The sequence below is a fragment of the Streptomyces sp. TS71-3 genome (assembly GCF_018327685.1).
Taxonomy (GTDB): Bacteria; Actinomycetota; Actinomycetes; order Streptomycetales; family Streptomycetaceae; genus Streptomyces.
Genome location: NZ_BNEL01000001.1, coordinates 3164190 through 3625562, shown reverse-complemented (window position 1 = coordinate 3625562; position 461373 = coordinate 3164190). Strand labels below are relative to the sequence as shown.

Sequence of the window (461373 nt, the reverse complement as noted above, 5' to 3'; positions counted from 1 at the left end):
GGTGACAAGGATGTACACACGGCGGTGGCGGTGCGCTGTCGCGGCGCTGCCGGTCATGGCGCTCGCCCTGACCGGCTGCGGCGGCAGCGGCGGCAAGAAGGCCGATTCCGACAACAAGCTGACGATCTGGATGATGACCGGCGGTCCCGGCGACAGCCCGCTCATCAAGGACGTCAACGCCGAATTCACCAAGACGTACGGCAAGAAGTACCCGGGCATGAAGCTCGACGTCCAGATCCAGCAGTGGGACGGCGTGGCCACCAAGATCACCACGGCGCTGGCCGCCGGCAACCCGCCGGACATCGTGGAGATGGGCAACACCCAGACCCCGCTGCAGACCTACTCCGGGGGGCTCGCGGACCTCACCGGCGACAAGAAGTCCTTCGAGGGTTCCAGCGGCTGGCTCTCCGGCCTGTCGGGACCGTCCACCTACGACGGCAAGCTGTACGCGGTGCCGCTCTACGGCGGCACGAAGGTGGTCATGTACAACAAGAAGATGTTCGCGGACGCGGGCATCAAGCAGCCGCCGAAGACCATCGCCGAGCTCCAGAAGGACTGCGGCACCCTGGCCAAGGCCAACAGCGGCACGCCGAACTTCTCCGGCTTCTACATGCCGGGCCAGTACTGGTTCAACGGCATGCCCTTCTCCTTCGCCAAGGGCGGCTCCGTCGCCACCCAGAACGGCGGCCAGTGGAAGGCCGAGATGAGCTCGGCGCCGATGCAGGCGGGCCTCAAGGCCTGGCGCACCTTCCAGAACACCTGCTCCACGAAGTCCTCGGTGGGCGTCAACAGCGACAGCCCCGACCAGGACCAGCTCTTCGCGGACGGCAAGGCCGCGATGGAGTACGTCAAGGCGTGGGAGCCGGCCACCGTGCTGGAGAAGAACCCGAAGCTCAAGGACGACATGGGGTTCTTCGCGCTGCCGGGTTACACCGCCGACAAGACCATGCCGGTGATCGTCTCCGGGTCCACCATCGGGATAGCCGCGAACAGCCCCGACAAGAAGGCCGCCACGGACTGGCTGCGGATCATCACCAGCAAGCACTTCCAGCAGACCATGGCGCAGAAGCTCTTCCTGCTGCCGATCTCACCCGACTTCACCCCGCCCGGCGTGCCCGAGCAGCTCACCGTCGCCTCCGAGGCCAGCAAGGTCAGCAAGCCCCTGCCCAACAGTCCAGGCGAGGCCACCTTGGAGACCGAGGAGTACAACGAGCAGTTCTACGCGAAGATCGCCGGCGGCGCCGACATCGCCTCCGCCGCCGCGGCCTACGACAAGCACGCCACCAAAGCCTTCAACTCACTCGGCAACTAGACGTTCCTGGGGCCTTGCATGGCAATGACTGACAAGCGGAGCGCGGTCCGTCCCGTGGCCCCGCGGCCCCGCCCGGGGCCGCGGGGGCGGCGGGCCGCGCCCTCCCGGCCGCGGCTGCTGCCGTGGGCCATGATCGCCCCCGCGGTGGTGGCGCTGCTGCTGGTCCAGGGCTATCCGCTGGTGCGGCTGCTGACGCTGTCCACCCAGGACTTCGGCCCCCGCTCGCTCTTCACGGGGCAGGCGGACTTCGTCGGCCTGGACAACTTCACGGAGATCTTCCAGGACACCGACTTCCAGGCGGTACTCGTCCGCACGGTGGTCTTCACGGTGCTGTGCGTGACGCTGCTGATGGTGCTCGGATTCCTGATGTCCCACCTGCTGATGGGCGTCTCGCCCTGGGCGCGCGTGATGACCACCGTCTGCCTGGTGCTGGTGTGGGCCATGCCGATGGTGGCGGCGACGCTCGTGTGGCAGTGGATGTACCAGCCGCAGTACGGGGTGGCCAACTGGCTGCTGACCAAGCTGCGGATCTTCGGCGACCTCTCCGCGTACGACTGGTTCTCGCACCCCAACCAGGCCCTCGGCCTGATCATCCTGCTGACGGTGTGGAAGGGCCTGCCGTTCGTGGCGCTGACGCTGTTCGCGGCCCGCGGCCAGATACCCGAGTCGCTGTACGAGGCGGCGCGCCTCGACGGCGCGGGCGTGCTGCAGACGTTCCGGAACATCACCGTACCGATCCTGCGGCCGGTGCTGGCGATCCTGACGGTGCTGGAGGTCATCTGGTCGATGAACTCCTTCACCCCGATCTGGGTGCTCACCCGGGGCGGCCCGGACGGCCAGACCACCACGCTCGGCGTGCTCGCCTACCTCACGGCCTTCAGCCGGAACCAGTACGGCTCCGGCGCGTCCATCGCCGTGGTGACGGTGCTGATCCTCGCGGTCTTCTCCATCTTCTACGTCCGCAGGCTCGCCGGCCAGGCGGAGCAGGGAGGTACGGCATGAGCGCGCCGATGAGCCCGGCGCGGCGGCAGCGCGCGGTCAACAACTCGATCGCCGTCCTGGTCTCGGCGGTGATGGTCTTCCCCGTGTACTGGATGTTCGCGACCGCGTTCAAGCAGCGCGGCCACATCCTCAGCGCCGTGCCGCAGTTCGTCCCCTGGCCCATCAGCCTGGAGAACTTCCAGCGGGCCCTGGCCAAGCCGCACTTCTGGGTGTTCGTGGGCAACTCCCTGACGGTGACGCTCTCCTCGGTTGTGCTGTCGCTGGTCATCTCGCTCGGCGCGGCGATCGCCATCGCACGGTTCCGCTTCCACGGCCGCCGGGCGCTGATGGCGGTGCTCGTGGTAGTGCAGATGGTGCCGATGTCAGCGATGGTCATCCCGGTGTACCTGATGCTGCGGTCCATCAACGCCCTGGACTACGTCCCCGGCCTGATCATCACCTACATGACGTTCGTGCTGCCGTTCACGGTCTGGACGCTGCGCGGCTTCGTCGAGGGCGTGCCGGTCGAGCTGGAGGAGGCGGCGCTGGTGGACGGCTGCAGCCGCTTCCAGATGTACGTCCGGGTGCTGCTGCCGCTGCTGATGCCCGGCATCGTCGCCACCTCGATCTTCGCCTTCGTCAACGCGTGGGACGACTACCTCTTCGCCTACGTGATCATGAAGTCGCAGACCAACTACACGCTGCCGGTCTGGCTGGTGTCGTTCAAGACGGCGGAGAGCGTGGACTACGGCGCCATGATCGCGGCGTCCACGATCTTCTCCCTGCCGGTACTGATCTTCTTCCTGCTGGTGCAGCGCCGCCTGGTGGGCGGCATGACCAGCGGCGCGGTCAAGGGGTGAGCACGGGGGTGCGGCGACGGTCCCGACCCCCGGCCCCGGCGCGCCCCTCCCCCCCCCTTCCTTCCCCACACGCACCTCCGTCTCGTCCCCGTTCCCCCTCCCCCCGCACCCCTGCATTCCCGTACATCCGAAAGGCAAGGACCAAGCAAATGAATGCCGAGCTGTCACGGCTGGCCCACGGTGTGCTGTTCCCCGCGCTGGGGCGGCAGACCGTGCCGAAGTGGGCGCGTGCCCGGATCGCGGAGGGGCTCGGCGGCTTCGTCCTCTTCGGCAAGGACCTCGCCTCCGCCGAGCAGGTGGGCGAGCTCACGGGCGCGCTGCACGACCTGCGCGAGCACGTGCTGCTGGCCATCGACGAGGAGGGCGGCGACGTCAACCGCCTGGAGCCGTACGGCGGCACGTCGGTCCCCGGCAACCACGCGCTCGGCCGTCTTGACCAGCCGGACCTGACCCGCCAGGCGGCCTACCAGATCGGCCTGACGCTGGTGGAGGCCGGCGTCGACTGGAACCTGGCGCCCGCCGTGGACACCGCCGTCAACCCGCTCAGCCCCAACGGCATCCGCTGCTTCGGCCCGGACCGCGCCAGGGTCGCCGCGCACGCGGCGGCCTGGGTGGAGGGCCTCCAGGCGGCGGGCGTCAGCGCCTGCGCCAAGCACTTCCCCGGGCACGGGCTGAGCTCCACCGACGCCCACCTCGGCACGCCCACCGTGGACCTGTCCCGCGAGGAGCTGGTGGAGCACTACCTCGACCCGTTCCGTGCCGCCATCGCGGCCGGCGTCGACAGCATCATGGTGTCGCACGTCCACCTCACCCAGCTCGACTCCGTGCCCGCCACCATCAGCCCGGCCGTGCTCACCGGCCTGCTCCGCGGCGAGCTGGGCTACGAGGGCGTGGTGATCACCGACGCGCTGGAGATGCACGGCATCAGCGACGTGGCGAGCCTGCCTGACGCCGCCGTGCGCGCCATCAGCGCCGGCGCGGACGCCCTGTGCCTGGGCGCCTGGGCGTTCGGCGACGACGTCGACGCCGCCGCGAAGGCGCTGGTGTGCGCCGTGGAGACCGGCGCGCTGCCCGAGCAGCGGCTGCGCGAGGCCAACGAGCGCATCGCCCGCCTCGGCACCCGGCCCAAGGCCGACACCGCCGAGCGTGACGACGCGGTGGGCGCCCGGCTCGCCCGGGACGTCGTCGAGGTGCACGGCGACCCGGTGCTGCACGGCAAGCGGACCCTCGTCGTCCGGCTCGATCCGACCCACTCGCCCGCGCAGGGCCAGGCGTCCTGGGGCGTGGAGGAGCCGCTGCGCGCGGCGGGCGTGGCGGTGGAGGGGCTGGCCGTCGCCGGCGACACGTACAACGCGCCGGGCATCGTCAAGGCGGAGATCGGCCTGTTCCTGGACGAGTTCGGGGCCGACGCGGACGTGGTGATCCAGGTCCGCAGCTCGCACCGGTTCCCCTGGCAGGAGCCCGTGCTGGCCGAACTGCTGCGACGCTACCCGCGCTGCGTCGTGGTGGACATGGGCGTGCCGGGCGCCGACTTCGGCGGCTTCCGCGGCTGGGTGCGCACCTTCGGCTCCTCGCGCGTGTGCACGCAGGCCGCGGTCGGCGTCCTGCTGGCGAAGGCGTGAGCGCGCCGTTCCCCGCGGCGGGCGGCGACCTGCTGCTCGTGAACGGCCGGCTGGTCACCCCGGGGCGGGTGACCGGCCGGGGCTGGCTGCTGGTCGCGGACGGCCTGATCGCGGCCCTCGGGGAGGGCGATCCGCCGGACGGGGCCAGGGTTGGAGACGGCGGCTCCGGCGGCTCACTCGGTTCCGGCGGTTCCGGCGCTTCCGGCGGCGGGATGCCTGGGGAGCCGCACGCCGGTTCCGGCCCCCGGGTGGTCGACCTGGACGGGCGGATGCTCGTCCCCGGGTTCGTGGACGCCCACTGCCACGGCGGGGCGGGACACTCCGTGTACACGGGCGTCAAGGACGACGTGCGGGCCGCCGCCGCGGGCCACCTGGCGCGCGGCACCACGACGATGCTCGCCTCCGTGGCCACCGTCGCGCCGGAGGCGATGACGGACGCGGTGCGCGCCATCGCCTCCGTGATCGAGGACGGCACGGCACCCGCGGTCGCCGGGATCCACCTGGAGGGGCCCTTCCTCTCCCCGGCGCGGCGCGGCGCCCAGACCCGGGGCGCGCTGCGCGCCCCGGACGAACGGGTGCTCGCGGGACTGCTGGAGGCGGCCGGCGGCCACGCCGTCTCGATGACGATCGCTCCGGAGCTGCCCGGCGCGCCGGACCTGATCCGCCGCCACGCGGACGAGCTGGTCTGGTGCCTCGGCCACACCGACGCCTCCGCCGAGGCCTTCTCCGAGGCGACGGACCTGGGCGCCCGCGCGGTCACCCACCTCTTCAACGCCATGCCGCCGCTGCACCACCGCGAGCCCGGACCGGTCGCTTCGGCGCTGCTTGAGTCCCGGCTGCGCTGCGAGCTGATCCTCGACGGCCACCACCTGGCCGTCGACACCGCCCGCCTCGCCTACCGGCTGGCGGGCCCCGAGCGGCTGCTGCTGGTGAGCGACGCGATGCCGGCCGCGGGCATGCCGGACGGCACCTACCGCTTCGCGGACCGGGAGGTCACGGTCACCGAGGGGGTGGCACGGCTCCTCGGCACGGACACGCTGGCGGGGTCCACGCTGTTCGTGGCGGAGGCGTTCCGCAGGGCGGTGCTGGACGTGGGCATCCCGGTGCCGGACGCGGTACTGATGGCGGCCACCACGCCCGCCGCCCTCCTCGGCCTCACGGACCGCGGGGCGCTGCGGCCCGGGTTGCGGGCGGATCTCGTGGCCCTGGACGAGCGGGTGCGGCCGGTGGGGGTCTGGCTGGCCGGGCGCCCCGTGGGGGGCGCGGGGGGCCGGGACGGCAACCACCACCGGCCGGTGGCCCGGCCGCGACAGGTCCAGCCTCCTTCGGACGGTGACGATCTGACGTCCCCCACTGCCTGAAGGGCGTGGGAGGTGCCCCCAGTCGTGGCTGGTCGCGCCCACGCGGCGGAGCCGGGCCCCCTTCAAGTCGGGGCTGCGCCCCGGCCCACTCAGGGGCGCGGGGCTGTATCGATATGCGGCTCCGCCGCGCGGGCGCGACCAGCCACCCACCGGTCGGTGGTCCAGTTGCGACAGATCCAGCGCCTCGGGACGGTGACGACCTGGCGGTGTCGTCGTGGCTGGTCGCGCAGTTCCCCGCGCCCCTAGGCCGGCCGGGGTCTAGCCCAACGTACGAGCCCGCCCCGCAAGGGGCGCGGGGAACTGCGCGAGAAGTCCCGCGGACGGGTGGTCCGGACAGGACAGAGACTGCCCCCTCGGGACGGTGACGACCTGACGTCCCCCACTGCCTGAAAGGCGTGGGAGGTGCCCCCAGTCGTGGCTGGTCGCGCCCACGCGGCGGAGCCGCACATCCGACACAGCCCCGCGCCCCTGGGCAGCCCGGGGTGCAGCCCCACACACGGGCACCCGAAACCAGCCGGGGCGCAGCCCCACGGTCGGGGCGCGCCGATATGCGGCTCCGCCGCGCGGGCGGTACGCACTACCCTGGCAAATCGCACCCTTTTGCCCGCTTCACCCCCCCGTCGCAAAGGAGCGTTCCCGTGACCGCATCACCCGGCGCCCCACCGGCCGGGGCAACGGTGTACGGCTACCCCCGCCAGGGCCCGCACCGCGAGCTGAAGAAGGCGATCGAGAGCTACTGGCGGGGCCGCGCGGACGCCGCGGCCCTGCACCGCACCGGGGCCGAGCTGCGCCGGGACAACTGGCGGCAGCTCGCCGAGGCCGGCATCGACGAGGTGCCGACCGGCGACTTCTCGTACTACGACCACGTCCTGGACACCTCGGTCATGGTCGGCGCCGTCCCGGAGCGGCACCGCGCGGCCGTGGCGGCGGATCCGCTCGACGGCTACTTCGCGATGGCCCGCGGCACGGAGGACACCGCGCCGCTGGAGATGACCAAGTGGTTCGACACCAACTACCACTACCTGGTGCCCGAGCTGGGCCCCGGCACCGTCTTCACCGCGGACCCCGGCAAGCAGGTCGCGGAGTTCCGCGAGGCCCGCGCGCTCGGCCTCACCGCCCGCCCGGTGCTGCTCGGCCCGGTCACCTACCTGCTGCTGTCCCACCCCGGGCCGGACGCCCCGCCCGGCTTCGACCCGCTGACCCTGCTGGACGCCCTGCTGCCCGTCTACGCCGAGGTGCTGACCGCGCTGCACGGCGCGGGCGCCGCATGGGTGCAGCTCGACGAACCGGCGTTCGTGCAGGACCGCACCCCCGCGGAGCTGGCCGCGCTCGCTCGCGCCTACCACCACCTGGGCTCCCGCCCGGACCGGCCGCACCTGCTGGTCGCGTCCTACTTCGAACGGCTCGGCGAGGCGCTGCCGGTGCTCGCACGGGCGCCCGTCGAAGGGCTGGCACTGGACTTCGCCGAGTCCGGCCCCGCCGGGACCCCGGGGTCCGCCGGGGCCGCGAACCTGGAGATGCTCACCGGACTCGGCGGCCTGCCCGGCAAGCGGCTCGTCGCCGGCGTGGTGCACGGCCGCAACATCTGGATCAACGACCTCCAGGCGTCCCTGACGACGCTGGCGGCGCTCCGGGGCCTGGCGGACCGGGTCGACGTGGCCGCCTCGTGCTCGCTGCTGCACGTACCGCTGGACGCGACGGCCGAGCGTGGGATCGACCCCGAGGTCGCCGGCTGGCTGGCGTTCGCGCGCCAGAAGGCCGGCGAGGTCGTCACCCTCGCCCGCGGCCTCACGCACGGCGCCGGCGCCGTGGAGAGCGAACTGGCCGCCAACCGGGCCGCGCTGGCCTCCCGCGCCGAGTCCCTGCACACCCGCGACCCCGCCGTGCGGTCCAGGACCGCTGCCGTCACGGACGCCGACGCCCGCCGCGCGGAGCCGTACGCCCGGCGCGCCGCCGAGCAGCGGGCCCGGCTGGCGCTGCCGCCGCTGCCGACCACCACCATCGGCTCGTTCCCGCAGACCGGCGGCCTGCGCACGGCCCGCGCCGACCTGCGCGCCGGGCGCATCGACACCGCCGCGTACGAGGAGCGCATCAGGACCGAGATCCGCGACACGGTCGCCTTCCAGGAGGCGGCCGGGCTCGACGTGCTGGTGCACGGCGAGCCGGAGCGCAGCGACATGGTGCAGTACTTCGCCGAGCAACTCACCGGCTACGTCGCCACGCGGCACGGCTGGGTGCAGTCCTACGGCACCCGGTACGTCCGCCCGCCGATCCTCTCCGGGGACGTCTCGCGGCCCGAGCCGATGACGGTGCACTGGATCTCGTACGCGCAGTCCCTCACCGAGCGCCCCGTCAAGGGCATGCTCACGGGGCCCGTCACCATGCTCGCCTGGTCCTTCGTCCGGGACGACCAGCCGCGTGCCGAGACCGCGCGGCAGGTGGCGCTGGCGCTGCGCGACGAGGTGCGCGACCTGGAGGCCGCGGGCACGCCCGTGATCCAGGTCGACGAGCCGGCGCTGCGGGAGTCGCTGCCGCTGCGCGCCGGCGGCAGGGCCGCCTACCTGGCCTGGGCCGTCGAGGCGTTCCGGCTGGCCACCGGCGCGGCCGGCGCCGGCACGCAGATCCACACGCACATGTGCTACGCGGAGTTCGGCGACATCATCGAGGCCATCGACGAGCTGGACGCCGACGTGATCAGCCTGGAGGCGGCCCGCTCCCACATGCGGGTCACGGGCGAGCTGGCGGGCTACGGCTACCCGCGGGAGGTCGGCCCCGGCGTGTACGACATCCACTCGCCGCGGGTGCCCGGCACCGCGGAGGCGGCGGCCCTGCTGCGCGACGCGCTCCGCGACATCCCCGCCGAGCGGCTCTGGGTCAACCCGGACTGCGGCCTGAAGACCCGCGGCTGGCCCGAGGCCGGCGCGTCCCTGGAGAACCTGGTGGCGGCGGCCCGGGAGATCCGCACGGAGCTGGCGTCCGGGCGGGGGTGACGGCGGCACGGCCGCCTGGCTGCGCGGGCCGCACGGGGCGGGGCGCCGGAACCGCCGTCCAGCCGCCTACCCGCGCACCTGGATCAGCGCGTGCTCCCCGCTCGTGCGCCACCGCTCGCCGTGGGCGGCGGTCAGGGCCGCGGCCGTGTCCGGGTCGAGGCCCACGATCACGTCGGACTTGAGGATCCGCAGAGCGGCAACCGGCGACGGGAAGTGGGCGGTGCGCTCGGCGAAGGACGTGGTCGGGGGCCAGAGGCGGTCGCCGACGAGACGGCGGTAGTTGAGGTCGCCCTTGAACAGCGTGACGCTCGCCCCGGCGAACGCGCCGCGCAGGTCGTCCGGCATCTGCCGGTACGTCAGCGGTGTGCAGGAGAAGGAGTGGGCCGACACGTCCAGCCGGCCGTCCCGCAGCGCCTCCTCCAGCCGGCCGGCCGCCTCGGCGGCGGCGCCGCCCGCGGCCCGGCAGTGCCGCAGGCAGTCCAGCACGTCGGCCATCGTGGCGTCGGAGACGTAGTACGGGCGGGGCTTCACGTGCAGCACGGCGCGGGCCGCCCGCCCGCCGGCCAGCAGATGGTCGACCAGCAGGAGGTCCGGCACCAGTTCGCGTCCGGCGTTGTCGGCGACGAGGTGGAGCGTGGCGCCGCCCCCGGCGGGCAGCAGGGACCACAGCGCCGCGGAGTCGTCGGCCACCAGCGGGGTGCCGTCGTCCGTTTCTCCGGCGCCGTCGCCTGCCAAGAGGCGGAAGCCGAGGTCGGCGCGGTTGCCCCAGAGGGCTCCGTGCAGGAGGGCGGCGTCCTGCTCGTGAGGGGGGCGCGCCGCGAGCCGGTCGAGGACGGCCAGTTCCTCGCGCGCCTCGGCGGTGCCCAGCTCCGCCTCCTTGAACGGGCGGAACGGGTCGATGCCCTTCCAGGGCCCCTCGGCGAACCAGCCGACCGCGTCGAGGAGCTTGCGGTAGAAGTAGCTCTCCGCCCACAGGAACGGCGCGTCCAGCCAGGGCCGGCCGAAGTACGGAGCACCCCAGCGCTCCCACAGGCCGCCGTCGGCGGCGCCCGGACCGAGCGGCTCGATGGGCCCGGTGATCTCCCGGGCGAGCCCGTCCAGGGCGGCCAGGCGCTCGGGCCCGTACGGGAAGGCGCCCCGGACCCGCTCGATCAGGGCCGGGTGGCGCTCGGTGAGGACGCCGTGGGCGAACGAGCCCGGCGCGCTGCTGACGATGGCGGGGGCGCCGGGAGCGGCCCCGGCCTCGTCCGGTTCGGGCATGGCGTCCTGGTCCTTTGGGGTGGGTGTCCGGCGGCCCCGCCCGCGGGGGAGGGCGCCGCCGCCTCACCGTACCGTCCGCTTCGGACCGTCGCGGGGCGGGCGGTGACCGGATGTGCCCGGATCGGCCAATGGACAGGAGTTCGGATGGCATCCTGGGGACTCGCCAAGGCGGCGGCGCGCCGAGCGGAGGCGGCCAGACGGCCGTGCGTGCGCCCCGTCGACGTCGTACCGGTACGGGTGACCGATACGGGCTTTCGGACGAAGCACGGAGAGCATGATCGACATAGCTGAGGTCGGCCGGCGCGAGACCCTGCGGCAGCTCGCTCTGCGGCCTGACGGCCTGCGGCTTCTGCTGGGGTGGCTGGCGCGGCAGGTGGACGGGGAGGCCGTCGTCGTCACCGGAGACCAGGACGCCCGCGAAGCGCTGTCGCACCTGCCGGAGGAGATGGTGGCGCCGGTCGACGGCATGATCCGGCGTGTCGCGGCAGGCAGGGCCCGGTCCGCCGCGCTGGACGCCGGGTCCAGAACGGTGTACGTCGCCGCTGTCGGCGCGGAGGATCCGCGGATCACGCTCGTCGTCACGTGGGAGGGGGCGCTCTCCCCGATGCGGGACATGGTCACCGAGGCGTCGGGATACCTGTGGCTGCGGTGGCGGGTGGAGGAGCTCCAGCGGGAGCGGGACGCGACGGAGCAGGCGGACGCCACGACCAGGGAAGCCGTTCTGCACCTGCTCATGACGGGCCATGTGCACGAGGCCCGGCGCGTCACCGGCGCCCTGGGCACCCGGCTCGCCGATGTCATACGGGTCTACGTCGTCGAGTGCCCGCCCGGCCTGCGGGAGAAGGCCGTCCGCAGCTGTGAGCAGGCGACCGGCCGGCACGGCTGGCTGATCCGCTGCCCGGTGTACACCCGGCACCTGATCATCCTCGCCCCGTCGGCCCCGCGGGAGGCCGACCGCGCCCTGAACGACGGGCTGCAGGCCTGGGTGAGGAACCGTCCGGGCTGCTACGTCGGGGCCGGGCACGCCGTGGCCCTGCGGGACACGGCGTCGGGCTACGAGCAGGCGTTCCACGCGCTCGCGGTCGCCAGGAGCGGCGCGGGGCGGTGCGCGACGTTCAGCTCCCGGACGGAACTCCCGAGCCTGATCGACAGGTCCGGTTACGGGTGGGCGTACCGCAGGCTCCGCCCGCTGCTTGACCACCGGGCCCGGCGGCCCCAGGACCCGGACGCCGGGGAGCTCCGTGCGACCCTCACCGCCTGGCTGGCGTTCTCCACCCGGGCGTCCCGGCTGTTGAAGATCCACCGCAACACGCTCGCCGCCCGGCTGCGGCTCCTGGGCGAGCTCCTCGGCGACGACGTGCACGACCTGTCGACGTGCGCCGAACTCGACCTGGCGCTGCGCATCCTCGACCGCCGCCACGGCCCGACCGAGCAGGACGCCGTGCCGTTGGACCGGCTCCTCGCGGCACCCGAGGTGCTCCACTGGGCCACGGCCCTGCTCGACGGGATAAGCAGGGCCGACGCCCATCTCGGGGTGACCCTGCGCACCTGGCTGGACAGCGACGCGAACGTGGCCGCCACCGCGACGTCGCTGAACCTGTCCGTACCGGCCATCCGCAAGCGGCTGCTGCGCATCGAGCAGATCACCGAGCGCTCCCTGCTCAACGGGCCCTCGTCGCTCTACGACCTGAGGCTCGCCTTCCGGACGGTCGATCAGCAGGACCCGCCCGTCTGACCTGGGCCGTTCGGGCGCCCGGTGGGCGGCCGGCGCCGGTTCGCGCAGCAAGCGGAAACCCGTTGCGGCGGTCATTGTGCAAAGAGGTCATTGAGCAGCGCTCCCCGGATTGGGCAGAGTTGACACGTGAGGAGCCGGTAGGGGACCCGCTTCTCGGCAGTGCTGAGCCGTTCCGCGGCGGCAGGGCGAGGGACGTGGTGGCCTCTCGGCTCGCTGCGGTTCGGCCGGCGCTCATCGATGCCATGTCGATGGGGGGACCTCGGCCGGGCCCGCGCAGGGGAAGGGCCCGGCCGGGGGCGGGCCGCTCAGTGGCCGGTGCGGCGGCGGCCGGTCGGCCCCGGGCGCGCGGATGTGTTTGCCGGGCGCGTCACGGGTGAGCAGCACCAATGACATGTCCGAGACTTTCTTAACAGGACCCCGAACGCACCCCGCCCCCGCGCGGGACGCCTACTTCGACAACGCCAAGTACCTGGCCATCGTGCTCGTGGCGATGGGCCACTCATGGGAACCGCTGCTCAGTGGCAGCCGGACGGTGGACGCGGTCTACATGAGCGTCTACACCTTCCACATGCCGGCCTTCATCCTCATCTCCGGCTATTTCTCGCGCAGTTTCGACGCCCGGCCGAGCCGGCTCGGGCGCCTGGTCAGCGGGGTCGCCGTCCCGTATGTGATCTTCGAGACGGCGTACGCGCTCCTGGTGCGCGGAGCGGCCGGCGATCCGTCGAACCCGATATCGCTGCTCGATCCCTGGTATTTGACGTGGTTCCTGCCCGCGCTGTTCGTCTGGCGGCTGACCACGCCGCTCTGGCGGACCCTGCGGCATCCGCTGCCGATCGCCCTCGCCCTGGCTGCGCTCGCGTCCATGTCGCCCTCGATCGGGGACGACCTCGACCTCCAGCGCGTGCTGCAGTTCCTGCCGTTCTTCGTGCTGGGACTGCGGCTGCGCCCCGGGCACCTGGCGCCGCTGCGCACCCGCCGGGCCCGGCTGGCGACACTGCCCGTGCTCGCCGCCGCCGTGCTGGTGGCGTACTGGGCGGTGCCGCGGATGGACTACGTGTGGTTCTACCACGACAACAGCGCCCAGGAGCTGGGCGCGCCCTGGTGGGCGGGCCCGGCGATGACGGCGGGGCTGCTGGCCTGCTCGCTGGCGCTCACGGCGTGCTTCCTGGCCTGGGTGCCGCGCCGCCGCACCTGGTTCAGCGCGCTCGGCACCGGCACCATGTACGGCTATCTGCTGCACGGCTTCCTCATCAAGGGCGCGCTGTTCGCCGGCTGGTACGACCATCCCTGGCTGCACGGCCCGCTCGGCGAGGTCGCGGTGACGCTGGCCGCCGGGTGCGCGGTGACGCTGCTGTGCACGCCTCCGGTACGGCACGCCTTCCGCTGGGTGGTGGAGCCGCGGCCGACCCTGCTGCTGCACGGCGGGCCGCACGAGCCGCACGAGCCGCACGGGCCGCGCGAGCCGCACGGGCCGCACGGGCCGCGCCATCAACGGAGGCCCGGCGCCGCATCCGACGCCGGCAAGGAGGTCGCCGGGCACGGGCCCGGCCGGCGACCAGGGTGACGGGGCCAGGGCGCCCTGGCGAGACCATGGCACCCTGGCGAGAACTCGGCGTGCACCACCCGAGCGCCTCCGTGCGCCCCTTTTGATCGACGGCGCGCCGCTTGGTGTGGTCGGCGCCCGTCTGGTTCAGTTCTTGAGTTCAGTGCTTGAGGTCGCTCAGCCGACCGCTGACGTTGAGCACCTCCGCGCAGCCGGAGGCCTGCTTCCCGGAAGCGGGGGTGCCGGGCTTTCGACAAGTGACGTCCGCGGTCACCGTGGCGTTCTCGGGGATCTCGATCGGGGTGACCCAGTGGTAGTCCTGGTTGCGGAAGGTCTCCAAGGCGATCGTGGTGATGGTGCGTTCCCCGAACGTGATGGTCAGCAGGCCCTCGTCGCCCTGATAGTTGGCGACGACGATGTCGGTGACGCTGAAGACCTTGCCCTGGTCCACCTTGTAGGTGCCGACCTTCCTGCCGCCGGGCCCCACGTTGACCTCAAGGGTCGTGGAGTACTGCCCGCCGCCCGCGGCCGTTCCGGTTCCGCCGCCGGTGCCGCCCTGGCCACCGCCTCCGCCGCTCGCACTTCCGGGAGCGCTCCCATCCCCGCTGCCGCCTCCCGTGGCGCCCGGGGTCTTCTGGCCGCCCTGCCCGGCCCCGTCGTTCCTCGGCGGGGTGTTCTTGGCGGCCTCCTTCGCGGCCTCCTTGGCGGTGCTCTGCACCGCGGGCCTGACCAGCGCGAACCACGCGAGCAGCAGCGCGATCAGCGCCGCGAGCAGGGCCAGCAGCCACTTCGGCAGCACGGAGAGCTGGACGAACTCGCCTTCCAGAGGCGCCGGCCGGCCCGGCTGGAGTGCGGGGCCGTCCTCGGGCAGCCCCTCGCCGCTGAGGGCGGTGTCGACCGTGAACGGCCAGGTGACCGGCTTGCCGAACCAGATCAGCTTGCGGGTGCGCACCCGCAGCCGTACCTCGGCGGACTCCCCGGGCTCCAGCCTGGGCCCGCTCGGGTCGAAGGCGAACTTCAGGTCCTCGCCGGCCTGTCCGGCCGTCAGTCCCGCGGTGACGGGGGTGTTGCCCTGGTTGCGCAGCGCGGTGCGGTACCGGGCGCCGAGCCAGCCGCGGCGGCGCTTCGGTTCGAGTGCGGTGCGCAGCTCCCAGAACGGCTCGATGTGCACGGTGGTCTCGGGCACGACCACCGACTCCGGGCGCTCCGCGGGCAGCACCCGCACCCCGAGGGGGACTTCTCCGGCACGCACGTCGGACGAGCGCGGCGGCGTGAGGCGCACCGTCACCGTCTCGGACGTGCCGGGGTAGAGGGACACGCGGGCGGGTTCGACGATGCTCCACGCCGCGCAGTCGCCGACCACTTCGAGCGTGTAACCCTCGACGATGTCGCTGTCGTTGCGCACGGTCAGGGTCGTGGTCGCCGTGCCGCCAGGCGACACCGTCACCGTGGAGGCCGCGATTTCGGCTGCAGTGGTCACGGGCCGAAGGTAGGCGGCAGTGCCCGCCGTCCGGCAGGAGCCCGGGGGCAACGGGCGGGCAGCCCCGGTGCCCCGGCGGAACACCACTGCGGTGCCCCGGCGTTGACCGGATGGTCGGACCAGCGATCCGCCACGGGCGACGGTGCAACGGAGCCCGTCCCCTGTCCCAGTGCCCCGGGTACGCCCAAAACGGCGGGCCGCTGCCCGGCGTGACCACCGAAGCGACCACTACCCATCGACCACTCATCGACCGCTCACCGACTTCGCGACCACGTATCGACCAGTTCACGTATCGACCAGTTGACGAACCCCGGCGAACCCCCCAGTGGAACCCCTGCGCACGACGGAGGTCGAAGACCATTGAGCAACAGTGACAAGACCCTCCCGGCCCAGACCAGGCCGGACGGGGCGGACGGGAGCGGGACCGCGGCACCACGGGGCCCTGGCGGCGGCCCGCACCGCAGGCTCATCGCGCCGACCGCGGCGGGGCGGGCCACTGGCCGCGCCAGGCAGGACAGAGTCTCCGTCGCGGTCTACGCGGGGGACCTGATCTTACAGGCGGGCGTGGTGCACCAGCTCCGGCAGCGGCCCGAGGTGGAGCTGCTGCCGGACGCCGAGGCGGACCGCGCGCAGGCGTCGCTGGTCGTGGTGGACACGGTCGACGAGTCCGCCGTCAAACTCCTCACCAAGCTCCGCCGCAACGCCTCCACCCGCACCGGTCTGGTCGTCGGCGCCTTCGAGGCGAACTCCCTCCAGACGATGATCGAGTGCGGGGTCGCGGCGGTGCTGCGGCGCGCGGAGGCCGACCAGGACCGCCTGGTGCACCTGGTCACCGCGCTGGCCCGCGGCGAGGGAGTGCTCCCCGGCGACCTGCTCGGCAAGCTGCTCGACCACGTGGGCAGCCTCCAGCGCACCGTGCTCGATCCCCGGGGGCTCACCCTCTCCACGCTGACCGCCCGGGAGGTGGAGATGTTGCGGCTGGTCGCGGAGGGGTTCGACACCGTCGAGATCGCCGAGAAGACGTCGTACTCGGAGCGGACGGTGAAGAACGTGTTGCACGAGCTGTCGACGCGGCTTCAGTTGCGGAACCGGGCGCATGCGGTGGGGTACGCCATGCGGCACGGGCTGATATGACCTGACGGTCCTGTCGTCGCCCGTCGCGCCCACGCGGCGGAGCCGCACGTCGACAGGGTCGCGCCCCCTTCAAGGCCGGGCTCCGCCCCGGCCCACCTGGGGGCGCGGGGCTATATCGACATGCGGCTCCGCCGCGCGGGCGCGAGCAACCACCCACCCACCGGTGGTCCGGATGCGACAGAGACTGCCCCTCGGGGCGGTGACGAACCGACGGTCCGTCGTGGCTGGTCGCGCAGTTCCCCGCGCCCCTTGAGAGCGGGGCTGCGCCCCGATCGAGGGGGGCGGGGTGTGCCGATACGCGGCACCGCCGCGTGGGCGCGAGCAACCCCCCGCATGCCCCCGCCGCATGGCCCCGGAAGGCACCAGCGTTGCCCCGAGGGCGGGACCCCGGGGCCTGGGCGGGGTGGCGGGGGGCGGTGAGACTTCCGGCAGAGAGCCGTATCCGCAGGGTCGTTGCCCAGACAGTGAGGTGGACCGTGATCGGCACCGCTGGACCGGGCGGGCTGACCCGGCCGGCCAGACTGGCAGCAACCGCGGTGCTGTTGTCCGCCTCGCTGGCGGCCGGCACCGCAGGGGCCGTGTCCGGTCCCGGATCGGGCGAGGGAACGCCGCGCGCGGCCCAGGAGGGCCGGATCGTGTTCGCCGGCACCGCGCACCGCAGCCTCGGCGAGGTGACGGACCCGGGGCGCAGCGACCCCCTCTTCGGCCCCGGCCCGGCCCACTTCGACCAGCAGGCGTCGGCGCGGGGCGGCCAGATAGTCTTCACCAGCCTGCGGGACGAGCCGCGGCCCCAGGTGTACCTGCGGGACGCGGGCGGCGCGGTGCACCGGCTCACCACCGGTCTGGACGCGGCGCACCCCCGGCTCACCCCCGACGGCCGCTCCGTGGTGTTCGACGCCGCCGAGCCGGACGGCCTCGGCGGCACCCAGCGTGACCTGTGGCTGGTCCGCACGGACGGCACCGGCCTCACCCGCCTCACCGACACCCGCGCGGCGGAGATATCGCCGACCGTCTCCCCCGACGGCACCCGGATCGCCTATACCGGCGACGCGGCCGTGACGGGCTGGCAGATCTACGTACGCGACCTGTCCGGTGGCACACCGCGGGCGGTGACCAGCGCGTTCGCCGGGAACGCCACCCAGCCGGTGTGGAACCCGGTCGGCGACGCCGCCCACCGCGACCTCATCGCCTACACCCTCGATCCGGTGCAGGTGAGCTACCCGACGGACCCGCCGAGCGACACGCCCCGTTCGGCGCCCTCGGCCCCGGCGGACGGCCCCTCGGACGCACCCACCGGTGGGCCCCCACCCGACGCCACGCCCTCCGACCGCGGACTCCTCACGTCCGCCCTCACGTACGCCGCCCCCGCCGCGGCCCGCGCGGGCAGCGTGGACGACGCGCCCGTGCCGCGGGACCCGCGCCTGTACGTCGTCACCGCCGCGGGCGGCGACGATCAGCCCCTGCTCGCGGGCGAGCAGGCCGGCTGGCGCACCCGGTCGGCGGACTGGCTGCCCGGCGGGGACTCCGTCCTGTTCGTCAGCCCAGACCACACCTGCACCTGCGACACCCACTTCGACCTGATCTACCAGGCGGTCACGCACTCCGAGGACACCGCCCAGATACTGCTGAGCGAGAACCGCCTGGACGACGGGCCCACCTGGCTGGACGGCCCCCAGGGCGGCCACGTCGTCGTCACACGCACCACCGCCGAGGCGGTCTCGTCCGAAGTGAACGGGTCGCACACCGCGACCCTCCAGGACATCCGCCCGGACGGAACCGACCCCCGCGACCTGGGCGTGCCGATCCTTCGCGAGGACCCGGCAGCGGACACCAACACCGACCCCTCCGCCGACCCGCTGTTCCAGCCCGGGGAGGGCTTCGACCCCTGGACCGAGCGGCAGAGCTACACGCCGGACGGCCGGGGGATCATCGTGACCCGCTTCGAGGACACCGACGCGGGCCGGATCGAACGGATCTGGCTGACGGACGCCGACGGCGCCAACCCGAAGGTGCTGCCGCTGGCCGGCCGCGGCCCCACGGACTGGGACACCGACCCGGCCATCTCGCCGGACGGCACCCGGATCGCGTTCACCCGCACCTCGCCGGGCGGCACGGGCACCTCCGCCGGGCCCAGCCGGGTGCTGATCGCCGAGGTCGCCACCGGCCGGATCATCGGCGCCGTCCAGCAGCCCGAGGGCCAGGGCGGCAACGACGCCCAGCCCGCCTGGTCGTCCGACGGTACCCGGATCGCGTTCACCCGCAGCGCCACCATTGACGACACCGGCGGCAACAAGCACGTCTGGACCGTGCCGGTGGACGCCCTCGACCGGCAGCAGGACCTGAGCGCCAGGGCCTGCCCTGGCAGCTGCCAGGTCATCGACGACAGCCCGGCGTTCTCGCCGGACGGCACCAGCGTCGCGTTCAACCGCAAGGACGGCGCCGGCCGGGTCAACGAGCGCGACGGCGTGCTCGTCGCCTCGCTCACCGGGGGCGGCTGCCGGGTGGTGCTGCCCGCCGGGCAGGGCGACTGCTCGAACGAGCTGCCGGACACCACCGCCGCCGGCCCCTACCAGCCGCGTGACGTGGCCTGGTCGGCCGACGGTACGCAGCTGGTGCTCACCGCGCGCCGCGCCCTCGCCGCCAACTCCCCCGAGGAACTGCTGCTGGTCGACCCCGCGGACGGCACCATGACGCCGCTCGGGGCCGACCTGCCGGGCCGTCAGAAGGAGCCCGCGTTCCAGCAGTCGGTGGACCTCGCCGTCGGCGCGCCCGCCACGCTGCCGCCGCTCCAGACCGGCGCGCACACCACCGTCACGGTCACCGTCACCAACCACGGCCCCTCGCCCTCGCCCGGCACCGCGCTGACCGTGGCGCCGCCGCCCGGGGTGCGCGTCGAGGGCCTGACCACCCCGGCCGGGAGCTGCGACGCCGCGGCGCTCCACTGCGACCTGGGCGTGCTGGCGCCCGGCGCGAGCGTCCCGGTGTCCGTGGAGATCACCGGTGTCACCGAGGGCGAGCAGCGGCTCGGCTGGTCCGTCACCGGCGCCGTGGTCGACCCGGAGCCGGGCGACAACGCCGCGGAGACCGTCGTACCGGTCACCGCCGCGCCCGGGTCGCCGCCCCCGGACAACCCGCCACCGCCCGCCGACAACCCGCCGCCCGCGCCGGAGGCCGGTCCCGCGGTGACCGTGAAGGCGCAGCCGAACCCGGGTTACGTGGGCGGCCGGGTCGTCGTCACCTACACCGTCCGCAACGGCCGCGACGCGCTCGCCACCGGGCTGCGGCTGAACCTCGGCCTGCCCGCCGGGATCCCCCGGGACCGGCTGCCCGCGGGCTGCACGGACGGGCAGTGCGCGCTCGGCGACCTGAAGCAGGGCGACTCCAGCGTGGTGCGCGTGGTGCTGCGGCCCGACAAGGCCGTCAAGAAGGCCACCGTCACCGCGCGGCTCACCACCACCGGCACCGACGCCGACCCCGGCGACAACACCGCCCGCACCATGCTGCGGATCCTCCAGCCGAAAATCGTGGCGGTGCCCCCCATCGGGAAGCCCGGTTTCGTGACGTCGGTGCGCGGCGTGGACTTCCCGCCGGGGGCACCGGTGCGGTTCACTTGGAAGCCGGGGATCACCGCCGCCGCGGCTCCCACGCCTGCGGCCCGCAGCGGCAGGTTCGCGGGACAGCTCCTGATCCTCGCGAAGGACCAGACGGGCAAGCGCACCATCACGGCGAAGGGCCCCGGCTTCAGCCCGGTCACCACGCCGTTCCTGGTGGTCAGCGGGACGATCGGCCCGCCGGACGAGGTGACGCGCCGGTGAGCCGGGAGCGGACGGTGCACGGGTGATCCACGAAGTCGACGAGGCACTGCGGCTGCTACTCGCCGAGGGCGGCATCGTGGACGGCGGGGTGGACCTGGTCTTCGACGCGCCCACCAAGGACTGGTCGGCCCGCCGCAACGCCCCGACGGTGAGCGTCTTCCTCTACGACATCCGTGAGGACGCGGGCCGCCGGCAGTCGGGCAGCGCCGCGGAGTACGACGAGGCGGGCGCCGTCGTCGCCCGCCGGAGCCCCCCGCGGTGGTTCGAGCTGACCTACCTGGTGACCGCGTGGACCAACCGGCCGCAGGACGAGCACCGGCTGCTCTCCCAGGTGCTGCGCTGCCTGGCGCACTCCGACGTGCTGCCGCGCGAGATGCTGACCGGTTCGCTCGCGGAGCTGGGCCTGCCGGTCGGCCTCGCCCTCGGCTCGCCCGGGCCGGACGGCCCCTCCGCGTCGGACGTGTGGTCCGCGCTCGGCGGCGAGCTGAAAGCCGCGGTCGAGCTACGCGTGTCGGCACCGCTCGCGGGCGAGCGCAGCGCAGTGGGCCCGCCGGTCACGGAGGGGCTCGTGCTGCGGGCGGGCCAGGAGCGCAACGGCTCGCGGGTCGCGGGGGGTCCGGACGGTGCCGGGGGCGTGCTCGGGCCGGGCGCAGCCGGGAGCGCGGAAACGGAAGACGCGCTGGAACCGGTGGGTCCGGACGGGCCCGCGCGCGAGCGTCCCGGCCGCCGGCTGCGGTACGCCGAGGCCACCGACCCGGGCGCCGACGGCTTCACCGCGGAACGCGACCGGCCGCTGCCGCCCGGCCGGCGCCGGCGCGGCGGGACGGTCCGGTGAGCTCCGGGGCCGGCCCGGAGCCGGTCAGATCGTCCGGAGGGGCGAGCGGGGCGCAGGGAGCGGCGGCCGGCGGGGCGCACGCCACGGCCGGCGCGGCGCGCGCGACCGAGCCCGCGGACCACTTCGGGGACCTGTGGACCCGGTTGAGCCGCGTGGAGGACCGGGTGCGGCGGGCCGTCGAGTCGCGCAGGGCCGACGACCCGGACCCCGACGACCCGTACCGCGGCCAGTACCTCACCCCGGAGGAGGCCGACCGGATCCTGCACGCGCCGTCGGCCCTCGCGGCGGGCGGCGCCGGACCGCGGCCGGCCGGCGGCGAACACGCCGTGTACGGGCCCGGGGAGCCGCCCGGCGCGCCCGTCACCCGCTTACAGCGGCTCGCCGCGGCGTTCGGCCTGCTCCCCCTGGACGTGGAACTGCTGCTCGTCGCGCTCGCCCCGGACATCGACGCGCGCTTCGAGCGGCTCTACGGCTACCTCAACGACGACCTGACGCGGCGCCGGGCCACCATCGGGCTGGCGCTGGAGCTGTGCGAGGTGCCTCCGGCGGGCCCGGCCCGGTTCCGCTTCTCGCCGGCGGCGCCGCTGGTGGCGGGCGGCCTCGTGCAGCTCTTCGAGGCCGACCGCCCGTTGCTCTCGCGGGTACTGCGGGTGCCCGACCGGGTCACCGCCCACCTGCTCGGCGACGAGGAGCCGGACGCCCGGCTGCACGGCCTGGTCCGGCCGGGGCGCGGCACCGGGCGCCGGCCGGCCGACCCGCTCACCACGAGGGTGGCCGCCGCCGCGGCCACCGGCAGCGGTCTGGTGCACCTGCACGACCGGGGCGGCGACGCGGGCGGCCTCGCCGTCGAGGCGCTGCTGCACTGCGGCCGAAGGCCGCTGGTCCTGGACATCGCCGCGCTCACCGCGGGCCCGGTCCCGGAGGAGTTGCCGCAGGTGCTGGCGACCGAGGCCCGGCTGAGCTCCGGCGGCCTGGTGCTCGGCCCGCTGGAGACGCTGGCGCCCGAGCGCCCCGAACGGGCCAGGCTGCTCCGCGAGGTCTGCGCGGCCGCGGCCGGGCTGCCCCTGATCACGTACGGCGCGCGAGGCTGGGATCCGCTGTGGACCAGCCAGGGCCCGGTGCCGTTCACGGTCGCCCCGCTCACCGCCGAGCACCGGCTGCGGCAGTGGCGCGACGCGCTCACGGGTGCCGCGGGAGCGGACCGGGCGCCGGCCGTGCTGCCGCCGGACGACGAGCTGGCGGCGGCCGTCGCGTCCTACCGTCTCGACGCGGAACAGGTGCACCGGGCCGCCGCGGTGGCCGTGCGCATCGCAGCGGCCGACGGCCGGGCCGTGCACGGCGACGACCTGCGGACCGCGGTGCGCGCCCAGAACGGCGCCGGCCTCGAACGCCTCGCCCGCCGCATCGAACCGGTCGTCGGCTGGGCCGACCTGGTGCTGCCCGAGCCCACCCGCCGCCAGCTGCACGAGCTGGCGCTGCGCGCCCGGCACCGCGAACAGGTCCTGGGGCAGTGGCGGATGCGGCCCGGCGGCGGCCGGGGGCGCGGGGTGATCGCGCTGTTCGCCGGGGAGTCCGGCACCGGCAAGACGATGTCGGCGGAGGTCGTCGCGGCGGAGCTGGGCATGGACCTGTACGTCGTCGACCTCTCCACGGTCGTGGACAAGTACATCGGCGAGACCGAGAAGAACCTGGAGCGGATCTTCACCGAGGCGGCCGGCGTCAACGGCATCCTGCTCTTCGACGAGGCCGACGCGGTCTTCGGCCGCCGCTCCCAGGTCAAGGACGCCCACGACCGGCACGCCAACGTGGAGTCGGCCTACCTGCTGCAGCGCATGGAGTCCTTCGACGGCATCGCGGTGCTCACCACCAACCTGCGGGCCAACCTGGACGAGGCGTTCACGCGGCGCCTCGACGTGGTCGCGGACTTCCCGATGCCCGACGAGGCCCAGCGGCGCGCCCTCTGGGACCGCTGCCTGGGCGCCGCGCTGCCTCGCGACGAGGGGCTCGACCTGGATTTCTGCGCCCGGCGCTTCGAGCTGGCGGGCGGCTCGATAAGGGCGTGCGCGGTGACCGCGGCGTACCTCGCGGCCGAGGCGGGGCGGCCGCTCGGGATGGCTCAGGTCGTGTCGGCGGTGATGCAGGAGTACCGGAAGCTGGGCCGACTCGTCCTGGAGAGCGAGTTCGGCCCTTGGCTGGACTCCGTCCAGGTCGCCTAGCGGCGAGCAGTCGCCCGTGGGCGCCCCGGCCCACCACCGGCCGGTGGCCCGGCGGCGACCCCGACTGCCGCTTCGGGATGGTGGCGACCTGACGGTGTCTCCTGGCTGGTCTGCGCAGTTCCCGCGCCCCTAAGTGGGCCGGGGCGAAGCCCCACGTACGGGTCCGCCCCGAAAGGGGCGCGGGGAACTGCGCGAGCAACCACCCACCCACCGGTGGTCCGGATGCGACAGAACCAGCCCCCTCGGGACGGTGACGACCTGACGGTGTCGTCGTGGCTTGTCGCGCAGTTCCCCGCGCCCCTAGGTGCGCCGGGGCCAAGCCCCGCGTACAGGCGCCCCGACAGGGACGCGTAGCCGTCCGGCACCGCAGGTGCGCCGAGGGATGTGGGACGTGGGAGCCCCCAGGGATACCGGGGTTGCCCCGGAAGGCATCACCGTTGCCCCGAGAGCGGGTCGCCGGGCCCTGTTGGCCGGGCCGTCAGGCCCGCGACGCTCTGAGGCGACGTCAGTGGCCACACCGAAGGAGCGAGCATGCCGTCGTACCTCACCCCCGGCGTGTACGTGGAGGAGGTCCAGTCCGGAGCGCGGCCGATCGAAGGGGTCGGCACCGCCGTCGCCGCCTTCGTCGGCTTCGCCGCGGCCGGTCCGTTCCACCAGCCGACGCTGGTGACCAACTGGGACCAGTACACGCAGGCCTTCGGCGGCTTCACGGAAGGCACCTACCTGGCCCACGCCGTCTACGGCTACTTCGCCAACGGCGGCGGCAGCGCGTACGTGGTGCGGATCGGCGGCCCCGCGCAGGGCGCGGACGGCGCCGGCGCCCAGGAGCCGGCGCCGGTCGAGATCGGCGGGCTGCTGGTCTCCGCGCTGCCCGGCGCGGGCGCAGGCATCACCGTGGAGGTCGCCGACGCGGAGGGCGAGAACCCGCCGGAGGACCGGTTCCGGCTGGTCGTCCGGCAGGAGGGCAAGGTCGCCGAGACCTTCGACGTCTCCACCCGCAAGAACGTCAAGGCGTACGTCCTCACCCAGCTCCGCGAGTCCAAGCTCGTGCGGGCCGAGGAGCAGGCGGGCGTGGCACCGAGCCGCCCGCAGAAGGGCACCCTCGCGCTGGGCGCCGGCCCCTCGCCGGCCCCGGCCGGGCAGTCGCTCAGCCCCACCGAGTACGTCGGCGACGCCGGCGCCCGCACGGGCTTCGCGGGTCTTGAGGCGATCGACGAGATCACGATGGTGGCGGTGCCCGACCTGATGAGCGCCCACCAGCGCGGCGACATCGACGCGGAGGGCGTCAAGACCGTGCAGCTCGCGGTGATCAGCCACTGCGAGCAGATGGGCGACCGGGTCGCCGTCCTCGACACGCCGCCGACGCTGCCCGCCCAGCACGCCCGCACCTGGCGCAACGACACCGCCGGGTACGACTCCCGCTACGCCACCGTCTACTACCCGTGGATCAAGGTGTTCGACCCGGCGACCGGCCGCAACACCACGGTCCCGCCCAGCGGCCACGTGGCCGGTGTGTGGGCCCGCAGCGACACCGAGCGCGGCGTGCACAAGGCCCCCGCGAACGAGGTGATCCGGGGCGCGGTCGACCTCGACGTCAGGCTCAGCAAGGGCGAGCAGGACCTGCTCAACCCGATCGGCGTCAACTGCATCCGGGCCTTCCCGGGCCGCGGCATCCGCATCTGGGGCGCCCGCACCCTCTCCTCGGACCCGGCCTGGCGCTACCTGAACGTCCGCAGGCTCTTCAACTACCTGGAGGAGTCGATCCTGCTGGGCACCCAGTGGGTGGTGTTCGAGCCGAACGACGACCGGCTCTGGTCGAGCATCCGGCGCAACGTCACGGCGTTCCTCACGGAGGAGTGGCGGCGCGGCGCCCTCTTCGGCCGCACCGCCGAGGAGGCCTTCTACGTCAAGTGCGACCGCGACAACAACCCGCCGGAGTCGATCGACCTCGGCCAGGTGATCTGCGAGATCGGGGTGGCGCCGGTGAAGCCCGCCGAGTTCGTGGTGTTCCGGCTCGCCCAGTTCTCCGACAGCACCAGCCTCGTCAACGAGTGATCCGCGGGCCCGCGGCGGCCCGCGCCAGCAAGGCGACCGGCCCGCAGCAGGCCGGTCCCGTTCCGGAAGGTGACACACAGTCATGGCAGAGGGTGACGCTCTTTCCACGCATGTCTTCGGCGTGCAGCTCGGCGGGTACCTCGTCGAGTCCATCCAGGAGATCAGCGGGCTCACCGTGGAGGAGGAGGTCGTCGAGGTCCGCCAGGTGACCTCCGACGGCAAGCAGATCATCCGCAAGCAGCCCGGCGCACGGCAGGCCGGCGAGGTGACGATCACCCGTGGCCTGGACAAGAGCAGCGAGTTCACCAAGTGGATCAAGGAGACGCTGAACAACGGCGCGGTGGACACCGCACGGCAGAACCTGACCATCGAGATCAAGGACTCGACGGGCGCGACCGTGCGGCGCATCCAGCTGATGCAGGGCTGGGCCAGCAAGTGGGAGGGCCCGTCGCTCAAGGCCGGTGAGTCGACGGCCGCCACCGAGACCGTGACCATCACCTTCGAGGAGATCGTGGTCGAATGAGGCGGCGGACCGTCACTGCCAACACCCTGGAGGAGATCCTCCAGACCACCCGGCCTCCCGACCGCGACGAGCCGGCGGCACCCGCGCAGGCACCGGATCCCACCCAGGCCCCGGCCGCGGCGGCCGCCGCGGCCGGGCGGCCCGAGCGGCACGCGCTGCGCACCGAGTTCGACTTCGAGCTGCCGCGCGGCTACCTCGACGACGACGGGGTGCTGCACCGCAGCGGGTCGATGCGGCTCGCCACGGCCCGCGACGAGCTGCGCCCGCAGATCGACCTGCGGGTCAAGGAGAACCCGGCGTACCTCAGCGTGGTGCTGCTCAGCCAGGTGATCACCCGCCTGGGCACGGTCACGGACATCCACGCCGGGGTCGTCGAGCGGATGTACGCCACCGACATCGCGTTCCTCCAGGACTTCTACCGGCGGATCAACAGCGAGGGCCACACGCACGCGGCCGTGACCTGCCCCCACTGCAACGGCTCGTTCGAGATCGACCTCTCGGGTGGGCGCCTGGGGGAATCGTGACGTACGCGCTCCCCCGGCTGCGGGAGGAGATCGCGTACATCGCCTACCACTTCCACTGGCAACGCGAGGACATCCTCGACCTCACCCACGACGAGCGCAGGCAGTGGGTGCGGGAGATAGCGCGGATCAACACCCGCGTGAACGAAGGCGGGTGAGCGGGGTGCGGATCCGGGATGTGTTCCGGCGCGCGGCGCCGGGTGCGGCGGGCCCGGGGCACGACGCGGCTACGGCTTCGCGTGCGGCTTCGGGGTCGGGTGCGGCTTCGGGTGCGACGGGCGCGCCGGTCGCCACGGGTTCTCCGGCTTCCGGAGACGGTGCGGTGGCGGACCCCGGCGGCGAGCCGGGCGCCGGGCGCGGGACCGCGGATGCGCGCGCGGGTGCGGGTGCGTCCGTGATCGGCGGGCGGGTGACGGCTGTTCCCGAGGCGTGGGACGGCGGGTGGCGGCGGACGGCGCCTCCCGTGCTGACCGTGGCGCGCACCGCGCTCGGGGTGAGCGACGGGCTGCGGTTCCGCGCGGGCCTCGCCGCCTGGCAGAGCCCCGCCTTCCACAAGGAGTTGGGCCACGCCGTGCTGCCGTCGGCGCCGGTGGGGCTGCTGCACGACGTGGCCCGCCCGTCCGCGCGAAGCACCGCCCGCCGTGCCTCCGGGAACGGCGGGCCACTGCTGCTGTCCGCGGCCGGACCGGTTCCGGGCTCCCCCGCCGGCTCGGGCGCGGGGCCTGACGCGGGTGCGGTCGGTCCGGTCGTGGGAGCAGCGCGGCGCGGGGAAGCGGAGGCGTCCGGGCCGCTCGCCGTGAGCGGGCCCGATGCCGCGGCGGGCTTCGGTGCCGCCGCAGGCCCGGCGGGCCCGGCGCGACCCGCGCCGGTGCGCCCGCACCGGACCGGACAGGCGCTGACGGTGGCTCGGCGTCCAGCCATGCCCATGCGGCGGCTCACCGCTGTGACGCCGCCGGTCCGAACCGCCGGGGGCACGGGCACGGTGGGCTCCGGCGGGTCGGCACGGGGTTCCGGGGCGGCGGGACCTGTCCAGCGCGCGGGGTCTCTCGGGTCCACCGCATCGGCTTCAACGGCTTCCGCGTCGGCTTCCGCGGATTCATCGGCTTCGGCGGCTTCATCGGCTTCGGCGGCTTCGTCAGCTCTGGCGCCGTCCTCGGGTCAGCCGGGAGGGGGCGAAGGCGTGGCCCGATCCGCCGGCGGTGCGCCCGGATCCGGACCCCGAGCCGGGGCGGGCGCGGCGGGGGACGGAGGGCCCTCCGGCTCCGGAGCCTCCGGAACGGGCCGTGGGCCGGCGGGGGTGCGCCCGGCGCTGGGCGAGCCGTTGTCCGCGCTGCCCGCGACGGCCGCGCCGCTCTCGGGGCCGGGCTCCCCCGGCACCGGGTCCGGCCAGGACTCCGGCTCCGGCTCCGGCTCCGGCTCCGGCTCCGGCTCCGGCTCCGGCTCCGGCTCCGGCTCCGGAACGATGCCGGTGGTGCAGCGCAGCCCCGCCGAACAGGCGCCCACGGGCACGGACGCCACGCCGCCGCCCGGTGCTCGGGAACCCTCCGGGCCGGCCGCTCCCCCGGCACCGCGTGAGACGCGTGCGCCCCGGCCCCCCACCCGCGGCGGCCTCGGCGCCCCGTTGGCCGCGCTGCCGGGCACGGCGGTCCCCTCCGGCGGCGCGCCGCTCCTCGGCAACCGTCCCGTGCAGCGTTTCGTGGACGGCGAGTCGGGCGGTGCGGCGGGCGTCGATGGGTCCGCGGGCGCCCAGGACGCGTCCGTCGGCGTTCCTCTCGGTGGCCCCGGCGGGCGCGACCGTGCCCATGCCGGTGACGCGCCGCCGTCGATGCCGGTCACGGGAACGGACACCCCATCACGGGCCAGGGCGGCCGCCGCTGCCGCCCTGCCCGAACTGCGCAGGGCCGTGGAGGCCTGGCACGCCGCGCAGGACTCCCGGCCGGCGGGCTCGGGCCCCGGCAGCGGGCCCGCGTCCACCGGGGCCGGGGGCAGTGGCTCGGGTCCGGGCGGCCAACGGCACGGTGGTCCCGGTGGGTCCGGCGGTTCCGGCACCCCCGGCACCGGTCGGACTCCGGGGCCCGGGGACGGCGCAAGGACCGGCACACCCCGCGGCCGTGCCACGGACCGCGGCGGCTCCGGAACCCCGGCCCACGTGCAGCGAGCAGCGGAAACGGCGAGCCGGGCGGCCCACGCGTCCAAGGCGACGTCCGGGCAGGGCGGCGGCCCGGCCTCCCCGGCGGGCGGGCACGGAGCCGCCGGAACCCCGGGGCACCCCGGGCACCTCCAGCGGCTCGCGGGAGCCAACCCCGCACCGGATTCCGCAGCGCACGGCACGGGAACGGGCGGCGCGCCCATGCCGCTCGTCCACCGCGGTTCTCCCGACGTCGCCGGCCCCGGGATCATCCGCACCCGCGGCCTGCTCGCCCACCGCCCGCTGACCGTTCGCACAGAGGGCCCCGCGGGGTTCTCCGCCACCGCCCCGGCCACCGCCACCGGAAACCGTCCTCCCGTGGTGACGGCCACCTGGCGCCGGGAGCCCGCACCGGGTGCGCCGGCGGACGCACCGTCACCCACCGCATCCGGCCCCTCGGGTGCGACCGGGGCCACGCCCGTCCAGCGCCGCCAGGGCCCCGCCCGCCACCCCGGCCGGACGACCGCCCCCCGCGAACAACCCGGCACAGACCCCACCGTCCACACCCCCTCCCCGGCCAGACCCCCCGCCTCCGCCACCCCGAACACCACGCACCCCGTGCCGCCGCCGAGGACCCCCCTCCCGCCGCACACCCCCCGTTCCGCCCAGGGCTCCCCCCTCGCGCACGTTCAACGGACCGCCGCCGACCCCGCCCCCGCGGCCCCGCCCACCTCGCGCCCCGCCCCCGCGGACCGCACCGGCCCCGTCCCCGTCGTACGCCCCGCACCGCCCCGGGACCCCGGCCCCGCCGCCGCCGCGGTGTCCGTCCAGCGGATGCCGGTGACGGTGGACCCGCCCGATCTCCTCACCGCGGGCGCGCCGTCCGAGAACGCCCTGCCCGGCCTGCCGGTGCGTGCCGAGAGGCGCGCGGAAGGCGGCGGCGCGCCCGGAACGGTTCCGGCGGGATCCGCTCACCGGGGCGACCGGCGGGCGGCGCCGCCCCGGGCCGCGTCCTCGCAGGGGATCCCCGACGCCACGGCCAGGGCCGTGCAGCGCGCCGCGGCGGCCGCCGGGATCTCCGGGGTCCCCCTGACCGCCGTCCAGCCGCGCTCGGTGGGCCCGCCGGCCGGGGCGCCCGCACCGCCGCGCACGAGCGGCTCGACCGCACCGGCTCCGGCGGAACCCGGCGGGCTCACCGGCACCGACCTGGAAGAGCTGGCGCGCCGGCTGCTCGACCCGGTCGGCCGGCTCCTCAGGGCGGAGCTGAGACGCGGCAGGGAGCGCGCCGGCCGCCCGTACGACCGGCACCGCTGACCCCGATCCGCTGACCCCGATCCGGGGGACCGGCGTGAACCGCCCACCGACCCGCACGGGCCGAGCAGAGAACGGAACGACGCATGACGGACGGCATCTTCGCGACCAGCGTGTTCTTCAAGCTGGCCATCGGCGGCAACGACCTCGGCGCGTTCCACACCTGCTCGGGCCTGGGTGCCGAGGTGGAGATCGAGCAGTACGCGGAGGGCGGCAACAACGGCTTCGCGTGGCAGCTGCCCGGCCGGATCACCTGGACCAACATCACCCTGACCCGCCCGGTCACCGCGGACACCGCCAAGATCGCGCGGTGGCTGGACGAGATCCTGCGCAAGGTGGAGCCGAAGGACGGCGAGATCGTGGCGCTCAAGCCGGACCTGAGCCCGATCGTGAGCTGGCAGGTGCTGGGCGCCGTGCCGGTCCGCTGGCAGGGCCCGTCGTTCGACCCGGCGACCTCCGAGGCCGCCGTCGAGACCCTGGAGATCGCCCACGAGGGGCTGCGCCCCTCCTGACCCTGACCGCCCGCCGACCCGCACCCGAGGAGAGCCACCACAGCCCACCGCCCCGCCCCGCAGCCCCCGTATCCGTGACGCCGTCCGCCCCGAGGAGGGAGGAGCACCGTGTCCCCCGCGATCCGCACCAGCCGTGCCCGTGCCCAGCTGACCATCATGGAGCCGCCCGCGAAGGTGGGTGCCCGGCCCGGCGGCACCCTGGCCCGGGTGCAGTTGCAGTTCAACCCGGCGCAGCTGTCGCTGTCCAAGACGACCGAGTGGCGCCGCACGCCGTCGCGGATGGCCGGGCAGTCCGCGCTGCCCGAGTTCGTCGGCAGCGGGCCGCGCTCGCTGTCCCTGGAGGTCTTCCTGGACGCCACGGCCACCCACGACAACTCCGTGGAGAAGGCGGTGGAGCAGCTGATGACGGCGTGCGTGCCGACGGCCCGCAGCCTGGCGCGGAAGACGCCGGCGAGCCCCTGGGTGCGGTTCGACTGGGGCACCTCGAAGACGACGTCGTTCGACGGGGTGCTGTCCAGCCTGTCCGTCTCGTACACGCTGTTCGACGTGGACGGCAAACCGCTGCGGGCCACCTGCTCGCTGTCGATCGAGGAGGCGAGCGTTGACCCGGCGGGGCAGAACCCGACGTCGGGCGCGCGGGAGGCGCACAGCACCCACCAGGTGGTCGCCGGTGACAACCTGCCGCTGCTGGCGTGGCGCGAGTACGGGGACGCGACGGCGTGGCGGACCATCGCGGAGGCCAACGGCATCGACGACCCGATGGCGCTGGCCCCGGGCACCGAGCTGGTGGTGCCGCGTCTGGAGCGGAGCGGGGACGCGCGGGGCGAGGCGGCGGGCGGTGACGCGCGATGACGACACCGGAGGCGCAGGGCGGCCGTTCGTTCGCGGCGGACCCGATCGTTCAGGCGCCGGGCGAGCTGCCGCCCGCGTGGGTGACGCAGCTCGTCAGCTGCGTGGTGGACGAGAGCACGGGGTTGCCCGACGCGGCGGTGCTGACCTACCGCGACCCTGGACACGACTTCCTCCAGGAGACCGGCATCACCCTCGGCACGCAGCTGACGATCTCCGTGGTCACCGTGCAGGGCAACGCGCGCGAGCGGCTGTTCACCGGCGAGGTGACGGCGCTGGAGCTGGACAGCGACACCACGGGCGCGTTCACGGTGGTGCGGGCGATGGCGAGGACGCACCGGCTGATGCGCGGCCGCAAGGTGGTGGCGTTCCGGAACATGACCACGTCCGCGATCGTGCGCAAGATCGTCTCCGGTGCGGGGCTGCCCCTGGGGCGGGTGCAGGCGGCCGACGTGGCGCACAAGCAGATCTCCCAGCCGAACGTCTCGGACTGGGAGTTCCTCCAGTACCTGGCGCAGGAGAGCGGCGCCCAGCTGACGGTGGACGACCAGGGGAAGCTGGAGTTCGTCCGCCCCCGTCCCGCCTCGGGGGCCCCGGCGCCCTCGACGCCGGCCACGCAGAACCCGCTGGTGCTGGAGCACGGCCGCAACCTGCTCGCCCTGCGCGCCGCGCTGACCGGGGCCGACGGTGCGGACAGCGTGGAGGTGCGGGGCTGGGACGTCACCGCCAAGCGGGCGGTGGTCTCCCGGGAGCCGTCGGTGCGCAGCGGCACGGCCGTGCCCGGCCTCAGCCCCGCGACGGCGAGCCGGTTCGGCGCGGGCGCGCGGATGACGGTCGCCGACACCCCGTACCGCACCCAGGCCGCCGCCATGGCAGCCGCCGGGTCGCTGGCCGCGTCGGTGAGCGCCGGGTTCGCGGAGGTGGAGGCCGTGGCGGAGGGCAATCCGAAGCTGCGGGCCGGGGTGCCGGTGGCGCTGGGCAACGTCGGCGCCCAGTTCTCAGGCCGCTACACGGCCACCGCCGTCCACCACGTGCTGGAGCCGGGCGGCGGCTACCGGACCACGGTGGTGGTGAGCGCCGCCCCGGACCGCTCCCTGTCGGGCCTGGTGACGGGCGGGAACGCGGTGCCGCGCGGGATGCGGATGCCGGGCCTCGCGATCGGCATCGTCAGCGACGTGCGCGAGCCGGGCGGTGCGCAGCGCGGCTCGGTGCGGCTGAGGTTCCCGTGGCTGTCCGAGGACTACGTCAGCGACTGGGTGCGCTCGGTGCAGTGGGGCGGCGCCCAGGGCGGCGGGGTGTTCAGCGCGGAGGTCAACGACGAGGTGCTGGTCGGCTTCGAGCAGGGCTCGCTGGACAGCCCGTACGTGCTGGGCGGCCTCTACAACGGCGTCGACGCGCCCTCGCCGCACGACGTGCCCCTGGTGAACGCCACCGACGGCAAGCTCAACCGCCGCTCGCTGGTGTCCCCCTCGGGTCACCGCCTGGAGCTGCTCGACGCGCGCGGGGGCCCCTCGGGGGTCCGGCTCGCGAGCGGCGACAAGCGCCTCGAAGTGCTGCTCGACGCGGAGAAGGACCGGATCGACCTGAACGTCCTCGGCGCCGGCGGCCGGCGGACGATCAGCTCGGTGTCGCTGACGCCTACCGGGATCACGCTCGACGCGGGCACCGGCAGCGTGGACATCCGGGGCCGGACGGTGACGGTGAACGGCACCCAGAACGGCACCGTGGACGTCCGCGGCGGGTCGGTGACCGTGAACGGCACCCAGAACGTGACCGTGCAGGCCGCGCTGGAGGCGGTCCTGAAGGCCGCCATGGTCCGGATCAACTAGGCGCCCACTCATCCAAGGAGAACCACGATGCCCCCCGCAGCCCGCACCGGCGACCCCACGAACCACGGCGGTGCCGTCGGCACGCCGCCGCCGGCCGCCGCCGTCAAGGTGGCCACCGTGCTGATCGGCGGGCGGCCCGCCGCGGTCACCGGCAGCCTGCACGCCTGCCCCATGCCCCCGCACGCCGTGATGGGCCCGGCGAACGTGATCCTGCCCGATCCGGCCGCGCTGGCCGGCGGGCAGGTGCTGATCGGCGGCCTGCCCGCGGCGAAGGTGCGGGACAAGACGGCGTGCGGCGCGCAGATCGTGATGGGCGCCCTGAACGTGCTGATCGGGGGCCCGGCGTGAGCGAGCAGTTCATCGGGCGCGGCTGGGGCTTCCCGCTGCGGGTGGGGCCCACCGGCGGCATCGGGATGGTGGAGCGCGTCAGGGAGATCGAGGAGGCCATCCGGCTGGTGCTGGGCACGGCCCCCGGGGAGCGCCCGATGCGCCCGGAGTTCGGCTGCGGCATCCACGACTACGTCTTCGCGCCCGGCGACGGCGCCACCGCGGGCCGGATCGCGTACGAGGTGCGGATCGCGCTGGAGCGCTGGGAGCCGCGGATCGAGGTGACGGACGTGGTGATCGCCTTCGACACGGTCGACGAGGGCGTCCTCTACATCGACGTGCACTACACGGTCCGCTCCACCAACGACCGCCGCAACCTGGTCTTCCCCTTCTACACGATTCCCCAGGACCCCCCGGAATCCGGGACCGAGCCGGCCGGCGGGCCGCGTAAGGAGGCGTGAGGCGATGGCCCTGCCCTCCCCCAACCTGGACGACCGGCGCTTCCAGCAGCTCGTCGACGAGGCGAAGCGGTACGTGCAGCAGCGTGCGCCGGAGTGGACCGACCACAACGTCTCCGACCCGGGCGTCACCCTGATCGAGACGTTCGCGTACATGGTCGACCAGTTGCTGTACCGGCTGAACCGGGTGCCGGAGAAGAACTACGCGGCCTTCCTCGACCTGCTCGGCATCCGGCTCTTCCCGCCGGCCGCTGCCCGTGCCGAGGTGGACTTCTGGCTCTCCGCGCCGCAGCCGGAGACGGTGCTGCTGCGGGCCGGGACCGAGGTCGCCACGCCGCGCGGCGACACCGAGCAGGAGGTGGTGTTCGCCACCGCCGAGGACCTGCCGATCGTGCCCAGCTCGCTCACGCGCCTGGTGACGGTGCCGGCGTCGGGCGAGCCGTCCGACCGGACGTCGGAGCTGACGGCGGGCGGTGACGTGCAGTGCTTCCAGCCGCGGCCGGAGGTCGGCGACGCGATGCTGTTCGGGCTGCCGTCGGCGGTGCCGCGGTGCATCGTCGCGGTGCGCCTGGACAGCCGGGTGGAGGGCGTCGGCGTGGACCCGCGGCAGCCGCCGCTGGCGTGGGAGGTGTGGGACGGCGCGCGCTGGGTGGCGTGTGAGACGGGCACCGACACCACCGGCGGCCTCAACCGCCCCGGCGAGGTGATGGTGTACGTGCCCGCCGGGCACACCGCCTCCGTGGTCGCGGGGGTGCGCGCGGGCTGGCTGCGCTGCCGGGTCGTGGCGCCCGAGCCGGGCCAGCCGTTCTACTCGGAGTCGCCGACGATCCGGGAGGCGGAGGTCTTCACCGTCGGCGGCACCGCGACCGCCGAGCACGCCGAGGCGGTGCACGACGTGCCGCTCGGCACCTCCGAAGGCGTGGCGGGCCAGCGGTTCACGCTGGCCAGGCCGCCGGTGCTGCTGGACGGCGAGGCTCCGGTGGTCGAGGTGTCCACCGCGGACGGCTGGGAGACCTGGACGCCCGTGGAGCACTTCGGCGACTCCTCGCCCACCGACCGGCACTTCCTGATCGACGCCACCACGGGCGAGTTCTCCTTCCCGCCCGCGGTCCGCGAGCCGGACGGCTCGATCCGCACCTACGGGGCGGTGCCCGGCAAGGGCGCCCGGATCAGGGTGCCGGGCTACCGCACCGGCGGCGGCAGCGCGGGCAACGTGGCGCGCGGCGCCATCTCGGTGCTGCGCAGTTCCGTGCCGTACGTGGCCCGGGTGGTGAACCGCGAGGCGGCGCGCGGCGGCGTGGACGGCGAGACGGTGGCGGAGGCGAAGGTGCGCGCGCCGCACGTGCTGCGGCTCCAGGAGCGGGCGGTGACCGCCGGCGACTACGAGCTGATCGCCCGTCAGGCCGCGCCGTCGGTGGCGCGGGTGCGCTGCCTGCCCGCGGCAGCGGACGAGGCGGGCGCGGTACGGGTCCTCGTGGTGCCCGACGCGGTCGCCGACGAGGGCGACCGGCTCCGCTTCGAGCAGCTGATCCCCGCCGAGCAGACCCTGGCGGCGATCACCGCGCAGCTGGACGAGCGCCGCCTGGTGGGCACCCGGCTCGTGGTGGAGCCGCCTGCCTACCAGGGCGTGACGGTGGTGGCCCGGCTCACCGTCGGCGCCGCCGCGGACGCCGACCGGGTCCGCGAGGAAGCGCTCGCCGCGCTCTACCGGCACCTGAACCCGCTGGTCGGCGGCGAGGACGGCACGGGGTGGCCGTTCGGCAGGCCGGTGCAGTACGGGGAGGTGTTCGCGGTGCTCCAGCGGGTGCCGGGGGCCACGCTGGTGGAGGAGGTCAGGCTCTTCCCGGCCGATCCGGTCACCGGGCGGCGCGGCTCGCCCGTGGAGCGGGTCCCGGTGGCGCCGAACGCGCTGGTCTTCTCGTACCAGCACCAGATAGCCGTCACCGCGTCCGGAGAACCGTCATGACCCGGGCCGCGGTGCCGGGGCTGCCCAGCCGGTACCCGATCGGCGAGCAGCTGCCCGCGCTGTACGCGGACGACGACCTGGCGCAGCGGTTCACGGCCGGGCTCGACACCGTGCTCGCGCCGGTCCTGGCCACGCTGGACAACCTGCCCGCCTACCTCGACCCGCGGCTCGCGCCCGGGGACTTCGTCGACTGGCTGGCGTCCTGGGTGGGCGTCGCCGTCGACGACGAGTGGCCCCCGCAGCAGCGCCGGGCGGTCGTCGCCGCCGCGGTGCGGCTGCACCGACGCCGCGGCACCTGCCGGGGCCTCGCCGAACTGCTCAGGCTCTGCCTCGGGGTGGGCGCCGAGATCGTGGACGGCGGCGGCGCCGTCTGGTCGACCACGCCCGGCACCGCGCTGCCCCCGGCGCCCTCCGGCGACCTGCTGGTGCGGGTCTGGCCGGAACCGGGGGAAGCAGCCGGGGGCGGCGCGGCGGCCGTGGACGAGGCGCAGGTGCGCGCCGTCGTGGCGGCGTCCTGCCCGGTCCACCTCACCTGCCGGGTGGAGGTCCTCACCGCCCCGCCCGCCGACGGAGGGAACTGATCCATGCGTGCCTGCCCGGTCTGCGGCTCGGCCAACGGCGAGAGCGACGACTTCTGCGGGAACTGCGGGTCCTATCTGGGGTGGTCCCAGGAGGGGCCGGGGACCGGCGACTCGGGTGACTCCGGTGCCCCGGCCGGCATCGGAACGGCTCCCGGGCCCGGCGCCGGCGCTGGTGACGCGGCCCCGGGGCGGGGCGATGCGGTGCCGGGGTGGGGCGATGCGGTGCCGGAGGGCGGCTCTTCCGGTGGCGCGTCAACCGGGGCGCCGGCACCCGGCACCCCGGGAAGCGCCTCGGCCGGCGGTCCGGGCAGCCCGTCGTCCGGTGCGCCCGGCAGCCCGTCGTCCGCCACCGCGGCCAGCCGGTCGTCCAGCGCCCCGGCCAGCCCGTCTTCCGGTGCTCCGCGCCCGGCGGCGGAGGCGGGCGCTCCGCCCGCGCAACCTCCCACCCCCACGGTCCCGTTCCCGCCCTCGCACCCGCCCACCCCGGCGGCCCCGTCCACGCCCGCCCCACCAGCCAGGCCTCCGGCCGCCGCACCACCCGCCGGCCCCGGCCGGGGCACCCCGCCGCCCGCCGCGCGCGGCGGCCGCGCCCCCTCCGGTGCGGGCCCGGCCGGTGCCTCCGGCGACCCGGGGATCATCGGTGCCGTGCAGCCCGCGAAGCCGGCGGCCGCGCGGCCCGTCGTGCGGCAGTCCGCGGCCCGGGAGCCGGACAGCGGTGTGCCGTGTCCCTCGTGCGGGACGCTCAACCAGCCGGGCCGCAAGTTCTGCCGGCGCTGCGCGACCCGGCTGGACGCGCCCGAGCCGGTGGCGGCGCTGCCGTGGTGGCGTACCCGGTGGCCCTTCAGGCGCCGGGTGCGGATCGGCGGCTCCGGGCGGTGGGGCCGCCGGCTCCTGGCGCTGCTGGTGGTGGTCGCCCTCGTCGTCGCCGGCTTCCTCCTGCTGCCCGCGGGCCGCGGCGTCGTGGAGGACGTCAGGGACAAGCTCGGCGACGCCTCCGCGATCAGCCCCTCGAACGCCACCGCGAGCGCCTCGGTGCCGGGCCACCCGGCCGCCGCCGCCATCGACAGCCTCACCAACCGCTACTGGGGCGCGCCCGCGCTCGGTGCCTCGGTGACGTTCACCTTCGAGCGGCCGTTCCGGCTGGTGGACCTCGTCGTGCACACCGGGCCGTCGGCGGACCCGGGGGCGTTCAGGCGCGAGGCCCGGCCCACCCGGGTGGACCTCGTGGTGACCTCCGCGGACGGCACGGAGCACACCCAGCAGGTGTCGCTGAACGACAAGCCCGGTCCGCAGACCATCGCCACCGGCATCAGCGACGTCGTGACCGTCCGCCTGGTACTGCGCGAGGCGGCCGGGCTCTCCTCGGGACGCCATCTCGCGGTCGGCGAGGTGGAGTTCTTCAAGCGGAGCTGACCTGCCCCGGCCTCGCGCCCCTTTGTGCGGGGCTACGCCCCGGCACAGGCGCGCACATGGGCCGCCCGCCCGGGAGCGGACCGGTGCCGGTGGCCCCGCCCGCGAGGTGTCACAGCCAGCCGCGGCGCTCCGCGACCCTTACCGCCTCGATGCGGTTGCGCGCCGCGGTCTTGCGGATGGCCGCGGAGAGGTAGTTGCGCACGGTGCCCTCGGAGAGGTGGAGCCGGGCGGCTATGTCGCCGATGGTGGCGCAGTGCGAGGCGGCTATCAGGACGTCGTGCTCGCGGGGCGAGAGCGGGCTGGGGCCGGCGCTGAGGGCGGCCGCGGCCAGCGCGGGGTCGACCACCCTCTCGCCGGCGAGGACCTTGCGGATCGCGGCGGCGAGTTCCTGCGCCGGGGAGTCCTTGACCAGGAACGCCGACGCCCCTGCCTCCATCGCCCGGCGGAGGTACTGCGGCCGGCCGAAGGTGGTGAGGATGACGACGCGGCACCCGGGGAGCGCCTCACGCAGCTCGGCGGCCGTGGCGATGCCGTCCTTGCCGGGCATCTCGATGTCGAGCAGGGCGACGTCCGGGCGCTCCTTCAGCGCCACCGCCAGGGCCTGCTCGCCGTGGGCGGCCTCCCCGACGATCTCGATGTCCTCCTCCAGGCCGAGGAGCGTGGCCAGGGCGCCGCGCAGCATGGCCTGGTCCTCGGCGAGCAGTACGCGAATCATGTCGGCGGGTCCCGTTCTGGGAGGGTTCCGGCGTGCCCGGGGCGGGGGCGTGACGCGCCGTCCGGGTGTCACCGTCCGGGCTTCGCGGGCCGGTTGGCGGTGCGGCGAGCGGGCGGTTCGGGTGCGCTCACGGGCCTTCCCTCACCGGCGTCCTGGAGCGTCTGTGGCCGTGGTGGGCTTCTTGCCGTGCAGGTACCAGTACACCACGGCACCGCCGAGCAGGATGACGGCCCAGCCGGCCAGCCGGGACCATATGAGGAAGTCGCCGGTGGACAGCGTGAGCGCGAAGACCACATGGACCGCGGCGTGCCCGAGGCAGGTGACGCCCATGACGGTCGTGACGACCATCGAGGTGCGCACGGTCTCCGGTGAGGCCTCTTGCCTGCCCCTGGAGTTGACCACCATCAGGTGCAGCGGCTTCCTGAGGGCCGCCGAGACCAGGCAGGCGAGGCCGAGCACGCCGGTGACCATGGCCTCGTTGAACTTGATCGGCAGGGAGTCGCCGCCCAGGAAGAGCGAGAGCAGCACGGCCGCGCCGAAGCCGGCGACGGCCAGCACGCCGACGGGGTCGATGCGGCGCCGGGCGACGGCCACCCAGAGCGTCCGCACCACCGGGACGGCCAGCACCAGGCCCAGCGCAAGGGTGTCGGAGGACACGTGCGGGCGGACGAGGAAGTAGCCGGCGACCGGGACGAGCAGGTTGACGACGCAGCTCACGAGGAGCCTCTTCACTCCGGGCCGGTGGGGTCCGCCGGCCTCCCGGCCGGGGGAACCGGACGGCCGGGTGCCCTCGGGCGCCATGCGGGCCGGCCCCCCTGTCCGATCGGTGAATTCCGCTTTTCCATCCATCAGTTCGACCTCCTGGACCTCGTCAGCATCCGGGCTCCGCTCAGGACGACGAGCAGCCCGCCGACGCACTCCATGGCGAGGCTGTCGCGCACGACCCCCAGCACGATCAGGACCACTCCGGCGATCAGGCCGATGAGAAATCTGACGGTGGCGTTGTTCGTCTCTCTCACTGCTCCCCCTGTCGGTTCAGCTCGTTCGCTCGCCTGAGACGGCCTCGCCGCCCGGCCCCCCTCCGGCCCGGCGGCTTCCTTCCTCCCTCACTCTCCCGCCGGAGAACACGGAGCGTTAGTGAGGCCCGTCATAAACCGGCCGTGACATTTGTAAGCAGTCGCCCCCGCGGGGTCCGGAGCCCCCGCCGATCCGGTCCCAAGGCCCCAGCGGGCGGCTACGGTGAGGCTGTGACCAACGCCCGACCACCCGCGCCGGCCCACGACGACGCCGCCACCGGTGCGGTCACGGAACGTGACCCCGCCGGCGGTGAGGCGCCCCTCCGTGGCGCCACCGCCCGCGACTCCACGACGCTGGAGAGCCCCATACCGCGCTGGGGCACCGCCCGGCCCCGCTCCCGGCTCTGGCTGGCCTGCGCCGCGCTTCTCTGGCTGCTGCTGCCGACGGCGGACGTCCTCGCCTCCGGCACCGGCGTGACGGAGGAGGTGCTGTCGCTGGCCGCCCTGGCGGCGTTCGGCGCGGCCTTCCTCGGCTTCGACCTCACCGTGAGCAGCCTGGAGAGGCCCCAACCCACCCGCGTCACCTGGCTGTGCACGGCGGTGCTCGCGGCCGTCGCGGTGCTGTTGCCGCTGCTGCGCCGGGACATCGAGTGGACGTCCCTCCAGGTCTACTGCACCGCCATCCTGGCGTTCGTCCTGCCGCTGCGGTACGTCCCGATCGGGATCACCGCGGGCGTGGCGATGGCGGGACTGCAAGGGGTGGTGCGCGGCGGCGCCTCCCGGGAGACGCTGTCGGCCACGCTGACCGTGTTCGGGATCGGCATGGCGATGTGGGGGCTGCGCAGGAGCCGGGTGCTGGTGCGCCAGCTGCGGAACGCGCAGGGCGAGGTGGCCCGTCTGGCGGCCGTCGAGGAGCGCCTGCGCATCGCGCGCGACCTGCACGACCTCGTCGGCCACAGCCTGTCGCTGATCGTCGTCAAGAGCGAGCTGGCCGGGCGGCTCGCCGCGGCCGGCCTGCCCGCCGCGGCACGGGAGATGGCCGATGTGGAGACGGTGGCCCGGAAATCCCTGGTGGAGGTCCGGGACGCGGTGACCGGATACCGCCGGCTCAGCCTCGCCGACGAACTCGCCGACGCGCGCTCGGCGCTGGCCGCGGCCGGCGTGGACACGGTGCTCCGGCCGCCGGCCGACCCCCTGCCGGCCGAGCTCGACCAGGTCTTCGGCTGGGCGGTGCGCGAGGGCGTGACCAACGTGATCCGGCATGCCGCGGCGAGCCGTTGCGAGATCGCGGTCACCCGCGACGCGGGCACCGCCCGCCTGGACGTCACCGATGACGGCCGGGGTCCGCATGGCGCGGGCGGAGACCGCCAAGGCACGCATCGCGCGGACAGCGGCGGCCCCGGCGCCGAGGGCACGGACGACGAAGGCCACGGCCACGCCCACGGCACGGACCCGTACAGCGGCAACGGCCTCAAGGGCCTCGCCGAGCGGGTGGAGGAGGCGCACGGCACCGTCACGGCCGGGCCCGCCACCCGCGGCGGCCGCGGCTTCCGCCTCAGCGTGCGGGTGCCGATACCGCCGGCCCCTGATCCCGACCCCGGCCCGGCCTCCGCCCCGTGGCCTTCGTGACCGTCCCGAAGTGGCGCCTGAGGGGCGGGTGTTCGGGGCGTTCGGTCACGGACATCCGGGAGCCGGGCCCGGATCTGGAAGGCCCCCGTCCGCCCCGGCCCCTCGCATATGCTCGTCGGCGTGATCGCACCCAGCGTGTTCCGCCTGCCGTCACCCCGCTCGCCGGGAGCGGGAAGGGCCGACTCCTCCGCCCCCGCCGCGCCCGCCGCCCACGCCACGCCCGCCACCGTCCCGGTACCCGCCCCGCGCACGGCGGACCGCACGGACACCGCCGGCCCGCGCACAGCCGTCCCGACGCCCGCCCCGGGGCCCGCCCCGGCCGGCGCATCCATACCCGGGGAACTGACGCTCTGGATGCTGGACGTCCTCCAGGACGCGGACGCCGCGGCCGAACTGGCGCCCGGCGTGCTGGACGCCGGAGAGCAGAAGCGGGCGGCGGACTTCCGGTTCGACGAGCACCGCAGGGCGTACGTCGCCGCGCACGTCGGGCTGCGGATGCTGCTCGGCGACCGGCTGCACGTCGCCCCCGGCGAGGTGGAGTTCACCCGGGAGGCCTGCCCCACCTGCGGCAAGCCGCACGGCAGGCCGGCGGTCGCGGGCAGCGACCTGCACTTCTCGCTCTCGCACAGCGGCTCGCTCGCCCTGGTCGCCCTGGCATCGGTCACCGTCGGCGCGGACGTCGAGAAGATGCCCGGGCTCAAGGTCGCCGACCAGACCGCCGAGATGCTGCACCCGGACGAGACCGCGGAGCTGGCCGCCTTCCCCGACAGCGAGCGGGCGGCGGCGTTCGGACGGGTGTGGACCCGCAAGGAGGCCTACCTCAAGGCCCTCGGCACGGGCCTGTCCCGCGGCCTCAGCCTGGACTACGTGGGCGCGGGCCCCACCCCGCCGCCCGGCCCGCCTGGATGGACCCTCATCGACGTCAAGGCCCCGGAGGGATACCTCGGGGCACTGGCGGTACGGGCCTAGCACGCTCTCCCTCCGGAACGGTGCAGGCCGAGGTCCTCGCATACCAGATCGAGCGGATGGCGGATGGCGGATGGCGGATGGCGGATGGCGCACAGGATCGTGACTCCTCCCCCGACTGAAGCCGGGGGCTTCTCGCTAACCCTGGCGGGCGTCGCGGCGGACCAGCCCGGCCCGTAGAACGTTCAGGGCGCCCACCGTGTCCGCGTGCGCATGGTGGCCGCACGCCTGGCAGTGGAACTTCTCCTGGGTGGGCCGGTTCTCCTTGGCGATATGCCCGCATTCGGGACACCGCCGGGAGGCGTTGCTGGGGTCCACAGCCATCACTACCCGTCCGGCGCATTCTGCCTTGGCGGTGAGAATCTGGAGGAACACCCCCCATCCGGCATCGGCGATCGAACGGTTGAGCCCGGCCTTCACGGCGGCCCCGTTGGGCAGGAACCTACCCGACTGTTCAGGGTCCAGCTTCGGCACCGGGATCCTACTCATGTTGCGGATCTTGAGGTCTTCGTGCGCGATGAAGTCGTTGCCGCGTACGTAGGCCAGGGCGGTCTTGTGGGCGTGGTCGAGACGCTGACGGCGCACCTTGCCGTGCAGCCCGGCCACCGCCTGAACCGCCTTGCGACGACGCTTCGAACCCCGCTTGCACCGGCTGAGCGCCTGCTGCGCCGTCTCCAGTGCGGTGGCGGCCTTCTGGCCGTACCGCGGGTTGGGCACGAACTCGCCATGGGAGTCGGCGAGGAAGTGGGCTATGCCCATGTCGATGCCGACCACACAGCCGGTCGGCTCCAGCGGCTCGCCTTGGGCCTTTTCGGCGGTGAGGATCACGTACCAGCGTCGGCCCTCGCGCTTGACCGAGATCGTCTTGACCTTGCCGACCACGGGCCGGCGCTGGTGCACCCTGACGTGTCCGACACCTTGGAGGCGGACACGGGTGACGGGGTCGTGCGGAGTGGCATCCCAGCGGCATCCGTCGCCGTCCTTGGGGAAGTCCACGGTGTCGAACCGCTTGCCTGAGCGGAAACGCGGATATCCCGGCTTGTCGCCGGCCTTCACCCGCCGGATGAAAGCAGCGAACGCCCTGTCCAGACGGCGCAAGGTGGCCTGCTGGCTGGAGAACGACCAGCGCCCCTGACACTCCGGATCGAAGGCCCGGATGTCCTTGAGCTGCGCGGACTGCTGCCCGTACCGGACGGTGGTCTTCGAGACGTGCCGGTGGGCGTCGCGGCGCTCCTGTAACGCCCCGCTGTAGAGCGAGCAGTGATCACGCAACATCTCGGCAAGCGCACCCTGCTGACCCACAGTGGGCCGCATCAGGAACTTGTACGCACGAACCACCCGGCCCACCCCCCATTCCCGGCCAGCCCACAAGACCATACTACGCGCCGCATATGTCACCACATTGGAACCCAATTCGCATGAGCATGGCGTGATCGAAGGCATCGCGCCGGTACTTCGTGACAAACGCCAAATGAGCGTGCAGGTTGTAAGCGGCGTCACGGCCCCTGCGTACGCGCCGCCGGTCCGCCTCCCTCAGCCCGGATACAGCTCCTCGATCCGTGCCGCGTACGCCTCCCGCACCGCCTTCCGCTTGATCTTCAGGGACGGCGTCAGCAACCCGTTCTCCTCGGTGAACTCGCCCTCCACCAGCACGAACCGCCGGATGGACTCGGCGCGGGAGACCGCGGCGTTGGCGTAGTCGACGGCCTTCTGGACGTCGGCGACCATGCGCGGGTCCCGGATCACCTCGGACATCGGAGTGCCGGCGGGCATCTTCCGCACGGAGAGCCAGTGGGCGACGGCGTCCGGCTCCAGGGTGACCAGCGCGGCGACGTAGGGGCGCTCGTCGCCGACCACCATGCACTGCCCGACCGGCGGGCGGCTGCGCAACCGGTCCTCCAGCACGCTGGGCGAGACGTTCTTGCCGCCGGAGGTGACGAGGATGTCCTTCTTCCGCCCGGTGATGGTCAGGTAGCCCTCGCCGTCCAGGGCGCCGAGGTCGCCGGTGGCGAACCAGTCGTCGGTGAGGACGGCGTCGGTGGCCGCCGGGTCGTTCCAGTACGAGCCGAAGACGATGTGGCCCTTGACGAGTATCTCGCCGTCGTCCGCGATGCGTATGGCGGTGCCCGGGACCGGCTGGCCGACGGTGCCGGGGCGGGGGCGCAGCGGCGGGGTGATGGTGGCCGCGGCGGTGGTCTCCGTGAGGCCGTAGCCCTCGTAGATGACGATGCCGGCGGCGAAGAAGAACAGGTTGAGGCGCCGGTCGAGCGGGGAGCCGCCGCTGATCGCGTAGCGCAGCCGGCCGCCGACCTCCTTGCGGACGCGCCGGTACACCAGCAGGTCGTACAGCCCCCACGCCAGCCTGAGCCCGGGTCGGGGGCGCTTGCCGGTGCCGAGGAACTCGTCGAGGGCGGCCTGAGCGAACCGCACCCCGATCCGGTCGGCCCGCTCGAAGGACGCACCGCGGCCGATGCTCTCGGCGGTGGCCCGGCCGGTGTCGTGGATCTTCTCGAAGAGGTAGGGAACCCCGACCACGAAGGTCGGCCGGAAGGCGCGGAGTTCGGGCCGCAGGTCGTCCGGGCGGATGCTGGGGCAGTGGCCCAGCTCGATCCTGGCGAGCAGGCAGGCGATCTGGATCGTCCGGCCCAGGATGTGCGCGAGCGGCAGGAAGAGGAGGGTGGCGGCGACCTGCCCGGTGACCGCCTTGAAGACCGGGTGCAGCAGGTCGATGGTGTTGGCGGCCTCGGCGTGGAGGTTGCCGTGGGTGAGGACGCAGCCCTTGGGGCGGCCGGTGGTGCCGGAGGTGTAGCAGACGGTGGCGATGCTCGCGGGGGTGAGGGCGGCGCGCCGCTCGGTCACCTCGCCGTCGGCGATGTCCCGGCCCAGGTCGGCCAGTTCGGCGATCACGCCGGTGCCGACCGGCTCGTCGGCGGGACCCTCGCGCGTCACGCCCTCGCCCTCGGCGCCCGTGCCGGGGTCGATCTGCCGCAGCCAGGGGCGCTCGTCCTCGGGCAGCGCGGATATCGCGGCCTGGACGGTGGTGGCGTTCTCGGCGTTCTCGGCGACGACGAAACGGGCGCCGGAGTCCCGCAGGATCCACTCGATCTGCTCGGCGGACGACGTGGCGTAGACGGGCACGCTCTGCCCGCCCGCGGCCCAGACGGCGAAGTCCAGCACCGTCCACTCGTAGCGGGTGCGCGACATCAGCGCGACCCGGCCGCCCGGCTCAAGGCCCGCCGCGATCAGCCCCTTGGCGGCAGCGGTCACCTCCGCGGCGAAGGCTGCCGCGGTCACCGGCCGCCAGACGCCGGCGGTCTTGCGGCGCAGCACCACGGCGTCCGGCGCCTCGGCCGCGTTGTCGAACGGGATGTCCGCGACGCTGCCCGCCGCCGGGGTCGTCGCCAGCGGTGCGGTGCGTGCCTCGCGGACCGTTCCGTGCTCGTCGCGGACCAGTTCGACCGTGATGCGGTCGGCGAGGTCGGTGCGGCGACCGGCCCGTTTCAGATCCCTGCGTACGCCCATGGCGGCTCCCGTCCACGCCGTCCTCTCACCCTTACCGGTGAGTCAACTTACTCACGCGTAAGAAATCCGCAACCCGCCCCGGGGATGCCGCGGCGCCCCGGGCGCGGTCACTTCGTGCGGGCGCGGACGTGCATCCTCTCGCCCTGCTCGCCGAAGATCACGAGCAGTTCCAGGGGCTGGCGGCCGGCGTTCGCGAAGCCGTGCGGAACGCGCGTGTCGAACTCGGCGGCCTCGCCCGGTCCCATGCGGAAGTCCTTCTCGCCGAGCGCCAGCCGCAGCGTGCCGGTGAGGACGTAGAGCCACTCGTGGCCCTCGTGCACGCGCTGTTCGAGCCGCTCGGGAAGCCGGTCGGGCACCGGCAGGATCTGCTTGTAGGCCTTGAGGCCGCCGGTGTAGCGGGTGAGGGGCACCCACACGGTGCCGCCGCGGTTCACCGGACGCGGGTGGATGCGGGGATCGCCCGTCGGGGGCGCGCCGACCAGATCGTCGAGCGGCAGCCGGTAGGCGCGCGCCAGGGGCAGCAGCACCTCCAGCGTGGGGCGCCGCCGGCCGGACTCGATCCGGGACAGCGTGCTGACGGACATGCCGGTCAGCTCCGAGAGCTGTTCCAGCGTGGCGCCGCGCTGCCGGCGGATGGCCCGCAGCCGGGGCCCGACCGCGTCGAGCACGGCGTCGAGATCGTCGGCGCCGGCGGCGTCGACGGGCGCGGGCGACCCCTCCTCGGAGAAGGACCCGGAAGGGCCGGAAGAGGAGGACGGCTCTGAGGTCATGCCCCCATTTTGCGCTTTCCGCAAGTTCCTTCCCACCATGCGCCCCGCCCGCCGCACAGTGGGCGGCATGAACGAGCTGATGAACGAGCAGAGAGGTGCCGATGCAGCCGCATACGGCACCGGAGAAGGCGGCACCGCCGACGTGGCCGTGGTGGGCGGCGGCGTCGCCGGGCTCGCGGCGGCGCTGAATCTCGTCCGCGCGCGCCGGTCGGTCGTCGTGATCGACGCCGCCCGGCCGCGCAACGCCCCGGCCGCACACTCACACGGCTACCTGACCCGCGACGGCGCCTCCCCGCTGGAACTGGTCGATCTGGGGCGGCAGGAGGTGCGGGGATACGGCGGACGGATCGTGGAGGGCACCGTCGAGGCCGTCGCCCGCCTCGACGACGGCCGCTTCCGCCTCACCACCCGTCAGGGCGCCGTGCATCTGGCGCGGCGCGTGCTGGTGGCCACGGGGCTCGTCGACGAGTACCCGGACGTCCCCGGGCTGCGGGAGCGCTGGGGACGCGACGTCGTGCACTGCCCGTACTGCTTCGGCTGGGAGCACCGGGACCGCGCCCTGGGCGTCCTCGGCAGCGGCCCCGGCGCGGCGAGGCAGGCGCTGATGTGGCGCCAGTGGAGCGCGGACGTGGTGCTGTTCCAGCACACCGCGCCCGCGCCCGACGAGCGGGAGGGCGCCCGGCTCGCGGCGCTCGGCATCACGGTCGTCCCCGGCGAGGTGGCGGCCGTGGAGATCGGCGACGACCGCGTGACGGGGGTCCGGCTCGCCTCCGGCGAGGTGCACCCGCGGGACGCCATCGTGGTCGGGCCGCGCTTCGTGGCACGGCACGACCTGCTCGACCCCCTCGGGGTCGAGGCCGTCGAGCACCCGCTCGGCCTCGGGCGGTACGTCAAGGCCGAGCCCACCGGCGCCACCGGGGTACCGGGCGTGTGGGTCGCCGGCAACACACTCGACCTGGCCGCCGGGGTCCTCCAGGCCGCGGCCTCAGGCTCGACGGCGGCGGCCGCGATCAACGCGGACCTGACGGAGGACGACGCCGAGCGCGCCGTCCTGGCCCTGGCCCGGTGAGCGCCGTGCCCCAGGAGCCGGGCCGGCCGAGCGCCGAGCGGTACTGGGAGGAGCGCTACAGCTCCGAGGTGCGGCTGGGCCGCGGCCGGCCCAACGTCGTGCTCGCCGCCGCCGTCACCGGACTGCCGCCAGGCTCCGCGCTCGACCTGGGCTGCGGCCCCGGGGGCGACGCCGTGTGGCTGGCCCGGCAGGGGTGGCGGGTCACCGCGGTCGACGTCTCGCCCTCCGCGCTGGCCACCGTCCGTGCGGACGCGGACGGCGCGGGGGCCGGGCACCTCGTCCGCACCGAGCAGCACGACCTGGGCGTCTCGTTCCCGGCCGGCACGTTCGACCTGGTCTCGGCCCAGTACCTGCACTCCCCGCTCGGCTTCCCCCGGCAGCGGGTGCTCCGGCAGGCCGCGGGGGCGGTGGCCCCGGGCGGCCTGCTGCTGATCGTCGAGCACGCGTCCGTGCCGCCGTGGGGCCGCGGGGCGCACCCCGGCCTCACCCTGCCGACCGCCGCCGAGACCCTCGCGGGGCTCGCCCTGGACGGCGCGGAGTGGACCGTCGAGACCGCGGAGACCCGGCAGCGGGAGGCCACCGGCCCGGCGGGCGAGAGCGGGACGGTCGAGGACAACGTCATCGCCGCACGGCGGCACGGCTGAGCGGCGCGCCCGAGCCCGGGGCCGCGCACCGCGGCCCGGGCGCTCCGCCGCACCACGGCGTGCGCCCCTTGTACGGTCGGCACCGGGCCGCGTAACCTTACTCCACAGTAAGCTTACTCATGAGTCAGGTACGGAATCAGACAGAATCAGACTGATCACTGAATCAGTATCGGACGGAATCGGTACGACCGGGGAGGACGACATGGCAGACGGTGCCCGCGGGTTGGCGGAGCTGGACTTCGCGACCGTGACGCCCGCGCAGTTCGCGGCGCTGGTGAAGGGGCTGTCCACCCGGGAGCTCAAGGAACTCGCCGAGGACTCCGCGCTGCGCGACCGGGTGCTCGCCGAGGTCTTCGGCCGGATGGGGCGGGAGTTCAAGCCGGATGCCGCGGGCTCGCTCTCGGCCATGATCCGGTGGCAGATCACCGGCCCGGGCGGCGCCGAGACGGTCTACGAGACCCGGATCGCCGACCGCGCCTGCACGGTGCACGCGGGGCGCTCGGACGAGGAGCCCAAGGTCACGCTGACGCTGAGCGAGGCGGAGTTCCTGAAGCTGGCGTCCGGCAACGCCAGCCCCGTGACGATGTTCATGACCCGGAAGGTGAAGGTCGTCGGCGACGTCGCCCTGGCGGCGCGCCTCAACCGCTACTTCGACATCCCGAAGGCCTGACGGCCGGATGGCCCGACCGGCGGCGGTGTGCTGCCGGCCGGGCCCGCGCCGTCGTCCCGTACGAGTGCGCGAAGGCCGGCCTCAGGACACCACGTCCTTGCGCCGGAAGCCGCGGAACGCGAGCGCCACGAACACGATCGCGTACGTCAGCGACACCGAGGCGCCCTGGATCATGCCGCCCCACTCCGGCTGTGGCTGTATGAGGTCGGCCCAGGCGAACTGCCAGTGTGCCGGCAGGAAGTCCCGCCAGTGGCCGAGCGCCGTCACGGCGTCGAGGACGTTCCCGACGATCGTCAGGCCGACCGCGCCGCCCACCGCGCCGAGCGGTGCGTCCGTCCGCGTCGACAGCCAGAACGCCATGCCCGCGGTGACCAGCTGGGAGACGAAGATGTAGGCGACGGCGAGCGCCAGTCCCTGCACGGCCATGCCCATGCCCAGCACGCCGCCGGTCGGGATCTGCAACGGCCCGCCGCCGTAGAGGGCCGTGCCGAGCCCGAGCGCGACCACCGGCAGCAGCACGATGGCGCCGAGGCTGAGCCCGAGCGCGACGACCAGCTTGGACCAGAGCAGCCGGGCGCGTGGCACCGGCGCCGCCAGCAGGTACCGCAGCGACGACCAGCTCGCCTCCGAGGCCACCGTGTCCCCGCAGAACAGCGCGACGGGGATCACCAGCAGGAACCCGGCACTGACGAACAGGCAGGTCGCCGCGAAGTTGCCGCCGGACTCGGTGGCCGTGGTCATCAGGCTGGCCGAGCCCCGGCGCTCCGGATCGCCCACCGCCAGCGCGATGGCGAGGACGAACGGCAGCAGCGCGAGCACCGCCCCCATCACCATCGTCCGGCGCCGCTTGAGCTGGCGCACCAGCTCCACGCGGAGCGGGAGGGTGCGGCCCGGGCGGTAGCCGGGCGCGGTGGACTCCGGCCCGTGGTCCGGGTGGTCCGGGTGGCCGGCCCCCGCCGTGCCGGCCGGCACGGCCCCGTTCCCGGGCGTGCCGTTCGAGCCCGGGGCACCGCCGGCAGGGGTGTCCAGGGGCACGGCGGATTCCGCGGCGTCCCCCGGGTCCGGGGCGAGGCCCGCGGCCCGGACGGCGTCGGCTTCCCGGGCCAGGGCGGCGGCGTCGGTTCCGGCCGGTGTCCCGGCCGGGACCCGCTCCTCCGTCCCGCGCGTGTCCGAGGTCATGCGGCTCCTCCGATCAGCGTCAGGAACGCGTCCTCAAGGCGGCGGTGCGGCCCCATCGACGACACCGGCACGCCGAGCCGGACCAGCTCGGCGAGGAGCCGGGCGGCGGCCTGGCTCGCCGTGCCGTCCGCGCCGGAGCCGGCGGGCAGCGCGAGGCGGACCAGGAGCCCGTCGGGGACGGGCACCGCGGAGGCCACCTCGGGCAGCGCGGCGACCTGGTCGGCCAGCGGCTGCGGCAGCTCGCCTGCGAGGCCGACGAGCAGGGTGTCGTCGGAGCCGACGATGTCCGCCACGGGCCCGGCCTGCACGAGCCGGCCGCGGTCCATCACGACCAGGTGCGTGCAGCTCTGCTCCACCTCGGCGAGGAGGTGGCTGGAGACGATGACGGTGCGCCCGCCCTGGGCGTAACGGATCATCACGTCCCGCATCTCCCGGATCTGCGGCGGGTCGAGGCCGTTGGTCGGCTCGTCGAGGATCAGCAGGTCCGGCAGGCCCAGCATGGCCTGGGCGAGCGCCAGGCGCTGGCGCATGCCCTGCGAGTAGGTGCGCACCGCGCGGTACAGCGCGTCGCCGAGGCCTGCGATGTGCAGCGCCTCCTCGACGTGCGCGTCCTCGGCGGGGCGCCCGGTGGCCTGCCAGTAGAGGTCCAGGTTCTCGCGGCCCGACAGATGCGGCAGGAAGCCCGCGCCCTCGACGAACGCGCCCACCCGCGACAGCACCGGCGCACCCGGCCTGATGGCGTGCCCGAACACCCGGATCTCGCCGGCGTCGGGCGTGATCAGGCCCATCAGCATGCGCAGGCTGGTGGTCTTGCCGGCGCCGTTCGGCCCGAGCAGGCCGAGCACCTGGCCGCGCTCCACCCGGAACGAGAGGTCGCGCACGGCGTACCGGTCCTGGGCGTTGGCGTACCGCTTGCTGAGGCCGGTGATCTGGAGCGGCACGTCGGCGAGCGCCGGGTCGGGCGCCGGGGCCGTGGTGCGGCGGCGGCCGGTGAGCACCAGGCCGAGCGCGAGCAGCAGGCCCGCGGCGGGCAGCCACCACACCCAGGCCGGCACGGGCGACCCGGAGCTCGCCACGCCGGGCGCGGTCGGCACGTGCAGGCCGTCGCCGGCGGGCGCGACGGTGTAGGTGGCGGCGGCGGCCGGTGAGGCGTACGCCAGGTCGGTGCTGGTGAGCACCACCCGCAGCCGGTGGCCCGCCACGACCTCGTGGTCGACGGCGGGCAGCGTGATCCGCACGTCCTTGCCCTGCTGGGCTCCCTCGACCCGCAGGGGCGAAACGAGCTGGTCGGGCAGCGAGGCGCGGCCGCCCTTGCCCGGCGAGACGTCGTACAGCTTCGCGAACAGCACCGTGTCGGGGCTCGACGAGGTGAGGTGCACGGTCACCGTCGGGGAGCCGGTGATCCGCAGGTTCTGCTTCAGCGGGGCCGTCTCGAAGTGGGCGAACTGGCCCGGCATGTCCAGCGCCGGGCCGAGGCCGAGGCCGGACAGCTGCGAGGAGCCCGTGAGGCCCGGCACGGCCGAGATGGACGGCGGGCCGCCGCCGGGCGGGTTGGCGAAGGACTGGGTGGCGCCGGTGAGCGGCAGGGTGCGGGGGTCGCCCTCCAGGCCGGGGTAGCGGTCGGAGACGGCGCCGCGGGTGGCCGAGGTGCCGTTGGTGGAGTCGACGCCGCCGGTGCGGGAGATCCGGAAGGCCGGGCCCGTGTCGGCCGAGGCGTCGTGCTTCAGGTAGCGGTCGAACCACTGCGACACGCGGTCGGTCATCCGGCCGGTCTCCAGGTCGCCGCCGTCGTGCCCGCCGGAGAGCCAGTCGACGTCGACGGGGGCGCCGTTGGCCCTGATCTGCTTGGCCATGGCGTCGGCCTGGCCGAGCGGGAAGAGCGAGTCGGACTGGCCCTGGGCGATCAGCGTGGGGACCTTGATGCGGTCGCCGACCGCGGACGGGCTGCGGGCTTCGAGCAGCGCGCGGGCGGCGGCGTCCGGCTTGCCGTTCTCGGCGACCCGCTGGTACATCGCGCAGAGCTGCTGCTCGAAGCGGCCGCACGCCGACGGGTCGGCGGGGGCGGCGGGGCGCTGTGTCTTGGCCGCGGGCGGGCTCCCGGCGGTGGACTGGCCGAAGCCCGCCTCCGTGGCCGAGCCCACGGTGGCCCCGGCGCGGGCGAGGCCGGTGGCGTCCGCGGGGTCGGCGGAGGTGCCCGAGGAGCCGGCGCGATCGGAGGAGTCCGAGGACTGCGACATGCCGCCGGAGGCGGAGCCGTCCTGGCCGGCGCCGCCGGAGCCCGCGCCACCGGAGTCCGCGCCGCCGGAGGAGTCCTGGCCGCCGGGGCCGACGGGCGCCTGCCCGCCGCCGTCCTGCTGCCCGGTCGCGCTGCCTGCGCTGCCGGTGGTGAAGAAGATCCCGGCCCACAGCTTCTTGAAGACGTTGTCGGGGAACAGCGCGTCGGCGAGGTTCCAGTACGTGATCTCCGGCGCGATGGCGTCGACCCGGTGGTCGTACCCGGCCGCGAGCAGCGAGATCGCACCTCCGTAGGAGGCGCCGGTGACGCCGACGCGCGGGTCGCCCGCGTGGTCGAGCTGCACCTCGGGGCGGTGCGAGAGCCAGTCGATCATGCTGGAGACGTCGGCGACCTCGGCCTTCGGGTCGTTCAGGCCGATCTTCCCGGTGGAGTGCCCGAAGCCCCGCGCGGACCAGGTCAGCACCGCGTACCCGTGCCTGGCGAGCTTCTCCGCCTCGGGGCGCACGTCGTCCTTGCTGCCGCCGAAGCCGTGCGCCAGCAGCACCGCGGGACGGCGGGTGCCCGGGTCGCCCACCGTGTAGTACGAGGTGTCGATCACCGCACCGTGGGTGCGCATCATGCGGTCGGTGCGCTGCACGGGGCTGTGGTCCCCGAAGGCGCCTGCCGCGGACGCCGACCAGATGCCCGCGGTCGCGAGGACGACGACGGCGAGCACGGCGGCGAGCCGGCGCCGCATCCGGCGCGAGAGCCCGCCCGAGCGGGGCAACCGTGTCGGGCGCCGCCCGGGCAGTCTCAGAACCATGTCCTCAACGGTACGTGCGCCAGGGGCATTCGAGGTGAACGCCGGTGCGTTGCGCGCCGATGTCGGCGCGAGTACGCCGAGGTGGGGGCGGGCGCGGGCCGGGGGGCGAGGGTAGCCGTGGCGTACGTCACGTTCCCCCGGACGGCGGCCAAGGACTCGTCAGCGCGTGAGATGCGTCACGCCGTGGGCACCGGTGGACCGCCCTGGGCGCCGCCGGCGGCGGTGGCCGGGCCAGGGACGGCCGCTCCGGTGGCGGCCGATCCGGTGGCGGCCGATCCGGTGGCGGCCGTGCGGCCGGCGGCCGTGGGCGGGTCACCCGCGGCCCTGGCGGCCGTGTCGTACCAGTAGGCGTCGTTGATGGACTGGTTGAAGGTGAGCCACCAGACCTCCATGCTGCCCGGGATCCGGGACACCGCGGCGAGCCCGTCGCCGCTGGCCAGGTCGGGCGCGAGCAGGTAGCGGGCCCACGGGGTGCCCTCGTACCAGTACGCACCCTCGACGGAGTTGCTGTTCGCGCCCACCCACCAGACCTCCAGGTGGCCCGGGATCCGCGACACCGCCGCGATCCCGGTGTCCGAATCGGCGGTTCCCGCCGGGGCCAGCTCGAATACCTGCCATGCGCACATGTCGCCACCCTTCTCGCTTTGTGCGAGAAACGTAGCAATGTGCGCATATAGCGGAACAGGCGTGGGAAATCGGGTTGAAACGCGCGGGTACCACCCGGGGGCGGCCGGATGCGCCTGCGGCGGGCCACTGGTCCAGGCCCTTGCGGTGCTCCGCCTGACCACCCGGCGGTGGAAGCTGAGCGCGCAGTTCCCCGCGCCCCTTTCAGGAGCGCGTGTGCCCCGTCAGAGGGCGCTGGGGACTACGCGAGCGACCCCTTTGCGCCTGCGGCGGGCCACCAGGACCAGCCCCTTGCGGTCCTTCGCCCGACCACCTGGCGATGGGGACTGAGCGCGCAGTTCCCCGCGCCCCTTCCGGGGCTCTGCCCACCGTCGGGGGACGCGCCCCCGCCGGGGCTCGGCCCTCCGCCGGAGCGCCGCCCCTCAGTGGTTCCTGGGGAAGCCCAGGTCCACGCCCGCCGGGGCGTCCGCGGGGTCCGGCCAGCGGGTGGTGATGGCCTTGCCCCGGGTGTAGAAGCGGACGCCGTCCGTGCCGTAGATGTGGTGGTCGCCGAAGAGGGAGTCCTTCCAGCCGCCGAACGAGTGGTAGCCGACCGGGACCGGGATCGGCACGTTCACGCCGACCATGCCCGCCTCCACCTCCATCTGGAAGCGGCGGGCCGCGCCGCCGTCGCGGGTGAAGATCGCCGTGCCGTTGCCGTAGGGCGAGGCGTTGATCAGCGCGAGCCCCTCGTCGTAGGAGTCGACGCGGAGCACGCTCAGCACCGGGCCGAAGATCTCGTCCCGGTAGGCGTCGGCGGTCACCGGTACCCGGTCGAGCAGCGAGATGCCGATCCAGTGCCCGTTCTCGCGGCCCTCGACGGTGTACCCGGAGCCGTCCAGGACGACCTCGGCGCCCTGCTCGGCCGCGCCCCGCACGTAGCCGGCGACGCGGTCGCGGTGCTCGGCGGTGATCAGCGGGCCCATCTCGGAGGCCGGGTCGTCGCCGGGGCCGATGGTGATCTTCTCGGCCCGCTCCTTGATCCGCTGCACCAGCTCGTCGCCGACCGCGCCCACCGCGACCACCGCGGAGACGGCCATGCAGCGCTCGCCGGCGGAGCCGTAGGCCGCGGAGACGGCGGCGTCCGCGGCGGCGTCCAGGTCCGCGTCGGGCAGCACCATCATGTGGTTCTTCGCGCCGCCCAGCGCCTGCACGCGCTTGCCGTGCTCGGAGGCGGTGCGGTGCACGTGGCGGGCGATGGGGGTGGAGCCGACGAAGGAGACCGCGGCGACGTCCGGGTGCGCGAGGAGCCGGTCCACGGCCACCCTGTCGCCGTGCAGCACGTTGAAGACGCCGTCCGGCAGGCCCGCCTCGGACAGCAGCTCGGCGAGCCGCACCGACGCCGACGGATCCTTCTCGCTGGGCTTGAGGACGAAGGTGTTCCCGCAGGCGATGGCGAGCGGGAACATCCACATCGGCACCATCGCCGGGAAGTTGAACGGCGTGATGCCCGCCACCACGCCGAGCGGCTGGCGGATCTCGGCGACGTCGACCCGCTGCGAGACCTGCGTGGACAGGCCGCCCTTGAGCTGGGTGGGGATGCCGCAGGCCAGGTCGACGATCTCCAGGCCGCGGGCCACCTCGCCGAGCGCGTCCGCATGCACCTTGCCGTGCTCGGCGGTGATCAGCCGGGCGATGTCGTCGCGGTGCGCGTCGAGCAGCGCGCGGAACGCGAAGAGCACCGAGGTGCGCTGCGCCAGCGACGAGCTCCGCCACCCCTCGTAGGCGGCCTTCGCCGCGGCGACGGCCGCGTCCACCTCGCCGGTGTCCGCGAAGGGCACCCGGGCCGTGACGGCGCCGGTGGCGGGGTCGGTGACGGGTCCTGACCGGCCCGAGGCGCCCTCGGCGGGCGCGCCGCCGATCCAGTGGCTGACGGTCTTCGTCATCTCCAACTCCCGGTGGTGTGCGAATCCAGGTCCCTGTGCGGCATCGGTGCGGGGCGCGCCCGGCCGTGCGCGGGCGCGCGGACCTCGGTCCACGCGCGGCGCACGGCCGGATGCGGTACCCGTCCCCGCGGGGGGCCGTGCCTCACAGGTGACGCCTGCGGTCGCCGGCCTGCCGCTCGTACTCCTTGCGCGCCGCCACCGCGGGCGCCCGGGTCGCCGTCTCGGCCACCGGCACGTCCCACCATGCCTGAGCGGGCGGCGCGCCCGGAACCGCCCCGCTGCTGTCCGTCTCCACGTACACGCAGGTGGGCCGGTCGGCGGCGCGGGCCTCGGCGAGCGCCTCGCGCAGCTCGCCGAGCGTCTTGGGCCGCAGCACCCGCAGGCCGAGGCTGGCGGCGTTGGCCGCGAGGTCGACGGGCAGCGGGTCCCCGGTGTACGAGCCGTCCTCCGCGCGGAACCGGTACGCCGTCGCGAAGCCCTCGGCGCCCACCGACTCGGACAGGCCGCCGATGGAGGCGTAGCCGTGGTTCTGGAGGATGACGATCTTGATGGGGATGTTCTCCTGGACGGCGGTGACGATCTCGCCGGGCAGCATCAGGTAGGTGCCGTCGCCGACCAGCGCCCACACCGGCCGTCCGGGCACGGCGAGCCCGACGCCGATCGCGGCGGGGATCTCGTAGCCCATGCAGGAGTAGCCGTACTCGACGTGGTACTGGTCGTGCGAGCGGGTCCGCCAGAGCTTGTGCAGCTCGCCGGGGAGCGATCCTGCGGCGTTGATGACGATGTCGTCCCCGGTCACCACGGAGTCGAGCGCGCCGAGCACCTGCGGCTGGGTGGGGCGCGCGCTCTCCTCGCCCTCGAACACCTTGCTCACCTGGCGGTCCCAGCGGGACTTGGCGGTGCGGTAGTCGATCTCGTACGGCGGCGAGACGCGGTGCGCGCCGAGGCGGCGGTGCAGCGCGTCGAGGGCGGTACGGGCGTCGGCGAGGAGCGGCAGGCCGGCCATCTTGTGGCCGTCGTACGGGGCGATGTTGATGTTCAGGAACCGGACGCCGTCGGCGGCGAAGAGCGTGCCGGACGCGGTGGTGAAGTCGGTCCACCGGGTGCCGACGCCGATGACCAGGTCCGCCTGGCGGGCCAGCTCGTTCGCGGTGGCGGTGCCGGTGTGGCCGATGCCGCCGACGTCCGCCGGGTGGTCGTGGCAGAGCGCGCCCTTGCCGGCCTGGGTGGACGCCACCGGGATGTCGGTGTCGTCCACGAGCCGCCGCAGCGCCTCCTCGGCGCCGCTGTGCCGCACCCCGCCGCCCGCGACGATCAGCGGCCGCCGGGCGGCGAGGACGGCGCGCACGGCGGCGTCCAGCTCGGCGGGCTCGGGCTCCGGGCGGCGCACCGTCCACACCCGCTCGGCGAAGAACTGCTCCGGCCAGTCGTACGCCTCGGCCTGCACGTCCTGCGGCAGGGCGAGGGTGACGGCGCCGGTGGCCACCGGGTCCGTCAGCGTCCGCATCGCGGCGAGCGCGGCCGGCACCAGCGCCTCGGGGCGGGTGATCCGGTCGAAGTAGACGGAGACGGGCCGCAGGCAGTCGTTGACGGACACGTCGCCCGCGTAGGGCACTTCGAGCTGCTGGAGGACCGGGTCGGCGGGCCGGGTCGCGAAGGTGTCGCCGGGCAGCAGCAGCACGGGCAGGTGGTTGATGGTGGCGAGGGCGGCGCCGGTGACCAGGTTGGTGGCGCCGGGGCCGATGGAGGTCGTGACGGCGTGGGTCGCGAGGCGGCCCGACTGCCGGGCGTATCCGACGGCCGCGTGCACCATGGCCTGTTCGTTGCGGCCCTGGTGGTACGGCATCTCGTCGCCGTACTCGACGAGCGCCTGGCCGATGCCTGCGACGTTGCCGTGGCCGAAGATGCCCCAGGTGGCCTCGATCAGCCGGCGCCGTTCGCCGTCGCGCTCGCTGAACTGCTTGGACAGGAACGCGACGAGGGCCTGGGCGGTGGTCAGGCGGCGGGTTGCACGGGTGCTCATGGTCGGCCCTCCCGGGGGACGGGGGTAGGCGTGGGGGTGAGGGTGGGCGGTGCGGCGGGCCGCGTGGGGACGGGGAGCGGAGCGGTCACCTGTAGCCCGGGGTGTTCGCGAGGTGGTCGGGGTGGAAGCAGATCTGCCAGGCCCGTTCGGCACCCGGGCCCGCCATCACGTTCAAGTAGTACATGTCGTGTCCCGGCGAGGCGATGGACGGGCCGTGCCAGCCGTCCGGAACCAGCACCGCGTCCCCGCCGCGCACCTCGGCCAGCACGTCGCTGCCGCCGGGCCGGGACGGGAAGACCCGCTGGTAGCCGAAGCCGTGCGGCCCGTCGATCTCGAAGTAGTAGATCTCCTCCAGCTCGCTCTCCTCGCCGGGCCGGTCCTCGTCGTGCTTGTGCGGCGGGTACGAGGACCAGTTGCCGCCGGGGGTGATCACCTCCACGGCGATCAGCGTGTCGCACTCGAAGGCACCCGCGGCGGCGAAGTTGCGCACCTGGCGGGTGCACATGCCGCTGCCGCGCTGCTCGACGGGAACCTCCGGCGCGGGGCCGTAGCGAGCGGGGAGTCGTCGCTCGCACTTCGCTCCTGCCAGGGCGAAGCGGCCTCCCGCACCGGAGGCGATCTGTGCATGGGCGTCGCGCGGCACGTACGCGAAGTCGCTGACATCCGCGAACACGCTGGTCCTGCCCTGCAGTTCGATGATGCTGCCGTCGGTGTGGACCGTACAGCCCCCGCTCAGCGGAAGTACGATCCACTCGCACTCCCCGGCCACCAGGGAGTGCACGTCACCGGGTCCCAGTTCGAGCACCTTGAGCCGGGAGTGGGTCCATCCGGCACGCTCCGGGCCGATGTCGACCGTGCAGGGGCCGGTGCCGGTGCTGCCGTGGGGCACGTACAGGCCCGTGTCGCCGGTGGCCGGTGTGCCGGCGCCGGCCGCGCCGTTCGTCTCGATCATGTGCGTATCCCTACCCCGCGCCGGATGCCCTGTGCGTGCCCGCCCCCGGGTCCGGGCGCCCGGTGGCCGCTTTCCGCCCGTGCCCGCCGGCCGCCTTCCGCGGGCGCGCGCCGGCCGCCTGACCCGAGCCTGTCCACAGCACCTGGCCCGTTCACAGCAGCCCCACGGCCGTGTCGACCGCCTTCGCCACGTCGCCGTCCGCCGGGTACAGCAGCGACCGGCCGACGACCAGGCCCTGCACGGTGGGCAGCCGGAGCGCGCCGCGCCACTTCTCGTAGGTGGCGAGCTGCTCCTCGGCGGTGGGGCCCACCTCGCCGCCGAGGAGCACCGCGGGCAGCGTGGTGGTGGCCATGACCCGGGCCATGTCGTCGGGGTCCTCGGTGACGGGGACCTTCAGCCAGGTGTACGCGGAGGTGCCGGCGAGGCCCGAGGCTATGGCCAGGGACTTGGTGACGGCGGTGGCGCCGAGGTCGTTGCGGAGCCTGCCGTCCGCGGCGTCGCGGCGGGACAGGAACGGCTCGACGAAGACGGGCAGGCCCAGCTCGGCCATCGCGTTCACGGTGTCGGCGGCGGCCTGGAGGGTGCGCAGCGAGCCCGGGTCGTCGTAGTCGATGCGCAGCAGCAGCTTGCCGGCGTCGAAGCCGTGCCGCCGGATGTCCTCGGGGCGAAGGCCCGTGAAGCGGTCGTCGAGCTCGAAGGCGGCGCCGGCCAGGCCGCCCCGGTTCATAGAGCCCATGACGACCTTGCCGTCCAGGGCGCCGAGCAGCAGCAGGTCGTCGAGGATGTCGGCGGAGGCGAGCACGCCGTCGACGCCGGGCCTGCCGAGCGCCACGCACAGGCGCCGCAGCAGGTCGCCGCGGTCCGCCATGGCGAGCGCGTCGCCGCCGGCGCCGAGCGCGCCGCGGGCCGGATGGTCGGCGGCTATGATCATCAGCCGCCCGCCGGGGCCGAGCAGGGGCCGCCGGGGGCGGCGCGCGGCGGCCTCGGCCACGGCCTCGGGGCGCCGGGCGCGCAGCCTCGCCAGCGCGCCGGTGTCCACGACGCCCTCGGCGTCCACGAGGCTCTCGGTGTCCGCGAAGCCGCCAGTGCCCGAGGTGCTGCCGGTATCCGTCAGGTTCCCGGTGTCCGCGGGGCCGCCGGCCTCCACGCGGTCCCGAGCCTGCGCGGCATCCTCGGCCGGGGCGTGCCTCCCGGCGTGCGCGGTCCCGCTGCTCACCGCACCGCGCCTTCCGCGAGCGCGCTCTCCACCTCGGCGGGCGTCGGCATGGCGGAGGAGCACTCCAGGCGGCCCGCGACGATGGCGCCCGCGGCGTTCGCGTACCGCATGGTGCGCTCCAGGTCCCAGCCGGCCAGCAGGCCGTGGCAGAGCGCCCCGCCGAACGCGTCGCCCGCGCCCAGGCCGTTGAGCACGTCGACCGGCAGCGGCGGCACCTCGGCGCGCTCGCCGGCGGCGGACAGCGCGAGGACGCCCTTCGGCCCCTGCTTGACGACGGCGAGTTCGACGCCCGCGGCCAGCAGCGCCTGCGCGGCGGCGGCCGGTTCGCGCTCGCCGGTGGCCACCTCCACCTCGGCCAGGTTGCCGACGGCGACGGTGGCGTACCGCAGGGCCTCGGCGTAGTACGGGCGGGCGCCCTCGGGGCCCAGCTCCGGGCCCGGTCCCGGCACGTCGCCCACTCCGCTTGCGCCCGTTCCCGGGGCGTGCCAGAACATGGGCCGCCAGTCAAGGTCGAAGACGGTGAGCGCGGCGCGGCCGCGGTGCTCCAGCGCGGTGAGCGTCGCGGCGCGGCTCGGCTCCTCGCTCAGCCCCGTGCCGGTCATCCAGAAGACGCGGGCCGCGGCGACGGCGTCCAGGTCCAGCTCGTCCGGGCGGATCACCAGGTCAGGCGCCTTGGGCTGCCGGTAGAAGTACAGCGGGAAGTCGTCGGGCGGGAAGATCTCACAGAACGTCACCGGGGTGGCCAGGCCCGGCACCGGGGTGACCCACCGGTCGTCGACGCCGAAGCCGCGCAGCGCCTGGTGCACGTAGTCGCCGAACGGGTCCGGCCCCGTGCGGCTGACCACCGCCGTCCGGCGGCCGAGCCGGGCCGCCGCGACGGCCACGTTGGTGGCGGAGCCGCCGAGGAACTTCCCGAACGTAGTGACCTCCGCCAGCGGCACCCCCGCCTGCAACGGGTAGATGTCCACCCCGATCCGCCCCATGGTGATCACGTCGTGGGGCTCGGTGGACGGCTCCGTACCGCGCGAGGTGTCCGGGTCGATCACCTGTGAGTCCCTTCTGGGCAGAGCTGAGGACGGCCGGGGAGCGCCGGTGTCGGGCGCCGCCGGCCGGCCGGCGCCCCGGGCATGCCTGCCCGTGAACGGGCCTCGGCATCCCTGGGACTCCTCGGGGTGGGCGCCGCGCGCCGGCGGCACTCCAAGGTGTAATGCCGACCGGGAAGCCTGTCAATGTTTTGTCCAGACATTCGGACCAGCCCTTGACACTCCTCTCCCGGCGGCCGGAAAGTTGCGGCCATGACGTCGCTGTCGCGTATCCGGATCGGTTCGGCACCCGACTCGTGGGGGGTCTGGTTCCCCGACGACCCGCAGCAAGTGCCCTGGCAGCGCTTCCTCGACGAGGTCAGCGCCTCCGGCTACGAGTGGATCGAGCTGGGCCCCTACGGCTACCTGCCCACCGACCCCCGGGTGCTGGGCGAGGAGACCCGCCGGCGCGACCTGAAGGTCTCGGCGGGCACCGTCTTCACCGGGCTGCACCGCGGCCCGGAGGTCTGGGACTCCACCTGGGAGCACGTCGCCGGCGTCGCGGCCCTCACCCAGGCCATGGGCGCCCGGCACCTGGTGGTGATCCCCGCGTTCTGGCGCGACGACAAGACCGGCGAGGTACTGGAGGAGCGCACCCTCACCGCGGGACAGTGGCGCGATCTCACCGCCCAGACCGAGCGGCTCGCCCGAGAGGTGCGGGAGCGGTACGGGCTCCAGGTCGTCGTCCACCCGCACGCGGACACCCACGTCGACACCGAGGAGAACGTCACCCGCTTCCTCGACGCGACCGACCCCGACCTGGTCCGGCTCTGCCTGGACACCGGGCACTACGCCTACTGCGGCGGCGACAGCGTCAAGCTCATCGAGACCTACGGCGAGCGGATCGGCTACCTCCACCTCAAGCAGGTCGATCCCGCGGTGCTCGCGGAAGTACGGGCACAGGAACTGCCGTTCGGCCCGGCGGTCGCCCGCGGCGTGATGTGCGAGCCGCCCACGGGGGTGCCCGCGCTGGAGCCGGTACTGGCCGCGGCACAGGGTCTGGGCGTCGACCTCTTCGCCGTGGTCGAGCAGGACATGTACCCGTGCGAGCCGGACACTCCCCTGCCGATCGCCCGGCGGACGCGGGCGTTCCTGCGCTCCTGCGGGGCGTAGCCCCCTGCGGGGGCGGTCGGCCGGGATGTGGGGCTGGGCCCCGGGTTCTGCGGGCAGCCATGACGGGGCCGTCGGGTCGCCACCGGCCCGAGGGGGCTGGATCTGTCGTGTCCGGACCACCCGTCCGCAGGGCTTCTCGCGCAGTTCCCCGCGCCCCTTCCGGGGCGGACCCTTACGTGGGGCTGCACCCCGGCCCGCTTAGGGGCGCGGGGCTGTGTCGATGTGCGGCTCCGCCGCGTGGGCGCGACCAGCCACGACTGGGGGCACCTCCCGCGCCCTTCAGGCCGTGGGGGACGTCTGATCGCCACCGGCCCAAGCGGGCAGTCCCTGTCGCGCCCGGACCACCGGCCGGTGGGGGTTGCCGCCCCGTGAGTGGGCCGGGGCCGGGGCCAGGGCTTCGGAACCGTTTCTCGCGGGTTCCGTCACGAACGTGACCACCGCGTCACACATGTGCCGGATCCGTCGACTCCACGTCACACGCCCGTGACGGCCGCAGACCCCGCCGACAGAGCATCGTTCACCGGACGGACACACGCCGATACGTCGTCGGCGCCGCGCCCGGCCGCCGGGGTCGCGGTGCCGGCTGGAGGAGATGCCACGGATGACCGACCGCACTCTCTGGTCGTACAACGACATCGCCGCACACATCAGAGTCCGCCCGGACACCGTGCGCTCCTATCGCAAGCACGGGCTGCTGCCACCGCCCGACCACGTCGAGGCCGGCAGGCCGTACTGGTACGCCGACACCGTCCGCGCCTGGGTCGCCTCCCGGCCGGGAAACAACCGCAGACGCCGCAAGGAGTGAGCAAGAGGGGACCACGGGACGGCACGGGTACGGGCCGGAGCGAGCGCCGGGCGTTAATGCGTTGCCTGCGCGCGAGGCGGTCGCACACGATCCGGTGATGACGCCACCGACACACCCCACGCCCCAGCCGTCCCCACCCGCACCTTCTCCACCCCCGACCGCACCGACCGCACCGGCCGCCCCCGCGGCCCACCGCACCGGATTCGCCGTGAAGCCCGTGCTGACCGGTGAGCGGGTCGTCCTGCGGCCGTTCACCGCCGCGGACACCGAGGCGATGGCAGCGATCATCGAGGACCCGGAGGTGCGGCGCTTCACGGGCAACCCCAGCGGCGAGCTCACGATGGAGCGGCTGCGCGCCTGGTACGGGTCCCGCGGCGAGCAGCCCGACCGGCTCGACCTCGCCGTGACCGACCGGGCCACCGGCGAACTCGTCGGCGAGAGCGTGCTGTTCGACTGGCACGAGGCCGACCGCAGCTGCCTCTTCCGCATCCTGATCGGGCCGCGCGGCCGGGGCCGGTGCCTCGGCACCGAGACGGTCAGGCTCACCCTCGCGCACGCCTTCGAACGGCTCGGGCTGAACCGCGTCGAACTGGGGGTGCACGCCGGCAACCACCGCGCCCGGCGCGTCTACGAGAAGGTGGGCTTCGTCACGGAGGGAGTGCGGCGCGAGGCGTGGCTCAAGGGCGGCGAGGCCGTCGACGAGATGGTGATGGCCGTGCTGGCCCGGGAGTGGGCCGAGCACCGGGGCCGCCCCTAGGCCGTGTCCGCCGCCAATAGGCCGCGCCCCGCGGATCCTCGCAGGCCCGGGCCCAGGACACCCACGGGACTGTCCCCCTACCCCCCAGGGGTATAGTGTGAGGAGAGTCGGGCGGGACCACCGATGCGCGGTGTTCGTCGTGCCGCCGGCGCGGCGCCCCTCGTGTCCGGCGTGTCCCCGGACCCCGTACGCGTTCCGCATCCGTGAGGAGAACGAGATGACCGCCCAGAGCGACACCACCCCCCAGACCACGTCCGCCGAGGACGGGGTCACCGCGGTCTACCAGGTGACCGGCATGACCTGCGGCCACTGCGAGGGCGCGGTCGCCTCGGAGATCGGCGGGCTGGCCGGCGTCAGCTCCGTCCGGGCCGAGGCCGCCACCGGCCGGGTCACCGTGGTCTCGGCCGCTCCGCTCGACGACGCCGCGGTGCGCTCGGCGGTGGACGAGGCCGGCTACGAGCTCGCCGGCAGGGCCTGACCCCGGTGCGGCCCGGCAGCCGGGCCGCACCCGCGCACGCCCGGCGCAGGGCGCGTCGCACCGCCGTGCGCCGGGTACCGTCCAGCGCGAGGCACCACACTCTTCTGGAGCCGTCATGACCAGCACCGCACCCCAGGCACCGAAGGCACCGCGCCCCCGGGGGGCCGAGGCACACGCCGACGCCCCCGCCGGCACGGCCGCCGGCACCCCCAGCACCCCCGCAGCCCCCGGCACCCCCGCAGCCCCCGGCACGCCCGACGCGACCGCGCGCACCGAGCTGCTCATCGGGGGTATGACCTGCGCATCCTGCGCGGCCCGGGTCGAGAAGAAGCTCAACCGCATGCCGGGCGTCACCGCCACGGTGAACTTCGCGACGGAGAAGGCGCGGGTCGTCCACCCCGAGGAGACGGCGGTCGCCGACCTGATCGCCACCGTCGTCCGGACCGGTTACAGCGCCGAGCAGCCGGCGGGAGACACACGGTCCGTCCCCGCCCCGGGCAGCTCCCGCGCGGCCGAGGCCCACGTCCCCGCACCCCAGACGTCCCCCGCCCCCCAAGCGGCCGGCACCGTCCACGTGGCCGATACATCCAGCGGCGCCCACGCCACATCGGCACCCGGAGCCTCAAGCGCCCCCGAGCGCGCGGACGGGCTCGACGCGCCCCGCGAGGCCGCACCCTCCGATGACGCGCGCGCCGCCGCCCCCTCCCCCGCCGACACCCGGCTCTCCGGACTCCGCCGCCGCCTGATCGGCTCCGCCGTCCTCGCCGTGCCGGTCGTGCTGCTCTCGATGGTGACCGCCCTCCAGTTCGACTACTGGCAGTGGCTCGCCCTGGTGCTCACGACCCCTGTCGTCCTCTGGGGCGGCTGGCCCTTCCACCGCGCCGCGTTCGGCGCCGCCCGGCACGCCGCCGCCACCATGGACACCCTGGTGTCCTTCGGCACGCTGGCCGCCTTCGGCTGGTCGCTGTGGGCGCTGTTCCTCGGCGACGCCGGGATGCCCGGCATGCGGCACGGCTTCGAGCTGATCGCCGACCGGGCCGGAGCCTCCGACGCCCTCTATCTGGAAGTCGCCGCGGGCGTCGTCACCTTCCTGCTGCTCGGCCGGTACCTGGAGGCCCGCGCCAAGCGCCGGGCGGGCGCCGCGCTGCGCGCGCTGCTGGAGCTGGGCGCCAAGGACGTGGCCGTGCTGCGGCCCGGCCCGGACGGTACGCAGGTGGAGACCCGCGTGCCGGTGGGCACGCTGGCCGTCGGCGAGCGGTTCGTCGTGCGGCCCGGCGAGACGATCGCCACCGACGGCGTGGTGGTGGAGGGCACCTCGGCGGTCGACGCATCCATGCTCACCGGCGAGTCCGTGCCCGTCGACGTGACGGCCGGGGACGCGGTCACCGGCGCCACCGTGAACGCGGGCGGCCGCCTGGTCGTCGAGGCCACCCGGGTCGGCGGGGACACCCAGCTCGCCCGGATCGGGCGCCTCGTCGAGGAGGCGCAGACGGGCAAGGCCCAGGTGCAGCGCCTCGCCGACCGGATCGCCGGAGTCTTCGTGCCGGTGGTGCTGGTGCTCGCGCTCGGCACCCTGCTGGCCTGGCTGGCCACGGGAGCCGCCGCCGGTGCGGCCTTCACGGCCGCGGTGGCCGTCCTGATCATCGCCTGCCCCTGCGCGCTGGGTCTTGCCACCCCCACCGCCCTGCTCGTCGGCACGGGCCGCGGCGCCCAGCTCGGCATCCTCATCAAGGGGCCCGAGGTCCTGGAGTCCACCCGGCGCGTCGACACGGTCGTCCTGGACAAGACCGGCACGGTCACCACGGGGCGGATGACCCTCCAGGGGGTATGCCCGGCGGGTGACGAGACGGCCGGCGCGCGGGGTGCGGAAGGCGCTGCGCGGGAGCCGGCGGCACCGGTGGACGAGAAGGAGCTGCTGCGGCTCGCCGGCGCGCTGGAGCACGCCTCGGAGCACCCCGTGGGCCGGGCCATCGCCGAGGGGGCCGCCGAGCGGGCGGGTGCGCTGCCCGCCGTCGAGCGGTTCGAGAACGTGCCGGGGCTGGGCGTGCGCGGCACGGTCGAGGGTCACGAGGTGCTGGTCGGCCGCCCGCAGTTGCTGACCGGCGAGGGCATCGCCGTGCCCGGGTCGCTCGCCGCCGCCACGGCCACCGCGGGCTCCGAGGGCCGGACCGCCGTCGTGGTCGCCTGGGACGGCACCGCACGGGGCGTGCTGACCGTCGCGGACGCCGTCAAGGAGACCAGCGCAGAGGCGGTACGCGCGCTGCGCGCCCTCGGGCTGACGCCGGTACTGCTCACCGGCGACCACGCCTCCGTCGCCGAGGCGGTCGCCCGCACGGTGGGCATCGACGAGGTGATCGCCGAGGTGCTGCCGGAGGACAAGGTGGCCGTCGTGCGGCGGCTGAAGGACGAGGGCCGGACCGTCGCCATGGTCGGCGACGGCGTCAACGACGCGGCCGCCCTCGCCACCGCCGACCTGGGCCTCGCCATGGGCACCGGCACGGATGCGGCGATCGAGGCGGGCGACCTCACGCTCGTCCGGGGCGACCTGAGGGTGGCGGCGGACGCCATCCGGCTCTCCCGCCGGACCCTGGCCACCATCAAGGGCAATCTCTTCTGGGCCTTCGGCTACAACGTCGCGGCCCTGCCCCTGGCGGCGGCGGGGCTCCTCAACCCTATGATCGCGGGTGCGGCCATGGCGTTCTCGTCGGTCTTCGTGGTCGGGAACAGTCTCAGGTTGAGGACTTTCACCTGACACCTACTGCGCATCGCGTAATCTGTCTCAGAATCGACACCCAAAGCCTTCACAGCTCTTCACAGATCAGGTGCAACATCCTTACTCTTAGGGCCTGATCGGCATCGACGGGCTCTTGTGTCGACGATGATGCTATGCAAGAGACGCAGATCACATGGATTTTGCGTAACCATAGAGGGGGCTCGCGAGTCTAAGAAGACGACGCCGGTGACGTCTTGGGGGGCGTTCCCGGTGTTGGCGGAGATGTCTTGGGGGACGTCTCCGAGGTTGTGAGGCCGGGGCACGCACTCCGGGGAGCTTGAGCGGCCCTCCCGAACGTGCGCGTCCCGGCAGGCACAACCACCGCTGGCGCGGCCCACTGACGCCCGGCCGGATCCCGTGGGGGGAATCCGCACCGGGACAAAGGAAAGCGCCCCGTACGTCGGCCCGTGGGGGGACCGCCGGCGGGGCGCTTTCCGCTACCCAGCCCCAGAAGTCCCGACAGGGGCGCAGGAATCGGGGCGCAGCCCCGATAGGGGCGCGGGGCTGTATCGATATGCGGCTCCGCCGCGCGGGCGCGACCAGCCACAACGAACCGGCAGCCCACCAGCCCCCTCAGCCACACCCCCCGAACCGCCAGGCCCACCGCAGGTGAATCGCAACAACCCCCACAACCCACCACGCACCCGAAAACCAGTGTGCCGGCCACCCCCCGCAAGGGGCGAACCGGCACACTCGGCTACCCACGCCCCGCAGGGGCGCCCGCACAATCGGCTACCGCGCGCCGCAGGCGCTACCGCTGCTCAACCGGAATGAAATCCCGCTCCACGACACCCGTGTAAATCTGCCGCGGGCGCCCGATCCGCGACCCCGGCTCCTTGATCATCTCGTGCCACTGCGCGATCCACCCGGGCAGCCGCCCCAGCGCGAACAGCACCGTGAACATCTCGGTCGGGAAGCCCATCGCGCGGTAGATCAGACCCGTGTAGAAGTCGACGTTCGGGTAGAGCTTCCGCTCGACGAAGTAGTCGTCGGCGAGCGCGTGCTCCTCCAGCTTCAGCGCGATGTCGAGCAGCTCGTCGGACTTGCCGAGCGCCGACAGGACGTCGTGCGCCGCCGCCTTGATGATCTTCGCCCGGGGGTCGAAGTTCTTGTAGACGCGGTGCCCGAAGCCCATGAGCTTCACGCCGTCTTCCTTGTTCTTCACCTTGCGGATGAAGGAGTCGACGTCGCCGCCGCTGGTCTGGATGCCCTCCAGCATCTCCAGCACGGACTGGTTGGCACCGCCGTGCAGCGGGCCCCACAGCGCCGAGATGCCGGCGGAGATCGACGCGAACATGTTCGCCTGCGAGGAGCCGACCAGGCGGACCGTGGACGTCGAACAGTTCTGCTCGTGGTCCGCGTGCAGGATCAGCAGCTTGTCCAGCGCGGAGACGACCACCGGGTCGAGCTCGTACTCGGCGGCCGGCACCGAGAACGTCATCCGCAGGAAGTTCTCGACGTAGCCGAGGTCGTTGCGCGGGTAGACGACCGGCTGGCCCACCGACTTCTTGTAGGCGTACGCAGCGATCGTCGGAAGCTTGGCGAGCAGCCTGATGGTCGACAGGTGCCGCTGCTTCTCGTCGAACGGGTTGTGGCTGTCCTGGTAGAACGTGGACAGCGCGCTGACCACCGACGACAGCATCGCCATCGGGTGGGCGTCCCGCGGGAAGCCGTCGTAGAACCGCTTGACGTCCTCGTGCAGCAGCGTGTGCTGCGTGACCTCGTTGCGGAACGCGGCCAGCTCGTCGACCGTCGGAAGCTCGCCGTTGATCAGCAGGTACGCCACTTCGAGGAACGTGGAGCGCTCGGCGAGCTGCTCGATCGGGTACCCGCGGTAACGCAGGATGCCCTGCTCACCGTCGAGGTACGTGACCCCCGACTTGTACGCGGCGGTGTTGCCGTACCCGCTGTCCAGGGTCACCAGCCCCGTCTGCGCCCGCAGCTTCCCGATGTCGAAGCCCTTGTCGCCGACGGTGCTGTCGACGACCGAGTAGGTGTACTCGCCGTCGCCGTACCGCAGTACTACTGCGTCATCGCGTTTGTCGCTCACGTCTTCCCTCACCGCCGTAGTGCCTCATCCTCGAGGTGGCCCCGACTTCCCCTGACTGCCTCTACCATCCCCCATTCGGCGCATGAGAGTGCACTCGGGGTCGGCCATTGGGCCTATTGGCGGCACTCAGTGCCGCCAGCCTGCTCATCCTGCCCCCTTCGCCCTGGTTCCGGAAGGGCCCTGTGAGCTTTCAGACTCATTTGATCGATCAATTTTCCGCCGTGTTCACCAACGGACACCACAAGGGCACGTTCACCTGCCCGCGGGCCCTCCGGCGAGCCGGAAGTCCAGCGCCGTGCACCTGCGGCCCGCCGAGACCGTGCGCACCGCCTGGCCGAGCGCCCGGCGGGAACCGACCAGCACCACCAGCCTCTTGGCCCTGGTGACGGCCGTGTAGAGGAGGTTCCGCTGGAGCATCATCCACGCGCTGGTGGTCACCGGGATGACCACCGCCGGGTACTCGCTGCCCTGGGAGCGGTGGATGGTGACCGCGTACGCGTGCGCCAGCTCGTCCAGCTCGTCGAACTCGTAGGGCACCTCCTCGTCCTCGTCGGTGCGGACCGTCAGCCGCTGCTCGTCGGTGTCGAGGGCGGTGACGACGCCGACGGTGCCGTTGAAGACGCCGTTCTCGCCCTTGTCGTAGTTGTTCCTGATCTGGGTGACCTTGTCGCCGACGCGGAAGACCCGGCCTCCGAAGCGCTTCTCCGGCAGGTCGGGCCGGCCGGGGGTGATGGCCTGCTGGAGCAGGCCGTTCAGCGCCCCCGCACCCGCGGGGCCCCGGTGCATCGGCGCCAGCACCTGCACATCGCGGCGCGGGTCGAGACCGAACTTGTCCGGAATTCTCCGTGCCGCGACATCCACGGTAAGCCTCCCGGCTTCCTCCGTGTCGTCCTGGACGAAGAGGAAGAAGTCCTTCAGGTCGCGGGTGACCGGTGGCCGGCCGGCGTTGATGCGGTGGGCGTTGGTGACGACGCCGGACTCCTGGGCCTGGCGGAAGATCCTGGTGAGCCGCACCGCGGGGACCGGGCCGCCGTCGCTGAGCAGGTCGCGCAGCACCTCGCCCGCACCCACGCTGGGGAGCTGGTCGACATCGCCGACGAAGAGCAGGTGGCCGCCCTCGGGGACGGCCTTGACCAGCTTGTTCGCCAGCAGCAGATCCAGCATGGACGCCTCGTCGACCACGACCAGGTCGGCGTCGAGGGGCCGCTCGCGGTCGTAGGCGGCGTCACCGCCCGGCTTGAGCTCCAGCAGGCGGTGCACGGTCGACGCCTCCGCGCCGGTCAGCTCGGCGAGCCGCTTGGCGGCCCGCCCGGTGGGCGCGGCGAGGATCACCTTGGCGTGCTTGGCGCGGGCCAGCTCCACGATGGAGCGGACCGTGAACGACTTGCCGCAGCCGGGACCGCCGGTGAGCACGGCGACCTTGCGGGTGAGCGCCAGCTTGACGGCCTCCTCCTGCTCGGGCGCGAGCTCGGCGCCCGTGCGCCCGGCGAGCCAGCCGAGGGCCTTGTCCCAGGCGACGTCCTGGAACGCGGGCATCCGGTCCTGAGGGGCCCGCAGCAGCCGCAGGACCTGGGCGGAGAGGGAGAGCTCGGCGCGGTGGAAGGGGACGAGGTAGACGCCGGTCACGGGCGCCCCGTCGGGGCCGGGGACCTCCTCGCGCACCACGCCCTCCTCCTGCCCGGCCAGCTCGGCCAGGCACTCGATGACCAGGCCGGTGTCGACCTGGAGGAGCTTGACGGCGTCGGCGATCAGCTGCTCCTCGGGGAGGAAGCAGTGGCCCTGGTCGGTGGACTGGGACAGCGCGTACTGGAGGCCCGCCTTGACGCGCTCCGGGCTGTCGTGCGGGATGCCGACGGACTGGGCGATCTTGTCGGCGGTGAGGAAGCCGATGCCCCAGACGTCCGCGGCGAGCCGGTAGGGCTCGGTCCTGACGACGGAGATCGACTCGTCGCCGTACTTCTTGTAGATGCGCACGGCGATGGAGGTGGAGACCTGCACGGTCTGGAGGAAGAGCATCACCTCCTTGATCGCCTTCTGCTCCTCCCAGGCGTCGGCGATCCGGCGGGTGCGCTTGGGGCCGAGGCCCGGCACCTCGATGAGGCGCTTCGGCTCTTCCTCGATGATCCGCAAGGTCTCCAGGCCGAAGTGCTGGGTGATGCGGTCGGCGAAGACCGGGCCGATGCCCTTGACGAGACCGGAGCCGAGGTAGCGGCGGATGCCCTGGACGGTGGCCGGGAGCACGGTGGTGTAGTTCTCGACGCTGAACTGCTTGCCGTACTGGGGGTGGGAGCCCCAGCGGCCCTCCATCCGCAGCGACTCCCCCACCTGGGCGCCGAGCAGCGCACCCACGACCGTGAGGAGGTCCGCCGCGCCGCGGCCGGTGTCCACGCGCGCGACCGTGTACCCCGTCTCCTCGTTGGCGTAGGTGATCCGCTCCAGGACCCCTTCGAGCACCGCGAGCCCCGGTGACCCGCTCTTCGCCGGATGCGTCTTCGCCGGATACGACATGGTCCGACGCTACCGCCGGGGTCTGACACCGCGGTTCACGGGCTCACGGGCGCGCGGGCTCGCGACGGCGCCACGGCCTACGCGCGTTCCGCCAGCAACTCCGCCAGGCGGTCGGCGAACCGGGTCAGCATGTCCAGCTCCGGCCCGCCGCGTGCCCGGCGGAAACCGTGGTTGCGGCCCCAGAACAGACGGCAGCGCGGCGTCGTGCCCCTGCCGTGCCGTGAAACGGGTCCGGTTGTTGGACGTGCCCGTGGTGCGGGAACGACGCCGTCCGGTCGACGGCGCTCCGCACGACGGCTCCCGCACCCCCGCCGCGAACACCCTGCCACCCACGCGGCCCCTCAGCCCGGTCACTTCAGCCCAGCGGCTCCCAGGCGAAGTCCTGCTCGACGCGGCGGACCCTGCCGAACGGGACGTCGGCGAAGTGCACGCCGAAGCCGACGGTCCCCTCGTCCGCAAGCTGTTCGAGAACACGGCGCCGCACGCGGGCGGAGGCATCGGCGTCCGGCTCGCCCACGATCGCCCAGTCCGGGTGGGCGACTTGCACGGGCGAGTGGAAGACGTCGGCAAAGGCGAAGAGGCGCGCGTCACCGGACGTGATCGTGTAGCCCGTCTGGCCATCCGTGTGACCGGGAAGCGCCACGGCCCGCACGCCCGGGAAGACCTCGTCGCCGTCCGCCACGATCTTCACACGGGGTTCGAGCGCGCGGATCACCTGCTCGGTCACGCCGTACGTGGTGTGGCGGCCGTCCCACTCGGCCCCCGAGAGAAGATAGTCCGCGTGCCCGAGGACGGGTGCCTCGGCGCCGGGCTCGGGATGCGCCGCCCACCCCACGTGCTCGACGTGCAGGTGCGTGAGGGCGACCGCCTCGACGGACTCCGGGGTGCGCCCCAGCTTCCTGAGACCGTCCAGGAAGGAGCCGCCGTACATGCTGGCCATTCCGTGGTCCATCGCCGAGACGGGCTCCGGGAACGGCCCGTAGCCGCAGTCCACGAGCATGGCTCGCCCGCCGTGTTCGATCAGGAGCCCGCCGGCGCTGATCGTCAGCCAGCCGGACGCGTCCAGATACTGCGCGTTCTCCTCCCAGGTGGCCTGGGACGTGGCCGGGAACAAGCTCTGCGGGACCATTTTGACCGCGCCGTCGGGCACATGGCTCACTCGGTGCTCACCCACCTGGACGGTGTGGATACCACCGGGTCTGCGAAGCCTGTCGTTGTCGTGGAAAGCCATCCTCGGTCCTCTCGCTGCCGGCGCGGCCGTCGTGTTCCGTGGGCGGATCTCGCCCGTCCGCGATTCTTGCAGGGCGGGGGCTTCACCAGCCCGGTTGGTCTCGGGGACGCCGTGCTCAGTCGCAGGAACGCGACCCGCGCGTGACGCCCGGCGGTCGACGGCCTGCTGTCGCGATCCGGCGCGCCCGCTCGCCGTGGCCCCGAGCCCACGTCCTGTCCGGGCCCACCCGGGCCCACGTCCCGCTTGGGTCCCCAACTGGGCCCGGGAGCCCTGGGTTTGGGCCCGCCCCGATGTCTAGCCTTCCTCCAGGAGGGGCCCGTGCGAACGGGGCGGACGTGAGCCTCCACCAAGAGCGGTGACGCCTGTGCGCCGGTTGTGCGCCCGATGACAGGGGAGCGTTGGTGAGCCACACACCCGAGGCCCTTCTCTCGCCAGGCGCCATCGCGCGCTCCGGCTCCGGCTCCGGCTCCGGAACCGGTTCCGGAGCCGGAGCGGCCCGTGCCGGCGGTGCGGGAGCCATGCCGCGCGCGCTCGTCGCGGTGCGGATGCTGATGCATGTCCTGTTCGCCATGACGGTGTGGGGCGGGGCCGCCCTGTTCACCTGGGCCCTGACCGAGCACGCGGTGCACCCGGCGCTCTACGGCATCGCCGTCTACGGCCTGGCCCCCGGCATCGCCGGCTGGGCGCTCTCCTGGCGACTGAGGCGCGGCGGCCCGGCCGTCCTCGCCTCCCTCATCGTCGTCCAGGCGTGGCTGCTCGCCAACAGCGTCATCGAGCTGGCCGGCGGCAGCGACCGCGGCTGGACGCAGATGCTGCTGCCTGCCGCGGTGCTGCTCCTGCTGCTCCGCCCGGAGAGCCGCGCGTGGTTCCAGCTCCCGGCGGACCGGCGGGCGCGCCGCAGCGGGGAGCCCGGCGCCGCCCGCTTCCCGCGTCTCGCCGGCATCCGCCTCCCGCGTCCCGCGGACATCGGGCGCCTCGCCAGCGTCCGGCGTCCGCGGCCGAGGGTTCGCTTCTCCCTCGCCCACATGATCACGTGGCGGCGGGACCGGGGCCAGTCGGCGGTCGAGTACGTCGGTCTGGTCATCCTGATCAGCACGGTCGTCCTGGGCCTGATGGTCAGCGGGACCGCCGGACGCGTGGCGGACGGCTTCGAGACCGCCGTCTGCTCGGTCATCGGCGGCGACTGCAAGAACTCCCACGACGGCACGAACGGCGCCCCGGGCGCCACCGCGGGCCAGACCGGCGGCAGCAACGGCGGCAACGGCACGACAGGCGGTCACGCCTCCAGCGGGGACGACGGCGGGTCCGGCGGCGCATCGGGCGGCAACAGCGGCTCCGGAGGCGACTCGGGCGGCGACTCCGGCGGGAACTCGGGTTCCAACGGCGGAAATGGCGGGAACGGCGGGGACTCCGGGGGCGACAACGGCTCCAGTGGTGGGGACTCCGGCAGCAGCGGAGGGGGCGACAGCGGAGGCGACTCGGGGGACTCCGGCGGCGACTCGGGCAGCGACGGCGGTTCCGACGGCGGCGACTCGGGCAGCGACGGCGGCTCCAGCGGCTCGAACGGCGGCGACAACGGCTCCAGCGGCGGAGACTCCGGCAGCAACGGCGGCAGCGACGGCGGCGACTCGGGCGGGAGCGACGGCGGGAGCAACGGAAGCTCCGGAGGCTCCGACGGAGGCGACTCGGGCGGGGACAACGGCGGCAACTCCGGGGGAGACGACGGGGGCGACAGCGGCGGAGACTCGGGGAACTCCGGCGGAGACAGCGGCTCGAACGGAGGAGATTCGGGCAGCGACGGAGGTGACTCCGGCAGCAGCGGAGGGAACTCCGGCGGGGACTCGGGAGGCGACTCCGGGGGCGACGACGGGGGCGACAGCGGCGGCGACTCGGGCGGCGACGACGGCGGAGACGACGGCGGCGTGAACAACTGCTTCTCCTGCCCGCCGTGCGGCATCTTCCAGAGCCCTCTCTGCGACCCCAACGGCGACAGCGGAGGCGACTCCGGCAGCGACGGAGGCTCCAGCGGCGGGGACTCCGGCAGCAACGGCGGCGATGACGGCGGGAGCGACGGAGGCGACTCGGGCGGAGACGACGGAGGCGACAGCGGCGGAGACAACGGGGGTGACGACGGCGACGATGACGATGACGGCGGCGTGAACAACTGCTTCTCCTGCCCGCCGTGCGGCATCTACCAGAGCCCCCTCTGCGACCCCAACGGCGACGACGGAGGCGACTCCGGCGGAGACTCCGGCAGCGACGGAGGCGATTCGGGCGGAGACGGCGGAAGCGACTCCGGCGGAGACGGGGACGACAACCAGCCCACCCCCGGCCCGGACCAGTGCATCAACGACTTGCTCTTCAAGCTGTGCATGCCCGGACCGCCCGGCGGCCCGCTGCCCGGCATCCCGCCGTGGATCATCCCGGGCATCGGCCCGCTCCCGCTCCCCCTTCCGCCGGACCCGGGCCCGGGCCAGGGCCCGCCCGACGGCTGCGACACCGCGGCGGTGCTACCCGGCACGCAGGGGTCCTCCGGCGGCCCGGACAGCCTGGTCCTGGCCCTGGCCGGCGGTCACGGGGTGGCCGTGGCGTCCCTGCACGGCGACGTACAGGCCGCGGGCAACACGCCGTGCAATCCCCCCAAGAACAAGCCCAAGGACCCGCTCAAGGTGGCCGCGGACAAGTCCGTGGACGTGGACGACATCCCGGACGAGGCGGTCTGGCGCACCGGCGACGACCCGCTGTACCGCAACGACAACCGCCCGCCGTTCGGTCCGAACGGGATCTTCGAGACGGGGTTCGAGCCCAAGAACCCAGACAACATGGACCTGTACGACTTCCTGGAGAACAACACGCCGTCCGGCTACGTCTCGACCACGGAGGACCAGAACCTGGGCTGGGGATCCCGGTACGTGTACGAGATCGACGCTCCGGGCGGGATCGACGTCAACGCGACCTACGGCGCCAACAGTCCCTTCCCCGGTGAACAGGAGATCTCCTTCCCCGGCGGCATCCGCACGGAGAACATCAAGGGCGTGTACGACACTCAGACGAAGAAGTTCATCCCCAACCCGAACTACGACCCGAACGCGAAATGACAGAGACGACGGAACCGCGAGTGAGGGAACCGATGGCCGGACGAGTGACGGAACGGCAGGGAGGCGTGAGCCGGCAGCATGGCTGAGGAACTGCTCGGCAGCCGCGAGGACGTGCCGGCCGTACGGCACGAGCGACCCGCCGAGCCCGCTGAACGCACGGAGCGCACGGAGCGCACGGAGAACGCCACCGTGGCGGTGGCCTGGTGGCTGGACGCCCAGGACTCGCTGCCGTACCGGCTGAGTGCCACAGGTCCGTGGGGCACGGCGGAGGCCCGCGGCCACGACCTGTGGGCCGCGCTGGCACAGGTGCGCGGGGTGCTGGAGGCGGACGGCTGGCTGCTCGCCGTCAACGCCGCACGTCCCGACGTACTCCAGAGCGGCATGCTCAGGGACAGCGGCAGCACGCGCGCGTACCGGGTCCGTACGGGCGAGCGGGCCTCCCAGGACAGCATGGTGGACCTCTTCGACGCCGCCGACGCGGACGCCGTGCTGACCGTGGCCGCCCAGTCCGAGGCGCACGCGCGGTGGCGTGCCTCGGTGCGCTCGCGAGGCGCGGGGAGGTAACGACAGGTTCAATCCGGCCAGGGCGGGGCACGCTCTGAGCGTCCGTGGCGCGTCGGGCGATCACCGGCTTTGGAGAGAGGGCAGCACCATGCACGACTACGACCTGCTGGTCGTAGGGTCGGCCAACGCCGATCTGGTGATCGGCGTGGATCGCCGCCCCGGTCCCGGTGAGACGGTGCTCGGCTCCGACCTGGCGGTCCACCCCGGTGGCAAGGGGGCGAACCAGGCGGCGGCCGCGGCCCGCCTCGGCGCCCGCACGGCCCTGCTCGCGCGGGTGGGAAACGATGTCTACGGCCGCCTGCTGCTGGACTCGCAGCACTCCGCGGGCGTGGACACCGTCGGCGTTCTGGTCGGCGGCGCGCCCACCGGCGTCGCGTTGATCACGGTGGATCCGTCGGGGGACAACAGCATCGTGGTCTCCCCGGGTGCCAACGCCCGGCTGGCGCCGGAGGACGTGGCCGCGGCGGGCAGCCTGCTGTGCACGGCGCGGGTGGTCTCGGCGCAGTTGGAGATCCCGGTGGAGACGGTCGTGGAGGTGGTGCGGAACCTCCCTCCGGAGGTCCGCTTCACCCTCAACCCGTCCCCGCCCGTCCCGCTCCCGTCCGAGCTGCTCTCGGCCTGCGACCCGCTGATCGTCAACGAGCACGAGGCCCGTGTCCTGCTGGGGCGCCGCGCCCCCGTGGACGGCGAGCCGAAGGACTGGATCCGTGCACTGCTGGCCCTGGGCCCCCGCTCGGTGGTGATCACCCTGGGCGCGGAGGGCGCCCTCGTCGCGGAGAGCAGTATCAAGGGCTCCGGCGGCGAGCCGGTACACGTGCCGTCGGTGCCGGTGAAGGCGGTCGACACGACCGGCGCGGGCGACGCCTTCGCGGCGGCCCTCGCCTTCCGGCTGAGCGCGGGCGAGGACCTCGCAACGGCGGCGGCCTTCGCCGCCCGCGTCGGCGCCGCCACCGTCACGAGACCCGGGGCCCAGGCGTCCTTCCCCACCCAGGCGGAGGTGGCGGAGCTGGGCGTGGTGAGCCAGCCGTGACCCTCCCGCGCCGCCCGGTCCCGCGGAACCCCGGCCCCCGGCCTCGGCTTCGACGGGACGAGACCTCGGGCCCCTGTCGGACCGCGTCCGCTCGCTGGAGATCCCGTAGGAACTCGCTAGAGACCCCGTAGGAAACGGTCCACGCTCCCGGTGAAGCCCTCCGGGTCGTCGAGCCAGGGATAGTGCCCCGCGCCGGTCTGGACGGTCAGTTCCGCGCGCCGGAAGAGGCCGGCGATCGTGGCGGCGATGCGCGGCAGCGGGCCGCCGTCCAGCTCGCCCCCGAGGACCAGTACCGGCACGTCCCAGGCCGCCACGACGGCCCGCGCCGCGGCGGGGTCGAACGCCTCGGGGGGCGCGTACAGTTCCGCGGCCGCCTCGTTGGACTGTGCGGCGTCCTCGGCCGCGTGGGCCTGCGCGACGGCGTCCCAGTGGCCGTAGAAGAAGGGCGCGGCCTCGTCGAAGTCGGCGTCGGTGGCGGTCCCCGCCCAGATCCTCTCGTAGGGCCCGCGCGCTGTCTCGAACCACGGCTCATGGCTGCGCCGGGCGCCCGCTTCCGCGCGGTGCCGCGCGGTGAAGTCGACGCCGAGCGCGCGGGCGCGCGCCGTGACGAGCGTGAGGCTCCGGACGCGCTCCGGGTGCCGGGTGGCGTACAGCAGCGCGAGGTCGCCGCCCGCGGAGTGGGCGAGGAGGTCGACGCGTTCCAGGCCGAGGTGTTCGCGCAGGGCCTCCACGTCGGCTGCCTGCCGGTCGCAGCGGTACGTGGCCGGGTCGGCGGGCGTCTCGGACGCGCCGGTGCCGCGCAGGTCGAGAAGGACGGTCCCCCGTCGCCGCGCGAGTCCGCCGAGGTCGCCCAGGTAGGCGGAGGCGCGCATCGGCCCGCCGGGCACGCACACCAGCGGCGCGCGCTGTCCTGGGGCGCGTTCTCCCACGAGGTGGTACGCGAGCCGGGTGCCGTCGGCGGCGGTGAAGGTGGGCATGGCCCATTCTGCTGAGGGACCTGCCAAGGCCGTCAACGGGGATTCGGCGCGGGCACGCCCGTCTCGGAAACACCGAGGAGGCGCGAGCACACCCTTCTTGGAAACACCGAGGGGGCCGGACTCGTCAGTCCGGCCCCCATCGGCTCCCCCTCCACATATCAAGACCCCGCGATCCCCCCAGATCCCCCACCCGGAAGCCCTGACGAGAAGTACGACAACCTACGCACCCGTAAGGTTGCGCGAGCGATAGAAGTTTTTTGCGGGAATCACTGACCGGATTTGCGTCGCCACGGGGTGGTACGGACCGGCCCCGAGGGAAAGGCGCCGGGGCGCGTCAGCCGGCCCGGCGGCCGCCTGCCGCGCGGGCGGCGCGGAGCAGTGCCGCCCCGGCCAGGAAGGTCGCCAGGGCCGCGGCCGGCAGTCCGAGCGGGCCGCGGTGGGTCGGATGGGCGACGGCCACGCCCAGCAGGCCGAGCACGCAGGCGGCGTAGCCGGCGACGGTCGCCGCGGCGCGCGGCCGGGGGCGGCCGAGCACCGCCGGCGTCCACCACGCGCGCGGGGCTCGGGCGCGCCGCAGGCCGCGCGTCTCGATCCGGCCGAACACCGCCAGCAGGGCGACGAGCACGGTGAGGCTCAGGGCGAGCCACAGCGGCTTCCACGACAGCCATGCCCCGGTGTGCTGGGGAGGCCGGGGCAGCGGGAGGAGTCCGAGACCGCTCACGGCCGCGATGACGAGCACCAGCGCGGTCAGGTGCCACAGCAGGACGCTCAGGATCACGGCGTTCACGGCGATCACGGCCGTCCATGGGACGCGGCGCTTCAGGAACCGCTCCCCCGCGTCGCGCAGCAGGAGCACCAGCCCGAGCTGGGCCGTGGCCCACGACGTCAGGGCGAGCGTCGGCGGCGCGAGGTTCCGCAGGTGTTCGCCGGGGAAGTCGACCATGCTGATCGAGTACGGCCCGGCCACGGTCAGCAGCACCGCCGCCCCCGCCCCCGTCACCAGCAGCGGCACGGCCACGCGCGGCCGGACCGGCAGCGTCCCGTCCTGCCAGGCGAAGCCCATCTGGTGCATCGCCACCCAGGCGAACAGGTAGTTCCCCATCTGGAGGGCCGGCACGTCGAACGCCAGCCGTGCCGTGTCCCCCGCGGCGACCAGCACCACGAGCGCCGCCGGCACGGCCGGCCCCGCCCGGCGGTGCAGGCGGTGCGTGAGCGGCGTCAGGAAGACGACGACGAGGTAGACGAGCAGGAACCACAGCGGGATCGTGGCGAGCCACACCCCGCGGCCCACCACGTCGGAATCGGCGCCCGCGAGATGAGCGACCAGAGCGGCGGCGGCCAGCGTCACGAGCAGCGCGGTCGTCGGCCGCACCAGCCGCGCGCTGCGGTCCAGGAGCCAGTCTCCGGCGCCGCCGCCCCCGCGCAGGTGCGAGGTGAGCGAGGCGGCGTTGGCGAACCCGCCCACGATGAAGAAGACCGGCAGCACCTGGACCAGCCAGGTGATCGGACGCCCCCAGCGCAGCACTTCCAGCGCGCTGAAGCCGTGCACGCCGCCGTCCCCGCCGGTCACGACGATCACCATCCAGTGGCCGAGCACCACGATGAGGATGGCGACCGCCCGCAGCAGGTCGATGAAGCGTTCCCGCCCGGGTGGCGTGCGCTCCGCGATCTCGTGCAGGCGGTGCATGCGGCCATCGTAGGAGCGGCGTCCGGCGAACACGGGCAACCGGCGGCCTCGGGGGCGCGCGGCGGGTTTGCGGTGCCGTCGGCCTCAGAAGTCGTCCTGCCGCTCCTCTCGGGCGACGACGACGGTGAGGCGGTCCGGGTCCTCGGGCACCCACCGTTCGGTGCCGTACAGGGCGCGCAGGACGAGCCGTCCCGACTGGACGTCGGTGACGATGGCCTCGCGCCCCCGCGCCTCGTCGTGGACCCGGTCGCCCACCCAGGGGCGCGGCGTGCGCTGCGCACCACTCACCGGCCCGCACCTCCTTCCGCCTGCGTGCCCACCAGTTCGCCCCACACCCGCTTGCCGCACGGAAGCGGATCCGTGCCCCAGCGGTCGGCGAGTGCGGCGACGAGGGCGAGGCCGCGCCCCCGCACGTCGTCGGCGGCGGCGCGCCGCGGTACCGGCCGCTCGCGCGAGGCGTCCGCCACGCCGATGCGGACCCGCCCGGCGTCCGGACGGGTGACGCTGACGTGGATCCGCCGGCACCGGGAGTGCCGCCAGGCGTTGGCGACCAGTTCGGAGACGATCGTCTCGCCGTCGTCGGCGAGGCGGTCGAGGCCCCAGGCGGCGAGTGCGGTACGCACCAGCTGCCGGGCCTGCCGCGCGCTCTGCGGCGCGCACGGCAGCGTTTCGGTGTATCCGGGGTGCCCTGTCGGGCGGGCGGTTGCGCTCACGGTCATCCGGACCTCGTTGCGGTGAGGAGTGCGGAGGGTTGCGGTGAGTCAACGACGGACGCTCACGCAGAGCGAGGGTCATCACGCGCTGCGTGATGATCGCCGAACCGGAAATTTCTGGTGTAGTGGGTTTTTTCCACGGCCGGTGCCGTGTCTACTGTGTGGCCATGGAGGACAACGACATCCTCAAGAGGCGTATGGCGGAGGCGGGTTACACCCAGGCGGAACTGGCCGAGGCCGTCAACGCCGACTTACGGGCCTGTGGCCACGAGGGCACGGTCAGCGACCGCACCGTACGGAACTGGCTGACGGGAAAGACACGGTGGCCGCACCGGCGGCAGCGGGCAGCATTGGAAGCGGTGTTCCAGTGTCCGGTCACCGAACTGGGTTTCGTGCCGTGGCGCGAGGCCCCGCCTTCGGCATCCGAGGAGGTTACGTTGCAGCGTCGTCGTTTCCTTTTCGCGTCCGCGGGTACAGCGCTGGGAGCTTCCGCCGACCGGGCCCGCCACCGCGTGGGGATGAGCGATGTCGATCGGCTGCTCGCCAAATTCAGCGTCCTTATTGTGAGCGATCACCGGTACGGCGGCAGATTGACCATCGAGTCCCAGGCTGCGGCTCTCGCCGGTGAGGCTCTTGCTCTTCAAGCGCGCGGCACAGCTGGTCAGAGAGTGCGCTGCGCCTTGTACGCGTGCGCGGCCTCGTTCACCTCAAGTGCCCTGTGGGCGGCGATCGACGGGCGGCGGTTCGGTGTCGCTCAGCGGCATTTCGAACGAGCGGCGAGTCTGGCCGCCATGTCCGGTGAACTCACCATCCAGTTCCGCATCTGGTCCCATGCGGGGAGCCTGTACCGGCACATGGCACGGCCGATCGATGCTCTGGCAGCCAACGACGTGGCGCGAAACTTGCACATCGCCCGGCGCGACCCGATGTTCGCTTCTTTGGGACACGCCCGGCACGCCGCCATCCTCGGGCTCACCGGCGACGCGCGAGCCGTGCGGCAGACTCTCGGCCACGCGCAGGAAGCGCTGGAGGCCTCAGATCCCGCAGAGCAGCGGCCGATGTGGATGAACGCCTTCTACGACCGGGCGGAACTGCACAGCCTCGCCTTGGCAGCGTGCTTGGCCCTCGGGGACTACGAGGCCGCCGAAGCTCATGGCCACAGCAGCCTGGCACTGGTCCGTCCCGAGATGCAGCGCAGCAGGGCCATCACGACGGCCCGACTGGCACAAGCCCAACTCGGACAGGGTGAGTTGGAGTCGGCTGTCGCCACGGCCATGTCCGTCCCCGCGGACGTAGCCGCCGAACATCCCCGCATCACCGGGATGATGCAGGAGTTCGGTGCCGCTCTCGGCCTCCTCGACGCGTCCGGCCCACACGCCCAAGTCTGGGGACAGTATGTCCACGACCGCCAAAGGAATCCTCAGTGACATCAGAAGGCATCGAACTTCGCCACGTCACCCGCATCGACGAGGCGTGGACCACGCTCATCGAGGTCTATGCCGAGGTGCGGGCTGATCAGCTTCACCAGCCGCACTACTCGGTGGAACGGTACGGGGAACGATTGGCTCGGCACGCCACCGAGGCAGGTTGGGAGGCCGTCATCGGGTTCGACGGAGCCGAGCCGGTGGGCTATGCCTACGTGAACACGTTGCTTCGAGACGACCGCTGGTGGAGTCGGATGGCGACTCCCCTGCCGGAGGGCTGCACGGACACGTCCACTGTGGCGCTCAAGGAGATCATGGTGCGCGTCCCGTGGCGCGGTACCGGGACGGCTTTGCGTATCCACGATGAACTCCTCACGCACCGCCAAGAAGAACAGGTCACCCTCCTGGTGAATCCCCTCGCCGGGAACGGCAAGGTCAAGGCCCTGTACGAGCGCTGGGGCTACAAGGAGATCAGCACACAGCAACCGGCCGCCGACGGCCCCGTCCTCACCGCCATGCTGCGCGCCACGCGCACCATCGCCGAAGCCGCCGGATAGCCCCGCGCGCGGGCCCGGCGGCAGCCGCGAGCACACACAGGGCCGGACCCGCCAGGCGGGAGCTAAGCGGCGTGCTCCACGTACCTGCGCACCGTCTCCGCGAGGACCTCGCGGCCGTCGCGGGCCCACAGGACGTCGTTGAAGAGCTCGACCTCGATGGGGCCCTCGTACCCCGCCGCCTCCACGTAGCCGCGCCACTCGCGCATGTCCACCGCTCCGTCGCCGATCTGGCCGCGGCCGTTGAGGACGCCCTCGGGCAGGGGGGTGGTCCAGTCGGCGAGCTGGAAGGCGGCGATGCGGCCGCCGCGGCCCGCGCGGGCGATCTGGGCGGGCGCCTGGTCGTCCCACCAGATGTGGTACGTGTCCACGCAGACGCCGACCTGCTCGGCCGGGAAGCGTTCGGCGAGGTCGAGCGCCTGGGTGAGGGTGGAGACGACGCAGCGGTCGGAGGCGAACATGGGGTGCAGGGGTTCGACGGCGAGCCGCACGTCGCGTTCGGCGGCGTAGGGCGCGAGCTCGGCGAGGGCGTCGGCGATGCGTTCGCGGGCGCCGGTGAGGTCGCGGCTGCCGGGCGGCAGGCCGCCGGAGACGAGCACGAGCACGTGGGTGCCCAGGGCGGCCGCCTCGTCGATGGCCGCCCTGTTGTCGTCGATGGCCGCCACGCGCGCGTGCGGGTCGGTCGCGGTGAGGAAGCCGCCTCGGCAGAGGCTGGTGACGGTGAGCCCCGCGTCGCGGACCAGCCCCGCGGTGTACTCCAGGCCGTGGGCGTGGACGGGCTCGCGCCACAGGCCGACGCCCCGTACGCCGAGGTCGGTGCAGGCGGCGACGAGTTCGGGCATGCCGAGCTGCTTCACCGTCATCTGGTTGATGCTGAACCGCGCGGGCGCGGGGGCGTGCTCCCCTGTGGGGCTCTGGACGTCGGTCACCGGGTGACTCCGTAGAGGCCGAGCAGGTTCGCCATACGGGACTCGGCGAGTTCCGGGTCGGGGAAGAGGCCCAGGGAGTCGGCGAGTTCGTAGGCGCGGGCGAAGTGCGGCAGCGAGCGGGCGGACTGCTGGCCGCCCACCATCGCGAAGTGGTCCTGGTGGCCGGCGAGCCAGGCCAGGAAGACGACCCCGGTCTTGTAGAACCGCGTCGGCGCCTGGAAGAGGTGCCGGGACAGCTCCACGGTGGGGTCCAGCAGCGCCCGGAAGCCCTTTGTGTCGCCAGTGTCCAAGACGCGGACGGCCTGGGCTGCGAGCGGGCCCAGCGGGTCGAAGATGCCGAGCAGCGCGTGGCTGAAGCCGCGCTCGTCCCCCGCGATCAGCTCCGGGTAGTTGAAGTCGTCGCCCGTGTAGCAGCGCACTCCCCGGGGCAGCCTGCGCCGCAGCGCGATCTCACGTCCGGCGTCCAGGAGGGAGATCTTGATGCCGTCGACCTTGTCGGGGTGGGCGGCGATCACCTCCAGGAAGGTGTCCGTGGCGGCGTCCAGGTCGGCGCTGCCCCAGTAGCCCTCCAGGGCGGGGTCGAACATCGGGCCGAGCCAGTGCAGGACCACCGGCTCCGCCGCCTGCCGCAGCAGGTGCCCGTACACCTGGAGGTAGTCCTCCGGGCCGCGGGCGACGGCCGCGAGCGCCCTGGACGCCATCAGGATCGCCTGCGCGCCGGTCTCCTCGACGAGCGCCAGTTGCTCCTCGTAGGCGGCGCGCACCGAGGCGAGGGAGGCCGTGTGGGACGCGAGCTGGTCGGTGCCGACGCCGCAGGCGATGTGGCCGCCGCTCGCGCGTGCCTCGGCGGCCGAGCGCCGGATCAGCTCCGCCGCGCCCGCCCAGTCGAGGCCCATGCCGCGCTGGGCGGTGTCCATGGCCTCGGCGACCCCGAGGCCGTGCGACCACAGGTGGCGGCGGAACGCGAGCGTGGCGTCCCAGTCGACGGCCGCGGGCGAGTCCGGCGAGACGTCCGCGAACGGGTCGGCCACCACATGGGCGGCGGCGAGCACCACCCGGGACGCGAGCGGGGCGGAGCCCGCGGCGACGGTCGACGGGCCGGTCCGGGGCGTGTACGCGCGGAGGGCGCCGGTGGCGTCGGGCAGGTGGAGGGTCACCGGGCGCCCTCCGGGCCGTCCAGGCGCAGTTCCGGCACGGCGAGCCTGCGGCCCTCGGCCGAGGACTTCAGGCCGAGTTCGGCGAGTTGCACCCCGCGCGCGCCGGCGAGCAGGTCCCAGGAGTAGGGCGCGCCGGCGTAGACGTGCTTCAGGAAGAGCTCCCACTGCGCCTTGAAGCCGTTGTCGAACTCGGCGTTGTCCGGGACCTCCTGCCACTGGTCGCGGAAGCGCACGGGGGTGGGCAGGTCCGGGTTCCAGACCGGCTTGGGGGTGGCGCCCCGGTGCTGGACGCGGCAGGTGCGCAGGCCCGCGACGGCTGAGCCGTGCGTGCCGTCCACCTGGAACTCGACCAGCTCGTCGCGGGCGACCCGCACGGCCCACGAGGAGTTGATCTGGGCGACGATGCCGCCCTCCAGCTCGAAGATGCCGTACGCGGCGTCGTCGGCCGTGGCCTCGTAGGGCTCGCCCTGCTCGTCCCAGCGGCGCGGCAGGTGCGTGGCGGCGAGCGCCTGGACGGAGCGGACCGGACCGAAGATGTTGTGCAGGACGTACTCCCAGTGCGGGAACATGTCGACGACGATGCCGCCGCCGTCCTCCTTGCGGTAGTTCCAGGACGGGCGCTGCGCCTCCTGCCAGTCGCCCTCGAAGACCCAGTAGCCGAACTCGCCGCGCACCGAGAGGATCCGGCCGAAGAACCCGCCGTCCACGAGCCGCTTCAGCTTCCGCAGGCCCGGCAGGAACAGCTTGTCCTGGACGACGCCGTGCTTGATGCCCGCGTCCCGGGCGAGCCGGGCCAGCTCCAGGGCTCCGGCGAAGCCGGTGGCGGTCGGCTTCTCCGTGTAGATGTGCTTGCGGGCCGCGATCACCTTCTTGAGGGCGTCCTCGCGGGCCGCGGTCACCTGGGCGTCGAAGTAGATCTCCACGGAGTCGTCGGAGAGCACCGCGTCCAGGTCGGTGGTCCAGTGCGCGATGCCGTGCCGCTCGGCGATCGATTTGAGCGCCGCCTCGCGGCGGCCGACCAGCACGGGCTCGGGCCACAGCCGCGTGCCGTCGCCGAGGTCGAGGCCGCCCTCCTCCCGGATCGCGAGCAGGGAGCGGACGAGATGCTGCCGGTAGCCCATCCGGCCTGTGACGCCGTTCATGGCGATACGCACCGTCTTGCGTGTCACGAGTTTCCTTCCCTGCCCCTGGCCCGTCCGGGCGGACCCGGCGCGCACCCCGCTTAGCAAGCTCTATAGCAAGTTCTATAGCAAGCGCTTTCTACCAGGGGAGAAGCTAGCCTCTGCACAGCGGCTCGTGCAACACCTGGAGGATGACGAGATGACCGTGACCCTTGCGGACGTTGCGGCCCGCGCCCGGGTCTCCCCCGCCACCGTCTCCCGCGTGCTGAACGGGAACTACCCGGTGGCCGCCACCACCCGCGAGCGCGTGCTGCGCGCGGTGGACGAGCTGGACTACGTGCTGAACGGCCCGGCGAGCGCGCTTGCTGCCGCCGCCTCCGACCTGGTCGGCATCCTCGTCAACGACATCGCGGACCCGTTCTTCGGGATCATCGCCGGGGCGGTGCAGTCCGAGATCGGTCCCGGCGGGCGGGCCGGCGGGGAGCGGCTCGCGGTGGTCTGCAACACCGGCGGCTCCCCGGAGCGCGAGCTGATGTACCTCACGCTGTTGCAGCGGCAGCGGGCGGCGGCCGTGGTGCTCACCGGCGGCGCCGTGGAGAACCCGGAACACACCGCGGAGATGGGCACGAAGCTGCGCCGGCTCGGGGAGGCGGGCACCCGGGTCGTCCTCTGCGGGCGCCCGCCGGCACCGGACACCGGGGCGATCGCACTCACCTTCGACAACCGCGGCGGCGGCCTCAAGCTCACCGAGCACCTGCTGGCGCTCGGGCACCGCGGGATCGGCTACATCGCGGGCCCCGAGGAGCGCACCACCACCCGCCACCGCCTGGAGGGCCACCGCGCCGCCCTGTCCGCGCGCGGCATCCCCGACGACCCGCAGCTGACCCTGCACGGCCCCTACGACCGCCGTTCCGGCTATGACGCCACGCTGGAGCTGCTGCGCAGGGCCCCGGAGCTGACGGCCGTCGTCGCCGCCAACGACACCGTGGCCCTCGGCGCCTGCGCGGCCCTGCGCGACCAGGGGCTGCGCATCCCCGACGACGTCTCGGTGGCCGGCTTCGACGACCTCCCCTTCAGCATGGACGCCGTCCCCGCCCTCACGACGGTCCGCCTCCCCCTGGGGGCCGCGGGCGCCCGCGCGGGCCGCATCGCCATGGGCCGCGAGGACGCACCGCCCGGCGGGATCGCCACGGTGCAGGGGGAGTTGATGGTGCGGGGGTCGACGGGGGTGCCGGGGGCGGGGCGAGGGGCGACGTGAGGTGACGTGAGGTGTGACGTGAGGTGTGAGGTTCGGGCGTGAGGCCGCGGCGGGTCGGTCCCCCGCCTACTCTCCCGTCTCCCCTGCCTCTCCTGGCCCCCCTGCCTCTCCTGGCCCCCCTGGCTCCCTCGTCTCCAGTGGCTCCCCCGTCTCCCCTGGCTCCCGCGCCTGCTCGGGCGGGTCCGGAGCGAACCGGTACCCGATCCCGGGCTCGGTGATCAGATACCGGGGCCGGGACGGCACGGGCTCCAGCTTCCGGCGCAGGTTGGCCAGATGCACCCGCAGGTAGTTGGTCTCCCTCTCGTAGCGGGGCCCCCACACCTCCTGGAGCAACTGCCGTTGGGTGATCAGCCTCCCGGGGTTCCGCACCAGGATCTCCAGCAGGTGCCACTCCGTGGGCGTCAGCCGCGTCTGACCCGCCGCGGTCGTCACCCGCCGCGCGGCCAGGTCCACGGTGAACGCCGCGGTCGTGACGACCGGCTGCTCCTCGGCGGGCGCCGACCTCCGCAGCGCGGCCCGGATCCGCGCCAGCAGCTCGCCCATCCCGAACGGCTTGGTGATGTAGTCGTCGGCCCCGACGTCCAGCGCGTTGATCTTCACGGGCTCCTCGTGCCGTGCGGAGAGCACGATGATCGGCGCGCTCGACCACCCGCGCAGGCTCTCGATCACGGCGATCCCGTCCATGCCGGGCAGCCCGAGGTCGATCACGGCGAGGTCGGGCGGCGCGGCCGCGGCGGCGTCGAGCGCGCCCCGCACGTCCGTCGCCGTCACGGCCGTGTAGCCGCGGGCGGTGAGCGCGACGGTCAGGGCCCGCAGCAACTGCCGGTCGTCGTCGACGACGAGGACGCGGGTCACCGGGCCACCGCCACCGGAAGGGTGAGGGTCATGGTCAGTCCTCCACCGGGGGTGTCTCCGGGGGTCAGTGTGCCGTGCATGGCCTCGGTGAAGCCACGGGCGATGGCAAGGCCGAGACCCAGGCCCCGCCCGGCGTCCGGGTCGCCCAGCCGGGTGAACGGCGCGAAGATCCGCTCCTGCTGCTCGGCGGGGATGCCGGGGCCGTGGTCGACGATGTGCAGCCGCAGCCGGCCGTCCGCGCTCTCCGCTGCCAGCTCGACGGGGCGGTCCGGCGGGGAGGCCTCCAGGGCGTTGGCCACCAGGTTGGCGATCACCCGCTCCAGCAGCCCGGGGTCCGCCCAGGCCGCGGGCAGGTCCTCGGCGATGTCGAGCAGGGGGGCGCGCCCGGGTGGCACGGCGGTGTGCAACAGGGCGGTCGCGGCCACCTCGTCCAGGGTGACCGCGCGCGGGTGGACGCTGACCGCGCCTGCCTGCAGCCTGCTGATCGCAAGAAGGTTCTCCACCAGGTCGTTCATCTTGTCCGCCGACTCCTCGACGGTGGCGAGCAACTCCTCGCGCTGGTCCCCGGTCAGGGGCAGGTCCGGTTCGCGCAGGCTGGACACGCTCGCCTTGATGCCGGCCAGCGGGGTGCGCAGGTCGTGCCCGACGGCGGCCAGCAGTGCCGCCCGCACCTTGTCCGTCTCGGCCAGCTCCCGCGCGCGTGCGGCCTGGGCCGCGAGGCGCTCCGCCTCATGGCGCCAGCGGGCGATCAGGTCGACCGCGACGCTCACGGTCACCGACGACGCCACGTAGACCAGCACGGTGACGACAAGGTCGCGGTTGGCGACGTCCAGGGTGTGGTAGGGCGGGACGAAGAAGAAGTTCACCAGCAGGGTGGAGGCGACGGCCGCGGCGAGCCCCAGCCAGACGCCGCCGGCGGCGGCGATGACGACGATCGCGGCGAGGTACACGAGGACCACGTCCGCGAGCGAGAGCCCGCCGCGTGCCGCCACCAGGACGGCCGTGAGCGCGGCGATACCGGCGGCCGCCGCGCCGGTCGCGAGCCACGGGTGCCGCGGGCCGGGCCGGCGCGGTAGGCGGCCGCCCGGTGCTGGGATCCGGCCCTTCATGATCCCCACGCTAGCCGACGTCCGGAAACCGCATAGGGAGGCGGTGTCGCGGAAGGGCGCGTCGCCGGAGGAACCCCGCGTCAGAAGGAGCCCCTACCCGGGGGCCGGCCGGGCACTGCGAGCCGCCCGGCCGGCCGTACCGGATCAGGTGTGCGGGCGGTCGCCGGGCTCCTGGGTGGGCATCTGCTGGTTCGAGGTGGGCAGTGTGGGCTTCGGCAGGGTGTCGACGTCGTGCTCGGCCTGCTCCAGCTGCTCGGCCGTGTCGTCGGGCAGCGCGGGCGGCGTGGCGACCGTCGAACCGAAGCGGAACGCGGACGTCAGGTCGCCGAAGGTGCCCCGGCGCCAGGCGGAGATGTTCGACTCCTGCACGCCGGTCCACTCCTCCAGGAACCGCAGCACGGAGGTGTGGTCGAACCGCTCGCTCGCCACCCATCCGCCCACGGTCCAGGGCGAGACGATGATGCACGGCACCCGGAACCCGCCGCCGATCGGCAGGCCGCTGACGAACTCGTTCGCCGTGCCCACCGGGGGCGTGGGCGGCACGACGTGGTCGAAGAGGCCGTCGTTCTCGTCGTAGTTGAGGATGAAGGCGGTCTTGGCCCACACGTCCGGGTTGGACGCGATGGCCTCGATCTTCTGCGCCACGAAGTCGGCGCCGGCGGCCGGCAGGTAGTCGGGGTGCTCGGACTGCGTGCTGGTCGGGATGATCCAGGAGACCGCGGGCAGCCGGTCGCCCCGCGCGTCGTCCTCGAAGGTCCCCTCGGGCTGCGGGCGCACGCCGCGCTCGTAGAGGTCGGAGCCGGCCTTCGCGCTCTTGAATGCCTGGAAGTTCTCCAGCATGTTGCAGCCGTAGTCGTCGGTCTGCTGGTAGACCTTCCAGCTGATCCCGGCCGCCTGGAGCCGCTCGGCGTAGGTCTTCCAGCGGTACGGGGACGGGGCGGAGTTGCTGATGACCGGGCCGCCCTGCGTGCCGCCGGGGTCGATGGTGCCCGTCATCCAGTAGAGGCGGTTCGGCCAGGTGGGGCCCATGACCGAGCAGAAGTAGTTGTCGCAGATGGTGAAGTTCTCGGCGAGGGCGAACTGGAAGGGGATGTCCTCGCGCGTGTGGTAGCCCATCACGTACGGGCCGTTGGCGCCGTCCGCCTTGCGGTGCGCGGGCAGCCAGCTGTCCATCTTGCCGTTGTTCCACGCCTGGTGCTGCACGCTCCAGGCGTGGCTCGTGGACGGGATGGCCTGGGCGCTGGTGGTGTGGGTGTCCAGGTGGAACGGGAGCATGTAGCCCTTGGGGTTGACCGTGTCCGGCTGGTAGAAGACGGAACGGCCGCCCGGCAGGGTCAGGGCGTCGGGGTCCGCGAAGCCGCGGACGCCGGAGAGTGTGCCGAAGTAGTGGTCGAACGAGCGGTTCTCCTGCATCAGCAGGACGACGTGCTCGACGTCCTGCAACGAGCCGGTGGGCGCGGGCCCGGCGGCGACGGCCCGCTGCACGCTCGGAGGCAGTAGTGAGAGCGCGGCGGCGCCGCCCAAGACCCCTGCCGCCGATCCGAGGAGCCTGCGACGAGTCAACTCGGCCATGACTGTCCCTTCTTGAGCACTCCTGATGACTGGCCCACGGGGGTCTCGGCCCCCGGGACCGATGCGCCACTCTCCAGGCGGTACATGAGGGGCAGCGGCCGTTAGCGGTGAACATGCCAACAACAGGCGGCGGACACTTGGCCAAGCCCTGACCTGCTATACCGGGCCACCGAACGCGCATGACCCGCCTTTGCCCGAGGCATGACGAAACGGCGCTCGGGAGGGGGAACGCTGGCTGGGCGGACGTGCGAGCGGGGCGCAGGCGTCCGAGTGCTCGGGGTGGAGCCGGGGCGGGTCGGGCCGTGGTCCGGGCGGGATCGGGGCCGGGATGGGGTCGGGGCCCGTTGCTCAGGGTCGGCCTCGGGGTTTTCTCAGGGGTCGGTCGGGGTTCCGGTGGCGGAGGGGTTCGGCTTATCATTGACTGAGTCAAGGCTGAGTGGACTGAGTCAAGCCAGTCACCGAGCCGCGGCCATGTGAAAGCGGGACCACTCGACGAGGTCGGGTCACTGCGCGAAGGGGGACGCCATGTCGGCGAGGAAGAGGGCCGCCGCAAGCAGCACGGCGGGAACGTCAGCGGGGGCGAGGGCTACGGGAGCAACAGGGGGAACGGGAGCCAGAGGTTCGACGCGGACGGTGCCGACGTCGGAAACGGTGGAAGCAGCGGAAGCGGCGGGCGAGGGCATTCCCACCAGCGGCTCCGCCGGCGCTTCCACCCGGCCCATCCACGACATCCGCGCCTTCAACCGCTTCTACACCAACCTCATCGGCGCCCTCGACTACAGCCGCCAGCTCTACGTCCCGTACACCCTCACCGAGGCCCGGGTCCTGTACGAGCTGGCCCACTCACCGCGGACCGACGCGGCGGACCTGCGCGGCGCGCTGTCCCTGGACGCCGGCTACCTCAGCCGGCTGCTGGCCAAGTTCGAGAAGGCCGAGCTGGTCGAGCGCGCCCCGTCGTCGCGTGACCCGCGCCGGCAGAGCATCACCCTCACCGGCCACGGCCGAAGCGCCGCCGACCTGCTGGACGAGCGGTCCAGGGAAAGCGTGGGCGCCCTGCTCGGCAGGGTCCCGGCGGGCGACCGCTCCCGTCTCACGGGCGCCATGCGCACCATCCAGGACATCCTCTCCCGGGACCGTTCCCCACACCGCGACGACGTCGTACTGCGCGCTCCCGGCCCCGGCGACCTGGGCTGGATCATCCAGCGCAACGCCGCGGTCTACGCCGCCGAATTCGGGTGGAACTCCGACTACGAGGCCCTGGTGGCCCGTATCGTCGCCGACTTCGCCGAGCACCACGACCCGCGCCTGGAGCGCGTCTGGGTGGCGGAGCTGGACGACCGCCCGGTGGGGTGCGTGATGTGCGTACGGGACACGCACGGGGACGCGAACCATGGGGAGGCGAGCCACGGGGACGCCACCGCCGGGGAGGGCACGGCCCCGGCGGAGGACACGGCCCTCGCGGACACCGCCTCCGGGGAGGACGCCTCCGGGGATGGCGCAGCCTCCGGAGAGACCACCGCCTCCGTGAGGGACGCCGGCCCCGAGCAGGGCCCCCGCCCCTCCCCCGGCACCGCCCGCCTCCGGCTGCTGCTGGTGGAGCCCGACGCCCGGGGGCTCGGGATCGGCGACCGCCTGGTGCGGGCCTGTACCGAGTTCGCCCGCGAGGCGGGGTATGACGACATGGTCCTGTGGACGAACGACGTCCTCCGGTCGGCCCGCGGGATCTACCAGCGACACGGCTTCACCCTCACCGCCGAGCAGCCGCACCACTCGTTCGGCGCCGACCTGACCGGCCAGGACTGGCACCTGCGACTGCGCACCGCCGAGGACAGCGCCATACCTCCCGGGCGCACCGCATCCCGGGAGGGTGGTGCGGCGGCCGAGGCGCCCGCACCCGAGGAGGCCGGAGTCCGGATATCCGGAAGGGAGGGCGCGGCGAGCGGCCGACGTGGCTGATGTCGGAGGATTACGGGGGCTCTGGGCGGATAGTGTCCGCTGCATGAAACTGGCGTTCTCCACTCTCGGCGTACCCGGACTCCCCGTCTCCGACGTGGCATGGCTCGCGGCGGACCACGGCTACCACGGCGTGGAACTGCGCGCCCACCCCGACGAGCCCGTGCACCCGGGCATCGGTCCGGCCGAAAGATCCGAGGCCGTCGCCCTCTTCCAGGAGCGCGGCATCGAGATCGCGGGGATCGCGGGGTACGCCCGCGTGGCCGCACCCGGCGACGACGAGGCCGTGCTGGCGGAGATCCGGGCCCTGCTCGACCTCGCGCACGACCTGGGCGCGCCCTACATCCGGGTCTTCCCGGGCGGCGGCACCGACCAGTCCCGCGAGGAGGCCGATGCCACGGCCGCCCGGCGGCTGGGCACGGTCGCCGAGTACGCCGGCGAGCGCGGCGTCAGGGTCCTGCTGGAGACCCACGACTCGCACCGCACGGGCGCGGACGCCATCCGTGTCCTGGGTCAGGTCGGGCACGGCCAGGTCGGCTCGCTGTGGGACGTGATGCACACCTGGCTCGGAGGCGAGCAGCCCCAGGACACCTTCGCCGCGCTCTCCCCGCACCTCGGCTACGTGCAGGTCAAGGACATCGCCTCCGCCGAGGACACCACACCGGTCCCGCTGGGCGCCGGGGTGCTGCCGCTCGGCGAGTGCGTGGAGGTGCTCAGCCGTGCGGGCTGGGAGGGCTGGCTCTGCTGGGAGTACGAGAAGCGCTGGTACGAGCACGCGCAGCCACTGCCGCCGCTGCTCACCCAGGGCCGCGAGCACCTGACCCGGCTGCTCACCGAGGCGGCGTGACTCCAGGAGGCCGGGCCCGCGTCCTTGGCTGACCCCGCACGGGCCGACCCGGCACCCTCGGCCGACCCCGCTTCCCGGACCGACCTCGCTTCCCCGGCCGACCCCGCGTCCTCGGCCGCCCCGCCCCTCGGGCCGCCCGCGTCCGCTGGGCCGCCCGCCCGCCGTCTCCGGGCGGGAGCGACGCCCGGCGGACGGAGCCGGGCGGGAGCGGAGCCCGGCGCCGTCCAGGCACCCGTTCCGGCCAGGAGCAGGCGCCGCGGGCCACCGGCCGGCCGGTGCGACGCGTGCGGCAGCGGGCTTCGGGTAACTGCCTGGCAAGCGACAGGGCACAGGCGAGGCGGCCTCCGGAGACCAGGGGGACCGCCCTGAACTTGGGGTTTCGTGTGGCGCGCAAAGTAAGGCTGTTCGGTTTCGAGATCGGCAAGACGGCCCGTCCGAAGGGTGGGAAGGGCACCAAGACGAAGGCACGGAGCGGCAAGGCGGCGAAGGGGCAGGGCACGCGCCGGGGGTGGCGGTCCGGCAAGGACGGCGACGCGGGCAAGGCCGGAGGCTCCTCCAAGACGGCGTCGAAGACGTCCGGCTCGGGCAGGCGGTCCGCGTCGGACAAGGTGGTGAAATCGGCCAAGTCGGTGAAGGCGGCCGCGTCGAGGCGGCCCAAGGGGTCCGCCGCGTCGGGTAAGCGGGCCGGGAGCGGCGCGGCCGGGTCCGCCGGTGCCGCCGCGGGTGCCCGGACGGCGCCGCCGGTGCACGCCGCGGTGCGGGTGCTCGTGATGCTGGTGGCGTTCGCGGCGATGGTCGGCTTCGCGGTGGTGCTGGCGAAGGTGACGCTCGTGCCCTCGCCCGCCTCGGTGCCGCTGACGCACAGCAACCTCCACCCGGGCAGTTCCATCCGCACGTACGTCGACCAGCCCGCGTTCCGGGAGACGGTGAAGCAGATCGGCGGCAACATCGTGCTGGGCGTGCCGTTCGGGCTGCTGCTGCCGGTGCTCTTCCCGAAGGCCCACGGGCTGCTGCGGGTGGCGGGGATCACGGCGGCGGTGATGCTCCTGGTGGAGCTGGCGCAGGGTTCGCTGGTCGCCGGCCGGGCCTTCGACATCGACGACGTCATCCTCAACACCGCGGGCTCGCTGGTCGGCTATCTCATCCTGGGACGGCGGGTGGGCCGCGCCGTCCACCCCCGCCGCGCCCACTGGTGGCACCGCTTCACGAAGCCCAAGCGGGCCACCGCCGACTGACACGCGCCCGGTCCCCGGCGCCGCGCCCCGGACCCGACCCGCTCCGGGGCGTCTGCCACCCGCCATCCGCCCGTCGTAGGTTCGCCTCCTCTCCAACCGCTCCGCGTGCGCGCGCTCTTGACCGTAAATTATTTTCGGTCTATCGATCGTTCTCGGAAGTTTCCTTCACCAGTCGCTCGCCACCGCTTGCCGTACACACCATCGTCCGACGCTCTCCGGGTCACCGGTCCTCCTCTCCGGAAGGAGCGCACGTGCAGTTCCGACACACCGGCCCCACCAGACGGGGCCTGCTCGCCGTCACGGCGGGTGCGGCCGCGCTTGCCGCCACCGGCACCGTCCAGGCCACCGCCGCCACCGGCGCCAAGGCCGCGGGCACCATGGGCACCACGGGTACCTTCAACCGCCGCCCCGACGACACCGAGCTGAAGAAGCTCATCTCCGGGATGACCCTGGAGGAGAAGGTCGGCCAGGTGTTCGTCATGCGGGTCTACGGCGCCTCCGCCACGGACCCCGACCAGGCCGACATCGACGCCAACATGACCGAGATCGGGGTCGGGACGGCCGCCGAGCTCATCGCCAAGTACCGCGTCGGCGGGATCATCTACTTCGCCTGGGCGCACAACACGCAGAACCCGCACCAGATCGCCGACCTCTCCAACGGCATCCAGCGGGCCGGCCTGACCCAGCCGCGCGGCCTGCCGCTGCTGATCGCCACCGACCAGGAGTACGGGATCGTCGAGCGCGTCGGCGTCCCCGCGACCCTGATGCCCGGCGCGATGGCGCTCGGCGCGGGCGGCTCGCGCTCCGACGCGCGGGAGGCCGCCCGGATCGGCGGCACCGAGCTGCGCGCCCTCGGCATCCGGCAGGACTACGCCCCGGACGCCGACGTCAACGTGAACCCGGCCAACCCGGTGATCGGCGTGCGTTCCTTCGGCGCCGACCCCGAGGCGGTGGCGGGGCTGGTCGCGGCGCAGGTGAAGGGCTACCAGAGCGCGGGCATCGCCAGCACCTCCAAGCACTTCCCCGGGCACGGCGACACCGCGACCGACAGCCACTTCGGCTTCCCGGTCATCCAGCACACCCGCGAGCAGTGGGACACCCTGGACGCGCCGCCGTTCCGCGCGGCCATCGCGGCGGGCATCGACTCCGTGATGACCGCCCACATCATGGTCCCGGCGCTCGACGCCTCCGGCGACCCGGCCACCCTCTCCACGCCCATCCTCTCCGGCATCCTCCGCGGCGAGCTCGGCTACGACGGCGTGGTGATCACGGACTCGCTCGGCATGGCCGGCGTCCGCGAGAAGTACGGTGACGAGCGGGTGCCGGTACTGGCGCTCAAGGCGGGCGTCGACCAGCTCCTCAACCCGCCGGACCTGGACCTCGCCTGGCACGCGGTCCTGGACGCGGTCAAGGGCGGTGAGCTGGCGGAGGACCGGCTCGACGAGTCGATCCTGCGCATCCTGCGGATGAAGGCGCGCCGGGACCTGTTCACGGCGCCCTACGTCACGCAGTCCGGCGTGGACCGCATCGTCGGCTCCCGGGCGCACCTGGCCGCGGCCGACCGGATCGCGGAGCACACCACGACCCTGCTGGTCAACGAGGAGCGGGTGCTGCCGCTGTCGCGGCGCACGAGCGACGACGTCCTCGTCGTGGGTGCCGACCCGGCCTCCCCGTCCGGCACCACGGGCCCGCCCAGCACCGTCCTCGCCAAGGCCTTCACGGAGCTGGGCTTCAAGGCCACCGCGCTGTCCACGGGCGCGAGCGGCAACCCGTCCCAGGCCGTGATCGACCAGGCGGTCGCCGCGGCGGCCGGCAAGGACGCGGTGGTCGTCGGCACGTACAACGTCACGGCGAGCGGTTCGCAGCGCACCCTGGTCCAGGCGCTCGTCGCCACGGGCGTCCCGGTGATCGTCCTCGCGATCCGCAACCCGTACGACGCGGCGTACGTGCCGGGCGCCAAGGCGGTCCTGGCCGCGTACTCCTGGACGGACGTGGAACTGCGCGCCGCCGTCCGGGTCATCGCCGGCCGCGCCAGGCCCCGCGGCAAGCTGCCGGTCGCGGTGCCCACCGCGGACGACCCGGCGAAGAGCCTCTACCCGATCGGGTACGGCCTCTCGTACTGACCCCTCGCGCACGGGCCGTCCCCCGACGGCCCGTGCCCCGCGGTGCCGACGGCCACCCCGGGTCCGCCCAGGGGCCTGTGCCAATGTGCGGCTCCGCCACGTGGGCCGAACCAGCCACGACTGGGGGCGCCTCCCACGCCCTTCAGGTGGTGGGGGACGTCAGGTCGTGACCGTCCCGAAGGGGCAGATGACGTCGCATCCGGACCACCGGCAGGTGGGTGGTTGCTCGCGCAGTTCCCCGCGCCCCCGGTGCGCACCGCCGACGCCCGGCAGCGTCACCCTCCACAAGGCGGCTGATACGCCAGGTCGGGAAAGTACGTGCGCCACTGCCCCTGGCTGAGCGGCCGCTCGGAGTGGGCACAGACCTGGGACCGTGCCTCGTCCAGGTTGGGCAGCCACAGCCGGGCGGTGTGGTCGGAGCTGCCGGTGAGCAGGTGCCTCCCGTCGGGGCTGAAGGCGACCGAGTTCACGGCTCCCAAGTGGCCGGTGAGGACGTTCGTGAGGCGGGGCCGCCGCGGGTCGGTGAGGTCGGTGATGCGCGCCGTGCGGTCGTTGCTGCCGCTGAGCAGGCGGCGGCCGTCCGGGCTGAAGGCCAATGCGGTGACGACGTCGGCGTGACCGGAGACCACCGCGAGCCGCCGCGGATGGCGGAGGTCGCGGACGTCCCAGAGCCGGATGGTGTGGTCGTCGCTGCCGGAGGCGAGGGTGTGCCCGTCGGGGCTGAAGACGGCGGCGTCCACGAAGTCCTGGTGGCCGGTGAGCACGCTGAGGGTGTGGGGGTCGGCGGGGTCGGTGATGTCCCAGAGCCGCAGGGTGCGGTCGTCGCTGCCGGAGACGAGCGTGTGCCCGTCGGGGCTGAACGCGACCGGCTTGACGTTGAGGTGATGGCCGGTGAGGACCGCCAGGGGCCTGGCCCGGGACGGGTCGTGGACGTCCCAGAGGCGGACGGTGTGGTCGTAGCTGCCCGTGGCGAGCAGTCGCCCGTCCGGGCTGAACGCCACCGAGAAGACCACGTCCCGGTGGCCGGTGAGGCCGGCCAGCAGCCGCGGCCCCCGCGGGTCGGCCAGGCTGAACACCCGCACGGTCCGCTCCCGGCCCACCGTGGCCAGATACCGCCCGTCCGGGCTGAACGCGAGGCCGCTGACGACGTCGGCGTGGGTGAGGACCCCCGGTAGCGGGACGGGGTGCAGGGGATCGCGGAGGTCCCACAACCGCACGGTGTGGTCGAAGCTGCCGGTGGCCACCAGCCGCCCGTCGGGGCTGAACGCCACCGCCGAGACGCTCTGGGTGTGGCCGGGCTGCCCGGGGCGCGCCGGAAGGTCCACGGCCTGGCTGCTGAGCAGCGCGCTGCGGGTGGCGTCGGCGGGCGCGAGCCGGTAGGCGGCCAGGGCGAGCTGGCCGGCCAGCGCCGGCTGCGTCGAGCGCAGCGCCACCGCCTCGCCGGCGACCTCCCGGGCCAGCGACGCGTCACGCTGCTGGGCCAGCTCGCTGCGGGCGCGCACGGCGGTGGCCGCGGAGCCGACCGCGAGCACCAGCAGCACGGTCAGCAGCGCCACGAGCTGGCGCATCCGCCGGCTGCGCCGCTGGCTCAGTCGCTCGCTCTCCTCCTCCGCGCGGGCGCCGGCCGCCAGGAACTCCTTCTCGCGTGCCGTCAGGCCGCCGGTCAGGCGCCGGGCGGTGGCCAGCCGGGCGCCTCTGAAGAGCGCCTCGGGGTCCCGGCCGAGCGACTCCCACACCTCCACGGCCGAGGTGAGCTGCCGCTGGGTGCGCAGCGCCTCGCGGTCGTCGGTCAGCCAGCCGTGCAGCCGGGGCCAGCAGCGGATCAGCGCCTCGTGGGTCAGCTCGGCCTGGTCCCGGTCCAGGGTCAGCAGGCGTGCCGCGGCCGCCGCCTCCAGGACGGCGGTGGTGTCGGGGGTGGGGTCCCACTCGGCGACCGGCACCCGGCGCCGGGTGTCCTCGGTGCCGTCGCCGAGCGCCGTCAGCCGGGTGAACACATGGCGGGCGATGTCGCGCTGCGGTGCCGTCAGGCGGGCGTGGAAGCGTTCCGCGGTGCGGGCGAGGGCTCCCTCCAGGCCGCCGCTGGCCTCGAAGCCGGCCAGGGTGAGCGCGTTGCCGCGGCGGCGCCGCCAGGTCTCGGACAGCGCGTGCGACAGCAGCGGCAGCACGCCGGACCGGCCGTGCGCCTGCGCGGTGAGCGTCGCGAGCAGCGCGCCCTCGACGGTCAGCCCGGACCGGACGGCGGGCCGCACGATCGCCCTGCGCAGCTCCTCCAGGCTCATCGGCCCCACCGGCACCACGGCGTCGCGCAGCACCTCCAGCAGCCGGGGGTGGCGGGTGCAGTGAGCGTAGAAGTCGGCGCGCACGCCCAGCACCACCCTGCACCGGCTGGTGGCCGCGCCCGCGGCGGTCGCCAGCGCCTCGACGAACGCCGCCACCTCCGGCGGCCCGGCGCCCTGCGTGAACAGCTCCTCGAACTGGTCGACGACGAGGACGAGTTCGGTCTCGGGCCCCTCGGACACCTGGATCTTCCGCAGCACCCGGTGGAGGTTGGCCGGATCCTCGGACAGTTCCGCGCAGAGCGCGCCGGGGCTGCCGCCGCCGAGCGCGCTGAGCTGTATGGCGGCCTCCTCCAGCGGCCGCGGGCCCGGCGTGAACACCACCGCCCGCGCCAGCCGCGGCACCAGGCCGGCCCGCAGCAGTGACGACTTGCCGGATCCGGAGGCGCCCAGCACCGCGACGAAGCGGTGCCGCCGCAGCTTCTCGGCCAGTTCCTGCACCAGCCGCTCACGTCCGAAGAACCAGTCGGCGTCCTCGGGCTGGAACGCCGCGAGACCCGCGTACGGGGGCCTGACCGCGTCCGCGGCCGGGGGCTCCTCCGCCGGCTCGGGGGTGTCCAGCGCGGACGCGGTCGCGTGCCAGGTGCGCTCCCACTCGGGCAGGTCGCCGCCGCATGCCCCCACGTAGGCGAGCGTCACCGCCAGCGTCGGCAGGCGGCGGCCGTCGGCCGCGGCGGAGAGCGTCGAGACGGAATAGTGGGCGCGCTCGGCGAGTTCGCGGTAGGTGGGGTTGCCGGCGTTCCGGCGCACCCCGCGCAGTCTCTCGGCGAACTCCAGCAGCGGTCCGCCCTCCGTCTCCAGTGGACGTTCGTATCTCGGCATCCGGCCCGCACCCCCAGTTCGCCCGATCACGGCCCCTTACAGGCGTCATATTTTCCACGATCCGATTGTTCGGCTCCCGGCCGCCGAGCCCGAACAATTCTCATGGGCTAGACCTGACGTCCGACGAGGACCCCGGCCGGCCGGGCGTGCCCATCTCCGCACGCACCGCCACCGGGCTCCCGGGACATGCGGCGGGCTCCGGCCCGCCACCCCCTCGAAGGAGGACAGCACCGTGAGGCTACGCAGCAACCAGGTCATGGCGGCCGCCCGGCAGACCACCACCAGCGCGCCCGCCTGCGAGCCGGCCGGGGGACGCCGGTAGGCCGGCGCACGTCTCCGAGCCGGCCTGTCCGCCTGTCCGACGGGGGGGGGATGGACGGGAGGGCCGGCTCGGTGCGAGGGCCACGGACCACTCAAGGGGCGAGGCCCCTCGCCGGGAGTCGAGGGGCCTCGGGGGGACGGCCGCTGTCCGGGCCGAAAGGCCCGGACAGCGGGTCGCGGCCCTGGGGGGACGGTGCGACCCAGGGGTCCGTGCTTCGTCGCGTGCGGGTCAGTGCGGCTCGTGCCGGACGTCCGGGCGGTCGAGCCGGGCGTCGGGAGCCGCCAGCGGCCGGGCCGCCGAGGGGTTCTCGGTGACGGCCGCGGGGCCACCCCTGCCCAGGCCAGGATGCGGGCCGTGGCCTTGGCCTGCTGCTCCGGTTCGAGGCCGGCGACCTTGGCACCGTGGTTCGCGCCCGGCGCCGTGAAGACGTACGAGTCCCGCGCGCCGGAACCGAGCCGGAAGCGCTCGGCACCCCACGGGTCGTTCTGCCCGTAGACGTAGAGCATCCGGGTGGCGTGCCGCTGCACCCAGCGGTCGACGTCACGCATCGCCGACGAGTCGAACCGCATCGGGATGGACCGCGGCACGTAGCTCCGCGGCGGCTGGTAGCCGTACCGCATGAGGCCCTTCAGGTGCGGCAGCGCGATGTCGGGCGCGCCGAGCTGGGTGCCGGCCTGATAGTAGTACGGCGTGTACGGCGCGAGTCCCTGGTCGGTGTAGAACGACCAGCCGGAGATGTCGTCGACGTAGTCGAAGAGCGCCTGGTCGGAGACCGTCGCGGCGTCCGGCACGGCGGAGCACTCGGACAGCAGGTGGTACTGCCAGAAGCCCCACACCAGGTCCAGGACGACGGACTCGAAGGCCTTGTCCAGGCTGCCGACGGTGCTGAACGTGTAGCCGTTCGCGGCGGCGTAGTCGGCGTACATCTTCTCCAGCGGGGCGCGCCGCAGCAGCGCCTCGCGCTGGACCGCGTTGAGCGAGTCGCGGCACTCGGGGGTGCCGACCTGCTCGAAGAACGCGTCGTACGCAGAGTCCTCGTCGTTGACGACGTCGTTCGGCGCGACGTAGGCGACGACGCCGTCCATGTCGTGCGGGTAGAACCGCTCGAAGTAGGTGGCGGTCATGCCGCCCTTGGAGCCTCCGGTGCCAGCCACTTGTGGCCGTAGATCGGCTTCAGCGCCTCGAAGATGCGGTGCTGGTCGCTGGCCGCCTGCCAGATGTCGAGCTTGGTCCAGTCGGTGGGGCTCGGGCGTGACGGCGTGAAGTACCGGTACTCCAGGGAGACCTGGTTGCCGTCCACGATCTTGGTCGGCTCGGCGCGGCTCGGGTCGGTCGAGACGTCGTAGCCGCTGGTGTAGAAGACGGTGGGGCGGCTGACGTCCTTGTGCAGGACTGTCAGACGCTGCTGGAAGGTGCCCCGGCCGGGGTGCCGGTGGTCCACCGGCTGCGTGTAGGCGAGGACGAAGTACCGGTAGCCGTCGTACGGCTTCTCCTCGATCAGGCTCATGCCCGGGATGGCGAGGAGCCGGTCCTTGATGTCGGTGGTGCCCTGGGTGGCGGCGGGGACGGCGGCCTCCGCCGGGCTCGTTGCGCTGCCGAGCGTGCCAGGGTGCCGATCAGCACCGCGAACGCCAGCAGCCATCTGACAGCCTTGCGCATGCACTCTCCTCCGGTTCGCCCGCGGTCGCGGGTGGATGCACGAATGCGTGCGCGAACCTAGCGGAGGTCCGGCCGCCTCCCAGTACGCGACCGACCCCGCCGGCCCGGTGTTCACACGAGAGACCGGCTACCGGAAACGAAGTGCTGACCCGTGGTCAGCGCGGATGTCGAAAAGGCGTGTCGCGTCCGCGGGGGCGCGCGGGGAGCGTCGATCATGCCTTGCAGAGTGCGCCGGTCGATGTCGTCCGAGTCCCACCTCGGCAAGGCCGCCCGTCGAGGGAGGAACTCGCCCGCCGAGGGAGGTACCGCCCGCCGAAGGACGACCCGACGTGACGCGCTGTGCATGTATCACGAAACGAGTGGTGAGATGAGTACCGAGAGCCGACGTGGGGAATCGCGGCGCGGCGGCAGGGGGAAAAGGGCGGCCGACTGGGCCGACGGCCGGCTGGGCGTCTACGGTCTTGCGAAGACCGTCATGCGAACGGCATTTCCCGACCACTGGTCTTTCATGATCGGAGAGATCTGCCTCTACAGCTTCCTCATCCTCGTCGTCACGGGTGTCTTCCTGTCGTTGTACTTCCACCCCTCGATGAACGAGGTGGTGTACCACGGCAGGTACACCCCGCTGCACGGCCAGATCATGTCGGAGGCCTTCCGCTCGACCCTGCACATCTCCTTCGACGTCCGGGGCGGCCTGCTGATCCGCCAGGCCCACCACTGGGCGACCCTGATCTTCATCGCCGGCATTTTCGTGCACATGCTGAGGGTTTTCTTCACCGGAGCCTTCCGGAAGCCGCGCGAACTCAACTGGGTGTTCGGCTTCCTGCTGCTGATCCTGGCCATGTTCGAGGGCCTGACCGGATACGACCTGGGAGACGACCAGCTTTCCGGTACGGGCCTCGCCGTCGTGAACGGCGCGATCCTCTCCGTACCCGTCGTCGGCACGTACGCGTCCATGTTCATCTTCGGGGGAGAGTTCCCGGGGACCGAGCTGGTGGCCCGGTTCAACACCGTTCACATCCTGCTGATCCCCGGCCTCATGGTGGGGCTGATCGCCGCCCACATGGGCCTGGCTCTCTATCACGGGCACACGCAGTATCCCGGACCCGGACGCACGAGCAGAATCGCGGTCGGCATGTCGGTGTGGGTCTATGCGGCGAAATCAACGGGATTTCTCTTCCTGCTCTCGGGAATCATCTTCACCATCGCGTCGATCGCGCAGATCAACCCCATCTGGCAATACGGCCCTTTCCGCCCCGATCAGGCCTTCGCGGGATCTCAGCCCGACTGGTACATGGGAGTCGTCGACGGGCTGCTGAGAATCATGCCCGGCTGGGAGATCAATGTCCTTGGCCATACGCTCGCTCTCGACAACTTCATTCCGCTGCTGGCTGCCGCCGTCCTCTTCCTCTCCCTGGGTGCGTACCCGTTCATCGAGTCCTGGGTCACCGATGACGATCGCGGGCACCACCTCATCGACCGAGCCCGCAACCGGCCGGTGCGCACGGGGCTGGGCGCGGCGTGGATGAGCGCGTACCTGGTGGCGTTGCTCTGCTCCAGCAACGATCTGATCGCCACCCATTTCCATGTCTCGCTCAATTCGGTGACGTGGGCCTCGCGCGTCGGTCTCTTCGCCATCCCGCTCCTGGTGTACGTCGTGACGAAGCGGTGTGCCATGGGCCTCCAGCTCCGGGACCGCCACAAGGTCCTGCACGGCCGGGAGGCCGGTGTCATCAGACGGCTGTCGCACGGTGAGTACATCGAGGTGCACGAGCCACTCAGCCGGGCCGAACTGCACACCTTGACGTCCCACGACCAGTACGCACCCTTCGGGACGGGCCAGGAGGGCGGCGAGGGAGGTCCGGACGGGAAGCCCGGCCGCATGCAGCGCATGCGGGTCAGGCTCAGCCGGATCTTCTACGGGCAGGGCGCGCAGATCCCCAAGGCCACGGTCGAGGAGTACAAGGAGATCAACACGGAGCGCTGACCGCGCCCGCGGGCCGCTCCTCGGCAACCGGGCGCGGGCGCCGAAGGCGCCCCTCCCCCGTCAGGCCCCGACCGACTCGGGTTCCTGGCCGGGACCGCGCCCGGCGCCGGCACCGGCGCCCGGCACCCCCTCCGGCAGCCGCGCCGAAGCGCCGTCGTCGCCCAGGAACGTGTACCAGAGGCGCGCGTAGTGCCCGCCCGCGGCGACGAGTTCGTCGTGCGTGCCGTCCTCCACGACACGCCCGTGGTCCATCACCACCACCCGGTCGGCCCGCGCGGCGGTGGTGAGCCGGTGGGCGACGATCAGGGTCGTGCGCGCGACAGCGCTCGATGGGGGGCGGTGGTCGGGCGACGGGTGGGCGGTGCGCGGGCCGTCGCCCGCCGCCGTGTCCGCCCCGGCGGCCCGGCGCCGCCCGGCGAGCCGGTCGGTGGCCTGGTTGACCTGCGCCTCGGTGGCCAGGTCCAGCGCCGCCGTGGCCTCGTCGAGCAGCAGGATCGCCGGATCGACCAGCTCCGCGCGGGCCAGCGCGATCAGCTGCCGCTGCCCGGCCGAGAGGTTGCGGCCCCGCTCGTTGACCTCGTGCAGGTAGCCGCCCTCCAGCGTGGCGATCATGTCGTGCGCTCCGACCGCGCGGGCCGCCGCCTCCACGTCGGCGTCGCTCGCGTCGGGCCTGCCGTAGGCGATGGCGTCGCGGACCGTGCCCGCGAACAGGAACGCCTCCTGGGGGACGACGCCGAGCCGCTGCCGGTACGCCGTCAGGTCCAGCTCGCGGATGTCCGTGCCGTCGACGGTGAGCCGTCCGCCCGTCGGGTCGTAGAACCTGGCCACCAGCTTGACCAGGGTCGACTTGCCCGCCCCGGTCTCGCCGACGAAGGCGACGGTCTGGCCGGCGGGTATCACCAGGCTGACGCCGCGGAGCGCCGCCTCGCCGCGCCGCGCGATCCCGTCAGCCACGTCCGCCCCGTCCGGCACGTCCGGCACGTTCGCCACCTTCGTCAGGGCAGAGTCGGTGGCGGCATCCGCCACCACGCCATCGGCCCCCGCCCCGTCGGCGGAGTCGCTCGCGGCATAGTCGAACACGACGTCCTCGAAGGCGATCTCCCCGCGCACCCTCCCGACGCCGCGGGGTGCGGCCGGCTCCTCGACGGAGGTCGGGACCTGCAGCAGTTCCTGGATGCGGCCCAGGGAGACGGTCGCCTGCTGGTAGCCGTCGAAGACCTGGGAGAGCTGCTGGACCGGCGCGAAGAACAGGTCGATGTAGAGCAGGTACGCGACCAGCGCACCGGTGGTCAGGGTGGCGCCCTCCACCCGGCCCGCGCCCACGATCAGCACGAGCGCGGCGGCCACCGAGGAGAGCAGCTGGACGAACGGGAAGTACGTCGAGATCAGCCGCTGCCCGCGCACCCGGGCGGCCCGGTAGGAACGGCTGCGCTCCGCGTACCGCGCGGACCCGGCCCGCTCCCGCCGGAACGCCTGGACGATCCTCAGTCCCGCGACGGTCTCCTGAAGGTCGGCGTTGACGATGGAGACCCGTTCGCGGGCGAGCTCGTACGCCCTCTTGCTCTTCCTGCGGAAGACGACGGTGCCGGCCAGCAGCGGCGGCAGCGTCGCGAAGACCACGAGGGCGAGCTGCACGTCGATCGCGAGCAGCGCGACCATGATCCCGAAGAAGGTGAGCACCGAGACGAACGCGGTGACCAGGCCGGTCTGCAGGAAGCTGGAGAGCGCGTCCACGTCCGTGGTCATCCTGGTCATGATCCGGCCGGACAGCTCGCGCTCGTAGTAGTCGAGCCCGAGCCGCTGGAGCTGGGCGAAGATCTTCAGCCGGAGCGTGTAGAGGACCCGTTCGCCGGTGCGCCCGGTCATCCGGGTCTCGGCGATCTGCGCCCCCCACTGCGCGACGACGGCGACCAGCGCGAGCGCGGCGGCCGACCAGACGGCGGCGAGCGCGAGGCGGTTGACGCCCTCGTCGATGCCGTGCCGGATGAGGACGGGCAGCAGCAGGCCCATGCCCGCGTCGACGGCGACCATCAGGAGGCTGATCAGCAGCGGCGAGCCGAAGCCGCGCAGCAGCCTGCGCAGCCCGTACGACGGCTCGGGTTGCACGGCCGCCGCCTCGTCCACCTCGGGGGCGTCCGTGGCCGGCGGCAGCGCGTCGACCTGGTCGAGCAGTTCGGGGGTGGCGGGCATGCCGGTGAGCGCGGTGTCCTTCGGCGCCCGGTCGCCCGTCCACAGGCTGGGCGTGATGCCGCGCTCGGCGTCGAACTCCGCGTCCAGCTCCTCGCGGACGGTGCGGTCGCACACCTCGTCGGCGAGCGCGGCGGACGGCGCCGGCCGGTGGCCTGGGGACGGACCGGCCAGCTCGTCGGGGTCGGTGAGCAGCCGGCGGTAGAGGGGGGAGCGCGCGGTCAGCTCGTCGTGGGTGCCGATGTCGGCGAGCCGGCCGTCCTCCAGTACGGCGATCCGGTCGGCGAGGCCGAGGGTGGAGCGGCGGTGGGCGATGAGGAGGGTGCTGCGCGCGTCGGCGCCCGAAGCGACGCCGGTCGTGACCGTGTCCGTACCCGAAGCCGCCTCGGCCGTGACCGTGCCGGTGTCCGAGGCGACATCAGCCGAGACCGCGCCGGTCACGCCCGCACCCGCACCGGCACCCGTGCCCGAGCGGCGTGCCATGACCGCGCGCAGGGCGTCGTGGATCTCGTGCTCGACGCGGGCGTCGACCGCGGAGGTGGCGTCGTCCAGGATGAGCAGCCGCGGGTCGGTGAGGAGCGCGCGGGCGAGCGCGACGCGCTGGCGCTGCCCGCCGGAGAGGGTGAGGCCCTGCTCGCCGACCTTGGTGTCGTAGCCGTCGGGCAGCGCCTGGATGAACCCGTCGGCCTGGACGGCGCGCGCGGCGGCCTCGACCTCCTCCTGGGTGGCGTCCGGACGGCCGTACGCGATGTTGGCGCGGACCGAGTCGGAGAACAGGAAGCTGTCCTCCGGGACGAGGCCGATCGCGGCACGCAGGGATTCGAGGGTCAGCTCGCGGACGTCGTGGCCGCCGACGAGGACGGCGCCGCGGTTCACGTCGTAGAAGCGCGGCAGCAGCAGCGAGAGCGTCGACTTGCCGGAGCCGGAGGCGCCGACGACGGCGACCGTCTCCCCCGCCTCGATGCTGAACGAGAGGCCGTCGAGGACCCGGGGGCCGTGGCCGTCGCCGTACGCGAAGGTGACGTCGTCGAACTCGACGGTGGCCACGGCGTCGGCGGGCAGTTCCTTGGTGCCGTCGGTGAGGGTGGGCCGGGTGTCGATCAGCTCCAGGACGCGTTCCACGCCGGCGCGGGCCTGCTGGCCGACGGTGAGCACCACGGCGAGCATCCGCACCGGGCCGATGAGCTGGGCGAGGTAGGTGGAGAAGGCGACGAAGGTGCCGAGGGTGATCTGGCCGCGCACGGCGAGCCAGCCGCCGAGCGCCAGCATGGCGACCTGTCCGAGCGCGGGGACGGCCTGGAGGGCGGGGGTGTACCTGGCGTTCAGCCGGATGGTGCGCAAGCGGCCCGCGTAGAGCCTGCGGCCGACCTGCCGGAGCTTGCCGGTCTCCTGCTCCTCCTGGCCGAACCCCTTGACGACCCTGACCCCCGACACGGCGCCGTCCACCACGCCCGCCACGGCCGCGGCCTGGGCCTGGGCGTACCAGGTGGCGGGGTGCAGCCGGGCGCGGCTGCGCTTGGCTATGAACCAGATGGCGGGGGCGACGGCGAGCGCGACGAGGGTGAGCGGCGGGGAGAGCCACGCCATGATGACCAGGGAGATCACGAAGAGGAGGACGCTGCCGATGGTCATCGGCAGCATGAAGAGCAGGCCCTGGATGAGCTGGAGGTCGCTGGTGGCGCGGCCGACGACCTGGCCGGTGGAGAGTTCGTCCTGGCGGCGGCCGTCCAGCCGGGTGAGGGTGTCGTACATCTCCGTACGGAGGTCGTGCTGCACGTCGAGCGCGAGCCGGCCGCCGTAGTAGCGCCGGACGAAGGCGAGGCCGTAGACCACGACGGCGCCGGCCAGGAAGAGGGCCACCCAGACGGCCATGGGGCGGGTGTGGCTGCCGATCACGTCGTCGATGATCACTTTGGTGATCAGCGGGACGACGGCCGTCACGGCCATGCCCGCCAGCGAGGATCCCAGGGCGAGCACGACGTCCCTGCGGTACCGCAGGGCGTACCCCGCAAGGCGCCTGGCCCAGCCCGCCTGCGTGCCTTCGCCCTCGGCGCCCGTACTGCCGCCGTCACTCCCTGTGTCCGCCACCCGGTGCCTCCTCGTCGCCTCCACCGCCGTCTCCGGAAGGCGGCAACGCGGCGCGGTGCGGATTTCATCCTTCAGCAACAATTCCACAGCCGAGGACGGAGCGCCTTCCGGCCATGGACCCAGGACCAGGTACGGCCGCTGCCACCGGGACGGAGGGGGCCGTCGCAGGTGCCACGCGCCCCTGCCTGCGTCCGGCCAGGGCCATGCGGGACGTCACCGCGCACATCTCGTGCGCACGGTGACGTCCCTGGTCCCGACCCCGCGGGTGGGGGTTCCGGAGGCCGGAAGCGGGTGGGGTTCGCGGGCCGGAAGCGGGTGGGGGTTCCGGGGCCGGGAGGAAAGGAGGGTCAGGAAGCGGCGATGCCCTCGCCGCCGACGGCGTCCGGCACAGTCACGGAGCCGACCTTCGTGAGCGAGCCGTCCGCGTGGACGCGGAACTCGTCCACGCCGCCCGCGGTGCCGGTCTGGGCGTAGAGGAACCTGCCGTCCGAGCTGGCCGCGAGGTCCACGGTGCCGGCGCCGGCCGGGGTGTTCCCGATCTCCTTCAGCCGCCCGTGGCTCTGCTCGAAGCCGGAGATGGTGCTGCTGCCCGCGTTGCCGGTGAAGAAGAAGTCGCCGTCCCTGACCACCCAGCAAGTGGCCTTCTGGCCGGTCGCGGCCTCGTCCACCTTGGTCAGGGAGCCGTCGCGGCCCACGGTGAAGGTGTCCAGGGAGTTCGCCGCCGCGTCCGCGACGACCGCGCGCCCCGCGGCGTCGAAGGCCAGCGCGAACGGTACGCCGCCCGACGCCAGGGTCGTGGCGACCGGCTTGGCCGCGATGGCGCCGAGCGGGTCGACACGGAAGACCATCAGGCTGTTGTTCGCCTTGCCCGCCACCACGAGCTTCGAGCCGTCGGGCGTGAACGACACCTGCCCCGGCGTGCCGCCGCCCTGGATGCCCAGCGAACGGTGCCAGGACGGCACGCGCACGAGGTGGCCCGCGACGTTCGCGTACCCCTGCACGGACCCGCCGTCCAGGGCGTTCAGCACGTACACGCTGCCGCCGTGCACGGCCACGCTCACCGGGAAGGAGCCCCCGGTGGACACGGTCTGCTCACGCACGAGCCGGTCCCCGCGCACGGCGAACACGGTGAGCGTGTCGCTGCCCGCGTTGACCGCGTAGAGGCGCCGGTGGGCCTTGTCGTACGCGAGGGAGCCCTGCGAGGCGAGGTGGTCGGGCCCGGTGCCTTCTTCCTGCCCCCCGAGCCCGCCCGTCGCGTAGCCGCCGGCCTTCGTCAGCGATCCGTCGGCGGCCCGGTCGTAGACGACGACCGTGTTCCCCTTGACGTCGTCGTTCTGCACGAACACCACGCCGCGCGCCGAGGCGACGGGGGCCGAGCCGGTGCGCTGGGGCGTGTGCGCGGAGGCGGGCGCCGCGAACAGGGCCACCGAGGCCAGGGCGGCGACGGCGGCACCGGCGAGAACCGGTCCAGACTGCTGTCTCATGATCAGTTTCCCTAACGAGCACGGCGACGCAGGTCGCCTGGTATGGAACGGGGCCTGATGACCCCGCCGCACCATTCGTGTCGCGGGGGCCCGGGTCCTTACCGGGGCTCGTGTTACCGAGAAATGACGTCGGCCTCCTGGTGCTGGGACGGAGTACCGGACTACTGGCCGGCGGGGGCGGCGGCCGGGCGCTCAAGGGGAGGCGGTACCACCGGATGCGGCCGGTAGGCCCGCTTGTCCAGCAGGACGTCGAAGTCACCGCGCTCGCCCATCTCGGCCAGCCTCTCCAGCGCCCGCAGCCCTCGCGCCTCCGGCGAAGCCTCTTCACCCGTCTGGCAGCTACCGGTGTCGGCAGTCTCATGCCTCAAAGTCGTACTCCAGGATGTAGGCAGAGGCGTCCAGGAGCATGTCGTTGACTTCGACCGCGCGTCCGTCGTCGGCGAAGGCGGTGCGGCGGACGAGGACGACGGGAGTACCGGGGGCCAGCCGAAGCTGCTCCGTCTCACCGGCACTGGGCATCCGCGAGCGGACCTCCTCGCGGAAGCGGACGGGGCCGCGCCCGATCTCGTCGAGCCGGGCGTAGATGCCGCCGGGCCCGGTGTCCGTGTCGGCGATCGCCGTGCCGGCCACGAGCGCCGCGTCCAGGTACGAGGTGGCGGCGAGGACCGGCCGCCCGTCGAGAACGAACCGCCGGCGCCGGACACAGACCCTGCCGCCCTCCTCCAGACCGAGCGCCCTGGCGACATCCTCCAGAGGCTCCTCCTCGGCCACCGACACCGCCTCGACGGCCAGCTCGCGCCCCGCGGTGTCCGTCTCCCAGAGGGACCTGCCGACCCTCCAGTTCTCCGGGGAGAGCCGCTGCACGCTGCGCCGCCGTACCGGCCGGAACTCCCGGACGAACACCCCGGCACCCTTGCGCGCCTCCACGAGCCCCTCGGCCTGGAGCACCCCGAGCGCCTGCCGCACCGTCATCCTGGCCACCTCATGCCGGGCCATCAGGTCGTTCTCCCCCGGCAGCCGGTCCCCGGGACCGTACTCACCGGCTTCGATGGCGGCCTTCAGCTCGTCGGCGATGCGCTGGTACTTGGGCTGCCGCCCAGAGCCCTGGCTGGCCATCAGGAAGTCCTCTCATCGTCATCCCTAGACATCTCACGTCATCCTAAGCGCCCTGATCGTTCGCCGGCATCCACCTTCTGACCAGTACGGATCCCACGTGAGACATCTCTAGAGAGGCGCTTGACGCGATGTCGCCACTCTCGCTTTACCCGCAACATCTCTAGAGATGTCCTGGCGACATCCGCCACACCGGAGGCCCGCACGACGAACGCCGATGCCGTCGACATCCAATGGCGCCTGCCCCGAACGCCCCGCAGTGCCGGCCGTGCCCGAGCGCTTCTGCGAGAGCGGCTCCCGGTCTGGGAGATCAAAGGCGAGCCCGCGGAGACCGCGGAACTGCCGCTCTCCGAGCTGGTCGCCAACGCCGTCCGGCACGCCGGCACGCCGCGCGGCAGGGAGATCGCGGTGCGCTTCGCCCGATACGACGGATTGCTCCGCGTCGAGGTGGCGGGCGCCGACGGCCGTCTGCCCCAGCCGCGGGCAGCCGAGGCGGACGACGAGGGCGGTCGGGGCCTGCGGCTGGTGGCGATGCTCGCCGAACGATGGGGCTGCTGCCCACGTCGGCACGGCATCGGCAAGGCCGTCTGGGCCGAGGTGAGGATCGAGAAGGGCGTCTCGGCCGAGGTCGGAATCGGTGAGGGCGTCAGGGCCGTCGCCGAGGCTCCGCTGCCTGCCGAGTCATGAACGTGACACAAGGGGGCCCGCCCGGCCCCCGCGCCGTCCAGCGTTCGGGACGCCGTCCCCGTACGGCCATCACCGACTGCACAATGGGAGCTATGCCGATACCCGGGACACCCAGCCGCGCCGAGCTGATCGAGCACCTCGTGCGCACCCGCATCGCGGGTGACGTCGCCACCCCGCGCGAGAACAACCTCTCCCACTACCGCAAGCTCGCGAACGGCGACCGGCACTTCTGGCTGGGCCTGGAACTGGGCGAGCGCTGGGACGACGAGCAGGACGTGCTCGCCGTGATGGCGGAGCGCTGCGGTGTCAACGACGACTTCGAGTACCGCTTCGGCCAGGACACCATCGACCCGGAGCTGACGGTCGACGCGCTGGAGCGCCTGGCCGGGCGGCTCCGCAAGGCCGCGGAGGACGGGCAGCGCGTGCTGTTCGCGACCGGCCACCCGGGCGGGCTGCTGGACGTGCACCGGGCGACGGCGGCAGCTCTGCGCGCCGTCGGCTGCGAGATCATGGTGGTCCCGGACGGCCTGCACACCGCTGAGGGCATGGTCTTCCAGTTCGCGGACGTCGCGATGCTGGAGCGCGGCGCCACGCTCTGGCACACCCACTCCCCCGACCCCATGACGGCGGTCCTGGACGGCCTGGAGCGCCTCGGCCGCCCGCTGCCCGACCTGGTGGTCGCGGACCACGGCTGGGCGGGCTGCGCGGGCCAGCGGGGCCTGGACTCCTGCGGCTACGCCGACTGCAACGACCCCGCCCTCTTCATCGGCGAGGCGGAGGGCACCCTCCAGGTCACCGTTCCCCTGGACGACCACGTCACCAGCCCGCGCCACTACGACCCCATGAAGACCTACCTGCTGGCCGCGGCGGGGCTGGAGGACGTGCTGTAGCACCCGCACCCGCCAGGGTTCCCGGCCCCGGGCCGCCCCGGCCGCTCAGCGCGGCACCCGCATGACCCCTTCCTGGATCACCGTGATCGCGAGCTGCCCGTCCTGCGTGTAGATCCGCGCCTGGCCCAGGCCCCGTCCGCCGTGTGCCGACGGGGACTGCTGGTCGTACAGCAGCCACTCGTCCGCCCGGAACGGCCGGTGGAACCACATCGCGTGGTCCAGCGAGGCCCCGACGACGTCGCCGGTGGTCCACCCGCCGCGCCCGTGCGCCAGCAGGACCGAGTCCAGCAGCGTCATGTCGGAGACGTACGTGGCGAGGCAGACGTGCAGCAGGTGGTCGTCGGCGAGCTTGCCGTCCGTGCGGAACCACACCTGGGAGCGCGCCTCGCGCTGCTGGCCCACCGTGGCGTACGGGGGCGGGTCCACGTACCGCAGGTCGACCCCGGCGCGCGCCTCCAGCATCCGGTCGACGACGGACGGCGCCAGGAACCGGTCAGCGTACCGCGGCAGCATCTCCTGGGCGGTGGGCAGTGACTCGGGGTCGGGCGCGTCCGGCATGCCGGCCTGGTGGTCGAGCCCGTCCTCGTACGTCTGGAAGGACGCGGAGAGGTGGAAGATCGGCTGGCCGTGCTGGACGGCGACGACCCGGCGGGTGGTGAAGGAGCGGCCGTCGCGGATCCGGTCGACGGTGTAGACGATGGGCGCGCCGGGGTCGCCGGCGCGCAGGAAGTAGGCGTGCAGGGAGTGGGCGTCGCGGTCGTCGGGGACGGTCCGGCCGGCGGCCACCAGGGCCTGCGCGGCGACCTGCCCGCCGAAGACCCGCGGGACGACGGCGGACCGTGACTGCCCGCGGAAGATGTCCTCCTCGATCCGCTCCAGGTCGAGCAGATCGAGCAGGGAACCGAGTGCTGGATGCATGATGTGGTGCTCCGGCGCCCGCGCAGCGGGCACCGCCGTCCTTTCGCTCCCTGACCGTCCGGGCCCCGACGGGACCCGGACACATGCTGGCGGCCCTGCGCCACGGCGGCAAGGCCGGCCGCGGTCCGGGCCGCGAACTCAAGCCGTCGCCTCAGGCCGCGGCCCAGCCCGCGGCCGCCTCCGCCCGGCTACAGCCCCATGTCCTTCGCCTGCCTACAGCCCCATGTCCTTGGCGATGATCATCTTCATGACCTCGCTGGTGCCGCCGTAGATGCGGTTGACACGGTTGTCGGCGTACAGCCGGGCGATCGGGTACTCGTTCATGTAGCCGTAGCCGCCGTGCAGCTGGAGGCAGCGGTCGATGACGCGGTGCGCGACCTCGGTGCAGAACAGCTTGGCGCTGGCCGCCTCCGCCGCGGTCAGCTCACCGGCGTCGTGGGCCTCCAGGGCGCGGTCGACGACGGCTTCCGCGGCGTCCACCTCGGCCTTGCACGCGGCCAGTTCGAACTTGGTGTTCTGGAAGGCCGCGACGGGCTTGCCGAAGACGGTGCGCTCCTCCACGTACTGCTGGGCGAACCGGACGGCGGCCTTCGCCTGGGCGTAGGCGCCGGCGGCGATGCCGAGGCGCTCCTGGGGGAGGTTCTGGCCGAGGTAGGAGAAGCCCTTGTTCTCCTCGCCGAGCAGGTCCTCGACGGGCACCTTCACGTCGGTGAAGGACAGCTCGGCGGTGTCGGACGTCTTCAGGCCCAGCTTGTCGAGCTTGCGGCCGACCGCGTACCCCTCGGACGCGGTGTCGACGACGAGCAGCGAGATGCCGAAGCGGCGGTCCTGCTCGGTCGGCGGCGCGGTGCGGGCGCAGACGATGACGCGGTCGGCGTGCACGCCGCCGGTGATGAAGGTCTTGGCGCCGTTGAGGACGTAGTGGGTGCCGTCCTCGGAGAGCTTCGCGGTGGTCTTCATGCCGGCCAGGTCGGAGCCGGTGCCGGGCTCCGTCATGGCGATGGCGAACATCGTCTCGCCGCTCACCAGGCCCGGCAGCCAGCGCTTCTTCTGCTCGTCGGTGGCGTACGCCTTCAGGTAGGGCAGGCAGAGCGCCACATGGACGCCGGAGCCGCCGAACGAGACGCCCGCACGGGCGCACTCCTCGGAGATCACCGCCTGGAACTTGAAGGACTCCTCGCCGGCGCCGCCGTACTCCTCGGGCACCTCGATGCCGAAGATGCCGAGCTCCCCGAGCTTGTAGTAGAACTCGCGCGGGACCTGGCCCGCCGCCAGCCACTCGTCGTAGACGGGCACGACCTCGGCCTCGACGAAGGCACGGATGGTGTCCCGGAAGGCCTCGTGGTCCTCGTTGTAGACGGTTCGGCGCACGGAGAACTCCCTCTGCCGGGCCCTGCGGCCCCTGTCACCGGACTAAGCGCTTGCTCAGGCAAGGTTACCCGCCAGTCGCATGGAGCGTCCAGGGAGATCCCGGTCACTGCCCGGGGACCCGCCGCCTCGGGCGGGGCGTTCGCGCGAGCCGGCGCACCGGCCCAGCCCGCCGCCCCCGCCACTACTCCGCCGCCCCCTCGAACGCGCCCCGCGCGAGCCGGTGCAGCAGCGCGGCCGTCTCCCCGCGGCCCGGCAGCGTGCCGGGACCGCTGAGGTGCGGGGTGGAGTTCAGCAGTCCGAAGACGGCGTGCACGCACGCGCGTGCCTCCGGCTCGGCGAGCCGGGGGTACGCCCGGCGGACCACCTCCACCCACAACTCGACGTACTGCCGCTGGAGCTGGCGGACCAGCTTGCGGTCGCTGTCCCGGAGCCGGTCCAGCTCGCGGTCGTGCAGGGTGATCAGCGGGCGGTCGTCGATCGCGAAGTCGATGTGGCCCTCGATGAGCGAGTCCAGGACCGCGTGCGGCCCGCCGCCCGCGTCGGCCACCCGGCGCTTGCCGCCTGTCAGCAGCTGCCCGCTGATGCCCACCAGCAGCTCGGCGAGCATGGCGTCCTTGCCCGCGAAGTGCCGGTAGAGACCCGGACCGCTGATGCCGACGGCGGCGCCTATCTCATCGACGCCTACGCCGTGGAAGCCCCGCTCGGCGAAGAGGCGCGCGGCCTCCTTGAGGATCTGGTCGCGCCGGGAGGGCGCGTCGGTCCTGGTGGTCATGCCGGCAATTCTAGACAGGACGGTTAGCGCTCGTTAACCTGGAGGCAGCAGGTTAACGCTCATTAACATATCCGTACGGCGCCGGTCCTCCGCGGCCACCGGCCGCCCCGTGCGGCCGTGCCCGGCGACCCCGGGGCGGCGGCGGGCGGCCGGGCCAGGTGGCGGGGCCGGCAGCAGGGCAAGGGGGCGCACAGATGCAGCAGGCACCGGTGCTCACGAGCACCGCCGATCCGGCCTCGGCGGCCTGGCGGGCCAACGAGGCGGCGCACCGCGCGCTCGCCGACGAGCTGCGCACCCGGCTCGCGGCGGCCCGCGAAGGCGGCGGCGAGCGGGCGAGGGCCCGCCATGTGGCGCGCGGCAAGCTGCTGCCCCGGGACCGCGTGGACGCCCTCCTGGATGCGGGCTCCCCCTTCCTGGAGCTGGCACCGCTGGCGGCCGAGGACATGTACGACGGAGCGGCACCGGCGGCCGGCGTGATCGCCGGCATCGGCCGGGTCTCGGGCCGGGCCTGCGTCATCGTCGCCAACGACGCCACGGTCAAGGGCGGCACCTACTACCCGATGACGGTGAAGAAGCACCTGCGCGCCCAGGAGGTCGCGCTGGAGAACCGGCTGCCCTGCCTGTACCTGGTCGACTCGGGCGGCGCCTTCCTGCCCATGCAGGACGAGGTCTTCCCGGACCGCGAGCACTTCGGCCGCATCTTCTACAACCAGGCCCGGATGTCCGGCGCCGGCATCCCCCAGATCGCCGCCGTCCTCGGCTCCTGCACGGCGGGCGGCGCCTACGTGCCCGCGATGAGCGACGAGGCGGTGATCGTGCGCGGCCAGGGCACCATCTTCCTGGGCGGTCCCCCGCTGGTGAAGGCGGCCACGGGCGAGGTGGTGACGGCCGAGGAGCTGGGCGGCGGCGAGGTGCACTCCCGCGTCTCGGGCGTCACGGACCACCTCGCCGAGGACGACGCCCACGCGCTGCGCATCGTGCGTACGATCGTCTCCACCCTCCCCGAGCCCCCCGCGTTCCCGTGGAAGGTGGAGCCCGCCGAGGAGCCCAAGGTGGACCCGTTCGGGCTGTACGGCGCGGTCCCGGCCGACTCCCGCACGCCCTATGACGTGCGCGAGGTCATCGCGCGCGTGGTGGACGCCTCGCGGTTCGCGGAGTTCAAGGCCGAGTACGGGCAGACCCTGGTGACGGGCTTCGCCAGGATCCACGGCCACCCGGTCGGCATCGTCGCGAACAACGGCATCCTGTTCTCCGAGTCCGCCCAGAAGGGCGCCCACTTCATCGAGCTGTGCGACCAGCGCGGCATCCCCCTGCTCTTCCTCCAGAACATCTCCGGCTTCATGGTCGGCCGCGACTACGAGGCGGGCGGCATCGCCAAGCACGGCGCCAAGATGGTCACGGCCGTGGCGTGCACCAGGGTTCCCAAGCTGACGGTCGTCATAGGCGGTTCGTACGGCGCGGGGAACTACTCGATGTGCGGCCGGGCCTACGGCCCCCGCTTCCTGTGGATGTGGCCCAACGCCAAGATCTCCGTGATGGGCGGCGAGCAGGCCGCCTCGGTGCTGGCCACGGTCCGGCGCGACCAGATGGAGGGCCGCGGCGAGGAGTGGTCCGCCGAGGACGAGGCGTCGTTCAAGGCCCCGATCCGCGAGCAGTACGAGACCCAGGGCAACGCCTACTACGCCACCGCCCGCCTCTGGGACGACGGCGTGATCGACCCGTTGGAAACCCGCCAGACCCTCGCCCTCGCCCTCACGGCCTGCGCCCACGCCCCACTGCCTCAGAAGGCCGCCGGTTTCGGCGTGTTCCGGATGTGAGGGGCGGACACCATGACGACCACACCAGAGGGCACTGCGGACGCCAAGAGCGCACCGGAAGGGGCGCGGGGAACTGCGCGAGCAACGCTCCACGAACAGGTGGTCCGGACACAGCAGCAACCACCCCTCCCGGACGGAGATCAGCCCGCCCCGCAGGGGCGGCCGTCGGAGACAAGGAAGACGAGGACGGAGACAAAGATGACCACGGAGGGGGCGCCGGCACAGGAGGCGGGACCCGGGGGCCCCGCCCCCGCCATGTTCGACACGGTCCTGGTGGCCAACAGAGGCGAGATCGCCGTCCGCATCATCCGCACGCTCCGTGCGCTCGGCATCCGCTCCGTCGCCGTCTACAGCGACGCCGACGCCACCGCACGGCACGTGCGCGAGGCCGACACCGCGGTCCGCATCGGCCCCGCGCCCGCCGCGGAAAGCTACCTGTCGACGGAGAACCTGCTGGCGGCCGCCGCGCGGAGCGGCGCCCAGGCGGTCCACCCCGGCTACGGATTCCTCGCGGAGAACGCCGCCTTCGCGCGCGCGTGCACGGAGGCCGGCCTGGTCTTCATCGGCCCGCCCGCCGACGCCATCGCCCTGATGGGCGACAAGATCCGCGCCAAGGAGACGGTGCGCGCCGCGGGGGTGCCCGTGGTGCCGGGCTCCTCGGGCACCGGGCTCAGCGACGCCGAGCTGGCGGAGGCGGCCCGCGAGACGGGACTGCCGGTGCTGCTGAAGCCGTCCGCGGGAGGCGGCGGCAAGGGCATGCGCCTGGTGCGCGACCCCGCGCTGCTGGCCGACGAGATCGCCGCCGCCCGCCGCGAGGCCCTGGCGTCCTTCGGCGACGACACCCTCCTCGTGGAGCGCTGGATCGACAGCCCCCGGCACATCGAGATCCAGGTCCTCGCGGACGGCCAGGGCCGGGTGATCCACCTGGGCGAGCGCGAGTGCTCCCTCCAGCGCAGGCACCAGAAGCTGATCGAGGAGGCGCCCAGCGTGCTGCTCGATCCGGCGACCCGCGCGGCGATGGGCGAGGCGGCCGTGCAGGCGGCGCGCTCGTGCGGGTACCGCGGCGCGGGCACGGTCGAGTTCATCGTGCCGGGCACCGACCCGGGGGCGTACTTCTTCATGGAGATGAACACCCGCCTCCAGGTGGAGCACCCCGTCACCGAGCTGGTCACCGGCCTGGACCTGGTCGAGTGGCAGCTCAGGATCGCGGCGGGCGAGCCCCTGGCAGCCGAGCAGGGGGACATCACGCTCACCGGGCACGCCATGGAGGCCCGGATCTGCGCCGAGACCGTCTCCGTCAAGGAGGGCGCCCGCGGCTTCCTGCCCTCGGGAGGCACGGTCCTCGCCCTGCGCGAGCCCTCCGGCGACGGCGTGCGCACGGACTCCGGCCTCAGCGAGGGCACCGAGGTCGGCAGCCGGTACGACCCGATGCTGGCGAAGGTGATCGCGTACGGCCCCGACCGCCCGACGGCCCTGCGCCGGCTGCGTGCCGCACTCGCCGGCACCGTGACCCTGGGCGTGCCCGTCAACACCGGCTTCCTGCGCCGGCTGCTCGCGCACCCCGCGGTGGTGGCGGGCGACCTGGACACCGGCCTGGTCGAGCGGGAGCTGGACGCCCTGGTGCCCCTGTCCGTGCCGGACGAGGTGTACGAGGCGGCGGCCGCGGTGCGGCTCGCGGCCCTCCAGCCCGAGGCCGACGCGTCCGGCTGGCGGGACCCGTTCGCGGTGCCGAGCGGCTGGCGGCTCGGCGGGACGCCGGCGCCGGTGGAGTTCCCCCTGAAGGTGCCGGGCCACGAGCCCGTGGTGCACCGTCCAGGACCGGCGAGCGGGCACACCGTCACGCCGGACCGGGTCATGGTCGCGGTCGGCGGGATCCAGTACACGTTCGACCGCGCCGGCGACTGGCTGGGCCGCGACGGCGACGCGTGGCTCGTCGAGGACCATGACCCGGTGGCCGCCGCGCTCGCGGGCGCCGCCCGGGCCGGTGCCGACTCGCTGACCGCCCCCATGCCCGGGACGGTCACGGTCGTCAAGGCCGCCGTCGGCGACCAGGTGGTGGCGGGCCAGAGCCTGCTGGTGGTGGAGGCGATGAAGATGGAGCACGTCATCTCGGCCCCGGGCGCCGGCACGGTCACCGAACTGGACGTCACCCCGGGCAGCACGGTCGCCATGGACCAGATCCTGGCGGTGATCGTCCCCGAGGAGGACGGCGACCCGGCGACGGGCGGCGCCACAGGGTCCGGCGGGCCCGGCGCGGCGGTCGCCCCCGGGGGCGGCGACGGCGACGGATCCAGCGACGGCGACGGGTCCGGCCCGGCGACGAACGAGGAGGCGGTGTCATGACGGACGGCATCACGACGGGCACCGGCGCGGCGGCTGGCGGCGCGGAATCGGAGAACGGCCCCGGCCGGACGGGCACGGCGGTGGGCGTCACGCGCACCGCCGGGCTGCCGATGGCCGTCCCGGCGCCCGGGCTGCCCACCCGGGTGCGGATCCACGAGGTCGGCGCCCGTGACGGCCTGCAGAACGAGAGCGCCACGGTGCCGACGCAGGTGAAGGCCGAGTTCATCCGCCGGCTCGCCGCAGCCGGCCTCACCACCATCGAGGCCACCAGCTTCGTGCACCCCAAGTGGGTGCCCCAGCTCGCCGACGCCGAGCAGCTCTTCCCGCTGGTCGGCGACCTCCCCGGGGTGGACCTGCCGGTGCTGGTGCCCAACCTGCGCGGCCTGGAGCGGGCCCGCGCGCTGGGTGCCCGGCGGCTCGCCGTGTTCGCCAGCGCCACGGAGTCGTTCGCCCGCGCCAACCTCAACCGCTCGGTGGACGAGTCCCTGGAGGTGTTCGCCAAGGTCGTCGCCCAGGCCAAGGAAGCGGCCGCCCAAGGGGACTCCGCCGACGACACCCCGGGCGCCGGCGCCGGCGGACCCACCGGCCCGTCCACCGGCACCGCGGGCACCGCCCACGTCCGCGGCTACCTCTCCATGTGCTTCGGCGACCCGTGGGAGGGCCCCGTCCCCGTGGCCCAGGTGGTCCGGGTCTGCCGGGCCCTGGTGGACATGGGCTGCGACGAGCTGAGCCTCGGCGACACCATCGGCGTGGCCACCCCGGGCCATGTGCGCGCCCTGCTCACCGCGCTGAACGACGCCGGCGTCCCCACCGAGGTGCTGGGCGTGCACTTCCACGACACCTACGGCCAGGCGCTCGCCAACACCCTGGCCGCCCTCGAACACGGCGTCACCACCGTCGACGCCTCGGCGGGCGGCCTCGGCGGCTGCCCCTACGCGAAGAGCGCCACCGGCAACCTCGCCACCGAAGACCTCGTGTGGATGCTGGACGGCCTCGGTATCGAGACCGGCGTCGATCTGGACCGGCTCACCGCCACCAGCGTCTGGCTGGCACAGCACTTGGGGCGGCCCAGCCCGTCCCGCACCGTACGGGCCCTCACCGGGGCAACCGCGGTCCCGTCCGCGCGGACCTAACCAAGGAGTTCCCGTCATGACCATTGACCACCGGCTCTCCCCGGAACACGAAGAACTCCGCCGGACCGTGGCCGAGTTCGCCCACGACGTCGTGGCGCCGAAGATCGGCGACTTCTACGAGCGGCACGAGTTCCCGTACGAGATCGTCCGCGAGATGGGCCGCATGGGCCTCTTCGGGCTGCCCTTCCCCGAGGAGTACGGCGGCATGGGCGGCGACTACCTGGCGCTCGGCATCGTCCTGGAGGAGCTGGCCCGGGTGGACTCCTCGGTGGCGATCACCCTGGAGGCGGGGGTCTCCCTGGGCGCGATGCCGATCCACCTGTTCGGCACTCAGGAGCAGAAGCGCACGTGGCTGACGCGGCTGTGCTCCGGCGAGATGCTGGGCGCGTTCGGCCTGACCGAGCCGGACGGCGGCTCCGACGCCGGAGCGACCCGCACGACCGCCGTCCTCGACGAGGGCACCGACGAGTGGGTGATCAACGGCACCAAGTGCTTCATCACCAACTCGGGCACCGACATCACCGGCCTGGTCACGGTCACCGCGGTCACCGGCCGCAAGGAGGACGGCAGCCCGCGGATCTCGTCGTTCATCGTGCCCTCCGGCACGCCCGGCTTCACGGTCGCAGCCCCGTACTCGAAGGTGGGCTGGAACGCCTCGGACACCCGCGAGCTGTCGTTCGCGGACGTGCGCGTGCCGGCGGCGAACATGCTCGGCGAGGAGGGCCGCGGGTACGCGCAGTTCCTGCGCATCCTGGACGAGGGCCGGGTCGCCATCGCGGCGCTGGCCACCGGCCTGGCGCAGGGCTGCGTCGACGAGTCGGTGAAGTACGCCCAGGAGCGGCACGCCTTCGGCCGGAACATCGGCGCCTACCAGGCCATCCAGTTCAAGATCGCCGACATGGAGATGAAGGCCCACACCGCGCGGCTCGCCTGGCGGGACGCGGCGTCCCGGCTGGTCAGCGGCGAGCCGTTCAAGAAGGAGGCGGCGCTCGCCAAGCTGTACTCGTCCACCGTCGCCGTGGACAACGCCCGCGACGCCACGCAGATCCACGGCGGTTACGGCTTCATGAACGAGTATCCGGTCGCCCGGATGTGGCGGGACGCGAAGATCCTGGAGATCGGTGAGGGTACGAGCGAGGTGCAGCGCATGCTGATCGCTCGCGAGCTCGGGCTCACGAGCTGAGCTTTCGGGTGCCCTCCCGGTGAGGACCAACCCCGGTCCCGGATAGGGGCGCGGGGAACTGCGCGACCAGCCACGACGTGACCGTCAGGTCGCCACCGTCCCGAGGGGGCTGGTTCTGTCGTGTCCGGACCACCAGCGGGTGGTGGTTGCTCGCGCAGTTCCCCGCGCCCCTGGGTCGGCCGGGGCACAGCCCCGACGAGGGGAGGCCGTCGCTCGCAAACCGCTTCGACGACCCCGGGTTCTGGACATCCGCTTAGGTTAGGTTAACCTAACCTAAGCACTGCACCGGCGATCCACCAGCCCCGTACGCCCCGTCACGAAAGCAGCCGTCATGACCCTCGATCGTGTCCCCCATCCCTCCCGTCGCGGGATTCTCGCCGCGGGCGGCGCACTTGGAGCCGGCGCCCTCCTCGCCGCATGCGGCAGCGGCGGGTCGGACGGGGAAACCGGTGGCAAGAGCGGGGCGGGCGGCCCCTGGAGTTTCACCGACGACCGCGGCACCCACGTGAAGGCCGACGGCCGCCCGAAGAACATCGTGGCCTTCACCGGCGTCGCCGCCGCGCTCCACGACTACGGCATAGCGGTCAAGGGCGTCTTCGGGCCCACGAAGACCAAGTCCGGGGGGCCCGACGTGCAGGCCGGCGACCTGGACGTCGACAAGGTGAGCATACTCGGCAACGAGTGGGGCCAGTTCAACCTGGAGAAGTACGCGTCCCTCGCCCCCGACCTGCTCGTCTCCACGATGTTCGACAACTCGGGCACCCTCTGGTACGTCCCCGAGGAGTCCAAGGACAAGATCCTGAAGCTGGCGCCCAGCGTGGGCATCAGCGTCTACGACCGGCCGATGACCAAGCCGCTGGAGCGCCTGCTCGCCCTCGCGGGGGCGCTCGGCGCCGACACCGGCGCGAAGAAGGTGACCGACGCCAGGAAGAGCTTCGAGGACGCCTCGGCCCGGCTGCGCAAGACGGCGAAGGCCAGGCCGGAGATCAAGGTCCTGGTGGGCTCGGCCAGCCAGGACATCTTCTACGTCTCCGGCTCCCACCTCTCCGCCGACCTGGAGTACTTCAAGTCCCTCGGCGTGAACTTCGTGGAGCCGCCGGAGTCGGCGAAGAAGTCGACCGGCGGCTGGTACGAGAACCTCAGCTGGGAGAACGTCGACAAGTACCCCGCCGACCTCATCATGATCGACAACCGTAGCTCGGCGCTCCAGCCCGCGACGCTGGACACCTCCAAGCCGACCTGGCGGAAGCTCCCCGCCGTCGCCGCGGGCCAGGTCATCCCCCGGGTGACCGAGCCCATCTACTCCTACAGCAAATGCGCCCCGATCCTGAACGATCTGGCGTCGGCCATCGAGAAGGCCAAGAAGGTGAGCTGAGCGGAGGCAGGGTGACTGCGGAGGGCGCGGTGAGCTAGCGCCGGGCCTCACGGCCCCACCCTCGGCCGCCCCGCGCCAGGGGCGCCCCCTCCGGGACACCTCGCGCCGGCCCCGTGCCCCGCCCCCAGACCTCACCCCAGGGCTCTGCCCCCGCCAAGGTCCGGCCGTTCCGGGCCCGGCCCACGGCCCCCTTTCAGAACCCGCCCGCCGGCAACACCCCCATACCCTGCCGCGGCGCCGCGGGCGCGGCGTGCTGCGAGCCGACATTTTACTTAGGTTAGCCTCACCTAAGTTCCCGACTCACACCGGAGGACTCCCCATGCGCTCGCACCTGCTCAACGACGGGACGACGGATCGCTACCTCCAGTCCGTAACCGAGGGAATCGAGCGCGTGGCCGCGAGACTCACCGCCGTCGACCGGCCGTTCACCGGTGTCACCGCCGACGAACTCGCCCCTCGCTTCGACGCCATCGACCTCGACCGTCCCCTGGGCGACACCACCGCCGCGCTCGACGAGCTGGAGGAGGTCTACCTCCGCGACGCGGTCTGGTTCCACCACCCCCGCTACCTGGCCCACCTCAACTGCCCCGTCGTCATCCCCGCCGTGCTCGGCGAGGCCGTGCTCGCGGCGGTGAACTCCTCGTTGGACACCTGGGACCAGTCAGCGGGCGGCACCCTCATCGAGCGCCGGCTGATCGACTGGACGGCGGGGCGGCTCGGCCTCGGGCCGGCCGCGGACGGGGTCTTCACCAGCGGCGGCACGCAGTCCAACCTCCAGGCGCTGCTGCTCGCCCGCGAGGAGGCCAAGGTCTGCGGCCTCGCCGGCACCCCGGCCCGGCTGCGCATCCTCACCTCCGAGGTCAGCCACTTCAGCGTGCGCAAGTCCGCGAAACTCCTCGGCCTCGGCCCCGACGCGGTGATCGCCATCCCCTGCGACCGGGACAAGCGGATGAGCACCCTCGCACTCGCCCAGGAGCTGGCCCGCTGCACCCGCGAGGACCTGGTGCCGATGGCGGTGGTCGGCACCGCGGGCACCACCGACTTCGGCTCCATCGACCCGCTGGAGGAGATCGCCGGGCTGTGCGCCGAGCACGGCACCTGGCTGCACGTCGACGCGGCGTACGGCTGCGGCCTGCTGGCGTCCCCGTCGGGCCGGCACCTGCTGGACGGCATCGAACTGGCCGACTCGGTCACCGTCGACTACCACAAGTCGTTCTTCCAGCCGGTGAGCTCCAGCGCCCTGCTGGTCAGGGACTCGGCCGTGCTCCGGCACGCCACCTACCACGCGGACTACCTCAACCCCCGGCGGGCGGCCGAGGAGCGCATCCCCAACCAGGTGGACAAGTCGCTCCAGACCACCCGCCGCTTCGACGCGCTCAAGCTCTGGATGACGCTGCGCATCATGGGCGCGGACGCGGTGGGCGCCCTCTTCGACGAGGTGTGCGCGCTGGCCGAGGAGGGCTGGCGGATGCTCGCGGCCGACCCGCGCTTCGACGTCGTGGTGCGGCCCCAGCTCTCCACGCTCGTCTTCCGCTACATCCCCGCGGCCCCCACCGACCAGGCCGGCATCGACCGCGCCAACCTGCACGCGCGCAAGGCGCTGTTCTCCTCGGGCGACGCGGTCGTCGCGGGCACCACGGTGGACAGCCGCCACTACCTCAAGTTCACGCTGCTCAACCCCGCCACGACGGCCGGCGACATCGCGGCCGTCCTCGACCTGATCGCCGGCCACGCCGAGCAGTACCTGGGAGAGAACCTTGACCACGCCTGCTGACCACGCCGCGGACACCGATTCCCACGTGGGCACCGGCCCCCGCGCGACCGCCGCCTCCCCGGCGGACGCGGGCCCCCGAGCGGCCACCGCCTCCCCCGCGAGCTCCGGTTCCTACCCGGATTCCGGCCGCGTCGTGGACGCCGACTTCCTCGGCATCGGCCTCGGCCCCTTCAATCTGGGCCTCGCCTGCCTGACCGAGCCCCTCGACGAGCTGAACGGCGTCTTCCTGGAGGCCAAGCCCGACTTCGACTGGCACTCGGGGATGTTCCTGGACGGTGCCCACCTCCAGACCCCGTTCCTGTCGGACCTGGTGACGCTGGCGGACCCCACCTCCCCGTACTCGTTCCTGAACTACCTCAAGCAGTCGGGCCGGCTGTACGCCTTCTACATCCGCGAGAACTTCTATCCGCTGCGCACCGAGTACAACGCGTACTGCCGCTGGGCCGCGGCGCAGCTCTCCAGCGTCCGCTTCGACACGACGGTCACGGAGGTGACGTACACCCCGGGGACAGGCGGCAGCGCAGCCGGCCACGACGGCACGGACGGCGGCGGCCACTACACCGCGCGCACCTCCACCGGCGTCACCTACCGCGCCCCGCGCCTGGTGCTCGGCACCGGCACGCCGCCGTACGTCCCGAAGGCGTGCGAGGGCCTGGACGGCGACGCGATCCACAACTCCCGCTACCTGGCCAACCGGTCCCGGCTGACCGCGAAGAAGTCGATCACCCTGGTCGGCAGCGGCCAGTCCGCCGCCGAGATCTACTACGACCTGCTCGGCGAGATCGACACACACGGCTACCGGCTCGACTGGGTGACCCGCTCCCCGCGGTTCTTCCCGCTGGAGTACACCAAGCTGACGCTGGAGATGACGTCCCCGGAGTACGCCGACTACTTCCACGCGCTGCCGGAGGACACCCGCTACCGCCTGGAGCAGCAGCAGAAGGGCCTCTTCAAGGGCATCGACTCGGCCCTGATCGACGCCATCTTCGACCTGCTCTACCAGAAGAGCCTGGCGGGCCCCGTGCCCACCCGGCTGCTCACCAACACCTCGCTGCGCACGGCCGCCTACGACGCCCCTTCCGGCACGTACACCCTGGGCCTGCGCCACGAGGAGCAGGAACGTGACTTCGCCCTGGACACCGAGGGCCTGATCCTCGCCACGGGCTACCGGTACCGCACGCCCGAGTTCCTGCGACCGGTGCACGACCGGATCCGCTGGGACGGCCGGGGCCGCTTCGACGTGGCCCGCAACTACGCCGTCGACACCACCGGAGGCGGCATCTTCCTCCAGAACGCCGGCGTGCACACCCACAGCGTCACCAGCCCCGACCTGGGCATGGGCGCCTACCGCAACGCGTACATCATCCGGGAGCTGCTGGGCCGCGAGGTCTACCCGGTGGAGAAGTCCATCGCGTTCCAGGACTTCGCCGCCCCCGACGGTTCCCCGGACCTCTCACCGGAAAGCGGCCCCTCATGACCGACCACGACGACGCCGGGCGCGGCGGCCCCGGCCCCCTCTTCACCCGCGGCGACCCCGCCCTCGGCGTGTTCGCCCTGCGCGACCTCGACCCGACGACCGACGCGGAGCTGCTGCACCGCTGGGTGACCCATCCGAAGGCGGTGTTCTGGCTGATGGGGGACGCCAGGCTGGAGGAGGTGGAGCGCGCCTACATGGCGGTAGCCGCCCACCCGCACCACGACGCGTTCCTCGGCCTGCACCGCGGCGCGCCCGCGTTCCTCGTGGAGCGCTACGACCCGGCCCGCGTGGAGCTGGAGGGTCTGTACGAGGCCCGGCCCGGCGATGTGGGCATGCATTTCCTGACCGCGCCGGGTGACGTCCGCCTCCCGGGCTTCACCCTGGCCGTGCTCACCACCGTGATGGAGTTCCTGTTCGCCGACCCGGCGGCCCGGCGCGTCGTCGTGGAACCCGATGTCCGCAACACCGCCGTCCACGCGCTCAACCGCGCCGTCGGCTTCGTTCCCGACCGCGAGATCACCAAGCCGGAGAAGACCGCGCTGCTCAGCTTCTGCACCCGCGAGCAGTTCGCCGCAGCCAGAGGAGCCGTCTCATGAGCCTGTCCGACGCCGTCGCCCACCTGGCCCCGGAGCGCTGGGAGGAGGCGAACCGCCTGCTCGTCCGCAAGGCCCTCGCGGAGTTCGGCCACGAACGGCTGCTCACCCCCGCCGCCTGCGGAGACGGGCAGTACGAGGTGTTCAGCGACGACGGCGGCACGGTCTACCGGTTCCGTGCGCGGCTGTTCGCGCTGGACCACTGGGCCGTCGACGCGGCCTCCATATCCCGGCGGCGCACCGCGGACGGCACCGAGCTGCCGCTCGCCGCGCTGGACTTCTGCATCGAGCTGCGCGGCAGCCTGGGCCTGAGCGACGACATCCTGCCGGTCTACCTGGAGGAGATCTCCTCGACGCTCGCGAGCACCTGCTACAAGCTGGCCAAGCCCGGCGTCTCGTCGGCCGAGCTGGCGGGGGCGGACTTCCAGGCCGTCGAGACCGGGATGACCGAGGGCCACCCGTGCTTCGTCGCCAACAACGGCCGGCTCGGCTTCGGCGTCCACGAGTACCTCTCCTACGCACCCGAGACCGCGAGCCCCGTCCGGCTGGTCTGGGTCGCCGCGCACCGGGACCGCGCCGCGTTCCACGCGGGAGCCGGCGTCGGATACGAGGCGCTGCTCCGCGCCGAGCTGGGCGAGGCCACCCTGATCCGCTTCTCCGCGGCGCTCCGCGGCCAGGGCCTCGACCCGGACGACTACCTCCTGATACCCGTCCACCCCTGGCAGTGGTGGAACAAGCTCACCGTCACCTTCGCCGCGGAGATAGCCACCCGGCGTCTTGTCTGCCTCGGCGAGGGCGACGACTCCTACCTCGCCCAGCAGTCGATCCGCACCTTCTTCAACACCACCGACCCCGCCAAGCACTACGTCAAGACCGCGCTGTCGGTGCTGAACATGGGCTTCATGCGGGGCCTGTCCGCCGCGTACATGGAAGCCACCCCCGCCATCAACGACTGGCTCGCGGAGCTGGTCCGCTCCGACGAGGTGCTGCGCGCCGCCGGCCTCACCGTGCTGCGCGAACGGGCCGCCGTCGGCTACCGGCACCTGGAGTACGAGGCCGCCACGGACCGCTACTCGCCCTACCGCAAGATGCTGGCGGCACTGTGGCGGGAGTCGCCGGTGCCGGGCCTGAAGGACGGTGAGCGGCTCGCCACCATGGCCTCGCTGCTGCACACCGACGGCGCCGGCGCGTCCCTGGCCGCCGCGCTCATCGAGCGGTCCGGCCTGCGCCCTGCCGAGTGGCTGCGCCGCTACCTGGACGCCTACCTGGTGCCGCTGCTGCACTGCTTCTACGCGTACGGCCTGGTGTTCATGCCGCACGGCGAGAACGTCATCCTGGTCCTGGACGAGGCGGGCAGCGTGCGGCGTGCCGTCTTCAAGGACATCGCCGAGGAGATCGCCGTCCTGGACCCGGACGCGGAGCTCCCGCCTCAGGTCGCGCGGATCAAGGCGGACGTCCCCGAGGACCAGCGGCTGCTGTCGATCTTCACCGACGTCTTCGACTGCTTCTTCCGCTTCCTCTCCGCGCAGCTGGCCACCGAGGGCCTGATCGAGGAGGACACGTTCTGGCTGGCGGTCGCCGACTGCGTCCACGCCTACCAGCGCGCCCACCCCGAACTCGCCGCCGCCTTCCGCCGCTACGACATCTTCGCCCCCGAGTTCGCGCTGTCCTGCCTGAACCGGCTCCAGCTCCGCGACAACCGCCAGATGGTGGACCTGGCGGATCCGTCGGGTGCGCTCCAGCTCGTGGGGACGCTGAAGAACCCGATCGCGTGAGCGACGGGCCGCACCCGCACGCGGCATCGGCGGCCCGCGCCCGTGGACGATGGCCAGGGCCCAGGTCGGTACCGCCTGACCTGGGCCTTGGCAGGGTCCCTGCCGGGTTCGGTCGTCGCCGGACCCGAACCCCGAACCGTCAGCCGGAACCCGGCGAGGCCGGACGGCCCGGTCCGGGTTCCCGCGTAAGGATCACAGCGGTACCGGAGCCGACGGAATGCCCTCCGCGGCGGCGGGGCGGGGGACGTAGACCGGAGAGTCCGACTGGTAGAAGAGGTCGATGTCGGCCTCCTCGCCGCCGACGATCAGGGTGTCCCAGGCGCCGCTCTCCTGGAGCGTGTGGAGCGTGGCCAGGTCCAGCTTCGAGAGGTGCTCCCGCAGCTCCTCGTCGGTGGGCATACCGGGCAGGCGGGACGCGAGGCGGTCGCGTATCGCGCCCATGCGCTCCAGCAGCGCGTCGAGGCATTCGTCCTGCGACGCGGGGAGGTCGCCGGCCTCCGGATCCACGCTGCGCGCGATGATGTCCTTGATGGCGCGGGTGGCGCCCTGCTCGTCCGTGGTGACCATGGCGTTCCAGGCCCGGCTCTTGTGCCGGTACTGGAGCATGGACATCGCGGCCTCGTGCCGGATGAAGTCGGCATCACGCAGCGGCTTCCCGTTCCACGCGCGGCTGAGGGAGCGGGCGAGCGAAAGGGCGGAGGCAAGACCGCTGTTCAGGCCGCGCCCCGGCCAGAAGTGCATGGAGTTGGCCGCGTCGCCCAGCAGGAAGCCGTACGTTCCGGGGCTCGTCGGGGTGGGACGGCTGAGCTGCGCGGTGAACCGCGGGCGCTGCACCATGTCCAGCCGGAACGACGTGACCGCGGTGAGGTCGGGCTCGGCCACCCCGAACAGCTTGAGCCCCTGCCGGATCCGCTTCCACAGGGGTGAACTCTGGAGCAGGGCAGGAAGGAAGAGGGTTCCGTGCGTGGGACAGCGGAACTCGTTCTCCTCCTCGTCACGGGTCATCAGGCAGGGGCGGGAGGCGATGCACTGCTCGAAGACCTGGCGGACCGGGTCGATGCCGATCACGTTGCGGGCCTCCTCGCGCGTGAGCCGCATGTTCAGGAAGCCCTCCCCCCTCAGCGAGTTGAGGAGGAACCTGTTCTGCGAGACGGTCAGCAGGACGCTCATCTGGTCGGAGAGCGCGGACTTCACCTTGAGCCCGAGCACCACGTCCTGAAGGTGCTCGCCGTCCAGGGAGTAGACCGTGGTGTCGGCCGCGCCGAACCGGTCGCTGTAGTGCTCCCGCGTGCGGGACGATCCGCCCTCGCAGATCACGAGGACATGTGACTGCGCGGCCTGCTCCTGCTGCTCCGCCGGGTCGAACCGCTTCGGCACCAGGTGGATCCTGGCGTTGTCGTTCGCCAGTTCGAGCAGCCGGTCCTCGATGTAGGCGATCCGGATGTTGCGGGGCGGCTGTCCGTCCACGGAGTCGGGCCCGACGGGCCACATCTCCGCGTACTCGCCCCCGCCGAACAGCGCCGACTGCAGTTCCTCGGGCAGCGCGAGGTACTGGCGGCTCTGGACGGTCACGACCTGCTGGCGGCGGTTGTTCCCCTGGGCCTTGTTCTTCCAGACGACGGTGGAGCCGTCCTCCGTCCACCGCCCGTCGTGGATCGTGACGGAAACACGCTCGCGCAGCATGTTCTCCAACGTCAGCGCGAAGGCGAGGCCCACCGGACCTCCGCCGGTGACCGTGACGTGCAGCACGGTGGGGTCGTCGGAGGCCGCCCCGCGGGGAGCCTCGTCGAGGTGGGAGAGGTCCATGACCGTCTCCATGGCGTCCTGCGACGCGTAGAGGAAGGTCTCGTCGCCGATCCGTATGCAGTCGTCGGGGCGCAGCACATGCCGCGTGATGCGCTCGTCGTTGACGAAGGTGCCGTTGCGGCTGTTGCGGTCGTAAAGGACGAAGCCGGCGTCCTCCTCCACGATTTCCGCGTGCAGACGTGAGGCCTTCTGGCTGACGATCACAACACCGTTGTCGCTCTTGCGACCGAACGTCAGAGGAGCGGAATCAAGAACCACGCTTTGGCCCGAGAAGGGGCCGTTCTGCCCGATGATGACCGATGACACTCATACTCCTTGCGTACGACACCAAACGCGAAGATCGCCCGATCCGTCACTGGCCGGAGGACGTGCCCTCGCCCGTGCCCGTCTCGCACGTCAGCGACACGGGCACGAAGTTGGACTTGCCCTGGAGGGGCGCCTTGAGCTCCACGCCGATCCCGCTCTCGAACGTCCCGCCGCGCGCCCACGTGGTCAGGCGCACCGTTTCCTGCTCGACGTCGTCTCCGCCCTCGGGGAACGCGAGCGTCCTCCAGCCCCCGGCGATCAGGTCGCCGTCCGCGGTCACCCACCGGTAGGAGAGCTGGGCCGGGATCCGGTCCACCGAGAAGGTCGCCGTGAAGGTGGGCGCCTGCTCGTTCGGGGACGGACACGGTCCCGCGTACGTCGTCCGCGAACCCGTGACGTTCACGCCCACCTGGATGCTGTCCCGTGCACCGCCGCCCGAGGCGACCGAGAGCGCACCGGCGCCCGCAGCCGAACCGCCGGCGTCCTGCCGGCCTCCGTCTCCGTCGCTGATGAGCGCGTGCAGCCCGAAGCCCGCCCCGGTCAGCACCAGAGCGAGCAGGGTCGCGCCCGCGGCCACGAAGGTGGTGCGCCGCTTGCGCCGAGGGGAGGCCGGGGACGGCGGGGACGCGGGTGCTGCGGCGGCGACCGGCCCGGGATCCGGGGCCTGCGCGGCCGTCGCCGCCGGTGCCGTGGGGTGGGTGTCCGCGGTCTGCGTGGCCGTCGTCGGGGCCGCGGGGTGGGTGTCCGCGGTCTGCGTCACCGCAGTCGCGGCGGACGGCTCCGCGGCGGGCTCCGGCGCGGGATCCGCGACCGCGGCCTGCGTCACGGAGTCGGGGGGAGACACCTGCGTGGCGGCATCCGTGGCCGACACCTGCGTGGCGGCATCCGTGGCCGACACCTGCGTGGCCGCATCCGTGGCCGACACCTGCGTGGCGGAATCTGCCAGGGCAGTCGCCGAGAGGGAGTCCTGTGCCGCGGTCGCCGTGTGGAGGGATGTCCCCTCGCCCACCAGCCGCAGGCCCTGTTCCGCCTGCTCGGCGCCGAGGCGTTCCTCCGGGTCCTTGCGGAGTAGCCCTTCGATGACCGGGGCCAGGGCGCCGGCCTGGCTCGGCGGCGGCAGCTCCACATCCACGATGGCACGCAGGGTGCTGAGCGGTGTGCTGTTGCGGAACGGCGAGGTTCCCTCAACCGCCGCGTACAGCAACACGCCGAGCGACCACAGGTCCGATGCCGGCCCTGGCGTCTTTCCCAACGCCCGCTCCGGCGCCAGGAACTCGGGCGACCCGACCACCTCGCCGGGCATGGTCAACGCCGAGCTGCCCTCGACCACGGCTATGCCGAAATCGGTGAGCACCACCCGGCCGTCCTTGGCCATCAGCACGTTGGCCGGCTTCACGTCACGGTGCAGCACCCCGGCCTCATGGGCGGAGCGGAGTGCGGCCAGAACCTCGATGCCGATGGACGCGGTGCGTTTCGGGGAGAGCGGGCCCGCGACCTTGAGCAGATCGGCGAGGGACTGCCCGCGAACCAGCTCCATGACGATCCACGGGCGGCTCTCCTCCATGACCACGTCATGGACGGTCACGACGTTCCGGTGCGACACCCGGGCCGCGGCCCATGCCTCACGCTCCAGCCGCCGGTACATCCGCTCGACATCGGGCGCCGCCATTCCACTTGGCGCCCGGACCTCCTTGACGGCGACCTCGCGGTGCAACACCTCGTCGCGGGCGCGCCACACGGTTCCCATACCGCCCTCACCGAGGGGCGACAGCAGGTGGTAGCGGCCGGCGATCACACGCTCGCGGCCCGACTCTTCCGGCACGGTATCCTCATTGGTCATCACTACAGTCCCGACTCGCTCGCGCTGGCGGCTCACTCGGAAGACGGACGGGCCTTCCTGGACACGAGACCGTGTGCGTTCGCAGCGGCGCAACCGTACCGCACGCGACCGAGCCCGGCGTGGGCAAGTAACCCGCGGCGCCGGGACCGTTGTGGGATCCGCGCGCAGGGCCATGGACCTGCTGAACACGTCACGCGGCCGACGGTACGGAGGGGAACCGTATGAGTGCGCTCGCCGGATACCCGGCCGCGGCGGAGGCGGCCGTGGGGCAGCTGGGAAGCGCCGAGGTCGCGGCGGCCTGGGGCGAGCGGAGCGCGCTGGAGGGTATGAGCGTCGGCGCTCTTGCCGGGCACCTCGCGTACCAGGTGCTCAGCGTCACCGAGGCGCTTGAGGCGGCGCCGTCGGGCGGGCCGCCGATCACGCTGCTGGAGCACTACGCGCGCGCCGAGTGGCTCGGCGCGCCGCTGGACGGTGACGCCAACTCCGGTATCCGCGCCAAGGGCGAGGGCATCGCGGCCGAGGGCCCGGCCTGCCTGCACGAGCGCACCCGCGCGGCACTCGCCGAGCAGCGCGCCCTGCTGGCTGACCGCACCGGTGACGAGGTGTTCTTCATGCCGCAGACCGGCTGGGCGCTGCACCTCGACGACTTCCTCGCCACCCGCCTGCTGGAGCTGGCCGTGCACCTGGACGACCTCGCCGTCAGCGTCCGGCTCCCCACGCCCGAGTTGCCCGCCTCGGCGTTCGACCCCGTGCTCGTCCTGCTGGCGAGGCTTGCCGCGCGGCGGCATGGGCAGGCGGCCTTGCTCCGTGCGCTTGCGCGCGTGGAGCGCGCGTCGGCCCCGATCAACGCGATCTGACTCCGTCGGGCGGGCCGGTTCCGGGGCTCGGTCACGCTCGGGCCTACCCCGGCCCGGCCCCTGGCGCGGCAGGTAGTGCCCCTTCGGCCGGTTGGCGGTCTGACGGTCTCGATGCGGTTGCTCGCGCAGTTCCCCCCGCCCCTTTGGTGGGCCAGGGCGGCCCGACGGCCACTGTGCCCCCTTCAGGGGCGCGGGGAACTGCGCGACAAGCCACGACGGAACCGTCAGACCGCCACCGACCCAAAGGGGCAGCCCCTACCGCGGCCAGGGCCACCGGAGGTGCGTGGTGGCCCGTGCCGCGATCGTGGGCACCGTGGGCGCCCGGGCGCCCCGTCTCACTGCTGCCAGTCCACCTCCGGCGACCGGAAGAAGTCGATACCGAGCGCCGTCATACGCGGCCCCTGCGCCGCAAGGCGCACCCTGTACGCGTTCCAGTCGTGTGTCGACGCCGGCGACCAGCCCAGCTCGGCGATGCCGGGCAGCCGGGGGAAGGCCATGTAGTCGATGTCCGCCGAGTCGGTGATGGTCTCCGTCCACAGCGGGGCCTCCACGCCCAGGACGGCGCTCTCGGGCAGCCCCTCCAGGTACGTGCCCGGGTCCCAGTCGTAGGACCGCTGCACGTTGACCAGGCCCGCCCAGTCCTGCCCGAGCGGGGTGTCCTCGGTGTACTTCATGTCGAGGTAGTCGCGGTCCGCCGGGGACATGACGACCTTGGTGCCGTTGCGTGCCGCGTCCACCACCTGCTGGCGCTCGTCGGCGCCGGTGTCGTCGTAGCCCCAGTACTGCGCCACCGCGCCCGGCACCGGATGCGCTCCGGTGAGCTGGTGCCAGGCCATGACCTGCTTGCCGTGGGCGGTGACCAGCGGCTGGGCCTTGTCCATCAGCGTGACGTAGTCGTCGTGGCTGGTGGAGTGCGCCTCGTCGCCGCCGATGTGCAGGTACCGGCCCGGGGTCAGGGCGGCGAGCTCGGAGAGGACGTCGTTCAGGAAGTCGTACGTCACGGGCTTGTTCACGCACAGCGAGCTGAAGCCGACGTCCGTGCCGGTGTAGAGCGGGGGCGCGACGCCGTCGCAGTTCAGTTCGGCGTAGGAGGCGAGGGCGGCGTTGGTGTGGCCCGGCATGTCGATCTCCGGGACCACCTCCACGTACCGGGAGGCGGCGTACCGCACGAGCTCCTTGTACTGGGCCTTGGTGTAGGAGCCGCCCTTGCCGCCGCCGACCTCGGTCGAGCCGCCGTACGTGGCCAGCTTGGGCCAGGAGTCGACCGCGATGCGCCAGCCCTGGTCGTCGGAGAGGTGCAGATGGAGTTCGTTGATCTTGTAGATGGCCAGCTCGTCGATGTACCGCTTGACCTGGTCGACGGTGAAGAAGTGCCGGGAGACGTCGAGCATGGCGCCCCGGTAGGCGAACCGCGGGGTGTCCTCGATGGTGCCGCCCGCGATCTTCCAGGGCCCGGGCTGCCGGGTGGACTTCTCCACGGCGGCGGGCAGCAGCTGCCGGAGCGTCTGCACCCCGTGGAAGAGCCCGCCGGACGCCGCCGCGGTGATGGTGACCGAGTGCCTGTCGCTGGCGAGCCGGTATCCCTCCGTGCCGAGCGCGGTGTCGTTCGGGGCCAGTTCCAGGCGGATGCCGTCCGTGCCCTTACCGCCGACGACGGGCAGCGGGAAACCCGTGGAGCGGCGCAGCACGCCGGCCAGGTAGTCGCCGACCGCCTCGGCCTCCCGCAGGGCGGCCTTGTCCGGCTGGCCGTGCCCGCCGCCGCGGGACGCGTCCGCCGTCTCCTGCGTCCCGCTCACGGCATGCCCGCCGTGACCGCCGTGCCCTCCGTGCCCACCCGCGGTCGCGGCCTGGACGTGGATGGCGGTGGTCCTGGTGATCTCGTAGCCGGTGCCGGCCGGGGTGACGGAGGCGGGGGCGGGCACGATCGCGTCGAGCGGGGTGACGGGGCGCGGGCCCGGGGCCGCCGCCGCGGGCAGGGTCCCGAAGGTGCAGAGCCCGGCCGCCGTGAGCAGGACCAGCGAGCCGAGCAGCCTGGACGTTCCGAAGCGGTGTCTTGTACGCGCTGTCGCCTTCTGGCTCACGGGCGGTTCCCTTCAGCTCGGCCGGTACTGGTGGCGGGCACCCCCGCGCGGCGGTGGCGGACCGTCGCCATGCGTACCGCGCGCCTCACGATCGGTCAAGGTGCAGACCAATACATCCGGGAAAGCAGAACGGGGCGGGACGGGAGTGAGGCATCGCATCATCCGAGATACCGGATTCGTGCCCGGAATCGGGCAGAATTGTTGCGAAAGCCGGGGGCTTACTCCACGATCAACGGGTGCACGACGACCTCGTTGACCACCTGACGCGCAGCACTCCACTCAGCCGGGGCGAGGCCCTGCGGGTGGTCCAGGACGTACTCGCCTACTTCGACGAGACGGCCGAGGAATTCGTGCGCCGCCGGCACCGCGAGCTCCAGGGCCAGGGCCTGGTGAACGCGGAGATCTTCGAGCGGGTCGAGGCCGAGCTGCGCTACCGCGCGGTCGCGCCGCCCGAGCTGTCCCAAAGACAGCTCCGCCGGCTCGTCTACGGCTGAGCCGGCCCGCCGGCGGCCGGGCGCCGGGCGGTACTGCCGGACCGGCCCCGGCGAGCCCACACGGGAAGCAAGCCCGGACGGGAAGCAAGCCCACACGCGAACACAAGCCCACACGGGAACGCAAGCCCACCCCAGGGGAGAACCATATGTGCGGAATCGTCGGATACATCGGCAGGCGTGACGTGGCGCCGCTGCTGCTGGAGGGGCTGCAGCGGCTGGAGTACCGCGGCTACGACTCGGCGGGCATCGTGGTCACGGGCCCGAAGGCCGCCGCCCTGAAGATGATCAAGGCGAAGGGCCGGGTACGGGATCTGGAGGCGCGGATCCCCAAGCGGTTCGCGGGCACCACCGGCATCGCGCACACCCGGTGGGCCACCCACGGCGCCCCGTCCGACGACAACGCGCACCCGCACCTGGACGGCGAGGGCCGCGTCGCCGTCGTCCACAACGGCATCATCGACAACGCCGCCGAGCTGCGCGCCAAGCTCATCGCCGACGGGGTGGAGTTCCGCTCCGAGACGGACACCGAGGTCGTCACCCACCTCATCGCCCGCGGCGAGGCGGAGACCCTGGAGGAGCGCGTGCAGGGCGCGCTCCGGCTGATCGAGGGCACCTACGGCATCGCGGTGCTGCACTCCGCCTTCCCCGACCGCATCGTGGCGGCCCGCAACGGCTCCCCGGTGGTGCTGGGCATCGGGGAGAAGGAGATGTTCGTCGCCTCGGACGTCGCCGCTCTGGTCGCGCACACCCGGCAGATCGTCACCCTGGACGACGGGGAGATGGCCACCCTCAAGGCCGACGACTTCCGCACCTACACCATCGAGGGCACCCGCACCACGGCCTCGCCCACCACGGTGGAGTGGGAGGCCGAGTCGTACGACATGGGCGGCCACGACACGTACATGCACAAGGAGATCTGCGAGCAGCCGGACGCCGTGGACCGGGTACTGCGGGGCCGGATCGACGAGCGGTTCGCCACCGTGCGCCTCGGCGGGCTCAACCTGGACGCGCGCGAGGCGCGGGCCGTGCGCCGGGTGAAGATCCTCGGCTGCGGCACCTCGTACCACGCGGGCATGATCGGGGCGCAGATGATCGAGGAGCTGGCCCGCATCCCGTCGGACGCCGAGCCCGCCTCGGAGTTCCGCTACCGCAACCCGGTGGTCGATCCCGACACGCTCTACATCGCCGTCTCGCAGTCCGGTGAGACCTACGACGTGCTGGCGGCCGTGCAGGAGCTGAAGCGCAAGGGCGCACGGGTGCTCGGCGTGGTGAACGTGGTGGGCTCGGCGATCGCCCGCGAGGCGGACGGCGGTGTGTACGTGCACGCGGGACCCGAGGTGTGCGTGGTCTCCACCAAGTGCTTCACGAACACCACGGTCGCGTTCGCGCTGCTCGCGCTGCACCTCGGCCGGATCCGCGACCTGTCGGTGCGGGACGGCCGGCGGATCATCGAGGGGCTGCGCAGGCTGCCGGCGCAGATCTCCGAGATCCTCGCCCAGGAGGAGCACATCAGGGAACTGGCCCAGGAGTACGCCGCGGCCAGGTCGATGATGTTCATCGGGCGGGTGCGCGGCTACCCGGTGGCGCGCGAGGCCTCGCTGAAGCTGAAGGAGGTCTCCTACGTGCACGCCGAGGCGTACCCGGCCTCGGAGCTGAAGCACGGGCCGCTGGCGCTGATCGAGCCGGCGCTGCCGACGGTGGCGATCGTCCCGGACGACGACCTGCTGGAGAAGAACCGGGCGGCGCTGGAGGAGATCAAGGCGCGCGACGGGCGCATCCTGGCGGTGGCCCACCAGGAGCAGCCGAAGGCGGACCGGACCGTCGTGGTGCCGAAGAACGAGGACGAGCTGGACCCGATCCTGATGGGGATCCCGCTCCAACTCCTCGCGTACCACACGGCACTGGCGCTCGGGCGGGACATCGACAAGCCGCGGAACCTGGCGAAGTCGGTGACCGTCGAGTAAGTGGTGGGCCCCCACGGATGGGGTGACCCTTGGCCGGGGGGCGGCTGCGTCTGCCCCCCTTGGGTCGTTGACGGCCTGACTGTTCACCGTGGCTTGTCGCGCCTACGCGGCGGAGCCTCCCCCACTGCCTCAAGGGCGTGGAAGGTGCCCCCACGACACAGCCCCGCGCCCCTTCCGGGGCGCGGGGTCCGCGTCAGACATCAGGCGTCAGGGAATGACGATGACCGGGCGCTGTGCGCGTCGCGCCAGGCGGCCCGCCACCGAGCCGAAGATGCGGCCGACGATGCCGTGCGTGGAGCCGACGACGATGGCGTCCGCCTCGTACTCCTTGCCGACTTCCTCCAGTTCATGGCAGATGTCGCCGCCGCGCTCGACCAGGATCCACGGCACCTCTGACAGATAGTCCGCGCAGGCCAGTTCGAGCCCGAGGACCTCGGTGCGGTGGTCCGGGACGTCCACGAAGACCGGGGGCTCGCAGCCCGCCCACACGGTGGTGGGCAGCCGGTTGGCGACATGAACGATGATCAGACCGGAGCTTGATCGGTGCGCCATTCCGATGGCGTAGGCGAGCGCTCGCTCGCTCGATGTGGAGCCGTCGAAACCGACGACGACGCCGTGCTTGAAGGCTGGATCGCAGGAATGGCGCGGGTCTTCCGCCGCCAGGGGGTCTGCCGTGGGGTCGGCGACCTGCCGTTTGCGGTCCGCTGGTTCGAAGTATTCGTGACCGGCCATCGGTGTCTCGGCGAAGAAAGTCCTCTTGAGGAGCGGGCGGCTGACGGAATGCGGTTGTCAAGATGTCGAGCGGGATGTTCGCGTGATTCAGCGGCAGTTCGGACCACCGCGGTACCGGACCCATGTCCGGGAATCATCTTCCCAACCCCTTACCCGCAAGGGTACGGCTGCACTCCTCTCGTTCCCAGGTCCTTCCATGCCCCGCCCAGGGCACTGAAGGGTGCTGTGCAGCGGTGCAGATGCGGTGTTCCAGGGAGCATGCATGAGCGAGCGCCCGTCTGGCAATGGTCGCTGCCCGGTACAGCCGGTCAAAGATCCGGCACGTTCCGTGTCCGGTCGGCCGCCCTGCCGCGTTGACCTGCCGGAACGTCATGCACGGGGCATGTTACGAGGGCATACGTGCACGGTGGCGCGGCCAGTTGCCCCGGATGCCGCAGGCGCCGGAGGGCGAGCGGCCCGCTCCGGGGTGACCGCGGGACGGCGCACCGCGCCCATGCGCCTCGCGCGACTCTTTCCGCCCCGCATGGCGCCCCGACACGAGCGCGGGCGCATGCTACGCACATGAGGTAGGTCAGGGCGCACGACGGGAGCGCTCCAACGGGCTCCGGATGCGCCCTCCGAGCCGTCCGCGACTCCCGGGCGGCGCGTGCCGTCCAAGCCATCCGAGCTTTCGAACCTGTGAGCAACCTCTGCGAACTCGGACGGACCGGCGCGCCGGAGCACAGGTGCCATGCGGGCTCTGAGGCGCAGATCCCAGAAGACCGTCCGGTTTGTTAACTCACCGACGGCGATTTTCGGCCAACTTCTCACGGGTGAATTATTCGCCGCCAGAACCCCTCGACCCGCGTGTCCACCAGTAGGGGAAGGATCTCGGGGCGGACTCGCGCCCTATGGGGACCGGCCACGAGCCCGAGGCCCACTTCCCAGCCGGGGTCCCGGAGTGCAACGCTTCGTGATCGAATGCTTTACGCCAAGTTGCCATGTCGACATAGTGGCGGGTGCTGAACTGGTCACCTCGGCACCAACGGGCACAGTAGATTCGATCATGCTTGTCACACGGCGGGGGACTCGTGCAGGACCGAGGGGAAACGTGCAGGAGCGACAGACCCACCAGGTTAGGGGCGACGCGACTACCGAGGGGGGCTTAGGGACATGAGCCACGACTCCACTGCCGCACCCGAGGCCGCCACCCGGAAGCTGTCGGGGCGACGGCGCAGGGAAATCGTCGCCGTGGTGCTGTTCAGCGGCGGCCCCATCTTCGAGAGTTCCATACCGCTCTCCGTCTTCGGCATCGACCGCCAGGACGCCGGCGTGCCGCGCTACCGGCTGCTGGTGTGCTCCGGCGAGGACGGTCCACTGCGCACGACGGGCGGGCTGGAACTCACCGCGCCCCACACGCTCGAAGCCATCTCCCGGGCCGGGACCGTGGTGGTGCCGGCCTGGCGGTCGATCACGGCCCCTCCCCCCGAGGACGCGCTCGACGCGCTCCGCAGGGCACACGAGGAGGGCGCCAGGATCGTCGGCCTGTGCACCGGTGCCTTCGTGCTGGCCGCGGCCGGGCTGCTGGACGGCCGCCCTGCGACCACGCACTGGATGTACGCACCGACGCTGGCCAAGCGCTACCCGTCCGTCCACGTCGACCCGCGCGAGCTCTTCGTGGACGACGGCGACGTGCTCACCTCCGCGGGCACGGCCGCGGGCATCGACCTGTGCCTGCACATCGTGCGCTCCGACCACGGCAACGAGGCCGCGGGCGCGCTGGCACGCCGGCTCGTCGTACCGCCGCGCAGAAGTGGAGGCCAGGAGCGCTACCTGGACAGGTCTTTACCAGAGGAGATCGGCGCCGACCCGCTCGCCGAGGTCGTCGCCTGGGCACTGGAGCACCTCCACGAGCAGTTCGACGTGGAGACGCTGGCCGCGCGGGCGTACATGAGCCGCCGCACGTTCGACCGGAGGTTCAGGTCGCTGACAGGGAGTGCTCCCCTCCAGTGGCTGATCACCCAGCGGGTGCTGCAGGCGCAGCGGCTGCTGGAGACCTCCGACTACTCGGTCGACGAGGTGGCGGGCCGCTGCGGCTTCCGCTCGCCGGTGGCCCTGCGCGGGCACTTCCGGCGCCAGCTCGGCTCCTCCCCCGCCGCGTACCGGGCCGCGTACCGGGCCCGCAGGCCCGGCGGTGACAAGCCCGCGGAGCCGCATCCTGAGGGCCTGCCCTCGGGCGCGCGCCGCGCGGGCGCCGGGTCTCCCGGCACGGGCGCCTCGCTGACCGGCGAGAACGGCCGCGGCCAGGAGGCGTACGCACGGCCGAACGTACCCGGCCAGCGGACCGACGCCGAGCGATCGGCATCGGGACGGGTCTGACCCCCGCCCCACCCCGGGGCACGGGCGCCCCTTCACAGGACGCCCCTCCCGGGGTGCCCCGCCGGTCCGGGGTGGCTTCGGCTGCATCCGGACCAACGGCCACCCGCGGTTGCTCGCGCAGTTCCCCGCGCCCCTCCTTGGCACAACCCGACATCAGGGCGCGCCCCGAAAGGGGCGCGGGGAACTGCGCAACCAGCCACAACGCAACCGGCAGACCGCCACCACCCCAAGGGGGCAGCCCCTGCCGCCCCAGGGCCACCGGCCCACGGCGAAACCGAACGTCTACGCGCCCCGAAAGGGGCGCGGGGGAACTGCGCAACCAGCCACAACGCAACCCGCAGACCGCCACCACCCCAAGGGGGCAGCCCCTGCCGCTCAAGGCCCACCGCCCACGGTGAAGCCACACATTCCCCGCCCCGAAGGGGCAGCCCCCGGCCGGGCCCAGGCCCACCGACCGGTAGACGCACACCACCGCTTCGGATCCTCGCGCCCCGGAAAGGGGCGCTCCGCGTAGGGTAGGCCGCATGAACGATCGCATGGTCTGGATCGACTGCGAGATGACCGGGCTCTCGCTGACGAAGGACGCGCTCATCGAGGTGGCCGCACTGGTCACCGACTCGGAGCTGAACGTGCTCGGCGACGGCGTGGACATCGTGATCCGCCCGCCGGAGCCGGCACTGGAGACGATGCCCGACGTGGTGCGGCAGATGCACACCAGCTCGGGCCTGCTGGAGGAGCTCGCCGACGGCACCACGCTCGCCGACGCCCAGGAGCGGGTCCTCTCCTATGTCCGCGAGCACGTCAAGGAGCCGGGCAAGGCCCCGCTGTGCGGCAACTCCGTCGGCACGGACCGCGGCTTCCTGGCGCGCGACATGCCCGACCTGGAGCAGTACCTGCACTACCGGATCGTGGACGTCTCCTCCGTCAAGGAACTGGCCCGCCGCTGGTACCCGAGGGCGTACTTCAACAGCCCGGAGAAGAACGGCAACCACCGCGCCCTCGCCGACATCCGCGAGTCCATCGTCGAGCTGCGCTACTACCGCGAGGCCGTCTTCGTACCGCAGCCCGGACCCGACTCGGACGCCGCCAAGGCCATCGCGACACGGCACGTGCTCCCACCGGAGTGAGCATTGCCGTGTACCTGCGGTACGGCAGGCAGGGCGCCCCGAAAAGCCGTGCGTGAGCACTCGCCGGGACCCTGTACACTTTTTCTCGTCCGGAAGGGAGCCCGCCGTCGTGGACGGACAGGGTGAACACCGGTCGCGGTGGGTGTAGCTCAGCTGGTAGAGCACCTGGTTGTGGTCCAGGATGCCGCGGGTTCGAGTCCCGTCACTCACCCTCTGGGGAGAGGCCCCTGACCTGCGGATTCGCAGATCAGGGGCCTCTCTGCTGTTCCCTCCGGCCAGACCCCCGGAGCCCACGGCGACGGGCACGGCACGGACCGTGCAGGTGGCCCAGGTGGGGGAGCCGGTCCCGGGAGCCGGCCCCTCCCCCTCCGAGGCCCCCGGAGTCCGGTTCAGTCGGCGGTCGACGCGTCAGCCGGCAGTCGAGAGGAAGTCGCGGAAGACGCCCTCCGGGTCCTCATGCGCGTTCGACGAGAACTCCTCGAAATCCATGTTGGCCAGTTCGAGGTTGGCATGGATCGAGTGGACACCGCTCGGCACCGTGCGGAATTCGCGTCCGAACTCGACCATGGCCTCGTACGCCTCGTCGTCGTCGTCGATGTCCTCCCGGGTCAGGGTGGTGACCGCGAGCAGGGCGTGGTGGCCGGCGCGCATCGTCGTGCCGTCGGCGACGAACACCACGCTGAGCTGGTTCCACAGCTCCTCCTCGGCCGATATCGCCGCCAGGATCGCGTCCGTGTCGGCGCCGTCCAGCTCCGGCGCGTCGACCACGTCGTAGGACTCCGCGGGGTCGTCGTCCTGGGAGGAGCTGTCCAGCTCCGCGGTCACCTCCCGCCACGCGGCCTCGTCCGTGAAGTCCGTCCTGATGATCACGGCTGAGAACTCGTTGCGCTCCGACAGCCCGGACAGCGCCACCATCGTCACCACTCCTCGAAGAATTCGGTACTCCCGATCCGCCGCAGAAGATAGCGAACGGCAGTGACATCGAATCCCGCAGGCACGACCGTCACGAGGGGCGATCGGTGAAGGCGGTCGTTCCGACGACGGTCAGCAGGCGCAACTGCTCCGCGGCCTCTCCACCGGCCTGCGGGGAGTACCACACCAGCCGCTGCCTGCCGTCCTCGCTCAGCATGCCCGTGCACTCCAGGTCGATGACCCCCAGTGCCGGATGCCGGACCTGGTGGCTGCCGGACCGCCGGACCCGCACGGCGGCCTCGTTCCACAGCGTGGAGAACTCGGCGCTGCCGGCACGCAGGCGTTCGACGAACCCGTTGACGCGCCGGTCGTGCGGCCGCCGGCCGCTCGTCGCGCGCAGGTCGGCGACGTAGGCCCGGGACACGCCGGGCTGAACGTCGAGCGGGTACCGGGCACGGGCGGTGTCCGGATCCAGGAACCACCGGCGCACCTGGCTGTCCTCGGGTCCGGTCGAGAGGGGCTCGTCGAGCAGCGCGACGGCGAGGTCGTTCTGCGCGACCAGCTCGTAGAGGTCGGTGAACAGCTGCGCGGGAATGCCGGTGAGGTGGTCGAGCAGGCTGAGCACCGCGGCCTCGACGTGGGCGCCGGGGCCGTGGTCGGAGGGGGCGGCGATGCCGGCCAGGCGGAAGAGGTAGTCCCGCTCGTCGTGGTCCAGCCGCAGGGCCCGCGCCAGCGCCGCGACCACCTGGTCCGACGGGTTGCGCCCGCGGCCCTGCTCCAGCTCGACGTAGTACTCGACGGAGATCTGTGCCAGTTCGGCGACCTCGCCCCGGCGCAGCCCCGGCACCCGGCGCCGGGCGGACTCCGCCCGTCCGACGTCCAGCGGACTGATCTGCGCCCGGCGTGCCCTCAGGAACGCGCCCAGCTCGTTGCCGGCCATACGGCGACGATAACCGGTCCGGCGCGGCCGAGGGTGGTGCCGCCGACCCTACGTTCGAGGGCCGCTGGCTGGTCGCGGCACGCCGGTCGAGCATGGCGGCGTCGACACCGTCCACCGCAGGAGCACGCATGCTGACCTTCGACACCGCCCGCCGGCTCGCGGACGCGGCCCTCGCCGAGGGAACGCGTCGCCGAGCGGCCCCTCTGACCGTCGCCGTTCTCGACGGGGGCGGGCACGAGGTCGTGGTGTACCGCCAGACCGGCTCGGGCATCGCGCGGCCTCAGATCGCCACGGGGAAGGCGTGGGGAGCGCTCGGCCTCGGCTTCAGCTCCCGGGGCGTCGCCGGCGCCGCCGCCCGCTTCCCCGAGTTCTTCAACGCGCTGGCGGCTACCGGCGGCAGGGTCGTGCCGGCACCCGGCGGCGTCCTGCTCCGGACCGGCGAGGGCGACATCGTGGGCGCGATCGGTGTCAGCGGCGACAACTCCGACGTGGACGAGGCCTGCGCCATCCTCGCCGCCACCCAGGTCGGGCTCCAGCCGGAACCTCCACTTCCGGCAGGCGGGTGAGCCTCGCATGGCTCCCCATCAGCTCGACGCCGACCGACGCGGATGGACGGGAACGGACGCGGCTCCTCGCGGACCGGCGCGGACCACCGGACCGACCGGACCGACGCCGACCGATGCGGACCGACGCCACCCGACGCCACCCGGCGCCCATGGAATAACAGCCACGCCGCGGCTGTCCGGAGTGCGTCACAAGGAGGAACGATGCACATCCACGAGCTCGGCCACGTCGTGCTTTTCGTCAAGAATCTGGAGCGCTCGGCGCATTTCTACCCGGACGTGCTCGGATTTCGCGCCCTGGAGACACCGGAGCGGATGCGCGGCTCGGTCATGGCGTTCTCGACCGGGCGGACGCACCATGAACTGCTGCTCATCGAAGTCGGGGAAGGCGCGCGGCGGCGATGGCCCGGCCGAGCGCGTGGGCGCGGCGCGGGGAGGGGATCGGCGGCAGGTACGTGTTGACGAGGAGAGGGACGACCGGCACGTCCCTCTCGCCGAGCACGTACGTCAGCGGGGTAAGGAAGGCGTGCCCGAGCAGGGCGTCCTGGGAGTACGTGAGGTCGAAGTCCCGCTCGATCACCCCGTGCAGGATCCTCGTCGCCAGCCCCGTGTCGACGCGGACGGTCTTCTGCTGGTCCATGTAGTGCGCGGTCACGTCCGGCGACAGCACCAGCGTGAACGCCGGCACGGCCTCCAGCCAGAACGTCTCCAGGTGGTCGAGGCCGATCAGGATCACCGCGTCCGGCCTGGTCTCGGCGAGCACTTCGCCGAACCGTTCGAGGACAGCCGTACTGCGGTCCAGCTTGGCCATGTCCTCGTGCGGTGGACGGCTGAGCAGTTGGGGTGCGTGCACGACCGCTGCGGCCGCGACGATCTCCGCCATGGCGACTCCCGTTCTTCCCGTTGCGCTGGCGGAACGCAGACAGGTCGGCAGGCGGAGCTATTCCCCAGGGTGCCCGGCCTTCTCCGGGGGACGAGCCCGAACGGGTCGACGGTGCGGGTGAGTTCGTCGGGCCCGGGGGGTGCGGAGCCCCCCGGGCAGCCGGTACCCGCCGTTGTCGCTACTCCCGCAGGAAGGACTGCAACATGGCCGTCACTTCCTGTGGCTTCTCCTCCGTCACGAAGTGTCCCGAATTCTTCAGGACTCGTGCCTCGACATCTACGGCGTAGTCACGCCATTGGTCGGCGACCATTTCACCGAGCGAATCCTGGCCGCCGACCGCGAGTATGGGCATCTGAAGTTTGCCCCGGGCCAGGAACTCCTTGTTGTGCTGGATGTCCGTATGGAGCGCACGGTATACGTTCATCCAGGCCGTCGTGCGGCCGGGTTCCTTCAGATAGTGGGCGTAGAAGTCATAGTCCGACGCGGTGAACGGCGACTCGTTTCCCACCAGGAACTGGGTGATCATGTCCTGGACGAAGACGCGCTCGTGACCGTCGATGAGGCGTTCGGCGAGGGGCAGCTGGAACAGGCCGTAGTGCCAGACCGCGGGTTGGTTCGGGTCGGCGTTGAGAACGGGGAAGCTGTAGACGTTCTCATCCGGGATGGGCGCTTCCATCACGGCCATGCTCCGCACCTCTGAGGGCCATTGCGCCGCGTAGTCGTAGGCCACCCACACACCGATGTCGTGGGCGACCACCTGGACGCCGTCGTTGAGCCCCAGCTGCTTCAGCAGCTCATGCACGTCCTTCGCCAACTGCGCCGCATGGTAACCATCCGTGGTGACCTGGGAGTTGCCGGTGCCCCGCAGGTCGACCGCGATCACGGTGTGCGTCCGGGAGAGCTGGCCCATCTGCTTCCGCCACTCGGCCCAGGAATGGGGGAACCCGTGGATCATCACCACGGGTGAACCTTCGCCGCCCCGCATGTAGTGCATGCGAAAGCCATTCACCTCCGCGTATTCGGACTGGAAGCCAGGGGGTGGCTGCGATTGCGGGTAGGACGACGGTGACTGCGCCGTCACGGAGCCGTCCCCGCCGCTCTCGCCCCGTGATCCCGAGCTCGAAGTCGTGGAGGCCGCCAGAGCAGCGGTGACCGCGAAGAGCCTTTTGACGTGTCCTGTTCCGATGCCCATTGTTCACCTACCTGGAGTCGGTGGCTCGATATGCGTCACCAGACGGGTGAGTACGGCGAGGCGACCCACTCGGTCATCTCGCTTTCCATGCTAAGCGCCCGAGGCGGCAGCCAGGCCATGGCCGCCGCCGAGACCGCCACGGCGCCGTTTGCGTGCGGTGTGGTGCCGCTTTCCCCGCGTAATCGGCGGTTCGGCAATAGCAGAAATAGTTCGTCCTGGTACGTTTTGCGGGCGGATCCAAGGCTCACCGATCGAAGCGCTGCCGGGGCGGGGACCAGACAGGGGAAGGTGCCGGATGAAGGCCATTGTGGTTACGGATCAGGCCGCTGGAACGGCCGGTATGAAACTGGCGGAGCGTCCGGAGCCGGAAGCGACACAGAACGACGTCCTCGTCGAGGTGTACGCATCGGGGTTCACGCCCGGCGAGTTGACGTGGCCCGGAACCTGGACCGACCGGCTCGGCCGGGACCGCACCCCCTCGATCCCCGGCCACGAGGTGGCCGGCGTCGTGAGCGCCCTGGGCTACGGCACCCGGGGCCTGTCGGTGGGACAGCGGGTGTTCGGCCTCGCGGACTGGACGCGCGACGGCACCCTCGCGGAGCGTGTCGCCATCGAGGCGCGCAACCTCGCGCCGCTCCCCGGCGACGTCGACTTCACCGTGGGTGCGAGCCTGCCGATCTCGGGCCTGACCGCGTGGCAGGGGCTGTTCGTGCACGGCCGGTTCCAGGCGGGCCAGAGCGTCCTCGTGCACGGCGCGGCCGGCGGCGTCGGCTCGATGGTGGCCCAACTCGCGAAAGCAGCCGGCGCATACGTCATCGGCACCGGACGCACCGCCGACCGGGGGACCGCACTCGACTTCGGTGCGCAGGAGTTCGTCGACCTCGACCACGACACCCTGGAGGACGTCGGTCAGGTGGATCTGGTCTTCGACGTGATCGGTGGCGACATCGGGAGGCGTTCCGCGGGTCTGGTCCGCGCCGGCGGAATGCTGGTGACCATCGCCGGACCGGCGGAGGCCCAGCCGGCCGAGGGCCTGGCGGTGGATTTCGTCGTCGAGGCCGATCGCGCACAGCTGGGTGAGATCGTCCGGAGGGTTCAGGACGGGCGGCTGCGGACCAACGTCGGCAACGTGACGACCCTCGATGATGCCGTCGGGGCCCTCAATCCGAAGCACCGGGCCAAGGGGAAGACGATGGTCCGCGTTCGCCGGTAAGGACGCAGACGAGGACACCGGTATTCGGCATCGACGACGTCGTTGCGAGCGGAAGATGTCACGTCGGCGACAGCAGATTCGGAGAGGTACTCGATGAAGGCGATCGTGGTGACGGACAAGGCGTCCGGAACCGCAGGCATGCGGCTGGCGGAGCGGCCCGCCCCGGACACCGCGAGGCTCGCCACCCTCGACGGCGCGAACTACGGCGACGTGGTCGTTGAAGTCCATGCGTCAGGGTTCACCGGGAACGAGCTGGAATGGCCCTCGACCTGGGTCGATCGCCGTGGCCACGACCGCACACCGGTGATCCCCGGCCACGAGCTGGCCGGCGTGGTCACCTCGCTCAGCTACGGAACGACGGGGCTGTCGGTGGGGCAGCGCGTGTTCGGCCTCACGGACTGGACCCGCGACGGCAGCCTCGCGGAGTACGCGGTCGTCGAAGCACGCAACCTCGCGCCGCTGCCGGGCGACGTCGACTTCACCGTGGGGGCGGGCGTCGCGATGACGGGCCTGACCGCATGGCAGGGCCTGTTCGATCACGGCCGCCTTCAGGCCGGCCAGAGCGTCCTCGTACACGGTGCGGGCGGCGCCGTCGGATCCATGGCGGCCCAGCTCGCTCACGAGGCCGGCGCGCACATCATCGGTACAGGTCGCGAGGCCCACCGCCGCGCCGCGCTCGATTTCGGCGCCCACGAGTTCGTCGACCTCGAGAACGAAGACCTGAAGGCCGTCGGCAAGGTCGATCTTGTCTTCGACGTCTTCGGCGGAGACATCGGGAAGCGGTCCGCGAGCCTGGTTCGGGCCGGGGGAACGCTCGTGACCGTCGCTGGGCCCCCTGAGGAGCGCCCCGCCGAGGGCCTGGCCGTCGACTTCATCGTCGTTTCCGATCGCACCCAACTGGGCGAGATCGCCCAGCGGGTGCGGGACGGACGCGTGCGGGCGCACATCGGCAAGGTCGCGACTCTCGACACCGCCGTTGCCGCGTTCAATTCAACGGAGCGAGTCGCGGGCAAGACGGTCATCCGAGTGCGTCCGTAGGCCGCGCCTGTCGAACAGCAAGTCGGAAGACAAAGTAAGAGCCAGGAAGAATCAGGAAGGGCCAGGACCAGGGCCGGATCAGGCGGCGATCGAGTGCCGGCCGCCCGGCCGCCTTCACCGGTGAGCGGCCAGCACTGCCGCGAGCCCCTCTTGCAGGTCCTTGACGAAATACTCGGGAACCTCCAGCGACGGGAAATGTCCGCCGGTCCCGGGTGACCTCCATCGGACGATCTGCCGGTACCGCTCCTGCGCCCAGGGGCGCGGACACTTCTCGATGTCGCGGGGATACATGCTGATCGCCGAGGGGACGTCGACCCGGAGTCCGGGATCGAGCGAGTTGTGGCTCTCGTAGTAGATGCGGGCCGCCGACGCACCGGTCCGCGTCAGCCAGTACAGGGTGACGTCGTCGAGAACCCTGTCCCTGGAAATCCTCTCGAAAGGGCTGTCCTCGGTGTCCGACCACTCGGCGAACTTGTCGAGGATCCAGGCGAGAAGCCCGACCGGTGAGTCGACGAGCGAGTAGCCGATGGTCTGCGGCCGGGTCGCCTGCTGCTTCGCGTACGCCGCGCGGTGGCGCCAGAAATCGCGGGTTTCCTCGGTCCACTTCCGCTCGACCGCCGTCAGCCCGTCCGTCGTCAACCCGGGTGGTGCCTGCGCGAGCGTGGTGTGGATGCCGAGAACGTGGTCCGGGAACCTGCCGCCGAGGACCGTGGTGATCACGCCTCCCCAGTCGCCGCCGTGGGCCGCGAACGTGCTGTAGCCGAGCCTTCCCATCAGTTCCACCCATGCGGCCGCGATCTTCTCGGTTCCCCAGCCGGTGGCGGCCGGCTTGTCGCTGTAACCGAAGCCGGGCAGCGACGGGACCACGACGTGGAACGCCGGCGCGCCCGCGTCCTTCGGATCCGCCAGCTCGTCCACCACGTCGGTGAACTCGGCAATGCTGCCCGGCCAGCCGTGCGTCAGGATCAGAGGAGTGGCGTCCGCGCGCGCGGATCGGCGGTGCAGGAAGTGGATTCCCAGACCATCGATGGTCGCCCGGAACTGGCCGATCCGGTTGAGGCGCGCTTCGAACGACCGCCAGTCGTACCCGGTGCGCCAGTAGTGCACGACATCGACGAGGTCGGCGAGCGGAACGCCCTGTTCCCAGCGGCGAGGGCCGGGCGCGGCGCGATGGACCGTCTCGGCCTCCGGTAGCCGCGCCGCGGCCAGTCGCGCGCGCAGCTCGTCGAGGTCGGCGTCGGTTGCGTGGGCTTCGAATGCTCGCACGTCACTGCTCGGGCGGGGCATGGGACCTCCTGGCCATCGCGGCACTGGCTACGGCCCCTCGGGAACCGGCTAAGACGGTTCTAGCATGCCTTCACGCCGGCCAGCAACCGGCTAAGGTGGTTCCATGCGTGCCGGCTTCCCTGACTTCCGCCTCGGCAACGTGCTGGCGACCAGCTTCACGGGGACCCTGTCGGAGCGTCACGGCAACGCCGTGGAGCGCATCCCCACGCCGCAGCGACTCGTCGACTGGCTGGCGGTGAACGGCCTCGCCGTGGACTCCTGCACCCCTGCCCAGCTCGACCTCGCACGGGAGCTGCGGGAGTCGATCCACGCCGTCGCGACAGCGGCCGCGCTCCAGAACACCCTCCCGGCGTCCGCCGTCCAGGTCATCAACGACCGCAGCGCCCAGGGTCGGGCCGCGGCGATCCTGACGCCCGAAGGCAAGCGGCGATGGCGGCTCGGCTCGGCCTCCTGCGTGGAGGACGCCCTCAGCGTGATCGCCGCCGACGCGATCAGCATCATCGCGGGCGAACGGGACGGAAGGCTGGCCTTGTGCGCATCGCCGACCTGCCGAGCCGCCTTCTTCGACACGAGCCAGAGCCGCACCCGCAAATGGTGTGACATGAACACGTGTGGAAATCGCCAGAAGAAGGCGCGCTTCACCGCCAACCAGCGCAAGAAGCCCGGATCGGTGGAGTGATCCGAACAGGACCCCGCACAGGGCCTGCCGGTCCGGCATCCGCGGACGCTCGGGACGAGGGCGCCGATACCGCGGCGGCCGCCTCCGGTGCGGGGGCCGCTTCCGACGGGTTCTGCCTCCGGCGCGAGGACCGCTTCCGGCGCGTGGTCTGCCTCCGCTGCGGGACCGCTTCCGACGCGGGGTCCGCTTCCGGCGCCGGAACCGCCTCGTCGGACAATCTTGCTGAACACCCCGTACGCCGTCCGCCGCACTGGTAGAAGAACGGTTCCATGTCCACCGACGAGTTGCCCGCTATATCGCCCTGGATACCCAGGGCCGGGGCCCTCCTGCCGGCCACCGCCCGAGCCTTCCTGCGCCGCTATGGCGTGCCCCTGTGCGCGCTGGCGGTCACGGCTCCTTTGTACGCGGTGTGGGCGGGGTTCCTGGCGACCGGTGGGGGCGACCTGGCGGCGCAGCTCGCGTGGGCGCGGTTCGCCGCGCAGGCCCCGTCCTCCGCGTACAACCTCTTCTGGTACGCTGGCATGCACACCGCCAACTACAGCCTCATATCCCCGTACTTGATGGCCGCGGCGGGTGTCAGGACGGTCAGCGTCGCGGCGGGTCTCGCGTCGTCCTGGTTGGCCGGCCTGCTCATGGTGCGCACCGGCATGGCGAGGCCCCTGTGGCCCGCGCTGCTCGCCGCCGTCTGCCTGTGGTGCGACGTCGTGTCCGGCAGGACGACCTTCGCCCTCGGCACGGCGTTCGCGCTGGCGGCGTGTCTCGTGCTGGCCGGCGGCACCGCCCGCCCCGGGCTCGCGGCGCTGTGGGCGGGGCTGGCCACGATGGCGAGCCCGGTGGCGGGCCTCTTCCTGGCGGTGGCGGGCGGCGCGTGGCTGCTGTGCCGGGACTGGTCCAGGGCACTGCCCCTGCTGTTGCCGCCGTCGATGGTCGTCGCCACGACGACGCTGCTCTTCCCGTTCCAGGGCGAGCAGCCCATGCCCGCCGACCGCATCTGGCAACCGGCGGGCCTGGCCCTGGCGACCGCGCTGCTCGCGCCCCGCTCCTGGCGGGTGTTGCGGTGCGCCTCGGTGGTCTACGCGGCCGGGGTCGTCCTCGTATATCTCGTTCCGTCGCCGATAGGCACCAACGTGGAACGCCTGGCGGAACTCGCGGCACCCGCGGCCCTGCTCGCCTGCCTGCTGAACCTCGCCCCCGCCCGGCGGCGCGCCCTGCTGCTCGTCCCGCTCGCCCTGTCGTCGCTGTGGCTGGCGCAGAAGACGCAGGACGACATCTCCGTATCCACCACCGTGCCGCCCTGGGCCGCCCACACCAGCGGGGTGATCCGGGAGCTGGGGCACCTGCGGGCCGACCGCACCCGGGTCGAGGTGGTGCCGGCGCGCAACCACCGCGAGGCCGACCTCCTCTCGGCCCACGTGGACACGGCCCGCGGCTGGAACCGCCAGCTGGACGTGGTCCGCGGCCGGCTGTTCTACCGTCCGGACCCGTCCACCGCCGCCTACCGCGCATGGCTGGACCACTGGGCCGTCGGCCTCGTCGTACTCCCGCACGGCCAACCGGACGGCCCCGCGGAACGGGAGGCCGCCCTCGTACGGTCCCACCCCGGCTGGCTGACCCGGGTCTGGCACGACCCCTACTGGAGCGTCTACCGGGTCGAGGACGCGGTACCGCTGGTATCGGGCGCCGCCGCCACCACGGTCACCTCCGACGCCTCGCACCTCACCGTCAGGGCCGGCCACAAGGGCAGCATCACCGTGCGCGTCGTGTACTCCCGCTGGCTCCACGCGAACGGCGGCGCCTGCGTCCGGGCCACGGGCGACTGGGTACGGCTGGTGGTCCCGGCGCCCGGGGAGTACCGCATCGGATCGGAGTACCGATTCCCTTGGCAGAACGCCTGCGAGCAGGCGGAGGCGACGGGCACGCCGACACGGTAAGACCGGCACGGCAAGGGCGACGGCCGCCCGCCGGCCTGTTCGTCCACGGATCCGTCCCCGTTGGCCCGAAGAGGTGCTTGGCGCGGATTCACACGAGCCCGGAAGCCCCCACCACCCCGACCAGGGGCGCGGGGAACTGCGCAAACACCACGACCGGCCGGCAGACGAACACGAGACCACCAGCCCCAACCACCCCCATCAGGGGCGCGGGGAACTGCGCAAACGCCCCCCACACACCCGCAGCCGAACCACAACCCTCGCAAAAGAGAACCCGGCCCCGGCCCGCCGCAGGCACCCTCAGGAAGAATCCCGCTCCACCAGCTCCGTGGGCAGCAGCACCTGCCGATGCACGGCCCCCCGCGCCTGCGGCGGCCGCCGCTCGGCGATCTCCGCGAGGAGGACGTCGATCATCGCCCGGCCCATCTCCTCGATGGGCTGCCGCACGCTGGTGAGCGGGGGTTCCATGTGGCGGGCGATGGCGGAGTCGTCGAAGCCGATGAGGGCGACGTCCTCCGGTATCCGGCGGTTCATGGCGCGCAGCGTCTGGCGGGCGCCGGCCGCCATCACGTCGGAGGCCGCGAAGACGGCGTCCAGGTCGGGGCGGTGCTCCAGGAGCTGGGCCATGGCGCGCCGGCCGCCCTCCTCCGTGAAGTCGCCGGGCACGATCAGGCGCTCGTCGATGTGCTGCCCGGCCTCCTCCAGGCCGGCGCGGTAGCCGTCGACGCGGCACTGGGCACCGTAGATCTCCAGACGGCCCGCGATGTGGGCGATGGTGCGCCGGCCGCGGGAGACCAGGTGCTGCACGGCGGAGCGCGCGCCGGCGAAGTTGTCGGCCTCGACCGAGGGCAGGGTCTCCTCGGCGGACCTGCGGCCGCTGATCACCGTGGGGATCTCCAGCTCGGCCAGCAGGTCGGGAAGCGGGTCGTCGGCGTGCACGGAGACGAGCAGCACGCCGTCCACCCGGTGCGCGGCGAGGTACTGGGCGAGCCGCTCCCGCTCGCGCGCGCTGCCCGCGAAGATCAGCAGGAGCTGCATCTCGGTGTCCGCCAGCTCCGCGCCGACGCCGTGCAGCATCCCGGAGAAGTACGGCTCGGCGAAGAACCTGGTCTCGGGCTCGGGGACCACGAGGGCGATGGCGTTGGTGCGGTTGGCGGCCAGCGCGCGGGCCGCGGTGTTCGGCACGTAGCCCAGTTCGGCGACGGCGGCCTCCACGGCCGCCCGGGTGGTCTCGCTGACCCGGGGTGAGCCGTTTATCACCCGGGAGACCGTGCCGCGGCCCACGCCGGCACGCGCGGCGACCTCCTCCAGAGTCGGCCGCCCGCCGCTCCGGCCCCGCGTTCCGTGGCCCGCCATCTACCCGCCTCCTGTCCACCGCCGTCCGGCCAGGAATCTAACAGCCCGGCTCCCCCGCCCGGCCCCCACGCCCACCCGACGCCCCGACACCACCCCAACCCCACGGTCTCATCCACCCCACCCACAAGCCCCACACCAAGCACCCCGATGGGGGCGCAGGGAACCTCGCGCCCCCCAAACGCCCCCGCACCAGCCCCCCACCCCAAGCCCCCGCTCACCTGTCGGCATGGCCGCACCCCGTCCCCCAAGGGGCGCGGGGAACTGCGCGAGCAACCGAGACCCACCCGCACCGAACCACGCCCCCAAGCCCCCAGAGCCTCACCCCACCCGCCACCCGCCCGCCACTGAACCCGCACCCCAGCCCCCCTCAAGGGGCGCGGGGAACTGCGCAAAAAAACCGAAACCCACCCGCACCGAACCACCGCCCCAAGCCCCCACGCCCTCATCCACCCCCACCCACCCGCCACCGGGCCCGCACCCAGCACCCCAAAAGGGGCGCGGGGAACTGCGCAAAAACCAAGACGCACCCGCACCGAACCACCCGGCCACCCCCTCCCGGCTCACCCAGGCCGCAGGCCGCCCCTCGACCTAACGGCCCGATAACTCACGCCACATCAACCCCCCGCTCTCTTGACACCCCCGCGCAGAGCCGCGAGTCTTCAACACATCACATGTGGGAGCGCTCCCACAGTACCTGGCACATACATCTCCCGCACGTTCCCCACCCGCGCCGCCGGCACGTTTGATCGTGTTGTCCAACAGTGCAGTTGGCCCGGGGGGTCGGCACGTCAGGGGCAACAGGAGGACGCAATGCGCACGAGCATCCGCGGGTCCCGGCGGCTGGTGGCCCTCGCGGCCGTCGCCGCTCTCACGACGGGGCTGCTGGCCGGTTGCGCCGAGGACTCTTCCGACGGGTCGTCGGACACGTCGTCGGGCGGCGGCGACTCGAACGGCAAGATCACGCTGACGGTGGGCACCTTCGGTGTCTTCGGGTACAAGCAGGCCGGTCTCTACGACGAGTACATGAAGCTGCATCCGGACATCAGCATCAAGGAGAACGTCACCGAGCGGAACGACGTCTACTACCCCAAGATGCTGACGCGCCTCCAGGCGGGCAGCGGCGCGGACGACGTCCAGGCCATCGAGATCTCCAACATCACCGAGGTCGCGCAGACCCAGGCCGACAAGTTCGAGGACCTCAGCAAGGCCAAGGGCTACGACAAGTCCCAGTTCGTGGACTGGAAGACCCAGCAGGCCACGAGCAAGGACGGCAAGCTCGTGGCGCTGGGCGCCGACATCGGCCCGATGGCGGTCTGCTACCGCAAGGACCTGTTCCAGAAGGCCGGTCTTCCCACGGACCGCGACGAGCTGGCCAAGCTCTGGGCCGGCAACTGGGACAAGTACGTCGACCTCGGCAAGCAGTACATGAAGAAGGCGCCGGCCGGCACCAAGTTCGTGGACAGCGCCGCGGGCGTCTACAACGCCGTGATCTCGGGCTCCAAGGACCGCTACTACGGCGCGGACGGCCAGCCGGACTACGAGAAGAGCGCGGGCCGCAAGCAGGCGTGGGACACCTCGATGCAGGTCGCCACGAGCAACATGTCCGCGAAGCTGAAGCAGTTCGACAAGCCGTGGGACCAGGCGTACGCCAACGGCAAGTTCGCGACCGTCTCCTGTCCGCCGTGGATGCTCGGCTACATCCAGGAGAAGGCCGGCGACGCTGGCAGGGGCAAGTGGGACGTGGCGGCGGCGCCCAACTCCGCGAGCTGGGGCGGCTCGTTCGTGGGCGTGCCCTCGCAGGGCAAGCACAAGGCGGAGGCGATCAAGCTCGCGCAGTGGCTGACGGCTCCCGAGCAGCAGGCGAAGGTCTTCGCCAAGCAGGGCTCCTTCCCGTCCACCCCGTCGGCGTACGCCTCGCTGAAGCCGCAGCCTGCCACCAACGCGTACTTCAACGACGCGCCCATCGCGCAGATCTTCGGTGACGCGGCCAAGAACATCCCCGTGGCCACCTTCGGGCTCAAGGACCAGCAGATCGGAAGCGCCATCGCCGACATCGGCGTGCTCCAGGTCGAGCAGCAGGGCAAGAGCCCCGCGCAGGGCTGGTCGGCGGCCGAGAAGGAAATCAAGGACGTCCTGGGCGAGTGACGATGTCCCACACCACCACGCCTGAGACCTCAGCGCACGCCGAGACCGCGTCCCCTGCCAAGGGGGGCGCGGCCCCGGCCGCGTCCGGGCGCCCGCGCGGCGCGCCGAAGCCGCCGTCCTCGTGGCGCAGCCGGCTCTACCGCTGGGACATGAAGGCGAGCCCGTACGCCTTCATCGCCCCCTTCTTCCTCTTCTTCGGGGCCTTCGGGCTCTTCCCGCTGATCTACACGGGCTGGTCGTCGCTGCACAGCGTGCAGCTGGCGAACCTGGACAGCCAGACCTGGGTGGGGCTCGACAACTACACCAACCTCATCCAGAGCGATTTCTTCTGGACCGCCCTGAAGAACACCTTCCTCATCGGTGTGATCTCCACGGTCCCCCAGCTGCTGATGGCCATCGGCATCGCGCACCTGCTCAACTACAAGCTGCGCGGCTCCGTCTTCTGGCGCGTCACCATGCTGGCCCCCTACGCCACCTCGGTGGCCGCCGCCACGCTCGTCTTCACGCTGCTCTACTCGTGGGACGGCGGCGCGATCAACTGGCTGCTGCACTTCGCCGGCATCGACCCCGTCAACTGGCGCGAGTCGATGTGGGGCTCCAAGTTCGCCGTGTCGTCGATCGTGATCTGGCGCTGGACCGGCTACAACGCCCTGATCTACCTGGCGGCGATGCAGGCGGTGCCCGCGGACCTGTACGAGTCGGCGGCGATCGACGGGGCCTCGCGCTGGGAGCAGTTCCGGCACGTGACGATCCCGATGCTCCGGCCGACGATCCTCTTCACGGTCGTCGTCTCCACCATCGGGGCCACCCAGCTCTTCGGCGAGCCGCTGCTGTTCGGCGGCAACTCCGGGTCGAAGGGCGGCGCGGACCACCAGTTCCAGACGCTGGGCCTCTACATGTACGACCAGGGCTGGGTGATCGGCAATCTGGGCAAGGCGTCCGCCATCGCCTGGACGATGTTCCTGATCCTGCTGATCATCGCCGCGATCAACATGCTGGTCGCCCGACGCCTGAGGAAAGACTGATGCGGTACGTCCCGGGGCGCGCTCCCCGCTCCGCCCGCCACCCCAGCGGCCCGGCGCGCCGGCCCGGTGCCCGGCCGCGACATCCGCGGGATCCACGACATCCGCGACGTCCGCGAGGAGGAGTCCAGTGAGGTCCACCGCCCTGGCCCCGCGGGCCGGCCGGCAGTTGCACGCCGGTCCCGTCACCTACACCGTGCTCAGCGTGTTCACGGTGGTGTCCCTGCTTCCGCTGATCTGGACGGCGGTCGCCGCGTCCCGGACGGACCAGCGGCTCGCCCAGACCCCGCCGCCGCTGTGGTTCGGCGGCAACCTGTTCAAGAACCTGTCGACGGCCTGGGAGCAGGGCGGTCTCGGCAAGGCGATGGTCAACTCCGTGATCGTCGCGGGCAGCATCACCGTGGGCACGGTGCTCTTCTCGACCATCGCCGGGTTCGCGTTCGCCAAGCTGAAGTTCAGGTTCAGCAGCACGCTCCTGCTGGTCACCATCGGCACGATGATGGTGCCGCCGCAGCTCGGGGTGGTGCCGCTCTACCTGTGGATGGCGGACCTGCACTGGTCGAACCAGCTCCAGGCGGTGATCCTGCCGACGCTGGTGAGCGCCTTCGGGGTGTTCTTCATGCGGCAGTACCTCGTACAGGCGCTGCCGGGCGAGCTGATCGAGGCGGCCAGGGTGGACGGGGCGAGCAGCCCCCGGATCATCTGGCACGTGGTGTTCCCCGCGGCCCGCCCCGCGATGGCCGTCCTGGGCCTGCTGACGTTCGTGATGGCCTGGAACGACTTCCTGTGGCCCATCATCGCGCTGAACCAGGCGAATCCCACCGTTCAGGTGGCCCTGAACCAGCTCGGTACGGGGTATATCCCTGATCAGGCGGTCATCATGGCGGGTGCCCTGCTGGGCACCCTGCCGCTGCTGGTCGCCTTCGTCCTGTTCGGCAAGCAGATCGTCGGCGGCATCATGCAGGGCGCCGTCAAGGGCTGAGAGCCCGTCGCACTCTCACGCGGCCGGCCCCGTCCAGCGGGTCCGGGACCGGCCCGGCCCGAACGGACGGCGGCCGACGCGGTGTCCGGACCGCGGCGCCCGTACCGCGTCGCCGCCCTCCGGGGGCGGCCGGGCGCCGCCCTCCCCCGTCCCGTACGCGTCCACCTCCACCCCGTCCAGCCCTTCCGTCCCTTCCCCGAACCTGACTATGGGAGCGCTTCCATGCCTGAATCACTGACCTTCCCCCCTGGCTTCCTCTGGGGGGCGGCGACTTCCGCATACCAGATCGAGGGAGCGGTGCGGGAGGACGGCCGCACTCCCTCGATCTGGGACACCTTCAGCCATACCCCCGGCAAGGTGGCCTTCGACGAGAACGGCGACGTCGCCGTCGACCACTACCACCGCTACCGCGACGACGTGGCGATGATGGCGGGCCTCGGCCTGAAGGCGTACCGCTTCTCCGTCTCGTGGTCCCGCGTGCAGCCCACCGGCCGGGGCCCCGCGGTCCAGCGCGGCCTGGACTTCTACCGCCGGCTCGTCGACGAGCTGCTGGAACACGGCATCCAACCCGCCCTGACGCTCTACCACTGGGACCTCCCGCAGGAACTTGAGGACGCGGGAGGCTGGCCGGAGCGCGAGACGGCGTATCGCTTCGCCGAATACGCCACGATCCTCGGCGAAGCGCTCGGCGACCGGGTCGAGCGCTGGATGACCGTCAACGAGCCCTGGTGCGCCGCCTTCCTCGGCTACTCCTCCGGCGTGCACGCCCCCGGCCGCACCGACCCGGCCGCCTCGCTGCGCGCCGCGCACCACCTCAACCTGGCGCACGGCCTGGCCACCAGCGCCCTGCGGAGCATCCTGCCGGCCCGGGCCACCATCGCGTTGAGCCTCAACTCCCAGGTCATCAGGCCGCTCACGGACGACCCCGCGGACCTTGACGCGCAGCGCCGGGTGGACAACCTCGCGAACGGCGTCTTCCACGGCCCGATGCTCCGGGGCGCCTACCCGGACTCGCTGTTCACGGACACCGCCGCGCTCACCGACTGGAGCTTCGTCGAGGACGGCGACCTCGCCGCCTGCCACCAGCCGGTGGACGCGCTCGGCCTCAACTACTACACGCCGGTGCTGGTGTCCGCGAAGTCGAACGCGCCGTCCGGGCCGATCGCCACCAACCACGGCGTCAGCGAGCACTCCCCGTGGCCGGCCGCCGACGAGGTCACCTTCCACCAGCCGCCCGGCGAGTGCACCGAGATGGGCTGGGCCATCGACCCGACCGGGCTGTACGACCTGATCACGCGCTACAGCAGGATGCGGCCGGACCTGGAGCTGTACGTCACCGAGAACGGCGCCGCCTACGACGACAAGCCGGAGACCGACGGCCAGGTCAACGACCCCGAGCGGATCGCCTACCTGCACGGCCACCTGAAGGCGGTGCACCGCGCCATCGCCGACGGGGCCGACGTCCGCGGCTACTACCTCTGGTCCCTGATGGACAACTTCGAGTGGGCGCACGGCTACGGCAAGCGCTTCGGCGCGGTGTACGTGGACTACGCCACGCAGGTCCGCACCCCCAAGGCGAGCGCCCTGTGGTACGCGGACCTGGCACGCGGCGGTGCGCTGCCGGTGGACTTCACCTGGCACTCGGGCCCGACGGGCTGACGGACGGGGGCGCGCCCCGGCCGTGTGGGGGGAAGCCGGCCGGGGCGCGCACTTGTGGGGGGTGGTGGTGGTCAGGGGTCGGTCGGCCTCAGGGGCCGGTTGGCTCGGGATCGGTCGGCCTCAGGGGCCGGTTGCCCTCACGGAGCCGGTTGCGGGGCCCGGCTCACTTGTAGGCGCCGAAGGCCTTCGTGAACGCGAGGGCGTCCTGGTCGATCGAGGAGCAGGTGGGCTGGGCACTGCCGGACGAGCCGCCGTCGCACGGCTTGTCACGGGTGGCGGACCACATGGAGAGCCAGCCCGCGCCCTTCTCCTGGGCGAACTTCACCAGCTCGGTGGCGTTGTCGACGGTGAACTTCTCGGTGTTGACGTCGTTGACGCCGATCATCGGGGTGATCGCGACCTTCTGCCAGGCCTCGCTGTCGGAGACCCCGAGCGCGTCCTTGATCTGCCCCTGGGCGGCGGTGGCGGCCTGCTCGGCGTACTTCGCCATGTCGTCGCTGTACGAGGGGCCGTAGTCCATCGCCATGATGTTGACGGCGGAGACGTTGACACCGTTGTCCTTGGCGTTCTTGAGCAGGTCGGTGCCGGGCTGGGTGAGACCCTCGGGCATCACCGGGAGGGTGAACGACACGTCCAGGTCGGGGTGGTCCTTCTGGAGCTGGGCGATGGCCTGGGCGCGGCGGGTGTTGGCCTCCGTGTTCGGCAGCGCGGAGCCCTCGATGTCGAAGTCGACCTTGGTGAGCTTGAAGGCGTCGATCGCCTTGCCGTAGGCCCCGGCGAGCTCGTCGGCGCTGGAGCAGGCGAGCGCGAGCTCGGAGCCGGAGGCGCCGCCGAAGGAGACCCGGACGTCGCCGCCCGCGGCACGCAGGTCGTCGATCTGACCGGCCACCTCGTTGGAGTTCAGGTCGCCTCCCCCACTGCCTTGAGGGCGTGGGAGGGACCCCCAGCCGCCCCACTTGGGATCGCAGCCGCCGCCCGAGGTGAGGAAGGCGAGGTTGAAGGTGTCGACGCCGGTGTCCTTCGCGGTCGCCACGAGGTCGAAGGCCGGGGAGAGCGAGGTGTCGACGTACGGCGCGAACGCGCCGCCGGCCGCCTGCCCGTCGGAGCCCGGCGCGGCGGTGGGGGTGGCGAGTGCGGTGGCGGAGAAGAGGAATCCGCCGCCCACCACCATGCCCGCGGCGACGAAGCCCCGCATCGTCTTGGTCGTCGAACTGGCCCTGCGACGGTGCATGCTGGTCATCACGTGCCTGCCTTAGCTGTGCCGCGGCCCGCCTTGTTCAGCGGAAGCCGGCACTCGGTCGGGGACGCCCGCTCCCGTCGAACCGGACGCCCGGGGCGAGGGGGAGCCCCGGGGTCCGGGGCGGACGCCCGTGGGGGGTCATGCGCAGCACCGTAGCGACCGGGAACCGGGCGAATCGGATTGTACGGACGGGAGTTGGCGTTCTTAGGCTGCTCTTAAGGAAGGCATCGGGGTCGATTAAAGGAGGCCCGCAGGGGCGGGGGTGAGCCGGCGGTGACGTGGTCCGGGAACGGGCGCGTCCCAGCGCGCGGGGCCTCGTGGACCGGCTTCGCCGCATCCGGCCGGGGACCTCGCGTCAGCTCGCGCGTCCGAACGGCCGGTCGATGACCGCGACTCCGACGAAGCCGAACGAGATCGCGCAGAAGGCGGTCCGGATGCCGTGCGCGATCTGCCAGCGGTCGCGGATACCCGCCCAGTCCGCCGGGGGCGTCTGCGCGTTCCAGTCGACCTGCGCGAGGTTGATGGGCGCGTTGACCGCGAACGAGAGCACCAGAGCCAGCACGAGCAGGACGAACGCCGCGGCCGCGGGGCGCAGCGCGGGGCTGCCGGTCCTCCACGCAAGGAGGACCAGCACCGCCACGGCGACGAACGTGGGTCCGAGGGTGGCGCCGATGTACCAGGGGAACCAGTCGTGCTCCGCCTGCCGGACCTCGACGTAGTCGGGCCCGCTCAGGCGGCGCAGGGCCAGTTCGAGGATGAGCGTGGCGAGGGCGCCCCCGGCGACCACCCCGCTGCCCAGAAGGCTCACATATCGCGTGATCTTGACGAGCAGGGCGTTCGTCATCGCTCACGCTCCCGTCGGACCCTGGCCGGCATGACCTCAGCCCACCACACGCCTGAGGCGGGCACTGAGCTACAACCCACCGGGCAGGTGGGTGATTCAAGGGCTTTTTCCAGGGGGCCTCATCGCCTGATGCTGCGGGGGCGGGCGGAACCTGCCGCAAGGGAACGTCTGAACCCTGCCGGAGCCGTGGCCCGCTCAGGACGCCCCCGCCGTGCGAGGACGCCGTGACACCCGGTGGGCGCGCCGCAGGCGGCCGGTGACGCGGCGGCCGTCGGCGCCGCGGTCCCGGAGCTGGAGCCAGATCCGCACCTCCGTGCCGCCCAGCACGGAGCGCCCGATCCGTACGTCGCCCCCGGTGGACTCCGCGAGCCTGCGCACGATGTCGAGGCCGAGCCCGGTCGAGCCGGCGCCCCCCGAGCTGGCGCCGCGGGCCAGCGCGGCGCGCGGGTCGGGGATGCCGGGGCCCGCGTCGGAGACCAGCACCAGCACCGCGTCCTCGCCGTTGTGGACGTCCACCGAGAAGGCGGTGCCCTCCGGGGTGTGCCGGAAGACGTTGCCGAGCAGTGCGTCGAGCGCGGCGGCGAGGTCGGCGCGCGCCACGGGGATGCGTACCGGACGCTCCACGCCCGCCACCCGCACCGTGCGCCCCTCGTCCTCGGCGAGCGCCGACCAGAAGCCCATCCTCTCCCGGATCACCTCGGCGGCGTCGCACCCGGCCCCGGGCCCTGGGGCCGCGGTCTGCGGCTTGGCGGCGCGCGCCGTGGCGATGATGGTGTCCACCTCGCGTTCCAACTGCTCGACGGCGGCCCGGGTCTGCTCGGCCGCGGGGCCGTCGCCGAGGGAGGCGGCGTTGAGCCTGAGCACGGTCAGCGGGGTGCGCAGCCGGTGGGACAGGTCGGCCGCCAGCTCCCGTTCGTTGGCGAGGAGCTGCACCACCTGGTCGGCCATGGAGTTGAACGCGACGGCCGCGAGCCGTAGTTCGGTGGGGCCCTCCTCGGGGACCCGCGCCCCGAGCCGTCCCTCGCCGAGTTCGTGGGCGGCACCCACCAGGCGGCGGGCCGGCTTGACCATCCGGATGCCGAGCCGGTCGGCGACGGCGACGGAGCCGACGATCAGCGCGATGCCCACGGCACCCAGCACCAGCCAGGCCCGCTGCACGCCCTTGGTCATCTCGGCCTCCGGCACGAAGACCTCGACCAGGGCGATCTTCCCGGAGCTGAGCGCGGTGGGCTGGAGCAGCACGGAGCCGCCGGGCACCGCGGAGATGGAGGCCCGGCCCAGCCTGCGGGTGGTGGCGAGGTCGTCCTCGGCGGCCCGGCGGGTCCCGAGGTCGAGGGCGGGGGCGCCGCCGGTGGCCGGGATGTGCAGGGCGATCCGGTTGCCCGGTCCGTCCTGGGCGGCGGCGAGGGCGCGGGTCAGCTCGCTGCGGTCCTGGGTGATGGAGAGCGTCGGGCCGAGGGCCGCGGCCCTGCGTTCCGCGTCGGAGATGGCCCGGTCGCGCGCCATCTCCTTGACGACGAGACCGAGGGGTACGGCGAAGGCGACGACGACCATCGCGGTGACGGCCAGGCAGACCCGGACCAGCGCCCACCTCATCGGGCGGCCTCCCGCGGCGGCTCCAGCTTCACGCCGACACCCCGCAGGGTGTGCAGGTAGCGCGGCCGGGCCGCCGTCTCGCCGAGCTTCCTGCGCAGCCAGGAGAGGTGCACGTCGATGGTCTGGTCGTCGCCGTAGGCCTGCTGCCACACCGCGGCGAGCAGTTCCCTGCGGGGTACGACGACTCCGGGGCGGCCCGCGAGGAAGGCCAGCAGGTCGAACTCGCGGCGGGTCAGGTCGAGCCGGGCGCCGTCCAGCTCGGCCTCGCGGCGCAGCGGGTCGATGTGGAGCCCGCCCACCTGGATCACCCGGTCCGGCGGCACCGTCCGGGTGCTCGCGCGGGAGCGTCGCAGCACCGCGGCGATCCGGGCGGAGAGGTGCTCCACGGAGAACGGCTTGGTGAGGTAGTCGTCGGCGCCGTCGTTGAGGAGCCGGACGATCTCGGTCTCGTCGTCGCGCGCGGTGGCGATGATCACGGGCACGTCCGTGATGCCCCGCAGCATCTTCAGCGCCTCGGCGCCGTCCAGGTCGGGCAGCCCGAGGTCGAGTATGACCACGTCGAACTGGTGGTGCGCGACCTCGCGGAGCGCTTCCAGAGCGGTGCCGACGCTGCGCACGGTGTGGGGGTCGGCGCCGGCGGCCCGGAGTGCGGGGTTTGCCCCTGGCAGTTCCGTGAGGTGCCGGATGAGGGCCGAGCGTACGAAGGGGTCGTCCTCGACCACGAGCACACGAGCCATGCCCGGCACCGTACGCCATGGGAACGGTCCCCCGTCCCGCTCGGGCCCCAAGAGACGGCAGGGTGCTCCCGCACCCCGCGGGGTGCGGTTTCCCGACAACCCGGGACCGGGCGGGGACAGGGGTGCGCCCGGTGCGGCACTATGGCCGGGATGCTCAAGGGACTGGTCCACGGCCTGGCTTGGTCGCTCGCCACCGGCGCTGCGGTCACGCTCTCGTGGTGGGGTGTGCACACGGTCCTCGCCGGCACCGCCTACGACCCGCCGCGCGCGGTGCCCATCACGGGCGGCGGAATGACGCCGGACGCCACGGAGCCCCTCTCGTCGTCCACGCACCGCCCGCGTCCCTCGCCCTCGCCCACCCCCCGCACCCACTCCCCCCAGCCGCCCCCGCCCTCGCACGGCACCCCGCCGAAGCAGAAGCCGAGCGACCCGCCGAGCCCGTCGGCGCCCCAGGAGGACACCGACGAAGGGGTCGTACGGGGCTACGACACCCCGGGCGGCCGGGTGGTGCTGGACATCAGCCGGGCCTCCGCGAGCCTGGTGTCCGCGACACCCGATCCGGGCTGGTCGATGCAGGTGTGGAAGGAACCCGACTGGATCCGGGTCGAGTTCACCAGGGACTCCGACGAGGTGTCGGTGTTCTGCACCTGGAACGGGCACCAGCCGCAGGTCCAGATCGTCACGTACTGACCCGCGGGCCGGGGCGCACCGGGCCGGCCCGACCCCGGACCGGCCCGGACGGGCAGCCGCCGGAACTCAGTGGCCCACCATCACCGTGGGGTCGGCGGCCTTGGCCTTCCTGCGGGGCAGCAGGGCGGCGGGGACCAGGCAGACCGCGATGAGGACGGCCGCCACGAGGAACACCCCGGCGAACGCGTCACCCATCTCGTCGCGTACCTGGACGGGAGAGGTCGCGGTGATGTCCTTGAGGCCGTTCGTGAGGAGCACCGAGAACAGGGCGGTGCCGATCGAGGCCGCCACCTGCTGGACGATGTTCATCAGTGTCGAGCCCCGGGCGACGTTGTGGTCCTTCAGGGTGGCCAGCGCCGATGCCATGATCGGCATCATGGCGGCGCCCATGCCGAGGCCCATCACGAAGAGTGCGGTGATGACGTAGGTGTAGGAGGTCTCGGCGGTCAGTTGTGTGAACATGCCCATGCCCACGGTGATCACGGCGATGCCGGTCATCACGATCTTGCCGGGGCCTATCCTGTCGGCGAGCATCCCGGCGATCGGCATGGTGATCATCGCTCCTATGCCCTGCGGGGCGAGGAGGAGCCCGGAGTCGAGCGCCGACTCGCCGCGCACCTGCTGGAAGTAGAGCGGGAACAGCAGGCTGGCGCCGAAGAAGGCGACGGCGAACAGCGACATCGCGATCACCGAGATGCTCATGTCCCGGTTGAGGAGCAGGCGCAGGTCGACCAGCGGATGGATGTTGCGCCGGTGCAGGGCCCACGGCACGAACGCCGCGATCAGGACGAGGCCGATGACCGCGGGCACGAGCACCTCGGCGTCCCAGACGGTGCCGGTCTCGGGGATGGTCGAAACGCCGTACAGGAATGTCGCCAGTCCCGGCGAGAGCATCACCATTCCCAGCCAGTCGAAGGTCTCCGAAGGCTCCACCCGGTCCTTGGGCAGGACTTTCGCCGCGTAGACCAACGCGATCACGCCGATCGGCACGTTGATCAGGAAGATCCAGTGCCATGAGGCGACGTCGATCAGCCAGCCGCCGAGAATGGGGCCGAAGATCGGGCCGAGCAGCATGGGGATACCGAGTACGGCCATCACCCGGCCGACTCTCTCGGGGCCGGCGGCCCGCGTCAGGATCGTCATGCCGAGCGGCATCAGCATGCCGCCGCCGAGGCCCTGGACGACCCGGAACGCGACGAGCATCTCAAGAGAGGTGGCGGCGGCGCACAGCGCGGAGCCGGCGGCGAACAGGGTGATCGCGAGCAGGTAGAGCCGTTTGGTGCCGAACCTGTCGGCGGCCCAGCCGGTGAGCGGGATGACGCTGGCCAGAGCCAGCGTGTAGCCGGTCATCGTCCAGGCCACCTGGGCGGAGGTCGCTCTGAACTCCTTCTGGAACGTCTCCAGCCCGACCGACACCACCGTGATGTCGAGGATCGACATGATCCCGCCGAGAACGATCACGCCGGCCACGAGGAGAACCCCGCGATCGAGCCCGTCGCGGGACTTGTCGAGCGGAGGTCTGCTCTCGCTCTGTTGTGATGTGGCCACTTCTCAACCTTCCAGGGAAAAGAACCACCCGAGTCGCCAGACCGCTCACCTGATGTGGCTGCCGGATGGCGGCGATCGCCGCGGGCCCCCGCGGGCGCGGGAGACCTCCGCCTCATTCAGGCCAGCCTGAATTCGACCGACGTGCCCCACCCTCACACCGGACGACATGATGGTTCGGAATACTGATGAACCGTTATGGAACATGACCGTACCATTCGCCGGTGGGCCATTATGGTCCGGTTAATGACAAGAAATGCGAGCCTGCACCTTCATGCCGCGGCCGCCATCCTCGATGCCGCCGCAGCGGTTCCCGCCCGGCAGGCCGGGAGTGCCGGCATGTCGACGCGCGACGGCAGCCGGCGTGGGCCGCACCACGCCCTACCGCTGCTTCCCTCGGCACGGAACCCGCCGCGGCTGCTCAGCCGGACGGGACAGCGCGACGTCGGCCCGGCCGGCGCCCGAGTACCGGCGGCCATCTCACCCCGCGCCGAACGCCCCCGGTGGCGGGGCCGGTGAGTCCGCCGCGGTGGCGTCGGTGACGGGCGGTGCCCCGGCGGTGAAGTCGGTGAGGGCCCGGCCGTGTTCGACGCGGCCGTGCCCCGGGTCCGCGGCGCAGCGGCGGGTGAGCTCGGCCAGCGGCAGGGGATGGTCGCAGGCCACGAGCACGGCGTTGCCGAAGCGCCTGCCGCGCAGCACGGCCGGGTCGGCGATCAGCGCCAGCTCGGCGAACCGCGTGGCCGCGGTCGCGACCTGGGCGCGCAGATGGGTGAGCGGGGGGCCGTCCGCGAGGTTCGCCGCGTAGTGGCCGCCGGCCGCGAGGACCCGGTGGACCTCGGCGACGAACTCGGTGCTGGTGAGGTGGGCGGGGGTGCGTGCCCCGCCGAACACGTCAGTGATCACCAGGTCGGCCCAGCCGTCGGGGAAGCGGGACAGCGCGGCGCGGGCGTCCGCGCAGCGCACGCGGATGCGTGCGGCGGGGTCCAGCGGCAGTTCGCGGCGGACGAAGTCGACGAGCGCCGCGTCGTGCTCGACGACCTGCTGGGTGGAACGGGGCCGGGTGGCGGCGGTGTAGCGGGCGAGCGTGAAGGCCCCGCCGCCGAGGTGCAGGGCGCGCACGGGCCGGCCGGGCGGGGCCGCCAGGTCGATGAGGTGCCCGAGCCTGCGCTGGTAGGCGAAGTCGAGGTACGCCGGATCGTCGAGGTCCACGTGCGACTGCGGGGCGCCGTCCAGGAGCAGGGTCCGGGCCCGCGGCCGGTCCGGGTCGGGCATCAGCTCGGCGGTGCCGCCGCCGACCTCGGCGCGGACCACGGCGTCCCCGATCCGGCGCCGCCCCGCCCGCTCCCCGCGCTCTCCGCGCTCCCCTCGCGCGCCGCCCTCCGCCCGGCGCCCCTTGCCCTTTGCCATCCGGCCATTATGAGCGGCGCGGCTCGGGGTGCGGGCGCGGGTTGCCCACGCCCCGCGGGGCGGTGCGCGCCCGGTCCGCGGGCCCCGACGGCGGTGGCGGTAGGGGCGGTGGCGGCCTCAACGGCGGTTGGCCGCCCACCGGCGGAAGGCCGCTCGACGGGGGCAGTCCGCTGCACGGCAGCGGTCCGCTCAACCGCAGCGTCCCGTCAACGGCAGTTGTCCGCCGCCGCGATCAGCCGTGCCGCCACTCCGAGCGCGGCCCGCAGCACCGTGGGATCGGTCAGCCGCCCGGTGTCCCCGGGCGGCAGGAGCCATCCGCCCTCGCCGTCGATCGGCGGGGCGCCCGCCGGTCCGGGGACGTCGCCCCGGGTCTGGGTGCAGGCGCTGCCCGGCAGGTCCCAGGCGGCCGCCGTACCGGGCGGCACCAGGAATCCGAGGGTGTCGCAGGCGCCGTCGTGCAGCACGGGGCCGACCGCGCGCGCCGCGGCGCGGCGCAGGATGTCGACGGCCTCAAGGCCCTGCCGGGCCGGGACGGTGACCAGGTCGCAGAGGTCGCCGCGGACCTCCACGGCCACCGGGCGCGCCCCCGGACAGTGCTCCAGCACCTTCACGACGGTCCTCCTCTTCCACACACCACGGTCCTCCTCGATCGCATTCGGGGGTTCACGGGACGCAGGCCGTCCGCTCCCTGGACCAGCCGCAGGGCTCAACGCGGCCCGTCCTCCCGGGCTACGGCCCGATCCGGGTGCATGGGCCGGTGCCGTACGCCCTGACCAGGGGTGGGATAGGCCGTTCATATTCACAACTCTGCGTACACGATGGTAACTCTGCGTGCGCAACCCCGTGCCGCTCTCCCCTCGGACCCCCGCCGTCCCCGGCCCCGCCCCCGCGCTACAGCGCACCCCCTGGGGCGCGAAAAGCAGCCGAAGCGCCCCCACCGCACACCGAGATACCGCCAGACGCTCCCCACCCGGAGCACCCCCAGGCGCATCCCCAGGTGAACGGCCCCCGACCCGCGGCCGACCCCGGCCACCACCCCGCGCCACCACCCCGCGCCACCACCCGGCGCCACGCCCCCACGCCGCCACCCGCGCCGAGGACACCCCGGCACCCCCTCCACGAAACACGGGGGACCGGACGGCGTCACTCCACCGACCCGACCAGGACACCCCTGATCCCCACCCGGGACACCCCGAAGCCTCTCCGACAACACCCCCGAGCCGCCTGGAGGATGGCCGAAACGCCGTCTGGCCCCCGCGGACGGCCCGGCGTCCGCGAACCACCGCCGAATGAAACGCCAATCCGCGGTGAACCTGATGAGCACGGAAGGTGAGACGAGGTACCTCATTAGGCGGATTTCCCCGGACAGAAACCCCCCGCCGAGCGTCTGCCCGCACCCCTCCCGAGGAGGCAACCCGGCCCATGGCGACTGCGTCTATGACGATCAGGGGGGCGGCCCGCGGCGCACGATCACATACGGCATAAAATGGGCGCGGCCTTCGGGGCGGTGGTGAGCGGTCACGCTCGGCCGGCGCGAGGCCGCGAAAACGGAAGTAGGGAGACCACTCGGATGCCGCAGACGGACGCACCGGTCACCGGTGCGACAGTTAGCTTCCGGCTCCGCTGGTGGACCGAACTACCTCTGATCCTGGCGGTGTACGCCACCTACTCCGCGGGCCGGCTGCTCGCCCGCAGCGGTGCGGCCGTCCCGACCCGGCACGGGCTGACGATCCTGCACCTGGAGAGGGTCCTCCACCTCGACGTGGAAGGGCCGCTGAACCGCCTCTTCGCGCACCACCTGGCGATCGGCCTGCCCTCGGACTTCTGGTACGCGTCGCTGCACTACCTCGTCACGCCCGCGATAGTCGTCTGGCTCTTCCGCACCCGCCCCGACCAGTACCGCATCAGCCGCACCTGGCTGCTGCTGTCCACGTTCGTCGGCCTCGTCGGCTTCGCGCTGCTGCCGACCTGCCCGCCCCGGCTGCTGCCGCCGGCGAACGGGTTCATCGACACCATGGCCGAGTACAGCTCCTACGGCTGGTGGGGCGGCGACGCCAGCGCGCCGCGCGGCCTCGGCGGGATGACCAACCAGTACGCGGCGATGCCGAGCCTGCACGTCGGCTGGGCGCTGTGGTGCGGGCTGATGCTGTGGCGCCACGGCCGCTCGCCGCTCACCAGGGTCGCCGCGGTCGGCTACCCGCTGATCACCACGATCGTCGTGGTCGGCACCGCCAACCACTACCTCCTCGACGCCGTCGCGGGCGTCGCCGTGATGGCCGCCGGGCTGCTGCTCAGCCGGCCCGCCCTGCGGCTGGCCGACACCGCGCGGGCCCGGCTCACGGGGCGCCTCGCACCGGCGCTGACGGCCTGGACGCAGGCCGCGTTCGCGGGGACGGCGGCCGCTCCCGCGGGGACGCCGGCCGCTCCCGGACGGGCGGTACCCGCCCGGGGTGCCGCGATTGTCGGTGACGAGTGCCAGACTTCGGCGGGTGAGCGAATTCCCCGACCGCGCAAGCAGCGTGCCGAGCCGAGCACCCGCCCCGCCGACGCGGGGGACGGCGCTGCGGCACCGGCTCGCTGAGCTGCGCGGCCCCACGGCCGCCCCTCTCCCTCTGGACGCCCGGAGGCTGGCGGCCCTCGCCAGCAACCCGGGGTGCAGACGGCGCGCCCTACTGGACGGCGCGGGAGTGGACAAGGCCGCGCTGGCGCACGCGCTGGGCGCACCGTCGGGCTTCGGCCAGTCGCAGTTCGCCTTCATCCGGGGGCACGCCTTCGAGTCGCGGGTGAAGAAGGACGGCGGCGAGGAACTGCTCCGCCTCGTCCACCGCCATCTCGACCCGGCGGCCGAGCCGCCCACGGCCGCGACGGTCCGCGTCCCCGACCTCACGGCAGGCGGCCCCGAGGGCCGCGCGGCCCGCACGGCCCTGGTGCTCAAGGAGTCGAGGACGGCATCCGGCGCCGAGGAAGCAGACGAGGAGCCGGACAAGGACGCGGTCGACGGCTCCCAGCCCGGCGCGGACCGGGGCGACGGCTCGGTACCGGGCGAGGACCGTGGCGACGGCTCCGTACCCAGCGCCGGCCAGGGCGACGGCTCCGTACCCGGCGCGGACCGGGGCAGCGACGCCGTACCCGGTGCGGACCCAAGCGACGGCTCCCTGCCCGGCGAGCCCGGCCCCCCGCCCGCCTGGACGCTGCTCGACCACCCCATGCTCACCCTCGATGTCGCCGGCACGCCCGCGTTCCTGGAGCCCGACGCCCTCGTGGTGCACCCGGACGGGAGCTGGAGCGTCGTCGAGATCAAGTCGTTCCCGATGATCGACGGTTCGGCGGAGCCGGAGAAGGTGGGCGCGGCGGCCCGGCAGGCGGCGGTGTACGTGCTGGCCCTGGAGCGCCTCGCCCAGCGGCTGCACCCGGTGCCCCGGGTCCGGCACCGCGTGCTGCTGGTCTGCCCGAAGGACTTCTCCAACCTGCCGACGGCCGCCCCGGTCGACGTCCGCAAGCAGCTCGCGGTCACCCGGCGGCAGCTCGCCCGGCTCACCCGCGTCGAGGACATCGCGGCGACCCTGCCCGAGGACGCGAGCTTCGACGTCTCCCTCCCGCCGAACGAGCTGTACTCCTCCGTCGAGTCGGTGCCCTCGGCGTACGCGCCCGAGTGCCTGTCCACGTGCGAGATGGCCTTCCACTGCCGCTCCCGGGCGCGCGCCGAGAGCGCGGTGACGACGCTGGGCCGCTCGGTGCGCGGCGATCTCGGCGGCCTCAGCACCGTCGAGGCGGTCCTCGCGGCGGCCCGCGGGGAGTCCGGCGACCCGGCCGATCCCGCGGTGTCGGCCCTGCGCCGCGCCGCCGCGCTCAGGGCCGAGGCGCTGGAGGCCGGCGCATGTCGCTGATCGCGGACCTGGCCCGTCTTGAGGCGATGGCGAGCGGCCGGGCCCAGCCGCTCGCCACCGTGCGGCACCGCCATGTCTCGGGCCGTCCCCTGGTGTTCGTGCCGCTCACCACCGCGGGCGAGGCGGGCGCCCCGCTCGGCGCGCTGGTCGGCACCGAGCGCACCTCCCCGCGGCTGCTCGTGGTGCCCCAGCCCCGCGACCGCGACCTGCGCTTCGCCTTCCTCGCGGAGCTCGCCGAGATCGTCCTGCCGTACCTCGACTCCTTCGCGGACGCGGTGGAGCTGGTCGAGCGGAACGAGACCGACCCGGAGACCGGCAAGCGCGTCAAGACGGAGGCGGAGCTGTGCGCCGACGCCCCGCAGATCGTCGTGCCGAACCGCGCGGGCGTCTCCTTCGTACGGCTGCTGGGCCGCTCCATGCGCTTTCGGCGCACCGCGGAGACCGATCCCGAGTCGCCGTATCCGGCGCCGCCCGCGGTGCCGCTGCTCGGCCGGTGGCTGACGCACTTCGGCGAGCGGGCGCGGGTGCCCGGCTCGGCGCTGCTGCTGGCCATGACGGACGTGCTCGCCCGGCACTGGGCGACGGGCCAGTCCAGCCTGGAGGACCAGCACCTGGGCGCGCTGCTGGCCTGGCTGGAGGCGCCGCCGGGCACCTCGGGTGCCGAGGCGGCGCACCGCGCGGAGCTGGGCAGGGACCACGAGGGCCAGTTGCTCTGCCCGCCCGCGGGCCCCGCCACCGACCCGGCGTTCGACAACAGGCTGCTCGCCCCGGCCGTCGAGCGCTACGACCGGGCGCGCACCGCGCTGTCCGCCGCGGAGGACGGCCTCGCGGCGGACGAGCGGCTGGGCGGGGTCACCGCGGCCGAGTACGCGATCCGGGCCCTCGTCGACAGCCGCACCCGCCCCACCTGGGACGCCGTCTGGCGCGGCCTCGACCTGCTGTGCAGGCTGCCGGAGGGAGCGCACGTCGCGGACCGCTGGACGCGCGACCGCTGGTCGTTCACGAGCCACCGGGACCGCGTACTGGCGGGTGAACCCCCGCAGCCGCGCCGCGACGACGCCGTGACCGCGGCGAACAAGCTGGCCGCCCGCGAGCGCGAGCAGGGCCGCCTGGACGCCCAGGAGGCGCTGGACGACCCGCTGGTGATGGCCGGCCGGCGGCTGTCCGGCGAGGCCTTCGCGGGCGAGGTGACGGACGTCGTCATGACCCACAGCGAGGGCAAGCGGCCCAGCCCGCGCCCGCTGGTGACCGTCCGCACGGACGACCGCCCCCGGCTCACCGTCCCCGGCAAGGTCCACCGCTCCCTGGCCGGCCGGCCGCAGACGGCGGAGGTCGTGGAGGTCGCCGGCGAGGGCGCGGAAGGCGCCGGCCTGGTGGACGGCGCGGACCGGATGGCGGGAGCCGCCGGCGCCGGGGATGCCGAACGCTCCGGGACCGCCGGTCCCGACGGCCCCGACGGCCAGGCGGGCGCCGAGGCGGTGCCGGTCGGCGACGGGCTCGTCGTCGTCCTGCGCATCACCGACAAGATGGGACGCGGCCGGGAGCCCGAGCCGGGCACCGTGCCGGAGAAGGGCGACCGCGTCCTGTTCACGCTCTTCGAGCACGACCAGCGCGGCGGCCCCAAGCTGCCCGACCCGGAGGAGACCCCGTGGACGCACGGCGGCCCGCCGGGCGAGGCCGCGGAGCAACCGGACCCGGTCACCCCGGAGGACATCCTGTGACACTGCCCGAGCCCTCCCCCGCGCCGCCCGCGCTCGCCGCCGGCCCCGCGCCCGGCGGCACGCCCGCGGCGGCCGGCGGCCCACACACAGGCGGTTCGCACACCGGCGCCGCGCACACCGGCGCCCCGTCCGCCGTCGCCGACCCGCTCGGGAACCCCGCGGATGCCTCCCCCGGCAGCCCGGCGGACACCGCCGCGGCCCCCGGCGTCCTCGCGGCCCGCGCTACGCAGGCGATCCTGCACGACACCCTGCACGGCACCGCGCGCGGCGTGGTCGTCGACTCCCCGCCGGGCGCCGGCAAGTCCACGCTGGTGGTGCGCGCCGCGCTGGAACTGGCCGCGGCGGGCCACCCGCTGATGGTGGTGGCGCAGACGAACGCCCAGGTCGACGACCTGGTGCTGCGGATCGCCGAGAAGGCCCCCGACCTGCCGGTGGGCCGGCTGCACAGCAGTGACGCCGACGCCTACGACAAGGCGCTCGACGACCTCCCCCAGGTGCGCACCGCCGCGAAGGCGGCCGACCTCGCCGGGCTCGACGTCGTCCTGTCGACGGCCGCGAAGTGGGCGCACGTCAAGGGCGTCGAGCAGTGGGGGCACGCGATCGTGGACGAGGCGTACCAGATGCGCTCGGACGGGCTGCTGGCCGTGGCGGGCCTCTTCGAGCGGGCGCTGTTCGTGGGCGACCCGGGCCAGCTCGACCCGTTCGCGATCGTCGGCTCCGACCAGTGGGCCGGGCTGTCCTACGACCCGTCGGCGAGCGCCGTGTCGACACTGCTCGCGCACAACCCCGGCCTGCCGCAGCACCGCCTGCCGGTGTCGTGGCGCCTGCCGGCGTCCGCGGCGCCGCTGGTCTCGGCGGCCTTCTACCCGTACACGCCGTTCCGCAGCGGCACCGGGCACGGAGAGCGTGCGCTGCGCTTCGCCGTGGCGTCGGACGGCTCCGGCGCGGACCGCGTGATCGACGAGGCCGCGGCGTCGGGCTGGGGCCTGCTGGAACTCCCCGCCCGGCACACCCCCCGCACGGACCCCGAGGCGGTGCACGCGGTCGCCCAGGTGGTCCGCCGGCTGCTGGAGCGCGGCGGAACGGCACGTTCCGAACGGGCGCCGGACCCGCTGCCGCTGACCGCGGACCGCATCGCCGTGGGCACCGCGCACCGCGACCAGGCGGCGGCCGTGCGGTCGGCGCTCGCCGCGCTCGGCATCACGGACGTCGTCGCGGACACGGCCAACCGCCTGCAAGGCCGCGAGTACGACGTCACGGTGGTCCTGCACCCGCTCTCCGGCCGCCCGGACGCCACGGCGTTCCACCTGGAGACGGGCCGCCTGTGCGTGCTGGCCTCGCGCCACCGGCACGCCTGCGTCGTGGTGTGCCGGGCGGGCGTCGCGGAGCTGCTGGACGACCACCCGTCCATGGAACCGGTGCAGCTCGGCGTCACCATCAAGTTCCCGGACGGCTGGGAGGCGAACCACGCGGTGCTGTCGCACCTGGCGGAACACCGGGTGGCGGCGCGCTAGGGTCTGCCGCCCCTTCGTGCCGGACGGAGCGGCCCCACCGGGTCAGCAACCATGCCGGGATCCTGTCCCCTGCCCCAAGGTCAAGGTCAAGGGCGTGGCCCGTGTGCGACGGGGCACGGCCCGGCAACAGCACCCGCCGGCCCTACGTCGTGTAATCCGCGTTGACGCGGACGTACTCCGCGGACAGGTCGCAGCCGTAGACCATCGCCGCGGCAGGCCCCAGGCCGAGGGTGACGGTGATGTCCACGCTGCCGTCCTCGGGGGGCCGCATGGCGTCGGCGAGCCGGGCGAGGGTGTCAGGGCCCGGCTCCCGCGGGTACACCTCGACGTCTCCGAACCCGACGGTGACGAGGCCGGGGCGGATGGCGGCGTCGTCCGGGTGCTCGGTGTTCTTGCCGACGGCCATGACGACCCTGCCCCAGTTGGGGTCGGCGCCGTGCACCGCGGTCTTGACCAGCGGGGAGTTCAGCACGCTCTTGGCGATCCGCCGCGCCTGGGCCGGGTTCAGGGCTCCGCCGACGGTGACGCGGAGCAGCTTGGTGGCGCCCTCTCCGTCCCGGGCGAGTTGCCGGGTGAGGTCCAGGCAGAGATCGGCGAGCGCCGCCGCTAACTCGGGGGTGTCCACGGGTCCGGCCGCGCCGTTCGCGATGACGGCGACCGTGTCGGAGGTGGAGGTGTCGGTGTCCACGCTGAGGCAGTGGAAGCTGGTGTCGACGGCCGCACGGAGCGCCGCGTCCAGGGCGTCGGCCGGCACGGCGGCGTCGGTGAGGACGTAGGCCAGCATCGTGGCCATGTTCGGCTCCAGCATGCCGACGCCCTTGGCGACACCGACGAGGCGGGCCCGGCCGACGGTGCGCACGGCGGTCTTCGGGCGCGTGTCGGTGGTCATCATCGCGCGCGCCACGTCCGGCGGAGCCGCCCCGAACGCCGCGGTGCCCAGGGCGGCGGCCTCGTCGAAGTGGGCCCGGATGTCGGCCATCGGCAGGGGGCGGCCGATGACGCCGGTGCTGCCGATCAGCACCTCACCCTGGGGCACGCCGGTGAGCGCGGCGACCCGTCCGACGACCTCGGCGGCGTGCTCGGCGCCCTGCCGCCCGGTGGCGACGTTGGCGTTCTGCGCGAGGGTCACCACGGCGCGCATCGCCCGCCCCGCGGCGTTCGCCCTGCTCAACACCACGGCGGGCCCGGCGAAGTGGCTCTTGGTGAACATCGCCGCGCTGGTCGACGGCCGGTCCGAGACGACGACCGAGATGTCGTCCCCGCGCTCCCTGAGCCCGCCGTGCCCGGTGTGGGCCCGGAACTCGCGGGGCCACTCGGGCGGTTCCGGCCCCTCGTCCACACTCACGGATTCATAGCCATGCATCATGCGGAATATCTTTGCGACGCCGGGGATCACGTGTCCAGGGGTTTCCGGGGCGGCATGTACCCCGGGGCGTTGGCGGCCGGCCAGGGCCTGGGTGATCTTTATGCCGGTTCAGGAATATCCCGGAGTCGGCGTGGACGGAGAAAGCTGCTGTCCGTAGCGTCGTCCGCGAGAGCCCCGACCGGGGCCGAAGAGAAGGGTGACGGCATGGCGCGCGACGGACTCACGCGGCTCCGGCAGGGTCAACGGACCCGATTGCGATGACGACGACTGCCCGAATGTCTACCGCACGGCAAGCGGCTCCATCGTGGTACAGGGCAACGCATCCGACGCCTTCGCCCCGCCCGAAGGGGAGGCCCTGGTGGAGATTCCGGAAGCTGTACTCAGGGAGGCAGTGCGTGCTCTTGGATGGTGAGGAGTGGCGGAAGATCTTCGACGCGTACGAACACCACGCATGGCGCTTCGAGGCACAACCCACGTACACCATGCCCAACGAAGCGGAGAACGTCGCCCGCTTCCTTCAGGGGGACCCGAAGCCCGCGAACCACAACGCGCGATGGCATGAACGCGTGCGGGGCTATGTGGCATCGGGGCGCACCATCGGTCGGGTGAGGGTTGTTCGCCGGCCGTTGACGGACTACCAACGGTACCAATTCACTTGGGGAATTCCGGACAACATAGCGGCGGGAGAGGACATTCGCGTTCTGGATGTCACCGGGAACGACCATGGGCTTCCCCTTTCGGGAACCGATTGGTGGATGTTCGACGAAGCGCGGGTGGTGCACCTGAACTACCGTCCGGACGGAACACAGATCAACCGGGAGCTGATCGCCACCGACCTCGCCCCGTACCTGGAGTGGCAGCGCATCGCCCTGGCACACTCAGTGCCGTTTACAGAGTACGTGAAAGCCTTCGAGTGACATTTGAGCCCGAGCAGATGGGCCGGTCAAGGAACGACCTGGCACAGAAACTCCGAGAGTTGCGGACGCGAGCCGGTCTGACCGGAGACCGGCTCGCTCGCCGCTGCAATATGTCTCAAAGCCAGATCAGTAGGTTCGAGACCGGCAGGAAGACGCCGAGCCTCGTGGACGTCGAGCGCATCCTCCGGGCGCTCGACGCCACTGCGGACACGGTTACGGAGATCACAACCCTCGCGCGGATCGCCAATACGGAATGGCAGGGGAAGCGTTCCTCTTGGCGTCGGGGGATGGAGAAGCGGCAGACTGAACTGGCCGCGCTGGAGGCCGAGTCCGCAGAGTTCCGGTACTTCCTGCCCGCCATGATTACCGGGCTGTTGGCCACCCCCGCATACATGCTGGCCGGTCTTGCCCATACCCCAGGTGACCCCGCGAGGACCATCGCACGCAAACTGGAGCAGCAAACGGTCCTGCACGACAGGGCGAAGCATTTTACGTTCCTGCTCACCGAACAGGCGGCAAGGTGGGCGATCATTCCGCCCTCGGGCATGATCACGCAGATCGACCGGCTGATATCACTGTCCCGTCTGCCGAACCTCCGTATCGGCGTCATTCCGACCGGGACGGTCCTGCCACGTGGTCCCATGAACACGTTCACGATCTATGACGATCGGCTGGCGACAGTGGAGAACTTCACCGGCCGCATGGTCTTCCGGGACGCACGCGACGTCTCCGAACATCTCGCCGTTTTCTCCCTGTTCGAGCAGCATGCTCACTTCGATGATGACGCAAGGGTCCTGCTCCGGCTCTGGGCGGACAACTACCGCTGATGAACTTTAGTCCGCAACGCGAATAATCCTCGCCTCCGCCTGCCTCCCGGTGAATCATTGGTCGTGTCATAAAGCCAGGGAGGAATGATGGCGGCGGATGCACGGATGCCGAAAGAATATTGTCTTACCGAACGGCCCCCGGAACCGAAAGCGGTGCCGGGGTGCGGTGCGTGCCTCGGGATCTGTGCGCGGCGGCAGAACGCCCGCTCCAGAGGTGACTACAGCGCCGTTTCTGACACGAACGTGGCACTCAAGCGGCATCAGGACCAGGCCCACGCCTGAGACCGGGAACCACGCCCCCCGCGCACTCAGCACCGAGCTGCCCGGGGCGCCCGGCCCCTCCCATGGACTCCCGCCCGAACGGGCGGCGGCGGCCGGCCGTGGCCGCGATCAGTTGAGCAGGAAGGCGCAGTGATGCTGAACGGAACCGACCTGTACGCGCTCGACATCAACGGGGCCTCGTTCGTCAAGGCGTGCGGCGGCCCCTGCACCGAAGGGTGCGTGACCCTCGCCCGGATCGGCGACGACGCCTGGGCCCTGGGTGACAGCAAGCGGCCGGACACCGAACCGCTGCGGTTCACCACGGAGGAGCTGGACGCCGCCGGGATCGACCCGGCGCGCTTCGGCCTCCACGTCTGATCCTCCCCCCCACCGCCGGCCGGGCCTGGTCCACCGTGCCCGGCCGGCACCTCTCGAACGGGAACGACTCGTGCACCACCACGGCTATCTCTGGACCGGTCCGAAAAACCGCTTCGACAACGAGGCCCTACGCCGGCCCCCGCATCCCGAGCCGCCCCCGGCGGGAGCCAAGCCCGAGCTGATCCAGCGCTACCGCGAGGTGGCCGAGGAGTTCCCGACCCCCGACCTGCCGCCCCTGGAGACGGCCTACTGGCTCATCAAGCCCCGTTCCCTCGTCCGCGCCACCTCGGACGACGCGAAGCAAGCGGCGTCATGGCTCCATGAGCGGCTGGCCGAGTACGCCCCCCGGTTCGCGTCGGAGAGGGACCGGGACACGTCCCGTCTGGCCCGGTTGGCGAGCGCTGCCGCCGAACGGCTGCACTCCTGCGCCGATGTGTCGTACGGCTTCTACCTCGAACGCCCCACGTACCTGTCCCTGGCCATGGTGACCTGCTCCCCGAACCACTCCCAGCCCGAACTGCCCTGCCCGGTCGCGTAGCCGCGTCACCCGAGACCACCCTTGATGTGTCCGCTCAGGTCGCCGGCGTACTGCACCGTCATACCGTGCGTGGACCACCACCAGGTATCCCCGGACCGTTCGAACGAGCCGTCGAACTGAGCGTGGGCCAGCAGGTTCGGCGGCTGTCCCGGAAGGTCCTGCCAGATGGTGACGTAGCAGTTGAAGACCGCCTCGTCCGGAGAGTCGGTGGGGCGGACACTCAGATTCGAGATCTCGTGCCTGGTGTAGCTGTGCCCGTCGTAGAGCACGATGCGCTCGTCCAGCCAGTCACGAACCGGCTGTGATCCGGGCTCCGACACCATGAACCAGCGGCCCCGCTCGAACAGCGCCGCAAACCCCTCGAAGTCCGCGGTGTCGATCGTTTCGCAGTACCGGTGCAGAGTCAGCCTGATCTGCTGCTCCACCTCGTAGCCCACTGGCACTGGCATCGTCCGTCTCCCTTGTCGGCTTGTCGGTGGCGTGCGGAACCCGTCCCGACCGACAGGCGGCCAACGTACGGACACACCCGTTCCGGAAAGCAAATTGCACCGTAAGGCTACAACCTCGTCCGGCTCCGATTGCTCACCGCAGGTGCAACTCCGCCCACACCGTCTTGCCGGGCGCGCTCTCACGCGGTGCGACCCCCCAGCGGGTCGCCAGCAAGCTCACGATGAGCAGGCCCCGCCCCGCTTCGGCGTCGCCCGGCGGCTCCTGGGAGGAGAGCGGTGGCACGCGTTCGGTGCGGGTGTCGGTGACGTCGACCCGGAGGACCGGGCCCACCCCGGTCAGCCGAACGTGGAAGTCCCGGCCCGGCACGTGCCCGTGCCGCACGGCGTTGGCGGCCAGCTCCGCAGTGATCAGCGTCAACGTCTCGTTGGCACGACTGTCGTAGGGGTGGCCCCAGGAATCGAGCCGGTGCGAGACGAGACGGCGGGCGAGCCGCGCGCCACGCCGCGACGACGTGAACCGCATCGCGAACTCACGGAGGGCGGAGTGGTCGGTGGTGCCCACCGGTGCGGGGGAATTCTCGCTGTTCATGTGGTTCACGCTTCCGCGCCGGATCTAACGTGGCGAGACACGGCGCGCACACGGCCAGTTGCTGTGTGTGGTCCTGTGCGCGTGTAAGCGGGGCGGTGCGTGACGACCCGGCGCGGGGGCGCGTTGGGCGGTGGAGGTGGTGCGGGGATGAGCGAAGCGAATGAGGCGGCGGACGCCGCGGATGTGCCGGATGGGGCGGAGCCGGAGGCCAACTCGGGGCTGCTGCGGGTCTTCGGACGGCAGTTGAAACGGTGCCGGCTGCGGGCGGGCCTGGAACGGCCCGAGTTCGGGCGGATGGTCGGCTACTCGGTGTCGACGATCGCCGCGTTCGAGCAGGGGCGGCGGATTCCGCCGCCGCGGTTCATCGACCAGGCGGACGAGATCCTTGACGCGGGCGGCGTCCTGCTGGAGATGAAGGAGGAGGTTGCGCGGGCGCAGTACCCGCCGTTCTTCCAGGATGCGGCGCAGTTGGAGTCGAAGGCGGTTGAGCTACATGTGTACGCGACACAGGCAGTGCCCGGGTTGTTACAGACAGAGGAGTATGGACGGGCGGTCTTCCGGATGTGGCGGCCCCTTCTGGAAGAGGAAATCATCGGACAGCGCCTCGCGGCCCGTCTGGAGAGGCAGGCGATCTTCACTCGGCAACCCCTTCCACACCTGAGTTTTGTCATCGAGGAGGCCGTGCTACACCGCCGGATCGGTGGCGAACACGTCTGGCGAGGGCAATTGGAGCAGGTCATCCTGGTCGGGCAAGCGCGTAACGTTGACATTCAGGTGATGCCGATGCGGCAAGGTGAACATGCAGGCCTTGCGGGTCCCTTCACCCTGATGGAAACGAAGGACGGGCGCCGGATCGCCTACACCGAGGTACAGAGTGACAGTCGGCTGCACACCGAGCGCACCAGGGTGAGGGAGCTGGAAGCCACTTACGGGACGCTACGGGCGCAGGCGCTCACTCCGCACGAGTCGTTGGCCCTGATTGAGAAACTGCTGGGAGAGGGATGAACGTCAAGCGTTCCAGGTACAAGAGCAGCGAACTGTCCTGGTTCACAAGTAGTTACAGCGCAGGAGACGGCGGGCAGTGCGTCGAGGTCGCGTTGGAGTGGCACAAGTCCAGCCACAGCGCCGGTGACGGGGGCGAATGCGTCGAGATAGCCACCTGCCCCCACGCCATCCACATTCGGGACTCCAAGGAGATAACCCGGCCCGGCCTGACGGTGAACGCCGCCGCCTGGACCGAGTTCGTCGACTTCACCACGCGATAGCCGTTACGGACGACTGAGTGGTGGGTGTCGGGCGGCCGCCCGACACCCACCGCACGTTTGGCCGATAGTGCCCCCTGGGAACCGGAACGAGGTCACCCCAGGAGGAGAGGACACGCGGTCTTGACTTCCTCTCCCGCCTAAAGGACTTCGTTGGGAAATCTGCAGACGGGGGCGTATCGGTCTGGTCATGCGGCGAGGGCGAGTCGGGCGAGGTGGGAGGTGTGGGTTCCTCCTGGCTGGAGGCCGGTGGTCCAGGCGTCGAGGCGGATGAGGTTGATGGCGGCGGCCGAGAGGAGGTTCGCGAGATGGGTCTTGGGCTGGCCGTGGTAGGGCGTGCGCCGGAGGCGGGTGCGGCGGGCGGCCTGGGAGATTGTGCCTTCGACGCCGGCGCGGATGTCGTAGCGGGCCTTCCATTCCTCGGTCCGCTGCTCGGCCCGCTGCTGGGCCAGGACTTCCTGCTGGTCACGGGGCAGGAGTGTCAGGCTCCGGCCGTACTTCCCGTTCGTGGCCTTGGTGCAGCGGGACCGCAGCGGACAAGGATCGCAGTCCTCGCGCGTGAAGTGGACCCGGGTGATGGGGGTGCCGCTGGGTTTGCGCTGGTCGGACCATGTGACGCTGACCGCTCCTACGGGGCAGGTGACCTGCTTCGCGTCCCAGTCCACGTGGAAGGCGGCCTGGGTCAGGTCCGGGCTCTGGTCGCCGTCACCGCGCTTGGTGTGGTGGGTATCGGCGCCGACCGGGCCGAGCAGGGTGATGTTGTGGTCGTCGCGGGCTGTCAGGATGTGGGCCGCGGTGACGTAGCCGGCGTCCACGATGTGCTCGTCCGGCAGCAACTGGCGCTTACCCAGGTGCTGATGGATGACCTGAGTCATCTCGGCGTCATCGACGTTCGCGCTGGTCGTCTCCACATTGGTGATCACGTGAAGCGCATCGGGTTCGCAGGTCTCGGTCAGGTGCGTCTTGAACCCGGTCCAGCCCGAGCCGCGCTTGACGCCGTAACGCGCGTCGGGGTCGTAGGGGGAGGCCAGGCGCTTTCTGCCCGGCGGGAGGTCCTTGCCCTCCCGCCAGCACACCTCCTGTCCGTCCCGGTGATATTGCTGCTCCCAGGCATGGCGAAGGGTCTTTACTGCCGGGACCTCCCGCAGCCAGGGCAGGCCGGTGGAATGACCGACGGCCTCCAGGATGGTGAAGCCGTCCCTGCCGACCTGCTCGGCCCACTCCTGGCGGACGTTCTCGCCTTTCGGGAACCGGTAGCTGTCGATCTTGGCTCCGTAGCGTTCCGCCCAGGACGCATCGATCAACGGGGCGAGCCAGTCTGGTACTGCTGCGGCCAGGGCTTCCAAAGCCGCCCGCAGGGTCTCGCCGACGAACTCCATCCGGTTCAGCGACCTCACCGAGGCCAGCACATGCGTGGAGTCGGTGCGCTGGCGCCCGCCCGCGCGCAACAGCCCAGCCTGCGACAGGCGCTCCAGCACCGTGTCCAGGAGCTGTTCCTCAAGGCCATGGGCGAGCAGACGGGAGCGGAAGTCTCCCAGGACGGTGAAGTCGAACCCCGGATCATCCAGATGGAGGCCGAGCAGGAACTTCCAGTCCATCCTCGCCCTGACCTGGTCGGCTGCCTGCCGGTCCGACAAGCCCTCGGCGTATTGCAACACCGACACCAGCGCCAGCGCGCCGGGCGACACTGCCGGGCGGCCACGCCGGGGGAACGCCGCCGCGAAGGCCTCATCCTCGAACACCGGCCCCAGCACCTCCCGAACCCGAACGGCCAGCGTTCCCTTCGGGAACGCCGCCCGCACCACCCTCGCGGTCAACTCCGGCACCCCGCCCACCGCCCGCGGCTCCAACGACACCAGCCCCACCCTCCTGCAAGCACTGCAACAGGAAGATCAACGACTCCACCCCGCCCGAATCACGGATTTCCCAACGAAGTCCTAAAGGCGGGGGATTCCAGCGGTCGCCCGCTGGGGTTCCTGCTTCACCGACGACCGCCCCGTCCGGGAGGACTCCCGTTGAGGTCTTACACCGTCTCCACAGGCAGACGCCGCCAGCCCGGCGGCCAGAATGTTCTTCGCGGCGTTCACGTCGCGATCGTGCGTGGTGCCGCAGTCGCACGTCCACTCACGGACGTTCAGCGGCATCTTCGCCGCGACCGTGCCGCAGGCCCCGCACAGCTTGCTGGAGGGGAACCAGCGGTCGATCACGACGAGTTCGCGCCCGTACCAGGCGCATTTGTACTCCAGCATGGAGCGCAGTTCCGTCCAGGCCGCGTCCGAGATGGCCCGCGCGAGGCGGCCGTTCTTCAGCAGGTTGCGCACGGTCAGGTCCTCGATCACGACTGTTTGGTTCTCGCAGGCGAGTCGAGTCGACAGCTTGTGCAGGAAGTCGCGGCGCCGGTCGGCGATGCGCGCGTGGGTGCGAGCGAGCTTGCGGCGGGCTTTTTCCCGGTTCGCCGAGCCTTTCGCCTTCCGCGACATTTCCCGCTGCGCACGGGCCAGGCGGGCGCGGTCGCGGCGCTCATGTCGAGGGTTGGTGATCTTCTCCCCGGTGGACAATGTCACCAGGGAGGTGATACCGGCGTCCAGACCGACCGCGCTCGTGGTGGCGGGGGTCGGGGCGATGGTGTCCTCGCACAGCAAGGATACGAACCAGCGTCCCGCCGCGTCGCGGGAAACGGTCGCCGTGGTCGGCACCGTGCCCTCGGGCAGCGGACGCGACCAGCGGATGTCCAGCGGCTCGGTCATCTTCGCCAGCGTCAGTTGCCCGTCGCGCCACGTGAAGGCGCTTCGGGTGTACTCGGCCGACGCACGGGACCTCTTCCGCGACTTGAAGCGCGGGTACTTGGCGCGCTTGGCGAAGAAGTTCGCGAACGCCGTCTGAAGGTGGCGCAGGGCCTGCTGGAGCGGGACGGAGGATACCTCTGTCAGGAAGGCCAGTTCCTCGGTCTTCTTCCACACCGTCAGTGCGGCCGAGGACTGCACGTAGGAGATCCGGCGCTGCTGGCCGTACCAGGCCCGCGTGCGGTCCTCCAGCGCCTTGTTGTAGACGAGGCGGACGCAGCCGAACGTGCGCGACAGCTCGGCTGCCTGCTCATCCGTGGGGTAAAAGCGGTACTTGAAAGCCCGCTTGACCTGCCTCGTCACGCCTCACATCATATCAATTTTCCTGTGAGTATCGGGTGTCGGCCGGTGGATGGTGCACGCCGGTCCGCCCTGGCGGCGAACCGGCTTTCCCTGCCCTGCTCAGGAGCTTCGTTTCCTCTCCCGCCTGAAGGCGGGGGTATCCAGGAAGGAAAGACCGCATGAAGTTCGGCATCCTGTTCCGTCCCCAGGACCCGCCCAACGCCGAGGGCATCGTGCAGCGTTGGCAGGAGATCCTCACGGCCGCCCGCGTGGCCGAGGAGTCCGGGTTCGACGGGCTGTTCGTGCCCGAGCACCACATGATGCCGGACGGCTATCCGCCCTCCCCGTGGGCGGCGCTCGGCGCGCTGGCGGCGATCACCGAGCGGGTCGACATAGGCACCACGATCCACCTGCTCCCCTTCGAGCATCCGGTCCACGTCGCCGAGCACGGCGCGATGGTCGACATCCTGTCCAACGGGCGCCTGCGCCTCGGTGTCGGCCTGGGCAACTTCCCGTCGGAGTTCGAGCTGTTCGGGCTCGACGCGAGGCGCCAGGTGTCGCGGTTCGAGGAGGGCATCGAGATCGTGCAGCGCGCGTGGGCGGGCGAGGAGCTCGACTTCCACGGCAAGCACTTCGACGTCAAGGGCCGTATCACGCCGAAGCCGGTGAGCCCCGAGCTGTGGGTGGGCGCGATGTCCGAACCCGGTGTGCGGCGTGCGGCGCGCTTCGGCGCCCCGTGGCCGACCGATCCGCTGCACAACATCGAGGTCATGCGCTACTGGACGGAGCTGTATCGCGCCGCGGGCGAGGAGTACGGCACCTCGGACAAGCTCGCGGTCAACCTCCTGCGCGATGCCTGGGTGGGCGACTCGCTGGAGGAGGTCGAGCGCGTGTGGTGGCCGCACGTCCGCGCCGACCACTGGTTCTACTTCGAGAAGGTCCCCCGGTGGGTGGCGGAACGGGAGCCGTTCCTTGAGGGCGTGACGAAGGAGGAGGACTTCACGTTCGACCGCCATCGGCGCGACCGCCTGATAGTCGGCAGCCCCGACGACTGCATCGCTTCGGTCCGCGCGTTCCAGGAGGCGATCGACCCCGCGTACCTGATCATGACGTTCCGTATGGCGAACGGGCCCGGCCACGAGGAGGAGCTGGCGTGCATACGCCGGTTCGGACGCGAGGTCATCCCCGCGTTCCGGACCACGGAAGGCTAGGGACCACGGACGGCTAGGGAACACGAACGGCTGGCGACTGCGAGCGGCTGAGGACCACCGACGGCCCGGAGACTTTCGTTCGGGCACGGCTCCGGAATCCGGGGCCGTGCCCGAACGCGTCATGGCGAACGTTGGGTGTGGTTTGCTGCTGGGATGGCCCAGAACATGGAGATCGTCGTATTCGAATCCGCCGAGGCATTCGAGGCATGGCTCGGCGAGAACCACGCCGTCTCGCCCGGCATCTGGCTCAAGCTTCGCAAGAAGAGCCCCGGAATCGTCGCGCTGGACTACCCCCAGGCGCTCGACGTGGCACTCTGCTACGGCTGGATCGACGGCCAGAAGGCCAGGTTCGACGACCAGTGGTGGCTCCAGCGGTTCTCCCCGCGCAAGCCGAACAGCAGGTGGTCCAAGATCAACCGGGACAAGGTCGGCGCCCTCACCGAGCAGGGCCGGATGCGCCCGCCGGGGCAGGCCGAGATCGACCGCGCCAGGGCCGACGGCCGCTGGGACGCGGCCTACGACAGCGCGAGGACGGCCACGGTGCCGGACGACCTCTCGGCGGCCCTGACCGCAGACCCGGCCGCGGCGGCGTTCTTCGAGACGCTGGACGGGCAGAACCGCTACTCGATCCTGTACCGGATACAGGAAGCCAAGAAGGACGAGACCCGGGCGCGCCGGATCGAGAAGTACGTGGCGATGCTGGCGAAGGGCGAGAAGCCGAACCCGTAGACGCGGAGTCGACGACCACGGACACCGCCACCGCCCACCCGAATACCGCAACGCCCCGCACCCGCAGCCGTGCATACTGTGACGGCGAAACCCGGGGCCATACGGAGTTGCCCGGAGATCACCAGGGGCGGGAGTACGTCATTGGCCGAGTCCTCCGCTCTCCAGCGGTTGAATTTCGGGTACGAGGACGCCGAGCGGGACATCGCCGGCGGGCTTCTGCGTGAGAGCTTCATTCGGACCGTGGCCTATGAGGCGACGGTATCCGGAAGGAAAATGCTCATCATCGGAAGAAAGGGGTCCGGAAAGAGCGCGATCTGTATGCAGATCGCGGCGCGGGGGACGCGGGGGACGCAGCCGCGAGGCACGCAGCCGGAGGGCCCCGAAGGCACGATCCTCATCACCCCCGACGACGCGGTGGGCAACGAGCTGCGCCGCTTCGAGCTTCAGGGCCTCACGGGCGACACCGCCAGATCCCTCGTCTGGCGCTACATATGCGCGGTTCACGCCGCCCGCCACCTCGTCACGCACGCCACCAGGGCACCCGGCAGGCTCCGGAACCACAGGACGATCCGGGTGCTGCGGCGCTTCCTGAAGGCCAACGGCGAGCTGTCGAACCAGGACCTCGGCGGCCGGCTCGCGGGGATGGTCCGCGGGCTCCAGACGACGTCGCTCTCCCTCGAAGCGTTCGGGATCAGGACGGGCGTGGAGATGAGCCTCGCACCGTCCGAGGGCGCCCAGGCGATCCGCCAGCTCGAAGTCGTCGAGCAGGGCGTCGCCGACGCCTTCGCCGAACTGGACTGGGCGGACCGGCAGCAGCCGCTGCTCCTGCTGGTCGACCAGCTCGAACAGGTGTGGTCGGCCGAGCCGGACGCCCACTCGATGATCATCGGTCTGCTGCTGGCCGCCAAGCACATCACGGCCCGCTACCGCGGCGCGATGCACTGCCTCGTCTTCCTCCGCTCCGACATCTACGACTCCCTCTCGTTCCCGGACGGCGACAAGTTCCGGGGCGACGAGCTGCGCCTCGGCTGGTCGGACGACTCCCTCATGGAACTGGCGCTCACCAGGGCACGCGCGTCGGTCGGCACCTCGCTGACCTCCGACCAGTTGTGGACCGAGCTGTTTCCCGCCCTGATCGCAGGCGAGCCGACCACGGAGTTCCTGCTGCGGCGCGTGCTCCCGAGGCCCCGCGACGTCATCCAGTACCTCAACCTGTCGCGTGACACCGCCGTGCAGAACGGCCACGACCGGATACGCGAGGCGGACGTGGTCGCGGCGGCCCGGCAGTTCTCGGAGTGGAAGCTCCGGGACCTGTCCCAGGAATACCTGGTTGCCTACCCCTACCTGGAGCGTCTTTTCCCGCTCTTCCAGAACACGGGGTACATCGTCATGCGGAACGTTCTCGCCAGCCGCCTGGAACAGACGGCGACCACGCTGCACAACCAGTTTCCGGCATACGCGCACTCGATCACGCTGCCCGGTGTCGTCGACACCCTCTACTCGGTCGGTTTCATAGGCGTCCGGCGCGGTAACGACGTGGTCTACGCGGGAGGCCCCGACCTGGCCGTGCAGCCGTACGAGTCGGAGTTCCACGTCCACCCGTGCTTCCGGGAGGCGCTGGGCGCGACGAGCGCGGTGGACATCCACGCGTACACCCCTCTGGTCCTGGGCGCGATCGAGGCGAGGGTCGCCGGGGGATACGTCCTCAACTCCACGTTCAGGTCGCCCGGCGCCGGCCGTGAGCACCGCCTGCTCCAGGACCTGTCGCGCTCCTGCCGGACGATCCTCGACCGTATCGGCCGCGCGGTGGACATCCCCGGTCAGACGCGGCAGGAGATCACCACCCAGGTGAGCCGGATCGTGCGCGACGCGCGGAAGGCGTCGGACGCCCTGGACGAAGGCCGCGAGATCAACGTCGGTGACCACGTCATCGCGGCCGCGACCTATCTCGGAGCCCTGGCGGCGCAGATCAGGGCGAGCGGATTGCACGGCATGGCCGGCGCGGACAGCGTGAGCGCCGGGATCGCGGACGAGGCGCGGCGGCTGACGGCCGCCGCCGGAGGGTCTTCGGGGGGCTCCGGTGCCAGTAGCTGAACGGCCGGCGGCGGGAGAGGCGGGGACCTGGCGCATCGGCGACCGCATCGCCGACACGTACGAGGTGCGTGCCGTCCTGGGCGAGGGCGGCATGGGTGTCGTCTACCGGGTCAGGCACCTGGGCTGGGACACCGACCTCGCCGTCAAGTCGCCGCTCGGGCCCAGGATGCGCGACGGCGCCGCCCGCGAGCGGTTCATCCGGGAGGCCGAGACGTGGGTGGGGTTCGGCCCGCACCCGCACGTGTGCACCTGCCACTACCTGCGCACGCTGGACGGGGTCCCCCGGATCTTCGTCGAGTACCTGGACGCGGGAAGCCTGGCGCACTGGATCGCCGACGGCCGCCTCTACCTGGGCGCGCCCCGGGAGGTGATGGCCCGCGTGCTGGACATCGCGATCCAGACCGCCTGGGGCCTGATCCACGCCCATGACCAGGGCGTGGTCCACCAGGACGTCAAGCCCGCCAACATCCTGCTCGACAGCGCGGGGAGCGTGAAGATCACCGACTTCGGGCTGGCGCGCGCCCAGGCGCCCGTCGTCCCCGATGCCGCGAGCGGAACGTACGACGAGATCCCGGCGGACGGTGACCACACCCTGAGGGTGTCCTACGGAGGCATGACGCGGGCGTACGCCTCCCCCGAGCAGTACACGCGCTCCGCGGTGGGCCGGCGCAGCGACGTGTGGAGCTTCGCCGTGAGCCTCCTCGAAATGATCGTGGGCGGCATCACCTGGGGCGCGGGGCCCGCCGCGGGCGCCGTGCTCGCCGCGCTCCGCGCCGACGGGTTCCGCACCAGGGCGGCAGGGGTCGAGGTGTCGGCGGCCCTGGACGACCTGCTGGCACGGTGCCTTCGCACCGACCCCGCGACACGACCCGACATGGCCCAGGTCGTCGGCGAGCTGACCGCCCTGTACACCGCCATCGCCGACGACCCCTACCCGCGGTCGTTGCCGCACCCAGGCGAACTGCGTGCCGACGAGCTGAACAACCGGGCCCTCTCGCTCCTGGACCTCGACCGGGGCGACGAGGCGGTGGTCCTCCTCCAGGAGGCCGCCGTCGCCGACCCGCAGCACCCCGAGGTGGCCTACAACCACGGGCTGCTCCAGTGGCGCTCCGGCGCCAGGACCGACGAGGAGTTGCTCAACGAGCTTCAGGCCGTGGGCGAGAACAGCGGCGCCCCCAGCCGCGTCCGTCCCCTGCTCGCCCGCGTCCACCTCGAACGCGGCGACGCCGAGTCCGCCGCCGCGCTGATCGAGGGGCCCGGGGAGTCCCGGCCTCCGTCGAAGACGCCGGAGATATCGGAGATATCGGAGATAGAGGACCTTCGACGGGGGCTCGCCACGGTGCGCGGGTCCGGCGGGCGCGCCAGTGGTCCCATCGGCCAGAGCGACGCCACCGGCCACGGTGACCTCATCGGCCACATCGAGACCGGCAGTCCGGTGGAACTGACCGCGGACAGCCGTCATGCCTGGTGGCACAGCCGTGATCCCGAGGCTGCGGACGGCGGGCAGAACCCCGTGACGGTCTGGGAGCTCCCCACCGGCAGAGAGCTGTGCACGCTCGCGGGCCATGGCGAAACCGTCTACGGCGTCGCCCTGACCCCGGACGGGCGCCAGGCACTGACCGCGAGCGGCGACGGGACGGTCCGCGTCTGGGACGTGCCGACCGGACGCTGTGTCCGTGTCCTCAAGGGCCACGTCATGAACGAGCGCAGGAACAACGAATCCGTCTTCTCGGTCTGCCCCGTCCCCGGCCGCCGCACCGTGCTGTCCTCCGCGGCGGACGACACCGTACGCGAGTGGGACCTGGAAACCGGTGCCTGCCTGCGGGTGATCGCGATCGACTACGACGACGCGCCGGCGCTCCCGGACGACTACGTTCCCTTCGGCTTCGCCGGGGCCGCCGGGGCCGAGCTGTGCGTCACCGCCGACCGCCGCCTCATCCTGTGCTCACGCGGCGGGCTGATCTGGGTCTGGGACTACGCGACCGGGCGCGTCCGCCACGTCCTGGCCGGCCACACCAACAGCGTGACGTCGCTCTGCACGACCCCGGACGGACGCTACTCCCTGTCGGGGAGCATCGACACCACGGTGCGCGTGTGGGACCTGGCCACCGGCCGCCAGGTCCGGGCCCCGCTCGCCCACGGCAGCTCGCTGAGCTCCGTGTACGCGACAGCCGACGGGGAGCACGCGATCACCCGTGACCACGCGGCCCGGGTGTGGGAGCTGGCCACGGGGCGGTGCGTCCGCACCATCGCAGCGAGGTCGGCGGGGCTGGAGCCCGGCGGCCGTCGGGTCCTGCACATCTCCGCGTCCGGGGATGTGCACGGCACGGAATGGCGCGCCGCCGTCCCCGCCTCGTTCCAGGTCTCGCGCCCCCGCTCCTCCGGGGACCTCCTGGAAGCGCAGGCGGAGGTGGCCCTCCTCGTCGAACGGGCGCTCGACGCGAAGGCCGAAGGCGACATCCCCAGCGCCCTCTCCCTTCTCCGGGAAGCCCGGCAGAAGCCCGGATACGAGCGCGCCTCGCACGTCGTCGACGCCTGGCACCAGCTCTACGACCACTGTGCGCGCACCGGCCTGCGGACGGTCCGTCCCACGGCGGTGTTCACGGGCTTCCTGGAATCCGTGGACGCGGTGGGACTCACCACTGACGGCGCGTACGCCGTGTCCAGCAGCCACGACGGGAAAGTGCAGCTCTGGGACCTCTCAAGCCGGCGCCCGGTCAGGGAGTTGAACAGTGAACCGACCGTCATCCGGTCGCTCTGCCTCACACCCGACGGCTCGCACATGGTGGCCTCACTTTTCAAGATCATCTGCGTGTGGGACACCCGATCCTGGGAGCTTCGCCACACGTGGGAGCAGCCGGCCAGTATCGAGCTGATCCACGCGATGCCGGACGGTCAGCGCGTGGTCTCCAGCGACCGCGATCGAAACGTGCGGGTGTGGAATCTGGTCACGGGCCAGTGCGAGATCACCTTCTCCATCTCCTACGGCGCGGGGAACTTCCCCTCGGGGAGCGTCCTGTGCCTGACCGCCGACGGGCGGCATGTCGTGACCACGCACAACGACGGTGCCCTCCTGCTCTGGGACCTGTCGACCGGATCGTGCGCACGCGTCCTCAACAGCGGTTCGGGCTCCGTCAGGCTGGGTTGCGCCACCGGCGACGGCCGCTATCTCGTGACCGCCGACCACGACGGCCCTCTCCGCGTCTGGGATCTGCTCACCGGCGCGTGCACGCGCACGCTCACCGGGCACACCGACGACGTCTATGCGCTGACCATCACCGGCGACGACCGCCATGCGCTGTCCGCCGGCGCGGACGGAGCCGTCCGCGTCTGGGACCTGTCGACCGGCCGCTGCTTGCGCACGCTCACCGGGCACACCAACTCGGTCTGGGCACTGAGCCTCACCCCGGACGGGAACCGCGCCGTGTCCGGCGCCACCGACGCCACCATGCGGGTCTGGGAACTCGACTGGGACCTCGCCGCGCGGGATCCGGAGTCCTGGATGAGCGAGATCGAGCCCTATCTTGAGGTCTTCCTCGCCCGATGCGCCGAGCAGCGGAACGCGACGCTGCCGGGCGGTCCCGGCCGGCCTTCCCGGTCCCAGGAGGCCGGACGCCGGGAGCGGACCGGCCGCTCGGAGAAGACCGGCCGGGCGGAGAGGACCGGCCGGGCGGAGAAGACCGGCCGGGCGGAGAGGACCGGCCGGGCGGAGAAGACTGCCCCAGCGGAGGACGCCGGCGAGGTCTGGACCGATCGGGACGTCGAACTCCTGTGGCGCAAGCTGACCGCCTTGGGGTACGGCGGCCTGCGTGAGGAGAGCGTCCGCAGTGAGCTTCGGCGTCTGGCGCGGGCCGCCCGCACCGCGGATCCCCGGCAGCTCAGGCCGGGCGACGCGAAGCCCTATCAGGCGGTGGTCCTCTCCAGCCTGGCGAGGGAACACGCCGCGGCCGGGAGGATCGAGGCAGCGGTCGAGGCCGGTGAACGGGCCCTGGGAATCCGGCGGCACATCACCGACGTCACCCCGGAGGCGGGCCGCCACGAGCTGATCGCAGCTCTCCAACGACACGCCTACTGGCTGGGAGAGCTGCGACGGCTGGACGACGCCGTCGAGGTCAACGAAGAGGCCATCCGGCACTGCCGAAACGTCGCGGATCCCTACCGGGCAGCACGCCTCTCCCCGCTCATGCACAACCATTACCTGTTCCTCCGCCGGGCAAAGCGACGGGACGAGACCGAGAAGTGGTTCCGGACGATGCACAGCGAGTTCGCCGCGAGCACCCATGCGACGTATCTCCCGGGACTGGAGTACCCCCTCGAACCGGTGAACCCCGCTCGCCTCCAGCAGGACATGGCCTCCGTCCGGGACCTGCTCTCCCAGTACGAGAACATGGCTCCCGACAATCAGCACCGGCTCCCCGGCCTCGTCGTCTCCCTCTCTGCCCTGACCCGATTGCTCGCCCACGCAGGGGAAGCCCTGGACGCGCGGGCCTCCTTCTACCAGCTCGTCGGGAACTGGAGGCGGTGGCTGAAGCGGACTCCGAACGATCAGAGCATTCCGCTGGCCATCGGAACCGAGGTGCTGGAGGTCTCGGAACTGGTGGGAGCCACAATCCTCAGAAAGAGCATCCGGCGCTCCCTGAGGCTTCCTTAGGGGTCCTGACTCCTGACGTGGCCGGCGGGCCTGACCTGGTCAGGTTGGTGCCGTGCACGAGACCGCCGGGTGGCGGGAGGTGGGAGGAGGGACGCGGTCAGCGGCGTCATCGCACGCGAAAACCCCGGCGACATCGGCGACCGTCCCAGGGACACTGGTCGCCCATGGATGAGGTCAATGTCGTCGTCGCCCATTCCGAGCGTGCGACCCTGCGCGTCGGCGACGTGTTCTTGAAGGTGGACGCCGATCAGGCGCGCATCGACGTCGAGGTCGAGGCGATGGCCCTGGTGCCGGTCCCGACTCCGGAGGTCCTGTGGCGCAAGCCGCCCGTGCTCGCGATCGCCGCCGTCCCGGGGACGGCGCTCGGCCGTCTCGGTGAGCCGTCGACCGCGTCTCCGTCGGCGTGGGCCGCGGCGGGCGCCGCCATCCGGCGGTTGCACGAGGCGCCGTTGCCGCCCTGGACCGGCCGGCGCCGCCGGGGTCCCGACGAGCTGGCGGCGGAACTCGACCGCGAGTGCGAGCTGCTCGTGACAAAGGGTGTCCTGCCCGCCGGCCTGGTCACCCGCAACCGCCAGGTCGCCGAGGCCGCGATCCGGCCGTGGACTCCGGCGTTCACGCACGGCGACCTTCAGGCCGAGCACGTTTTCATGGACGGCGACGAGGTCACCGGCATCATCGACTGGTCCGAGGCGGGCCCGGGTGACGCCCTGTTCGACCTCGCCACCCTGACCCTCGGACACGAGGAAAACCTCGATGACGTCATCGCCGGTTACGGCACCGACGTCGACCGCGCCGTGATCCGCGCGTGGTGGTCGTTGCGAAGCCTGCTGGGGGTTCGCTGGCTGGTCGACCACGGCTTCGACCCGTCCGCACCGGGCTGCGAGGTCGACGTGCTGAAATCCCGGATGTGAGGCTGCGGGCACGTACACGACCAGGCCGAAACCCCTGGACTTCAGGCCAGGGAGCCATCAATGTGACCGCATGACGACCGATGCGGCCTCGCCGAACCGCGCTTCGTTGCCCAGGATCGAGTTCGCCTTCCCCGGCGCCCTGCGCGACCAGCTCGTCGCAGCGATCCTCGACGGTTCCAAGACCTCCACGACAGGGCTCCTCCTCGCCTACGAGCATGAGGGGGAAGCCCTGCCGGAAGTCGGGAGCCGTTCGGTGGTCATCGACTCGGACGACCGACCTGTCGCCGTCATCGAGGTGACCGGCGTGCGCGTGGTCCCGCTGGCGCAGGTGGATCTCCCTCATGTGGTGGACGAGGGGGAAGGAGACACCAGCGTGGCCGAGTGGCGGGCCGGCCACGAGCGGTTCTGGCACAGCGACGAGATGCGAGCGGAGTTGGACGACCCCGAGTTCACCGTGGACGATGCCACGCCGGCTGTTCTGCAACGATTCCGCCTCGTCACCGACCTTCGCGCCGGCGACTAGCAGTCCGACTGTCGCGCACCACGTCATTGGGGCTTGTCGACCATCAGGGTTTCGCCCCGCCGGTGAGCAGCGCGACCGGGCCGGAGTACCTGGGCGCCTGGGCAGGCCGGACGGCGATGGTCCCCGGGCGGGAGAAGTGGGCGGGGTCCGCGGGGTCGTCCCGGACGCGTTTCGCTGGGGGTGTTCGCGCACGGCTCTTCTGCGTTCGTCTGCTTGTCGACCGTCGTCGTCTCGTCGGCTCGTCGGCTCAGTCGTGTTCGGGCCGCACCGGGCCCGTCCACGGCCGTTGGTCGCGCCGATCACCTGTCCCTCGATCTTGGCTTTTCCGGGGGCCCTGGGCCATGAGGTGCACCGCACACCTGGGGTGAGGAAAACCCCACCCTTGCCCAGACCCTCCCGGCCCGTCCCGGGTCCCGGGCGCCTGGGCTCGGCGGCTCGCCGCGGGGGCGGGGCGGGGGCGGTGGGTCACGATTCGTCCGTCGTGGCTCGTCGTGCAGTTCCCCGCGCCCCTGACGGAGCACGGCCACCCCAACACCTCACCTACCGGATCCCGGCAACCCGCCGCGGAACAACCGGCCGGTGGATCGCCACCCCTCGTACTGGATGTACTCGGGCTTACGCCCGGCGCGGCGAGTGGGGGGACCTCCCACGCCCGTCAGGCAGTGGGGAGTGCATGACGCCGCGCGGCAGACGGGTGTTTGACGACAGGGCCTGGCGGCGTCAGTCGCCGCCGGCGATGAAGTCGGCTATCGCGGCGGCGACGGCTTCGGGCTGCTCATCGGGGATGAAGTGCCCGGCGCCCGGCACGATGACTCCGGTGGTGTTGTCGGCCCACGGGCTGATGGAGGCCGCCATGTCCGGGATGGAGCCGTGGCTGCTGGATATTCCGAGGATGGGCACGGTCAGATGCCGCCCGCTGAGCGCCTGGTGGTTCCTGCGCGCCGACTCGGCGGCGTCTCGGTAGTAGGCAAGGGAGGCGCGGAGGCCGCCGTCGGCGGCGAGGGCCGCTGCGTAGTGGTCGAGGTCCGCGTCCTCGAACGTGCCGGGAGCGAGAGCCTTCGCCTTCAGGAACCAGCCGACGTACTCCCGTTCGCGGCCGGCGAGCAGGGTCTCGGGCAGGTCGGGCACGAGGTGGAACGCGAAATGCCAGGTCTTCCACGCACGGGCCGGGTCGGTGGGAATCGCTTCCGGGAGGGTGATGCCGGGGATTCCGGCGTCGAGCAGAGCGACCCCGCGCAGTCGCCTTTCGCAGGTGAGGGCGAGGGAGAAGGCCACCCAGGCGCCGATGTCGTGGGCGGCCAGCCAGTAGGCCGGCACTCCGAGTGACTTCACGGCGGCGTGGACGTGGGCGGCGACCGTGTGGGTGTCGTAGCTGCGCTCCGGGCGCTCGGAGTGGCCCTGGCCCGGCAGGTCGATCGCGATGACGCGGAACCGGCCGGCGAGGCTGGGCATGACCTTTCGCCAGGCCCGCCAGGTTTGCGGGAACCCGGCGAGCAGGACGACAGCCGGGCCGGCCGGTCGGCCGCCTTCCACGGCGTGAAGGCGGATGCCGTCCGCGTCGACCCAGCGATGGGTGAATCCGGCCAGGTCGTGCAGGGGCAGGTCGCGGACGGGGTTGCTTTCGGAGACGGTCATGGGAGCCACCATCGGTGTTGGGGTGTGCGGGTCCGGCGGTTCGCCCGAGGGCCAGTCCCGCAGGTGCGATGCAGGTGACTACGGCGGCGGGCGGGTTGCGTGGTGCGCCTGCCGCGCTGTCTGTTCGCGCCGGGGGACGCCCGGTCGCGATCATGCCCGAAGGCTAGCACATCTTGAACCAATCAGTTCAAGATAGGATGGGCAGCATCCGCAACACCGACACACCCGCAGGGAAGTGCCACGTGGCAGGCAGGAAGCAGTTCGACATGGACACGGCGCTCGACGCCGCGATGATCCAGTTCTGGCGCGCCGGCTACGCCGACACCTCGGTCGACGACCTGTCCCGGGCAACCGGCCTGAATCGCAGCTCGATCTACTCCTCGCTCGGCGACAAGGACACGCTGTTCCTGCGCTGCCTGGATCGCTACGCCGTGCGCTACGGCGGCAAGTACGAAGCCGCCCTCTCGTGTGCGGCTTCCGAACCCCTTGCAGCCGTCCGCGCGTTCTTCGACGTCACCCTTGAACGCATCGCCGATCCCGAACTGCCCGATGGATGCCTGATCGCCCAGTCGGCCATGGCGATTCCGGTGCTGAGCCCTGCTGTCGCGGCGCAGACCAGGCAGGCGCTCGGCTTCCAGCGGCTGCGCCTGCGCGCCGCGCTGAAGGCCGGCCGCATGACCGACCAGGACGCCGAGGCCTTCGCTGTACACGCGGCGGCCGTGAACCAGTCCCTCGCTGTCATGAGCAGAGCCGGGACCAGCCCGGCACAGCTGATGGCCGTGGTGGACGTGACCGTTGACGCGCTCTCGCAGGCGTTGCGCGCGTGCAACTAGGCCGCTTCGAAAAGGCACCCGCGGAGCCCCTGTTACGGGACGGCGTCGGCGGGAGAGTGCAGCCCGTGGCGTGATGCGGCCTCCAGTACGGATGTCGGCGACCGGACCGACACCTGGATCCCGCAGGCCTCGTGCCGCAGAGGGGCGGCATGAAACCTTGCCGATGACGAGTGGCATGCCCTGCTCGTCGTCCGCTACGAAGCGAGCCCTCACACCGCCGCCCTCCCCCCTCGGCGAATGGCTACGCCCCGTCCCACGCACCTCTCGAACACGCCCCAACGGGGCACGCCCCCTACGACCCCCGCCCCACCGCCCCCGTGCTCCCCCGCGGGATCAACCGTGCCGCCCTGTCCTCGTACGCCGGGGCCCGGCCCGTGGCCGCGTGCGCCGTCGTCTCGCCGTGCGCTATCAGGTCGAGCAGGGTGCGGGCGGCCAGTGCGCCGTACGCGGGGATGTCGCGGCCGAGTGCCGTGAGCGGGGGGCGGACCACGCGGGAGAGCTGGGAGTCGTCCCAGGCGACGAGGGAGAGGTTCCGGGGGACGTCGAGGCCCATTTCCTGGGCGACGGAGAGGCCCGCGACGGCCATGATGTCGTTGTCGTAGATCACCGCCGTGGGCCGGCGCGGGCCGCTGATCAGGCGGCGGGTGGCGTGGGCGCCCTCCTCGCCGGTGTAGTCGGTGTGGATCACCAGGGGCTCGTCCAGGCCCAGTTCGCCGCAGAGCGCGCGGTAGGCGGCGTCCCGCAGGCGGGTGTGCACGAGGTCGGGCAGGCCGGCGACCCGGGCCACGGAGCGGTGGCCGAGCGCCGCCAGGTAGGTGACCGTCTCGCGGACCGCGGCCGCGTCGTCGGACCAGACCGCGGGCAGCGGCCCCGCCGCCCCGGGGTGGCCGATGACGACCGCCGGCATGCCCAGTTCGGCGACCCCGGGGATCCGCGGGTCGGCGTGCCGCAGGTCCACGAGGAAGGCGCCGTCCACCCGGCGCTCGCCCCACCACCTGCGGTACAGCTCCAGTTCTTGGCCGGGGTCGGGCACGACCTGGAGCAGCAGCGCGCAGCCCCGCGCCGCGAGTTCGCTCTCGACGCCGCTGATCAGCTCCATGAAGAACGGTTCGACGCCGAGCATGTGCGCCGAGCGGCACAGGGCGAGGCCGACGGTGTCCACGCGCGCGTGGGTGAGCGCCCGAGCCGCGCTGTTGGGCTGCCAGCCGATCTCCTCGGCGATCGCCTTGATGGTGGCGCGGGTGGCCGGCGAGACCCCCGGGCGATCGTTGAGCGCGTACGACACCGCGCCCTTGGACACGCCTGCGCGGCGCGCGATGTCCGCGATCGTCGGGCGCTGCTTGGCCATGCGACCTCACTTAAGGGCGTGACTTAACCGGTTCGTTATCCTGGCCGTCATCTTAGCCACGTCGCTTCCTCCCCCCGAGTCCTCCCATGTCCCGCCGTTCTCCCCAAGGTCGGCTTCATTCCTGGAATGGGAGCGCTCCCCCGCCGTATTGACACCCGCCTCAACCAGTCATAGTTTCGCGGCACTTACCCGGTTCAGTGGCTCCGCTCAGGGACGTGCGGGGAAAGTGAGGGACGATGGGTATCCGGGTGCGGGGGACGACCGCCGCTCTGATCGTGATCGGACTCGCCGCCACCGCCTGCACGGGCGGCGGCACCGCCGGAGGAGGCGGCGCCCAGGGCGGCGCCGCGGGTTCGCTGCCGCGGAACGAGACGCTCTACACCACCGGCACCCAGTGGGGGCCGCCCGCCAACTTCAACCCCGTGCGTGACTGGGACTTCGCGACCGGCAGCAAGGGGCTCGCCTACGAGACGCTCTTCCACTTCGACCCCAACCAGGGCAAGCTCACGCCCTGGCTGGCCCAGTCCGGCACCTGGACGGACGACAAGACGTACGAGCTGAAGCTGCGCTCCGGCATCACCTGGTCGGACGGCAAGCCGCTGACCGCCGACGACGTCGTCTACTCGTACGGGATCAGCAAGTACGAGGCGTCCCCGCTGCACACCATGTGGAGCTGGCTGTCCGGCGCGAAGGCGGTGGACGCCACCACCGTCCGCTTCACCTTCAAGCAGGCGCACTACCAGGAGTGGGACTTCAACCTCTACGGCATCCCGATCGTGCCGAAGCACATCTGGGGCACGCGTTCGGAGAAGGACGTCCTGAACGGCGTCAACGACAACCCGGTGGCCACGGGCGCGTACAAGCTGAAGAGCCACAGCCAGGACAGGGTGGTGTGGGAGCGCCGCGACGACTGGTGGGGCGTGAAGATCCTCGGCAAGAAGCCCGCGCCCAAGTACATCGTCGACGTCTCCAACCCCAGCAACGAGGTCGTCGTCGGCCAGCTCACGCAGGGCCAGCTCGACCTGAGCAACAACTTCCTGCCGGGCGCCTCCTCCATGGTGAAGGCCCACAAGGTGGTCTCGTACTACGACAAGCCGCCGTACATGCTTCCGGCGAACACCACCTGGATGGTGCCGAACACCACCAAGAAGCCGATGAACGACCCGGCGTTCCGCAAGGCGCTCGCGGACTCGGTCGACACCCCCAAGATCGTCAAGGGCGTGTACGGGCAGCTGGTGCAGGCCGCGAACCCGACGGGCCTGCTGCCGCAGTGGTCGAAGTTCGTCGACAAGGGCGTGGTCGCCAAGGAGGGCTTCTCCTTCGACCCGGCAAAGGCCAGGAAGACGCTGGCCGCCGCCGGCTACAAGGACCGCGACGGCGACGGCTTCGTGGAGAACAAGGACGGCTCGAAGATCAGCCTCAAGCTGGAGGTGCCGAGCGGCTGGACGGACTGGATGGAGGCGTCCAAGGTCATCGCCGCCGGCGCCAAGGACGCCGGCATCAAGATCGCACCCGGCTTCCCGGACCAGAACGCGCTCCAGGAGCAGCGCGGCAAGGGCGACTTCGACCTGATCCTGGACAACCAGCGCCAGCTGTCGAACACCCCGTGGACGTACTACCAGTACATCTTCGAGCAGCCGATCCAGAAGGTGCAGAACACGGTCAACTTCGGCCGGTACGAGAACGACCAGGCCTGGGACCTCGTCCAGCAGCTCGGCGGCGTCAGGACGGACGACACCGCCGGCATGCAGAAGGTCATCTCCAGGATCCAGGACATCCAGCTCAAGGAGCTGCCGGTCATCCCGCTCTGGTACAACGCGCTCTGGGCGCAGTCGAACACCGGCGCGTGGTCCGGCTGGCCCTCGGACAAGGCCGGCGCCCCGCACACCGCCCCCGCGATGTGGCGCAACTGGATGGAGATGGGCGGCTTCGACACGCTCACCACGCTGAAGCCCGCCAAGTGAGCGGGCCGGTGCCCGCCAGGTGAGCGGGGAGGAACCGGCCGGCCCGCCCTTCGGCAGCGGCCGGTTCCCCGCGCCACCGCCCGCCGGCCCCTGCCACCTCCCACCCCGCATCCCCCGACCTCCGGGAGAGCCCCCGTGCGCCACTACTTCGCCCGCAAGCTGCTGGTCTACGGCCTCACCTTCGTTGTGGCCGTCACCGTCAACTGGATGATCCCGCGCTTCATGCCGGGCGATCCGGTCGCCGCCATGCTCGCCCGCGCCCGGGTCTCGCAGCCCGAGGCCGTGGAGGCGATGCGCTCCTACTACACCAAGCTGTTCGGCTTCGACCAGCCCGTCTGGCAGCAGTACCTGCACTTCTGGTCGTCGCTGTTCCACGGCGACTTCGGCCTGTCCATCTGGGTGTTCCCGAAGCCCGTCAGCGAGGTGATCCTCGGCGCGCTGCCGTACACGCTGGGCCTGATGGTCCCGGCAATCCTGCTGAGCTGGATCGCCGGCAACTGGCTCGGCGCGCTCGCCGCACGCCGCAAGGTGCTCGACAACACCGTGCTGCCCGCCGGCTACCTGCTCACCGCGATGCCGTACATGTGGATCTCGGTGATCCTCGCGTGGGCGCTGGGCTTCACGGCCAAGCTGTTCCCGATCTCCGGCGGCTACAGCCTGTCGATCACGCCGAGCTGGAGCGGCGCCTTCATCGGCGACGTCCTCTACCACTGGTTCCTGCCGTTCCTCTCGCTCTTCCTGGTGGCGCTCGGCGGCTGGGCGATCGGCATGCGGAACATGATCATCTACGAGCTGGAGTCCGACTACGCGTCCTACCTCTCGGCGCTCGGCGCGCCCCAGCGGCTGATCCGCAGGTACGCCTTCCGCAACGCGGTGCTGCCGCAGATCACCGGGCTCGCGCTGCAACTGGGCGTGCTGGTGGCCGGGGCACTGGTCACCGAGATCGTCTTCTCGTACCCGGGCCTCGGCAGCCTGATCCTGGCGGCCATCCAGAACCAGGACTTCTTCCTGCTCCAGGGCACGTTCCTGTTCATCGTGATCGGTGTGCTGATCGCCAACTTCGTGATCGACCTCGTCTACGTCGTCGTCGACCCGCGCACCCGCAGCGGCATGGCGGGAGGGCAGGCATGAGCGCGCTGCCGGAAGCGACCGTCACGACCGACGCCGTCGACCAGCTCACCCCCGGCCGGGAGACCCTGCACTACGCGCGGCGCAACCCCAAGCTGCTCGCCGGCTTCGCCGTGGTGCTCGTCCTGCTGCTCCTCGGCCTGATCGGGCCGATGCTGCTGGACGGCAACCCGAACGAATACGTGGGCCCGCAGGCCGCGGCGCCCAGCGGGGACTACTGGTTCGGCACGACCACCTTCGGGCAGGACGTGTTCGCGCAGTTCGTCCACGGCCTCAGGTCCACGTTCCTGGTGGGCGTGATCGGCGGCGGGATCGCCGCGGTCATCGCGATGCTGGTCGGCTTCCTGGCCGGCTACCGCGGCGGCCTCACCGACGAGGTACTGAACATGCTCACCAACATCGTGCTGGTGATCCCCACCCTCGCGGTGCTGCTGATCATCAACGCCTACCTGGGGGTGCGGAGCGTCCCCGTCCAGGGCGTCTTCATCGGCGTCACGTCCTGGCCGTGGGCGGCGCGCGCCATCCGCGCGCAGACGTTCTCGCTGCGCGCCCGGGACTTCGTGGACCTGGCCCGGCTCAGCGGCAGCGGGACCTGGCGGATCATCTTCCGCGAGATCGCGCCGAACATGAGCTCCTACCTGTTCATGATGTTCATCCTGCTGTTCGGCGGCTCGGTGCTGATCGCGTCCTCGCTGGACTTCATCGGGCTCGGCCCGACGGACGGCGTCTCGCTGGGCCTGATGTTGCAGAGCTCCCAGCAGTGGAGCGCGCTCCAGCTCGGCATGTGGTGGTGGTTCCTGCCGCCGGGCGCCGGCATCACGGCGATCGTGGGGGCGCTGTACGTCGCCAACGTCGGCCTGGACGAGGTCTTCAACCCGAAGCTGAGGGATTCATGAGCCTCACCGTCACGGACCTCAGGGTCCACTACCGCACCCTGCGCGGCGACGTCCAGGCCCTCGACGGCGTCACGTTCGACATCCCGGACGGCGAGATCCTGGGCCTCGCCGGAGAATCGGGCTGTGGCAAGACGACCCTCGGCAAGTCGCTGATCCGCCTCGACGGCCGGATGAGGCACGTCGGCGGCACGGCCCTGCTGAACGGCACCGAGCTGCCGATCTCCGACGACCGGGCGATGAACGCGTTCCGGTTCCACCAGGTCTCGCTGGTGCCGCAGTACTCGATGAGCGCGCTCAACCCGACCCGCAGGATCGGGCGGATGATCCGCGAGCTGCTCGCCTCCCGCGGCGTGCCGGCCGACACCGCCGAACTGCACCGCCGCCTCGGCCTGGTCGGCCTCGCGCCCGAGGTGCTGGACCGCTACCCCATCGAGCTGTCCGGCGGCATGAAGCAGCGCGTCGTCATGGTGATCTCGACCCTGCTCGACCCGGCGCTGCTGATAGCCGACGAGATCACCTCGGCGCTGGACGTCTCCACGCAGCAGGCGGTGGCGCGTGCGCTGGTGGGCCTGCGGGACAGGGGCCTGGTGGACAGCATGATGTTCATCACCCACGACCTGGCGCTGACGTCCCACATCGCCGACTCCATCATGGTCATGTACGCGGGCCGGCTCGCCGAGAAGGCCCCGTCGAAGGTGCTCACCACCGAGCCCCGCCACCCGTACACCAAGCTGCTGCTGGGATCGCTGCCGGAGGTCGGCGTCCGGCACGCCGAGCGCAGGCTGACCGGCATCGAGGGCAGCCCGCCGTCCCTCCTCCGCCCGCCCGCCCGTCACCCGACCACCGCCCCTGATGGAGGACCTGCGGTCCCAGCCCTGACGGGCTGCCGCTTCCGTGACCGCTGCCCGCTCGCCGACGCCGGCTGCGCCGAGCAGCCGCCGTCCGTCGAGATCGCCCCCCGCCACCACGTCGCGTGCTGGAAGGCCTGATGCTGACCCTCGACCGTGTCACCAAGACCTACCGGACGGGCAGCCTCGGCGGCGGCCGCGTCACCGCCGTCGACCGGGTCAGCTTCGACGCCGAGCCCGGCGAGGTCGTCTCGCTGATCGGCGAGAGCGGCAGCGGGAAGTCCACCATCGGCCGGATGATCCTGGGCCTGACCTCCGTCAGCGGGGGCACCCTCACCCTCGACGGCAGGCCCGTCACGGCAGGCAAGGAGTACTACCGGCATGTCCAGGGCGTCTTCCAGGATCCGTTCAGCTGCTACAACCCCGTCTTCAAGGCCGACCGGGTCTTCTCCCTGATCAGGCAGGCCTACCACCCGCGGGTGCCGGCCGGCGAGTGGCGCGAACGGGTGGAACGGGCCGTGCGCGACGTCCGCCTCGACCCCGGGGCGGTGCTGGGCAGGTACCCGCACCAGCTCAGCGGAGGGCAGTTGCAGCGGCTGCTGATCGCCCGCGCCCTGCTGCTCGACCTGACGTTCCTCGTCGCCGACGAGATCACCAGCATGCTGGACGCCTCCACCCGGATCGACGTGCTGAACCTCCTCGCGGACCTCAAGGAACGCGGTCTCGGCGTCCTCTACATCACCCACGACCTCTCCCTGGGCACCTACCTCGCCGAGCGGACCGTCGTCCTGCGCCGCGGCCGGGTCGTCGAGCGCGGCGACACCCAGAAGGTGTTCGGCAACCCCCAGCACCCCTACACCCGCACCCTGCTGGCCTCCGTGCCCCGGCTGAACCTCCCGTGGACCGAACCGGAACCGCTGCGGGAGTGCGCCTTCCACGCGGCAGGCGGGCAGGGCGCGGACGGCGGTAGCGGCAGGGACGGCGGTCGCCGCACGGACGGCAGTCGGGCCGCGGACGGCCGGCACGGCACGGACGGCGAGCTGCGGGAGACCGAGCCGGGGCACTTCGCCGCGTGTGCGCAGCTCCCGGACTGCGGAAGGGCATCCGCGTGACGCCGGCGGAAGCACCCCTCGTGACAACACCCCTCGTCCCCCGAAACTCGTGAGAACACCCCACGTCCCCCGAAAGCGGAAGGACCCCGCGTGAGAACAGCCCACCGCCCCGGACACCGCCGCGTCACGCTGCACGACGGCTGGACGCTGCACACCGCCGCGGACGTGCCCGTAGCGCTACCGGACGAGGGCGTGCCGGCGACCGTGCCCGGCTGCGTGCACACCGACCTGCTCACCGCCGGCCTCATCGACGACCCGTACCTCGACGACAACGAGACCCGCCTGACCTGGATCGGCCGCACCGACTGGAGCTACCGCACCGCCTTCGACTGGAGCGACGACGGCTTCGAGCGCAGCGACCTGGTCTTCGAGGGCCTGGACACCGTCGCCACGGTCGTCCTCAACGGCACCGAGGTCGGCAGCACCGCCAACCAGCACCGGGGCCACCGCTTCGCCGTGGAAGGGCTGCTGCGCGAGGGCGCCAACATGCTGGAGGTCCGCTTCACCGCCCCGTACACGTACGCCGAGGCGCTGCGCGACCAGCTCGGCGACCGCCCGGGCGCGTACGAGGAGCCGTACCAGTTCATCCGCAAGATGGCCTGCAACTTCGGCTGGGACTGGGGGCCCACGCTGGTCACGTCGGGCATCTGGCGCCCGGTGGCGCTGGAGTCCTGGAGCGGGGTGCGGATCGCGTCGGTGCGGCTGCTCGCCGATGTCGACGCGGAGACCGGCGTGCCGCGGATGGGCGTGGCCCTCGGCGTGGAGCGCTCCGGCGCCGCCAGTGACCTCACGGCGGACGACGTCGTGGAGGCCGTGGTCGAGGTGGCCGGCACCCGGACGCTGCTGCCGGTCCCCGCGGGCCTGGACCGCAGCGAGGTCCGCTTCCCGGTTCCCGGGGCAAAGCTGTGGTGGCCCCGAGGCCGCGGCGACCAGCCGCTCTACGAGGTGACGATCGAGCTCGCCGGCCAGACCTGGCGCACCCGCACCGGCTTCCGGGCGGTCGCCCTTCAGGAGGACGCGTTCCGCATCTCCGTCAACGGCGAGGAACTCTTCGTCCGCGGCGTCAACTGGATCCCCGAGGACTGCTTCCCCGCCCGCCTCACCCGCGCATGGCTCGCCGAACGCTTCGACCAGGCCGTCGCCGCCGGCGTCAACCTCCTGCGGGTCTGGGGCGGCGGCCTCTACGAGAGCGACGACTTCTACGAACTCGCCGACGAGAAGGGCCTGATCGTCTGGCAGGACTTCCCGTTCGCCTGCGCCGCCTACCCCGAGGAGCAGCCGCTGCACGACGAGGTGGCGGCCGAGGCGCGCGAGCAGATCGTGCGCCTCGCCCCGCACCCGTCGCTCGTCCTGTGGTGCGGCAACAACGAGAACCTGGAGGGCTACGCGGACTGGGGCTGGCAGGAGCCGCTGGACGGCGCGACCTGGGGCGCCGGCTACTACCACGAGCTGCTGCCGTCGCTGGTCGCCGAGCTGGACCCGACCCGGCCCTACTGGCCCGGCACCCCCTACTCCGGTTCGCCCGAGCTGCCGCCGAACGACCCGGAGCACGGCACCGTCCACTCCTGGAAGGTCTGGAACCGGGTGGACTACACCCACTACGCGGACTCGGCACCCCGCTTCGTCGCTGAGTTCGGCTTCCAGGGCCCGCCCGCGTACGCCACGTTGCGCCGCGCGATCAGCGGGGAGCTCACCCCCGACTCTGCCGTGCTGGCGCACCATCAGAAAGCGGAGGACGGGCAGGGCAAGCTGCTGCGCGGCCTCGGCGACCACCTTCCGAAGCCGGGGAAGGACGCGTTCGACGACTGGCACTGGCTGACGCAGCTCAACCAGGCGCGGGCCGTCGAGTTCGGCGTCCGCCACTTCCGCTCCCACATGCCGCACACCATGGGCACCATCGTCTGGCAGCTCAACGACTGCTGGCCGGTGATCTCCTGGTCCGCCGTCGACGGCGACGGCCGCCGCAAGCCGTTGTGGTACGCGCTGCGCCGGGCGTACGCGGACCGCCTCCTGGTCGTCCGCGACGGCGCCGTGCACGCCGTCAACGACAGCGCGTCCCCCTGGGAGGGCGTGCTCCACGCGAGCCGGCGGACCCTGGACGGCAGCGAACTCGCCGCCGAGACCTTCCAGCTCCAGGCCGCCCCCCGCACCGTGCAACGCCTCGCCCTGCCCCAGGCGCTGACCGCCGCGGGCGACCCCGCCGGGGAACTCCTGGTCCTCACCGCCGGCGACACCCGCGCCGTCGAGTTCTTCGCGGAGGACACCCGGGTGGCGTGGCCGAAGCCGGAGTACTCGGTGCGCGTGACGCGAGCGGAGCCGGGCCCGGGTCAGGACCCCACGGCCTCCGCCTCCGCCCCCGTCCCCGCCTACACCGTGGAGGTGGAGGCGCACACGGTCCTGCGGGACCTCGCGCTGTTCCCGGACCGCCTCGACCCCGCGGCAGAGGTCGACGAGGCGCTGGTCACGCTGCTGCCCGGCGAGCGGGCCGAGTTCCGGGTCACGGGAGCGGAACTCCACGACCCGGCGGCCCTCGGCCGGGCCCCCGTGCTGCGCTCGGTGGGCGACCTGGAGAGCTGAGGCGGCAGGTACTTGCGGGGCGCGGGACAATGGAGGCGGAACCGAGGTAAGCCGAAAGAGGAGGAGACCCATGGCGGAGCCCGAGCGGCCCCGTAGCGCGCCCCGTCTGCGCCCCGCTCCGCTGATCTTCGAGCCCGCCGCCGCGACGGCGGACCCGGAGCACTTCTTCGACCTGGAGTCGATAGAGGACCCCAGGGAGCTGCTGTCCCGCTCCACGGAGCTGACCCACGCGTTCCGCGCGGCCACCGACCGTGCCATGGAGTACCAGGCCATGGCGGCGGCCCAGCTCGCCGACCCGCGCCGCTTCGACCGGCTCACCCCCGAGGTGATCGGCGAGCGCGCGGGCTGGACCGAGGACTACGCGAAGAAGATGATCGAGTTCGGCCGCGAGTTGATGCGGGGCCCGGACGATCTGGGGTGATTCGCGGCGGGGTTGCGGAGAAACGTTCCGTGATCGGTCGGGGGTTGAGGCGGCCGGAGCGGGCCGGGGCACCCTGGGGCGGTCCCGTGGGCCGTACGTCGTGGAATCCGGGGCTGGACAGGGGCAGTTCGGCCGCCGCCTCGCGGCCCGCCGCCGGGACCCGGTGAGTGAGCGGTCGGCGTGCTGGGTGGCCGGGGGCCTCTCGCACTAAGCGCCCGCGGCAGGCGGCCTCCCGTGCTGAGCGCGCGCGGTCGGCGCTCCCCTCTCGGGCGGCCGCCCGGTGGCCGTGTGCACCCAGATCAGGCAGTCGTGCCAGGTGTCCCTGGCGGGATCAGCATGGACGTGGTCGCGGCAGTGCCGGGGCATCCGCGACTCCAGCCGGTAGCCGAGGCGGCGGGCCAGGCGGAGGGACGGCTCGTTGTCGGGGCGGATCTCCAGCCAGATGCGGGGCACGGCGAGACGCGTGTGACCCCAGTGCGTGGTGGCCCCGACGGCTCGCGAGGCGATTCCGCGGCCGCGCTGTTCCGGTCGCACCCAGTAGGCGAGCTCGACGCTGCCGGGCCCGTCCGGCATCAGCCCGACCGCGCCGAGCAGCCGGTTCCCGTCCATGACCCCCACGGAGAACTGTCCGCCCTCGTCCGGGTCCCACGCCGCCAGCGCCTTCTTCCCGTCGATCAGGGAGTACGGGCCCACCGGGTACGCGTCCCACAGGGACCGGGCGGACTCCCCGCTGGTGGCCTCGACCAGCAGGTCCGCGTCGTCCTTCGCCAGCACGCGCAGCCGCAGGCCGTCGCCGATCTCCAGATCGAGGTCCAGGTCAAGCTGCACATCGAGGTCCATGCCGTCCATGCCCACCATCCAAGTCCTCGCCCCGGGCTCGGGCCACCCGATTTCGGCACGCCGCTCCGGGGGTAACCGGGATCGGGCGTGCCAAACGGGGGAGGCTTCTCGGCGGCGGCTTCTCGGGGCCTTCGGCCCCCTTGAAGCGGGGCATCGCCGCGGGGGGCTGGGACCGGCCGCCACCTGCGGATCGACCTTGGTTGCTCGCGCAGTTCCCCGCGCCCCTTTGGGGCGCAGGGCTGTGCTGATGTGCGGCTCCGCCGCGGGGGCGCGACCAGCCCGAACCGGCGGAGAGCGGAGAACGAAACCGCAAGGGGCAGCGCCCCGACGGGGGCGCGGGGAACTGCGCGACCAGCCGAAATCAACGGAGAGCAAAGAAGCAAGCCGCAAGCGGCAGCGCCCCGACAGGGGCGCGGGGAACTGCGCGACCAGCCACGACGGACAGGACTGAAGAACGAAAGCGCAAGGGGCAGCCCCGAAAAGGGGCGCGGGGAACTGCGCAAACCCGGCCACGGGCCACCGGAAGCCGAACCCGACACCAGCAAGACACTCCGCCCGGAGCCCGCCGCAGGCGAAGCCTCGCCGCAGGCGGAGTGCCGGTCGCGAAAAAGGATCCCCCAAACGGGAGTGCCGCCGCACGGGCGACCGGCATATGCCCGCGCGGAGAATACTCCCCGCACCTCCCCCCTGTCCCCAGTTCGCGGAACTCACAGGAACCGCCCGCTCACGCAAGGTAGACATGAGCGCCATGAGCAGCCCACGGCACGCACCCACTCCCGGAAGGCACACGAACGCACCCGGCAGACCCCAAGAGGCCCGCCCCCACCCCGCCGAGACCACGGTCGACGACGCCCCGAGCGGCCCGGAGGCGCCGACCGGCCCGGACGACCCCGACGATCCGGACGACCCAAGCCTCCAGGACCACCATCAGGGCGCCCGCCAGGGCCACCGCCAAGACGATCCAGACGAGCCAGACGAGCCAGCCAGTCCGGACGAGCCAGGCGGTCCAGGCGAGCCAGACGGCCCGGACGAGTCAAGCGGCCCCGGCGAGCCAGACCGTCCGCATGAGGCACCCGGCCCGGACGAGGCACGCCCCCCGCACGAGCCGCGCCGTCCGGACCAGCCACGCCGTCCGCACGAGTCACGCCGTGCGCACGAGTCACGCCGTGCGCACCACCCAGCCGGTCCGAACGCCCCCGCACCCCCGAACCCCACCGAGATCACCCACGAGGGAGCCTCCTGGCTCGTCTCCGCAGGAACGTATCCCCGCACCACCCTCGCCCGCTGGAGCGCCTCCCCCACCGCCTCCCTCGTCCTGCCCTGCGGCACGTCCTTCGACGTGGTGAGCGTCCCCGCTGCGTTCGGCTGCCGCCTGCTGGACCGGCTCCTGGCCGAGGGGCCGGGCCCGGGGCCCGTCGCCACGCACCGTGGCCGGACGCTGTTGTTCGCCGCTCCCGGCACCGCCCACCGGCTGCCCTCGCTGCTGCGCTGGGAGGAGTGGGGCGCGGTCGGCCGGTGCGGGCGCTCCGCCGTGCCGCCGCTGCTCTGCCACGGCCCCGGCGACGCGGTGACCGTGCCACCGCTTACCCCGGGGGCCGGCTACGGGCCGCGCTGGCTGATCGCCCCGCTGACCAGGCAGCCCTGGCTTCCGGGCCCCGATGTGCTGCTCTGGGCCTGCGCCCGCGCGGCGCGCGCCGAGGACGACGACGCGGTCCGCATATCGATTTTTCCTCCCGCCGACCTGGGTGCTAGGGTCTACGACGTCAGCAGGCGCCGCTAGCTCAGTTGGTTAGAGCAGCTGACTCTTAATCAGCGGGTCCGGGGTTCGAGTCCCTGGCGGCGCACAGACGGTGAAAGGGCCCCTCGCAGCGAGCGAGGGGCCCTTTCACGTGGGCGCTCACGCCCCGTGGTCAGGGTCGGTCCCGTGTGTCCCCAGCGCCCCTCACCCGGTGGTCACCTTCACCTGCCAGCCGCCCGACGGGGTCCGTGGCCCGACCTCCAGGTCGATGCGGACATGGCCGTCCGGCACGCGGAAGTGCTCGCCCGAGCGGACCGGCGCGTCCGCGAGCGGCGGATAGACGGAGGCGCCCCAGCAGGCCGCGGTGGCCGGGTGCGCGTCGATCACCTCCACCGGCCCTCCCCCGGACTCCGTCGAGCTGCGCACCCTGTACACCAGCACGCCCTGGGTGCACGTCGACCGGTCGTTGCCCGTCGCGCTGCGGGCCTCGAAGGCGATCGCGCTGGTACGGCTGGTGCGCACCACCACGAGCCGGGCAGAACGCACGCCCCCGCCCCAGCCGGCGTCCCTCTTGCCGCCCGCGCCCTCTCCGCCGGGACCCTTGCCGTCCGCACTGTCACCGTGCCCGCCGTCCGCGCCCCCGCCGCCGTCCGCGCCCCCGCTGCCCTCCGCACCGGCCGCCCTCCGGCCCTGGCCCGGCCCCGAACCGCCGCCGCCCGCCGCAAGGCCCTCGTGCACACCGGACCCGTCCGCACCAGCCCCGCCGGAGCCACCGGAGCCGTCCGCACCCCCCGCCCCGCGCGCCGACACCACGCCACCGGGCGTACGCGCCCCCGCCGCGCCGCCATGCGCCCCTGTGCCGCCCGGCACGGGAGGCGCCCCCGCCGCCAACCGGTCGGCGGGGCGCTCCGGCGGCGCGGACAGCGGCTCCAGGGCGATCCGGCTGCTGTCCCCGCCGTCCACGCAGACCACCTGGCGCGGGTCGAGCCAGCCGAGCTTCCACTTGTGCCAGGCGAAGAAGTCCGGCGCAAGACCGAACTGGCTGCCCATGACGTCCCAGTCACCTACGTACGTGTCCCAGTCACCCTTGCCGTCCGAAGGACGGTGGTAGAGGTCGGGCAGATCGAAGACATGTCCCGTCTCGTGCGCCAGTACATTCCTGTCCGGCGGATGCCGCTCGAAGACGGTCACGATGCGTCTTAGGTTCGTACCGTCAACCGTGAAAGGCCGGTCGAAATTGACCACCTTCGTCGCGTCGGAATCAACGCCGGGTGCATCGGGGTCGGCCACGAAGTAGACAAGGTCGTACTTCCCGAAGTCGACATGGGGATCCGCGGCGGCGACCGCGTCCCTGAGGTACTCCGTACGGTGCTCGGCGTCCCAGTCGCGCCGTATCCGGTACGCCGTGGAGGGGCGCGGCATCCTGATCCACGTGCGCCTCGGATGCGGGCGCAGGCCGAAGCTGCCGTAGGACGCGCGCTCGTAGAAATCGCTGGTGGCGGGGAAGTAGTCGGCGAACAGCTCGGCCGGCGTGGTCTGCGGGCGGGCGTCCGGGAAGGAGAGGAAGACCAGCACGGCGTCGAGCTTCCGGCGCGGGCGCGGATAGGCGGCGTTCCAGGTGTCGAGCCCTTCCGAGTGGTGCGCGCGGGTGCGCTCCAGGGCGCACGGTGTCGGCTGACGGCCGGCGATCGCGGGCCCCGCGACCAGCGAGGTGGCGGCCAGCGCGGTCAGCGCGGTGAAGGCGGCACCGGTGGTGCGCAGCCGGCGCTCGCCGTGCGGTTCCTCGTCGCCGCCGCCCCCGCCGCTGCCGCCGCCCCCGCGGCCGCCGTCGTCCCGGCTGCCGCCGCCGCCCAGCGCGAACGGCTCCACGGACCGGTCGGGCCACCATCCGGCCCTGCCGGGCAGCACGCCCACGGCGCCGGCGGCCGGCTCCCCGGACCCGTGGAACGGCTCGGCCATCTCCTGGGGACGGAGTGGTGGCGGCACGACTACCTCCGGGCGCGGAAGGGGAGACTCCGCACCCAGCGTGGTGGCGTTCGTCAGATTTTGTCCTGTTGGCCGGGACCAGCCGGGTGAGCAAAGAATGACTCTTTTGCCACTCACGGAACGTCACAGCCGGTCGATGCCCGCTAAAAGCCAAACCGGAGATGGTGCAGGACCGGACGGAAACGATCTGGCGATGAACTGACGATGAACCGTTCCGGATCGCACGGGGCACGCCTGGCTGGACCGTGGCTGGATACGCCTCGGGCAGCGCTCTATGATCGGCACACTTTCCTGCGCGGAGCTGGCCGGAGCGGCCCACCCGACCGCCCGTCCCCGCCCGCCGCGAGGCCCAACGAGCGGGAGAAGCACCTGGGAGCACGCCTCCCGGGCCCGGGGTTTCCCCACTGCCTGAAAGGGCATTGGGGAAACCCCGGGGGGAGACGTGTACGACATCGACTGCACAACGACTGCACTGCGGGAGCAAGCGGTGAGCGGAACGCCCGAAGGACCGGCCCCTCCGGCCAACCTCGCCCCCCGGCCCGTCACGGAGCGTCATGCGCGGGGCCCGGGCGTCGGTCCGGGGGCCGGCGCCCCTCCGGGCGCCCGCGGAGCCGCGCCCCGCAGCGGTGCGGACACCGGCGAGGGCCAGGAGCCGCGTGACACGGAGCCCCGAAGTCCGGGGGCCCGCCCCACCGACGGCGGGCCACCTCCCCCGGCCTCCGCGGCGCCCGCTCCCCTCGCCTCGACGCCCTTCGCCACGGGACCCCTCGCACCGGCGCCCACCCCCGCGCCCGCGCTCCCCGACCGCGGCCCGGCCGCCACCGCGCCGGAACCCAGGACCCCGGCGCCCACCGGCCCCGCGGGCGCCCACCCGGCGCCTCCCACCCAGATGCCGAGGGCGGTCCTCGACACGCCGGACGGCGACCGCGGCCGGCACGTGCCCGCCGTCCCGCTCGCACCCGCCCCCGTGCCGCTCGTGCCCGTCGGCCGGCTCACGCCCGCCGTGCACCTGGCCGCCTTCGACGCCGCGCCCGTCGCGCTGGCCGTCGTCGACGGCAGGGGCATCGTGGTGCACGCGAACACCGCCTTCACGCGGATCTTCGGCGCCGGCCGCACCGCCCCCACCGGCCGGGTCGCCGCGGACCTGCTGAACCTCGCCTCCGACGCCCGGACCTGGCAGGCGTACTGCGAGGTCCTGCACGGCCGGGGCACCAAGCTGCGCTGCACCCGGCGCCTGAAGCACCCCGCAGGGCACTCGCTCTGGGGCCAGGTGACGGTCGTGCCGCTGCCGCCCGGCGAGACGGCGGACGAGACCGGGGGCGCGGTGCTGCTGTCCGTCCTGGACATCAGCGCCCGCCGCGAGCTCCAGGCCCGGCTGCGGCACCTCCAGATGCACGACCCGGTGACCCGGCTCGCCAACCGCACCCTGTTCTTCGAACGGCTGACCAACGCCCTCGAACCGGGCGGGTTCGACAGGTACGACAGCGATCCCCAAGAAGCCGGTGCGGCCGGTACACCCGGTTCGGCCGGCGCCGCCCGCACCGCCTCCTGCGCGTCCGGCTCCTCCTCGCTCATCAACGCCTACGGGGACGGCGGCACCGGCCGGATCGGGCTGTGCTTCCTCGACCTCGACGGCTTCAAGGCGATCAACGACACGCTCGGCCACCGGGTAGGCGACCGGCTGCTCGCGGCCGTGGCGGAGCGGCTGACGCGCTGCGCGGACCAGGCGGGGTCGGGCCGCGCCGGCACCCCCCTGGTGGCCAGGCTGGGCGGCGACGAGTTCGCCCTGCTCGTGGAGGACTCGACCGGCACGGACCAGGTCGCGGACCTCGCCGAGTCGGTGCTGCGGGCCCTCCAGGAGCCCTTCGACCTGGCCGGGCAGCGCCTCACGATCTCCGCCTCGATCGGCGTGGTCGAGCGCCGCATGGCGGGCACCACGGCCACCGGCCTGATGCAGGCCGCGGACACCACGCTGTACTGGGCGAAGGCCGACGGCAAGGGCCGCTGGACGCTCTTCGACCCGGAGCGCAACGCCCACCGCATGACCCGCCAGGCGCTGTCCTCGACGCTCAGGGCCGCCGTCGAGCGGGGCGAGTTCATCCTGGACTACCAGCCGCTGGTGGGCCTGGAGAACGGCGCGCTGCACGGCGTGGAGGCGCTGGTGCGCTGGCAGCACCCGCAATTCGGGCCCTTGACGCCGAATCGGTTCATCGGACTGGCCGAAGAGGACGGCTCGATCGTGCAGCTCGGCCGCTGGGTGCTGCGCACGGCGTGCCGCCAGGCCCGCCGCTGGCAGCTCGACCACCCGGACGTGCCACCGGTCTACGTGAGCGTGAACGTCGCCGTGCGCCAGGTCTGGGACTCCGACCTGGTGGCCGACGTCGCCGAGATCCTCGCCGAGACCGGCCTCGCCCCCCGGCTGCTCCAGCTCGAACTGACCGAGTCCGCGGTGATGGGCTCCGCGGGACGCCCGCTCCAGGCCCTCCAGGCGCTCAGCGACATGGGCGTGCGGATCGCCATCGACGACTTCGGCACCGGCTACTCCAACCTGGCCTACCTCAGCAGGCTGCCGGTCTCGGTGCTGAAGCTGGACGGCTCCTTCGTGCACGGGTTCCGGTACGACGACGGTGCGCACCCGAACCCGGCCGACGAGGTGATCGTGGAGGCCCTGGTGCAGCTCGCGCACCGGCTCGGCCTCTCCGTGACCGCCGAGTGCGTGGAGACCCCGCGCCAGGCGGACCGGCTGCGCCGCATCGGCTGCGACATGGCCCAGGGCTGGCTGTACTCGCGGCCGGTGGCCCCGGACCACATCTCCGGAATGCTGACGGCGGGAGCGTGCCTACGGGCGTGACGCCCCGAACGCCCGGGGCAGGGCTCGCCCCGCACCACTTCCGGGGCAGGGCTCGCCCGGCACCACGCCCGGGGCGGGGCTCACTCCTGCGGCAGCCCGTAGGCGTCGGCGATCAGCTCGTAGGAGCGCACCCGCAGATCGCCGCTGTGGGCGTTGGCCGTGATCATCAGCTCGTCGGCGCCGGTGCGCTTCTGGAGGTCGTCGAGGCCGGCCCGCACCTCGTCGGGGGTGCCGTGGACCACGTTGGCGTTCCAGCCGTCGATGAACTCACGCTCGACGGGACTGAACTCGTACGCCTCGGCCTCCTCCGGGGTCGGAACCAGGCCGGGGCGTCCGGTCCGCAGCCGGACCATGTTGAGCGCCGCCGCCATGACCTGGCGGCGGGCCTCCTTCTCGTCCTCGGTCGCCAGCGCCGAGACGCCGATCAGCGCGTACGGCTTGTCGAGCACCGCGGACGGCGTGAACGACTGCCGGTAGAGGTCGAGCGCGGGCACGGTGTTCCGCGCCGAGAAGTGGTGGGCGAAGGCGAACGGCAGTCCGAGCACACCGGCGAGGCGTGCGCTGAAGCCGGACGAGCCGAGCAGCCAGACCGGCGGCCGGGCCGGCGACTGCACCCCGCCGGCCGCGTTCGCCTGGACGGGGCCGGGAACGGCGTGGATGCGGGCGTACGGATGCCCGTCGGGGAAGTCGTCGTCCAGGAACCGGGTGAGCTCGGCGAGCTGCTGGGGGAAGTCGTCCGCGCCCTCGTTCAGGTGGTCGGTGCGGCGCAGGGCCGCGGCGGTCGCGCCGTCGGTGCCGGGCGCGCGGCCGAGGCCCAGGTCGATCCGGCCCGGGGCCATGGCCTGGAGGGTGCCGAACTGCTCGGCGATGACCAGCGGCGCGTGGTTGGGCAGCATCACGCCGCCCGAACCGAGCCGGATCCGCTCGGTGTGGGCGGCGAGGTGCGCCAGGATCACGGCGGGCGAGGAGGACGCGACGCCGGGCATCGAGTGGTGCTCGGCGACCCAGTAGCGGTGGAAGCCGCGCTGCTCCGCGAGCCGGGCCAGCCGGACGCTGGTGCGCAACGCGTCGGTCGCGGTGTACCCCGCTCCGACGGTGACCAGGTCCAGAACCGAGAGCGGCACGGGGGCGGTGCCCCTCGTGTCTCCGACGATCTCCTCGGCCGGCCGGGCGGCGGCGTCGCTCGCGTTCACGTGGGGGTGCCTCCTGTCGTTGGACTGCGCCCAACGACGAACGGGAGGGGGGCTCCGCTTTATTCCCCCACGGTGGGGGGCGCCCCCGGCGATGGGCGCGAAGCGCCCTGTCAAGGGGCGCGGGGTGGGGGCACCTCCCACGCCCTTCAGGCAGTGGGGGACGTCAGGTCGCCACCGTCCCGAAGGGGCAGTCTCTGTCGCCTCCGGACCACCGGCACGTGGGGGTTGCTCGCGCAGTTCCCCGCGCCCCTTGAAGGCACCGGGGTGGCCCCGGACGATCGGCGCGCCCGGGGGGAACCGGGGTGGTCCCGGACAGAGACGGGCCCGGGCAGCGTGCCCGAAGGGAATCGGGGCCGAGGTCAGACGTTGACCTGCACCAACGGCTCCTTGGTGAAGAGCGCCCCCATCGCGGGGGCGTTCACGCGGCGCCCGGCAAGCCGCAACCCCTCCCACGCCGTGACCTGGTTCGCGGTGAGCACCGGCTTGCCGAGAGCCTCCTCCAGCTCGGGCAGGTACGCCACCGTGTGCAGGGCGGTGTCGGGCATCAGCACCGCGTCCGCGTCCGGGTGATCACCGGCGCGCGCCAGCTCCAGCACCTCGTCGCGACCCCAGGTACCGACCTCGGCCGCGGTGATGATGCCGCTGCCGCGGGTCGTCAGCACCTCGACCCCGCCGGCCTTCAGGAAGTCCGCGAAGAGCTCGGCGACGTCGTCGGGGTAGGTGGCGGCGACCGCCACCCGTCCGGCGCCCATCTCCTTGGCCGCGTGCAGGAACGCGAAGGACGTGCTGGACGAGGGGAGCCCCGCCGACTTGGCGAGCGCCCGCACCTGGTCGTGCGCACCCTTCCAGCCGTAGACGAAGCTGGCGCTGGTGCACGCCCAGACGACGGCCTCCGCACCGGCGAGGCGCAGTTCTTCGACCCCCGCCGAGAGGCGGTCCGCGGAGCCCATCTCCAGCAGCGCGTCGACGCGGTGCGCGTCCTCGCCGATGTCCGTGTGGACGACCGACAGCCGGATGTTGCTGCCGATCAGCTGCTCCATGCGCGGGTAGTCGTCCTCCGCCGAGTGGCCGGGATACAGGAATCCCAGTGCGGTCACGTCCAGCCTCCTTCTGCGGGTACTACGTGGGGCGGGCCACCCGGTGACGGGTGCGCCATCCCTTGACAGGTGGGGCGGCGGGTGGCCGTGGGGCCGGCCGCCACTGCCCTCGCCCGTTCCTATACCCGCTCGTCCGCGCCTACCCGGACGGCCGCCGCGATCCGGCCGACCGGCCGGGCCGCACGGCCCTCGCCCGCGGTCACGCCCAGCCGCCCTCGGCCTCCGGTGTGGACGGCCCCTCCGGAAGGACCGGGCCGCCGCCGGCCGCCGCGGGCGGCTGGTCGAGGACGCCGTCGGGCCACGCACGAGGGTTGAGCAGCGCCTGGTACGGCCCCACGGCCCGGGTGCCCAGGCGCCGCATCGCGGCCCACATCGTCACCTGGTTCGCGGACAGCACGGGCATCCTCAGCTCGGCCTCCAGCTGGGGGATCACGTCGTACGTCGGGAGGTTCGTGCAGCTGATGAAGAGCGCGTCGGCGGCCCCGCGCACCGCCTCCCGTGCCATATCCACGACATCGCGGTACGGCACCTTCCAGATGTGCCGGGTCAGGCCGAGCCCCGCCCGACCGGTGACCTGCACCCCGGCCTCGGCCAGGTAGTCCTCCAGGGCGCCGGTGACCGAGTCGGTGTAGGGGGTGACCAGGGCGATGCGCGAGGCCGACACCTCTTTGACCGCCTCCAGGAGCGCGCCGGAGGTGGTCAGCGAGTCCGCCTCCCCGGCGCGGTTCATCGCCTCGACCATCGCCCGCTCACCGGCGGTACCGCCGACGAAACTGCCGGAGGTGCAGGCGTACGCGACCACCTCGGGTTCGGCCACGCTGAGCGCGCGTACCGCCTCCTCCAGGGTCTCGTGCTCGCTGACCATCCGGGCCAGGTCGAGGCTGACCTCGACCGGCACGAACGGTGTGCGGGTCACGTAGAGCGAGACCTCGTCCGGAACCCAACGCCACAGTTCACGGTCGAGTGCGAAATCGAAAGGCGCGACGATCCCCACACCGCGCTGAGGGTGGGGGCCACCCAGGATCGAGACGTCCATTGCAAGCCCCAATTCAAGATCGAGCCAGGAGATATTGAGGTGCGACGGCCGTGGGGCCGGATTGACACCGAGGCTGGAGGATCACCGCAGGACCACCGGATACCAGTGTGGGGCATTCCGAGCCGAAACAGGCAGGGAGATCACGAACAGGTGCCGGCAAGCCCCTGAGGGGAGCTCCGGAAGAAGCGAGAGACCGGCACGCGCCGGGACGTCGGGACAGTGGTGCGCACGGAACACGTAAAAGGGTCCGTGTTGACGAAGGTAGGTTCGGCTGCCAGCGTGGTCAATCCGCATATTCGAGAAGGCCCACGTCGACACTGACCAGGGAAGCGGAACACCGTTGCAGGAGGGTTTCATCCCGATGTCCGAAGCCGCTCTTCCCAGCCTGCTCGTTCTCGGCCCCGAGCCTCCTCCGCGGCTCGGGGCGCTCACGGGGCGCACTCGGATCGAATTCGCCGACGAGGACTCGCTCGCCGCTCAATTGCCCGCCGCGGACGTGTTGTTGGTATGGGACTTCGCCTCGCACGCGGTGCGCTCGGCATGGCCGGGTGAAGGCCCGCGACCACGCTGGGTGCATACCGCCAGTGCGGGCGTCGATCATTTGATGACTCCGGCGCTGGCCGCCTCGGACACCGTGGTGACCAATGCGCGGGGAATTTTCGACCAGCCGATCGCCGAGTACGTCGCCGCCCTCGTTCTGGCGATGGCAAAAGACCTGCCGGCCACCTGGTCGCTCCAGGCCCGGCACGAGTGGCGGCACCGCGAGACCCAGAGAGTGGCCGAAAACCACGCCTGCGTGATCGGCTCGGGACCCATCGGAGTGGCCATCGCGCGGACACTGGAGGCGCTGGGGATCACCACGGCGGTGCTCGGCCGCCGCGCGCGCCCCGGCGTGCACGGCGGGGAGGACCTGGAACCGCTGGTGGCGGCCGCCGACTGGGTGATCAGTGCGGCGCCGCTCACCGACGACACGCGGGGGATGTTCGACGCCCGGTTCTTCGGGCTCATGCGGCCCTCCGCCCGCTTCGTCAACATCGGCCGGGGCCCCCTCGTCGTCGAGGCCGACCTCGCTCAGGCGCTGTCGCGGCGGTGGATCGCGGGCGCCGCGCTGGACGTCTTCGAGCAGGAGCCGCTGCCGCCCGAGAGCCCGCTGTGGGACACGCCGGGGCTGCTGGTCAACCCGCACATGAGCGGCGACACCATCGGCTGGCGGGACGACCTCGCGGCCCAGTTCGTCGCCATGTACGAACGGTGGGAGGCGGGCGAGCCGCTGCCGAACGTCGTCGACAAGGAGCGCGGCTACGTGCCCGGCGCCTGAGCCGCCCGCCGCCGCCCCCCGGGGACGCGGAGGGCGCGCAGGCAGCGCAGGCACAAGGGGCATGAGGGACGTGACGGACGCAGGCGTGTGGGACGTGACGGACGCAGGCGTGTGGGACGTGACGGACGCAGGCGTGTGGGACGCGAGGGACGCAGGCGTGTGGGACGCGAGGGACGCAGGCGTGTGGGACGCGAGGGACGTGACGGAACCGAGGGAGACGTGGAAGTGCCTATGACCGAACTCACAGACCTGACCGCCGCCCGGCTGATCGCCGCCTACCGCGATGGCACCCTCAGCCCGGTCGAGGTGACGGAGGCCGCCCTGCGGCGCTGCGAGGAGATTCAGCCCTCCGTGAACGCCTTCGTCCGGATAGCCGGTGAGGAGGCCCGGGAGCAGGCGCGGGCGTCGGAGGAGCGCTGGCGGCGCGGCGAGCCGATGGGTCTGCTGGACGGCGTGCCGGTGACCGTCAAGGACATCCTGCTGCAACGGGGCGCGCCCACCCTGCGCGGCTCCCTGACGGTGTCCCCGGAGGGGTCCTGGGACGAGGACGCGCCGTCGGTGGCACGGATGCGGGAGCACGGCGCCGTCCTCGTCGGCAAGACGACCACTCCCGAGTTCGGCTGGAAGGGGGTCACGGACTCCCCGCTGTCCGGCGTGACCCGCAATCCGCACGACCTCTCGCGCACCGCCGGCGGGTCGAGCGGCGGCAGCGCGGCGGCCGTGGCCATGGGCGCCGGGCCGCTGTCGCTGGGCACGGACGGCGGAGGCTCGGTGCGGATCCCGGCCGCCTTCTGCGGCATCTTCGCGTTGAAACCCACCTACGGGCGCGTACCGCTGTATCCGGCGAGCGCGTTCGGCACGCTGGCGCACGTCGGCCCGATGACCCGCGACGCCCTCGACGCCGCGCTGATGATGGACGTGATCAGCGCCCCGGACTCCCGCGACTGGTCCCATCTGGGCCCGGTGCGCGACAGCTACGTGCAGGCGCTCTCGCACGCGGACGACGGCACCGAGCTGGGCGAGCCCACCGAGGCCCTGCGCGGGCTGCGGGTGGCGTACGCGCCGACGCTGGGGGGCTACGCCGGCGTGCAGCCGGCGGTCGCAGAGGCGGTGGAGCGCGCCGTGCGCCGGCTCGCCGAGCTGGGCGCGGTGGTGGAGGAGGCCGACCCGGGCTTCGCGGACCCGGTGGAGGCGTTCCACACCCTGTGGTTCAGCGGCGCGGCCCGCGTCACCGAGCCGCTCGGCGCCGAGGCGCGCGGCCTGCTCGACCCCGGGCTGAGGGAGATCATCGCCCTCGGGGCTGCCTCCAGCGCGCTGGACTACCTGGCCGCGGTGGACGTCAGGATGGCCCTCGGCCGCCGGATGGGCCTCTTCCACGACACCTACGACCTGCTGGTGACGCCGGCGCTCCCGCTGACCGCGTTCGAGGCGGGCCGCGAGGCCCCGGCGGAGGCCGGGGCGGACGGCACCGCGGGGACGGCCGGCACCGGGGGCGGCCGCTGGACGGGCTGGACCCCGTTCACGTACCCGTTCAACCTGACCCAGCAGCCCGCGGCCTCGGTGCCCGTCGGCACGGACGAGGCGGGGCTGCCCATCGGCCTCCAGCTCGTCGGCGCCCGGCACGCGGACGCGCTGGTCCTGCGGGCGGCTCATGCGCTGTATGCGGCCGGGGTGGCAACCGGCGGCCTGGCCGCGGTGCCGGGCACCCGGTGATGTGACGGGGCACCGGCCCGGTGGCGTGACAGGGCACCGGACCGGTGACGTGACGGGGCGCCGGAGAAGTCCGTCGCGCCCCGTCCCGGACCTGTGTGAGTTGCCTCATGCCCGCCGGAAGGTCAGCGTCTCCCCGACCGCCCCGGCCCGCCAGAGGTCCTGGCAGGCGTCGGCCATCCGGTCGAGACCGTCGACGACCTGCCCCCAGACGATGCCGGGGATCCACCCGAGATCGCCGTTGATCAGCAGGTTGTTCCGCTCGTAGAAGAGCGCCAGGTCGACCATCGTGGCGCCGGCCTCGACGCCCGCGTCGGTGCTCCCGTACCCGTAGGCCTGGCTGCCGAGCTGTGTCCCGTTGAAGGAGAAATAGCAGAGGTCGCCCGGAATGGGGGTGACGGTCGGGTTCTCCAGCGGCGGCTCCTTCTCGGAGAACGGGTCGAAGAGGGCGTAGATCTCGTTGCGGGCGTACTTCGCGTGGTAGACGTCGCCGCCCAGCGGCAGCGCCTGCCACACCGCTTCGCACGTGATCGGGGCCCGATCATCGAGCAGTTTCGCTGTGCAGTGCACCCCTCGCTTGGCGAAGGCGACTTCGATAAAGCGCTCGGACATGCAGCGAGGCTTCCCCCGCAGCACGGTTCCCCATGCATCGCTCACGCATCATGACCCGGCCGCCCCTGCCGCACACCTCCACGACCGGCCCGCCGCGCACCGCCCGCCCTCCGCCGACGGTCGCCCTCCGCCGACGGTCGCCCTCCGCCGGCGGTCGCCCTCCGCCGACGGTCACCGGACGAGACCGCTCGACCATCGGAGGATGGTCGGCCGACCGCCACCGAAACAGAAAGGTCACCTTCCGGCCACTGTTGGGTCACGGCTACGGCTCAGACCGCATAGTTCCGGCCGATCGGGCAGGTGCTGCCTCTGGCCCCATCACCGGGGGACCCTTTTCTGGAGGTTCGTATTCATGGCCGAGTTCCCGAACTTGTCCCGCAGAGGCTTCCTCACCCGCACGGCGGCCGTCGGCGGCGTCATCGCCGTCCCCACACTTCTCACCGCGTGCACGAAGACGGACACCAGCAGCGACGGCAAGGGCAAGCTGGACGCGCTGAAGAAACAGGGCTTCGTGAAGGTGGCCTACGCCAATGAGGCGCCGTACGGATACAAGGAGGGCGGCAAGCTCAAGGGCGAGGCGCCCACGCTCCACGCCGCGATATTCAAGGCCCTCGGCGTCGACGAGCTGCGCCCGACCTTCACCGAGTTCGACGGACTCATTCCGGGCCTCCAGGCAGGCAAGTACGACGTGATCAGCGCCGGTATGGCCATCACTCCCGAGCGCTGCGAGAACGCGCTGTTCTCCGAGCCCGAGTTCATCTCGCCCACCGCGATCATGGTGAAGAAGGGCAACCCCAAGAAGATCACCGACCTGGCCTCGGCGAAGAAGGGGGGCGTCACGCTGGCCGTGATGTCCGGCGCCGTCGAGAAGGACTACGTCAGCTCGGCCGGAATCTCCGACGACAAGGTCAAGACGGTCCAGAAGCAGCAGGACGGCGCCGACGCCGTGAAGAACGGCCGGGTGGACGGCTTCGTCCTGACCGGCATCTCGCTGCGCTGGCTCGCCAAGACGAACCCCCAGGTCGAGGTCACCGAGCCCTTCGTCCCCGTGATGGGCGGCAAGAAGCAGTACAGCCCCGGCGGCGCCGTGTTCCGCAAGGGCAGCGAGGACCTGCGGGACGCGTTCAACAGGGAGCTCAAGAAGATCACTTCCGACGCGAGCCGCTACGTGCAGCTGCTGTCGCCGTACGGCTTCGGCAAGTCGGAGCTGCCCCCGCCGAGCCTGAAGACCGCCGACCTCTGCAAGGGCTGAAAAGACCACCTCATGGGTGACTTCTTCTCCTATTTCTCCGACCACGTGTCGCAGGCCGTCTCCGGACTGGGGGTGACGGTCGAGGCGACGCTGCTCGGTGCCCTCCTCGCGCTCGTGTTGTCCTTCGTGTTCGGCCTGATGGCGAACAGCAAACCGCTGCTGGTGCGCGGGATCTCCCGGGTGATCGTGGAGTTCTTCCGCGGCACCTCGCTGTACGTGCAGCTCTTCTGGCTGTTCTACGCGTTCCCTCTGGTGTCGGGCTACGAACTGTCGGCGCTGTTCTGCGGCGTCCTCGCGTTCGGCATGAACTACGGCGCCTACGGCTCCGAGGTCGTGCGCGGCGCCATCAACGCCGTACCGAAGGCCCAGTGGGAGGCCGCGATCGCGCTGAACATGAGCCCCTGGCAGCGGATGCGCCGGGTGATCATGCCGCAGGCGCTGGTGCAGATGATCCCGCCGTTCACCAACCTGCTGATCCAGCTTCTCAAGGCGACCCCGCTGCTGTGGCTGATCGGCGCCGCCGACCTGACGACGGCGATCCAGCAGATGCGTGACCGCACCGGTTCGAGCACCGCCGCCTACCTCACGCTGCTGGTCGTCTACTTCGTCCTCGCCTACGCGATGACGCTGGTCCTCAACGCCGTGGAGCGCGCGGGCAAGCGGCGCCTCGGCCAGTACACGGGCGCCCGGGGCCTGCTGCGCACCCGCACCGCGGAAGGCGCGGCGGCCGCGGGCCCGAAGGCACCGGTAGGGGGAGGTGCGGTATGACCTTCGAGTGGAAGTGGGACCGCGTGTCGGACGCGTTCCCGATGCTGATGGACGGGTTCGTGACCACCCTGCTGGCCACGGTGCTCGGCATCCTGGTGGCGGCCGTGCTCGGCCTCATCGTGGCCATGGCGAACCGGACGCCGACCCGTTTCGTCACGGTGCCCCTGCGGATCCTCGTCGAGTTCATCCGGTCGACCCCGCTGCTGGTGCAGCTCGTGTTCGCGTACGCGATCTTCAACACGGTGGACCCGCTGACGATCGGCATCGTGGTCCTGGGCATCCACTACGCCTCGTACCTCTCCGAGGTGTACCGGGCCGGCATCGACGCCGTACCGCGGGGCCAGTGGGAGGCGTCCCGCGCGCTGTCGCTGTCGCCGGGGCGCACCTGGCGGGCCGTGATCCTGCCGCAGGCCGTGCGGAACGTACTGCCGGCACTCGGCAACTACGCCATCGCCATGTTCAAGGAGACGCCTTTCCTCGCCGTCATCACGGTGGCCGAGATGGTCTCCAAGGCCCGCGAGTACGGCTCGGACCACTTCGCCTACACGGAGACCTTCACGCTGGCGGGACTGATCTTCCTGGTGGCGAGCTACCCGACCTCGCTTCTGATGAGGAGACTGGAGAAGCGCCTTGGCCATTGAACCGACCAAGCAGACCGAGGACGGCACCGAGCCGTCCGCCACCACGGCACCGGCCGCGGCGCCCACGGAGGCCACTGCGCCGGGCGTCGGCCACCTCGTCCAGTTCGACCAGGTGGTCAAGCGGTACGGCGACCACGTGGTACTCGACCACCTCGACTTCACCGTGCAGCGCGGCCAGCACGTCACGCTGATCGGACCGAGCGGTTCCGGCAAGACGACCATCCTGCGGCTGCTGATGACGCTGGAGCGCATCAGCGACGGCTACATATGGGTCGGCGGCGAGCCGCTGTCCCACATGCGCGGCGCGGACGGATCCCTGAAGCGGGCGAACGAGAAGCACCAGCGGGGGATCCGCAAGAAGATCGGCATGGTGTTCCAGCAGTTCAACCTGTTCCCGAACATGAACGTGCTCCAGAACATCACCGAGGCCCCGATCAACGTCCTCGGCGTCGACCGGGCGGAGGCAGAGGAGCGCGCCAGGGAACTGCTGAACCTGGTGGGCCTGGAAGACAAGGTCGTCGCCCACCCGACCCAGCTCTCCGGCGGCCAGCAGCAGCGCGTGGCCATCGCCCGCGCGCTGGCGATGCAGCCGGAGATACTGCTCCTGGACGAGGTCACCTCCGCCCTCGACCCGGAACTGGTCGCCGGCGTCCTCGACGTGCTGCGGGACATCGCGCACACCACGGACATCACCCTGATCTGCGTCACCCACGAGATGAACTTCGCACGGGACATCTCGGACCGGATCCTGATGTTCGACTCGGGCCGCGTGATCGAGTCCGGCGCCCCCGACAAGATCTTCGGCGACCCGGACCACGACCGGACGCGGGAGTTCCTGAGCGCGATCCTCTGAGGCGAGGCCCAGAGGGAGACCTCCATCCGGGGGCGGTGGCGTCGCCACCGCCCCCGGATGGTCATGAGCACCCCTCCGGACCAGGTAGGATTTACTTGTCAGCAGGCGCCGCTAGCTCAGTTGGTTAGAGCAGCTGACTCTTAATCAGCGGGTCCGGGGTTCGAGTCCCTGGCGGCGCACCAGTCTTCACCGGGCTGGCCTGGGCGTTCTCGGTTTCCGAGGACGCCCATTGGCGTTTTTGGGGGCCTGTATGGGGCCCACATGGGGCCCTGTGCCGAAAGTGCGTCGGTGGGGGCATCAACTGGTCGTGAAACGCCACCGCACATTCATGGGGTGAGCTTGACCAACCGTGGTCCACTCGACCCGAGCACTCCGCCGCCCAGGCCCTTCCGACTCACGAGGACGACCTGGGCGGCTCGGCGAGCGCGCGCGATGCGGGGACGTTGTCATTGCCGAAAACGTCGTCCGTGCAGGTCAAGCGGCATGTTGGTACTCGTGGAGGATGCCGCCGAGTCGGTCGCGTCTTCGTATGTCGAGGCGCGTGATCCGCTCTGGATCGCTGATGGGCGGCGGCAACGCGTGAAGCGGTCGGGCGTTGGCGATGCCCTGGTGCGGGCGGTGCTCGTTGTAGAACTGCTCGAACTCGCGCATGGCGTGGAGCAGGTGCCGGTGGTCCCAGATGAGGGTGCGGTCCAGGAGTTCATGGCGGCAGGTCTGTACCCATCGTTCCATGATCGAGTTCATGCGGGGGATCCGCACGCCGCTGAGCAAGATCTCGATGCTGGCGTCGGCGAGGATAGTGTCGAAGGTAGAAGTCCGCCGACTCCTGGCGCTTCACCTCGCCTCGAACCGCCCAGCCGGCCGGTCGCTTTGCTCGCACGTGCTGAGCTGGTCGCAGTGGCGCCGCAGACGCCAGGCCGTCGCCCGCCACTACCACTACCAGCGACGACTCCACTCGTTGGAGGGGCCCCTTGGGCAAGGCCACCCCTGAGACCCCACCACCCAACTACATTCCGGACAGCCTCTCTGAGCAGGCCAGATAGCGAAACGCTGCTGGAGTACTGATCGTGTTCATGCCGCAACACGCTCGTAGGAGACCTCAACGCTCGTGCAGACGATGTCATACGTGCCGTGATCATCAAAGGCGATTCGGTAGTGATACAGGTCGGACTCATTCAGGGCTGGCATTGCTGTACGCGTCAACACCTTCGAGTCCGCAAAACTCTTCAGAATGTCTGAGTCGACTAGCCTTATGAGGGCATACGCGAATTCCTGGCGATTTGACAGATCGAGACCCAACTCGAAATCCGAGAACCGGAGATCGAGGATCTGAGCAAACCGGAGGATAGTCACCCAGTTCATTCCATCGTCATCAACGGGCGACGAATCAAACCATAGGACACAGTCAGTGAGGTTTTCTCAGAGAAATGATCTTCGCGAAGCGTTGTGAACCGCTCGCCTCGGGGTGGATCGGACGAACTCATCCTGGTCGTGAGCAGACGTAAAGCCCCTGGTAGGACAGGTCTCACCACAAGAACTCGTCCGACCCACCAGAGGCTTCACGTTGGTCACCTATGTTGCCACGCTCGATGTTCCGCGCCATGTCGTGGATCACCTTTCACGACTGCTGGCCGCCCACCGGCGACGGCTGGGCACTCCGCGGGGGTCGCGGGCGCTGGGTCCGTTCCGTCAGGCCGTGCTGGTGCTGCGCTGGTTCCGCGAGCAGGCGTGCGTGCACTGTCTGGCCCGCGACGCCGGGGTCTCCCAGGCCACCGGCTACCGCTACCTCCACGAAGGCATCGACGCGCTGGCCGCCCAAGCCCCCGACTTGCACGACGTCCTGAACCGCTGCCGGCGGGAAGGAATGACGCACGTGATTTTGGACGGCACACTCATCGAGTCCGACCGTCTCGCCGGCGTCCGCGACAACGGCAACGACCTGTGGTTCAGCCAGAAGCACAAGGCGTTCGGCGGCAACGTGCAGTTCCTGTCCTCCCCGAACGGCACCCCGCTGTGGGTCTCCGATGTCGAGCCCGGCTCCACCCCCGACATCACAGCGGCCCGTATCCACGTCCTGCCCGTTCTGTACAAGGCCGCCGCCGACGGTTTGCCGACTCTTGCCGACAAGGGTTACATCGGCGCCGGAATCGGCATCCACATCCCGGTGCGCCGCCCCCAGGGTAGATCTGAGCAAGCCCTCCACACCGATACCCGAACCACGAACACCCTGATCAGAGATCTGCGCGCCCTCGGCGAACGCGCAGCCGCCGAACTCAAGGAACGCTGGCGCGCGCTCAAGAAGGTCTCGCTCAGTCCCAGCCGGATCGGCGACATCGCCCGTGCCGCACTCGTCCTCAACGGAATCTTGAAATGATCTTCGTTGAGAAAACCTCAGTCTGCCCCTCGTGCCCCTCGATGCAGACCAAGGGCGCGTCGGCGAAACCAGTCCGCAGACGCTCGCCCATGACTTCCTCAAACATGTGCCCCTGCCTGCAAGATGTCTGGCCCGAGTGGCTTTAGCAGTTACCTAGCCAAAGCCGGGCATATTGATTGTATCAAGCATCGTCCGATCTTTCATCGAAGGTGTGACAGCGACTCTGGTCCACGGAATCGCGTCTCCCAGCGGGCCCACCTCGCCTAGCCGACCAAGTAGCTTTGAAGACGCTTCAACCATATTGATGTTCCGGGGACCTGACCTCGGTTCTTCATGAGACGGAGGGGCACACGAGACGTACAGGAATCTATTCGTACACAAGACCCGCCGAGAAGATCAAGGCGATTGTCGACCATTTTGGAACTTGAGGAACAGCTTCCCCTGTGTGATGACGCAGGAATGCGTCAATACCTTCAAGCCAGGCGCTCGATGCTTCGATGAAGTCAGGCGTATTGGGATTCTCGACGGGAACCACCCCGCGCCGCGCTTTCTCCGAGAGGTCGGCAAGATACGCGACTAGTTCTTCTAGTGAACTCACAGCCAATGCCGCATCAATAGGGCTACTCACGGACTCCACACCTCTCCAGTACCACGGATTCTAATCGACGTTCGGGCCGCATCTTGATCAAACTTAAAACCTTCGGCAGCTACTTCCTCTGGTGTCGCCATTACGTACGGAACTTGCTCCAGACCGGCCTTCTGAAAAGTCACCAGACGACGATGGTCAAGTGTGTAGAGATCACCTTCACGTTCAACAAGGCGGATCGGCGGAAAATCACTCGGGTTAATATGTCCAGCCCTAATCCCTGCCGCTGTATCCTCGATCGTGTTGCCGTTTTTGAAGCGTGCCGAGACACCGCGCTGGGCAAATTTTATAACTTTCGGATCGATCGTATTGCAGTTGTGAACGAGTACCGGGGTGGTCCCGGCGAGCACATAGTACGTGTGGGTGCCGGTGATGGTGAGGTCGTGGGTGCGGTGGTGTTTGGTGTAGTGCTGGACGGCTGTGATGGGGATGCTGGTGCCGGCGGAGGTGCGGAGATGCTGTCCGGGTTTCAGGTCGCCTGCGGTGACCCATTTTTTGAGGTCGGGAATCCAGAAGGGGTGGGTGTCGGTGGCAGTCAGGTGGGTGGGGCCGTCTTTGGTGGTGACGGTGAGCCGCGTGAACTGCTTGTCGTCTTCGGTGGTGATCGAGGCGGCCACAGGAGTGGCGGTGGTCTTGCCGGTCTTCGGGTCGGTGGCCAGGACTATGTCACCGGGGTGCAGTTTCTGGATGGCTTTGCTGGTGCCGTCGGCGAGGAGGACTCCGGTCCCGGGCATGAAGCTGTGGCACACAGCCTTCGCTGCCTTCGCGCCTGCCCGTGCCACTCCGGCGGCCTGGCCTATGGCTGCGCCACCGGCCGCTCCGGCGGCGCCCCATGCCGCGCCGTCCAGCTCGTCCTTGAGCACGCCGGTGGTGGAATGGTCGGCCTTGGGGTTGAGGAAGTTGCCGACCGCTCCTCCGGCGGCCCCGGCCAGGGCCCCGCACCCGGCCACCGCTGCCATCAGGGATATCCCGCCGCTCTCGGGCGCCGCGAAGGTGGCCGCGCCGTAGCAGCCGGCGTAGGTCAGCGCCTCCGTGACCGGCGCTGCCACGACCCTGGCGATCGACTTGATGGGATGCCAGATCCTGTCCCACAGCGATTGCTTCTTCGGCTGAACCGGTGCGTCGAACACCGGCGAGGAAGGAGGCGTCAACCAGTCGTATTGGGAAGGCGGCCCGGGGTCGGCGGGGGCGTCGCTTGCTGCCCCGTCGCCGCTCTGGTGACTGGAGGGACAGGCCGGGTCGTCGCCGCCACAGCGCAGGTACGTGCCGGTGGGGTCCGGGAAGGTGACCGGGTTGTTGTTGCCGTAGGCGTAGCCGTTGATCTGCTGCGGGTCCGTCGCGTCCAGGACCGGGTCGACGGAGAGGAAGCGGCCGGTTGACTGGTCGTACTCGCGTGCCCCGAGGTGGGTGAGGCCGGTGGAGTCCTCGATGCCGCCGACGAAGCCGTGGTCGCCTGGCCACGCCGCGGGCTCGGTGCCGCGCAAGTCGCCGAACGGGGTGGTGCGGCGCTGGTCGAGGCTGAGGGTGGTGGCGTCGATGGCGAGTTGGCCGGTGCCCTGGTGGTCGGGGATCTGGAAGGAGACCTTGCCGTCGTCCGTTTGGACGGCCTGGATGCCGCCGATGGTGTAGTAGCGGGTCGCCTTCGCTTTGGTGGCGCCCTTGGGCAGGAAGATCTCGGTGTTGTCGAGGTAGAGGGTGGTGCCGTCGGCGGCGCGTTGGAAGAGGCGGTTGCCGTCGGGGTCGTAGAGGTAGGACGTGGTCTGCGTGCCGCCTCCCGAGCTGGTGGGCTCGGTGACCGAGGCGAGGTGGCCTTCGGGGTCCCAGGTCAGGGTCTGCTTGTCGCCGGCGATGGTCCGGGTGTAGGTGTTGCCGTCGTCGTCGTAGGTGTAGGTGTCGCGGCTGGTGGTGCCGCCCTGGACGGTGTCGACCCGGGTGAGGGTGTGGGGCTGGTTCGAGCCTGCCGGCGGGTAGGTGTAGGTGTGGGTGGTGTCGCGGCTGGTGTCCCCGGTCGGGTCGTGCTCGGTCTCGGTCGCGCGGTTGCCGACGGAGGCACCGTTGGCCGCCCGGTCGTAGGTGTAGGAGGACCAGTACGGCGCCGGACCGCCGAGGATCTGCGCGGACGGTGAGGCGGCGCAGTCCGTCATTCCCTGGGCCCAGGCCTCGGTCAGGCGCTGGAGATAGTCATAGGTGAAGCACTGGGTGTCGATGCCGTCGCGTGAGCTGTCGGCGACGGACAGGATGTCGCCGGCCTGGTCGTAGCCGTAAGTGGTGGAACGATCGACCCCGGGCACGTCCTCGCGGTCGACCCGGGAGGAGTGCAGGCGCTGGGTGCCCCACTCGTAGTCGTCGGTGAGCCAGGCGTGCTTACCCGCCGTCGTGGACAGCTCGTACTGAAGGGGTTTGCCGACGTCGTCGTAGGTGGTGTCGGTCAGGTAGGTCGAGCTGCCGGTGACGGTGGTGAGCTGGTGGAGAGAGTTGTAACCGTAGACGACGGCTTCACCGGGAAGCGAGCCCGCGGCTGGATAGGACGGGCCCTGCGACGTGCCGTCCAGGTTGTAGCGGGTGTTGAACTGGTACGAGCCGGCCAGTGCCTCTGCCCCCTCGACGGCGGGGATGGTGATGGTGGTGCGGGTGGGCCGGTAGTAGGCGTCGTATGAGTTGACGGTGTTGGTGTAGGCGTTGCCGTTGTCGTAGCGGGTTGCCGAGGTGAGCTGGCCCTTGGCGACGGTGTCGTAGGTCCACTTCGCCAGCAGAGGTCCGGTGGCGGTGTCCTTGTGCTCCTCGAGTTTGCGGCCAAGGTCGTCGTAGCCGTAGACGAGGGTGGTGTGCCGGGCGTCCGTGGTGGTGATCACCCGGCCGCGGTCGTCGTATGTGGACGTGGTGGTACCGCGATCAGGGTCACTCGCCGTGATCTGGTGGCCCGACTGGTCGTAGTCGTAGCTCCAGGTGTTGCCGACGGGGTCGGTGACTGTGTGGAGCTGCCCGGCGGGGGTGTAGTCGTAGAGGGTCTTGTCGGGTGTACCGGTGGGCTCGTTCCCGTGGTACTTCCACAGTTCCCTGGTGTGCCCCCTCACATCGGTCAGCGTGGTGGTGGCCGGGGCTCCGTCGGGCGGGGTGACGGTGGTGCGGTCACCGCCGTACGTGGTCGTGGTGGTCGCCAGGGTGCGTGACGGAGTCGCCTCGCCGTTGCCGGCGACGTCCTTCTTCTCGATCTGTCGTCCGAGCCCGTCGTAGGTGAACCAAGCCTGAGTTTCCACGCTCATGGCGTCGTCGAGGTCGACTGCGGTCGTGGAGGGCGCTTGCTTGACGTAGTAGGGGGCGAAGGTCTTGGCCGTCAGTCCGCGTTCGTCGTAGAACGTGTCGCTGACGACCGTGCCGCCGTCCTTGCCGGGGTCCTGGGTCTGGTGCGGGCGCAGGAATCCGTCGTAGAAGTCGTAACTGGTCCGCTGCGACCCGTCGTTGTTGAGCGTCTTGGTGCCGACCACCACTGGTTTGTTGCCGGTGATGGTGTAGGTGTACGCGTCGCTGGGGTTTTGGGATCTGGTGCGGTCGGCCAGCCACACGGCCGTGGTCCTGCCCAGGGCGTCGTAGGCGATCTGGGTGTGCCGGTTGTTGGCGTCCACGACGTCGGTGGGCAGGCCGCGTACCGTGTTCTGCGTCGTGGTGGTGGTCTGTGCGGTGTCCGGGGTGTCCGAGTTGGCCGGCGGGCCCTTGACGGTCACGGTGGTGGCAAAGCCCGTGCTCGGGGCGTACTGGGTGGTCGTGGCCAGGCCGTCGCTGCGCGGGGTGCGGGTGAGTTTGCCCGTGCTGTCGGCGGTGAGGGTGGCGGTGAGGTCCGTGGTCCTGACGGTCCGGCCGTAGTCGTCGAACGTGGCTCCGGCTTCGAGGTAGGTGGCCTTGGTTCCGTCGTGGGACTTCAGCGTGGCGGTGTGGTAGGCGTCGCCCTTGGTCGGTGCGGCTGTGTAGTCATCACCGTCGTAGGCGGTACGGACGTCGGATATGACCTGGGTGGCCCGGTCCGGTGTGGTGTCGCAGTTGACGGAGACCGTCTCCACGCGGGAGGTGAGGGACAGCAGGTTCTCTTTGGTGTTGTCCGCGTACGTGGTGCGCTGGCACTGGTCGTCGGAGCTTGTGCCGCTCTGTCCGAGGTCGTTGGACTCGATGGTGCGGCCGTTGTCGTCGAAGGTGTTGAAGGCGCTGTTCTCGCGCCACTTGTTCCCCCCGCCGTTGTCGAGGGACGTGTAGGTGTGAGTCGACGCCGTTCCCGTCAGGTTGGCCGTGGTGGTGCCCCAGTCCCTCACGCGCTTGGCGGTTTCCCGGAACCAGCCGTGGTTGACGGTCTTGTTCAGCACCTCGCCCGAGGGGGCGGAGTAGTTCTCCGTGCGGTACTCGAAACCGTCCAGGGCGGGCCAGTCGGTCAGTGTCGCACCCTCGCCGTCGTCGAGGTCGACCGTCTTGGTGCCACCACTCGGGCCGGAGCGGTCCCCGTCCATCCCACGCAGGAAGAAGTGGTCTGCCTGGGTCTTCATGCCCGACTGGCCGCCGGTCTGGACACGTACCTGCCGGTAGCCCCGCCACTGCGACCAGGTCTTGTACTTCTTCTTGGTCAGCCCGTCATCGTCGTCGAAGTGCCACGCGGGATCGCCCATGTAGGTGTACTTGGTGACCATGTCCGGCGACAGGTCCGTGTTATCCGTCTGCGTAACAGAACCCACCACGTACTTGTTGAACCACTGCAGGCTCGGACTCGCCTGACCGGAGGCGGCGAAGTAACTCGGCATGCACAGTGTCGTGTTCGTCTGAGGCGTCGGCAGAGCGTCCAGGGAGCAGCCGGGATCCGAGTACGTGACGTCGGTCTGGCCACCCGATTCGTCGATGACGGCGGACAGGCGCTCCTTGATGAAGGGTGCGGTGTCGTCGTCGGGCTGGTCGAGCCGGTTAGGGTCCTGGTGGTAGCCGAAGGTGACCTTGGGCAGCGTGATCGCCGGAGTGGCGGACTTCCCGGTGTGCTGGATGGAGTCCAAAAGCAGCTGGTAGGCGATGTCGGCCATGCCCCAGTGCTGGGTGAACGCCCAGGAGTCCACATCCTGGTAGGTCCCGTCAGACTTGAGCGTCTGCGTCGTGATCTGCGTCAGGCGTTTCCTGGTCCAGAACGTGGGTGAACCGTTCAGGCAGTCCTTGTCGTCGTCGCAGTGCTGGTCCCACGGTGTGTCGTACCAGTAGAAGGACTTGTCGTCGATGGTGTCCGCCGCACACGTGACCCCGGACTCGGGCAGGCAGCGCTCGGTGGAGTCGAAGTCGACCTTCGCCAGCGGCTTGCCGGAGTACATGCTGTCGGAGCGCAGCCCGTACTCGATCCGGTCGAGCGAACCGCCTCGGTCGTACGGGGTGCCGTCGGTGACCTTGAAGTTGCGCGAGTAGTTGTTCGTCTCGGTGTCGTAGTAGTAGGCGATGGCGTCGCCGTGGGTGTCGACGACGTAGTCGAGGTTCCACTGCCACGCCTGCTGGCACCAGGAATCGGCGAACGTCGCCGCGTGACAGAACTCCCCCGCGTCGTTGCCGTAGACGGGCACCGTCCATGTCGAGTCGGTGGTCTCCTTGCCGGAGCTCCAGCCGGGCAACCTGTTGTAACCGAAGTAGTACTGCGTACCGTCGGTGGTGGTCACGACCCAGTACTCCTGGTCGTTGTCACCGTTGCCCCGGGCGTCGGTGGACGACCCGTTCAGGTGCTCGACCCGGGTACCGTCATCCTTCTTCAGCCGCCAGAGGTTACTGCCGGCCGGAATGAGCTCGTTGGACGTGCCGTTGAGCGTCAGGGTGGCGTTGTCGTAACCCCAGCACAGGTCGCCCGACTCGTGTCCGTCGATCTTGACGCCCTCGTCGGCGCAGGGCACGTAACTGCGCTGGATCGACCCGGACCACAGATCGAAGCCGTCCCCCGCCCAGGACCCCTGGTTGTTGGTCGTCCCGGTGCGGCCGTCGATGGCGCCGGAAGAGTACGACAGACTCACCTTGGGAGTGAGGTCGCTGGGCACCTTCGGGGCCGGCATGTCGTACGACCAGGAGAACTGGCCACTGTTCAGGTCCGTCTGCCACGTTGACGACGGCGACAGGGAGGTGGCCTTGTAGTCACCGTGATCACCGGCGTCGGACGCGGTGAGGGCGAGCACGGTGGCGGAGCGGGCGCCGTCCTGCCCAGGAAGCGTCACCGCGTCGGCGCTCAGCGTCCGGTGGGCCGTATCGTTGGTGGCCGCCACGAGCTTCTGCACCCGGCAGCCCGACTTGCCGGGCGTGGTAAGGGCGCACGCGGGGAGCTGCACCATGTGCAGGCGCGATCCGTAGGCACCACCGTATGCCTGGGCGTAGGACGAGTAGTCGACGTCCAGGCCGACCGTTCCCGGTTGGGTGACCGAGTCCGCGCGCCGCACGGTGAGAACCATCCCGTCAACACCCGCACGGGAGGCCGTCTTACGGTCGACGATGCTGACCTGCGCCTTTGCGACCCGTTGTACTGGCGCTTGATGAGCCTTGCCGGATCCCCCTTGGCTGGCCTCGCCCTTGCCGCGAAGGTCGTCACCAGACGAAGTTGCTTGCTGCTGGGGAGCCCGCAGGGCCAGCGGCAGCTTGCCGAGCCGTGGATGGGCCGCGCGGTCGGTCGCCTTCCCCGCCGGTTCGGGGATCGTCGAGGTCGCCGTACCCGCTGCAGGCCAGGCCGCCTTGGGTGCCGGGGGGCGAGTCAGGGCCGGTTTCCGCGTCGCGTGGACGGGATGAGGATGCACGGCCAGCGGGCGGTCCGGTTCCGTAACCTCCGGGGCGCCCTTGCCGTGGTCGTGGGCCGTCGCCGGTCCCGCCACGGCCCCCTGCAACAGGCCCGTGACCAGGGTGACGCACAGGACAAGTGCCAGCCACCACCAGCTGCCCGTTCTTCGTCGCCTGCTCATCAGCTACCCATCCGTGTCTGTCGTCTCTCCACCGACGCAGGCCACAGGTGACGGCCAGCGCACTCGTGCGTCCTCGCTGTGCAAGGTCTGCTCGTACGTGCCCGAATCCGGAACCCGGTGCTGCTCATCCCTCAGGAACTTCACTCGGCAGACCCGACAAACCACGGGCAAGTTGTTGGATCTGCTGCTGGTCGAGGACGCCCTGGAACGCCCACACGTCGTCGATCTCGCCCGACCAGTAGTCACCCCAGCCGCCCGCCGACTTCGCCCATCCGACTTGCAGGCTCTTGCTCGCCGGGAAGCCCACCGCGTTGGAAGCCCAGGAGACGTTGTCCGTGCAGGCGGAATCAACGGGGGTACCGTCTTCGTTGGTGTCGCAGACCAGTTGTTCCAGTTGCCCGTTGACGTAGAGCTCCATCTCGCCCTCGAACGAGTCGTAGACCAGGGCGAGGTGGTTCCAACCGCCGTCGTTGAACTCGTCGTACTGCGTGTTGCGCGTCACGGCGACGCGGGCACCACTGACGTCGGACTGGGGCATCTCCACACGCCAGCCAGCCGACACCCGCGGCGTGCCCGGATCTCCGTCGGTGTCGCCACCCGGGTCGTAGGCCAGCTCGAAGGAGCTGTTCACCTCGCCTTCCTGGCTCAGGACCGCGGCCGTCCTGGTCGGTCGCCCGGACGGCGCCAGCGCCCACGCCGTCACGGTGAAGCTCCGGCTGGTGTCGATCGGCACGGAAGCGGTGAAGGCGTACCCGTTCTGGCCGTCCAGGACGAGAGCGCCCGAATCGACGACCCCGGGGGTTGCGATCGACGCGCCTCCGGACAGCGTCAAGGGGCGCCCCCCTGTGACGGATTCGGCAGACGTCGGCGGATTACCCGACGCATCATCCAGTTTCCAACGCCCCTCGATCACCGGGTGGTGCTGCAGGCCCAGGTCGCGGACCTCGTCCTCCGAAAGCGCCCGGTCATACATCCGCACGTCGTCCAGGCCCCCCTGGAAGACGTCCCGGAAGCCGGTCGCGGTCGGTGACGCCCCCAGCGTGACCGGACCGCGGGCCAGCCATGGCGTGGTGAACGACTTCTGCGACTTCAGCTCGCCGCCCACGTACAGCCGTAGCTGCGAGGCATCGGCGTCGTAGACCCCGACGACGTGCGTCCACTCGCCGAAATGGCCGTCTGTGCAGTTGGTGTGGGCCGGGCAAGCCGCGTCGACGGCCTGAGTGATGGGCGCGGTGCTGGTGTCATTGCCCGCGCGCTGGAAGACCCAGCCGCCCGCGGCGGAGGAGTGGTAGATGACCAGGCCGGCCTGGTTGGTGCCGTCCTGGCTGATGGCGGTCATCGGCCGGTCCGGCTTGTCGGTGGGCAGCTTGGCCCAGAAGGAAACCGAATAGCTCTGCACGGTGTCCAGGACGGGCTGGCCGGTCTGTGCATAGCCGTCCGTCCCGTTCAGGGCGAGTGCGGTGCCGTCCTGGCCCGCGCCGCCCAGAGTGGTGCCGCCGTGCAGGGCGGCGCTGACCTTCTGAGCGTGCCCGTCGACCGTCGTGGCGCTCGCATCCTCGTCCATGGACCACACTGCTTTCGCGGGCCGTCCGGTGTCGACGTCGCGCTGGTCGTGGAGCTGGGCCACCTGTGCGTCGTTCAACTGGTAGTCGAAGAGGGCGACCTGGTCGAGGGTGCCGTCGAAGTAGCTGCCGACCGTGCCGTTGATGGAGTGGGCGCCCAGGTGCAGGGACCGCCGCGCGTCCCATGGGGTGGCGGTGTAGGGGGTGGTGGCGACGAGATGCCCGTCCACGTACAGCTTCAGGGCCGCGTTGGCATAGTCGAAGACGCCGACGACGTGCGTCCACTGACTCACCCGCTCGCTCGTGCAGGCCGTGTCACCCGCGGTGCAGGCTGGTTGGACCGCCCTGACCACGCTGGTGCTCGTGTCGGCGAGATAGCGCTCGAAGACCCAGCCACCGGAGGCAGGAGAGTAGTAGATCTCGAAACCGCTGGAGCTGTTGCCGGACTGGGCGATCAGCGTCTCGGACGTCCCGGGGGAGGTGCCGGGCAGCTTGGCCCAGGCCGACACCGAGAAACTCTTCGAGGTGTCCAGCACCGGGGAGACCGTGGCCGCCTCGCCGCTCGCCCCGTCCAACTGGAGCCCGCCACCGGACACACCTTCTGCGCCGGCCTTCGCGCCGGTCGTGAGCGTGGCGGGCCAGGAACCACCCTGCCCGCTCACGCTCGTCGCTCCCGCGTTCTCGTCCAGCCCCCACCTCACCCGCTCCGGCTGCCCGGCACGCACGCGGAAGTAGTAGACGGTCGGCGCGCTGGCGTTGCCCGCCGCGTCGAACGACTGAGCCGTGATGAAGTTGACCCCGGACTTCGCCGGCATGATCGAGACGTTCTTCGCGGCACCCGACGCGGTCGTCACCGCATGGGCGCTGGTGGGGTTGCTGTTGACGCCGAACCAGTACTTGGTCGCGTCGCTCTGGGGCGAGGCGATCGTGAACGTGCCGTAGCGGCCCACCCCGTCGTACCAGGGGTCGTCTGGATCATCGGTGACGGAGGACGGATAGTCCCCGGACGTGATCACCGGCTGCGCGGGCGCACTGGTGTCGTAGCGGATGTTGCAGTCGTGCGCGGACCCCTCATACGACCACGGCGACCACTGCGCCCCGTCGTAGACGCGCACATGCCACCCCACGCCTACGTTCTTCGGAATGCTGGAGGGCATGGTGATGCTGAAGTCGGAGCCCGAGGCCTTCGTCGTCGTCACCGCGGATGTCCAGTGCGCGACGCGGCCCTTGCCATCCCCCGCGTCCCAGGACGCCTGGAACTGCATGGACACCGGGTCGCCATCCGGATCCGTCACATGGCTGGCCCGCAGCACCGGCAGCATCCGTACCGCAACCGCGGACGAGGAGCATGTCCCACCCGGGTTCTGCGTGAGCTGCGACATCCTGATCTCGGTCGGCGGCCGGTTGTACTCCACCCGCATACGCGTCGTCAGCAAAACGCTTCCACGCATACTTATCCGCCTCGTTCTCCGCCTTCAGCCCGAACGTCGTCGTGGACCAGCCGTTCGCCGACGCCTGCTGGACCGCCCGCAACGCCCAGAACTCCACCGTCCCAGCCGGACTGCAGCCGCTGCCCTTCGCCTCGCTGTTCGTCCTGAGCAGGTCCACCCAGAAGCCGTCTGCGAGCTGTGAGTTCCATGTGGTGTCCTTGTTCACCCCCTTCGTCCGGTACAGCTGGACGTTCTTTGCCGTACAGCTGTAGGAGTGCGTCTCGTTCGCCACGAATGTCGCCGCCAGGATCGACTTTCCGATGAACCTCGACGTGGGGACCGAGTAGAACAGCCGTTTCAAGTCCTCCGGCGCACACCGCACATCCCCTGCGCAGTAGCCCATGCCCGCATCCGACTCGCCGTTGAAGCGCCACTGCGGAGAAGACGCCCAGTACCGCGAGACCATCGTCCAGTTCCCGGCCTTCGGCGTGTACCACTGCGGGTCGATGTACACCGGATAGGTCGCCTTCTGCAGCAGCTCCTGGTCCGGCGTCAGCACCAACGCGTCGCCGCCAGAGGCGACATCCACATCGACGGGTGCCACCTGAGACGACGAACCCGGCCCCTCAGCCATGTCCGCGGAGTTCCCTGCTGCCGTGCCGAGCGTCTTCGCACCTGTCGCCGTACGCGCAGATGACTCGCTGGTGGCCGGGCTGGTGCTGGAGTCCCACATCAGCGGCTGCGGTGCCTCGAACACCTCGCCACCCGCACCTGCGTCAACAGCCGCGAGCCCGCCGTCAGCGGTCTCCCCCACCGCGAGACCGTGCGCGTCCATCGCCAGACGCAACGACGCCAACTGCGAACTGGCCGCAGCCTGCGGCGACTTGACCACCAGCACCTGCGAGACACCGTCCACGTCCGCACGCATCTGCAGGTCCACGTCCGGCAGTACGGAGGGATACGTGGCCATGGAGCCGTTGATGACCGGCTGTGGCAACGATGTCGGCCACGACAGGGACAGTCTTCGCCCGGCCTTCTCCAGCGTCACCAAAGGAGTAGAACCCCCGCCCGAGAACGAGGTCGCCACCGTGGACACACCAGGAGCCAAGGACCCGTCCGGCCGCTTGCTCAGAGCGGTGTCGACGTCCTTCCACCCGCCCCCCACCCGGGCACGCACCGGCCGCACATGTTCCACGGCCTCCAGCGCACCGCTCGGCTCGGCATACACCTCGCCCGACTCACTGCGCTGCGACAGCACCTCGACGTTCTTGCCCGTACGAGCCGCCTGGGCCAGCGCCGCATCCTCACCCGCCTCAGCGGCCGCGCCGGAATCACCCGAGACGCCCTCGGCCTCCCCAGCCGATGCGTGAGCGGCGGCGAGCGAGCCCACCGTCGCCGACGGAGCTGCTGCCACCGGAACAGCCGTCGCCACACCCACCATGACCGACAAACCGAGCAACGCATGCACTGCATGCCGCCCATGACTCACCGGACGACGGCCACTCCGACCCCCCACCACACCATCCCTCCACACTCTTCACAGATCTCACCACATCGCAAGATCAGGGTCGGAATCTATGAGTCCAGCGATGGACGCGTCAACAGGAATCAGCGACTCAAATCAGACACATTCAGCGAGACTCCCAACATCGTGACTTGATCAATGACCCACCTATGAACGCTCACACGCACTTCAATGACCCTGAGGAAGCTCGTGGATGTACAGGCGGGAAGGGCAACAGAGCAGACGCCCTCAAGCACGCCCGGACTACGCCCAATGAAGCCCGTAGGGCTTCAAAACAGCTTCACCAGCTGTGAGCTGAGGATTCGTCGAGCGATCAACCTGCTCGACCACATTCGTTGACCAGGCAGCCGACGACTCGTCTGCGTTCGACCCGAACTGCGGGCTGGGAAATGACGTTCGGGTCCCCTGGGGCACGAGTTGGTTTCGGGCGCCGTGGGTCGGTGGCCATCGAAGTGCCGGGCGTGGTCGTGAAGGATTCCCCCTGCGTGGCCCCGGTCGAAGAGCAGCGTGACGCCGTTGGCGCCGCCAAAAGGATCAGCGCCCCGGTAACGGCTGTCGCGATCGCCCATCCACGATCACCATGGCACGAATCCGATTGTCAACGCCCTGCGTCGCCAACTCGCGCGAAACCCTGTCATGGATCTCGAGGATGCCGGAGCCACCGTCGCGTACGTGATTCGGGACCGGGATGCGAAGTTCCCCGCGCTCTTCGATGAGATCCTGGCAGCTTCCGGGATTGAGACCGTGCTCACCGGCGTGCGGATGCCGCGCATGAACGCCCTCATGGAGCGATGGGTCCAGACCTGCCGTCACGAACTGCTGGACCGCACCCTCATCTGGAACGAGCGCCACCTGCGCCACGCTCTCCGCCAGTTCGAGCTGCACCACAACACCCACCGGCCGCATCAAGCGATGCAACAGGCGGCACCCCTGCGTGTGGTCCCCGAACCGATCACCGATCACCGATCACCGATCTGAAGCAAATCTCCCGTCTGGACATACATTGCAGAGACCGGCTTGCCAGACTGATCCATGAGTACCGATATGCCGCCTGACCTGGCCGGATGGAAAAATCGGCAGCCGCAGCGTCGGTGGGGGGCGGCTGGTCGGGTTTGCGTGGCAGGAATCGGCGGGCACGTGCTCAGTACCGGGCACCCGCCTCGGCGGCCGCACCGAACCCGTACGCCCGATTCGATGTCGTCGGGAAACGCGGCCCCCGTCGGCGGCGCGACCGGGACCGCGTGGCCGTCAGTGCCGGGGTGGCGCTTGCGGTTTCAGAAGGTCGCTGAGGCCCAGTCGGCCGAGGAAGGTGACGCGGGCGCGGTCCGCGACTTCGCTCACCGCCTCGGATCCGTCGTTGACCGGATCGACGTGCACCCGGAAGGGGCGCTGTCCGCGCGGAGTTCCGACCACCTCGACGACCGCGTCCGCGACCATGGCCTCGTCTGCGTCCTTGGGCGCGAGGGAGGCCAGCCGGCTCCCGATGTGAGCCATCAGCCCCGGATAACGTGTGTCGTACTCGGCCCTGCGCTCCTCGTCCGCCGACGTGGCGGCCTTGGCGAACAGGTCCGTCCCGGCGAAGGGACCGGGTACGACGATCGATGTCTCGACACCGAATCGGGCAAGCTCGGCGGCGGTAGGACACCGCGAAGGCATCCATCGCGGCCTTGGCCGCGAAATAGGGGGCAAGGTACGGCGGCGTTCCTCCCTTGGTGCTGGACGAGCCGATCCAGAGCACCAGACCCTGCTCCCGGGCACGCATGTGCGGGAGCACCGCCCTGTTGACACGCTGGGTTCCCAGCACGTTCGTGTCCATGATGTCGGCTATCTCTTCGGGAGTGAACGACTCGCTCGGGCCCGCCGCCAGCCGCCCCGCGTTGTGGATCAGAACATCGATCGCGCCCTCCTGGGACAGCACGCTCTTCACCGCGGAATCAACGGATTCCTGGGACCTGACGTCCGGTTCCATCGCTCTGAGAGCCACTTCGTGCTCCCGCGCGTACTCGACGGCCTCGCGGACGGCCCCGGCGTTGCGTCCCGTCGTCTTCCGCATCCCCGCGTACACGGTGTGTCCGGCTCGCGCGAGCGCCCTTGCGGCAGTGCCCCGAACCCGCTGCCCGCGCCTGTGATGACGATCGCGTACCCCATAGAACACTCTCTCTTCGTTCCGATGCCGCACCCTGTCGAGCACGCCAACTGCCTCACGCCAACTGCCCCCGGATCAACCGATACAGCGTGCCCCATCGGGACAACGTTCCTGAGACAGCCGGGGGTTCACACGAGGCGCGCCCGCGCGGTGCGTAGCACGTGGCGACCGACGGGACTTGTCCGGCGCGATGTCAGCGGGCCCCCGGGCGGCAGCGCTCCAGTTCGGAGGCCGGCCTTCCGGTCACGAGTTCGTCTGCGATGAGCCGTCCGGCGGTGGGCGCCAGGCAGATGGCGGAGTGCATGACGGCCACGTAGACGGATCGATCGTGGGTGGCGTACCCGATGACGGGTCCGTGCGCGGGCATGGGGCGGCTGCCGGTGCGGTAGCCCAGCAGGCGGCACTGGTCACCGCCCTGAAAGGCCGTCTTCAGGTGGTGGAGCGTGTCCTGAGCGGCCCGCTCACGTGCTGCTGAGCCTTCGACCTGCGGCACGACCAGCAGGAGGTCGCCTTCCCGGACTTCTCGGACCTCGAAGTCTGGGCATGCCACGATGGTCTTGACCAGGCCGGGCGGTGCTGTGACTCGCGCGAGCGTGGCGGGGGAGGCGGCGATGGCCAGGTCGGCCGGCAGCGGCTCGCAGAGCCCCGGGACGTTGGTGCCGGCGGTGAGCACGACGGTGGTGGCGGCGTGGAGTCCGGTCGAGGTCAGCACTCCCTCGACGCGTCCGTTGGTCACCTGCAAGGAGAGGGCCGAGGTGTCGTGGAGCACCCGCGCTCCGTGGCGGCCGGCGGCTGCCACGAGTGCACGGGTCAGGGCCGTCGGGTCGACGCCGGCGTCGCTCGGGGTGTGGACGGCCTGCTCGGGTGGGTGCCGGAGGTTGGGCTCCAGGGCTGCGATGTCGCTCCGGCCGATGACGAACTGGCCGGGCCCCAGCCGTGAGTCGTCAGTCGGTGTGCGGGCCCAGGACAGCGATCCGGTCCGGCGGAGGGTGACGTCCGGCAGTTCGGCCTCCAGGCGCCGGTAGTCCGCGAGGACGTACTCGCGCAGGTCCCGTGCCCCGCCGGGCCAATCGACTCCGGAGCCGCCGATCCAGGCGAAGGAGTCCCCCGTGACCCCGGTGGCCGGTGCGGGTCCCTGCTCCAGCAGCGTGACCTCGACACCCCGGCGGGCCAGGTGGTAGGCCACGGAGGAGCCGACGATCCCCGCACCGACGACAACGGCTGACATCCAGGTCCCTTCCCGACAGGCCGACGACCGTTCAGGCTGTGGTGACGGCCGCGGCACCACAGTTCAGGTAGGGGCCGGGACGGCGCAACGGGATTTGCTGCGACTCGTTTTGCTCAGCTGGCTTGCACGCCCCCCCCACCGCGGCAGGCGGCAAGGAAGCGGTGCCGCCCGTCCCGCCCCGGCGGTGGATCAGGCTGCCAGGGTGCCGCTCAGGGCGTCGAGGCCGTCGGCGTAGATGGTGTGGAAGAGCGCCTCGGCCTCCTCGTCCGTGGCGCCGGCGGGAGTGAACGTGCCGCTCCACTCCACCCGCGACGCCTCGGGTGAGCCCGGCACCTCGTGCACGGTCAGCGTGGACAGGTAGTCCGTGACGGGGAACGGCGCCTGCTCGATGGCGTAGGAGTAGGACCGCCGTCCGTGGTCGAAGGCCATGAGGCGCTCGACGATGACGCCGCCGTCCTGGTTGGTCAGCCGGCGTACGCGGCCGCCCTCGCTCAGCTCGCTGTGCGGGATGTAGGGCAGCCAGTCGGGCAGGGAGTCGAAGCCGCCGATGAGGCGCCAGACGGCGTCGGGGGAACGGGGGATGTCGATGGTGGCGCTGGTCGCTGCCATGAGGGCGGGTTCTCCTGGTTCTCCTGAGTGGTGATGCGGTCAGACAGTGGGAACCGGCGCGTCGGCCGCTATGAGCTGCTCGGCACGCAGGGCGGCCCAGAACGCTGCGGGCACCTCCTCGGCGAGGGCGGCGGTGTCCTCGGCGATGCGGCTGGGGCGGGTGGCGCCGGGAATGACGGCCGCCGCGGCGGGGTGGGCGAGGGCGAACTGCAGCGCTGCCGCCTTGATGCTCACGCCGTGCTCGGCGGCGAGGTTCTTGATGCGCTCGACCCGGGCGACGATCTCGGCCGGGGCCTTCTGGTACTCGAAGTGCAGGCCTCCGGCGAGAACGCCGGAGCTGTAGGGACCGCCCACGACCATGTCGACTCCCCGCTCGGTGGCGTCCGGCAGCAGGCGCTGCAGGGCGCGGCGGTGGTCCAGAAGCGTGTAGCGCCCGGCCAGAAGGAACGCGTCCGGCTGGGGCTCGTCGAGGTCGAGGGTGAGCTCGATCGGCTCCACCCGGTTGACGCCCAGGCCCCAGGCCTTGATCACGCCCTCGTCCCGCAGGCGCTGAAGGACACGGAACGCGCCCGTGCGTGCGCTCTCGAAGACATCCAGCCACTGGTCGCCGTGGAAGTCCTGGGCGACGTCGTGGACCCAGACGATGTCGAGGCGGTCCGTCCTGAGCCGCTTCAGGCTGTCCTCGATGGAACGGAGCGTGGCATCGGCGGTGTAGACGTCGATCATCTTGTTGGGGCGGCCATGCTCGAAAAGGCCGCCCTTCTCGCCCAGGTCGCGCGCTGCCGGGTCCTGGATCTCGTCGAGGACGATGCGGCCGACCTTGGTGCTCAGCACGTACGCGTCGCGCTCCTGGTCGAGGACCCGCTCCTGCTGGCCGTCCCCGACGCCTCCCCGCTCGCGGGGCGGGCCGATATCGCTCCCGAGGACCTCGCCGAGCTGCCGTGGATCGCCGTGGAAGGCGGCAGCGAGGCCTGGCGGGACGACTTCGTCGCCTCCTGCCTGGCCGTCGGCTTCCGCCCGGACATCCGTCTCGAAGCCCCCGACCCGCTGGCGGCGGTGGGCCTCGTCGCCTCGGGGCTGGGCATGGCGCTGGTACAGAGGAGCATGCTGCCGGGCCGGACCGCGGGCGTGACCACCCGGCCGCTGCCCTGGCTCGGGCAGTCCGTGCGCCTGTGGGCCGCCTGGCACCGCATCGACCTGCGGCCGGTCGTCACATCCTTCCGCGAGACCGTCTTGCGGGCGGGCGCCGACCACGGCCGCCCCGCCGGCGCGGACCCGGCAGGCCCCGGCCTCCCGTAGGCATCGGCAGCCCTGTGCCGTTCGGGCGTCTGAAGGTTCAACGGCCGGCCCGCTCGACCCTGGGCCCTCGCCGGCCCCGCACAGCCGGCCCTGCACAGGCCGGGGCCGCCGAGCGCCGCCGGCGGCCCGCACACTTTTCGGGGGGCGGAATCCTCCTCGGAGGAAGCGCTGACGCCCGGTGAGATCCCGGAAACGAGCGGTTCACCACGGAACGGCCTTGCGGGAAACAAGCGGTTTCTAGTGTGTTCAGTCATGCATGCGGAGCCGTACACGCGACCGGACACCGCGGCCGCTCGGGGAGCGCCTCGTGCGCTCTCCCCGCGCGGGGCGGTCGACGCCCGGCTGCGGGCGGTCGAGCTCGACCGCGCGTCGCAGCCGCATGAGCCGGCCGAAGCGCGGCCGACCTCGCGGTTCGGAGTGGTGCGATCCCCTGATCCCCGGGCGCGCGGCGCCGGCACGGCCGGCGGGCCGACCGGGTGGGCCGGGGCGAATTGCCCGTCACGATCCCCGACCCCGGCCGGCTGAACGGCTCCCACGCTCCCCCGAGTTCCCCGGCGGCCACTCGACGGTCGCCGTGCCGGAACGCGCCCGGCCCGCCACGAGGCAGGCGGCCCCGCACGCCGGCCACCGCTGAATCCCCGGGAGTTCCACTCCGGCCCCTCGACTCCCCGGCCGCCGTCGACCCCAGCCGGGGGCGCCCACCGCTCGCCTCCCCCGCACCTCGAAGGGCTTGACCGTGACCACCACCGACACGGCCCAGACGGCCACAGCGCCGAACCCCGCGACAAGCCAGGCCACCAAGGAGACCCTGGAGGACTACACCCTCCGCTTCGCTCCCCGCAGTTACCGCCGCTGGACCCCCATGGTCGTCGCCGCCACCGCACTCGGCGGCATCGCCTACATGGCCGACTTCTCCATCGGCGCCGGCATCGGCCTGGCCCACGGCACCGGCAACGCGCTCGTGGCGATCGCCGTGGCCGCCGCCGTCATCTTCACCACCGGTGTCCCGCTCGCCTACTACGGCGCCCGCTACAACATCGACCTGGACCTGATCACCCGCGGCTCCGGCTTCGGCTACTACGGCTCGGTCCTCACCAGCGTCATCTTCGCCAGCTTCACCTTCATCTTCTTCGCCACCGAGGGCTCGATCATGGCCCAGGGCCTGAAGCTCGGGCTGGGACTGCCGCTGTGGCTGGGCTACCTGGTGTCCACCTTCCTGGTGATCCCGCTGGTGGTCTACGGCATGAAGGCGCTCAGCAAGCTCCAGGTGTGGACCACACCCATCTGGCTGATCCTCATGGTCGCCCCGCTGGTCTACCTGATCGCCCAGGACCCCGACTCGCTCGACCGCTTCCTCGCCTACTCGGGCACGGACGGCGACTCCGGCGTCAACCCGGCCTCCGTACTCCTCGGCGCGGGCGTGTGCCTCTCGCTCATCGCGCAGATCGGCGAGCAGATCGACTACCTGAGGTTCATGCCGCCCAAGACCGAGGCGAACAGGCGCGCGTGGTGGACCGCGGTGGTCATGGCCGGCCCCGGCTGGGTGGTGCTCGGTGCGCTGAAGCAGGCCATCGGTGTCTTCCTCGCCGTCTACATCCTCGCCAGGGTCGGCCCGGCCGCCGCGACGGAGCCCATCCAGCAGTTCCGCGGCGCGTTCGACGCCATGATGCCGTCCTGGCTGGTCGTCCCGCTGGCGGTGGCGCTCGTGGTCGTCAGCCAGATCAAGATCAACGTGACGAACGCGTACTCCGGTTCGCTTGCCTGGACGAACTCCTTCACCCGCGTCACCAGGCACTACCCCGGCCGTATGATCTTCATCCTGGTGAACCTGGGCTTCGCGCTCGCCCTGATGGAAGCCGACATGTTCAGCTTCCTCAACGACATCCTCGGCTTCTACTCGAACTGCGCGATCGCCTGGGTCGTCACCGTGGCGACGGACATCGGCATCAACAAGTACCTGTTGAAGCTCTCGCCGCTCCGGCCGGAGTTCCGCCGCGGCATGCTCCACGCCGTCAATCCGGTCGGCGTCGTGGCCTTCGTCGCCGCCTCCGGCCTGTCGATCGCCCTGTACTTCCACGCCCTCGGCGACACCCTTCAGCCGTACTCCCCCGTCGCCGCCGCCGTCATCGCCTTCGTCCTCACCCCGCTCATGGCGATCGCCACCAGGGGCAGGTACTACCTGCGCCGCACCCATGACGGCATCGCCGAGCCCCTGCTCGACGCGGAGGGCAATCCCAGTGCGACGACCTACGACTGCCACGTATGCCACCAGCCCTACGAGCGCCCCGACCTGGCCGCCTGCGAGGCTCACCAGGCGATGGTCTGCTCCCTGTGCCTGAGCACGGACGGGACCGGCGACCACGTGCTGCCCGCGCGCACTCCAGCGGTCTGACCCCCGCGACCGAGCGGCGGTCTCACCCCGGTTCGATGGGCGCCCGGCCGCACCTGCTGCGGGAGCCGCCGCCCCACCGCGGGGGTGGGGAGCTCAGATCCGCACCCCCGCCTCCGCGTGACGGGCGCAGGCCTCCGTCTCCGCCCGGAGGACCTCGTCCAGCTGCCTGCGGGCGCTGAGCGCGTCGGGCGCGAGGACGGTGGCCAGCGCGCCGGGGCCGGCCAGCGGAGCGTACGTCGCCGTCTCGCCGAGAAGCCGGACGTCGGCCGGGCGTTCCTCGAACCGGGGCGCGACGAGGACGAGCTGGCCGACGGAGCGGTGGCCGCCGAGCACGGCCGCGTCGTCCCATCCGTCCGGCGCTCCGGTGCCGAAGGCCAGTTCCTGGTCCAGGATCGGCCGGCCCCCCAGACGTATCGTGAGCCTGCTGGCGAGCGTGCCCGGTCGTTCGCCGTGGCGCCCCAACACCAGCTCCTCGCGCAGCACCAGCCGTGCCCCCGGGGCCAGTTCGACATGCGTGTGCATGATCAGGTGACTCCGGCCGGCGCTGATGACGGGTTCCGGAAGCCACCTGAGCACGGCGTTCCCACCGACCCGCATCCGTACGTCGTAGTGCGCGGGTTCCGACGTGCGCCCCGGCAGCGCGATGGTCGCCGCGGCGGAGTCCACGGTCAGGCGTGCCCCGTCGCGCACGTCGACGTCGATCGCGAGCCGGTCTCCGCCGAGGGGCGCGCTCATCGCTCCCACCATGGTGACCTTCGGCTCTCCGGCGCGGGACCGGGTTCGGCGCAACGCCAGCGCCCCCTCCCCGTGGAGCTCGGTGAGTCCGGCGGGAGTGGCGACGACGGCGGCGGATCCGGCGTTCACTCGGCCCAGGCCGCCAGCCGGCCGCTCACCCACCTCACGACCGGGGCGATGCCGTCGGGCTCCTTGAGCGAGGTCATCACGAACGGGAGCGTGCCGCGGCGCTCCCGGGCGTCGCGGGACATCCGATCGAGGTCGGAGCCCACGTGCGGGGCGAGGTCCGTCTTGTTGATCACCAGGAGGTCCGAGTTCGCCACGCCCGGACCGCCCTTGCGGGGGATGTCGTCGCCGCCCGCCACGTCGATCACGAAGATCTGCGCGTCGACGAGGCCCCGCGAGAACGTGGCCGTGAGGTTGTCGCCGCCCGATTCCACGAGGATCAGGTCGAGCGGTCCCACCGCGTCCTCCAGGTCCTCGACGGCTTCGAGGTTCCCGGAGATGTCGTCGCGGATGGCCGTGTGCGGGCAGGCACCCGTCTCGACGGCCTGGATGCGCTCGGGCGGCAGGACCGCCTCGCGCAGGAGGAAGTCGGCGTCCTCGCGCGTGTAGATGTCGTTGGTGACGACGGCGAGCGACCGGCGGTCGCGCAGGGCGCGGCACAGCGCGGCGACGGTGGCGGTCTTGCCCGAGCCGACCGGCCCGCCCAGGCCGATGCGCAACGCACGGCGCGTGCCGTCGGGGCGCCGGGTGCGCGTGACGAGGGCGCCGCCGAGCTCGGCGGGCAGGTACGGGTCGGAGTGGTCGAGATGCATGGGCGCGGCTCCTGTCCGGGAGGCGGGAACGGGAAGACGGGAACGGGGAGATGGGAGCGGGAAGACGGGAACGGGGAGGGGAGAACGGCCGGCTCAGGAGGCGAACAGGCGTACCGGCCAGGACGCGTGGGCTTCGGCGGTGATGTCGAGGAGCGGGGCCGAGGCGGCGGGCAGGGCCTCGGTGCCTGCCTCGGCCGCGCGCACGGCCTCGGCGGCGACCTGGTCGATCCGGGGGGCGAGACGCGCGAGTACGGCCGTCGCCTCGAAGGGGTCGAGGCCCAGCAGTCGCACCGCGGCCGTGACGGGGCCGGACACGGACTCGTAGGCGGAGCAGTACGCCGCGTCCCCGGCGCCGAGGCCGGCCGAACGGGCGGCCACCCCGAGGACCACGGGCTGGTGCGCACCACGCGGGCGCGCCGCGGCCAGCAGGTCGAGTTCCCTGCCGGGCCAGACCGTACGGGCCGCCCGCATCATCTGGCGGCCGAGCCGCCTGGCCGTCGCGCGGAGTGCGGGGGAAGGGGTGCGCGCGTCCGCGAGCGTGTCGAGTTCGAGCGGGTCGGCCCCGGCCGCCGCGGACGCGGCGAGCGCGGCGCACACCAGCCCTGTGGTGCCCAGGCGGCCTCGGCAGAACCGCCCGAGGGACCCGGCGCCATCGACCCGGCCCGCCTGCACCGCCGCCTCCACCCCGCCGGAGTGGGCGTGGCCGCCCGCGGGGAAGCGGCCGTCGGCCAGGATGAGGAGCGCTCCACGGCCACCGGCCCGGACGTGCTCACCGGCGCCTGCCATCAGAACAGGAAGTAGCGCTGGGCGAGGGGTAGTTCGTCCACGGGATCGGGTTCGACGGGTTCGCCGTCGATCGTCACCGTGAACGTGTCCGGGTCCACCTGGACCCGGGGAAGCGCGTCGTTCTCCCTCATGCCGGCCTTGGTGACACCGCGTGTGGAGCCGATGGGCTCGAACCTCTTGGCGAGTTCCAGGCGCTCGGGCAGGCCGTCGGCCATGGCCGCCTCGGAGACGAAGTTGACGGAGCCCGCCGCGGCGGCCCGGCCCAGCGCGCCGAACATGGGCCGCGGCAGCACGGGCTGGGGGGTGGGGATCGACGCGTTGGCGTCGCCCATCTGCGCGTAGGCGATCTGCCCGCCCTTGATGACGAGCTGGGGCTTCACCCCGAAGAAGGCCGGCTCCCACAGCACGAGGTCGGCGAGCTTGCCTCTCTCCACGGAGCCGATCTCGTGGTCGAGGCCCTGGGCGACCGCGGGATTGATCGTGTACTTCGCGACATAGCGGCGGACCCGGTGGTTGTCGGCCCTGCCGTCCCCCGGCAGGGCGCCCCGGCGCCTCTTCATCACGTGCGCGGTCTGCCAGGTGCGCATGATCACCTCCCCGATGCGCCCCATGGCCTGCGAGTCGGAGGAGATGATCGAGATGGCCCCGAGGTCGTGCAGGACGTCCTCCGCCGCGATCGTGCTCGGCCGGATCCGGGACTCCGCGAACGCGAGGTCCTCCGGCACCGACGGGTTGAGGTGGTGGCAGACCATGAGCATGTCGAGGTGCTCCTCGACCGTGTTGCGGGTGTGCGGCCTGGTGGGGTTCGTGGAACTCGGAAGGACGTACGGCTCGGAGACCACCGTGATGATGTCCGGAGCGTGTCCGCCTCCGGCGCCTTCGGTGTGGTAGGCGTGCACGGTGCGGCCCCCGATCGCCGCCAGGGTGTCCGCGACGAACCCGGCCTCGTTCAGCGTGTCGGTGTGGATCGCCAGCTGTACGCCGGTCTCCTCGCAGACGCCGAGACACGCGTCGATCACGGCGGGCGTGGCACCCCAGTCCTCGTGGATCTTGAAGCCGAGGGCGCCGGCGCGCAGCTGGGAGTGCATCGCGGCGCGGGACGTCGTGTTGCCCTTGCCGAGCAGGCCGATGTTCAGCGGCGAGGAGTCCAGTGCCTGGAACATCCGGGCCAGGTGCCACGAGCCCGGTGTGACGGTGGTCGCCTTGGTCCCCTCGGCGGGACCCGTACCGCCTCCGACCAGGGTGGTCACCCCGGTGGCCAGCGCCTGGTCGAGCAGGGTGGGCGAGATGAAGTGGACGTGCGCGTCGATCGCACCGGCTGTGATGATCTTCCCGTTGCCCGCGACCACTTCCGTCTCGGGGCCGATGACGAGTTCCGGGGTGACCCCGTTCATCGTCTCGGGGTTCCCGGCCTTTCCTATCCCGCAGATCCGGCCGTCCCTGATGCCGATATCGGCTTTGACCACACCCCAGTGGTCGATGATCACGGCGCCGGTGACGACGGTGTCGGGCGCGCCCTCGGCCCGGGAGGTGCGGGACTGGCCCATCGACTCGCGGATCACCTTGCCGCCGCCGAACACCGCTTCGTTCCCGGCGCGGCCGGGACCACCGCTGCGGTCCTCCTCGACCTCCACGAACAGGTCCGTGTCCGCGAGGCGTATGCGGTCGCCGGCCGTCGGCCCGTACAGGTCCGCGTACGCGGCGCGAGCGAGCTCAGCCATCGAGGGGACCACCCGTCTCGCCGCGCAGTCCGGGCACGATCCGCAGTCCCGCGATCGGCACGAGCGTGACCTCGACCGGGATGCCGGGCTCGAAGCGCACGGCCGTACCGGCCGCGATGCCGAGCCGCTTGCCCCTTGCCGCCGCCCTGTCGAAGCGCAGGCCGGGATTGGTCTCGGCGAAGTGGTAGTGGGAGCCGACCTGCACGGGCCGGTCCGCGGTGTTGAGCACGGTGAGGACGGTGGTCTCGCAGCCTTCGTTCAGGACGATGGGCCCGTCGCCGTAGTGGATCTCTCCGGGGATCATCGGCGGCTCCGCCGTCAGACGATGGGTTCGTGGACGGTGACGAGCTTGGTGCCGTCCGGGAAGGTGGCCTCGACCTGGACGTCACGGATCATCTCGGGGATCCCCTCCATGACGTCGTCACGCCCGAGGACCGTACGCCCCGACCGCATGAGCTCGGTGACCGTGCGGCCGTCCCGCGCGCCCTCCAGGATGTGCGCGGTGATCAGCGCGACCGCCTCGGGGTGGTTGAGCCGCAGTCCGCGTGCGCGTCGCCTCTCGGCCACATCAGCCGCCACATGGACAAGCAGTCGTTCCTGCTCGTGGGGGGTCAGCTGCACCGTTCCACCTCGCCTTCTCGGCACCGCACGCTACGGGCGCGGCATTTCGTCCGTGTTAATAGTGCCGTCAAAGGGCCCCCCGCGCAGGGTCCTGAGACCACCGGGCGGGACGCCGGATGCTCCCCCACAGCGGTGACGCTCTCCGGCCGGCCGCGGAACGTTCAATTCCGTCTCAGCCATTGACAGGCGATCCGGTCACTGTGAACGTTCTCTGACAACGGTTTCAGTCAGCCGGAGGGGCACCCCTTGAGCACCATCCATGACGTCGCCGCACGGGCCGGTGTCTCGACCGCCACCGTCTCCCGGTTCCTGCGCGGCGAACGGATCCGGGCGGCCGAGGCGGTGCGGGCGGCGGTCGAGGAGTTGCGCTACCGGCCCAGCGCCGCGGCGCAGTCGCTCAAGTCGGGGCGCACCCGCACCATCGGGGTGGTCGTCCCGGACATCACCAATCCGTACTTCGCCGCCGTCGTGAAGGGCATGGAGAGCGCCACCCGGGAGCGGGGCTACCGCCTCCTGCTCGCCAACAGCGACGAGAGTGTCGAGCGCGAGGACGAGTTGCTGGCCGACCTGGTGCACCAGGTGGACGGCGTCATCCTGGCTCCGGCGACGGAGGGCGACCGGACGCCCCTGCGGCTGCGCGACGCCGGCGTGCCGGTGGTCTTCGTCGACCGGGACCTGGTGGGGAGCGAGCAGTTCGACACGGTACTGGTCGACAACCACGAAGGCGGCCGGCTGGCGGCCCGCCACCTGCTCGCGCTGGGCCACACCCGGATCGCCGCGATCAACGGCGACCAGAACACCACACCCGGCCGCGGGCGCCGCGAAGGGTTCACCTCAGCGCTGCGCGAGGAGGGGCTGGCCATGGCCGACGGCCACGACCTGATCGGCGACTTCCGGGAGGACAGCGGCTACCAGCTCACCCTCTCGCTGCTGTCCCTGCGGCAGCCGCCGACGGCGCTGTTCACCGCCAACAACCTGATGACGCTCGGCGCGCTGAAGGCGCTGCACGACATGCGGGTCGATCTGCCGCGGCAGTTCAGCCTGATCGGCTTCGACGACCTGGACACGGGCCCGTTGCTGAGACCGCCGCTGACCGTGGTGGACCGGCCGATGGTCGAGCAGGGCGTGCTGGCCATGCGGCTGCTGCTGCAGCGCCTGGAGGACGCAGGCGACGACCCCTCACCCCGCCGGGTGGTGCTCGCCACCCGGCTCATCGAACGCGGCTCCACCGCGGCGCCGCCCCACTAGCCGGCCGAGCCCGGGCTCTGGCCGGCCCCGGGGCTCGGTCCGGCCCAGGGCTCAGCCCGGCCCAGGGCAGGGCGCGGCCCGGGGCTCTCATCGGCAACCCACGCTCGACGGGAATCGGAACAGGAGGTCTCGCAATGGCGCGGGACGGTGTACTCGTGGTCGGCAGCATCACCGCTGACGTGACCGCGTTCAGCAGACGCCTGCCGCGGCGCGGTGAAACCGTGCTCGGGGACGACTTCACCCTCTTCCTGGGCGGCAAGGGGGCCAACCAGGCGGTCGCGGCGGCCCGGTCGGGAGCGCCCGCCTGGATGACCGGCTGCGTCGGCCGGGACCCGTTCGCCGACATCGTGCTGGACGGGCTGGCCGGCCACGGCGTGCGGACCTCCGAGATACGCACGGTGCCGGGCCGCACCGGCGTGGCCCACATCCGCGTCGACGAGACCGGCGAGAACGACATCGTCATCACGCCGCTCGCCAACTCCGCGCTGACGCCGGAGATGGTGGACCGGAGCATCGCCGCGACGGCCGGCCAGGCAGCCGTGCTGTTGCTCCAGCTGGAGGTCCGGCCCGAGGTGACCGGGCACGCCGCGGCGGCCGGTTCCGCGGCCGGTCTCGCCGTGGTCCTCGACCCGGCCCCCGCCCAGCCGCTGCCGGAGGAGGTGTGGCGGCACGTGGACGTGGTGACGCCCAACGAGAGCGAGGCCGCCGCGATCACCGGCATCGAGGTCGACGGCCCCACGGCCGCGGTGTCCGCCGGCCGCTGGTTCACCGACCGGGGCGTGCGCCACGCGCTGATCACCCTCGGCGCCTCCGGCGCGGTCTGGGTGACCGGGGAGGCCGGCCGGCACTTCCCCGCCTATCCGGTCACCCCGGTCGACACCACCGCGGCCGGCGACGCCTTCACCGGCGCGCTCGGCGCTGCCCTCGCGGCCGGCCGGGACCTCGAATCGGCCATACAGCACGGCATGGCGGCCGGAGCGCTGGCCACCACGCGGCCCGGCGCGAGCCCTTCGCTGCCGGACGCCGTCGAGATCTCCGGCCTCCTGCGCACCCGCTCGGCCCACGACCCGGAAGGAATCCCCCTGTGAGGCGCAACCGAGGAACCCTCAACGGACAACTGGCCCGCGTCATCTCCGAGGTGGGGCATACCGACCAGCTCGTGGTCACCGACGCCGGGCTGCCGATCCCGCCCGGCGTGGAGCGCGTCGACCTCGCGGTGGCCGAGAATCTGCCGCGCTTCCTGGAGCTGCTGGACGTGGTGCTCGCCGAGGTCGAGGTGGAGGAGGCGCTGCTGGCCGAGGAGATCAGGCAGAACAGCCCCGAGATGCTCGCCGAGATCGAGCGGCGGCTCGCCGCCCTCGGGGTCACGCCCCGCTTCGTACCCCACGTGGAGTTCAAGAAGGCCACCGCCTCGGCGCGGGCCGCCGTGCGCTCAGGTGAGTTCACCCCCTACGCCAACGTGCTGCTCAGCGCGGGCGTGGTGTACTGAGGGGCGGCGCGATGCATCTGCGACTGCACGGCATACGCAAGTCGTTCGGCGACAACGACATCCTCAAGGGGGTCACCTTCGAGGTGGCGCCGGGCGAGGTCGTCGCCCTGGCCGGTGAGAACGGCGCGGGTAAGTCCACGTTGACGAGGGTCATCTCCGGTGCCCACCAGCCGGACTCCGGCACCGTGGAGATCGACGGGAAGGCGGTCGCCTTCAAGGAGCCCCAGGACGCCATGGCCCTGGGCATCGGAGTGATCTACCAGGAGTTCCGGCAGAACCTCTTCCCGCAGCTGAGCGTGGCGGAGAACATCCACGTGCTGGACCGCGAGAAGCGCTTCGGGCGGCTGCTGGTCCGCAGGGAGCGCATGTTCCGCGAGGCCGGCGCGGCGCTGGGCGACCTCGGCATGGACATCGACCCCCGGCGCCCGGTGGGCTCGTTGAGCGTCGCCGAGCAGCAGATGGTCGAGATCGCCCGGGCCACCTCGCGGTCCCTGAGCCTGCTCATCCTGGACGAGCCGACGGCGGCCCTGGACGAGCGGGAGTCCGAGCAGCTCTTCCGGCAGATCCGGCGGCTGCGGGCCGGCGGCGTGTCCATCGTCTACATCAGCCACCGCATGGACGAGATCCTCGAACTCGCCGACCGAATCGTCGTGTTGCGTGACGGGAAGGTGGCCCTGGACGAGCCGGTGGCGAGGACCGGCACCGCCGAGGTCATCACGGCCATGGTGGGCGAGGCGGTGGACGACTTCTACCCGAAGGAGGACAACGTCCGCGAGGAGGTGGTACTCCGCCTCGAAGGAGCCTCCGGCGGGGGCTTCCAGGACGTGGATCTCAGCGTGCGGGCCGGCGAGGTGCTCGGCGTCGGCGGGGTGATGGGCTCCGGACGCGGCCCGCTGCTGCGTGCGATGTTCGGCCTGGAGCCGCTGACCGCGGGCACGCTGAGCGTCGACGGCCGGCGGGTGCGCCGGGGCGGTGTGCCGGAGGCCATCGCCCGGGGCATCGCCTACATCACCCCAGACCGGCAGGCGGAGGGGCTGTGCGTGGGCCTGCCGGTGCTGGCCAACGTCTCCCTCGCCACGCTGGGCCGTTACACCGGTCCGCTCGGCCTGGTGCGGCTCGGCGCCGAACGCGCGGCCGGCGAGCGGGTCATGCGGGACGTGCGGGTGCACGCGCAGTCCCCGTCGGCGGCCGTCTCGACGCTCTCCGGCGGCAACCAGCAGAAGACGCTGTTCGCCAAGTGGGTGCTGACCGCGCCCCGGGTCCTGCTGCTGGACGAGCCCACCCGCGGGGTGGACATCGGCGCGAAGGCCGAGATCTACCGCATCATCAACCAGCTGACCGCCGACGGCGTGGCCGTGGTCCTGGTCAGCTCCGACCTGCCCGAACTGGTCAACATGTCCGATCGCGCCGTGGTGATGCGCGACGGGCACGTCGTCGCGGAACTGTCCGGTGACCGCCTCGACGAGCAAGCCGTTCTTGAGCACTCCCTGGTAGGTGCCGCATGAACTCCCCCGTGTTCTCCGCTCTGAGGACCCTCGCCCGCGAACTGCGCACGGTGTGGATGCTGGTGCTGGTGTGCGTGGTCCTCAGCTTCGCCTCGCCGACCTTCCTGACCAGCACCAACCTGCTGAACGTGGGCCTGGCGACGGCGACGGTCGCCCTGCTGGCGATCGGGCAGAGCTATGTGATCGTGCTCGCCGAGATCGACCTCTCGGTGGGCGCCACGCTGGCCTTCTCGGCGATGGCCACGGCTCTGGTGCTCCGCCACCACGGCCTGGCGCTCGGGATCCTGGTCGGACTGGGCACCGGCGCCGTGGTCGGGCTGGTGAACGGGCTCCTGGTCACCAGGGCGAGGATGCCCTCCTTCATCGTGACGCTGGCCACCATGTCGATCCTCGCCGGCCTGACCCTGCAGATCAGCTCCGGCAACCCGGTCGCGGTCACCGACTACTCCTTCCAGGGCATCGGCCAGGACTACCTGGCGGGCGTCCCGGTCCCGGTGTGGCTGATGCTGGTGGCCTACCTGGTCTTCGGGGTGCTGCTCGCGCGCACGGGCTTCGGCAGGTTCGTCTACGCCACCGGTGACAACCTGGAGGCCGCCCGGCTGTCGGGCATCCGCACCCAGCGGATCAAGGTCATCGCCTTCGTGCTGGCCGGGGTCCTGGCGGCACTCGGCGGCTTCGTCCTCACCGCCCGGCTGTCGACCGCCGAGCCGACCGCGGGCACGGGATACGAGCTGGAGTCGATCGCGGCCGTCATCATCGGCGGCACCAGCCTGGCCGGCGGACGCGGCAAGCTGCTGGGCACCCTGATCGGCGCCCTGGTGCTCGGCGTGATCGACAACGGCATGAACCTGCTGGACGTCTCCCCGTTCCTCCAGGAGCCCGTCAAGGGCGTGGTGATCCTTCTCGCCGTCTACTTCGACCGCAACATCGACTCCCTGCGGGCCCTGACGTTCTGGCGGAACCCGGGCAACCCCGCCGTGCCGACACCGTCACCGTCGCCGTCGCCCTCAAAGACCGATCCGGTCGGGTAGCGACAGCCACTCCGCCCCCGTCCGCCCCCATCCTGGTTCAAAGGAGAGCACAGATGCGAGCAGTTCACACCGCCGTGGCGCTGGCGGTCGTTTCCACCCTGACCCTGGCAGGCTGCAGCCGGGGCAGCGGTGGCAGTCCGGACTCCACCTCCGGTGGCAAGGGCGCGGCCCGGCCCAAGAACGCCACCATGATCATGAGCACCCTGAACAACCCGTTCTTCATCAGCGTGAAGAACGGCGCTCAGGCGGAGGCGAAGAAGCTCGGCTTCGCGCTCAACGTGCAGAACGCCAACAACTCCGACACCACCGCGCTCAACCTGGCGACCTCCGCGGTCTCCAAGCAGGTCGGCGCCCTGATCATCGACCCGGTCAGCACGCAGTCGGCGACCTCGGCGGTCAACCAGGCCAACGGCGCCAAGATCCCGATCCTCGGTTTCGACCGCAGGCCGAGCGGCGGCACGCTGGCCTCCTTCATCGGATACGACGCGATCGAGGCCGGCCGCCGCAGCGCCGACGCGCTCGCGAAGTCCCTGGGCGCCAAGGGCCAGGTCGTGGAGATCCAGGGGCTCCTGGGCACCAACGTGGCCCAGGACCGCAGCAAGGGCTTCGAGCAGGAGATCGCCAAGTCGCCGGGCATCAAGGTCGTCGCCAAGCAGGCGGCCAACTTCGACCGGGCGACGGCGCTCGACACGATGACCAACATCCTGCAAGCTCACCCGGGCATCGACGGCGTCTACGCCGCCAACGACGAGATGGCCATGGGCGTGCTCGCCGCGCTGAAATCCCGCGGCCTGGCCGGCAAGGTCCAGCTCGTGGGCAACGACGGCATCTCCGACGCGCTCCAGGCGATCAACGCCGGCCAGATGTACGCCACCAACGCCGAGTCGCCCTACGCGCTCGGGCAGCAGGTGGCCCGGCTGACGGCACAGGTCCTGGCCGGCAAGGCGGTGAAGGACAACCAGGTGCTGGAGGGGAAGCTCACCACCAAGGACACCGTGAAGGCCTACGCCCGGACGCTGGTGGGTCTCGGGGACTCCGCCGACGTTCCGGCGTCGCTGAGGTAGCAGCCGCGGCGCACCCGGACCGCGCGACCGCCGGCCGGGAGCGAGGCACCCTCGCTCCTTCGCCCCCGGTCGCGCGGTTCTGACGGCGTTCGCCGTGCGGACCGGGCGGGTCACCGCAGTCCCGGGCTCTCGACGGTCGCTTCCGCCAGCGACTTGCGCGCCAGGTCCGGGACCTCGCAGTCGGCCGCGGCGTAGCCGATCGGGAAGAGGATGTAGGGCCGTTCGTTGCCGGGCCGCTCGCAGATGTCGGTGAGGAACCCCATCGGGTTGGGCGTGTGCGTCAGGGTGCACAGCCCCATCGCGTGCAGTGCGGCGATGAGGAAACCGCAGGCGATGCCGACGCTCTCGTTCACGTAGTAGTTCTTGCGCAGCGAGCCGTCCGGCATCGCGGTGCTCTTCTCGGCGAAGCAGACGACGATCCACGGCACGACGTCCAGGTAGCCCTTGTCCGAGCCCGTCTCCAGGCGCGCGAGCGCGGCGCGCCACGGGGGCGGGATCCGCCCGCCTTCGTAGTTGGTCCGCTCCTCCTCCTCAGCGGCGACCCTGATGCGGTGCTTCGTCTCGGCGTCGCCGATCACGGCGAACTTCCACGGCTGGAAGTGCGCACCGGAGGGGGCGGTGTTCGCCGCGGCGATGGCGAGGTCGACGCACGCGCGCGGGACCGGCTCATCGCTGAAGTACCGCACGCTGCGCCGGCCGTCGAGGAAGGACAGGAACTCCTTGCCCCGATCGACCGCCTCGGTCTCGTCGTACCGGGCAGGCCGATAGGGGATGAACGGGTGGGTGTGCTGCCTCACGAGGGCTCCTGAAGGGCGGGGAGGCAACAGCGTGGGCTACCGCCAGCCGAATGTGCAACACATCCACCTTCACCTTGCTAATGTGACAAGAAACGGGGCCAGGAAGTGCCTCTGAGCTCTCAGATCGGCAGGGTGCGGTGGCACGACAGGGTCTGGACCGGCTCGACGGCCGGATGCTGCGCCTGCTCAGGGAGCGCCCGCGCGAGGGTCTGCTGGAGATCGCCCGGCAGCTCGGCGTCGCGCGCGGCACCCTCCAGGCCCGGCTCAACCGGCTGACCGACGCCGGCGTGGTGACCGGCTACGGGCCGGACGTGGACGTCAGCGCTCTCGGTCACGTGGTCCAGGCCTTCACCACCTTCGAGGTGGACCAGTCGGCGCGCGAGGCGATCACCGTGCGCCTCCGGGCCGTGCCGCAGATCCTTGAGGCGCACATCGTGACGGGCCCCGGCGACATCTGGTGCCGCATCGCGGGCACCAGCAACCAGCACGTGCAACAGGTGATCGACCACGTCCTGGAGGTGCCGGGCGTCCGGCGCGGTACGACGGTCATCGCGCTGAGCGCCGTCATCCCCTCCCGGGTCCAGCCCCTGGTCGACGAGGTGGCCGGGCTGTCCTGAGGCGGGGTGCTCCGAGCCGGGGCGTCCCAAGCCGACTGTAAATGTATTTACTGGCCATACGGTGCGGACCCAAGGCCACTTGAGAACGCTCTCACTGAGCTCGGGCGCATGACTGTGCCTGATCACGTCCCCTCAACACGCCTTACACCTAAGGAAACACAAGGATTCCAGCGGATGTGCCACCCGAACCAGGCACGTCCCGAGTATTGACGTAAAGCAATCCACTGGATTTACATACCCCCACGCCCCACCTTTCGACGCCACGCCCGCGCGCCACGCCACGCCACACCTCCGGGACCGGTCGATCCACGCATGCCGGCCCGGACCCTCCCGACGTAAGCCCCCCGACCTGACCCGACCCTGACTCGATCGGCTCCAGTGCAGCCTGACGACAGCAAAGGAACACGCGGTGGACAAGCGATCACACACACGACGGAATTTCCTGCGTGGCACGGCCGTGCTGGGCGCCGGGGCGGGAGCGCTCTGGGCCGGGATCGGCGCCGGGTCCCGGGCCGGCGCGGCCGGCGTCCCCAGGCCGGCCCCCGCGCGGCCGGCCGCCGCGCCGAGCGTGAGGGGCAAGGTGTACGCGGGCTACCAGGGGTGGTTCGCCTGCGCCGGGGACGGCTCCCCCGTGAACGCGTGGACGCACTGGGCCTCGGGCACGCCGGCCCCCGGCAACCAGACGTTCGAGCTCTACCCGGACGTGTCGGCGTACCCGGCCGACGCGCTGTTCCAGACCGGATACGCCGCCCTCGGCAACGGCCGGCCGGCCAAGCTGTTCTCCTCGTACCTGACGGCGGTCATCGACCAGCACTTCCACTGGATGCAGCAGTACCAGATCGACGGTGCCGCCCTCCAGCGCTTCGGCAGCGACATCAAGGCCGCCGGCCAGCCCCGCCTCCAGCAGCGCAACGACATCCACGGGAAGGCGAGAAGCGCCGCCGAGAAGTACGGCCGCGGCTTCTACATCGAGTACGACATCAGCGGGCTCGACGACGGCACCCTCGTCTCGACGATCCAGAACGACTGGACGAACACCGTCACGGGAACCCTGCACCTGACCGACTCCCCGTCGTACGCGCGCGAGGGCGGCAGGCCCGTCGTGGAACTGTGGGGCCTGGGCGTGAGCAACCGTGCCGGCACCGTGGACGGTTGCCTGCAACTCATCAACTGGTTCAAGGGCAAGGGCGCCTACGTCATCGGCGGTGTCCCGCGCGGCTGGCGTACCGACTCGGGCGCCAAGCCCGGTTTCGGTCCCGTCTATGCCGCCCTTGACATGGTCTCGCCCTGGAACACCGGCAACGCCAACGTCGACCAGCAACTGTTCGACGACGACTACGCGCAGCTGAAGGCGAACGGGCAGGACTACCAGCCGGTGATCTATCCGGGCTTCGCCTGGTCCAACTGGCACACCGGGTCTCCGAGGAACGAGATCCCGCGCAGGGCCGGGGACTTCATGTGGCAGCAGGCCGTGGCCGTGCGCAAGTGCGGCACCGACTCGGCGTTCATCGCCATGTTCGACGAGTACGACGAGGGCACCGCCATCGCACCGGCCGCCACGGACGCCTCGATGATCCCGGCGAACCAGTACTTCCTCACCCTGGACGCCGACGGCACCCACGTCTCGTCCGACTTCTACCTGCGCCTCGCCACCGCCGCCACCAAGATGATCAACGGCTCGGCGCCCATCAGTCCCACGGTTCCGATCCCGCCGACCGTGTGACCGGCCCGGCAACGGAGAGGCCGGGCCACCAGCCGCCTGCCCCTGGGGCCCGCAGGCCCCACAAGTCACCGATCCCCTGAAGGAGTTGCCCATGCGGCGAAGAGTCGTCTCCGGTCTCTGCGGCGTCGCGCTGCTCACGGCCGGTGCCCTGTCCGTCCTCCCGCACCGCGCCGCCTCCGAGACGCCGCCTGCCGAGCCGGTCGCGGCAGCAGTTGCCGACGTGGCTGCCACGGCTGGTGCCAGGACACCCTTCGTAACGGTCGAAGCCGAAGCCGGGAACCTCGGCGGCGGCGCCCGGCTCCGCTCCCTCACCCCCGGAGCGGCCGCGCACCGCGGCCTCCCTGGAGACCGAGGCCTCGGGCTACGCGCTGGTCGAGCTGGGGGACACCGGTGATTCGGTGGCCCTACCGAACAACACCGGCAAGAAGGCCAACACCCTCGTGGTCCGCACCTCGATTCCGGACACACCGCAAGGCGGTGGCACCGACGCGTCCCTGGACCTGTATGTGAACGGCACGTTCCGGCAGGCGATCACGTTGAGCTCTCGTCAGGCGTGGAACTACCGCCACGCGACGACCAACCCGGACGACCCCGACGCCGGCGGCATGCCCTACCGCTTCTACAACGACTTCCCCATCTGGGTCGAAGGCGCACCCATCGCGCCGGGCAGCACCATCGAACTCCGGAAGGACGCGGCCAACACCGCCGCCGTCTACGACATCGACTCCGTCGACCTGACACCGGCTGCCCGCCGCCGACGACGACGGCGACCGGTCCCGGTACGTGCAGCGCGACGACGATCGCCACTGGCACGTCGCCGGGATGGTCTATGTCCGCCGCGGCGATCCGGCGGTCCTCGTCCACCGGCGGGCGGGCATGTACTGGACGCTCAACCTCGGCCACCCCGTCAGCTGGCTGATCCTCGCCGTCGTCGTTCTCGTCGCCGTCCTCACCGGGCTCGGCGTCATCGACCTGCCCACGAGAAGCGGCTAGCGACCAGCAGCGCTGGACGGCGGCACGCGCATCTTTGGTCGTAGGTCGCAGGTCGGTGGTGGAGTGACCGGCGGCACCGGAAGATGGGAGACGTGGAATCTCCCCGTGTGGAATCTCCCGGTTTCGATGTGGACGCCTTCCTTCAGCAGCCGCTCACCGCGCGTATCGCGACGAGCGGGCCGACGGTGCGTCCTGTCTGGTTCCTCTGGGAAGAGGGTGCCTTCTGGACCCTGACCGGCCCGTGGGCGCGGCTGTTCGACCGGGTGAAGGATGACCCGAACGTCGCCCTCGTGGTGGACGAGTGCGATCTCCTGACGGGGCGTGTCCGGCAGGTGATCGCTCGGGGCCGGGCCGATCTCGTGCCTTTCGACGTGCCGAGGGGGCGGCGGAAGCTTGCCCGCTACCTGGGAGCGGACGAGGCTCTGTGGGATGCACGCTTCGTGCACTACCTGCACGACGATCCGGTCGAACGGGGCACGATGTGGCTGCGTTTGGTGCCGGACTCGCTCAGCGCGAAGGATCTCAGTTACTCGGTGGCGCCGTGACGGTGTACGTGGCGCCGTGACGGTGTAGCTCGATCAGGCCCGCGAGTCCGCGGGCATGGCACCGCAGACGCATCGCACGCGAGGAGGGGACCACGGCAGGCTTCCCGCCGCGGTCCCCCACAACGGGCTTCCCCCCGTGGTCCCGTCCCGGTGCCGCAAGAGGAGCGGAACGCACCGCCCCGTCCCTACCTCGTCCCCACCACGCCGGCCAGGAGCTTCGCGGTGCCTTCGGGTGCCTCCACCGGGAAGTGGTGGCTGCCCAGATCGACCAGGACGATGTCGAAGCGCGCCCCGTAGCGGTCCACCGCCTCTCGCGTCACCAGGTCTCGTACCGCGAACACGGTGATCGGCTGCTTCGTCTCGCGCAGCGCCGCGTCCATGTCCCAGTGCACCAGGCCCTCGATGGAACGCAGGCCCGCGGGCTGCCGCACCGCGACCATCTTCTCGACGTACGCATCCGTGAGAGCCGTGGCGGTCCCCGCCGGCGAACCTCCCTCGACGAGGCCCCGCACCGCTGCGGGGAAGTCCTGGCGGAACACGCGCGCCACCGCCTCGGTGCGCTCTTCGCTCTGCGCGGGGAAGAGGGAGAGATAGTGCAGCGCGTCGAGTGCGACCACATGCGAGACCGTGTCAGGCAGCAGCCGGCCGGCTTCGACGGCGACCGCACCGCCGAGGGAGTGCCCGGCCACGACGCACGTGTCCACCGACTCGGCCTCCAGTACCGCCGCCACGTCGCGAGCGAACTCCTCGATGGTCCAGACGTCCCTCGTCGACCGCGACTCGCCATGCTCGGCGAGGTCGATCGCGAGGACGCGGTGGTCCCCCGGCAGATGGTCGGTCACCGCATCGAAGTCGCCGCGGTCGCACGCCCAGCCGTGGATGAGCGCCAGGACCGGCCCTCCGGCCGGACCGCTGGCCGTGTACCGGATCGTCGTGTGATCCGACCGCTGCACCTCAAGGTTCTCCCTGGTCCTGCTCGCAGTCCCCACCGTGTCTCCTCCATCCCTGTCGTGGAACGCTGAATGCCGGACGCCGTGTCGGTTGGTGATGCCGACGGCGTCGCCGGGTCCTCTCCTACTGCTCGGCGGCTCACCTGCACGGGGCCATGACGCCACGCTGCTCCGCCCGTCCCCGGTCCCGAACCGGGGACGAGGACGGCCCGCCGCACGAGCCGGTGGGCGGCAGCCTGAGGCTCAACACGAAGGTCAGCGCGACCGCGCCGAGCCAGGCCAGCAGCGTCACCAGCAGCGCGTCCCGCATGCCCCAGCGGCCGGCCAGGGCCAGGAAGAGCGAGCCGATCGTCGCGACGCCGAGTGCGAGCGCCGACTGCTGGGTCGTGGTCATCACACCGCTGCCCACGCCCGCACGCTCGTGCGGGACATCCGAGAGCACGATGCGGAAGAGCACCGGCAGTTGCAACCCCTGGGCGAACCCGATGACCGCGAACGCGGGGATGAGGCCCCACGCGTCCAGGTGCGGCCAGTAGTGCCAGAGGGTCAGGAGCAGCAGGGCGCCGCCGGCGAACTGCATCAGGCAGCCGGATGTCACCACGTTCCCCGCACCGTACCGGGTGACCATCCGGGGACCGGCGAGCGAGGCGAAGAAGACGGAGAGCGCGAACGGTGCCAGTGCGAGGCCCGCCGTCACCGCGGTCATCCGCAGGCCCTGCTGCAAGGAGATGGCCAGCACGAACATCAGGCCGCCGAAGCCGATCCCGAAGGGCGGCAGGAGCGCGAGGCCGCGGCGCAGCGAGACGAGGCGCAGCAGGCTCGGCGGCACCAGCGGGGTGCGGCCCAGCCGGTCGGCCCTCGCCTCGACGCGCTGGAAGGCCAGCGCGAGGAACGGGCTCACCGCGAGCAGGACCCAGGTCCACACCGGCCATCCGCTCGCCCTTCCCTCGGTGAGCGGCAGCAGCAGCGCGGCGAGTGCCGCGGTGAGCAGGAGGGTTCCCGGGACGTCGACGGGCTCGGGCCGTGCGGAGCGGGTGCCCGGCACGGTGCGCGTCGACAGGATGAGGCCCGCCGCGGCTATCGGCACGTTCACCAGGAAGATCGAGCGCCAGCCGGAGCCCCACGGATCCGCGGCGACGAGGACGCCGCCGAGGATCTGGCCCACCACCATGGACAGGCCCTGGGTGGCACCGTACAGGCCCACCGCCCTGGCCCGGCGGTGGCCACGGGTGGAGGCGTGGATGGTGCCCAGGACCTGCGGCATCATCATCGCGGCCGCCGCCCCCTGGGCCACCCGGGCGATCACCAGCACCCACGGGTCGGGCGCGAGCCCGCACGCGAGCGAGGTGAGCCCGAAGGCGGCCAGGCCGGCGATGAAGAGCCTGCGCCGGCCGAACGTGTCGCCGAGCCGCCCTCCGAGGACGAGCAGGACCGCGTAGGCCAGGCCGTACCCGGCCACCACCAGTTCGAGCAGCGCGGGACCTGCGTCGAGGTCCTCGCCGATGGTCGACAGGGCGACGTTGACGATGAAGAAGTCGATCAGCGGCAGGGCCGCACCGAGCAGGACGGTGAACAGGCCCAACGAGCCCAGTACGACCCGCTGGTGATCGGGACGGCCGCCGTCGCCCTCCACGGTGGCGGGAGCGGCGACCCGTCCCCTGACCGGCTGTCCGCGGGATGCTCCGGAAGGTTCAGAAGTACTCACCCTGGCGACGATTCAACGCCCGGCAGCCTGGTACCAGAGTCTCTTCATCCTGGTAGAAGCAGTACCAGGTAACAGGGTGGGCGGCATGGCACGGTGGTTCGACGACCACGGCTGCCGGCAGCGGCCCCGAGCGACACCCCGCCGTGCGGCTCCACGCCCCGTCCCCGTCCCGTCTCACCCAGGCCGGACTCCGAGGCGCCTTCAGGCCGGACCCTCCGAGGCGCCTTCGGGCTTCCACGAGGGGCATTCGGAGCCGAGAGCGGTGTTGACCCGGCGGGTGATGGCCAGCAGCTGCCTCTGCTGCGCCCGGGTCAGGGGGGTGAAGACGAGCCGGCGGACCTCCCGCACATGGCCGGGGGCGGAGGCGACCACCTTGTCCCACCCGGCGTCGGTGAGTATGGCGAGCGTGTAGCGGCCGTCGCCGGGGTCGGGCGTGCGCCGGACCCAGCCCTGCCGCTCCAGACGCTTCACGACGTGCGACAGGCGCGACAGCGAGCCCTCGGCGAGCACCGCGAGCTCGCCCATCCTCAGGGTGCGCTCGGGCGACATGGAGAGCCCCGACAGGACCTGGTACTCGAAGTGGCTGATGCCCGCGTCGCGCTGGAGTTGCCGGTCGAGGCCTCCGGCGAGCCTGATCAGCATGGCCGTCAGCGCGATCCAGGTCTCGCGCTCGTCCTCGTCCAGCCAGCGGGGTTCATCAGGGCTCACACCGCCATCGTAACTTGACGCCTCAAGCGATCCTCCGTGCACACAGGCTGGGGACGACCGGCCGCGGGAGCACCTCGATCGATTGACACGTCAACTCAGCCCCCGCTAGATTCACTTGAATATTGAATTGAACCTTCAACTCAAAAAGTGGGATCTCCTCATGAACCTCGCCTTGTGGATCATTGCTTGCGTACTGGCCGCCGTCTTCCTCGCGGCGGGCCTGATGAAGATGGTGCAGCCCAAGGAGAAGCTCGTGGCCTCCGGCATGGGCTGGGCCGAGAGCTTCTCGCCGGGCGGCGTCAAGGCCCTCGGCGCCGTCGAGGTCCTCGGCGCGGTCGGTGTGATACTCCCCGCCGCCGTCGGTGTCGCCGACGTCCTGGTGGCCTGGGCGGCCGTGGGCATGGCCATCACCATGCTGGGCGCGACGGTCGTGCACGCACGCCGCAAGGAGGCCCAGTCGCTGCCGATCACGGTGGTGCTGCTGATCCTTGCCGTGGTGGTGGCCTGGGGCCGCTTCGGCCCCTACTCCTTCTGAACTGGCGCCGGACCTCACCCGCCGAGCAGCGGCCCGACGACCCGGGCGGCCAGCGACGGGCGGCCGGTGACGCGTTCCTCGACGTCGGCGGCGGCCATGACGCCCAGGCCGGCGTTCACGCCCAACCAGCGCAGCGGTTCCGGTTCCCAGCGCGGCGAGCGGTGGCCCACCCAGGGCAGCCGGGTCAGCTCGGTGTCGCGGCCGGTGATCAGGTCGGCGAGGGTGCGTCCCGCGAGATTGGACGTGCCGACGCCGTCGCCGACGTAGCCGCCGGCCCAGGCCAGGCCGCGCGCGCGATCGAGGCCCACGGAGGCGTGCCAGTCGCGCGGGACCCCGAGCACGCCGCCCCAGGTGCGGTCGACGCGGGCGTCGCGCAGTTCCGGGAACAGCTCGACGAGGGCCCGGCGCAGCGCATCGTGCACGCCCGCGTGCTTCTCGTGCCGTGCGGCGATGCGCGAGCCGAAGTGGTAGGGCGCGCCGCGTCCGCCGAACGCGATGCGGCCGTCGGCGGTGCGCTGGCCGTAGATGATCAGGTGGCGCTCGTCGGCGAAGGTCTGGCGCTCCGCCAGCCCGATGCGGCTCCAGATGTCCTCCGCGAGCGGCTCGGTGACGAGCATCAGCGAGTACACGGGCGCGAGCGCCCGGCGTTCACCGCGCAGCGTGGCCGTGTAGCCCTCGGTGGCGCGCACGACGACGTCGGCCCGCACGCGGCCGTGGGCCGTGACCACCTCGGCGCCGCGCGAGCCGTCGCGGCGCGGCCTGATCTCGGTGACCGGCGTCCGCTCGTGAAGGGTGACACCGAGCGCCACGAGCCGGTCGGCGAGGCCGCGCACCAGCCTGGCCGGCTGGATGGCGGCGCAGTGCGGTGTGTAGAGGCCGCCGAGCACGGAGCTTGCGCCGACCATGGCGCGGGCCTCGCCGGCGTCGAGCAGCCGCAGGTCCTCGTCCGTCAGGCCGAGCGCGTGCTCCGCCGCCGCATCGGCGCGGGCGCGGCTCAGCTGCGGAGCGGTACGCGCGAGCGTGACGCTGCCGCCCTTGGCGTAGTCGCAGTCGATGCCCTCGCGCGCGGCGACGGCGCCGACCTCGTCGACAGTGGCGCACAGCGCGCGGTGCAGCGCGAGCGCCCGGTCGCGCCCCGAAACCCGGGCGATGCGCGAGGAGCTGGTGGGGAACAGCGCCGAGCACCAGCCGCCGTTGCGTCCCGACGCGCCGAATCCGGCGTAGGCGGCGTCGAGCACGATCACGCGCAGCGCCGGATCGATGACGTGCAGGTAGTAGGCGGTCCACAGGCCGGTGTAGCCGGCGCCGACGATCGCGACGTCGGCGTCGCGGTCCCCCGGCAGCGGATCGCGCGGCACCAGCCGGTCGGCGAGGGCGTCGAGCCAGAACGACGGCGCCCCGCGGGCGCCACCGGGCCGCGCCGGCGCCCCGGGGGCGGCCGGCACGGCGTCGATGTGCGTTTCGCCCGACGCCTCGGGTGATCGCTCGTCAGGCATGACGCGGTATCAGGTCGCCGGTCACAGCAGCTTGCCCGCCCTCGTGAGCACATCCCGCAGCACGGACTCGATCTCGTCGAAGTGCTCCTGCTCGCAGATCAGCGGTGGCGAGAGCTGGACGACGGGATCGCCGCGGTCGTCGGCGCGGCAGTACAGGCCGGCCTCGAACAGCGCCCCCGACATGAAGCCGCGCAGCAGCCGCTCGGACTCCTCCTCGTCGAAGGTCTCCTTGGTGGCCTTGTCCTTGACGAGTTCGATGCCGTAGAAGTAGCCGTCGCCGCGTACGTCGCCGACGATCGGCAGGTCGCGCAGCTTCTCCAACGTCGCGCGGAACGCGGCCTGGTTGTCGAGCACGTGCTGGGTGAGTCCCTCGCGCTCGAAGATGTCCAGGTTGGCCAGGGCCACGCTCGCCGAGACCGGATGTCCGCCGAAGGTGTATCCGTGGCCGAACATGTTGGTGCCCTCGTAGAAGGGCGCCGCGATGCGGTCGGACAGGATCGCGGCCCCGATCGGCGAGTAGCCGGAGGTCATGCCCTTCGCGCAGGTGATGATGTCGGGCTGGTAGCCGTACCGCTGCGCGCCGAACATCGTCCCGAGCCGGCCGAAGGCGCAGATCACCTCGTCGGAGACGAGCAGCACGTCGTAGGTGTCGCAGATCTCGCGCAGCCGCTCGAAGTAGCCCGGCGGCGGGGTGATGCAGCCTCCTGAGTTCTGCACCGGCTCGACGAAGACCGCGGCGACCGTGTCGGGGCCCTCCATCAGGATCGCCTGCTCGACCTGGTCGGCGGCCCAGCGGCCGAAGGTGGCCTCGTCCTCGGCGAGCGACGGCACGCCGGAGATCTCCGCCGCGCGGTAGAAGTTGGTGTTGGGCACCTTGTGCGCGCCCGGCACCAGCGGCTCGAAGTCCATCTTCGCTTCGGGGATGCCGGTGATGGACAGCGCACCGTGCGGGGTGCCGTGGTAGGCGACGGCGCGGCTGATCACCTTGTACTTCCTGGGCTTCCCGGTGAGCTTGAAGTACTGCTTGGCCGCCTTCCAGGCCGTCTCGACGGCCTCGCCGCCGCCGGTCGTGAAGAAGACCTTGTTGAGATCGCCCGGTGCGTAGCCGGCGAGCCGTTCGGCGAGTTCGACGGCGGCCGGGTGGGAGTAACCGCCCCACAACGGGAAGAACGCGAGCTCGCGCGCCTGCTTGGCGGCGGCCTCGGCCAGTTCCTCGCGGCCGTGCCCGGCCTGCACCACGAACAGGCCGGAGAGGCCGTCGAGGTAGCGCTTTCCCTGGCTGTCGTAGATGTAGGCGCCGTCGCCGCGCACGATCATCGGTGGTGGCGTGTCCCGGTAGGACGACATCCGGGTGAAGTGCATCCAGAGGTGGTCGTAGGCGCTGTCTGCCTGTGTGTACGTCATCGCGTGCCCCAGGAGTACGTCTGTTTGCGGAGCCGCAGGTACACGAAGCTCTCGGTGCTGCTGACCTCGGGTATCGCGCGGATCCGCTTGCTGATGATCTCAAGCAGCTGGTCGTCGTCCTCGCAGACGACCTCGATGATGAGATCGAAGGAACCGGCGGTCACCACGACGTAGTCGACCTCCGGCATGGCGGCGAGCTTCTCGGCGACCGGCTCGACGTCGCCGGCGCAGCGGATGCCGACCATCGCCTGGCGCTTGAAGCCGACCGTCAGCGGATCGGTGACCGCGACGATCTGCATCACGCCGGCGTCGATCATCTTCTGCACCCGCTGCCGCACCGCGGCCTCGGAGAGGCCGACGGCCTTCCCGATCGTCGCGTACGGCCGCCGGCCGTCCTGTTGGAGCTGCTCGATGATCGCCTTCGACAGTGCGTCCATCACCACACCGTGCGAGCGCCCAAGCTGGTCACCCATGTCACCCGCCACCTCGCCATCTTCACCTTGATGCGTCCTTGACGCAAGGGTAGAGGAGCGAAAATCGTTGAACCGAGGCTCCTGGGCAACGGAATCACGCGTTGGATCGCCCTCTCCCTGTTGAAAACGGAGCTCTGCGGTTTACAGTGCCGCAACTGCCGGCAGCCGCGAACGAGCGAGGAGACCGCGAATGACCGTACCCACCCTGCGCAACGTCGTCGGCGGCGAACGGGTCGACGCGAGGGACGGGCGCACGAGCGACATCAACGATCCCTGCACGGAGGACGTGCTCGCGCACGCGCCGGTGTCGGGCCCGGCCGACGTCGATGCCGCGATGCGCGCCGCGGAGCGCGGCTTCGAGGTCTGGCGGGAGGCGACCCCCGCCGACCGGCAGCGCGCCCTGCTGCGCATCGCCGACGCGATCGAGGAGCGCGCCGAGGAGTTCGTGCGCGCCGAGTCCGCCAACACCGGCAAGCCGGTCGGCGTGACACGCACCGACGAGATCCCGCCGTGCGTCGATCAGATCAGGTTCTTCGCGGGGGCCGCGCGCATGCTGGAGGGCCGCGCCGCGGCCGAGTACATGGAGGGCCACACCTCGATGGTCCGGCGCGAGCCGGTGGGCGTGTGCGCGCAGGTCACACCGTGGAACTACCCGATGATGATGGCGGTCTGGAAGTGGGCGCCGGCCATCGCCGCGGGCAACGCCGTGGTGCTCAAGCCCTCGGACACGACGCCGATGTCCACGCTGCTGATGGCCGAGTTGATGCAGGAGTTCCTGCCGGCCGGCGTGTTCAACGTGATCTGCGGCGACCGGGAGACCGGCCGCGCGCTGGTCGGGCACGACACCGCCGCGATGGTGTCGATCACCGGCTCGGTGCGCGCCGGCGTCGAGGTCGCGGGCTCCGCCGCGCGGGATCTCAAGCGGGTGCACCTGGAGCTGGGCGGCAAGGCCCCCGTCGTCGTGTTCGACGACGTCGACATCGAGGCCGCGGCCCGCGACATCGCGGCGGCCGGGTACTTCAACGCCGGCCAGGACTGCACGGCCGCGACCCGCGTGCTCGTGGCGCCCGGTGTGCACGACGACTTCGTGGCGGCGCTGACGGAGCGCGCGGCGGCGACGAGGACCGGCCTGCCCGGCGACGACGGTGTCGACTACGGCCCGCTGAACAACGCGAGCCAGCTCGCACGGGTGTCGGGGTACGTCGACCGGCTGCCCGGCCACGCGAACGTGACGACCGGTGGCGCCCGGGTCGGCGAGCGCGGCTACTTCTACGGCCCGACGGTCGTCTCAGGACTCGTGCAGGGCGACGAGATCGTGACCGAGGAGGTGTTCGGCCCCGTCATCACGGTGCAGCGGTTCGGCGACGAGGACGAGGCGGTGCGCTGGGCCAACAGCGTCCGCTACGGCCTGGCCTCCTCGGTGTGGACGCGTGACCACGGCCGCGCGATGCGCATGGCGAAACGGCTCGACTTCGGCTGCGTGTGGATCAACGCGCACATCCCGATCGTCGCGGAGATGCCGCACGGCGGCTTCAAGCACTCCGGATACGGCAAGGACCTCTCGATGTACGGGTTCGAGGACTACACGCGCGTCAAGCACGTGATGTCGAACATCGAGTTCTGAGGGGCGCCGCCCCAATCCGACGTGTTTCCCCGGCATCACACACGCGTCCCCGGTATGTGAAATCAGGTGGTGACTTCAGAGCATTTCCGTCGCGATCAGTGAACTTCCCCACGGAATCTGTTGTCTCGACGGGCTTGTGGTGTCACGATCCTCACCCGCACAGCAGACATGCCCAGCCGGCACGTGCCGGATCACAACGCGGCGAGGGCCACGGCGCCCGGAGCACAGCGAACCGCCATCCACGACACAGACGAACCGCCTCTCCGCGTCCCGCGGTCTGACGACAGGACGGCAGCCATGACGTCGACACCCCAGACATCAGTACCCGATCCCGCCCGGCCATCCGTCGTGTCCAAGGGCCTCAAGGTGGGCGCCCTCGGACTCGCCGCCAGCATCGTCATCGGCGTCGCTTCGACGGCGCCGGCCTACAGCCTCGCGAGCGCGCTCGGCTGGGTCGTCGAGTCGAGCGGCATCCACGCGCCCGGCATCATGCTGATCGCGTTCGTGCCGATCCTGCTCACCGCCATCGGCTACCAGGAGCTCAACCGCGCCGAGCCGGACTGCGGCACGACGTTCACCTGGGCGGCACGGACCTTCGGCTCGCGCACGGGCTGGATGGGCGGCTGGGGCATCATCGCCGCGGACGTCATCGTCATGGCGAACCTCGCGCAGATAGCCGGCGGCTACTTCTTCGAGCTGTTCGGCTGGCACGGCCTCGCGGCCAGCACGTTCTGGGTCACGCTCTGCGGTGTCATATGGATCGTGCTGATGACGGCGCTCTGCTACGCGGGCATCGAGCTGTCGGCGCGCATCCAGCAGGCGCTGCTGGCCATCGAGGTCGTGATGCTGCTGGTGTTCGCGGTGACGGCGCTGGTGAAGGTGTACGGCGGCAGCGCGCCCGCCGGGTTCCTGCACCCGTCGCTCGGCTGGCTGAACCCGTTCGGCTCCGGCGTCGGCGGCTACTCGGGCTTCACCGGCGGAGTCCTCGTCGCCATCTTCATCTACTGGGGCTGGGACAGCGCGGTGTCGGTCAACGAGGAGACCGCCGACGCCAGCCGCACGCCGGGCCGCGCCGCGATCTGGTCGACGGTGCTGCTGCTGGTGACCTACGTGGCCGTCACCTACGCCGCGCAGGCGTTCGCCGGCACCGGCTCCAAGGGCATCGGCCTCGGCAACGAGGACAACTCCGGTGACGTGCTGTCCGTGCTCGGCGGTTCGGTGTTCGGCACGCACGGCGCCGGCTGGGTGTTCGCGAAGCTGCTGGTCCTCATGGTGCTGACCTCGGCCGCGGCCTCGACGCAGACCACGATCCTGCCGACCGCCCGCACCGTGCTGTCCATGAGCTCGTTCCGCGCGCTGCCGAAGTCCTTCTCTCGCATCCACCCGAGGTTCCGCACCCCGAGTTTCGCCACGATCGCGATGGGCATCGCCTCGATCGGCTTCTACGTGGTGCTCACGATGATCAGTGCCAACGTGCTCAGCGACTCGATCGACGCGCTCGGCGTGATGATCGCCTTCTACTACGCGATGACCGGCTACACGTGCACCTGGTTCTACCGCGCCACGCTGACGAGCAGCTTCCGGAACCTGATGATGCGCGGCGTGCTGCCGACCCTCGGCGCGCTGATGCTCACGTACGTGCTCGTCCAGAGCCTCTACTACATGTGGGCGCCGGACTACGGCGGCACCTCGTGGACGGTGCCGGGCCTCGGCTGGGACGTCGGCGGCGAGTTCATCATCTCGGTCGTCACGATGGCCATCGGTGCGGTCCTGATGTTCGTCTACAACATCAAGTCGCCCGACTACTTCCGCCACCCGCTGGCGGATTCGAGGGTCGACACGAGTGCCGGCGCGGCCGAGTCCGGCTGGCAGAGCACCACGGCCGCGGCCGAGTGACGGAATCGGGGGTGAGGGCGCGATGACGGTCGGGAGGGTCGACGGTCCCGGGCGCCAGGACGCGCGCTGGTCCGGGGCCAGCCCGGTCCCGTTCTGGCTCGACCGGCCGGAACGCCCGGACGCGCTGCCCGCCCTGGCGGGCAGCGGGCGGTGCGATCTCGCGGTCGTCGGCGGCGGTTTCAGCGGGCTGTGGACGGCACTGCGCGCGAAGGAGCGCGATCCTGGACGCGATGTCGTGCTGCTGGAGGGCCGGCGCATCGGCTGGGCGGCGAGCGGACGCAACGGCGGGTTCTGCGAGGCGAGCCTGACGCACGGGCTCGAGAACGGCCTGGAGCGCTACCCGGACGAGATCGCCACGCTGCAGCGGCTCGGCCGGGAGAACCTGGACGAGCTGGTCGGCACCGTCGCCCGCTACGGCATCGCCTGCGACCTGGAACGCTCCGGCGAGCTCTCGGTCGCGACGGAGCCCTGGCAGGTCGAGGCCCTGGCCGAGAGCGCCGCGAACGCGCGGGAGCACGGCGAGTCCGTCGAGCTGCTCGACGCCGCGGCGACGCGGGGGATCCTCGACTCCCCCACCTATCTCGGGGGCCTGCTCGACCGGCAGGGCTGCGTGATGCTCGACCCGGCGCGCCTCGCCTGGGGGCTGCGGGACGCGTGCCTGCGGCTCGGCGTGCGCATCCACGAGCACAGCAGGGTCCTGGCGATGACGCGCGAGGCGGCCGGCATGTCGCTGGTCACCCCCGGTGGCCGGCTGGCGGCCGGCAGGGTCGCGCTGGGCACCAACGTGTTCCGCTCGCTGCTGCGCCGCGTCCGCCCCCACATCGTGCCGGTGTACGACTACGTCCTCGTCACCGAGCCGGTACCGGACGACCTGCTCGGCGAGATCGGCTGGCAGGGCCGGTACGGAGTCGGCGACTCGGGCAACCAGTTCCACTACTACCGGCTGACCGCCGACAACCGCATCCTGTGGGGCGGCTACGACGCGATCTACCACTTCGGCGGCCGCGTGTCGCAGGCGCACGACCAGCGGCCCGAGACGTTCCGGCGGCTCGCCGAGCAGTTCTCCGCGACGTTCCCCCAGCTCGACGGGGTGCGGTTCAGCCACGCATGGGGCGGCGCGATCGACACGTGCACGCGGTTCTGCGCGTTCTTCGGCACCGCCCACCGCGGCAGGGTCGCCTACGCCGCCGGCTACACCGGTCTCGGCGTCGGGGCGTCCAGGTTCGGCGCCGACGTCATGCTCGACCTGCTCGCCGGAGAGCCGACCAAACGCACCGAGCTGCGCATGGTCCGCCGCCGCCCGACACCGTTCCCGCCGGAACCGCTGCGCTACGCGGGCATCCAGATGACGCGTGCCTCGCTCGCCCGCGCCGACCGCAACGGCGGCCGCCGTGACGCCTGGCTGCGGGCGCTCGACCGCTTCGGCCTGGGCTTCGACAGCTGACAAGGGGTGCGCGCACGCGGCCGGTCCCGTGCCGGACGGCGGGCGTAGGCTGGTGCAATGATCTTCATCGTCGTCAAGTTCCCCGTGAAGCCGGAGCACGTCGAGGAATGGCCCCGCCAGGTCGAGGCGTTCACCAACGCGACCAGGCAGGAGCCGGGCAACCTGTGGTTCGAATGGTCCCGCAGCCTGGAGGACCCCGACACCTACGTCCTGGTCGAGGCCTTCCAGGACGACGCCGCCGAGGCCCACGTCACCTCCGACCACTTCCGCGCCGGGCTGGAGACCATCCGCCCCCTACTGCGCCGTACCCCCGACATCGTCAGCACCACCATTCCGGGCGCGCAGGGATGGAGCGCCATGGGAGAGATCACGATCGACTGACGGGGTCGGGGCTCTCGCCGGGCACCGATCACCACCACGCTCACCTGGGGCGCCCTCGGATTCCGGGGGCGCCTTTCGGGTTTCCGTGACCGGATACGGGCCCGGACCGGGATCGCGACCGGATACGGGCCCGGACCGGGACCCCGCGGGTGAGCCCGCCTACGGCGCGCCCGGTCGGCGTACCGGTGTGAAGGGCCGGACCGGCCTGATCCGGACACCGCCGCGAGACCTCCGGAACGCCAGGGCCGCGATCACCCCGCCCAGGAGTCCGAACAGATGCGCCTGCCAGCTGATCCCGGACGTCGTAGGCAGGGCGCCCCACAGGATCGAGCCGTAGATCAGACCGACGACGAGCCCGAGCACGATGTCGCCGACGCGGCGGTCCACGAAGCCGCGTATCAGGAGATAGCCGAAGAGACCGAAGATGACCCCCGACACACCCCCCGTCACGGAGTGTGCGGGCGCCGTCAGCCAGACGCCCAGGCCGCTGACAACGATGATCATGGCGACGACGCCGAGGAAGCGGCGTATGCCGGACAGCGCGGCCAGGAACCCGAGAACCAGCAGGGGCACGCTGTTCGCCGCGAGATGTCCGAAGCCGAAGTGCACGAAGGCGGCGGGCACGATGTCACGCAGCTCACCGGGCTCACGCGGTGTGATACCGAAGGTGTCCAGCGCATGGCCGCTCGCCGTGTCGATGATCTCCAGCACCCACAGCAGGGCGACCCAGCCCGCCATGAGCACGAAGGCTCCCAGAGCCCGCCCGCGCCGCGACGGGGATGCCGGGCCACCCGCGCCGCGCGGCCCGAAGCGAGATCCAGATCCGTAGTGCGATCCGTACGCCATGAAAACCCCACCTTGCCTCGTGCACTGCTCAACGTGGCAACGGGCAGGTCGGTTCCCGACGGGGCCGAGGGGCCCGGCCCAGGACCCCGGCCCAGGACTCCAGCCGGGGCCGGCACCGCGGACGGCCGCGGGCACGAGGGCGGCTGCCGGTGGCTACCGGCAAGGGCCTACGGCGCGCACGGCGCCCTTGATCAGCAGCGGCGGACCACACCGCGTCCGACCCTCCCCCGCGCGGGCGCCGGGTACCGGCTCGGCATCGAGCGCGCCGATGCGCCGATACCGGTCCGCGTCGGCGTACTCACCCGCTCGCCAGCGCGGTGATCACGGGCCCCGATATGGCGAGGGCGTTGTTGACGGCGTGGACGACGATGCCGGGCCACACCGAGCCGGTACGGCGCAGCAGCAGGGCGTTGACGACGCCCACCACGAACGCGACGGGCAGCACCGGGTTGATGCCGTGCACGAGCGCGAAGACCGCGGCGCTGGCGAGCACGCTGACCTGCGCCCCGTAGCGGCCGAGGGCGTTGGCCAGCACCCCGCGGAAGATGAGTTCCTCGCCGATCGGGGTGGCGACGAACCCCGACACCGCCGTCGCGAGGTACCAGAGGACGCCGCCCGCGGCTGCCGCGTGGTAGCCGCCCTGGATGTTCTGCCGATCGCCCGTGGCGGCCTGGTAGACCAGCGAGGCGGCCGTGGCGAGCACGTAGGCGACGACCCCGAGGCCGATGGCGGCGAGCAGGGACCGCCCGCTCGTGCGCCGCACACCGAACGGCGCGAGCCGGCGGATCCGCAGCAGGGCCGCGACCACGAAGGCGCCGAGCCCTATCAGCGCGGAGAGCACGAACTCGTCGACGCCCGCCGTGGTGGGCGGCAGGACCGCATGGTTCAGGTACACGATCACGGCCGCGTAGAGGACCGCATAGGAGGCCAGTCCGGCGACGATCTCGGGCCAGCCGGGGTGCGACAGCCTCTTGACGGACGCTTGGGCCAGGACGGTGCGGGGGGTATCGGTCATTCGATGTTCCTGATCAGAGAGGTGGCACTGCTCGTACGCCGTGGCGGCTCGGCGTACCGGCAGGCGTGCTGGGACGGTTTCGCGGACAGAAGCAGGCGGGAGGACATCCTCACCGCGGTCGCTCCAGCGGCCCCCGGAGAACGTCCGGAGTGGCCGCGTACTCGGCCAGCCCGTTCGCCATGGACCGCATGAAGCGGCGGAGGTACCACGGGAGGAACAGGCGTGATCCCCGGCGGGCCAGGTATGTGCCGTGCCAGCGGATGCGCGTTCCACCACCGGGTGTCTCCCGCAGTTCGACGGCGGCCCGGTAATCGGACATCCGCGGGTTCTCGACGCCTTCGTACCCGAACCGGCGCAGCGGATCGAGGGCGGTGATCCGCTCCTTGCTGACGACCTTCCCGGTACGGAAGGCGCGGGTGGCCCCGACGCCGTCTCGGCGACCGGCTGCCAGGCCCTGTGAGCGACCTGGTTCCAGCGCGTCGATGCGCGACCACTCGGGCCAGCTCTGCGGGTCGAGCAGCAACGTCCACACCGCCGCCGGGGGTGCCGCCGATACCGCGACGACGTCGTACGACTGCATTCCGGGACTCCTCGGGCGCGCATGGGGCAGGGCTCGGCTTCGGGCGGGGGTGCCCGTGGCGGAAGAAACGCCGATGCCGAACACGACCCTAGGAACGGGGCGCCACCGTGCCCATGCTCGGGATTGCGGCCCTGCGGTCAGGAATTGCGGTACACCGAGGGACGGGCTCCGGCATGCCGCAGGAAGGCGTTCGACAGCGAACCGGGAGTGCCGAAGCCGCACCGCAGCGCGATCTGGGCGATCGGGAGATCGGTGTCGCGCAGCAGCCGCTTCGCCTCCTCGATCCGCAGCCGGGTGAGGAACCGGTGGGGCGTCACTCCGGTCGCGTCCTTGAAGACCCTGACGAGGTGGTAGACGCTGAGGTGCACCTCGCCCGCGATGTCGGCCAGGGTGAGCGGATCGGTGACGCGATCACGCATCATCGCCATCGCGGCGCGGACGCGTTTGTCCTCCCGCGCCGGCGCCCGGGGAGGCGACGACCGTGCGTGGCGGGTGAGCAGGTGCATGCTCAGGAAGGAGGCGGCGGACTCGGCGTAGAGGTCATCGGCCCCGCAGGGGAGGCCCAGCGCTCGAACCGCCTCCTCGACCAGCGGGTCTCCCGCGGCCAGTGATGCGGCCATGGCCTCGAAGTCCACCGTGCGGCCGCCGGCCCGCTCCGCAGCCGCGTCGAAGGTGCCACGCGGGATATGGACTTGCACGCTCCGCATCGGCCCGTCGCAGCGATAGCTCCGCAGGATGGACTGATCCGGCAGCCTGAGGTCGAGCCGTCCGGGCACCCAGGTGTGCCGGGTGCTCCGCCCGCCGTTTCGCGTCTCCATCACCGCTCGCCCCGCGACGGGCAGCACCAGATGCAGGTCCGCGGCTGCCGGGAGCGCGATGTCCTCGGCGGCCACGACATGCTCGAACATCTGAACGAGCAGGGACAACCAGCCGGCGTCCTCCCAGCTGCAATACGTCCGCCGAACGTAGCGCTCCATGTCGAAACCGCCATAGGGCTGGAGGTCCAGACGAGCGGAGTCGAACACCATGCGGCCGAGGCTACCGACAGCGGTCGCCCGACGAGACCGGGTCGGAGCACGCCGACGTGAGACCTGCCGGCGCCGGCCACCGGTACCGTCAGGACCTCGCGACCGGTGTCGCCCGGGGCTCCCGGCCGGGAGGCTGCCTCGGGGCCGGGCCCATCGCGCGGGGGGCGAGCGGGCGCTTGGCGGGACGGCCGGCGGAGACGGTGACGTCCTCCCCGAAGTGCCGCAGCGTCAGCGGCTCGCCCTTCACGAGGGTGTAGGTGGCCGAGTCCGCCCTGACCTCCACGGCGAGGCAGCGGTCGAAAATGGTCACCTTGAAGGCCAGCCGCCGCAGCCGCTCGGGGAGCTTGGGGGCGAACTCCAGCCGGTCGGCGGTGTGCCGCATGCCGCCGAAGCCGCAGACGAGCGCGAGCCAGGTGCCGGCGAGCGAGGCGACGTGCACGCCGTCGCGCGTGTTGGCCTCCCGGTCCTCCAGATCGAGCAGCGCGGCCTCGACCGTGTAGTCGTAGGCGAGGCGCAGGTGCCCCACCTCCGCGGCGATCACCGCCTGGACGCAGGCGGACAGGGAGGAGTCCCGGACGGTGAGGGGCTCGTAGTAGGCGAAGTTGCGTGCCTTCTGGTCCGCGTCGAACGCGTCGCCGCGCAGGAACATGGCAAGGACCAGATCGGCCTGCTTGACGACCTGCTTGCGGTAGATGTCGAAGTACGGGAAGTGCAGCATCAGCGGGTACTGGTCCCCGCGCACCGCCTCGAAGTCCCACAGCCGGTGGCGGGTGAAGCCCGCGTGCTGCTCGTGCACGCCCAGCTCGTCGTTGTACGGCACGTGCATGGACTCGGCGGCATCGCGCCAGGCGGCGCTCTCCTCGTCGTCGACGCCGAGTTCGGCGGCCCGCTCCGGAAGGCGCTCGACCAGGTCCGCGGCGTTGCGCAGGTTGGCCTGCGCCATGAGGTTGGTGTACGCGTTGTCGTCCTGCACGGCGCTGTACTCGTCGGGACCCGTGACCCCGTCGATGTGGAAGACGCCGTGGTGGTCGTGGTGTCCGAGGGAGCGCCACAACCGGGCCGTCTCCACGAGGAGTTCGGAGGCGATCTCGCGCTCGAACTCCTCGTCGCCGGTGGCGGCGACGTACCGCACGGCGGCGTCGGCGATGTCGGCGTTGACATGGAAGGCGGCCGTGCCGGCGGGCCAGTAGGCGGAGCACTCCGAGCCCTCGATCGTCCGCCAGGGGAACGCGGCTCCTTCGAGGCCGAGTTGGGCCGCCCGCTCCCGCGCCGCGGGCAGGGTGATGTGCCGCCAGCGCAGGGCCTGCGCGACGGCCCCGGGCGCGGTGTACGTGAGGAGCGGCAGGACGAAGGTCTCCGTGTCCCAGAACGAGTGGCCGCTGTAGCCGGAGCCGGTGAGGCCCTTGGCGGGGATCGCGCGCTCCTCGGCCCGCGCGCCGGCCTGGAGGACGTGGAAGAGCGCGAAGCGCACGGCCTGCTGGACCTGCTCGTCGCCCTCGACCTCGACGTCGGCCCTCGACCAGAAGTCGTCGAGGTAGCCGCGCTGCTCGGTGACCAGGCCGTCCCAGCCGGTGTTGCGCGCCTGGGCGAGGGCGGCGTCGACCTGGTCGGCCACGCCCGGAAGGGACCGGGTGGAGGACCAGCCGTAGGCGACGAACTTCTCGATGGTCAGCCTCTCGCCGTGCTTGAGGGTGGAGATGACCGTGACGCGGCCGATGTCCTCGCCGCTCTCGCTGACGGCCCTGGTCCCGTCCGGTCCCGTGACGGCGTGGTCGGCCGCCGCGGCCACCCGCAGGCCGCTGTGCTCGGTGCTGTGCACGAGGCGCAGCCTCACTCCGTGAGCGGTGTGCTGCTCGGCCACGAGCGGTGAGACGAGGGCGGTCGCGGACCTGGGGTCGTTCTCGCCGCCGGGCAGCTGCTCGTTGGCCATCAGCTCCGACTGGACGACGAGGTGGACGTCGCCGTCGATCGCCTCGACCTCGTACCGCACGGCGGCGATGGCGCGCTGCGTGAAGGAGACCAGGCGTGTCGAGCGCACCCGGACCGCGCGGCCGGCGGGCGAGACCCAGTCGCACGTCCTGCGCAGCACCCCGGCGCGCAGGTCGAGCACCCGCTCGTGGGAGTCGACCCTGCCGTAGCGCAGGTCGAAGGGCTCGTCGTCGACGAGGAGGCGGAAGATCTTGCCGTTGGTGACGTTCATCACGGTCTGCCCCGACTCGGGGTAGCCGTATCCGGCCTCCGCGTAGGGCAGCGGGTGCAGCTCGTGGAACCCGTTGAGGTAGGTGCCCGGGAGCCCGTGCGGCTCGCCCTCGTCGAGGTTGCCGCGCCATCCCACGTTCCCGTTGGAGAGGGCGAAGAGGGACTCGCTCTGCGGCAGGACGTCGAGGTTGAGGCCGTGCTCGCGCACGCTCCACGGCTCGACCACGTAGTTGGTGTGTGTGATCACGCGTCCGCTCCCAGCTCGGCGAGGTCCTTGACCACGATGTCAGCGCCGTGGGCGCGCAGCGCGTCGGACTGCCCGACGCGGTCCACCCCCACGACGTAGCCGAAGTGCCCCGACCTGCCGGCGTCCATGCCGGCGAGCGCGTCCTCGAACACGGCGCAGTTCCGGGCGTCCACGTCCAGGTCGTGCGCCGCGGCGAGGAACGTGTCGGGGCGCGGCTTGCCCGGCAGGTGCCGCTCGGCGGCGACGACGCCGTCGATCCGCACCTCGAACAGGTCCTCGGCCCCCACGGAGCGCAGGATGTCCCGGCAGTTCGCGCTCGACGACACCACGGCGGTCCGCAGGTGCCGGGCGCGGGCGGCCTCCACGTACCAGAGCGTGCCGTCGTAGGCCTCCACGCCTTCCGTGCGGATCTTCTCCAGGACCAGCTCGTTCTTGCGGTTGCCGAGGCCGTGGACGGTGTCGCGGCCCGGCGGGTCGTCCGCGCCGCCCTCGGGCAGCTCGATGCCGCGGGAGGCGAGGAAGGACCGTACGCCGTCGGCACGCGGCAGGCCGTCGACGTACCTGTCGTAGTCGGAGGAGTCGAAGGGGCGGGACTGGGCGTCCCGGCCGCGCAGGAACTCGTCGAACATCGCCTTCCACGCGGCGGCGTGCACGACGGCGGTCTTCGTGATGACACCGTCGAGGTCGAACAGACACGCTTTGATGCGATCCGGCAAACCGAGGCTCGTCATAGCACCCACTCTCCCCCACGAACACCTGGAGGGCCGGGTCGGCACGCAGAACAGGGAGCGAAGAACGGCCGCCGGCCGCTCACGCCCCGGACGCCGTTCACGCCTCCGTCAGGGCGGACTGGTGCACGGTGCGCAGCGTCCCGTCGGCCTCGGCCTGCTCCAGCCGCAGCCGTGCCGAACGGCCTCGCAGGGTCAGGGTCATGAGCTGGTTGCCGAACCACGGCCCTCCCCGCTTGCGCCACTTCACCGGTGGCCGGGGGCTCCGGCCGTGCCGGGTGAGGAGCCGGCCGAGCAGCCGGGCCGGGGCGCTCCAGCCGAAGCGGAAGCCGAAGCGCATGTACGCGGGCACGGAATTGTGGACGGGCGAGCACGTGAGCTGGAGGACGCGGGCGGCGGGCTGCGCGGACGGCCACGAGGCCTCGGCTATGTAGGCGTGGTGGACGTCCCCGGAGAGCACGCACACGCTCGCGGGGCCCGGCGTGGCACGCCCCGTCTCGGCTATCAGGCCGGCGAGGTCGGCGAAGGACGCGGGGAAGGCGGCCCAGTGCTCCAGGTCGGCCGCCCGGCGCATGCGTTCACCGAAGCGCGCCCAGCGGCCGCCGCGCTCGCCCGCGCACAGTGCGGCGTCCCAGGCCTCGACGTCGTGCACCAGATGCGGCAGCAGCCAGGGCAGGGAGGTGCCTATCAGCAGGTGGTCGTACGCCTCCGGGTCCTGGCGTACCTGCTCCCGCAGCCAGCCCGCCTCGCCCGGGTCCAGCATGGCGCGGCGGTCCTCGCCGAGCACCCGTGCCGCGCGCGAGTCCACCATCACCACCCGGACGCGGCCGAAGTCGCGGCGGTAGCTCCAGCGGAACGAGGCGGGGTCGGCGTCGGCCGCCTCGGTGACGGCGCGCAGCGCCTTGGTGCCGTCCTCGGTGGCGCGCACGGCGGCGTAGGCCGGGTCGTCGGCGAGTTCCGCCGGGGAGAGGTTGCCGAGGTGCTGGTGCACCCAGTAGGACATCAGGCCGCCGAGCAGCCGCTGGGACCACCAGCCGGTGGCGCGCATGTCGGCGAGCCAGGCGGCGGAGGTGTTCCAGTCGTCGATGATGTCGTGGTCGTCGAAGATCATGAGGCTGGGCACGGTGGAGAGCAGCCAGCGGACCTCGGGGTCGAGCCAGGACTCGTAGTAGAGGTGGCAGTACTCCTCATAGTCGGCGACCTCCGCGCCGGGGGCCTCGTCGAGGCCGCGCCGGCCGGCGATCCAGTTCCGGGTCTCGTCGGAGGTCTCGTCCGCGTAGACCTGGTCCCCCAGGAGCAGCAGGACGTCGGGGCGTTCGGCGCCTGGGTCGGCCGCCAGCCGGCCGGCGAGGGTGCGGAGCGCGTCGACGCCGGCCCACTCCTTGCCGCCCGCCGGGGCCGCGGCCCAGCGGCAGGAGCCGAAGGCGACGCGCACGCCGTCGCCCTCGTCCTCGCCCTCACCGGGGGACCGTATGACGGAGGGCGGGAAGCCGGAACCGGGCAGGGGCCACACCGGGGCGTCGTCGAGGAGGACCTCGTACGAGGGCGAGGTGCCCGGTTCGAGTCCGGTCACCGTGACGAGCGCGTAGTGGTGCCCGGAGACCTGGAAGGTCTCGGACGTGCCGCCCGCACCGTTCGAACAGCGCACCTCGACGGCGCACGGGCCGCCCGTCTCGACCCACACCGTCGCGGACGAGGAGTCCGCGAACCTCAGCAGGGGGCCCAGGCGCAGTTCGGCCATGGTGATCTCTCTTTCGCCGGGTTTGTCGACCATGCACGCGCCTGCGGCGGTCACAACGGACTCCCGGTCCGACTCGGGGGCGCGATCCGTCACGGGCCTGACCGTACCGGGCGTCCTCCGGGTGCCGGCACGCGGGACACCGCCGCTCCCCCGGGCCGGGGGCGGACGGCCCTCAGCTCCGTCGAGGGGCACTTCTCAGCCATCGCCCAACGATTGAGGATATGCATGTCCATGACCAATCCCCCTTGGTTCTCGACGGAAGTGGAGCAATTCATGAGCCACGCAGAGAACACCCACCCGCAGGACGGGCGGTGGAGCCGGCGCCGCGTCCTGGGTGGAGCGGCCGGACTGGCCGCCGCCGCGGCGGTGCTGCCGTCCCCGGCCGCGTACGCGGCGCCGTCCGTGCCGGACGCGGCCCGCTGGCGCCGGCAGGCCGCGCGGGTGACGATCACCCGCGACGACTGGGGCGTCCCGCACGTGGTCGGCGAGAGCGACGCCGACGCGGTGTTCGGGATGATGTACGCCCAGGCCGAGGACGACTTCAACCGCGTCGAGCAGAACTACCTGGTCGCCCTGGGCCGCCTCGCCGAGGCCGAGGGCGAGAGCGCGATCTGGCAGGACCTGCGCCAGCGGCTGTACCTGGACCCCGAGGAGCTGAAGGCGGACTACGCGAAGGTCCCCGCCTGGCTGCGGGCGCTGATGCGGGCGTGGGCGGACGGGCTGAACTACTTCCTCGCGACGCACCCCGAGGTACGCCCGCGCGTGCTCGACCGGTTCGAGCCGTGGATGCCGCTCAGCTTCTCGGAGGGGAGCATCGGCGGCAACATCGAGTCGGTGCCGCTGACCCAGCTCCAGGCCTTCTACGAGAAGCGGCCGGTGGCGATGACCGACGAGGAACGCGGGCCGCTGTTCCGGGAACCCACCGGATCCAACGGCATCGCGATAGCGCCGAGCCACACGCGGGACGGCCACGCGCTGCTGCTGATCAATCCGCACACCAGCTTCTTCTTCCGCTCCGAGCAGCATGTGACGAGCCGTGCGGGGCTCGACGTCTACGGCGCCGCCACCTGGGGACAGTTCTTCATCTACCAGGGCTTCAACCCGGACACCGGGTGGATGCACACGACGAGCGGCGTCGACAACGTCGACGACTTCGCCGAGACGATCGTGACCGGGGCGGACGGCAAGCGCTCCTACCGCTACGGCGACGCCCTGCGCCCGTTGACGACGAAGAAGGTCACGCTGTCCTACCGCACGGCGGACGGCGGGCAGGCGCGGCGCAGCTTCACCACCTTCGCCACCCACCGCGGCCCGATCGTCCGCGAGGCCGACGGCAAGTGGATCGCCTGCGCGCTGATGAACCGGCCCGTCGCGGCGCTGGAGCAGAGCTTCCTGCGCACCAAGACGCGGGATTACGCGGGCTATCTGCGGGTCGCCGGCCTCAAGGCGAACAGCTCGAACAACACCGTCTTCGCGGACTCGAAGGGCGAGACCGCTCTCCTCCTGCCGCAGTTCATGCCGGTGAGGGACGACCGCTTCGACTACCGGAAGCCCGTCGACGGCAGCGACCCGGCGACCGACTGGCACGGGCTGCACAGCCTGGCGAGCATGCCGCAGGTCGTGAACCCGGAGAACGGCTGGCTGTACAACTCGAACAACTCCCCCTGGACCGCGGCGGGTGCGGACAGCCCCCACGCGGCGGACTACCCGCGCTACTTCGACCAGGTCGGCGAGAACCCGCGCGGGCCGCACGCCATCCGGGTGCTGAGCGCGCGCGACGACTTCACCCCCGAGACCCTGATCCAGGCCGCCTTCGATCCGTGCCTCACCGCCTTCGCCCGCCTGACACCGGGGCTCGTCGCCGCGTGGGACGCCCTGCCCGAGGACAGCGGGCGGAAGGCGAAGCTGGCGGGGCCGATCAGTCTGCTGCGCGACTGGGACCACCTCTGGTCGGCGGAGTCCTCCGCCACGTCGGTGGCCGTGTTCTGGGGCGAGGCGCTGTGGGCTCTCACGTCCCAGTCGGCGGCGGACGCCGGCATGTCGGTATGGGACTACATGGCCGACCGCGCCACCGACGCGCAGCGGCTCGACGCGCTCGAATCCGCGACGGACCGCCTGGTGCAGGACTTCGGCGACTGGCAGGTGCCCTGGGGCGACATCAACCGCTACCAGCGCAACGACGGCGCGATCGTCCAGGAGTTCAGCGACGCCAAGCCGAGCATGCCGGTGCCGTTCACCTCGTCGCGGTGGGGTTCGCTCGCGGCGTTCGAGGCCAAGCGCTACCCGGGAACCAAGCGCTACTACGGCACCAGCGGCAACAGCTTCGTGGCGGTGGTGGAGTTCGGGCCGCGGCTGCGCGCCTGGGCGGTGACGACGGGGGGCACGAGCGGGCACCCCGACTCCCCGCACTTCGACGACCAGGCCGAACGCTACGCGAAGGGCGGCCTGCGGCCCGTCTACTTCCGCCCCGAGGACCTCGCCGGGCATATCGAGCGGAGGTACAGGCCGGGCATGTGACTCATCGTCACATGAAGATACCGAAATCCCCGCGCCTCCCGGAGGCAGGGACTCCGCTTTAACTGTGCCGACCATTCACCGCGGTGGGGCAACAACGGGCTCGGCAAGGGCGGCGGATGATTGATGCTCGACGAAACACCTGGTCAGACGGATGGGATGGAACTGGTACCGACGCGGGAACGGTGCGGTAACCCGGGCGTGCAAGGTAATTCCTGCCTGAAGTTCACGGCGGTCAACGCGTTTGCTCCGCTCGGACTAAAGGCGCAACCCGCTTCCGTTCGCGCGGAATGGCGGGGAGGGATCCGCGATCTGGATCCCACCCCGGCATGCGGGAATGCAGGATCGCCCTCGATTCGGCGAAGGAGGTGAATTCAGATGACCATCGTCCGTCGCGTGACTCGCGCCGCCATCTGAAGGAGGGTTCCGGTCTCACCGGACCCGTACCGCGGGAACAGGACACGACGCCGGCAGCCAGGCTGCCCGGCCTCGTGATCCACCCGCCCTGAGCCCCGGCGCACCTCGTCGAGGGTCATCGCCCCCGGGGGGAGGTCGACTCCCCCCGGGGGCGTATCACATCGCAGCCGTCCATCCGTCCAGAAGCGAGAGGAGTCCGGTCTCATGGGCGCGCTTGACAGGATCACCCGTATCGTCAGTCATCCAGGACGCGGTCTATTGGCCTGTGACGTCCGAGGCGGGCTGCACTGGCTCGACCGTGACCTCAACACCCGCGTCTCGTCCACCGGACCCGCCTCCGCCCAGGCCCCGTCCGGCGACCCCATCTACGCGGTGCGGGTGGTCGGCGACTGGATCATCACCCGGGACAAGGCCGGCAACATCTGCCGGTGGGAGGCCGACACGCTGCGCCTCACCGACCGGCTCGACGCGGCGTCCACCGCCAACACCGAGCACCTGCTGGAGGGCGAGCAGCCGTCGCCCACCATGCTGCGCGGCATCGGCCTGTGGGACGGCAAGGCATACCTCAACAACGGCTACTTCCAGGTCGTCGTCCTGGACGTCGAGTCGTTCACCGTCGACCGGATCACCCTGTGGCCGCACGGCTACGACATGCTGGAGTGGTTCTGCACCGACGCACCCGGCGTGCACGCGGTCTCCGACCGCAGCGGGCGCATCCACCTCGGCTCCCTGCCCGACCTGGACTTCCCGACGGTGGTACAGGTCGACAGCTCCAACGTGCACCGCGTCGTCTACGACGAGCGCCACGAGAGGTACTGGGCCATCTGCGACGCGGGCCTCGGCCCCACGCGCAACATCAGCAACGGCATGGTCACCCTGAGCCTGGACGGCGAGATCGACCAGCGGATGGACATCGCCCGCAACGACGTGGAAGGCCTCGTCTTCTCGCCCGACTTCTCCAAGGCGTACATCGGCGGCTTCGACGGGGAACTGGTCGTCTTCGACAACACCACGCCGCAGCTGAGGATCGACCAGCGCATCCGCGGCTTCAGCCACCAGATCATCGACATCACCGTCGACGAGGACGGCAGGCTCTACACCCTCACCCAGGACGGTGAGGTGACGGCCCTGTCCCCCCAGGGCGAGGTGCTGGGGCGGCTCGGGCACCCGCGCCAGTGCGTGTGGGACATCCAGCCGCACCCGACGGTTGACGGCTCGCTCGTCATCGCCACCGACGACGGTGCCTTCGAGGCCCGCGTGCGCACATCCCCCGCGGGCCACGCCTCGATCGACCTGACGGGCCGCCACCGCACCGGGCTCGGGTTCTCCCGCCGGATGTGCCCCGTCGGTGACGACCTGGTGGGCGTGTTCTGGCCCTCGCGCCTGCGCCGCTTCACCACCGTGGGCGGCACGGTCTGGGAGGCCCAGCTTCCCGGCATCGCGCACACCGTCGCCGTCTCGCCCGACGCCAGCCGCGTCCTGGCCGCCTGCAACGCCGGCGCCTACGAGTTCGACGCGGCGACCGGCGAGCCGACGTGGCAGGTCGAGGACCTGCCCGCCAGCGCGTGGGCCTGCGCCTACCTGGACGACGGGCGCCGGCTGGTCGCGACCCGCAACGGGCGGCTCACCGCGTACGGCGACGAGGCCGACCCGACCTGGTACGCCGAGCTCGACAGCTACCCCAAGCGGCTCATCGTCGACGGCGACCGGGTCAGGATCACCGGGGGCGGCGGCGTCAAGGAGATCGAGGTGGGCGAGGACAAGCCCGGCCGCCAGTTCATCGAACTCCTCGACAACACCGCGGAGAACTGCGCCCTGATCGACGGGGTGCTCTGCGTCGTCACGTACGGCATGCAGGTCGCCGCGTTCGACTACGACACCACGGAGCTGCTGGACTTCCACGAGGACCTGCCGGACTTCGGCAAGGGCATGGCCGCGGTGCACGGCCCGGACGGCCGCGCCTACGTCGCGGTCGGCGGCCGGGGCGGGTTCCTGCGGCTGTACCTGATGGAGCGCACGGGCCGCGGCCGGGTCCTCACCCCGCTGCGTGACACGTGGCTGCCCCGCTCCGACCGGCCGGTGTCCGCCGCGGGCGCCACCGGTGGGGAGGCCGCCGGGCGATGACCGACGCAGGGACCGCGCAGGAGGCGGGCTCCGTGACGCGGGACGGAGCGGGCGCACAGGCGGCCGACGACACCGCGGAACCCAACCCGCTCTCCGACCGCCGGTTCCTCGTCTTCGCCGCGGGCAACGCCGCCAACAACGTCGGCGAGGCCCTGTACGCCACCGCCCTGCCGCTGCTGGCCTACCACCTGACCGGTTCCCTGACCGTGATGGCCTGGCTGGCCGCCGCCGTCCCCGTGAGCGATCTGCTCGCCCCCGCCCTCGGGGCGTGGGCGGACCGGCGGGGCGTGCGGGGCCTGGTCGTCCAGGGCCTGCTGGTGCAGGCCGGCGCGGCGCTCGCCATGAACCTGCTGCTGGCCGGCGGGCACTCGGCGCCGTGGCTGCTGTTCCTGTGCGCCCTGGTGCTGGAGTCCGGAGGGCTGGCCTACCGCACGGGCTGGATGACCGGGGTACCCGCACAGTTCCCCGCCAGCCCCACCCGGGCCAGGGGCACGCTCAACAGCCTCTTCCTGGCGACCACCCTGGCGGGCCCGCTGCTCGTGGCGGCGCTGCTGCCCTGGGTGGGCTACCAGGGGCTGCTCTGGCTCAACCTGCCCACGTTCTTCGCCCCCCTGGCGGTCTGGGCCGCGGGGATCAGGCCCGCGGCCACCCGCCGGGACGCCGCGCCCGCCTCCCCGCCCGGGGCCGCCGGGCCCGCGGAGAAGCCCCGGCGGACGAGCCCGTGGCAGCGGATCCGGCGGGCCGACCGGGCGAGCGCGCCACCGTCGCGCATCCGCGACGGCTGGGACGCCATCAGGCAGGACAAGCGCATCAGCGTCATGCTGGTGGCCGACATGGTGCTCCAGGCCGTGTGCGGCACCGGCCTGACCGCGCTCATCGTCTACGACCTGCGGCACGGCTGGTCCCTGACGGGCCAGCAGGCCGGCCTCGCCATCGCGGCGATGAACGTGGCGTCGCTGGTCGGCAACCTCCTGGTCTCCCAGCGCAGGCGGCTGCGGCCCTTCAGGCCCATGACGCTCGGTGTGGCGGCACGGTCCGCCGCGCTGGTCCTGATGGTCGTGCCGGTGTGGCCGGCCTTCATGTTCGCGGTCGTGCTCGGTGCCCTCGGGCAGGGCGCGGTGATGGCGACGGTGGTCATGGCGCGCGTGAGGTACCTCCCGCCCGGGGTCCTGGGCCGTGCCTCGGGTCTCATCTGGCTCCTGACCGGCGGCGCGGCCCTGCTGTCCCCCGTGCTCGTGCCCGCGCTGGACGACGCCGTGGGCGCGCACCCCACCTTCCTGGTGCTCGGGATCGCCACCGCATCGGTGCTCCTGCACCTACGACTCACCCGCGCCGCGTGGCGGCCGGTGCCGAGGCCGCAAGAACCGGCTAGGAGGACGAACGAACCATGATCGAGCCACGCGACAACACCCAGGCCGAGGCCGAGCCGTCCGTGAGTCTGCTCGACGGCGACACCGCCGCACTGCCCCCCGCACAGATACGCGGCAGCGTGCACATACCGCTGCACCACGGCACGGCGGAGCCCATCGCCGCGGACGTGATGACCTTCGGCGGGCTCCTGGACGGCCGCGAGCACCTCGCGCTGCGGCTCGGGCCGCGCCATCCCGAAGTGCCCCTGGTGCGCGTCCACTCGGAGTGCCTCACCGGTGAGGTGCTCGGGTCGGCGCGCTGCGACTGCGGGCCCCAGCTGCGCGAGGCGATGCGCCTGATCAACACCGCGGGAGGCGTCCTGCTGTACCTGCGGCAGGAGGGCCGCGGCATCGGCCTCTACAACAAGCTGGACGCCTACAGCCTCCAGGACAAGGGCCTCGACACCTACAGCGCGAACCGCGCGCTCGGCCTCGACGAGGACCTGCGGGACTACGGAGTGGCCGCCCAGATGCTGCGCGCGCTCGGCGAGACCGAGATCGACCTGCTCACCAACAACCCGGACAAGCGGGAGCAACTGCGCCACTACGGCATCTCCGTACGGCACACCGTGTCCACCGGCGTGTACGCCAACCCTCACAACACGGCCTACCTGACCGCGAAGGTCGCCCGCACCGCGCACACCATCCGCCTTGAGGAGTCAGCGTGATACGTCATAACGGACCCATCAGCGGTGTCGCCGCCTTCGGCGGCAGCCTCGTGGCCACCGCGGGCTACGACAACCAGGTCATCCTGTGGGACGCCGGGAGCCGGGCGCCGATCAGCCGCGGCTACCACGACCACCTCGCCAACCAGGCGGCCTTCAGCCCCGACGGGCGCCATCTGGTGACCGCGTCGAGCGACTACACGGCACGGGTGTGGTCGGTGCCCGGCCTCAAGCTCGTGGCCGTCCTCAGCGACCACAAGGACGACGTGGAGATGGCGGCCTTCCACCCGACTCTCGACCTGATCGCGACCGCCTCCCGTGACCACAACGTCCGGGTGTTCGACCTGTCCGGGAAGCTCATGGCCGCCTTCGAGGGGCACACCGCCGACGTGATCTCCGTCGCCTGGGCGGGGGACAGCAGGGAACTGCTGACCTCCAGCGACGACGGGACCGTCAAGCGCTGGTCGCTCGACGCCGGCGGGCTCGTCTCCGAGGTGGACCTGGGCGGCGCGGAGACCGACACCATCGCCATCACCCCGACCGGGACCGTGTACGCGGGCAACGACGACGGCGAGATCGTCATCATCGCCGACGGGCGGACCAGCGCCACCCCCGCCCACGAGGCGGGCATCAAGCGCCTCGTGCACAACGCCTCGTCGCAGTCGCTGGTCAGCCTCAGCTACGACAGGACCATGCGGGTCTGGGACACCTCCTCCCCCGACGGCGAGCTGAGGCTCCTGCACACCGCCGAGTACCCCGCCGAGGTGTGGGCCCGGTCCTGCGCCTTCCTGGACGACACGACGCTCGCCTTCGCCACCTTCGGCTCCACGTACGCCACCTACCACCTCCCCGAGGGGCGCTGGGACCTGTCCGGCGTCCTGCCGACGGCCTGCGTCAACGCCGTGGTCGCCGACTCGGCGGGGCGCGTGTGGACGGACGGCGACGCGGGGATCGTCTGGTGCGAGGGCCAGGAGGTGTCCCGCCCCGGCAGCCTGTGCAACTTCCTCGTGGAGGTGGCGGGCCGGATGCTGACGGGGGGCCAGCTCGGGCAGGTCTTCGACGCGGCCGACGGCAGCGTCGTCCACCAGCACAGGTCGCCCCTGAACTGCGCCGCCGCGTTCACCAGGGAGGGCAGGCCGCACGTCGTGATCGGCGCCTACACGGGCGAGGGGCTGGTCTTCCAGCTCACCGACCGCGGGTCGTTCGAACTCGTCGCGACCCTGCCGCTGCACACCAACGCGGTCAAGGGCGTCGCCGTCTCCGGGGACACGCTGTTCGCGGTGTGCGCGGACACCTCGGTCTCCTGGTTCTCGCTGGACACCCTGACCGAGACCGGGCGCCTGGCCGACGCCCACGCCCGTATCGTCAACGACTGCGCGGCCCTGCCCGGCGGGATGTTCGCCAGCGTCTCCCGCGACCTGACGCTGCGGATCTGGCAGCAGGAGAAGTGCACGACGATCCCCACCCCCCACGAGAACTCGATCAAGTGCGTGGCGGCCTCCCCGGACGGCCGGCTCGTCGCGACGGGCTCCTACGCGGGCGCCATCGCCGTCCACGATCTCGCCACCGGCGACTGGCCGTTCATCGGCCGCCCGACGACGGCCGGCATCTCCTCGCTCCACTGGGACGTGACCCGGGCCCGCTTCCTCGCCTCGTCGTACGACGGGTCGGTCTACCCCGTCGAGCCCCCAGCGGCACGGGCCGCCGCCTGAACACCGCGGCGGCCCGGTGCCGGGGAGCGGCCACCACACCTCACGGAGGGATGGATCATGGAGACCGAGTACTGGAACCCCAACGTGCACTACCACCCGTGGATCCTGGACAGCCTCCCCGACCACCCTCGTGAGGCGCTCGACGTCGGCTGCGGCGACGGCCGCCTGGTCCGGGCCCTGGCAGGCCGGGCGCGGCACGTGACCGGCCTCGACTCATCGGCCGACATGGTCAAGGCGGCGTGCGCCGCCGGCAGCGGCGTGCCGAACGCCGGATTCGTGGAGGGCGACTTCCTCGCCCTGGCCGGCACTGACCTGCCGTACGAGCACTACGACGTGATCACCATGGTCGCCGTCGCCCACCACCTGGGTACGGAACGCGCGCTCCGGACGGCGGCGTCGCTCCTCGCGCCCGGCGGGCGGCTGGTCGTGATCGGCCTGGCGGATCCCGGCTCCGTCGTCGACTGGCTGGTGCTCTTCTCCTCCCTGGCCGCCGTCCGCCGCGAGGCCAGGCGGCACGCCGGGAAGCGCTCGCCGGACGCGCTCCCCGTGGCCGATCCCGACATGACCTGGTCCGAGGTCCGCCGCACGGCGCACCGCGTGCTCCCGGGCTCGCACTGGCGCCGGCGTCTCATGTGGCGCTACTCGCTGCTGTGGGAGAAGCCCGGAACGAACGCCCGTGGGCACGCCCGCCGCCTCGGACTCGGCCGCCGAGGACTCCTGACGGGCGTTCCGCCGCACGCTCGGGCGCGCGCCCCCCGCCCCCACGTTGGCATCTCGCGCCTCACGCCGCGGCGCCGCAGGCCTCACACCCGCGGCGCCGCACGCGGGCGCGGCACCACGCGCTGGCAGAGGGCCATGCCGCTGCTGAGCCTGGCCGCGTGCTGGCTCAGGCCCCGCCGGCGGGCCAGGCCGATGATCGCGAGGACGTTGCACCGCTCCCGGTCCAGCCACCGCACCGCGCGGTCCAGGGCCTCACGCGGCGGCGGAACGCTGCTGCCTGAGCCGCCCGGAGCCGCCGGAAGGGGATACACCCCCCGGGGCAGCAGCACCTGGCAGGCGCGGTCGACGCCCGTCACGGTGTGGGCGGCCAGCCGCCGGACGGCCGCGGTCTCCTCGGTGCGCCCCGGGGAGGGCAGTGACCGGGCGAAACTGCGGACGAGGCCGTGGAACGCGTACCGCCCGAACTCGTACTGCTGGAGCAGGTGCACGTCCAGCAGGTACTCCAGGGTCAGCTCCGCGCTGTCCGGCTCCGTGCCCAGCAGGGCGGCGGCCGCGGGCAGGTCGAAGTCGACACCCGGATGCAGGCTCAGCAGGCGGAACCCGTCCCGTCGTGACTCGTCCGTCACCCGGTAGGAGCTGCGCAGCACGCCGGCCACGCTGCGGTCGCCCGCCTCCATCTCGCCCAGGAGGCGGGTGTCGTCCGAGAGCCGGTCCGCCAGATGGCCGAGGCTCCAGTGCGGCCGCTTGCGCAGCCGGGCGCCGCAGATCCGCAGGGCCAGGGGCAGGCCCCCGCAGCGGTCGACCAGCCGGGCCGCCGCTTCCGGTTCGGCGGCCACCCGCTCCTCGCCCACCAGCCGGCGCAGGAGTTCCACGCCGTCCCGGCGGTTCAGCAGGCCGAGCGAGAGCTGTTCGGCACCTTCCAGTTCCGTCAGCCGGACCCGGCTGGTGATGAGCACGAGGCTTCCCGCGGCCGTCGGCAGCAGCGACCTCACCTGCGGGGCACACGACGCGTTGTCCAGGATCAGCAGCATCCGCCGCCGCGCGCTCGTCACCCGCCACGCGGCGAGGCGGGTGTCGTGGTCCTCCCCGATGCGCTCTTCCGGCACGCCCGCGGCCCGCAGCAGCTCGCCCAGCGCCCTCGTGGGCGACATCGGCTCCTCTCGCGAGGCGAACCCGCGCAGGTCGAGATAGAGCTGGCCGTCCGGGTGGTCGCCCGCCAGCCGGTGCCCGGCATGCACGGCCAGGGCCGTCTTGCCGCTCCCCGCCATTCCCTCGACGACCACGATCCGGGGGCCCGTCCGCTCGGCCTCCCCCTGCGTCGCGGCGGTGAGCCGGCGCAGCTCCTCCTGCCGCCCGGTGAAATCGGCGAGGTCGTGCGGCAGCGCGCACGGAGCACAGGGAGCGGGAGCGGCTTTCGCGGCGGGCCGGCGGTGCTGGACCGCCGTGCGCCCGGGTGCGCCGCGCAGGATCGCCTCGTGGAGCTCCGCCAGCGCGGAGCCGGGGTCGACGCCCAGCTCCTCGGCGAGCAGCGACCGTATCCGGGCGTACTCCTTCACGGCCTCGGCCTGCCGCCCCGCCCGGTACAGGGCCAGCATGAGCCGGCGCACCAGGGGCTCCCGGAAGGGGTGGGCGACGACGGCCTCGCGGAGGTCGGCGATGACTCCGGCCGTCTCACCCCGGTCCAGGCGCAGGTCGAAGCCGAGCTCGACCGCGGCGATGCGGCGTTCCTCCCAGGCGGTCGCCAGGGCGTCGATCAGCGGTCCGCCCCCGCCGGCGAGCACGGGCCCCCGCCACAGTTCCAGGGCGGCCTTCAACTCGCCGACCGCGTCGTCCAGTCGCCCCTCCGCGTGGCTCTCCCGGGCACAGCGCGTCCAGAGGTCGAAGAGCCGCAGGTCCAGGCCGTGGCCGTCGAGCACCATACGGTACCCGGAGGACTCGGTGACGATCGTCTCGGAGCCGGACGGGATCCGGCGCCGCAGGCGGGCGACGGCCTTGCGGATCTGGTGGGTCGCCGTGGGCGGGGGCTCCTTGCCCCACACCGCCTCGACCAGCCGGGAGACCGGCACCACGGATCCGGGCTCCAGGAGAAGGGTTGCGAGGACGCGCTCGTTGACGGGACCGCCGACGCCCAGCCGTCTGTCACCGTGCCAGACCTCCAACGCCCCGAGAACGTTGAAACGGACCTGGTCGTGACCGGGGTTCGACTGCATGGCGTGCTCCAACTGGTCGCGTGCCCCCCACGCGCCCAAGGTCTCCGTCCGACCTCCAGCACTGCTTGCACGTCGCTCCTGCCCCTTCCGGACTCCTGCCATGCCTGCGATCGGGTGAAGAGCCGCGGGAGGAGAACGGGATCCGTTCAGGTCATCGGCACCCAGCTGTACCTGAGCCCCCCGCACCGTCGGCCACCACCTGTACAAGTCGTTCCCCAAGCTCGGCGTGACGACCCGCGCCCAGCTCTCCCGGCTGGACCTGCCGGCGCAGGCCCCGGAGTGAAGCGCGAAGTCGCGGGTCGGTGAGCTCGGGGAACGGCCCGGTGGACGTGGGGCTCCCGGATCCGGAGCGGGCTCAGTCGGTGCCGGTGGCGTCGAGCTGGCCCACCGACTCGTCCTCCTCTGCCGGCTCGGGGGTGTTCCCGGGGTGAGAGCCCCGGTCGAGGCCGAGGACGACGGGCACGGCCAGCACGCTGATCGCCAGGAGGAACGCCCAGGGCAGCAGCGCCCCACCGTCGAGGAGTGCGGTCAGCAGGGCCGGTGCGACGGCGCCGCCGACCGACCAGGACATCTGGTAGACGGCCAGATAGCGGCCCCGCAGGGGCTCGGGCGCCATCACCACGCTCAGCTCGGCGACCGGCGGGGAGCTGAGGATCTCCGCCACGGTGTAGAGGATCATCGCGACGAGCATGCCGACGATCTGGACCCAGGCGGGCACCGCGATCAGCGCGCCGAAGACGGCGAACGACACCGCGTTGAGGACCAGGGCCAGCGCGAGCACCCACACCCGCCTGCGGCCCTCGATCCACCGGCCGGCGAGGGTCTGCAACACCACGACCATGCCCGTGTTGAGCACGACGAGCACGCCGACGATCCAGGCGCCGACCTTGAGGTTGTCCGCCGCGTAGACGGCGAGCAGCACGGTGATCACCTGGGCGGCGAAGACGAAGGCGATGTTCACCGCGACCAGCCGCAGGTACCGCAAGTCCTTCAGTACGGTGCGGTAGCCGCCGCGCTGCCGCCCGGCGGCCTTGCCCGCCGCCTTCTTCTCCTCCTTCGGAACGGGCTCGGCCCCGCCCTCACCCGCCGCCTCGCCCGCCTCCGCCCGGGGCCGCCAGGTGAGCACGAGCAGGCCGGCGATGGCGAAGGTGACGGCGTTGACCACCATGACCGCCTGGAGCCCGGTGGTGGTGCCGATGCTCAGCGCGACGGCGGAGGCCGCACCGCCGAACCCGACCCCGGCGTTGCGCAGGGCGCGGACGAACCCGAACCAGCGGGCGCGCTCCTTGCCGTCGGCGGCCAGGACCGTGAGCGGGCTGTTGCCCATCCAGAAGCAGTTGGAGCCGAGCTGGACCACGAACTGCCACAGCACGATCTGCCAGGCCGCGTGGGAGAAGAGGTAGCCGATGAAACCGACCACCGAGATCCAGTTGCCCGCGGCGACCACGGTGCGCGGCCCGTATCTGTCCAGCAGCGGCCCGATGAAGGGCGGCATGGGGAGTGCGAGAAGGCGGCCGGTCGTCAGAGCGGCGCCGATCGCCACCAGCGACAGCGGTGTCGTCTTCACGAAGAAGACGACCGTGAACGCCATCACCAGCCCGTTTCCGAGGCTGTCGATCAGATTTGCCGTGACGAACCGGCCGTTTCCCGCCAGGTCCGGCAGACCCCAGGCCGTCTGGATCCGCCGCCACGCCGAAGGTGCAGGGGTGTCCCCGGACATCATGTCCTCTCCTCAGTCCCACGACGCGGAATCAGGAATAAGGGGCTCCGCTTTTGGCTCCCGCTGATGGAATACCGCCGCGCTGCGCGCCTGGGCATGGGACTTGATGGTGATGATGCTGCCCGATCCGGCCGGCACCGCCTTGGCATATGCGCCCGCATAACCATGCGGGGTATAGAAAATGCCGTAGGCCGCATGCCATTCCCCGGTCTCGCCCGACACGGGATCGACGACGATTTCCGGCCGGGGGATCACCCGCTGCTGCACCACGCAGCCTTCGACCGCTCCCTTCTCCAGCGCCTGCCGCCATGCGGCGTCGTCCGTCTCCCAGCCGACCACCGCGCCCACTCCGCCGCCGCGGGCGTTGACCTTCAGGATCAACTGATCGCGCCGGTCGGCGCATTCGTCGAGGAGGTCGCGCTCGGCGCCGATGGTCTCCTTGGTGAGCATGCGGGTCCAGGGCAGCACGCGGTCGATGAGCCGGCACTCGTCCTCGCCCAGATTCCGCCGCCGCGCCGGGTCCGACAGCAGCCCCATGCAGCTCTTGTTGCTGAACACGCTGCTGGACAGCGGCGTCCATATCAGAATCCCGCCGGCCCGCTGTGCACGCAGCAGCGGCTCGACCAGCTCCCAGCCGTCCGGCTCCTCGGCGATCTGGGCCGCGACGAAGGTGCGGTAGACCACGTCGATTCGGGTGTCCTTGAGGTAGAGCGCGCCATCCCGTTCGTGCACGTCACCGACCTCGGCCAGCAGGATGTCGAGCCCGGCCCAGCTCAGCGCGGACTGGAAGGCGCGCCAGGTCTCGCCGTACTCCGCGAGGCCGTCCCGCCACTCCAGCAGTGCCACCACCGGCTCGCGGCCGGGCGCCACCGTGGCGCCCAGATCGCGCAGCGCCCGCACCGCGGCACGGGCGGGGTGGGAGTAACCGAGCCGGTGCCGGCGGGCGAAGTCGGCGAAGGCGTCGATCTCCAGCATGGCCCGGGGGATCTCGCCCGCGAGGTCCCAGCCGCCGACCTCGCTGCCCAGGCCGAACTCCAGGAGTTTGAACGACGTTCCGTCATGATAGAGATCGGCCCGGCCATTGTGCGGTGGCAGTGCGTCACCGATCTGCTGGATCGCCGCCCACCGATCGTCACTGATGCCCAGTACGGACCGGAATGCGTTGAGATCGCCACCGAACATCCGGTCCGGCAGCGAAATGAGTATGTCGACGAGGTGGCGCAGATCGTCGGCGAACTCGCGCATTTCCCGCTCGGCGACGAAGAGAGGTCTGGCCAAATATTCACCATGCCACGGGGAGAGCGTCTGAAATCCCTTGACATGCTGAGCAACTTCGGGCAGACCGCTGCCCGGCACTCGGAACTCCTGGTTGTACTGCGTGGTTAACGCCTCAGCCGACATGAAGTCTCCCCCTGTTCGGTACTGACTACGCTCCTCGGCCCACATACGCTGTCGCTTCGACGTGACCCGCGATGGCTCAAAATGCTGGTCGACGTCGACAGCCGACACGGGCTTGTGTCCAACTACTAGACTAGTTGAGCATGCGAAAGGAATAGTTCTACACCATGCGCGAACGGTTATGTTCAGCCATGCCGCAAGAGCAGCGAATGCCAGTGGAACGCTTCCTGTCGACGGGGGAACGAGGCACGGGTTGCCTACTCTTGGTGGAAGGCCATTCGGGAACGGGAAAAAGTCATCTACTGACGGCCATGGCGGCCGAGGCACGGGACAAGGGCTTCCGGGTCCCGTCGCCCCAGGTCGTCCGGGCCCCGATCCTGCTGCGAGCCTGGCTCGGGCAGGAGGATCGCGCGACGCCGGCCCTGGTTGCCGTCGACGATCTGCACAAGCACGACGAACGGCTGCCCTCGGCGCTGCCGCAGTTGATCGCCGAGTTCTCCTCGGCGTCGATCGTGTGGGCACTGGCCAGGCGCCCCGGACGCGGTGGCCCGGACGTGGAGCGGGTCTTCTCGCTGCCGTCCGGCGAGCCGTCGCTGCCCGACACGAGGGTGGGCCTCGGCCCCTTGTCCGAAAGCACCGTGCGGGCGGTCACCACCGACCTGCTCGGCGCACCCCCCTCGCACGCGCTCGAAGCACTCGTGGCGACCGCGGCGGGCAACGCCCGGCTGGTCGTCGAGCTGCTGCGGGGTCTACTCGAGGAGAGCGCCGTCACCGTCGTCGACGGCATGGCCGAGGTGACACGCACCGAACTGCCCCAGCGCGTCCACCGGGTGGTCCGGCTGCTGCTGGCCGAGGTCTCCCCGCGCTGCCGGCTGTTCATCCAGCTCGCCGCCCTGAGCGGCATGGAGTTCGAACTCGCCGCGGTGGCGGAGCCCTTCGAGCAGCCCGCAGGAATGCTGCTGCCGCTGGTCGAGGAGGCCTGCGACGTCGGTGTCATCGCCGACGCCGGCGACCGGCTGGTCTTCACCCAGCCGCTGTTCTGGCAGGCCACCCTGGACTCGCTGCCCGAACCGATGCGGACCGGATCGCCGCGGGCGACCGCCCGCGCCAAGGAGGGCAAGAGCGAGTCGAGCTGGCCGGCCGGCCTCGGGGAGATCGATCTGATGATCGCGAACCTGGTCAGCCACGGGCTCACCAACAGCCAGATCGCCACGCGGATCAACCGCTCACCACACACCGTCAGTTACCACCTGCGGAAAATGTTCGGCACGCTCGGCATCCGATCGCGCAGCGAGCTCGCGGGGAGGGTCCGGCAGAGACTTGGGGAGGCGCCATGACCGTCACGACGAGCTGTTTCGCCGACGCGACCGGCGGTATGGAGGACGCCGAATGGGACCGGCTCGCCGGCGGCCGGTTCTACTCGTCGGCCCTGTGGCTGAGACTGTGCGCCCTCTCGGGCGGATCGGTCTCCGGCGGCCTGCACGTGGAGACTCCGGGGGGCGGCCGGGCCGCCGTTCCCGTCGCAGCCGTACGCGAGGAACCCAACCCCCACCTGCGCTGGCACGACCTGCTGACCGGGCGCGGCCTGCCGAGCCCCGGGCCCGGCGGCATCCTCGTCGGGCAGCGCCGCGGCTACCTGGCGCACCTGCTCACCGGCGAAGGCGTCGACCGGGCGGCGGCGGCCTCCGCGCTGCTCGACGCGGTGCGTGCGCTGCGCTCGCCCCTGCACGAGGGAGAGAAGGTCGCCCAGGTGGCGATGTACCTGACCACGCCGGATGTCACGGCGCTGCGCGCGGCGGGGGTACGGGCCGCCCCGGTCGCGTTGAAGACCGACGCGTGGATCGAGATCCCGCCCGGTGGCTGGGACGCCTGGCTGGGATCGCTGTCCGGGCACCGGGCCCGCCGCATCCGCAGCGAGGCGCGGAAGTTCGAGAGGGCCGGCTACCAGGTGGAGCACCGGACGCTCGCCGAGTCCTGGCAGGACGTCGCCCGGCTGCTGGCCCGGACCGAGGCGCGGTACGGGCGGACCGTCGACGTCGCCCCGATGGCCGAGTCGTTCCGTGCGCAGGGTGAACTCGCGGGGTCGCGCTCCGACGTGGTGCTGATCTCGCGTCCGGGCGAGCCGCCGGTCGGTTTCTGCCTGTACTACCGCTGGGGCGACACCGTGTACCTGCGGGCGATCGGCTTCGACTACGACCGGCTGGCCTCGGCCGCGGAGTACTTCAACCTCACCTACTACATGCCGGCCCGGATCCCGGGCGTGCGATGGCTGCACGCGGGCACCGAGACGGCGGAGGGAAAGGCGCTGCGCGGCGCGATGCTACGGCCCCTGTGGCTGCTCGACCTGTCCGAGGACAGCCCGCTGACGGGATACGACGAGGAGATCCGGCAGCACAACCGCTCCCTGCTCGACGGCCTGCGCGACTCCTCGCCCGCGGTCGCCGCCGCCCTGGAGTACGACCTCTGGGAGCCGTACTGCTGAGGGGCCACGGGGGTTCGTCGCAAGCCTCATAGTGCACGGACCCGTTACGGTCGGGGCGCGCTCCGCGTCCCGACCGTGAGGTGGTGGGGACGGATCGGGACCCGGGTCACGTCGAGCCCGGTGGCCGCCCTGACCGCCCCGGCCACCGCCGCCGTCGCCGAGATCGACGGGAGCTCACCGATGCCGCGCAGGCCGTACGGCGCGTGCGGATCGGCCCGTTCCAGGATCTCCACCCGGATGGGCGGGATGTCCGCCATGGTGGGCAGCAGGTAGCCGGAGAACGACGGGTTGAGCACCTGCCCGCCGGCCAGCTCGATCTCCTCAAGCAGCGCGAGGCCGGCCCCCTGGACGGTCCCGCCCTGGAGCTGCCCGGCGATGGCGGACGGGTTGATCGCCTTCCCGACGTCCTGGGCGATGGCGAGGTCGATCAGCCGCACCAGGCCAAGATCCAGGTCGACGTCCACGACGGCGCGGTGCGCGGCGAAGCCGAACTGCATGGCCGAGTTCCCCTGCCCGGTCTCCCGGTCCAGCGGGAAGGTGGTGCGGTGGTGGAACTCCGCCGTCTTCTCGATCACGCGCGTGCCGAGCACGTCGGCCAGCCCGGCCGCCTGCCGCCCCGCGTCGTCCACGACACCGTCCTCACGCAACCGCCAGGCGGCTGGCGGGTCTTCGTACCCGGCCTGCCGGACGAGGTCCAGCACCTCCTCGCGGACCTGGCGGCACGCCTCCCGGACGGCGCCACCGGTGACGTACGTCTGCCGGGACGCCGACGTCGGGCCCGCCGTGCCGAACGTGGAGTCCTCCTGGCGGATCTCGACCCTGCCGACGCCCAGCTCGGTGACGGCGATCTGGCGCAGGACGCCGAGCACGCCCTGCCCGACCTCGGCCGCGGCCGAGGAGACCGTGGCCAGCACGGCGCCGTCGCCGGCGACCTCCAGCCGCACGCGGGCCGTCGAGTAGTCGTCGAACCCCTCCGAGAAGCCGATGTTCTTCAGGCAGGCCGCGTAGCCCACGCCGCGGACGACCCCCTCGGGCGCTGCGGGGTCCGCCGGCGGCAGCGGAAGCCCGCGCAGGGTCTCCAGCAGTTCGGCGACCGGTGCCGGGCTGTCCAGCACCTGCCCGGTCGGCAGGGTGGCGCCCTCTTCGAGCGCGTTGCGCAGCCGGATCTCCACCGGGTCCATGCCGAGTGCCGTGGCGAGCCTGTCCATCTGGCTCTCGTAGGCGAAGCACGGCTGGACGGTGCCGAAGCCGCGCATCGCCCCGGCGGGCGGGTTGTTCGTGTACACGGCACGGGAGTCCACCTGGACGTGCGGCACCGCGTAGGGGCCGACCGCGTGGGTCGCCGCGTTGCCCGCGATCGCCGGCGAGCTGGACGCGTAGGCCCCGCCGTCCAGGACGATGTCCGCCTTGACGTACACGAGCGCCCCGTCGGACGTGGCTCCGTGCTCGTAGTGGAGCACCGCGGGATGGCGGTGGACGTGGCCGAAGAACGACTCGGTGCGCGTGTACACCATCTTGACCGGCCGGTTCAGGCGCAGCGCCAGCAGGCAGGCGTGCACGTGCAGCGACAGGTCCTCGCGCGCGCCGAACGCGCCGCCCACGCCCGCGTGCTTCAGCACCACCTTGTCCGGGGGCAGTCCGAGGCAGGCGGCCACCTGTTCCTGGTCGACGTGCAGCCACTGGGTGGCGATGTGCAGCTCCACGCCGCCTCCGGCGACCGGGACGGCGAGGCCGGACTCGATGCCCAGGAAGGACGGGTCCTGCATGCCCAGGGAGTAGCTGCCGCGGACCACGACGTCGGCGGCGGGCAGGTCTCCGGTGCTCGCCGCGCCGCGCCGGATCCTGGTGTGTGCCACGAGATTGCCGTCCGGATGGAGCCACTCGCACTCCGGGTCGAGTGCCCTCGCGGCGTCGGTGACCGGCTCCCGGACGTCGTAGTCGACCCGGATCAGCTCGGCCGCCGCGCGTGCCGTCTCCAGATCGACGGCCGCGACCACCGCCACCGCCTCGCCGTGGTAGCGCACCCGGTCGGCGGCGAGCACGGGCTGGTCCACCTTCATCTGGCCGAACAGCAGGCGGCCCGGGATGTCGGCGTGGGTGATGACGTCCAGCACGCCGGGGAACTTCTGCGCGTCCGTCGTGTCGATGGAGTGGATCAGCGCGCTCGGGTACGGGCTGCGCAGCGTCACCGCCCACACCATGTCCTCGGCGGCCAGATCGGAGGAGTAGACGAAGCTCCCGGTCACCTTGGCCGGCCCGTCGGAGCGGCCGGGGCTCGTGCCGATGCCCCCTGCGGTCCCCGTGCCGATGCCCTCCGCGGTCCCCGTGCCGATGCCCTCCGCGGTCTTCGTGCCGATGCTCTCCGCGGTCTTCGTGCCGATGCTCTCCGCGGTCTCCGTGCTGACACCCTGTGCGGTCACGGCAGCGCCACCTCCGGGGCGGCGGGAGCGGGAGCGGCGGACGGCCCGGCCGCCGCCGGCTCGGCCGCCATGCGCTCGGCCGCCAGCAGCACCGCGTCGACGATCTTCTGGTAGCCCGTGCAGCGGCAGATGTTTCCGGCCATCTCGCGGCGCACGTCCTCCGCCGAGGGGCGTGGCGAGCGGGCCAGCAGGTCCACCGCGGTCACCACCATGCCGGGCGTGCAGAAGCCGCACTGGACCGCGCCCGCGTCGATGAACGCCTGCTGCACCGGGTGCAGCGCCCCGGCCGCCCCGGCCGCCGGCGCCCTCTCGGGCACCTCGGCGGCCAGGTCCTCCACCGTCCGTACCGAGCAGCCGTCCGCCTGGGCCGAGAGCACCAGGCAGGAGTTGACCAGGAGACCGTCGAGCCAGACCGAACAGGAGCCGCACTCGCCCTGCTCGCAGGCGTTCTTCGGGCCGATCAGGCCGAGCCGTTCGCGCAGCAGGAAGAGCAGGCTCTCACCGGGCCCGTCCTCGCAGTCATGGCGCTTGCCGTTGACCGTCACGGTGATGTCCATGGTGTCCTTTCGCGAGGAACGTGTCCCAGACCTGGACGAGGTTGCGGGCGGCGAGCACGGAGACGGCCCGGCGCCGGTAGTCCGCGCCGACCCCGCCGCCCTCGACGGGGGTGGCGGACGTGGCGGCGAGCCGGCCGAACTCCGTGACGAGGGCCGCCGGAAGGGGCCGGGCGGTGCCCAGCGCACCGGATTCCTCAAGGAGCCGCTCGGCGGCCCGGGCCCGTACGGGCGCCGCGCCGTAGGCCCCGAGGGCCGCGCGGACGCGCCGTCCGTCACGGTCCAGGGCGATGGCGAAGGAGCAGAGCGCCTTCACGAGCCCCAGCCGCAGACCGATCTTCTGGAACCGCTGCGGTCCGGCCGCCCGCGGCACCCGCACGCCCGTGATCAGCTCGTCGGCCGCGAGCGCGGTCCCGCCCCGGTGGCCGTAGAAGCCGTCGGCGGGCACCCACCGGGCGCCCCGCACCGAGGAGAGCTCGATGTCGGCGCCCGCGGCGAGCAGGGCCGGATGCACGTCCCCGGCCGCGGAGGCCGTGCCCAGGCTGCCGCCGATCGTGCCCCGGTTGCGCACCTGGCGGGAGCCGACGGAGCGGGCGGCCAGGGCGAGGCCCGGCAAGTGCGGGCCCAGCAGCTCCGCCACGGCCGTGTGGCACACCCGGGGCCCCAGGCGGACGGTGTCCGGACCCACCCGGTACCGGTCGGAGCCGGGGATGCGGCTCAGGTCGAGCAGTACCTCGGGCCGCAGGTTCCGCAGCTTGATGGCGACCATCACGTCGGTGCCGCCGGCGACGGGTACGGCGTCGGGGAACTCGGAGCGGACGGCCACGGCCTCAGGCCAGCTCTGTACGCGTACCACCTGCACGTGTTCCCCCCAGGGCCTGTCCACCGGACCATGCCGCACACGCGGAATCCGGCACGCACGTCCGCGTTGACGAGGTGCCGGGCTTCCGGCGAGCGGATGAACCGGGCAGGCCGGGGTCACGGCCGCCACGGGTCCGTCGCCGGGCGGCTTCACTCTCCACGGCGGGCCCGCGAGAGGCAAGAACGCCCAGGCGGACCGGCCCGTTCGCGTAGTCGCCCTACACGATCGCGTAGTGGCAGGTCCGCCGGTCCAGGTGCCAGGATCCGGGGTGGGCGCGGCCCCATACGGGTCCTTGCGGACAGGTGCACGCCCGATCGGGCACGGTGACGGGGCGCGACGACTCTCGGCGCACACAGGTGTCACCGGTGCCCTCCCACACCGTACTAACGGACGACGGGGGCAGAGGTGCGCGAACGCGACGAGGCGAACAACACGGTGGCCCGTTCCGCCGGCACCGGGGACGAGCCGCTGCCACCGGCCAGAATCCGCACCTGCGTGACGATCCCGCTCCAGCTCGGGCCGGACCGGTTCGAACCGGCCGAGGTCATCTCCTTCCACGGACTGGCCGACCAGGGCGAGCACGTCGCGGTGGTGTTCGGCGACGCGCGGGAGCAGGAGGTCCCGCTGATACGGGTGCACTCGGAGTGCCTGACCGGCGACGTGCTGGGCTCCGCGCGCTGCGACTGCGGTCCCCAGCTGCGGGAGTCGCTGGACCTGCTGGAGAAGGCCGGCGGAGTGCTGCTCTACCTGCGCCAGGAGGGCCGCGGGATAGGCCTCTACAACAAGCTGGAGGCGTACCTCCTCCAGGACGTCGGCATGGACACCTTCGCCGCCAACCGTGCGCTGAACTTCGGCGACGACCTGCGCGACTACCGGGTCGCCGCCCAGATGCTGTCGGCCCTGGGCATCCACCAGGTCGACGTGCTCACCAACAACCCCGACAAGACGGCGAGGTTGCGCGAGAACGGCATCGTGGTGCGGCGCAGCCAGCCGACAGGGGTCTACGTGACCCACGCCAACCGCCGCTATCTGATGGCGAAGATCGACCACGCCGGCCACGAGATCAACGTCGAGGACGTCAGGAGTGCGCAGTGATCGAACACAGGAGTCCCATCAGCGGTATCGCCACCTACGGTGACCGCTACGTCGCGACCGCCGGCTACGACAACCAGGTCATCCTCTGGGACCAGGCCGCGGGCAGCGCCCTGACCCGCGTCGTCCACGACCACCTGGCCAACCAGTGCAGCTTCAGCCCCGACGGCACCCTGCTGGCGACGTCCTCCAGCGACTACACCGCACGGCTGTGGTCGATACCCGACCTGCGCCTGCGTGCCGTTCTGGGCGACCACGACGACGACGTGGAGATGTCCACCTTCCACCCCGCCCGGGAGCTCATCGCGACGGCCTCCCGCGACCACCGGGTGCGGGTCTACGACTTCGACGGCCGGCTGGTGCACCGCTTCGAGGGGCACACCGCCGACGTGATCTCCGTCGAATGGGCCGGTGACGGCGACGAGCTGATCAGTTCGAGCGACGACGGCACGGTGCGGCGCTGGTCGCTGGCCACCGGCGGGCTCGTCGACACCATCGACCTCGGCGGCGTCGAGACCGACACCATCTCGATCGGCACCGACGGCACCCTCTACGCGGGCAACGACGACGGCGAGATCGTCGTGATCCGGGGCACCGACACGCGCGTCGTGCCCGCCCACGCCGCCGGCATCAAGCGGCTGGTGCTGGACGGCGCCCGCAATCTGATGGTGAGCCTCAGCTACGACCGGACCATGCGGCTGTGGGACACCTCCGCCGGTGACCTCACCGAGGTCGACAAGGCCGACATCCCCGACGACGTGTGGCCGCGCTCCTGCGCCTTCGGCGCCCGCCAGACCCTGGTGTTCGGCACCTTCGGCGCCACGTACCGCACCTACGACTACGGCGCCCGGCAGTGGCTGCCCACCCGGGTCCCGCCCACCTTCGGCGTGAACGCCGCCTGCGCCCACGACGGCGGCGTCATCAGCGTCGGCGACGCGGGCATCGTCATGCACGACGGGGCGCCGCGCACCGAACTGGGCAGCCTCTGCAACTTCCTGACGCCGTTCGGCCCCCTCGTCATCACCGGCGGCCAGCTCGGCAAGGTGATGGACGCGATCGGCGGCCGCCTGCTGCACCAGCACAAGTCGCCGCTCAACTGCGGTGCCGCCTTCGTCCGCGACGGCGCCCCGCACGTCGTCGTCGGCGCCTACACCGGCGAGGGCCTGGTGTTCCGGCTGACCGGGGACGGCGGGCTCCAGCACGTCGAGGGCATCCGGCTGCACGAGAACGCCGTCAAGGGCGTCGCCGCCTCCGACGACCACATCTTCTCGGTGTGCGCGGACACCAGCGTGGCCTGGCACGACGTCCGCACCCTGGAACTCGTCCACCGCATCGACGGCGCCCACGACCGGATCGCCAACGGCTGCGTGGCGCTGGCCGGCGGCCACTTCGCCAGCATCGGCCGCGACCTCAAACTCCGGCTGTGGGCACCGGACTTCACCTGCACCACCATCGACACCCCGCACACCAACTCGATCAAGTCCATCGCCGCGGACGGCACGGGACGCCTGATCGCGACCGGCTCCTACCACGGTCACGTCGCCGTCTACGACCGCGAGCGCGGCGCCTTCGGACCGGCCCTGCGGCCCACCACCTCCGGCATCTCCTCGCTGTCCTACGACGCCGGCCGCGGCCTGTTCCTGGCGAGCTCCTACGACGGCCGCGTCTACGAGATCGCGGGGACACCGGATGAGACCGCGGGGACACCGGATGAGCACTGACGTCCTGCCCGCGGTACGCAACCCCAACGAGGTCTCCGACCGGGAGGCCATGGGCCTGCCGGGCCGGCTGGTGGAACGGCTGCCGCACGACGTGTTCGCCGCGCACCCCGACCTGTTCACCCGTCCCGTCCGGCAGCTCGCCGAGCTGTGCGCCGATCCGGCCGAGCCCTTCGGGCGCCGCTACGCGGCCGGGGGCATCCTCGGGCTGCGCGGCGACCCGCGGATCAGGCCCGACGACCCGGAGCTGGTCGACGTGCCCGCCGGCACCGCCGAACTCGGCATCCCCGAGGACCAGGTGGCGTCCGTCGTCGAGCGGTGGGCGCGGTACGGGGTGGTGGACTCCTGGATACGCAAGGAGTGCCCGCGCCACCGCGTGGACGTCGCCGCGTTCCGGATCATGCGCTACCCGGTGACCAACCTGGAGTACCGGCGCTACCTCACCGACACCGGCTCCCCCGCGCTGCCCACGTCATGGCAGTTCGGCGCGTACCCCCTGGCACGGGCCAACCACCCGGTGTGGACGGTGCGGCCCGAGGACGCCGACGCCTACGCCGCGTGGCTGTCCGCGCGCACCGGCCGCCGCTTCGAGCTGCCGACCGAGGCGGAGTGGGAGTACGCGGCCGGCGGCGGCGACGGCCGCGAGTTCCCCTGGCCGGGCGGCTTCCTCGACGACCACGCCAACACCGTCGAGCAGGGCCCGCTGGACACCACCCCGGTGGGGGTCTACCCGGCCGGCCGGACCCCGTTCGGCGCCGATGACATGGCCGGCAACGTCGAGGAGTACACCGCCGACGACTACCGTCCCTACGACGGCGGGGCGCCCGTGGACGACGACCTGCTCGTCACGCGCGGCAGCTACCGGGTCGCCCGCGGGGGCAGCTTCACCCGCTACGGCGACCTCGCCCGGTGCGCCCGCCGGCACGGCTGGTTCGACCGCCCGATCTACGCGATCGGCTTCCGATTGGTGGAGCGCCCATGACCGTCCCGCCCGACACCACCGACCCCACCGCGCCCGCCGACGACCAGCTCCAGCGACCGTTCACGCCGCGGGAGCCCGAGGACGTGCTGGACTTCGCCGAGGTGCACAAGCGGTATCCGGCGATGGCCGACTTCCACGCACGGCTCGGCGGCACCTCGCTGCGTGAGGTGCCGTCCGTGCCGGGCGGCGCGCGGATCCTCGCCAAGTGCGAGTGGGAGAACCCCAACGGCTCGGTGAAGGACCGCACCGCCTACGCCCTGATGGCCGACGCCCTGCGGGGGCACGGCGACCGGCCGCCCGAGGAGCTGCGCCTACTCGTGTACTCGGGCGGGAAGCTGGCCTCCGCGATGTCCCTGCTCGGCCAGCAGACCGGCGTGCGGACGAAGTTCGTGCTGATGTCCACCAGCCCGCCCAGCCTGCTCGCCCTGCTGAAGGAGCGCGGCGCCGAGGTGGAACTGGTCCCCACCAAGGGCGGGTTCCTCCAGACCATCCGGGCCTCCCAGCGCATCGCCGCGGCCGAGCCGGGCTGGACCGTCGTCTTCCAGCACGCCAATCCGGTCAACGTCGCGATCCACCAGCAGACCACCGGAGGCGAGATCCTCGCCGACCTGGGCGACACCCGGCCCGCCGCCTGGCTCGCCTCCATCGGCAGCGGCGGCACCTTCGTCGGCGTCCTGCGGGCGCTGCGCAGCCGGTTCCCGGACGTGCGCGCGATCGGCGTGACGCCCGAGGAGGCGCCGTACGGCGCCCTCGGACCGCTGCCCGGAAAGCCGACGTACGAGGGCTCGGGCGGCCACGGATACGGCATCCGGCAGCCGTTCGTGAAGGCACACGACGACCTGGTCGAGGGGCACCGCCATGTGACGCTGCCCCGGGCGCTGCAGGGCATGGGCGAGTTCCACGACCTGACGGGCGTGAAGATCGGCAGCTCGTCGGCCGCGAACTGGCTGACGGCCAGGGAGGTCGCGGCGGAGCTGCCCTCCGACGCGGTGGTGGTCACGGTCTTCGCGTGTGCCGGCCAACCCGAGCAGTGGTCCGAACTGGGGCGGTGAGCCATGAAGAGCCTCGCGCGGATCCGCGAGGACATCGCGGTGGTCGTCGAGCGCGATCCCGCCGTCACGTCCACGGCCGAGGCGATCCTGTCGCCGCACCTCATCGCGCTGTGGGCGCACCGCGTCTCGCACCGGGCGTACCGCGCCGACCACCGGCTGCTCGCCCGGCTCATCTTCCTGGCCGGCCGGTGGCTCTCCCACGGCATCGAGATCCATCCCGGTGCGCGGATCGGCAGGCGGCTCTTCATCGACCACGGCTGCGGCACGGTGATCGGCGAGACGGCTGTGATCGGCGACGACGTCACGCTGTACCACCAGGTGACGCTCGGCGCGCTCGGGTGGCGGCGCGACAACCTGCGGCCGCCGGGCCAGCGGCGGCATCCCGAGATCGGATCGCGGGTAGTGATCGGTGCGAACTCGGTGCTGCTGGGCCCGCTCCGGGTCGGCAACGACGCCCGGATCGGCGCGAAGGCGTTCGTCATGGACGACGTCCCGGCCGGCGCGGTCGTCGTCGCCAGGCGCAGTGAGATCATCGCCCCGGGCGGCCGGGGCCATGCCCGCGGCCAGGACGGCGCCGGACCCGGCACCGCCGGCCAGAACGGCCAACATCACAACGGTGGCCGGCTCGCCGCCTCGCTCTCAGAGCCGGAGAAGGAGACGTGACCACGGTGCGGCAGCCTGCCCTCGTCATCATGACCTCGCTCAAGATGATCATCCGCAACCTCCGGCTGGTGGAGTACGCCAAGGAGTCGGGAGTGACCCCGGTCCTGCTGTTCACGCAGGGCGGGGACGAGAAACGGTTGCGCGAGCTGATGGCGGACCCCGGCCATCCGCTGTCCGCGCTCGGCGACCTCTGCCCGGTCGCGGACCCGTCGCCGGCCAGCACCATCGCCGGGGTCCAGCCCGTGCTGCGGCGCTACGACGTCCAAGGGGTGCTGTCCTGCGGCGAGTACTACGTCGAGGCGGCCGGCGTGCTGGCCCACCTGCTCGGCCTGCCGGGGTCGGGCTGGCCGGCCGCCGCGGTCAGCCGCAACAAGATGTTCCAGCGCACCGCGCTGCCCGACCTCTCGCCGAGGTGGCAGGCGATCCACCCCGGTGACCGGGACGGCCTGGACCTGTCCGCGGACGCCTGGCCGGGCCCCGTCGTGCTGAAGCCGGTGAGCCGGATGAGCAGTTCCGGCGTACGCGCACTGGACTCCGTCGACGAGGTCGCCGGCGCGGTGGCGGGCTACCCCGAGCACGAGACGCTGCTGGTCGAGGAGCGGGTGTCCGGTCCCGAGTACTCGGTGGAGAGCCTGGTGCAGGGCGGCGAGCCGATCTGGTCGGGCATCACCGAGAAGCTCACCAACGAGACGGGCGGGCCGACGTTCACGGAGATGCGGCACACCGTGCCGGCCCCCGAGCCGGCCCCCGGGCACTTCGCCGAGCTGTCCCGGGTGCACGCCGAGGTGCTGCGGCGGCTCGGCTTCCGCGACGGCATCGCGCACGCCGAGTACCGCGTCACCGAGGACCGGGTGGTGCTCATGGAGGTGGCGTTCCGCATCCCGGGCGACGGCATCTCCGCGCTGTGGGGACTGGCCACCGGAGGCTCCGTCGAGGAACGGCTCGTGGACCTCGCCCTGGGCAGGCCGACCAGCTACCCCGAGGCCCGCCGCCGGGTCCGCCACCTCTTCCTCGACCACCCGCACGGCACCCTGGTCGACATCCGCAGCAAGGGGGCCGAGGTGAGCTGGACGACCTCCGACGAACGATGGCCCGAGCTTCCCCCCGCCGAGCCCGGCGCCGCGCCCCGCTGCTGCGCCGTGATGACGCCCCGCGTGCCGGGTGACCGGCTCGGCCCGATCGTCGACTCCGGCGAACGGTCGGTCTCGGTGATCGTCGACGCGCCCCTCGACGCCGACATCGACGCGGTGGCCGAGCGCGCCGCCGAGGACGTGGAGATCATCACCTCATGAGCGGTCGTCCCCTCAGCGGTCGTCCCATCGGCGACCGGGACCTGACCGCGCCGAACGTCGCGGTCGTCTACCACTCCCGCAAGGGCACCGTGCGCTCGCTCGCGGCGGAGGTGGCGTCCGGCGCCGAGAGCGCGGGCGCGAACGTCAGGCTGCGCAGCGTCCTGGCGGAGGCCGACCGTCCGGGTGCGGACCTCGCGCACCTGGACGACCTCGTGTGGGCGGACGCCGTGGTGTGGGGCACGCCGACGCACTACGGCAACGTGTCCGCGCCCCTCAAGGAGTTCATGGACACCACCGGGCCGTCCGGGCTGTGGAAGTCCGGCAGGCTGGCCAACCTCGTGGTCTCGGGCGTGACCAGCTCGACGAGCCTCAACGGCGGCCAGGAGGGCACCCTCCTCAGCCTGCACCGGATCATGTACCACTGGGGAGCGCTGGTCACGTCCGCCGGTCCTCCGGAGGGCTCCGCCGACGACTACTGGCACGAGACCGGCGGCAACCCCTACGGCCTGTCGGTGCGCGCCGACCCGCAAGGCAAGATCAGCCCGGCGGCGGAGGCGATGGCGCGCTCCCTCGGCGCGCGGATCTGCGATCTGGCCGCCCGCGTGCGCCACCTCCGCCCGCACCGGGCCGAGCGGTCAGGTCCGCTGGAGGAGGGCTCGGCCCCGCCGGCCGAGCGGTCGAGCCTAGTTCCCGCCGGCGGCCGGCGCCTGCTGGTCGCCTTCCAGTCGGGCGACGACAGGCTCCGGGCGATGGCGGACGCGCTGGCCGCCGGCGCCACCGAGGAGGGCGCCGAGACCAGGCTCCGGCACGTGGACGGTACCGAGATCACGCCGGCCGACGTGGCGTGGGCGGACGGCATCGCCTGGGGGGTGCGGGCCCGCCATGGCGTGCTCCCCTCCAGCCTGTCCGCCTTCATCGAGAGGACGCAGGGCGAGCTGCCTCCTTCCGGCTACCAGGGCAAGGCGGTGACGGCGTTCGGCACGACCCTGAACGCGCACGCGGGCGGCGAGTCCACGCTGCTGTCCGCGTACACGGCGATGCACGAGTGGGAGGGGGTCGTCGTGGCCCCGGGCTACACCGACCCCGTGGTGAACGCCGCCGGCGGCAACCCGTACGGCACGCTCCACCACCCCGGCATCGACCCGCCCGAGCAGAGCGTCGCCGGCGCCGCCCGCTACCAGGGCCGCCGCCTGGCCCTCGCCATGGCGGCGCTGGCCGGTGCGGGGGCGGGTCGCCGCGGCGGGGAGAGGGTCGCCTGAGCTGCGCTGATCTGCCGCTCTCCGTCTCAGCGGACGCACCGGGCTCACGAGAGGTCCGGGCTCACGAGGTCAGGGGCGGGTGCCTGGGATGAAAAGGGCCGGTGAAGTCGGCTGAAGTGATGAGGTCTGGCTGAAACCATCCGGTGTGTAGCGATCCGCAACCTCTTGGGAGAAAGCCATGCGCATTCTCACGGCAGTCGGAGCCGTTGTCGCCGCCGGGGGCCTCACCATCGGCCTGATGTCCCCGGCGACGGCGGCCGGGCGCGACCCCAGCAGGACGGTGTCCGTCAAGACCAGGGACAGCGGCGCGATCGGCGCCACCGGCGCCTTCTGGGGCGATGCGAACGGGCGGGACAGCGACAATCCCGAGGTCCTGGGCGCGTGTGACAAGCAGGCGGACGGCTTGCGCGCCTGGGCCAAGGCGACGTGGAAGGCCGGCGGGACCTCGCACTCCAGGACCGCGGAGGACGCCAACGGGGCCGAGCTGGGCACCTGCAAGAAGACCGTCCTCCCCAACGTCAAGGACGGGACGACCGTGCACATCCAGGTGTGCCTGAAGCACGGGCACCACGGCACGCACCGGTACTGCGGCAGGGGAACCGGAGTCGCCTAGGCGACTCCGGTTGTGATCCGCCGGAGCGGCCCTGGTCCAGCCAGACCACCATGCCGGTGAGATCCCCCCAGCACCGCCGCGACCCCGGCCCGTACCGCGCGGCCGGCCCGTTCCGGGGTGAAGGTCGCGGGGTCGTACGTGGCGGACATCCCCAGGCCCTCGCCGCGGAACGACGCACCGGTCCAGCCGGCGGCGGAGCCGCACCCGCCGGCCAGTACGAGCGTCGCGACCGCCGCGGCCAGGGTGCAGGCGGGCGGGGGTCGGGAGCGCATGCGGAAAGCGCTCCGAGGTGGCCGGCGCCCCGGTCGGTCGACGACGGCACCGGCCTCCGGGAGCCCGCAGGGGCCGTCCCGGGCAGAGGCCTCAGCCTTTCGCCCGCCAGTCGCTCACCACTTTCGCCGTCTTCCGGGGAAAGCGGCGTTCGACGTACTCCTTCGCGGGGGAGTCCGCGGTGACGTAGACGGTCTCCTCCTTGTCCTGGAGGGGGCGCAGGACGGTGTCCATGAACCCCTTGCGGTCCTCCAGATACGGGGCGAGGACGTCCTCACCCGCCGGGCAGACCGCCATGCAGTACGCGGCCTTGTAGTTCGCCTTGAACGACAGGCTCTGCCACATCGAGGCGTTCTCCGAGTCGGTGACCCGGGACCGGAAGTCGGCACCGTCCTCGCTGTCGGCCACCGTCTCGACCCAGTCGGTGAATCCGCCCATGAACTCGCGGTAGTTGTGCGTGGAACACGCGGCCGGGTCGAACGAGCCGTCCTTGCCGATGGCGCCGACCGGGCACGCGGCGACGCACAGTTTGCACTCCAGGCAGGGGTTGTAGTCGAGTGCCCGGCCGTACTCGCTGACCTCCGCGTCGACGAGGAGCGTGGCGAGCAGGACGAAGTTGCCGAAGCGCGGGTGGATGACGTTGCGGTGGATGCCCATGGCGCCGAGCCCCGCGGCCACCGCGACCGTCTTGTGCGCCACCACCCAGATGCGGCCCGGATAGCGGTCCATCTCCATCGGGAACGTGGCCGAGGGGTTGACGGCGCTGTGGCCCATGTCCTGGAGGGCCCGGGTGATGTCACGGGCCGCCTCGTTGATGATCTCGCCGCTGCGGTGGAACTCCTGGTTGGCGATGCTGCGCGCCGGGGAGCGTACGTTGTCCCGGTTCATGCGCACCACCAGCGAGATCAGGCTGCGGGTCGCCGGCAGGGCCTCGCGCACGTACCCCAGCTCACCGGCCAGGTCCGGATGGTCGAGCGGGACGGCCGCGACGTCGTCGGCGCCGGCCCTCAGGCACAGCTCGCGCAGCCACGTCGCGTCGATCACGCCCGGCGGCGGCTGCTTCCCTCGCGCGAGCACCTTCTGCACGGACGGGTGCCGGGCGATCTTGCGGGGCAGCTCGGACACGACTCCTCCTGGTGAGTTGTGAATTCAAACCCACCATTCCACGTGCTAAGTTGGAAAACAAGACCAGGAGGTGCCCATGGCTGCCAGGCCCTGCTCGATCGCCAACGCGCTGGATGTGATCGGCGAGCGGTGGAGCCTGCTCGCGCTGCGCGAGGTGCTGCTCGGCCAGCGGCGCTTCGCCCAGATCGCGGCCAACACGGGAGCGAGCAGGGACATCCTCGCGACCCGGCTGCGCAAACTGGTCGACCGCGGCGTGCTGGCCAAGGAGCAGTACGAGGAGCACCCGCCGCGCTACGAGTACGTCCTGACCGAGGCCGGCCGCGCGCTCGCGCCGATCCTGCACGAGCTGATGCAGTGGGGTGACACGTACGTCACCGAGGGCCCCGCGCCCACCGCCTGGGAACACTCCTGCGGGGCCGAACTGCACACCGTCAACGTGTGCGTGCACTGCGGGGAGCCGGCCAACCCCGGCGAGTCGAAGCTCGTCCGGCTGGGCGGGGTGCCCCAGGCGCCCCGGTAGGACGGCTGCCACACCGGCTTGACGGCCCTGCCCGGGGAGACAGGCGCCCTGCCCCGAGGAGCGGTCCGACGGACACCGCTGAACGGCGGCGCGGGGCCGGTGCCGTCCCCGTGAGGACGGAGGACGGCACCGGCCCCGCGCCGAGGACGGGGGTCAGTCCACCTCGTACTGGCCGTGCTCCAGGAAGTACCGCAACGCATCGGGCGAGCCGTCGTTCAGGGCCTTCACCGCGGCCGCGCGGAGCGCGTCGCTGATGGTGGGGTCGGCGAGCATGCGGAAGATGGCGACGCTGTCGTCCTCGGCCTGGGCGAGGCGGTAGCCGGTCTCCCGGAAGGCGCGCAGGGCCTCGGGCGAGCCGTCGCTCAGGGCCTTGTCGGCCTCCCTGATGACCGCCTTGTCGTTGTTCTGCTGCGCGAGGTAGAGGATGCGGAAGATGGCGACGCTGTCGTCCTCGGCCTGCGCCTTGCGGTAGCCGGTCTCCAGGAAGGCACGCAGGGCGTCAGGGGTGTCCTCGTCCAGGACCTCGTTCGCCGCCGCGATGACCGCCTTGTCGTCGTTCTGCTGGGCGACGTAGAGGATGTGGAAGACGGCGACGCGGTCGTCCTCGACCTGGGCTGTCCAGCGGCCCGTCTCCAGGAAGTAGCGCTGGTCCTCGATGGTGCCGTCCATGGCCGCCTGAGCGGCGGCGTAGACGGCCTTGCCCGTGCTGGGGTCGCCGATGATGCGCAGGATCGCGATCCGGACGTCGTCGTCGGACATGTCGTCCACCGGCGTGGTCGAGCCGCCGGGGTCCGTCGTCGCCACCACCGAGGCGGACGGGCCCCCGGAGGGGCCGGCGGCGAAGGCGGGCGTGGCGAGCAGGAGCGCCGGCGTCAGAACGGCGGCCGCGACGGTCACGGCAGCACGGGTACGTCTCACGTGTGAACCTTCCTTGGGAAGCGTCGAGAGCAGGGACCTCACACACCACCGGCGGATGGCACACCGGTCTGCGGGCCCATGCGGCCGTCATCGGGAACCAGCGGCACACTGCCCTCCCCAGTCCAGCGCCTCGTCCACCAGTACATGCATTTTCGCTCCGGTTATGCCGGAGATAACGCCAGATGCGATCACTCTTGACGTTTTTTTGTCACCGTTCCGGAGGGGACCCCGAGGGCGAGCAGGGCGGCGTCGTCGGTGAGGCCGCCGCCGAAACCGGCGAGCAGGGTGGTCAGTGCGGCGACCGTCTCCCGGGGCGTGGCGGGGGCCCGGCCGGCGACGAAGGCGCGCAGGGCGTCCTCGCCGTACAGGCCGCCTCGGCCCGGTCGGGTGCGGGCCTCGGTGAGGCCGTCGGTGTAGAGCAGGATCGTCTCGCCGGGGGCCAGGGTGATCCGTGCGGATCCGATCGGCGCCGCGGGCAGGACGCCGATGAGCAACCCGTCGGGCGTGGGCAGGAAGTCGGCCCGCCCGTCGGCACGCAGGACGAGGGCGGGAGGGTGCCCGCCGGAGGCCAGCCGGACGGTGGCGCCCGCGGGTTCGGCGCACGGTTCGACGGTGCCGAAGACGCACGTGCAGTAACGGGGGTCGTCACCGGTGGCGTACCGCTCGTACAGGACGGTGTTCAACGTCGTCAGGGCCGCGGCGGGCTCGGGGTCGTGGAGGGCCGCGGTGCGCAGGGTGTAGCGCGTCAGCGAGGTGAGGGAGGCGGCCTGGGGCCCCTTGCCGCACACGTCGCCGAGGAAGAAGCCCCAGCGTTTGCCGTCGATGGGGAAGAGGTCGTAGAAGTCGCCGCCGAGCCGGTGGGCGGCGGCGGTGTGGTAGTAGGCGGCCGTCTCCAGTCCGGGCACGACCGGCAGCGAGGCCGGCACGAGGGACTGCTGCAGTACGTCCAGCGCCTCCACCAGCTGGGACTCGTGGGCCTCGGCCTGCCGCCGGGCCTCCTCCGCCTCCGCGAAGGCCCGCTCGGCCTCGGCGCGCGCCCGCTCGGCCTCGGCACGTGCGCGCTCGGCCTCGGCACGTGCATGCTCTGCCTCGGCGCGCGCGTGATCGGCGTCCTGGCGGCGGCGCACCAGTTCCTCTTCGTAGGTGCGGCGGTCGGAGGCGTCGAAGACGGTGGTGCGGATCAGCAGCGGGTCGCCTTCGGTGCCGTACTTGATCATGGAGGAGACCAGCACCGGCAACAGGTCGCCCAGCGCCGTCCTCATCTCCAGGACGATGCCGGACAGTTCCCCCCGCATCCGCAGCAGGGGCGCGAAGTGCGTCTCGTGGTGGATCTTCCCGCCCATCGTGAGCAGGTCGGTGAAGTGCAGACGCCCCACCACGGCCTCGCGCCGCAGGCCGAGCCAGCCCAGCAGCGTGCCGTTCATCTTGACGACGGTGCCGTCCATCATCGTGGAGAGGTAGCCGCAGGGGGCCGCCTCGTACAGTTCCTCGACGCTGTCCTCCAGCAGCGCGGTGAACGCCTCGTCCGTGCCCGCGCCGTCGCCGACACCGGACGGCTCCGGCTCCTCGCTCACGCGGCTCATCACAGCAGTCCGTCCAGGAAGTCGAGGATCGCGTCGACCGTGGCCCCCGGGGCGCTCAACTGCGGGCAGTGCCCGGTTGCGTCCAGCGTGACCAGGCGGGAGGAGGGGATCGCGGCGTGCACGTAGGCGCCGACCTCACGCGGTGCGATCACGTCCTCGGAGCACTCCAGCACCAGCGTCGGCACCGTCACGCTCGCCAGCTCCTTGCGGCTGTCGGACAGGAACGTGGTGCGGGCGAAGACGCGGGCGGCGTCGGGGTCGGTCGCGCAGAAGCTGTTCGCCAGCTCCCGGCCCAGCTGCGGCCGCTCGGGGTTGCCCATGATCACCGGGGCCATGGCGGACGACCAGCCCAGGTAGTTGGCCTCCAGCGAGGCCAGCAGCTCGTCGATGTCCTGCGCGCTGAACCCGCCGCGGTACCCGTCGTCGTCGACGTAGCAGGGCGAGGGACACACCATCACCAGCGCCCCGATCCGCTCCGGCGCCGCCTGCGCGGCCAGCACGCCGACCATGGAGCTGACCGAGTGGCCCACGAACACCACGCGTTCGAGGTCCAGTTCGGCACAGACGTCGAGCACGTCCTGCGCGTAGCCGTGCAGCGACGCGTACCGCTCCGGGTCCCACGCCGAGGGATCCGAGCCACCGGATCCGACGTAGTCCAGCAGCACCACGCGGTACCGCTCGGCCAACGCGGGCACGGCCAGGCGCCACATGTGCTGGTCGCAGCCGAAGCCGTGGGCCAGCATGACCACCGGTCCGTCGACGCGACCGGTGACCGTCACGTTGTTTCTGCGGCGGACGTCCATGCCGCTTTTCCTCCTGTCGGGTTCGACGCCACGGCACGCGGGCGCGTCGGGTGCGTCGGCGCCCGCGGCAGCGGGGCGACACAGGTCAGGGAAAGGGATCGCGGCCGGTCGATCACGGCCACGGACATGTCCCTCCGCCGGCGTCAGCCGCCCGCGGAGGGTGCCGCGGGGGACCTCGCCCCGGGCGGCAGACGAGAAGCCACCGGTGGCGGAGGGAAGGCCCCCGGCGGCAGGGGCCCCCGGGCTGCAGGGGAAGAAGGACCCGGCAGCCGGGGGAAGGAGATCCCGGCAGCGGGACGGCGCTCTCAGGAGGCGGCGGCGTCCTCCACGGTCGCCCGTACTCCGAGGACGGCGCCGGTTCCCGTGATCTCGAACAGCCGCGACAGCTGCGGCCCGGGGGCGGCCACGCGCAGGGTGGTCGCCCTGTGGACGCGGATCAGCAGATTCAGGAACGACGAGTCGGCGAAGGTGACACCGGAGGCGTCCACGACCACCTTGGGGTTCCTCTTGGCCGCCGCGACCAGCGCTTCCTCCAGGGATGCGATCGAATCCATGTCGTACGCGCCGTACGCGACGACGACCCAGGCGCCCTGCCATGCGTACTGGAGCACGGAGCTCGGAGCCGGCGCGCGCCCGCCGGCCCGGTCGCCCGAGTGCTCGCGGCTTCCGCCGGCGTCGTTTCGCGGCCGGGGCAAGACGGCCTCGTCCAAGGACACGTCGTCCTCCTATGGCTTATGACCTCTGCGGAAACACGTCAGATAAACCACGACAAGTATGTCACGTATCTAGGTTCCGGCAACACCGCTCCGGTAAAATGCGGCGCATGGTTGCAGTGCCCGAGCCACACAGCGGATGGACGTTCATCACCAGCCACGCACGCGTGCTGGCGGCGATCGCCGACGATCCGAACGCCCGGATCCGGGATATCGCCGCCCACTGCCGGCTGACGGAGCGCGCCGTCCAGCGGATCATCTCCGATCTGGAGCAGGACGGTTACCTCTCGCACACCCGCGAGGGGCGCACGAACATCTACCGCATCGAGCCGGGCAAGCTGCTGCGCCACCCGGCCGAAGCGGGGCTCTCCGTGGCCGCCCTGCTCTCCCTGCTGGTGCAGGACGAGACCGACCGGGCGAGGAAGCCCGTGACGCGGTAGCTTTCGGAGGCGCGGACGGAGGCGGGCCCCCGGGAAGCCGACGGCACGCCCGTGGACGAGTGCGCGGGCCGGGCTCCGGCAGGCGCGCGGGTGAGCGCCGGCCCAGCAGCCGGATGCCGGGCGGCTCGTGACCGCCCGCCAGGCCCGCCGGCCGGCCGGGCTCGTGCCGATCACCGAGCGGACGCGGGCGGGGGCGGGGTCCCGACGCCTCCGCGATCACACCTCACCGCGCGGCACCCACTCGATCCGGCCACCCCAGGAGCTGTCCGGATCCGCACCCCGCCCCGGCACCCCGGCGACCTGCCGCGACGGGCTCCGGACCCTCCGCCACCTCGGATGTAGCCCCGCAGGCGCAGGCATGCCCGCCGCAACGCACGGCCCCGTTAACGCCATGGAGCGAAAGCATCAAATCGCCCACACGTCGGCATAGCCCCCCACTGATCCGGCTGCAAGATCTCGATGACACATATTCAGCCGTCAACTGCCCACCCACCCAGGGGTGCTCATCCATGGACATATGGCCTGAAGCTCACACCCGATCGCAGCTTGCCGGCTGATGTACCTCCAGTTGACACCGGGATAATGCCGGGCAAACTCGACGGAAAGCGCCCGTGAGACAGGGTGGCCTGACTCACTTCCCCCGCTTACCGATCCCATTGACCAACCGGATCTCTCTCCTTAGTTTTGCTCGGTACGTAACGCATGTGACGCATCCACCGCAGAGTGGATGCCGATAGGGCGAAATGATCCCGGCACCGCCAGAGGACAAGCGCCACATTCCTCCACGCGCTACTCGACGGCTATGCGAGGTGCCACACGGCGGCACCCCATGCCGCTTTCCCGTAACACCGGCCCGCATTCGACGCGGGCCCTGCGCACGTCCTCGACTGCACGTGTAAGCAGCACCGGCCAGCAGAACACGCGCTATTGCAAGCCCCGCACACAGGCGTGAAAGGGTGTGAAAGACCGTGGACTGGTCCCGCAGCGTAGTGGTGGTGGTGAGCCCGGACTCCTTCATTCGCGGCGTGGGCCGCCGGGTCGTAAACGAAGTATTGAGTTCCGGTTGTGAGGAAATCGCGGCCCGGGTCGTGCAACCGGGCAGTATGCTTCTCGACGTCATCTACGACGACCTCGCCCGGAACCGAATATATTTCGGCACCTACCGGTACCGCGCCATCGACGCTCTCTACGGTCTCGGCCCGTCCCTTGCACTCCTCCTGCGAGGCTCACCCGGTATCCACCGGCACTTCACGGAGCTCAAGGGGTCCGGTGCGCTGGAGAAGGCCTCCCCCACCTCGCTCCGGCTCCGGTTGGGCGCCGTCAACACGATCCTGGGCCTCCTGCACGTCTCGGACAGCCCCGAGGAGGCCGAACTCGACTGGAGGACCTTCTTCGTCAGGGACTGGAACAACCTGGGCTCCGGCGAGCTGCCCGACGCCCCCGACCGCCTGGCCACCCCTGGGGCGCGGCAGCTCGCCCGCCTCCTCGACAGCCCGCCCGGCACCGCGGAGAACCGGGGCTTCCTCCAGGTGCGGGACCAGCTCAGGCGGGGCCTCGTGGCGCACCTGTGGGAGCTCCTGCCGCAGGCCGAGGCCGCCCCCCTGGCCCGGCACCTGGCCGCGCTCGACGGGGCCCCGCTGAGCGGCGAGTTCGTCACGCGGATGGCGGAGAGCCTGGACGGGGCCGCCGATCTCCTGCTCAGGCGGGCACTCACCGCGTCCTTCACTCCGGACGAGCCGCCGCTGGACACGGCCAGGCTGTGGCGGACGCTGGAGGGCCACGGCATCACGGTCGACCCCTGGTCCCGCGCCGTGCTCACGACCTGCCAGCACTTCCCGCCCCTCACCCGCCCGGAGGCCCAGCGGGAGTCCGCGCCGGCCGCGGACGCACCCGCTGTGGACACCCCTGCCGCGGACACGCCCCCCGGTGGCGCGCCCCCGACCGGCGCCCACCCGCTCACCTCCTCCGGCACGGAGCCCGCCGCACATGTCTGAGACGGCGACGGGGCGCCTGTGGGCCGGCGGGGAGGAAGCCGCCCCGAGCGGCACCCCGTCATGGGCCCTCGAAGAGCGGCAGCGGGTACGCGGGACCCTCCTCGGCGGCCACCCCACCCCGTACCCCTGCCACTTCGGGTCGATCGGCGAGAACAGGGCCGCCAACCACTACACCCACTGGGATCTGCGCCGGAATTCAGCGAGCGAGGCGGAGGCCGTGGCGCGTGATCTCGGGACGTTCGTCGGGATGCAGCGCGCACTTCCACAAGAGCGTCTTTCGCTGCTCATCATGGCCGGGCCGCCCGAGGCGGACGGGGATTTCTCGTGGTACCGCGACCGGTTCTGGCACATACTCTCCGCGCTTCATGAGCGCGACCCCGGCCCCTGGCCCGCCCACGTGCCGGACGACCCTCGGGACCCGAAGTGGGAATTCACCTTCGCGGGAGAACCGCTCTTCACCTTCGGTACCTGTCCCGCCTACGGTCCGCGCCGCAGCCGGACGCTCGGCGAATGCCTGGTGATCGGCGTGCAGTGCAGAAGCGTCTTCGCGTCCATCAGCGGTTCGACGGCGGCCGGACGCGCGGCGAAGAAACGTATCCGGCGCAGCCTCGCCGCGTACGAGGACGTCCCCCTGCTCGCGGACGCCGGTGATGGCCAGGGCTCCACGGCAGAGAAATGGAAACAGTATTTCCCCGAGATCGACGGCGGGCCGCTGAGCGGAAAGTGCCCTGTCCGGTGGGAGAAACGGTGAAACAACAGGAGACGGCAGCCGTCCGCACCCACGCCCCGGTTCTCGTGGTCGACGAGGAGCTTCCGGACCGGTGGCCCGACCGCACCTTCCTCACCTCGCCCGCGTGGCTGAAGATGATGGGCGACCGGCCGCCAGGCCGCGGCTACTTCTTCCGGCTCGTACAGGACGGCGTCACCGTCGCCGCGACCACGGGATACCTCGTCGACGACCCCGACTGCTACGAGTCGTTCAACATCCACGACCTGCTGTGGCGGGACCCTCCCGTCTTCCCCGACCAGGTCAGGCCGCCCACCCGGGTCCCGGAGCGGGCCGCCCTCTTCCCCTTCCTCGCGATCGTGCAACCCGGCTACGACTGCGACGTGGTCACCGGGGTGCCGTCCGCGCGGGAAGCGGCCCGCGGCCTCCTCGCCGAAATCACCCGGTGGGCGCGCCGGGCCGGCGCGGTCTGCGCGGCCGTGCTCTACGCGGCCGGTTCCGCGCTGCCCAGGGCGCTGGACGCCGACCCGGCCTGGCACCGGTGGAGCGGCACCGTGCGGTCCGTCCTCGACGTGCCGGCCGGAGGCTTCGACGACTACGTCGCGGGGCTGCGGAAGACCAGCCGCCAGAAGGTCCGCTGGGACCTGCGCGACCTGGCGCGCGCCGGGGTGAGCACCACACGTGCCGACGCGGCCGGGCTCGGGGAGGTGGAGATACGGCTGCGGATGAACCTCGTGGCCAAGTACGGCGGGTACAGCGGGCGGGACGTGGAGCGGGCGAGGCTGGAGCGGCTGCTCACGCTCTTCCCCGCGGACCGCCTCAGGCTGTTCCACTGCACCACGGCCGGCGGCGACGTGGTGGCCTTCAGCCTCTTCATCGCGTACGGCGAGCAGTGGCACGTGTTCTGGTGCGGCTTCGACTACGCGAACCCGGCGTCGCGCAGGACGTACTTCGACGCGATGTTCTACTCCCCCGTCCGCGTCGCGCAGACCGAGGGGGTCCGGCTGATCGACTACGGCCTCGGCTACGAGAAGAGCAAGAAGTGGCGGGGGTGCCACGGCGCACGGCGCGACATCTGGATCACCGATCTCGGCGGGGACCTCACCCGCTGGTTGGAGCCCGCCGCCCCGGGCGGCGGACCGGAAGGAACACCGACACCCGGCGCGGACGGCACCGCCGGGTGACCGAAGCCACCGCCGGCCGACTGGAGAAGTGGTCTTGGACGTGAGCGCCACACAGCAGGCAGCCGAGAACTCCGCACTGATCGAGGAGGTCTTCGCAGCGGGGTACGACTTCATCACGGGCGTGCCGGACTCCTATCTGGCCGGTTTCCTGAGCGCGCTGGCAGCGCACGAGCGGGCCGGCGAGTGCTTCCTGCCCGGGACACGCGAGGACAACTGCGTCGGGCTCGCGGCCGGGGCCCGCCTCGCCGGCGCGACACCGCTGGTGTTCATGAAGAGCGCGGGGCTCGGGACCTGCGTCGACGCCCTGACCAGCCTGGCGCTGGTCTACCGGATCCCGGTGGTGCTGCTGGTCTCCTGGGCCGGACACGACGGCCGCGACGTGCCCCACCACAACGTGATCGGCCGGCCCGCCCCCGCCGTGCTGAAGGCCCTGGGGATCCCCGACCTGCGCTGCCGGTTCGGCGACACGGCGGGCATCGCGGAACACCTGCGCGCGGCGCTGAAGGAAGCGGCCCGCGTCCGCGGCCCCGTCGCGGTGCTGTGCGCGCCCGAAGGAGCGTGAGAACGGATGCTGACCAGAGACGACGCCCTCACCCGGATCGCCCGCACGGCCGCCGCCTGCGACGCCGCGGTGTTCATCGGCAACGGCCTGGGCCCGAGGGCCCTGCACGCCATCGCCGACCGCGACGAGAACTTCTACATGATGGGCAGCATGGGCCTCGCCCTGCCGCTGGCCATCGGGTTCTCCCGGCGGTCGGGCAGGACCGCGCTCGCGGTCGAAGGCGACGGGAACACGCTCATGGGCATGTCCGCCATGCCGCTGGCCCCGGCCGCACGCGGCCCGCTCGTGCACATCGTCCTCGACAACCAGGTCTACGAGAGCACCGGTGGGCAGCTCTCTCCCGCGCCCGGTTTCTCCTTCGTCTCACTCGCGCGGGCCTGCCAGTACGCGACGGCGGTGTCGGTGACGGACCCGGAGGCGTTCTCCGCGGCGCTCTTGGAGGCGGCCGGCGCGCGGCAGCCGGGCTTCATCCACGTACGCACGGCAGCCGACCCGGGGCCGCCACCGCCCCGGGTCCCCCACCACCCGGCGGACATCACCGCCCGGTTCACCGCCGCCATCGCACGTGCGACGCCTGACGAAACGAGGTGACCACATGAACGACCTGCGCATGGGAGTAGGCGTACACAGCCCCATCACGGCGCTGCTGGCGGAGGAGGCCGGCGCCGACGTCCTGTGGCTCGGCAGTCTGGAGATGTCCACCAGCCTCGGAGTACCGGACCGGGAGGTCCTGGAGCCGCACGAGATCGCCGGGATCATCCGCTCGGTGCGGGCCGTGACCTCGCTGCCGATCTACGTCGACGCCGACACCGGCCGGGGCAGCGACGAACTGGCCGTCCTTGCGACCAAGCTGTACGAGGAGGCGGGCGCCGACGCGATCTGTGTGGAGGACAACCTCTTCCCCAAGCGGAACTCGCTCGACGACCGCGTCGGCGGCCGGGAGCTGCTGGACCCGGAGGCCTTCGCCGGCCGGATCTCCGCCATGGCGGCCGCCCGCCGCTCCCTGAAGGTCATCGCCAGGACCGAGGCGCTGGTGGCCGGCCACGGCGTGGACGCGGCCGTCAAGCGGCTGAACCGTTACGCTGCCGCCGGCGCGGACGCCCTGTTCGCGCAGGCCAACCGGGCCAGCGCGGGCCAGCTGCTCCCCGTGGTGGAGAAGATCGCGCCGCTGCGCCCCATGGTGCTGGCGCCCACGGTGCTGCCCGGCACCGACGCCGAGGCGTTCGCGGCGTACGGCCCGGTGACGGTCCTCTTCGCCAATGTGATCATGCGGAGCCTGGTGGCGGGGACCTCCCGGGTGCTGCGGGAGGTGATGAGCTCCCGGCGGCTGACCTCGGTCTCGTCGGAACTCGCCGGCGTGGAGCGGCTGTTCGAGCTGACCGAGCGGGCCCGGGCGGCCGGGCGCGGCCCCGGGTCCGGCGCGCGCGAATCGGGCGGGCCGGCCTCCGGGGGACCGGCATCCGGGGGGCAGACGCTCAACGGAGGGGCGTCCGGCGAGCAGACATCCGGCGGGCAGACATCCGGCGGGCAGACATCCGGCGGGCAGGTGTCCGGCGGGCAGACGCCGGGCAGGCAGCGACCCGGCGACGCCGGCCGTGAGCGGGCCCGGTCGCTGATGGCCGGGGCCGCCTTCGACTACTGCGCGGGCGGCGCCGGGGACGAGTCGGGGATGCGGCGCAACGTGGAGCGCCTCGACGCCCTCACGCTCACCCCGCGGGTCCTGCGTGACGTCTCGGAGCGGAGCACCGCCACCGAGCTGTTCGGCAGGCGGCTGGCCGCGCCGGTCCTGGTGACGCCCATGGGGCTGCAGGCCCTGTGCCACCCGGACGCCGAGGTCGCCTCCGCGGCGGCCGCCGACTCGCTCGGTCTCGGCTTCGCGCTGTCCATGTTCAGCTCGCGGCCCGTCGAGGACGTCGCACCGGCCGCGCCCGGTCTGTGGCAGCAGATCTACCTGCTGCGGGAGCGCGAGGTCAGCTGGTCGATGCTGCGCAGGGCCGAGGAGGCCGGGGCCGGCGCGGTGGTCTGCACCGTGGACGTGCCGGTCGTGGGCCGCCGCAGCCGGGACGCGCGCAACAAGTTCAGCCGGTTCGACGCGGCACCGCCCGCCCTCGTGCGGGACCCGGCCTTCCTCGGCCTGCTCGGACACCGCAGGAAACGCACGCCCGCGCTGACCGCGGCCGACCTCGTGTCGGAGCTGTTCCCCGACCCGGGGGTGTCCTGGGCGGACCTGGCGAGCCTGCGGTCGCGCACCCGTCTCCCGCTGGTCGTCAAGGGGATCCTGCACCCGGCGGACGCCGAGCGCGCAGTGGACGCGGGCGCCGACGCCATACAGGTGTCCACGCACGGCGGCCGGCAGTCCGACCGGCACCTGGCGGCCGTGGACGCGTTGCCCGCCGTGGTGTCGGCGGTCGGCGGCCGGGTGCCCGTCCTGTTCGACTCCGGGGTACGCAGCGGGGCGCACATCGCGTCCGTGCTGAGCCTCGGCGCCAGCGCCGTCCTCGTCGGCAGGCCGGTGCTGTGGGGCCTCGCGTCGGGCGGCCGGGAAGGCGCCGCGAAGGCGCTCGCCTCCCTGCTGACCGAGTTGGACCACACCATGGCCCTCCTCGGGGCTCCCGCCGTCACCGACCTCGGCCGCGAACTGACCGGACCACAGGGGCGATCATGACCACACCGCACACGGACGGCAGCACGACGGCGCACCGCCACTGGGACGAGGTCTGGAAGACCAGTGGCGGCCGCGCCGACTGGTCCACACCCGACCCCTGGGTCGCGGACACCCTCGGCCTGCTGCGCGACCGGCAGGTACGGGACGTGCTGGACCTGGCGTGCGGAGTCGGGCGGCACGCCGTCTTCCTCGCCCGGTCCGGCTTCGCCTGCCGGGCGGTCGACGCGAGCGGCACCGCCATCGAGCAGAGCCGTGCGGCGGCCGAGGCGGCGGGCGTGGACGTCGATCTGCGGATCGGGCCGATGAACCGCCTGCCCTATCCGGACGACCACTTCGACTACGTGCTGGCCTTCAACGCGGTCTACCACGGCGACCGGGACGCGGTGCGCGGCCATGTACGCGAGATCCACCGGGTGCTGCGGCCCGGGGGCCTGTACCAGCTGACCATGCTCTCGCGCCGCAACCACGAGCACGGCAAGGGGATCGAGATCGGGCCGGGCGCCTTCGTGCAGCCCGAGGCGACCGACGACAAGGTGCATCCGCACTTCTACTGCGACGCCGCGGAGCTGATCGCGATCAACCGGCCGGCGGCGCTGCTCCGGGCCCACGACGAGGAGCACGCGGCCCCCGGATCGTTCCACTGGCACTGCCTGTTCGAGCTGGCCGGGGAGGCAGGGGGGCGCGAGTGACCCGAGAGCGCCGGTCGGCGCTGCTGACGCGGATCGGGCGCCCGGCGCAGCTCCAGCCGTTCAGGGAGAGGAACTTCCGGTACCTGTGGGCCGGGTTCGCCGTCTCGCTCCTCGGCGACGGCATGATGTTCGTCGCCCTGCCGTGGCTGGTGCTGTCGCTGAGCGACACCACCACGGCGCTGGCCGCGATCGGCGTGGTGATGGCGGTGACCGCCCTGCCCGCCGCCATCCTCGCCGGCACCTGGGTGAACAGGTACGGCGCCCGCAGGGTCATGCTCGCCGGGGACCTGCTGCGCGCGGGGATACTGGCGTCGATCGGGCTGCTGAGCCTGACGGACTCGCTCCCCACCTGGTACCTGTACGTGGGGCTGGCCGTCTTCTCCGCAGCGGAGGCCGCCTTCGTACCGGCGTTCAACACCATGGTGCAGTCGCTGGTACGGGCCGAGCACCTGGTCGGCGCCAACTCCGTCGACCAGATCATCCGCCCCCTGATGTGGCGGCTGATCGGGCCGGCCCTCGGCGGCGCGCTGGTCGCGAGGTCCGGCGCCGACTGGGTGTTCGTGGCGGACGCACTGACCTTCGTGGTGTCGTTCGGCTTCCTGCTCGGGGTCGGCGCCGAGCGCGGGCCGCTGGAGCAGCAGGAGCCCGGGAGCCTCCTGGCGCAGAGCGTCGACGGCTTCCGCTACATGTGGCGGCAGAAGTGGCTGCTCTACGCGTTCGCGGCCGGAGCGGTGACCGTGATCTGCGTGATGGGGCCCTGGAACGTCCTCGTGCCCTTCATCCTCCACGGCGACGCGGCACACGGCGCCGAGACCTACGGGCTGGTGCTGGCCGTCGGCGGGGTCGGCCAGATCGGCGGCGCGATCCTCGTCGGCGGGCGGTCGCTGGACCGGTGGACGCTGCTCTGGCTCTACCTGGCGTGGGGCGCCATGGCGGGCGGGCTCGTGGGGTTCGCCTTCGACGCCTCGCTCGTGCCCGCGCTGATCGGGAGCTTCGTGATCAACGCCGCGCTCGCCGTCTCCGCGGTCCTGTGGGGGGCGCTCCTGCAGAGCGCCGTGTCACGCGCCTACGTGGCACGCATGTTCGGGATCGACTGGGCGCTGTCCCAGGTACTCGTGCCGATCTCCTACTCGCTGACCGGCGCGTTCGCCGGGATCACCTCCACCGGCACCACGTTGCTGGTGGCCGCCGTGGGCGGGCTGATCTGTGTCCCGGCCGTGCTGGTCGTCCGGCAGGCACGGCACATACCGGAGATGAGGAACCCTTGAGCGACGACACGGACATCACCACGGCTGCCCGGGACGGCGGAACCCGCGTCGCCGCACCCGAGGGCACGGCCGGGGCCCCGGGTACCGCCGGCGCCACCGGTGCCACCGGTGCCACCGCCGACGACCTCACCGCACTGCTCGGGCGGCGCTTTCCCTGGCCCGAGGGGAGCGGAGTCCTGCTGGCCGGGTCCACCGCCGAGGGCGTGGCCATGCGGGGCTCCAACGTGAACGTGCTGGTACTCGACGCACCGGACGACTGGACGCCGGACCACGAGGGCGACGGGTCGGTGCTGCGGCCGATGAGCCTGGCCCGCAACCACCTGTTCCCGGGCGACCCCGCGGTCAACATGGACGTCGTACGGGCGGGCCCGCTGCGCGACCTGGCCGACCTCGCCTCCGGCATGTCCCGGATCCAGGACCCGGGCACCCCCGACCTCGAACTCCCCGTGCTCGACGCCCTGGAAATCCGGTTCCTCGCAAGGCTCCGCGGTGGCCAGGTGCTCCACGGGACCGGGGCTGTGGAGCGCTGGCGGCGGCAGGCGCACGTGCGGTGGCTGCCCGCCTTCCACTGCGCGACCACCTACCTCACGGCCGACCACTTCCGCCGCAAGGCGGGGACGGCCCATGCCGACGGCCTGCCGCTGGACGCCGCGGTCCTGTTCCGGCTGGCCGTCGAACACCTGCTCGTCAGCGCGCTGGCCGCCGAGGGCCGCGTGCTGCACGAGGTGAAGAACCTCGGCCGGAACATCGGCGCCGTCCTCGCGACCGCGGCCCGGCCGGCACGGCTGTTCACGGAGGCCGGGAGCCTCCTGGACCACGGCACGGAGCCCGGTCCGGCGCTCTTCGCCCGGTTCGACGCATGCGCCGCCGACCTGCTCCGCGGAGTCGGCGCCGCCCCGCACGGCCGAACGGCGGCGGACTACCTCGCGGGACAGGGCCACGCCGCGGCGGAGCACGGCCGCGTCCTCGTCGAACAGGGCCACGTCCAGACGGAAGAGGGCCACGTCCGGGAGGCGGGGACATGAGCACGGCCGAGTCGAAGGTGAAGGCCCCCGAACTCCCCCCGGCGGTCCGCGACGTCGTGGACGGCCTGGCCGCGCTCCCCTCCGTGCGGTCGGTCCGTGTCGCCGGCTCGCGCGCCCGGGGCAACCCCACCAGGCCCGACAGCGACTGGGACATCCTCGCCTACACCGACGCGCTCCCGGCCCCCGCCGAACTGCGCCGGGGGCTGCCGCCCGGTGCCGGATCCGCGGGCTTGTCCGAGCTGCACACCGCGAACCGCGGGCACCCGTTCGAGGAGTCGGAGTACACGGTCCCGGTCTCCCCCAGGATCGACGTCTGCCTCCGGCCACTCGCCCATCTGCGGCGGGAGGAAGAACAGGCCGCCCGTGGCGCGTTCACCGTGCACTCCTACCCCAAGACCGCGGGCGGCGTGCCCTCGTACATCCTGCTGAGCGAGGCCGCGCTCTCGGCCCCCGTCCACGGTGACGTGGGCGCCCCGGCCTGCCCCGACGCGCTCGTCGCCGCCGCGGTGCCGTGGTGGCGGGGGCGGGCCTGCTGCGCCCTGCTGCTGGCGATCGACCACGTCGCGGCGGGCGAGACCCTGGGCGCCCTGGAGCACGTGCTCGCCGCTGCCACCTTCCTCGCGCACTCCAGGCTGATCTCACGGGGCCGCTGGTACCCGATCACCAAACGCCTGCTGGGCGAGGCCGGCGCCGTCGACGACGGGGCACGCGAGCGGCTGGCCGGACTCTCCGCCGGCGGGCTGACCGGCGCCGTGGTGCGCCAGGTGGCGGACGACCTGGGCCTCGACGTGGACGACGGACTCGACTGGCTCGCCAGGGGCGAGCACATGGGCCCCGGGCAGCGCCGGGACCCCGCGCGTATCGGCAACCGCTAGAAGGAGAAGGAGGCGTCAACGATGCCGCACATCCAGCTCTACGACTGCGACACGCACTTCACCGACCACCTGCCCGAGCTCTGGTCGGAGATCGGCTTCTCCCCCGCCGAGGCCCCCGAGGTGGTCACCGAGGCGGGCAGCACCCGGCTCAGGCTCGGCGACCGGCTGTTCCCCCGGCCGAGCGGCCCCGGGCACGGCAACCCCAAGGGCCTCGGACACCTCATCGGCCCCGGTGAGGACGAGGACCGGGCCGTCTTCATGGCCAAGCACGGCATCGCCGCCGCCGTCCTCCAGCCCGGGTTCGTCGGCCTGTCGGTGCAGGCTGTCGACGACGAGACGGCCAGGCTGCGGCTGTTCGACGGCTACAACCGGCTGGCCTCGCGGTCCTGCGCCCGCTCCCCGCTCGACCTGAAGTGGGCCTTCCTCGCCTCGGTCGAGGACCCGCGGTGGAGCGAGGAGACCCTGCTCCGCTACGCCGAGCGCGAGCGCGACGAGAACCTGGTGGCCGTGGTGGTCAGGCCGACCGGCCGCACTCCCTCGGTCCGTCTCAACTCCCCCGCGGTGACGCCGCTGCTGCGGACGGTGGCGCGGCTCGGGATGCCGCTGTTCGTCCACGGGGGCACCGGCTGCTTCCAGTGGTCCCCGCTGGCCGACGCCTACGACGACTACGCCATGACCCACGCTTTCGGGCACATGGGCGAGCACATGGTCGCCCTGGCCGACCTGGTCACCCGGCCCGACGGGCTCCCCGACGGGCTGCGCGTGGTCATGCTGGAGTCCGGCATCGCGTGGATACCCAGCGTGCTAGGGCGGCTGACCAGCCACACGAAGCGGCTCACCGGCACCGTGACCACCCCGACCGAGGTCTTCCGCCGGCACTTCGCCGTTGTGCCCGAACCCGACGAGGAGCACGTGGCCTGGGCCGTGCGGCAACTCGGCGCCGGCTCCGTGCTGTTCGGCTCCGACTACCCGCACTGGGACACCGTCGAGGCCGCAGGCTGGCTGGCCGGCTTCTCCGACCTCTGCCCGCCCGAGAGACTGGCCGCGAACACCGCCCGGTTCGTTCCCGGCCTGTCCGGAGCGGCGTCATGAGCCCGGGGCCGGTGGGCTCCGGCGACCGCGTACGGCGGGACCACGACCGTCCCGTCCGGCTCCTCGTCGTGGGCTGCGGCGACCTGTCGGTGCGTGTGCTGCACGGGCTGACCGCCACCTCGCAGCCCCGCCACCTGGCACTCCTCGGGCGCGACGGGGAAGCCGTGGTCCGCACGGCGAACATGGTGTCGCTCGCCGCGACGCAGCTCGGCCGGGACTGCCCGGTCGACCCCCTCGTGTTCGACCTCGCCGACGTGCCGGGCACCGCGGAGGCCATCGCGCGGTTCGACCCCGACATCATCTTCTCGGCGGCCAGCCGGCAGTCCTGGTACGTCATCTCCGAACTCCCCGCCGACCGCTTCGCACGCGTCAGCGCCGCCCACTTCGGGCCCTGGCTGCCCATGCACCTGGACCCGGTGCTCAAGCTCATGAAGGCGGTACGCGCCTCGGGCACCAGCGCGGTCGTGGTGAACGCCGCCTACCCGGACGCGGTGCACCCGGCCCTCGCCGGGGCCGGCCTGAGCCCCGCGCTCGGCATCGGCAACGTGGCGAACTCCGTCCCCGCGCTGCGGACCATCGCGGCCCGGCACCTCGGCTGCGCGCCCGCCGACGTGGAGCCGCGTTTCGTGGCGCACCACTTCGTCAGCCACCGGATCTCCCGTACCGGCGACAACGGCGGCGCGGCCTACGACCTGACCTTCTGGCGAGGCGGCACGGACGTCACCGGCCGGCTGCCGGTGGACACCGTGTTCCACGCGATGCGCACCGAGTACCGCAGGACCGGGGGCCGTGCCGGACAGCTGATGACCGCGGCCTCCGCGCTCGGCGTGCTGGAACCCCTGGCCACCGGTGCCGGGGCCACCGTGCACGTACCCGGCTGGCACGGCCTGCCGGGCGGGTACCCGGTGCGGATCACCCGGGAGGGGAGCGGGCTCGACCTGCCGCCACGGCTCGGTGAGCGGGACGCCGTCGAGATCAACCGCGACGGCCAGCGCCACGACGGGATCGCCCGGATCGCGGAGGACGGGCTCGTGGAGTTCACCGACGAGTCCGTGGAGATCATGCGGGAGGAACTCGGCTACACCTGCAAGCAACTGGCTCTCGCGGACGTGGAGGAGGCGGCCGACGAGCTGGCCGCGCGCTACGCGGAGTGCTGCCCGCGATGAGCGGCCGGCAGAGGAACGTGCTGGTGATCGACCACATCGGTTACCACTACTACCAGGACACCGACGGCCGGAAGTTCCTGCCGGCGGACGCCAACCGCGTCCACCTCGTCACCGACATCCGCAAGCTGGACCAGGCGCGCGGCGACGAGCTGGCCGCGGTCGTCGGCATCCCCCGCGGCGACGACGCGCTGCTGGAGGCCGCCGCGCTGTTCCACCACGGCGCCGGCGGGCACCCCGTGGAACGCGTCGTGGCCATCAGCGAGGGCCTGCTGCTGGCCGCGGGCAGGCTGCGGGACAAGCTGGGGGTGCCGGGACCCACGGAACACCAGGTCCTGGGCTACCGCGACAAGGTCACCATGAAGGACCGGCTGGGCGAGCAGGGCATCCGCGTCCCCGACTACGCGCCCTTCACCGAGGGCGCGGCACTGCGCCTGATCGCCCGGCACGGCAGGGTGGTCGCGAAGCCGCGGCGCGGCGAGAGCTCCGCCGGGATCGCCTTCCTGGACGGCCCCGAGGACCTGCGCCGGTTCCTCGCGGACGCGGAGCACGCGGGCGTCACCCCCGACGCCTACGAGGTGGAGGAGCGCATCGACGGCACCCTCTTCCACATCGACAGCGTCGTCAGCAAGGGCGTGCCGCTCGCCGCGACCGCCGGCCGGAGCATCGAGGAGACGACGTCCTACCGGCACCTCGGCGCCTTCCGGGACGTCGCCGTCGGCCCCGGAAGGACGCTCGACCGGCTGCTGCGCTTCAACCGAGCCGTGCTGGCCTGCTATCCGCACTTCAGCGGCGTCACGCACCACGAGGTGTTCCTGAACGCGGACGAGGTGGTCTTCTGCGAGATCGGTGGCCGCCCGGGCGGCGGCGGCATCATCCCCGGTTTCCATTCGCGCACCGGCGTCAACCTCGACGAGATGGCCGTCCTGGCCCACCTGGGCGAGGAGATCCCCCGCCCGGCGCCCCCGGCCGACCACCTCACCGGGTACGCGCTGGTGTACGCGGCGCCCGGCCGCCTGGAGGCCGACCTGACGCCGCCCGCCACCGACTGGATCATCGACACCCAGGTGCGTTTCCAGGTCGGCGACGTCATGCCGCGGCCCGCGGGCTGGCACCAGGCGGCGGCCACGGTCACGGTGCGGGGGCGGTCCGAGGCCGAGGTCACCTCCCGTCTCGACCAGGTGATCGACATGCTCCAGGACCGGCTGCGCGGCGGGAGCGGAGATCATGGGTGAAGTGGCCGTGGCGGAGATCGAACGGCTCGCGATCACGGTGGCGCGGCGTGCGGCGACGGAGATCCGTGCCACGGCCCGCCGGAGCTACCGGGTGAGCCGGAAGAGCGGCCCGGAGGACCTGCTGACCGAGGCGGACCTCAGGGCGGAGTCCGTCATCATGGATCTGCTGAGCAGGGCGCGGCCCGGTGACGCGGTCCTCGCCGAGGAGTCCGGCTACCGGCCCGGCCGCACCGGCGTGACCTGGATCGTCGACCCGCTGGACGGGACGGCGAACTTCGTGCGCGCCGCGCCCCACTACGCGGTGAGCGTCGCCGCGGTGTCCGGCTCGGGGTGCCTGGCCGCCGCGATCGTCCGGCCGGCCGACGGGCAGTGGATGGCCCTGCGCGACGGCGCGCTCGACGGTGACTTCACCCAGGACCCACCTGCCGTCGCGGCCGGCGCGCGGGTGGCCGTCGCGCTTCCGTACGGTGCCGCCGAGCTCGTCGAGGCGCGGGCGATCCTCTCCCTGGTGGGGCAGCGGTACGAGGTGGCGCGCACCGGCTCGGCGGCGTGCGACCTGCTGCGGGTGGCCACCGGTGCCCTCGACGCGCACATCTCGGTGGCGCTCCCGTGGTGGGACACGGCCGCGGGCCACGGCCTGGTGAACGCCAGCGGCCGGACCGTGGTGCACAGGCGGTCGCCGAGGCGCACCCGGATCGACATCTCGGGGCGGCCGCAGGTGGTGCGCTCGCTGGCGCTGCTGCTCGCGGAGCACTCCCATGTGAGCGAGGACGCCGCATGAGCGCGCCCGGCCTCCGCTCGGGGCGTCCCACGCTGCTGCTGGTGGTCAGCCGGCGCCGGCGCTTCACCCGGCACGTGCTGGACCGGCCGGACATCGACACGGTCCTGCTGCGTCCTGGGACGTCCACGGTCGAAGTGCCGGACGGCAGGCCCGCGTTCCACCTGCGCGCGGGTGTCCCGGCGGAAGAGGAGGCCGCGCGCTACCGGCGGTGGCTGGCCGCCCTGGAGCTGCCGCGTCCGGCGTTCTTCTGCAACCCGGACGAGGCGGCGCAGCCCCTGGCCCACCGGTTCGCGGCGGCGGCCGGGCTGCCGCACCTGTCCCCCCGGCAGGTACGGCTGGCCACCGACAAGCTCGCCATGAAGGAGCTGTTCGCCGCCGCGGGCCTGCCGGCGGCAAGGTTCCGCGCGGTCACCTCGGCCACGGAGGTGAAGGAGTTCGCCGACCGGTACGGGTGGCCCGTCATCGTGAAGCCGGCCGTCTCCGGTTCGGCGGTGGACACCTGGAAGGTGGACGCCGACCGGCTGGCCGCGGTGGACCTGGCGCTCAGGAGCCGCCCGGACCGGCGGTGGATCGCCGAGGAGTACGTACGCGGCACCGAGCACCAGTTGTGCGCGCTGGTGCACGACGGCCGGGTGCAGGACGCCTACATCGCGGTCAACCCGGCGCCCATGCTGGACACCCTGGACGGGGCGATGAACGCCGACATCACGCTGGCGCCGTCGGAGCCGGAACCGGTCGACGGGCGCGCGGTGGCCCAGCGCATGTGCGACGCCCTCGATCTCCGTGCCGGTTATCTCCACGCCGAGTTCTTCGCAGGCAACGGCGGATCGTTCGTCATGGGAGAAATGGCGGCCCGTCTGGGCGGTGCCGAATTGCCCACGAGCCACGGCCTTTCGCGCGGATTCGACATGCTGGCCGCGACGGCGGATGTGTACGTGGGCCGCCGCCCGGCGCTGGCCTACACCCGTGACCGTTCGGTGGGCCATCTGCTGCTGCCGGCCCGCCGTGGCGTCGTCACGGGCATCTCCTCCCTGGCGGAGCTGACGGCCCTGCCCGGCGTGGTCTGCGGCGCGCTCACCGCCGCGGTGGGCGACCGGCTCGACCCGCCGCGGGCCTCCAACGCCTCCAGCGGCCACGTGCACGTCGAGGGGGAGAACTCGGGCGTCGTGCGGGAACGCATGGCCCGCGTACTGTCCCGTTTCCGGCTGGAGGTGGCCGAGGCGCATCCGTAGGATCCCCGTACTCGCCGGCCCGGGAAACGGCCGGCGCCCGCCCGAAAAACCCGAGAACTCGATATCTTCGAAAGGTCACCCGATGGTCGCACGTGTCGCTGTCCTGTCCGATATCCACGGTGTGCTGCCGGCCCTGGAGGCGGTCCTGGACGAGCCCGACGTCATGGGGGCCGACCTGATCGTCGTCACCGGTGACCACGCGGCCGGTCCGCAGCCGGTCGAGGTGCTGGACCGGCTGCGCGCGCTCGGCGACAGGGCGGTCCTGGTGCGCGGCAACGCCGACCGGGAGCTCGCCGAGATGGCGCGGGGCGAGTTCCCCGTCGACCAGGCGTGGGAGATCGACCTGTGGGCCGCCGAGCAACTCCGTGCCCCGGACGTGGCGTTCCTGGCGGAGCTGCCCCACCCGGTGACCTTGGAGGTCGACGGTTTCGGCAAGGTGGTCTTCTGCCACGGGACCCCGCGCGACGACGACGAGGTGGTGCTCGTCGACACCCGCCTGGACCGGTGGGCGGAGGTCTTCGCCGAGCTGCCGGACGACGTACGGACGATGGTGTGCGGGCACACCCACATGCCGTTCATGCGCCTCGTCGACGAGCGCCTCGTCGTGAACTCCGGCAGCATCGGCATGCCGTACGGCAGGGCGGGCGCCTCCTGGGCCCTGCTGCACGGCGGGCAGGTGCAGCTGCGGCACACCCCGTTCGACTTCGACGGCGCCGTGGAGCGGGTGGCCAGGGAGTCGGGCTACCACGACTGCCGCGCATGGGCCGAGCACTACGTCCGGGCGGTCACCACCGACGCGGAGGCGGTCCGCACGTTCGGACCCCGGGACGGCCGGACCGCGTCCTGATCCGGCGCCACTGACAGGACGTCACCGACCCGGTGTCCCCGATCCGCCCCCGGTGTCACCGGGCCGGGAGGAACGGAAGCCGGGACGCGGCCGCGATCACCAGCTCGACGGCCTCCGGCTCACCCACCGTGATCCGCGCGCCCTCGCCGGGGAACGCCTTGACCCGCACTCCCGCCTCCCGGCAGGCGTCGGCGAACGCGCCGGTGTGCTCGCCGAGGCCGAGCCACACGAAGTTGGTGTGGCTCTCGGGCACGTGGAGCCCCAGGGCGCGCAGCCCGTCGACGAGCAGCGCCCGGCGCCGGACGAGCCCCGCCACCCGCCGGTCCAGTTCCTCACGCGCGCCCAGCGACGCGACGGCCGCCTGCTGGGCCGCGGCACTCACCCCGTACGGCAGCGCGCGTGCCCGCAACGCGGCGGCCACCGGTTCGTGCGCCACCGCGTAGCCGACGCGCAGCCCGGCCAGCCCGTACGCCTTGGAGAAAGTGCGCACGACGACCACGCCCGGCCGGTGCCCCGCCGTGCCGACCGCGTCCGGGGCGTCGGGCCCGGCGGCGAAGTCCCGGTAGGCCTCGTCGACCACGGCGAGGACATTCCCGGGCAGGCGGTCGAGGAACCGGTCCAGCTCCTTGCGGCCGACGACCGTACCCGTCGGATTGTTGGGGTTGCACACGACGACCACCCGGGTCCGCTCGGTGACCGCGCCGGCCATCGCCGCCAGATCGTGGCGGTCCGCGCGCAGCGGAACCGGCACGGGTACGGCTCCCACGAGCCGTACCGCCGCCCGGTAACCCTCGTAGCCGCGCCACGCGAACACCACTTCGCCGTCCGGCCCGGCGGCGTACTCCGCCAGCAGGTCGCGTATCAACGCGACGGACCCCGCGCCGACGGCCACCCGCTCGGCCGGCACCCGTAACCCGCGGGCGAGTGCGGCCCGCAGCTCCGTGCACGCCGGGTCGGGGTACCGGTTCACCCCGGAGGCCGCTTCCCGCACGGTCTCCAGCACGCCCGGCAGCGGGGCGAAGGGGTTCTCGTTGGCCGAGAGGTCGTAGGGGCCGGTCGGCAGTGATCGCGGGGAGTCAGCCATGCGCCGACGGTACGGGCGGCTCACGGCGGCGTCCACGGGGCGGGGACGGCGGCGGCCGATCGCGGAGCGGGGTGGCACGACCCGGCACCCCACCGCGCGCGGGACGGGTATGGACGATCCCGTGCGCCTCCCCCGACCCCTTGTCCCCCGAAACCGAACACCACAACACTGGCCGGGTGAAGTCGACTTCGGTTCGTGCGGCACAGGGTGGGCGTCGGTCGCGCGGAGGCAGGCGGGGCGTTCTCGGCGCGCTCGCCGCGGTGGCGGCCGTCATGGGTGCGCTGCTGGCGGCCCCGGGGGCGGCGGCGACGTCCCCGATCACCGAGTACGGTCCGGTTCCCTCGTCCCTCCCGGTCGGCGGCGTCTGCGAGGTGGAGTTCGACCACCGCGGAAAGCTCTGGGTGGAGCAGTACCTCAGCAGCCAGGTCGCGCGCTTCGACCCCGCGACGGGCGAGTTCACGAACTTCGACACGCCGATGCCGCTGTCCATGCCGGGAGGCATGGACCTGGACGAGGCCGGCAACCTCTGGATGCCGCAGGTCACCGGCAACAGCCTGCTGCGGGTCGACACCCGCGACGGCGGCATGACCGAGATCCCGCTGCCGTGGGCCCGGGCGTTCGCCACCGAGCCCCTCGGCATTCCCCTCCACTCCGGGCTCGGCCTGGCCAACGACATCGCCTGGGGGCCGGACCACGCCCTGTGGTTCACCCTCGGCGGCCTGAACTCGATCGGGCGGTACGACCCGGCCACCGGCGAGTTCGCCAGGTACAGGGTGCCCGGCGAGATCCTGGGGCAGGTGCACGCGCTGTTCGGCATCATCAAGCCGGGGCCCGGCAGGACCGTCGTCTTCGGCCTGCCCCAGATGAACGAGATCGGCACGATCGACGTCGACACCAAGACGTTCACCCGCTACACCATGCCCACGCCCGCGTCCTTCCCCGTCGGCGTCCGCACCGCTTCCGACGGTTCCATCTGGGTCGGCGAGTCCCTGGCCATGAAGATCGCCCGGATCGATCCGGCCACGGGCCGCATCAGGGAGTACCCCCTGGCGGGACCCGGGGGCATCCTGACCGGCCTCCTCAAAGGACTCGGACAGGGCACCGTCGGCAACCCGCTGCCCTCGCCCGGACCGGTCGCGCAGGGAAGCGACGGCAACATCTACGTCGCCGTGAGCTTCCCCGCCGCCACCGGACTCGGCTACCAGATCGCCCGTCTCGACCCGGACACCGGCGACGTCGCGATGTGGCCCACCCCCTCCCCGGCCTCGTACCCGTGCGACATCAACCCGCACGAGCCGGGGGCCATCTGGTTCGGGCTCCTGACGCCGAACAGGATCGGCAGGCTCGACATCGACGGGGCCTGACACCGCCCCGGTGGCTTGATTCATCCGTTTCCGCCTCGCGGTATAAAGAAGGCCCGTGCCGGCGCGCGAGGTGCCGGTCCTGGCGGCGAGGACGGCAGTGAAGATCGAGAAGCGTCTGGACGAACTGGGGCTGGAACTCCCCCAGCCGATGAAACTCCCCCCGGGCGTCACCCTGCCGTTTCCCTGGGTGCGAATCCTGGGCAGCCGTGCCTTCGTCTCCGGCCACGGGCCGTTGATGCCCGACGGCTCGCTTCCCCCGACGCTGGGCAAGGTGGGCGCCGAGGTGTCGGAGGCGGAGGGCTATGCCGCCGCCCGCTCCACGGCGCTGGCCATCCTGGCGAGCCTGAGGACGGCTCTCGGCGATCTCGACCGCGTCACCGCCTGGCTGAAGGTCTTCGGCATGGTCAACGCCGCACCCGGGTTCACCTCGGCGCCGGGGGTGATCAACGGTTTCTCCGATCTGATCCTGGAACTGTGGGGACCGGAGGCCGGCAGCCACGCCCGTTCGGCGGTGGGGCTCGCCGAACTCCCCTTCCGCATTCCCGTGGAGATCGAGGCCGAGGTGGCCATCCGCTCGACGTGACGCGCGGTCCCGCGCCACCTGAGGGGTGGCATGTCACGCGCGTCGCGCTGGACGTCAGACGCGTGCGAGCTCGCCGACGGCCGCACTGATCGCGTCCGGTTGCTCGTGCGCCAGGCCATGGCTGCCGTCGAGCATCAGCAGGCGGGCGGTGCGGAGACGGTCGGCGACGACGCGGGAGTGGGCCGGGGCGACGAACTGATCCTGCCCGCCGCCGATCACGAGCGCGGGTACGCGGATCGTGCCCAGATCGGCTTCGACGTCGATCGTGCGAGCAAGCTCTATCTGCCGCCGGACGCCGCGCTCGCGCCGGGCCCCGAGCGCGATGATCATCCTGTTCAGCGTCTCGGGCGGGAGCTCGGCCGCGGTGGCGTCGGGCATGCCGAGGATGAGCAGCAGCCGTCCGACGGCCTCCGGCCCCGCGTCCAGGATCCGCTCCCACAGATCGAGCCTGAGCCTCAGGCTCGGCCGTGCCGAGGCGTATCCGCAGACGGTCGTCACGTGCGTGACCCGGTCGGGGAACCGCGCCGCGGTCAGCAGGGCGAGCGGGGCTCCGAGAGAGGCGCCGGCGATGGCGAACCGGTCGTGCCCGGCACGCACGGCGACATCCGCCAGTTGCCACGCCACGCTCTCGGGGTCGAGGGGGCCGTCGGTCAGCGGGCTGGAGCCCGTGCCGGGAAGATCAGGCATGATCACCGTGTGAGACGCGGCGAGGGCCTCGACGGTGGGGCCCCAGGTGTCGCGGGCGGTGCTGTTGGTACCGGGGACGAGGACGAGGGCAGGTCCGGAGCCCACGCTGTCGTAGGCGAGTTCACTCATGGACAGGGCCTTTCGGGGTGGCGGAATCGGTCGGAGTGGCGGAATCGGTCGGGCTCTTGCCCCGGGTCGGGCTCCGCCGCCGGCACGGAAGCCGGTCGGGTCATCCTTCGCCCGAGGTCACAGCCGGTCATCCCCGCCACGAGGTCACAGAGGGAAGGTGACCCCGGTAAGGCGCTCGCTCTCACCGAAGAGGAAGGCACCCTCCGCCGGGTCGTCGGCGCCGGCGGGCAGGGGGACGGCCTTCGGGGTGCCGCTGGTCTGGTCGCGTCCGGCGGGCGCGATGAACTGGCCGCTGCGGACGTCGGGGCTGGTCGCGGCATACAGCGACGGCCAGGCCGCACCCTCCGGCGAGCCCATGACGGTGCGCGAGGTGAGGGCGACGACCAGCTTGGACAGGGCACCCTGGCTGTGGCGCTGGAGGTTGGTCATGGCCGACCCCGGGTGCACGGCGACCGCTTCGATGCGGGTGTCGGACAGGCGGCGGGCGAGCTCCTGCGTGAAGACGACGTTGGCGCGCTTGGACTTGGCGTAGGCACCCATCGCGCTGTACCGCTCCTCGCTCATCAGGTCCTTCAGGCGCCCTATGCGCCAGGTCGCGGCGATGGCGCTCACGGTGACGATGCGGGCGGCCGGCGAACGGCGCAGGGCGGGCATCAGGGCAGCGGTGAGGGCGAAGTGGCCGAGGTGGTTGGTGCCGAAGGTCAGCTCGAAGCCGTCGCTGGTGGTGCGCCGCTCGGGGATGTTCATCACGCCGGCGTTGTTGAGCAGCAGGTCGACGGTCTCCGTGGTGGCCAGGTGCCCGCCGGCCCGTTCGACGGAGTCGAGGCTGCCGAGGTCGACGACGACGGTCGCGATCTGCGCGTCGGGCCGCTCCCCGCGCAGTGCGGCGGCGGCGTGGTCGAGGCCCTCCTTGCTACGTCCGGCCAGGATGACGCGGGCGCCGTGGCGGATCAGGACGCGGGCGGTCTCCAGTCCGATGCCGCTGTTGCCGCCCGTGATCAGGGCGGTGCGACCGTACTGGCCGGTGATCATGTCGGGTGTCCAGTGCGAGGCGGAGCGTGAAGCGTGCATGGCGTGTTCCTTCGGGAAGGACGATGCGACTAACCGGATAGTTGAAGTGAAGCAGCGCCCCGGCCAAGATGTCAACTAGATGGTTAGTTATCTTGCCTGAACTGGGTAAATAGAGGATTCACACACCTGCACCAGAGGACGCTATTCAACTATCCGGTTAGATGAGTACTCTGGTCGACATGAGAGGAAACGCGCAGGCGACGCGAGAGAGGCTGATCAAGGCGGCCACGCGGGAGTTCGCAGCTCACGGAATCGCGGGTGGGCGGGTCGACCGCATCGCCAGGGCCGCCTGCTCCAACAAGGCGCAGATCTACCACTACTTCGGCAGCAAGGACGCCCTGTTCGACGCGGTCTTCGACGCTCAGGTCGTCCGGACCACGAGGATGATCCCGATGGATCCGGCCGACCTGCCCGGGTACGCGGGCCGGCTCCATGACGGGTACGAGCAGCACCCGGAGATCTCCCGGCTGGCCACCTGGTACCGGCTGGAGCGTGCCGAGCGGCACGAGCCGATCGAGTCGATCATCACCTCGAGCCTCGACAAGGTCGCGGCCATCGAGGCGGCTCAGCGCAGCGGGCTGCTGCCCGGCCGTTTCACGGCGACCGAACTGCTGACCCTTGTACTCACACTCGCCGCGACGTGGACGGCCCACCCGCCCGAGTTCCAGTACGTGGCCGACAGGGGCGACATCGAGCGTCGCCGTCTCGTCACCGACTCCGTTGCCGCGCTGCTCGGCACGGCATCACGCTGATCACCTCCCCGGCGCGGCCTCATCGGCGCCGGCGCCGTCCGCCAGCAACGCGGCGACGGCGTCGGTGAGCACCTGACGCCGGTGAGGCCGCGACGCGCCCCGCAGATGCCCCCGGAGCTCGGGGAAGACGAAGGCCCACAGGAAAGTGAGGTGCAGCACCAGGTTCAGCAGGTCCGCCGGACGGTACCGGGCAGGCAGCAGACCGGCGACCTGCGCCTTGCGGATCTCCTCCAGCTCTTCGTGGATCGCGTCCGAGAGCACGTCGATCTGCGCGTCGTCGATCACCCGCTCCAGCCGGTACCACGTGGCCAGCCGTGCGATGCGCGGATTCTCCTCGTAGCGGTCGAAGAGCCGCCCCGCCCACCCCGGCAGGTCCTGGGCGTCGATCGGGACCTCACCTGCCGTCTTCGCCACGATCGCGTGCATCACGGCATCGAAGAGCTGATCCTTGCTCCCGAAGTAGTGGTAGATCTGCGCCTTGTTGCTCCGCGCAGCCACGGCGATCCGGTCCACCCGCGCCCCGGCGATCCCGTATGCCGAGAATTCCTCGGCCGCGGCATCGAGCAGCCGCTGCCGGGTCGCTTGCGAGTCTCGTATCATCCCTCCACCATAGCCGAGGGAGCGTAGCCGACTAACCGGATAGATAGCACCTGACGGTTGATGGGCGACGGCAAGCACGGAGCTGGGGCTCTCCACATCTACCCAGGTAGAAGGCGCTGGGCATTCCCGGCAGAACGGCTCCGCCATGGGGCGCGGCTCGAAGTACCCAACCGTCCAGTTGAAAGCCGTATCGACGGGCGCCCGGCCGGCGACAGGCACCCTGCGCCTGCAACGCGACCAGGAGGTGGCGGGGCCCGTTCGTCGGACGCGGTGCCGCGCAGGAGGGCGATGAGTGCGTTGTTGACGGCGTCGGTCTCCGACCGCGTGACGAAGGCGTGCGCGATCCGGTTGGGCAGCGTCGCCTCCTTCTCATGATCACTGCAATGGGGACAGCGGGTCGGTCGTGCCCTCCGGCGGGCTCGCCGAGACGGGTTCGCGGACGCCCGCCCACCGCTGGCGGCCTCCCCCTTCCCCGCGGGCCATCTGTTCACCCTTCCGAGGGAGGGCTTCGAGCTGACACACTCAGCGCGTGCCCGACTTCGACTTGCTCGTCATCGGATCCGGCCCGGGCGGCCAGAAGGCAGCGATCGCCGCGGCCAAGCTCGGCCGCCGGGTCGGCGTCATCGACCGCCCCCACATGGTCGGCGGGGTCTCCATCCACACCGGAACCATCCCGTCCAAGACCCTCCGCGAGGCGGTGCTGTACCTCACCGGCCTCAACCAGCGCGATCTGTACGGCCAGAGCTACCGCCTCAAGGAGGACATCACCGTAGGCGACCTGGCGGCCCGGACGGATCACGTGGTCAGCCGCGAGGTCGACGTCGTCCGCAGCCAGTTCGCCCGCAACCAGGTCGCCCTGTTCACCGGCACCGGCCGCTTCGTGGACGACCACACCGTCGCGCTGGGCGAGGAGGGCGGCGAGGAGCGGCTGCTGAGCGCCGAGCACATCATCATCGCCACGGGCACCCGGCCCGCCCGGCCCGAGAGCGTCGAGTTCGACGGCCGGACGATCATGGACTCGGACAACGTCCTCAACCTGGAGCGGGTCCCGCGCTCCATGGTCATCGTCGGGGCCGGGGTGATCGGGATGGAGTACGCCTCCATGTTCGCCGCCCTCGGCAGCAAGATCACGGTGGTGGACAAGCGGCCCGGGATGCTCGACATGTGCGACGTCGAGGTGGTCGAGGCACTCAGGTACCACCTGCGCGACCTGGCCGTCACCTTCCGCTTCGGGGAGACGGTGAGCGCGGTCGAACGCCACGCCCGCGGCACCCTCACCGTCCTGGAGAGCGGCAAGAAGATCCCCGCGGACGCCGTGATGTACTCGGCGGGCCGGCAGGGCCTCACCGACGACCTCGACCTCGGCAAGGCGGGCCTGTCGGCGGACAGGCGCGGCCGGATCGCGGTCGACGAGCACTACCGCACCCAGGTGCCGCACATCTACGCCGTCGGCGACGTCATCGGCTTCCCGGCGCTGGCCGCGACCTCGATGGAGCAGGGCCGTGCGGCGGCGTACCACGCCTGCGGCGAGCCGGTGGACCAGATGCTCAGCCTCCAGCCCATCGGCATCTACACCATCCCGGAGATCAGCTTCGCCGGGCGGACCGAGGACCAGCTCACCGAGGACAGCGTGCCGTTCGAGGTGGGCATCGCCCGCTACCGCGAGCTGGCCCGGGGCCAGATAGTCGGCGACTCGCACGGCATGCTCAAGCTGCTGGTCTCGCCGGACGACCGCAAGCTGCTCGGCGTGCACTGCTTCGGCACCGGGGCCACCGAGCTGATCCACATCGGCCAGACCGTGATGGGCCTGGGCGGCACCGTCGACTACCTGGTCAACGCGGTGTTCAACTACCCGACGCTCGCGGAGTCCTACAAGGTGGCCGCCCTGGACGCGACCAACAAGATCCGCCAGCTCGACCGGCTCGGCGACTGACACACGTCACGAGCCGACCGCACGTGACGACCGAGTCCGGTCGCGGACTGACCGCACGTGACGACTGAGTCCCGGCACGAACCGACCGCACCCCACGCCTGACTCCGGTCACGAACCCACCGGACACCACGCCCGACTCCGGTCACGAACCCACCGGACACCACGCCCGACTCCGGTCACGGACTGACCGGAGACCTCGACGGTTGCCGTCCACTCCCGGCGTGCCGTCCACCCCGGCGCGGGGGTGGACGGCACGCAGACCACGGGCGGTCTCCGGCGTACCTACGCGGAGGCCACCTGGTCCCGCGCCCGCGACCCGCCGGCCGCCCGCAGGGCCGCGCGGAGGGCCTTCTTGTCGACCTTGCCGACGGTGGTCCGGGGCAGGGACTCGCCGATCGAGTAGGAGGCGGGTGCGTAGAGGTCGCCGAGCGCCTCGACGATCTGGCGGGTCAGCTCGGGCAGGTCCGGGGTGTTGGCCGGGTCCTGCGGCACCAGGACGACGTGCACCGTCTCCGTGTCGTCGTCGCCGGGCAGGCCGATGGTGGCTGCGTGCCTGATGGCGGGGTGTGCGGTGAGGAAGTCGTCGAGGAGGCGGGAGTAGACGTTGTCGGCCGTCCGGCCCGTCACGATGATGTCCCGTACCCGGTCGACCAGGTACAGGTACCCCTCCTCGTCCTGGCGGGCGATGTCGCCGCTGCGGAACCAGCCGTCGCCGTCCAGCACCTCGGCGGTGCGCTCCGGGTCGTTCCAGTAGCCCTGCATGACCGTGCCGCTGCGCACGTACAGCTCGCCGACCTGTCCCACCGGTACCGGCTTGCCCTCCTCGTCCCGCAGCTCCACTTCGATTCCGGGTCCCGGACGCCCGCAGCCGGACAGGGACCCGGGCCGGTCGAGGTCGTGTTCCTCGGGGGTCAGCTGGGTGACGACGCCGTTCTCGGTGGCCCCGTAGAGCTGGTGCAGGACGGGTCCGAAGCGTTCGACCGCCTGCCGGAGGCGGGCGGGGGACGCCGCTGCACCGGCGTAGAGGAGCGTCTTCAGCGCGGGGAAACGGCCCGGGCGGCACTCGGGGTGGTCCAGCAGCTCGTACATCATGGGCGTCACCACCATCATCCTGGTGACGCGCTCGTCGTCCATCGCGGCCAGGGCGGCGCCGGCCTCGAACGTCCTCAGCAGCACGATGCGGTGGTCGGTCAGGGCGCCCACCAGGAAGGCCCCGTGGCCACTGGTATGGGTGATCAACGTGGCTATCAGCATCGCGGGGTCGGCGGACGGGTCGTCCGCGAACATGGCCGACATGCGCAGGAAGGCGTCGTAGTAACTGCCGCGGTGCACGACCAGCTTGGGCAGTCCGGTGGTGCCGCCGGTGTAGAGGAGGGTCGCGATGTGGCGGCCGTCGGCGGCCTCGCGCATCGGGAGGGCGGCACGGTCGGAGGCCGCCACGAGGAAGTCGGGGGCTATGGAGGACGGGCCTATGCCGAAGACGTGCGGGATGTCGACGTTGTCGATGATCCGCCCCGTCCGCTCCTCGAAGTCCGGGTCGAACAGGAACACGTTCACATGGGCGCGCCGGACCAGCGCTTCGAGCTCGCCGTTGCCGGGCTCGGGGGGTACGAAGACCAGCCGGCAGCCCGCGTAGTGGACGGCCAGTTGCAGCAGCAGCGCTTCCGGGGAGTTCCGGACGAAGAGCGCCACTCCGTCGCCGTCGCGCACCCCCGCGTCCCGCAGGGCCGCGGCGAAGTTCAGGACGGTGTCCGCGGCCTCGGCGCCGCTGATCCGCTGGTCCCCCATGATGATGGCGTCGTGGCTGCCTCTCGCCTTCAGCCGCTCCACGACCGTAACGGTGTAGTTCTCACTGGTACTGGCCTTGTCCATGTTCCTTCTCGTTCTTGAGCGTTCGGGCCGGGCTCACTGACCGGTCTGACGCTCATGGCAACGGTTCCGGGCCCGCCAATAGTTCAATGACCCCAGGGCCACCACAGAATCGGCGCGAACGTGCCGCACGCCTGTCGATGCGAGAACAGCAGGTGGCGGGCGGGATACGAGCGCCCGTGCCGGCGAGCGGGGCGTGCCGGGCACGTCCGGCGGGGGCGCGCGTGACGCACGTCACGGGGAGACCGTCATGCCTCCGGGGCGGTGGTGGCGAGGGCCGCGGTCCTCAGCGCGTTCCCGACGCGTACGACGGCTTCGGCCGGCGGCCCGGGCAGCCGGGCCAGCAGCAGGCGCCGCTGCTCCTGCGGCCCGCCGCGCACGGTCAGGATGCGCACGCCGGGCGGCGCCGCGGGGGTCAGTGCCGAGGGCACGGTCGTCAGGCCGCAGCCCGCGGCCACGAGATGCAGTTTGGCCAGCCAGTCCCGGGCCGTGTGGACGACCTCGGGCCGCTCGTCCAGGCCCGGCCACACCCCCATCACCAGGTCGGCGGCGGAGGGCGGACCTGCGATCCACTGCTGTCCGTACAGGTCGGCCACGTCGACGAAGTCCCCGCGGGCCAGCGGGTGCGCCTGAGGCACGGCCAGGCACAGGGCGCGCTCCGTGAGCGTCTGGAGGACCAGGGGCGGGGACTCGCTGTCCGGTGCGCGAAAGGGCGGCGCCGACGACAGCAGGGCGAGGTCGATGCTGCCCGACCGCAGGGCGCGCGCCAGCGTGTTGGTACCGCCCTCGCGGCTGATGACGTGGATGTTCGGATCGTCCCGCCGCAGCTCGGCGAGGGCGTGCGGCACGATGGTCGTGCCGGCGGTGGGCAGCCAGCCGAGGCGCACGGTGCCGCCCGGTGCGGGCAGGCCGGACAGCTCGCGGGCGGTCGTGTCGATCTCGTCCAGCACGACCGCCGCGTGGCGCATGACGACGCGTCCCGCCGCGGTCAGCCGGACACCCTCACGCCGGCGCTCCAGCAGTTTCGTGCCCGCGGTCCGCTCCAGCGAGGCGATCTGCCGGGACACCGCCGACTGCGTGTATCCCAGGGCCGCCGCGGCGGCGGTGAAGGTCCCCTGCTCGGCCACGGCGCGGAACACCCGGAGCGCGGTCAGCGAGACATCGGCGAAGTCCATGACGTTTATGCATACCACGTATGTGTGATTCTCGTTGGACTCATATGTGGGGGCTTCCTACCGTTGACATCACGAAGGCCCTCGCGCGGCCCTCGTCACCGTCGTGACGAGGGCCGCGCGAGGGCCGTGTCACCCCTGCCCCACGAGGGAGTCCCCGCATGACCGCCATCACCACGCCCTACGGCTTCTCCAGCACGGCATCCGAAGTCGCGCACGGAATCGACCTCGCCGGCCGCCGCGCGCTCGTCACCGGCGCGTCGTCCGGTCTCGGCGCCGAGACGGCCCGGGCCCTGGCCGAGGCCGGGGCCGGGGTCACCCTGGCCGTCCGGGACACGGCGGCCGGCGAGCGGGTGGCCAGAGACATCGCGGAAGCGACCGGAAACCGCGACCTGCTCGTGGCCCGCCTCGACCTCGCCGACCCGGCGTCCGTCGCCGGTCTCACGGGGGCCTGGCGGGGTCCGCTGCACATGCTGGTCGCCAACGCGGGCGTCATGGCGAGCCCCGAGCGGTACACCGATCAGGGCTGGGAGTGGCAGTTCGCCACCAACCACCTGGGCCACTTCGCCCTCGCCACCGGCCTGCACGGTGCGCTCGCCGCCGAGGGCGCCCGTGTCGTCGTCGTCAGCTCCAGCGGCCACCAGCTGTCCCCGATCGTGTGGGACGACATCCACTTCGCCTTCCGCGGCTACGACCGCTGGCTCGCCTACGGCCAGTCCAAGACGGCCAACGTCCTGTTCGCCGTGGAGGCCACCCGCCGCTGGGCCGACGAGAACATCACGGCCAACGCCGTGATGCCCGGCGCCATCCACACCAACCTCCAGCGCCACATCGAGGGCGGCAGCGGCCGCGTACCGCCGGAGCTCATCAAGACCGTCGAGCAGGGCGCTGCCACGTCCGTCTTCGCAGCCACCTCGCCCCTGCTGAAGGGCATCGGCGGGCGCTACTTCGCGGACTGCAACGAGGCCGAGGTCCTGGACCGCCGCGGCGCTCCCCTCCAGGGCGTGGCCCGCTACGCCGTCGACCCGGCGGGCGCGCAGCGGCTGTGGGCACTCTCGGAGCAGATGCTCGCCGACGCCGGCTGAACCCCGCCAGGCCGGGGCGCCGGCGCGACGGCATGGAGGGGCCCGGGGCCGCCTCGACGGGGCCGGCTCGCCAGGGGCGGCCCGTCAGGGGCGGCCCGTCAGGGGCGGCTTGTCAGGGGCGGCCCGTCAGGGGCGGCTTGTCAGGGGCGGCTTGTCAGGGACCGCCGGCCACGCGGACGGGGCTACTCCTCGTCCGCGGGCGCCCCGGGCACCCCCGGCGCGTCCGCGACGGCGTCGAGGGCCTTGTGGAGGAGGGGGATCAGGTCCTCGGTCTCCGGCCGGTTGAGCCGCGAATTGCCCAGGACCAGGCGCGTGAGCAGGACGCCGGAGCAGAGGGCGACCAGGAGCGCGGCGCGGTCTCCGGTGCGCTCGCCGGGCAGCGCGCCGGCGAGGCGGTGCTGGTAGTTGCCTTCGATGCTGTCCCGCATGATCTCCGCCGCCTTGGGGTTCGCGGCGGAGCGCAGGGTCAGCAGCAGCCCCTCCATGGCGGCCTGGTCCGAGCCGGTCAGCAGCGCCCGCGCCGCCTCCGCGTTCAGCTCGGGCGTCATCATCAGCGACTTCTCGTACGCCAGGTCGACCACTTCGGCGAACAGCTTCTCCTTGGACCCGAAGTAGCGGCCGATGAGCCGGGGGTCGACCCCGGCCTCCCGAGCGATCTCGCGCACGCCCGCGCCGTCGTATCCGTGCTCGACGAAGAGCCGCCGGGCGGCCTGGAGGATCGCCGCCCGCGTCGCGGAGGCGTCCCTGCGTCGGGCGGTGGTCGGCAGGACCTGGTCTTCCTCGTGCATGGCACCAGGGTACGGAGTCCTCGGACGTCTGCCGAGCTTGCATGTCCTCACCCGTGGACTTACTCTGTCCACAGGTGAGGACATACGTCCCGCCGTCCTGGTGACGCACTAGTTCCCGTGAGGTTTCGCATGTCCATCCCCACCCGCACCCTCGGCACGAACGGGCCGGTCGTCGGCGCCATCGGCTACGGCGCCATGGGCTTCGCCCGCCCGTACGGCCAGACAGAAGAGGACGTGTCCGGCGGTGCCCACGAGCTGCTCGACCGTGCCCTGGACCTCGGGGTCACGCTCATCGACACGGCCGACGCCTACGGCCCCAGCGAGGAGATCATCGGCAAGGCCCTGGCGAGCCGCCGCGACCAGGTCGTCCTCGCGACCAAGTTCGGGATCGTCCGCGGCATCGGCCCCGAAGGACCGCCCATCGTCAACGGCCGGCCGGAGTACGTGCGCGAGCGCGTCGAGCGGTCCCTGAGCCGGCTCGGCACGGACCACGTCGACCTCTACTACCAGCACCGCGTCGACCCCGACGTGCCCATCGAGGAGACGGTGGGCGCCATGGCGGAGCTGGTCGCGGAGGGCAAGGTACGCCACCTCGGACTCAGCGAGGCCGCCGCCGACACCATCCGCCGCGCCCACGCCGTCCACCCCATCGCCGCGGTGCAGACCGAATGGTCGCTGTGGAGCCGCGACATCGAGCGGGAGGTCTTCCCGCTCTGCCAGGAGCTGGGCATCTCCGTCGTGCCCTACAGCCCGCTGGGGCGCGGCATGCTCACCGGGAAGATCACCTCGCGTGAGGACCTGCCGGAGAACGACTACCGGCGCCGCATGCCGCGCTTCTCACAGGAGGCCTTCGACGCCAATCTCGCCGCCGTCGAACTCGTCCGCGAGATCGCCGCGGCACACGGCGCGGCTCCGGGGCAGGTCGCCCTGGCGTGGCTGCTCGCCAAGGCTCCCGGCGTGGTGCCCATCCCGGGCACGATGCGCGTCGAGCGGCTGGAGGAGAACGCCGGCGCGGCCGGCCTCTCCCTGACGGCGGACGAGATCGAGCGCCTGGACGCCACCTCGGCACACGGCGAGCGCGAGAGCGAGTTGGGCCACAACTGGACGTACGGGCTCACCCCGGCGCTGTGAGCCGGTGGGGGGCCGCGGACCGTCTTGGGCGGCTACGCGGGGCCGCCAACCCGGGATGCGGGGTGGCGGCCCCTGGCCGGAACGCCCCCGCCCTGGCGTCCGGAAGCCGCCGCCTGTCAGATCACGCCGGCGCGCAGGGCGTGCACGATGGCGTGGGTGCGGTTGCGCAGGCCCAGCCGGACGGTCAGCGAGGCGAGGATGGCCTTGATGGTGCGCGGCGAGTAGTTCAGCCGCCGCGCCACCTCCCCGGTGTCGAGCCCTTCGGCCAGGAGCTTCAGCACCTGTATCTCCCGGTCCTTGAACCCGGCGGCGTCCAGGCCGTTCGGCTCCAGGACGTCCTTCTGGAGGCTCCTCACCTGGTCGAGCAGGGATCTGACCAGTGCGGCGGGAAGCTGGGAGCGGCCCTCCTGGATGCCGAGCACGGCCCGCAGCACCTGGTCCAGGTTCGCGTGGGACCGGGGAACGAACCCGATCAGCCCGTACCGGACGGCCCGCATCAGCTTCGCCTCGCCGATGGGATTCCCGACGAGCACGATGCCCATGTCGGGATTGGTGGCGCGCCCGTCCATCCGGCGCATGAAGGAGATCGTCTCCTCCGTCACGTCCTGCGTGAACACGACGATGACGTCGGCGTCGTCGCGTGCGTCGTCCGGAAGGAGCCTCACCAGGTTGCTGGCCCCGAAATAGGAAAGCGCCCCGTACCGCGTGAACGGATCACTGGCGACGACCGCCAGCGCGGGCTTGGCCACGGCTCTTCCCCTCTACTCGACCCGATACGGCATGTCGCGCGCTGCACGCCGGACGCCGCACGACGCACTGTGCCCTGCGCACGCCCAAGGCCCGGCCACGCAGGCCGCGTCACGCGATCCGGCATCCTGCCTCCGGAGATTACGTGGCGGCTGCCGGGGCCAACGATGTCGTGCGGGGACATGGTTGGGCGGGGCGGATGTCCGATCCCCACTGGCCGCCGGCCGCGCGCCGCGCCCGGCATCCGGCATCCGGCATCCGGCATCCGGCATCCGGCATCCGGCATCCGGCATCCGGCATCCGGCACACCGAAACCCCGCACCCGTGCGGATCCGACACCCGCCGGCCGCCATCCTGTCGGTCGGTGACACTCCGTCTCCGCCGGCCCCTTCCTAGCCTGGTGAACGAGCCGATCGCCGCCGCGTCCACCCCCCGAGGCCGGTGGCGATCGGCTTGGCCGTGGCAGCAGGTGGGCCCCAGCGCCGGGAAGGGTGCCGGCGCGTTCTTCGAGGTCCTGGACCCGCGGTTCCTGCTCGGCGGCACGGCCGAGTGAGGTGCGGTCGCCGGTCCGCCCACCGTCGCTCGCGGTGAAAGAGGACCACGCAGCGGAGGTGACTTCGGTGACATATGCCATGGGGCGTACATCCGGCGAGACGGGAAGGCTGCGGCGCCAGGCCGCGTTCTACGCGGAGCCCACGGACTGGCTGCTCGGGCTGGCCGGTATCCGGCCGGGGATGCACGTCCTCGACGTCGGCTGCGGAACCGGCGCGATGACCCTCCAGGCGGCCCGCCGCGTGGGCTCCGCGGGCTCGGTGACCGGTGTCGACATCGACGGCGGGCTACTGGAGGTGGCACGGCACCGCGCAGCCGACGCCGGTCTGGGCAACGTGCGCTTCCGCCTGGGAACCGTTCCCGAACTCACGGTGGAACGGCCCGTGGACGCCGTTGTCGGACGGCTCATCCTGATCCACCTGGACGACGCCGTCACGGCGGTGCGGCGGTTGAGCCGGCTGGTGCGCCCCGGCGGGATCGTCTCGTTCCAGGAGATCAACTCCAGCAGCGGCCGCACCGTGCCGCCCGTTCCCCTGACCAGCAGGACCAGCGACTGGATCGTCAGAGCGCTCCGTACGGCCGGGCGCGCCCCGGACACCGGGGACCGGCTGCCCGGGGTCTTCCGGGACGCGGGGCTCAGCGTCACCGGCATGGCCGTGGCCGCTCCCGCGTCCGCGGATCCCGACGACGGGTTTCCCGAACACGCCGCCGACACCTTCCTGTCCATGCTGCCGCTGGTGAGGAGGGCGGGGGCGACCGAGGACGAGATCTCCGACGCCGGGACGCTCGCCGCCCGGATCCGGCGTGAGGTCGCCGAGGCGCAGGCGGTCATGTTCCTGCCCGAACTCGTCGGGGTGTGGGCCGAACTGCCCCGGTGATCCCCGCGTCTGCGCGGGTGCGTGCCGGTGCGTGCGGCGCGATGCCGGCCGGTCCCGGCGGCCTATACGTGGACGCGCGGGGGTGTGTCGGCGGGCGTGCGGTGGTCCGAGCGGTCCGCCTGATCCGCCAGGTCCACCCGGTCCCTCGTCCGGGCGGGCCGGCACACGTCGCAACCGTCGCAGAACGGCCCACCACAGGGCTGACGGTACGTTCCCCAGCGGTACACGAAGGCGTCCCGCGCGGGCTCCGGCCGCCACCGCCGCCACGCGAACCAGTAAAGGATCCCGAGCGCTTTGACGACCGTCAGCAGTGCCGGGATGAGTACGCGGTCGACCACGAGTACCTCTACCTCTGTTCCCTGTTCCGTCCGCGGGATCTGCGCTGCCGTCACCACCCTGCCAGGCGGGCGGTGCCGGGCTTCCGGCGGGGCGGTAGGCGGCTCCCGCACCAGAACCGTGCACACGCCGGTGATACGACATGCCATCTTCCACCTGTCGCATCGGTCACACCGAGACACCGAGCATGCCGAGCACACCTGGCACACCGAGACACCGGGACACCCAGCCGCAAGCGGTGAGCGTCCGCCGGCCCGCGCGTCCGCCGGCCCCCGTGTCCCTCAGTCCTTGCGGCGCTGGTTCAGGTGGTCGAGCGCCCACAGGGCCCAGTCGCGCATCGCCTGGAACTGGCGCAGGCCGTACTCCGCCGCCAGCTGCCCGAGGACGTCCCGGCCCTCCGGCGGCTCCACCTCCCGGTGTTCGCGGTGGGCGCGCAGCGCGTTGGCTCCCCGCTCGGCGTACTCGACGACACCGCGCAGCGCGGTGGCCGCCTCCTCCGGCTCCAGTGCCTCCAGCAGGAACATGCGCAGGACCTGCTCGTTGCGCACCACCCCCTGTCCCCAGGGCGCGAGCAGCCACTTGCGCAGTTCCTCGCGGCCCTCGGCCGTCACGGAGTAGGTCCGCCGCCCGCGCGGGCCTTCCTGCGTGACCTCCACGAGGCCGCGCTCCGCCATGCGGACGAGTTCCGGGTAGACGCTCGTGTGCCCCGCCTGCCAGGCGTACCGCCCTAGGTCCCGCTCGAACTCCTTCGTGAGGTCGTATCCGCTGGCGGGCTCCACGGCCAGCAGACCCAGCAGTGCCTGCGTGAGTGACATGTAAGCACCTTACATGTCACTCACGAAATCTCCTCCGTGCACGTCACCCGAAGGGGTCTCTCGTCCGCGGCGTGCCTTCGCCGAAAGGTCGTTCAGGCGTCGGGAAGCCAGTTGCCGTGGAATCCGGCGGGCACGCGCCTCGGGAGCCGTCCGCCCTGCCGGCGGGCCCGGTGGTCTGCGCGACCGCCCAGCGGGCCCAGTCCTTCTCCATGGCGCGCAGGCGCAGCCCGTACTCCAGGGCCAGCCGGCCGCCGAGGTCGATCAGGTTCTCGCCGTCGCCCCAGTCGAGCGACTCCTGGAGCACGACGAGCGCCGCATGCTGCTCCGCGGCCTCCTCGGCCTTGCGGGCGAGGCGTTCGGCCGCCTCGTCCCGGGCGAGCAGGCCGAGGAAGAAGACCTGCAGGAGCATGGCGTTGCGCGGGGAGTGCCCGCCTTCGGTGTGGGCGACCCACTCGCGCAGCTCGGCCTGCCCCCGCGGGGTGAGGGCGTACTCCTTGCGGCCTCGGGGGCCCTCCGAGACGACCTCGATCGCGCCCGAGTCCGCGAGGTGGCGCAGCTCGCCGTAGACCTGGCTCTGCGAGGCGGTCCAGACGTTGTCGAGTGAGCGGCCGAAGCGTTTCAACAGGTCGTAGCCGCTGGCAGGGCGGTCCGCGAGCAGACCCATCAGCGCATACCGAAGACTCATACCTTCCAGGATATTACACATTCGACATGTCGACCATATAGTCTCGACCTTCGACGGCGACATCGACGGCCACACGTGCGGCACCGGGGGCCCGCCTCACGACCCGGAGATGGCGAGGGCGTCGGAGAGCCGGAGGGCCACGAGGAGTTCCGTCTTCCGTTCGAGGTAGCGGGGACCCAGCGCCTCGGCCACGGAGTTCAGCCGCAGCCGCACCGTGTTCTCGTGGATTCCGAGCCTGGTCGCGGTGGCCGTGTGCGTTCCGCAGGACAGCCAGACGGAGAGGGTCTCGCGCATGCGTGCCGCCCTGTCCGTACCGTCCGCGAGGGGCCCCAGCTCGTCGTTGACGAACGCGGCGACCAGGGACGGGTCGTGCAGGAGCAGGTCCTCAAGCGAGACATCACCGAAGGAGATGCACATCGGTGCCGCGGCCAGCTTGCCGCGCACCCCCGCCGCACGCAGGGCCTCGCGGTGGGTCATGCGGAAGCCCGCGACGCCCTGATGAGGCCTGCCGACCGCCGCGCGCAGCCCCGAATCACGCAGCGCCGCGCACAGGGCGTCGAGCGTTCCCGCCGGCGGCGCCTTGCGGTACCCCAGCCACGCGGTCCACTGGCTGGTGTCGGGCGGCAGCAGCAGCCGCTCGCGCGCGCCGGTGAGGGACTGGGCCTGCCGCAGGACCGCATCGACCTGCGCACGGTGGGTGGCCTCAAGGAGCACGCCGACGTGGGTGCCGCCGAGCCGGTAGCCCAGCAGGGCGTCCCACGCCGGGTCGGCGGGGGCGCCGGCCGCGGCGTCCGGGGCCGCGAGGATCGTGCCGACCACGGCGCGGCGCCGCAGGTCTCCGTCGAGGCCGAGTTCGGCCGTCGCCTCCTGGTGGGCGCGGGTCGACACGCGCATGGCGCGCTCGGCGAACTCGAAGGCGAGGGCGGCCACCTGGGAGACGGCCTCGCCGGAGACGCCCGGTCGCCCGTCGCCGGGGCACCGGCCGGTGACGAGCCCCGGCCAGCCCATCTCGCCCCACCTGCCGATGAGCTGGCGCGTTCCGGCCCAGTACGCGCTCCGTATGGAGGTCGCCGGAAAGCCCTGCTCGGCGACCCAGGCCCCGAACTCGCGGACGGATCGGTCCGCTTCCTTTCCGGGCGGGGTCCCCGCGTTGTGGGCCCGGGCCACGGTCAGCACGTTCGTCCGGACGAATCGCCGCAGCCCGTTGTGGAACGGAACGCTGCCCCGTCTGGCCGGGAACGCATCCTCCGTGATCTCGCAGGTGATCACGTCGGAGATCCGATCGACCCAAGCGGCTCCGGAGTCCTGCATCCCGGGCACGTCCGGCGTCGAGCAGGCTTGCACACCCGTCTCGACCTCACTCACCACAGTCACCGCCCACACTCCCATTCGGCAGCAGCTCGATACTACGGAACTGACATGTCGGAAGGATAGTAAGGAGGAGCGCCAAGTGGCGTCAATCCGACCCGGCCCGCCTCGGAGACGCCCCCGGCCCACCCCGAGGAACCACCCGGAAGCACCCAATGGAGGCACCACCGGCAGGCGCCCCACGGATCGCCGCCGTCGACGCTCTCGACACCGCCGACACCGCCGACACCCCGGTGTAACAGACCCCCTGTGCGCGGCCCGTCGACTGTGGTTTCGCGCCATGGAACGTCCCCGTTCCACGGTGAAGGCTGGCGGGGCAGAGCCGTGGACCAGCCGGAACACGGTCATTCGGGGGCCTCGCCTGCGGTCGGCAGGCAGTGGAGTGCGTTCACGTTCCGCCCGGCCTCCGACGCCGGCCTCCGTCATGCGGTCCGCCCTGCACCCCTGACATCCGAGACCCGAACGGAACGTCCCATGACCAACACCGTCTCCACGAGACCCGCTCACCACACGACGCCGCGTCGCAGGTGGAGCTGGACGTGGGTGATGCTGTCCTCCCTCGCCATCGCCGGCTATTTCGTCGGCCAGTACGGCGAGGGCACGCTCGACGAACTCGCCCAGCGCAACGTCGGTCTCGCCACCACGTACGCGGACCGGAGCTGGCCGGTCCAGGTGGCCTTCTACGTGCACATCGTCGCCGCGGGGCTCGCTCTGGCCCTGGGTCCCTGGCAGTTCTCGAAGCGGCTGCGCACCCGGCACTGGCGCCTTCACCGGTGGAACGGGCGGGTCTACATGGTCACGCTCGCCCTCGGCTCGGCGGCGGCGTTCGTCATGTCGATGTTCAACTCCGTCGGCATCAGCGGATTCTTCGGCTTCGCGGCCCTGGCGGTCCTCTGGGGCTGGACGGCGCTGCGGGGCTACAAGGCCGCGCGTGCGCGGCGGTTCCGCGAGCACGAGGCGTGGATGATCCGCAACTTCGCCCTCACCTACGCCGCGGTCACCCTCAGGCTGTGGCTGGGCGTCCTGATCATGGTGCAGCTGCCGTTCTCCGACGGCCGCGAGTTCACGGACATCTTCGACCAGGCCTACGGGCCGCTCCCCTACCTGTGCTGGATACCCAACATCGTGGTGGCGGAGTTCCTGGTACGCCGCCGGAACCTGCCGTCCCTGCACATGACGAGCCCGCCGGCCGACGCACGCCTCGCCGGCTGACCCCCGACCCGATGCGCTGAGCCATCCCGTCGCCGTGCCGCGAAGGCCCGGCGGTGGCCCACCTGCTGGACACCCCGTCCAGCGGGTTCCGGGCCACCGCCGGGCCTTCGCATCCGCGGGGGCGACCGGGCCGCACCCATGCCGCCGCGCCCGCCCCGCGGAGCCCCCGTCCACCCCCTGGTACGAGAAACCGGACCCGGTGGGTACCGGATCCGGTGGGATCGCCGTGCGGGCCCGTCACCAGAGGCGACGGGCCCGCGCCCGCTCACTCGTCCGGCAGCCAGTTGCCGTGGAAGCCGAACGGGACGCGCCGGGGCAGGTGGATCGTGGCCACCGGCGGCGCCACCACGTTCTGCGCGTCCAGGATCACCAGGTCGCTCTTGTCGGTGCTCGCGTCGTACACGTAGCTCAGCAGCCAGCCCGGGCCGCCGGGAGTGCCGTCCGAGGCCGCGAACGCGGCCTCGTTGGGAACGCGGCCCGCGCCGAACTCGTGGCGCGTCGTGTCACCCGTGTGCAGGTCGTAGCGGACCAGGTAGGAGCGGTCGAGCCCGGTGCCGAGGTTCGGGGTGTCGGTGACCGTGACGTGCCCGAAGCGGGAGTCCTGGCCGGCCAGGCGGTCGTCGACCCGGGGGAACTCGCACGGGGTGTCGTCGAGCTGGACCTCGACGACCTTGCCCGCGTCGACGTCGATCTCCCACCGCCACATGGTGGCGCTGGTCTCCCGGTAGACCGGGTAGCGGGACACGTACATGACGATCCGCCCGCTGCCGGGCCCCTCGTCGAACGCGTTCATGGCGTGGAACACGTAGCACGGCTCGACGGGCAGCCAGTGGACGGCGCCGTACGGGTCGTTGCGGCGCAGCACGCCGAGGCGTGCGCCGTAGCCCGGGTGCCACTTGTACGGCAGGTCGTCGCCGCGCATGGCCGTCTCCCGGTCGAAGACGACCGGCAGGTCCATGAAGACGACGTAATTGGTGGTCAGGTGGAAGTCGTGCATCATCGTGTGCGCCGGCACGTCGATCGGCCGGCTGACCGTCAGGGCACCCGAGGCGTCCGCGCGGTGGTACGTGAGGAACGGGGGCTTGAAGCCGCCGTACCCGAAGAAGTGCAGCTCGCCGGTGACCGGGCACGTCTTGGGGTGCGCGGTCATGGCGGTGTCGAGGCGCCCGCCGAAGTCGTAGGGGCCGACGGTGTCGAACTCGCGGCCCGGACGGCAGTCGAGTTCGTACGGCAGGGACGACTCCACCAGGGCGAACGTCCGCCCGGCGTGCCGGACCACATGGGTGTTGGCCGAGCCGGCGGTCAGGTCTTCCTCACCGTTCTCGCCGTAGGACGTGCGGCCGTCGGTGAACTTGGTGGTCCGGACCCAGCGGTTCCGGTACGAGGTCGCCCGACCGCTGTCCAGGCGGACGCCGTGCACCATGCCGTCGCCGAAGAACCAGTGGGCGGACCGGGCGTCCTGCGGGTTGGGGCCGTTGCGCACGTACCAGCCGCTGAGTTCCGGGGGGATCGACCCGGTGACGTCCAGGTCCTGGACGGTCATCTCGTCCATCACCGGCGCGTAGTTCCGTGCGAGGTGCGGCGGGGGTGGGGTGGTCATCATGGTCAGACTCCCTGCGTCATGGTCTCGTTCATGCGCGCCTGGACGCGCTTGGGGTACTGGACGGTGATGATCGCGGGGATGATCAGCCCGGCCGCCTGGAAGAAGACCCTGAAGCCGACGTTCAGATGGGCGACGACGACCAGGCCCAGCGTGAGGGTGCTGATCGAGAACGCGACGGCCCAGACCCTCGTCAGGATCAGGTTGGTCCGGATGAAGCCGGGGTGGTTCCACATCTCGCGCGGAACGTCCCGCTTCGCGATACCGGTGGTGAACGGGTGGCCGATGAGGATCGAGCCCCATGCGGTGGCGGCCAGCCAGGCCATGGACACCGGGCCGTCCAGATGCTCCGCGGGGCTGCTCGTGTCGGCGAAGGCGAGCAGGGTCCAGAGCAGGAAGAACACGGTGTTGCTGTACTCCAGGACGAGGGCTTCGGCCTTGTTGCCTCCCCTCACTCCGCTGATCAGGATCCAGGCGCTGACCACGAGGCCGCCCAGGGACGCCCACTGCCATCCGAAGGCGGACAGCCCGGCAAAGGCCACCCAGGGCAGGAAGCCCTTAGCGAATTGCATTTCATTCCTCATTCAATTGGCTGAGTCGGTGAGGCGCCTGCTCCGGCAGGTCCGGCGCCGTCCGCCGCTCCCAGAGGGAACGTGGCCGCGTGCCGGCGGAGAACTTCCGTCTCCGCCGGCACGCGACGCACGTCCCTTCCGGCAGCATGACAACCTCGGCGACGAGCGATGCGGGGATCAAAAGCTCCTGGGCCGAGGAGGAAAAGGGAGAGTCCGCCGCGGCAGGCGCCGGAGATCCGGAATCGGTCCCGGGGTCAGCGGGTTCCGGACGAGCGGTGGACTCACCGACGGCGATGCCGTTCACGGGAACCGATCTGCCGTCGGACACGGACGGTAGACCGCCCGGGAGCCGGATGCGCCGTTCGCGGGCCGTTCGGTCCCGGTGGGATGCCCTTTGGTGCACCGGTGTGCGGGGCGGGTGTTCGGCACCTCGCCGATCCTCATCGCCCACCGCCGTACCTGCGGGCCCGGCGCAGCTGCCGGCGGTTGCGCAGGGCGTCCAGTGCGTCCAGCGCGTCGCCCTGCTGGTAGCGGGGGCCCGGGGCCGGCTGGCCCGCTCCGGGCATCGGCTGACCGAATCCCGGCACCGGCTGGCCGGTTCCTGGCACCGGCTGGCCAGATCCCGGCATGGGCTGGCCTGCTCCGGGGCCCGGCTGACCGGCTTCGGGTACCGCCCCCGGAGGCCGGTTGTCCAGTGGCGGCGGGCTGAACCGCTGCGCGATCTGGTCCGGGAACGTCCGCCCGTCCCGCTCCGGGGCGAACTCCATGCCGGAGGACATCAGGCGCGGGACGAGGACGGCCGCCTGCCCGAGCCGGTTGACGCCCAGCGCCAGGAAGATGCTGGCCGAGGACGCGGCCACCTTCGCGTCCATCGCGTGCGCGACGACCGTCATGGCCAAGCGGGTGACCACCAGGAGGGCCCACAGCCACAGCCCGGCGGCCGGCGTGCGCGCCCACGTCACACCGGCCCGCGGCTCCAGCCGGGTCATGGCCCCCTGGACGGCTCCGATGGCCGCGACGAGCAGCCCGCCGACCGCAAGGCACGCGATGTCGGCGGAGGCCGGGTGGTCGTCTCTCAGCAGGCCGAGGCCGATCACGATGAGCACGACGGGCAGCACCATCAGCCGCCGGCCCGTGAGCGCCTCACCGCGCAACTGGCGCGCGATGATCGCCGCCACGACGACGACCGCCGCCAGTATCTCGAAGTAGCTCATAGGTCTCCCTGTCCGTGGGGTGGAGTCGGTGTCACCGAGGGCGGGCTCCCGGGCGTCCGGGGCCGGTCGGGAGGGCGGCTCGGCCGGTGCGCTCACTCGTTCGCCCGGAAGCCGCGGGCGACACCAGAACCGGCACCGGCACCGGCACCGGTACGGGGCGCCTCATCCACGTGGGTGGCCCCCGGGGTGGATGACTCGCGGGGCCGGCGCGGTACCGCCGGCGTCCCGGCGGATCGTCAGATCACACCAGGACGCAGAGACGGTCACACGTCGAATTTGACATGTCAAGTTCGTCAGATGCAGAGTCACTACCGGGTGCCGGGCACCGCGGCGGCACGGCCGGCGCGGCCGCGGTCCACGCGCCCGACCACCCCGCGCAAGCACACGTCGGCCCGTGCACCGCTTCCGCCCCGGCACCGAGGCGAGGCCCAGAGGGGCCGAGCAGCCGAAGAGAACGAGGAGCCCCGCCAGTGAGAACCCTCCACGGAATCGACGTCGAGCGGGTGCGAGCGTTCGCCGACGCGGTCTTCGCCATCGCCATCACGCTCCTCGCCCTGGAGATACGCATCCCCGAGGACCTGCCGGCGGACGAGCTCGGGCACGGGCTCCGGGAGGCGCTGCCGTCCGTCGCCGGGTACCTGCTCAGCTTCCTCGTCGTCGGGTCCCTGTGGGTGTCCCACCACCGCCTGTTCCACATGGCGAAAGCGCTGGACGGGCCACTGCTCTACCTCGATCTGGCGCTGATGGCCCTGGTCGCCGTCCTCCCGTTTCCGACGAAGATCATCACGACCTACCACGACAGCGCGATCGCGACCTCGCTGTACGCCGGCACGATCACCCTGTCCGCCCTGCTGATCACGGCGATGGCGGTCCGGCTCCTGCGGCACCCCGCACTGTGCAACCCGGAGACCCCGCGCTCCCTCATCACCCAGTCCCTGCACTACGCGGCGGGTGCCGCGGTCATCTTCGGAAGCTCGGTACCCGTGGCGCTGATCTCGCCGAGCGCGGCGGAGTACTGGTGGGTCGCGCTGGCCGTCCCGTTCCGGATCTACCTCGCGTGGCACCACGGCAGGTCGGCGAGGCACGCGGCCCCGACGCCGGCTCCCGCCCCCTGACACGCATTCGACAGCGTGCGTCACGCACGCAATCTGCTACCGTACGAGAAGCGTGCGCAGCGCACGCTTCTCGTACCGGCAGAACGGATGACCATGTCGCGCCACACCACCATCGCCGCCGCCCTCACCGACCTGCTCTTCACCCCCGGGCTCTCCCTGGACGAGGCCGCGGACCGGCACTTCGCACCCGACTACCGCCAGCGCACGGACGGGCGCTGGGACGACCGCGGAGGTTTTCTCCAGCACATCGCCCATCTGCGCACGGTCGTGGCAGAAGGCGGCGTCGACGTCCTGGACGAGCTGACGGACGGCCGGTCGTACGCCGACCGGCACACGGTCCGGATCACCAAGAAGGACGGCGGCACCGTCGAGACGGAGGTCTACCTCTTCGGCGAGTTCGCCCCCGACGGCCGCTTCAGGCGCGCCGAGGAGACCACGCTCCTGCTCCAGGGCTCACCGGCGGACCGGAACCTCGGCACGGCACGCTGAGCGGAACCGCATGGCTACCCGGCGACGGGCCCGCCGAAAGGGCCCTCGGTCACGAACGTGCGCAGGTGGCGGGCGAAGGACCGCGCCTCACCGTCCGGCCAGGCGCTGAGGCTGGCGGTGATGCGCGCGGCGAGGCGCCGCCGCAGTTCCTCAACCGTCCGCTCGCCACGATCCGTGAGGATCAGCAGTGCGGCCCGCCGGTCCGCCGGGTCGGGGGCACGGCGGACGAGTCCGGCCGCCTCCAGCCGGGAGGCGCGGCGCGTGACACCGGAGCGGTCGAGCCCGGCCTCGGGGGCGAGGTCGGCGGCACTGCAGGGACCCGTTCTGGCCAGCCCGCTGAGAACCGGATAGGTCAGTTCGTCGACCGCCTCGCCCATGCCCTCCGTCAGGGCCCGGTACAGCTCCACACGCGTGGTGCGCCTGAGCAGGAGGCCCAGCACCTCGGCGATCTCGCTTCCCGCGTCGCCGTCCGCGACGGGGCTCCCGTCACCGTCCACACTGCTGCCCGCATCGCTGTCCACGCACCGAGGGTATCGTGCGCGGCGCACGCGTCTTCCGCTCTCCCAGAAGGAGAGCGGCGGCCCATGGGGGTTCGCGGCCTACGTGTGTGACGACGCACGGCCGGGCCCCCATGGACCGCCGACGACGAGCCTACGGAGACGGCGGGCCCCACGGGGTGTGCACATGCGACAGCCCGGCGCCCGGCGGATGTCGGATCCCAACAGAGGCGACGCGGACGACGCGATGCCGGGGTGGACGACGCGAAGCGGGACGCGACGGGACGCGACGCCGGGGCACCGTCCGTATACCCCGCCCGGCACCACCCCGTACCGCCCGCGTACCTTCCGCCGTGTACGGGCAGCGGCAGGCGCTCTCGTCCCGCGGCGGCCCGTGCGGGTTCGACCCATCCGGGGGTGCTCCGGCTCCGAAGGCAGGGTGACGTCGTCGAAAGCCCGGAGGTGTCCATGCGCGTGGCAGCACGCGGCGACCAGTCCCCGGCACCGCGGCCCGGTGCCCTGGAATCGCTCCTCGACCGGGTGGCGCGCGGGGACCAGGAGGCGTTCGAGCGCCTCTACTCCGCGGTGGCCGGGTCGGTTCTCGGGCTGGTACGGGGGGTGCTGCGGGATCCCGCCCAGTCGGAGGAGGTCGCGCAGGAGGTCCTGATCGAGGTGTGGCGCTGCGCGGCCCGGTTCGACGCGCGGCGGGGCAGCGCGATGGCCTGGATCACGACCCTCGCGCACCGGCGGGCGGTGGACCGGGTGCGCTCGGCCCAGGCGTCGGCGGACCGGGAGAGCAGGGTGGCGGCGCACAGCCACAGCCCGGCGTTCGACGAGGTGAGCGAGCAGGTGGAACGGCGCCTGGAGCGCGAGCAGGTGCGCCGCTGCATGGGGCAGCTCACCGAGTTGCAGAGGGAGTCGGTCACGCTGGCCTACTACCGCGGCTACACCTACCGGGAGACGGCGGACGTGCTGGGCGCGGCCCTGGGCACCGTCAAGACACGGCTGCGCGACGGGCTGATCCGCCTGCGGGACTGCCTGGGGGTGTCGGTGTGAGTGACGCCGATCTGCACGCGCTGAGCGGCGCCTACGCGCTGGATGCGCTCTCCCGGGAGGAGAGCGAGGAGTTCGCGCGGCACCTCAGGCGCTGTGAGGCGTGCGCCCAGGAGGTGCGCGAGCTGCGGGAGACGGCCGCGAGGCTCGCGCTGGCGGTGGCGGAGGTGCCGCCGGCCGGCCTGCGCTCCCGGGTGATGGCGGCGCTGCCCGAGGTCAGGCAGCACCCGCCGGGAGCGCGTGAGGCGGCCGTGGTGCCGCTGCGCCGGCGGTGGCGGCGGGGCCTGCCGTACCTGGCGGCCGCCGCCTGTCTGGTGTTCGCCGTGGTGACGGGTGCCCTCGCCGTGGACGCGCATCGGGAGGTCGAGCGGCAGCGGTCCCGCACCGCCCGCGCGCAGCAGCAGGCGGAGGCGTTGAGCACGTTGATGGCCGCGCCGGACGCGTCCTTCCGGCCGGCCGGGCTCAAGGGCGGGGGCACGGCGACGCTGGTGTCCTCCCGGCGGCTGGGGCAGGCCGCGTTCGTCTACCGCGGGCTGCCCGCGCTGCCGGACGGCCGGGTGTACGAGCTGTGGTTCAGCCGGGGCGGCACCATGCACCCGGCGGGCCTGCTGGCGCACGGCCGCGCTTCGGGCTCCACGCTGCTGGCCGGTGCGCTGGACGGTGCGGACGGGGTCGGTGTGACCGCCGAGCCCGGTGGCGGTTCGCCCAGGCCCACCGGCCCGCCACTCGCGTTGATCCCGGTCTGACCGCCGGGCCGCGGGGCACGCTCGGACGTCGGGCGATCCGGCGGGGCGTCCGCCGGCTGATCCGGCGGGCGTCCGTCAGCTGAACCGGAAGGCGTCCGCGGACTGAACCGGAGTGCGTTCCGTCAGCCGAACCAGATGGCGTCCGCCGGCCGAACCGGACGACGTCCTTCGGCCGAACCGGACAGCGTTCCATCGACCAGTCCGGACGGCGTCCGCCGGCCGATCCGGAAGACGCCCCGCCGACCAATCCGGACGCCGTCCCGCTCCGAACCCCTCACAGAACCGGCGGCCATGCGAGAAGCCGCCGCCCGCGGTGAGGAGGGGGCATGGCTGTGCATCGGCGGAGGATCGCCGTGGTGGGCGCCGGAGTCGCGGGGCTCACCGCGGCGTACGTGCTGCGGCAGGCCTGCGACGTGGAGCTGTACGAGGCGCAGGACCGGCTGGGCGGGCACGCGCACACCCATGACATCGCCGACGGCGACGGCCGGATGGTCCGCGTGGACAGCGGGTTCATCGTGCACAACGAACGCACCTATCCGCTGCTGCTGCGGCTCTTTCGGGAGCTGGGGGTGAGCACGCAGGACTCGGAGATGAGCCTGTCGGTGCGGTGCGACGGCTGCGGGCTCCAGTACGCCGGGGCGCGCGGGCCCGCGGGGCTGCTCGGGCGCCCGCGCCAGGCGCTGCGGGGACGCTATCTGCGGCTGCTGGCCCAGGTACCGGTCTTCCACCGCAGGGCCCGGCGGGCGCTCGCCGCCGGCGACGACACCCTGACCCTGGGCGCCTTCCTGGCGGAGGGCGGCTTCTCCCCTTACTTCGTCACGCACTTCGTGACGCCGCTGGTCTCGGCGGTGTGGTCCTGCGCTCCCGGTACGGCCCTGCGGTATCCGGCCGTGTACCTGTTCCGGTTCCTCCAGCACCACGGCCTGCTCTCGGTGGGCGGTTCGCCGCGGTGGAAGACCGTGGTGGGCGGCTCGGTGGAGTACGTGGACCGCGTCGCCAAGCAGCTGCCGGCCGTGCGCACCGGCACTCCCGTCCGCGCGGTGCGGCGGTCGCCGGACCGCGCCCGGGTGATGGCCGCGGACGGCACCGCGCGCGAGTACGACGCCGTGGTGCTCGCGGTCCATCCCGACCAGGCGCTGCGGATGCTGGCCGATCCCACCGAGAGCGAGCGGCAGGTCCTGGGGGCGTTCGACTACGCGCGCAACGAGACCGTGCTGCACACCGACACGTCCCTGCTGCCCGGCGCACGCGGCGCGCGGGCGTCGTGGAACTACCTGATGCCGTCCTGCCGCGCGCCGGTGGAGTCCGTCCGGGTCAGCTACCACATGAACCGCCTCCAGCGGCTGGCCGCGACGCGCGACTACCTCGTCACCCTCAACGCCGCCGACCGGGTCGGCACCGGTCACGTGCTGGCGCGGATGGTGTACGAGCACCCCGTCTACACCCTGCGGTCGGTGGCCGCGCAGCAGCGCCTCGCGGAACTCGGCACCGCGGTCACCGCCTACGCCGGCGCCTACCACGGCTGGGGCTTCCACGAGGACGGCTGCCGTTCGGGCGTCGAGGCGGCGGCCGCGCTGGGGGTGCGGTGGTGACACCGTCCCGAACGCCGGCCGGGCCTGCGGCCCCCGCGCTGTACTCGTGCCTGATCCGCCATGTCCGCACGGCTCCGGTGCGGCACCGGGTGCGCCACCGGACGTACCTGTGGCTCGTCGACATCGACCGCCTGCCGCGGCTGCCGCCCCTGCTGGCGCCGCTGGCCCGCTTCGACCCCCGCGACCACTTCTCCGGCACGGACGCCACCCTCCGCGCCGGCCTGGAGCGCTTCCTCGCGGCGCGCGGGGTGCCGCTGCCGCGCGGGCGCGTGCTGATGCTCGGCCACGCGCGCGTGCTCGGGTACGTGTTCAACCCCCTGACGCTGTACTGGTGCCACGACGAGGACGGTGCCCTGGTCTGCGTCGTCGCCGAGGTGCACAACACCTACGGCGAGCGGCACTGCTACCTGCTCCGCCCCGACGCGGGCGCCCGTGCCCGGGTGGCCAAGGACTTCTACGTCTCGCCGTTCTTCCCGGTCGACGGCGCCTACCGGATGCGGCTGCCCGAACCGGGCGAGGGCCTGGATCTGAGCGTGCAGCTCCGGCGGCCGGGTGCGCGCCCGTTCACCGCGACGGTACGCGGCACCCGGCGTCCCGCCACGGGACGGCGCCTGCTGGCCATGGCGCTGCGTCATCCGTGGTCCACGGTGGCGGTCTCCGCCACCATCCGCCTGCACGGCATCCGGCTGTTCCTGCGCCGGGTGCCGGTGCGGCCCCGCCCGCACCACCCCGTCCAGGAGGGAATGGAATGAGGATCCTGAGCACCCCGACCCCACGCGGCACGCCCGCCCGGCCCGGCGCTCCCGCGCCACACGGCGCCCGCACCCGACCCGGTATCCCCGCCTCTCCGCGCACGCGGGTGGACGCCTCCAGATGGCCCGACGTCGCACGCGTGCCCGGCGGCTCACCATTGCGAACGGGAGCGGCACGGTGGCTGGTGGTCCGGGCCCTGGCCGGCCTGCCGGTACGGCTCGAACTGGCCGGCGCCCCGGTGGCGGGCCAGGCGGGACCGCTGCTGAGGGTGCACGATCCCCGGGCCTTCTTCCGCCGGATCGGCGCCCACGGGCTGATCGGCTTCGGCGAGTCGTACATGGCGGGCGAGTGGGACGCCGACGACCTCGTGGCCGTGCTCACCGTCCTCGCCTCACACGCCACGTCCCTCGTGCCGCGGCCGTTGCAGCGGCTCCGCGGCGCCTGGACCCGGCGACGCCCCGCGGCGTACCGCAACACGCCGGACGGCGCGCGGCAGAACGTCCACCGGCACTACGACCTGTCCAACGAGCTGTTCGCGCTCTTCCTCGACCCCACGATGACGTACTCCTCGGCCGTCTTCCCCGAACTGCCCGCCACCTGGCCGGATCTCGCCGCGGCACAGCAGCACAAGATCGACCGCCTGCTGGACCTGGCGGGCGTCGGACCGGGCACCCGGCTGCTGGAGATCGGTACGGGCTGGGGCGAGCTCGCCCTGCGTGCCGCCTCGCGCGGCGCGCGGGTGCGGACCGTGACACTGTCGCGGGCCCAGCGCGACCTCGCCGCCGAGCGCGTCCGGGCGGCCGGCCACGCGGAGCGGGTGGAGGTCGAGCTGTGCGACTACCGCGAGGTGACGGGCGTCCACGACGCCGTGGTCAGCGTCGAGATGATAGAAGCCGTGGGCGGCGAGTACTGGCCCGTCTACTTCGAGACGCTGCGCCGGCTGCTCGCCCCCGGCGGGCGGATCGCGCTCCAGGCGATCACCATGGCGCACGAGCGGATGCAGGCCACCCGCACCACCCACACATGGATAAACAAGTACATCTTCCCCGGCGGCCTCATCCCCTCCGCCGAGGCCGTCGAGCGGTCCGCGCGACCGGCCGGACTCCGGGTCGAGGCGGACGACGGCTTCGGCGAGCACTACGCGCAGACGCTGCGGCTGTGGCGGGAACGCTTCACGGCACGCGGCGACGATGTCACCGCCCTCGGGTTCGACGCCACCTTCCGCAGGATGTGGGAGTTCTACCTGGCCTACTCCGAGGCCGGCTTCCGGTCCGGCTACCTGGACGTGCGCCAGATGCTGCTGACCGCGGCCCCGGCGGGAAGCGGGGACACACGATGACGACCACGGCGGAACGCCTCGCCCGGTTGCTGGAACGGTGGTTCGCGGGAGGCGTTCCCGTGCGGCTGCGCACCTGGGACGGCAGCGAGGCCGGGCCGCCGGACGCCCCCGTGGTGGTGCTGCACTCCCGGCGCGCGCTGCGGCGGCTGCTCTGGCGGCCGGGCGAACTGGGCCTCGCGCAGGCCTACATCGCGGGCGACCTGGACATCGAGGGCGATCTGGCCGAGGGGCTGGGCGCGGTGTGGCGGTCGGTGCGCGAGCGGGGCCTGAGCCCGGCCGCGCCGGGACCCGGGGAACGTGTCGCCGCCCTCGCCACCGCCCTGCGGCTCGGTGCGATCGGGCCGCGCCCGCCGGAGCCCGGACCGGCGCGGGCGCGGCTGCGCGGGCCCCTGCACAGCACCGCCCGCGACCGGGCCGCCATCAGCCACCACTACGACCTGTCCAACGACTGGTACGCGCTGCTCCTGGACGACTCCATGGCCTACTCCTGCGGCTACTGGACGCGCCCCGGCGCTCCGGGCTACGGTCCGGCCGACGCGCAGCGCGACAAGCTGGAGCTGATCTGCCGCAAGCTCGCGCTCGCCCCCGGTGCGCACCTGCTGGACGTCGGATGCGGCTGGGGCAGCCTGGCGCTGTACGCGGCACGCGAGTTCGAGGCCCGGGTCACCGCGGTGACGCTCTCCCGGCAGCAGCGGGACTTCGTCCGCGACCGGGTACGGGAGCAGGGCCTTCAGGACCTGGTCGAGGTCGATCTGCGGCACCACCGGGAGATGGACGGCGGCGGCTTCGACGCGGTGGCGGCCGTCGAGATGGGCGAGCACGTCGGCCGCGCCGAGTACCCGGCCTTCGCCCGGCACCTGCACGCGCTGCTGCGGCCGGAGGGCCGGCTGCTGGTGCAGCAGATGTCGAGGAGCTGCGACGCGCCCGGAGGCGGGCGGTTCATCGAGTCCTACATCGCGCCGGACATGCACATGCGCCCCCTCGGCGAGACCGTCGGCCTGCTGGAGGCGGCCGGTCTGGAGGTGCGGGCGGTGGAGTCGCTGCGGGAGCACTACGCGCGCACCATCGCCGCCTGGCACCGCACACTGGAGGAGCGGTGGGCGGCGTTCGTCGCCCTGGAGGGCGAACAGACCGCGCGGGTGTGGCGGCTCTACCTGGCCGGCAGCGGGCTGGCCTTCGCGCAGGGCCGGATGGGCGTCGACCAGATCCTCGCCGTCCGCACCGGGCCCGGGGGATCCGCGGGCATGGGCGCGACCCCGCACCGCTGGTACCGGGACGATCGGTGAGCGGATTCCCGTGGCCGGCGTTCGCGGGCAACCTGGCGGTCGCCGCGTGCGCCGCCCTCGCGGTCATGCTCGTCACGTTCGCGATCGCCCTGGCGAAGGGCGTGCACCGGGTGGTCGACGCCGCCTGGGGCATCGCGTTCACCGCGGTCGCCGCCGCCACGTACGCCGCCTCCGCCGGCCACGGCGACGGGGGCCGGCGGCTGCTGGTCGCCGCGGCGACCGCGGTGTGGGGCCTCAGGCTGGCCGCGCACATCATCCGCCGCGGCCGGGGGCACGGGGAGGATCCCCGTTACGCGCGCATGCTGGCCGGAGCGCCGGGAAGCGGCACCGCATACGCGTTCCGCGTGATCTACCTCCTGCAAGGAGCGCTCGTCTGGCTGGTGTCGCTGCCGGTGCAGGCGGCGATGTACCAACCCGTTCCACTCGGGCCGGCCGACGCCGTGGGCGGCCTGCTGTGGGCCGTGGGTCTTGCCTTCGAAGGGATCGGCGACCACCAGCTCGCCCGGTTCAGGGCCGACCCGGCGGGCCGCGGCCGGATCATGGACCGCGGGCTGTGGGCGTGGACCCGCCACCCCAACTACTTCGGCGACTTCCTACTCTGGTGGGGGCTGTTCACGGTGGCCTGCGGCATGTGGCAGTCTGCGGTGGTCTCGGTCGTCTCGCCGCTCGCCATGTCGTACCTGCTGATCCGCGGGAGTGGCAAGCGGCTCTTGGAGCAGCACATGGCCCAACGCCCCGGTTACGCCGCCTACACCGCCCGCACCAGCGGCTTCTTCCCGCTGCCACCGCGCCGGGACCCGGGCCGCTCGGGCGGCACGGGCGGCACGGGCGGCACGGGCGGCACGGGCGGCACGGGCGGCACGGGCGGCACGGGCGGCACGGGCGGCACGGGCGGCCGCGGATGATTCCGCCTCCACGGGACCGGGCGGAGCCGAGCGCCACCGACGGCACAGCACATCCGCCGCCCTACCGGCCGGTCCGGGTGCTCCACCGGCCCACCGCCCCGGCTGCCGCGGTACTGCTGCTGCACGGAGGCAGGGCCGACGGGCTGGCCCCGCCGTCCCCGGTCAACCTTCCCGGCTGGCGGATGCGCCCCGTCGCCTGGGCGATCCACCGGCATCTCCGGGCGGAGAACGTGCTGTTGGCGGCCGTGCGCTACCGGCACCGCGGCTGGAACGGCGAGCACGCGCATGCTGCGCAGGACGCGCGGGAGGCTCTGGCCGAGTTGACCGGCGTGGCCGGGGTTACCGACATGAGCGAGCGGGTCGATGTCGCCGGGCCGGCCGACATGGCCGAGCGGGTGGACGTGGCCGGGTCGGCCGGCGGGGCTTCGGGCATCCCCGTCGTCCTGGTGGGCCACTCGATGGGCGGCCGGGCGGCCCTCAGCGTCGCGGGCGCGCCCGGTGTGCGCGGCGTCGTGGCCCTCGCTCCCTGGTGCCCGCTGGACGAGCCGGTCGCCCACCTCAGCGGCAGGACCGTGTTCCTCCTCCACGACCCGGCCGACCGGGTCACCAAGGCGGCGGGCTCCTGGGCGTTCGGGGAGCGGGCCCGGGACGCGGGCGCGCACGTGCACACCGTCGAGATGCCGGCCGGCGGCCACACCATGCTGCGCGGCGCCCGGAACTGGCACCGCCTCACCGCCCAGGCCGTCGCGACCATCCTCGGCGCCGCACCGCCGCCGCCCGGCCCGCAGGCCACCGCCACGGGCGAATCGGCCTGAGCAGCCGCCAGGTGGGTCCGATACGGGCCCGTGGCTGAGGACCTGGGCACCGTCGCGTACGCGGCACGCGGCATGCCTCTCCGCCGAGCCCGAGCGGAACGCCCGCTCCCTGAACGCCCGGTGATGCCGCCCGCTCCGACCAATCCGCCGCCCGGCGATGATCCGAATACCGGGTGTGAGCGAGCAGACGAGCAGGAACGGGCACGGCACCGCGGCCCCCGGACGACCAGGCGGCCCGGGGCGGTGGCTCCGGCTGCCGCTCGGTGCGCTCAGTGGGCTGATCGCCGGCTTCGGCGCCCTCGCGGCGGCCGAGTTGGCCTCGGCAGCGGTCAGGCCGCAGGCGAGTCCGGTGACCGTCGTCGGCGGTGCCGCGATCGACCTGGCACCGCCGCCGGTGAAGGACTTCGCGGTACGGCACTTCGGCACCGGCGACAAGCTCGTGCTCCAACTGGGCATCCTGGCCGTGCTGGCGCTGTTCGCCCTGGCGCTCGGTGTCGCAGCCCTGCGGCACCGGCGGATCGGCGCGGCCGGGGTGCTGCTGTTCGGCGCGCTCGGCTCGGCGGCGGCCGTCTCGCGCCCGGACGCCGCCGCCTGGGATCCGCTGCCGTCCGTGGTGGGCTGCCTGGCGGGTGCCGTGCTGCTGTACGCGCTCAGCGGCCGGCTGGTGAACAGGACGGCTCCACGTAGGGCGGGGGCTCGGGGCGGGGACGACACGGGGGCCGGCACGGATTCCGGGCAGGGCGGAAACACCCCGGTGACCGAACCGGCCGGCCCCGCCGTCTTCGACCGCCGAGGCTTCGTCGCCGCCGCGGGTGCCGCCGCCGTCGCGTCGGCGGGAGCCGGCGCCCTGGGACGCTCCCTGAACGCCTCCCACCTCACCCGGGCGGCGACGTCACGAGCGCGCATCCACCTGCCCCGGCCCCACTCGCCGGCGTCCCCGGTCCCGCACGGCGCCGACCTCCGGCTCCCCGGGCTCAGCCCCTTCCACACCCCGAACGACGGCTTCTACCGGGTCGACACCGCGCTCGTCGTACCCCGGGTCGACGCCGGCACCTGGCGGCTGCGCATCCACGGCAAGGGCGTGTCCCGCGAGCTGCGGTTGAGCTTCGCCGACCTGCTCCGGCGTGACCTCGTCGAACGCGACATCACCCTGACGTGCGTCTCCAACCAGGTCGGCGGCCCCTACGCGGGCAACGCCCGATGGATCGGCACCCACCTGGCCGGCCTGCTGCGGGAGGCCGGAGTGCGGCCGCCCTCCGAGGGGGGCCCGGCCGACCAGCTCGTGGCGCGCTCGGTGGACGGCATGACCATCGGCACCCCGGTGGAGACCGTCATGGACGGCCGCGACGCCATGCTCGCCGTCGGCATGAACGGCGAACCGCTGCCGTTCGCCCACGGATTCCCCGTCCGCATGGTCGTGCCGGGCCTCTACGGATACGTGTCGGCCTGCAAGTGGCTGACCGACCTGGAACTGACCACCTTCGACGAGTACGACGCCTACTGGGTCAAGCGCTCCTGGTCGCGCCGGGCACCGATCAAGACCGAGTCCCGCATCGACACCCCCAAGCCGCTCGCCGATCTCAAGGCCGGCACCGTCCCCGTCGCGGGAGTGGCGTGGGCCCAGCACAAGGGCATCGCGCGGGTCGAGATCCGCGTCGACGCGGGCCCCTGGCACCGCGCGCGACTCGCCGCGCAGGACACCGCGGACACCTGGCGGCAGTGGCTGTGGAACTGGCCGGCCACACCCGGCCGCCACACCCTGGAGGTCCGCGCCACCGACCGCACCGGTTACACGCAGACGAGCCGGCGCGCGGACACCGTCCCCGACGGCGCGACCGGATGGCACTCGGTGGTGGTCACCGTGACGTAACCGATCACTCCCCGCGCCGCGGCCAGGGCACGCCCGTCCTCCGACCGGCGCCCACCCGGCCAACCAGGCCCACCGCGAGACACCCGACACCCCGTCCCTCGAACCGGCAGCCGCCCGACCCACCGCGAGACACCTCGCGGAAGCGGCGAGACACCCGCGGAACGGAAACGGCGAGACACCCGCGCAAACGCCGCGAACCCCCAACCCACCCCCCGACAGGAGTACGACATGACCCGCCTCACCCACCTCACCCGCCGCATCGCCCTGATCGCCGCCGGTACGGCCGTGCTGCCGCTCGCACTGACCGCCTGCGGCTCCGGCGACGACGACTCCTCCTCGTCGTCGAAGGCCCCGGCAAGCCACTCCCCGTCGGCCATGCCCTCGAAGAGCCCGGCCATGAGCGAGCCCTTCGGCGCCGCCTGCTCCTCGGTGCCGAAGAGCGGCCCCGGCAGCTTCAGCGGAATGGCGACGGACCCCGTGGCCACCGCCGCCTCCCACAACCCGGTCCTGTCCACCCTGGTCTCTGCGGTGCAGAAGGCGGGGCTGGTCGACACCCTCAACAGCGCACAGAACATCACCGTCTTCGCCCCCACCAACGACGCCTTCGCCAAGCTCCCCAAGGACCAGCTCGACGCGGCCATGAAGGACAAGGCGATGCTCACCAAGATCCTCACCCACCACGTCGTCGGCCAGAAGCTCGCGCCCGCGGACCTCTCCGACGGCACGTTCACCACGCTGGAGAAGGGCAAGATCACCACGGCCGGGTCCGGGGAGTCGTACAAGGTCGACGGCACCGCCAACGTGGTCTGCGGCAACGTCCACACGGCGAACGCCACGGTCTACATCGTCGACAGCGTGCTGATGCCGAAGTCGTGAGCGGAGGCGGGGGTCCCGCGGCCCGGCAGCGGCACCGCTGACGGACCCCCGGCGGGGCCGCGCGACGACGGCCCGTGGAACCCACCCGGGTTGCACGGGCCGTCGTCGCGTGCCGGGGTCGGGATTCCGGTGGCCCCGGCAGGCACGTTGCCGGGTAGGACACCCCGGTTTGTCCCCTCCGATGCACCCGATCTGCCGTACCTGTCACGTCTATTGACAGGTACAACCCACCTCTCCAGAATCACACGTCGGATGTATTCACACCCAAGGTGAGCCACTCCCCCGGGCCCAGGAGGGCGCATGACTACGTTCGCAAGACGCCAGGCACTCGGGATGGCAGCCGGCGCCGCCGTCGGTGCCACCTTCGTCTCCGCGCAGAGCGCGGCGGCCGGCACCGCAGGCACCGGATCGGCGCAGGCCACTCCCCCGGAGTGGGGCACCGTGCCGGACCCCGTACCCGTCGCCCTGGACACCTGGTACGACAACGACGGCATCGACACCGCGGACGCCCGCGGCGGCGACTTCGACGGCTCCGGCTACTCCTTCCCGGGCGAGGAACTCCCCGAGGGAACGGCAGTCATCGGAGGGATCCCCTTCCTCTTTCCGTCGTCCGCGGCCGGTGCGAAGAACAACATCGTGGCGAACGGCCAGCGCGTCGACCTGCCTTCGGGCCGCTACCTGTCCGCGTCGTTCCTCGTCTCGTGCAGCTACGGCGCCACCTCGGGCACCGCGACCGTGCACTACTCCGACGGCAGCACGTCCAGCGCCGCCCTCGGCGGCACCGACTGGTACAGCGGCAGCGGCGAGCTGACCGCGTCGTTCCGCTACTCCCCCGGCGGCACCGACCAGCACCAGGTCTCGATCGGCGTCAGCGACCTGTGGATGGACCCCTCCCGCGAGGCCGTCGCCGTCACGCTGCCCACCACAGGACCGGCCAAGGAGGGCACCTCGGCGCTGCACGTCTTCGCGCTGTCCCTCCAGCCGCCGGCCACGGGGCGCGCGCTGCTGCTGCGCTCGGCCGCCTCCACCAACTCCCTGACCGGGCCGCGCGGTGGGCAGAGCGTCGAGGTGACCGTGCTCAACGCCGGCACCGCCTGGATCGGGGCGTCCGACGCCGTGAGCGTGGACGTCGACGTGCCCGGCGCCGGCACGCTGACGCGCGGCGCGGTACCGGTGCTCGGCCCCGGCGAGCAGGCCCGGCTGCGCGTCGGCATCCGCAACTCCCCGGGCACCGCGCCCGGCACCGCCGCGACCGGCACCGTCCGCGCCACCGGCCGGGGCGGCACCGCGGCCACCCGCAAGGCACCGCTGGTCCTCGGCACCCCCGACTACCAGTCCACGGACGCGTCGCTCGGCACCCACCAGGCGCCGTACTGGTTCAGCGACGCCAAGTTCGGCATCTTCATCCACTGGGGCGTCTACTCGGTGCCCGCCTGGTCGCCGGTCGGCGGCCAGTACGCCGAGTGGTACTGGAACTCGATGCAGGGCACCGACGACCCCGTGCACGCGTACCACGCGAAGACCTACGGCGAGGACTTCGCCTACGACGACTTCATCCCCATGTTCACCGCGCGCCACTTCAACCCGCGCTCGTGGGTGGAACTCTTCCGCGACGCGGGCGCCGAGTACTACGTGCTGACGTCCAAGCACCACGAGGGGTTCGCCCTGTGGGACACCAGGGTCTCCGACCGCAACGCGGTACGGATGGGCCCCCACCGCGACCTCGTCGGCGAGCTCTTCGCGGCCTCCCGGGCGTACACCCCGCAGCTGCACAACGGGCTGTACTTCTCCATGCCCGAGTGGTTCAACCCCGACGATCCGTGGATGGGCCACGCGCCGCGCAACCCGTACACCCTCGAACCCGTCCCGTACACCGGCTACACCGCAGGCAAGGACTTCGTCCACGACTACCAGGCGCCGCAGATGCGGGAGCTGATCCACGGCTACGACCCCGACGTCATCTGGTGCGACATCGGCGGGGACAACGACAGCCAGCACGTCCTGGCCGAGTACTTCAACAACGCGAAGGACCGCGGGCGCCCCAAGGACGTGACGGTCAACGACCGCTCCGGGATCGCCACGCACGACTTCACCACGCCCGAGTACACCACGTACGACACGACGGTCGTCGCCAAGTGGGAGGCGAGCCGCGGCCTGGACCCGCACAGCTACGGCTACAACAGCGCCACCCCCGACGACCTCTACATGACCGCCGAGGACGTGGTGCATACCCTCGTCGACATCGTCAGCAAGAACGGCAACTTCCTGCTCGACATCGGCCCCAAGGCCGACGGCACCATCCCGGCCATCATGGAGCAGCGGCTGCGGGAGACGGGCGCCTGGCTCAAGGTCAACGGCGAGTCCGTGTACGGCACGACGTACTGGTCGCGGATGGCGGAACTCGGCGACCTGAGGTTCAGCGTGAAGCAGGGCGAGGCCTTCTACGTCTCCTCGCTCGCCGACCCCGGCAGCAAGCTCGTGGTGCAGGCACCGGTGCCGATCCGCAAGGGCGACAAGGTGACGATGCTGGGCCACGGCCGCCCGCTGGACTGGGAGTTCGACGGCGGCACCCTCACCGTCCAGGTCCCGCCCGCGGCCCGCGCGGCGGGGCGGTACGCATGGGTCTTCAAGATCGCCTGGTCGAGGTGAACGCGAGGGGCGGCCGGCCGGCACCGGCCGCCCCTCGGGTACCGCACCCACCAACCCTGACACCCCCCGCTCACTCGCTCCCGTGGGCCAGCCGGGACGCGTGGGCGAGTTCCAGGTCCGTGGTCTCCGGGGCCAGCAGGTGGGAGACCACCGCGCCGAGGGCGAGTACCGCCGCCCCGACGAACAGGACGAAGCGGGCGCCGTAGCGGTCGAGGCCCATGGGGAGCAGGAACGTGCCCAGGGCGGCGCCGACCCGGCTCATCGCCGCGGCGAAGCCGACGCCGGTCGTGCGGATCGCGGTCGGGAAGACCTCCAGCGGGTAGACCGAGGTCAGCGCGCTGGAGGCCGCATTGAGGAAGTTGACTTCTCCCTCCGCCTAAGGGCGGGGGATTCCAGCGGTCGCCCGCTGGGGTTCCTGTTTCACGGCCGACTGCCCGCCCGGAGTGCTCCGTTGAGGTCTTACACCGGCTCCGCAGGCAGACGCCGTCAGTCCGACGGCCAGAAGACTCTTCGCCGCGTTCACGTCGCGGTCGTGGGTCGTGCCGCAGTCGCACGTCCAGGTACGGACACTGAGCGGCATCTTCTCTTGCAGGGCGCCGCAGGCCGAGCACAGCCTGGAGGAGGGAAAGAAGCGGTCCGCGGCCACGACTTCCCGCCCGTACCAGGCGGCTTTGTACTCCAGCATGCTGCGGAACTCCGACCATGCCGCGTCACTGATGGCGCGGGCCAGAGCGTGGTTCTTGACCATGTTGCGGACGGTCAGGTCCTCGATCACGAGCGTTTGGTTCTCACGCACGAGTCGGGTGGTCAGTTTATGCAGGTAGTCCCGGCGCCGGTCGGCGATCCGGGCGTGCACGCGGGCGACCTTGCGGCGGGCCTTGGCCCGGTTGGAGCCATCACCCCTGGCCTTCTTCGCCAGACGCCGCTGCGCCAGGGCGAGCCGGGCACGGTCCTTGCGCTCATGCCTCGGGTTGCTGATCTTCTCCCCGGTGGACAGGGTCAGCAGGTGATGGAGACCGACGTCGATACCGACCGCCGTATCCGTGGCGGGCAGCGGGACGACGGCGGGGTCTTCGACGAGCAGGGACACGAACCAGCGACCGGCCGCGTCCTGCGACACGGTCACGGTGGACGGCTTTGCACCTTCGGGCAAGGGCCGGGACCAGGCGATGTGCAGTGGCTCCGTCATCTTCGCCAGCGTCAGCCTGCCGTCGCGGAAACGGAACCCGGAGGTCGTGTACTCGGCAGACTTGCGGGACTTCTTCCTCGACTTGAACCGCGGGTACTTCGCCCGCTTGCCGAAGAAGTTCGTGAACGCCGTCTGCAAGTGCCGCAGACACTGCTGGAGCGGCACCGAGGACACCTCGTTGAGATAGGAGAGCTCCTCGGTCCGCTTCCACACCGTCAGCATCGCTGAAGTCTGGTTGTAGTTGACCCGCTCCTGCCGCGTCCATGCCTCGGTACGGGCAGCCAGGGCCAGGTTGTAGACCTTGCGGACACACCCGAACGTGCGCGACAGCTCGCCCGCCTGCGCATCGGTCGGATAGAAGCGGTACTTGAACGCCCGCTTCACATGCCTCGTGGTCATGGCTCACAAACTAGCGGGACTATTACTTAAGATCAAACCTGCGGGTCAGATCACAGTCTTTCGCCCTGAAGGCGAAACCCCCTCCCTGCCCTGCTCCGCAGGAGTCCGTTTCCTCTCCGCCCTGAAAGGCTATTCACGGAGGAATCAGGTGAAGCCGGTGTCGCGTGAAGCCCGTCTCGAACGAAGCCGGCCTCGAACAAAGCCGGTGTCAGGTGAACCGGGGCGTGGACGGTCCCGGGGGCCTGCGCTCCCACCCCATCAGCGTCGAGACGCGGCCGGCCGCCCGGGCGGCGGCCCGGCCCGCGGTGGTGAGGGCGTCGCCCATGCGGTCACGGGGAGCGGAGACGTTGAGCGCCGCCACCACCCGGCCGCGGAAGTCGCGCACGGGCGCGGAGACTCCGACGAGGCCCACCTCGAACTCCTCGTTGACCTGCGCGTACCCGTCCCTGCGGGCCTCCTGCACCCGGGCCCAGAGCTGCTGCACGGAGTGCGCGGCGGAGCGGGGGAAGCCGTCGGCGAGGTCGGTGGACTCCAGCCGCAGGTACAGCTCGTCGGGGGTGGCGTCCATCAGCAGCACCCGGCCGGCGGAGGTGTGCGCGGCCGGGACCCCGCGGCCCTCCCAGCCGTGCGTCCGGAAGGAGTGCCCCGAGACCGACAGCAGGGTCAGCACCTCGTGGTCCCGCAGCACGCACAGATGCGTGGTCTCCTCCAGTTCGGCCGAGAGCCCGTGCATGACCGGCTCGGCCACCCGCACCAGGCGGTTCTGCGAGGTGCGGGCCACCAGCGAGAACAGCCGCCAGCCGAGCCCGTACTCCAGGGTGTCCGGGTCCCGCTCGACGATGCCCTCCTCGGCGAGCACCTTCAGCGCCCGGGAGACCTGGCTCTTCTCGCGGCCCACGATCTGGGAGAGCCGCACCACACCGAGGCCGCCGCGGCTCTGCGCCTCGGGTGAGGCGAGCGCCTCCAGCAGGTCGATGTCCCGGCGCAGCCCGTGGCCCTGCTGCCGGGGGGTGGTGCCACCGGACTCGGGGGGTGGCGGGACGGGGGTGTGCTCGTGCGAATTCACCCGGCCAGCTTAGAACCCCCAGCTCAGCGGGGTTGTTGGCGTCATCGCAACCCCTGTTTCGATTGCCCGGATCTCCTTGCGAGCGGCACGGCGGGCTCTTAGATTCGCCGCTGCGAGCCTCCGGCGGACCGGCCGACCACGGTTCGCCACGGCACTCGCCGACGTCTCAGCCCCCACCAGCCAGTGGAGTACCCATGACCATTGCCCCTGCCTCTCTCGTGGGCGAGGCCTTCATCGGTCAAGGCCCGAACGCGGCGCACACCAACATCGTGATCGGGCGCAAGGGCGGGCCGGTGGAGACGGCCTGGGCGACCGCGCTGGCCTCGCCGAGCGCGGGCTACGCCCCGTTCGTCACCGTCATCCGCCCGAACGTGCCGGTCAAGCCGCTGACGCTGTTCGTCAACAAGGCGGAGCCGGCCGGCGAGACGCACCAGCGGGCCACCTGGGGCGCGGCGCAGGCCGGCCTCGCCCGCGGCATCGCCGACGCCGTCGAGCACGGCCTCATTCCGGCGCAGGACGTGGACGACCTGCTGCTCATCGCCGCCGTCTGGGTCAATCCGGAGGTGGACGACCTGGACGAGTCGTTCCGCAACCAGCGCGTCGCCGCCTTCCGCGCGGTGGCCGCCGCGGTCAGTTCCGCACCGGATGTGAACGAGGTCCTGGCGACGGCGCAGGAAGGCCCGGCCAACCCGTTCTACACACCGGACGCCGACCAGCTGGCGGCCTCGTCACCGGCCGCGGAGGCGACCCGATGAAGATCACCGACATCACCCTCGACCGGCTCCGGCTCCCCCTCGATCCGCCGTTCCACGCGGCCTGGGACCCCGAGCCGCGCCGCCACTTCGACGCCACGATCGTGCGGGTGCACACCGACGAGGGCATCACCGGCCTCGGCTCCGGGGACACGATGGACGGCTTCGACGCGTTCAGGCACCTGTTCGTCGGGGAGGACCCGCTCGACATCGTGCGGCACGTACGGGCCATCGAGACGGCGAACTTCCACGGCGGCGTCTACTGGCCGCTGGAGGCCGCCCTGTGGGACATCATCGGCAAGGTCACCGGCCGTCCCGTCGCGGAGCTGTTCGGCAACGCGGCCAGGAAGCTGCCGGCGTACGCGTCCTCGGGCGAGCTGAAGTCCCCGCAGGAACGGGTGCGGACCGCGCGTGCCGTGCGCGAGGCGGGATTCCGCGCGATGAAGATCCGCATCGACCGCGACCACGTCGAGGACGGCATCGCCGCGGTGCGGGCGGTGCGCGAGGACCTGGGCGACGATCTGACGCTCATGGTCGACCTGAACCAGTCCTGGCGGATGGCCGGCGACACGGCCCCCGCCGCCGACCTGGCGGGCACCCGCAGGACCGTGGCGCGCCTGGCCGAACTGGACGTCTTCTGGGTCGAGGAGCCGCTGCCGTACAACGACCTCGACGGCTTCAAGCGGCTGCGCGCCGACAACCCCGGGACCCGGATCGCCGCCGGCGAGATGCACCGGGGCGTGAGCGAGTTGCTGCGGTACCTGGAGGAGGACGTGCTGGACGTCTACCAGATGGACGTCGTGCTCGCCGTGGGCATGCACCGCGCCCGCACGCTGGGCGAGCTCGCCCAGCTCAAGCACCGCCACTTCACGCCGCACACCTGGACCAACGGCATCGGGGTGCTGGCCAACCTGCACGTGGCGGCCGGCGTGGGCGGCGGCCCGTACTTCGAGTTCCCCTACGACCCACCCGGCTGGACCCCGGAGCGGCGTGACTTCATGCTCGCCGAGCCGGTGCGGATCAACGCCGACGGAGACCTGGAGGTTCCGCGGAGCCCCGGGCTCGGCATCGAGCTGGACGAGGACGCCGTGGACCGCTGGAGGATCGCATGACACACCACACCGTCGACCAGTTGCTCGGTCGCTCCCACGACGAGTGGGTGAAGGCGGCCGGAGCGCTCCGCTTCGAGACCCGCCTGTTCATCGACGGGGAGTTCCGCGAGGCCGCCGCCGGCGGCACGATGGAGTCGCTCTCGCCGCGTGACCAGGCGGTCGTCGCCCAGGTCAGCGCGGCCGATGCCACCGACGTCGACCTCGCGGTGCGCGCCGCACGCGCCGCGTTCGAGGACGGCAGGTGGCGCGGGCTCGACCCGAAGGAACGCAAGCGCGTCCTGATGCGCTGGGCCGACCTGATCGTGGAGCACGCCGAGGAGCTGGCCTTGCTCGACACCCTGGAGATGGGCAAGCCGATCACCGAGTCCGTGCGCGTGGACGTGGTGAAGACCGCGGAGACCATCCGCTGGTACGCGGAGACGGTCGACAAGACCTACGACGAGGTGGCCCCGGCTCCGGGTGACGCCCTCGCGCTGGTCACCCGCGAGCCGCTGGGTGTGGTCGGCGCGATCGTGCCGTGGAACTACGCGCTGATGATCGCCTCGTGGAAGCTCGGGCCGGCGCTCGCGACGGGCAACTGCGTGGTGCTCAAGCCCGCCGAGCAGACCTCGCTGGCGACGTTGCTGCTGGCGGAGCTCGGCTCGCGGGCGGGCCTGCCCGCCGGTGTGCTCAACGTCGTGCCGGGGCGCGGCGAGGTCGCGGGGCAGGCGCTCGGCCGCCACCCGGACGTCGACAAGATCGCCTTCACCGGTTCCGCGGACGTCGCCCGGCTCCTTCAGGTCTACGCGGGCGAGTCCAACGGGAAGCAGGTCTCCGTGGAGGCCGGCGGCAAGTCGCCGCAGCTGGTCCTGCCGGACGCCGACCTGGAGGCCGCCGCCTCCGCCGTGGCCTGGGGGATCTTCTACAACGCGGGGCAGACCTGCAACGCCGGTTCCCGGCTGGTCGTCCACTCCTCCGTGAAGGCGGAGCTGGTCGAGCGGATCGTCCGCCTGACGGAGGCCACCTTCACCGTCGGCGACCCGCTGGACCCGGCGACGGTGATGGGCCCGATCGTCGACACCGCGCAGTTGGAGAAGATCCTCGGCTACGTCGAACTCGGGCGCGCGGAGGGCGCGGACGTCGTCCTCGGCGGCGGTCGCGCCCGGCCGACCGAAGGCGCGGGCGCCGCCGGGGTGTCACGCGGCGCCTTCCTCCAGCCCACCGTGCTGGACGGCGTCGCGAACGGCTCCCGGGTCGCCCGCGAGGAGATCTTCGGCCCCGTGCTGTCCGTCATCGGCTACGACGGTGACGTGGTCGAGGGCATCCGCCTCGCGAACGACACCGACTTCGGGCTGGTCGCGTCGGTCTGGACGCGCGACCTCGGCACGGCCCACAAGGCGGCACGCGCCCTGCGGGCCGGCACGGTCTGGGTCAACACCTTCGACGCCAGCGACGTCATCACGCCCTTCGGGGGGTTCAAGGCCACCGGCGCCGGCCGCGACAAGTCGCTGCACGCGCTGGACGCGTACACCGCCCTGAAGACCACGTGGATCGATCTCGGCTGACCCCCCGGGCTGCCGAGCAGGCGCGAGCCGTCGAGCACGCGCGAGCTTCCGAGCGCACGCGGGCTTCCGAGCACTTCCGAGCTGTCGAGCACGCGCAAGCTTCCGAGAACTTCCGAACTGTCGAGCAACTCCGAGCCCTTGAGCAACTCCGAGCCGTAGTGAGGCGAACGATGAGGATCGGTTTCATCGGACTGGGCAACATGGGCGGCCACATGGCCCGCAACCTGCTCCAGGCCGGTTTCGCGGTCGTGGTCCACGACACGCGGGAGGAGGCCGCGCTGAGGCATCTCGACCTCGGCGCGACCTGGACGGCGACCGCGGCGGAGTGCGCCGCGCTGGCCGACGTACTGATCACCATGCTTCCGACCCCGTCAGTCGTCGAGGACGTCATGCTGCGCGGCGGGGCCGCCGCGGCACTCGGCGAGAAGTCACTGTGGATCGACATGTCGACGTCGACCCCGTCCTCCGCCCGCCGGGTGCGGTCGGGGGTGCTGGACCCCCGTGGCATACGGATGCTGGACGCTCCGGTCAGCGGCATGGCGCACGGCGCCGACGCCGGGACGCTCCAGATCTTCGTCGGCGGCGAGGAGGGGGACTTCGCCCGGGCCCTGCCGCTGTTCGAGGCGATGGGCAACCCGGAGAAGATCATCCATGTCGGCGGTTCCGGCACCGGTTACACCGTCAAGCTGATGATCAACCTGCTGTGGTTCAGCCACCTCGTCGCCACATCCGAGGTGCTGGGCATGGGCGTGAAGGCGGGCGTCGATCTCGGCGTGCTGCGCGCCTCGCTGCTGGCGAGCCCCGCGGCCTCCAACTTCCTGGAGAACGACGTCCTGTCCGTGCTCGCGGACGGGGACTACGACGACTCGTTCGCCATGGTGCTGGCCTGCAAGGACCTCGGCCTCGCCGTCGACCTCGGCCGCGACGTCGGCATGTCGACGGAGCTGTCCGCCCTCGTGGAGCAGATCTACCGCCGCGCCAAGGCGCAGTACGGCGACCAGGCCGGCGAGATGACCCCGGTGAGGCTCTACGAGGCGCTGGCCGGGAGGGAGTTCAGGCTGCCGATGCCCGGCGGGCTCGGGGCCGAGACCTTCGCCCCCGCCTGAGGGGCACCGCGCAACGGGGGCGCACGGCGGCCGCCACGCAGCGGCCGTCGGCATCCCGGCCGCCCGTCCCGGCCGACGCACCGAAGGCCCGCCACCCGGACCGGTCCCATCCACCAGCACACGCAGGAGTCCCGCGATGACGTCCGACAGCACCGCCCTCACCCCGCAGCGCGGCGTGCCCACCGTGCCGGCTGCGTTCACCGTCGATCCGACCTGCGCCATCGCGTACGGTCCCGGTTGCCTGGCCCGCCTGCCCGAGCTCGTCGCCGCCACCGGCCGGCAGCGGGCCTTCGTGATCACCGACCCGGGGCTGCGCGCCGCGGGCGTCGCGGATCGCGTGCTGAAGGTGCTGGACCGGGCGGGCATCGAGTACGGCGTCTTCGAGGGGGTCGCGGCCAACCCCTCGACGGCGAACGTCGACGAGGGCGCCGCGGTGGCCAGGGCGTTCGGCGAGGCCGCCGTCGTCGCTCTCGGCGGCGGCTCCAGCCTGGACGCCGCCAAGGGCATCTCGCTGCTCGCCGGCAACCCGGCCGCCCGGGCCGCCGACGCCGACGCGCTGTGGGACGCGGCGGACGGCATGCCGCTGATCGCGATACCCACCACGTCGGGCACCGGGGCCGAGACCAACGGGTTCGGCGTCATCGAGGACACCGTCGCGCGCCGCAAGGTCTACCTCGGGCACCCGTCCGTCAGGCCGCGCGCCGCGCTGCTGGACCCCGAGCTGACGCTGGGCCTGCCGCCGGGCGCCACGGCCTCGACCGGCATCGACGCGCTGGTGCACGGCGTGGAGTCGCTGGCGTCCCGCGGCGCCAACGCGGTCTCGGTCGCGTTCGCCACCCAGGCCGTCTCGCTCGTGGGCCGGTGGCTGCCGGTCGCCTACCGCGACGGCGCCGATCTTCAGGCCCGTTCCCACCTCATGCTCGGCGCGCACCTCGCGGGCCAGGCGCTGACCATCTCCGGTCTCGGCCTGGTGCACGGCATCGGGCACGCCCTGACCGCGCACACCGGAACCCCGCACGGCATCGCGCTCGCCGCGGTCTTCGAGGAGGTCATGGCCTTCAGCGCGGTGGAGGCCCACGCCGCCTACGAGCAGGCGGCCCGCGCCCTGCACGTCGAACCGGCCGCCACCACCGCCGGATCCGGCCCGCGGGACTGGGCCACCGCCGCCATCGGCGCCGTGCGGGAGGTCTCCGGCGCGGTCGAGGTCAAGCGGCCGCTCACCGCGCTGGGCGTGACCCGGGAGATGATCCCGGCCATCGCCGCCGGCGCCCTCGCCGACGCGGTCACCGGGAACGCGCCACGCCAGCCTTCCGCGGCGGACGTCGCGGACATATTGGAGAGCGTCCTGTAGATCCCGGCCAGGCGGACCCCGACTGATTCCGGCTGACGTCGGCTGGGGTCCGGCCAGATCCCTGCCGATCCCGACTAGGTCGTGTCCGGCGGATCTTCGTGGATCAGCCTGCGGCGTCTGGTGCCGTGCATCGCAAGGCGGAGGATCATCCTCGTACGGGGCGTACCCGGATGACTCCGACAACGCGGCGAGGTGCGGTGCTGGGGGCACTCCCCCACTGCCCTGAACGGGCGTGGGAGGTACCCCCACCCACGCCCTTCAGGCAGTGGGGGAGTCGCGGGCCCACGAAGATCCGCCGGACACGACCTAGGTCCGGCAGCTCGGCGGCCCCTCACGATCCCGTTCCAGCGGGCGGCCCGCGCGCACCGCCATGACGCGGCAGCCCGCGCGCACCGCCGTGACGGAGTGCGGGCCGCCCGCCGCGGGCGGGCCACCCGGTGCGGGCCAGTATGGGCACCACTGACGGCACGACGAGGAGACACAGTGGAACGCATCGGGATCATCGGCGTCGGCGAGATCGCCGGGGCCATCGTGGACGGCCTGTGCGACGGCGTCGAGGAGGCACCGGAGATCCACCTGTCGCCGCGGGGGGCCAGGGCGGCCGCGGAGCTGTCCGAGCGCTACGAGAGCGTCCAGGTGTGCGCCGGCAACCAGGCGGTGGTGGACCGTTCCGAGCTGGTGATCCTCGCCGTGCGCCCCCGGGACCGGCACGAAGCGCTCGACGGGCTGCGGGTGGACGGCGGCAGGATCGTGGTCAACCTGATGGCCGGCGTCGGCAACGACGAGCTGCGCCAGGCTCTCGCCACCGACGCTCCTCTCGTCCGGGCCATCCCGCTGCCCTCCGTGCGCGAACGCCGCTGCATCACGGTGACGTACGGGTCGCACCCGGCGGCGGACTCCCTCTTCGAGCGCCTGGGCGGGGTGCTCCCGGTCGCGGACGAGGCGCTCTTCAACGTCCTGTCCGCACTGACCGGAACGGTGGCCACCCAGTACTGGTTCCTGGCCACCATCTCCTCCTGGGCCACCCGCCACGGCATCGCCGCCGGCGACGCCGACTGCTACGTGCGGGGCCTCTACCAGGAGGTCGGCCGCTCCCTGGGCGACGAGACCCGCTCCCTGCACCAGCTCGCGGCGGGCCACGAGACCCCGAACGGCAACAACGAGCGCGTCCGCACCACGTGGTTCGACGCGTCCAACTCCGAGGCCCTGACCCGTACACTCGACGCTCTCCTCGCCGATCTCGGATAACCGCGCGGGCGGGGGGCGGGCGCCGCGCCGGTGCGGTCGCCGCGGGCTGCTGGGCCCGCGGCGACCGGCCGGAGACCGGGCCGCGCGTGCGCGAGCACACCGGCACGCACGGAACCCGTACACGCCGGGACCGCCCGGACCAGGGCGTTCCGTCCCCCTGCCGACCCCTCACCCGGAACCGGGACCCGAACGGGAACGGAAGAGGAGCGCATCGGGAAGCCGTGTAACCAGTGTGGGCGACCTGATGAGGGATGAGGTTCCCACCGGGGTGCCCCGGTGGCTCCCGCCGAGGCGGTGCCCCGGCGGACGTATCCAACGGGGCGGTCGAATCTCGCAGAGGGCAGCACGAAGTACGAGGTAAGGAGCCGATGTGACCAGCATCATTCTCGTCTCTGGCAGCTTGAGGCGCGACTCGCTGAACAGCGCGCTGCTGGCGACGGCACGGCGCGTCATCGGTGAGCGGGACAGCTCGATCCACACCTCTGTACTGGAGATCGGCTCCCTTCCCTACTTCAACGACGACGTGGACGGCGAGGACGCCCCGCCGCCCGTCGTGGCCGCCCGCGCGATGGTCGAGGCGGCGGACGCCATGCTGATCTGCACCCCTTCCTACAACGGTGCTCCCCCCGGCGCGCTGAAGAACGCCGTCGACTGGCTGTCCCGGCCCGCCGGCGAGGGCGTGCTGACCGACGTGCCCGTCTTCACGATGAGCGCCTCCCCCGGGTCGAACGGCGCGGCGGAGTCGCAGGAGATCCTGCGCGACGTGCTGGACTGCGCCGGGGCCGCCGTGTTCGACCATCCGATCGTGGCCGTCGCCAAGGCCGACCTGCTGCCGTGCCGCGACGGGGAACTCGTGGACCCCGCGCTGTCCGCCCTGCTGGTGGAGTTCGTCGACGGACTGCTCTCCGTCGCCCTCCCCGAACCGGAGGCGGACCCGGTCCCCTCCCCCGAGGGCCCCCTCCAGCCGGCCGGCACCCCGGCCGTCTGAGTCTCCCGGCAATTCGCCTTTCCTTCCCCTTTTCTCACAGTCGCTCGCCGGATGTCGAAGTGGTTCCGTCCCGCGAGTCGCAAAAGCCACACGTCCCCGATCCGCGGTTGGGAGGTGACTGAGATGACCAAGCCGGTGCGCCGTTACGCCAGGGCCGTCAAGTAAGGCCTGATCCCAGTCCGGTGCCAGCCGTGAGGGGAGGTGACTGACATGACCAAGCCCGTGCGCCGTTACGCCAGGGCCGTCAAGTAGGACAAGGCCGTTACTCGGGGGCGCTCATACGACAGAGCGCCCCCGAGCCCCCCGGCCGTCGACGAGCTGGGCACTCCCGGGGCGTTCCCCCACGACATCGCCGGACGAAACGACATGGCCCCCGACACCGGAGCCGCCTGGAGGACAGCAGCCATGGAAATGCCCAGCCGAACCGTTCGCATACTCCACATCGGAGACGGCAAACTCCTCGCCACGGACGTGGCGGGCCGGGTGCACCTGCTCGACGAGGACCTCAACCTCCTGCGTTCGTCGACTCTCGTTCCGAACGGGCAGCCGATCTACACGGTCGCGGTGTCCGGCGAATACGTCGTCACCAAGGACAAGTACGGAGGGATCGGCCGCTGGTCGCTGCCCTCGCTCGACCTCCTCGACCACCTCGACGCCGCCCGCCTGCGCGGCGATTCGCTGCTTCCGGGCGAGGAGCCGTCGCCGGTCGTGAACCGGGGCATCGGCATCTGGAACGACAAGGTCTACGTGAACAACGGCTACCTGCAGATGGTGGTCATCGACCTGCACACGTTCCGCGTGGACCGGATCGTCCCGTCCATGAGCTCCGAGTACCTGGAGTGGTTCGACTTCGGGCACCCCACCCTGCACGCGGTCACCGACAAGCAGGGACAGCTCTTCCTCGGCAACGTCGACGAGATGGACTTCCCCGTGCAGGTCCAGGTGGACGACGAGTCCAACCTGCACCGCGTCGTCTGGGACTTCCGCCACGAGCGCTTCTGGGTCACCCAGGACAACGGCGCCGGCGAGATGGGAAACAAGACGAACGGCATCGTCACCCTCACGGACGACGGCCAGGTCGTGGACAGCGTGGCGTTCGCCACGGACGACGTCGAGGTGTTGAAGTTCTCCCCGGACCACCGCTGGGCGTACTCGGGCGGGTTCGACAGCGAGCTGTACGCCTTCGACAACAGCACGCCCGAGCTGAGGATCGACCGCAAGGTGGCCACGTTCGGCCACAACATCAGCGACCTCACGCTCTCCGACCGGAGTGACCGGCTCTTCGTCCTCACCCAGGACGGCGTCATCACGGCGCTGACGCCCGACGGCACGCGCCTGGCCCGCTCCTCGTTCCGCCACCAGTCCTTCTGGGACATCGAGGCCCATCCCGACCGGCCGGACCGCCTGCTCGCGGGGGTGGACGAGGGCGTGGCCGAGCTGATCATCGAGCGGGACGGCCCGCCCAGCGAGATCGGCGTGCGCATCAAGGCGCAGCACGACCACGGTGTCGGTCTCACCCGCCGCGTGGTGCCGCTGGACGACGGCGGATGGGTCGGCGTCACCCGGAGCCAGGTGGCCTTCCGTGCCCGGGAGGACGGGGCGCTGGTGTGGCACACCGCCCCGGGCGCCAGGCTGCACACCGTGTCCGTCGACCCGAGCGGTTCCCGGGTGCTGCTCACCTGCAACTTCGGCGCGTACGAACTGGACGCCGAGACGGGCGAGGTGACGGACACCCTTGAGGTGGACAACGCGCCGATCTGGGCCGGGGCCTACACCCCCGACGGTGACCGCCTCCTCGGCGGGCGCAACGCGGTCGTGCGCCGGGTCGCCCGCGACTCGCACGCCGACCGGTGGGTGGCCGCCATGAGCCAGGAGGCGTACTGCAAGCGCTTCCGGTTCGACGGCGACCGGATGTTCGTCATGGGCGGCGTCGGTGTCCACGAGTTCGACCCGGACACGGGGAACGTGCTGCGCGTCTTCTCGGAGCTGCTGGAGAACACGGCCGAGGACACCGTCGTCGTGGACGGCAGGTTGTACACGTGCACGTACGGGCACCAGTTGGGCGTGTACACCGATCCCCACCCGGCCGGCCCTGAGGTCACCCCCGAACTGCTCGGGCTGATCGAGCCGATGCCCGACATCACCAAGGCCCTGCACGCCGTACGCAGCGCTGACGGCACCCCGTACCTGCTGGTCGGCGGGCGGGGCGGCTGGCTGCGGACCTACCGCCTGACGAAGGAGGGGCCGGAGCGCGTGCGGGACCAGTACCTCAGGCCGGTGGATCCCGGCCGCCGGGACCGCGCGTGAGCGTGCACGAGACCGAGCAGCCGGCGTCCGGGCCGCCGCGCCCGCTGTGGCGGCAGACCCGGTTCGTCGCGTTCAGCTCGGGGGTCTTCGCGAACAACCTGGGTGACGGGATCTACGCGGTCGCCCTGCCGCTGCTGTCGTACGACCTGACCGGCTCCGTGCAGATCATGGCGATGATCAGCGCGGCGACCCCCGTCGCGCTGCTCGCCAGCGGGCCGCTGCTGGGGCACCTCGCCGACCGGTACGGCAAGCGCAAGCTGGTCGTCTCGGGGCTCGCCATCCAGTTCGCCGCCGTGCTGGCGCTGATCCTCGTGCTCACCAGCGGCGCGCGCCCCGGCGCCTGGGCCCTGGTGCTCTGCGAGTTGAGCGTCCAGCTCGGCGGCGCGGTGTACCGCAGCGGCTGGTTCGCGAGCCTGCCCGTCCTCTTCCCCGACCAGTCCGGTCAGGCCAAGGGCGTCCAGTCGGCCTCGTACCAGGTCACCACGGTGCTGGGGCCGCTGCTGGCCGGCGCGCTGGTGGGTCCGCTGGGCTATCTCGGCCTGCTCTGGCTGAACCTGCTCACGTTCCTCGTGCCCGTCGCCGCGTGGTTCAGCGCGGTGAAGCCGCCCCGGGAGGGCGGCGGCGCGGAGGCGTCGGAGGGCTTCGCCCGGTCCATCCTGGCCGGCTGGCGGGTGCTGCGGGGCAGCCGCGTGGTGTTCACGTCGATGCTGCTGGTGGCCTCCGTCGAACTGCTCGCCGGCACCGGAAGCCGCAATCTGTCGCTGTTCTACCTGCGCGACCAGCTGCGGCTCTCCAGCGGGCAGGTGGGGTTCGTCCTCACTGTGGTCAACCTGTGCGCCACCGCCGGCGCCCTGTGGGCCACCCGGCTCACCGGTGAGAAGTCCCGCGTGCGGATGGGGAACGTCGCCCTCGGGGCCCTGCTGGCCATGGCGTGCGGCCTGTGCCTGATGGCGGTCAGGGTGCCCGTGGTCGCGACGATCGCCATGGTCGGGCTCTTCGGCGCGTACAACGTCCTCAGCGTGGCCGCCGAGGTCCTGCTCTACCGGACCATGCCGAACGAGTACATCGGGCGGCTGTGGGGTCTGTGGCGGCTGGTGTGCGGCGGGGCCGAGGCTCTGGGTCCCCTGGTGATCAGCGTCTGCAGCAGCCTGCTTCCCGTCCGGGGCGTCTTCCTGACGCTCGGCGCCATCACCGTGCTGCCGCTGTGCTGGCTGCTGCTGAACGCGCGGACCGGCTGGGACGTCCCGCCCGCGGCCCCCGCCGGGCGCCCCGCCGCCGCGGTCTCCGGCACGTCGGACACGGCATGACCGTGTCCGCGGGACGCACGGGGGTGCCCGGTGGACGACGGCGCACCACGCACCACCCCACGCGCGGCCCCACGCCGCTGTAACAGAAGGGAACCCCGATGAGCAGCCACGCTTCGCCTCTCGGGGGCACGGAGAGTCCATCCGCCTACGACTCGATCGGCGGCCACTACCAGGACGTCAAGTCCCTTCCCGCGGCCGAGGCGGAGGACGCCTCGGTGCTGGACGCCTGCGGCGATGTGACCGGCATGCGCGTCATCGACTTCGCCTGCGGGACCGGCCACTACACGCGCGAGCTGCGCCGCCGCGGCGCCGGCCGCTGCCTCGGCGTCGACCTGTCCGCCGCGATGGTCGAGATGGCACGCCGGCAGGAGCACGAGGAGCCGCTCGGCATCGACTACCAGGTGGGGGACGCCACCGATCTGCCCGCTCTCGGCCGCTTCGACCTGGCGACCGGCGCGTGGCTCCTCAACTACGCCGCCGATCTGGTGACCCTGACCGCGATGCTGTCCTCCGTGGCCCGGAACCTGGCACCCGGGCGGCGCTTCGTGGGCGCCACGCAGAACCCGGACTTCGACTTCGGCGGACCGTCGTCGCCGCGGTACGGATGGTCGTTCGTACCGGTCGGAGAGACCCCGTTCGGCACGCAGGTGCAGGCGACCGCCCACACGTCCCCCGCCATCCACTTCCCGGCGCAGTTCGCCCGTGCCGAGATGTACGACCGGGCCGCGCGGGACGCGGGGTTCACGGAGTTCTCCTGGCTGCCGCTGACCGTCCCCGAGGACGCCGTGCGCCGCCGCGGCCGGGAGTTCTGGAAGGAGTACCGGGCCAACCCCTTCCTCGCCGTCTTCAGCACCCGGCTCGCCCCGCGAACCGCACGCGGCGCGGGGTTCGCGGGCCGGGAGCCGGCCCGGGGCGCGGGCGGCCGGGAGCCGGCCCGGGGTGCGGGCGGCGCGAGCGGTACACGCCGCCGCTGAACGACTCGCCCCGCCCGCACGCAGCCGCTCAGGACGCCTCGTTCGCCGCCTGGGCGTCCGCCGCCGCGCGGCCGAGAGTGCGGTCGAAGAGGGTCAGCAGGAGGTAGAGGACGCCGGCGGCGAGCATGACCCAGGCCAGCTCGTGCATGCCGCCGGTGTCCGCGCGCTGCCCGAAGGACACGGCGGTCGCGGAGGAGGCGACCATCGAGCCGAGGTAGGCGAAGGTGCGCAGCAGGCCCGCCGAGGAGGCGGTGCGGGCGGGATCGGCCTGGAAGTAGACGGAGTTCTGCAACGCCAGGTTGTTCAGCCCCTGCGGGACGCCGAAGATCAGGGCGACCACGAGCAGCATCCATATCGGGCTCTTCCCGGTGAGCGTCAGGATCACCAGGCAGGCGACGATCTGTCCGGCGGCGCCCAGGAGCAGTTTCCCGCGCACGCCCCTGTGGCGCCCGGAGACGATCGAGATGCCGATCGCCGCCAGGAACATGGGGATCTGCGCCAGCCCGGCGTGGAAGGGCGTGAGCCCGTAGCCCTCCTCGGTCCACTGGCTGAAGCCGTAGAGGAAGGAGTAGGCGACGACGTACGCGACGAGCGCGCGGCCGTAGGTGGCCACGAGCGGTGTGTTGCCGCCGAGCACCCGCAGGTCGATGAAGGGCGTGGCGGCCCGCAGCTCCCGCACCGCGAACGCGGCCCCCGCGGCGGCGGTGATCAGCGGCAGGTACCAGTTGCTCACGTGCAGGTTCATCAGGAAGAGCAGCAGCGAGACGAGCGTCGCGGCGAACAGGCCCATGCCCGGCAGGTCGAGCTGCGCGGCCAGCCGGCCGCGCTGCGGGGACTCGCCCGTTCCGGCCGACGCGGGCAACCGCCACAGCCCGAGCAGCACGGCCGCGACGGCCAGCGGCACGTTCAGCGCGAAGGTGGCGCGCCAGCCGCCGACCGCGATCAGCAGGCCGCCCAGCAGCGGGCCGATGACGGCGATGGTCTGGTTGGCGACCGCGAGAGCGGTCAGCACCCCGCCCGGACTGTCCCGTCCGGTGCGCCTGGCCTCGCTGCGCAGCAGCGCCATCGCGGCGGGATAGCCGGCGCAGGTGCCGAAGCCGAGCAGGACGCGCGCGGCGATCAGCACCCCCAGGTTCGGTGCCAGGGTGCCGACGACACCGGCGGCGCCGACGAGGGCGGTGCTGATGAGGAAGAGCCTGCGCGGCCCGAAGATGTCGATGAGCCGGCCCACGACCGGCTGCCCGAGCGAGGTGGCCAGGTAGAGGGCGGAGACCAGCCACGCGGTCTGCGAGGGCGGCGCGCCCAGGGCCCTGGCGATGGGTATGAGCGCGACGGAGATGATCGTCGAGTTGATCGGGTTCAGGACCGAGCCCAGCATCATCGGCGGCAGCAGCCGCCGGTCGAACCCGGGCTTGCCGGCCTCCCGTATGCCGTCCGTCCTCGCCTCAGTCACGGGTCAACCGCCCGAGGACGGCCATGGCGGCGATCACGGCCCGGCGTTCCTCCTCGGTGCACCTGTCCTGCAACTGGCCGGCGAGCCATTCCGTCCGGGCCTGCCGGCCCTCCTCCACCCGGCGCTGGCCCTCCGCGGTCAGCGTGATCAGCAGCCGCCGCCCGTCGCCCGGGTCGGGGCTCCGCTCCACCAGCCCCATCGCGGCGAGCGAGGCGACCGTCGCCGTCATCGACTGGTGCCGCACCCCTTCGGCCGAGGCCAGCTCGCTCGCCGTGACACCGCCCTTGTCGGAGAGGCGGGCGAGGGCGGAGGCCTGGCCCAGGGTGATGTCCTCGACCTCGGAGGCCTTCAGGATGCGGCGCCGCAGGCGGCTGATGACGGCCCGGACCTCGCGCGACGCCTGCACCGCGGAGGGCGACAGGGCCGCGGACGACGGGGGCGGGGCCGACGGGGCCGGGTTCTCGCTCATGCCGTCCACGGTAATGTGCACAGGCTTATCTGTACAGCCTTGCCTGTATAAACTGTGCCGGTGCGCACGGCGGAGGGCCGGGCGCCCTCACGGCACCCGGCCCTCATGCGGTGGGCGATCAGGCGGCCGAGCGTTCGGCCACCGGTCCGTCTGAGTGGTCCGAGCTGTAGTTGGCCGGGGCGTCGTCTGCGCAGACCGCACCGAACCTCCGCCGGCGGCGACAGCCCCTAGGTCCAATGCCGTTCGGTTAAGGGTTCGACCGGTGGCGCAAGTCTCGGCGTTTCGGCTGGTGGTGTGGGTGCAGCCCTTGTAGTGGTTCTCGGGTCCGCCAAGACTCGTGTTCCTCCACAAGGGCTGCAGTGTCTGATTCTGTCATTACGCATGCTCCCGGTGTGCTGGCCGTGGGGCACCTGGGCGAGTTGACCCAGGTTGTTCCGTTCGACCTCGTCGACGAGGCACTCGCGTCCGCGGGTGGTCCGCAGCTTCGGATACGGCGGCTGCCGTCCCGGGTGGTGGTCTACCTCCTCCTCGCAGGTGCGTTGTTCACCGGCCTGGGCTGGTCACGGGTCTGGTCCCGGCTGACGGCCTCGCTGCCCCTACGGCTGCCCGCACCGGCGCCTTCATCGATCACGGCTGCGATGCGACGGGTGGGCCCCAAGCCGTTGAAGGCCCTATTCGACCTGGTCAAAGGCCCCGCGGCAGTGACCGCGACACAGGCGGCACGGTTCGCGGGCAGGCTGGTGGTCGCAATCGACGGCACCCAGATCGCCCTGCCGGACACACCCGCGAACCTGTCAGTGTTCCTGAAGGCGAAGGCCGGGCCGAACGGGCCGGCCGGCTACCCCATGCTGCGCCTGGTCGCACTGGTGGCCTGCGGGACCCGCACCCTCCTAGACGCCGTCTTCGGCACCGATCTGACCGGGGAGCTGACCTACGCCGACCGCCTGGTCACCACCGCGGGCGCGACCGGAACACTCCGGCCCGGGATGCTGTTGCTGGGCGACCGGAACTTCTCGGCCACCGCCTTCGTGGAAACGGTCGCCTCCACGGGCGCGGACTTCCTCATACGCGCCAAGACCCACAGCACAGCACTCAAGCTACCGGTCCTGCGTCGTCTGCCGGACGGCACGTTCCTCTCCCGCATCGGCGAGGTCACCGTCCGCGTCATCGACGCGACGATCACCGTCACCCCCGCGGACCACGCCGCCATACGCACCGTCACCCACTGCGCCTACCGGCTCGTCACCAGCCTCCTCGACCCCGACGAGGCACCCGCGGCCGCCCTGGCCAGGCTCTACCACGAACGCTGGGAGATCGAGACCAGCTACTGCGAGCTGAAGTCGACCATCCTCGGCGGCAGGGTCCTCCGTGGTCGCCATCCAGCAGCCGTCACCCAGGAAACCTGGGCACTGCTGGTCGCCTACCAGGCATTACGCACCGCGATGAGCGACGCCGTCCTGCACCGGCCCGACATCGACCCCGATCGTGCAGCATTCACCGTCGCACTCCACGCAGCACGAGACCAGATCGTCCGGGCCGCCGGCATCGTCGCGCACACCCGGATCGACCTCGTCGGCCGGATCGGCACCGCCATCCTCGACGACCTCCTGCCCGCCCGCCGCAACCGAACCCGGCCCCGCGTGAAGAAACGAGCGATCAACTCCAAGTACCGCGCCGTCGGCCGAGACATCGACCACCGAACCCACAGAACCACCGTCCACATCGCGATCAACCCATTGCCAAGCACGCCATACGGCTAACCGAACGGCATTGCCCCTAGGTCGTGTCCGGCGGATCTTCGTGGATCAGCCTGCGGCGTCTGGTGCCGTGCATCGCAAGGCGGAGGATCGTCCTCGTACTGGGCGTACCCGGATGACTCCGACAACGCGGCGAGGTGCGGTGCCGGGCGTCGCGGGCCCACGAAGATCCGCCGGACACGGCCTAGGTGTATTGCCCTGTGAGGTTGGGGACGCGGCTGGCGGGTGGTTGGCCTTTCAGCGCGGTGTGTCCGCGGTGGTGATTGTAGGTGTGCAGCCAGTCAGGGAAGGCGTCGCGTCGTTCCTGCTCTGAGCGGTAAGGGCGGGCGTAGGCCCACTCATCGAGCAGGGTGCGGTTGAAGCGTTCGACCTTGCCGTTCGTCTGGGGTCGGTAGGGCCGGGTTCGCTTGTGGGTGATCCCGGCCGCCGCCAGGGCATCGCGCCACAGACGGGACTTGTAGCAGGAGCCGTTGTCGGTCAGCACGCGCTCGACGGTGATCCCGCACGAGGCGAAGAACGCCTGCGCCCGGATCCAGAAGGCGACGGCGGTCTCTTTCTTCTCGTCGGTGAAAATCTCGCTGTAGGCCAGGCGGGAGTGGTCGTCGACGGCGGTGTGCAGGTAGCTGTAGCCGACGCCGGAGCGGGTCTTGCGGCCCGCTTGGCGGCCAAGGATCTTGTGGCCGCCACCGTCGGGGATATTGCCGAGCTTCTTGATGTCGACGTGGACGAGCTCGCCGGGCCTGGCGCGTTCGTAGCGGCGTATGACGCGGCCGGTGGCCCGGTCCAGATGCGTGAGGCGGGCCAGGCCGTAGCGGGTGAGTACCCGGTGCACGGTGGAGGGCGCCAGCCGCAGAAGGCTCGCGATCCGTGCGGGGCCCCAGCGGCGCAGTACGCGCACCTTGATGATCCGCCGCTCGGTACGTGTCGACGTCTGGCGTGGGCTGGCGTGCGGGCGGCTGGAGCGGTCGGTCATGCCCGCCTCGCCGAGCCTGCGGTAGCGGTCGGCCCACCGCTGTGCCGTTGTCGGCGAGACCTGGAAGCGTTCCGCGGCCCGGCGCAGGGGCCAGTTGTCTTCCACGACGCAGCGGGCCAGCCGCAGTCGTCCTGTCTCGGTCAGGGGTGCATTACGGTGGGGCACGAGGGCCTTTCTGGTCGCCGGTGCAGATGTCGCAATCCACACCGAGCCAGAAGGCCCTCACCTATTTCAAGATCGCTCAGCCGTGGCGTCCGTCACCAACCTCCGTGGACAGAACACCTAGGGCACCAGGACGACCTTTCCCCGATTGGCCCGGCCCTCGATCGTCGCGTGCGCTCGCGCCGCGTCCGCGAGGGCGAACTCCCCGTGGACCATCGGCCGCAGCGCACCCTCGCCGAACAGCCTCCACAGTTCCCCCGTCCACCCCGCGTACCGCTCCGGCCGGTTCCTGGCCACCATCCCCACCTGGAACCCGATGGCCGACCTGCCGCCCACCAGGAGGTCGAACGCCTCGATCGTGCCGCCGCCCGAACCGTAGGCGACCAACCGCCCCCCGGGCGCGAGAGCCCTGACAGCGGGTGTGAGCACGTCGCCGCCGACCGCGTCGAGCACGATGTCGACCGGCTCGCCCCAGCCCTCCTGTCCGTAGGTCACCACGGCATCGGCGCCGAGGGAGCGGACGAAGCGGGCCTTGGCCCGATCGCCCACGGCGGCTACGACACGTGAGGCACCCCTCAGCCGGGCGATCTGGACGGCGAGATGGCCGACCCCGCTCGCCGCCGCGGTGACGAGTACCGACTCGCCCTTCTCCGGGCGCGCGGCCTCCAGAGCGCCGAGCGCCACCGCACCGCTGCGGACCAGCGCGACGGCATCCTTGGCGGAGGCGCCCGCCGGGATGGCCGACGCCATCGCGGTGCGCAGCAGCGCGTACTCCGCATACCCGTGGCCGAAGCAGAGGCCGGCGACCCGGTCGCCCGGCGCGTATCCGCTCACATCTTCGCCGACGCGCACCACTTCACCCGCGATCTCGCCGCCGAGCGGGATGGGCAGCGGACCTTCGCGCACCTTGCGCACGACGGGGAGCGTGACACCGATCGCCTCGGTCCTGACGAGCAGTTCACCGGCTCCTGGCTCGGGGACGGGAACGTCTTCCAGGAACAGGGTCTCCGGTCCGCCGGCATGTTCGTACCGAATGCGCCGCATGCGCCACAGCCTCCCGGCACTCTCAGGATCCGCCACATTCAGGATTCATTGGTGATCCCAACGACCTCGCGACCCCAGGGTACAGAGAAGGTCGTTGGGAAGTCCAACGTTTTCTCGCTATGCTGCCGCGCATGGCGGAGAACCCCCCGGCGCCCAGCCGCATCCGCGCCCTCCCGAGCTGGCTCCTCGGCCGGGCGGCGGCCCGTGGACGCGGCCTGGTCGCGGAGGCACTCGCGCGACACGACATGAAGATGTGGCATCACGTCGTCCTCGCGGCCGTCGCGGACCTCGGCCCACTCGCCCAGGCCGAACTGGGCAGGACGGTCTCGCTCGATCCGAAGGACATGGTCGGCGTCCTCAACGACCTTCAGGCGGCGGGCCTCGTCGTGCGGCGCCCCGACCCGGCCGACCGCCGCAAGAACGCGGTGAGCCTCACCCCTGACGGCGAGCGGCGCCTTGAGGAGTGCACGACGGCGGGGAAACGGGCCAACGACGAACTCCTGGCCCCGCTGTCGGCAGCCGAGCGGGAGCAGTTCCTGGAGATGCTGCGGAGGATCAGCGGGGTGCGGTGATCCGGCCGGAGGCACCGGCTCGCCGCAGGGAGAGCCGAGCCCATCCGAACCGAGCCCGCACCCGAGCACCCGTCGGCAAGAGGGCGCGCGGCTCGCGGCGGCGCCCGCCATCCAGGCGGCCGTCGCGTCGAGGACGACCCTGAACCGGGCCCGGCCCGATGAGCCGGCGGCCACGCGTCACCAGGCCATCGGGCCGGCCACCGGGCCGGCAGGCCGCTCCCACCGCCCCACCGGTCGCGCGCCCCGCGACCGGCCGGCCCACGGGGAGTCGGCAGGCAGCCACGCCGGAAGGCAGCCCGGCCGGCCGGCAGCCCCCTATTCCCCCGCCGGCCGGGCCCTGAGGCCGTCCACGACCAGGTCGAGGATGCGTGCCGCGCGCTCCTCGGCACCGCTTCCCGGCGGGATCCGCCACAGCACGCTGAGCTGGAGGAGCACGTCCTCGGGGTCGATGCCCGGCTTCAGCGCCCCCTCGGCCGTGCCCGCGTCCAGCAGGACGGCGATGGCGCCCAGGAAGGGCTCGTAGTTCTCGTCGTCCAGGCCGCCGTTGGTGGCGGCGTGGATGATCTCGGCCACCCCGTACTTGAGCCGGCCGTAGGACGCGACCTCCTCGAACCAGCGGCACAGGGCGACGAGCGGCGGATGTTCCGCGGCCAGGGCGTGCGCGAGGGCGATGAGCTTCTGGATCTCCTGGTTGTAGACCGCGACGACGAGCGCGTCCCGGGTGGGGAAGTGCCGGTAGAGCGTGCCCACGCCGACGCCCGCGCGCTTGGCGAGCGCGGTCATGGAGACCTCTGGTGAGCCGGCGAACTCCGTCGCCGCGGTGGCGAGGATCCGCTCCCGGTTGTCGCGCGCGTCGGATCGCTTCGGCTTCGGCGCCCTCGCCCTGCGGGGGGCCGGTTCCTGCTGTGGAGAGGTCACGGGGGTGTGGTCCGTTCCAGAGGGCTGTCGGGAGGCAGTCCAGGGGGCCGCCAGGAGGGCTGTTGCGAAGCGGAAGGGTCTCCGGTACGTTCGGAGGCGTACCGGAAGGGCTTCCGGTTATTCTCGCACACCCCGATACGTGGAGGACAGCCATGTCCGAGAGGGTTCTGGTCACCGGTGGCACCGGCTACATCGCGGGCTGGTGCATCGTCGAGCTCCTGCGGCGCGGCTATGAGGTGCGCACGACCGTGCGCACGCCCCAGAAGGAGCGGGCGGTCACCGAGGCCGTGTCCACCGCCGTCGATCCGGCCGGCAGGCTCGGCTTCGCCGTCGCGGACCTGACGTCCGACGACGGCTGGGACGCGGCCATGGAGGGCGTCGACCGCGTCCTGCACGTGGCCTCCCCGCTCGGCGGCGCCGGCGGGGACGACCCCGACACGTTGATCGCGCCGGCCCGTGACGGCGCCCTGCGCGTGCTGCGCGCGGCCACCGCCGCCGGGGTGAAGCGGGCCGTGCTGACCTCGGCGGCGAACGCGGCCAGCCCGTCGTCGTACGCGAGTGAGGGCGTGACCGGCGAGGAGCTGTGGACCGACCCGGAGGATCCGGCGCTCATCCCCTATCGCCGCTCGAAGACGCTGGCCGAGCTGGCGGCGTGGGACTTCGTGCGCGAGCGGCCCGGCGCGGTCGAACTGGCGACGGTGCTGCCCGGCGCCGTGTTCGGCCCGATCCTGTCGGTGGACACCATCGGCTCCGTGGGCATCGTCGGGCGCATGCTCTCCGGCGCCATGCCCGGCGTGCCGCGCATCGGCCTCGAAGTCGTGGACGTGCGCGACGTCGTCGACGCCCACCTGCGGGCCATGACGGCACCCGAGGCCGCCGGCGAGCGCTTCCTGGCCACGGGCGAGCTGATGTGGATGCGGGACATGGCCCGGCTGCTGCGCGCGGAGCTCGGTTCCGACGGGGCGCGCGTGGCCACCCGGCAGATCCCGGACGTCGTGGTGCGCCTCGCGGCGCGGTTCCGCGATCCCTCGCTGCGCGAGATCACCCCGTCGCTCGGCCGCCGCAACCGCCACAGCACCGAGAAGGCCCAGCGGGTCCTGGGCTGGCGGCCCCGGCCCGCGCGCGAGACCGTGCTCGACTGCGCGAGGAGCCTTCTCGCGCACGGCGCCGTGTCGCGCTAGGACACGGCCACGGCTGCCCGCAGCCGTCCGCGGTCACCGGGGTGGCGGCGGTCAGGGGAGGGCGCGCCCCTGGTCGAGGCGCGCCCTCGTGTAGCGGCTCCCTAGGGAAGCCCCGTACGGCGCGCCCCGTATGAAAGGACGCGGAGTGGACGTGGGGGGCACGTCCCACACCTTCAAGGCAGTGCGGGAGCGAGCAGCCACGACGAGACCGCCCCTCGGGTCCGTCCCCCCGGCCGACCCGCCGGCCGGCCCCGCAGCCGTCAGCTGTTGATCGCGCCGGTGATGGCGGCGTTGGTGTTGCCCCGCGCCGCCCGCTCCCCGGCCTTGCGCGCCTCCTCGGGGGTGGCTCCCCGGGCCATCGCCTTGGCTATGGCGTCCGCACGCCGCTGCTCGACCTGTTCGGCCCGCTTCCGCTTCAGCTTCTGGAAGAATCCCATGCGGCGCGGCTGCCCGGCCGGGGAGCCCGCAAACCAGCGCGAGCGGCGTCCGCGACCGCCGCTATCGCGCCACCGCCTCGTCCAGGGCGTCGAGCCCGTCGGAGAAGATGCCGGTGAAGAGGTCGACGACCTCGGCCTCGCTCGCGCCCTCCGGGGTGAACCGGCCGCTCCACACCACCTCGGCCGCCCCCTCCTCACCGCGCACGGCGTACACGCGCAGCGTCGCCAGATAGCCGCTGACGGGGAAGGGTGCCTCGACGATGGCGTAGGAGTAGTGGCGCTCCTGGTCGTTGAACTCCACCATGCGCTCGACGATGGTCCCGCCGTCGCTGTTGCGCAGGCGGCGCACCCGGCCGCCCTCGCGCGGGGTGCTCTGCGGGATGTAGGGGAGCCAGTCGGGCAGGGCGTGGAAGCCGCCGACGAGCTGCCACACCCGCTCGGGCGAGGCCTGGACGACGCGGCTCACCGATGTCGATGCCATCGCGCTCTCCTCGGGGGTACGTGAGGCGGGTACGGGGGTGTCCGCGGCGCTCAGGCGCCGCCCGGCAGCGGTGCGTGGGGGCTGATCAGGTTGGCCTCGCGCATCTCGGCCCAGAACGCGGCCGGGATCTCCTCGCGGACGGCCGCCTGGTCCTCGGGGATGCGGCTCGGCCGGGTCGCGCCGGGGATGGCGGCCGTGCTGACCGGATGGGCCAGGGAGAACTGCAGGGCCGCCGCCTTGACGGAGATGCCGTGGCGCGCGGCGATGTCGCCGATGCGGTGGACGCGCTCCACGATCTCGTCCGGCGCCTTCTGGTACTCGAAGTGCGATCCGCCGGCGAGCACGCCCGAGTTGTACGGCCCGCCGACGATCATCTCCACCCCCTGCTTCTCGGCCATCGGCAGCAGGCGCTGGAGGGCGTGGGCGTGGTCGAGCAGCGTGTAGCGGCCGGCCAGCAGGAACCCGTCGGGCCGCGGCTCGTCGAGCGCGAGGGTCAGCTCGATCGGCTCGGTGCGGTTGGTGCCGATGCCCCATGCCTTGATGACGCCCTCGTCGCGGAGCCGGGACAGCACCCGGAAGGCGCCGGTGCGGGCCGTGTCGAACACGTGCAGCCATGCGTCACCGTGGAAGTCCTGCGCGATGTCGTGGACGGTGACGATGTCGAGGCGGTCGACGCCGAGCCGTTCGAGGCTGTCCTCGAGCGACTTCTCCGTGGCGTCCGCGGTGTATTCGGTGACCATCTTGTTGGGCCGGCCGTGTTCGAAGATCCCGCCCTTCTCGCCGAGATCGCGCTCGGCGGGCGTCTCCGTCTCGTCGAGGACGACGCGGCCCACCTTGGTCGACAGCACGAAGGAGTCCCTGGGCTGCCGCGACAGGAACGCGCCGGCCCGCATCTCCGCGAGACCGGCGCCGTAGAAGGGGGCGGTGTCGAAGTAGCGGACCCCGTGGTCCCAGGCCGCGGCCATGGTCGCGTACGCCTCGTCCTCGGGAATGTCCCGGTACATGTTTCCCAAGGGGGCGGATCCGAAGCCGAGGTGCCCCGGAAGGAGCGTGCGCAGGCGCATGAGCCTCTCCCATCGTGACGGTCGCGGAGTCGTCCTTCCGGGGTCACCAGGGACGGGCGCGTAAAACATGATCCAATGGCGGCGGGCGGGCGTGACCCGCGCCACGGGCGGCCCGCACCCTCGAACGCGTGCCTCCCGGTAGGCACCCAGCACCCTGGGGGACGCACATGCGAGTCTCGGAACGCGGCTTCTTCGGCGGTCTCGCCGCCGACCTCTACGGCGCACCAGGTGACGGTCCCCCGCTGGTCCTCCTGCACGGCCTGTCCTTCGACCGCCGGCAGTGGGATCCGGTGCTGGAGAACCTCGCGGTCCTCGCCCCGGAACGGCAGGTCGTCTCCTTCGACCTGCCTGGGCACGGCAACTCGCCGCGGCGGGACTCCTACCGCCTCCCCGACGTCGCCGCGGTCGTCCACGGGGCGGTGAGCGAGGCGGGGCTGGCCCCGCCGGTCGTGGTGGGGCACTCGCTCGGCGGCGCCCTGGCCACGGCCTACGCCGGCGCCTACCCGGCCGCCGGTGTCGTCAACATCGACCAGCCGCTGCTGGCCGGCCCCTTCGCGCAGCTGCTGCGGCAGGCCGAGGGCGACCTGCGCGGCACGGCCTGGGAGGAGGTGTGGAACCGCCTGTTCTCCGGCATGCGGACCGAACTGCTGCCGCCCGCCGCCCAGGATCTGATCCGGACGACGATGAGGCCCCGGCAGGACCTGCTCCTCGGTTACTGGAGCGAGCTCCTGGACACCTCGGCGGACGAGCTCGCCGAGGAACGGGCCGGCAACATGCGGGCCATCCGGGAGAACGGGGTCGCGTACCACCACGTGGCGGGCGAGGAGGTGCCGCCCGGGTACCGGCGGTGGCTGGAGGGGCTCCTGCCCGACGTCTCCGTCATCACCCTGCCCGGCGGCGGCCACTTCCCCCACCTGGGCCGCCCTGCCGAGCTCGCCGCACTCCTGGCCGGCTGACCGGTCCCCACGGGGCCCCACGGCTCCGCACGGGTCACCGCGCCAGGTCGCCCAGCCTGCTGTGCAGCTCCTCGCGGATGATGCCGTCGGCCCACTCCCCCAGGACGAGGTGGAAGGGAGGCCGCTCCGCGTCGACCGCGTCCAGGATGGCCGCGGCCACCTCGTCCACCTCCTGCACCGCCTCCGGTGGCAGGTTCCTCAGGAGTTCGAGGGCGGGGCCCACGCTCTGCTCGTAGTCGTCGATGGCGTGCTCGGCCTCGACCCAGTTGGGGAGGAAGCCGGTCCTGAGACCGCCGGGTTCGACCAGCGTGAAACCGATCCCGAGCGGGGCGAGTTCGGCCGCCATGGCCTGGGTGCAGCCGCACACCGCCTGCTTGACGGCGGAGAGCAGTCCGGTCGCCGGAAAGGACATGTGCCCGAAGATGGACGACATGTTCAGCACGTGCCCCGAACGCTGCCGCCGCATCACCGGGAGCACCGCGCGCAGGACGTTCAGCACGCCGAAGAACCCCGTGTCGGACATGGCCCTGGCCTGCGCGTCGGTCGTGCCCTCCACCGATCCCACCAGCGCGTATCCCGCGTTGTTGAAGACCACGTCGATCCGGCCGAACGCCTCCACCGCTCTCCGTGCCGCCCGCATGGCCGCCGCTTCGTCGCGGACGTCGAGTTCCACGGGGAGCACCCTGCCGGGGGACCCGCCGGCCAGCTCGTCCAGCGCGGACGTGTCCCTGGCGGTGGCCACCACGCGGTCGCCACGGGCGAGGGCCGCGCGGGCGACGGCACGTCCCATGCCCGAGGACGTCCCCGTCACGAACCACACCCGTGATGTCGACGCGTCGCTGTCGGCCATGGCCGTTCCTCTGTTGCGGTGAGCGCGGGGAGGATGCGGCACGGCACCGCCTTCTCCCGTTCCGTACCGTTCCAGGAACTCCGTTCCGCGCTGTTGCGGTTCGGGATGACCCACCGGAAATCGGTGGTAACCGGCGCCCACGACGCTCACAACTCGTGACCGGCCATCCCCGGCGGGCGGCGGGGATCGCATGGTCCGCCCGTGCCGGCGCTCTTCCCCGGATGGTGACCGGAGGGACCCGGAGGCTCACCGACAGTGAAGCCGTGCCCGACGGCGCCACGGCGGACGCTCGCCGCACGGCCGCGATATACATCACCACTACAATGAACGAGATTGTTCCGTTCTGTCCCCCGTCAGGAGCTGACGATGGACGTGTCCGTCGGACCGCCGGACGACCAGGGATTCTGCCTCTCCGGGCTCGCGACGGTCCTCGTCGACGGCGCGGGGGTGATCACGGGATGGTCCGACGAGGCCGCGCGGCTGCTGGGCCGGCCCGCCGGTGCCGTCTCGGGCCGGCCCCTGAGCGAGCTCCTCGCGGCCGGCGCGCAGTGGGGCCCGGGCGAGGCCGAGCGGCTGCCCGGCCCGGGGGAGGGCCACACCCGGCTGCGGCACGCGGACGGAACGGACCTGGAGGTGACGTTCCACGCCGAGCGGTTGACCGAACCGGCGGGCGCCTCGCTGATCCACTTCGTGCCGGCGGACCTGGCCGTCGAGTGGGGGCAGGGGATCGCGCTGCTGCGGGCGCTGCTCGACCAGGACCGGATCGGCATCGCCCTGCGCGACACGGACCTGCGGCTGGAACGCACCAACATCACCTTCGAGATGTTCGGCCTCCCCACCATGGCGCGCGGCGACCGTTTCGAGAACGTGGTGTGGGCCCGCGACTCCGCCGAGGCGGAGGCGCTGCTCTCGGAGGTGCTGCGGACCGGCGTACCGGTGATCTCGCGGCAGCACCTGTGGCGCTCCCGGCAGACGCCGCCGCAGGACCGGACGGTCTCGGTGTCCGCGTTCCGCCTGGAGAAGGCGGGGGGCGAGCCGTCGGGGGTCGCCGTGGTCGTGGAGGACGTCACCCAGCAGGAGCGCATCCGCCAGCAGCGGGAGCTGCTGCACAGCGCCGCGAGCCGGATCGGCTTCTCCCTCGACGTCCGCCGCGCGGCGCAGGCGCTCGCGGACGTCGTCCACGAGGTCTCCGACGTGGTGACCGTGGACCTCACCCGGTCCGTGCTCACCGGCGACCAGCTCACCCCCTACGTCAGCGGGGACACCCCCCTGCTCCGCGCCGCCGTCGCGGCCCACGACACATGGCCCGAGGACATGCTCGCTGTCGACGACGTGTATCCCCCGCTGCCGGACAGCCGCGCGCTGCAGGAGATCCAGGCAGGCCATCCCATCGTCATGACCAGGCAGGACGTCATCGAGTCGCTGGAGGAGGACGAGGAGCTGGTCCGGCTGCTGGTGCCCGACGACGCGCACTCGCTCGTGGTGTCGCCGCTGTTCGCGCGCGGGATGATGCTCGGCAGCGTCACCGGGTGGCGGACCTCCCGCTCCCCCGCCTTCGAGGACGACGAGCTCCAGCTCTTCGGCGAGATCAGCTCGCGGGCGGCCCTCGGCATCGACAACGCCCGCCGGTACGCCTACGAGCACAGGACCGCGCTCGGCCTCCAGGAGCGGCTGCTGCCGCGTGCGGTCACCGACGTGACCGCCGCGTACTCCGTGGGGGCCTATGTCCCGGCCGGCGGCGGGCGGGGGGCGGGCCCGCCGGGCGCCGCGGCCGGGGTCGGCGGGGACTGGTTCGACGTCATCGAGCTGCCCTCGCTGCGCGTCGCCTTCGTCGTCGGCGACGTCGTCGGCCACGGCCTGCCCGCCGCCGCCGGCATGGGCCGCCTGCGCACCTCCGTACAGAACTTCGCCATCCTCGAACTCGACCCCGCCGAAGTCCTCGGCCACATGGAAGACCTCGTCCAACGACTCGCCGCCGAAACACCCACCAACCGCAGCGACACCAGCGGCGCCACCTGCCTCTACGCCGTCTACGACCCCACCACCCGCCAATGCACCTTCGCCAGCGCAGGACAACCCGCACCCCTGTTCGTACGACCCGACGGCACCACCGAACAACTCGACGTCCCACCAGGACCACCCCTCGGCGTCGGCGGCATGCCCTACGAATCCACCACCCTCACCCTCGAACCCGGCGGCATCCTCGCCCTCTTCACCGACGGACTCCTCGAACTCGACCCCTACGCCAACGGAGACGGAGTGCACCGGGTCAAGCAGCGGCTGGCGGAGCTGTACCGCGAGGGGCGCTCGCTCGAAGAGATCGGTGACGAGTTGCTGGAGGCCGCCGACCGCACCGAACCCCGCGACGACATCGCCGTCCTGCTGGCCAGGATCAACGCCGTCGACCCCGCCTCCGTGGCCGCCTGGGAGTTCCCCGCGGAGGCCGCCTCGGTGGGCGAGGCCAGGGTGGCGGCCTCCCGCCAGCTCCGGGACTGGGGCCTGCCGGAGCTCGCCTTCACCGCGGAACTCGTCGTCAGCGAGCTGGTCACCAACGCCGTCCGCTACGCCTGGGGCCCGATCAGGGTCCGGCTGCTGCGCGACGAGGTCCTCATCTGCGAGGTCAGCGACCCCAGCAACACCCAGCCGCGCCTGATGCGCGCCGGCGGCACCGACGAGGGCGGCCGGGGACTCTTCATCGTCGCCCAGTGCACCACCCGCTGGGGCGCCCGCTACGCCACCCAGGGCAAGACCATCTGGACCGAGCAGCCCCTGGAGATCCCCGAGAACGAGCCCGCGGGCGCCGAAGGGCCCCTCTTCGGGCTGTAGCGGTTACGGCCGGTAGCCGGTTCACGGCCTGTGGCGGTGGCTCCGTTCGATCCCCTGGATCCCCTGCATCCCTTGGAGCCCCTGGATTCCCCGGATTCCCCGGATCCGGGGAGGATCGTGGGGCCGGGGTGTCGAGATACGGTCATCGACGGGCTCGACCGCTACCACCTCCTGCACGCCACCCGCGCGGACCTGCTGCGCCGCCTCGGCCGCACCGCGGAGGCCGCGTCGGCGTACCGGCGCGCCCACGAACTGGCCGCCAACCCCGCCGACCGGCGCTTCCTCGCCGGCCGGCTCCACGACCTCGACGTGACGGAGCCCCGATGAGACTGTCCATCCTCGACCACGGCCACCGTCGCCGCGCCAGGGTGTTCATGGCACTGACCTCCGCGACGTCGCGCGTGGAGAGCCCGGACATCGTGAAGATGCTGCTGTACCGGCCCGGTTTCCTCACCCGTCCGCTGCTGGACCTCACCGCCGGGGCGATGCGCGGGCCGTCCTACTGGACCGCGGGAGAGCGCGAGTACCTCGCGATGTGCACGGCACGGCTGCACCGGTGCCCGTTCTGCATCGACTCGCACACCGAGCTCACCCGCATCGCGGGCCACGGCGAGATCGACCCGGACGATCCGGCCTCTGCCCGGCCCGAGCTGCGCGCCGCCCTGGAGTTCCTGGACCTGGCCGGCCGGGCCCCGGACCGTGCGGACACCGCCGAGGCCACGGCCCTGGTCGCCGGCCTGCCCGAGCAGGCACTGCGGGACGCGCTGCGCGTCACCCTGGTGTGGAACATCGTGAACCGCCTGGCCAACGCGTTCGGCTTCGTCCTCCGCGAGGGGCAGTTGCACAGCGGCACCCGCGCGCTGCACCGGTTCGGCTACCGCTTCCCGTCCTTCCTGCTCGCCGGCGGTCCCCCGGCCGCCCGCGGTGACGTCGTGGCCGACCTGCGCCACGCCGTGCTGGAGGCGCCCGCCGCCACCGACCCGGCCCTGCGCGCCGCCGCCGCGGCCGGCGACCCGCTTCCCGAACCGTGGCAGTCCTACGCCGCGGCGGTCCGCGGCGACTCGTACCGGATCACCGGCGCCGACGTGGACCGGCTCACCGCCGCCGGCCACTCGGAGGAGGAGGTCTTCGAGGTGACCGTCGCGGCGGCGGTCGGCGCGGCGCTCGTCAGCTACGACGCCGGGCGGGCGGCGCTGGAGCGGAAGCCCGCGGGGTGAGGCGGGCGGACGTGTCGAGAGCGGGCGCGGCCGCTCGGTTCGTCCGCTGCGAGCCCGCCCCGCAGACCCGCCCCGCGGACCTGACCCGCCCGGCCGGACCGCCCGGCCGGACCTACCGGCCCGGCAGGGGAGGACCCCGGTCGGGTCCTCCCCTGCCCGGTCAGAAGCGCACGGGGAGTGCGAGCAGGCCGCGGGAGCGCATCGTCGGGCGCCGGCGGAGTCCGGTCTCGGGTGCGTCGAGCGAGAGCCGCGGAAAGCGGTCCAGCAGCGCGCCGAGGGCGATCTCCGTCTCCATCCGGGCCAGCGGGGCGCCGACGCAGTAGTGGATGCCGTGGCCGAGGGCGAGGTGGCCGGAGGCGTCGCGGGTGACGTCGAGCCGTTCGGGGTCGGGGAAGCGGCCCGGGTCGCGGTTGGCCGAGGCCAGCGACAGCAGGACCGTCTCCCCGGCGGGGATGGTGACACCGCCGATGGTGACGTCCTGCTTGGCGAAGCGGCGGATGGCGACCGGGGCAGGGCCGTCGTAGCGGGCGAACTCCTCCACGGCGCCCTCCAGCAGCCGCGGTTCCGCCCGGAGCGCGGCGAGCTGGTCGGGGTGCTCCAGGACTGCCAGCACGGCGTTGCCGATGAGGTGGACGGTGTTCTCGTAGGCGGCGAAGAGGATCAGGAACGCGAGGGACACCAGCTCGTCCCCGCTGAGCGTGTCCCCCTCGTCGTGTGCGGTGACCAGGGCGGACAGCAGGTCGTCGGCCGGGCTCTCGCGCTTGTCCGCGATCAGCTCCGTGTAGAACGCGAGAATGCTGCCGACCGCTTCCTTCGCCGCACGGGGTCGTGCCGGGTCCGGCGCGATGATGGCGTCGGTCCAGGCGCGGAAGTCCCCGCGGATGTGGGCGGGGACGCCGAGCAGATCGCAGATGACGCTGATCGGCAGGGGTGCCGCGTACGCCGCGATCAGGTCCGCCCTGCCCTGGGGGGCGATGGCGTCCAGCAGCGCGTCGGCGGTCCGCCGGATCGGCTCGCGCAGGCCCTCGACCCGGCGCGGCGTGAACGCCTGCGACACCAGGCGGCGGATGCGGGTGTGGTCCGGCGGGTCCATGTTGAGGAGGTTCGCGTCCAGCGCGGGCGGCAGGGCTAGCCCCTGGTAGTTGCCCGCGCGGGCGTTCGCCTTGTCCAGGGAGAGCAGGGGGTCGGCGAGTGCCTGGCGGACGTCCTGGTAGCGGGTGACCAGCCAGGCGGGCCGCCCGTCCGTGCCCGCGATCCGGTGGACGGGGGCGGCCTCGCGCAGCCGTGCGTAGACCCCGTGGGGATCGGCGATCAGCTCGGCTCTCGTGTCGGGGTTCTCCGGCCCGCCTTGGGGTGTCCGATGTTCCATGCCGAGATTGTCCCCGGGCGGCACGGGTGCCCTTCCTCCGGCCCGGCCCAGGGTTCGGGGGGCGCGCCTACCTGCCCGACCCAGGGTGCGCGGTGCACGCTCATTGGTCCGGGCCCGCGGTGCCGGGTGCGCGCCTACCGGTTCTTCCGCGTGCCCTCCAGGGCTTCGAGGATCAGGCCGGTCACCAGGTCGGGCGCGGTGACCAGGGGGGTGTGGTCGGTGGGCGCCGGCCGTACGGTCGCGTTCATCCGCTCCGCCATGAAGCGCTGGGTCGCCGCCGGGATCATGCGGTCCTCCTCCGCGAGCAGGTACCAGCTCGGGCGGTCACGCCACGCCGGCCTTCCCACGGGGGTGGTGATGCTTCCGATGGCGATGGGCCTCTGGACGGCTCTCAGCACGTCCTGGTCCTCGCCGGAGGCGTTCTGCGCGAACGCGTCGGGGAACGCGGCGTCCGGCAACCAGACGTATCCGTCGGGGTCCGGGGCGAGTTCCGGCGCCTTCGCGTGGGGTGCCTCCCGGTAGAAGACGTCCGCGACGGTCTCGCCCTCGTCGGGGGCCAGCGCCGCCACGTACACCAGGCCGCTCACCCGCTCGGCCGGCACGGAACCGATGACGGCTCCCGCGTAGGCGTGCCCCACCAGCAGCGCCGGGCTCCCGGCCCGCTGCGCCAGCCGCTCGACGGCGGCCACGTCGTCGCCGAGGGAGGTGAGGGGCAGCGGTGCGGCGTACGCGTCGACGCCCCGCGCGCGCAGCCGCCGGATGACCTCGCTCCAGCTCGATCCGTCGGCCCACGCCCCATGGGCCAGGACCACGGGCGTCCTGCCCTCTGCCGCCGTTTCGCCGTTCATGATCGTCCTTCCGTGTCCGAGAGGGGCCGGCCGCCCCGGGCGGGCGGCCGGCCGTGTCGTGCGGTGCCCTGCGGTGCCGAGTCGCGCGGTGTCGTGTCGAGCGGTGCTGGTCGTGCTGTGTCGCGCGTGGGGTGCTGTGTCGTGCTGTGTCGTACTGACTGGATGTTCGGATCTTCCGGTTCAGGCCTTGAGGTTCCTGTCGAGGAAGTCGACGATCAGCGCGGCGGTCTCGTCGAGCGCGCTCTCCAGGAGGAAGTGCCCGCCGTCCAGAAGGTGGATCTCGGCGTCCGGGAGGTCCCGGGCAAAGGCCTCGGCTCCGGCGGGCCCGAAGATGAGGTCGTTCTTGCCCCACACGGCGAGCAGCGGCGGCCTCTGCTCGCGGAGGTAGGCGTGCAGGCTCGGGTACAGCGGCGGGTTCGTGGCGTAGTCGCGGAACAGCGCGAGCTGGACCAGGTCGTTGCCCGGCCGCGAGACGAGCTGGTGGTCGTGGTGCCAGGTGTCGGGGCTGACGGCGCTCTCGTCCGCGACACCCGTCACGTACTGCCACTTGATGGCGTCGAGGCTGAGCGCGCCGCGGATGGCCTGCTCCGTCTCCGCGGTCCCCTCGCGCTGGTAGGCCCAGACGGTCTTCCAGAAGTCCTCGACGAAGCCGTCGTCGTAGCCGTTGCCGTTCTGGGTGATGACGGCGGTGACGGCGTCCGGGTCGTCGACCGCCAGGCGCCAGCCGATGGGGGCGCCGTAGTCCTGGACGTAGAGGGCGTAGCGGGTGACGCCGAGCCGGTCGAGCAGGCCCTTGGTCAGGCCGGTCAGCGCGTCGAAGGTGTAGTCGAACTCGTCGGCGCCCGGCGCGTCGGACAGGCCGAAGCCGAGGTGGTCGGGAGCGATCACGTGGTACCGCTCCGCCAGGATCGGGATGAGGCCCCGGAACATGAACGAGCTGGTCGGGAAGCCGTGCAGCAGCACGATGGTGGGCGCGTCCGCGTTCCCCGCCTCCCGGTAGAAGAGCTGCCGGCCCTGCACGGTCTCGTACCGGTGGTGGACAGTCGTCGCCATGATTAACCCCTCAAATCTGTTTCGGTGGTTAGATCAAACCAGAGCGTCGACTAACCAGTCAAGCCCGCATTGACGGTTATCCGACGAGGCTTCGAGAGGGGGGCGCGCCACTCACACCTAACCCCATCGAGAAACTTGACGGGTTATCTTCATCCTGTTTGACTGTAACTATCAAAAGGTCGTTTACGGGTTAGATGCGGTCCTCGTCCGGACGCACTCGGGTCGTGATCTACGGATCAGAAGGAGTTCCCCATGGCAGCGCGGCTTCAGAACGCGTCGGTACTCGTCGTCGGGCGCGGAAGCGGTATCGCACGCGCCATCACCCTCGCCGCGCGCGACGCGGGAGCGCGCGTCATCGTCGCGGGACGCGACAGGCAGAGCCTCCAGGCCGCCTACGACGACGCCGGCATCACCGCGGAGACGGTCGACTTCGCGGACGAGGGCTCCATCGCGGCCCTCGCCGAACGGGTCGGAGAGGTCGACCACGTCGTGTCGACGACGTCGGCGCGCGCTCGCGGCCTGGTCGAGGATCTCGAACAGGCCACCGTCCAGACGTCGTTCGCCACGAAGGTGACCGGCCCCATCCTCCTCGCCAAGTACTTCAAGGGCCGCATCCGCGACGGCGGGTCGCTGACGCTCTTCTCGGGCTCGACGGCCGTCAAGCCGGTGCCCGGAATGCTCGCCGTCGCCGCGACGAACGCCGCCGCGGACGTCGTCGCCAAGGCACTGGCCGTGGAGATGGCTCCCGTGCGGGTGAACGCGATCTCGCCGGGGACCGTCGACACGGGCGCGTACGACGCGCTCGGGGAGGAGAGGAAGGCGAAGCTGTTCGCCGATCGGCAGGCGGGCAACCCCGTGCGGCGCATCGGTACGGTCGACGACATCGCCGAGGCCGTCATCTTCGCGATGACCAACGGATTCGTGACCGGTACGAGCCTCCGGATCGACGGCGGAGAGCCGATCGTGTGACGGGGCGGCGGTCGTCGCGCAGTCCGCAAGGTGCCGTCCCGGGATCGGGCCGGCACCTCTGGCATCCTGGCGAGCCTTCCGGTGCGGATTCCCGCGGCGGGGATTTGACCGGCACGGACTCTCCCGGCGCGGACTCCCCCGGCACCGGTTTCCCAGCGCGGGCTCCCCTACCCGGTGACGTCCGCCGCGGTCGCCGCCCCCTTGGTGCGGGCGTAGTGCCTGCGCGCCTTCATCCTGTTGCCGCAGACGGCCATCGAGCACCACCGTGCGCTGTTGGGCTTGCTCCGGTCGAGGAGGAACCGCCGGCACTCCGGGTTCGCACACGCCCTCAGGCGCCCCGGCTTCGTCCTCTGTATGTGCGCCCAGACCAGCACCGCCGTGACGGCCGCCTCCCGCTTGGCGGAGGCCTTCAGGCGCCACTCCACTCCGGCGTCCGCGACGACGGGCACGAACGCCGCCCCGGCAAGGAAGCCCTGGAGCGAGGAGGGGTCCTCCTGCCCCCGCACCACGCCCTGCAAGACGTCCCTGACGTGGCGCAACTCGCGCAGATCGGCACCGGACGCACCCGATCCGTGCTCTCTCAGCCACTCCCGGGCGCCGTCGTCGTCGGCGAGGCGGTCCACCGGCGACCCGTCCAGCACCGGGGTCATGTTGAGCAGATCCACGAGGAAGTCCTCGTGGACCGAGCCGAACACCTCCATGATCCGCACCTCGCTTCCTCCCTCACGCGACACACCCTGAACCAAACCACCATACCTCACCATACTGGTTAGTACATGGAGGTGCGGGTGTCCTTCCTCACGGGAGCTCCGCGCCGTCCCGGTCCCGGGCCAGCTCGTCCTGGAGCAGGGCGTGGCGGAACTGGTAGCGGGAACCCTCCGCCCGGAAGACGCGGTGGTCGTAGGCGTCCTTGAGGAAGCGCATGCCGGACAGGGGGAACTCCCGGCGCAGCCGCAGCTGGATGAAGAGCATGATGGTCCGCGAGGAGTCGGAGACCGTGAGCATGCCGGCGAAGGTCAGCGGCAGGCCCGCGCCCAGGACGACGAAGGGGAGCGTGCCCCACCCGACGCCGGCCTCCGCGCCGCGCCGCAGGTTGTCCAGGCCGACGGCCAGCGCGACGCAGGCGCCGAAGATCACGCCCGACACCACCGCGTACCTGCGGTCCTGCCGCCACGAGGTGTAGGGGTCGGTCACCGGGTCCACGAGGGAGGCGGGCCGCGCCGCCACCACGATCGAGACGGTGTAGACCGCCATGCAGGCCGCGACGACCGGCCCCCACCGGTCCTGCTGGGTCAGGCCCGTGCCCAGCGCCCCCAGTCCGGCGGCGGCCAGCACCGGCCAGGAGCCCAGCCCCCTCCACCGCGACCAGCCGGTCCACCCCGGTGCCGCGGAGAGGCGGGCCGCGGCGAAGGACGTCAGGCTCCCGGTCGTCACGCCGTTGACGATCGCGATGGCCCAGCTCGCGGCGGAGTGCGGGGCGGAGTTGAACACCGCCGGCAGCGCGACCAGCGCGCCGGCCGCCGGATGCAGGCGCCGCCGGCGCGGGCCCCTCCCGATGTTCAGCCGCTTGCGCCAGCGCGGCACCGGGTCGCGGAGCTCCGCGATGGTGCCCGCCGCGATCCCGAACAGGAAGCCCAGGACTCCCCCGACCAGCGCCCCGCCCCGGACACCCTCCACCCACAGCAGCGAGTCGTGGCCGAGGCCGAAGTCCAGCGCGCAGCCCGGCACGGCGACGAGCACGCCGAGGAGCGCGGTCATCGCGATGCGGGGCCAGGGCGAGGCCCAGTAGTGCAGCCGCCGCCAGTCGAGGCTGTACGTCCTGACGTCGACCCGGCTGCCGTCCTCCTCGTAGCTCTCCTGCCTGTTCATCCGGCCGGCCACGTACCCGAGCCAGCGCACCGCCTGCGCCGGCTCGTAGGCGGTGGAGGCGGTGGAGGTGCTGGAGGCCGGCTGCTGGTAGCGGATCGTCACCAGCCGGCCGAGCAGGTACCTCTCGACGTCGTGCCGGGACGCGAAGCGCCGCGCGAGCATGTCGTCCAGGTCGGCGATGTGCCGCCGCGGGAAGGCGTCGCGTACGAGGGTGAGGGTCAGCGGCGTGGTGAGCGCCTGGGAGACCGTGCTGTCCGGCTCGTTCCGGAGGTGGCCGATCAGCCGTTGCAGGGGAGCGAGCGGGGGCAGGGTCCGCAGGAAGTCGATGGCCGCGTCCGCCGGCACCGGTGACAGCTCCAGGGCGACGGCGCCCACGAGGTGCCCGTCGGCGACCGCCGCCTCGAACTCGTCGGGCCGCGAGAAGATCACCGCGCGGTAGGCGGCGCGGTCGATCTCGCGGAGCGCCGCCGCGCGCAGATCGTCCGCCATCTCGTCGAAGCTGTCGAGGAACAGCGAGATCCAGCCGGCTTCGATCAGCTCCTCCGCCTGCCTCCGGCCGAGCCGGTAGTCGTCGTCGAGGCAGGCGGCGAGCCAGTCGGTGAGGCCCTGGCCGTCCCATCCCACGATGCTCAGCAGCACGGGGACGGGGCACTGGGCACGGGCGGTCCCGTCGCGCAGCGCATTGCGGTGCTCCAGGGCGCGCAGCACGGTCAGCAGCGCCGCGTCGGACTTGCCGCTGCCCGGTGCGCCGAGCACGACGACCCGTCCGGAGGCGACCCGGCTGTAGACGGAGAAGAGCTCGGGGATCCCGCCCTCGTGCGCCGCGGGGTCCCCGGGTGCCGTGGCGCCCGGAACCGCCCGGACGAGGCGCGGACGGCCGGGGTCCGCGGGTACCACCGTCTCACCGGCGACCGGGCGCAGGGTGCGGGTCCACCGGATGGGGATCTCCTGGAGCAGCTTGCGCTGGAGCGCGGCCTCGTTCCACTGCTCGTGGACCCGTCCGGCCAGCGTGTCGCCCACGTCCAGCGGCATCGCGTCCGCGCCGCGGGGTCCCGCCCCACCGCCGGTGCCGGAGCGCACGGCGCCCTCGCCGGTCCCGGCTCCGGGCAGGCCGGTCGGGGCGGGGCCCGGTGCTGCCGGCGGGTAGTAGTAGTGGTGGGTCTGCTGGTGGAAGTCGCCACCGACGGCCACCGACGCCGAGCCGCTGGCCTCGGCGCGGGGCGAGCTGGACGTGCCGCCCGGGTGACCGCTCAGCTCGGCTGCGGGCCCGGTGCGGGAGGGGTGCCGGTGGCACCGCCCCCGGGCTCCGCGGGCGCAGCGGGGGCGTTGCTGGTGACGGGACCGCTGGCGCTGCCGCCCACCGCGATCGCGCCGGCGCCGCTCGCGGTGACCGAGACGTCTCCCCCGGCGGCCACCCCGCCCTCGGTGGCGGTGACCGAGCCGGCGCCCCGGGCCGCGCGCCATCGGGTGTACGCGGCGTCGATGACGGCGGCGAGTTCGGGATCGGCACCGACGGCGTCCTCCACGGCCAGCGCGACCCTCCGTCGTGTCAGCTCCGACGGCTCCTCGCGCTCCGGGTCGCCCGCCTCCCGCTGCAACTGCTCGTAGGCGGTGTCCCCGGCCAGGCTCCGTGCCACCGCGTCGGCGGCGGCGTCCACGACCCCTTCGGCGTCCTCGGGCACGGACAGCGAGGCGGCCAGCGTCCGGCCGGCCGACAGGACGGCCCGGCGGCACAGCCACGCCACCACGGCCGCCACGACACCCGTCTCTAACACGAGACCACGTTCCCTCCGGTCACACAGGCAGGGCCCAACACGTCCGTCACGTCCGTCACGCTCGCGGTGACCGGACGGCCGCTGCGGAGCCCCCTTCGTCTGCCACGCCACCAAGCCGATGAAGCCCGGCACGACCCGCCACCGGGATCCGGCGACGTCAGCCCATCGTGGCCGACCGCTCCGGCGGCGGACAGGACCATATGCGTCACGTCCGGCGCCGCCCCGCGCGCAAGGCGACCCGGGGCGTCAACAGGCTCTCGGGACGGCGGTTGAGCGACAGCACCGCGAAGAACGCCTCGGACACCACCGGGTCGGTGTTGGCCGCGGCCAGCACGCGGGCCATGTGGGCCTGCTGCATCCGGCCGATCCGGCCCGGCTCCGGCCCGTCCGTGCCCGGATACCGGCGGTCCTCTCCGGTGGCGATCGTCCAGGCACCCCCCGAGCACGCCGCGACCGCCTTCTGCAACTCCCGTGCGCGGGCCGCGATCTCGGCCGGCCCGCGCCCCGCGATCCGCCCGGCGACCGCCTGGGCCTGCACCGCCGCGACCGCCATTCCGTGCCCGTAGACGGGGTTCTGGACTGCTTGGGATTGAGTCACTTCTAGACGAGTAAGTGCGATCTCCGGTCAGTGGTCGTAGGCGATCAGTGACCGGGTGATCGGTGCGTTGGTTGCGTTGTTGTGCCAGATGGCGGCGGCCATCGCGAGGACACGTTGAGCGACGCGGACAGCGACCCCTTGGAAGGAGCGGCCGCCGTGGTCTTCCAGGTCGAGCTGGCCCTTGAGGGTGTCGTTGACCGACTCGATCAGCTGCCGGACCTTCTTGAGCATCGGCTCGCCATAGCGGCGCTTCTCATCCTTGCGGGACGGCCGCAGCATCGTGATGCCGTACTCGCCCAGCAGTGTTTCGAAGTCCCGGCCCGCGAAGCCCTTGTCGCAGATCAGGAGGATGCCGTCGTGCTCGGCAGCCACGCCGGCGTCGACTTCGAGCATCGCGGCCAGCACCTCTCGCTCGCCGATCTTCGGGTCGGCCAGCGCCCACAGGATCGGCATGCCCGCCGGTGTGCACACCAGGTACAGCTTCAGCCCCCAGTAGAAGCGCGAGTGGCTGGCGCAGTAGCCGTAGCCCGCCCATCCGGCCAGGTCCGAGCGCTTCACCGTGGGCCGGGACATACCGCAGGGCACCGGGGTGGAGTCCACGATCCAGCAGTCGTCGAGCCAGAAGTCGCTCGATGTGGCGAGCATCCGGATGACCCGTTTGACCAGCCCGAGCGCGGCCCGCAGCCGCTTGTTGTAGCCCGACTGCTGCGGCAGGTACGGAAACAGATCCCGCAGGTGCTTGCGGGCATAGCGCAGCCAGTGAGCCTCGGAGGTGAAGCCAAGCATCGCCTGGGCGACCGCGACACAGACCAGTTCGGAGTCGGTCAGCACGGGCGGTCTGCCCCTCCATCGGGACCCTCCCAGCTCGTCGTCGATCTTCACGTACAGTGCAGTCAAGAGGGTGTTCAGGTCTTGCGTCACAACATGATCTTGAACACCCTCTCTTCATGCCCGATCGGCACCCCAGAACTTAGGACTTACTCGTCTAGTGTGTATGAGAGCCCTTGAGTGGCTGTTGCGACCACTGCATGAACCTCAAGGAATAGGCGAAGTCGCAGGGTGTGCACCCACATACCGCGTATCGCTGGTTCCGTGAGGGGACGTTGCCGGTGCCGGCTCAGCGGGTCGGGCCGCGCACGATTCTGGTGAACGTCGAGGCGAACACCGCACCGGAGGCGGTCGGTGGTCTGGGCCTGTACGCCCGCGTGTCCTCGCGTGATCAGAAGGCGGACCTGGAACGGGTCTGTCAAACGAGCGGTGTGACTGGGGTTGGTTGGTTACTGGCGGGCCGCTGACAGGCGGCCGTCGAAGGTGATATCGAAAGCGTTCAGCGCCGTTTTCCAGCGCATGATCCAGCGGGCGGCACCGGGAGCCGGTCAGGGACCCCGGCGGGAGACGAGGTCGACGGTGGACGAGCCCATCGCCTGGAGGTGGACCGCCGCCAGGACGAGCGCGGTGATGAAGAGGAAGACACAGAGATGGCGCGCGTTGATCATGGCGCTCCTCGTCGAACGGGGGAGGGTGCCACGCGCCCCGTCTCGCGCGGCACCCGTTCTCCCCCTCGGGCGGTGGACAACGAGTATGTGCGGCCCGGAGATTGTCTGGCAGGGCGATTCGTCACGTCGGACAACGGGTTCCGCGGCTGTTCCCCCGCCTCGCCGGCCGGCCGGCCGGCTGGAATGGCTTCCCCATCCGGGCTTCCCGGGGTCCGGCTCGTCGTTCTCGTGTGATTCGGGTAAGGGCGGGGGCGCGACCGGATCCGTATTCCCGCAATTCGGTGACGGCCATTCCGCGAACCTCCGCAGCCGCGCGTACGGCCCATCAGGGGACGGTCTCCGGAGCACCTTCGGACTTCGGGCTTTCCGCTGTCGCCACCGCATCGACCGTTCGCCACCTGCATGGACCGTTCGCCAGCCGCACGGAACGGTCGCCGCCCGCATGGACCGGTTCGCCGCCGAGCAGTCCGCGGCCGGTCTCCCCCGGCCGCATTCCGGCCAGGGAATTCCCCCGCCGACGATCATCAGATTTCCGCTCCGCGTCGAGTAGGGTCGGCAGAGAAATCACTGCCGTGTCCCGGGAAGGCCGCCCGGAGTCCGTAGCAGCGCCCTGCTCGCTTTCCGCACGCCCGGGCGCGGCCAGGCATGTGGGGACGGTCGAGGAGTCGGGTCGTGGTTGAGGGCACTGAGGGCACTGAGGACACGCAGCGCGAGCGGATCACCGACGGCGTGGCCATATGCGACGGCACGGTGATCCGCCGAGCGGGCGCGCGCCTGCCGTGGATCAGCCTGGAGCCGCCGTCGCGCCCGCACGTCCTGGGCACGCGTTCGGGGATCTGACGCTCCCGGGGTCCGGGGCATCGGCCCGGACGCCGTGTCCGGCCGGGTGAGCACGACATCCTCGCGCCGCCCCGGGGCGCCCGGCGCTCGCCGCCGGCGCTGAGGGCCCGCTCTCCACCACTGTCCGGGAGGCCGGCCACGCCGTCCTCCCGGGGCGCTCCGCCGCGTGGGCCGGGGTGCCGCGGTGTTCCTTCACTGACCGTCCGTCCGCTGGACGACCTCGACGACCTGACGCCGGTGGGGGGGCCGCGGGCCTCAGGTAGGGCCGGCCCGTCGGGCACGGCCGAGTGGCTCGGAAGACCGAGGCCACTGAGCAGCCACGCCGCGGTACGGCACGGGATCCCCGGATCAGGATCGCGCCGCGGCCCCCCCGTCCGCCTCCAGGAAGCGATGAGCGATCATGCACCTTCTCGTTCCAGGGACCCGGCACCGGCTCAGCGGTGAGGTCCTCGTCCCCAACTCCAAGTACCACGCGCACCGCGCCCTGATCCTGGCCTCGCTCGCCGGCGGTGTCAGCCGCGTGCACGGGCTGTCCGACGCCCGGCATGTCGAGTACACCGTGCAGGTGCTGCGGGGCCTCGGGGTGGGGATCGCCCGCGAGGGCCACACCTTCGTGGTGGACGGGCTCGGCGGCCGCTACCGGCCGCGCCGGGGCTCGGTGTCGGCGGGCAGCTCGGGCACCACCCTCTACTTCATGATCGGGCTTGCCGCCCTGTCCGAGCGGCCCGTCGTGGTGAGCGGGCAGAAGTACTTCAAGCGCCGACCGGTCGGCCCGCTGCTGCGCGCCTTGGAACAGATGGGGGTCCGGCTGGAGTCCGCCGACGACTGCCCGCCGGTCCGGGTGGCGGCCCACCGGCCCACCGGCGGGAAGGTGGCCATCCCCGGCACGCTGTCGCAGTGGATCTCGGGGCTGCTGCTGCTCGCGCCGTTCGCCGCAGGCCCGACCACCGTCGAGGTGGAGGGCGAGCTCAACGAGCGCACCTACCTGGAGCTGACGGTCGCGATGATGCGGCGGTTCGGGCTTGAGGTGGCGGTCTCCCCGGACTGGCGGCGCTTCGACGTCGAGGGGGGCCAGCAGGCCCGGCCCGCCGAGCTGACGCTGCCGCCGGACATCGGCTCCGCGGCCTTCGCCGTCGCGGCGGCCGCCCTGCACCCCTGCGACGTGCTGCTCAGGGGCATCACGAGCCTGGCGGGCGGGCCGGCGGACCACCCGGAGTTCCACTTCCTCGACATCGCCCGCGACATGGGCGTTCCCATGGAGCCGGATCCGGACGCGGGCGGGCTGCGGATCGTGCAGGACGCGCCGGCGCTGCGGGCCGTGGACGTCGACTGCCGCGACGTACCGGACATGCTCCCGGTGCTCTCGGCGCTCGGTGCCTTCGCCGAGGGCGAGTCGGTGTTCCGCAACATCGCCCACACCCGGCTGAAGGAGTCCGACCGGGCCGGGGCGATGCTCCAGCTCCGCGCCATGGGCGGCAGCCTGGAGATGACGGGCGAGCAGCTTCGGGTGCGCGGCGTCGAGACGCTGACCGGCGCGCGGCTGTCCTCCTACAACGACCACCGCGTCCTGATGGCCCTGGCGGTGGCGGCCTCGCGGGCCCGCGGCCACTCCACGCTGACGTATCCGGGCGCCTACCGGATCTCCTACCCGACGTTCCTGGAGACGATGAACACCCTCGGCCTGCCGATGTCGGTTCAGGCCGGCCGCGGTCCCCTCTCCCGGGTGGCGGTACCGGCCGGACGGCGTCCGGAACGGGAGGCGCTCGCGCAGGAAGGGGAGGCGCTCGCGCCGGAGCGGGCCGCCTCGGTCACGCTGCCCGAGTGGCTGCGGCGCCGGGCTCAGGCGCGGCCGGACGGCACCGCCGTGGTCGACGTCCGCTCCGACCACGACGAGGTGGTGACCTGGGCCCAGCTGGCGGAACGCGTCGACCGCGCGGCGGCCCTGCTCCTCGGGCTCGGCGTGCGGCCGGGTGAGAGCGTGGCCTACCAGCTTCCGAACCGGGTGGAGTTCGTGGTGCTCTCGATGGCCTGCTGGCGCATCGGGGCGGTGTGCTGCCCGGTGATGCCGTTCTTCCGGGAACGCGAGCTCGGCTTCGTGCTGCGGCGCTCGGGCGCGCGGGTGCTGGTCGTCGCGGACGCCTACCGCACCCGGCGGCCCGCCGAGGAGGTCCTCGCGCTGGCGGCCCAGGACCGCGGCGGCCTCGCGCACCTGCTGGTGCTCGGCGCCGACGGCGACGCCGCCCGGCTCCCGGCCTCCCGCGGCGGGGCCCCGGCGGCGGACGGCCTTGAGGGCGACCCCGCGGTGGACGGACTCGGGGGCGGCCCGGCGGCGGACGGACTCGGGGGCGACTCCGCGGTGGACCGCCTCGTAGGTAGCCCGGCCGTGGCCGACCTCGGCGCGGAGCTGGCACGTGTCACCATCGACCGCGCGGCGCTCGACGCGTTCACGCCGACGCCGGAGACGACCGCCCAGCTGCTCTTCACCTCCGGCACCACAGGGGAGCCCAAGGGCGTCACCCACCCGACGGCCAACCTGGTCCGGGCGGCGGCGATGGGGATCGCCCACCTCGGCCTCGGCGCGGACGACGTGGTCTGGGTGCCCTCCCCGCTCGCGCACCAGACCGGCTTCCTGTACGGCATGGTGCTGGCGGCGGTGCTGGGCGTGCCGCAGGTCGTGCAGGCCGACTACGACGCCAAGCGGGCGCTGCGCGCGCTGGACGACCATGGCGTGACGTTCGTGCAGGCCGCCGCCCCCTTCCTGGCGGACCTGGTGAAGGTGGTCGAGGAGACCGGTCACGCGCCGGACGCCCTGCGGATCTTCGTGGCCACCGGCGCCACCGTGCCGCGCAGCCTCGCCGAGCACGCGAGCAGCGTGCTGGGCGCCGCGGTGTGCGGGGCCTTCGGCACGACGGAGACCTGCCTCGCCACGCTGGCCGCCCCCGGGGACGAGCCCGAACAGCGCTGGGGCTCCGACGGACGGGCCCTGGACGGCGTCGATCTGCGGATCACCGACGACGCCGGGCAGGTGCTGCCGGCCGGCCTGGAGGGCAACTTCGAGCTGCGCTCCCCCACCACGACGGACGGCTACCTCGGCCGCCCCGACCTGACGGCGGAGGCGTTCACCGCGGACGGCTGGTACCGCACCGGCGACCTCGCGGCCATCGACGCCGCCGGCTGCCTGCGGATCACCGGGCGCGTCAAGGACGTGATCAACCGGGGCGGCGAGAAGGTGCCGGTCGGCGAGATCGAGCAGCTGCTGTTCGCCCACCCGGACGTGGCGGACGTCGCGGTGGTGGCCATGCCCGACGAACGGCTCGGCGAGCGCGCCTGCGCGTTCGTGGTCCCGGCGGCCGGCGCGCGGCCGGTCCTGGCCGACGTGCAGCGCCTGCTGGACGCCCACCGGGTGGCCAAGCCGTACTGGCCCGAGCGGCTGGAACTCGTCGAGGCGCTGCCGCGCAACCCCGCCGGCAAGGTGCTCAAGTTCGAGCTGCGCAGGTGGGCGGCCGGCTTCCGCGCGCAGGACACGGCGGGTCGGTAGGACGACGGCCAGTAGGACGAGCGCTGGTAGGACGAGCGCCGGTGGCGGGAGCCGTCGTGGTGGGCCGGTAGCGGTGGCCCGCCGGTGCGGCGGCCCGCCCCCGGACAAGGGAAGACGGAAGGCAGAGGGAGCAGATGACGGACGATCGGCAGTTCCACCGGCTCCGCGAGCGGGTCGCGGCCTGGGTGGAGGGGCCCGGCGAGCGCTGGGCGGAGCGCATCGAGGAGACCGGGGAGGTGCCCGAGGAGCTCTGGAGCGAGCTGCGCGGCCTCGGCTTCCTGCGGATCCCGGCGCCCGTGGCCTACGGGGGCCACGGCCTCGGCTTCGGCCGCTGGATGGAGCTGATGGAGCTGTTCTCCCGCTCGCACGGCTCGGTGCGGATGATCGTGCACGTGGTCAACGGGATCTGGCGGGCCATGGACGGGCACGCCACCGAGGAGCAGCGCAAGCTGTTCGTCGTCCCGTCGGTCACCGGCGAGATCAGGATCGCGTTCGCCCTGACGGAGCCGGGCAACGGCACCGGCGCGGACATCACCACCTCGGTGGAGCGCCGGGGTGGCACCTACTACCTGTCGGGCCGCAAGCACCTGATCACCTTCGGGGTGCGCTGCGACTACTACCTGCTGGCGGCCCGCGTCGACGGCACCACCGGCAAGGAGGGCACCGTCGCGCTGCTGGTGCCCCGCGACGCCCCGGGCGTCACCGCCCGGGAGACCTCCCGGACGATGGGGGTCACCGGTACCGACCACGCGTCGCTGGCCTTCGACCGGACGCCGGTCCCGGTGGCGCACCGGCTCGGGGCGGAGGGCGAGGGCCTGGACGTCTTCCTCGGCGGGTTCCTCACGCCGTCGCGCATCTCGGTCGCCATGAGCTGCGTGGGGCTCGCGGCGCGCGCCCAGCAGCTCGCCCTCGCCTATGCGGCGCGCCGGGTGACGTTCGGCAAGGCGCTGACCCAGCGGCAGGCCATCCAGTTCATGCTGGCCGAGAACGAGGCCGACATCGAGGCCGCCCGCCGGCTCGTCCTGCACGCCGCCCGCCGTTTCGAGGAGGGCGCCGACGACGCGGCGATGCAGTCCTCGATGGCGAAGATGCACGCGGTGACGATGCTGACCGACGTCACCGACAGGGCGCTCCAGGTCCACGGCGGCCTCGGCTACTGGAAGTCGCAGCCGATGGAGCGGGTGTACCGCGACGCGCGGGCGCAGCGCTTCGAGGAGGGCACCAACGAGGTGCAGAAGGCGGTCGTCTTCCGCGAGCTCATGCGGCGCGACGGCGGCACGGTGCGGGAGGGCGTCCGATGAGCGTCGCGCAGGAGAGCGTTCCGCAGGAGAGCGTCGTTCGGGAGGCAGTTCCGCGCGAGTCCGTCGCGCAGGCGAGCGCCCCTCGGGACTGCATCACGCAGGAGAGCGTTCCGCAGGAGAGCATCACGCAGGCGAGCGCACGCCAGAAGGCCGACCGGGCCCCGCGTGACCCCCGGGAGCGGGTCTCGCTGATCACCGGGGCCTCGCGGGGCATCGGCCGCGCGCTCGCGCTGACCCTCGCCCGCGACGGCGGCACCGTCGTCGTCAACTACAAGCGGAACGCCGACCTGGCCGCCAAGACCGTCGCGGGCGTGGAGGAGGCCGGCGGCCGGGGCTTCGCGGTGCGGGCCGACGTGGAGACCACCGAGGGCATCAGGGACCTGTTCGACGAGGTGGCCGGGCGCTGCGGGCGGCTGGACCACTTCGTGTCCAACGCCGCGGCCAGCGCCTTCAAGAACATCGCCGACCTGAAGCCGCACCACCTGGACCGGTCGTACGCGATGAACCTGCGGCCGTTCGTGCTGGGCGCCCAGGAGGCCGTGAAGCTGATGGACGACGGCGGGCGGATCGTCGCGCTGTCCTCGTACGGGTCGGTGCGCGCGTACCCGACCTACGCGGCGCTGGGCGGGATGAAGGCCGCCATCGAGTCCTGGGTGCGGTACATGGCCGTGGAGTTCGCGCCGTACGGCATCAACGTCAACGCCGTCAACGGCGGCCTGATCGGCTCCGACTCGCTGGAGTACTTCTACGGCGTGGAGGGGATGCCGCCGATGCGGGGCGTCCTGGACCGGATCCCGGCCCGGCGCACGGGCACGGTGGACGAGGTCGCCGCCACCATCCACTTCCTGCTGGGCGAGGGCGCCGGCTACATCACGGGGCAGACGCTGGTGGTCGACGGCGGCCTGAGCGTGGTCGCGCCCCCGTTCTTCGCGGACGCCGGCCCCGCGCTGCACCTGCCGCCGCGCCCCACCAGGTCCGGCTGACGCCCGCCGACGAGCAGCCGACTGGAGAGCCTTCGTGTACGACCACGTCTTCCGGCCCGGCGCGATCGGCGGCCTGGCCCTGCCGCACCGCATCGTGATGGGCGCCATGCACCTCAACCTGGAGGCGCTGGACGACGGCGGCGCCGCGCTCGCCGCGTTCTACGCGGAGCGCGCGGCCGGCGCCGCGCTCGTCGTGACCGGCGGCACGGCGGTCTCGGCCGCCGGGGCCGGCGGCCCCGGGTACGGCGTGGTCGGCGACCCCGGGCACCGGGCCGCCCTGCGCCGCGCGGCACGGGCGGTGCACGACGCGGGGGGCCGGATCGCGCTCCAGCTGTTCCACGCGGGCCGGTACGCGCTGCCGGGCGGGCCGGGCGGCGGGGTGCCCCTGGCGCCGTCGCCGGTGTACAGCCCGTTCTCCCGGGCCACGCCGCGCGAGCTGACCGGCGCGGAGGTGGCGCGGACGGCCGGCGACTTCGCGCGGGGTGCCGAGGCCGCCCGCGAACTCGGCTTCGACGCGGTCGAGGTGATGGGCTCCGAGGGCTACCTGATCAACCAGTTCACGGCGCCGTGCACCAACCGCCGCACGGACGGCTGGGGCGGTGACGCGCGGCGGCGCCTCCGGTTCCCGATCGAGGTGGCGCGCGCGGTGCGCGCGGCGGCCGGGGCCGGCTTCCCGGTGCTCTTCCGGATGTCGGGCGCCGACCTCGTCGAGGACGGCACGCCCGCCGGGGACAGGGCCGCGCTGGCCGTGGCGCTCGCCGCGGCCGGCGTGGACGCGCTGGCCATCGGCGTCGGATGGCACGAGTCGCGGGTGCCCACCGTGCAGGCGGAAGTGCCGGCCGGGGCCTGGGCGGGCGTCGCGGAGGACGTCAAGCGGGCGCTGCGGGCGGCGGGCCACGGGCACGTGCCGGTGATCGCCTCCAACCGCTTCACCCGGATCGCGCAGGCGGAGGAGGTGCTGGCGCGCGGCGGCGCCGACTTCGTGGCGATGGCGAGGCCCTTCCTCGCGGATCCCCGGATCGTGGCGAAGTCGCGGGCGGGGCGCGCCGAGGCGGTGGACGTGTGCATCGCCTGCAACGAGGCGTGCATCGACCGCTCCTTCGGCACGGAACGCGTCTCCTGCCTGGTCAACCCGCGGGCCGGCCACGAGGCGGACTTCCCGCTGCGGCGGTCCGGGCACCCCGGCGGGTACACGGTGGTCGGCGCCGGCGTCGCGGGCCTTGAGGCCGCGCGCACCCTCGCCCGGCTCGGCCACGCGGTCGATGTGTACGAGGCGGAGGCGGAGCCGGGCGGGCAGTTCCGGCTGGCGGCGCTGGTGCCGGGCAAGGCGGACTTCGCCCAGTCGGTGCGGCAGCGGGTGCGCGAGCTGGCCGCGCTCGGTGCCCGGCTGCACCTGGGGCACCGGGTCGGTCCCGGGGACCTGGCAGCGCTGCGGGCGTGCGACGGTGTGGTGGTGGCCACCGGTGTGCGCCCGGCGCTCCCGGAACTGCCCGGCGCCGGCCTGCCCCATGTGCGCGACTACACGCGGGCGTTCGCCGATCCGGGCGCGCTGGGGCAGCGCGTGGCGGTCGTGGGCGGCGGCGGGATCGCCGTGGACCTCGCGCACCTGCTCGTCACTTGCCACTCGGGGGCCGCGTGCGAACCGGCGCCCGAGGAGTTCCTCGCGGCGTACGGACTGGCGGGGCAGGCGCCGCGCCGGGCGGGGACGGTGGCCGGCCGGGACGGGGGCGCGCTCGGCGGCCCCCGGCGCGAGGTGACGCTGATGCGGCGCACCGGGCGGATCGGTGACGGCATCGGCCCGAGCACCCGCTGGGTGGTCATGGGCCGGCTCAAGGCGGCCGGGGTGCGGATGCTGACCGGCGTCACGTACGAGGAGATCACGGACGAAGGCGTTCTGGTCAAGAACGCGGACGGCGAACCGCTGCTGGTGGCCGCGGACAGCGTGGTCCTGGCGACCGGCCAGCGGCCCGAGCCCGTGCCCGGGGTGCTGCGGACCGCCGGCGTGCCGTACGAGGTGGCGGGCGGCGCCCGGGGCACCGAGCGCCTGAACGCGGTGCGGGCCACCGCCGAGGGCCTGCGCGCCGCCCACCGCATCGTGGCGCGCACGGCCGCTCGCCGGACGGTGGACCGCCATGGCTGACGCGAACGGCGAGGGAACGGTGACGGCCTCGGGTCCCCCGGCGGCGGGTTCCCTGGCGGCCGCGGGTGCCCTGGCGGCGGGCCCCCCGGTGGCTGGTCTCCCGGTGGCTGGCCCCCCAGCGGCGGGTCCCGCGGTGGCTGGTCCCCCGGCGGCGGATCCCCCGGCGGCTGGTCCCCCGGCGGCATCGAGTCCCCTGGCGGCGAGTCCCCGGCTGGCAGCGGGCGTCCGCCAACCCGCCGACGGCGCCGACCCGCTGGTGGTGCTGGACGAGCAGCTGATCGCACAGCTCCTGCGGCGCGCACGCCTGGCACGGCAACGGCAGCGCGAGCGGCGGGCGGCACGCCTGCCGGCCACCGACCTCGCCGAGGAGAACGCGATGCTGCGGCGCTACGCCGCCGTGCTCGGTGAGCCGGGGATCGCGGTCGCCATGGCGCTCCTGGCGCTCTCCAACCGGCTGGTGCGCGAGGCCGAGCCGGAGCCCGGGTCGGGACCGGCGCCGGGCCCCGAGCCGGGCCCCGGGCCGGGTGCCGGCTCGGCGCCCGGCTCGCAGGAGACGGGGGCGCGGGGCGGCGGGCTGGAGATGCCGCTTCCGCGCGGGCAGCGGTAGCGGGAGCGACAGCGGTGGACAGCGGTGGCGGGAGCGACAGCGGTGGCGGCGGCAGTGGCAACAGCAGGACACCGGGCCTCAGCCACTCACCGCCCGCCCGGCCTTCGCCGGAACCCGCCGGCATACGGCCGCACGGCATCCGCCTCACCGCGCGGGACGCACAGGGCAGGGTCTAAGCTCCGGCGACGTGAGAATCGGACTTCTGGGTCTGGGGCGCATGGGTGCCCCCGTGTGCGCCAACCTCGTGAGGGCGGGACACCGTGTGTCGGCCTTCGACGTCAGGCCGGAGCTGTCGCGCGTGGCGCTCGACGCCGGGGCGTCCCCGGAGGTGTCGGCCACGTCCGCCGCCGCCGGCGCGGAGGCGTTGGTCACCGTACTACCGGGGCCGGCCGAGGTGGCGGCGGCACTGGACGACGCGGTGTTCGAGGCGCTCGCTCCGGATGCCGTCTGGATCGACATGACCAGCAACACCGCCGTCGCAGCCGGTCCGATCAGGGATCGCGCCCGCGCGCACGGCGTCGAGGTGCTCGAAGCCCCTCTCGGGGGAGGCCCGGACGATGCGCGGGAGGCCCGGCTCCGGCTGTTCGTCGGCGGAGACCCCGAGGTCGTGGCGCGGTGCCGCCCGCTGCTGGAGGCGCTCGCCCCCGCCGACCGCATCGCGCACGTCGGGGGGCACGATGCCGGCTACACCACCAAGCTCCTGGTCAACGCCCTGTGGTTCGGCCAGGCCGCCGCGACCGCGGAGGCGCTCCTGCTCGGCCGCCGGGTCGGCATCGATCCGGCCGTGCTGCGGGACGCTCTTGCGGGGAGCGCCGCGGCCAGCGACTTCATACGGCACGACCTCGAAGCCCTCTTCGAGGGCGACTATCTCCGCTCGTACCCGCTCCACCGCATCCACGACCAGCTGGCCGCCGTGGCCGACGCGGCGTCGCTCCTCGGGACGCCGCACGAGATCACGGACGCCGTCCTGAGACTTCACCGGCGGGCCCTGGAGCGCTATGGGCCCGTGGACGGCGAACTCCTCCCCGTAGCCCTCCTGGAGGAGGAGTCCGGCATCACCCTGCGCTGGTGACGGCCCCGGGCTCCCCCGGCCCCCGGAGTCAGCGAATCCGGCGCGCCAACGAGGGAGCCGGCGCGCCCACGGCACCGGGATGCAGGATGCCGGCCAGCGCCTCGACTCCGTCGACCAGGCGGGGACCGGGCCGGGCGAACGAGGCGTTCGCGTCCACCGCCCACAGCGGAACCCCCGCGGGCACCCGGTCCGCGATCTCGGCGGCCAGCCGGGCCGACTCGTCGAGGCCGAAGCCGCACGGCGCGCACACCACCACCTCCGCCTCGGCGGCGGGCCCGGCGGCGAGGTCCTCCCAGCTCGTGCGGAACGACCGTTCCCCGGACCGGCCGAGGACGCAGCGCCCGCCGGCCGCCTCGACCATGTCCGGCACCCAGTGGCCCGGCGCGAACGGCGGGTCGGTCCACTCCAGCACCAGCGCCGGGACCGCAGGCACCCGCGGACCCCGCACGACCGCGGCCCGGACGGCGTCGAGCCGCGCCGACAGCTCGGCGACCAGCCGGCCGGCCCGCTCGCGGGAGCCGGCGCCGGCGGCGGCGCCGATCGTGACGAGGGAGGTGAGCACCTCGGGGAGCGTCTGCGGGTCGACGGTCAGCACGTCCGCGTGGCAGGCGAGGTACTCCAGCGCGTCGTGGACCGTGCCGACGTCGACCGCGCAGACCGCGCACAGGTCCTGGGTGACGACGAGATCGGCGTCGAGCCCGGCCAGCGCGCCGCGGTCCAGGTGGTAGAGGTCCTCGCCGGCGGCCATCCGCGCGCTGACCAGCCGGTCGATCTCGGCGGGCGAGGTCCGGACGCCCTCGGGCAGCGTGCTGGTGGACACGATGCGCCGGGTCCGGGCCTCGGGTGGGTGGTCGCACTCGAACGTGACGCCGACGACGTCGTCACCGGCGCCGACCGCGAAGAGGATCTCCGTTGCCGAGGGAAGAAGGGAGACGATCCGCACCCCTCCACCGTAAGCGCAGGAGCCGCCCCGGCGGGCAGGCATCCACGAGGCGGGCGGGGGTAGCAGTCCCGGAAGAAGGTGCGTCGCCGGTATCCGCCCCGCACCCTGCCCCGATGGCCGTGGCAGCGGAGGGCGCGGGAAGGGGACCGTGGAATTCGGCCAGGTGGAGACTCCATGAACTCGATGGTGTTCGACAGCCACGACCTGGGGATGACGGAGGACTTCCTCAGCCGCGCCTACGCGCGGATGCACATCGGAAGCGGCAGCCCCGGGACGGGCCGGGCCCGGATCCGCCGCGACGCGGTGCCGTCCGTCAGCATCGACGAGCTCGATCTGGACTTCGAGATGAGCTACTCGGTGACGCCCCTCGGGAGGATCTGCCTGTGCATGGTGCACGAGGGCACCATCCAGGACCACGCCTTCGGGGACGTACGGGACGACTTCGGCAGCGGTGACGTCGTGATGCTCGCACCGCCCGACCAGCCGTACACGGGACGCATCTGCGCCGCCCGCTACAACATCACGATGCTGGACCCGCAGCTGCTGAACGAGGTGGCCGCCGCCGGCGGCGAGCCACTCTCGGAGCCGGTACGGCTGACGGGGCACCGGCCGCACTCGCCGGCCGCCGCCCGCCACCTGAAGAACACCATCGGCTACCTGCGCGACAACGTCCTGGCCAACCCGATGACCGTGGACGAACCGCTGCTCGTCTCCACCAGCACCCAGCTGCTGGCGGCGAGCGTCCTGGCGGCCTTCCCCAACACCGCGCGTACCGACCCCACCGCCCAGGACCGCTCGGACGCCCACTCCGCCACCCTGAGGCGGGCCGTCGCCTACATCGACGACCACCCCGACCAGCCCCTCACCGTCGCCGAGATCGCCGCGGCGGCGCATGTCACCATCCGCGCGCTCCAGTACGCCTTCCGCCGCCACCTCGACACCACCCCGCTCACCTACCTGCGCCGGGTGCGCCTCGCGCAGGCCCACCGGGCGCTGCATGCCGCCGATGCGGCGGACACCACCGTGGCGGTCGTCGCGGCGCGCTGGGGCTTCTCCCACCCGGGCAGGTTCGCCGCGCTCTACCGGGCCGCGTACGGCACCAGCCCGTCCGGCACGCTGCACGGCTGAGCGGGCGAGGCGAAGGGGCCCGATCGCGCGCGGGCTTCGACGGCGCCGGGGGAAGGGGCGCCACCGCCGTCCACGGAACGAACACCCCGGCCGCCCCCGGCTCATGCGCAGCACTCGGGCTCCTGGAAGGCCGCCGGGGAGGCTGTCCGGGACGGCGGCTGCGAGGACGCCTGTGCCGGCAGGACGAGGAGCGCGTCCCTGCGCACCAGCGCGGCGTCCAGGGTGTGGCGGATGTCCGGGGGAAGCCACAGGCAGTGCGGCCACCGCACGAGGTACTCCGCCACCTCGCGCAGCTTGGTGTTGGTGTGCTGGGAGACCTCCTTGAGGACGTCCCATCCGGTCTGCGGCCGCACGCCGCCGAAGGTCACCACGACGCCGATCGCCTGGTCGACGACAGCGTGCGAGACGAGGGCCTCCTTCATCTGGGCGACCTCCTGCTGGAGGGCCGCGATCACACGCTGGCAGTCGTCCTCTTGCATAAGTGAGGGGTCCGTTTTCTGGTGAGACAGCCGACGGACGGTTCCGTCTACTGTCACGCTGCCCTCATCCCCTACGCGTAGCGGCACGTCGAACGAACGAGTTGGGCCGCGGCAGTACACAAAACGAAACGGGGCTGCTCACCGCCGGGAGCGGCGAGCAGCACCCGCGGGTGCGCGGTCCGAGCTCCCGGACGGGTTCAGCGGCCCAGGGCGCGCTGCAACTCGGGCTTCGTCATGCTGGAGCGGCCCTTGATGTTGCGCTGCTTGGCCTCGTTGTAGAGCTGGGCCTTGGTCGGGCCCTGGGGACCCTCGTGGGAGCGCCGGCCGCCTCGCTCGTAGGCCGACATGTCGCGCGTGGAGGTGCGGCTCGCCCGGCGGGCCTCGCCGCTGCGGGCGCGCTGCTTGTTCACGGTGCGGGCGGCGATCTCCTTGGCCCGGGCCGTGCTCGTCCCGCGCTTCTCGGCACCCTCCTTGATGCGCTCGTACTGCCGTTCCCGCTTCTTGTCAGATCCGGCCGGCATGGGTCACTCCTCCTTCGTGTCCACACCCACGGCGTCTGCGGTCCGACGCCCGTGGGAAGAGGTCCTTCGAATGCCGGGTGCCCCGCTGAGCCGCCCTGACGCGCCGGCTTGCGGGCCCCGGGGCGGCGCGGTTGGTGACTCCCCGGTGGGAGCGGCCCGCTCAGGACGCGGTCCGCCGGCCCCCGCCGCCGCTCAGGGCCTCGATGAGCTCGGCGCGGTTCATCGAGGAGCGGCCGGACACTCCCGCGTCGGAGGCGCGCTTGGAGAGCTGGTCCTTGGTCAGGGCCTGGAGTTCCTCGCGGGTGCCTGGCCGCTTCCCGGCGTCCTCGCGCCGCTCCGTGCTGCGCCGGCCGGCGGCCTTTCGGGTGCCGGCCCTTCCGCCCGGGGTGCGACCGCCGCCGCGGCGGCCGCCCTTCGCCTCGTCGACGCTGGCCTGAAGGGCGTCCATCAGGTTGACGACGTTGGTCGGGTCCGCCGGGGACTCGGCCTTCTCGACGGACTCGCCCTTCTGCTTGGCCTCGACGAGTCGCGCGACCCGCTCCTCGTAGGTGTCCCGGAACTCGCCGGGGTCCCAGTCCATGCTGAGGCTCTCGATCAGTTGCTCGGCCGTCTTCAGCTCGCGCTCCTGGACCCGGGGACGGCCGTCCCCGTCCTCCACGGTCCGCCGCGGGTCGCGGACCTCGTCGGCCCAGTGCAGCGTGTGCAGGGTCAGGGTGTCCCCCTGCGCCTGCACGGCCACCAGGTACTCGCGGCTGCGCATCACGAACGTCCCGACGGCCACTTTCCCGGACCGTGCCAGCGCCTTCACGAGCAGGGCGTACGCCTTCGTCTCGCCCTCGCCCCTGGGGCCCAGGTAGTAGGTCCTGTCGAAGTAGACGGGATCGATGTCCGACAGGTCGACGAAGCCGCTGACGTCCAGCGCCTGGGAACGGCCCGGAGCGATGTCGTCGAGCTCCTCGGGTTCGACGACCACGTACTCGCCGCCCGCGTCGAAGCCCTTGACGATGTCGTCGAGGGCGACCTCCTTGCCGGTCCGCTCGTTGACCCGGCGGTTGCGCACCCGGTCCGACGTGCCGCGCTGGAGCTGGTGGAAGCGGATCGTGTGACGGTCGGTGGCCGAGTAGAGACTGACGGGCAGCGACACCAGACCGAAGGTCAGCGTGCCGCTCCACACCGGACGTGGCATTGCTCTCTTCCACCACCTCACGTTCTCCGCGGCGCTCCCGTGCCGCACCGATCACATTCACGGAGACCGCAGCGAGTACCCCGTCCGCCCCGGCCGAAAGACGCGGCGGACGGATGTGAGTGGACGGTGACCTTCGGTTTCCGGACGCGGGCCGGGGTTACCCGGGGGCGGTGTTCTCTCCTATGAGGCGGGCTCGGGCCGCGGCTCGCGCCTGGAAGGCGGCAGGCGCGGACGGTCCTTCATCCCGGGGCGGGGTGGGCCGTGGGGCGGTGGATACGAGGGGCCCCGGGGCGGACGGTGACCGCAGGCCCGCGGTCGCCGGTCCGCCACCCGGGCACAGGGTGACGGACCGGATCGTGAGCGCGCTGGACAGACGGCTGCCCGCGTCGGAGGGCGGGGGCCTGCTGCGCAAGGCGTTCCCGGAGCACTGGTCGTTCCTGCTGGGCGAGTTGGCCCTCAGCCGAGGGCGAGGAGACCGGCGAGATACGGCAGTCGGTGAGCGGCGGCTACGCGGAGGACCGCACGGGCGGCACCGCTACCGGGACTCCGACCGGTTCGCGTACTGGAACACCATCCCGAACACCCCGTGGCTGAGCAGGCCCAGACCCAGCAGGAACAGCCAGAGCCCGAAGACCACACCGAGGCACAGGACGGTGAAGCCGGCGGCCGCGGTGATCGGCCAGGGGCTGTGCGGCGGGAAGAACTCCACCGGACCGGCGCCGTCCACGACCTCCGCGTCCGCCCGGTCCTGCGGCCGCAGCCCGCGGCGCCGGTACTGCACGGTCAGGAAGAACGCGACCAGCGCCGCCATCAGGAAGGCCAGGGCCAGGGCACTGGTGCCGGCCGGGTCGGCGGAGAGCCAGCCGTAGACGGTACCGGTGACGGCGAAGAAGGCGGCGACACCGGCGAAGAGAAGGGCCTCGGTCTTCACAGCCACGACCCCTTTCCGGTCGGTCCTCCCGTCGACCGCCCGGTCGACCTCCCCGCCGGTTCCGCGCCGGCCCCCGGCCGTCCGTCACGTCGTCGTCCCGCGGTGCCCAGCCGGGGGAACTCCGGGTGGTGCAGGTCGAAGGCGGGGGAATCGGAACGGACGGGAGGCAGGGCGGTGAAGTTGTGCCGGGGCGGCGGGCAGGACGTCGCCCACTCCAAGCCGCGCCCGTAGCCCCACGGGTCGTCCTCCCGCACACGCTCGCCGCGGCGGGCGGTGTGCCAGACGTTGTAGAGGAACGGCAGCGTGGAGAGCCCGAGCAGCGCGGCGCCGAGGGAGGAGACGGTGTTGAGCACCGTGAAGCCGTCGGCGGGCAGGTAGTCGGCGTAGCGGCGGGGCATGCCGGACTCGCCGAGCCAGTGCTGGACGAGGAACGTGGTCTGGAAGCCGGCGAAGAGCGTCCAGAAGTGGACCTTCCCGAGCCGTTCGTCGAGCATCCTGCCGGTGAACTTGGGCCACCAGAAGTAGAAGCCGCCGAACATCGCGAAGACGACGGTGCCGAAGAGCACGTAGTGCAGGTGCGCGACGATGAAGTACGAGTCGGTGAGGTGCAGGTCGAGCGGCGGGGAGGCGATCAGGACCCCGCTCATGCCGCCCAGCAGGAACGACACCATGAACCCCACGGCCCACAGCATCGGCGTCTCGAAGGAGAGCGAGCCGTGCCACATGGTGCCGATCCAGTTGAAGAACTTCACCCCGGTCGGCACCGCGATCAGGAACGACATCAGCGAGAAGAACGGCAGCAGCACGGCCCCGGTGGCGAACATGTGGTGCGCCCACACCACGGCCGACAGCATCGTGATGGCGATCGTCGCCCCGACCATGCCGACGTAGCCGAAGACCGGCCTCCTGCTGAAGACCGGGATGATCTCGGTGACGATGCCGAAGAACGGCAGCGCGACGATGTACACCTCCGGGTGGCCGAAGAACCAGAAGAGGTGCTGCCACAGCACGGCCCCGCCGTTCGCCGCGTCGAAGACGTGCGCGCCGAACTTCCGGTCCGCCTCCAGCGCCAGCAGCGCCGCCGTCAGCACCGGGAACGCCGGCAGGACCAGGACCGAAGTGAAGAGCACGTTCCAGGTGAAGACGGGCATCCGGAACATGGTCATCCCGGGCGCCCGCAGGCACAGGATCGTGGTGATGAAGTTGACCGCGCCGAGGGTGGTGCTCACACCGGTGACGACCAGGCCCATGATCCACAGGTCGCCGCCCGCGCCGGGCGAGTGCACGGCGCCGTTGAGCGGGGCGTAGGCGAACCACCCGAACGACGCTGCGCCGTCCGGCGTGAGGAAGCCGGAGACCACCGTCAGACCGCCGAACAGGTACATCCAGTACGACAGGGCGTTCAGGCGCGGGAAGGCGACATCGGGGGCACCGATCTGCAACGGCATCACCGCGTTGGCGAACCCGGCGAACATCGGCGTGGCGAACAGCAGCATCATCACGGTGCCGTGCACCGTGAACAGCTGGTCGTACTGGTCAGTCGTCACCAACTGCAAGCCGGGCCTGGCGAGTTCGGCACGCATCAGCATCGCCAGCACACCGGCGAACAGGAAGAACCCGAACGCGGTCGCCATGTAGAGGCCACCGATCACCTTGTGGTCGGTGGTGTTCGCCCACCTCAGCAGCGCCCTCCCCGCCCCCACACCCGTAGGCCGCCCACCGCCCGACGGCGCGTCAGCCGCCCCTGTCCCTGTGGTCATGCGCCGCCGGGTACCCGTGGCGGGCGGGGCCATGTACGGGCCGGGACACGACCTCGCTCCGACCCGCGCGGTGAACCCGCTCATGCCCCGCAAAGAGATAGCGTTCAGCGAGTTCGTCGGCGACCGGGCCGGTTTCTACCCCCGCCGACGCCGTTGCCGTACCGCCCGGAAGGACATGCCGTGGCCGCTCCCACACTGGTCATCGTCTCCGGGCCGCCCGGGACCGGAAAGACCCACCTGGCCCGGCAGCTCGCCACCCGCCTGGCTCTGCCCTGGTACAGCCGCGACGCCATCAAAGAGGCCCTTTTCGACACGCTGGGTTGGTCGGACCGCCGGCGTTCCAAGGAACTCGGTGCCGCATCCGTCGCCGTACTGTTCTCCCTGCTCTCCGACACCCTGGGGGCCGGAGCGAGCTGCCTGGCCGAATCCAACTTCCGCCGGACGCACTCCACGTCCGACTTCCTGCGACTCCTCGCCGAAACGGGCGCGGACACCGTCCAGATCCAGTGCCGCACGCACGGGCCCACCCTCCTCAGGCGGTTCACCGCACGCGCTTCCTCCCCCGAGCGTCACCCCGGCCACGGCGACGACCAGAACGTCGACGAGTTCCGCGAGGAACTTCTGGCCGGCCGCTACGAACCCCTGCAGCTGCCCGGGCCTGTGCTGGACGTGGACACCACCCACTTCGAGCAGGTGAACGCCGGCGCCCTCGCAGCCCGGGTCGCCACTCTGCTCCGCGGCGATGGTCCGTGACCCGTTCGGCCCGGCAGACGCCGCCGGCACGGCGGGTGCCCGCTGCCCCGGCCTCGCGCACAGACCTCGCGCACACCCCTACGGCGCCTCGTCGAACATCTCGAAGAGGCTGTTGAGGCCCTCCGCCAGCAACGGGTGCGTGAAGACGGCGTTCGCCATGGCGGTGTACGGGAGTTCGCCCAGCATGGCGACCTGGATGATCGTCATGATCTCGCCGCCCTCCGCGCAGAGCACGGTGGCGCCGAGGATCTTCCGGGTGTCCGCGTCGACGACGGCCTTCATGTAGCCGCGCGTCTCCCCGGTCTCCAGGGCCCGGATCACGGCGTTCATCGGCAGCTTCGCGACGCGGATTCTGCGCTTCTGCTCCCTTGCCTCCCGCTCCGTCATGCCGACACGGCCGAACTGCGGGTCCATGAACACGGTGTACGGGACGATCCTGTCCCGCGTGCTCGCCTTCTCGCCGCCGAGCAGGTTGGCGCGCAGGATCCGGTAGTCGTCGTACGAGAGGTGGGTGAAGGCCGGGCCGCCCTTGACGTCCCCCATGGCGAAGACACCGGGCACGGAGGTCTCCAGGTACTCGTCGACCTCGATGAAGCCCCTGTCGCTCAGCCGGATTCCGGCCGCCGCGGGGTCGAGCGCCTCCGTGTTGGGGACGCGGCCGATGGCCGACAGCAGGTGGGAGCCCTCGATCTGCCGCTCGCCGTCCAGGGTGCGCACGGTCAGCCGCAGGCGCCCGCCGCCCGCCGCCTCGACCCGCTGCGGGGTGGCCGAGGTCAGGACCGTGATCCCGTCCTCGCGCAGGATGGCGGCGACCTCCTCCGAGGCGTCCTCGTCCTCGATCATCATCAGGCGCGGACGGGTCTGGACGATCGTGACCTCGCTGCCGAACCTGCGGAACATCTGCCCGAACTCCAGCCCGATGTAGCCGCCGCCGAGGACGACCAGGTGCTCGGGAAGCTCCTCCAGCTCCATGATCGACGTCGAGTCCAGGACGGGCACGTCCTGCGCGCCGTCGATCACCGTCGGCCTCGGCCTGGTGCCCGTGTCGATGACGATCACCGACGCGCCGAGCGTCCGCGTGCCGCCGTCCGACAGGGCGATCTCGACGGTTCTGGGCCCCGTGAAACGGGCCTCGCCCTCGATCACGTCGAGCCCGTCCTGCGTCAGGCGGCTCGCGTAGTTCTCCCGCGCGCCCGCGACCATCGCCCGCTTGCGCTCCCGCACGGCGGCGAGGTCGACCGACACCGCACCGGTCCGCACGCCGTACTCGGCGCCGCGCCGCGCCAGGTGGGCGAGACGCGCGCTGGCGACCATCGTCTTGGTGGGGGTGCAGCCGATGTTCACGCAGACGCCGCCCAGGTGGCCGCGCTCGACGAGCGCCACCTTCCTGCCCGCCTTCGCCAGGTCGATGGGGAGGAACCGGCCGCCCTGGCTGGTCCCGATCACGATGACGTCATAGCTCTCGTCTGCCACGAGAAGATCGTAACTGCGTGTCGTGTGATATTCACCGAGGGTGTGCGCCTGGCCGGGGCGTGTTCTCGCGGGCCGGATCGCCCGGTGCGGCACGGCTTCCGGCGAGCCCGCCCTGGTAGCGTGCCGCGTCCAGGACGGGAGCGGGGGAAGGATGCCATCCGTGCCGGAAGTGACATGCCACGAGGTCGGCGAGCGGTACCTGGCCCGGGCGCTCGAAGACATCACAGGCCGGACCTATCGGGGGTGGCACTGGATGCGGTACGCCGACGCCTCCCCCGAGAAGCTCGACGAGATACGCGACGACCTCCTCGACCACGTCGCCGCCCGGGCCGCGCAGGACCCGGCGCTCCGGCCGTCGGCGCGCACGGCACTGCGGACCGCGGCGGAGTGCTCGCTGGGGACGCTGAGCCTCGGCTGCTTCCCCAAGGGCGACCAGGAGATCCCGTTCCCCCTCATCGACGAGAGCCTCAGCAGCAGGTCCATCGCCTTCGGCGACATCGTCGAGCTGGCCCCCACGGCCCGGACGTGGTGCGACGGGTTTGCGGTATGCCTGGTCAGCGGCGTGCTCGGGGAGTGGCGGCGGGGGGTCGGCCTGCTGCTGCGCGACGACTACGCGCCCGCGATCCGCGACGGGCTGCCGGACTCGAAGCAGAACTCGGTGTCGGACCCGGCGGACCTCGCCGCGATGGAGGCACTGTGCGGCTACCTGGCCCCGTCACGCGGGCATCTGCCCCGTGACCGGCCCACCGCGCCCCTGCGCAAGCCGGACGGGGAGCAGCGCGCGGAGGCCGCCCGCCGGCTGGACGCGGAGGCCGCCCTGACACCGGACCAGCGCCTCCTGCGGGTCCTCCTCGACGACGACCGGCACGCCTTCGAGCAGGCTCTCGTGGCCCGGCTCGTGGAGCACCGCGAGAGCGTGGGCCCCGATCCCGCGCCCCGGACCCTGCTCCCGGTCGGGGCGCTCGCCCTGGCCGCCCTCGCCGTCCAGGTGCACGGGTGGGAGCCGGGCGTCCGGTCCGGATACCTCCCGGCGTCCCTGCTGGGCTCCCCCGCCGGGCCCCGGCCGGCGGCGCGCGCCGACGGAGACGGCCGGGCCTGACCGAACGCCGCGCGGCCCTCCGGCACCGCGCCGCCGAGGCCCAACACGCCGACCGGCCCTGCCCGCCACGGGTCCGCCACAGCCCCACCGCGGACGCGTCAGCCCCGACGTGAGCTCCAGCACCAACCTGGGCGGCTGGGTGAACAAGGCGGGCGTGTGGTCGTCGAGCGAACGCCGCGACTGGTTCGCCGACGACGCCGAGACCATCCTGCACTGGCGCGAGAAGCCGACGGGCCGGCACATCGAGCCGGGCATCGCCGAGGTCAACCTGGTGAGCCTGCTCGGCGAGCTCGGCGCCACCTGGAGCCGGTGGGGCGAGCCGCTGCTGCCGATCGGCGTCCTCTACGACCCGTTCGTGGAACGTGCCCTGGAGCCCTGGTCCTACGGCATCTACACCGGCGGCCAGTCGGTCCTGGTGGGCACGCCCTCCGGAGTCTCCCTGGCCCCCGAGGGCGGCGCGCACCAGTCGATCAAGACCCCGTCCATCGGCCTGGAGCAGCCGGGCTGCGTGACCTACGAGCCCGCGTTCGCGATCGACACCGAGTGGACGCTGCTGGCCTCGCTCGGCCGGCTCGGGAGGCCGGACGGCACGTCCGCCTACCTGAGGCTGTCCACCCGCCCGGTCGACCAGGGCCTCGCCGAGGTGCCGTCGGACCCGGCGGCCCGCGAGCGGCGGCGCCGCCAGGCGGTCGCCGGCGCCTACACCCTGCGCCGCACCCGGGAGCCGAAGGCGACCATCGCCGCGATGGGCGCGGTGGTGCCCGAGGCGCTGGCGGCCGCCGCCCGGCTTGAGCAGCTCGGCGTCCCCGCGGACGTCGTCTGCGTGACCAGCCCCGACCTCCTCTACCGGGCGGTGCGCGCCCGCCAGGGACACGAGGAGGCCGAGCCCTGGATCCTCGACCAGGCCTTCCCCGCCCACCGTGCCACGCCCCTGGTCACGGTGCTGGACGGCCACCCGCACACGCTCTCGTTCCTGGCCACGATCAACCGCGTGCCCACCACCGCACTGGGCGTGACCCGCTTCGGCCAGTCGGGATCCCTGGAGGACGTCTACCGCCACCACGGCCTGGACGAGGACGGCATCGTGCGCGCGGCGCTCGACGCGACGGGGTGAACGGGGGCGGCGCGTGGGGGCGGCCGGCCCGCTGACCCGGAGTCATATCCGGCCGGCCCGGTGCGTGCTCCCGCGTCGAACCTGCACCGGCCGCAACACCAGCAGGTGCACGAACGGCTGCGTAGGCCAACGGCTGTACCAGCCCCTTCAGTTACCCCTGTCGGGACTTGGCATCCGATTCACATATTTCCCTCACAACCGATACAGTCTCACCACTTCTTCCGATCACACGTGGGGGGACCATGTCGAATCCATACAGCCAGCAGCCCTTACCCGAACCCCTGCCCGAGCCCCGCCGTGCCCCGAAGTGGGCCCGAAAGAGATACGTTCTGCCCGCGATCGCCCTCGCCTTCTTCATCGGGATCGGCGCCGGCGCGAGCGGCCAGGACGGGCAGAGCAGCACCGACGCGAAGGCGAAGCCGGCGCCGACGGTGACCACGACCGCCACGGCGACGGTGTCCGCGAAGCCGGAGCCAACGCCTACGGTCACGGAGACGGTGCGGGCGACGGCAACGGTGACCGCCCGCCCGGCGGGGTCGGGGTCCGGGACCGGATCCGGGTCGGGGTCCGGCTCTGGTGGTTCGGGCTCATCCGGCTCGGGGTCCTACGCTTCGGGTTCCGACAGTTCGGGAGGCTCCTCCGGCGGCGGATCGGGCGGGAGCGTGTACTACGCGAACTGCTCCGCGGCCCGCGCCGCGGGGGCGGCCCCCGTGCACCGGGGCGACCCCGGTTACGGCCCCCACCTGGACCGGGACGGTGACGGCGTCGGCTGCGAGTGACGACGCCACCGGCTTCCGCCAACGAGGCCTGAACGGTGCGCCCGCCTCCGATGCCTGGAGGCGGGCGCGGCGCTGGTGGGCGGAGTCCTTCTGCCTGTATCCCCCACGGCCCTGACGCCCCCCGGCTACTGCCACGCGCGGACCAGGTCTTCCGGGCCCCAGTGCGCCGCAAGCGGTAGCCCGTCCTCGACGCCGCAGCGGGAGACGGCGACGAGCGGGGTGTCCACCTCGGCGCCGGGCACCGCGAGCATCTCCCGGGCCAGGGTGTCGTACTCGCGCCGGCCGAACGGCTGGGACTCCGGCCACTTGATCGAGCCGATGAAGTGCACCGCGCCCGCGACCGGCTCCCGGTCGACTCCGACCAGGTCGATCTCGGGATTGTTCCGCCGGTTCCACCAGCCGCCGACCGCTTCCGTCCGGGGCCATCCGCCATCGGGGAGCAGCCGCAGCAGCGACTCGCGGACGACCGGCTCGACCGCACGTCCTCGCCAGGTGGTCCAGGACCGCTCGATGCGCTCCAGGGCGAGATCCCCGCGGCCACGCTCGATCAGCGGGACTCCGCGTTGCAGGAAGGTCAACCAGAACCGGAGGTAGGAGTCGGCGATCCGGTACCGCTTGTTCTTGGTGTCGCTCTTGATGGACAGCGGCATGTCCGTCGCCACGATGCGCTTGGCATGCAGCGTGTGCAGGAGCGGGGACAGGGTCCCGGAGGGCAGCGCGCCCGCGCCGCCCGCCCTCGCGGCGATGGTGGAGAAGGTCCGCTCACCGCTGCCGACCGCCTCCAACACCGCCCGCGAATGCGAAGCCTCGGGAAACTCCCCCAGCAACGACAGCTCACCCGCCACCAGCAGCGGTGAAAGAGGGTTCGCCACGGCCTCACGCAGGAAGTCCAGGCGACCCATCCCCGGCCGCCATGACTGGACGATCTCCGGGAAGCCCCCGGTGATCAGCAGCGCGTCCACCGCGTCCACCGCGTCCAGGGAGGTCATGGCCCGCACGTCGGCCAGGTGCAGTGGCCGTACGGTCATCTTCGCGGCCCGGCCGAAGAACGGACGGCCATAGGACCCAACGCCTCCATCACCGACATGTCGCTGCCCACCAGGAGCAGCAGAACCGGCTTGGCGGACAGGTGGCGGTCCCAGACCGTCTGCAACGCCCCTTCGAACTCCCCATCCTGCTCCACCAGCCACGGCACCTCGTCGATCACCGCGGTACTCGGGGCGTCATCCGGGACCGCCACAGCCAGAGAACGCAGCGCCTGGTTCCAGTCCGCGGCCTGCAGCCCAGCCACCAGATCCGCCCCGGACAGAGGAGACTGCGCGAGCGCCGCAGCGAAGTCCGCCCGCTCGGCTACGGCATTGCGGCCCCTGGTCGCCTGGAAGACCACGTACGGAACCCCGGACCGGTCACAGAACTCCTGAACCAGCCGAGACTTCCCCACCCTGCGCCGCCCCGTCATGATCACGGCCTGACCTCGAGTGGCCCCCGCACCCCCCGTCACCAGGCCCAGCTGTCCGGTCAGCAGGCGAGGTCGCCAGCCCTGCCTTTGAACTCCATACCTGTTCCGCCTCCAGCACAGCCCATCAAACACAGTTTCGATCTTACGTAGATTGAATCTTACTTAGATGCCAGCTCCCTTTATAGGGCAGTGCGGACCGCCGTTCCGGAGACGGTCGACCCGGCACGGGCGCGTGCCGCCCGTCCCCGGGACGCCCGGGAGCGCTCGGGCCGACATGCGCCGCGTACCGCACCGTCGCAGTCTGGAGGGGCGACACCGATCGCCTGCCCCCACCCATGACAACGACCGGCTCCCCCGAGCCACCCAGCGCACCCCTGGAGGCCGCACCATGGCGAACAAGGAGCCGACGGCAGGCAGCGCCGAGAGCCGACCGGGCTCGGAGGCGTGGAAGACCGCGCTGACGGTGCTGCAGTCGGCGAATCCGCCGTTCGTGCCGGAGGGGGTGGAAGCCACGACCGTCATCATCGAGTTCCCTCCCGGCGACCCCGGGACCCCTCCGCACCGGCACTCGGGGCCCGCCTTCGGCTACATGCTGGAGGGGGAGATGCTCTTCGAGCTGGAGGGCGAGCCCGAACGAGTGATCAAGGCCGGGGAGACGTTCTGGGAGCCGGGCGGCGACGTCATCCACTACCAGGACGGGAACAACCGGACGGACTCGCGGAGCCGCTTCGTCGTCACCATGTTGTGCGCGCCGGGCCAGCCCATGCTCACCCTGGTCGACGACGAGGAACTGGCCCGCCGCCGGCACCTGCGGGCGCCGCGCCCGGGGGTGTGACCCGCCACCGGCACGGACGAACACCCGGAGGGCCGAACGGCAGACGCCGTTCGGCCCTCCGGCTGCTTGCGGCCCTCCGGCTGATTGCGGAGAAGCCGGGGCGCGGATCGGCCGCCGCCTCGTCGCAGACCGCCGCAGATGGCGGCCACCCCTCGCCGTAGCCGACAGCCACCCCTCGCCATAGCTGACAGCCGCCCTTCGCCGTAGCCGACAGCCACCCCGGACCCACGGCCCGCCGGCCCCCCGGGGACCGCACCGACAGGGCGTCAGCTCGCCGGCGGACGCGCCACCGCCCGCGGTCACCACACGGACAGGCCGTACTTACATCCAGCGTTCACCGAAAGCTCGTGGCGGCGTCGTTCGCGCGTATTGGCGGGCCTTTGTGATCGGGTGTGCGTCCATGATCGAAATGGGCGCAGTAGGGGAGTTCCTCCCGCTTCCTCTTCCCACCCGAGGTGCCCATGAGATCGACGGTCCTGAACCATCGCCGCAGGAGACCGTGGCTGGTCGCGCTCGCCACCGCGACCGCAATGGCCGCCGCGCCCGCCGTCGCGTACGCGGACAGCGGCCCGGTCGCGCCGGTCGTCGTCGCTCCCGCCGACATCGACCCGGTCACCGGCCTGCCGGCCATCGGCGCCCCTGCCCCGGGTGCGCCCGTCACCGGTGCTCCGGCCGCCGGTGCGCCCGTCACCGGCGGGATCCCCCTGACGAACACGTCCGAGAAGATCGGCCCGGGGATCGGCCTCCAGCACGTGAAGGCGCTCGACCAGAAGGGCTGGTACGACGCGCAGTTCCTGAACGTCGACCTGTCCAACCGCGCGGTCGGCACGGACCTGCTGACCTCCGGCCCCGTCGCGTCCGGCGGGCCGCTCAGCGCCGCCGCCAACAAGGCCGGGGCCGTCGCGGGCGTCAACGGCGAGTTCTTCGACATCGGCAACTCCAACGCGGCGCTCGGCGGCGAGGTCCAGGACGGCAAGCTGATCAAGTCCGCCGACATCGGCGGCCGCCAGCACGTGGGCGTCACCAAGGACGGCATCGCCCAGCTCGTGGACCTCACCGTCGACGCGAACGCGAACTTCGCGGGCGCGGACCACAAGGTGCTGTCGCTCAACGCCGCGAACGGCGGCGGGGTCCCCGCGGACGGCCTGATCGCGTTCACGTCGGCGTGGGGCGACTACAGCAGGGGCCGCGGCCTGTCGGGCGTGTCCAACGACGAGATCGCCGAAGTGCTGGTCAAGAACGGCTCGGTCGTCTCCGTCACGCCGAACGGTCCGGCGGGCTCGGGAACGATCGCGGACGACAGCTTCGTGCTCGTCGGGCGCGGCGCCTCGGCGACCGCGCTCCGCGCGCTCAAGCCCGGCGACCCGGTGAAGCTCGGCTACGACCTCGCCGACAACGCCGCGAAGACGATGAAGTTCGCGCTCGGCCACGGCGGCACCATCGTCTCCGGCGGCAAGGTCGTCAGCGGCCTCGACACCTCGATCGCCCCGCGCACCGCGCTCGGCTTCAAGAACGGCGGCAAGTCGCTCGTCCTCGCCACCTGGGACGGCCCGGGCGGCACCGGCAAGGGCGGCGTCGGGATCGACAAGGAGGCGCGCGACCTCGCCGCGATGGGCGTCCAGACCGCGGTCAACCTCGACGGCGGCGGCTCCACCACGATGGTCGCCCGCGCCCTCGGCGACGACGCCGCGACGGTCCGCAACGTCCCGTCCGACGGCCAGGAGCGCAACGACCCGAACGGCGTCGGGGTGTTCGTCTCGAAGGGCAACGGCCGTCTTGACCAGCTCCTCGTCAAGCCCGCGCCGGGTGAGGCGTCGGCCGACGGCGGCCTGAAGGTCTTCCCCGGACTGCACCGCCGCCTCGTCGCTCAGGGCGTCGACGACCACGAGACGCCGGTGGCGGTCGACCCGGAGTCCGTGCGGTGGTCCGGTCACGGAGCACCCGTCGAGGGCGGGGTGCTCGCGGCCCCGGCCAGGGCGCACGGCACGATCACGGTCGACGCGCACGCGGGTCGCGAGAAGGCGCAGGAGAAGGTCTCCGTCCTCGGCGCCGTCGACAGCGTGGAGCTGTCGGCCCAGCGCCTGTCGATCCCCGACGCGACGCCCGACAACGCCCTCACCGTCGGCGTGACCGGCCGCGATGCCCAGGGCTATACGGCTCCGCTCGACCCCGGGGACCTCTCCCTCGACTACGACCACAGCGTCGTCGACATCACGTCCGCGGACGGCAAGCTGAAGATCACCCCGCTGGCCGACGCGGGCACGATCCTTGACGTCTCGGTCGGCGGGAAGTCGGTCCAGCTCCCGATCACGGTCGGCGTGCAGTCCAAGACCGTCTACGACTTCGACGACGACGTGCTCGCCCGCTGGCACAACAACAGCACCGCGGCCACGACGTTCTCGGCGGACCCCGACGGCCTGCGGATCGACTTCGACGCGATGCGCAACGTGGGCATCACGGCGGCGTCGGCGTCCGGGCGCATCCAGGTGCCGGGCCAGCCGCTCCGCCTGCGGATGCGGCTCAAGTCGAGCATCAGCGTGCCGAACGGCCTGACCTACATCAGCTACGTCGACGCGGACGGCAAGAGCAACGGCGTCTACGGCACCGGCCTGACCGCGGGCGACGACTGGCAGAACGCGTCGTTCACGCTGCCGGCGAACACGAAGTTCCCGATCGCGATCTCGGGCTTCCAGGGCATCAACACGAGCGTCGCGCAGCAGAAGGCGGGCACGTTCGTCCTGGACCGCGTCGAGGCCGACATCCCGACGTCGATCGACCTGCCCGCCCAGGCCGCCCCCCGGCCCGACCCGCTCGTCTCCGACGACGGCTCGCTGCTCCAGGGCCACGACACGTGGACGTTCGCCACGCTGTCGGACGTGCAGTTCACCGCCGACAACCCGGCGCTGACCCAGGTCGCGACGGCCGCCATCCAGCGGATCCGCAAGACGAACCCTGACCTGATCGTCCTCAACGGCGACATCACCGACCGCGGCCTGCCGCAGGACCTCGCGCTGGCCCGCAAGGTGCTCACCGACGCCGGGTGCGACCTCATACCGGTCGGCCAGGAGCCCCCGGCCAACAGCACGCCGGACCCGAAGTCCGGCTCGGTCCCGTGCTACTACGTGCCGGGCAACCACGAGTCGTACGGCCTCGACAACGTCCAGGAAGACCTGACGAACTTCACCCAGGAGTTCGGACAGCCCTACCGGACGTTCGACCACAAGGGCACGCGGTTCATCCTGCTCGCCAGCTCCCTGGGGTCGCTGCGCGGGACGGCGTGGGACCAGCTCCCGATGCTCCAGAAGGCGCTCGCCGACGCCCAGAAGGACAAGTCGGTCCACAACGTGATGGTGTTCGCCCACCACCCGGTGGACGACCCGGCCGAGACGAAGTCCAGCCAGCTCGGCGACCGCGACGAGGCCGCGCTCGTGGAGCACATGCTCACGGGTTTCCGCGACTCCACGGGCAAGGGCGCCTCGATGGTCGGATCCCACGCCCAGATCGCCGACGTCCACCGCCTTGAGGGCGTTCCGTACACGGTGCTGCCGTCGTCGGGCAAGGACCCGTACGGCACGCCGGACCGCGGCGGCTTCACCGGGTGGGTCGACTGGTCCGTCGACGCGGACCGGAGCGCGAACGAGCAGTGGCTCGAAGCCGACGTGCGCGCCTTCGCGCAGTCCGTCACGCTCAGCGCCCCGGCTTCGGTCGAGGCCGGCAGGTCCGCGCAGGTCTCGGGCAGCATCGTGCAGCCGGAGGGCGTGTCGACGGGCACCCGCGTGGTCCCGCTGCGGTACCCGATGTCGGTCCACTGGAGCGGCTCGTCCAAGCTCGCGATCGGCAGCGGGAAGCAGGCCGTCGACCAGGCCCGCCACCAGGGCAGGGTCGCGATCCTCGACCCGGCGAACGGGACGCTCACCGCGCTGCGCCCCGGCTCGGTGACCGTGTCGGTGGCGAACGACTCGATGCGCGCCTACACCGACGACAGCTCGCTCGCGCCGGTCACGGCCTCGAAGACCATCGAGGTCCTGCCGGCCGGGTCGGAGTGATCGCGACCACCACGGGCACGCGGCCGCCCCGGATCGGCTCCTGAGCGGTCCGGTCCGCGGCGCGGCGGCCTGGCCGGGGGCGAGCACGCACGTGCTCGCCCCCGGCCCCGTTTTACCGCCGCTCACCCCCACCTCCCACGGCCCCGTTTGCCCTCGCGCACTTCGCACCCGCCACCCGAACCGGGCAAAAAGCCCGCCGCGGGCGACGCATTGACGGAACCGCACCCGAAGGGCAAGGATCGAAAGCGCCCATTTTGACAACGTTGTCGCACGAGAGGACCGCGATGAGAGCGTTGAGACGCGCGTTCGCCGCCTTGTTGCTCGCCACCGCCGTGACCGCAACCTCCGCCACCGCCGGCGTCGCGAACGCCAACGGGCCGGGGCCGAAGTTCGCGGCCGACCCGACCAGCCTGGTCGACACGTCGATCGGCAACAACGGCGACGGGACCACCTTCCCGGGCGCCGCCGTCCCGTTCGGCACGGTGCAGCTGAGCCCCGACACGCAGCTGAACCAGTACGCCTCCTACGACTACAAGCAGGACACCATCCTCGGCTTCAGCCACACGCACCTCTCGGGCGTCGGCTGCCAGACGATGGGCAACTTCCGCTTCATGCCCACCACCGGCGCGGTCACGTCGTCCGACCCGGCGCAGTACGGGGCGAAGTTCAGCCACGACAACGAGACCCGGGCGCCGGGCTACTACGGCGTGAAGTTCGACAACGGCATCCAGGCCGAGCTCACCGCCACCGAGCGGACCGGCCAGCACCGCTACACCTACCCCGCGGGCTCGGGCGCCGAGAACGTGCTCATCGAGACCGGCGAGAGCAACGGCAGCACCTACGCCGGCGACGTCCACGTGGTCGGGAACGACACCGTCGAGGGCTGGCTCCAGGGGGGCAACTTCTGCGGGGAGACCGGCAAGGAGCGCTACCGGATCTTCTTCAGCGCGAAGTTCGACCGGACGTTCTCGTCCTTCGGCACCTGGACCGACGGCACCCTCACCCCGAACCAGCGCGATGCGTCGCGGGGCAGCAAGCGTGCCGGCGCCTGGGTGACGTTCGACCAGGCCAAGGGCGCCCAGGTCGGTGCCTCGGTGGGCGTCTCGTACACCTCGATCGACGGCGCGCGCCTGAACCGCGGGGCCGAGCAGCCGAAGTCGTTCGACAAGGCCCGCTCCGCCGCCCACGACTCCTGGCGGGACGAGCTGAACCGCATGCGGGTGGCCGGCGGCAGCACAGCCGACCAGCGCACGTACTACAGCGCGCTCTACCACTCGCTGCTGCACCCGTCGATCGGGTCGGACGTGGACAACCGCTACCGCGGCTTCGACGACAAGGTGCACCGCGCGGACTCGACGTACTACCAGATGTTCTCGCTGTGGGACACGTACCGCTCGCAGAACCAGCTGGTGGACCTGCTCAACCCGGACAAGGCCGCCGACATGGCCAAGTCCGTGCTGCACATCTACCAGGACGGCGGCTGGCTGCCGCGCTGGGCGCTCGGCAACAGCGAGACGAACGTGATGAGCGGCGACCCCATCACCCCGTGGATCGTCGACGTCTACAACCGCGGCCTGCTCGACGACCGCACCTCGCGCCGGCTCTTCGACGCGCTGTGGAAGAACGTCAACGAGGTCCCCGCCGACCAGTCGATCTTCCGCGGCCGTGACGGCAACCCGACGTACGTGAAGAACGGCTTCGTGGGCTACCAGAACCTGCCCGGCTACACGTACGGCGACAGCCGCCAGGCGGGCTCGGCCACGCTGGAATACGCCCTCGCCGACTGCGCGCTGTCCACGATGGCCGGCTCTCTCGGCTACCAGGACAAGGCCCGGACGCTCGGCTCGCGCTGCGACAACTTCACCAAGCTCTGGGACCCGTCCGTCTCGTCGCAGGGCTTCTCCGGCTTCCCGGTCGCGAGGAACGCGGACGGCACCGTCGCCGGCGACCCCGACCCCACGCAGACCAGCCCGTTCCACGAGGGCACCGCGTGGCAGTACCAGTGGCTCGCCCAGCAGGACCCGGCGACGCTCTTCGGGCTCATGGGCGGCGCCGGCAAGGCCGAGCAGCGGCTCGACAAGTTCTTCGACATGCCGACCGTGCTCACGGACCCGGCGAAGGCCGCCACGGACTCGTGGGTGCACGGCGCGTACGACTACCACAACAACTTCGCGTTCAACCCCAACAACGAGCCCGACTTCCACGCCCCGTGGATGTACACGTGGACGAACGCGCCGTGGAAGACCTCGGCCGTGCTGCGCGCGATGCGGACGCTCTTCACCGACAGCGTGTACGGCATGCCCGGCAACGACGACCTCGGCGCCACCTCGTCGCTGCTCGTCTTCGCCATGGCCGGCGTCTTCGAGGCCCAGCCCGGCTCCGCCACCTACGTGGTGAGCGCGCCGATGTTCGAGAAGGTCGAGATCCGGCCCGAGCACGGCCGGGCGATCCGCATCGAGGCGCCGGGCGCCGACGCGTCGAAGCTCCAGTACGTGTCCTCCGTGGCCACGCACAAGGGCGAGCTGCACCAGAGCTGGCTCTCGCACGAGGACCTGCTCCGGGCCGGCACGATCAGGATAGGCCTGTCCGCCACGCCGACGAGCTGGGGCGTGGGCGCCGCCCCGCCCGCCATGGCCCGCGGCTGACGCTCCGGGGTGCGGTCCCTCCGCGAGGGGCCGCACCCCCGGTCAGCCCTTGCCGCCCGCCACGGCCGGGAAGGCCGCGGCCGGGTCAGCCACGGCCGCCCGGTTCGCCTGCGCCGCCCTCGACGGCGGCCGCCGCTCCGGTGCCCGGGGCTGGCGTGGCCGGGTCCGGGACGACGAGCTCGCTCTCGGCGAGGCCGAGCTGTCCCGAGACCGCGGCCAGTTCCTCGCCGAGCGGCTCGGGCGCCGCCACCTCGTGCTTGCTGCCGATCTTTCCGGTCAGCAGGGACGCGACGGCCGCGACGGCGCAGGCCGCGACCGCGAACCAGAAGGCGACGATCAGGCCGGAGTGGAAGGGACCGGAGATCAGGTGGGGGAAGAACTCCTTGCTGGTGATGGTCGCCCCGCCGCCCGGCAGCTTCGACAGGTTGTCGCCCAGCAGCTGCTGGAACGGGTTGTAGCCGAGGAACGCCGCGAACAGCACCGCGATGGGCGGCAGCTGGGAGATCCCCTGGGCCACGTTCTGCGACACGCCCTGCTGGACGAGCCCGTCGTGCATGGCGCCCGGCAGGGTGTGCGAGAGGCCCGCGATCATGAGGCTGAAGAAGACGCCGATCGACAGCACCGCGGAGGAGTTCTGGAAGGTCGCGCCCATGCCGGCGCCCGCGCCCCGGGCCTCGGCGGGCAGCGCGTTCATGATCTCGGCGCGGTTCGGTGAGGCGAAGAGGCCGGAACCGAGGCCGTTGACGAGGATCAGCAGCGCGAAGACCCAGTAGTCGAAGTCCGTCGGCAGCTCCATCAGCGCCACGAACCCGGCGCCGGTGAGGATCGCGCCGCCGACCGTGAACGCGCGCGCCCCGAACCGGTCGGAGAGCCAGCCGGACAGCGGCGCGGAGAGCAGGAAGCCGATGGTCAGCGGGATCATGTAGATGCCGGCCCACAGCGGGGTCTTCTCGAAGCTGTAGCCGTGCAGCGGCAGCCAGATCCCCTGGAGCCACATGATCAGCATGAACTGGAGGCCACCGCGGCCGAGCGCCATCATCAGGCTCGCGATGTTGCCCGCGGTGAAGGCCCGCAGCCTGAACAGCGAGAGTCTGAAGAGGGGTTCGTCCACCTTCAGCTCGATCCAGGCGAAGATCCCGAGGACCGCGACGCCGCCGATCATGGCGATCAGCACCAGCGGGTTGGTCCAGCCCATCGTGCTGCCGCCGTAGGGCTGGATGCCGTAGGTGATGCCGACGAGCACCGCGATCAGGCCCACCGCGAAGGTGACGTTGCCCCACCAGTCCATCTTCGCCTTGCGGCGCACTCCGGTGTCATGGAGCTTGACGTACGCCCAGATGGTGCCGAAGACGCCGAACGGTACCGACACCAGGAAGATCAGCTTCCAGCTCACCGGGGCGAGCACGCCGCCGAGGATGAGGCCGATGAACGAGCCCGCGATGGCGGCGATGGAGTTGATGCCGAGCGCCGTGCCGCGCTGGTGCGCCGGGAACGCGTCCGTGAGGATCGCCGTGGAGTTGGCGAACAGCAGCGCGCCGCCGATGCCCTGCGCGATGCGCCAGCCGATCAGCCAGAGGGCGCCCGCGCTGCCGTCGAAGTAGGTCAGCGACAGGGCTATGGAACATATCGTGAAGGCCGCGAAGCCCATGTTGTACATGCGCACCCGGCCGAACATGTCGCCGAGTCTGCCGAAGGTGACGACGAGCACGGCGGTGACCACCGTGAAGCCCATCAGCATCCACAGCAGGTAGCTGGTGTTCGCCGGGTCCAGCGGGTCGAGGTCGATCCCGCGGAAGATGTCGGGCAGCGCGATCAGCACGATCGACTGGTTGATCATCACCATCAGCACACCGAGCGTGGTGTTCGACAGTGCGATCCACTTGTAGTGCTCGCCCGGCCCGCTGCCCGGGGGTGCTGCGGCGATTGTCCTGCTCATACGGTTACTCCCTCCGTCAGCGCCCGCCATGGGTGGCCGGCACGGACAGAAAACGTTGGTTGTTACAAGTAACCTATCTCGCGTCCAAGGTGTCCATGGGTTCTCCTTGGGTGACACGTTGTTTTCACGCCGGTGAACGGTGGCATGACGGGGGCGCGCAGAGCGCCCTGAAGGGGCGCGGGGACCAGCGCGAGCAACCACGACGAGACGTCAGGTCGCCACCCTCCGAAGGGACGGGTTCTGTCGTCCCCGGACCACCGGCCGGTGGGTGGTTGCTCGCGCCCGTGCGGCGGAGCCGCATATCGACACAGCCCCGCGCCCCTATAAGCTCAGCCAACAACGCCTCGTGCACACGCTGCCGCACCCCGGCCTCGTTCCACTCCCGAAGACGCCGCCAGCAGCTCATACCCGAGCCGAAGCCCAGCTCCTTGGATAGGTGCTCCCACTGGATGCCGTGATGCAGGACGTACAGGATCCCGCACAGCACCCGCCGATCCGGCAACGGCCTGCGGCCCGGATACCGGAACCCGCGCTCCCTCCTCGGCAACGGCGGCTCTATCCCCTCCCACAACTCCCCAGACACGACCCACGGCGAAGCTCCCACAACCCGAACAACGCCCAACTCCCCACCCAGGCACGGCTACGAAAACGAGAGAGGCCCGCCCCTGCATGCCCCCGCAGTTGACCCAGGAAGAGGAAGTACAGAGGCGGGCCATCTAGCCACCCGCTCCCACGGGCTGAATCCGGCGAGGGCCGGGGAGGCTCAACTTTCCGCCGGGATGCGACGCTGTAATGTGGCGTCCCTCTGGAGAGGGAACATTGTCCCAACTCTAAAGAAGAGGAGTTTCCCGTATCTCGCCGTGCTTCGCATGTCTACCACTTCATGGAAGCGCATGCCAAAGAGCAGGAGATCCCCCTGCTTGACGGTGTCCGAATTAACCGACTCCGTTATCTGCTCGTGCTTCACTCGTCGGTCTCTTCCCTTACCGCCTGTTCCAGAACGGTCGCGAGCTTTCGCGCTGTCCCGGCATTGACGCGCCCCAGCTCCACCAGGTAGACCGCCGGGTCATAGGATTCTCCGACCGGATCCGAGCCCAGCGACGGTAAGACGATGCGGATTTTGTCGAGTACTTCCCTGAGTCTCTGGACGACTTCATCCACTTCCCGCTTACGTGCAGGGGGATTCTCCATAATTTCCGGCCTAGTCATGAACCTTCCTCGCCACCGTTTGGACTAGTCATCATCCGAAAGGACGCCAGAGCCCTTACACGTTGGGCACTGTGCTTCCCTCAGAGAATCGACAGTTCGCGTCACTGTCTTCTTTCGTACGTTGCTCCACTCCTGCACGTGAGTTGGGACCCGGACAAACACGTTGCCGTTGTTGCAGGAGCACTGCCTTTCGCTCACGCCTGCCCCCTACCGGAACGCTCCGGACACAAGCCCGTACGCCGTGAGGCCCAAACCGACGAACACACCGGTCATGACGAGAGGCCAGGCAATTACGCCGATAACCCTGCGGACACGCGCGCGAACGGACACCCGTTCTTTCACCGGGTGGGCGGGCATGTCTCGCCACCACCCAACAATTCGTAGGCGCCAACCAGCCGCAAAATCAGACGCGACCAGCCGCGCAACGTGTCTTGAGCGCTAACCGTGCTGTTCACTGGATGCTTTAAGAGCCGTTCGGCGTGAAAGACAATCGCCTCTCCGGCCGCTCGGAACTCCTCTGAACGCGTGGTTTCGCCCAGCTCCCGTACACCGAGCGTAAGAATCTGAATTTTGTTCCTCAGATCCATAAGCGCGGTCAAAAGCGCTGCCCCCGTGGGGGGTTGGCCCCGGTTGAGCAAGCTCCGCACCACTGCCCGTGTCTCCGTCACGTGCAGTTGGTTGGGCGCTGCCACAGGCGTCAACGCTTGGGTAGCGTCTGCCATGTCGACGAACCTCCTTGTCGTCGTCGGCCACGCCCCGGGCCGTTCCCTCCCAAGTTGCGGTCGCGGGGGTCCGCCATTCCATGGCGGACGTGGCATGCAGTTGTTGAGCCCTGCTCCGCGGCCTGTCCGGACCGGAGGCTGGAGCGGCCAGGGACGACCAGGGAGCAGGAGCCCCGCCCACCTGGCTGAGGCCGACGTGGCGTCACCAACCAGCAAGACTCGGTGCCTTGCGCGAGCGGAGCACGTACAGCCAACCGACGCGACAAGGAGCGCGGTACCGTTGGAAAGGTACGGGTTTTTAAATCCGTTAAGTTTCGGAGCAAGGGAGGCGCGAACGGTGACCAGTCGCGACCCCAACGAGTCACTAGAACGGCTGTTCCGCGAGACAGGCTGGACGCTCGAACGCTTCGCGCGGGAGGTCAACAAGATCGCGACGGAGCGCGGCGCCCCCGCGAGGTACGCCGCTCCATCGGCGCATCAGTGGATTTCAGGGGTCAGGCCCAGGGACAAGGCTCGTTCGGCGATTGTTGAGGCTCTATCGCGAGAACTCGGCAGGCCAATTACGCAATCTGAGGCTGGTTTTACCGACCAAGCCAAGGGGGTGAAAGGAACCAGTGGCACGGTCGAGGGGCTGGTTAATCTCGGAACGCAAGACATGGATCCCTCCCGACGCAGTGTTGTTGGCGCAACTCTCTTTTCAGTTGCGTTGACCGTACCCGATTGGCAAGACGTAGTCGGCCGTATGGATGGTGTTCAAACTGGCCGCATCCGACGGATAGGGATGCAGGATGTTGACACCGTTATAGCCATGACCGAGCGAATCTCAGAGCTAGACGACCAATTCGGCGGACGTCAAGCGCGGCCCATGGCCGCTGCATTCCTCGTTAATACGGTCGCGCCATATTTACGGGCCGACGCTTCGGATTCGGTCCGCAAAGCGATGATGTCCGCTGCGTCTGACCTGTGTTATTTGACCGGCTACATGGCCGTGGATGAGGGTTTCCATGGACTGGCACAGCAGTATTACCTGAAAGCGCTAGAACTCGCGGGTGCGTCAGAGGATCATTTGACGTATTGCACAACACTGCGAGGAATGAGCGTCCAAGCTGTGGATCAGGGGCATGGTCCTTATGCAATGCGTCTAGCTGACGCCGCTGCCGCAGCATCACCGCAGGCAGGACCCCGTATGCGAGCATTTCTGGCGGGCCAACAGGCGCACTCAAGTGCGCAAATTGGCGACCGTCGCAATGCTCTGATGTACCTCCGTGAGGCCGAAATAGCCATGGATAAAGCGGAATCTCGCAGTAAAGCCTTCGGGTCCTATGACCCGGCATCTTTGAATTATCACGTTAGCCAAGTTCGATATGAACTTGGAGACGTGGCGGGCTCTATCGATGCACTATTGAAGTCCGATAGTCTTCGAGATGGCATATATCGTCGTGCTCGAATGAGGTTCCGTGCCACTATCGCGGAGCGTCAACTGCGCTTGGGGCATCTGGAAGAGGCTTGTACCACCTGGAATTCTGCACTCGATGACTACCCCCTAATTCAATCAGGGCGAGCCGATCAGCGCATTGCGGAAATGTACCGGGTGATTCGACCGCACTTGAATAACCCTCTGGCGGGTGAGCTTTACGAACGCGCCCGGACGGTTACTCCAAGCGACTTGATTCCGTACTAAAGGTGGTCGAGTGGCGGAGTTGAATAGGGCCGCTCGGAACCAAAACCGAGCGGCCCCTTTTTACACTCTGTCACCGTCACACCGGGTGTGCGACTCGTGACAGGGGTGGACAGGCCGAGGGGTCTGTCACTTACCTTCCCGCGCGCTCCTGGGGTGGGCCGGGGCGGAGCCCCTATACGGGTCCCGGGCGTCGGGAGAACCGCATCGCGCCGCCGTCGACGCGGCCGAACCGCAGCGTCAGCAGGTCCTGGGCGTAGTTCATGCCGAGGCGCCAGGGTGCGCGCGAGCCGGACTTGGGGAACTCATGGACGGAGCGCAGCACGTACCCGGAGTCGAAGTCGAGCAGCGGCCGGAGGGTCACCCCGGCGTCGTCGTTGGCCGGAACGCACTGGTCGTAGCCGCGGGCGTCGAGACGGCGGAGCAGGCGGACGACGTGCTCGGCGACGAGGTCGGCCTTGAGGGTCCAGGAGGCGTTGGTGTAGCCGACGGTGAAGGCGAAGTTGGGCACGCCCTCCAGCATCATGCCCTTGTAGGTCATGGTCTCGGGCAGCGCCACCTCGCGCCCGTCGACGGCGAGCCGCATGCCGCCCAGGGCCAGCAGCCGCAGTCCGGTGGCGGTGACGACGAGGTCCGCGTCGAGCGCCGTGCCGGACTCAAGCAGCAGTCCCGTCGGGGTGAACTCCGCGATCCGGTCGGTGACCACCGAGGCGCTGCCATGGCGGATCGCGGTGAACAGGTCGCCGTCGGGCGCCAGGCAGAGCCGCTGGTCCCAGGGCTGGTAGCGGGGGCTGAAGTGGGTGCCCACGTCGTAGCCGGGCGGCAGTTGCCGGATCGCCGCCTTGCGCAGCAGCGACTTCACGACCTCCGGACGGCGCCGGCTGAGCCGGTAGAGCAGCGTGCCCAGCGTGACGTTCTTCCACCGGATGACGGGGTACGAGCGGCGGGCGCCGAGCAGGTCCCGGAGCCGGTTGGCGAGCCGGTCCTCGGCGGGGCGTGACGCGATGTAGGTGGGCGAGCGCTGGAGCATCGTCACGTGCGCGGCGCTCTCGGCCAGGGCCGGCACGAGCGTCACCGCGGTCGCGCCGCTGCCGATCACAACCACCTTCTTGCCGGTGTGGTCGAGGTCGGCGGGCCACTGCTGGGGATGGACGACCGTTCCGCCGAACCGCTCGATGCCGGGGAAGTCCGGCGTGTGTCCGGCGTCGTAGTGGTAGTAGCCGGTGCAGACGTACAGGAAGCGCCCGGTCAGCCGCAGCGGCCGGCCGTCGCGGACGGCGTCCACCGTCCAGCGGGCGTCCCGCGTGGACCACTCGGCGCGGGTGACCCGGTGGCCGAACCGCACGTACCGGTCGATGCCCGCCTCGGCGGCGGTGTCGCGGATGTAGTCCAGGATGGCCGGGCCGTCCGCGATGGCCTTGGCCTGCCGCCAGGGGCGGAACCGGTAGCCGAGCGTGTGCATGTCCGAGTCCGACCGCACGCCCGGGTAGCGGAAGAGGTCCCACGTGCCGCCGATGGTGTCGCGGGCCTCCAGGATCGTGTAGGTGCGGCCGGGGAAGGCCGACTGGATGTGGTGGGCGGCGCCGACGCCGGACAGGCCCGCTCCGACGATCAGCACGTCGACGTGCTCGTCGACGTGCTCGTCGGCGTGCTCGTCGGCGTGCTCGTCGGCGTGCTCGTCGGCGTGCTCGTCGGCGGCGGTCACCGGGCGTCCTTCCGCCGTCCGCCCAGCCTGGAGCGCAGCGAGGTGATGACGGTCTGGTAGTGGGTCGGGGTGATCCTCGCGAGCGCGTCGAACAGGTAGGCGTCCGGGCCGATCAGGATCCGCGCCCTGCCGCCGTCGACGCCCCTGTGTATGACCTCGGCGGCCTTGTCGGGCGAGGTCATGGTCACGGCCTCGAACTCCGCGGCCAGTTGCTCCTTGGTCCGCCCGCGGCCTTCGGGGTCGGCGCGGAAGCGGGCGTTGCGGGCGATGTTGGTCGTGATGCCGCCGGGGTACACGGTGACGGCGCGGACGCCGGTGCCCCGCAGCTCCTGGCGCAGGGCGTCGGTGAAGCCGCGGACGGCGAACTTCGAGGCGCAGTAGGCACTCTGGTAGGGCACCCCGAGCAGCCCGTAGACACTGGAGGTGTTCACCATGACGCCGGCGTCCTGCTCGGCGAGGATCGGCAGGAACGCCCGGGTGCCGTTGACCACTCCCCAGAAATTGATGCCGTGCAGCCACTCGTCGTCCTCGGGCACCGCGTTCAGGACGGTCGAGGCCAGCGCGACGCCCGCGTTGTTGAACACCGCCGCCAGCGGCCGCGTCAGCCACCCCCGCACCTCGCCCGCGAAGTCCCGCACGCCGGCCGCGTCGCTCACGTCGAGGACCCGGGTGAGCACCGGTCCCGTCAGCGGCGCCGCCGTCTCGTGCAGTCCCGCCTCGTCCACGTCGGCGAGCGCCACGGGCGCGCCCAGCCGGGAGAGCCGCCGGGCGAGGCTCCGGCCGATGCCCGACGCCGCACCGGTGATGACCACCGGGCGGCCGGTGATGCTAGGGAGTGGTCGGCGCATCGGTGCTCCTTGTCCGGGTCGGGTGCCCGCTTCCGATGTGGTCGGCGACGAGGTCGAGCAGGGTCGGCCACGCGCCCTCGGGCAGGTCGTGGCCGAGGCCGGGGACGGTCTTGAGCCGGGCGCCGGGTATGCCGCGCGCGGTGGCGGCCCCGCCGGTCGGGTTGACCATCCTGTCGCGGTCGCCGTGGATGACGAGGGTGGGCGCGGTGATCGTCCGCACCTGCGCGGTCCGGTCGCCGGAGCGGAAGATCGCGGCGAGCTGGCGCCCGGTCCCCCCGGTGGTGGGGTCGCGGTCCCAGGAGAGGCCGGCGGCTTCGCGCACTCCCGCCTCGTCGAAGGGGAAGCCGTGCGAGCCGATGTGCCGGAACATCCGCACGGCCCCCTCCAGCGCCTCCGCCCGGTTCCTGGGCGGGCGGGCCGCCATCAGCCGCCAGGTGGACGGCGCCGGCCGGCCGATCCTGCGCGCCCCGGTGGTCGACATGACGGACGTGAGGGTGGCCGCCCGCTCCGGCCACCGTGCCGCCACGGTCTGCGCGATCATGCCGCCCATCGAGACGCCCACCAGGTGGGCGCGCTCGTGGCCGAGGGCGTCCAGCAGCCCCACGGCGTCGGCGGCGAGGTCGCCGAGGTCGTACTGGCGCGGGTGCCAGCGGCGGGTGAGGATCGCGGCCGGGCCGGGCGGCCGGAAGTCCAGGTGGGTCGAGCGTCCGGCGTCGCGGTTGTCGAACCGGATCACCCGGTGGCCGCGGGCGGCCAGCCGCTCGCAGAACGCCGTGGGCCAGCTGTGCAGTTGCTGTCCCAGGCCCGCGACGAGCAGGACCGGCTCCGGGCCGGCGGCGCCGGGGCCGGCGGCCTCGAACTCCTCGTAGGCGAGCGAGATGCCGCGCCCCGCGTCGGCCACCCGCTCGGCCGCGGTCCCGGTCACGAGCCGGCTCCGGTGGCGGCGGAGGCCACGGCGTGCGGCGCCTGGACGGTGCGGCGGCGCACCAGGGCACGGCCGCCCCGGCCGGGGGCGTACGCGATGCCGCGGGAGTGCCAGCGCTCGTCGGGCTCGTCCGTGGGCAGCAGCTCGAAGTCGCGCAGCAGGGTGCGCAGGACGACGCTCATCTCCATGGTGGCGAAGGCGGCGCCGAGGCAGCGCCGGGTCCCGCCACCGAACGGTATCCACTTGTAGAGGTCCGGCTTGGTGCCGAGGAACCGGGACGGGTCGAAGACGCCGGCGTCGGGGAAGACCGCCGGGTCGTCGTGGATCAGGGAGATGCTGACCAGGACGGCGTGGCCCTTCGGCACGGTCCACCGGCCGAGGGTGAGGCTGTCGGCCCTCACCTGCCGTCCCACGAAGTCGACGACGGGGCGGGTGCGCTGCACTTCGAGGATCGCCGCCTCCCGCAGCTCGCCGCCGCCCGCGTCGACCTCGTCGGCCAGCTCCTTGAGGACCGCGGGGTGGCGGCGCAGCCGCTCGATCGCCCAGGCCAGCGTGGTCGCCGTCGTCTCGTGGCCGGCGCTGAGCAGGGTGAGCAGCTCGTCGGCGATCTCGCTGTGGCTCATCCGCGAGCCGTCGTCGTACCGGCTCTGCACCATCGTCGCGAGGATGTCGTTG

At 72.1% G+C, this 461373-nt stretch carries 370 protein-coding genes, 3 tRNA genes and 11 pseudogenes (2 of these 384 running past the window's edge); 221 read left to right on the top strand and 163 right to left on the bottom strand.

From position 1 onward, the window contains the following. From Sm713_RS14670 to metE, 7 genes are all read left to right on the top strand, one after another. Positions 1 to 5, top strand: partial view of an ROK family protein gene (locus Sm713_RS14670; protein WP_212910065.1) — the 3' portion only. It extends 1237 nt beyond the left edge of the window; 5 of the gene's 1242 nt are visible here — the last part of the coding sequence; its start codon lies off the left edge, out of view; the stop codon is at positions 3 to 5. A 5-nt stretch (positions 6 to 10) separates the two neighbouring features. After that, a complete protein-coding gene (locus Sm713_RS14665; RefSeq protein ID WP_212910064.1) occupies positions 11 to 1312 on the top strand; it encodes an extracellular solute-binding protein in 1302 nt (433 codons plus the stop codon). An 18-nt stretch (positions 1313 to 1330) separates the two neighbouring features. Beyond that, on the top strand, positions 1331 to 2314 hold the full coding sequence (locus Sm713_RS14660; RefSeq protein ID WP_212910063.1) for a carbohydrate ABC transporter permease: 984 nt from the start codon (positions 1331 to 1333) through the stop codon (positions 2312 to 2314). Then, positions 2311 to 3153, top strand: a complete 843-nt coding sequence (locus tag Sm713_RS14655; RefSeq protein WP_212910062.1) for a carbohydrate ABC transporter permease — start codon at positions 2311 to 2313, stop codon at positions 3151 to 3153. The genes Sm713_RS14660 and Sm713_RS14655 overlap by 4 nt, the downstream gene beginning before the upstream one ends. Before the next feature lie 149 nt (positions 3154 to 3302). Then, positions 3303 to 4775 (top strand): glycoside hydrolase family 3 protein, encoded by a 1473-nt coding sequence (locus tag Sm713_RS14650; protein ID WP_212910061.1) that lies wholly within the window; start codon positions 3303 to 3305, stop codon positions 4773 to 4775. Then, a complete protein-coding gene (gene nagA, locus Sm713_RS14645; protein ID WP_212910060.1) occupies positions 4772 to 6136 on the top strand; it encodes an N-acetylglucosamine-6-phosphate deacetylase in 1365 nt (454 codons plus the stop codon). The genes Sm713_RS14650 and nagA overlap by 4 nt, the downstream gene beginning before the upstream one ends. A 638-nt stretch (positions 6137 to 6774) precedes the next feature. After that, positions 6775 to 9126, top strand: a complete 2352-nt coding sequence (metE, locus tag Sm713_RS14640; RefSeq protein WP_249416295.1) for a 5-methyltetrahydropteroyltriglutamate--homocysteine S-methyltransferase — start codon at positions 6775 to 6777, stop codon at positions 9124 to 9126. 66 nt (positions 9127 to 9192) lie between these two features. Here the strand turns inward: metE and Sm713_RS14635 are convergent, their stop codons facing one another. Continuing rightward, a complete protein-coding gene (locus Sm713_RS14635; RefSeq protein ID WP_212910058.1) occupies positions 9193 to 10386 on the bottom strand; it encodes a damage-control phosphatase ARMT1 family protein in 1194 nt (397 codons plus the stop codon). A 274-nt stretch (positions 10387 to 10660) separates the two neighbouring features. Here Sm713_RS14635 and Sm713_RS14630 point away from each other — a divergent pair, with 274 nt between their 5' ends. Then, entirely contained in the window at positions 10661 to 12121 is a 1461-nt protein-coding gene (locus Sm713_RS14630; RefSeq protein WP_212910057.1) for a helix-turn-helix domain-containing protein, read from the top strand. A 391-nt stretch (positions 12122 to 12512) separates the two neighbouring features. Then, positions 12513 to 13685, top strand: coding sequence for an acyltransferase family protein (locus Sm713_RS14625; RefSeq protein ID WP_249416294.1), 1173 nt, complete (start codon positions 12513 to 12515; stop codon positions 13683 to 13685). A gap of 139 nt (positions 13686 to 13824) precedes the next feature. On the opposite strand, the gene Sm713_RS14620 is transcribed toward Sm713_RS14625, so the two are convergent. After that, a complete protein-coding gene (locus tag Sm713_RS14620) occupies positions 13825 to 15144 on the bottom strand; it encodes a hydrolytic protein (protein WP_212910055.1) in 1320 nt (439 codons plus the stop codon). Between the two features lie 468 nt (positions 15145 to 15612). Here Sm713_RS14620 and Sm713_RS14615 point away from each other — a divergent pair, with 468 nt between their 5' ends. The 17 genes from Sm713_RS14615 (at position 15613) to Sm713_RS14535 (ending at position 37617) form a co-directional block, all read left to right on the top strand. After that, on the top strand, positions 15613 to 16278 hold the full coding sequence (locus Sm713_RS14615) for a LuxR C-terminal-related transcriptional regulator (protein ID WP_212912013.1): 666 nt from the start codon (positions 15613 to 15615) through the stop codon (positions 16276 to 16278). Between the two features lie 476 nt (positions 16279 to 16754). Further along, positions 16755 to 20093 (top strand): hypothetical protein, encoded by a 3339-nt coding sequence (locus Sm713_RS14610; protein WP_249416293.1) that lies wholly within the window; start codon positions 16755 to 16757, stop codon positions 20091 to 20093. Positions 20094 to 20115: 22 nt separating this feature from the next. Continuing rightward, positions 20116 to 20928, top strand: coding sequence for a DUF4255 domain-containing protein (locus tag Sm713_RS14605; RefSeq protein WP_212910054.1), 813 nt, complete (start codon positions 20116 to 20118; stop codon positions 20926 to 20928). Between the two features lie 131 nt (positions 20929 to 21059). Continuing rightward, positions 21060 to 23144 carry an ATP-binding protein gene (locus tag Sm713_RS14600; protein WP_212912011.1) on the top strand — a complete coding sequence of 695 codons (2085 nt, stop codon included), beginning with the start codon at positions 21060 to 21062 and terminating at the stop codon, positions 23142 to 23144. Between the two features lie 531 nt (positions 23145 to 23675). Next, entirely contained in the window at positions 23676 to 25199 is a 1524-nt protein-coding gene (locus Sm713_RS14595) for a phage tail sheath subtilisin-like domain-containing protein (protein WP_212910053.1), read from the top strand. A gap of 82 nt (positions 25200 to 25281) precedes the next feature. Next, a complete protein-coding gene (locus Sm713_RS14590) occupies positions 25282 to 25722 on the top strand; it encodes a phage tail protein (RefSeq protein ID WP_212910052.1) in 441 nt (146 codons plus the stop codon). After that, the gene (locus tag Sm713_RS14585; protein ID WP_212910051.1) at positions 25719 to 26246 is read left to right on the top strand and encodes a hypothetical protein; all 528 of its coding nucleotides are present in this window, start codon (positions 25719 to 25721) and stop codon (positions 26244 to 26246) included. Before Sm713_RS14590 ends, Sm713_RS14585 begins: the two co-directional genes overlap by 4 nt. Then, positions 26243 to 26401 carry a DUF6760 family protein gene (locus Sm713_RS14580; RefSeq protein WP_212910050.1) on the top strand — a complete coding sequence of 53 codons (159 nt, stop codon included), beginning with the start codon at positions 26243 to 26245 and terminating at the stop codon, positions 26399 to 26401. Before Sm713_RS14585 ends, Sm713_RS14580 begins: the two co-directional genes overlap by 4 nt. 1022 nt (positions 26402 to 27423) lie before the next feature. After that, positions 27424 to 29685 carry a hypothetical protein gene (locus Sm713_RS14575; RefSeq protein WP_212910049.1) on the top strand — a complete coding sequence of 754 codons (2262 nt, stop codon included), beginning with the start codon at positions 27424 to 27426 and terminating at the stop codon, positions 29683 to 29685. Between the two features lie 83 nt (positions 29686 to 29768). Then, entirely contained in the window at positions 29769 to 30194 is a 426-nt protein-coding gene (locus Sm713_RS14570) for a phage tail protein (protein ID WP_212910048.1), read from the top strand. Between the two features lie 108 nt (positions 30195 to 30302). Then, positions 30303 to 31046 carry a LysM peptidoglycan-binding domain-containing protein gene (locus Sm713_RS14565; protein ID WP_212910047.1) on the top strand — a complete coding sequence of 248 codons (744 nt, stop codon included), beginning with the start codon at positions 30303 to 30305 and terminating at the stop codon, positions 31044 to 31046. Beyond that, positions 31043 to 32872, top strand: a complete 1830-nt coding sequence (locus Sm713_RS14560; protein WP_212910046.1) for a VgrG-related protein — start codon at positions 31043 to 31045, stop codon at positions 32870 to 32872. The genes Sm713_RS14565 and Sm713_RS14560 overlap by 4 nt, the downstream gene beginning before the upstream one ends. A 27-nt stretch (positions 32873 to 32899) precedes the next feature. Beyond that, entirely contained in the window at positions 32900 to 33220 is a 321-nt protein-coding gene (locus Sm713_RS14555) for a PAAR domain-containing protein (RefSeq protein ID WP_212910045.1), read from the top strand. Beyond that, a complete protein-coding gene (locus tag Sm713_RS14550) occupies positions 33217 to 33660 on the top strand; it encodes a GPW/gp25 family protein (protein WP_212910044.1) in 444 nt (147 codons plus the stop codon). Before Sm713_RS14555 ends, Sm713_RS14550 begins: the two co-directional genes overlap by 4 nt. Before the next feature lie 4 nt (positions 33661 to 33664). Next, positions 33665 to 35623: a putative baseplate assembly protein gene (locus tag Sm713_RS14545; protein ID WP_212910043.1), complete on the top strand. Its 1959-nt coding sequence runs from the start codon at positions 33665 to 33667 to the stop codon at positions 35621 to 35623. Beyond that, on the top strand, positions 35620 to 36204 hold the full coding sequence (locus Sm713_RS14540) for a phage tail protein (RefSeq protein WP_212910042.1): 585 nt from the start codon (positions 35620 to 35622) through the stop codon (positions 36202 to 36204). The genes Sm713_RS14545 and Sm713_RS14540 overlap by 4 nt, the downstream gene beginning before the upstream one ends. A 645-nt stretch (positions 36205 to 36849) precedes the next feature. Continuing rightward, a complete protein-coding gene (locus Sm713_RS14535) occupies positions 36850 to 37617 on the top strand; it encodes a zinc ribbon domain-containing protein (RefSeq protein ID WP_249416292.1) in 768 nt (255 codons plus the stop codon). Between the two features lie 109 nt (positions 37618 to 37726). Here the strand turns inward: Sm713_RS14535 and Sm713_RS14530 are convergent, their stop codons facing one another. From Sm713_RS14530 to Sm713_RS14520, 3 genes are all read right to left on the bottom strand, one after another. Beyond that, positions 37727 to 38332, bottom strand: coding sequence for a response regulator transcription factor (locus tag Sm713_RS14530; RefSeq protein WP_212910041.1), 606 nt, complete (start codon positions 38330 to 38332; stop codon positions 37727 to 37729). Between the two features lie 141 nt (positions 38333 to 38473). Then, positions 38474 to 39064: a VC0807 family protein gene (locus Sm713_RS14525; protein ID WP_212910040.1), complete on the bottom strand. Its 591-nt coding sequence runs from the start codon at positions 39062 to 39064 to the stop codon at positions 38474 to 38476. A gap of 116 nt (positions 39065 to 39180) precedes the next feature. After that, on the bottom strand, positions 39181 to 39351 hold the full coding sequence (locus Sm713_RS14520) for a hypothetical protein (protein WP_212910039.1): 171 nt from the start codon (positions 39349 to 39351) through the stop codon (positions 39181 to 39183). Positions 39352 to 39579: 228 nt separating this feature from the next. Here Sm713_RS14520 and Sm713_RS14515 point away from each other — a divergent pair, with 228 nt between their 5' ends. Both Sm713_RS14515 and Sm713_RS14510 read left to right on the top strand, forming a co-directional pair. After that, positions 39580 to 40977, top strand: a complete 1398-nt coding sequence (locus Sm713_RS14515; protein ID WP_212910038.1) for a sensor histidine kinase — start codon at positions 39580 to 39582, stop codon at positions 40975 to 40977. Positions 40978 to 41097: 120 nt separating this feature from the next. Next, complete coding sequence (locus Sm713_RS14510) at positions 41098 to 41946, top strand: 4'-phosphopantetheinyl transferase superfamily protein (RefSeq protein ID WP_249416291.1); 849 nt, start codon at positions 41098 to 41100, stop codon at positions 41944 to 41946. A 135-nt stretch (positions 41947 to 42081) separates the two neighbouring features. On the opposite strand, the gene Sm713_RS14505 is transcribed toward Sm713_RS14510, so the two are convergent. From Sm713_RS14505 to Sm713_RS14495, 3 genes are all read right to left on the bottom strand, one after another. Continuing rightward, on the bottom strand, positions 42082 to 43281 hold the full coding sequence (locus Sm713_RS14505; protein WP_212910037.1) for an RNA-guided endonuclease TnpB family protein: 1200 nt from the start codon (positions 43279 to 43281) through the stop codon (positions 42082 to 42084). 195 nt (positions 43282 to 43476) lie between these two features. Beyond that, a complete protein-coding gene (locus Sm713_RS14500; RefSeq protein WP_212910036.1) occupies positions 43477 to 45465 on the bottom strand; it encodes a long-chain fatty acid--CoA ligase in 1989 nt (662 codons plus the stop codon). Between the two features lie 107 nt (positions 45466 to 45572). Further along, entirely contained in the window at positions 45573 to 46235 is a 663-nt protein-coding gene (locus Sm713_RS14495; RefSeq protein ID WP_212910035.1) for a helix-turn-helix domain-containing protein, read from the bottom strand. Positions 46236 to 46302: 67 nt separating this feature from the next. On the opposite strand from Sm713_RS14495, the gene Sm713_RS14490 reads away from it, so the two are divergent. The 3 genes from Sm713_RS14490 (at position 46303) to Sm713_RS14480 (ending at position 48618) form a co-directional block, all read left to right on the top strand. Beyond that, positions 46303 to 47304: an NAD(P)/FAD-dependent oxidoreductase gene (locus tag Sm713_RS14490; RefSeq protein WP_249416290.1), complete on the top strand. Its 1002-nt coding sequence runs from the start codon at positions 46303 to 46305 to the stop codon at positions 47302 to 47304. Continuing rightward, the gene (locus Sm713_RS14485; RefSeq protein ID WP_249416289.1) at positions 47301 to 47948 is read left to right on the top strand and encodes a bifunctional 2-polyprenyl-6-hydroxyphenol methylase/3-demethylubiquinol 3-O-methyltransferase UbiG; all 648 of its coding nucleotides are present in this window, start codon (positions 47301 to 47303) and stop codon (positions 47946 to 47948) included. Before Sm713_RS14490 ends, Sm713_RS14485 begins: the two co-directional genes overlap by 4 nt. A gap of 202 nt (positions 47949 to 48150) precedes the next feature. Beyond that, positions 48151 to 48618, top strand: coding sequence for an SCP2 sterol-binding domain-containing protein (locus tag Sm713_RS14480; RefSeq protein ID WP_212910034.1), 468 nt, complete (start codon positions 48151 to 48153; stop codon positions 48616 to 48618). 81 nt (positions 48619 to 48699) lie between these two features. Here Sm713_RS14480 and Sm713_RS14475 read toward each other — a convergent pair whose 3' ends face one another. The 8 genes from Sm713_RS14475 to iolC all read right to left on the bottom strand — a co-directional run bounded on the left by Sm713_RS14475 (position 48700) and on the right by iolC (position 60621). Then, positions 48700 to 49590: an ABC transporter permease gene (locus tag Sm713_RS14475; protein ID WP_212912006.1), complete on the bottom strand. Its 891-nt coding sequence runs from the start codon at positions 49588 to 49590 to the stop codon at positions 48700 to 48702. Between the two features lie 203 nt (positions 49591 to 49793). Continuing rightward, entirely contained in the window at positions 49794 to 52835 is a 3042-nt protein-coding gene (locus Sm713_RS14470; protein ID WP_212910033.1) for an alpha/beta fold hydrolase, read from the bottom strand. A gap of 176 nt (positions 52836 to 53011) precedes the next feature. Then, positions 53012 to 53461, bottom strand: coding sequence for a hypothetical protein (locus Sm713_RS14465; RefSeq protein ID WP_212910032.1), 450 nt, complete (start codon positions 53459 to 53461; stop codon positions 53012 to 53014). 420 nt (positions 53462 to 53881) lie between these two features. Then, positions 53882 to 55384, bottom strand: coding sequence for a CoA-acylating methylmalonate-semialdehyde dehydrogenase (locus Sm713_RS14460; protein ID WP_212910031.1), 1503 nt, complete (start codon positions 55382 to 55384; stop codon positions 53882 to 53884). A gap of 142 nt (positions 55385 to 55526) precedes the next feature. Beyond that, the gene (gene iolD / locus Sm713_RS14455; protein WP_212910030.1) at positions 55527 to 57407 is read right to left on the bottom strand and encodes a 3D-(3,5/4)-trihydroxycyclohexane-1,2-dione acylhydrolase (decyclizing); all 1881 of its coding nucleotides are present in this window, start codon (positions 57405 to 57407) and stop codon (positions 55527 to 55529) included. 85 nt (positions 57408 to 57492) lie between these two features. Next, the gene (iolB, locus tag Sm713_RS14450) at positions 57493 to 58359 is read right to left on the bottom strand and encodes a 5-deoxy-glucuronate isomerase (protein ID WP_212910029.1); all 867 of its coding nucleotides are present in this window, start codon (positions 58357 to 58359) and stop codon (positions 57493 to 57495) included. 151 nt (positions 58360 to 58510) lie between these two features. Next, a complete protein-coding gene (locus Sm713_RS14445; RefSeq protein WP_374196047.1) occupies positions 58511 to 59416 on the bottom strand; it encodes a deoxyribose-phosphate aldolase in 906 nt (301 codons plus the stop codon). Between the two features lie 155 nt (positions 59417 to 59571). Then, on the bottom strand, positions 59572 to 60621 hold the full coding sequence (gene iolC / locus Sm713_RS14440) for a 5-dehydro-2-deoxygluconokinase (protein ID WP_283249776.1): 1050 nt from the start codon (positions 60619 to 60621) through the stop codon (positions 59572 to 59574). A 249-nt stretch (positions 60622 to 60870) separates the two neighbouring features. Between iolC and Sm713_RS14435 the strand changes: the two genes are divergently transcribed. The 5 genes from Sm713_RS14435 (at position 60871) to Sm713_RS14415 (ending at position 66562) form a co-directional block, all read left to right on the top strand. Beyond that, a complete protein-coding gene (locus Sm713_RS14435; protein WP_212910028.1) occupies positions 60871 to 61770 on the top strand; it encodes a sugar phosphate isomerase/epimerase in 900 nt (299 codons plus the stop codon). 601 nt (positions 61771 to 62371) lie between these two features. Continuing rightward, entirely contained in the window at positions 62372 to 62575 is a 204-nt protein-coding gene (locus tag Sm713_RS14430; protein ID WP_212910027.1) for an AlpA family transcriptional regulator, read from the top strand. A 97-nt stretch (positions 62576 to 62672) separates the two neighbouring features. Further along, positions 62673 to 63332: a GNAT family N-acetyltransferase gene (locus tag Sm713_RS14425; protein ID WP_212910026.1), complete on the top strand. Its 660-nt coding sequence runs from the start codon at positions 62673 to 62675 to the stop codon at positions 63330 to 63332. A gap of 217 nt (positions 63333 to 63549) precedes the next feature. Further along, positions 63550 to 63810 carry a heavy-metal-associated domain-containing protein gene (locus tag Sm713_RS14420; RefSeq protein ID WP_212910025.1) on the top strand — a complete coding sequence of 87 codons (261 nt, stop codon included), beginning with the start codon at positions 63550 to 63552 and terminating at the stop codon, positions 63808 to 63810. A gap of 292 nt (positions 63811 to 64102) precedes the next feature. After that, positions 64103 to 66562, top strand: a complete 2460-nt coding sequence (locus tag Sm713_RS14415) for a heavy metal translocating P-type ATPase (RefSeq protein ID WP_374196046.1) — start codon at positions 64103 to 64105, stop codon at positions 66560 to 66562. A gap of 772 nt (positions 66563 to 67334) precedes the next feature. Here the strand turns inward: Sm713_RS14415 and Sm713_RS14410 are convergent. The 4 genes and pseudogenes from Sm713_RS14410 to Sm713_RS14400 all read right to left on the bottom strand — a co-directional run bounded on the left by Sm713_RS14410 (position 67335) and on the right by Sm713_RS14400 (position 72372). Further along, complete coding sequence (locus Sm713_RS14410; RefSeq protein ID WP_212910023.1) at positions 67335 to 68645, bottom strand: citrate synthase; 1311 nt, start codon at positions 68643 to 68645, stop codon at positions 67335 to 67337. Positions 68646 to 68885: 240 nt separating this feature from the next. After that, positions 68886 to 71141, bottom strand: a complete 2256-nt coding sequence (locus tag Sm713_RS14405; protein WP_212910022.1) for an ATP-dependent RecD-like DNA helicase — start codon at positions 71139 to 71141, stop codon at positions 68886 to 68888. 77 nt (positions 71142 to 71218) lie between these two features. Continuing rightward, positions 71219 to 71329, bottom strand: a pseudogene (locus Sm713_RS40380) (kinase); the annotation flags it as partial. Between the two features lie 167 nt (positions 71330 to 71496). Then, entirely contained in the window at positions 71497 to 72372 is an 876-nt protein-coding gene (locus tag Sm713_RS14400) for an MBL fold metallo-hydrolase (RefSeq protein ID WP_212910021.1), read from the bottom strand. Between the two features lie 401 nt (positions 72373 to 72773). Here Sm713_RS14400 and Sm713_RS14395 point away from each other — a divergent pair, with 401 nt between their 5' ends. From Sm713_RS14395 to Sm713_RS14385, 3 genes are all read left to right on the top strand, one after another. Then, positions 72774 to 75470 carry a hypothetical protein gene (locus Sm713_RS14395; RefSeq protein WP_212910020.1) on the top strand — a complete coding sequence of 899 codons (2697 nt, stop codon included), beginning with the start codon at positions 72774 to 72776 and terminating at the stop codon, positions 75468 to 75470. Positions 75471 to 75548: 78 nt separating this feature from the next. Next, positions 75549 to 76034 (top strand): hypothetical protein, encoded by a 486-nt coding sequence (locus Sm713_RS14390; RefSeq protein WP_212910019.1) that lies wholly within the window; start codon positions 75549 to 75551, stop codon positions 76032 to 76034. An 88-nt stretch (positions 76035 to 76122) separates the two neighbouring features. After that, complete coding sequence (locus Sm713_RS14385) at positions 76123 to 77064, top strand: ribokinase (protein WP_212910018.1); 942 nt, start codon at positions 76123 to 76125, stop codon at positions 77062 to 77064. 116 nt (positions 77065 to 77180) lie between these two features. On the opposite strand, the gene Sm713_RS14380 is transcribed toward Sm713_RS14385, so the two are convergent. The 4 genes from Sm713_RS14380 to Sm713_RS14365 all read right to left on the bottom strand — a co-directional run bounded on the left by Sm713_RS14380 (position 77181) and on the right by Sm713_RS14365 (position 80447). Then, a complete protein-coding gene (locus Sm713_RS14380) occupies positions 77181 to 78041 on the bottom strand; it encodes an alpha/beta fold hydrolase (protein WP_212910017.1) in 861 nt (286 codons plus the stop codon). A 334-nt stretch (positions 78042 to 78375) separates the two neighbouring features. Beyond that, entirely contained in the window at positions 78376 to 79728 is a 1353-nt protein-coding gene (locus Sm713_RS14375) for an acyltransferase (RefSeq protein WP_212910016.1), read from the bottom strand. An 84-nt stretch (positions 79729 to 79812) separates the two neighbouring features. Next, positions 79813 to 80016, bottom strand: a complete 204-nt coding sequence (locus tag Sm713_RS14370) for a hypothetical protein (RefSeq protein WP_212910015.1) — start codon at positions 80014 to 80016, stop codon at positions 79813 to 79815. Next, entirely contained in the window at positions 80013 to 80447 is a 435-nt protein-coding gene (locus Sm713_RS14365; protein ID WP_212910014.1) for an ATP-binding protein, read from the bottom strand. Before Sm713_RS14365 ends, Sm713_RS14370 begins: the two co-directional genes overlap by 4 nt. 161 nt (positions 80448 to 80608) lie before the next feature. On the opposite strand from Sm713_RS14365, the gene Sm713_RS14360 reads away from it, so the two are divergent. Next, positions 80609 to 81868 carry a helix-turn-helix transcriptional regulator gene (locus Sm713_RS14360; RefSeq protein ID WP_212910013.1) on the top strand — a complete coding sequence of 420 codons (1260 nt, stop codon included), beginning with the start codon at positions 80609 to 80611 and terminating at the stop codon, positions 81866 to 81868. Next, complete coding sequence (locus Sm713_RS14355; RefSeq protein ID WP_212910012.1) at positions 81865 to 82422, top strand: GNAT family N-acetyltransferase; 558 nt, start codon at positions 81865 to 81867, stop codon at positions 82420 to 82422. Before Sm713_RS14360 ends, Sm713_RS14355 begins: the two co-directional genes overlap by 4 nt. 62 nt (positions 82423 to 82484) lie before the next feature. Here the strand turns inward: Sm713_RS14355 and Sm713_RS14350 are convergent, their stop codons facing one another. From Sm713_RS14350 to Sm713_RS14340, 3 genes are all read right to left on the bottom strand, one after another. Further along, on the bottom strand, positions 82485 to 83282 hold the full coding sequence (locus tag Sm713_RS14350; RefSeq protein ID WP_212912003.1) for a sugar phosphate isomerase/epimerase: 798 nt from the start codon (positions 83280 to 83282) through the stop codon (positions 82485 to 82487). A gap of 62 nt (positions 83283 to 83344) precedes the next feature. Next, positions 83345 to 84505 (bottom strand): dihydrodipicolinate synthase family protein, encoded by a 1161-nt coding sequence (locus tag Sm713_RS14345; RefSeq protein ID WP_212910011.1) that lies wholly within the window; start codon positions 84503 to 84505, stop codon positions 83345 to 83347. Continuing rightward, positions 84502 to 85674, bottom strand: coding sequence for a Gfo/Idh/MocA family protein (locus tag Sm713_RS14340; protein WP_212910010.1), 1173 nt, complete (start codon positions 85672 to 85674; stop codon positions 84502 to 84504). The genes Sm713_RS14345 and Sm713_RS14340 overlap by 4 nt, the downstream gene beginning before the upstream one ends. Positions 85675 to 85825: 151 nt before the next feature. Here Sm713_RS14340 and Sm713_RS14335 point away from each other — a divergent pair, with 151 nt between their 5' ends. Then, complete coding sequence (locus Sm713_RS14335; protein WP_212910009.1) at positions 85826 to 86884, top strand: LacI family DNA-binding transcriptional regulator; 1059 nt, start codon at positions 85826 to 85828, stop codon at positions 86882 to 86884. A 189-nt stretch (positions 86885 to 87073) separates the two neighbouring features. Here Sm713_RS14335 and Sm713_RS14330 read toward each other — a convergent pair. The 3 genes and pseudogenes from Sm713_RS14330 to Sm713_RS14320 form a co-directional block, all read right to left on the bottom strand. Continuing rightward, a pseudogene (locus tag Sm713_RS14330) lies at positions 87074 to 87739 on the bottom strand (response regulator); the annotation flags it as partial. Beyond that, entirely contained in the window at positions 87736 to 88848 is a 1113-nt protein-coding gene (locus Sm713_RS14325) for an ATP-binding protein (protein ID WP_212910007.1), read from the bottom strand. The gene Sm713_RS14325 and the pseudogene Sm713_RS14330, both read right to left, overlap by 4 nt. 144 nt (positions 88849 to 88992) lie before the next feature. Continuing rightward, the gene (locus Sm713_RS14320; RefSeq protein ID WP_212910006.1) at positions 88993 to 90420 is read right to left on the bottom strand and encodes an alkaline phosphatase family protein; all 1428 of its coding nucleotides are present in this window, start codon (positions 90418 to 90420) and stop codon (positions 88993 to 88995) included. 633 nt (positions 90421 to 91053) lie between these two features. Here Sm713_RS14320 and Sm713_RS14315 point away from each other — a divergent pair. The 4 genes from Sm713_RS14315 to Sm713_RS14300 all read left to right on the top strand — a co-directional run bounded on the left by Sm713_RS14315 (position 91054) and on the right by Sm713_RS14300 (position 96578). Beyond that, positions 91054 to 92376 carry a bifunctional helix-turn-helix transcriptional regulator/GNAT family N-acetyltransferase gene (locus Sm713_RS14315; protein WP_249416288.1) on the top strand — a complete coding sequence of 441 codons (1323 nt, stop codon included), beginning with the start codon at positions 91054 to 91056 and terminating at the stop codon, positions 92374 to 92376. 43 nt (positions 92377 to 92419) lie between these two features. After that, on the top strand, positions 92420 to 93220 hold the full coding sequence (locus Sm713_RS14310; RefSeq protein ID WP_212910004.1) for a sugar phosphate isomerase/epimerase: 801 nt from the start codon (positions 92420 to 92422) through the stop codon (positions 93218 to 93220). 383 nt (positions 93221 to 93603) lie between these two features. Next, positions 93604 to 94455, top strand: coding sequence for a VanZ family protein (locus tag Sm713_RS14305; RefSeq protein ID WP_308293165.1), 852 nt, complete (start codon positions 93604 to 93606; stop codon positions 94453 to 94455). A 377-nt stretch (positions 94456 to 94832) separates the two neighbouring features. Further along, entirely contained in the window at positions 94833 to 96578 is a 1746-nt protein-coding gene (locus Sm713_RS14300; RefSeq protein ID WP_249416593.1) for a glycoside hydrolase family 3 protein, read from the top strand. A 275-nt stretch (positions 96579 to 96853) separates the two neighbouring features. On the opposite strand, the gene Sm713_RS14295 is transcribed toward Sm713_RS14300, so the two are convergent. After that, positions 96854 to 99736 (bottom strand): XRE family transcriptional regulator, encoded by a 2883-nt coding sequence (locus Sm713_RS14295; RefSeq protein WP_212910002.1) that lies wholly within the window; start codon positions 99734 to 99736, stop codon positions 96854 to 96856. Positions 99737 to 100286: 550 nt separating this feature from the next. Beyond that, positions 100287 to 101717 (bottom strand): annotated as a pseudogene (locus Sm713_RS14290) (S28 family serine protease). Positions 101718 to 102084: 367 nt separating this feature from the next. Between Sm713_RS14290 and Sm713_RS14285 the strand changes: the two are divergent. Continuing rightward, on the top strand, positions 102085 to 103704 hold the full coding sequence (locus Sm713_RS14285; RefSeq protein ID WP_212910001.1) for a cytochrome bc complex cytochrome b subunit: 1620 nt from the start codon (positions 102085 to 102087) through the stop codon (positions 103702 to 103704). A gap of 60 nt (positions 103705 to 103764) precedes the next feature. On the opposite strand, the gene Sm713_RS14280 is transcribed toward Sm713_RS14285, so the two are convergent. The 4 genes from Sm713_RS14280 to Sm713_RS14265 all read right to left on the bottom strand — a co-directional run bounded on the left by Sm713_RS14280 (position 103765) and on the right by Sm713_RS14265 (position 110579). After that, positions 103765 to 107979 carry an ABC transporter ATP-binding protein gene (locus tag Sm713_RS14280; protein ID WP_212910000.1) on the bottom strand — a complete coding sequence of 1405 codons (4215 nt, stop codon included), beginning with the start codon at positions 107977 to 107979 and terminating at the stop codon, positions 103765 to 103767. 347 nt (positions 107980 to 108326) lie between these two features. Then, the gene (locus Sm713_RS14275; RefSeq protein ID WP_212909999.1) at positions 108327 to 109463 is read right to left on the bottom strand and encodes a beta-propeller fold lactonase family protein; all 1137 of its coding nucleotides are present in this window, start codon (positions 109461 to 109463) and stop codon (positions 108327 to 108329) included. A gap of 161 nt (positions 109464 to 109624) precedes the next feature. Next, positions 109625 to 109831: a hypothetical protein gene (locus tag Sm713_RS14270; RefSeq protein WP_212909998.1), complete on the bottom strand. Its 207-nt coding sequence runs from the start codon at positions 109829 to 109831 to the stop codon at positions 109625 to 109627. Further along, positions 109821 to 110579 carry a GntR family transcriptional regulator gene (locus tag Sm713_RS14265; RefSeq protein ID WP_212909997.1) on the bottom strand — a complete coding sequence of 253 codons (759 nt, stop codon included), beginning with the start codon at positions 110577 to 110579 and terminating at the stop codon, positions 109821 to 109823. Before Sm713_RS14265 ends, Sm713_RS14270 begins: the two co-directional genes overlap by 11 nt. Positions 110580 to 110699: 120 nt before the next feature. Between Sm713_RS14265 and Sm713_RS14260 the strand changes: the two genes are divergently transcribed. Next, complete coding sequence (locus Sm713_RS14260) at positions 110700 to 111263, top strand: ATP-binding protein (RefSeq protein WP_308293164.1); 564 nt, start codon at positions 110700 to 110702, stop codon at positions 111261 to 111263. Between the two features lie 92 nt (positions 111264 to 111355). Further along, positions 111356 to 112153, top strand: a complete 798-nt coding sequence (locus Sm713_RS14255; protein ID WP_212909996.1) for a phosphatase — start codon at positions 111356 to 111358, stop codon at positions 112151 to 112153. Between the two features lie 45 nt (positions 112154 to 112198). Here Sm713_RS14255 and tesB read toward each other — a convergent pair whose 3' ends face one another. From tesB to Sm713_RS14240, 3 genes are all read right to left on the bottom strand, one after another. Beyond that, positions 112199 to 113071 (bottom strand): acyl-CoA thioesterase II, encoded by an 873-nt coding sequence (gene tesB, locus Sm713_RS14250; RefSeq protein WP_212909995.1) that lies wholly within the window; start codon positions 113069 to 113071, stop codon positions 112199 to 112201. 213 nt (positions 113072 to 113284) lie between these two features. Continuing rightward, positions 113285 to 114442 carry an acyl-CoA dehydrogenase family protein gene (locus Sm713_RS14245; protein WP_212909994.1) on the bottom strand — a complete coding sequence of 386 codons (1158 nt, stop codon included), beginning with the start codon at positions 114440 to 114442 and terminating at the stop codon, positions 113285 to 113287. Positions 114443 to 114623: 181 nt separating this feature from the next. Beyond that, entirely contained in the window at positions 114624 to 115214 is a 591-nt protein-coding gene (locus tag Sm713_RS14240) for a TetR/AcrR family transcriptional regulator (RefSeq protein ID WP_212909993.1), read from the bottom strand. A gap of 194 nt (positions 115215 to 115408) precedes the next feature. Here Sm713_RS14240 and Sm713_RS14235 point away from each other — a divergent pair, with 194 nt between their 5' ends. The 9 genes from Sm713_RS14235 (at position 115409) to Sm713_RS14195 (ending at position 128684) form a co-directional block, all read left to right on the top strand. Next, positions 115409 to 117031, top strand: a complete 1623-nt coding sequence (locus tag Sm713_RS14235) for a carboxyl transferase domain-containing protein (protein ID WP_212909992.1) — start codon at positions 115409 to 115411, stop codon at positions 117029 to 117031. 255 nt (positions 117032 to 117286) lie between these two features. Further along, positions 117287 to 119374, top strand: a complete 2088-nt coding sequence (locus tag Sm713_RS14230; RefSeq protein WP_212912000.1) for a biotin carboxylase N-terminal domain-containing protein — start codon at positions 117287 to 117289, stop codon at positions 119372 to 119374. A gap of 110 nt (positions 119375 to 119484) precedes the next feature. Further along, a complete protein-coding gene (locus tag Sm713_RS14225) occupies positions 119485 to 120507 on the top strand; it encodes a hydroxymethylglutaryl-CoA lyase (protein ID WP_212911999.1) in 1023 nt (340 codons plus the stop codon). 22 nt (positions 120508 to 120529) lie between these two features. Beyond that, positions 120530 to 121690, top strand: a complete 1161-nt coding sequence (locus tag Sm713_RS14220; RefSeq protein ID WP_212911998.1) for an acyl-CoA dehydrogenase family protein — start codon at positions 120530 to 120532, stop codon at positions 121688 to 121690. A 331-nt stretch (positions 121691 to 122021) separates the two neighbouring features. After that, positions 122022 to 123065 carry an ABC transporter substrate-binding protein gene (locus Sm713_RS14215; RefSeq protein WP_212909991.1) on the top strand — a complete coding sequence of 348 codons (1044 nt, stop codon included), beginning with the start codon at positions 122022 to 122024 and terminating at the stop codon, positions 123063 to 123065. A gap of 319 nt (positions 123066 to 123384) precedes the next feature. Beyond that, positions 123385 to 124839: an aspartate aminotransferase family protein gene (locus Sm713_RS14210; protein ID WP_212909990.1), complete on the top strand. Its 1455-nt coding sequence runs from the start codon at positions 123385 to 123387 to the stop codon at positions 124837 to 124839. 133 nt (positions 124840 to 124972) lie between these two features. Continuing rightward, positions 124973 to 126316, top strand: coding sequence for a lysine N(6)-hydroxylase/L-ornithine N(5)-oxygenase family protein (locus tag Sm713_RS14205; protein ID WP_212911997.1), 1344 nt, complete (start codon positions 124973 to 124975; stop codon positions 126314 to 126316). Then, a complete protein-coding gene (locus tag Sm713_RS14200; RefSeq protein ID WP_212909989.1) occupies positions 126313 to 126912 on the top strand; it encodes a GNAT family N-acetyltransferase in 600 nt (199 codons plus the stop codon). Before Sm713_RS14205 ends, Sm713_RS14200 begins: the two co-directional genes overlap by 4 nt. Further along, entirely contained in the window at positions 126909 to 128684 is a 1776-nt protein-coding gene (locus Sm713_RS14195; protein WP_212909988.1) for an IucA/IucC family siderophore biosynthesis protein, read from the top strand. The genes Sm713_RS14200 and Sm713_RS14195 overlap by 4 nt, the downstream gene beginning before the upstream one ends. Before the next feature lie 192 nt (positions 128685 to 128876). Here Sm713_RS14195 and Sm713_RS14190 read toward each other — a convergent pair whose 3' ends face one another. Both Sm713_RS14190 and Sm713_RS14185 read right to left on the bottom strand, forming a co-directional pair. After that, positions 128877 to 130796: an FHA domain-containing protein gene (locus Sm713_RS14190; RefSeq protein WP_212909987.1), complete on the bottom strand. Its 1920-nt coding sequence runs from the start codon at positions 130794 to 130796 to the stop codon at positions 128877 to 128879. Between the two features lie 46 nt (positions 130797 to 130842). Then, positions 130843 to 132636, bottom strand: a complete 1794-nt coding sequence (locus Sm713_RS14185; RefSeq protein WP_212909986.1) for a serine/threonine-protein kinase — start codon at positions 132634 to 132636, stop codon at positions 130843 to 130845. Between the two features lie 221 nt (positions 132637 to 132857). Between Sm713_RS14185 and Sm713_RS14180 the strand changes: the two genes are divergently transcribed. Then, the gene (locus tag Sm713_RS14180) at positions 132858 to 133493 is read left to right on the top strand and encodes a maleylpyruvate isomerase N-terminal domain-containing protein (protein WP_212909985.1); all 636 of its coding nucleotides are present in this window, start codon (positions 132858 to 132860) and stop codon (positions 133491 to 133493) included. A gap of 335 nt (positions 133494 to 133828) precedes the next feature. On the opposite strand, the gene Sm713_RS14175 is transcribed toward Sm713_RS14180, so the two are convergent. Next, positions 133829 to 135574, bottom strand: coding sequence for a beta-N-acetylhexosaminidase (locus Sm713_RS14175; protein WP_249416287.1), 1746 nt, complete (start codon positions 135572 to 135574; stop codon positions 133829 to 133831). 236 nt (positions 135575 to 135810) lie between these two features. On the opposite strand from Sm713_RS14175, the gene Sm713_RS14170 reads away from it, so the two are divergent. Both Sm713_RS14170 and glmS read left to right on the top strand, forming a co-directional pair. Further along, positions 135811 to 136068, top strand: coding sequence for a hypothetical protein (locus tag Sm713_RS14170; RefSeq protein ID WP_212909984.1), 258 nt, complete (start codon positions 135811 to 135813; stop codon positions 136066 to 136068). 146 nt (positions 136069 to 136214) lie between these two features. Then, positions 136215 to 138032, top strand: coding sequence for a glutamine--fructose-6-phosphate transaminase (isomerizing) (gene glmS / locus Sm713_RS14165; RefSeq protein WP_212909983.1), 1818 nt, complete (start codon positions 136215 to 136217; stop codon positions 138030 to 138032). Positions 138033 to 138239: 207 nt separating this feature from the next. Here glmS and Sm713_RS14160 read toward each other — a convergent pair whose 3' ends face one another. Further along, positions 138240 to 138764, bottom strand: a complete 525-nt coding sequence (locus Sm713_RS14160; protein WP_212909982.1) for a universal stress protein — start codon at positions 138762 to 138764, stop codon at positions 138240 to 138242. A 1152-nt stretch (positions 138765 to 139916) separates the two neighbouring features. Between Sm713_RS14160 and Sm713_RS14155 the strand changes: the two genes are divergently transcribed. From Sm713_RS14155 to Sm713_RS14145, 3 genes are all read left to right on the top strand, one after another. After that, positions 139917 to 141122, top strand: coding sequence for a GlxA family transcriptional regulator (locus Sm713_RS14155; protein ID WP_212909981.1), 1206 nt, complete (start codon positions 139917 to 139919; stop codon positions 141120 to 141122). Between the two features lie 524 nt (positions 141123 to 141646). Then, on the top strand, positions 141647 to 142249 hold the full coding sequence (gene orn, locus Sm713_RS14150; RefSeq protein ID WP_212909980.1) for an oligoribonuclease: 603 nt from the start codon (positions 141647 to 141649) through the stop codon (positions 142247 to 142249). A gap of 138 nt (positions 142250 to 142387) precedes the next feature. Beyond that, a tRNA-His gene (locus Sm713_RS14145) sits at positions 142388 to 142460 on the top strand. 197 nt (positions 142461 to 142657) lie between these two features. Here Sm713_RS14145 and Sm713_RS14140 read toward each other — a convergent pair. Both Sm713_RS14140 and Sm713_RS14135 read right to left on the bottom strand, forming a co-directional pair. Then, entirely contained in the window at positions 142658 to 143164 is a 507-nt protein-coding gene (locus Sm713_RS14140; protein ID WP_212909979.1) for a hypothetical protein, read from the bottom strand. Between the two features lie 88 nt (positions 143165 to 143252). Then, positions 143253 to 144101, bottom strand: coding sequence for a helix-turn-helix transcriptional regulator (locus Sm713_RS14135; protein WP_212909978.1), 849 nt, complete (start codon positions 144099 to 144101; stop codon positions 143253 to 143255). A gap of 128 nt (positions 144102 to 144229) precedes the next feature. On the opposite strand from Sm713_RS14135, the gene Sm713_RS14130 reads away from it, so the two are divergent. After that, positions 144230 to 144667: a heme-binding protein gene (locus tag Sm713_RS14130; RefSeq protein ID WP_212909977.1), complete on the top strand. Its 438-nt coding sequence runs from the start codon at positions 144230 to 144232 to the stop codon at positions 144665 to 144667. Positions 144668 to 144709: 42 nt separating this feature from the next. Continuing rightward, positions 144710 to 145126 (top strand): VOC family protein, encoded by a 417-nt coding sequence (locus Sm713_RS41660; RefSeq protein ID WP_374195983.1) that lies wholly within the window; start codon positions 144710 to 144712, stop codon positions 145124 to 145126. On the opposite strand, the gene Sm713_RS14120 is transcribed toward Sm713_RS41660, so the two are convergent. Continuing rightward, on the bottom strand, positions 145035 to 145547 hold the full coding sequence (locus tag Sm713_RS14120; protein WP_212909975.1) for a hypothetical protein: 513 nt from the start codon (positions 145545 to 145547) through the stop codon (positions 145035 to 145037). The two genes, Sm713_RS41660 and Sm713_RS14120, sit on opposite strands and share 92 nt — an antisense overlap. A 178-nt stretch (positions 145548 to 145725) precedes the next feature. Beyond that, positions 145726 to 146628 carry an alpha/beta fold hydrolase gene (locus Sm713_RS14115; protein WP_249416286.1) on the bottom strand — a complete coding sequence of 301 codons (903 nt, stop codon included), beginning with the start codon at positions 146626 to 146628 and terminating at the stop codon, positions 145726 to 145728. Between the two features lie 406 nt (positions 146629 to 147034). Here Sm713_RS14115 and Sm713_RS14110 point away from each other — a divergent pair, with 406 nt between their 5' ends. After that, a complete protein-coding gene (locus tag Sm713_RS14110; RefSeq protein WP_212909973.1) occupies positions 147035 to 147952 on the top strand; it encodes an NADP-dependent oxidoreductase in 918 nt (305 codons plus the stop codon). A gap of 93 nt (positions 147953 to 148045) precedes the next feature. Continuing rightward, a complete protein-coding gene (locus tag Sm713_RS14105; protein WP_212909972.1) occupies positions 148046 to 148990 on the top strand; it encodes an NADP-dependent oxidoreductase in 945 nt (314 codons plus the stop codon). Between the two features lie 114 nt (positions 148991 to 149104). Here the strand turns inward: Sm713_RS14105 and Sm713_RS14100 are convergent, their stop codons facing one another. Continuing rightward, complete coding sequence (locus tag Sm713_RS14100; RefSeq protein ID WP_212909971.1) at positions 149105 to 150277, bottom strand: epoxide hydrolase family protein; 1173 nt, start codon at positions 150275 to 150277, stop codon at positions 149105 to 149107. 103 nt (positions 150278 to 150380) lie between these two features. Here Sm713_RS14100 and Sm713_RS14095 point away from each other — a divergent pair, with 103 nt between their 5' ends. Both Sm713_RS14095 and Sm713_RS14090 read left to right on the top strand, forming a co-directional pair. Beyond that, entirely contained in the window at positions 150381 to 150956 is a 576-nt protein-coding gene (locus Sm713_RS14095) for an ABATE domain-containing protein (RefSeq protein ID WP_212909970.1), read from the top strand. Positions 150957 to 151225: 269 nt separating this feature from the next. Beyond that, the gene (locus tag Sm713_RS14090; RefSeq protein WP_249416285.1) at positions 151226 to 152887 is read left to right on the top strand and encodes a hypothetical protein; all 1662 of its coding nucleotides are present in this window, start codon (positions 151226 to 151228) and stop codon (positions 152885 to 152887) included. Positions 152888 to 153184: 297 nt separating this feature from the next. Here Sm713_RS14090 and Sm713_RS14085 read toward each other — a convergent pair whose 3' ends face one another. Beyond that, positions 153185 to 154240 carry a LacI family DNA-binding transcriptional regulator gene (locus Sm713_RS14085; RefSeq protein WP_212909969.1) on the bottom strand — a complete coding sequence of 352 codons (1056 nt, stop codon included), beginning with the start codon at positions 154238 to 154240 and terminating at the stop codon, positions 153185 to 153187. 810 nt (positions 154241 to 155050) lie between these two features. Here Sm713_RS14085 and Sm713_RS14080 point away from each other — a divergent pair. The 4 genes from Sm713_RS14080 (at position 155051) to Sm713_RS14065 (ending at position 160048) form a co-directional block, all read left to right on the top strand. Next, positions 155051 to 156385: an ABC transporter substrate-binding protein gene (locus tag Sm713_RS14080; RefSeq protein ID WP_212909968.1), complete on the top strand. Its 1335-nt coding sequence runs from the start codon at positions 155051 to 155053 to the stop codon at positions 156383 to 156385. A 2-nt stretch (positions 156386 to 156387) separates the two neighbouring features. Then, complete coding sequence (locus Sm713_RS14075) at positions 156388 to 157410, top strand: carbohydrate ABC transporter permease (RefSeq protein WP_212911994.1); 1023 nt, start codon at positions 156388 to 156390, stop codon at positions 157408 to 157410. Between the two features lie 127 nt (positions 157411 to 157537). Continuing rightward, the gene (locus Sm713_RS14070) at positions 157538 to 158389 is read left to right on the top strand and encodes a carbohydrate ABC transporter permease (RefSeq protein WP_212909967.1); all 852 of its coding nucleotides are present in this window, start codon (positions 157538 to 157540) and stop codon (positions 158387 to 158389) included. A 222-nt stretch (positions 158390 to 158611) separates the two neighbouring features. Then, positions 158612 to 160048, top strand: a complete 1437-nt coding sequence (locus tag Sm713_RS14065) for a GH1 family beta-glucosidase (protein WP_212909966.1) — start codon at positions 158612 to 158614, stop codon at positions 160046 to 160048. A gap of 163 nt (positions 160049 to 160211) precedes the next feature. On the opposite strand, the gene Sm713_RS14060 is transcribed toward Sm713_RS14065, so the two are convergent. The 4 genes from Sm713_RS14060 to Sm713_RS14045 all read right to left on the bottom strand — a co-directional run bounded on the left by Sm713_RS14060 (position 160212) and on the right by Sm713_RS14045 (position 164465). Then, positions 160212 to 161288: a chitinase gene (locus tag Sm713_RS14060; protein ID WP_212909965.1), complete on the bottom strand. Its 1077-nt coding sequence runs from the start codon at positions 161286 to 161288 to the stop codon at positions 160212 to 160214. A gap of 355 nt (positions 161289 to 161643) precedes the next feature. After that, positions 161644 to 162132 carry an anthrone oxygenase family protein gene (locus Sm713_RS14055; protein ID WP_212909964.1) on the bottom strand — a complete coding sequence of 163 codons (489 nt, stop codon included), beginning with the start codon at positions 162130 to 162132 and terminating at the stop codon, positions 161644 to 161646. A gap of 195 nt (positions 162133 to 162327) precedes the next feature. After that, positions 162328 to 163728 carry a HAMP domain-containing sensor histidine kinase gene (locus Sm713_RS14050; RefSeq protein WP_212909963.1) on the bottom strand — a complete coding sequence of 467 codons (1401 nt, stop codon included), beginning with the start codon at positions 163726 to 163728 and terminating at the stop codon, positions 162328 to 162330. Beyond that, a complete protein-coding gene (locus Sm713_RS14045; RefSeq protein WP_212909962.1) occupies positions 163725 to 164465 on the bottom strand; it encodes a response regulator transcription factor in 741 nt (246 codons plus the stop codon). Before Sm713_RS14045 ends, Sm713_RS14050 begins: the two co-directional genes overlap by 4 nt. Before the next feature lie 150 nt (positions 164466 to 164615). On the opposite strand from Sm713_RS14045, the gene Sm713_RS14040 reads away from it, so the two are divergent. Beyond that, on the top strand, positions 164616 to 165155 hold the full coding sequence (locus Sm713_RS14040; RefSeq protein ID WP_212909961.1) for a hypothetical protein: 540 nt from the start codon (positions 164616 to 164618) through the stop codon (positions 165153 to 165155). A 66-nt stretch (positions 165156 to 165221) separates the two neighbouring features. Here Sm713_RS14040 and Sm713_RS14035 read toward each other — a convergent pair whose 3' ends face one another. The 3 genes from Sm713_RS14035 to Sm713_RS14025 all read right to left on the bottom strand — a co-directional run bounded on the left by Sm713_RS14035 (position 165222) and on the right by Sm713_RS14025 (position 168712). After that, entirely contained in the window at positions 165222 to 166703 is a 1482-nt protein-coding gene (locus tag Sm713_RS14035; protein ID WP_212909960.1) for a DHA2 family efflux MFS transporter permease subunit, read from the bottom strand. Between the two features lie 477 nt (positions 166704 to 167180). After that, positions 167181 to 168107 carry a spermidine synthase gene (locus Sm713_RS14030; protein WP_212909959.1) on the bottom strand — a complete coding sequence of 309 codons (927 nt, stop codon included), beginning with the start codon at positions 168105 to 168107 and terminating at the stop codon, positions 167181 to 167183. A gap of 206 nt (positions 168108 to 168313) precedes the next feature. Beyond that, positions 168314 to 168712, bottom strand: a complete 399-nt coding sequence (locus tag Sm713_RS14025; protein ID WP_249416591.1) for a hypothetical protein — start codon at positions 168710 to 168712, stop codon at positions 168314 to 168316. A gap of 965 nt (positions 168713 to 169677) precedes the next feature. Here Sm713_RS14025 and Sm713_RS14020 point away from each other — a divergent pair. From Sm713_RS14020 to Sm713_RS14000, 4 genes are all read left to right on the top strand, one after another. Continuing rightward, positions 169678 to 170688, top strand: a complete 1011-nt coding sequence (locus Sm713_RS14020) for a phosphatase PAP2 family protein (RefSeq protein ID WP_212909958.1) — start codon at positions 169678 to 169680, stop codon at positions 170686 to 170688. 91 nt (positions 170689 to 170779) lie between these two features. Continuing rightward, positions 170780 to 171994, top strand: a complete 1215-nt coding sequence (locus tag Sm713_RS40375; RefSeq protein ID WP_374196045.1) for a hypothetical protein — start codon at positions 170780 to 170782, stop codon at positions 171992 to 171994. Beyond that, positions 171985 to 173715 (top strand): hypothetical protein, encoded by a 1731-nt coding sequence (locus tag Sm713_RS14005; RefSeq protein ID WP_212909957.1) that lies wholly within the window; start codon positions 171985 to 171987, stop codon positions 173713 to 173715. The genes Sm713_RS40375 and Sm713_RS14005 overlap by 10 nt, the downstream gene beginning before the upstream one ends. A gap of 233 nt (positions 173716 to 173948) precedes the next feature. Further along, complete coding sequence (locus Sm713_RS14000) at positions 173949 to 175229, top strand: AAA domain-containing protein (protein ID WP_212911992.1); 1281 nt, start codon at positions 173949 to 173951, stop codon at positions 175227 to 175229. Positions 175230 to 175371: 142 nt separating this feature from the next. Here Sm713_RS14000 and argJ read toward each other — a convergent pair whose 3' ends face one another. Further along, positions 175372 to 176595 (bottom strand): bifunctional glutamate N-acetyltransferase/amino-acid acetyltransferase ArgJ, encoded by a 1224-nt coding sequence (gene argJ, locus Sm713_RS13995; RefSeq protein ID WP_212909956.1) that lies wholly within the window; start codon positions 176593 to 176595, stop codon positions 175372 to 175374. Between the two features lie 204 nt (positions 176596 to 176799). Between argJ and Sm713_RS41655 the strand changes: the two are divergent. The 5 genes and pseudogenes from Sm713_RS41655 to Sm713_RS13975 all read left to right on the top strand — a co-directional run bounded on the left by Sm713_RS41655 (position 176800) and on the right by Sm713_RS13975 (position 179516). After that, positions 176800 to 177007: pseudogene (locus Sm713_RS41655) on the top strand (hypothetical protein). Next, a complete protein-coding gene (locus Sm713_RS13990) occupies positions 176991 to 177512 on the top strand; it encodes a DUF6879 family protein (RefSeq protein ID WP_212909955.1) in 522 nt (173 codons plus the stop codon). The pseudogene Sm713_RS41655 and the gene Sm713_RS13990 overlap by 17 nt, the downstream one beginning before the upstream one ends. Beyond that, positions 177509 to 178339 carry a helix-turn-helix transcriptional regulator gene (locus Sm713_RS13985; RefSeq protein WP_212909954.1) on the top strand — a complete coding sequence of 277 codons (831 nt, stop codon included), beginning with the start codon at positions 177509 to 177511 and terminating at the stop codon, positions 178337 to 178339. The genes Sm713_RS13990 and Sm713_RS13985 overlap by 4 nt, the downstream gene beginning before the upstream one ends. Before the next feature lie 414 nt (positions 178340 to 178753). Beyond that, the gene (locus tag Sm713_RS13980; protein ID WP_212909953.1) at positions 178754 to 178978 is read left to right on the top strand and encodes a DUF397 domain-containing protein; all 225 of its coding nucleotides are present in this window, start codon (positions 178754 to 178756) and stop codon (positions 178976 to 178978) included. 70 nt (positions 178979 to 179048) lie between these two features. Next, positions 179049 to 179516, top strand: a complete 468-nt coding sequence (locus Sm713_RS13975) for a hypothetical protein (protein WP_212909952.1) — start codon at positions 179049 to 179051, stop codon at positions 179514 to 179516. Positions 179517 to 179521: 5 nt separating this feature from the next. Here the strand turns inward: Sm713_RS13975 and Sm713_RS13970 are convergent, their stop codons facing one another. Then, the gene (locus Sm713_RS13970; protein ID WP_212909951.1) at positions 179522 to 179965 is read right to left on the bottom strand and encodes a nuclear transport factor 2 family protein; all 444 of its coding nucleotides are present in this window, start codon (positions 179963 to 179965) and stop codon (positions 179522 to 179524) included. Between the two features lie 133 nt (positions 179966 to 180098). Continuing rightward, on the bottom strand, positions 180099 to 180554 hold the full coding sequence (locus tag Sm713_RS13965) for an ATP-binding protein (RefSeq protein ID WP_212909950.1): 456 nt from the start codon (positions 180552 to 180554) through the stop codon (positions 180099 to 180101). 147 nt (positions 180555 to 180701) lie between these two features. On the opposite strand from Sm713_RS13965, the gene Sm713_RS13960 reads away from it, so the two are divergent. Both Sm713_RS13960 and Sm713_RS13955 read left to right on the top strand, forming a co-directional pair. Next, positions 180702 to 181559, top strand: a complete 858-nt coding sequence (locus Sm713_RS13960; protein WP_212909949.1) for a helix-turn-helix transcriptional regulator — start codon at positions 180702 to 180704, stop codon at positions 181557 to 181559. Continuing rightward, complete coding sequence (locus Sm713_RS13955; RefSeq protein ID WP_212909948.1) at positions 181556 to 181819, top strand: DUF397 domain-containing protein; 264 nt, start codon at positions 181556 to 181558, stop codon at positions 181817 to 181819. Before Sm713_RS13960 ends, Sm713_RS13955 begins: the two co-directional genes overlap by 4 nt. Positions 181820 to 182004: 185 nt before the next feature. Here the strand turns inward: Sm713_RS13955 and Sm713_RS13950 are convergent, their stop codons facing one another. Next, the gene (locus Sm713_RS13950) at positions 182005 to 183621 is read right to left on the bottom strand and encodes an IS1182 family transposase (RefSeq protein ID WP_283249806.1); all 1617 of its coding nucleotides are present in this window, start codon (positions 183619 to 183621) and stop codon (positions 182005 to 182007) included. 132 nt (positions 183622 to 183753) lie between these two features. Further along, entirely contained in the window at positions 183754 to 184962 is a 1209-nt protein-coding gene (locus tag Sm713_RS13945) for an RNA-guided endonuclease TnpB family protein (RefSeq protein WP_212909947.1), read from the bottom strand. 158 nt (positions 184963 to 185120) lie between these two features. Between Sm713_RS13945 and Sm713_RS13940 the strand changes: the two genes are divergently transcribed. The 6 genes from Sm713_RS13940 (at position 185121) to Sm713_RS13915 (ending at position 195060) form a co-directional block, all read left to right on the top strand. Then, the gene (locus Sm713_RS13940) at positions 185121 to 186152 is read left to right on the top strand and encodes an LLM class flavin-dependent oxidoreductase (RefSeq protein ID WP_212909946.1); all 1032 of its coding nucleotides are present in this window, start codon (positions 185121 to 185123) and stop codon (positions 186150 to 186152) included. A gap of 153 nt (positions 186153 to 186305) precedes the next feature. Beyond that, a complete protein-coding gene (locus tag Sm713_RS13935) occupies positions 186306 to 186881 on the top strand; it encodes a YdeI family protein (RefSeq protein WP_249416284.1) in 576 nt (191 codons plus the stop codon). Positions 186882 to 186959: 78 nt separating this feature from the next. Continuing rightward, positions 186960 to 188975, top strand: coding sequence for a P-loop ATPase, Sll1717 family (locus Sm713_RS13930; RefSeq protein ID WP_374195982.1), 2016 nt, complete (start codon positions 186960 to 186962; stop codon positions 188973 to 188975). Continuing rightward, positions 188962 to 193626, top strand: coding sequence for a serine/threonine-protein kinase (locus Sm713_RS13925; protein ID WP_212909944.1), 4665 nt, complete (start codon positions 188962 to 188964; stop codon positions 193624 to 193626). The genes Sm713_RS13930 and Sm713_RS13925 overlap by 14 nt, the downstream gene beginning before the upstream one ends. 164 nt (positions 193627 to 193790) lie before the next feature. Further along, on the top strand, positions 193791 to 194537 hold the full coding sequence (locus Sm713_RS13920; protein ID WP_212909943.1) for a phosphotransferase family protein: 747 nt from the start codon (positions 193791 to 193793) through the stop codon (positions 194535 to 194537). 70 nt (positions 194538 to 194607) lie between these two features. Continuing rightward, on the top strand, positions 194608 to 195060 hold the full coding sequence (locus Sm713_RS13915) for an ASCH domain-containing protein (RefSeq protein ID WP_212909942.1): 453 nt from the start codon (positions 194608 to 194610) through the stop codon (positions 195058 to 195060). Between the two features lie 720 nt (positions 195061 to 195780). Here the strand turns inward: Sm713_RS13915 and Sm713_RS13910 are convergent. Further along, entirely contained in the window at positions 195781 to 196695 is a 915-nt protein-coding gene (locus tag Sm713_RS13910) for an alpha/beta fold hydrolase (protein WP_249416282.1), read from the bottom strand. A gap of 242 nt (positions 196696 to 196937) precedes the next feature. On the opposite strand from Sm713_RS13910, the gene Sm713_RS13905 reads away from it, so the two are divergent. Continuing rightward, positions 196938 to 197528 (top strand): TetR/AcrR family transcriptional regulator, encoded by a 591-nt coding sequence (locus Sm713_RS13905; protein ID WP_212909940.1) that lies wholly within the window; start codon positions 196938 to 196940, stop codon positions 197526 to 197528. 292 nt (positions 197529 to 197820) lie between these two features. Here the strand turns inward: Sm713_RS13905 and Sm713_RS13900 are convergent, their stop codons facing one another. Then, positions 197821 to 198876 (bottom strand): LacI family DNA-binding transcriptional regulator, encoded by a 1056-nt coding sequence (locus Sm713_RS13900; RefSeq protein ID WP_212909939.1) that lies wholly within the window; start codon positions 198874 to 198876, stop codon positions 197821 to 197823. Positions 198877 to 199112: 236 nt separating this feature from the next. Between Sm713_RS13900 and Sm713_RS13895 the strand changes: the two genes are divergently transcribed. From Sm713_RS13895 to Sm713_RS13865, 7 genes are all read left to right on the top strand, one after another. Further along, complete coding sequence (locus tag Sm713_RS13895) at positions 199113 to 200840, top strand: ABC transporter substrate-binding protein (protein WP_212909938.1); 1728 nt, start codon at positions 199113 to 199115, stop codon at positions 200838 to 200840. Between the two features lie 135 nt (positions 200841 to 200975). Next, positions 200976 to 201971 (top strand): ABC transporter permease, encoded by a 996-nt coding sequence (locus Sm713_RS13890; RefSeq protein ID WP_212909937.1) that lies wholly within the window; start codon positions 200976 to 200978, stop codon positions 201969 to 201971. Then, positions 201968 to 202864 carry an ABC transporter permease gene (locus Sm713_RS13885; RefSeq protein WP_212909936.1) on the top strand — a complete coding sequence of 299 codons (897 nt, stop codon included), beginning with the start codon at positions 201968 to 201970 and terminating at the stop codon, positions 202862 to 202864. Before Sm713_RS13890 ends, Sm713_RS13885 begins: the two co-directional genes overlap by 4 nt. Further along, positions 202861 to 203853 (top strand): ABC transporter ATP-binding protein, encoded by a 993-nt coding sequence (locus Sm713_RS13880; protein WP_212909935.1) that lies wholly within the window; start codon positions 202861 to 202863, stop codon positions 203851 to 203853. Before Sm713_RS13885 ends, Sm713_RS13880 begins: the two co-directional genes overlap by 4 nt. Continuing rightward, positions 203853 to 204824, top strand: coding sequence for an ATP-binding cassette domain-containing protein (locus Sm713_RS13875; protein WP_212909934.1), 972 nt, complete (start codon positions 203853 to 203855; stop codon positions 204822 to 204824). The genes Sm713_RS13880 and Sm713_RS13875 overlap by 1 nt, the downstream gene beginning before the upstream one ends. A gap of 90 nt (positions 204825 to 204914) precedes the next feature. Further along, positions 204915 to 207401, top strand: a complete 2487-nt coding sequence (locus tag Sm713_RS13870) for a glycoside hydrolase family 2 protein (RefSeq protein ID WP_212909933.1) — start codon at positions 204915 to 204917, stop codon at positions 207399 to 207401. A gap of 70 nt (positions 207402 to 207471) precedes the next feature. Continuing rightward, positions 207472 to 207822 (top strand): hypothetical protein, encoded by a 351-nt coding sequence (locus Sm713_RS13865; RefSeq protein ID WP_212909932.1) that lies wholly within the window; start codon positions 207472 to 207474, stop codon positions 207820 to 207822. Between the two features lie 207 nt (positions 207823 to 208029). Here the strand turns inward: Sm713_RS13865 and Sm713_RS13860 are convergent, their stop codons facing one another. After that, positions 208030 to 208671, bottom strand: a complete 642-nt coding sequence (locus tag Sm713_RS13860; protein WP_212909931.1) for a GNAT family N-acetyltransferase — start codon at positions 208669 to 208671, stop codon at positions 208030 to 208032. Between the two features lie 1210 nt (positions 208672 to 209881). Here Sm713_RS13860 and Sm713_RS13855 point away from each other — a divergent pair. Further along, entirely contained in the window at positions 209882 to 210442 is a 561-nt protein-coding gene (locus Sm713_RS13855; protein ID WP_212911990.1) for a bifunctional DNA primase/polymerase, read from the top strand. Continuing rightward, a tRNA-Lys gene (locus Sm713_RS13850) sits at positions 210433 to 210506 on the top strand. The genes Sm713_RS13855 and Sm713_RS13850 overlap by 10 nt, the downstream gene beginning before the upstream one ends. Before the next feature lie 98 nt (positions 210507 to 210604). Here the strand turns inward: Sm713_RS13850 and Sm713_RS13845 are convergent. Beyond that, positions 210605 to 212386, bottom strand: a complete 1782-nt coding sequence (locus tag Sm713_RS13845) for a M6 family metalloprotease domain-containing protein (RefSeq protein WP_249416281.1) — start codon at positions 212384 to 212386, stop codon at positions 210605 to 210607. An 889-nt stretch (positions 212387 to 213275) separates the two neighbouring features. On the opposite strand from Sm713_RS13845, the gene Sm713_RS40370 reads away from it, so the two are divergent. After that, positions 213276 to 215237 (top strand): bifunctional diguanylate cyclase/phosphodiesterase, encoded by a 1962-nt coding sequence (locus Sm713_RS40370; protein ID WP_249416280.1) that lies wholly within the window; start codon positions 213276 to 213278, stop codon positions 215235 to 215237. Between the two features lie 80 nt (positions 215238 to 215317). Here the strand turns inward: Sm713_RS40370 and Sm713_RS13830 are convergent, their stop codons facing one another. The 3 genes from Sm713_RS13830 to Sm713_RS13820 all read right to left on the bottom strand — a co-directional run bounded on the left by Sm713_RS13830 (position 215318) and on the right by Sm713_RS13820 (position 218563). Continuing rightward, entirely contained in the window at positions 215318 to 216430 is a 1113-nt protein-coding gene (locus tag Sm713_RS13830; RefSeq protein ID WP_212909930.1) for an LLM class flavin-dependent oxidoreductase, read from the bottom strand. Positions 216431 to 216789: 359 nt separating this feature from the next. Next, positions 216790 to 217527 (bottom strand): aspartate/glutamate racemase family protein, encoded by a 738-nt coding sequence (locus tag Sm713_RS13825; RefSeq protein ID WP_212909929.1) that lies wholly within the window; start codon positions 217525 to 217527, stop codon positions 216790 to 216792. Positions 217528 to 217726: 199 nt separating this feature from the next. After that, positions 217727 to 218563 carry an aspartate/glutamate racemase family protein gene (locus Sm713_RS13820; protein WP_212909928.1) on the bottom strand — a complete coding sequence of 279 codons (837 nt, stop codon included), beginning with the start codon at positions 218561 to 218563 and terminating at the stop codon, positions 217727 to 217729. 361 nt (positions 218564 to 218924) lie between these two features. On the opposite strand from Sm713_RS13820, the gene Sm713_RS13815 reads away from it, so the two are divergent. Both Sm713_RS13815 and Sm713_RS13805 read left to right on the top strand, forming a co-directional pair. Continuing rightward, positions 218925 to 219881 carry a D-2-hydroxyacid dehydrogenase gene (locus Sm713_RS13815; protein WP_212909927.1) on the top strand — a complete coding sequence of 319 codons (957 nt, stop codon included), beginning with the start codon at positions 218925 to 218927 and terminating at the stop codon, positions 219879 to 219881. 231 nt (positions 219882 to 220112) lie between these two features. Further along, entirely contained in the window at positions 220113 to 221594 is a 1482-nt protein-coding gene (locus Sm713_RS13805; protein ID WP_212909926.1) for an amidase, read from the top strand. Between the two features lie 105 nt (positions 221595 to 221699). On the opposite strand, the gene Sm713_RS13800 is transcribed toward Sm713_RS13805, so the two are convergent. Then, positions 221700 to 222203, bottom strand: a complete 504-nt coding sequence (locus tag Sm713_RS13800) for a DUF3830 family protein (protein WP_212909925.1) — start codon at positions 222201 to 222203, stop codon at positions 221700 to 221702. A 352-nt stretch (positions 222204 to 222555) separates the two neighbouring features. On the opposite strand from Sm713_RS13800, the gene ehuB reads away from it, so the two are divergent. From ehuB to Sm713_RS13775, 5 genes are all read left to right on the top strand, one after another. Continuing rightward, positions 222556 to 223455: an ectoine/hydroxyectoine ABC transporter substrate-binding protein EhuB gene (gene ehuB / locus Sm713_RS13795; RefSeq protein ID WP_212909924.1), complete on the top strand. Its 900-nt coding sequence runs from the start codon at positions 222556 to 222558 to the stop codon at positions 223453 to 223455. 12 nt (positions 223456 to 223467) lie between these two features. Beyond that, positions 223468 to 224223 carry an ectoine/hydroxyectoine ABC transporter permease subunit EhuC gene (ehuC, locus tag Sm713_RS13790; RefSeq protein ID WP_212909923.1) on the top strand — a complete coding sequence of 252 codons (756 nt, stop codon included), beginning with the start codon at positions 223468 to 223470 and terminating at the stop codon, positions 224221 to 224223. Then, the gene (gene ehuD, locus Sm713_RS13785; protein ID WP_212909922.1) at positions 224220 to 224864 is read left to right on the top strand and encodes an ectoine/hydroxyectoine ABC transporter permease subunit EhuD; all 645 of its coding nucleotides are present in this window, start codon (positions 224220 to 224222) and stop codon (positions 224862 to 224864) included. Before ehuC ends, ehuD begins: the two co-directional genes overlap by 4 nt. Then, entirely contained in the window at positions 224854 to 225717 is an 864-nt protein-coding gene (ehuA, locus tag Sm713_RS13780) for an ectoine/hydroxyectoine ABC transporter ATP-binding protein EhuA (RefSeq protein ID WP_249416279.1), read from the top strand. The genes ehuD and ehuA overlap by 11 nt, the downstream gene beginning before the upstream one ends. 105 nt (positions 225718 to 225822) lie before the next feature. Continuing rightward, positions 225823 to 225899: transfer RNA gene (locus Sm713_RS13775), tRNA-Lys, on the top strand. Between the two features lie 292 nt (positions 225900 to 226191). Here Sm713_RS13775 and Sm713_RS13770 read toward each other — a convergent pair. Then, entirely contained in the window at positions 226192 to 226488 is a 297-nt protein-coding gene (locus Sm713_RS13770) for an integrase core domain-containing protein (RefSeq protein WP_283249775.1), read from the bottom strand. Between the two features lie 300 nt (positions 226489 to 226788). Further along, positions 226789 to 227070: a hypothetical protein gene (locus Sm713_RS13765; protein ID WP_212909921.1), complete on the bottom strand. Its 282-nt coding sequence runs from the start codon at positions 227068 to 227070 to the stop codon at positions 226789 to 226791. Positions 227071 to 227281: 211 nt separating this feature from the next. Here Sm713_RS13765 and Sm713_RS13760 point away from each other — a divergent pair, with 211 nt between their 5' ends. Further along, positions 227282 to 228091, top strand: a complete 810-nt coding sequence (locus Sm713_RS13760) for a transposase family protein (protein WP_212907842.1) — start codon at positions 227282 to 227284, stop codon at positions 228089 to 228091. Positions 228092 to 228458: 367 nt separating this feature from the next. Here the strand turns inward: Sm713_RS13760 and Sm713_RS13755 are convergent, their stop codons facing one another. From Sm713_RS13755 to Sm713_RS40365, 4 genes are all read right to left on the bottom strand, one after another. Then, complete coding sequence (locus tag Sm713_RS13755; protein WP_212909920.1) at positions 228459 to 228719, bottom strand: hypothetical protein; 261 nt, start codon at positions 228717 to 228719, stop codon at positions 228459 to 228461. Further along, complete coding sequence (locus Sm713_RS13750) at positions 228716 to 235177, bottom strand: RHS repeat-associated core domain-containing protein (protein ID WP_212909919.1); 6462 nt, start codon at positions 235175 to 235177, stop codon at positions 228716 to 228718. Before Sm713_RS13750 ends, Sm713_RS13755 begins: the two co-directional genes overlap by 4 nt. A 625-nt stretch (positions 235178 to 235802) precedes the next feature. Further along, the gene (locus Sm713_RS13745; RefSeq protein WP_249416588.1) at positions 235803 to 238055 is read right to left on the bottom strand and encodes a LamG domain-containing protein; all 2253 of its coding nucleotides are present in this window, start codon (positions 238053 to 238055) and stop codon (positions 235803 to 235805) included. Positions 238056 to 238311: 256 nt separating this feature from the next. After that, positions 238312 to 240138 (bottom strand): hypothetical protein, encoded by a 1827-nt coding sequence (locus Sm713_RS40365; protein WP_249416277.1) that lies wholly within the window; start codon positions 240136 to 240138, stop codon positions 238312 to 238314. 693 nt (positions 240139 to 240831) lie between these two features. On the opposite strand from Sm713_RS40365, the gene Sm713_RS13740 reads away from it, so the two are divergent. Next, positions 240832 to 241173: a transposase gene (locus Sm713_RS13740; protein WP_249416276.1), complete on the top strand. Its 342-nt coding sequence runs from the start codon at positions 240832 to 240834 to the stop codon at positions 241171 to 241173. 270 nt (positions 241174 to 241443) lie between these two features. Here the strand turns inward: Sm713_RS13740 and Sm713_RS41470 are convergent, their stop codons facing one another. From Sm713_RS41470 to Sm713_RS13720, 5 genes and pseudogenes are all read right to left on the bottom strand, one after another. After that, a complete protein-coding gene (locus Sm713_RS41470) occupies positions 241444 to 241851 on the bottom strand; it encodes a hypothetical protein (protein ID WP_308293189.1) in 408 nt (135 codons plus the stop codon). A 25-nt stretch (positions 241852 to 241876) separates the two neighbouring features. Beyond that, positions 241877 to 242248, bottom strand: a pseudogene (locus Sm713_RS41465) (SDR family NAD(P)-dependent oxidoreductase); the annotation flags it as partial. A 286-nt stretch (positions 242249 to 242534) separates the two neighbouring features. Then, a complete protein-coding gene (locus Sm713_RS13730) occupies positions 242535 to 243569 on the bottom strand; it encodes an FAD-binding oxidoreductase (RefSeq protein ID WP_212909917.1) in 1035 nt (344 codons plus the stop codon). Between the two features lie 189 nt (positions 243570 to 243758). Continuing rightward, positions 243759 to 244178: an SRPBCC family protein gene (locus Sm713_RS13725; protein ID WP_212909916.1), complete on the bottom strand. Its 420-nt coding sequence runs from the start codon at positions 244176 to 244178 to the stop codon at positions 243759 to 243761. 39 nt (positions 244179 to 244217) lie between these two features. Further along, positions 244218 to 245024 (bottom strand): annotated as a pseudogene (locus tag Sm713_RS13720) (aldo/keto reductase); the annotation flags it as partial. Here Sm713_RS13720 and Sm713_RS13715 point away from each other — a divergent pair. Continuing rightward, a complete protein-coding gene (locus tag Sm713_RS13715) occupies positions 244920 to 245477 on the top strand; it encodes a LysR family substrate-binding domain-containing protein (protein WP_212911986.1) in 558 nt (185 codons plus the stop codon). The pseudogene Sm713_RS13720 and the gene Sm713_RS13715 sit on opposite strands and share 105 nt — an antisense overlap. Before the next feature lie 736 nt (positions 245478 to 246213). Then, on the top strand, positions 246214 to 247869 hold the full coding sequence (locus Sm713_RS13710) for a cytosine permease (protein ID WP_212909915.1): 1656 nt from the start codon (positions 246214 to 246216) through the stop codon (positions 247867 to 247869). Positions 247870 to 247962: 93 nt separating this feature from the next. Here the strand turns inward: Sm713_RS13710 and Sm713_RS13705 are convergent, their stop codons facing one another. The 6 genes from Sm713_RS13705 to Sm713_RS13680 form a co-directional block, all read right to left on the bottom strand. Further along, positions 247963 to 248733, bottom strand: a complete 771-nt coding sequence (locus Sm713_RS13705) for an urease accessory protein UreD (protein WP_249416275.1) — start codon at positions 248731 to 248733, stop codon at positions 247963 to 247965. Beyond that, on the bottom strand, positions 248730 to 249422 hold the full coding sequence (gene ureG, locus Sm713_RS13700; RefSeq protein WP_212909914.1) for an urease accessory protein UreG: 693 nt from the start codon (positions 249420 to 249422) through the stop codon (positions 248730 to 248732). The genes Sm713_RS13705 and ureG overlap by 4 nt, the downstream gene beginning before the upstream one ends. 93 nt (positions 249423 to 249515) lie before the next feature. Then, positions 249516 to 250208, bottom strand: a complete 693-nt coding sequence (locus tag Sm713_RS13695; protein WP_212909913.1) for an urease accessory protein UreF — start codon at positions 250206 to 250208, stop codon at positions 249516 to 249518. Continuing rightward, positions 250208 to 251929, bottom strand: a complete 1722-nt coding sequence (locus Sm713_RS13690; protein ID WP_212909912.1) for an urease subunit alpha — start codon at positions 251927 to 251929, stop codon at positions 250208 to 250210. Before Sm713_RS13690 ends, Sm713_RS13695 begins: the two co-directional genes overlap by 1 nt. After that, a complete protein-coding gene (locus Sm713_RS13685; protein WP_212909911.1) occupies positions 251922 to 252233 on the bottom strand; it encodes an urease subunit beta in 312 nt (103 codons plus the stop codon). Before Sm713_RS13685 ends, Sm713_RS13690 begins: the two co-directional genes overlap by 8 nt. Positions 252234 to 252247: 14 nt before the next feature. Further along, positions 252248 to 252550: an urease subunit gamma gene (locus tag Sm713_RS13680; protein WP_212909910.1), complete on the bottom strand. Its 303-nt coding sequence runs from the start codon at positions 252548 to 252550 to the stop codon at positions 252248 to 252250. 246 nt (positions 252551 to 252796) lie between these two features. Between Sm713_RS13680 and Sm713_RS13675 the strand changes: the two genes are divergently transcribed. The 6 genes from Sm713_RS13675 to Sm713_RS13650 all read left to right on the top strand — a co-directional run bounded on the left by Sm713_RS13675 (position 252797) and on the right by Sm713_RS13650 (position 258887). Then, positions 252797 to 253798 (top strand): LacI family DNA-binding transcriptional regulator, encoded by a 1002-nt coding sequence (locus Sm713_RS13675; RefSeq protein WP_212909909.1) that lies wholly within the window; start codon positions 252797 to 252799, stop codon positions 253796 to 253798. Between the two features lie 134 nt (positions 253799 to 253932). After that, the gene (locus Sm713_RS13670) at positions 253933 to 254886 is read left to right on the top strand and encodes a ribokinase (RefSeq protein WP_212909908.1); all 954 of its coding nucleotides are present in this window, start codon (positions 253933 to 253935) and stop codon (positions 254884 to 254886) included. Beyond that, entirely contained in the window at positions 254883 to 255287 is a 405-nt protein-coding gene (rbsD, locus tag Sm713_RS13665; protein WP_212909907.1) for a D-ribose pyranase, read from the top strand. The genes Sm713_RS13670 and rbsD overlap by 4 nt, the downstream gene beginning before the upstream one ends. A gap of 11 nt (positions 255288 to 255298) precedes the next feature. Next, positions 255299 to 256792, top strand: coding sequence for a sugar ABC transporter ATP-binding protein (locus Sm713_RS13660; RefSeq protein ID WP_212909906.1), 1494 nt, complete (start codon positions 255299 to 255301; stop codon positions 256790 to 256792). Continuing rightward, entirely contained in the window at positions 256789 to 257823 is a 1035-nt protein-coding gene (locus tag Sm713_RS13655) for an ABC transporter permease (RefSeq protein ID WP_249416274.1), read from the top strand. The genes Sm713_RS13660 and Sm713_RS13655 overlap by 4 nt, the downstream gene beginning before the upstream one ends. Positions 257824 to 257876: 53 nt before the next feature. Further along, positions 257877 to 258887: a substrate-binding domain-containing protein gene (locus tag Sm713_RS13650; protein ID WP_212909905.1), complete on the top strand. Its 1011-nt coding sequence runs from the start codon at positions 257877 to 257879 to the stop codon at positions 258885 to 258887. 110 nt (positions 258888 to 258997) lie between these two features. Here the strand turns inward: Sm713_RS13650 and Sm713_RS13645 are convergent, their stop codons facing one another. Beyond that, positions 258998 to 259684, bottom strand: a complete 687-nt coding sequence (locus Sm713_RS13645) for a nitroreductase family protein (RefSeq protein WP_212909904.1) — start codon at positions 259682 to 259684, stop codon at positions 258998 to 259000. A gap of 137 nt (positions 259685 to 259821) precedes the next feature. Here Sm713_RS13645 and Sm713_RS41185 point away from each other — a divergent pair, with 137 nt between their 5' ends. The 5 genes and pseudogenes from Sm713_RS41185 (at position 259822) to Sm713_RS13625 (ending at position 263562) form a co-directional block, all read left to right on the top strand. Continuing rightward, positions 259822 to 260301 carry an Lrp/AsnC family transcriptional regulator gene (locus tag Sm713_RS41185; RefSeq protein ID WP_212909903.1) on the top strand — a complete coding sequence of 160 codons (480 nt, stop codon included), beginning with the start codon at positions 259822 to 259824 and terminating at the stop codon, positions 260299 to 260301. 409 nt (positions 260302 to 260710) lie between these two features. Beyond that, the gene (locus Sm713_RS13635; protein WP_212909902.1) at positions 260711 to 262024 is read left to right on the top strand and encodes a glycoside hydrolase family 71/99-like protein; all 1314 of its coding nucleotides are present in this window, start codon (positions 260711 to 260713) and stop codon (positions 262022 to 262024) included. Between the two features lie 341 nt (positions 262025 to 262365). After that, positions 262366 to 262701: pseudogene (locus Sm713_RS41650) on the top strand (hypothetical protein); the annotation flags it as partial. Between the two features lie 106 nt (positions 262702 to 262807). Continuing rightward, a complete protein-coding gene (locus Sm713_RS13630) occupies positions 262808 to 263017 on the top strand; it encodes a DUF5808 domain-containing protein (protein WP_212909901.1) in 210 nt (69 codons plus the stop codon). 128 nt (positions 263018 to 263145) lie between these two features. Then, the gene (locus tag Sm713_RS13625; RefSeq protein ID WP_249416586.1) at positions 263146 to 263562 is read left to right on the top strand and encodes a pyridoxamine 5'-phosphate oxidase family protein; all 417 of its coding nucleotides are present in this window, start codon (positions 263146 to 263148) and stop codon (positions 263560 to 263562) included. Positions 263563 to 263747: 185 nt separating this feature from the next. On the opposite strand, the gene Sm713_RS13620 is transcribed toward Sm713_RS13625, so the two are convergent. The 3 genes from Sm713_RS13620 to Sm713_RS13610 all read right to left on the bottom strand — a co-directional run bounded on the left by Sm713_RS13620 (position 263748) and on the right by Sm713_RS13610 (position 266925). Then, positions 263748 to 264551, bottom strand: coding sequence for an alpha/beta fold hydrolase (locus tag Sm713_RS13620; protein ID WP_212909899.1), 804 nt, complete (start codon positions 264549 to 264551; stop codon positions 263748 to 263750). Positions 264552 to 264651: 100 nt separating this feature from the next. Next, positions 264652 to 266145, bottom strand: coding sequence for an MFS transporter (locus Sm713_RS13615; protein WP_212911983.1), 1494 nt, complete (start codon positions 266143 to 266145; stop codon positions 264652 to 264654). A gap of 273 nt (positions 266146 to 266418) precedes the next feature. Continuing rightward, a complete protein-coding gene (locus Sm713_RS13610) occupies positions 266419 to 266925 on the bottom strand; it encodes a MarR family winged helix-turn-helix transcriptional regulator (protein ID WP_249416273.1) in 507 nt (168 codons plus the stop codon). A gap of 160 nt (positions 266926 to 267085) precedes the next feature. On the opposite strand from Sm713_RS13610, the gene Sm713_RS13605 reads away from it, so the two are divergent. Beyond that, complete coding sequence (locus tag Sm713_RS13605) at positions 267086 to 267460, top strand: DoxX family protein (RefSeq protein ID WP_212909898.1); 375 nt, start codon at positions 267086 to 267088, stop codon at positions 267458 to 267460. A gap of 14 nt (positions 267461 to 267474) precedes the next feature. Here Sm713_RS13605 and Sm713_RS13600 read toward each other — a convergent pair whose 3' ends face one another. The 3 genes from Sm713_RS13600 to Sm713_RS13590 are packed head-to-tail and all read right to left on the bottom strand — an operon-like array spanning position 267475 to position 270833. Then, positions 267475 to 268956, bottom strand: coding sequence for an FAD-binding oxidoreductase (locus Sm713_RS13600; RefSeq protein WP_212909897.1), 1482 nt, complete (start codon positions 268954 to 268956; stop codon positions 267475 to 267477). A 21-nt stretch (positions 268957 to 268977) separates the two neighbouring features. Further along, entirely contained in the window at positions 268978 to 270360 is a 1383-nt protein-coding gene (locus tag Sm713_RS13595; protein ID WP_212909896.1) for an aspartate aminotransferase family protein, read from the bottom strand. Continuing rightward, a complete protein-coding gene (locus tag Sm713_RS13590; protein ID WP_212909895.1) occupies positions 270357 to 270833 on the bottom strand; it encodes an Lrp/AsnC family transcriptional regulator in 477 nt (158 codons plus the stop codon). Before Sm713_RS13590 ends, Sm713_RS13595 begins: the two co-directional genes overlap by 4 nt. Before the next feature lie 190 nt (positions 270834 to 271023). On the opposite strand from Sm713_RS13590, the gene Sm713_RS13585 reads away from it, so the two are divergent. From Sm713_RS13585 to Sm713_RS13570, 4 genes are all read left to right on the top strand, one after another. Next, a complete protein-coding gene (locus Sm713_RS13585; RefSeq protein ID WP_212909894.1) occupies positions 271024 to 272457 on the top strand; it encodes a gamma-aminobutyraldehyde dehydrogenase in 1434 nt (477 codons plus the stop codon). 297 nt (positions 272458 to 272754) lie between these two features. Continuing rightward, positions 272755 to 274353 (top strand): APC family permease, encoded by a 1599-nt coding sequence (locus Sm713_RS13580; RefSeq protein ID WP_212909893.1) that lies wholly within the window; start codon positions 272755 to 272757, stop codon positions 274351 to 274353. A gap of 22 nt (positions 274354 to 274375) precedes the next feature. Then, on the top strand, positions 274376 to 275797 hold the full coding sequence (locus Sm713_RS13575; protein ID WP_212909892.1) for an FAD-binding oxidoreductase: 1422 nt from the start codon (positions 274376 to 274378) through the stop codon (positions 275795 to 275797). Between the two features lie 57 nt (positions 275798 to 275854). Then, complete coding sequence (locus Sm713_RS13570; protein ID WP_212909891.1) at positions 275855 to 276178, top strand: putative quinol monooxygenase; 324 nt, start codon at positions 275855 to 275857, stop codon at positions 276176 to 276178. Between the two features lie 159 nt (positions 276179 to 276337). Here Sm713_RS13570 and Sm713_RS13565 read toward each other — a convergent pair whose 3' ends face one another. The 7 genes from Sm713_RS13565 to Sm713_RS13535 all read right to left on the bottom strand — a co-directional run bounded on the left by Sm713_RS13565 (position 276338) and on the right by Sm713_RS13535 (position 284562). Beyond that, complete coding sequence (locus Sm713_RS13565) at positions 276338 to 276916, bottom strand: rhomboid family intramembrane serine protease (protein WP_249416272.1); 579 nt, start codon at positions 276914 to 276916, stop codon at positions 276338 to 276340. Between the two features lie 406 nt (positions 276917 to 277322). Further along, the gene (locus tag Sm713_RS13560) at positions 277323 to 278039 is read right to left on the bottom strand and encodes a CPBP family intramembrane glutamic endopeptidase (RefSeq protein WP_212909889.1); all 717 of its coding nucleotides are present in this window, start codon (positions 278037 to 278039) and stop codon (positions 277323 to 277325) included. A gap of 109 nt (positions 278040 to 278148) precedes the next feature. Beyond that, positions 278149 to 278619 carry an SRPBCC family protein gene (locus Sm713_RS13555; protein WP_212909888.1) on the bottom strand — a complete coding sequence of 157 codons (471 nt, stop codon included), beginning with the start codon at positions 278617 to 278619 and terminating at the stop codon, positions 278149 to 278151. A 137-nt stretch (positions 278620 to 278756) separates the two neighbouring features. Next, positions 278757 to 279647: an AraC family transcriptional regulator gene (locus tag Sm713_RS13550; RefSeq protein WP_212909887.1), complete on the bottom strand. Its 891-nt coding sequence runs from the start codon at positions 279645 to 279647 to the stop codon at positions 278757 to 278759. Between the two features lie 88 nt (positions 279648 to 279735). Continuing rightward, the gene (locus Sm713_RS13545) at positions 279736 to 282093 is read right to left on the bottom strand and encodes a glycoside hydrolase family 65 protein (protein WP_212909886.1); all 2358 of its coding nucleotides are present in this window, start codon (positions 282091 to 282093) and stop codon (positions 279736 to 279738) included. Beyond that, on the bottom strand, positions 282090 to 282824 hold the full coding sequence (locus Sm713_RS13540) for an HAD family phosphatase (RefSeq protein ID WP_212909885.1): 735 nt from the start codon (positions 282822 to 282824) through the stop codon (positions 282090 to 282092). The genes Sm713_RS13545 and Sm713_RS13540 overlap by 4 nt, the downstream gene beginning before the upstream one ends. A gap of 97 nt (positions 282825 to 282921) precedes the next feature. Beyond that, positions 282922 to 284562: an alkaline phosphatase D family protein gene (locus Sm713_RS13535; RefSeq protein ID WP_212911981.1), complete on the bottom strand. Its 1641-nt coding sequence runs from the start codon at positions 284560 to 284562 to the stop codon at positions 282922 to 282924. Positions 284563 to 284835: 273 nt separating this feature from the next. Here Sm713_RS13535 and Sm713_RS13530 point away from each other — a divergent pair, with 273 nt between their 5' ends. From Sm713_RS13530 to Sm713_RS40345, 6 genes and pseudogenes are all read left to right on the top strand, one after another. Continuing rightward, entirely contained in the window at positions 284836 to 287079 is a 2244-nt protein-coding gene (locus Sm713_RS13530) for a penicillin acylase family protein (RefSeq protein ID WP_212909884.1), read from the top strand. A 618-nt stretch (positions 287080 to 287697) separates the two neighbouring features. Continuing rightward, complete coding sequence (locus Sm713_RS13525) at positions 287698 to 289617, top strand: PQQ-binding-like beta-propeller repeat protein (protein ID WP_212909883.1); 1920 nt, start codon at positions 287698 to 287700, stop codon at positions 289615 to 289617. Beyond that, positions 289614 to 291008 carry an MFS transporter gene (locus Sm713_RS13520; RefSeq protein ID WP_212909882.1) on the top strand — a complete coding sequence of 465 codons (1395 nt, stop codon included), beginning with the start codon at positions 289614 to 289616 and terminating at the stop codon, positions 291006 to 291008. The genes Sm713_RS13525 and Sm713_RS13520 overlap by 4 nt, the downstream gene beginning before the upstream one ends. Beyond that, on the top strand, positions 291005 to 291694 hold the full coding sequence (gene ribA / locus Sm713_RS13515) for a GTP cyclohydrolase II (protein WP_212909881.1): 690 nt from the start codon (positions 291005 to 291007) through the stop codon (positions 291692 to 291694). The genes Sm713_RS13520 and ribA (Sm713_RS13515) overlap by 4 nt, the downstream gene beginning before the upstream one ends. Then, entirely contained in the window at positions 291691 to 293403 is a 1713-nt protein-coding gene (locus Sm713_RS13510; protein WP_212909880.1) for a WD40 repeat domain-containing protein, read from the top strand. Before ribA (Sm713_RS13515) ends, Sm713_RS13510 begins: the two co-directional genes overlap by 4 nt. A 57-nt stretch (positions 293404 to 293460) precedes the next feature. Then, positions 293461 to 293832 (top strand): annotated as a pseudogene (locus Sm713_RS40345) (class I SAM-dependent methyltransferase); the annotation flags it as partial. Between the two features lie 374 nt (positions 293833 to 294206). On the opposite strand, the gene Sm713_RS13505 reads toward Sm713_RS40345, so the two are convergent. From Sm713_RS13505 to Sm713_RS13495, 3 genes are all read right to left on the bottom strand, one after another. Continuing rightward, positions 294207 to 296333 carry an AfsR/SARP family transcriptional regulator gene (locus Sm713_RS13505; RefSeq protein ID WP_212909879.1) on the bottom strand — a complete coding sequence of 709 codons (2127 nt, stop codon included), beginning with the start codon at positions 296331 to 296333 and terminating at the stop codon, positions 294207 to 294209. Between the two features lie 355 nt (positions 296334 to 296688). Next, positions 296689 to 298056 carry an MFS transporter gene (locus Sm713_RS13500; protein ID WP_249416271.1) on the bottom strand — a complete coding sequence of 456 codons (1368 nt, stop codon included), beginning with the start codon at positions 298054 to 298056 and terminating at the stop codon, positions 296689 to 296691. A 9-nt stretch (positions 298057 to 298065) separates the two neighbouring features. After that, positions 298066 to 299454 carry a hypothetical protein gene (locus Sm713_RS13495; protein ID WP_212909878.1) on the bottom strand — a complete coding sequence of 463 codons (1389 nt, stop codon included), beginning with the start codon at positions 299452 to 299454 and terminating at the stop codon, positions 298066 to 298068. A 308-nt stretch (positions 299455 to 299762) separates the two neighbouring features. Here Sm713_RS13495 and Sm713_RS13490 point away from each other — a divergent pair, with 308 nt between their 5' ends. Both Sm713_RS13490 and Sm713_RS13485 read left to right on the top strand, forming a co-directional pair. Beyond that, complete coding sequence (locus Sm713_RS13490; RefSeq protein WP_249416270.1) at positions 299763 to 300788, top strand: helix-turn-helix transcriptional regulator; 1026 nt, start codon at positions 299763 to 299765, stop codon at positions 300786 to 300788. Continuing rightward, a complete protein-coding gene (locus Sm713_RS13485) occupies positions 300785 to 301933 on the top strand; it encodes a GNAT family N-acetyltransferase (RefSeq protein WP_212909876.1) in 1149 nt (382 codons plus the stop codon). The genes Sm713_RS13490 and Sm713_RS13485 overlap by 4 nt, the downstream gene beginning before the upstream one ends. A gap of 44 nt (positions 301934 to 301977) precedes the next feature. On the opposite strand, the gene Sm713_RS13480 is transcribed toward Sm713_RS13485, so the two are convergent. The 3 genes from Sm713_RS13480 to Sm713_RS13470 are packed head-to-tail and all read right to left on the bottom strand — an operon-like array spanning position 301978 to position 305763. Next, complete coding sequence (locus Sm713_RS13480; RefSeq protein ID WP_374195981.1) at positions 301978 to 304353, bottom strand: xanthine dehydrogenase family protein molybdopterin-binding subunit; 2376 nt, start codon at positions 304351 to 304353, stop codon at positions 301978 to 301980. Next, positions 304350 to 304910, bottom strand: a complete 561-nt coding sequence (locus tag Sm713_RS13475; RefSeq protein WP_212909875.1) for a (2Fe-2S)-binding protein — start codon at positions 304908 to 304910, stop codon at positions 304350 to 304352. Before Sm713_RS13475 ends, Sm713_RS13480 begins: the two co-directional genes overlap by 4 nt. Then, positions 304873 to 305763 carry a xanthine dehydrogenase family protein subunit M gene (locus tag Sm713_RS13470; RefSeq protein WP_283249805.1) on the bottom strand — a complete coding sequence of 297 codons (891 nt, stop codon included), beginning with the start codon at positions 305761 to 305763 and terminating at the stop codon, positions 304873 to 304875. The genes Sm713_RS13475 and Sm713_RS13470 overlap by 38 nt, the downstream gene beginning before the upstream one ends. Positions 305764 to 306174: 411 nt before the next feature. Here Sm713_RS13470 and ribA (Sm713_RS13465) point away from each other — a divergent pair, with 411 nt between their 5' ends. The 8 genes from ribA (Sm713_RS13465) (at position 306175) to Sm713_RS13430 (ending at position 314440) form a co-directional block, all read left to right on the top strand. Beyond that, entirely contained in the window at positions 306175 to 306864 is a 690-nt protein-coding gene (gene ribA / locus Sm713_RS13465) for a GTP cyclohydrolase II (protein WP_249416268.1), read from the top strand. After that, positions 306861 to 308582 carry a WD40 repeat domain-containing protein gene (locus Sm713_RS13460; RefSeq protein WP_212909874.1) on the top strand — a complete coding sequence of 574 codons (1722 nt, stop codon included), beginning with the start codon at positions 306861 to 306863 and terminating at the stop codon, positions 308580 to 308582. Before ribA (Sm713_RS13465) ends, Sm713_RS13460 begins: the two co-directional genes overlap by 4 nt. Beyond that, entirely contained in the window at positions 308572 to 309561 is a 990-nt protein-coding gene (locus Sm713_RS13455; protein ID WP_212909873.1) for an SUMF1/EgtB/PvdO family nonheme iron enzyme, read from the top strand. Before Sm713_RS13460 ends, Sm713_RS13455 begins: the two co-directional genes overlap by 11 nt. Then, positions 309558 to 310613 (top strand): pyridoxal-phosphate dependent enzyme, encoded by a 1056-nt coding sequence (locus Sm713_RS13450; protein WP_212909872.1) that lies wholly within the window; start codon positions 309558 to 309560, stop codon positions 310611 to 310613. Before Sm713_RS13455 ends, Sm713_RS13450 begins: the two co-directional genes overlap by 4 nt. Positions 310614 to 310616: 3 nt before the next feature. Further along, complete coding sequence (gene epsC / locus Sm713_RS13445; protein WP_212909871.1) at positions 310617 to 311276, top strand: serine O-acetyltransferase EpsC; 660 nt, start codon at positions 310617 to 310619, stop codon at positions 311274 to 311276. Continuing rightward, complete coding sequence (locus tag Sm713_RS13440) at positions 311273 to 312568, top strand: ATP-grasp domain-containing protein (RefSeq protein WP_212909870.1); 1296 nt, start codon at positions 311273 to 311275, stop codon at positions 312566 to 312568. Before epsC ends, Sm713_RS13440 begins: the two co-directional genes overlap by 4 nt. Beyond that, complete coding sequence (locus Sm713_RS13435) at positions 312565 to 313827, top strand: flavodoxin family protein (protein WP_212909869.1); 1263 nt, start codon at positions 312565 to 312567, stop codon at positions 313825 to 313827. Before Sm713_RS13440 ends, Sm713_RS13435 begins: the two co-directional genes overlap by 4 nt. Before the next feature lie 178 nt (positions 313828 to 314005). Next, complete coding sequence (locus tag Sm713_RS13430) at positions 314006 to 314440, top strand: hypothetical protein (RefSeq protein WP_212909868.1); 435 nt, start codon at positions 314006 to 314008, stop codon at positions 314438 to 314440. On the opposite strand, the gene Sm713_RS13425 is transcribed toward Sm713_RS13430, so the two are convergent. Together Sm713_RS13425 and Sm713_RS13420 are read right to left on the bottom strand one after the other, a co-directional pair. After that, positions 314437 to 314712 (bottom strand): hypothetical protein, encoded by a 276-nt coding sequence (locus Sm713_RS13425; RefSeq protein ID WP_212912240.1) that lies wholly within the window; start codon positions 314710 to 314712, stop codon positions 314437 to 314439. The two genes, Sm713_RS13430 and Sm713_RS13425, sit on opposite strands and share 4 nt — an antisense overlap. A 91-nt stretch (positions 314713 to 314803) precedes the next feature. Beyond that, positions 314804 to 315835 (bottom strand): epoxyqueuosine reductase, encoded by a 1032-nt coding sequence (locus Sm713_RS13420; protein WP_249416267.1) that lies wholly within the window; start codon positions 315833 to 315835, stop codon positions 314804 to 314806. Between the two features lie 76 nt (positions 315836 to 315911). Here Sm713_RS13420 and Sm713_RS13415 point away from each other — a divergent pair, with 76 nt between their 5' ends. Next, the gene (locus Sm713_RS13415; RefSeq protein ID WP_212909867.1) at positions 315912 to 316355 is read left to right on the top strand and encodes a helix-turn-helix domain-containing protein; all 444 of its coding nucleotides are present in this window, start codon (positions 315912 to 315914) and stop codon (positions 316353 to 316355) included. A gap of 153 nt (positions 316356 to 316508) precedes the next feature. On the opposite strand, the gene Sm713_RS13410 is transcribed toward Sm713_RS13415, so the two are convergent. The 4 genes from Sm713_RS13410 to Sm713_RS13395 all read right to left on the bottom strand — a co-directional run bounded on the left by Sm713_RS13410 (position 316509) and on the right by Sm713_RS13395 (position 320375). Further along, positions 316509 to 317273 carry an ALF repeat-containing protein gene (locus Sm713_RS13410; protein ID WP_212909866.1) on the bottom strand — a complete coding sequence of 255 codons (765 nt, stop codon included), beginning with the start codon at positions 317271 to 317273 and terminating at the stop codon, positions 316509 to 316511. 188 nt (positions 317274 to 317461) lie between these two features. Further along, on the bottom strand, positions 317462 to 318856 hold the full coding sequence (locus Sm713_RS13405; protein ID WP_212909865.1) for a PP2C family protein-serine/threonine phosphatase: 1395 nt from the start codon (positions 318854 to 318856) through the stop codon (positions 317462 to 317464). After that, positions 318856 to 319659 carry an alpha/beta fold hydrolase gene (locus Sm713_RS13400; RefSeq protein WP_212909864.1) on the bottom strand — a complete coding sequence of 268 codons (804 nt, stop codon included), beginning with the start codon at positions 319657 to 319659 and terminating at the stop codon, positions 318856 to 318858. The genes Sm713_RS13405 and Sm713_RS13400 overlap by 1 nt, the downstream gene beginning before the upstream one ends. Positions 319660 to 319964: 305 nt before the next feature. Next, on the bottom strand, positions 319965 to 320375 hold the full coding sequence (locus Sm713_RS13395) for an STAS domain-containing protein (RefSeq protein WP_374195980.1): 411 nt from the start codon (positions 320373 to 320375) through the stop codon (positions 319965 to 319967). Positions 320376 to 320482: 107 nt separating this feature from the next. On the opposite strand from Sm713_RS13395, the gene Sm713_RS13390 reads away from it, so the two are divergent. The 17 genes from Sm713_RS13390 (at position 320483) to Sm713_RS13310 (ending at position 338151) form a co-directional block, all read left to right on the top strand. Then, positions 320483 to 320812, top strand: coding sequence for a helix-turn-helix domain-containing protein (locus Sm713_RS13390; RefSeq protein WP_212909863.1), 330 nt, complete (start codon positions 320483 to 320485; stop codon positions 320810 to 320812). Between the two features lie 968 nt (positions 320813 to 321780). After that, positions 321781 to 322806 carry a nucleoside-diphosphate kinase gene (locus tag Sm713_RS13385; protein WP_212909862.1) on the top strand — a complete coding sequence of 342 codons (1026 nt, stop codon included), beginning with the start codon at positions 321781 to 321783 and terminating at the stop codon, positions 322804 to 322806. Next, the gene (locus Sm713_RS13380) at positions 322799 to 323557 is read left to right on the top strand and encodes a YqcI/YcgG family protein (RefSeq protein ID WP_212909861.1); all 759 of its coding nucleotides are present in this window, start codon (positions 322799 to 322801) and stop codon (positions 323555 to 323557) included. The genes Sm713_RS13385 and Sm713_RS13380 overlap by 8 nt, the downstream gene beginning before the upstream one ends. Continuing rightward, complete coding sequence (locus tag Sm713_RS13375; protein ID WP_212909860.1) at positions 323554 to 324717, top strand: GNAT family N-acetyltransferase; 1164 nt, start codon at positions 323554 to 323556, stop codon at positions 324715 to 324717. Before Sm713_RS13380 ends, Sm713_RS13375 begins: the two co-directional genes overlap by 4 nt. Before the next feature lie 40 nt (positions 324718 to 324757). Continuing rightward, positions 324758 to 325279 carry a thiamine pyrophosphate-binding protein gene (locus tag Sm713_RS13370; RefSeq protein WP_212909859.1) on the top strand — a complete coding sequence of 174 codons (522 nt, stop codon included), beginning with the start codon at positions 324758 to 324760 and terminating at the stop codon, positions 325277 to 325279. Between the two features lie 6 nt (positions 325280 to 325285). After that, the gene (locus Sm713_RS13365; protein ID WP_212909858.1) at positions 325286 to 325870 is read left to right on the top strand and encodes a thiamine pyrophosphate-dependent enzyme; all 585 of its coding nucleotides are present in this window, start codon (positions 325286 to 325288) and stop codon (positions 325868 to 325870) included. A 4-nt stretch (positions 325871 to 325874) separates the two neighbouring features. Beyond that, the gene (locus Sm713_RS13360) at positions 325875 to 327944 is read left to right on the top strand and encodes an alpha-hydroxy-acid oxidizing protein (protein ID WP_212909857.1); all 2070 of its coding nucleotides are present in this window, start codon (positions 325875 to 325877) and stop codon (positions 327942 to 327944) included. Further along, positions 327941 to 328633, top strand: coding sequence for a class I SAM-dependent methyltransferase (locus tag Sm713_RS13355; RefSeq protein WP_212909856.1), 693 nt, complete (start codon positions 327941 to 327943; stop codon positions 328631 to 328633). Before Sm713_RS13360 ends, Sm713_RS13355 begins: the two co-directional genes overlap by 4 nt. After that, the gene (locus tag Sm713_RS13350; RefSeq protein ID WP_212909855.1) at positions 328630 to 329901 is read left to right on the top strand and encodes an MFS transporter; all 1272 of its coding nucleotides are present in this window, start codon (positions 328630 to 328632) and stop codon (positions 329899 to 329901) included. Before Sm713_RS13355 ends, Sm713_RS13350 begins: the two co-directional genes overlap by 4 nt. Then, positions 329898 to 330926: a hypothetical protein gene (locus Sm713_RS13345; protein WP_212909854.1), complete on the top strand. Its 1029-nt coding sequence runs from the start codon at positions 329898 to 329900 to the stop codon at positions 330924 to 330926. Before Sm713_RS13350 ends, Sm713_RS13345 begins: the two co-directional genes overlap by 4 nt. Next, positions 330923 to 331801: a nucleotidyltransferase domain-containing protein gene (locus Sm713_RS13340; RefSeq protein WP_212909853.1), complete on the top strand. Its 879-nt coding sequence runs from the start codon at positions 330923 to 330925 to the stop codon at positions 331799 to 331801. Before Sm713_RS13345 ends, Sm713_RS13340 begins: the two co-directional genes overlap by 4 nt. Before the next feature lie 21 nt (positions 331802 to 331822). After that, complete coding sequence (locus tag Sm713_RS13335; RefSeq protein ID WP_212909852.1) at positions 331823 to 332893, top strand: amidohydrolase family protein; 1071 nt, start codon at positions 331823 to 331825, stop codon at positions 332891 to 332893. Next, complete coding sequence (locus tag Sm713_RS13330; RefSeq protein WP_212909851.1) at positions 332890 to 334059, top strand: hypothetical protein; 1170 nt, start codon at positions 332890 to 332892, stop codon at positions 334057 to 334059. The genes Sm713_RS13335 and Sm713_RS13330 overlap by 4 nt, the downstream gene beginning before the upstream one ends. Next, complete coding sequence (locus Sm713_RS13325; protein WP_212909850.1) at positions 334056 to 335291, top strand: acetyl-CoA carboxylase biotin carboxylase subunit family protein; 1236 nt, start codon at positions 334056 to 334058, stop codon at positions 335289 to 335291. The genes Sm713_RS13330 and Sm713_RS13325 overlap by 4 nt, the downstream gene beginning before the upstream one ends. Next, positions 335284 to 336072, top strand: a complete 789-nt coding sequence (locus Sm713_RS13320) for an inositol monophosphatase family protein (RefSeq protein ID WP_212909849.1) — start codon at positions 335284 to 335286, stop codon at positions 336070 to 336072. The genes Sm713_RS13325 and Sm713_RS13320 overlap by 8 nt, the downstream gene beginning before the upstream one ends. Next, entirely contained in the window at positions 336069 to 337304 is a 1236-nt protein-coding gene (locus tag Sm713_RS13315) for an ATP-dependent carboxylate-amine ligase (protein ID WP_212909848.1), read from the top strand. The genes Sm713_RS13320 and Sm713_RS13315 overlap by 4 nt, the downstream gene beginning before the upstream one ends. Positions 337305 to 337386: 82 nt before the next feature. Further along, complete coding sequence (locus Sm713_RS13310) at positions 337387 to 338151, top strand: metallophosphoesterase (protein WP_212909847.1); 765 nt, start codon at positions 337387 to 337389, stop codon at positions 338149 to 338151. Between the two features lie 55 nt (positions 338152 to 338206). Here the strand turns inward: Sm713_RS13310 and Sm713_RS13305 are convergent, their stop codons facing one another. Continuing rightward, entirely contained in the window at positions 338207 to 339235 is a 1029-nt protein-coding gene (locus Sm713_RS13305) for a histidinol-phosphate transaminase (protein WP_212909846.1), read from the bottom strand. Positions 339236 to 339507: 272 nt separating this feature from the next. Here Sm713_RS13305 and Sm713_RS13300 point away from each other — a divergent pair, with 272 nt between their 5' ends. Both Sm713_RS13300 and Sm713_RS13295 read left to right on the top strand, forming a co-directional pair. Continuing rightward, positions 339508 to 340599 (top strand): hypothetical protein, encoded by a 1092-nt coding sequence (locus Sm713_RS13300; RefSeq protein WP_212909845.1) that lies wholly within the window; start codon positions 339508 to 339510, stop codon positions 340597 to 340599. Positions 340600 to 340696: 97 nt separating this feature from the next. Continuing rightward, a complete protein-coding gene (locus Sm713_RS13295; RefSeq protein WP_249416266.1) occupies positions 340697 to 341182 on the top strand; it encodes a RidA family protein in 486 nt (161 codons plus the stop codon). Between the two features lie 54 nt (positions 341183 to 341236). Here Sm713_RS13295 and Sm713_RS13290 read toward each other — a convergent pair whose 3' ends face one another. Then, a complete protein-coding gene (locus Sm713_RS13290) occupies positions 341237 to 341998 on the bottom strand; it encodes an alpha/beta fold hydrolase (protein WP_212909844.1) in 762 nt (253 codons plus the stop codon). Positions 341999 to 342142: 144 nt separating this feature from the next. Beyond that, on the bottom strand, positions 342143 to 343069 hold the full coding sequence (locus Sm713_RS13285; RefSeq protein WP_212909843.1) for an oxidoreductase: 927 nt from the start codon (positions 343067 to 343069) through the stop codon (positions 342143 to 342145). Positions 343070 to 343248: 179 nt separating this feature from the next. On the opposite strand from Sm713_RS13285, the gene Sm713_RS13280 reads away from it, so the two are divergent. Next, a complete protein-coding gene (locus Sm713_RS13280) occupies positions 343249 to 343821 on the top strand; it encodes a TetR family transcriptional regulator (protein WP_212909842.1) in 573 nt (190 codons plus the stop codon). On the opposite strand, the gene Sm713_RS13275 is transcribed toward Sm713_RS13280, so the two are convergent. Next, the gene (locus Sm713_RS13275) at positions 343822 to 344421 is read right to left on the bottom strand and encodes a TetR family transcriptional regulator (RefSeq protein WP_212909841.1); all 600 of its coding nucleotides are present in this window, start codon (positions 344419 to 344421) and stop codon (positions 343822 to 343824) included. Between the two features lie 529 nt (positions 344422 to 344950). On the opposite strand from Sm713_RS13275, the gene sthA reads away from it, so the two are divergent. Further along, entirely contained in the window at positions 344951 to 346354 is a 1404-nt protein-coding gene (gene sthA, locus Sm713_RS13270) for a Si-specific NAD(P)(+) transhydrogenase (RefSeq protein WP_212909840.1), read from the top strand. A 282-nt stretch (positions 346355 to 346636) separates the two neighbouring features. Here the strand turns inward: sthA and Sm713_RS13265 are convergent, their stop codons facing one another. Next, positions 346637 to 348226 (bottom strand): AMP-binding protein, encoded by a 1590-nt coding sequence (locus tag Sm713_RS13265; protein WP_212909839.1) that lies wholly within the window; start codon positions 348224 to 348226, stop codon positions 346637 to 346639. A gap of 245 nt (positions 348227 to 348471) precedes the next feature. Continuing rightward, positions 348472 to 349398: a LysR family transcriptional regulator gene (locus Sm713_RS13260; RefSeq protein ID WP_212909838.1), complete on the bottom strand. Its 927-nt coding sequence runs from the start codon at positions 349396 to 349398 to the stop codon at positions 348472 to 348474. A gap of 158 nt (positions 349399 to 349556) precedes the next feature. Here Sm713_RS13260 and Sm713_RS13255 point away from each other — a divergent pair, with 158 nt between their 5' ends. Beyond that, the gene (locus tag Sm713_RS13255; RefSeq protein ID WP_212909837.1) at positions 349557 to 350480 is read left to right on the top strand and encodes an SDR family NAD(P)-dependent oxidoreductase; all 924 of its coding nucleotides are present in this window, start codon (positions 349557 to 349559) and stop codon (positions 350478 to 350480) included. 182 nt (positions 350481 to 350662) lie between these two features. Here Sm713_RS13255 and Sm713_RS13250 read toward each other — a convergent pair whose 3' ends face one another. Beyond that, positions 350663 to 351268, bottom strand: a complete 606-nt coding sequence (locus Sm713_RS13250) for a TetR/AcrR family transcriptional regulator (protein WP_212909836.1) — start codon at positions 351266 to 351268, stop codon at positions 350663 to 350665. A gap of 129 nt (positions 351269 to 351397) precedes the next feature. On the opposite strand from Sm713_RS13250, the gene Sm713_RS13245 reads away from it, so the two are divergent. Then, positions 351398 to 352399 carry an aldo/keto reductase gene (locus Sm713_RS13245; RefSeq protein WP_212909835.1) on the top strand — a complete coding sequence of 334 codons (1002 nt, stop codon included), beginning with the start codon at positions 351398 to 351400 and terminating at the stop codon, positions 352397 to 352399. 116 nt (positions 352400 to 352515) lie between these two features. Here the strand turns inward: Sm713_RS13245 and Sm713_RS13240 are convergent, their stop codons facing one another. Beyond that, a complete protein-coding gene (locus Sm713_RS13240) occupies positions 352516 to 353148 on the bottom strand; it encodes a response regulator transcription factor (RefSeq protein WP_212909834.1) in 633 nt (210 codons plus the stop codon). A gap of 398 nt (positions 353149 to 353546) precedes the next feature. On the opposite strand from Sm713_RS13240, the gene Sm713_RS13235 reads away from it, so the two are divergent. Together Sm713_RS13235 and Sm713_RS13230 are read left to right on the top strand one after the other, a co-directional pair. After that, positions 353547 to 353699 (top strand): hypothetical protein, encoded by a 153-nt coding sequence (locus Sm713_RS13235; protein ID WP_212909833.1) that lies wholly within the window; start codon positions 353547 to 353549, stop codon positions 353697 to 353699. A 79-nt stretch (positions 353700 to 353778) separates the two neighbouring features. Beyond that, positions 353779 to 354576 (top strand): class I SAM-dependent methyltransferase, encoded by a 798-nt coding sequence (locus Sm713_RS13230; RefSeq protein ID WP_212909832.1) that lies wholly within the window; start codon positions 353779 to 353781, stop codon positions 354574 to 354576. A 617-nt stretch (positions 354577 to 355193) separates the two neighbouring features. On the opposite strand, the gene Sm713_RS13225 is transcribed toward Sm713_RS13230, so the two are convergent. From Sm713_RS13225 to Sm713_RS13215, 3 genes are all read right to left on the bottom strand, one after another. Beyond that, the gene (locus Sm713_RS13225; RefSeq protein ID WP_212909831.1) at positions 355194 to 355727 is read right to left on the bottom strand and encodes a PadR family transcriptional regulator; all 534 of its coding nucleotides are present in this window, start codon (positions 355725 to 355727) and stop codon (positions 355194 to 355196) included. A 43-nt stretch (positions 355728 to 355770) separates the two neighbouring features. Beyond that, positions 355771 to 356412, bottom strand: coding sequence for a PadR family transcriptional regulator (locus Sm713_RS13220; protein ID WP_212909830.1), 642 nt, complete (start codon positions 356410 to 356412; stop codon positions 355771 to 355773). A gap of 96 nt (positions 356413 to 356508) precedes the next feature. After that, a complete protein-coding gene (locus Sm713_RS13215; protein ID WP_212909829.1) occupies positions 356509 to 357786 on the bottom strand; it encodes a CdaR family transcriptional regulator in 1278 nt (425 codons plus the stop codon). Positions 357787 to 358254: 468 nt separating this feature from the next. On the opposite strand from Sm713_RS13215, the gene Sm713_RS13210 reads away from it, so the two are divergent. Then, entirely contained in the window at positions 358255 to 358992 is a 738-nt protein-coding gene (locus Sm713_RS13210; RefSeq protein WP_212909828.1) for a DUF2306 domain-containing protein, read from the top strand. Between the two features lie 265 nt (positions 358993 to 359257). Here the strand turns inward: Sm713_RS13210 and Sm713_RS13205 are convergent, their stop codons facing one another. The 3 genes from Sm713_RS13205 to Sm713_RS13195 all read right to left on the bottom strand — a co-directional run bounded on the left by Sm713_RS13205 (position 359258) and on the right by Sm713_RS13195 (position 362378). Further along, a complete protein-coding gene (locus Sm713_RS13205) occupies positions 359258 to 360595 on the bottom strand; it encodes a carotenoid oxygenase family protein (protein ID WP_212909827.1) in 1338 nt (445 codons plus the stop codon). A 2-nt stretch (positions 360596 to 360597) separates the two neighbouring features. After that, positions 360598 to 361164 (bottom strand): hypothetical protein, encoded by a 567-nt coding sequence (locus Sm713_RS13200; protein WP_212909826.1) that lies wholly within the window; start codon positions 361162 to 361164, stop codon positions 360598 to 360600. Positions 361165 to 361604: 440 nt separating this feature from the next. Continuing rightward, positions 361605 to 362378 (bottom strand): hypothetical protein, encoded by a 774-nt coding sequence (locus Sm713_RS13195; protein WP_212909825.1) that lies wholly within the window; start codon positions 362376 to 362378, stop codon positions 361605 to 361607. A 470-nt stretch (positions 362379 to 362848) separates the two neighbouring features. Between Sm713_RS13195 and Sm713_RS13190 the strand changes: the two genes are divergently transcribed. Both Sm713_RS13190 and Sm713_RS13185 read left to right on the top strand, forming a co-directional pair. Continuing rightward, positions 362849 to 363493, top strand: a complete 645-nt coding sequence (locus Sm713_RS13190; protein ID WP_212909824.1) for a TMEM175 family protein — start codon at positions 362849 to 362851, stop codon at positions 363491 to 363493. Between the two features lie 93 nt (positions 363494 to 363586). Next, positions 363587 to 363982: a nuclear transport factor 2 family protein gene (locus tag Sm713_RS13185; RefSeq protein WP_212909823.1), complete on the top strand. Its 396-nt coding sequence runs from the start codon at positions 363587 to 363589 to the stop codon at positions 363980 to 363982. A 14-nt stretch (positions 363983 to 363996) separates the two neighbouring features. On the opposite strand, the gene Sm713_RS13180 is transcribed toward Sm713_RS13185, so the two are convergent. Further along, positions 363997 to 364479 (bottom strand): MarR family winged helix-turn-helix transcriptional regulator, encoded by a 483-nt coding sequence (locus tag Sm713_RS13180; protein ID WP_249416583.1) that lies wholly within the window; start codon positions 364477 to 364479, stop codon positions 363997 to 363999. 468 nt (positions 364480 to 364947) lie between these two features. On the opposite strand from Sm713_RS13180, the gene sigK reads away from it, so the two are divergent. From sigK to Sm713_RS13125, 11 genes are all read left to right on the top strand, one after another. After that, on the top strand, positions 364948 to 365535 hold the full coding sequence (gene sigK / locus Sm713_RS13175) for an ECF RNA polymerase sigma factor SigK (RefSeq protein ID WP_212909822.1): 588 nt from the start codon (positions 364948 to 364950) through the stop codon (positions 365533 to 365535). Then, the gene (locus Sm713_RS13170) at positions 365532 to 366278 is read left to right on the top strand and encodes an anti-sigma factor domain-containing protein (RefSeq protein ID WP_212909821.1); all 747 of its coding nucleotides are present in this window, start codon (positions 365532 to 365534) and stop codon (positions 366276 to 366278) included. Before sigK ends, Sm713_RS13170 begins: the two co-directional genes overlap by 4 nt. 326 nt (positions 366279 to 366604) lie before the next feature. Continuing rightward, on the top strand, positions 366605 to 367870 hold the full coding sequence (locus Sm713_RS13165; RefSeq protein WP_212909820.1) for an NAD(P)/FAD-dependent oxidoreductase: 1266 nt from the start codon (positions 366605 to 366607) through the stop codon (positions 367868 to 367870). Continuing rightward, on the top strand, positions 367867 to 368622 hold the full coding sequence (locus tag Sm713_RS13160) for a DUF1365 domain-containing protein (RefSeq protein WP_212909819.1): 756 nt from the start codon (positions 367867 to 367869) through the stop codon (positions 368620 to 368622). Before Sm713_RS13165 ends, Sm713_RS13160 begins: the two co-directional genes overlap by 4 nt. Then, entirely contained in the window at positions 368619 to 369962 is a 1344-nt protein-coding gene (locus Sm713_RS13155; RefSeq protein ID WP_212909818.1) for a cyclopropane-fatty-acyl-phospholipid synthase family protein, read from the top strand. The genes Sm713_RS13160 and Sm713_RS13155 overlap by 4 nt, the downstream gene beginning before the upstream one ends. Then, complete coding sequence (locus Sm713_RS13150; RefSeq protein ID WP_212909817.1) at positions 369959 to 371248, top strand: cyclopropane-fatty-acyl-phospholipid synthase family protein; 1290 nt, start codon at positions 369959 to 369961, stop codon at positions 371246 to 371248. The genes Sm713_RS13155 and Sm713_RS13150 overlap by 4 nt, the downstream gene beginning before the upstream one ends. Then, the gene (locus tag Sm713_RS13145) at positions 371245 to 372153 is read left to right on the top strand and encodes a DUF1295 domain-containing protein (RefSeq protein WP_212909816.1); all 909 of its coding nucleotides are present in this window, start codon (positions 371245 to 371247) and stop codon (positions 372151 to 372153) included. Before Sm713_RS13150 ends, Sm713_RS13145 begins: the two co-directional genes overlap by 4 nt. Then, complete coding sequence (locus tag Sm713_RS13140; RefSeq protein WP_249416265.1) at positions 372150 to 372968, top strand: alpha/beta hydrolase; 819 nt, start codon at positions 372150 to 372152, stop codon at positions 372966 to 372968. The genes Sm713_RS13145 and Sm713_RS13140 overlap by 4 nt, the downstream gene beginning before the upstream one ends. Positions 372969 to 373125: 157 nt before the next feature. After that, a complete protein-coding gene (locus tag Sm713_RS13135; protein ID WP_212909815.1) occupies positions 373126 to 374838 on the top strand; it encodes a molybdopterin-dependent oxidoreductase in 1713 nt (570 codons plus the stop codon). A 228-nt stretch (positions 374839 to 375066) separates the two neighbouring features. After that, positions 375067 to 375714 carry a fasciclin domain-containing protein gene (locus Sm713_RS13130; protein ID WP_212909814.1) on the top strand — a complete coding sequence of 216 codons (648 nt, stop codon included), beginning with the start codon at positions 375067 to 375069 and terminating at the stop codon, positions 375712 to 375714. A gap of 300 nt (positions 375715 to 376014) precedes the next feature. Further along, positions 376015 to 378363, top strand: coding sequence for an alpha-L-fucosidase (locus Sm713_RS13125; RefSeq protein WP_212909813.1), 2349 nt, complete (start codon positions 376015 to 376017; stop codon positions 378361 to 378363). A gap of 70 nt (positions 378364 to 378433) precedes the next feature. On the opposite strand, the gene Sm713_RS13120 is transcribed toward Sm713_RS13125, so the two are convergent. The 3 genes from Sm713_RS13120 to Sm713_RS13110 all read right to left on the bottom strand — a co-directional run bounded on the left by Sm713_RS13120 (position 378434) and on the right by Sm713_RS13110 (position 381017). Next, positions 378434 to 378697 (bottom strand): MFS transporter, encoded by a 264-nt coding sequence (locus Sm713_RS13120; RefSeq protein ID WP_283249803.1) that lies wholly within the window; start codon positions 378695 to 378697, stop codon positions 378434 to 378436. Positions 378698 to 378739: 42 nt separating this feature from the next. Beyond that, the gene (locus Sm713_RS13115; protein ID WP_212909812.1) at positions 378740 to 379951 is read right to left on the bottom strand and encodes an RNA-guided endonuclease TnpB family protein; all 1212 of its coding nucleotides are present in this window, start codon (positions 379949 to 379951) and stop codon (positions 378740 to 378742) included. Positions 379952 to 380159: 208 nt separating this feature from the next. Next, on the bottom strand, positions 380160 to 381017 hold the full coding sequence (locus Sm713_RS13110) for an IclR family transcriptional regulator (RefSeq protein WP_212909811.1): 858 nt from the start codon (positions 381015 to 381017) through the stop codon (positions 380160 to 380162). Between the two features lie 194 nt (positions 381018 to 381211). Here Sm713_RS13110 and fae point away from each other — a divergent pair, with 194 nt between their 5' ends. The 10 genes from fae to Sm713_RS13060 all read left to right on the top strand — a co-directional run bounded on the left by fae (position 381212) and on the right by Sm713_RS13060 (position 393706). Continuing rightward, complete coding sequence (gene fae, locus Sm713_RS13105) at positions 381212 to 381772, top strand: formaldehyde-activating enzyme (RefSeq protein ID WP_212909810.1); 561 nt, start codon at positions 381212 to 381214, stop codon at positions 381770 to 381772. Further along, a complete protein-coding gene (locus Sm713_RS13100) occupies positions 381769 to 382881 on the top strand; it encodes a mandelate racemase/muconate lactonizing enzyme family protein (RefSeq protein ID WP_212909809.1) in 1113 nt (370 codons plus the stop codon). The genes fae and Sm713_RS13100 overlap by 4 nt, the downstream gene beginning before the upstream one ends. Beyond that, the gene (locus Sm713_RS13095; RefSeq protein ID WP_212909808.1) at positions 382878 to 384425 is read left to right on the top strand and encodes an aldehyde dehydrogenase; all 1548 of its coding nucleotides are present in this window, start codon (positions 382878 to 382880) and stop codon (positions 384423 to 384425) included. Before Sm713_RS13100 ends, Sm713_RS13095 begins: the two co-directional genes overlap by 4 nt. After that, on the top strand, positions 384407 to 385531 hold the full coding sequence (locus Sm713_RS13090) for an NAD(P)-binding domain-containing protein (RefSeq protein WP_374195979.1): 1125 nt from the start codon (positions 384407 to 384409) through the stop codon (positions 385529 to 385531). Before Sm713_RS13095 ends, Sm713_RS13090 begins: the two co-directional genes overlap by 19 nt. A gap of 136 nt (positions 385532 to 385667) precedes the next feature. Beyond that, positions 385668 to 386882: an iron-containing alcohol dehydrogenase family protein gene (locus tag Sm713_RS13085; RefSeq protein ID WP_212909806.1), complete on the top strand. Its 1215-nt coding sequence runs from the start codon at positions 385668 to 385670 to the stop codon at positions 386880 to 386882. 483 nt (positions 386883 to 387365) lie between these two features. Further along, complete coding sequence (locus Sm713_RS13080; RefSeq protein WP_212909805.1) at positions 387366 to 388130, top strand: NAD(P)-binding domain-containing protein; 765 nt, start codon at positions 387366 to 387368, stop codon at positions 388128 to 388130. Positions 388131 to 388500: 370 nt separating this feature from the next. Beyond that, positions 388501 to 389118: an NADPH-dependent FMN reductase gene (locus Sm713_RS13075; protein ID WP_212909804.1), complete on the top strand. Its 618-nt coding sequence runs from the start codon at positions 388501 to 388503 to the stop codon at positions 389116 to 389118. Between the two features lie 405 nt (positions 389119 to 389523). Continuing rightward, positions 389524 to 391425, top strand: a complete 1902-nt coding sequence (locus tag Sm713_RS13070) for a WD40 repeat domain-containing protein (RefSeq protein WP_212909803.1) — start codon at positions 389524 to 389526, stop codon at positions 391423 to 391425. Then, a complete protein-coding gene (locus Sm713_RS13065) occupies positions 391422 to 392732 on the top strand; it encodes an MFS transporter (protein ID WP_212909802.1) in 1311 nt (436 codons plus the stop codon). The genes Sm713_RS13070 and Sm713_RS13065 overlap by 4 nt, the downstream gene beginning before the upstream one ends. 98 nt (positions 392733 to 392830) lie before the next feature. Next, entirely contained in the window at positions 392831 to 393706 is an 876-nt protein-coding gene (locus Sm713_RS13060; RefSeq protein ID WP_212909801.1) for a class I SAM-dependent methyltransferase, read from the top strand. A gap of 28 nt (positions 393707 to 393734) precedes the next feature. Here Sm713_RS13060 and Sm713_RS13055 read toward each other — a convergent pair whose 3' ends face one another. Together Sm713_RS13055 and Sm713_RS13050 are read right to left on the bottom strand one after the other, a co-directional pair. Next, positions 393735 to 395159: an MFS transporter gene (locus Sm713_RS13055; protein ID WP_212909800.1), complete on the bottom strand. Its 1425-nt coding sequence runs from the start codon at positions 395157 to 395159 to the stop codon at positions 393735 to 393737. Further along, positions 395152 to 395628, bottom strand: coding sequence for a MarR family winged helix-turn-helix transcriptional regulator (locus Sm713_RS13050; RefSeq protein WP_212909799.1), 477 nt, complete (start codon positions 395626 to 395628; stop codon positions 395152 to 395154). The genes Sm713_RS13055 and Sm713_RS13050 overlap by 8 nt, the downstream gene beginning before the upstream one ends. Positions 395629 to 395987: 359 nt before the next feature. Between Sm713_RS13050 and Sm713_RS13045 the strand changes: the two genes are divergently transcribed. Then, a complete protein-coding gene (locus Sm713_RS13045) occupies positions 395988 to 397388 on the top strand; it encodes an IS4 family transposase (RefSeq protein WP_249416017.1) in 1401 nt (466 codons plus the stop codon). Between the two features lie 181 nt (positions 397389 to 397569). On the opposite strand, the gene Sm713_RS13040 is transcribed toward Sm713_RS13045, so the two are convergent. After that, entirely contained in the window at positions 397570 to 398523 is a 954-nt protein-coding gene (locus Sm713_RS13040; protein WP_212909798.1) for an IS481 family transposase, read from the bottom strand. Positions 398524 to 398640: 117 nt separating this feature from the next. Further along, entirely contained in the window at positions 398641 to 399564 is a 924-nt protein-coding gene (locus Sm713_RS13035; RefSeq protein WP_212909797.1) for a zinc-binding dehydrogenase, read from the bottom strand. Between the two features lie 131 nt (positions 399565 to 399695). Between Sm713_RS13035 and Sm713_RS13030 the strand changes: the two genes are divergently transcribed. Further along, the gene (locus Sm713_RS13030) at positions 399696 to 400136 is read left to right on the top strand and encodes a MarR family winged helix-turn-helix transcriptional regulator (RefSeq protein WP_212909796.1); all 441 of its coding nucleotides are present in this window, start codon (positions 399696 to 399698) and stop codon (positions 400134 to 400136) included. A gap of 315 nt (positions 400137 to 400451) precedes the next feature. Here Sm713_RS13030 and Sm713_RS13025 read toward each other — a convergent pair whose 3' ends face one another. Next, a complete protein-coding gene (locus tag Sm713_RS13025; RefSeq protein WP_212909795.1) occupies positions 400452 to 401054 on the bottom strand; it encodes a TetR/AcrR family transcriptional regulator in 603 nt (200 codons plus the stop codon). 152 nt (positions 401055 to 401206) lie between these two features. Between Sm713_RS13025 and Sm713_RS13020 the strand changes: the two genes are divergently transcribed. Further along, a complete protein-coding gene (locus Sm713_RS13020) occupies positions 401207 to 402235 on the top strand; it encodes an NAD-dependent epimerase/dehydratase family protein (protein WP_212909794.1) in 1029 nt (342 codons plus the stop codon). A gap of 260 nt (positions 402236 to 402495) precedes the next feature. On the opposite strand, the gene Sm713_RS13015 is transcribed toward Sm713_RS13020, so the two are convergent. The 3 genes from Sm713_RS13015 to Sm713_RS13005 all read right to left on the bottom strand — a co-directional run bounded on the left by Sm713_RS13015 (position 402496) and on the right by Sm713_RS13005 (position 404217). Further along, a complete protein-coding gene (locus Sm713_RS13015; protein WP_212909793.1) occupies positions 402496 to 402672 on the bottom strand; it encodes a hypothetical protein in 177 nt (58 codons plus the stop codon). 61 nt (positions 402673 to 402733) lie between these two features. Next, entirely contained in the window at positions 402734 to 403153 is a 420-nt protein-coding gene (locus Sm713_RS13010) for an SRPBCC family protein (RefSeq protein ID WP_212909792.1), read from the bottom strand. A gap of 50 nt (positions 403154 to 403203) precedes the next feature. Beyond that, positions 403204 to 404217 carry an aldo/keto reductase gene (locus tag Sm713_RS13005; protein WP_212909791.1) on the bottom strand — a complete coding sequence of 338 codons (1014 nt, stop codon included), beginning with the start codon at positions 404215 to 404217 and terminating at the stop codon, positions 403204 to 403206. Between the two features lie 167 nt (positions 404218 to 404384). Between Sm713_RS13005 and Sm713_RS13000 the strand changes: the two genes are divergently transcribed. After that, on the top strand, positions 404385 to 405173 hold the full coding sequence (locus Sm713_RS13000) for an alpha/beta fold hydrolase (RefSeq protein WP_212909790.1): 789 nt from the start codon (positions 404385 to 404387) through the stop codon (positions 405171 to 405173). 34 nt (positions 405174 to 405207) lie between these two features. On the opposite strand, the gene Sm713_RS12995 is transcribed toward Sm713_RS13000, so the two are convergent. Continuing rightward, on the bottom strand, positions 405208 to 406023 hold the full coding sequence (locus tag Sm713_RS12995; RefSeq protein WP_212909789.1) for an SDR family oxidoreductase: 816 nt from the start codon (positions 406021 to 406023) through the stop codon (positions 405208 to 405210). A gap of 366 nt (positions 406024 to 406389) precedes the next feature. Here Sm713_RS12995 and Sm713_RS12990 point away from each other — a divergent pair, with 366 nt between their 5' ends. The 3 genes from Sm713_RS12990 (at position 406390) to Sm713_RS12980 (ending at position 410066) form a co-directional block, all read left to right on the top strand. Then, the gene (locus Sm713_RS12990) at positions 406390 to 408849 is read left to right on the top strand and encodes a SpoIIE family protein phosphatase (RefSeq protein WP_212909788.1); all 2460 of its coding nucleotides are present in this window, start codon (positions 406390 to 406392) and stop codon (positions 408847 to 408849) included. 72 nt (positions 408850 to 408921) lie between these two features. Next, entirely contained in the window at positions 408922 to 409176 is a 255-nt protein-coding gene (locus Sm713_RS41645; RefSeq protein ID WP_212912239.1) for a hypothetical protein, read from the top strand. Beyond that, on the top strand, positions 409173 to 410066 hold the full coding sequence (locus tag Sm713_RS12980; RefSeq protein ID WP_212909787.1) for a carboxymuconolactone decarboxylase family protein: 894 nt from the start codon (positions 409173 to 409175) through the stop codon (positions 410064 to 410066). The genes Sm713_RS41645 and Sm713_RS12980 overlap by 4 nt, the downstream gene beginning before the upstream one ends. Positions 410067 to 410226: 160 nt before the next feature. Here Sm713_RS12980 and Sm713_RS12975 read toward each other — a convergent pair whose 3' ends face one another. The 3 genes from Sm713_RS12975 to Sm713_RS12965 form a co-directional block, all read right to left on the bottom strand. Next, complete coding sequence (locus tag Sm713_RS12975; protein ID WP_212909786.1) at positions 410227 to 411435, bottom strand: cytochrome P450; 1209 nt, start codon at positions 411433 to 411435, stop codon at positions 410227 to 410229. Positions 411436 to 411569: 134 nt separating this feature from the next. Further along, complete coding sequence (locus tag Sm713_RS12970) at positions 411570 to 412283, bottom strand: alpha/beta fold hydrolase (RefSeq protein WP_212909785.1); 714 nt, start codon at positions 412281 to 412283, stop codon at positions 411570 to 411572. Between the two features lie 180 nt (positions 412284 to 412463). Beyond that, complete coding sequence (locus Sm713_RS12965) at positions 412464 to 413336, bottom strand: alpha/beta fold hydrolase (protein ID WP_212909784.1); 873 nt, start codon at positions 413334 to 413336, stop codon at positions 412464 to 412466. A 252-nt stretch (positions 413337 to 413588) separates the two neighbouring features. Between Sm713_RS12965 and Sm713_RS12960 the strand changes: the two genes are divergently transcribed. Further along, positions 413589 to 414305, top strand: coding sequence for an SDR family oxidoreductase (locus tag Sm713_RS12960; protein ID WP_212909783.1), 717 nt, complete (start codon positions 413589 to 413591; stop codon positions 414303 to 414305). Between the two features lie 167 nt (positions 414306 to 414472). Here the strand turns inward: Sm713_RS12960 and Sm713_RS12955 are convergent, their stop codons facing one another. The 5 genes from Sm713_RS12955 to Sm713_RS12935 all read right to left on the bottom strand — a co-directional run bounded on the left by Sm713_RS12955 (position 414473) and on the right by Sm713_RS12935 (position 419468). Next, positions 414473 to 415006: a CGNR zinc finger domain-containing protein gene (locus Sm713_RS12955; protein WP_212911972.1), complete on the bottom strand. Its 534-nt coding sequence runs from the start codon at positions 415004 to 415006 to the stop codon at positions 414473 to 414475. Between the two features lie 97 nt (positions 415007 to 415103). Then, positions 415104 to 417365 carry a hypothetical protein gene (locus Sm713_RS12950; RefSeq protein ID WP_212909782.1) on the bottom strand — a complete coding sequence of 754 codons (2262 nt, stop codon included), beginning with the start codon at positions 417363 to 417365 and terminating at the stop codon, positions 415104 to 415106. Positions 417366 to 417424: 59 nt separating this feature from the next. Further along, positions 417425 to 417949, bottom strand: coding sequence for a hypothetical protein (locus tag Sm713_RS12945; protein ID WP_212909781.1), 525 nt, complete (start codon positions 417947 to 417949; stop codon positions 417425 to 417427). A 205-nt stretch (positions 417950 to 418154) separates the two neighbouring features. Continuing rightward, positions 418155 to 418547: a hypothetical protein gene (locus Sm713_RS12940; RefSeq protein ID WP_249416264.1), complete on the bottom strand. Its 393-nt coding sequence runs from the start codon at positions 418545 to 418547 to the stop codon at positions 418155 to 418157. A gap of 27 nt (positions 418548 to 418574) precedes the next feature. Next, entirely contained in the window at positions 418575 to 419468 is an 894-nt protein-coding gene (locus Sm713_RS12935) for an IS982 family transposase (protein WP_212909780.1), read from the bottom strand. A 140-nt stretch (positions 419469 to 419608) separates the two neighbouring features. Here Sm713_RS12935 and Sm713_RS40340 point away from each other — a divergent pair. From Sm713_RS40340 to Sm713_RS12900, 8 genes and pseudogenes are all read left to right on the top strand, one after another. Next, a pseudogene (locus Sm713_RS40340) lies at positions 419609 to 419788 on the top strand (IS607 family transposase); the annotation flags it as partial. 927 nt (positions 419789 to 420715) lie between these two features. After that, positions 420716 to 420883 carry a hypothetical protein gene (locus Sm713_RS12930; RefSeq protein WP_212909779.1) on the top strand — a complete coding sequence of 56 codons (168 nt, stop codon included), beginning with the start codon at positions 420716 to 420718 and terminating at the stop codon, positions 420881 to 420883. 400 nt (positions 420884 to 421283) lie between these two features. Continuing rightward, complete coding sequence (aroA, locus tag Sm713_RS12925; protein ID WP_212909778.1) at positions 421284 to 424421, top strand: 3-phosphoshikimate 1-carboxyvinyltransferase; 3138 nt, start codon at positions 421284 to 421286, stop codon at positions 424419 to 424421. A gap of 134 nt (positions 424422 to 424555) precedes the next feature. After that, positions 424556 to 425722 carry an acyl-CoA dehydrogenase family protein gene (locus Sm713_RS12920; protein WP_212909777.1) on the top strand — a complete coding sequence of 389 codons (1167 nt, stop codon included), beginning with the start codon at positions 424556 to 424558 and terminating at the stop codon, positions 425720 to 425722. Beyond that, complete coding sequence (locus Sm713_RS12915) at positions 425719 to 426705, top strand: SDR family oxidoreductase (RefSeq protein ID WP_249416263.1); 987 nt, start codon at positions 425719 to 425721, stop codon at positions 426703 to 426705. Before Sm713_RS12920 ends, Sm713_RS12915 begins: the two co-directional genes overlap by 4 nt. A gap of 34 nt (positions 426706 to 426739) precedes the next feature. After that, positions 426740 to 428845: an FAD-dependent oxidoreductase gene (locus Sm713_RS12910; RefSeq protein ID WP_212909776.1), complete on the top strand. Its 2106-nt coding sequence runs from the start codon at positions 426740 to 426742 to the stop codon at positions 428843 to 428845. A 133-nt stretch (positions 428846 to 428978) separates the two neighbouring features. Continuing rightward, the gene (locus Sm713_RS12905) at positions 428979 to 429452 is read left to right on the top strand and encodes a hypothetical protein (protein WP_212909775.1); all 474 of its coding nucleotides are present in this window, start codon (positions 428979 to 428981) and stop codon (positions 429450 to 429452) included. A gap of 187 nt (positions 429453 to 429639) precedes the next feature. Continuing rightward, positions 429640 to 430524, top strand: a complete 885-nt coding sequence (locus Sm713_RS12900) for an NAD(P)-dependent oxidoreductase (RefSeq protein ID WP_249416262.1) — start codon at positions 429640 to 429642, stop codon at positions 430522 to 430524. A 28-nt stretch (positions 430525 to 430552) separates the two neighbouring features. Here the strand turns inward: Sm713_RS12900 and Sm713_RS12895 are convergent, their stop codons facing one another. After that, the gene (locus Sm713_RS12895; protein ID WP_212909774.1) at positions 430553 to 431467 is read right to left on the bottom strand and encodes an ABC transporter substrate-binding protein; all 915 of its coding nucleotides are present in this window, start codon (positions 431465 to 431467) and stop codon (positions 430553 to 430555) included. A 174-nt stretch (positions 431468 to 431641) separates the two neighbouring features. On the opposite strand from Sm713_RS12895, the gene Sm713_RS12890 reads away from it, so the two are divergent. Beyond that, on the top strand, positions 431642 to 432595 hold the full coding sequence (locus Sm713_RS12890) for an AraC family transcriptional regulator (RefSeq protein WP_212909773.1): 954 nt from the start codon (positions 431642 to 431644) through the stop codon (positions 432593 to 432595). Between the two features lie 101 nt (positions 432596 to 432696). Here the strand turns inward: Sm713_RS12890 and Sm713_RS12885 are convergent, their stop codons facing one another. From Sm713_RS12885 to ctaD, 5 genes are all read right to left on the bottom strand, one after another. After that, a complete protein-coding gene (locus tag Sm713_RS12885; protein ID WP_212909772.1) occupies positions 432697 to 433074 on the bottom strand; it encodes an ANTAR domain-containing protein in 378 nt (125 codons plus the stop codon). 197 nt (positions 433075 to 433271) lie between these two features. Further along, positions 433272 to 433595: a plasmid stabilization protein gene (locus Sm713_RS12880; protein WP_212909771.1), complete on the bottom strand. Its 324-nt coding sequence runs from the start codon at positions 433593 to 433595 to the stop codon at positions 433272 to 433274. Positions 433596 to 433755: 160 nt separating this feature from the next. Then, the gene (locus Sm713_RS12875) at positions 433756 to 434781 is read right to left on the bottom strand and encodes a Ku protein (protein WP_212909770.1); all 1026 of its coding nucleotides are present in this window, start codon (positions 434779 to 434781) and stop codon (positions 433756 to 433758) included. A gap of 535 nt (positions 434782 to 435316) precedes the next feature. Further along, positions 435317 to 435712 carry a cytochrome c oxidase subunit 4 gene (locus tag Sm713_RS12870; protein ID WP_212911969.1) on the bottom strand — a complete coding sequence of 132 codons (396 nt, stop codon included), beginning with the start codon at positions 435710 to 435712 and terminating at the stop codon, positions 435317 to 435319. Beyond that, positions 435709 to 437472: a cytochrome c oxidase subunit I gene (gene ctaD, locus Sm713_RS12865; protein WP_212909769.1), complete on the bottom strand. Its 1764-nt coding sequence runs from the start codon at positions 437470 to 437472 to the stop codon at positions 435709 to 435711. The genes Sm713_RS12870 and ctaD overlap by 4 nt, the downstream gene beginning before the upstream one ends. A gap of 180 nt (positions 437473 to 437652) precedes the next feature. Here ctaD and Sm713_RS12860 point away from each other — a divergent pair, with 180 nt between their 5' ends. Then, on the top strand, positions 437653 to 438225 hold the full coding sequence (locus tag Sm713_RS12860; protein WP_212909768.1) for an AAA family ATPase: 573 nt from the start codon (positions 437653 to 437655) through the stop codon (positions 438223 to 438225). 78 nt (positions 438226 to 438303) lie between these two features. Here the strand turns inward: Sm713_RS12860 and Sm713_RS12855 are convergent, their stop codons facing one another. Beyond that, positions 438304 to 439698, bottom strand: a complete 1395-nt coding sequence (locus Sm713_RS12855) for a mercuric reductase (protein ID WP_212909767.1) — start codon at positions 439696 to 439698, stop codon at positions 438304 to 438306. A 160-nt stretch (positions 439699 to 439858) separates the two neighbouring features. Here Sm713_RS12855 and Sm713_RS12850 point away from each other — a divergent pair, with 160 nt between their 5' ends. From Sm713_RS12850 to Sm713_RS12840, 3 genes are all read left to right on the top strand, one after another. Next, entirely contained in the window at positions 439859 to 440797 is a 939-nt protein-coding gene (locus Sm713_RS12850; RefSeq protein WP_212909766.1) for an immunity 49 family protein, read from the top strand. Positions 440798 to 440906: 109 nt separating this feature from the next. Further along, positions 440907 to 441911: a hypothetical protein gene (locus Sm713_RS12845; protein ID WP_249416261.1), complete on the top strand. Its 1005-nt coding sequence runs from the start codon at positions 440907 to 440909 to the stop codon at positions 441909 to 441911. Positions 441912 to 442153: 242 nt separating this feature from the next. Next, positions 442154 to 442690, top strand: coding sequence for an excalibur calcium-binding domain-containing protein (locus Sm713_RS12840; RefSeq protein WP_212909765.1), 537 nt, complete (start codon positions 442154 to 442156; stop codon positions 442688 to 442690). 125 nt (positions 442691 to 442815) lie between these two features. Here Sm713_RS12840 and Sm713_RS41640 read toward each other — a convergent pair. Then, a pseudogene (locus Sm713_RS41640) lies at positions 442816 to 444247 on the bottom strand (ATP-binding protein). Between the two features lie 290 nt (positions 444248 to 444537). On the opposite strand from Sm713_RS41640, the gene Sm713_RS12830 reads away from it, so the two are divergent. From Sm713_RS12830 to Sm713_RS12820, 3 genes are all read left to right on the top strand, one after another. Then, a complete protein-coding gene (locus Sm713_RS12830; protein WP_212909764.1) occupies positions 444538 to 444984 on the top strand; it encodes a cupin domain-containing protein in 447 nt (148 codons plus the stop codon). A gap of 461 nt (positions 444985 to 445445) precedes the next feature. Continuing rightward, positions 445446 to 449030 carry a phosphodiester glycosidase family protein gene (locus Sm713_RS12825; protein ID WP_212909763.1) on the top strand — a complete coding sequence of 1195 codons (3585 nt, stop codon included), beginning with the start codon at positions 445446 to 445448 and terminating at the stop codon, positions 449028 to 449030. A gap of 284 nt (positions 449031 to 449314) precedes the next feature. After that, positions 449315 to 451675 carry a GH92 family glycosyl hydrolase gene (locus Sm713_RS12820; protein WP_212909762.1) on the top strand — a complete coding sequence of 787 codons (2361 nt, stop codon included), beginning with the start codon at positions 449315 to 449317 and terminating at the stop codon, positions 451673 to 451675. A gap of 85 nt (positions 451676 to 451760) precedes the next feature. Here the strand turns inward: Sm713_RS12820 and Sm713_RS12815 are convergent, their stop codons facing one another. The 4 genes and pseudogenes from Sm713_RS12815 to Sm713_RS12800 form a co-directional block, all read right to left on the bottom strand. Continuing rightward, positions 451761 to 453611, bottom strand: coding sequence for an MFS transporter (locus Sm713_RS12815; RefSeq protein WP_212909761.1), 1851 nt, complete (start codon positions 453609 to 453611; stop codon positions 451761 to 451763). 357 nt (positions 453612 to 453968) lie between these two features. Then, positions 453969 to 454233 (bottom strand): annotated as a pseudogene (locus Sm713_RS12810) (transposase); the annotation flags it as partial. A 341-nt stretch (positions 454234 to 454574) separates the two neighbouring features. After that, positions 454575 to 454820, bottom strand: a complete 246-nt coding sequence (locus Sm713_RS12805) for a hypothetical protein (protein WP_249416258.1) — start codon at positions 454818 to 454820, stop codon at positions 454575 to 454577. 338 nt (positions 454821 to 455158) lie between these two features. Then, positions 455159 to 455542 (bottom strand): hypothetical protein, encoded by a 384-nt coding sequence (locus tag Sm713_RS12800; RefSeq protein WP_212909760.1) that lies wholly within the window; start codon positions 455540 to 455542, stop codon positions 455159 to 455161. 337 nt (positions 455543 to 455879) lie between these two features. Here Sm713_RS12800 and Sm713_RS12795 point away from each other — a divergent pair, with 337 nt between their 5' ends. Further along, positions 455880 to 457223, top strand: a complete 1344-nt coding sequence (locus Sm713_RS12795; RefSeq protein ID WP_212909759.1) for a tetratricopeptide repeat protein — start codon at positions 455880 to 455882, stop codon at positions 457221 to 457223. A gap of 172 nt (positions 457224 to 457395) precedes the next feature. Here Sm713_RS12795 and Sm713_RS12790 read toward each other — a convergent pair whose 3' ends face one another. The 4 genes in view from Sm713_RS12790 to Sm713_RS12775 are tightly spaced (each overlapping or abutting the next) and all read right to left on the bottom strand, a layout consistent with a single transcriptional unit that may run on beyond the window. Beyond that, complete coding sequence (locus Sm713_RS12790; protein ID WP_212909758.1) at positions 457396 to 458925, bottom strand: NAD(P)/FAD-dependent oxidoreductase; 1530 nt, start codon at positions 458923 to 458925, stop codon at positions 457396 to 457398. Then, positions 458922 to 459773, bottom strand: coding sequence for an SDR family oxidoreductase (locus tag Sm713_RS12785; RefSeq protein ID WP_212909757.1), 852 nt, complete (start codon positions 459771 to 459773; stop codon positions 458922 to 458924). The genes Sm713_RS12790 and Sm713_RS12785 overlap by 4 nt, the downstream gene beginning before the upstream one ends. Then, entirely contained in the window at positions 459754 to 460698 is a 945-nt protein-coding gene (locus tag Sm713_RS12780; protein WP_212909756.1) for an alpha/beta fold hydrolase, read from the bottom strand. The genes Sm713_RS12785 and Sm713_RS12780 overlap by 20 nt, the downstream gene beginning before the upstream one ends. Next, a protein-coding gene (locus Sm713_RS12775) for a cytochrome P450 (RefSeq protein ID WP_212909755.1) crosses the window boundary here: on the bottom strand, positions 460695 to 461373 show its 3' portion. Its footprint extends 668 nt past the window's final position; the window shows 679 of its 1347 coding nt (coding positions 669–1347); its start codon lies off the right edge, out of view — the gene reads right to left on this strand; it ends in the stop codon at positions 460695 to 460697. Before Sm713_RS12775 ends, Sm713_RS12780 begins: the two co-directional genes overlap by 4 nt.

Excerpts from the sequence above, each read along its gene's own strand:
- Sm713_RS14665 (WP_212910064.1), top strand. The coding sequence starts at position 11 with ATGTACACACGGCGGTGGCGGTGCGCTGTCGCGGCGCTGCCGGTCATG.
- Sm713_RS14660 (WP_212910063.1), top strand. The coding sequence starts at position 1,331 with ATGGCAATGACTGACAAGCGGAGCGCGGTCCGTCCCGTGGCCCCGCGG.
- Sm713_RS14655 (WP_212910062.1), top strand. The coding sequence starts at position 2,311 with ATGAGCGCGCCGATGAGCCCGGCGCGGCGGCAGCGCGCGGTCAACAAC.
- Sm713_RS14650 (WP_212910061.1), top strand. The coding sequence starts at position 3,303 with ATGAATGCCGAGCTGTCACGGCTGGCCCACGGTGTGCTGTTCCCCGCG.
- Sm713_RS14635 (WP_212910058.1), bottom strand. The coding sequence starts at position 10,386 with ATGCCCGAACCGGACGAGGCCGGGGCCGCTCCCGGCGCCCCCGCCATC.
- Sm713_RS14630 (WP_212910057.1), top strand. The coding sequence starts at position 10,661 with ATGATCGACATAGCTGAGGTCGGCCGGCGCGAGACCCTGCGGCAGCTC.
- Sm713_RS14625 (WP_249416294.1), top strand. The coding sequence starts at position 12,513 with ATGTCCGAGACTTTCTTAACAGGACCCCGAACGCACCCCGCCCCCGCG.
- Sm713_RS14595 (WP_212910053.1), top strand. The coding sequence starts at position 23,676 with ATGCCGTCGTACCTCACCCCCGGCGTGTACGTGGAGGAGGTCCAGTCC.
- Sm713_RS14590 (WP_212910052.1), top strand. The coding sequence starts at position 25,282 with ATGGCAGAGGGTGACGCTCTTTCCACGCATGTCTTCGGCGTGCAGCTC.
- Sm713_RS14585 (WP_212910051.1), top strand. The coding sequence starts at position 25,719 with ATGAGGCGGCGGACCGTCACTGCCAACACCCTGGAGGAGATCCTCCAG.
- Sm713_RS14570 (WP_212910048.1), top strand. The coding sequence starts at position 29,769 with ATGACGGACGGCATCTTCGCGACCAGCGTGTTCTTCAAGCTGGCCATC.
- Sm713_RS14560 (WP_212910046.1), top strand. The coding sequence starts at position 31,043 with ATGACGACACCGGAGGCGCAGGGCGGCCGTTCGTTCGCGGCGGACCCG.
- Sm713_RS14555 (WP_212910045.1), top strand. The coding sequence starts at position 32,900 with ATGCCCCCCGCAGCCCGCACCGGCGACCCCACGAACCACGGCGGTGCC.
- Sm713_RS14545 (WP_212910043.1), top strand. The coding sequence starts at position 33,665 with ATGGCCCTGCCCTCCCCCAACCTGGACGACCGGCGCTTCCAGCAGCTC.
- Sm713_RS14540 (WP_212910042.1), top strand. The coding sequence starts at position 35,620 with ATGACCCGGGCCGCGGTGCCGGGGCTGCCCAGCCGGTACCCGATCGGC.
- Sm713_RS14530 (WP_212910041.1), bottom strand. The coding sequence starts at position 38,332 with ATGATTCGCGTACTGCTCGCCGAGGACCAGGCCATGCTGCGCGGCGCC.
- Sm713_RS14500 (WP_212910036.1), bottom strand. The coding sequence starts at position 45,465 with ATGGGCGTACGCAGGGATCTGAAACGGGCCGGTCGCCGCACCGACCTC.
- Sm713_RS14495 (WP_212910035.1), bottom strand. The coding sequence starts at position 46,235 with ATGACCTCAGAGCCGTCCTCCTCTTCCGGCCCTTCCGGGTCCTTCTCC.
- Sm713_RS14490 (WP_249416290.1), top strand. The coding sequence starts at position 46,303 with ATGAACGAGCTGATGAACGAGCAGAGAGGTGCCGATGCAGCCGCATAC.
- Sm713_RS14480 (WP_212910034.1), top strand. The coding sequence starts at position 48,151 with ATGGCAGACGGTGCCCGCGGGTTGGCGGAGCTGGACTTCGCGACCGTG.
- Sm713_RS14470 (WP_212910033.1), bottom strand. The coding sequence starts at position 52,835 with ATGGTTCTGAGACTGCCCGGGCGGCGCCCGACACGGTTGCCCCGCTCG.
- Sm713_RS14465 (WP_212910032.1), bottom strand. The coding sequence starts at position 53,461 with ATGTGCGCATGGCAGGTATTCGAGCTGGCCCCGGCGGGAACCGCCGAT.
- Sm713_RS14460 (WP_212910031.1), bottom strand. The coding sequence starts at position 55,384 with ATGACGAAGACCGTCAGCCACTGGATCGGCGGCGCGCCCGCCGAGGGC.
- iolD (WP_212910030.1), bottom strand. The coding sequence starts at position 57,407 with ATGAGCACCCGTGCAACCCGCCGCCTGACCACCGCCCAGGCCCTCGTC.
- iolB (WP_212910029.1), bottom strand. The coding sequence starts at position 58,359 with ATGATCGAGACGAACGGCGCGGCCGGCGCCGGCACACCGGCCACCGGC.
- Sm713_RS14435 (WP_212910028.1), top strand. The coding sequence starts at position 60,871 with ATGACGTCGCTGTCGCGTATCCGGATCGGTTCGGCACCCGACTCGTGG.
- Sm713_RS14430 (WP_212910027.1), top strand. The coding sequence starts at position 62,372 with ATGACCGACCGCACTCTCTGGTCGTACAACGACATCGCCGCACACATC.
- Sm713_RS14425 (WP_212910026.1), top strand. The coding sequence starts at position 62,673 with ATGACGCCACCGACACACCCCACGCCCCAGCCGTCCCCACCCGCACCT.
- Sm713_RS14420 (WP_212910025.1), top strand. The coding sequence starts at position 63,550 with ATGACCGCCCAGAGCGACACCACCCCCCAGACCACGTCCGCCGAGGAC.
- Sm713_RS14415 (WP_374196046.1), top strand. The coding sequence starts at position 64,103 with ATGACCTGCGCATCCTGCGCGGCCCGGGTCGAGAAGAAGCTCAACCGC.
- Sm713_RS14405 (WP_212910022.1), bottom strand. The coding sequence starts at position 71,141 with ATGTCGTATCCGGCGAAGACGCATCCGGCGAAGAGCGGGTCACCGGGG.
- Sm713_RS14400 (WP_212910021.1), bottom strand. The coding sequence starts at position 72,372 with ATGGCTTTCCACGACAACGACAGGCTTCGCAGACCCGGTGGTATCCAC.
- Sm713_RS14390 (WP_212910019.1), top strand. The coding sequence starts at position 75,549 with ATGGCTGAGGAACTGCTCGGCAGCCGCGAGGACGTGCCGGCCGTACGG.
- Sm713_RS14385 (WP_212910018.1), top strand. The coding sequence starts at position 76,123 with ATGCACGACTACGACCTGCTGGTCGTAGGGTCGGCCAACGCCGATCTG.
- Sm713_RS14380 (WP_212910017.1), bottom strand. The coding sequence starts at position 78,041 with ATGCCCACCTTCACCGCCGCCGACGGCACCCGGCTCGCGTACCACCTC.
- Sm713_RS14375 (WP_212910016.1), bottom strand. The coding sequence starts at position 79,728 with ATGCACCGCCTGCACGAGATCGCGGAGCGCACGCCACCCGGGCGGGAA.
- Sm713_RS14365 (WP_212910014.1), bottom strand. The coding sequence starts at position 80,447 with ATGACCGTGAGCGCAACCGCCCGCCCGACAGGGCACCCCGGATACACC.
- Sm713_RS14360 (WP_212910013.1), top strand. The coding sequence starts at position 80,609 with ATGGAGGACAACGACATCCTCAAGAGGCGTATGGCGGAGGCGGGTTAC.
- Sm713_RS14350 (WP_212912003.1), bottom strand. The coding sequence starts at position 83,282 with ATGACGGTGAAGCAGCTCGGCATGCCCGAACTCGTCGCCGCCTGCACC.
- Sm713_RS14335 (WP_212910009.1), top strand. The coding sequence starts at position 85,826 with ATGACCGTGACCCTTGCGGACGTTGCGGCCCGCGCCCGGGTCTCCCCC.
- Sm713_RS14325 (WP_212910007.1), bottom strand. The coding sequence starts at position 88,848 with ATGAAGGGCCGGATCCCAGCACCGGGCGGCCGCCTACCGCGCCGGCCC.
- Sm713_RS14320 (WP_212910006.1), bottom strand. The coding sequence starts at position 90,420 with ATGGCCGAGTTGACTCGTCGCAGGCTCCTCGGATCGGCGGCAGGGGTC.
- Sm713_RS14310 (WP_212910004.1), top strand. The coding sequence starts at position 92,420 with ATGAAACTGGCGTTCTCCACTCTCGGCGTACCCGGACTCCCCGTCTCC.
- Sm713_RS14300 (WP_249416593.1), top strand. The coding sequence starts at position 94,833 with ATGGGCACCACGGGTACCTTCAACCGCCGCCCCGACGACACCGAGCTG.
- Sm713_RS14295 (WP_212910002.1), bottom strand. The coding sequence starts at position 99,736 with ATGCCGAGATACGAACGTCCACTGGAGACGGAGGGCGGACCGCTGCTG.
- Sm713_RS14285 (WP_212910001.1), top strand. The coding sequence starts at position 102,085 with ATGAGTACCGAGAGCCGACGTGGGGAATCGCGGCGCGGCGGCAGGGGG.
- Sm713_RS14275 (WP_212909999.1), bottom strand. The coding sequence starts at position 109,463 with ATGAGACAGCAGTCTGGACCGGTTCTCGCCGGTGCCGCCGTCGCCGCC.
- Sm713_RS14265 (WP_212909997.1), bottom strand. The coding sequence starts at position 110,579 with ATGGCCAGCCAGGGCTCTGGGCGGCAGCCCAAGTACCAGCGCATCGCC.
- Sm713_RS14255 (WP_212909996.1), top strand. The coding sequence starts at position 111,356 with ATGCCGATACCCGGGACACCCAGCCGCGCCGAGCTGATCGAGCACCTC.
- tesB (WP_212909995.1), bottom strand. The coding sequence starts at position 113,071 with ATGCATCCAGCACTCGGTTCCCTGCTCGATCTGCTCGACCTGGAGCGG.
- Sm713_RS14240 (WP_212909993.1), bottom strand. The coding sequence starts at position 115,214 with ATGACCACCAGGACCGACGCGCCCTCCCGGCGCGACCAGATCCTCAAG.
- Sm713_RS14235 (WP_212909992.1), top strand. The coding sequence starts at position 115,409 with ATGCAGCAGGCACCGGTGCTCACGAGCACCGCCGATCCGGCCTCGGCG.
- Sm713_RS14230 (WP_212912000.1), top strand. The coding sequence starts at position 117,287 with ATGTTCGACACGGTCCTGGTGGCCAACAGAGGCGAGATCGCCGTCCGC.
- Sm713_RS14225 (WP_212911999.1), top strand. The coding sequence starts at position 119,485 with ATGGCCGTCCCGGCGCCCGGGCTGCCCACCCGGGTGCGGATCCACGAG.
- Sm713_RS14215 (WP_212909991.1), top strand. The coding sequence starts at position 122,022 with ATGACCCTCGATCGTGTCCCCCATCCCTCCCGTCGCGGGATTCTCGCC.
- Sm713_RS14210 (WP_212909990.1), top strand. The coding sequence starts at position 123,385 with ATGCGCTCGCACCTGCTCAACGACGGGACGACGGATCGCTACCTCCAG.
- Sm713_RS14200 (WP_212909989.1), top strand. The coding sequence starts at position 126,313 with ATGACCGACCACGACGACGCCGGGCGCGGCGGCCCCGGCCCCCTCTTC.
- Sm713_RS14195 (WP_212909988.1), top strand. The coding sequence starts at position 126,909 with ATGAGCCTGTCCGACGCCGTCGCCCACCTGGCCCCGGAGCGCTGGGAG.
- Sm713_RS14185 (WP_212909986.1), bottom strand. The coding sequence starts at position 132,636 with ATGACCAATGAGGATACCGTGCCGGAAGAGTCGGGCCGCGAGCGTGTG.
- Sm713_RS14180 (WP_212909985.1), top strand. The coding sequence starts at position 132,858 with ATGAGTGCGCTCGCCGGATACCCGGCCGCGGCGGAGGCGGCCGTGGGG.
- glmS (WP_212909983.1), top strand. The coding sequence starts at position 136,215 with ATGTGCGGAATCGTCGGATACATCGGCAGGCGTGACGTGGCGCCGCTG.
- Sm713_RS14160 (WP_212909982.1), bottom strand. The coding sequence starts at position 138,764 with ATGGCCGGTCACGAATACTTCGAACCAGCGGACCGCAAACGGCAGGTC.
- Sm713_RS14155 (WP_212909981.1), top strand. The coding sequence starts at position 139,917 with ATGAGCCACGACTCCACTGCCGCACCCGAGGCCGCCACCCGGAAGCTG.
- orn (WP_212909980.1), top strand. The coding sequence starts at position 141,647 with ATGAACGATCGCATGGTCTGGATCGACTGCGAGATGACCGGGCTCTCG.
- Sm713_RS14140 (WP_212909979.1), bottom strand. The coding sequence starts at position 143,164 with ATGGTGGCGCTGTCCGGGCTGTCGGAGCGCAACGAGTTCTCAGCCGTG.
- Sm713_RS14135 (WP_212909978.1), bottom strand. The coding sequence starts at position 144,101 with ATGGCCGGCAACGAGCTGGGCGCGTTCCTGAGGGCACGCCGGGCGCAG.
- Sm713_RS14130 (WP_212909977.1), top strand. The coding sequence starts at position 144,230 with ATGCTGACCTTCGACACCGCCCGCCGGCTCGCGGACGCGGCCCTCGCC.
- Sm713_RS41660 (WP_374195983.1), top strand. The coding sequence starts at position 144,710 with ATGGACGGGAACGGACGCGGCTCCTCGCGGACCGGCGCGGACCACCGG.
- Sm713_RS14120 (WP_212909975.1), bottom strand. The coding sequence starts at position 145,547 with ATGGCGGAGATCGTCGCGGCCGCAGCGGTCGTGCACGCACCCCAACTG.
- Sm713_RS14110 (WP_212909973.1), top strand. The coding sequence starts at position 147,035 with ATGAAGGCCATTGTGGTTACGGATCAGGCCGCTGGAACGGCCGGTATG.
- Sm713_RS14105 (WP_212909972.1), top strand. The coding sequence starts at position 148,046 with ATGAAGGCGATCGTGGTGACGGACAAGGCGTCCGGAACCGCAGGCATG.
- Sm713_RS14100 (WP_212909971.1), bottom strand. The coding sequence starts at position 150,277 with ATGCCCCGCCCGAGCAGTGACGTGCGAGCATTCGAAGCCCACGCAACC.
- Sm713_RS14095 (WP_212909970.1), top strand. The coding sequence starts at position 150,381 with ATGCGTGCCGGCTTCCCTGACTTCCGCCTCGGCAACGTGCTGGCGACC.
- Sm713_RS14090 (WP_249416285.1), top strand. The coding sequence starts at position 151,226 with ATGTCCACCGACGAGTTGCCCGCTATATCGCCCTGGATACCCAGGGCC.
- Sm713_RS14085 (WP_212909969.1), bottom strand. The coding sequence starts at position 154,240 with ATGGCGGGCCACGGAACGCGGGGCCGGAGCGGCGGGCGGCCGACTCTG.
- Sm713_RS14080 (WP_212909968.1), top strand. The coding sequence starts at position 155,051 with ATGCGCACGAGCATCCGCGGGTCCCGGCGGCTGGTGGCCCTCGCGGCC.
- Sm713_RS14075 (WP_212911994.1), top strand. The coding sequence starts at position 156,388 with ATGTCCCACACCACCACGCCTGAGACCTCAGCGCACGCCGAGACCGCG.
- Sm713_RS14065 (WP_212909966.1), top strand. The coding sequence starts at position 158,612 with ATGCCTGAATCACTGACCTTCCCCCCTGGCTTCCTCTGGGGGGCGGCG.
- Sm713_RS14060 (WP_212909965.1), bottom strand. The coding sequence starts at position 161,288 with ATGACCAGCATGCACCGTCGCAGGGCCAGTTCGACGACCAAGACGATG.
- Sm713_RS14055 (WP_212909964.1), bottom strand. The coding sequence starts at position 162,132 with ATGACGAACGCCCTGCTCGTCAAGATCACGCGATATGTGAGCCTTCTG.
- Sm713_RS14050 (WP_212909963.1), bottom strand. The coding sequence starts at position 163,728 with ATGAGGTGGGCGCTGGTCCGGGTCTGCCTGGCCGTCACCGCGATGGTC.
- Sm713_RS14045 (WP_212909962.1), bottom strand. The coding sequence starts at position 164,465 with ATGGCTCGTGTGCTCGTGGTCGAGGACGACCCCTTCGTACGCTCGGCC.
- Sm713_RS14040 (WP_212909961.1), top strand. The coding sequence starts at position 164,616 with ATGCTCAAGGGACTGGTCCACGGCCTGGCTTGGTCGCTCGCCACCGGC.
- Sm713_RS14030 (WP_212909959.1), bottom strand. The coding sequence starts at position 168,107 with ATGGCAAAGGGCAAGGGGCGCCGGGCGGAGGGCGGCGCGCGAGGGGAG.
- Sm713_RS14020 (WP_212909958.1), top strand. The coding sequence starts at position 169,678 with ATGCCGCAGACGGACGCACCGGTCACCGGTGCGACAGTTAGCTTCCGG.
- Sm713_RS14005 (WP_212909957.1), top strand. The coding sequence starts at position 171,985 with ATGTCGCTGATCGCGGACCTGGCCCGTCTTGAGGCGATGGCGAGCGGC.
- argJ (WP_212909956.1), bottom strand. The coding sequence starts at position 176,595 with ATGATGCATGGCTATGAATCCGTGAGTGTGGACGAGGGGCCGGAACCG.
- Sm713_RS13980 (WP_212909953.1), top strand. The coding sequence starts at position 178,754 with ATGCTGAACGGAACCGACCTGTACGCGCTCGACATCAACGGGGCCTCG.
- Sm713_RS13970 (WP_212909951.1), bottom strand. The coding sequence starts at position 179,965 with ATGCCAGTGCCAGTGGGCTACGAGGTGGAGCAGCAGATCAGGCTGACT.
- Sm713_RS13965 (WP_212909950.1), bottom strand. The coding sequence starts at position 180,554 with ATGAACAGCGAGAATTCCCCCGCACCGGTGGGCACCACCGACCACTCC.
- Sm713_RS13960 (WP_212909949.1), top strand. The coding sequence starts at position 180,702 with ATGAGCGAAGCGAATGAGGCGGCGGACGCCGCGGATGTGCCGGATGGG.
- Sm713_RS13955 (WP_212909948.1), top strand. The coding sequence starts at position 181,556 with ATGAACGTCAAGCGTTCCAGGTACAAGAGCAGCGAACTGTCCTGGTTC.
- Sm713_RS13940 (WP_212909946.1), top strand. The coding sequence starts at position 185,121 with ATGAAGTTCGGCATCCTGTTCCGTCCCCAGGACCCGCCCAACGCCGAG.
- Sm713_RS13935 (WP_249416284.1), top strand. The coding sequence starts at position 186,306 with ATGGCCCAGAACATGGAGATCGTCGTATTCGAATCCGCCGAGGCATTC.
- Sm713_RS13920 (WP_212909943.1), top strand. The coding sequence starts at position 193,791 with ATGGATGAGGTCAATGTCGTCGTCGCCCATTCCGAGCGTGCGACCCTG.
- Sm713_RS13915 (WP_212909942.1), top strand. The coding sequence starts at position 194,608 with ATGACGACCGATGCGGCCTCGCCGAACCGCGCTTCGTTGCCCAGGATC.
- Sm713_RS13910 (WP_249416282.1), bottom strand. The coding sequence starts at position 196,695 with ATGACCGTCTCCGAAAGCAACCCCGTCCGCGACCTGCCCCTGCACGAC.
- Sm713_RS13900 (WP_212909939.1), bottom strand. The coding sequence starts at position 198,876 with ATGGCCAAGCAGCGCCCGACGATCGCGGACATCGCGCGCCGCGCAGGC.
- Sm713_RS13895 (WP_212909938.1), top strand. The coding sequence starts at position 199,113 with ATGGGTATCCGGGTGCGGGGGACGACCGCCGCTCTGATCGTGATCGGA.
- Sm713_RS13885 (WP_212909936.1), top strand. The coding sequence starts at position 201,968 with ATGAGCGCGCTGCCGGAAGCGACCGTCACGACCGACGCCGTCGACCAG.
- Sm713_RS13880 (WP_212909935.1), top strand. The coding sequence starts at position 202,861 with ATGAGCCTCACCGTCACGGACCTCAGGGTCCACTACCGCACCCTGCGC.
- Sm713_RS13875 (WP_212909934.1), top strand. The coding sequence starts at position 203,853 with ATGCTGACCCTCGACCGTGTCACCAAGACCTACCGGACGGGCAGCCTC.
- Sm713_RS13865 (WP_212909932.1), top strand. The coding sequence starts at position 207,472 with ATGGCGGAGCCCGAGCGGCCCCGTAGCGCGCCCCGTCTGCGCCCCGCT.
- Sm713_RS13860 (WP_212909931.1), bottom strand. The coding sequence starts at position 208,671 with ATGGACGGCATGGACCTCGATGTGCAGCTTGACCTGGACCTCGATCTG.
- Sm713_RS40370 (WP_249416280.1), top strand. The coding sequence starts at position 213,276 with ATGCCGAGGGCGGTCCTCGACACGCCGGACGGCGACCGCGGCCGGCAC.
- Sm713_RS13820 (WP_212909928.1), bottom strand. The coding sequence starts at position 218,563 with ATGGACGTCTCGATCCTGGGTGGCCCCCACCCTCAGCGCGGTGTGGGG.
- Sm713_RS13815 (WP_212909927.1), top strand. The coding sequence starts at position 218,925 with ATGTCCGAAGCCGCTCTTCCCAGCCTGCTCGTTCTCGGCCCCGAGCCT.
- Sm713_RS13805 (WP_212909926.1), top strand. The coding sequence starts at position 220,113 with ATGACCGAACTCACAGACCTGACCGCCGCCCGGCTGATCGCCGCCTAC.
- Sm713_RS13800 (WP_212909925.1), bottom strand. The coding sequence starts at position 222,203 with ATGTCCGAGCGCTTTATCGAAGTCGCCTTCGCCAAGCGAGGGGTGCAC.
- ehuB (WP_212909924.1), top strand. The coding sequence starts at position 222,556 with ATGGCCGAGTTCCCGAACTTGTCCCGCAGAGGCTTCCTCACCCGCACG.
- ehuC (WP_212909923.1), top strand. The coding sequence starts at position 223,468 with ATGGGTGACTTCTTCTCCTATTTCTCCGACCACGTGTCGCAGGCCGTC.
- ehuD (WP_212909922.1), top strand. The coding sequence starts at position 224,220 with ATGACCTTCGAGTGGAAGTGGGACCGCGTGTCGGACGCGTTCCCGATG.
- Sm713_RS13750 (WP_212909919.1), bottom strand. The coding sequence starts at position 235,177 with ATGGTTCTCACCGTGCGGCGCGCGGACTCGGTCACCCAACCGGGAACG.
- Sm713_RS13745 (WP_249416588.1), bottom strand. The coding sequence starts at position 238,055 with ATGCCGGCGAAGTCCGGGGTCAACTTCATCACGGCTCAGTCGTTCGAC.
- Sm713_RS13740 (WP_249416276.1), top strand. The coding sequence starts at position 240,832 with ATGGATCTCGAGGATGCCGGAGCCACCGTCGCGTACGTGATTCGGGAC.
- Sm713_RS41470 (WP_308293189.1), bottom strand. The coding sequence starts at position 241,851 with ATGCCTTCGCGGTGTCCTACCGCCGCCGAGCTTGCCCGATTCGGTGTC.
- Sm713_RS13730 (WP_212909917.1), bottom strand. The coding sequence starts at position 243,569 with ATGTCAGCCGTTGTCGTCGGTGCGGGGATCGTCGGCTCCTCCGTGGCC.
- Sm713_RS13725 (WP_212909916.1), bottom strand. The coding sequence starts at position 244,178 with ATGGCAGCGACCAGCGCCACCATCGACATCCCCCGTTCCCCCGACGCC.
- Sm713_RS13715 (WP_212911986.1), top strand. The coding sequence starts at position 244,920 with ATGCTCGAAAAGGCCGCCCTTCTCGCCCAGGTCGCGCGCTGCCGGGTC.
- ureG (WP_212909914.1), bottom strand. The coding sequence starts at position 249,422 with ATGCATCTCGACCACTCCGACCCGTACCTGCCCGCCGAGCTCGGCGGC.
- Sm713_RS13695 (WP_212909913.1), bottom strand. The coding sequence starts at position 250,208 with ATGGCAGGCGCCGGTGAGCACGTCCGGGCCGGTGGCCGTGGAGCGCTC.
- Sm713_RS13690 (WP_212909912.1), bottom strand. The coding sequence starts at position 251,929 with ATGGCTGAGCTCGCTCGCGCCGCGTACGCGGACCTGTACGGGCCGACG.
- Sm713_RS13685 (WP_212909911.1), bottom strand. The coding sequence starts at position 252,233 with ATGATCCCCGGAGAGATCCACTACGGCGACGGGCCCATCGTCCTGAAC.
- Sm713_RS13670 (WP_212909908.1), top strand. The coding sequence starts at position 253,933 with ATGGCGCGGGACGGTGTACTCGTGGTCGGCAGCATCACCGCTGACGTG.
- Sm713_RS13660 (WP_212909906.1), top strand. The coding sequence starts at position 255,299 with ATGCATCTGCGACTGCACGGCATACGCAAGTCGTTCGGCGACAACGAC.
- Sm713_RS13655 (WP_249416274.1), top strand. The coding sequence starts at position 256,789 with ATGAACTCCCCCGTGTTCTCCGCTCTGAGGACCCTCGCCCGCGAACTG.
- Sm713_RS13650 (WP_212909905.1), top strand. The coding sequence starts at position 257,877 with ATGCGAGCAGTTCACACCGCCGTGGCGCTGGCGGTCGTTTCCACCCTG.
- Sm713_RS13605 (WP_212909898.1), top strand. The coding sequence starts at position 267,086 with ATGAACCTCGCCTTGTGGATCATTGCTTGCGTACTGGCCGCCGTCTTC.
- Sm713_RS13600 (WP_212909897.1), bottom strand. The coding sequence starts at position 268,956 with ATGCCTGACGAGCGATCACCCGAGGCGTCGGGCGAAACGCACATCGAC.
- Sm713_RS13595 (WP_212909896.1), bottom strand. The coding sequence starts at position 270,360 with ATGACGTACACACAGGCAGACAGCGCCTACGACCACCTCTGGATGCAC.
- Sm713_RS13590 (WP_212909895.1), bottom strand. The coding sequence starts at position 270,833 with ATGGGTGACCAGCTTGGGCGCTCGCACGGTGTGGTGATGGACGCACTG.
- Sm713_RS13585 (WP_212909894.1), top strand. The coding sequence starts at position 271,024 with ATGACCGTACCCACCCTGCGCAACGTCGTCGGCGGCGAACGGGTCGAC.
- Sm713_RS13580 (WP_212909893.1), top strand. The coding sequence starts at position 272,755 with ATGACGTCGACACCCCAGACATCAGTACCCGATCCCGCCCGGCCATCC.
- Sm713_RS13575 (WP_212909892.1), top strand. The coding sequence starts at position 274,376 with ATGACGGTCGGGAGGGTCGACGGTCCCGGGCGCCAGGACGCGCGCTGG.
- Sm713_RS13570 (WP_212909891.1), top strand. The coding sequence starts at position 275,855 with ATGATCTTCATCGTCGTCAAGTTCCCCGTGAAGCCGGAGCACGTCGAG.
- Sm713_RS13565 (WP_249416272.1), bottom strand. The coding sequence starts at position 276,916 with ATGGCGGGCTGGGTCGCCCTGCTGTGGGTGCTGGAGATCATCGACACG.
- Sm713_RS13560 (WP_212909889.1), bottom strand. The coding sequence starts at position 278,039 with ATGACCGATACCCCCCGCACCGTCCTGGCCCAAGCGTCCGTCAAGAGG.
- Sm713_RS13555 (WP_212909888.1), bottom strand. The coding sequence starts at position 278,619 with ATGCAGTCGTACGACGTCGTCGCGGTATCGGCGGCACCCCCGGCGGCG.
- Sm713_RS13550 (WP_212909887.1), bottom strand. The coding sequence starts at position 279,647 with ATGGTGTTCGACTCCGCTCGTCTGGACCTCCAGCCCTATGGCGGTTTC.
- Sm713_RS13540 (WP_212909885.1), bottom strand. The coding sequence starts at position 282,824 with ATGACGAGCCTCGGTTTGCCGGATCGCATCAAAGCGTGTCTGTTCGAC.
- Sm713_RS13535 (WP_212911981.1), bottom strand. The coding sequence starts at position 284,562 with ATGGCCGAACTGCGCCTGGGCCCCCTGCTGAGGTTCGCGGACTCCTCG.
- Sm713_RS13530 (WP_212909884.1), top strand. The coding sequence starts at position 284,836 with ATGAGCCACGCAGAGAACACCCACCCGCAGGACGGGCGGTGGAGCCGG.
- Sm713_RS13525 (WP_212909883.1), top strand. The coding sequence starts at position 287,698 with ATGGGCGCGCTTGACAGGATCACCCGTATCGTCAGTCATCCAGGACGC.
- Sm713_RS13520 (WP_212909882.1), top strand. The coding sequence starts at position 289,614 with ATGACCGACGCAGGGACCGCGCAGGAGGCGGGCTCCGTGACGCGGGAC.
- ribA (WP_212909881.1), top strand. The coding sequence starts at position 291,005 with ATGATCGAGCCACGCGACAACACCCAGGCCGAGGCCGAGCCGTCCGTG.
- Sm713_RS13505 (WP_212909879.1), bottom strand. The coding sequence starts at position 296,333 with ATGCAGTCGAACCCCGGTCACGACCAGGTCCGTTTCAACGTTCTCGGG.
- Sm713_RS13500 (WP_249416271.1), bottom strand. The coding sequence starts at position 298,056 with ATGATGTCCGGGGACACCCCTGCACCTTCGGCGTGGCGGCGGATCCAG.
- Sm713_RS13495 (WP_212909878.1), bottom strand. The coding sequence starts at position 299,454 with ATGTCGGCTGAGGCGTTAACCACGCAGTACAACCAGGAGTTCCGAGTG.
- Sm713_RS13490 (WP_249416270.1), top strand. The coding sequence starts at position 299,763 with ATGGCGGCCGAGGCACGGGACAAGGGCTTCCGGGTCCCGTCGCCCCAG.
- Sm713_RS13485 (WP_212909876.1), top strand. The coding sequence starts at position 300,785 with ATGACCGTCACGACGAGCTGTTTCGCCGACGCGACCGGCGGTATGGAG.
- Sm713_RS13475 (WP_212909875.1), bottom strand. The coding sequence starts at position 304,910 with ATGGACATCACCGTGACGGTCAACGGCAAGCGCCATGACTGCGAGGAC.
- Sm713_RS13455 (WP_212909873.1), top strand. The coding sequence starts at position 308,572 with ATGAGCACTGACGTCCTGCCCGCGGTACGCAACCCCAACGAGGTCTCC.
- Sm713_RS13450 (WP_212909872.1), top strand. The coding sequence starts at position 309,558 with ATGACCGTCCCGCCCGACACCACCGACCCCACCGCGCCCGCCGACGAC.
- epsC (WP_212909871.1), top strand. The coding sequence starts at position 310,617 with ATGAAGAGCCTCGCGCGGATCCGCGAGGACATCGCGGTGGTCGTCGAG.
- Sm713_RS13435 (WP_212909869.1), top strand. The coding sequence starts at position 312,565 with ATGAGCGGTCGTCCCCTCAGCGGTCGTCCCATCGGCGACCGGGACCTG.
- Sm713_RS13430 (WP_212909868.1), top strand. The coding sequence starts at position 314,006 with ATGCGCATTCTCACGGCAGTCGGAGCCGTTGTCGCCGCCGGGGGCCTC.
- Sm713_RS13425 (WP_212912240.1), bottom strand. The coding sequence starts at position 314,712 with ATGCGCTCCCGACCCCCGCCCGCCTGCACCCTGGCCGCGGCGGTCGCG.
- Sm713_RS13415 (WP_212909867.1), top strand. The coding sequence starts at position 315,912 with ATGGCTGCCAGGCCCTGCTCGATCGCCAACGCGCTGGATGTGATCGGC.
- Sm713_RS13405 (WP_212909865.1), bottom strand. The coding sequence starts at position 318,856 with ATGAGCCGCGTGAGCGAGGAGCCGGAGCCGTCCGGTGTCGGCGACGGC.
- Sm713_RS13400 (WP_212909864.1), bottom strand. The coding sequence starts at position 319,659 with ATGGACGTCCGCCGCAGAAACAACGTGACGGTCACCGGTCGCGTCGAC.
- Sm713_RS13390 (WP_212909863.1), top strand. The coding sequence starts at position 320,483 with ATGGTTGCAGTGCCCGAGCCACACAGCGGATGGACGTTCATCACCAGC.
- Sm713_RS13380 (WP_212909861.1), top strand. The coding sequence starts at position 322,799 with ATGTCTGAGACGGCGACGGGGCGCCTGTGGGCCGGCGGGGAGGAAGCC.
- Sm713_RS13365 (WP_212909858.1), top strand. The coding sequence starts at position 325,286 with ATGCTGACCAGAGACGACGCCCTCACCCGGATCGCCCGCACGGCCGCC.
- Sm713_RS13360 (WP_212909857.1), top strand. The coding sequence starts at position 325,875 with ATGAACGACCTGCGCATGGGAGTAGGCGTACACAGCCCCATCACGGCG.
- Sm713_RS13355 (WP_212909856.1), top strand. The coding sequence starts at position 327,941 with ATGACCACACCGCACACGGACGGCAGCACGACGGCGCACCGCCACTGG.
- Sm713_RS13340 (WP_212909853.1), top strand. The coding sequence starts at position 330,923 with ATGAGCACGGCCGAGTCGAAGGTGAAGGCCCCCGAACTCCCCCCGGCG.
- Sm713_RS13335 (WP_212909852.1), top strand. The coding sequence starts at position 331,823 with ATGCCGCACATCCAGCTCTACGACTGCGACACGCACTTCACCGACCAC.
- Sm713_RS13330 (WP_212909851.1), top strand. The coding sequence starts at position 332,890 with ATGAGCCCGGGGCCGGTGGGCTCCGGCGACCGCGTACGGCGGGACCAC.
- Sm713_RS13325 (WP_212909850.1), top strand. The coding sequence starts at position 334,056 with ATGAGCGGCCGGCAGAGGAACGTGCTGGTGATCGACCACATCGGTTAC.
- Sm713_RS13320 (WP_212909849.1), top strand. The coding sequence starts at position 335,284 with ATGGGTGAAGTGGCCGTGGCGGAGATCGAACGGCTCGCGATCACGGTG.
- Sm713_RS13315 (WP_212909848.1), top strand. The coding sequence starts at position 336,069 with ATGAGCGCGCCCGGCCTCCGCTCGGGGCGTCCCACGCTGCTGCTGGTG.
- Sm713_RS13310 (WP_212909847.1), top strand. The coding sequence starts at position 337,387 with ATGGTCGCACGTGTCGCTGTCCTGTCCGATATCCACGGTGTGCTGCCG.
- Sm713_RS13305 (WP_212909846.1), bottom strand. The coding sequence starts at position 339,235 with ATGGCTGACTCCCCGCGATCACTGCCGACCGGCCCCTACGACCTCTCG.
- Sm713_RS13300 (WP_212909845.1), top strand. The coding sequence starts at position 339,508 with ATGGGTGCGCTGCTGGCGGCCCCGGGGGCGGCGGCGACGTCCCCGATC.
- Sm713_RS13290 (WP_212909844.1), bottom strand. The coding sequence starts at position 341,998 with ATGAGTGAACTCGCCTACGACAGCGTGGGCTCCGGACCTGCCCTCGTC.
- Sm713_RS13285 (WP_212909843.1), bottom strand. The coding sequence starts at position 343,069 with ATGCACGCTTCACGCTCCGCCTCGCACTGGACACCCGACATGATCACC.
- Sm713_RS13280 (WP_212909842.1), top strand. The coding sequence starts at position 343,249 with ATGAGAGGAAACGCGCAGGCGACGCGAGAGAGGCTGATCAAGGCGGCC.
- Sm713_RS13275 (WP_212909841.1), bottom strand. The coding sequence starts at position 344,421 with ATGATACGAGACTCGCAAGCGACCCGGCAGCGGCTGCTCGATGCCGCG.
- Sm713_RS13265 (WP_212909839.1), bottom strand. The coding sequence starts at position 348,226 with ATGGACAAGGCCAGTACCAGTGAGAACTACACCGTTACGGTCGTGGAG.
- Sm713_RS13260 (WP_212909838.1), bottom strand. The coding sequence starts at position 349,398 with ATGGACTTCGCCGATGTCTCGCTGACCGCGCTCCGGGTGTTCCGCGCC.
- Sm713_RS13255 (WP_212909837.1), top strand. The coding sequence starts at position 349,557 with ATGACCGCCATCACCACGCCCTACGGCTTCTCCAGCACGGCATCCGAA.
- Sm713_RS13250 (WP_212909836.1), bottom strand. The coding sequence starts at position 351,268 with ATGCACGAGGAAGACCAGGTCCTGCCGACCACCGCCCGACGCAGGGAC.
- Sm713_RS13245 (WP_212909835.1), top strand. The coding sequence starts at position 351,398 with ATGTCCATCCCCACCCGCACCCTCGGCACGAACGGGCCGGTCGTCGGC.
- Sm713_RS13230 (WP_212909832.1), top strand. The coding sequence starts at position 353,779 with ATGGGGCGTACATCCGGCGAGACGGGAAGGCTGCGGCGCCAGGCCGCG.
- Sm713_RS13225 (WP_212909831.1), bottom strand. The coding sequence starts at position 355,727 with ATGTCACTCACGCAGGCACTGCTGGGTCTGCTGGCCGTGGAGCCCGCC.
- Sm713_RS13220 (WP_212909830.1), bottom strand. The coding sequence starts at position 356,412 with ATGAGTCTTCGGTATGCGCTGATGGGTCTGCTCGCGGACCGCCCTGCC.
- Sm713_RS13210 (WP_212909828.1), top strand. The coding sequence starts at position 358,255 with ATGACCAACACCGTCTCCACGAGACCCGCTCACCACACGACGCCGCGT.
- Sm713_RS13205 (WP_212909827.1), bottom strand. The coding sequence starts at position 360,595 with ATGATGACCACCCCACCCCCGCCGCACCTCGCACGGAACTACGCGCCG.
- Sm713_RS13200 (WP_212909826.1), bottom strand. The coding sequence starts at position 361,164 with ATGCAATTCGCTAAGGGCTTCCTGCCCTGGGTGGCCTTTGCCGGGCTG.
- Sm713_RS13195 (WP_212909825.1), bottom strand. The coding sequence starts at position 362,378 with ATGAGCTACTTCGAGATACTGGCGGCGGTCGTCGTCGTGGCGGCGATC.
- Sm713_RS13185 (WP_212909823.1), top strand. The coding sequence starts at position 363,587 with ATGTCGCGCCACACCACCATCGCCGCCGCCCTCACCGACCTGCTCTTC.
- sigK (WP_212909822.1), top strand. The coding sequence starts at position 364,948 with ATGCGCGTGGCAGCACGCGGCGACCAGTCCCCGGCACCGCGGCCCGGT.
- Sm713_RS13165 (WP_212909820.1), top strand. The coding sequence starts at position 366,605 with ATGGCTGTGCATCGGCGGAGGATCGCCGTGGTGGGCGCCGGAGTCGCG.
- Sm713_RS13155 (WP_212909818.1), top strand. The coding sequence starts at position 368,619 with ATGAGGATCCTGAGCACCCCGACCCCACGCGGCACGCCCGCCCGGCCC.
- Sm713_RS13150 (WP_212909817.1), top strand. The coding sequence starts at position 369,959 with ATGACGACCACGGCGGAACGCCTCGCCCGGTTGCTGGAACGGTGGTTC.
- Sm713_RS13140 (WP_249416265.1), top strand. The coding sequence starts at position 372,150 with ATGATTCCGCCTCCACGGGACCGGGCGGAGCCGAGCGCCACCGACGGC.
- Sm713_RS13135 (WP_212909815.1), top strand. The coding sequence starts at position 373,126 with ATGATCCGAATACCGGGTGTGAGCGAGCAGACGAGCAGGAACGGGCAC.
- Sm713_RS13130 (WP_212909814.1), top strand. The coding sequence starts at position 375,067 with ATGACCCGCCTCACCCACCTCACCCGCCGCATCGCCCTGATCGCCGCC.
- Sm713_RS13125 (WP_212909813.1), top strand. The coding sequence starts at position 376,015 with ATGACTACGTTCGCAAGACGCCAGGCACTCGGGATGGCAGCCGGCGCC.
- Sm713_RS13115 (WP_212909812.1), bottom strand. The coding sequence starts at position 379,951 with ATGACCACGAGGCATGTGAAGCGGGCGTTCAAGTACCGCTTCTATCCG.
- fae (WP_212909810.1), top strand. The coding sequence starts at position 381,212 with ATGACCATTGCCCCTGCCTCTCTCGTGGGCGAGGCCTTCATCGGTCAA.
- Sm713_RS13100 (WP_212909809.1), top strand. The coding sequence starts at position 381,769 with ATGAAGATCACCGACATCACCCTCGACCGGCTCCGGCTCCCCCTCGAT.
- Sm713_RS13095 (WP_212909808.1), top strand. The coding sequence starts at position 382,878 with ATGACACACCACACCGTCGACCAGTTGCTCGGTCGCTCCCACGACGAG.
- Sm713_RS13085 (WP_212909806.1), top strand. The coding sequence starts at position 385,668 with ATGACGTCCGACAGCACCGCCCTCACCCCGCAGCGCGGCGTGCCCACC.
- Sm713_RS13070 (WP_212909803.1), top strand. The coding sequence starts at position 389,524 with ATGGAAATGCCCAGCCGAACCGTTCGCATACTCCACATCGGAGACGGC.
- Sm713_RS13060 (WP_212909801.1), top strand. The coding sequence starts at position 392,831 with ATGAGCAGCCACGCTTCGCCTCTCGGGGGCACGGAGAGTCCATCCGCC.
- Sm713_RS13050 (WP_212909799.1), bottom strand. The coding sequence starts at position 395,628 with ATGAGCGAGAACCCGGCCCCGTCGGCCCCGCCCCCGTCGTCCGCGGCC.
- Sm713_RS13035 (WP_212909797.1), bottom strand. The coding sequence starts at position 399,564 with ATGCGGCGCATTCGGTACGAACATGCCGGCGGACCGGAGACCCTGTTC.
- Sm713_RS13030 (WP_212909796.1), top strand. The coding sequence starts at position 399,696 with ATGGCGGAGAACCCCCCGGCGCCCAGCCGCATCCGCGCCCTCCCGAGC.
- Sm713_RS13020 (WP_212909794.1), top strand. The coding sequence starts at position 401,207 with ATGTCCGAGAGGGTTCTGGTCACCGGTGGCACCGGCTACATCGCGGGC.
- Sm713_RS13015 (WP_212909793.1), bottom strand. The coding sequence starts at position 402,672 with ATGGGATTCTTCCAGAAGCTGAAGCGGAAGCGGGCCGAACAGGTCGAG.
- Sm713_RS13010 (WP_212909792.1), bottom strand. The coding sequence starts at position 403,153 with ATGGCATCGACATCGGTGAGCCGCGTCGTCCAGGCCTCGCCCGAGCGG.
- Sm713_RS13005 (WP_212909791.1), bottom strand. The coding sequence starts at position 404,217 with ATGCGCCTGCGCACGCTCCTTCCGGGGCACCTCGGCTTCGGATCCGCC.
- Sm713_RS13000 (WP_212909790.1), top strand. The coding sequence starts at position 404,385 with ATGCGAGTCTCGGAACGCGGCTTCTTCGGCGGTCTCGCCGCCGACCTC.
- Sm713_RS12995 (WP_212909789.1), bottom strand. The coding sequence starts at position 406,023 with ATGGCCGACAGCGACGCGTCGACATCACGGGTGTGGTTCGTGACGGGG.
- Sm713_RS12990 (WP_212909788.1), top strand. The coding sequence starts at position 406,390 with ATGGACGTGTCCGTCGGACCGCCGGACGACCAGGGATTCTGCCTCTCC.
- Sm713_RS12980 (WP_212909787.1), top strand. The coding sequence starts at position 409,173 with ATGAGACTGTCCATCCTCGACCACGGCCACCGTCGCCGCGCCAGGGTG.
- Sm713_RS12975 (WP_212909786.1), bottom strand. The coding sequence starts at position 411,435 with ATGGAACATCGGACACCCCAAGGCGGGCCGGAGAACCCCGACACGAGA.
- Sm713_RS12970 (WP_212909785.1), bottom strand. The coding sequence starts at position 412,283 with ATGAACGGCGAAACGGCGGCAGAGGGCAGGACGCCCGTGGTCCTGGCC.
- Sm713_RS12965 (WP_212909784.1), bottom strand. The coding sequence starts at position 413,336 with ATGGCGACGACTGTCCACCACCGGTACGAGACCGTGCAGGGCCGGCAG.
- Sm713_RS12960 (WP_212909783.1), top strand. The coding sequence starts at position 413,589 with ATGGCAGCGCGGCTTCAGAACGCGTCGGTACTCGTCGTCGGGCGCGGA.
- Sm713_RS12955 (WP_212911972.1), bottom strand. The coding sequence starts at position 415,006 with ATGGAGGTGTTCGGCTCGGTCCACGAGGACTTCCTCGTGGATCTGCTC.
- aroA (WP_212909778.1), top strand. The coding sequence starts at position 421,284 with ATGCACCTTCTCGTTCCAGGGACCCGGCACCGGCTCAGCGGTGAGGTC.
- Sm713_RS12920 (WP_212909777.1), top strand. The coding sequence starts at position 424,556 with ATGACGGACGATCGGCAGTTCCACCGGCTCCGCGAGCGGGTCGCGGCC.
- Sm713_RS12915 (WP_249416263.1), top strand. The coding sequence starts at position 425,719 with ATGAGCGTCGCGCAGGAGAGCGTTCCGCAGGAGAGCGTCGTTCGGGAG.
- Sm713_RS12890 (WP_212909773.1), top strand. The coding sequence starts at position 431,642 with ATGAACTCGATGGTGTTCGACAGCCACGACCTGGGGATGACGGAGGAC.
- Sm713_RS12885 (WP_212909772.1), bottom strand. The coding sequence starts at position 433,074 with ATGCAAGAGGACGACTGCCAGCGTGTGATCGCGGCCCTCCAGCAGGAG.
- Sm713_RS12880 (WP_212909771.1), bottom strand. The coding sequence starts at position 433,595 with ATGCCGGCCGGATCTGACAAGAAGCGGGAACGGCAGTACGAGCGCATC.
- Sm713_RS12875 (WP_212909770.1), bottom strand. The coding sequence starts at position 434,781 with ATGCCACGTCCGGTGTGGAGCGGCACGCTGACCTTCGGTCTGGTGTCG.
- ctaD (WP_212909769.1), bottom strand. The coding sequence starts at position 437,472 with ATGACCACAGGGACAGGGGCGGCTGACGCGCCGTCGGGCGGTGGGCGG.
- Sm713_RS12840 (WP_212909765.1), top strand. The coding sequence starts at position 442,154 with ATGTCGAATCCATACAGCCAGCAGCCCTTACCCGAACCCCTGCCCGAG.
- Sm713_RS12830 (WP_212909764.1), top strand. The coding sequence starts at position 444,538 with ATGGCGAACAAGGAGCCGACGGCAGGCAGCGCCGAGAGCCGACCGGGC.
- Sm713_RS12825 (WP_212909763.1), top strand. The coding sequence starts at position 445,446 with ATGAGATCGACGGTCCTGAACCATCGCCGCAGGAGACCGTGGCTGGTC.
- Sm713_RS12820 (WP_212909762.1), top strand. The coding sequence starts at position 449,315 with ATGAGAGCGTTGAGACGCGCGTTCGCCGCCTTGTTGCTCGCCACCGCC.
- Sm713_RS12815 (WP_212909761.1), bottom strand. The coding sequence starts at position 453,611 with ATGAGCAGGACAATCGCCGCAGCACCCCCGGGCAGCGGGCCGGGCGAG.
- Sm713_RS12805 (WP_249416258.1), bottom strand. The coding sequence starts at position 454,820 with ATGACTAGGCCGGAAATTATGGAGAATCCCCCTGCACGTAAGCGGGAA.
- Sm713_RS12800 (WP_212909760.1), bottom strand. The coding sequence starts at position 455,542 with ATGGCAGACGCTACCCAAGCGTTGACGCCTGTGGCAGCGCCCAACCAA.
- Sm713_RS12785 (WP_212909757.1), bottom strand. The coding sequence starts at position 459,773 with ATGCGCCGACCACTCCCTAGCATCACCGGCCGCCCGGTGGTCATCACC.